Here is a 410,027-nt window from a genome sequence, read left to right on the forward strand (position 1 = left end):
GCTGAAAGTTCCGAAGCATCAGAAAAATTGCCTTTGAAGATAAGAGACAAAAAATACTATGAATAAATTTTTGGCTTACTTCCTCTTGTTGGGTGGTCTGATTTTTTTGAATGCCTGTGCAAAAAAGACTATTCCCTACAGTTCCAATTCCAGAATGGAGGGATTCAATCCTAGCTATCCTCAATACCAATATTTGACAGCAAGGGCGAAGGTGGTCATCGAAGAAGGATCTGGAAAAATCACTAGAGGAACCTTAAATCTACGCTCGAAAAAAGACTCAGTCCTTTGGTTTTCCATCTCCCCCGGTTTGGGGATGGAAGCAGTAAGAGGATTGATTACACAGGAAAAAATTCAAATCAAGGATAGAATCGGAAATGAGGATGTGAATTTGACTTTTGAAGAGTTTAAAAACTATTATGGCTTGGACCTTTCTTTGGACCTATTTCAAAATATCCTGTGGGCCAACCCTCCTTTTGTTTTTGATTACAGCGACCGCTTGGTCAAGGTGAAGTCAAGTTATGAGTTAACCCAAGTTCGGAATCAGGTTCGATACTTTAGTAAGATCGGTACAGAAAACGCCAAAGTAAATGAACTAGCAAGTAATTCATTGGATGATAGAGGTAGTTTATTGGCAAGTTTTGCGGATTATCAGGATGTTGAAGGCCAGCCTTTCCCTTCTGAAACCTTATACCAGTTTGTTTACCAACTTGGAAAAGAGAAACAAAACACCATTGTTCATTTAGATTGGACAGGAATCACATTACAGTCTGAATCATTAAATTTCCCCTTTAGGTTTTGAGAGTAACTAGATCAAAAAAGCTACTTGTATTTATTTTTCTCCTAGGCAGCTTTTGGAGTTACGATGCTTTTGCTCAAATCAGCAAAACCAGAGAAGAACTTGAGCGGCAAAAAGCGGAAATTCAGGCTAAATTGAAGGAATTTGACGCAATCCTTCGCCAAACAACCGCCACCAAAAAAGAATCCATCGGATCCTTAAATGCTGTCACCAGGCAGTTCCAAGCCCAAACCCGACTAGTCAATACCTTGGACCGAGAAGTAAAAGTTCTTGATACAGAAATCCGGGAAACTGAAAACAAAATCAACCAACTTGAAAAAGACCTGAAAGAGCTTAAGGCAGAGTACAGTAGGATGATTTACAACACTTCGAAATTGAATCGAAATCTATCCATTGTAGCCTTTGTTTTCAGTTCGGTCAATTTCAATCAACTCTACATGCGGTTAAAATACTTAAAGCAGTATACAGACAGTAGAAAGCAACAAGCCGAGCAAATCGAAAAAGTCACCGCACAATTGGCAGAGGAGCGAGTACAATTGGATGCAAGAAAAGCGGATAAGGTTCAAATTCTAGCAGAAGCTCAGGAAGAACGTAAAAAACTGGAAGCCCTTCGAAGAGAGCAGCAGGTGATCGTCAATTCATTGACAAAAAAAGAACGAACGATCAAAAGTCAAATCACAGCCACCAAAAAGCAACAGCAGCAGTTGGAGGCAATGATTCGGGCTGCAATTGAAGAAGAAATTCGATTGGCAGAAGCGGCAGCTGCAAAAGCCAACAGTACCGCTACTAAAAGACCGGATAGCAGCATGCCGATGACGCCCGAGGTTGCGGCTCTTTCAAGTTCTTTCGCAGGAAATCGAGGGAGATTACCTTGGCCGGTAGAAACTGGATTTATCACCCAAACTTACGGAGACCATCCCCACCCTACCCTTCGAGGGATTACCGTACCGAGTGATGGGATAAATATTCGGACTCAGCCCAACTCAACCGTACGTACTGTCTTTGATGGGGTAGTTGCAAAAGTAGCCTCTATGCCCGGCTATGGAGAGACTGTGCTGATTAAGCATGGAGAGTATTATACCTTATATAGTAAGCTATCCTCCACTTCTGTAAAAACTGGGCAAACTGTCAAAGCAAAAGACGTAATTGGTAAAGTTGCTACCAATTCAGACGGTGAAGCAGAAATTCATTTTCAAACCTGGAAAGGCCTTCAAAAAATGGATCCTGCCTCATGGATTTCGTCCAGATAGGTCAAAATTTCGTATATTCGTAAAAATATTCACAGAGTCATGAAGCTCCTTTGTCCTTGCCAATGACAATACTATCTTTGTGACCTCATTTACCCTAAATTAATTACACTATGGCTACATTGGGTTTTCTTCAAAATATGGGCGGTGGCTCGATCATTCTGATCATCTTGGTCATCCTCCTGTTGTTTGGTGCTAAAAGAATTCCGGAATTGGCTCGAGGCTTAGGCCGAGGCATCCGTGAGTTTAAAGATGCTACCAAAGACATTCAAAACGATCTCGAAGAGGGACTGAAAGACAAGAAAAAATAATCCCTAAAGCCTCTAAGCTTTGGAAAAATTTAACTCATTCGAGGAAATTCAAAAATCCCTCGAAAACAGAGAAACTGATTGTCAATCAATCGTTCGTTTCTATCTCTCCAATATTCAAACGAAGGCGCACTTAAACGCCTTCGTTGAAGTTTATGGACCATCCGCTCTTTCGCGAGCTGCATGGGTGGATGAAAAATTAGCTTCAGGAAAGGCCGGTAAACTTGCAGGCATGGTCATCGGAATCAAAGATGTACTTTGTTATGCCGGTCACGAATCCAACGCCTCCTCAAAAATTCTTCAGGGCTATGAAGCCCAATTCACCACCACTGCCATCCAACGCCTTATCGACGAAGATGCAATCATCATCGGCCGATTGAATTGTGATGAATTTGGAATGGGAAGTTCCAACGAGAACTCTGCCCATGGAAAAGTATTAAATGCTTTGGATGAATCGCGTGTCCCGGGAGGTTCATCGGGAGGTTCTGCCGTAGCAGTCCAAGCCAATCTTTGCACAGTAGCTTTAGGAACAGATACAGGCGGTTCTGTCAGACAACCGGCAGCATTTACAGGAGTCATAGGTTCAAAACCAACCTATTCGCGAGTTTCCCGATGGGGATTAATAGCTTATGCTTCTTCTTTTGATACCATCGGGGTTTTTTCCAGAACAATTTGGGACAATGCTTTGGTGATGGAAATCATGGCCGGTCATGATGAATTTGACAGCACATCTTCCAGAAAGCCGGTACTTCCCTACAGCCAACTTTTGCATTTTGAAAAAAGAGCGAAAGTCGCTTTTCTCAAAGAATCAATCGAATCTCCTATCCTACAGCCTGAAATCAAGGCGAATACCTTGTCTGTTTTGGGCAAGCTTAAGGAAGAAGGACATATCGTCGAGGAAGTAGAATTTCCTTTACTCGAATACATTCTCCCTACTTATTATATTCTTACCACTGCTGAAGCCAGTAGCAACTTGTCAAGATTTGATGGAGTAAAGTATGGCTACCGAAGTCCAAATGCCCACAACCTGGAATCCATGTACAAGAAAACTAGAAGTGAGGGATTTGGAGATGAAGTAAAAAGACGAATTATGCTGGGAACATTCGTCTTAAGCGCAAGTTATTATGATGCCTACTTCACAAAGGCTCAGAAGGTTAGAAGACTCATCAAAGATTTCACTGAAAATCTTTTGAATGATTTTGATTATATTATCATGCCAACTACGCCATCTACAGCGTTTAAGTTTGGAGAGCATAGTGAAGATCCGGTAGCCATGTATTTAGAGGATTTATTTACCGTACAGGCTTCCGTATCTGGAGTTCCAGCGATTTCCATTCCGAATGGGGAGGATAAAGAAGGAATGCCGATTGGCCTACAGGTAATGGCCAATTCCTTCAAGGAGGCTGAACTCTATGCTTTCAGCAATTATTTAGTAAACCTTATTTCAAAATAAAAGACCAATGAAAACAGCTTTGAGAAGAAAATTCCTATTCGTTTTTGTAGCGAGCAGCCTCTTTTTTTCCAAAGCCTTTTCACAGGAGACCCAATTGGTTGCTCCCGAGCTTTTTTCAGAAGATGAGGTGCAGCCCAATTACCATTATGAATACATCCCCGACTTTACTTATGATCAGGTAAGAGAGCGGGTTGAAAAAATGGACACTGAAATGTCCTTCGAATTGAATGATCGTATTTTTTCATTCATCCAATACTTTACCGTTCGAAATAGAGACTACACCAAAATGATCCTTGCGAGAAAGGATCTGTTTTTCCCATTATTCGAAAGCACTCTCGAAGAGCATGAAATGCCAGATGACATCAAGTATTTGGCGATTATCGAATCCGGATTAGATCCTCAGATTCGGTCAAGAGTCGGTGCTATGGGCTTGTGGCAATTTATGCCAGCAACGGGTAGAATGTACGGAATGAACGTGAATTGGGATGTGGATGACCGCATGGATCCTGAACAATCCACTGAGGCTGCCGCCAAATACCTAAAATCACTTTACCGCATGTTTGGAGATTGGGAACTGGCTTTGGCTGCTTACAATTGCGGACCAGGTAATGTGCGAAAAGCAATTCGAAGATCAGGAGGAAAAAAGAAATTCTGGGAGATCTATAATTACCTTCCAAGAGAAACGAGAGGATATGTCCCTCAATTCCAAGCCATGATGTACATTCTCCATCATTTGGACGAGCATAATCTTCACATGGAAGACCCGACCTATCGATTTGCAACTGAAAAAATCCGATTCGACCGGGCTTTATCTTTTGAAAAACTTTCTGAGCTAACCAACCTCTGCATCAGCGACCTGGAAAAATTAAATCCTTCCGTAAAGCGGAGAAAAATTCCAGAGACCAACAAAACAATGGCCTTGAATATCCCGAAAGGCAAGGTTGATTTCATCAATGAGAATCTTGCTTGGATTACAGATTCTTTAGGGAATGCTCCCCTACCGCTAACTGCAAGCAATAAGTTGATTCTTCGAGATGAATCAGAAATTGAAAAAGAAATCCAGCGGAACACCATCACCTACCGGGTACAAAGCGGAGATAACTTGGGGAAAATCGCCCAAAATCATCGGGTAACCGTTTCTCAATTGAAAGAATGGAATAGCTTGAGTTCAAATTTGATTCGAGTTGGACAGCGCCTCACCATTCATGCTCCAATAGGGAGTACATCAAATAGAACCATAGCCCAAGTACAAACCAATTCCAACGGACAAAAAACCTACATCGTCCAGCCAGGTGATTCACTTTGGATTATTTCCAGAAGATTTGAGGGATTGACCGTTGACCAATTGAAGCGACTGAACAATCTCAACTCTACTCAAATCAAACCGGGACAAAGACTCATCATCGGATAATTGGTATTCGTTTCCCCCTGCTTCGAGCCGAATTCTGTTAATTTTTTTTAACAAAACCCAAAAGTCCTTACAGGAATGAATTTTCCTTCCTGTAAAGTATTTATTTTACTTTCAGCCAAACACACAAACCATACAACTGAATGAAATTCCTTTCCAGAATCAGTCTTTTCATCCTTGCTGTAGCAATTCTCGCTTCTTGCGATTCCAACGGTTCCCTATCTGAAAGTACCAAACCGAGAGCAAGGGGCTCCATTGGAGAAATTATCTTGGTGATTGACTCTGCCAAATACGCAGGACCTGTGGGTGATGCATTGCGGGATATTTTTGAGTCAGACCTACCAGGAATGATTCGCTCTGAAAGCAAGTTTAAAGTCAATACAGTAGACCCAAGAGCCATGACCCGAATGCTCAAGATGTCTACCAATCTCATTTACGTGACCACTTTTGATGATAAGGGTGGTGCCAGCCAAGTGATCAATTCCCAATTTTCTAAAGAGTCCAAAGAAAAGGCCCTGAATGACCCTAGCATTTACTCACTTCGTGTCGAAGATGAATATGCCATTGGTCAGGAAGTTCTGTATTTGTTTGGAAATACCGAAGATCAGTTAGTAGACAATCTGAAAAAAAATGGTCCAAGAATTCAGAATCTTTTCGAAGTAAGAGAAAGGGGAAGATTGGAAAAAATATTGCTTGCTCGAAAAAATACAGCAGCCAATGCGGAGGCGGAAAAGAATATTGGGATACAAATCAATGTACCCGCTTCCTATCAAATCGCTAAATCTGTTCCCGGCTTTCTTTGGCTAAGACAACCTACTCCTACTGGTAACAGACCGGATATTAGTCTATTTTTTCATGTAGAAGATTATGTGTCCGAAGAGCAGACTTTTCCTGAGAACATACTGGCTCTCAGGGACTCTGTAACGAAACAACACATTTTTGGAGACCCTGAAGTTCCAAGTTCCTATGTGGTAACTGAAAAACAAATCCCTCCAGCTTTCCGAAACATGGTTATAAATGATAATTTTACAACCGAAATCAGGGCTTCCTGGAGGACCAACAACGTGACCATGGGCGGAACCTATCTAGGTTACCTTATGGTGGATGAGCAAAAAGGAAAACTTTATTACATCGAAGGATTTGTTTATTACCCTAATGAAGTTCATCGGGACGCCCTTCGAGAGATTGAGACCATCTTGCTTAATACCGACGTTAGCTGGGTTCCTGACCAAGGAAGCTAAACCCAACTTAACGTAGCTTTTATGGCCATCAAAATTCGAAAAGAAGACGCCCTCAATTATCACACACAGGGGTCGCCTGGTAAAATCGAAGTCATTCCTTCCAAGCCTTTATCCAGCCAAATGGATTTGGCATTGGCTTATTCTCCTGGTGTTGCTGAACCTTGCAAGGAGATCGAAGCCGATCAGGAAAATGTGTACAAATACACCGCTAAAGGGAATCTTGTAGCCGTTATTTCCAATGGTACCGCTGTACTTGGATTGGGAGATATCGGTCCCGAAGCTTCCAAGCCAGTGATGGAAGGAAAAGGTGTACTTTTCAAGAAGTTTGCAGGTATCGATGTTTTTGACATCGAAATCAACGAAAAAGACCCAAAGAAACTTATCGATATCATCAAATCCCTCGAACCTACTTTTGGGGGAGTGAATCTGGAGGATATCAAAGCGCCAGAATGCTTTGAAATCGAGCAGACACTTAAGCGGGAAATGAAAATCCCGGTGATGCACGATGATCAGCATGGAACTGCCATCATTTCAGGAGCAGCTTTGCTTAATGCCTTAGAACTAGTTGAGAAGGATATCACCCAAATCAAGCTTGTAGTAAATGGTGCTGGAGCCTCTGCCGTTTCTTGTACTAGGTTCTACATGTCCTTAGGGGTTAAGCGGGAGAATATCGTCATGTGTGATAAGGAAGGTGTGATTCGAAAAGATCGTGACCATCTTGATGCTATTAAGGCCGAATTTGCAACAGACCGAGATATTCATACGCTTACCGAAGCATTATCTGGAGCGGATGTCTTCTTAGGACTTTCTGCCGGAAATGTGGTTTCCCAAGACCAAATCAAAGCAATGGCTCAGAATCCAATTGTTTTTGCTTTGGCCAACCCAGATCCTGAGATTGCATACGACTTGGCAATCGAAGCTCGTGAAGATTTGATTATGGCTACAGGTCGTTCAGATCATCCTAACCAAGTGAACAATGTATTGGGATTCCCATACATCTTCAGAGGAGCTTTGGACGTTCGTGCCACTGCGATCAATGAGGAAATGAAATTAGCGGCAGCTAAAGCGATCGCCATACTAGCAAAAGAGCCTGTTCCGGATATCGTAACCAAAGCTTATGGAGAAGCAAATCTAGGGTTCGGTAGATTCTATTTGATTCCAAAACCACTGGATCCAAGATTGATCACCACCATTGCTCCTGCTGTGGCAAAAGCAGCTATTGACTCTGGAGTAGCTAGAAGAAACATTACCGACTGGGATTCTTATGAATTAGAACTCCAAGAGAGAATTGGTATTGATCAGCGATTGATGTCTGTGGTCATTGCTCGCGCTAAGAAGGATCCTAAGCGAGTAGTTTTTGCGGAAGCCGACAATAGAAAAATCCTCAAAGCTGCTCAAATCCTCAAGGATGAAAAAATTGCTCATCCAATCTTGCTAGGAAATAAAGAGAAAATCCTTTCCCTCATCGAGGAAAGCTCCCTGGATCTTGAGCATGTAACTATCATCGATCCTCAGGAGGAAACAGAAAAGTTGAATCAGTTTGCCAAAATCCTTTTCGAAAAACGAAAGAGAAAAGGCATGACTCCAGTAGATGCTTCCCGTTTGGTTACTCAGCGGAACTATTTCGGAGCCATGATGGTAGAAACTGGCCTTGCAGATGCATTTATCTCTGGTTTGACTCGTGATTATCCGAAGACCATCCTTCCTACTCTACATACCATTGGCGTGAAGCCAGGTGCAAAAAGAGTGGCCGGTATGTATATCATGAATACCGATAAAGGCCCTTTCTTCTTCGCAGATACAACTGTTAATCTGAATCCAAGTGCAGAGGAATTGGTAGATATTATCGGTTTGACTGCTGATGCAGTGAAATTCTTCAATGTAGAACCACGAGTTGCCATGCTTTCCTATTCCAACTTCGGATCCGCAAAAGGAGATATTCCTGCGAAAATGGCGAAAGCCACTGCCTTGGCGAAGGAAAAGTACCCGGGTTTGATTATCGAGGGTGAAATGCAAGCCAATGTTGCTCTAAATGATGAGATTCAGCGAGAAGTTTATCCGTTCTCTGAATTGATCAATAAGAAAGCAAATACATTGATTTTCCCTGATCTTGCATCCGGAAACATCGCTTATAAATTGCTTTCTGAAATTGGAAATTCAGAAGCAATTGGTCCGATTCTTTTGGGAATGAACAAACCGGTACACATTCTTCAACTGGGAAGTTCAATCCGGGAAATCGTGAATATGGTAGCAATCGCTGTTGTTGACGCTCAAATGGCTTCTTCATGATTGCTTACCTACAGGGAAAATTAGTTTTCAAAGACCCAACTTACGTTATCATAGATGTAGGAGGAATTGGGTATGAAGTAAAAATTTCCCTTCAAACCTACAGTAAAATCAAGGATGAGGAGTCGATTCGACTCCTCACCTATCTCCATATTAAAGAGGATGCCCATACCCTTTACGGATTCAAGGAAGAAGACGAAAAACGACTTTTTTTACTCCTGATCAGCATCAATGGTGTCGGCCCAAATACAGGTCTGATGATCCTTTCTTCTCTCAGTGCTTCAGAAATTGAAGAGGCGATTTTGGGAGGAGATGTAAATACCATTAAGCAAGTAAAAGGCATAGGCCTTAAGACGGCTCAGCGGGTTATTTTGGAATTGAAAGATAAAATCGGAAAATCTGGATCCGCAGAAAGCACCACACCACTTGGATTCCTAAAATCAAGCAATAAAATCCGGGAGGAGGCGTTAAAAGCCTTAATTACCTTAGGTTTTCCAAAGTCCGCCGCAGAAAAGAATATTGACTCAGTACTCAAAAAAACCAAGGGAGAAATTTCTTTAGAAGATTTAATTAAAGCATCTTTAAAGACATCATAATTTAAACTTGGATTGAACTTTCGTACGATACTGACTTTTTGCAGGGGAAAAGCTCTGGGTACAGTTTGCTTCATCCTGTTTGGATTGTTTGTTGGTTTAGGAAATGTAATTGCCCAACAAACTCGTACTGATACTACCCAGACTAAAATCGATTCCCTGAACAATCGAAGGCTTGCACCTTCTTTCTTGCTGTGGCAAAATCAGCGAACCAATCCGCTATTCCCTATTGGGAACCCTTTCTTAAATAGCTATTCCCCTTTCTTCCCAAAATCACTCTTTGACCAAGCTGTCCGAGTTCAAGTAGATTCTACCTCTCAGCTTCGTTACAATGTGTTCAATGAAGTTGATAGCACGCAAGGAGGAACAGGCCAAGAATATGACTTTGAAGAATTTTCCCAGATTCAGGAATACAAAGTTCGGCAGGAATACTGGCGAAGCAGAGCCCGGGGAGGGGATGGAGAAAGTGCCGTGGAAGGAAGAGGATTAGTTCCTCCTTTGACAGTCAGTCCAAATTTTGACCGAATTTTCGGTGGATCGGATATCAATATCCAACCTACAGGATATGTCAATCTGGATCTAGGTGCAATTTTTAGACGAGTTGACAACCCTACCCTTCCGATTCGTCAACAGCGAAATGGAGGCTTCAATTTCAATCAGCAAATCCAAATGGCTGTAAATGGCTCCTTAGGAGAAAAAATGAAAATTGCCGCCAATTTTGATTCTAACAACTCCTTTGATTTTCAAAACCAACTCAAACTAGAGTTTGATGGATTTGAAGAAGACATCATTCAATCAATTGAATTGGGAAATGTGTCCATGCCTGTTCAAAACCGATTAATTCAAGGGGCACAAAATCTTTTTGGCGTCAAGACCCAAATGCAGTTTGGGAAATTGAATGTCACGGCTGTCGCCTCCACGCAGCGAGGTCGTAGAGATAATTTGCAAATTGATGCGAATGGCCAAGGTAGAACATTCGAAATCCAAGCTTCAAATTACGATGAAAACCGACATTTCTTCTTATCTCATTTTTTCAGAGATAATTACGAGCGTTGGCTAAGAGGACTTCCTCAGGTACTCTCCGGAGTCAATGTGACACGAATTGAGATTTATGTCATGAACCGGGCCGCAAATACGGAGACTCTTCGGAATTTTGCAGCATTCATGGATTTGGGAGAAGGTCGGGTTCTTTTGAATCCTAGCAATCCAAGCATTGGCCCTGCGGATCCTACCGCCCCAACTGGAAATGCAGCCAATCAATTGTATAGCAATATTTCCAGCAATCCATCTTTCCGCCCTTTTGACACAGGTTCTCGTGCAATGGAAGGGGCTTTGGGACTTCGAAAGGGAGTTGACTTCGAGCAAATCAACGGAGCAAGAAAACTAGATCAGACAGAATATTTCATCAATCCTCAGTTGGGATATGTATCTCTTTTCCGAAGGCTACAAAATGATGAAGTATTAGCTGTAGCCTACGAATACACCTACAACGGGCAAGTTTATAAAGTTGGGGAATTAACGGAAGACTATCAAAACCGAGCTGAGGATGAGTTGATTTTCCTCAAGTTATTGCGCCCTGCCCGCATCAATCCTCAAGTTCCAACCTGGGACTTGATGATGAAAAATGTCTACAGCCTTAATGCAAGCCAAATCCTTCGAGAAGGATTCCAATTACAGGTAATCTACCGGGATGACCGAACTGGTTTGGACAACCCTTCACTTTTGGAAGGGCAGGAAGTCAAAGATGTTCCTTTGATTCGATTGACTGGATTGGATAATCTGAATCCTCAAAATGACCCAGCTCCTGATGGAAATTTCGATTATGTGGAAGGCCTGACGATGATTTCCAATCGGGGATTATTGATTTTCCCTGTCCTCGAGCCATTCGGATCAAATTTAGAAAAACGCTTCCTTGACACAGAAGGCGTTTTGAAGGATAAGTATGTCTACGATACGCTCTACCGAACGACTCAGGCGGATGCAGAATTGGTCACTCGGCTCAATAAGTATTTCATCAAGGGAAGGTTAACAGCTGGTTCTGCTAGTGAAATTCAGCTTCCAGGATTGAATATTGCACCAGGTTCTGTGATCGTAACGGCAGGAAATATCCCACTTACTGAAGGTGTGGATTTCACTATTGATTACAATGTGGGAAGATTGGTTATTATCAATGACGCCATCCTTCAATCCGGAAAGCAGATCAATGTAAGTTTTGAAAAAGCAGATTTGGTTTCCTTCCAAACCCGAAGTCTTTTGGGAACTAGGCTGGATTATTTATTCAGTGATAAATTCAATTTGGGGGGTACATTCCTTTACCTGAATGAACGACCAAATGTCACCCGAATAGCAACAGGAAGCGAAACAGTAAGAAATAGTATCTGGGGATTGGATGCGAATTTCTCAGACGAATCCCGCTTCTTGACCAAATTGGCGGATGCCCTTCCTTTCACCGATACCAAGGAAGTTTCTCAAGTACAAATCAGCGGTGAATTTGCACATTTAATACCGGGAACATCCAATAGAGTTGATGGAGATGGAGCGTCCTACATTGATGATTTCGAAGCTGCGATCACTCCATTCAATTTGGGAGGAGCTGCAAATCAAAACTGGAAGCTGGCCTCGACCCCTCAGACACCCGATAATAAATTTGATTTAAGTTCTCAAACTGAAGACAATCTAGGAGCAACCTACCGAAGAGCTCGGGTAGCTTGGTATAATATTGATAATATTTTCTACCGAGAAAGTGGCCCAGGTGTCCCTTCAAACATTACCAGAGAAGATCGTCAAAACCACTATGTCCGTAGAGTAGTGCCGCAAGAGATTTTTCCTCAACAAGATCGCGATGTGATTATCACTCCGGAGCCTTTGTTTGAATTAGCCTACTTCCCTTCCGAGCGAGGGATGTACAATTACAACCCAAATCTCCGCCAAGATGGTCTTCTCCCCAACCCACGAATGAATTATGGCGGGGTGACGAGAGCTATCACCACCGAAGTGGATTTCGATCGAACCAATATTGAGTATCTGGAATTCTGGTTGCTTGATCCATTTATCGGAGGAGAAAATGGCCGGGTATTAGATGGCGTTTTCAATCAAAACAATACCACGGGAGGTAAGCTTTATTTCAACCTTGGCGACATTTCTGAAGATGTCATGAAAGACGGAAGCCATGCCTTCGAAAATGGACTTCCTGCCGATGGTGACCCTACTGAAACCCGTCAGAACGAATGGGGAAGAATTACGAGAGAGCAGTTCCTTATTCCGGCCTTCGACAATTCCGCTGAATCTCGGGAAAATCAAGACGTCGGTTTGGATGGTTTGAAAAATGAAGACGAAGCAGACTTCTTCAGAAGCCGTTTCCTTGACCGAATCAACGTCAATCAACAAGCCTTAAATAACATCCTACAGGACGTTTCAGCGGATGCTTTCCAATATTATTTGGATGAGTCATTTGACGAGCAGAATGCCAAAATCCTTGAGCGTTATAAAAAATTCAATGGTCAGGAAGGTAACTCACCAGTAGAGCCTAATCAAAACCTTTCCTTTACTCCGTCAGGAACGAACAATCCTGATAACGAGGACCTCAACACAGATAATACCATCAATGAGTTAGAGAATTACTACGAATATGAAATTGATCTCCGTCCGAATAATTTGATCGTGGGTCAAAACTACATCGTAGACAAGGTCACTGCCAATGTGGGAGGAGAAGCTGTGAATTGGTACCTATTCAGAATTCCAGTTAGGCAGCCTGACCGAATTCAGGGAAATATCACTGGATTCAAATCTATCCGATGGATTCGGACATATTTGACAGATTTTGAGCAGCCGGTCGTATTGCGAATGGCAAATTTCCGAATGATTGGAAGTCAGTGGCGGGTATTCCAAGAATCACTTTTTGAGCGAGGCTTTTTCGAAATTCCAGAGCCGGATAATTCAAATGTAACCGTGGACGTGGTAGGGATAGAAGAAAACTCTCAGGGAAGTGATACTCAGAGTCCTTATGTACTGCCTCCTGGCATCAATCGGGATCGGGATAATACCTCCACTGTCGAAAGAAGATTGAACGAGCAGTCCCTTCGAATCTGTGTGGAAGACCTTGCTGCGCGGGATGCAAGAGCTGTTTTCAAAAACCTAACCTTGGATTTGGTACAGTTTGAACGAATCAAAATGTTCTTCCATGCCGATAGTGAAGATGCTTTAGATGGAGAGATTACCGCATTTTTACGATTGGGAACTGACTATACGGACAACTATTATGAAATAGAAGTTCCGCTTATCATCACTCCAAAAGGCACCCGTGATCCAAGACAAATCTGGCCTTTGGAAAATGAAATTGATATTGCCATCCAGGAAATTGTTTCGGTAAAAACAGATCGAGATAATCAGGGACTTCCTCTTAACCTACCATTCTCCAAATCTGTCCGCCAATACAAAGTAACTGTCGTAGGTAGACCAGAACTGAATCAAACCCAAGGAGCAATGATTGGGGTCAGAAATCCTGGAAATGGAGCTGGTGGAAGCAGAAGTATCTGCCTTTGGGCGAATGAACTTCGAGTTACAGGACAAAATGAATCCAACGGTTGGGCTGCTAATGCTTTTGTAAATGCAAAAATTGCAGACTTAGCGGTCGTGTCTGCCTCAGTGAGACATAGTTCCATCGGTTTTGGAGGCTTGGAAACTAGATTATCCCAACGATCAAGAGAAGCAACTACTCAATATGATGTTTCTACGAATATCAAGGTAGACAAATTACTTCCTGAGGAATTGGGAGTGAGTATACCAGTTTACATGAGTGTGGAAAATTCCAGCACTAGACCGGAATTTGATCCGCTCAATCCTGATGTACCTTTTGAAGTAGCTTTACAAAAATTTGAGACTGATCAAGAACGGGATGAATATAGAGCTATAGCACAGGATCAATTGAATCGAAAGAATATTAGTTTGAACAATGTACGAAAACTCAAAACAAATCCTGAAGCTCCAGATAGATTCTATGACATCAGCAATTTCTCCTTCTCCTATGCAGTAGGAACGGTTACCCAAACAAACGCTCAAATACAGCGCTATGAATTCAAAACCAACCGGGGAAATATTACCTACAGCTTTGCTCCAAAACCTTTGACTTTTGAGCCTTTCAAAAATTCAGAGGGGCTATCTTCTCCATACCTCCAATTGATCAAAGACTTCAATCTGAACTTTGCACCAACCCAGTTATTGGCAAGAGTGGATGTGGATCGAAGATTCCTCCGATCTCAGTATAGAAATGACCAACTTTCTACATCTGGTGTTGATCCGCTTTTCCAGAAGTCCTTCTTTATGAATCGATTCTACACGCTGAATTGGGATCTTACGAAAAACCTTCGAGTTGATTACAGTGGCTCAGTGATGGCGGTAGTTGATGAGCCAGAGGGTGATTTGGATACACAGGAAAAAATTGATTCCGTTCGAACGAATTTCTGGAATTTCGGAAGAAGAACGAATTACAATCACAATGTCAATCTGAATTATACCATTCCGTTTGACAAGATTCCTTTAGTCAATTGGATTCGGGCAGATTACCGATACAATACCACTTATACTTGGATGACCGGAGCTATCGGGCAACGAGACACTTTGGGTAACGTCATTCAAAATACCAGAGAGCAGACACTTTCTGGTAAATTTGATCTGATCCGACTTTATAATAAGAATAAAAAACTGGAAGCTTTGAATGCCCCACGTAGGCCGAGCATTCCAGGAAGGAATACCCCATCGGCGGAAGACACAATTGGTACACCTTTTAGTAATAAGCTGTTGAAATTCTTGATGTCGGTAAAAGAAGTGACATTCAATTACGGTTTGACTGAAGGAACATTCTTACCTGGTTATTTACCTAACACAGGGCTCTTGGGTATGGATCGGGCTTTCACCAATCCTGGCTTAGCATTTATTTTCGGTAGTCAAGATCCTCAAATCCGAAATGAATTGGCTGCGCGTGGCTTGATGGCTCCAAGTGCAGAATTGACTCAACCTTTCCAACAAAATCGTGCAATGAACCTCCGTTTAGGAGCCTTGGTGGAACCTATTCGGGATTTCAGAATTACTCTTAATGCTGAAAAGCGAGAAGTAGGAAGGTATCAGGAAATCTTCAGGAATTCGGCAGATAATCCAGGTGAATACCTATCAATAAGTCCTTTACGAAACAATAGCGCCTATTCCGTGACCACCATCCTTTTGGGGACTAGTTTTTCTAGAGATGATTCTCAAAATAATTCGCCATTATTCCAAGACTTTGAAAACAACCGAGCAATTATCAAAGGAAGGCTTGATGCATTGAACACAGCTAATGGAGAATATGCGATCAATGGGCAAGATGTTTTGGTTCCGGCATTCTTGGCTGCTTACCGAGGACAAGATGCCTCCGAAGCCAACTTAAATCCATTCCCTAAAACTCCTCTTCCAAACTGGAGAATTGATTATTCTGGACTTTCCCGAATCAAAGGCCTAAGTGATGTATTTACCAGCATCAATATCTCGCATTCTTATGTATCGACTTATGATGCGAGCAATTTCTCCAACTCTTTACAATATCAACAAGGACTGGAACTGTACAACACCTTACAAAACCGTCAATTCCCTACAGAAATCAATGACGATGGCCAATTCATTCCAATTTATGTACTAAATCAAGTTGTCCTTTCGGAAAGATTTTCTCCATTGATAGGAATAGACTTAATGACCAAGGGAAGATTAAACGTGGCAATCAATTACAACAAAGAGCGTAATCTTGGTCTCAACTTCTCCAATGCACAAATTACCGAACAGCGAAGCAATGACTTTGGATTTAACCTCGCTTATACAAAGGCTGGAGTCAAAGTTCCATTCAAGTTCCAAGGCAGAGAAACTATCCTAAAAAATGATCTGCAATTGCGCTTGGACATGAAGGTAGTGGACACTCGGCAAGTACAGCGAAAAATCGAAGAGGGAAGCACGGTAACCAATGGAAACCTTAATATTCAGATTCGTCCAACGATCGGATATGTTATCAATCAAAATCTGAATTTGACGATTTATTTTGACCGAACGATCAATGACCCTCGAGTATCGACCGCCTTTAAGAGAGCTTCTACCTCCTTTGGTGGACAACTTCGATTTAATTTATCACAATAGATTTTTTCCAATTAGGAATCGTCTTATTTTTGGAGACCTTAATCAATCATACAACATGAATTTCCCAGAAGAATTAAAGTACACCAAAGACCATGAGTGGGTTCGTATCGAAGGAGATATTGCCACAGTGGGAATTACCGAATTTGCACAGGGCGAATTGGGTGATATCGTTTATGTCGAAGTGGAGACCGTCGGCGAGACAATTGATGCAGGAGAAGTCTTTGGAACTGTAGAAGCTGTAAAAACAGTATCTGACCTTTTCATGCCGATTTCAGGTGAAATCGTAGAATTCAACGAAGAATTGGAAAGCTCTCCAGAACTTGTAAATGAATCTCCTTACGAAGATGGCTGGATGATCAAAATCAAAATTGGCGGAGACCTTCCGGCTGATTTGTTGTCTTCGGAAAGCTACGCTGAACTAGTAGGGAAAAATTAATCAGTCAGTTGCGGGTTTTTCTTGGGATCACCTGGTTAATCATTTTAGGTTTTGCGATGCTGACACCCGGCGACCGCTTACCAGAAATTAACGCATTTGATTTTCAAGATAAAGTCATCCATACGATTTGCTTTCTCGTACTTTCATTTATTTGGGCAGGGGTTTCTAAGAACCATTTAAAGAAAGGAAAGAAATCAATAAACTGGCTCATTTTCATTGCTTTAGCAGTAATTCCTTCTGTCTCTTTTGAGATTGGACAGCTTTGGATTCCGAATCGATCCTTTGATTGGTGGGACTTAGGGTTCAACCAACTCGGAATTTGGCTAGGGCTCTTTGGATATTTTAAGATTTGACGATGTTAAATCATTTGCAATAATCTTGGGAAATCCTTAGACTTGTTAGATAAATAGAATATAAATTAACCTATCATAAACCAAACACGCTATGGAAGCAAAAAAGACCCCAAGCGCTGACCTTACCAGAACCTCAGGAATGTTCCTGAATTTGGGTTTGGCAGTTGCTGTAGGTGCTGTCCTAGTGGCCTTTGAATGGAAGTCATTCGATGATGGATCCCTAAAGGATCTAGGAATGGCTGATGATAACTTTGAGGAGCTACTGGATATTCCAATCACCGAACAACCACCACCGCCGCCACCACCACCAGTAGAGCAACCAATCATCCAGGAAATTCCTGATGAAGTTGAAATCGAAGAAAAAATTGAGGTGAACTTTGACGTAAACGTTGAAGAAGAAACTGTAATCGAAGAAGTAGTCATTGCTGAAGCTCCTGTAGAAGAAAAGGCGGACGAAATCTTTGACGTGGTAGAAACTCAGCCTCAGCCACCAGGTGGAATGTCCGGTTGGAATGAATACTTGAGAAAGAACTTGAAGTACCCAACTCAAGCAAGACGTATGGGTATCGAAGGTACAGTAATCGTAGTATTCGTTATCAACGTTGATGGTTCAATCCAAGACGTGGAAGTTCTTCGAGGAATCGGAGGAGGTTGCGACGAAGAAGCTGTGAAAGTAGTTCAAGATGCTCCTAAGTGGGAACCTGGTAAGCAAAGGGGTCGTCCAGTACGTACCCGAATGAGATTGCCAATCCGTTTCAAGTTGAGCTAATCCAATCACAAATAAAACTGAAGCCCGAATAATATTCGGGCTTTTTTTATGCCTTGGTTTTAAAACTTTTAACATAGTTAAAGTCAGTTAATTCACTATTTATCAAGTGTTTATTGGGTAATTTCTTGTATCGTTTCATTTAAACCTAAAAATCATGGAAACCAAGAAAACCCATCAAGCAGACCTTCGAAAATGGTCATCCACACTTTTCAATCTTAGCCTGGCAATTAGTATCGGGCTTTGTCTTGTTGCCTTTGAATGGAAATCTTATTCAGACTCTCCTATCAAAGAGATTACTAAAGAATCAGAACTTTGGGACATTCCTGACATCCCAAACACCTTTCAAACCCCACCTCCTCCACCGGTTGAGATACCACCAATTATTCAGGCTCAGCCTGATGAAATCAAAATCGACCCTACTTTGATTTCTATTGATATCAATACTACGGAAACAACCGAAATTCCAGAAGTTATTATTTCTGATGATCCTCCTGTAATTGATAAAGCTGAGGAGATCATGGACTTCATAGAAGTTCAAGCAAGCTTCAAAGGAGGAATGGAAGCATGGTATGAGTATTTAAGAAAGAACCTCAAATACCCTTCACAAGCCAAAAGAATGGGAATAGAAGGCGTGGTTTTAATCCGCTTTGTAGTCAATAAAGATGGAAGTGTCCAAGACGTGGAAGTTGTCAGACCCCTAGGAGGAGGCTGTGATGAAGTAGCCAAAGAAGTTGTCGAAAACTCTCCAGAATGGATACCTGGGAAAATGGGAGGAAGACCTGTTAGATCCAGAATGGTGATTCCTATTCGGTTTAAGCTGCAATAGTCCTAGAATTCTCTTCCATAATTTTACTCTATTGGAATAAAAGGATGATTTAAAAACTGTAATTTGGGTAAGTATGAAAATCAACAGAATACTTACCCTTATTTTATTCCTGGCAACGTTTGCCTGTCAAAGTCCAAAATTTGACTTGGTTATTAAAAATGGTACTGTTTACTCCGGTGATGGTAGTGAAGGTCAAGTATTGGATGTGGGAATCACAGGTGACAGAATCACCTTTTTAGGGAAATTAGGATCCTTTGAAAGCGATGAAATAATCGATGCTACAGGATTGGCTGTTGCACCGGGATTCATTGATATGCATACACACCTAGAGCCAATTCTCGAAATGCCATTAGCAGAATCCTTGGTTCGTCAAGGGGTGACGCTCTCACTGGGTGGTCCTGATGGAAATAGCCCTTTACCTTTAGACAGCTATTTGGATACGCTCGAACAAATGGAAATCGGCCCAAATTTGGCTTATTTGGTCGGGCATAATTCTATTCGAAGAGCTTATTTGGGAAATATTGACCGTGACCCAACGGAAGAGGAATTGGCGGCTATGAAAGGTGAAGTTGACAAAGCTATGGATGCGGGAGCTTTTGGCATTTCCACCGGTTTAAAATATCTACCCGGCACTTTTGCCAAACTGGATGAAGTCATTGCTTTATCCAAAGTGGCTGCTGCTAAAGGAGGAATTTATACTTCTCATCTTCGAGAAGAAGGTCTTGGCCTCATTGATGCAGTTCAGGAGGCAATTCAAATTTCACGCGATGCCCAAATCCCTGTTGTATTAACTCATCATAAAGCAATAGGAGTAAAAATGTGGGGAGCCAGTAAAAAGACTTTGGCACTCGTTGATTCAGCTCATCAGTTGGGCTTGGATATCATGATGGATCAATATCCTTATACAGCAAGCCATACCGGAATTAGCGTATTAATCCCAAGCTGGGCCTTAGAAGGTGGGAAATTTGAAGAACGAGTAAATAATCCTGCCTTAAAAGACAGCATTAAATCAGGGATCGTATTTGCTATTTTAAATGACCGTGGAGGAAATGATTTGAGAAGAATCCAATTTTCCACTGTACAATGGGATAGAAGTTTAGAAGGCCAAACCTTATATGATTGGATTGTCCGTGAAGGAGACGAACCCACCGTGGAAAAAGGGGCAGAATATGTGATTCAAGCTCAACTGAATGGGGGGATGGGCACTATCTATCATGCTATGGATGAGGAAGATGTAGAACGCATTATGAAACATCCGATGACCATGATTGGGTCAGATGGAAGGCTATCCAAGCCAGGCATAGGCCACCCACACCCAAGAGCCTATGGTACCTTCCCAAGAGTATTGGGATATTATGTCCGTGAAAAGAAAATAATGGACTTATCCACTGCTATCCATAAAATGACAGGCTTATCAGCAAAAAGACTGGGATTGACCGACAGAGGAGTAATTCAAGAAGGAGCTTTTGCTGACATCACTATTTTCAATCCTGAAACTGTTATTGATCAAGCGACTTTCATCAACCCACATCAATATCCGCAAGGAATTGAACACGTGATTATCAACGGAAATTTTGCGGTAAAAGAGGGTGAATTTCAGCAAAAAGGCTATGGAAGGGTCATTCGGAAAAACAAGCCTTAAAGAACATTCATTGATTGTTCTTTAATCTTTTCCAATTCATCCTTCATTAATATCACCAATTTCTGAATATCGGCATCATTGGCTTTGGAGCCGATGGTATTGATCTCCCGACCAATTTCCTGACTGATAAAACCTAGCTTTTTACCTTGTTGAGTTTCTTCTTTAAGAACCTTCAAAAAATACTTGAGATGAGTTTCTAAGCGAACAAGCTCTTCCGTGATATCAAGCTTTTCGAAATAGTAAATCAATTCCTGCTCAAAACGATTTTGATCGAAATCATTCTCTGCAACCCATTCCTTGAAATTATTTCGGATACGGGTTTTAATTCGACCTTTTCGTTGACCTTCTGAAGCTTTTACTTTTTCCAAAGCCTCAGAAATGATTTGGATATTGCCTTCCAATTTTTCTAGGAGCGCCTTTCCTTCATCTTGTCGAAACTGATCGCATTTCCCCAAAGCCTCTTCGATAGCTTTCCGTATTAATTCCCAATCTGCAGAATCATCAGTCTCCTCGGGATTGGAGTTAATTACTACAGATGGGGCCTGAAGGGCTAATTTGAAAAGCTCCGATTGATCAGCTCCAACTTTGGATGCCATGGTTTGGAACTTAGTAAAATAAGCATCAAAGAGATCCTCATTTATAGTTACAGGGATCTCCGAGGATTTCTTGGCTACAAAATCGATGGTTAGGGATACTTTTCCCCTATCCAAGATAGCTTGAACCAAATTGCGGATTTCATGCTCTTTCTCAGAAAATTGCCTAGGATTCCGTAAGGATAAATCAAGAAATTTGGAATTTAGGGTTTTGACTTCTACATGGATAATTCGTGACTCATCTTCACATCCGACACTTCCATAGCCGGTCATCGATTTGATCATAATGCTCTTTTAAAAATTATAACCCAAAGTTACATAGAACTTGAGATCTTCTGTCTGATAATTTCGTATTGGTCGCGCCACATCAAATTTTACATAATAATTAAGAAGCACAGTTCGCAAACCGGCTCCATAACTCTGCAACCATGGATTGTTGAAGTTATTAAGAGTAATCTCGAAAGGAGAACCCTCTGTATTAATTATTTCTGTGTTTTGGTCATTGACTCGCTCCCAAGGTGCAGAAACATCCCATGCAGAACCTATATCATAGAATCCGACCAATTGGAAATTTCGAATAAAATTAGAGGTAATGTTTCCTCGAGTCAGGTAAGAGAATAGCGGAATTCTCAACTCTGTAGAGAATGTAATCACCTTATTTCCACGAATTTCATCATAATCATACCCCCTCAAATCCACAAAATCTGCGAATAGAATATTTGAATTTTCTACGCCTGTTGGATTTCGAACCGGAGAAACTTCAGGACGATTAGATGGTGGTTGATAGAACTCATTAAACAACCAGTTATCCATGCCACCCACTAGATATGTCTGTGGGTTATTTCCAAAGAAAGAACCTACATATAGCTTGGAAGCTAGGACGATATTTTTATGTACCCGCTGATAATTCCTTATATCTAAATAAAAATTACTAAAGCTTCTATCAGAGTGATTTAATCCCTGATAATGAACAAATCCAACTTTACCCTTCAAACCAATCTGTGAATAAAGGCCAATTTGCTGAGTACGATCATAAACAAACTCTGCCTTTCCTCCTACATAGTTCACATCAAACCGATTAGACTCAGGGTTGGTTGCCAAGATCAATGAGTCTGGGTTAAGATTGAAATATTGAGTCTTAGCTAGGAAAGGTGCGATTGTAAATCTGGAATTAACATTGAAAGGATAGGAAACTCCAGCTTCAACTTTTGTCAAAACATACTTTTGGAACGTTATATCATCCTCAGAATATCGGATTGTTCTTCTATCAAACCTAGCCCGGAAATCAAGCCTGCTTTTCAAATATTCATATTCTGCGAAAATATCCCCTCCAGAACGGAAGTCAAGCGCAACTGATATTCCTCCTGTCAAGGAATGATTATCAAGTAAGTCCGTCATCTTTCCACTCATACTTAAGCCAAATCCTCTTAGGGGATCGACAATGAATCGAGTGTTTAGATTATTTGTGAAAAACTGCGGTTCCATTCCGCGAGGACCATACACCCGTTTTTGAAGAGATTGTCTCCTAAAGGCCTCCAAGATATTTCCAGCATTTTCCTCCGTAGTCTGCCCTTGCTCTCTATTCAACTGAGGATTTGGTAAGGAATCAAAGGTATAATTTTCAGTATTGATTCCGGATCGGTTTTGAAACTTTAGTCGATCAACATTAATAGAGGTTGTAGTCTTTTGAGAGGTCGTATCGATTTTAATCGGTTCAGCCTCAACTTGAGGTTTTGGAGTGAGTGTTTCCGATTGTTGCGTTTCTTTTGGAGCAGATTCGATCAATCTTCTTGCGGCAATTCGTTCGTTCAAACTTTTCGCCTGCTCAAGCTGAACCCGTGGCGTACTAGGAGTAAATAAATCAGCTCCAGAATAATTCTGAATTACTAAAAAGCTCTCTTTCCCGTCTCGCACAGAGAAAGCAATTTTATTCATTCGACTATTGACATCGAATGATTCTAAGCTTTTGCTGTAACCCGAAATTTGGCTAGAAATCTGGTTTCCGATATTCAGACGCATCAAATTATTGATACCACTGAGGTCACTTAGATAAACGACTGTATTGCTGTTTACCTTTCGTGGTCGAATATTCTTACTATAAGTATTGGTGAGTCGGGTGAGACGAACAGAATCCCGGACCTCGGCCATAAAAATATTGTAGCTCGTTTTGAATTGATTCAGGTTTTCAAATTTGCCGGATAAAGAATCCAGTTCCTCAGAATAATTCGTGGTGTAAATAATGGTCGAATCATTCAAGAACATAGGAGTGAGATCATCAAACTCATCATTTGTCAACCTCCTTCCTGCACCTCGTGTGTTCAAAGTATAGATATCGGTCTTTCCATTGGAAATTGCCGAAAGAACCATATTGCGACCGGTACTATTGAAGTCAAGACTGAGAACTTGATTGATATTTCTTAGGAAAATTTTATCCTGATTAGAACCGTCAATGGATCGTAATCTTAAAGTAGTTATTCCTCTTTTGTAGGAAGCAATAGCCAAATTCGCAGAATCTCTCCAAGCAATGACCGGTGATCTGAAGTTTGGATTTTGATCTTCATATACAGATCCACCCTGGAAAAGCGTACGCTCCAATCCTGACGACACCTCGCGAACCTGAACTTTGTACTTTCCTTGATTATTGATCACATAAGCCAAATTCAATCCATCAGGACTGAATTTGATATCCATGATCGTACCGATCACTCGAGGGGAAGTCTGAGCAATTGCCTGAGAGGAATTGATTTCACGGAAATTGGAATTAACCTGCTGATTAATGGTGAGGTAGTATTTTCTCCAGTCTTCAATGAATGAGTTAAAATTCAAACCAACTGTATTGGCTACTGAATTTTCTTCATTTCGATTAATCCGTGAAAGGTTTAGAATACTTGAAATATAGCGACGACCATATCGCTCAGCTATGTAATTCCAAATTGATTGACCAACCAAAGAAGCTTCGATTGAATTCAACCGAAGGATTTTTGGAGTCTCATCTTCCTTCAAATAATGGCGGATGTAGTCATCCATTTCCCTGCTCCAGCCTTTTGCTAAATACAGTGAAATCCCATCTACATACCATTCCGGAAAACTATTTAGCAAATTGGATTGGAATGCATCTGCAACAGAAGCTCCATAGAGCATTTCCTGAATGATAATTTTGGAGGTCGCATAAACCAAATCCTCCTTAAAAAGGTCCACTTCCCCTTTGTAAGCAACCTCTGCTATTAGCCTACTGAAATTAGTCTGCCCTTCCTCGTTGAATTCCTCTTTATTGAGATTCAAATTACTCTGAAGCAATTCCTCTGGGGAGTTATAAATGTAAATTTTGGGCTTGGTATAAGCCACATACCCGATCATTTGCGTCAAGCGCTGAAACTCGGACTCCAAATATTCAATAGCTAGTTTGGCATTCGCTCCGCCCCTATCATAATAATAGACTTCAAAATTATTGGAGCTGTAAAAATACCAGTCAAACTGTTTATGCTGTAAGCGGTTCTTTCCAAATCGTTCCTGATCAAATTGAGCAAATGCCGAACCTGCAAAAAACAGGAAACCAAGAAAGAGAAGAATAATATGGTAAGACTTCTTTTGCATGCTTTAAACTAGAAGTTTTAAATATAATCAAAATAGCGGGCGATGTCCACTTCCTTCATAATGGGCTCCGATCTCAATAAATGGGCTTCCATCACTTTGCTGAAAAATGGAACCAAAGAGACCCCCTTAGCACCAAATCCATTGAATATGTAAACGCCTGAATGCCTAGGATGTTTCCCCAAAAATGGTTTCCGGTCTTTTGTAGCAGGTCGTATTCCAAATTTATGCGAAACCACCTCTTTAACAGGTAAATTCACCAAAACCTGAAGCCGTTCTAAAAGCTCATTTTTAGCTCGCTCCGTGGGGCCAATATCCAAATCATGCCAAGTATAGGTCGAACCAACCCGATGAATTCCTTCGCCCAAATGAACACGAAAGACACCACGATTCACAATGTAATCAGGACAGAACTCCTGTTTTACCTCCAGAATTTCTCCTTTGACAGGAGCGAAAGGCAAAAACCCAAAAAAGGAAGATTCCGCTGAATGAACTCCATTACAGAACACTACTGCTGTTGATTCCAAATCTCTGTAATGCCAGGACCCATTATCAAAATGGAGATTTTCCTCTGTAAACTCTTCTAATTGAAAATATTCAGAAAACTTCTCTTTAAAAGCATTCAGGAAAGTTGGTATATCCAGCCAGCCGGATTGTTGAAGCATCACTCCTCCATAAGGATCATTGAGATGTGGAGATTGGGATTCGGTTACCAACTCCCTTATGTATGGGATAAAAGCTTCATCCGAACTATTCCCCATCCACTCATTTTGCTCTTCAATACTGATAAATGGCCGATAGATTGTCTCTGAACGGAGAAAATCAACACCAGTCTTTTCTTCAATCTCTTTGTAAAATGGCTCGATCTCAGGAAACAATTGATCAGCTAACCACGTCTTTACCATCTTTCTTCCTGTTACAGGATTGTAAAGCCCTGCAGCAATCCTACTGGATTGGTTTTTTTCCGGTTGATCCAAGATTCTAATTGATTTCCCAGCCTGAATCAATCGGTATCCTAATGCCGAACCAGCTAAGCCTCCTCCGATGAGTAAAAAATCAATTTTCATAGCTCAAATAACGCGTTTTATTCCTTATTTTGTTTTTGCAGATCGATAAAATCATGCTCAAAATTCAAACATTCACATTCAACCCTTTTCAAGAAAACACCTATGTCATTTCCGACTCGGAAGGACATGCGGCTATTGTTGATCCCGGCAATTATGAGACTCGGGAAAACCAAAAACTTGTGGATTATATACGAGAAGAAAATCTGAAGCCAGAGCTTCTATTGAATACCCACTGTCATATCGATCATGTTTTAGGAAATGCCTTTGTAAAAAGAACTTTTGGTATCTCTCTTTGGATTCACGAGCAAGAAAGTGCGGTATTGAATTCAGCAAAGGTATTTGCACCTAATTATGGATTCGCAGGCTATGAATCTGCTGAACCAGATGGATACTTAACCGAAAACCAAATCATTCAGATCGGAAGTGAAAGGTTGAAAGTGATTTTTGTACCCGGACATGCACCAGGACATGTGGTTTTCTATCATGAAGCCAGCCAACAGTGCATTGGTGGAGATACTTTGTTTCGTGGAAGTATTGGTAGAACCGACCTTCCAGGAGGAAATCATGATTTGTTATTGGAAAAAATTAAATCCGAACTTTTCACTCTTCCGGAAAAAACAGTTGTCTTTCCGGGTCATGGTCCGACCACGACCATCGGATTTGAAAAAGAACACAACCCATTTGTAGGAAAAAACGCCAGATTCTGAATTTGAAAATCAAATCCCACATCCCTAATCTATTGACGCTTGGAAATCTCCTTTCCGGCGTGATCGGTTGCATCTGGGTAATCAAGGGAGATTACTCAGTTGGAGCTTATTTTATTCTGCTTGCTGCCTTTTTGGATTTTTTCGATGGATTTGCAGCCAGACTTCTAAAAGTGAGTGGCGAACTGGGAAAACAACTCGACTCTTTAGCAGACCTAGTTTCTTTCGGAGTTTTGCCCGGTTTCATTGTATTCTCATGGATTCAAAAATCCAGTTCTTCCGAATGGCTTCCTTACCTAGCATTGACAATTCCCTTATTTTCAGCTCTACGATTAGCGAAATTCAACATAGACGATCGACAGTCCGATCGTTTCATTGGTTTACCCACTCCGGCAAACGCTTTGTTTTTCAGCACCATGCCTTTTCTCTCTGAAAAATGGCCCCAATTGGATTTCTTATTTGGTAATCCATGGTTTCTAATCGTTCTAGCTTGGATTTTTTCATTGCTTCTGGTAGCAGAGCTACCGCTCATTGCCTTGAAATTCAAAAACTTTTCTCCTCGAGATAATGTATTTAGATATATGCTCATCGGATCCGGAGCTATTCTGCTTTTGACCATGGGCTTGGCAGGAGTACCACTCGTAATCCTATTTTATTTGGTACTCTCAGTGATTGAAAACTCGGTTTTTTCTCCATGAGAAATGCTCTCAAAGCAAGTTTCTGGTTTCTTTTAATAGTATTGCTAGGCAACCAAGCCTGGTCGCAGGAGCGGTATTTTAAATTCCCAGTAATTGAGAGCGGCATCTATCAGTTGTCTAGTAGCCAATTAGCAGAATTGGGATTCAATGATTTTTCAGAAATAGCCTTTTTCGGTAATCCGGGCAGACTCCAACAAAAATTAGACAGCAGCCAGCTGGAATGGAAAGAAATACCATCCATGGAGACGGAATCTGGCCTAGTAGTATTCCTGACCGACCCAAATCCGATAAATTCTGCGGTTGGCAGCGTTGAGTATTTGCATCATTACTACTCAGACACACTATTTTATTTAATTGGAAAAAAGGAAAATCCTAAACGAATTTTTCCTTTGCCTAGTCCTGAGGATATCCCAAATCAAAATCAGCTTCTTTACCAATGGATAGCTGTAAAAGGCGAAGAAAACAATATCCTGAATTCCGGAAGAGTTTGGTATTCCAAACCTGTAGGCCCAGGCGCAATCCAATCTATACCCATAAGAAAAAGTACTGAGAGCTCTGCTTCTTGGAAGATTCAAGGAAACGTCATGGCCCAATCCCTTCAACCAAGCCAGATTTCTCTAATTGAAAATGGGAATGTAATTATCAGTGCCCAACTTTCACCAATCCCCAATTCTACCTATGGAATCAAAGGGACAGAAGCTTTTTTGCAAGGGACTTTTGAACCTTCCACCAAGGAAGTCAATACGCTGGAAATTGGATTTGAAAGTGGAGACCCAAATGGAAATGGCTATTTCGAACATTTACTGGTAGGCATTCCATTCGAACCAGAAAATTTGGAACCAGGGATTTATTTTACTGAGGATGAAAGTCCATTTTCCACCAATTGCTCTAATTGTCAAGTTTGGGACGTCAGTGACTTTTTCAACCCAAAAGCCTTTGAAACACAAAGCTCGATTTCTGCAAAAAAAATAATCCTATTCGAAGAAAACTCCATTCAACCCATTCAGGAAATTAAGTCCCTCGAAAATACCCTAATAAGCAATGTGAATTGGTCAGAACTTTTGATCATCACGGATGATATTTTTTTAAGTGAAGCTCAGAAGTTAAGCACTCATAAATTGAGTCAGGGGATTCTTGCCGATGTGGTGACAATTGAAGACATCTATAATCAATTTGGCTATGGTAATCGGGATATAGTAGCCATCCGGAATTTTTTGGCTTGGCATTTTCATGAAGGGGAAAGTCTTAAAAACGTCCTATTCCTTGGAAAAGGTACTTTCGACTACAAAGGGAAATTGGGAGGTCGGCCCTCTATAGTTCCAACTTACTCCAGTAGAAACAGCTTAAATCCTTTGGCCACTTTCAGCTCTGATGATTTTTTTGGACTACTTGAGTTTGGGCAAGGTGATTGGGAAGAAAGTCAAGAAGGAGATGAAACCCTATCAATTGGGATCGGAAGATTACCTGTCATCAATCGACGAGAGGCTGAAATTGTCATCAATAAAATCATCGATTATGAATCAAAACCCTCTTTTGGAAGATGGAAACGGAATTTTTCCCTCTTTGCAGATGATGGAGACAATAATATCCACCTTCGGGATGCAGAGTCTCATAGTACTTTTCTAAAGGAAAATGCAAACTCCTATTTTCAGGAGAAATTATACTTGGACCGATTTGAACAAATTTCAGAAAACCAGTCCCAGCGATCTCCCGAAGCAAACGAAAGCCTTCTACAAACCTTAGAAGACGGTACTCTATTTTTGAATTTCATTGGTCATGGAAATGAAACTACCTTGACTGCTGAGGAAGTTTTTCGTGTTGAGGACATTTCCAACTGGCCCAATTTTGAGAATTTACCTTTATGGGTTACAGCTACCTGCGAATTTGGCCGACATGATAGTCCATTCATTCGTTCTTCAGCTGAAGAATTACTGATAGCAGAAGGAAAAGGAGCTATTGGCCTTTTGACAACTGGAAGACCGGTGTTTAGTAGCGTAAATTTCAGATTAAATCAGGCATTCATTCAGGAGGTTTTCAAAAAGGTAGACGGCAAAGCCCAAGATTTAGGAAGCATCTATAAAAATTCAAAAAACGGGAGCCTTAATGGCCCTCTAAACCGAAACTTCAGTCTACTTGGAGACCCAAGTATGAAGTTGGACTATCCGGATTTTGAAGTCAAAATCACAGAATGGAAAGATGAATCTGGAAAAAACCTAACTTCACTTCCCTCTCTTACGGAAATCACTTACGTTGGTGAAATTGTAGATCTACAAAGTGGAAATCGAGTATCTGATTTTAATGGAAGTTTTGAAATTGAACTCCGGGATAAAGAAGTCAAAATAAAAACATTAGGAGACGAAAGCAGCCCGGTTGAATTTCCAGATGAAATCAACATGCTCTTTAGAGGAAGTGGAAAGGTGGTAAATGGAATTTTCGAAGGAAAATTTAGGCTTCCAGAAGGGCTTTCTACTGATTTGAATGAGGGAAGGCTTCGATTTTATGCCGTTGATTCAACTCTCTCTCAAGATGCCTCCGGTGGTCAAAAAGCACTACTTGGCGGTGAAAACACAGCAAAACCTGATGATGATGAAGGCCCGGAAATTAAAGTGATTATTGAAAACCAATCCATCACTCCATTTATATTTCCTAAAAATCAGTTGGAAGCCAGCTTTGAATTTTTTGACCTGACAGGTATCGATGTCAGTGGGCTTATTCCAGAAAACGACCTTAGTATTCGAATAAATGGTGGCGATGAACAAGTCCTCAATCAACGATATATCAGTTTAGACGGATCTTATCAAAGGGGGAAGGTAAATTACACCTTAAAAGGTTTGCAGGAAGGTATCAATACCCTTGAAATCAAAGCAGCTGATTTATTGGGAAATATTTCTACAGTAAGTGTTCAGATAGAAGTAAGGGGAAGTGACCAAATGCAAATTCTAAATCATGTGGTTTTTCCTAACCCCGCTAATCAACAAAGCACTTTCAAAGTGTCACATAACCGTCCTGGAGAAAATTTGGTTATAGCTTTGGAAGTATATGATATGAGAGGAAATATACTATTTTCAGAGTCTGAACGTTGGGTAAAAGTTGACGCTGAATTAGAAGCCTTTTCATGGATTTTTTTACAAAGTCAGTCGAAAATTCCAGCAAAAGGAACTTATATTTACAAATTGACGCTTCAGTCGGAGAAGGATAATTCCTTCGATTCGATCAGCGGAAAACTTATAATTGAATGAATATAAAAGGCATTTGGAAACAAGGTATGTTGCTTTTTGGATTGGTCCTGATCAATTCCACCTGCCTACTTGCTCAAAATTCCGTAGTGATTTCCGGGCAAGACCCCGAACGAAGGGTGATCACTACTGCGGTTCCATTTTTGAATTTTGCCCCCGATTCCCGCCATTCAGCTATGGGTGATGTTGGCGTTGCGACTAGTCCAGATGGAAATTCTGCTCATTGGAATAGTGGTAAACTTGCCTTTGTTAATGACCAAATGGGCTTTTCCCTTTCTTACTCACCTTGGTTGGGAAAATTAGTCAATGACATGTCTTTGAGTTATTTGACAGGTTTCTTTAGAATTGACGAAAACTCAGCCTTTGGTTTTGATCTCCGCTATTTCAATATGGGAGATATACAATTGACAGATGGTTTGGGAAATGAATTAGGTGAATTCAATCCACGTGATATAGCCATTGGAGGAACTTATTCAAGAAAGCTATCTGCCAATCTTGGATTAGGAATTTCAGCTCGATTTATCCATTCTAATCTTTCAGGAAATATCTCTGCAGTTGGTGGAAGCGAAGGAAGACCAGGAATCAGCGTAGGTACCGATGTAGGCTTGTATTACAGCAAACCATTATTGGCTGGCTCTAAAGAAGGAACTTGGTCGTGGGGAATAAATATTTCCAACATTGGCCCTAAAATCACCTACAACAGTGCAGATGACTTGGATTATATCCCAACCAATCTACGAATCGGTACTGCTTATTCCATTGACTTAAATGAATTGAATACCCTGACTTTTGCGCTGGATTTCAATAAGTTGTTGGTCCCAAGTCCTCCTGTATATGCAACAAATCCTGATGGAACATTGGCAACAGATGAGGATGGAAATTTGATTATCGAACAAGGAAAAGACCCGAATAGACCATTAATTTCCGGAATGTTTGGTTCTCTTACCGATGCTCCTGATGGCTTTAAAGAGGAAATTCAAGAAGTGACTTTATCCTTTGGTGCGGAGTACATTTACAATGAAAAATTTGCTGTGAGAACAGGATACTTCTTCGAAAACCCAACCAAAGGAGGAAGAAGGTATTTTACCATGGGAGTTGGATTTAATCTCAACCGCCTTGGATTCAATTTCTCTTACCTAGTTCCTCAAACTCAAAATCACCCATTGGCTGAAACACTACGATTCAGCTTACTCTACACCATCCCGAATAATTAATCGATGCTTGACCGAAGTCAGCCTCCGAAATTTATCATTCCGGAAGATTTCTCATTAACTCAACCTGAGCAGTTTGACCTTTCAAGCGGGGCAAAGGTATTTTTCATTCAAACCCCTGCCGTAGAAGCAGTGAAAATTGAATTTTTGGGAAAGGGAACGAGAGCCAGTTTACCTTTGAATCAATCCCTGATTCCTTCCTTTACATTACAATTATTACCAGAAGGAACTAATAGAAAATCAGGGACAGAAATTGCACATTTCTTTGATTTTCACGCAAGCGAAATCCAGCCTATCATTTCCTTCAGCAATGAAGGCATCAGCCTTATTAGTACCAAAAAGCATGTTTTCGAAATTCTTCCAGTTGCACTGGAGCTGGTCCATGAGGCTGTTTTTCCAGAGGAAATTCTTCAAAAAAGAAAATCTCAACGAAAGCTTGCCATTCAATTGGAAAGAGAAAAGACCTCTTCTCGAGCATCACAGCTATTCAGAAAAGCTTTGTTTGGTGAAATGCATCCCTATGGTGTGGAGATTGGAGAATCTATGCTAGAGGAAATATCATCTGAACGATTGCTCCAGCATAGCCAAAACCAATTGTGGCAGAATTTGGAAATTTTTATTTCCGGAAATTTCTCAGCTCAGGAACTCTCAAAGCTACTACAAGGCCTTGAAAAGTTTCCGTTTAGAACTGCCTTGGAGCAGACTCTTCTTCCAGAAATTTCAAGTGAGAATTTTATCCATGAGAAAAAAGCTGAATCGGTACAAAGCAGCATTCGAATAGGAGATTTTTCCATTCCAAAAAACCATCCGGACTTCATTCCATTGGTTGTTTTCAATTCAATTTTAGGGGGGTACTTCGGTTCGAGACTTATCAAGAATATCCGTGAGGATAAAGGTCATACCTATGGCATTTACTCCAGCCTGGCTCAAATCGGAGACTTGAATTATTGGGTGATTTCTGCTGATGTAGAAAAGAAATACCTTCAAACAGTCAAAGATGAAATCAAAAAAGAGATACAAACACTCTGTGATGAGCCGGTTCCTTCGGACGAATTGGAATTGGTAAGGAATTATTTACTTGGACAGATGCTTTCCCAGTTCAGTAATTCATTTGACTTAATGGACCGATTCCGAGCAGTTCATCATGCAGGTTTGACTCTGGATTTTTATCAGCAAAAACTCAAATTTTTAAAGCAGTTTAACCAAGGGCATATTCTAGAAATCGGTGAAAAATACTTCAAGAACAAAGAGATTTTTGAAGTAAGTGTAGGTTAACCCGTGAGGTGAACATAAAGCCAAGAAATATCCAAGCGAGTCTTTAACCACCATTTATAAAGTGTAAGCTTGAGGTTTTTCGTATGCAGCTTTTCTGCAAGATGAATTAAGTTTTCGGCAGCCAGAAAATTTGCTGACCACGTAGCATGTTTTAGCTCAAATAAAACTCGCTCTTGAAGTGCCTTATTTTCTCCTTCACTTTGATTTAGTTCTAGAGCCTTTTCACATACCTTCACTGTGCTAGGTAGCATCCTGGAAATGTATCGCTGATATTGCTGTGCAGACATGGACCGCGGATGCAAACGCTTTAAAACACCCACATGATCTGAAAAAACAACGGAATATTTTCTCGTTAAGCGTATTTGAATATCAAAATCTTCGTAAAACAGATTTTCATCATAGCCTCCTTCCTTTTTAAGAATCTTGGCATTGAATACCATAGTGGCTGCACATATGGCAGTTCTCCGAAGTAAGGTTTCATACAAATTCCCAACCTCTACTTCTTCAACCAACTCACTGAAAGTATTTCTCTTGTAGAATGTATGAATAGCGCCTGAAGAGGTAAGCAAATAAGCATCTGAAAAGCAGAAAGCAGCTTTTGGGTCCTTACTCAATTGCTTGATGGATAAAGACAAGTGATCAGGATAGAGAACATCATCCCCAGCTAAATCCACCACGTAATCCCCATCAGATTCAAAAAAAGCAGAATTAAAGACCGAACAGTAGGGTTTTGGATCATCATAAAAAATAGTCTTTACTGAAAATAGGCCTGTAAAACTATTTACCCAATCACGTATCAACTGAGGGGTATTGTCCAAACTACCGTTATCAATTATAACTAGCTCTTTGGCATAATAATCTTGCATAGCGACACTTTCCAAGGCCTCGACAATCCAATCCTCGTGATTAAAAGCTATACAAATGACCGTGACCTTTTTTTGCTTTTCCATGGCTAAAGCTTCCTGACCCAGGTAACCTTATTGGAAATATCGTTTGAAAATCTCGACTTAAAAAACATTAAACTATGATTGGGTGAATCCGGACGATCAGAGGAGCCCAAGTCAATTAATTCTACTCCTAAATCTCCTGCCAATTTAAAAAGTTGGAACAATAGAATTTCCCCTGAATTCTTTATAGAAGACTTGGGATTAATGGCAGATTGAAAATAATAAAGTGAATTCTCTGTTAATCGTACAGCTAAGGTATGAGCAAAGATGTAACCCTCCTTTTCCAAAGAAATCAGGAAATACCGCTCTGGAAATCCGGATACCTGGTTGATTAATTTAACCTCATCCAAAGACACTTCATAACCCCTTTCCTCATTCCAAAGTTGAATATTCTTTAAAAATCCAAAGTTTTGGATTGGGCCTTGATAAACCTGAATCTTACTGTCCTTGATTTTTTTATGGAATTTACTCTCCTCCTTCTGGATGAATTTTTTGATCTTCTTTTTCCCAAGAAAAAACTGGTGAGCGAGAATTCGTATTGGCTGAAATCCCATTTTAAAAAGCAAGTAATCAATTAGGTCGTGATTTTCTTCATAGGGCTTTGGAGCTTGGGTAATCTCGATTTGTTGGACGCCACGAAGCCTAAGTTCATCCAAAACCAAGTTCAAAAAGAATTCTAACTGCTCGGAATTGAGACTACTTTCCAACCAAATTCCGCCAAATGGAGCCTCAGGGAGGGAGATAGCCTTCTTAGTTTCTTCAAAAATAAAAACTGTAATCCAAGCTTTTTTCTTTTCCTTTTTGAATAGGATAAAATCTAAAGCTTCGCCCTTTAATGAACTTTCGCATTGAGCCAAGAAATAATCCTTCTCTTCCAAAGAAGCTTGACTCACCTCTAGGTGGTAATTTTCAAATAGTTCTTTCTTATGAGTTTCCAAATTCTTCAGGGTCTCTGATATAATCATCTTCTGAAAAATCCCGATCTGAAAGACCTAATAAAACAGCATCAGGAGAAAACTTTGTTTCCACCCAATGCAAAGGAGGAATAAGCAGACCTTCCGAAGGTTCATTGAGAATAAAGGTTTCGATTTCCCCATCAGGATATTGGATTTTCACTTCCAAAATCCCAGACATGGCAATCAAAATCTGGGTTTCATTCCGATGCGCATGTTTTCCTCTTACAAAACCTTCAGGCACCTTATGCACCCAAAAACATCTTCGTATCCCATCCGGGAACAGTTTCTTATTCTCCCAAAAAAAGAGACTTCCTGATTCCCCGATATCTCCTGGAAATCGAATGATTTTTGGCCTTCCCTCTGGATTTGAATTTTTCATTACTCAAGCAATCGAACGAAAATTAAGATAATTACAAAGGAAAAAAGATTACACTTCGGTTAAATTTAGGTCCTCAATAGAATTTACGTCTTTAAAACACCAATCTTGTCGAGTTCAGTTTCAGAAAATGATTCCTTTTTAACGCTATCTCGGGAGTCCTCAGGTCTTTTCAAGGAAAAGAACAGTAAATTTCACTATTTCGCCTTTCCGGTAAAAAATGAAGACGAAATCAAGGCGCAATTGGAAGGACTTCGGAAGAAATTTTACGATGCCAGACATCATTGCTATGCATACAGCTTGGGAAAAGATGGGGAAATCTTTCGGGCAAATGATGATGGAGAGCCCAATCACTCAGCAGGAGATCCAATTTTAGGGCAAATCCGGTCCTTTGGTTTGACCAATGTACTGATTGTGGTAGTTCGGTATTTTGGAGGAACCAAACTTGGCATGAGTGGCCTAATCCAAGCTTATAAAACTTCAGCCCGCCTTTCCATTGAAGAAAATGAAATCGTTGAGGATTTTTTACGAAGTAGGGTTCAGGTAAAATTCCCTTATTCTCAGATGAACGAAGTGATGAAACTCATCAAAAACGAGAATTTAGAAATCGAATCACAGGAAATGGCTTTGGATGCTGAAATGGTATTGGTTTTTCGATCTGGCTTATTGGAAAAAGTCAGCGAAGAACTTGAGCAAATGGATGGTGTAGATTTTAAGCTACTGGAATAGCTCATCCAAGTAGCCATCCCCTCTTAATTTTTTGAAAACCTCCAGACAGGCCCAAGCATCGGTAGCCGCATAGCGTTGTTGCTTGACAGTCAATTCTTGGGCCTCCCAATTGGAAACTTGTTCGGATTTACTAATTCGGATTCCCAAGACCATCCCTGATAAATTCCGAACTCCTACATTGTGAAAGCCAATTTTTCGAAGTTCATCATTTAAGTCAAAAAAAGCCTGAGGGTAAAAAGAATCCGTCAATTTTCCGAGTCCCTTCAAATCATCATGAACCGCTGCTCCTATTTTCAAAATATGCTCGCGCTCCAGCAATGCCCGCAATTCATCCGGAAAGCCAATAGAGTTTAATCGGAACAAAAATGCTTGTTCGGAAGTGGAAAGTTGTAGTAAAGAAACCTCATTGATTACTCCTTTTCGAAAAGAAGGTTTTGTTTCCGTATCAAAGCCCAATAAGGGTTGAGTATCCAAAAATTCAACTACTTCTTCCACATCTTCCAACTGGTCAATTAAATAGATTTCACCCTCAAATTGACCCAAAGGAAGAGCATTTACTTCATCTTTGCTTATCCGTGTAGGAATCATGCCACTTCTAAATCTTCCTCCTCGTAATAGTTAATTCCAATTTTCAGATACCCATACAAAATCGTCATAAATGGGCTGATGATATTAAAAAAGCAGTACGGAGCATAAACCAAAGTCGCCACTCCCAAAACTCCTGCCTGCGTGGCTCCACAGGTATTCCAAGGAACCAATACAGAGGTAACTGTAGCGGAATCTTCCAAGGTTCGGCTTAAGTTTTCAGGTTTTAATCCACGCTTTTTGTAAATATCAGCATACATACGCCCTGGAACTAATATCGCCAAATATTGATCCGATGTAGTAATGTTGAAAAACACGCAAGTAGCCGCAGTACTAGCAATTAATGAACCTACTTTATGAACTTTTCTGATTACAGCTTCTGCCAATACTTGGAGCATTCCTGTCACTTCCATGATTCCGCCAAAAATCATAGCACAGATAATCAACCAAATGGTATTCAACATCCCTCCCATTCCTCGGGTCACCAATAACTCATTTACTACATCATTGCTAGTGATAATGGCTATTTCCCCATACAAGGACATCATAACTGCCTTGAAACTCAAATAGGAATAAGAACCCGACTCATTGGCAATAGTCGCAATAATATCTGGCTGGAAAATAATTGCAAAAACACCTCCTAGTAAAGCCCCGGCCAATAATGCAGGGATAGCAGGCACTTTTCTTATGATCAAAATAATGACCACCGCGGGCACGATAAACAACCAACCTGTAATATTGAACTTCTCCAGAATAACTTCAGAAATAGCCTTCACATCATCCACCGAGCCATTTGCCTCATAGTTAATTCCGATTATGATAAATAAAATTAGTGTAATCGTGATCGAAGGAATAGTTGTTTTGGCCATGTGCCGGATATGAGTAAATAAGTCCGTCCCTGCCATGGCAGGCGCCAAATTCGTTGTATCCGACAATGGAGACATCTTATCGCCAAAATAAGCTCCAGAAATAATAGCACCTGCAATAATTCCTTCCTCAAACCCTAAAGCCTTGCCAATACCCAATAAAGCAACTCCAACCGTGGCAACAGTAGTCCAGGAGCTTCCCGTGGAAATGGATACAATCGCACTTACAAAACAGGCAGCAACAAGGAAAATTCCTGGACTCAATACCTGAAGTCCATAATAAATCATAGCAGGTACAATTCCACTCAAAAGCCAGGTACCCGCAAGAGCTCCAATCAAAAACAGAATGAGAATGCTGGACATAGCTGAGCTGATGCTTTTGACAATGCCGTCCTGAAGCGTTTCCCAATGAAACCCTAACCTATAAATAGCCACGATTGCGGCAACGGACGCGGAAAGCAACAACACTATCTGATTAGAACCAGAAAGTCCATCAGTTCCAAAGACACGAATATTTAAAACCAATAAAAAGATTAAAAAAACGAGGGGTATTAACGCATCTACGATCCTCGGCGTCCTAGTTTTCTCTTGCATCAAATTTTAAGGATGGGATGAATTCGTGAATCTAACCAAAAATTTTAAAACCCTTTTCGAAGAAGGTCTGAGAGTTCCTTCCCAACTTGCCAACCAATAGCCACACCCATTCCACCTAATCGAACTGCAATGGCTGATTTATCTCCAATTTTTTGAATAATGGGAGATTTTTTTTGTCCAAATGCCATAATTCCAGTCCAGGATTGCTCCCATTCAATTTTCTTACCCGGAAAAATCACTTCCTCCGCAATTCGACACAGATAGCTTTCAATTTTGGGATTGATTTTATTTTCCTCACTTTCTTCTCCTTCAAAATCCTGATTCCTTCCTCCTCCTAAAAGAAGTCTTCCGTCAATTTTTCGGAAATAAACATAGCCTTTATCAAAGTGGAAGCTCCCCTTCCAGGGGATGTGAAAATCCAACTCCTTGCTTACCATCACCAATCCTCTACCCGGCACTAAGTCTAAATGATTTACAAGTTTCCTTGAAAAGGCATTGGTACATACCGCTACTTTTCCACCCACAAATTCCAATGAACCTAACTGTTGATCCTCGGCAATCACAAGACCCAAATCAGAGTCTAAATTTTCAACTGTAATTCCTGTCAATATCCGAATTCCTAATTTGCTTGCTTCATCCCAAAGCGCATTCAAATACCTTCCAGAATCTAATTCTCCTTCAAATTGATTTTTGACAACGGCTTTCACAGAATCCGCAAAGCCCATTTTTCGGTGATTTTTGACTTTAGAAAAGACCGGCTTTTTGAACAGGGGTTTTAACATTTTATTGATGCCTTCCAGTTGATTCAAGGCATCCAATTGATCTTCCTGAATTAATTCAAAACCACCTGAATCTTTAAAATCCAAGTTCCTTTTCCCAAATTCCTTTTTGATTTGATTCAAGCCTCTGGCTCTACGCTCTACTAGCTGGAGAACTTCATCCTGTGCCATGTGCCAGAGATCGTCCAGGATCTCGGTAAGAGAACCAAAGCAAGCAAATCCGGCATTTTTTGTACTAGCTCCGGTAGGAAAAGAACCTCGCTCAAGTATGAGAATCTTGGCTTTTTTATTTTTTCGCTTAAAGTGAATCGCGGTAGACAATCCAACAAACCCCGCTCCCACCACAATTAAATCATAGTTTAAAAAGTGCTTTTTTTCCCAATAACTCAGCATATTTTCAAAGCGCTAATCGCATTTAGTTAGAATTTTGATAATTTACTTTTAAACTTATTCAATAACCCCAAAACCTATGAGAAAAATTGAGGAACTATTGCAGGAATATGGATCTAGCCATCAAAATCCCACCAATAAATTAATCCACTGGTTTTGCGTCCCTGCTATTTTCTTCAGTGTGGTAGGCTTGGTTTATAGTATTCCTCCAGGACCTTTGCCAGAATATCTATCTCAATTAGGAACTTTCGCTAATTGGGCAACTATCATCCTATTTTTGGTTTTGGTTTATTATGTCACCCTTTCTGGTCCGCTGGCTTTAGGCATGTTTTTGTTTTCCTCAATCTGCCTGGCACTGGCAAATTTTTTAGCTATCGAATTTCCAGGAAAGCTATGGCTGATCAGTTTGGGAATTTTCATCATTGCCTGGATCATTCAGTTTTATGGGCATAAAATTGAAGGCAAAAAACCATCATTTTTCAAAGACCTACAATTTCTCCTAATTGGTCCTGCTTGGTTGATGCACTTTATTTACAAAAAATTGGGGCTCGCGTATTAGAGTTTAAATTATTCAAAAAGGGTTCTAATTTTCCGAAGTGACTCCTGATTTTTACGTGTTTTGATGCTCATCAAAATCGACTTTTTCTCCCTCGCTGTCAATCTCCAATTGAGTGAGGCACGTTGCATGGTTTCTTGACTTCCTGTTAGTTCCTCATTTTGAACCAATTCAGGCGCATATTCGAATTCGACTTTATCTACAGGAAAAGGCATGGATTCAGCCATGTAATTGAATAAAACCTCATTTTGAATGGTCTGAACATTATCCCAATTTGAATAAATATTTTTCAAGGGATTGAAGATTTTCTCTGCGATACGGGGAATTGGGCTAGGTGGAATTTCCATTGATTTCTGAGAGTCCCGAATGGTGACCAAAACAACTCCGGAAGTATTTTCGCGAATCCAATCCTGAAACACATAAGTAAAGCGCAATGCATCCTGTATCCCAAAATTGTCAGAAAGTCCTGTGTCCATGGTCTCCATGGCAGGGTCGGATGGTAATTGCACATTGGGAGAAATAAATGGAAAAGTAGCTGACATCCTAAGCGCGGTCAAAAAACGGAGATTCTCGGCATCTTGGTTCTTGAAAAATCGGAGAAAATCAATGCTTTGCTTTTTCTCATCTACTCCTAATTGACCTTTGACAGATGTACCTAAATAGGACATGGAATGAGGTGAAATCACCAACTTTCTCCCGTCATTTGTAATTAATGAAGTCACCGGAAGCAAAGGAATTTTTCCAGAGTATTCAGCTTCTCGGTAGGCTTTCAATGGCTTATCCAAAACTCCCAAGGTATTTTCATTGAGTTGTTGCTCGAAAGCATATCCCCGATCCTTCAAGTATTTTCTACCATTGTATTCGAAATATTGATTTCGAATCAACAAATCATTCACCAAAAGAGAAAAGATAATAGGATTGAGATTATCCGCTGAAATTTGGTCCAAATACACCGAATCCCGTGGATCAATGGAAGGGTCGTCTAAGGATTGAAGATAAATTTCTCTAAAAAATGCTTCACCCAATACTCCTCCGGAGGCACCAGAGAAAAATTCCGTATGAGTTAAAATCTTGCCATCCTGAATGTCATACAAATGCTGAAGAATCACGAAAGTCCAAAGTGCAGAACGCTGCCCCCCTCCACTAGAAGCAACCATCACTAATTTTGGCTTTTCTTCCCCTGTCCTTTTCTTCCAATTGGATAGAATTTCCAGAGTATGCATTCGATCTTTTTGAAGTGTATCCGGATGAACCAAGGCATCTAAATTTTCAAGTGTATAGCTTGCCGGTTCGGTTTGATAATTCATTCCAAATGCTTCATGCGGACGATTAAGAATAGAAAAATTTGAAAAATAATTGATTAAAATTATTGCTACAAAAACCACAACTGTCGCCCATTCACGAAGCCAAAAACTGACCGCTCCTACTAACATGACTAAAATGGCTAGTAAAAGCAATCCGCTCATTGCAGCAGGTAACTGAAGGATTGACTGCTCTTTGAATAAACCCAAAATGACCACAATGAAAATCAAGAAAACTTGAATCAAGAAAAGATTCAGGTGATTTTGATCAAATACTTTCAGAAGCTTGGCTGCATGAAAACGGGAAATATCAGGCCTAACCGGTTCAAATCGCATCCGAATATTCAAGAAGCTATGAACAGATTGAGAATTGTTTTTTAAGTCTTTATAGCGACTGATGACATTTTTACGGGTAAAAGCGACCTTACGAAGCCTTCGGTCCAAAGTCCCTGCGAAGATCACAAAGAAGTCCTTATTTGTAAAAGCAAAGTACCCAAAGATCAACCCATAACTAAGCAAACTTCCTAAGGTGAATCCGCCAAAATAAGACAAAACCTGCCATTCTGAATCCAAATCATTTTGTAATTGGAAAGTGACGAATCGAATACAATAGGCTAAATAGAATAGAAGCGGAACGATGGAATTATTAATGCAAAAATGAATAAATGGCTTTTTCAAAATCGCTAGAAATGAATAGCGCCTTCCATCCATAATGTAAGTTGTCATGTGAAAGGCCATGGTAAAAACGGCAAAGCCAATCCCCATCAACATGAAACTCAACCAAGAAACTTCGTGAAGGTATTCAGGGTCAAGAAATAAAAAGGGAATACCCAAAGTGACTCCAACTCCCTCAAAAACAATGGCGAACAACAAGCCCCAAACCAGAATTAGGGCTAGGTTTTTACGAAGATGAAGAAAAAGTAGCTGGACAGGAAAGCTGTACCAAATAGATTGAATCATTTTAACGGATGTTCCCTAAAATTTAAGGTTTTTACTTCAATGAAAAAACTTTTTTCCAAAGCCTTTGGCTTTCAATTCATTGGAACTTAGAAATAAAAAAGCGGAAGAATTCTTAATTTTTCCGCATGGCCATTCACCCAATAAAATGTACTTTCAAGGCTCAAAATTGAGAAAGAATGAGAACGTGGTTTTTGTGCAAAGTAAAATACGCTAAAGAAAATGAACAGGGATTGCTGAAAAGCATTTCCGAGCAATATCTCGTAGATGCAGTTTCATTCACAGAGGCAGAAGCAATTCTATATGATAGACTTGGGTCTCAAATCCGAGGAGATTTTCAAGTAACCGGAATTAGCAAAAGCAATATTGTAGACGTTTTTTACTATGATGATGCGGATATTTGGCATAAATGCAAAATCACCTACCTAGTAACTGACGGAGAAAGCGGTAAGGAGAAAAAAGTGACACAGTACATGATTGTAACCGCATACGATGTCAAGCAGGCCTATGACCGCATTCAAGAAAGTTTGAGTAATATGTTAGTAAGCTTCCGTGTTCCGGACATCACTGAAAGTCCTATTGTGGAAGTGTTCCCTTACGAATCCAGCGAGGAGAGAACCCAACTACCGGAAGGGAACTTCAGGCCATTGGAAGAAAATGAAGAAGGGGATGATTAATCCCCTTTTTTAATTCAAAGCCGTTGGTTGGTGACTAATGACAAAATTGATTAAGTCATCTAGAGAAATCCCCGCTCGTTCGGAAGCATCTCGAATATCTTCTCTGCTCACCTGAGCAGCAAAAGTTTTATCCTTCATCCGCTTTTTCACTCCCTTAGCCTCCATACCTTCGTAGGCTGTAGGACGCATCAAAGAATAGGCATGGACAAATCCGCTCAATTCATCAAAAGCATAGAGCATTTTGTCCATTTCAGAAACGGGCTCCACTCCAAAATATCGCGGACCATGAGAGGCAATAGCTCGGATGATTTCAGGATCAATATTTCGGGATTCTAATTCTTCGATTATTTTTCGACAATGCTGATCTGGCCATTGATCCCAATCTGCATCATGAAGAAGTCCAGCCAAAAACCATCGATGCTGATCTAATTCATCCATTCCTTTTTCTTTAGCAAAAGACTTCATCAAATGTGCCACCTGACGCATATGAACGATCAATTTTTCATTTTTGACCCAATCTTCGAGTAGTTCAAAAGCTTCTTTTTCCGATAGGACATTTCCTGCGTTTTCAGGATTCCCAAACTCACTTCTACCGAGATTTAATGACGCTTCATTCATTTCAAATAATTTTTAATGTATTTCGTATAAGTTTAATTGTTTCTTGTATATTTGTTTAAGACTTTGCGATACGAAAATGAGTTTGGAAGGAATTGAAAATTTGGCCCAATTGGCGATATCATCTGAATATTTAATGCAGGTGACTTTGGACCCCGAGGGAAAGGTACTTTCCAGTGACTCAGGAATCGGCCCTGTTCCTTCCTTATTTGACCAATCCAACAAACCACTATTTTTTGCTGATTGCTTCCTTTCATCAGACTGGGTAAAATATGAAAATAATCGCACAAAAGCCTGGAACAACCATCAGCAATCATTTTTTGTGGATTTGCAAAAAATCAATTATCCCTCCGGCAACTTGCTCAAAACCAGATGGGAGTTTTTCTTCATTTCAAAAGATTTTGGAACCTGTCTTGGGATAGGTCATCCTGTTGATAGTCAAAAACCTTACGACATTCAACTTGGAGAATTTATTGACGCGGGTGAATCTCCTCAGGAACTTTTCGACACCATTCTTGAAGATCGATTATTGGGGTTTTGGGAATTTAATCACTTTGAAAAATCAAACTCAATCAGTTCTGGTCTTGCTCAAACTTTGGGATACTCAGAAAAGGAAATAAGCAAAAGCGATGGAATTGCTTGGAAAGAGCATATTTACCCAGAAGACTATTCCAAATTACAGGCTGATCTCATCCATCACTTCAGAATCTCCGGTTCTTTACCTTTCAAACGAGAATTCAGATTGGTCACTAAACGAAACCAAATCATCTGGGTAGTCGCTTTCGGTAAAACCACCAAATGGAATGAAGACGGAAAGCCTTACCATGTGCAAGGCTTGATAGTCGATATTAATGAGCGCAAAAAGCAAGAACTTTGGCTTAAAGAGCATCATTTTTTTCTCAAAGACCTTGCCTTCCAACAATCTCATACCCTACGTGCACGAGTTGCCAATATTTTAGGATTGATCGAAATTCTTGAACTCGAGCAACAAACTCTCGAGTCCAAACGAATCGTGGATATCATCAAAAAAGAGACAAAGGATTTGGATCATGCTTTGAAAAAAAGCATCAAGGAATCTGTCAACCAAAACAAGGTTTTTGAATCCGAAACAGGAAGTACCAACAATTAAAGATTTCTAATCTTCCATTTAGCCTTTAAATAGCCCCAAATCACTTTGGGGCTCATTGCTTTTTTCCTCGGCTAGCTTCCAGCATATCCCACATTTCCTGAGGGATTTTGTCCAAATTATTGAATTCTCCTGCTCCTTGAAGCCACTCTCCACCATCAATAGTCATTACTTCTCCATTGACATAACTTGAAAAATCAGAGACCAGATATGCCGCCAAGTTTGCGAGTTCTTGGTGATCTCCTACCCTGCCAACAGGCACTTTCTTGGCCGGGTCAAATTTTTTCACCAAATCCCCCGGTAGCAATCGACTCCACGCTCCTTCAGTTGGAAAGGGTCCTGGAGCGATGGCATTGGACCTGATTCCATATTTCGCCCATTCCACTGCTAAAGATCGAGTCATTGCTAAAACCCCTGCTTTCGCGGCTGCTGAAGGGACAACATAACCAGACCCTGTCCAGGCATAGGTGGTTACAATATTTAGAAAAGTTCCAGCTTGTTTCTTTTTGATCCAGTCTTTTCCAGCTGTTAAAGTCACCTGTGAAGTACCTTTTAAAACAATATCCAAAACAGTATTAAAAGCATTGGTAGATAGACGTTCAGTCGGACTGATAAAATTGCCCGCTGCGTTATTTAAAACCACATGAATTTCCCCAAATTCTTTGTTGGCATCAGCCCACATTTGCTCCACCTGATCAATATCCCGAACATCACATTGAAGTGCTAAAACTTTTCCGCCTTTTTCCCTCATCATCTCCTCTGCGGTTTGTTGAAGTACATCCAGCTTGCGGGAGGTGATTACGAGATTTGCTCCTAATTCTAAAAAATAGGACCCCATCGAACGTCCTAAACCAGTACCTCCACCAGTGACTAAAATATTCTTGCCTTTCAAAGCTCCATCACGGAGCATGCCTTCGTTAAAATTCATTGGTTATTTTTGTTTAAAGTTGAACCAAGATAATCATCCGGCCCGGTAATTGAAAACAATTCCAAGAACAAGAAATTAGCCTTCATGAAGCGAATCGCTATTAGTTTTCTCAGCCTCTTGCTTGCCTTAAACACCTCCTGTCAGGAAGATGCGGATCGATTAATTCGTACTGATCTTACTGTAGAAGCCAATCAACTTTTGGAAACTTCTTCCAACTGGGGAGAAAGTTTACTTTTCGCCATGTTCAAGTTTGAGGATTACCGTCAAATGGAAAGCGAATTTTTCCCGGGATGTCCTGACATCCAAGTCAGTGATGGTGATCGGCGAGTTGTTCTGGACTTTTCAAATAAAAAAGGATGCGATGGGGATGATAAAACATTTCGTTCAGGAAAAATCATCTTGAACTTTTCCCAAAAGATTGGATTTCAATCTTTCTGGAGTATGACTTACGAAAATTATTCCTATAAAGGATTCAAAATCTCTGGGGTTCGAAACTTCACATTTATCAACCTATTACAAATCGGAGAAAGCTTTGAAAACTTAACCATCCAATCTGAAAAAGGACTTAATACTGTGCTTTCCGGGGATTTCTCCCATACTCCCATTATTTCAAATGGTTTCTTATCCAGTTTGAGAACTATAGGGGAAATGGAAGGAAAAAATCCAGCTGGAAGAAGTATTTCTATGACAATTCAATCTCCAAGAGAAGAAAAAATTCAATGCTTTTTGACGGATGAACCAGGACTTCCAAATTCCTCTGTAGAAATATGGGAGATTTCAAGAACCTTCCCCCAGACTGTTTCCCACACACTTTATTTTGAAAGTACAGATCCCTGCTTGGTTCAAGTTGAGGCATTGCTGTCTGATGGGAGAAGACTTCAACTCAAATAAAAAAACCCGGAAGAAATTCCTCCGGGTTTCAAGTTCAAGTATTTACTATTAATATCTGTAGTATTCAGGCTTGAATGGTCCCTGAACTTCCACTCCAATATATTTCGCTTGATCTTCACTTAGGGTTTCTAACTCAACACCCAATTTGGACAAGTGCAATGCAGCAACTTTTTCGTCCAAGTGCTTAGGAAGCACATAAACTCCTGGCTGATACTCTTCAGACTTAGTCCAAAGCTCAAGCTGTGCCAAAGTCTGATTGGTGAATGAATTGGACATTACGAAAGATGGGTGGCCAGTTGCACAACCAAGGTTAACCAAACGACCCTCCGCCAAAACGATGATATCATTTCCATCCACATTGTAAAGATCCACTTGCGGCTTAATTACAGATTTGGTGTTTCCATAATTCTTATTTAACCAAGCCATATCGATCTCATTGTCAAAGTGGCCGATATTACATACGATGGTCTTATCACGCATAGCTTTAAAATGCTCTCCTGTTATAATATCCTTGTTTCCAGTAGCAGTTACCACGATATCAGCTTCTTTAACGGCATCTACCATTTTCTTCACTGCGAAACCATCCATTGCAGCTTGAAGTGCACATATTGGGTCGATCTCAGTCACAATCACACGAGCACCTGCACCTCTCAAAGAAGCAGCAGATCCTTTTCCAACATCACCATATCCTGCTACAACAGCTACTTTACCAGCCATCATCACATCGGTAGCTCTTCGAATAGCATCTACCAATGATTCTTTACAGCCATACTTATTGTCAAACTTAGACTTGGTTACAGAGTCATTCACATTGATCGCAGGAAGAGGAAGCGTACCATTCTTCATTCGCTCATATAATCTGTGAACACCGGTAGTAGTCTCTTCAGACAAACCTTTAATTCCGGAAACCAATTCAGGATATTGATCCAGAACCATGTTAGTCAAATCACCACCGTCGTCCAAAATCATATTCAAAGGCTTGCGCTCTTCACCGAAGAAAAGAGTCTGCTCAATACACCAGTCAAATTCCTCAGCTGTCATGCCTTTCCAAGCATAGACTGAAATTCCAGCAGCGGCAATCGCAGCTGCAGCATGATCTTGAGTAGAAAAAATGTTACAAGATGACCAAGTAACTTCTGCTCCAAGTTCCACCAATGTTTCAATCAAAACAGCAGTCTGAATTGTCATATGCAAACAGCCTGCAATACGAGCTCCTTTTAGCGGCTTGGTTTTTCCATATTCTTCTCTCAAAGCCATCAAACCAGGCATCTCTGCCTCAGCTAGTTTGATTTCTTTTCTACCCCACTCCGCCAAGGAAATATCTTTTACCTTGTATTGAATAAATTTTTCAGATTGAATCTCTGACATAGTATGAAAATTAAACGTTTAAAATCTTAAAACTTGCCGCAAAGGTATCGCTAAAATCCCGCAAATTAAAATTGAACACTGTAATCGGGGAATCGGATCGTCTGAAAATCAAACACCTTAATATCCTGATCACTTGTCTCAAATACCAATTGCCCACTAGGTTTCAGCCCAATGATCTTACCTATCAACTTTTCTTTGCCAACGGTGTATTCAGCTGCTTCCTGAAATAGAAAAAGGTTTTGTTGGTATTCTTGTTCAATAAAAGCCCACTTTTTTTTCTTCAAAAGCAAATAATACTGTTCAATTTGGGTGACAAGCTGCCTCAGAATTTCTTCCTTTGAAAAATCAGATCCTGTCAGACTTTTCAGAGAAACCGCTTTGGAGTTTCCAAATTCAGTCTGATTGATATTCAACCCAATTCCTACCACAGCGACTTCCCAACCACTTTTCCCAACACTATTTTCAATCAAAATCCCTCCCAATTTCCCTCTTTGGGGAACGATCAAATCATTTGGCCATTTGGTTTTAATCAGAGGAAAATATTCCACCAAAACCTTGCGGATGGCACAGCTGACTGCCATATTCAAATAAAATTGCTCCGAAATATCCAGAAAGTCCGGCTTGAGAATCAGGGAGAAAATCAAATTTAAACCTGGCCCTGACTCCCAAGTATTTCCCCGCTGCCCTTTACCGGCTTTTTGATAATCGCAAACAACCAAAGTTCCTTCAATAGCTCGACCATCCCTGACTAATTGGAAGGCTATGTCATTTGTGGAGTGACACTCTGGCAGGAATTGTATGTCTTTGCCTAAAAAAAGTGTATTGGCAAGAATTTTATGCATTTGTTTCTAGTTTGTCTTGGTAGCTACTAGATTTACGAGAGCTAGGCAAAATTAAATATAAAATATGACAGCAGAACAGCTGAGTCAAGTCATCGTTGAGGGAATGGAGGATAAAAAGGCCTTCGATATCGTGGTGATGGACCTTAGAAAAATTAAGAATACCGTATGTGATTTTTTTGTTATTTGCTCCGCCAATTCGGATACGCAAGTAGAAGCAATCGCCGATTCAGTAGAAGAAAAGGTACTGAAGGCCGGAGATTCTCTTCCCTTTAAAGTGGAAGGCAAAAACAACAATCAGTGGGTATTGATGGACTATGTAGATGTTGTAGCCCATATTTTCCAAAAAGATAATAGAGCGTTCTACGGATTAGAAGATCTATGGGGGGATGCAGTGTTGACAAAAGTTGAGCACTAATTTCCACAAACTTTAGATTGCAAATTCCGTTTTACCATAAGTTTATAGAATTACATTTAAATCGATGAGCGAAACAAATAAACCAAAAAAGTTTACCCCAAAACCTCCACAAAGACCCAATTTTCAGCTTTGGCTGATCGTTGTGGCCGTTTTGGTTTTGATCGGGTTGACTTGGATACAGCAACGAGGTGCGACGGTAGATATTACTCAAAAACGTTTTGAAGACATGTACAATGCTGGCGATGTCGCCAAAGTTGTGATCGTCAAAAACATGGATCGAGTGGATATTACTCTGAAACCATCTGCATTGAGTGATACCAAGTACAAAAATGAATTGGAATCTAATGCGACCTTTTTCAATCCAAACGGACCGCACTATTCCCTTCAGGTAGCATCTTCCGATAAGTTTGCTACCGATTTTGACACTTTGGAGGAAAGTATACCTGCAGAAGAAAGAATCGGATATTCCGTTACAACGGAGGAAAACTGGAGCTCTTGGTTTGGAAGCTTTGGTTTCTTGCTATTGCTATTCATTTTCTTCTGGTTCATGATGCGAAGAATGGCAGGCCCATCAGGTCCAGGAGGTCAGATTTTCAATGTTGGAAAATCTCGGGCACAGCTATTCGATGCAGAGAATAAGGTCAAAATCACCTTCGACAATGTTGCAGGTCTGGATGAAGCAAAAGAAGAGATTCAGGAAATTGTTGAATTTCTTAAGAACCCATCCAAATTCACCAAACTAGGAGGAAAGATTCCTAAAGGAGCACTACTGGTTGGCCCTCCAGGAACCGGTAAAACCCTTCTTGCGAAAGCAGTAGCTGGTGAAGCAGGCGTTCCTTTCTTTACACTTTCCGGTTCAGACTTCGTCGAAATGTTTGTCGGTGTAGGTGCAGCACGTGTACGTGACTTGTTTAAGCAAGCGAAAGAAAAAGCTCCTTGTATCATCTTTATTGACGAGATTGACGCTATTGGCCGCTCAAGAGGGAAAGGCCAAATGCCGGGGTCAAATGATGAGCGTGAAAATACCCTTAACTCTCTATTGGTAGAGATGGATGGTTTCGGTACTGATTCTGGAGTTATTGTTTTGGCAGCAACCAACCGCCCGGATGTATTGGATAGTGCTTTGTTGAGACCTGGACGATTCGACCGTCAGATCTCCATTGACAAGCCAGACATCGTTGGTAGAGAGGCAATCTTCAAAGTGCATTTGAAGCCGATCAAAATTTCCGATGATGTTGATGCTAAGAAATTGGCTGCACAAACTCCTGGTTTTGCTGGTGCTGAAATCGCAAATGTCTGCAACGAGGCAGCTCTAATCGCTGCTCGACGCAATAAGACTGCAGTAGACATGCAGGATTTCCAAGATGCCATCGACCGGGTAATCGGTGGACTGGAAAAGAAAAACAAGATCATCTCTCCTGAAGAAAAGAAAATTGTGGCCTACCATGAAGCAGGTCATGCTGTTGCAGGTTGGTTCTTGGAGCATGCAGATCCTTTGGTAAAAGTATCTATCGTACCTCGAGGAGTAGCTGCATTGGGTTATGCCCAATATCTTCCAAAAGAGCAATTCCTATATCAAACAGAACAACTGATCGATGAGATGTGTATGACCTTAGGTGGTCGTGCGGCAGAGGAAATTGTCTTTGGTAAAATTTCCACTGGAGCTTTGAGCGACTTGGAGCGCATCACCAAAATGGCTTACTCTATCGTATCCGTTTACGGTATGAATGAGAAATTGGGTAATGTATCCTTTTATGATAGCAAGAGCGATAGCTACAAGATGACCAAGCCTTATTCTGAAGCTACGGCTGAGTTAATCGATCAGGAAGTTCACAAGTTGATAGATTTTGCTTATCAGCGTACACTTGATCTTCTTAAAGAGCGTAGAAATGAATTGGAAACCCTAGCTCAAGAACTTCTTGAGAAGGAAATTATCTTCCAGTCTGATTTGGAAAAACTCATCGGAAAACGACCTTTTGCAAAGGAAACAACCTATCAGGCCTACACCAGTGGAAAAAATAAGCCTGAGGAATCCAAAAAGGAAAAAGATGAGGAAGTTAAAGATGCTGTCATATCTGAGGAAGTAGAAGCTAAACCAGCTAAAAAACCAAAGAAAAAGGAAGCAGTATCCGAGACGGATGAAGAAGAAACAACAAAAGAATAATTTGTGAAATCCATAGAAAAAAAGTCCTGAGCAATCAGGACTTTTTATTTTTGCCTGACTAATTCTATCTTTCCGCATGTCTCTGGAACCATACAATTATCAATTACAGGGTAAGAAGTTATTTTTTGCATCCGATTTTCATTTGGGTGCCCCTAATGAGGAACAAAGTCTAGGCAGAGAACAAAAAATCATTCGATGGCTGGATCAAATTCAGGAAGAGGCAGCCGCCATTTTTCTGGTTGGCGACATTTTTGACTTTTGGTTTGAATACAAAGAAGTCATCCCGAAAGGTTTTATTCCTTTCATTTCTAAAATCCACCAACTTCGCGAGAAAAAAATCCCCATACTTTTTTTCACAGGAAACCATGATCTGTGGATGAAAGATTATTTCACAGAACAAATGGGAATTCCTGTTTACCACCACCCCATTGAAATCGTGGTTAATGAAAATAAGATTTTGGTGGGACATGGAGATGGTTTAGGACCAGGCGACAAGCAATACAAACTTTTGAAAAAGGTTTTTACCAATCCTATTGCCCAGTGGCTCTTCCGTTGGTTTCATCCGGATTTAGGAATCAAGCTTGCTAAAGCCTGGTCTAGTAGTAGCCGCATTTCCAACATGGAGAAAAATGAAAACCATTTTTTGGGTGAGGGTGAATGGCTTTGGCAGTATTGCAAAGAAATCGAACAGCGAAAACACCACGATTATTACATCTTTGGACATCGGCACTTGCCTTTGGAATTGGAAGTTGGAGAAAAGGCAACTTACTTCAATTTAGGTGAATGGGTCAGTCAATACACCTATTTGGAATTCGATGGAGAAAAGCCTAAACTTTTAACTTTCGAAGAATGAGATGGCTCGTACCTTTTTTATTCTTATGGATTCATTGGGAAGTTTTTGCCCAATTGGAAAATGAATTGGGAAAACCACTTGCTGAAATCAGCGTCAAAGAATTAGATCAGGTTTCACTCGATACCCGGGAGCAGATATATGCAAGCAACCTGCAGGGAGATATTTTTCTCTTTGACGCTTCAGGAAAACAATTGAATTATTTCTCCCCAGCTCGACAAGCTAAACTCAGCCAGTTAGAAGCAGCTTGGAGCGTGACCATTTTCTCATTTTCTGAAGATCTTCAAGAATACCGAATTTTGGACCGCTTCCTCAACCCAATCGCTGAACGCAATTTTTTGGATGCTTCCGTCAATCTCCCGAAAGCTGCTACTTTAGGAAATAACAACATAGTCTGGGTTTGGGATGAATCAGATTTATCCCTTAAGCGCATGGATTACTTGCGAAACCTCATTCTTGACATCCAGCCTCTCAATCTGATAACTTCTGTCAAAAGCCTTCAAATCACAGCTCTAAAAGAATATAAAAACCGGCTGTTCGCCTTGATTCCAAATGAAGGCGTTTTGGTTTTTGACAATCAAGGAAACCTATTACTCGATTTGAAACTTCCAAAAGTTGAAAAATTAAGTCTTTACAAAGATTACCTACTTTGGCTGGAAAACGGCACTTTGATGGGGTATAATCTATCTCAACAGTCTGTTGAAAACATTCAGGCCTTAGATACTCCTGAGGGAAGCTACGTGCTTCTTGGTCAAACAAAACTTTTGCTAGTGAATGCTGAAAAAATTGAGGTTTACTCCATCCCGGATACGCTGAAAAATCTGCAATAAAAAAGCCGAGAAACTTTCATTTCCCGGCTTCTTTTCCAAATTCTGATTGAATTAAGCGATAGTCACCAATTCAATTTCGAAGATCAAATCTTTACCTGCCAACTGATGATTGGCGTCCAAGGTAATTTTTTCCTCATCAACATAAGTTACTGTAACAGGCATAGGTTGTCCATTTCCTCCCTGAAGAGTCAATTGCATCCCTACTGCAGGGCTGATATTAGCTGGAACTTGTGCACGAGGGACATCAATCATCATGTCATCTCTTCGCTCACCGTAAGCTTCAGCAGCTGGGATAGTTACGGTTTTTTTATCACCGATTGCCATTCCATGAACAGCCTCATCAAATCCTTTGATCATATTGCCATCGCCTAATGTAAACCCTAATGGTTGACGGTTTACAGACGAATCAAAAACACTTCCGTCTTCTAATTTTCCTGTGTAGTGTACCTGTACGGCATCACCTTTTTTTGCTTGCATAATACTAATTGGTTTTGTGTTATCACAAAGGTACAAATAATACGCCGGGGGATAAAACCGTACAATTTCAAGACAAACTGTCCGAATTCAATATAATTCTGTACAATTTCGGACACTAATTCAGTTAAAAGGCCAAATAAATGCCTTAAATTGGGTTGGCACTATTTTCCCCTTAAAAAGAGCAAACAATTAGAGTATGGAAAATCAAGACTTGGGAAAAATCCTCATCATCGACGATAACGAAGATTTACTTTTCGCTGCAAAAATGCTTTTGAAAAAGCATGCAAAAGAAGTTAGCATCGAAAAAGACCCACGGCGCATCCCTTTTTTAATCAATAATAATAATTACGATGTGATCCTTCTGGACATGAATTTCCGAGAGGATACCACTTCCGGGAAGGAAGGATTCTATTGGCTGAAGCAAATCAAAGAAATAGACCCTAAAGCGGTAGTAATTCTTATCACTGCTTTTGGAGATGTAGAAATGGCCGTCCAAGCTTTGAAGGAAGGAGCGACGGATTTCATACTTAAGCCTTGGCAAAACGAAAAATTGATCGCTACACTTTCTTCTGCGGTGAAGTTGAAGGAAAGTTATAATGAAGTAGAAAAGCTGCAAAAAAAGCAAAAGGCACTTCAAACTGACCTGAAGAAACCTTACACGGAGATCATCGGAAACTCGGCCTCCATGAAAAATATCTTCTCTATCATAGACAAGGTAGCACAAACCGATGCCAATGTCTTGATCTTAGGAGAAAACGGTACTGGTAAGGAATTGATCGCACGAGCTATACATGAGCGATCTCTGAGAAAAGATGAAATTTTTGTTGGTGTGGATATGGGAGCGATCACTGAAACCCTTTTTGAATCGGAGCTTTTTGGACATAAAAAAGGAGCATTTACCGATGCTAAAGATGACAGAGCTGGGCGATTTGAGGTGGCTGATCAAGGAACACTTTTCTTGGATGAAATCGGAAACCTTTCTATGCCGCTTCAATCCAAATTATTGACAGTACTACAACGTCGGGAAGTTACACGTATCGGTACCAATAAGCCGATTCCGGTTGATATTCGTCTGATTTGTGCTACCAATATGCCAGTGCATGAAATGGTCATGGAGAACACCTTCAGACAGGATTTACTCTATCGAATCAATACGGTGGAAATCTTCCTCCCCCCTCTTCGGGAAAGACAGGATGATATCCCTCAATTAGCCAATCACTTCTTGAAAATTTATAGTCAAAAATACCGCAAGAACCTAGATGGCTTTACTCCTTCGGCAATGGAATTACTGCAACGATACTCATGGCCGGGAAATATTCGTGAATTGCAACATGCTATCGAGCGGGCAATCATTATGTCGGAAGGAAATCAATTGGACAGTCGTGATTTCTTCTTTTTGTCTGCAAAACCTTCATCCGAAAAAATGCCTACAAATGCGACGCTGAATTTAGATGATATGGAACGCACCACTATTCAGCGAGCTATCGACAAGAATGGAGGAAATATATCCAAAGCGGCCAAAGAATTAGGATTAACCCGAGCATCGCTTTACAGAAGATTGGAAAAATATGGACTTTAAGGTAGGCCTTTTAGGGCGTATAGCCCTTTTGGCAGTTTCTTTATTTGCATTAGGCTATTCCATAGCGGATCAATGGGGAGTGTTTATGACCTCCCTTTTGATCATTTTAATGATCATCCAAGTGGTGTTTTTGCTTCGCTATGCAGAAAGCTCCTTTAAAAAAGTCCGAACCTTTCTCGATAACATCAAGCAGGATCAGTACTCCCAGGTTTATCCCGTTAAATTTGATGGTACTGAGACCGATGACCTCCACATTGAATTCAATGCTATCCTTGCCAAACTCAAAGAAGATCAAGCGGAGAAAGAAGCCAATTACCACTATTTCCGCTCAGTTTTCAAGCACTTGAGTATAGGCCTGATTACTTATGGTGAAGACGGAAAAATCCAATTGATTAATACGGCTGCAAAACGCATCCTAAATGTAGATGACCTCGGCAATATCAATCAAATAGAGTCGGTCAATAAGGAACTTCACCTCGCTATTCATCAGCTAAAAACCGGAGGGAGCGAATTGATCAAAATCGCTCATCCAGATGGTATTATGCAGCTTTCAGTTTATGTCATCGAACTGATGATGCGCGGAGAGCAATTCAAATTGGTATCCTTACAAAATATCCAATCCGAATTGGAGGAAAAGGAAATGGAGGCCTGGCAAAACCTAGTTCGGATTCTGACTCATGAAATCATGAACTCCATCGCTCCGATATCTTCCTTGGCAGGCACTATCAAAACTGATATCGAACAAAAGCTGGAGCAGGCTGACCCTGTTACCGATAGTGATTTGGAAGATTATCTGATGGGGATTTCAACTGTAGAAAAGCGTTCTGAAGGACTGATCAACTTCGTATCTGATTTCCGTAGTCTTGCTCATATTCCAGCACCGAAATTCAGCAGTATCCGCCTTGCAAATCTCTTTGATCAGCTCGAAGTGCTTTTCCAGCACCAATTGGAAACCCACAATATCGAACTGCTTAAAGAACTCGACCCACCTGAATTGATTCTGTTTGGAGACCAAACCCAAATCGAGCAGGTATTAATTAACCTTGTTCAAAATGCCATACAGGCCTTGGAAGATTCCGAACGAAAATTAATCCGACTACGTGCCTATATCGACGAAGCAGGAAAAATCATTTTGGAGGTTTGTGATACCGGAAAGGGTATAGAAGAAGAGGCCTTGAGCAAAATCTTTATTCCTTTCTTCACCACCAAGAAAAAAGGGTCGGGTATTGGCCTAAGTCTATCCAAACAAATCATGCGTCGCCACAAAGGCAATATCCAAGTTCGCTCTCAATTGGGAGAAGGCACAACCTTCAAGCTGATTTTCAACGGTTAATATGAATCAGGTTTTTGATTGGTGTGTTGATTTTTTGTATTGGCTTTCCGATGTTCTTGGAATGACCTACAAGGAAATCAACGTCTGGATATTTGTAATTATCTGGCCATTAATCTTCATTATCCAATGGATTTATATTGTCCATTTGAAAAAGAAGATTCAGAAAATCAGAAACCAAAATACCCTAGGATAATATTGATCAGCTTTTGGAATTCGTGAGTTTTAATCCTTGAGAATTCGGAGCAGCAGAATAGATCACAAAACTCCCCTTTTCATCTTGCATGATTTCCAAGTCCTGACTTTTATCTCCATTCACCATTTTTACCTGAGACCAAGCTTTCGGGATATAAGTCTTCAAAGTCAATGGTTCTTGGTAGGTGTCAGAATCCAAAGAGCAAGTTAGATTGACAATAATTTCATCAGATTCAACATCCACTTCCACTTGAGTGGTTTTTCTTTCTCGCAGATATTTCGTCACATTTCTGAAAGGCGCAATCCAAAGCCGATCCTCATTGGTCTTGAGATAAGAAAAATATTCAACCAACTCTTCCCTCTTTTTTGGTTCCCAACCCAGGTTTTCTACGCCATGGTAAACCAAAACTAACCAGGTATTATCATGATTCATCACCGTATCTGTCCAAGCTTTCATTTGAGAAGGAGTAGTCCGGGTAAGAGGCCCTCTTTGCCATTGAACGTATTCTTTTGAAGATTGACCCGGAGTAAGATCACTTCCACGATTGATTTCTTCCAACCAATCCTCAGGCATTCGATTTCTCAAAGATGGATAAACCTGATGGGCATAATGCATAACCCGCTCATTTTCTGTCCCATACGGACATTCCGCTGAAAAAATGGATTCCTCCCCGATGAACTTCAATAAATCAGCTTTGCTTTGCTCTAATTCATATTTCATATTTACTTCATCCAGAACAGCTAATCGAGGGTGCGTCACCGTATGGGAAGCAATTTCATGACCTTGGGCTGAATAGGACTTATACTGCTCCCAAGAGGTTGTATCCTCCACATTGTTATGAAATACGACCTCCCCGGTATTTATCATTTCACCATTCCGGATTTTTGCAAAGCCTTCATCTGTCAATGCATAGGCATCTTCCACTCTTCCTTGCTCAAACAAAGACCCAATTCGAGCATGGTAATCCTCTGCTTCCGAAGTTCCAGTATATGCTATCAATGAGGCTCTTTCGAATAAGTTGCTGGAATCAGTTGGGATTTGAGCCGTCTCAGCAATGATTTCCTGAGGATCTCTCCCGATGAATTTTCCTTTTCCAGATCCTTCTACTTTTCCCGTAATGATGTAAAAAGTAGCCTTTAGATCTAAGCTGTCCAAAATAGGCTTTGCAATGGTGAGTTGATTAACGATCCCATCATCAAAAGTGATAGAGACTGCTCCTGACTTATCCTCTTGCCATTTGGTAATTTCGGTTTGTCCGACAATCGGATCTTTCGGACCACAGGATGCTAAAAGGAGAATTGAAAGGAAAAAGGAAAATATCTGCTTCATGATTTTAAGGGTGGTTTGGTATACCAATTTCTGAATTTGCATTTAAAAGCCATTAACCATTAAACAAAAAACCTTTGAGATCTCCTAGACCTCAAAGGTTTTATAATTAGCGTCTTATGGCACTTTTTAGAATTTTCTGTACTTTCCTTTTAGGAATTTATTTGCTTCTTTTTCCGCAAATCGGGCTTTTTTACTATCCCAATGCAGAGTTTGATTAGGGAATCGACCTGCAATCACACCAAGCAAAATGGTCTCGGTCAAACGAGCAGAATAAGAGAATGGAGCACTACATTCTGTTTTGCCCAAACAAGCATCCACAAACTCATGGTAATGCTTTTTGCTCTCCTCTGCATAATCCTTCACAGGCTCACCTAAATTGAATTGAGCGATATCCATTTCCTGATATTTCCCATCAACAATTAAGCGTGGCAGCTGCATAAAGTGCGGTAAAAGCAATCTTCCTTTTTCACCCATAAACATGGCTCCTTGGTCAGGCAGCTGATCTCTATTCGGCAATTTTAAATCTGGATGATCTGCAGGAGCACCTGGCCCATCATACCAAACCCAAGTCAAAGTCTCCGCTGTGTACGGCGTGGATGGAAATTCATAAGTCACCACATTGTGCTCAGGGAAACCAAAGCCAGTTGGCTGGCGACACTCGTTTCGAATCGTACGAGGCACGTCCAAAGCCAGAGCATTGTATGGAGTATCAAAAATATGAACACCCATATCACCCAATGTTCCACAGCCGAAATCCATAACCTTTCGCCAGTTTCCTGGATGATAGTAACCTTCTTTATAAGGACGCTCTGGAGCAGTTCCCAACCAAAGGTTCCAATCCAATCCTGCCGGAACCGGATCACTTCCTGTAGGTTCGGGTCCATCAAAACCCCAATTTTTAGGAGACCAGGCCCGAACGGTATGGACTTTTCCAATAATTCCGGACTGAATAAGCAAAGTAGCCAATTTGTAATCATAAAAGGAATGAACCTGAATACCCATTTGGGTTACTAGCCCCTTCTTTTCGGCCACTTTTTTCATTTTCCTTGCTTCCGAAACATGATGGGTCAAAGGCTTTTGACAGTAAACAGCCTTATCCTTTTTCATGGCTAGTAAAGAAGCAGGAGCATGTGTATGATCGGGGGTAGAAACAACTACAGCATCGATATCATCTTCCAATTCTTTCATTAAAATTCGATAATCCGCAAAAGTCTTGGCTTGAGGATAAAGCTTGGCAGCATTTTCAATAGCCCGGCTATCAACATCACAAATTGCAACAACTTCTACCAAGGAATGGGAAGCGATAGCTTTTAGGTCTTCCATACCCATGGCTCCGAGACCGATTTGAGCGATTCGTAATTTTCCATTGGCTTGCGCTTTCGCCAATAAAGAAGGTGCTAGAGCCAAACCGGCTGCACCCAAAGCCGACCTTTTGAGAAAATCTCGACGATCGATAAGCTGTAGGTTCTTGTTCATGGTGGGTTTATTATAATTTTTTTGGATTGGTGATTTTTGGATTGAGAGCCGAAGGAGGAAATCCCAAAAAACATTTGGAAACTACCCTTATCTTCCATTTTTAATCTCGAGTTTTAAGATAAGGCTGAAAAATCGATTTGCAAATTCGAATTAGGAAGGATGGTTTATTTGGGTTTGATAAAGAAAAAATATTTCCAGACTTATTTTGAATAGGCTTCCACCAATTTCATAAGCCTGTTTATCTTAGAACCATGAATCGACGTCCTTTCCTTCACAAACTTGGCATTTTAACCACAGGCACCATGACACTTCCTTTTTTCTTATATGGGAAAATGCAACTCCCAAAGGAAACCAAATTCAAGTTTATCACTGCTTCTGATGGACATTTCGGGCAGCCCAACACCGACTTTGAAGCCAGTCACCGAAATCTCATAGAAGCAGTAAATCGGGAAAAGGATATAGATTTTGTAGTTTTCAATGGGGATTTAATCCATGACGATCCCACTTTGATGCCGGAAGTAAAAAAGGTTTACGATCAGGTTCAACACCCTTACTTTGTCACGCGAGGCAATCATGATCGGGTGACTCCTTCGGATTGGGATTCTATTTGGAATCAATCCGCCAATTTCGCTGAAGTTCATCAGGGAGAATTAGGAATGCTTCTGTTGAACTGTTCCAATGAGGCGGGAGAATACTTTTGCGCCGATCTGGATTTTACCAAAGAAAAACTCGATTCTTTTCAGGAATTACCCCATGTGATGGTCTTTGTCCACATTTCCCAAAATGAATGGACACGTCATGGCATAGACTGCAAAGACTTTATGGATCTAGTTACCTCCTACCCAAATGTACGAGGCATTTTCCATGGGCATGACCATGATATAGATGGTGTAATGCTTTATCGCAAAAAGCCCTTTCTATGGTCAGGACACTTTGGGGGAAATTGGGGTAATCCATTCCCAAGCTACCGGGTTTGTGAAATAGGAACCGACGGAAAAGTGGTTTCCTACTTAAAGCGTGTTGCTGATGGAGAAATTCTGAGTGGCTATACGCTTTGACTTACTCGTCCTTTTTCTGAAAAACCAAGAAGTGCTGAATCTTTAAAAATTGCCTATTTTCCACTAATTCAAATCCGTTTGCTTCCAACTCCTTTTTAGCTTGACGAACAGTCATTTTGTGAAGCGGCTTGATAGGAACTGTTGGATCCTCTCCTCTGTATTCGATCAATAGAATTTTACCATCCGATTTTAGGGATTTGCGTAGGTTCTGGAGCATCTCCTCAGGAAATTCCAACTCATGATAAACATCAACAAAAATAGCCAGATCAATTGCATTCTCTGGTAAATTAGGAGAAGTGGATGAACCCTTTACAGCAACCACATTATTAAAACCCAATTCTTCACTTCGCTCTTTCAAAAAATTTACTGCTGCATCTTGAACATCTACTGCATACACTTTTCCTTCAGAAACAAGCGGAGCAATCCGAAAGGAATAATACCCCGAACCCGCACCAATATCTGCGACAACACTACTTGATGTAATCGGTAAATTTTTAATTGCTATGGATACACCTTCCTCTGCTTCTCGAGAATCCCGCTCAAGCCAATCTTTCCCCGCAAAACCCATGATATGGGAAATTTCCCTTCCCAAATAAACTTTACCTATTCCATCCCAAGAAGGGGTTTTGTATTTATAAGGAGATTTTGAATCCTTGGAATTACTCTGAGCTTGGCAGGCCAAATTGAAGCTCATCAGGAAAATAAAAAAGCAGTAAAATCGAAGCTGTCTCATGTCTTTTTAAACTTAAAAAATTGAAACCTGTTTGATTTTGAGAAGAATTTGGAATCCGTAAACACAAAAAAAGCGGCTCCTTTTGAGAGCCACTTTTTAAAATAATTAGAGTGATTTATTTAGCTAGATCAAATCGATCCAAATTCATCACTTTATCCCAAGCTTTCACGAAGTCCTGAACAAACTGCTCAGCTCCATCAGCAGAAGCATAAACCTCAGCCAATGCTCTCAATTCGGTATTGGAACCGAAAATCAAGTCAACGCGAGTTCCAGTCCACTTAGGCTCACCTGACTTACGATCACTACCTACGAAGATGTTATTCTTATCATTAGTAGCTCTCCATGTAGTTCCCATATCAAGAACATTCACGAAGAAGTCATTGGTCAATTGACCAGGCTTGTCAGTGAAGACACCATGCTTAGATCCATCCCAATTTGCACCCATAGCTCTCAAACCACCTACCAAGGCAGTCATTTCTGGAGCTGTAAGCGTTAACAATTGAGCTTTGTCAACCAACAATTCCTCACCCTTCACTTCGCAATCTTTGGCCATGTAGTTTCTGAATCCATCAGCTACTGGTCTTAGATATTCGAAAGATTCGATTTCAGTCTGCTCTTGAGAAGCGTCCATACGACCTGGAGTGAATGGAACAGTCACATCGTATCCAGCGTCTTTAGCAGCTTTTTCAACTGCTGCACAACCTGCCAGGACGATCAAGTCTGCCAAAGAAACTTTCTTGCCTCCTTCAGCGGTGCTGCTAAATTCTTCCTGAATGCTTTCCAAAACACCCAACACTTTTGAAAGTTGAGCAGGGTTGTTAGCCTCCCAGTTTTTCATTGGCTCCAATCGGATGTGAGCACCATTGGCACCACCTCTCATATCAGAACCGCGGAAAGTAGAAGCAGAAGCCCAAGCGGTAGAAACCAACTCAGCTACAGACAATCCGGAAGCCAAGATATTAGCCTTCAAAGAAGCGATATCCTGAGCATCAACCAATGGATGATTTACTGCAGGAATTGGATCTTGCCAGATCAAATCTTCTTCAGGAACCTCTGGACCTACATAACGAGTCTTTGGTCCCATATCTCTGTGAGTCAATTTAAACCAAGCTCTTGCGAAAGCATCAGCAAACTCGTCTGGATTCTCGTAGAATCTTCTAGAGACTTTTTCATATTCAGGATCAAATCTCATTGACAAGTCTGTTGTCAACATGAATGGCTTATGGAATTTACCTGGAATGTGAGCATCAGGAATAATTGCCTCAGCATCCTTCGCAACCCACTGATGCGCACCAGCTGGGCTCTTCGTCAATTCCCACTCATATTCGAACAAAAACTTGAAGTAGTCGTGGCTCCATTTTGCTGGAGTACTGGTCCAAGCCCCTTCCAAACCACTGGTGATTGTATCAGCACCGTGACCAGAACCATAAGAGCTTGTCCATCCCATACTCATTTCCTCGATTGAAGCAGCTGCTGGCTCAGGGCCTACATATTGGTCTGGATTTGCAGCACCGTGAGTTTTTCCGAAAGAGTGACCACCTGCGATCAAAGCAACAGTTTCTTCATCATTCATAGCCATTCGGCCGAAAGTCTCACGGATAGCTTTTGCTGCCAATAGTGGATCAGGATTCTTGTCTGGACCTTCTGGATTCACATAAATCAATCCCATTTCGGTAGCTCCAAGTGGAGATTCCAAAGCTTCTGGATTTCTGTGGGCTACCCATTCTTTCTCAGATCCCCAATAAATGTCTTGCTCAGGCTCCCATACATCAGAACGACCACCACCAAAACCGAAAGTTTTGAAGCCCATGGATTCCAATGCTACGTTACCTGCCAAAATCATTAAGTCAGCCCAAGAAAGTTTTTTTCCATACTTCTGCTTGATAGGCCACAATAAAAGTCTTGCCTTGTCCAGGTTGGCATTATCAGGCCAAGAGTTCAATGGAGCAAATCGCTGAGTACCTGTACCGGCTCCACCGCGGCCATCATGTACTCGGTAAGTACCAGCACTATGCCAAGCCATTCGGATCATGAATGGACCATAGTGACCATAGTCAGCAGGCCACCAATCCTGAGATGTTTTCAATACTTCTTCGATCTCCTTTTTCACCTGAGGAAGGTCCAAAGAGGCGAATTCCTTCGCGTAGTTGAAGTCTTCACTCATTGGGTTGGACAAAGAAGAATGCTGTCTCAAGATATTCAGATTCAATTGATTAGGCCACCAATCAACATTCTGAGTACCTTTTCCGGCACCATGCAACATAGTGCCATTGTGAAATGGGCATTTGCTCAAATCACCTTTGCCATTTTCATGTGGATTACTCATATTTCTTATGGTTTATAGTTAATTATTTAATTTCAGGGATGACGAAATTACCAAAAATTTTACGGATATAAATTTTTTTTCAATAGATAAAAACTATGAGACTTTTTAGTAATTCTGCTATGCTAACTAGGAGGTCATTCACTCAAAAAAACTGAGCAAAATCATTCCAAATCAAAGCCCAATTTGAAGTTCAAATTGGGCTTTGATTATTAATTCCTTACTTATCTTTTGGCTTATCACGCTGCATCTCGATCATATCAACTGGAGGAGGAGTATTATCACCCAATAGGTGTCTCACGAAGTAATCCCCCATTTTCCAGAAGAAATACTCCGTCATATTTCCATAACCGTGGCGCTGTCCAGGCAAAATCACAAATTCAAACCGTTTTCCAGCTTTGATCAATGCCTCAGCCATTCGGATCGTACCCGCAGGATGCACATTATTATCTACATCTCCAGTACTTAGCATCAAATGACCTTTGAGGTTCTTAGCCAGATCTGGATTTTTTTCGATTTGGTAGACAAAAGTAGTATCGCCTTTTGGCGTGATAACTTCTTTTACGCCATGATGCTTCTCAGACCACCAACGATTGTAGATATTATTTTCATGATTTCCTGCAGAAGAAACAGCTACTTTAAATACATCTGGATAAACAAGCATCGCCGCAGTGGACATAAATCCACCTCCGGAATGTCCATGGATCCCTACCCGATTTCTATCAATGAAAGAATGTCTGTCTGCAAGTTGGTCTACCGCTGCTTTTTTATCAGCAAGACCGTAATCCCTCAGATCTCCATAGCCATAGTTGTGATACCATTTGGATCGAGCAGGGTGACCACCTCGGTTACCCAAAGTCACCACAATGAAGCCAAACTGAGCCAATCGATCTGTCCGGTCCATTCTGCTTCCGAAGGATTTATTGACAGCTTCAGTTTGAGGACCAGGATACACGTATTGGATTAAAGGGTATTTTCGCGTTGAGTCAAAATCGAAAGGCTTGTACATCACACCGTATAGGTCGGTGATTCCATCATCAGCCTTGAACTTAAATGGCTCTGGGAATTGATAACCTGCAGCAAAAAGCTGGCTCAAATCAGCAGTCTCTAAGTCCATCACCTTGTTTCCATTGCGATCCATCAAGACCGAAACAGGAGTAGTATTCACCCTGGAGAAATTATTGACAAAAAAGGTCGCTTGGTCATTCATCTCAATGCTATGGTTGAAATCACCAGCATTTAGCAAGCTGATTGCTCCTCCATCCAAACTCACGCTGTACAAATGCTCATAGTATGGATCCTCACCATTTTCTCTTCCATTTGCCACAAAATAGACTTTTCTATTTCGCTCATCTACTCTAGCAACACCACCAACATGGAAAGGACCAGAAGTCAATTGACGCTTCATAGTTCCATCCTTTCCATATAAGTAAAGATGTGCCCAACCATCACGCTCTGACCACCAAATCAAGTCATTACCCACCAATTCTACCTTATTGAATTCAATATAGGTATTGCTACGCTCTTCGATGATCACTTCTTTTTCATTGGAGGCTAGATTCCAACGGCAAACGTCCACTCTCTTCAAGTCACGGCTTGTAATCGCAAAATAAAATTCATCCAAATCACCCAACCATGTAGCCGGACGGAAGTCATCATCTCTTGTATTTGCTGCAGGCGTGGTAGACCACAGACTCACAGTTTGGTCCTTGAAAGTTGAAATCGGAAGTTTCTTCAATTCCATGCTTTCAAAAGAAAAATGTAGGAGCTCCGTTTGAGGCTGCTCTTTTTCACCTGGCATGGCATATTTATAGGTTTCCAAAGTTGGACGAGGGTTTCGAGTATTATGGATTACCCAGAGATCTTTCACCTTACGCTGATCTGTGCGTGTCATGATAAACTGCTTGGAATCTGCACTCCAAAGTACCCCTACGCGCTTTCGGTCATTCTTTTTCTTCTCTTCCTCCACATTATCATCGCCTCGGCCACCCCAGCCGTATTCGTAATCTTTTTCCCCATCTGTGGTTAATTGATTTTCGACGATAGTAGAATCTTTTTCATCCTTTACTGCTTTCAAAAAATTCTCTTTATCCATCCAATACAGGTTGAAATTCTTCGCGTAAACAACCTTAGATGAGTCAGGGGAAATATTTGCCCAAGAAAGACGTTTCGGGTCTTTTTCAGTTTCAATCTCAGTCAAAGTCTGAGAGGAAATATTGTATAGAAAGGTATGAACTTTCTTCTCCAGTGAATCTTTGGCATTTTTGTTTTTTGCCTTGATCTCTTCCCAATCGGACTTCAAGACATCAGCAGTACTCTTCACTTTGAATCGAAGCGTATTTTCATCATCCATCAATTTCAAATCATCCAATTTCAGATGCTGACCATCGAATGGATCTTTGACAACTTTGGTGATTTCGGCAGCTAGCTTATCTCGATCGAAAAGTTCGGTTTTAGTTCTTCGAACAGGATCAACGAGATACCATCGCTTGCCATCCGAAGTCTCGTATTCATACCAAAACCGCTCAGATTTTTTCATCCAATGGGGATTTACGGATGTAGAAAAAATCATTTTTTCCAGCTTATCCGGTGAAAACCGGGCAGCCAGTTCATAATTCCCTTTATAGATCGGCTCTTGCGCCCAAGAAAGTTGGGTTGACAAAAAGAGCCCAAAAACCAAGAGTAATCGTTGCATAATTCATTGAGTTTTATTTCGCAACGAAACTATATAACGGTCTTCAAAAGCTTTTTACCATTTGCGTAAAAATTGCGAACAAATATCCTCGGCTTGAAAAAGCAACGCAACTGACCAAACTTTTTCATAATCAGTTAACAAATACTTTACTTTAACCAAATTTAATTTGGAAAAAATAGCAAAATGTTAACAAACTAAACATAACTGATTTACATCAGGCCGCTACTTTTGAGTAAAACCCAATTTGTGAAGACACATTTCAAAACAATAATTGTATCCGACGTTCATCTTGGGACCAAAGGTTCCAAAGCCAAGGAGATCGTTCGGTTTTTGAAGCAATACCGTTGTGATAATCTCATTCTTAACGGGGATATCATTGATGGCTGGCAACTTAAAAAATCCGGCACTTGGAAGCGAAAACATACCCGCTTTTTCAATCGGATTCTAAAGATGATTGAAAATCACGACACCCAAGTATTTTACCTTCGAGGCAATCATGATGACTTTTTGGATCAAATTCTTCCCATTCAGATTGGAAAACTTTCCATTCAAACGGACATGATTTATGAGTCGAATGGTAAGAAATATTTCATTACTCATGGAGATGTATTTGACAGTATTACGACCAATCTTAGATGGATTGCCTATTTGGGGGATATAGGATATACTTTTTTGCTTTGGTTAAATCGCGTCGTTAATCATTATCGATTTAAGCGTGGATTGCCATACTTTTCTCTTTCACAATATGTCAAGTCAAAAGTTAAGTCTGCGGTTTCCTACATCGATCAATATGAAACCGAGCTTGCCAAAATGGCTAGAGCTAAAGGTTGTGATGGGATAATTTGTGGACATATTCACAAAGCTGAAAACCGGGAAATCGAGGGAATTCATTACCTCAATTCCGGAGATTGGGTGGAAACAATGTCTGCCCTTGCCGAAGACCATGAAGGCAACTGGCAATTAATTCACTACAATGAGATTGATTTCAAATCAATCCAAACAAACCAAGTCGGAAACTTTTTTGAAAACGAGCGAAAAGAGGAAAAAGATGAAAGTATCCTTCCCTTACGCCAAGTTTCCTTTCGATCTTCACAAGATGATGATTTAAATCCACCTGCATTTAGATCATGAAATTCCTATTTATTGTTCAAGGAGAAGGTCGAGGTCATATGACCCAAGCCATCGCTTTTGCAAGTTTGCTACGATCACAGGGACATGAACTCTGTGGGGTGGTTTTGGGAAAAAGTAAAAGAAGAGCTATTCCTGAATTTTTTTCCAGAGAAATCAAATCAGAAATTCACTTGATTGAGAGTCCGAATTTTGAAACAGATCAAGCAGAAAAAAGAATTCTCATCGGAAAAACCATTTGGAAAAACCTTTTTAAAATCCGGACTTTCTTAAAAAGCCTCCATCAAATTGACTCTTTGGTCAACTATCACAAGCCAGATGTCATTTTGAATTTTTACGATCTTCTGGGAGGCTTATACAATAGAATCTACAGCCCAAAAGTAGAATTTTGGGTTATCGGGCACCAATATTTGGCATTACAATCCAATTTCCCTTTTGCCCCATCCAAGAGATTTGCTAAGGAATTATTTATTCTCAACACCAAACTGACAGCTTGGGGTGCAGACCGGATACTAGCCTTAAGTTTTAAACCTACCGAAGCATTAAATCCCAAAATTCAGATTGTCCCTCCTTTGCTACGAAAAGAACTTACCTTATTGAAACCATCATCAAGGGGATTTTACTTGGCTTATTTAGTAAACCCGGGGTATTTCACTGAAATTATCAAATTCGCAAAATCAAATTCAAGCTTCCAAATCAAAGCCTTTTGGGATAAAAATGGCGCGAAAGAAGTAGAAAACCCTCTTCCCAACCTTTCTTTTCACCGAGTCAACGACAAAAAGTTTCTGGAAGACATGGCTGCTTGCAAAGGCTTGGTCTGTACAGCTGGATTTGAATCGGTTTGTGAAGCAGCTTTTTTAGGAAAACCCGTGATGGTCATTCCAGTAGCAGGACAATATGAACAAGCTTGTAATGCTTTAGATGCTGAGAAGCACCAAATTGCGATTGAAGGAAAGAATTTTGACTTTTCTTTCTTCGAAAAACATATTCAAAGAATTCACCCAAACCCTGCATTTTTCCGGCTATGGTGTGAAGAATGGCCAGAAATTTTGAAAAAAATCACAGAAACCAATCCAAAAACTACCCTTTCAATAGAATTTGCAGGTTTAGATCAAAATCCTCTTTCTTTTTCTCCTCTATCCTAATTGAAGGATTACTGAAACAGGATTCCTATTTTTGAGCTTAAGTGACTGAAAAAGTCTATTTTCGGCACTGCTCAAGAAGAACCTACATGTTAGCTGAACATATACGATTACAAGAGGATCGGGAATTTAAAAAACACTGGAAGAAATGGGGCCCCTATCTTACAGAAAGACAATGGGGAACCGTCCGTGAAGATTATAGTCCTGATGGTGCTGCCTGGGAAAATGTAACCCATGATGAAGCCCGAAGCAAGGCCTACCGATGGGGAGAAGAAGGCATTGGAGGGATTTCTGATCACAAACAGAAACTTTGCCTAGCATGGGCATTTTGGAATGGAAAAGACCCTTTCATAAAAGAGCGGCTTTTTGGCCTGACCGGTAATCAAGGAAATCACGGGGAAGACGTTAAGGAAATCTATTATTATCTGGATTCCACGCCTACCCATTCTTACATGAAGATGCTTTACAAGTATCCTCAGGCTGAATTTCCTTATCAAAAATTACTCCTTGAAAATCAAAAAAGACAAAAAACCGATCCGGAGTATGAATTGATGGATACGGGGGTTTTCGATGAAGATCGATACTTTGATATTTTCATTGAATATGCCAAGAATGACGCGGAGGACATCGTAGCCAAAGTTACTATCCATAATCGAGGACCGGAATCTGCTCCTATTTGGGTAATGCCTACGCTCTGGTTTCGGAAAACATGGTTCACAGGTCATGAACCTTTTATGCCCAAACTGAACTTGGTTCGCTCGAATTGCATCAAGGCATTTAATCCAAAATCAGGTAATTATTCCATCACTTTCAATGGAAATCCAGATATCCGCTTTTGTGATAACGAAACAAACCGGGAACGACTTTATGGGATTCACAATGAGAAAAAGTATCCAAAAGACGGGATTAATGATTTTGTAGTTAACGGAGATGCATCCAAGCTGAATCCAAAATTTACTGGAACAAAGGCCGCTGCCATCTTCAAGTTTGATATTCCGGCTGGAGAAAGTGTAGAAGTCAAACTTCGACTTCAGCATCAATTGGATGATCATCCACTTCATATCTGCGATGAATGTCTGAATACCAGAAAAAGAGAAGCAGATGAATTTTATAATCATTTGCAACATCGGGTAACAGATCCCGATCTCAAGATGATTCAGCGCCAGGCATTTGCAGGGATGATGTGGTCCAAACAGTTTTATTACTATGATGTAGAACGCTGGCTGGAAGGTGACCCAGGTCGCTACGTACCACCTGTGGAACGTAAAAAAGGCAGAAATCATCAATGGCGGCATCTTCAGAATTATGATATTATTTCCATGCCTGATAAATGGGAATATCCTTGGTACGCCGCTTGGGATCTTGCTTTTCATTGTATTCCTATTGCTCGAATCGATCCGGAATTTGCAAAGCAACAGCTCCTTCTCCTTCTCAGTGAGTGGTACATGCATCCTAACGGACAGATTCCTGCTTACGAGTGGAATTTCTCTGACGTAAATCCGCCCGTGCATGCTTATGCGGTTCAGCGAGTATACCAGATTGACAAAAAGGCCAATAATGGTGTTGGTGATTCAGAATTCTTGGAGCGAGCTATGCACAAGTTGATGCTCAACTTCACTTGGTGGGTTAACCGTAAGGATAGTGATGGCAAAAATATCTTCGAAGGCGGTTTCTTAGGATTAGACAACATTTCCATTTTTGACCGATCCGCTGCCGAATACTATCAAGGCAAACTGGAACAAGCAGATGGTACCTCTTGGATGGCTATGTTCTCACTGAACATGCTACGTATTTCCCTGGATTTGTGTGAGTTCAACAAGGTATACCAGTTTATGGCTACCAAGTTTTTAGAGCATTTCCTGTATATCGCGGGTGCAATGAATAATATTTCCCGTGAACACATTTCTCTTTGGGATGAAGAGGATCAGTTTTTCTATGATATTTTCCACTTCAAGGGAAAAGATGCCAAAAAGCTAAAAGTCCGTTCTATTGTAGGTTTAATTCCATTGTTTGCTGTTGAACCTATTCGCGAAGAATTATTTGATAGCCTACCGGAATTCAAAAAAAGACTCGACTTTTTCATGAAGGAAAAGCCCAAACTGGCAGCGCTAGTTTCAAGCTGGATTCATCCCGGAAAAGAAAAACGCCGCTTATTTTCCTTACTACGTGGACACCGAATGCGAAGTGTTCTCCACAAGATGCTGGATTCGGATGAATTCTTAAGTGATTTTGGGGTTCGATCCCTTTCCAAATTCCACTTAAACCATCCATATGCATTAAAAATGAATGGAGATACCTATTCGATCCGATATACTCCAGGTGAATCTGATACGAAAATGTTTGGAGGCAACTCCAATTGGCGTGGTCCAATTTGGTTCCCAATCAATTACCTGATCATTGAATCCTTAAAGAAATTCAACTTCTACTACGGAGGGGACTTTTCGATCGAATATCCAACTGGATCGGGAAATTACTTGACTATGGATATGGTCGCTAAGGAATTATCACTTCGTTGCATGAAGATCTTTATGCGAGATAATGACGGAAATCGGCCAGTATTTGGTACCGATGAAAAATTCCAAAAAGACCCACATTTCAAGGATTATATTCTCTTTTATGAGTATTTCCATGGGGATAGCGGAAAAGGACTTGGGGCTTCTCACCAAACAGGTTGGACTGGATTAGTTGCCGAGATGATCCATAAATATTATAAAGAGCAAAGACCAGAAGTTCATGCCACTGCTCCCCTATTTAGAAGCTAATCGACTGGAAGCCGGATGTGATGAGGTAGGGCGTGGATGTTTGGCTGGCCCAGTGGTTGCAGCTGCTGTTATTTTGCCAAACTCCTATGAAAATCAATGGATCAATGACTCCAAAAAACTGAGCAAAACCCAGCGAGAGGAATTGGTTGAGGAAATCAAAAGAGCATCCCTTGCTTGGGCTCTTGGCGAAGCATCTGTAGCGGAAATTGATCAAATCAACATTTTAAATGCCTCTTTTTTGGCCATGAAAAGAGCAATTCTAGCGCTTCAGACCCAACCTGAACATTTGCTCATTGATGGAAATCGTTGGAAATCAGATTTAGAATTACCCTTTACTTGTGTGATCAAAGGAGATGGTAAATTCACCAGTATTGCAGCTGCTTCGATTTTGGCAAAGGTCCATCGTGACCAATTCATGGAAAATTTAGCCAAAGAATTCCCTCATTACGGATGGGAATCGAATGCTGGTTACCCAACCAAAATACACCGAGAGGGAATTGTCAAGCATGGAAAAACACCTTGGCATAGGAATAGTTTCCGATTGCTTCCCGAGCAATTAAAATTAGACTTGTAGGATTTAGAAGGAAAAAATCAGTCCTCTTCAGGTTCTACATAAGGCTCAAAAATCAATCTTCCCAACGTTCCAGATTGTGATATGGGCTGAAGAATCAGCTTGTTCTCCGTTAACTCCACGATTTGAGCCTTCCGAACCAAGTCCGCATGTTTGATAATTAGTGTATTACTTTCATCCACTTCGAAAGTAGCTTTTCTCAACACCAATTTTTGATTAACCATATCGGTGTATTTCAAGGAATCCTCACCAAAAAACTCATAAACTGTGTTTTCCAGCCTATTCTTGATTCGATATTCCATATTGGTCCGGGCAGTTGCAGTAGCTTCTCGAAATTGAGGTGAATTTCTGATTTGATCTATCCCGTCGAAATAAACCAACTGCCATTTCCCAAATAATTCCTGAGCATTTGAGGCGTTAGAAATTCCAAAAAAAGAAATAAATAGGAAAGTTAGAATTGTAATTCTCATGCGGGGGTTGAGGCAATTTTTCTGCCAAATTTGAAAAGAATTAGGACTGAATGACTTTTGCATTCAAAAATGGCAACCACTCTTCGGCATGCCGCTCTGCATAATCCGCTAAAAAATAGGAAAGGGTAGGTTTGAAAGGGGCAATTTTTAAAGGCATCCCAGCCTCTTCCGGCGTCTTATCTCCTTTGTTGACATTGCATCGGTTACAAGCAGTCACCAAATTGGTCCAAGAAGTCTTACCTCCTTTGGAGCGGGGAAGCACGTGGTCTATAGTCAGATGACGATTCGATCCACAGTATTGGCACTCCCCATTATCCCGACGGAAAAGATTAGCCCGGTTGAGGAGAACTCCACGATAAGGAATATTCTTATACTGATTGAGTCGAATAACGGCTGGATATTCGAAGTTCCTGCTGATGGTGCGGATTTGTAAAAGTTCATATACCGAAAGAATCGTTGCCTTCTCCAAAAGAGTAAGCACAATCGCTTTTTGGACCGACACTACAGCTACCGGTGAATGATCAAGATTTAATACCAACACTCGCTTATCCATCACAAACCAAATACTGATCTAGCTTCCAAAACCACCTCAGTTGGGCGATTGTTTGACAAGTGGTTTTGCCATTCATCCAAATCCGAAACACGCATTTTATGATCCATCCATAGGACTTCCTCTAGCCCTAGATATATCGCAAAATGATCGATTCGTTTTTGTTCATCATGAAAAATAAACAAATCTCCCGGCATAGCATGATTGAAAGGTAAAATCCTGCCTGGCAAAGCTGCAGCATGCCAAGTATATCCTCCAATGGTGTAAATCAGTGCAAAGCCCAAGACTTCATCTAATCCAAAAATACTTCTTCCTCCAGGTTGCCAAGGAGCATTGATATAGCGTAATGCAATTTCAATCAATTCTTCCCGATCTGCTCGATGGGCATGACTTCGACTAGCCCCAGTAAAACCAATGGTATCCTGCCAATTGAAAAGTTCCAGTTCCGAAAAATGAAGGCGACTTCCTGGCAGCAAATAAAGATTTGTTCCTTGGTATTCAATCGCAGCAATTGGACTGGTCACTACCTGAAAATCCTGACTCAAAAACTTCAAATAGTCTTGCTGCGGAATTTCCTTCAAAGACTTGGAAGAAATCCAACCTCCTATCCTACTGTCCTCGTGGAAAATTCGATACCATTGACGGTCTTGTGAAACCGCCAATACCTGATAGCACTCTCCAAAAAGCAATTGAGTAATTAAAGCTGAGTCGCGGGAAGGTTTTTTGTAGACCGGCAACATGGTCTGTCTACAGATTCCATACGCATCACTTAAGGGCCATTCGCTGAAGTTCTCTTTTGGCATCTTTTTCCTTCAAATCCTGTCGTTTGTCGTGCATTTTTTTACCACGACCCAGGGCGATTTCCATCTTAGCCAACCCTCGGTCATTGATAAATATACGAACAGGAATGATAGTCAGCCCCTTTTCTTGAGACTTCGTTCGGAGTTTTTCCAGTTCTTTTTTATTCAAAAGTAATTTTCGATCCCTTACGGCCTCATGATTGTAGCTGGCAGCCATAGAATATGGCGCGATATGCATCTGTCGAACATATAATTCATCGTCCAGAAAAATGCAAAAAGACTCAGTCAAGGAAACTTTTCCCTCTCGAAGGGATTTGATTTCGGTTCCTTTTAAAACCAAGCCTGCCACATACGTTTCCAAAAATTCAAATTGAAAACTGGCCTTCTTATTCTTGATATTGATGATTTTCTCAAATTTCTTTTTTGTAGCCATATCAAATTTTCATTTTGGCTAATGGGGTAACGTCCAAGGATGAAAATTCACCCTTCAGGTATTTATAATGTGCTGCAATGGCAATCATCCCTGCATTATCTGTACAATATTCAAATTTTGGAATGTACAAGTTCCATCCTTTTTTCTTTGCTATTTGGGTCAAGGTATTTCTTAACCCTGAATTGGCAGAAACTCCTCCGGCAATCGCAATTTCTTTGATTTGGAGCTTTTTTGAAGCCTCTTCGAGTTTGATACGAAGCATTTCGATCAAGGTGTATTGGATGCTAGCGCAAAGGTCAGAAAGATTTTCCTGAATGAAATTCGGATTCTCTTTCATTTTATCCTGAAGGAAATAAAGAACAGCTGTCTTTATTCCACTGAATGAGAAATTCAATCCTGGCATTCGGGTGATAGGAAACTGGAAGGTTTTGGGATTTCCCTCATTGGCATATCGATCAATCAAAGGTCCTCCCGGATAAGGCAAGCCTAAAAGCTTGGCGGTTTTATCAAAAGCCTCCCCAACCGCATCATCCCGAGTTTCCCCGATTACTTCCATTTCTAAATGATCTTTTACCAAAACCAATTGGGTATGACCACCACTGACGGTCAGGCAAAGAAAGGGAAATGAAGGCTTGGGATTTTCAATGAAATGTGCCAAAACATGCGCTTGCATATGATTGACCTCGATCAAAGGAATATCAAGTGCTTGTGCTAGTGACTTTGCAAAACTAACTCCTACCAACAAAGCTCCCATCAAACCTGGCCCACGCGTAAAGGCGATTGCTGACAATTGGCTTTTTGAAATTCCCGCCGAAACCAAAGCTTCAGACACAACAGGAACGATATTTTCCTGATGTGCTCGAGAAGCCAATTCGGGAACTACACCCCCATATTTTTCGTGGACAGATTGTGTGGCGACAATATTATTAAGTACTTTGCCATTATAGATGACAGAGGCAGAAGTTTCGTCACACGAAGACTCTATAGCCAGAATATAAATATCTCTAGTACCCATTGGAAAAGAAGCCGAAAGTTACGGATTTTTTACACAAGACCTTCCGTGTACTGCTTTGGGTGGTGTTTTACTTTTTAGTCTTAATCCTACTCATCGGTGCCCTAGTTCAGTTTACTCCTGTCCAAAATTGGCTAATTGATAGGGTAACTAGCTACCTTAACGACCGTACCAATTTTACGGCTTCCATCGATAAAATTCAGATTTCTTGGTGGGATGCTTTAACTATTCAAAATCTTGAGATTCGGGATACGCATGATAGTCTGATGATTGGCACCAAAGAGGCTTTTGTGGACTTTGAACTCAGTTCCCTTCTTGAGAAAGGAAATCCCACTATTGACCAAGTGCGAGTTGAGCAGGCGAAAATTCAATTAATTACCCATGAAGGCGATTCCATCATGAATATCAATCAATGGGTAAGTGAATTAAGCGAAGCGTTTGGTTCAAGTGAAAGTTCCGGTGGCGGGAAGTTTTCAATCACCTCCATTGATTTCCGCAATTCCTCATTTGCACTGATAAACGGTAATTCAGAACCCATCACCGAAGGCTTGGATTATAACCGGATGCGGTTTTCAGACATTCAATTGTCTGCTTCAAATTTTGTCACCGAAGGAGGAGGAGTAAAACTGGACATTGGCCATCTTTCGGGAAAAGAAAATGCTTCGGGCCTTGAAATCAAGGAATTCAAGACCAATTACACCTTCGCTCCCACTTTCATGGAATTTGACCATTTGAAATTGGTCAGTAATGAAAGTCATATCAGGGACTACCTCAAATTTGAATATGATTCCCCTACTTCACTCTCTAATTTTGTCACGGATGTAAAAATCACGGCCCGGATGGAAGAAACCATCCTGGGATTAGGTGATTTGAATTTCTTTGCCCCCTCTCTTCCAAATATAGAAGATCAAATTATCCTGAGCGGAGAGGTATCAGGGCCTATAGCAGATATAAAATCCGATGAGTTTTTACTTCGAATCGGTCAAAAAACAGAAATATTCGGTGCATTTTATCTAGACGGGCTTCCCGAAATTGAAGACACCTATATTAATCTTTCCCTTAAAAATTCCACCATTCAGACTCGAGATTTGAGTCCTTATCTTGATCCTGAATTAGCCAAGCAGGTAAACAAATTCGGAACGATTCGGCTAAATGCGGATTTTGCAGGTTTGCTAAATCGTTTTACTACCAATGGTGATTTCAAAACATCCATTGGAAGTCTAAATGGACGAGTAAACTACGACAAAAAGGGTGATATCAACTCCGTGGTTTCTAAGGTACAAATCAATAATCTGAACCTCGGAGTACTCACGGATCAGCCGGACTTAATTCAAAAAGTGTCCCTAGATGGAAATGTGAATTTACAGGGGAGCAATGCAGAAGATCTACTATTGGATCTCAATGCTTCCATCTCCAGTTTAGGTTTGATGGGATATAATTACACCAATATTCAAACTGATGCCCAATATGGTTTAGAACTTTTTGAAGGAAACCTTTCCATCCAAGATCCAAATTTGGCCTTAAATGGATCAGGCTCGATCAATTTGAAGGAGAGTTTTGAATCAATCAATATCCGACTTCAGTTGGATTCTGCAAATCTACAAGCAATAAATTTGGTCGACACCTCCGCTTTTGTTCATGGATATCTTGAAATGGACACACGGGGAATAGAACTCGATAAACTGACCGGAATCATGCGCTTCAGGGACATCATGATCGGTTACGAAGACCGGGTTTTAGATTTGGGTGATTTCAGCTTTCAATCACTTTTTGCTGGGGGAACACGTACCATGTCTCTTAATTCTGACTACATCGTCGCCGGAGCTTCGGGTCAGTTCAATCTAAATCAAATGAGTAAGGATTTGCCTTTCCTTTTGGATCAATACCTGGCAATTCTAACTCAAGAGGAACCGGCTATTGCAGACCTAGAGCAAAATTTCAATTTACCCTACAACCTGGATTTAAACGTCAGATTGATTGATGTAAATCCAATACTGAACCTAGTTCAGCCTGATTTATATGTTTCAAAAAACACACTAATTGAAGGTGCATTTTACCAAACCTCGGAAAATACGATTTTCAACTTTTTCACAAGTATTGACACGATCCGATTCCAAGGTAATGAAGCACGGGATGTCAATGTTGACTTCAACACTTCTAAATTCATCAATGGACCGGAGATTCTTGCTTCTTTCTATGTTTTCTCCAAGCAGCAAAACCTTGGGGGCAAACTTGATTTCAGCAATTTGGGATTTGAGGCCATTTGGAACAATGAAGCATTGGATTTGAATTTTGCTTTGGATCAGGATTCAACCCAAAGTCATGCGAGAATCAATGCCGTAGCCCAGTTTTCAGCTGAAGAAACTAAAATTCAGATGCTTAAGTCTCAATTGGAGGTTTTGAGCAATAACTGGGAGTTTGATCCTGATAATCAAATTAGAATTCTTCCAAACTCGGTAGTATTTGAAAATTTAAGGCTACATTCTGGAAATCAAGAAATTAAAGCCGAAGGGGTTTTAGGTAAGTCAGTTGAAAAAAAATGGACCCTCTCACTCAAGGATGTCAATGCGAATATTCTAAACACTTTTGCCCCTCAGGAATATGAAGGAGCAATTAATGGTTTGGTTACCGCCTATTTTGGAGCTGATGACCAGCTGATTTTAAATTCTCAAATCACAATCAATGGACTTGCTATCAATGAAATCCCTGTAGGTGATTTGATTACCCAAGCTGATCTAGCTGATAATGCCTTGGACTTGGATATTAGGAATGTTCTAAACGGAAAAAAAACTATTGATCTTTCAGGTTCATTAGGATTGAGAGACTTGAACTTCGATTTGAAAGGGGATTTAGAAGATGCAGAGCTGGCAATTTTCGAACCTTTCCTTTCCAATTACCTCTCGGATATGGGAGGTAGTATTTCAGGAAACATCCAATTGCAGGGTGACCCTATCAAACCCATTCTTCAAGGGGAAGGAAAAATCAACAAGGGGAAAGTTCGGGTAAACTTCCTAAACACCCTCTATCAGTTAGACGGCAGTATTTTATTTACACCAGGAGAAATTCGCTTTGATCGATTGGTAGCGAAAGACGTGCGGGGAAATACCGCAAACCTGAATGGCGGGCTAACCTATCAAGGGATAAAAGATATTTTGCTAGATATCCATGCCAACCTGAATAATTTCCAAGTGATGAACACCAGTGTCAAAGACAATGAGGTCTTTTATGGAAATGTGTATGTCACAGGTGGGCTTGACATCACAGGGACAACAAGTAACTTGGTCATTGATGCTAGAGCAACCAGTCAGCCCGATACTCGGATTTTTATTCCGCTCTCATCTAGTGATGAGCAGGTTAGTGAGGATTATATCCACTTTATCAATATTTATGACACTGTTTCTGTCCAAGGCTTAAGTGAGGAAATCAATCGACTAGATATCCAAAATGTACAAATGAACTTCGTGTTGGATGTCACTCCAGATGCCTATGCCGAAATTATTATTGACCCAAGGACTCAAGAAAAAATTTCAGGAAGGGGAAGAGGTGTTTTGACAATGAATATCGACACCCAAGGAGCCTTCTCATTGAATGGCACCTATGAAGTCACCGAAGCCACCTATAATTTCTCTCTTTACAATGTTGTAAAGAAAGATTTTACAGTGGATCCAGGAGGAAGAATTTCGTGGTATGGCGACCCTTATCAAGGAGTCATGGATCTAACAGCCCGCTATGAAGAATCGGTATCCATCCAACCTCTGTTGGCAACAAGTACAACAGGTCAAGAAAACACAGTAGCCAATCGCCGCTATCCGGTGGGTGTCATCATGGAACTGAATGGAGAGTTACTTTCCCCTGACATTGAATTCGGGTTTGACTTCTCCGAATTCCCAAATACAGGTGATTTACAAACTGCTATTTCCTCCTTCCAGTCCAGAGTGGCGAATGATGAACAGGAAATGAACCGACAGGTGTTCTCAGTAATCATGACCCGTTCATTCTCTCCAGAAGGACAATTTGCAGGAGTAAACTCTCTATCAAACAGTCTTGGACAATTGCTTTCTGCTCAGTTAAACTCATTTTTGGGTCAAGTCGATAAGAATCTGGAAATCAATGTTGATTTAGCGACTTTGGATCAAAATGCCCTTGAAACGTTCCAATTGAGTGTTGCATACACTTTCTTAGACGGAAGACTTCGGGTTTCCCGAGATGGTGGATTTACGGACAATACCGGCCAAGCTGGTGCTGCCGCAATCATCGGAGACTGGCAAGCAGAATATCTTTTAACTGAGGATGGGGTTTATCGAATTAGAATCTTTAACCGAAATAATTTCAACACCTTTACTTCCCTTTCTCTTTCCAGAAATGTGGCTACCTATGGAGTAGCTCTTTCTCAAAACGTATCTTTCAATTCCTTCTCAGAACTATTTGAAAAAATCATTCGAAAAAAGAAACGAAATTCTAGTTTGGTTGAAGATTCCGATTACTTCTTGCGATACAATGACGGGGAAGATTGGCAGCAAATCGATTTAACTCCTGTGGAGAATAAACTGGACTCCACTTACAATCGACCGATTCAATACCTTCCTTTTCCCAATCGATAGTCGAAACAATTCGAAGCTAAATAGCTTTCTTCTTAAAAACACAACAAATGGAAAAAGTCACCCTTTTTTGGTTTAGAAGAGACCTCAGACTCGATGATAATACTGGGCTTTTTTATGCCCTACAACAGGAAAAAAACGCACTTCCAATATTCATTTTTGATCAAAACATCCTAGAAAAATTGGAAGATAAAGACGATGCACGAGTTGGATTTATCCATGATCAAATCACAAAGCTAAAATCCCAACTCGAGCAAAAAGGAAGTTCCATGATTGTCCGAATCGGAAAGCCTTTAGAAATCTATAAATCCCTGTTGGAGGAATATTCAATTCAGGCTGTTTACACAAATCGGGATTATGAGCCTTATGCAAAGGAACGAGATCAAGCCGTATCCGAATTGCTCAAAAATCACGGAGCGGAATTTTTCACCTTTAAGGATCAAATGATTTTCGAGCCGGGAGAAGTATTGAATGGATCCGGTGAATTCTACAAAGTTTTCACTCCCTACAGTAGGGTTTGGTTGGAGAACTTCAAAGGGCAAAAAATTGAGCCACTTTCGAATTTCCAATGGAAGAATCTTTATTCTACCAACCCCCTTCCACTTCCTAGCTTAGAGGAGGTTGGTTTCGAAAAATCAACTATCGAAATCCCTCCAATGGAGACGGACGAAGACATTATCAAACATTATGATAAGACTCGAAATTTCCCGGCCATTCATGGAACAAGCCGATTAGGAATTCACCTTCGTTTCGGTACGATTTCTATTCGAAGGTTAGCCAAAATCGCCGCCAAACTGAATGCAACCTATTTAAATGAGTTGATTTGGCGGGAATTTTACATGACCATTTTGGCCTTCAACCCTCAGGTAGTTGACAAGGCTTTCAAGCCTGCCTACGATCATATTCCTTGGAGAAATAACGAGGAAGAATTTGAAGCTTGGTGCCAAGGAAAAACGGGTTATCCTATTGTTGATGCAGGTATGCGGGAACTGAATGCTACAGGCTATATGCACAATCGAGTTCGCATGATTGTCGCATCTTTTCTAACCAAACACCTACTGATTGACTGGCGCTGGGGAGAGGCCTATTTTGCAAGAAAACTATTGGATTTTGAATTGGCTTCCAACAATGGCGGTTGGCAATGGGCTGCAGGAACCGGTACAGATGCCCAACCATATTTCCGGGTTTTTAATCCCGAATCGCAAACTGAAAAGTTTGATAAAGACTTGAAATATATCAAAAAATGGATCCCGGAATTAGGAACGGAAAAGTACCCAAAACCTATTGTTGATCATAAATTTGCAAGGCAACGAGCAATAGACACCTATAAAGAAGCACTAAACTCATGAATATTGGTGATCGCGTAAGGCTCCTTCACGGGAAGGAGGAAGGCATCATTAAGCGGATTTCTTCCAGTGGAAGAATTGAAGTGGAAATCGAGGATGGTTTTGTCATTCCTGCTTTGAAATCCGAAGCGGTGGTTATCCATTCTGCCGAATCTGCATATTTCGGAGAAAAGGAATCTGAAAGCGAAAAAGCTGAAATTCCTACTCCAATTTCATCACCAAAAGATCAGGGAATCTATTTGGCTTTTATCCCCATCAATGATCAAAATCTTAGCCTATACCTCGTCAATGACAGCAGCATGGATTATTTGTGCCATGCTTCTGAAGTGTATGGTTCGAATCAGCGGACCCTATTTGCGGAGAAATTGAAATCCGGAGAGGCAAAAAAGTTTGATGATCGCATCATCAAAGAAATGAACGATTGGCCTTCATTTCTTCTCCGTTTTCTTCCCATCCAATCGAAATTAGAAAAGGCCAAACCGCCTTTTGAAAGGCAAATCAAAATTAAACCAACCCAATTCTTTAAGCACCTTTCAGAGATTCCAATCCTCAAAAAACGAGGTTATAGCTTTCATCTAGAGCAAACCACTCAGGAATTAGACATCCAAAAACTCAATCAGGAATTGGAATCAATTAGTTCAAAGCCAGCTATTGAACCCATCCAAAAGCCCGAAAAACGCGTGGACTTGCATATCGAAGAACTTGTTCCAAATCATGAAAATTTGAGCAATTCTGAAATGCTACGAATTCAATTGGAGCATTTTGAAAAAACTTTGAATCAAGCAATCGCCTCGGGAATGCATGAAATCACCTTCGTACACGGGATAGGAAATGGCGTGCTTCGCAAAGAAATTCACAAGCGATTGAGTCAATTGACAAATATTCAGTACTTTCAAGACACGCAGAAAGATCAATGGGGCTATGGAGCCACTCTCGTTCGAATAACTTGACCCATGCAGACTAAAGTCTCCCGGATTTTTGAATTGTTTGAGAAAAACCTAAAGGAAGCGAAAAGTCTTTTTCTCGAACTCAGCAAACAGATAAAGTCCAAGAAAGCAGCCATGCTTTTCGAAAAGCTGGAATATTTGGAAATATTCGGAGAACTTCTGGGTAAAATCCATTTTGAGCAGCAAGAATTTGCCAATCAACTATTTCGAGATTTCCGGATTTTACAAAAAGACCTTAAAAAAATCATTCGGCTTAAAACCGTCGAAATTGGCCTACGTGACCGGCAAGTTCTCAAAAATCAAACTTTCAAAAGTTACGAAGCATTTTTAGCTGACCACAAAAAAGGATTGCATACAGAAGCATTTGACCGGATTGTGGGAGGAACGATCTCCAGGTGGGAAAAATTAAATGTGGAGGTAAAAAACGGAAGTATTGGCCACAAGCCAATAACTATCAGTACAGCGATTCATCAATTGGTCAATGAGGAGCTAGAATTTTTCCATATTGATTGGAAGAAAGGCTTGGACTCCAAAGCATGCAAGGACATGGATGTCGGGCTCCGAAAAATCCTCCATTTGGAATTCATTCTTCAATATTTGGGTTTCAATCCCATCTTTGTCACTGCTATTCATGAAGAAATAGAAAGCCTCCTTCAGACTCTTTCTAAATGGTACAACAACCACCTCGAACTTCAATCCCTTTCTCAATATTTATCGGACAAAGAGCAGGTTTCCAAAAAGTATTTGGACTGGATTAAAGACCTTCAGACCAAAAAGAAAAGCCTGTCTTCCGCGGTAGAAAAACAGGCTCAGGAATTATTTCATAAGATTTTGGATTGATCAAATCACATCCAAAGCTTTCGCTAAATCATTTTTTAAATCCTCGGCATCCTCAATTCCAACACTCAGTCGAATTAAGGAATCGACCAAGCCAACTTTCTCCCGCTCCTCTTTAGGAATGCTAGCATGAGTCATGGTAGCAGGATGACCACAAAGCGATTCAACCCCTCCTAGAGATTCAGCCAAAGAGAATAGCTTAAAGTTTTCCATGACTTTCTTGGCATCTTCTAAGCGATTACCAACTAAGGTAAAGGAGATCATTCCTCCAAAATCACGCATTTGCTTCTTGGCAATATCATGATTTGGATGATCCTCAAACCCTGGCCAATATACCTTGTCAACTTTCGGATGATTTTTCAAATAGGCGGCAATAGTTTTCCCATTCTGAGAATGGCGCTCCATGCGAATATGAAGGGTCTTGATTCCTCGCAATACCAAGAAACAATCCTGTGGTCCAGGAGTAGCCCCTGAGGCATTTTGCAAAAACACCAATCGCTCTGCCAAGGCATCGTCTTTTACAATTAAAGCACCCATAACCACATCGGAATGTCCTCCCAAATATTTGGTCACCGAGTGCATTACAATGTCAGCTCCTAGATCTAGTGGATTTTGAAGAAAAGGAGAAGCAAACGTATTGTCCACTCCAAGCAATACTCCATGATTCTTAGCGATTTTTGCCACCGCTTCTATATCAATGATATTCATCATGGGATTGGTAGGAGTTTCCACCCAAATCAACTTTGTGTTTGAATTGACTTTTTCCTCGATAGCATCCATATTAGCCATTGGCACGAAGTGGAACTTGATTCCAAATGGCTCGAACACTTTGGTGAATAGCCTGTATGTCCCGCCATATAAATCGCTTGTACTGATAATTTCATCACCAGGTCGGAACAACTTCATCACTGCGTCAATTGCTCCCAATCCAGAAGAAAAACAAATCCCATGTTTTCCATTTTCAAGGGCTGCCAAGTTTTGTTGTAAGGCCGTCCTTGTAGGATTGTGAGTACGCGAATACTCATATCCTTTGTGGTCTCCGGGTGAGCGTTGAACGTAGGTGGAAGTTTGATAAATAGGAGTCATAATCGCTCCTGTACTCGGATCTGGCTCTACACCTGCGTGGATAGCTTTGGTACCGAATTTCATAGATTTTCAGTGTATTTTGAGATTCTTAATATTCGTATCGAAATCAGCGGCATAAACTTGCTATACTTGCAAGCCAGCCTTCCTTGAGGGAGACCAAATATGACAAAAAAGGGCAGTTTTTTCAATCAATTTCTTCAATACCTTAAAAATCATCCTGCAGCGACCATTGCATGGATTTGGTCGGTAAGTTTTCCCCTTCTGGGAAGTCTTTGGTTGGCCGGAAACTATCAGTCAATTCTCGAAAAAGAACCTGCTACTCTATTAGACTTTGCTTTGCTGGGCCTACTTGCTTCCTCTATCATGGGACTGGCATTTTTACCTACCACCTTAACTGCAGTTTTTATTGGCTTTTGGCTGGGATGGGATGGATTTATTTGGTTTATCGCAGCATATTCTCTTGCCAATGTATTGGGCTATGCAGTCGGAAAATACCTGAATTTGGATTTTTTGGATTTCCTCAGTGAAAAGTCTCCCGATTTCTACCAAAAGCTTGAAAGTAAAAAAGGAAATTGGGGAGCTTTAATATTCTTTATCCGAATAAGTCCGGTAATTCCCTTTGCAATTTCCAACCTTCTTTTCGCATCCCTTCAGGTTCCGCTGCGCAAAGTTTTGATATACGGCATTCCGGGTATGTTACCCCGAACCATCATGGCATTTTTAGCCGGAATCGTAGCCAGTGATTTTATGGAGGCAAAAAACAATCTTCAGGAACCCTGGCAAATTATCCTGCTAATATTTTTATTGATTATTAGCATTTGGGGTATCTGGATCAATTGGAAAAAGTCCAAATCCTAACGCAAAAGGTACATTTTACCATAACCTTGACGGAAAGCACGGTCACCTGCCGTCGGTCGATGCTCCATGAATTGGCCGTTTTTGCGAACCAAGACCCGATAAATATAAACCCCATTTGCCAACTGGTCTCCGTATTCATCGCGACCATCCCAAGCATATTCGGTGATGTTGTTTCCTATTCGAATCGGACCTAATTCTTCCTGCAAAATCTCTCTCACTACCCTACCCGTCACCGTCATAATTTGAATTTTGATTTCATCTGGGATTTCTGCACCTGTCACAGTAAACACAAATCTAACGCTGGTACTGAATGGATTAGGATAAGGATAGAAATTCGTGATTTGAGATTCATTTATCACCTCAAATGTCACCTGATAAGGTTCTGGCGAATCTTCATTCTGAACCTTTAAGGTATAAGTTCCATCCTCCAAAGGACCGGGTTGGAAGGAAACTCGGAAGTCCTGATTTTCAGAAGCAGGAATCCATGTCAGCTTTGGATCTGAGAAATTTACTCGCTCAAATTCGCAGGATTCACAGTTTTTCTTGAGGAAAATATCAAGGCCTACTGTGTCTTTTTTATAGATGAGACTTTGATCATTTTTCAGAATAGTATTAATCAAAACAGTTGGGGAAACGATATCACCATCCATGATATAAATCCCATCAAAATTCACATCGAGCAAGGCCTGACTGTCATCTGCCTCCACTTCGAAATAGATACCTAAATCAACTTGGTTGTTTCGGTAAGTCTGTTCTGGCAAAATTCTCGGATTGGCAAAAATCTGTACTTCGTAGCTTCCTGATTTACCAATAGTATTAAATTCTATTACATGGGTAAAGGACTCCCCAGCTTTTAAGGCTGCGAATTTTTTAGAGAAATTCTCCACAGCCCTTGTTCGCGAATTAATAATTTTCCAATCCACTTGAATAGAATCCAAAAAGTCCAAGCTAGAGACATTGGTGAATTCAAATGGAAGCGTCCCCACTTGTCCTTCGCGAAGACGAGCATTTTCTGGATTGGGTTGAACCACCAAAGCTCCTTCCGGTACTCCAGTATAATTTACCTGCCAGAAATTCAAATCAGCCGGATCTGTAGATTCCGGATCATCCATGAGATATCTTAATCGAAGGAATGGATAATTCTCTGAATTTATGAATGAAAGATCGATCTGCTGATCTTTTATTCCACCCAATAAAATCTCTTCCTCACCAGTCTTATTTATCCCGATAATATCGAAGCTGGTTAATTGCTCATCAATCCAAGGCCGCTCATTGATCCGCTGAATCATGCGCTCCCAATTACTGGAAGGTCCGATTTGAGGAGTCACAATTACGCCTTCACTGATATATCCCTGCAATGCCGTTTTAAAACTCAAGGTTTGCTGACTTGCAGGCAATTCAAAATCTGGATTTCCAATAATCTCCAAAGCTTCGCCTGGCTTCATTCCCTTTCTTCCATAAAGGATATAAGGGTCACCCGATTTTAGATTTCGAAGTGTGACCTCACTCGCTCCAAACTCCTTCAATCGGGCATAAGCCTGATCCGTCCAATCATCGAAGTTCACCGAACCAACAGAGAAAATAACCACATAATCTCCTTCAGGAACATTCTCGGTATAATCATCCAACATGGTGCGACCCGGAGCAACAATCCATGCATTCCGAATACTTTGAATCAATTGAGGTGGTCTGCCACAGGATCTACTATCCAAAATATCAAAACCGGGAACAGGAACTGGGAGATAGGGTTGCAAGGTTTTTTGCTGGAAGGTAACTAAGCCCAAAGAGCCATTTGGACAAAGTCGGCTATTGGCATTGTTGACATTATCGATGATTTGAGGGACATCATTCAGGTAAAATTGTGTATTTCTAAATGAAAGGGTATCCACCTGAGAACCGACGGTAAACACCTCAAATCCCAAGTTTTGCTCCAAATATTTCCATTGGGATGCGGATTCATCAAGCTTTAAATTATCAAGGGAATTTTCATTTAACTGAGGGATTTCCCGTTGCGTCCAGCCCTCTGGACCATTAGGAATGAAAGAAAAAGAAGTACTTGTCCAAGCATCAGTCTCACCGGGAAGTGGTTCCTGATATTTCGATCTCCAATAGTAAGTCACTGAATCATTACCTGTCAACAAATCCATGTTCCATCTGAAAAGTCCCTTGGTAGGAATTCGGATTTCTTTGCGATAAGCGGAATTAAAATTAGAAGCCGTATCCAGCTGAACGATTACGGTCCTTTCCAAATCATTTTTCCCTGGAATCTGACCAATTAATTCAAGATTTTGAATATTGGTGATGCCATAATTCAATGGGAAAAGATGAATCGTGCCGCTAAGTGGAATGAACTGAGTAAAGCTGATTTGATTATTGGAGAAAGCCATCTCATCCACTTCCTGCTTACTATTCACTTCCAGTTCAAATACATTCTCTCCGGCAGAGTTTATCTCTTGATTTGGAATGGAAAAAAACAAGGTATCCAGTCGATTTGTCGGAGGGATTTTTACTTCCGGATAATCAATTACCGTCCCATCCGGTAATCTTCGACGAATGCGATAATGAATCGAATCTCGACTTGTAATTCCAATATTTCGAAGAACAAAGCTCAGCTTCAAACTGTCAGAAAGTGAGGAAATCGGATCATTTGAAAAACTTTCAATTTTTACTTCCGACTCATTCAAGTAATAATCCGGCTTATCCGCTGGAAACAAACGTACCCCAGGATCCCCTAACAAAATCATCTGCTCCATGTGGGAATAATTCAGCGGATTTGTTCCGTAGAGTTCAATCAAACGAGTTTCTGAACCTCTTTTCACCTCCCCAACCGTTCGATAAATAGTGGTACTATCGGCAAAAGCCTCCAAGTAAAATTGCTCAGAATACCTTCTCAAATACACATCCACGCCAATGGAGGAATTTGCAAGTATGTTGGACGCTCCCTTCTCAGCAGCCATCACCCAATCCTCCCCTTGAGTATAATTAGTTCCAAAAGCACTTCCGTAATCACAGCCATTGAAAAGCATGACCGGATACTTCCCCTTGTTCTGATAATTGATGGTAGGGTCTGAAGCAAATCCGATATCAATATCCAAAATGGTGGGTGACCCATGACCGAAGAAAGTCACCAAAGACCTTCCCTCATTTAAGTCTCCAGTGATGTCGATGACTTCCACCACACTATTGGATCGCTTTCGGTAGGTCGTCACATTTCCTCCCAAGAATGGGCCTTCGGCAATGGCTTTAAAACCATTCAGGAAACTGAAATAGCGGTCCAATTCCAATTCCGAAACACCTCCGCCTAAGTGTATGAGTTCTTTTTGCCACGGAGCAGAAAGCCCAACCTGATCTTTTTCTATGGCTTTTTTGAGATAGATTTCAAGTTCCTGGGAATTCTTTGCCGGGATTCTGCCTATCGCTATAGCGGGAACATTTGGATTTTCAGGGTCCAAACCAACGACAAATTCATTATCCGAAAAAGGATATCCTGCCACAGGAATCAAACTTTGGAAAGGAAAAATGGAAGGGTTATTTCGGTAGAAAAATGTTCTTCCTCCTTCTCTTGCAGTGGAGTAAATAGCCAGCCCCCTTCCTGCTAATAGAACATGAGAAGGTCTATGAACCGGATAGTAAGCTTTCAAAAAGTTGATTAATGCTAATGGAGTTTCTTCACCGAAAGAAAACTGATTATACAAATCCTCCATCAAAAGGGTAAGAGTATCATAACTCCCGCCTATAGGGGAAGCTCGATGTTCTGCATAAGCTTCTAATGGATTTTCAAATTCTGTTGCAGCTTTTTGCAACTCTCGGTGACCAACCAAAATATAATTGGCTGATTGGGACATATAATCTCTAAATCGAACCTTTTCCAGTTGGCTGATCTCTTGAATATGACCTTGATTTTCTAGCCAGATTCGACTTGCCCTTCCTTCTTTTCCGGCTTGTAATCCCAATTCATTTCCCACTCGATCTAAAATTATCCATTCAGGATTTTCCAAATCAAACACATCGATAGCCCTGTATTCCTGAGACAAACCAGTTAATCTGGTACGAGAAACTCCAGCTGGAACTTCTATTTTTTCAAAATCTAAATCCCCATTTACAGGAGACTTTTGATAAGTTATCCGGGCATAAGTGATGGAAATATTATCCGTTGATTCCGCTCCAATCGGACTAACCGTAATCAGAATATTCCCCAATGGGTCAAAGTCTGCATATTGAAGGGGAATTTCTAAGTAAATCGTATTGAAATTTTCAAATTCAGCCTGCTGAGCTATCCGAAGCGTAGCATTATTTTTCCCGACACTGATTCTTGCCAAATGTGCGTTTAGAGATCTACCAACAAGTCCTATTTCCAATTTTGGAGAGCCAGCATTGACGATTTGACCTAGATTTTCGAAGGCGATTGACCGTACATTTCCCTTTGTCAAGACCGAACTCATCCAACCTTCCCCTATGTCGTATTTTGAAAGTCGGAAGCCCAACGCATAAGAATTCCCCAAGGAAAACTGCTCCCCAAAAACCTGAATTTTTGAGCTTTGATAATTTGATACTTGGGGAAGTTCGGCAGGTGGTGCTAATCTTACCGCCATTCGTTTCCCTTGTCGATTTGGCTGTATGGTCAGGAAAAATGCAGTACTATCTGAATGCGTGTTATAGTAAGGATTGACAGGAATAATATCTTTATAAAGGATCGAATCCAAAGTAGCATCGTTTCGTAATCCAAAAAACTCAATAAAATCCCCAGCATCGAAACTTCCATCTTCTTCTCCCTTCACATGGATTGCGATCTCTTTACCTCGATGATACATACTCAGATTTCGAGGATCTAGCGAATTCAGATTGATCCCCGCAGCCTCCAAAGTCTCCGGTTTGATTCGGTAAATTCCGTCACTTCCCGTTTTGACTTTATAATAATCCTGATCAAAGGAATACCAAGCCCCATCCTGCGCAGCAAGAGGCAAGGCCCAAAAAAGGAGCAGAATAATTCTTATTGATGACTTCAATACTCCCATCCCTTAAATTTTCGATCTTCTTCTTTCAATTTCTCCAAAGACACTTTCACGCTAAAGATGTGGGAATAAGGTGTATCAGACACATTCCCGATATCCGACAGTGCGTAGTCAATTTGAAAAAGCTCATTAATAATAAAACCAAGCCCTGTGCTGGGTAGAAAATTTAAATTCCGTTCTCCTTGAAAATCTTTAATGTATTGAAGATTGCTGATACCAGTCCTTATAAATACAGATTTCTTGAATCCTAACTCCAATCCCAACCGGGGATCAATACTCAAAAGAGAGGTAGAAATCACCGTGTTTCTATTTCCATCGAAAGTCATCTCCAAGTCCAGAGCGGAAGTCAGCGAGAACTTTTCTCCGAAATTCCAGAAATAGGAAATACTACTTATAGCCCGAGGCAGGGTTAATTCCACCGAATTCAAAGGAATTTCATTATTAGTAGAAGAGTAAATATCCCTCACCAATTCAGCATTGTGGGCCCAGGCATTAAAGGTGGTAGTAATATCCCGAATCATCAATCCAGCGGTCAACCGCTTGTGAACATACATCCCTCCTACATCAAGTCCAAATCCCCATGCAGATGCAAATTTGCCGACATTTCGATGAATCACTTTGGCATTAGCACCAACCTTTATCTTATCAGAAATCGCCCTAGCATAGGTTAATAAAAGCGCATAATCCGCAGCATTGAAAAATTGGATATTGTTATAATTTAAAGCTCCATTAGCATCATATAAAAAGCGGGTATCAGGAATATCATCGACCCCAAACCGGATCAATGATACAGCAATTTGACTTTGATCTTTTAAAGGGGTAGTGAAGGCTAAATAATCGAATTGAGCAATCCCTGCGAAATATTCCGCATGCATTAGGGTGGCTTCATACTTATGATTCGTGCCAAAAAGACCAGCAGGATTCCAAAAAGAAGCAGTAACATCCCGAACAGCCGAAACCTGCGCTCCACCCATTCCTAAAGCACGAGCTCCTACCCCTATATTCAAAAATTCATTGGAATATTTGGGTGTCAAGTCTTGTCCAACTGCCTCGGACAGGTGGCAAATTAAAAATAGCGAAAAGCCGAAAAGCCTTAGAAAAGATCCTAGTTTCCCAATCACAATTCCAAAATAACCAAAATCTTTTTAGACCAATTACTGGATTCCATTTTCTCTAAAAACTTGATCGGTTTGTGTACACAATCGGACAGTTTTCTGTACGTAAATTAACATTTATTTGGAGTCTTATTTCTGTGTAGAATTTATCTGAAAAAAAAATTTAAAAATCAGCAAGCCTACAAAAACGGCCTTAATTGCCTCCAAAAGCACTTTTTGTAAAAATCAAATCCCAGAAACCCCATCTTTATACCTAGAATTAGGTAATGCAAGGTAGCTTGGAAAAGATTGGTATCATTTTTCATTCTAAGAGAGTGAGGAAAAAAATATTTCTCAGTAAAAAACCAACCTTATGAATATTGCCAACACACAAATTCAAATGAGAAAAGGGCTTTTGGAGCTTTGTGTCCTTCATATCATTTCTCGGGGTGAAGTTTACACCTCAGATTTGATAGAGGAACTGACCCAAGCCCAGATAATCGTGGTAGAAGGCACCTTATATCCCCTTCTTAATCGTCTCAAGTCCTCCGATCTGGTTCAATACCGATGGGTGGAATCCGAATCCGGTCCACCTAGAAAGTATTATTCGATTACAGATCAAGGCAAAGAGTTTCTAGAAACACTTCAGGATACGTGGAATTCCCTGATGAATTCTACCCAATCAATCACCCAAAAGAAATGAAATCGGAACTAGTATCCGGAAGTAGACGAAAAAATTGACAAAACCATGAAAAAGACAATAAGTATCAACATCAGCGGAATCTTATTCCACATCGAGGAAGATGGCTATGATACCTTGCGCAAATACCTTGACGCGATCAATAAGCATTTCTCTTCCTACCCTGACAATCAGGAAATCATCTCGGATATCGAAAATCGTATTGCTGAGATTTTCCTTAGCAACCTGAAAAACAACAAGCAGGTCATCACTGCCGAAAACGTAGACAACCTCATTAAAAAAATGGGGACTATCGCGGATTTTGTTTCTGTAGAAGACAGCGAAACTGAAAAGGAACAGAATGAAGAAAAAGCAAGCTCTGATGATTTCTACAAGTATGTGACTCCACCGGATGCGGACAAAAAGGGCTATAAGAAATTGATGCGGTCAGAACCCAAAAAGATCTTGGGTGGGGTTTGTGCAGGAATCGCAAACTATTTCCGCATCGACCCACTTTGGGTACGATTAATTGCCCTGCTACTTCTTTTCAGTGGAAACATCAATGGATCATGGGGTGGACCGGGTCTCTTTTTGTTTGATGACTTCCGCTTGAAGTTTTCCTTTGGATTGTTTGCTGTAGTGGCCTATATCGTCCTTTGGATCATCCTTCCGGTAAGCTATGATTATGAGGAGGACAAGAATATCAAAAAACTCTACAGAAACCCGGATGACAAAGCCCTTGGGGGTGTCGCCAGTGGATTGGCAGCTTATTTCGGAGTGGAAGTTCTTTGGATTCGCCTAGCCTTTGTATTCCTTACCATTGCAGGTGGTTCTGGAGTTTTGATTTACCTGATTCTTTGGATCATTACACCTGTAGCCGTGTCTATCACAGAGCGGATCAAAATGAAGGGAGGGGAAATTACTTTGGATAATATTGATTCTACTCTAAAGGAAAATATGAATCCTGTTCCTCCTCAGCCAGAATCTACGCTGAAGAAAATCGTGATGACTCCATTCCGAATTTTGGGACAAGTCATTGAAGCGATCGGGAAAGCCTTAGGGCCATTGGGTAAATTCATTTTGGCAATTTTCCGGATAGTATTTGGAATCATCGTCCTGTTCATCGGGCTTGCGATCACCATCACTCCGATTTTGGCTTTGGCATTCTTCTTTGAATACCTAAATCCAAATGATTACATCTTCGAAACCAACGGAATACCTTTTGAACTCTTCACTGGAATCGTTCCGGATTGGTTGGCGATCAGTTCCTCTTTCCTTTTGATTATACCAGGTATCATCTTCATGCTTTTGGGCTTTAGTGTATTGATCAAAAAGAATTTATTAGGAAACCGATTTGGTCTAGTAGCCTTTGTGATTTGGCTATTGTTTTTGGGAATCACCTTGTTCCAAATTCCAAGAATTGCTTCACAGTTCAAGGAAGAAAACTGGCATAGAATCTCTGAAACTGTCCCGGTGACAGAAGGCACGATGCTTTTGACCTTGGATACCCAAGCGGAGGATCCTGATTTCAATGAGGTAAGTTTGAAAATAGAAGGAACAGCTGACACTTTGGTCACCTTGGAAAAAGAGTTTTTCTCCCGAGGAAAAAGCAAGGCAGAGTCCTTGGAAAATGCCAAAATGTTAGTTTACCAAGTTTCAGTATTGGATTCCATCGTTACTTTCCCTCCGGGATTTGACTACAGCGCTATGGATGTATTTAGAGACCAAAAAGTGAACCTAGTCTTGAAGGTGCCTTATGAAAAACCTTTCTTGATGGATCGTTCATTGTTGGAAATCCTTCGAAACACACTTTATAGAAATGGCTATAAATCAAGTGATGTCCGAGAGAAAAACATCTGGGCTTTCAATGAAGCCGGGCTGGTTTGTCTGACTTGTGGATTAGATACGGATGAAACTGAAAATCAAGACGAAGCGAGCGAAGAAGAAACGGAAGAAGAACAACTCAACCGAGCCAAACTAGACAGTCTGTCACGGGTCAAATACCTGCAACGACTGGACTCAGTAGAATAAAAAAGAGGGCATCCAAGCAAGGATGCCCCTTTTTTTGTATCTTCTCAAAAAAACATCAATGGACATTAGCGTAAAATTTTTGGGAGGAGCTGGCTCAGTTACAGGTTCCAAATATTTGATTGATACCGGTGATTTTGAATTTTTGGTAGACTGCGGGCTCTTTCAGGGAAGGCGTGAACTTCGGGAGCGCAACTGGGATAAATTCCCCATGCCACTAGACCAAATGGAAGCTATCGTGCTTACCCATGCTCACCTTGACCATGTAGGCTATTTACCTCGATTGGTTAAGCAGGGTTTTACCGGACCTATTTACTGTACAGAGGCTACAGCCGAACTCGCAAAAATTTTATTGCTAGACTCAGGAAAGCTTCAGGAAGAAGAGGCTGAATACGCCCGAAAAAAGGGATACTCAAGGCATGATGATCCCCAACCGCTTTATTCCATGGAAGATGCGGAAAAAGTCTTTCCTCAATTTGTCCCCTGTGATTTCGATAAACCAGTCGAAATCAATCCAAACATCCATGCAACATTTTACCATGCGGGGCATATTTTGGGAGCATCCATTGTGAAGATTGTTATTCAAGGCGATCAACAAAAAAAACGTTTGGTATTTTCGGGAGATTTGGGACGCTACCATGATCCGATCTTATTCCCTCCTACCCGTATTCCTAAAGCGGATATTCTCTGGATAGAATCCACTTATGGTAATCGGATTTCCAAAAAAATAAAACCTGAAGATGAACTTCGGGATGCCATATTGGACACCTTCGATCGTGGGGGCTTAGTCATTATTCCTTCCTTCGCGATAGGCCGTACTCAGTTGATTATGTATTACATTTTCCAGTTGATGGAAAAAGGAAAAATCCCAAAAGTTCCAGTCTTTGCAGATTCTCCCATGGGAATCAATGCCACGGAATTATACATGAAATTCAAATCCGATCATCGCTTATCGGCAGTTTTGGAAGAGGATGAAGCCCATCCTTTTGATTTTCCTCAGCTGAAATATTACAAGAAACAGGAAGAATCTAAATCCTTGAATGAATACCGGGGAAATGCCATCATCATTTCGGCATCCGGAATGGCTACGGGTGGCCGTGTCCTTCATCACTTGTATCATCATTTACCAAACGAGAAAAATGGAGTCATTTTCGTAGGGTATCAAGCTGAAGGAACTCGAGGAAGAAGGATTTTAGAAGGAGAAAAGTTTATAACAATTTACGGACAACAGGTTCCTTCCAATGCAAAAGTTTACCAAGTCGAAAGCCTTTCTGCACATGCCGACCAGGAAGAACTTATGGAATGGGCCGAGGGATTTTGTGAAAAGCCGAAAATGACTTTTGTGATTCACGGAGAAGAAGAAAGTTCAGAAGAATTAGCCATGAAACTGAAAAATGAATTAGGCTGGAACACCATCATTCCAAACTACTTAGAATCTGTCATGCTTTTTGAGGGAATTTGAAAAAACTGCCATGCAAAAGATACCTTACCTTCTATATATTTTAGCAATAGTCCTCATGAATTTTTCCTGCAAAAGCCAAACCTCAGAAAGTCAAGGAATCTCAGGAAAGGTCACTTGGCTGGAGGGAAATCAAATGCCGATGATCTCTGAAGATGGTGATGCAAGTCCCGTAAATCCAAAGGGAATTCCAGCAAAACGAACGATTTTGATTTACCCCTTGACTAATTTGGCCGATTCAAGAATGGAGGATGGGTTATTTGTTCAAGTAAAAGGAGAACCCATCGCGAAGACTGAATCTGATGAAAACGGAGAATACAAATTGGAATTGAGTCCGGGCAGGTATTCCATTTTCACTCAAGAAGAGGATGGACTTTTTGCCAATCTTTTTGATGGAGAGGGAAATATCCAACCTGTGACGATCAGAGATAAGGAATGGACTATTTTAGATATTATAATTAATTACAAAGCCGTATTTTAATTAACTGATTTATAGTCATTTGTAATTTTTTTAACTTTTTTTCACTGGAGAAGCAACCTTTTCCATAAGATTCACATCTACCTCCATGAAAGCAAACCAGAATGTTCTCTAGAACCGACTATTCTACTGAAGACAAACTCATAAAAGGATGCCTGAAAGGTGATCGGTCAGCCCAGCGGGCCCTCTATGAGCGGTATTCAGGGAAGTTTCTGGCCATTTGCATTCGTTATCTCAAGGATAGGGAACACGCTGAAGATGTCATGATTGAGAGCTTTATGAAAATTTTCGAAAAATTACCCCAATACGAATCTAGGGGGAGTTTTGAAGGTTGGATGAAGCGAATCGTGGTCACCCAGGCACTCATGACCTTGAGAAGCAATAGACACCTGATGATGGAAGTACATGTAGAAGAGGATCATGAATACGAGCATTTTCACTACGAAAGTACTTCGCTGGAAGCAGATGAACTTAGAGAACTCGTAGAAAGCCTACCGGTAGGCTATCGCACAGTCTTCAACCTGTACGCAATCGAGGGCTATGCCCATCAGGAAATTGCCGAATTGCTAGGGATATCGGAAAGCACTTCCAAATCCCAACTGAATCGGGCAAGAAATACCTTAAAAGAAAAAATTGCCAGTCAACAACTCAAAGAAAGGAGAATAAATGGCTAAGAAGAATGAACATATCGATGTGATTTTCCGGGAGAAGTTGGAAAATCATGAGGTTAGACCTAGCCAATTGGCCTGGGAGCGCCTTGAGAATCAGCTTCCAAAAGAGGAAAAATCTAATCCACGAATCTATTGGTGGGCTGCGGCAGCTGCCGTAGTAGTCATCTTCCTCGTAGGTTCTTTGCTTCGCAATCCATCCCAACCTTTTGCAGAGGAAAATTTGACTGCCGAACAAATTGAGTCTACTGAAAATCAACCAAATCAAGCACCTGAAGTTGTGGAAGATTTGGTAGCAGATACTAGTCCAATTGAAGGAGGAGAAGAAAACTCAACTCCAGTAATCGAAGAACCAAAACAAGAAATCACAAATCAAAAGCCCCAAACTACTCCAGAAATAAAAAATCAATTCGAAGAACCATCTAAAAATCTCATTGCTGAAGCTCAAATCCCTGAAAAAGAAGTAGCTGAAGAAGAGATTAATCAGACTGAGATTATTCCAATTATACTTCCTATCGAGCGGGAAATCCCAGAATTGAAACCGATGGATTTGAATCAGGCCGTGGCGGAATTGAAGACGGAGGAAGCGGAAGAGCCTGCCTATAAGGTGACCATTATTTCCGATGGAATCAAAGAGGATAAAAACCTCATTGCCGGAATCGGTAAAAAGGTGGACCAGGTAGGTGGCTTGTTCGGAAAAGTTGATGAAGGCTTTGCCAATCTTCAGGATGCGAAAAACAACCTTTTCGCAAGCCTGACCACCAGAAAAGAAAAAATGACCGAAGAGTAATAAAAAAGATCACCAACCCATTATTTGAAAACTAAGATGAAAAAATACCTGCTATTATTTTGTTTGATGGCTCTTGTTCAGGTGGCTTTTGCTACCGAAATGCCATCCTTCGATCACCAAATCAACAAGGATTCTGTGATCGTAGAATTCGGAAAATCCGGAAGAGTCGTCATTATCGTGGACAGTAAAGACGATTTTGAGAAATTGAAGTCCATGAATATCAATGAAATCATCCGCTCTTTGGATTTGGAAGAAAATGAAGATACCGGTGAATTGACCATCGTGGAAATCCGTAAAAAAGACGGTACGACCAAAGAAGTGGTTAAAGTACGTGAGGATGGCCTGGAAACCGAAGTTCAAATTGGAGGCATGCGTGTCTATGTAGATGAATCTGGGGAGAATACCAAAGTCAAAATTGAAACCAATAAATCCAAAAAACAGGAACCGCCTTTCCGCACCTATTTCAACATAGATCTCGGTGTCAACAACTACCTCAATCCAGATGGGCAGTTTCCTTCCTCTGACAATCCTTATGCTGTAAAAGGCTGGGGTAGCTGGAATTTAGGTCTAAACTGGATGGCTGCTCAGCGGATTTCCAAAGGTTTTTACTGGGATTTCGGAATAGGTTTCCAATTCTACAACTTCAAGTTTGAAAACCGCGACTTCCAGGCTGTAAGAGGAGACAACCAAATTGAGTTCATCCAGCGAAATGATGTCAATGGCTTCAAAAGCAAAATCTCTGCTTCCTACATCACAGCCATGACTATGCTTGAATTGGACTTTGGTAAAATGAATGATAATGGTCGCAGAGGTCTTCGAATTGCAGCAGGACCTTATGCTGGATATAGACTTGGTGGCCAATCCAAATATGTTTACAAAGAACTAGGCGGATCCGGAAGAAAGAAAGACAAGCAAAATACCGGCTTGTACCTGAACAACTTCCGATATGGTGTCCGAGGTGAAATCGGAGTTGGTCGTGTCACCTTCTTTACCACATACGACCTTAATACGCTATTCCAAGAAGATAAGGGCCCTGAGTTAAATCCAATCACTTTTGGAATCGTATTCTAAATTGATTTTAAATCCTGTCCTTTATTTTAAACTAAACCAACATGCAAAAGCGCTTTTTATTATTGACTTTCATTACCCTTTTCTCAAGCATCGCTATGGCCCAGGAAGCGGATACGAGCGGGGTCAAGAAGGAAAAAGTTTATACAGTTCTGGGAAATAGCTGGAAAGTCACCAAATACGATGACGGAACCAAGGTGATTGAATGGGAAGAAGACGATAAGGATGATTCCCCAAAAATCAATCATAAGCGAAGTAAATTTCATTACAACTTTCTAGAAAGTGAAGTAGGTATCAACATCTACCCAACTGACAAAGGAGCTCCCCAAGTGAAACCTTGGGGTAGCTGGTTTGTCGCTCTTCATTCTACGGGTACTTGGAAGGTTAGTAAAAATTTCCACCTCCGATCCACGATGGGGGTCGATTGGTACAACTTCAAATTTGAAGAGCGAAATATCATCGCAGTGAAAAACCCAGGTGGATTGGCATTTGTAGATTTCGACCAACTTCCTGATGGGCCAGAAGGTACTCCCACCAAGTCCAAAATCTCTGCCTCCTATGCAAGCATTAGCCTAGTACCAACAATTCGAACCAATAATGGCAACTTTCGATTTGGTGCTGGTGCCTATGCAGGCCTGAGATTGGGAGGAAGAGGAAAGTACGTCTATGACGATCTCGATGGCGAAAAGCAAAAAGTCTTCACCAAGTCCAATATGTATGCTGAAAACTTCCGATATGGCCTCCGAGGAGAAATTGGAGTGGGTGATGTGACCTTTTTCTTTAATTATGATTTAAATGATTTGTTCCAACCTGGTTTAGGCCCTGAGCTTCAAGCTATGAGTTTTGGAATCCGACTTGACTAAATAAAAAACAGATGAAAAAAACTTTAAAAACTCTTTCTCTTGGTCTGACATTCGTTTTTTTGGCCACTTTTACCTTTGCACAAAATGTGCTTGTTGATGTCAACAAAAGCTATCCAGGCATCAATCGACTGGAAGTTGAGGGAGGTTGGCTTGATGTGAGTTATGAAGGAGGCTCAGGCTCTGATGTTCAGGTTGAAGCTTATTTACAATCCACTGATGAAGATCAGGACATTGTCTTTGTGACCGTAGGAGATGTTCTTAAAATCAAATACGAGCGAAAGTCAAAGAATTGGACTTGGTCCAACGGTCAAAATAAAGGCTGGATTAAAATCACGGGACCAGATTCCATTGAGATCAATTTCAAAAACAGCTCAGGAAATACCAGTGTTCGAAATGTAGCCTCAGAGGAGACCTACATGAAAGTAACTTCCGGTAGAATATCAGCAGAGGGAATTGATGGGGATTTGACCATTGGCGCAACCTCAGGAAGATTAATGGTATCCGATGTTTCCGGTAATGTCATGGCTTCACTTACTTCCGGTAATGCTGAAATCGATCAAGTATCCGGTGATGTGAATTACAAATCAACCAGCGGTTCTTTGGATGCCAGTCATATCGATGGAGAGCTAAACGTAGAATTCACTTCCGGAAGAGGAGTTTTGGAAAATATAGGGCAGTTGGGCTCACTGAAATTCACCTCAGGTTCCATTCGAGCGGAGGAAGTAGGTTTGGGACCAAACACCAGTTTCTCCGGATCCTCAGGTAACTTCCGAATTCAGACTTATTCAAATTTAAGCGACTTCAACTTTGACCTGAGTTCTTCATCAGGAAGCTTAAAAGTGGGAGACCGAAAAACATCCAAAAAATTAGAAATCGATAATGGTTCAGATGCTTGGATCAAAGGAAGAATTACTTCTGGAAGTATTTCAATAGAAAACTAAACCAACTCTTTAAATAAAAATAAAGAGGCTATTTCTTTTAATCCCTTTTGTCAGGCTTCGACTCCGCTCAGCTTGACAAAAGAGAGCATTGAAATAGCCTCTTTTTGTTTTTGAAAACATCAATCCGGTCTGGAAATCGCTCGCAGAATTTCAGTTTCTTCTTTGTTAAGTTTCAGCAGTCTTTTAGCCCGGTCCGGAGAAACTCTTGCCAAAGAAAAGAATACTAAGGCAAGCGCAAAAAGGATCACAAACCAAGCACTTTTGAAAAATAACAACCCTATTGTGCTTAGTAGAGAAATCGCAAATAGGAAAAAGAATCGCTTTTTTGAGGAATCTAGGTAATTGATGACTTTTCCCTCAAAGCTTTCCATGGATCTGGACTTTTTAAGGTCTTGCCTAAAGATCAGGTACTGCCCAATTAGCAATCCAAAACCCAATCCATTGATTAATCCCTTGAAGAAATCAGGAATTTCAGGCAGGTTCCAATGCAGGTTCCCTGAATTATAATACAGGTAAACCAAGCCAAACATTGGCAAGGCCACCAACATCAAGATCAGCAAAGTAACTTCCTGACTTCGGTAATGCTTTTTCAGCTTCGCTACATCCAATTCCATCTTATTCAATGGTAATTGCGATATCTTCACTTACAGCTCGGGATGAGCAGCAAAGAATGTAACCTTGCTCCAATTCTTTTGGACTCAATCCAGCGTCTTCGTCCATTTTCACCTTTCCAGAAGTGATTCTTCCTCTACAGGCAGTACAAAGACCGCTTTGGCAGCTATAAGGCATATCCAAACCCGCTTCCAATCCTGCTTCTAAAATAGTTTTGTCAGGTGCAACAGTAACTACATGCTCTTCTCCTTCCAAAGTGATTTTCACATCCCGAGTCATCAAGCCTTGGGTAATTCCCGCCTTCGCATCGGCTTTTGCCTGATCGGCTGCTGCAGAGAAAAATGACTCCCGATGGATTCGTGCTTTATCCACCCCAAGTTCCTCAAGTACAGATTCGGCTGTTTCCATGATTCCATTCGGTCCACATAGAAAATAGATCTCCTCATAGCGTTGCTCATATTCAGCAATAGCAACCAATTCATGGAATTTTTCCTTATTCAGTCGACCACGGGTTCCTTTCCAGTTTTCACTAGGCTGGCTAAGGACATGCTCGATTTTCAATCGGTCTGGATTTGCCTTTTGCAATTGATCCAACTGATTTTTAAAAATGATCTGCTCCTCATTACGGCTGCTGTAAATCAAAGTAATGATGGATTTGGGTTCGTTGACCAAAACAGATTTAATAATCCCCATTATAGGTGTAATTCCACTTCCTCCGGCTACCAAGATGAAGTGACGCTGATTTCCTGAATGAAAATCAACCGTAAAACTTCCCAATGGAGGTAGCACGTTAATGGTTTTTCCTGGGAAAATATTATCGTTTAGGTAATTAGAAAATAGGCCCTTCTCCACTCGCTTTACTGCAATTCCCGGAAACGGATCAACAAAAGGAGAGGTACAAAGACTATACGATCTTCTTTGTTCCTTCCCGTCAAAATCCATAATAAGCGTCAGAAATTGACCGGGTTTATATTCCAGATAAGGCTCTGGCTGTTCAAAATAAATACTTACCGTATCGGGAGTTTCTCGAACCACCTCTCTTACTTTCAGTGGTAGGTAATTCGACGTTTTAGATTCAGGCTTTTTCTTCTTGAATAAGTTAAACATGTCTTTCGGGACAATTTTGGGTGCAAAAATACGGAGCCATTTGAGAAATCGGCTTCTGATTTTAGGTTTTCATTATGCAAACCCCAAAAAGTCAATTGAAGTTTGCAATTCGATAGAATTATTATTGGCAGCAGGCATTTTTTCAGGCTATCCACTAAATTGCGACAGAATTAATCTTTCAGCACCCAATACCAATCACCATGGAATTCAATGCCTTGACAGCAGTGAGTTCGGTTGACGGCCGGTATGCCTCCAAAACCGAACCCTTAAGAGCCTATTTTTCCGAATTTGCCCTGATTAAATATCGGGTTCATGTAGAAGTAGAATACTTCATCGCCCTTTGTGAATTGCCCCTTCCTCAATTGGCAGATTTCGATTCAGATCTTTTTTCAGCGCTTCGCAACATTGTGAAAAACTTCTCTTTGGAGGACGCTCAATCCATCAAGGAAACAGAGAAAATCACCAACCATGATGTAAAGGCAGTAGAATACTTCCTGAAAGAAAAATTTGATGAATTGGGACAGGAGCAATACAAAGAGTTCATCCACTTTGGCCTGACCTCCCAGGACATCAACAATACGGCTACACCTCTCATGCTGAAAGAAGGTTTGGAAAAGGTGATTTTTCCTCAATTGAATGAGGTGGTTGAAAAACTGAAAGAGCAGGCTAAGGCTTGGGAAAATATCCCAATGCTAGCAAAAACTCATGGACAGCCTGCCTCTCCTACCCGGCTTGGAAAAGAAATTCAGGTATTCATTACTCGAATTGAGAATCAGCTTGAACAGTTAAAAGGAATACCCTATTCAGCCAAATTCGGTGGAGCTACCGGTAATATGAATGCCCACAAAGTGGCTTATCCGAAACAACCTTGGAATGATTTTGCGGAGCATTTTGTGAGTCATTACTTGGGGCTTTCTCGTTCTTTCCCCACCACTCAAATTGAGCACTATGATAATTTAGCAGCTCTTTTTGATTGCCTCAAGCGAGTCAATACCGTCCTGCTTGACCTCTCCAAGGATATATGGCAGTATGTATCAATAAATTACTTCAAGCAAAAAATCAAAGCCGGAGAAGTTGGCTCTTCTGCCATGCCTCATAAAGTCAATCCAATTGACTTTGAAAATGCTGAAGGGAATTTGGGAATTGCCAATGCACTTTTTGAACACCTATCTGCCAAACTACCTATCTCCAGATTGCAGCGGGATTTGACCGATAGCACAGTTCTCCGCGTAATTGGGGTACCGTTAGGTCACATGCTGATTTCTTTGGAATCTCTGAAAAAAGGCCTGGGTAAACTTGAACTCAACGAGGCGGCTATTCATGCGGATTTGGAGGAAAACTGGGCTGTGGTGGCAGAAGCTATCCAAACCATTCTCCGAAGAGAAGGCTTCCCAAAACCTTACGAAGCGCTGAAAGACCTCACTCGAACAAACGAAAAAATCACTCAATATTCCATCGCTCGCTTTATTGATGGATTGGTGATTTCTGATGAATTAAAATCCGAATTGAAGGCGATTTCTCCTTTCAATTATACGGGGATTTGATTCAGTAGGCAGTTTTTCAGTAGGCAGTAGGCAGTGGACTGCTTGTAGAGAAAGGAATGGATAGGGTTTAGGCTTTGGGCAAAAAAATCTCAGCCATCATACATCTTGCTGAACCTCCACCTAGCTTTTCAATAGTGGGAATCTGTGGACTGATAATGGTTGTATGTTTTTCAATCATTTGGATTTGACCCACATTTAGGGAATCATAGGCTGATTGGGACATAACAGTGAATTTTTCTCCTCCATCATTTCTAACTTCTAGCATATTTCCAGCAAAGTGGAATTTTTGTTTAGCCGTAATAGGGATTACTTTTTTCCCAGATTTGAACAGACTTTCCTGAACCTTTTGTCGATCCAAGGCACGAACAATACTTTCCAAACAAACCACTGCAAATTCTGTCCCCACATGCATCATAACATTGGTATGGTAGATAGGAACAGATTGCCCCTCTACTTCCTGAGAAGCTTCAAAGGACACTACTTGATAGCCCAATATTTTGGATAGGTATTCTAATGGTATTGGATGAGTTCGCTCAGAATAACAGGCATAAATCACCTTTGCATCATGATCCATCACCATACTCCCTGTTCCTTCCAAATACTGCCCATCTTTTTCAAAAAAGCTTAGATCAACAATGTCATTTACCTTAAATCCAAGGCTCATCAATTGCTCAATAATATCCTTTCGACGTTCCAAACGCCTATTGGGCGAAAACATGGGATAAAGAATCAAACGACCATCAGAATGGGTTGAAAACCAATTGTTCGGAAAAATCGCATCAGTTTTTACTGGTTTCTCAGTATCCTCTATTACCAATACCTCTACTCCCTGATCTCGGAGAAGCCCTACAAAACCATCAAATTCCTGCCTCGCTAAAAATCGGATTACCTGAGAAGGCCGCTCGTCCTGTTGTTGGTAGATATTATTGGCAGCGGTATCCTCATTAAACCCGAAGTTAGCTGGACGAACCATCAATATGGTGGAAGTAGTTTGCATCTTACTTTTGAGCTGGATAACAATACAAGACTGGATCAATCGAGAACCGTTTTTCAGAAATCGTATAATAGGTATTTCCGGAAGGTCCAAAGCCAATAGCTTCACCTTGTGGCTCCGGAGCATAGGGTAGAATGATAGGATCTTCTTTCAAAACTTCTAAAATGGATTGACCTTTTTCCCGCTTCCAATAAAAAACTGACTCATAATTTTTGATTAGAATCTGAGTTCCATCAGCAGAAATATCCCCTGCCGTTGACATTGTAAAGGCAAGGTTGAAATGCGAATTCAACTCTGTTTTTTTGGGGTTTTCGAAAGCATCTTGGTCAAAACTGTAAAGTGAGTTTTTGGAATCCCTTTTGGAAAGAATGTAGACTGTTCCATCCCAGGGATCAACTATGAGCGTTTCAGCATCCCGAGCACCTTTGGGATATTCCAATCTAGCCAATTCAACGGCGACAGTTGCAGATTCGATTTTTTCAGGTTCAGGAAACCGATAAACCCCAATTTCCCCATGCACCCCTGCATTATCACCTATTTCACCTACAAATACATAGCTTTTCCCATCTGGACCCGGACCCACAGCAATATCCTCCCAATCCCGATTTTCCAACCCCTCCAATTCCAATTTGCCTAATTCCCTGCCTAAAGAATCCAATAAGTAAACCGCTGCTTCTCCTCCACTATCGGTGTGCATATAGATCAAATTTGGATGCTTTCGGGAAAAAGCCATCCCACTTACCTCTTCCAAGAGAGGGTTTCGGACGGTAGCCACCTTCTCTCCCTCCTTAAAAGGAGGCTTTTGAGTGCCATTCTCTTGCGCAAAAAGGGGATAAATCAGGAATGATAATAAAAGAGTCAGAATTGAATATCGCATGCTTAAAAATAAAGATATGAAGGAGGAATTCCCTGAAATCGAGGTAATTTTAATCTGTGAATCCGTAATTCTATAAATAGATGATACTCAAGATAAGAATATGCGGATCCACGTCTACAGTCCAATGTTGATAGTGATTTAAATGGAAAAGATGGATCCACTTTTGAAAAAAATGAATTATCGGGAAGGACAGAAAATCAAAATCTGGAATTTACCGAATGAACTATCAGCTCTTTTAGAGGTCTGGACTAAAGAAGGGTTCATGGCCGATGCTAATGAAAAAGTTGATTTTTTACTTGGCTTTGTTCAAGATGAAGAATCGATCCGAGCTCAATTTGAAGAAATGAAAGAATTCCTCAACGGAGATGCAATTCTTTGGTTTGCCTACCCAAAAGGCAGTTCAAAACGCTACAAAGCAAGCATCAATCGGGATAAAGGCTGGAAAGTTTTGGGAGAAAATGACATGGAAGCCGTCCGACAAATCGCAATCAATGAAGACTGGTCGGCCCTGCGATTCCGTAAGATTCAATATATCAAAACCATGACCAGAAAATTTAGTGCAAAAGATCAATCTTGATCGATGGAGTGGTCTTGGTGACTTTGGTCTCCGAATAAGGGGATTTAATTTCCTTAGTTGGAGATTGTTTTACTCAAAACCTGCACTTTGGTCAAAGAATTCTTCAAGAAGCAAATCCGGATTTTCGATATTCTGGACGAACATTGGGAAAGCCCCCGTGTGAGCAAGATGATTAGCAACTTGGTTGTTATCTTCTTTGTGGCTGGACTACTGATTGGACTACTGAATTATTTAGGGATTTCGAATCCACTCCAACATGTTTCTTCCTTTTTCGCCATCGAATTGGCATTCAACGTACTCCTGATTTTTGAAATTCTTGGCCTCATTTTTTTAATCCCGCATTCTGTGGCCGATTCTGTAGGAAAGCAATTTGAAATCATATCCTTACTGCTTTTACGGGATGCCTTCAAGGAGTTTGGGCATTATTTGGGAGAATTAAATTGGGGAATGGACTTTCTATGGGAATTAGCACCTATCGTTTCCGATGCTTTTGGAGCTATTTTGCTCTTTTTGATCACGGGGCTCTTTTACCGGGCTCAACGACATATTCAAATCACCGGGAATTATGAGGAACAAAGTGGCTTTTCCAATATCAAAAAGCTTATTTCCATTTATCTAACTTTGACGTTTTTCCTTTTGGGAGTTTATGATCTCTTTACCGCCTATCAGACCAATCATTTTAATTATAGTCTGGAGCTATTTTACACCCTCTTGATTTTTGCGGATGTATTTATCTTGCTGTTCTCACTCCGCTACACCACCAAATACCTCAACTTATTTCGCTATTCCTCCTTTGCCTTGGCTACCATCTTTTTACGCTTGACCCTATCTGCCCCAGCCTATTTCAATGTTCTTTTGGCGGTAATTGCCGGTTTGATGGTGCTTGGCGTTACGGGTATTTATAATGGAATGCTAAAAAAATCGAAGGAAGGAACCGAAGTGTAAAAAAGTAAGTTGTTGATAGCGAAGTCAAAAGGAAGAAAAGGAGAATTTCTTCAAGATTTTTTTTGAAAGTGCATTTGGAAAAAATCAGATAGCCTTCTACATTTGCATCACGTTATCGGAAAGCGGTACGAAACACTCCTCCTTAGCTCAGCTGGTTAGAGCACATGACTGTTAATCATGGGGTCCTTGGTTCGAGCCCAAGAGGGGGAGCAAAACAAGAAAGAGGTCATTTTGACCTCTTTTTTTGTTTTAAATCCAACTCAACTTCATTTAAATGAAGACTTTTAGGGTTGCAACTTTTTATGAACCCTTCTTCAAATAAACTAGCCAAAAGAACATAATAGGATCTTATTGATTTTAAAAACCACATATAATTCAAGGATTGAATGGGATTTTATAGTTTTTCTTCATTTTCGAAAAGAATTATATTGAAAAATCCCAAGACGGAAGATTCCATAGGTCAAAGATTTATCAATCTGGTAGTCTACTTATTTCTTTCTTTAACTGAACTATGGAGGCGGAATCAAATGGAAATCTAGCTATTCTGAAGGAAAGCGAAATTTGTTCTACTTTTTTAAAGTAATTGGGAATAATGATATTAGATAAGTATCCTAAATAATCGAAATCATTAGTTCCTAAAAGATTTTTCCGATTTTCCTGAAATAGATTTTTGTTTTCTAAAGATTCATCAAAATACTGAAAAGAGTCTGAAAGAAATCCTATTTCATGACTGGAAATGATATTTTTCGTTTGCGAACTTTCTCCACCAAAGCAATTATTTTCCTGTAATGACAAATTAAAAACCCCAACTTTTTGATTCGTTTTATAATAAGATTGATCTCCTGACCAACCAATCTTATTGGAAATAAGATTAAGTTGTTTAGTCCCCTCTCCAATGTAAACTCCAGCTTCAAGGTTTCCACTTATAAAATTATTGCAAATCGAATTATTAGATGAATAACCCTGCCTAACCTCTTTATTAATACGAATTCCGAAAGAATTTGGAATAGCATTCTTCCCTGAAATATCTGTACCTATTTTATTCCCAAAGATTAGGTTTTCAAAAGAATCCATTAAAATTAGACCATTTTGAAAATTACCTGAAATCAAATTTGATTCAGCTGGATGAAGACCTCCAATTATTGTTCCTCCAGAATTTCGTAATACAATTCCGTTTTTATTTCCCAAGGAAAACTCTCCAGAAATATCTGTCCCAATTAGATTACCTTTAATTTTAATATCTGAAAATCGATCTCTGACTGCATTTAGGTTAGAAACGGATTTGTTTTTCGAATCCACCATAATCCCCACCTCGTTCCCAGAAATCAAATTTCCGAGATTTTCATCTCCAATAGAGATACGTGATGAGGATGAGTCTATAAGAATTCCTACCAAATTTCCGTTAACCTTGGTCCCAGAATAATCTGTACCAATCTTATTTTGGAGAATTGTATTTCCAACTCCCTGAACTTCTAAGCCAATTGTATTTCCTGAAATTAGATTTCGGAAAACAAAATTATTTTCACTGGGAAACCCAAAATAAACGGCAATGATATTTCCTTTCTTTTCATTCCTATCAGGGAGGACCCCGAAAAAATTCCCGTTTACTTTATTTGAATTCCCAGTTATACATGAAACACCAGTATAATTTCCTAAAAAGTAATTTGCTTCTTTTTCTAAATCTCCACCTATCAAATTTTCATTCCCCCACAAAGAAACCCCTGCTCCATTACCTTTTTTTGGATTGTCTTCCAATGATCCAAAAATGTTATTCTGAATAACAGAATGATCGGATTCGACTTTTATTGCCATGTTTCTAAATGACTGGAAAATCAATCCATTAATAACACTTCCACTACTTTTTTCTCGTAGTAGGAACCCTGTTTGTGCCTCAGGAATATTACGATGTCTTTCCAAATCAAACTCAATATTTGCCCCATCTATCACGATTCCCTTTTCCAAATCAATTTTACTTTCATTAACTGTCCCATAAATTTCGACAGGATATAAAATAGCAGGAAGGTAAGACTGTAGTACAATTCTTTTGGATCTAATGTCTTTAAGGTCAAAAATTACTTTATCACGCAATTTTGAAGCATTGGCATTTTGAAGGGCTGCTCTTAGCGTACAGTTACCCTTAAGATCAGCACAGATCTTATCCGACAAATCCACATCTTCTAAATCCTCTACGCTATTTACAATGTAGGTGCGTTGGGCAAAATCTATATCCTGAAAACTAAAAAATAGCGTAAAGAGTAGAAGAAGCCACCATGAATTTTTTTGAGCAGGAAAGGCTTGACTATTATCCATCCTCTTTAATTAAAAGCCCAAAAACTTGCAATCTTCTGAAGACCATTAGACCAAAAATCCTTGAGGATCAGATTCTTGTCTAATGCAATGGATATTTTAACCTCTGTTCCTTTTGAAGGTGAGGATTCCAAAGTTATTGATCCATTATATTTCTCAACTCTGTACCTTAGAATATTCATTCCATTTCTTTCTGAAGAGGAATCTGGATTAAACCCTATTCCATCATCTCTTACGTGGATGTTGAGAGAACGCTGCTCATAAAAGACTTTGACCTCTACTTTTCTTGCTTCTGAATGCTTTCTGACATTATTGATCAATTCTTTCAAAATCAGATAAATATCCTTTCGCTTGGATAGAGATAGGGTCGCCTGACTAGTAGAATCGGGCATGGCAATTTGATAACTAATAGTAGTCTGATCTAAAGATTCGCTTATATATCTCCTCAACCTTGAAAAATACTCTCCTAAATCATCCTCCTTCATTTTGATATTCCCGACTAATTCATGAAGGGCTTCGGAAGAATCATGAATTTCCTGATCAATATTCGATAACATCATTTCTATTTCTGGTTGACCCTGAAACTTATTCTTATGGATAGCCGAGATTAATTGAATTGTTGTCAACCTTGCTCCAATATCATCGTGAAGATCCGCGGATATCTCTTCTTTTACTCGTTGTAAACTGAGCAAATGCTTAATCTTCATCCTGTAATACCAATAAAAAATCGAAATTATAGTCAAGACTACCAATACCTTAAACCAAGTAGTCTGCCAAAAAGAAGCATGAATAATTACTGGTAAGGTTTTAATTGGCGCACCTTCAAAATTATCATTGGTTAGTTTGATCTTAAATAAATAAGTTCCTGGATCAAGATTCGTGTATGATGCATACCTTCTATTTCGAGCCTGAACCCAATTCTCATCATATCCTTCCAACTGGTAGCTGTAATGAAGGTTATCGGGAACATTCTTTGAAATCGCGGAAAAGAAGAACTCCAAAGAATTCTCTTTACTTGAAAGTTCCAGTTCATCCATGTAGTGAATAAGGCCAATACTACTTTCTACCTGCTGACTATTTACTTTTATATCAGATATTAAGATTTTGGACTGATAATCATCCCAAGAATAATTCTCCCCCTCCAAACAAAGGATACCTTTTTCAGAGGAAAAGCAAATTTTCCCATCCTTTCGTTTATAAGAAAGACCAGGTAAAAATTCATTGATAAGAATCCCATTTTTATGGTTTAGATATAGGATTTCTTCAATACCAATTTCAGAATTGGACTTTATGAAATTTAATTTAAAAAACCCATTATGAGTACTACACCAAACAGTGCGCGTATCTTCAAATTCCATCCCCATGATAAAATCATTGGGAAGCCCATCTTCACTGGTCACGTTTACTACTTTGCCATTTTCAAGATTTACCAGAATTAGACCATTTCCTAAAGAGCCCAACCAAAGCCAATTATTTTGGTAATTCATCGATTGAATATCCAAGTCTATTGGGATCACTTTAGTTAAAAAATCCTTTTGTTCAAGTCTCCCTTCAGAAAAATCATAAAATCCAATGCTTCCATTTGAAAAATAAATTGCCGCTTCATTTTCATTAATTGAGCAGAACTGAGAAACTGAATAATCCACAACCTGAAAAAATTCCTGCCTAATTAGGTCCAGTTTAAAAAGCCCCAATTTATTTCCGAATAGTATACTCCCAGGGAATGCCTTTGACTCATAGATAAGAGTACTTTCGTGACTGAGATCATGATTCCTTATAAACTCATCGGACGACTTCTGTAAAGGATGTGAAACTTGATTTACGGGATCAAATACTAAACTTCCATTTTTCAATGAATTTATAAAAAATCGATCTCCACCTTGAATGGGAACTATAGAATTTATTTCAGGCTCATCTGCCTCTTTGAAAAAATCATACCTCCCAAATATCCCTTTAGGTGTTAATTCCTGATCATAAATTAAAATTTCATCATTTTGAGGGATGTAAATTGAGCTCTGATCCCCACTAGTTTTAAGTTGCAATTTCCCATCAAACCTTATTTCTTCTGGCCAATTTGTCGTTACTAGAGGTATACTAGGATCCAGAGAGTAAAGTCCATTTTTTCTTGTGCCAACCCATATTTTACCATTCTTTGCCCCATAAATGCAGTAGACATCCTTCGGGTTTTTCTCTAACTTGACTTGGAAAGCATGATTATTCATTTCGTCTATTACCATCAATCCTTCACCTAGAGTTGCAAGCCAAATCCCCCATTGGTAGGTAGAGAATTTTCTTTCATAAAATATTTGAAATACGTGCAATTCAGTCAAAAAATTCTTCAAATCAGAGAAAGCTGAATATTCCTGATAAATAGAATCATCAGAATATTTTTGAGTCCAAATTCCAGCTGAAATTGAGGAAAGATCTACCCCGGCACTATTCTCAATGCCATGAGTGAAATTTATATCCAATAAGTATTGAGATACTACTCCCAGTTTTATTTGATTTACTCCTTTGTCTGTAAGTACCCAAAGGCCATCTTCTTTATTTTTAAAAATATGGTTGACCCGGTTAGAACTAAGATTTTGTTTAGTACATTCGTCATAATGACTTATCAATTTGAGATCCAGATCTGTTATAAATAATCCCCGATCATCTGTTCCTAGGTAAATTCTATTTTGATCAATAAAAATTGAGGTAAGTTTCACAATTTCTCTTTCTCCATCTTTGAAATACTTTAAGGGATGGGATTTCTCTGTTAGAAGATCCATGTATTCCAGTTTGCCACCCTTTGTGATCATCCAAAGTTTATCACCTTCAACATAAAGCTTCCCTAGGTTAAAAGCTGAATCATTCACTTGAAAATCAAAAGACTTTCGAAAGACTTTAAAATTATCCCCATCAAAACGGGTCAAAAAGTTGGGGCTTGCTATCCATAAAAAGCCAATTTCATCTTCTACAATATCCAAGACAGTATTTTCGGGTAAACCTTGTTCGATGGAGTAGTTATTCATTAAAAATTCTACTTCATCTTGAGCAAATGCCTTATCACAGAAAAATAAAATGAGGCAATATATAAGTATGAAAGTATATTTCATTCCTACTCACTAATTACACAAAAATATAAACAAACAATCTGAAAGCATCGCACAAATGGCTGAATGGAAATAAAAAAGCTGCTCTTAATAATGAGCAGCCTTTTTTCAACTAAACTTCAATCAAAAGGTCAGTGTCACCTCATTTGAACATTGGTTTGTCCCTGAAATACAGATCTTATAACTTTTAGGCGCCAAATTTCTTCCAGAAATGAATCGAACCCAAAATCCATCGCCTATTAAGTATCCATCATCTGTTGAGGCTATTTTTAATCCATTCTCATAAATATCCACTGTCCCACTTTCATTTTTAATGGGTTGCCAATTAAGAAGAATTTGATATTCATTCCTTTTCATTGGACTGACTTTTCCAGTTATATCCAATACATAATTTACCCGATTAGGGTCAATGCTTCCAGTTCCATCCATGCTCATTCCACTATAGAGCATATGATTATTTACCGAATTAGAAAAGCTCACCACATTCTTGGTGGATGTGTTTTTGAGAAATTGATAGACTTCAGTTGGTGAAGCCATAGGATTATTTTCCAAAAATTTGGCGGCCACACCTGCAGCCACTCCAGCTGCAACAAAATTCGGATTCATATTAAATCCATCTCTCCATATCTCTACGTATCCTCCATTTGTCTCGGACCAATCGGTGGTCGTGGTAAACAAGTCTATGCAATCACCATAATTACTTGATATTTGTTTTCTGTCCTCTATGGTGGCCAATCCCACGGTGAATATGTAGGGTTTATAAGAACTTGCCCAGGTACAAGCATTTTCTCGCCAAGCTCCTGAACTTGATATTAGGGAAAAACCTGCATTATACAAGTTCTCAATTACTGTAAAATATGCTGTATTTTCCAAAGGCCCTACTAGACCTACTAGAACAATACCAGGCCTCTGACCATTTGCCAGAATCCAATCATATGCAGCTAATAAGGAAGACAAGTAACCTATTTCATCACAACAAGTATCATTTGTCCTAACTCCAACCAAATTCACTCCTTTGGCAGGGCCATAGGATGTTCCCCCGACATTCAATGCCATATTGGTTGTAGATCCATTAAGATCCTCCCCTTCACCTATCAGATCAATAGTGACTGCCCTATTCTCAAACTCTTCTGGCATATCCCAAATTCCTCCAACAGGAATATAGGCTGTTACCCCGCTTCCTGTCTCGTTGTAGGTGTAAGTACCGCTGAATGGTAATTGGCGTTGATCTATTCTATCCAGATATTTGGGAGCATCAATTTGAATAGTCCCCCCAGTTCCTGGATCGGAAGGTTCGCCACCACCATCCCCTCCTCCATCATCACCTGGTTGATCTTTTCCAGGAGGGGTTTTTCTTTGGTTATAATAACTGATTTCATGATCTGGTTCAATGGATTTTACTTTCGGATCTTTGCGTATTACTTCAAATTCTTCCTCCGTTAAATCCAGCGTAAACCCAGTTAAAGCATGTCCGTAAACGGACTTAATTTTATCAGAGTCAACATCATATCGTACCAGGATATCATTTGCGATTTTCCGCATTCCAGCCTGTACATCCTCATATTTATCGGATTTTCGGAAATTGATTTCATTGCTGTTTAAAGTCACGATGTACCTTCCCGGCACCACATTGGATGTATTCTCTCCCAATTTGGATAGAGTATCCAATTTAGGCTCCATTTGGCCACTATCTTCGCAGGAGACAGCAAAAAGTAATAAAATAAGACTCCCTAAAAAGGGACTTAGCCTGCTTTTGTTATTCCCTAATCGTATCATTTTTGAATAGTTTGATATGAAATACCTTATATAATGAATCATGAAATGAGGAATGCAAATGCATTTCAACAAAATCGTCATTAAAACTACTCCAATTGGAAGTGTCAGAAAATCACCTTTTTAGGTGATTTTATTAATATCATTAAATAAAAAAAGCATCAGAGAAATCTCTGATGCCTAAAGAACTAATCGCTAAAAAGTCTATCTATTATTTATTGAATTATTTCCTTCTTGAAAAATGTCTTCTACCAGCTACTCTTGAATGCACTTAATGTAAGCTCCTGAATTAAGCATATACCTTTGACTCCCTTTCAACATTGAATATTGTACATTTTTCCCAGTGTATCTTTCAACCATGAAAGCAAATGGATTCTCTAAAACTTGACGATTTTGAGGCCGGATCCATTTAACCGAAAAATCTATTAGAACCTCATCACCATTCATTGTTAAATTCCTTTTATTTAAAAATCCTCCATCGAACTTGCGCTCACCCCCTAATAGTCCTTCAAGACTCATCCATTGAGGAACTATAGGATATTGCCCTGCATCAAATAACCCTCCAAAATAATCAACTACAGCAACCAATTCATTTTCAGAAGGCAAGCGCCAATCTTCGGGACAAATTTCACAACAGTTGACTAAATACCCATTATAGATTTTTCCATACGTTTCATCGTTGGCTGGATCATTTTCAAACCAAGTGTATGCTCCATAGGATATTTTAGACCATTCTTCTGGATCCTCAACTTTAGGTATAGGAGTGCCATCTCTAAACCTACTAACCCGTAAGTCCTGACGCAGCCATTTTTTCCCGAGAAGTGTTAAGACCTCATATTCATTTCCATCAATATCTTTTACGATTTCAATGGGCTCCTCCTCAATTATAGTTTCATCATCGGAAATACAAGAAACAATTAACCCCACTGCGAATAAAAGAAGGAGAAACTTTCTCAGTTTATTAAAGTCCATGGTTGAAAGATTTTGTGATTCACTTTTTAACCATAAACTTAAAATGAAACTCAAGCTCGAAAAATCACCTTTTTAGGTGATTTTTCATCTAAGCATTTAAAAGATTAAAGGATAATCCTTTCCTCAAGGACTTTTGCAATGGCTTCCTTCCCACAATTGACATGAAGTTTTGTGTAAATGTTTTTCAGGTGGGATTTGCAGGTATCGTAAGACACAAAAAGTTCAGATGCGATGTACTTGATGCTATAGCCTTTGATCAAAAGTTTAAGAACTTCAATTTCTCTGGGAGTTAAATTATAGCGCAAAACTTGATTAGGGCTTTTATGAAAAGTTGCGAGAACCTTCTTTGCTATTGTCGGTGAAAGGGGTGCTCCTCCTTCTCTCACTTCCTTTAAGGCTTGAAAAAGTAATATTGGGGATGTTTTTTTTAAGATATATCCATCGGCTCCTGCACATAGACTATCAAAAATTTTATCATCATCCTCAAATTGCGTATATATCACTATGGAGATTTTTGGATCAATTTCTTTTATCTGAGGAATTGCAGTAATTCCGCTTTTTACAGGCATATCTATATCCAAAATAACAACATCTGGCCTCAAATTTTCTATTTGCTCCTTTGCGTTTAAAACATTGGAAAAGCCAGCTAGTACTTGGTATTCTCCGCTATTATTAATAAGTACCTCAAGGGAATCCCTTAAGTTTTCATTATCCTCAAAAATCACGATGGAAATTGGCATTCCTCAATTTAAAAAAATTCAAAATAAAGTTACAATCACCTATTTGGGTGATTTTGAATAAAAATCCAGGTAGTTTGAATTAGTAAATCTTACAATTTGAAATAGATCTCCACAAAATAATTCTTGGACAACTATTGTTCTTGATTGGGACGAATATGGGAAATATCATCCTAAATTCGGTAGATATCAAACAACTCAACGCTTTTCAATTTGGATTAGAACTTCCTTCAATCGAAAAGGAAGCTGACTTCGGTTGTAACTGTCGTTGATTTATTTAGAGAGTTTCAAAATCAAATACTTATCAGGAAAATCCTATCAAAGTGCCAAAATATTATTCTTCAATAAATATTATACCCAAAAAATTAGTGTAGGAAAAAATAGGAAGAATTCTAAGTAAATTAGTCAATAAAAAATTTATGGTTAACCCAAAAATCTCAGGACTAATGAAAAAGCAAATAATATTAACATCACTAGGCTTTCTCCTTTGTGTTGTACTGGTAAATGCACAAGACATTTCTGGTAAATCATTTAATAAAAAAGGATATCAGGCATGGGTAAAATTGAAGGATTCAAGCATTATTCACGGCTTGCTTTGGAACGTCGATTCATCCTTTATTGAAATTAAAACTGATGATGTAAAAGGTTGGAAGAATCCAGAATCAAATGCTCCTCTCAAAAAAATCCAAATACAAGATATTCAATCTATTGAAACCAAAAAAGTCAGAGCAGTTCTCAAGGGCTATGGCTGGGGAGCTATTATTGGGAATAGTTTAGGTTTGGTGGCAGCAGGGGTGGCAGAACTTTCCTGGCCAGAAAATGATGGACATATGTTATTAGTTCCAATGTTTGGATTAACAGGTTCATTTATCGGTTTAATTGGAGGGGCAGCAAACGATAAAAAATTTGAAATTGGTGGTAATTCAGGAAACCTAGAGGCCAACCTTCCTGAATTAAGCAAAAGAGCATTTTGGAAATAATTAGTCAGTATGATAAAGGCCTTCCTTTTTTTTATAATCATTTTTCTTTTTAATTCTTGTTCAAAAACTGAAGAAGAGATGGAAACCATTTGGGTTTATTCATATAGACTAAATGGCCCTATGAACTTTGGTGTTCAAAAAGGTGATCAATATTTAATTTCTAATGCAGAGGAGTTTTATGATGATTTTTATGATGGAAGTGTCTGGACTTTGAAAAAGAAAGGTTTCAATATCAAAGGGTTTGATTTCGAAGAAGGATATTTTTATAAACTTTTGGTAAAAAACGGGTTAAACGAAAATGAAGTTGAGCTCAAATCAATCTTAGAGAAACAAAAAGATCATATTGATGAAATCCAAGGAAGTTGGATAACAATCCCTGAGGACTTGATTCTTTATAAAGAAATCTATTTGTCTATTTCGCCAGCTATAAGATTTTTAAAAGGCTCCTCTACCTGTATTTCTTTTGAGGGAAATCTTGGTAAGGTGGTTAATCAAAAATTCTTATTTAAATCCTATCGTTCAAATTTTCAAGAACTTTGTTGGGATTTATTAACCGATACCGAAAAACAAGAGCCACCTTTTAGGAATTGGGTGATTCTTGATTTCGACAAATTTGAAATTACAAGTGAAGGAAAACTACAATTTCATAACTCAAAAGAAAATTTGACAATTAAGTTTCAGCGTTTAGAATAATTTTGGTTATTCCTCCAAAATGGAGAAAAAGAAAAAACTTAGGTTTAAGCATCCTTTCAAACTAAAATCAAGTATTTAATGGATGCCTTAATAGAGTTCCTTTTCTTAAGAGGAATTCCATTCAAAATGAATTAAATAATTGAATTAAGAAATTCATTATAAATCTCATTCAACGCCATAGAGAGGCTACTTCGGTTGCAACTATTGTTGATAGGGGGAGCCAATTTAAAAAAGAGGTCAGAGATGACCTCTTTTTTTGTTTTTTACCCCTCTCCTTTTCGAGGAAATCAGGTTTTTGAGGTTGCAACATTTTTTTCATTTGAAGAAATTTGAATTTAACATTCTTATTTCCCAATCCAACAATATGGAATTCAATCCAAAAACATCTCTTTAATTAATCTTTAAAGGAGTTTTTCTTATTTTATTGCTTAAAATTTTCAGTTAAATGCAGGAAATTCTTGCCATAGGATTTTTTCAGGGATTGATTTTAAGTTCCCTTCTGTTTCTTAAATCCCGTCAAAACAAGAATTTCACTTGGTTGATGGGATTGTTTGTGTTGCTAATTTCTGCATTTATTGCTGGTCCACTATTGAATCAATGGATAGGTGAACCATGGGGATCTTTTCTAGTAGACCCTTTATTTCTTTTAATTGGCCCCTCCTTCTACGGATATATTTTATTACTCTCAAGACCAGAAAAAGAAAAAAGTCTAAAATTTCACACGATACCATTCTTTCTTTATTTACCACTCTTAGCCTTTTTTGCCTCAAAAGTTTATAAGACACAAGCAGACCCTCAATCACTTAAACTAATCTATAGTTCAGGGTTTGCAGTTGGATTGGGAATTATCAAGTTCGCTCATTTATTGATTTATGTTGGTTTAAGTTTTTGGGAACTGAGAAACCATCAAGACCGAATCCAAAAAATATTTTCTAATCTCAAGGGAAAGGACCTTCTTTGGGTAAAGTATATTCTGATTTCTTTTTTAGCTCTTAGCTTGATTTCTTTGGGTTTTTATCTTTTTGCACTACAAAATCCCAATTGGCAGAATGAGATCACTTTTTTCAATTTGGTCTTACTTTCCGTTTTTTTAATCTCCCTAACTTTTTATTCTTTTCATCAGAAGAGCATTTTCGACTTTAGGTTCAAGTCTAAAGAAATACAATTCTCTTTCGCTTCGGAAAAAGAAAATCCAAAGTATGAGAAAAGCGGATTAAAAGAACATGAAGTAACCAAAATCAATCAAAAGATTGATCAATGGATTCAAAATAAGGGATATCTTGATCCCGAAGTAAACTTAGGCGTTATGGCTGATGCCATTGGAGTTTCACCTTATCGCATTTCAGAAGTACTTGGAAAATACCGAAAAACCTCATTTTACGACCTGATCAATTCTCATCGAATCCGCGAAATTCAGCAAGCCCTTTCAGATCCCAACTATGCACATTTAAGCATTTTGGGGATTGCTTTTGAGTTTGGCTTCAATGCCAAGTCTACTTTTAATACGGCCTTTAAAAAATTTACCGGCATGAGTCCTTCTGAGTTTAAAAGATCAAATAACTGATTTTCAATACCCTAAGAATCCTGAACCTCACCACTTTAAAAAAAAAGGTTCGGACTAATTGGGATGAGCATTGATCCTGTGGATGATCCAGAGTTTTGCGACATCAAATCAAACAAAAAAACTATGTCAGCAAAATCAACATTCAAAAACAAAGCATTTTCAATTTCAGGAGCCCTTGTACTACTAGTGTTTAGTCTAAGTATAATGGCTTTTAAATCTGCCAAAATCCCCGCCCCAACAGGAGACTATTCAGTGGGCTCTGTTGAACTGGAGCTCCAAGATGCAAATCGAGGAGGTAGGAAACTAAAGGTCATTCTTTTCTATCCCGCAGCGGAAATTCATCAAGAGATTATTCCTTATCATCCCTATCCGGATTCTCTGGAAAAGGATCTTAATTCCCTCTATGGAATTCCCAAAATCCTGATCAAAAAACTCAGTCGATCCAGTATCCCATCTAAAAACTTGGCTCAAGCTCAGGAAATCGCTGAGGGATTTCCCCTGCTTTTATTTTCACATGGCTACAACGGAAGTCGCTTTCAAAATAGTTTTCTTCTACCTGATCTGGCTTCTCACGGCTATGTGGTAGTGAGTATCGAACATACGGGTTCGGCGGCAGGAACTGTCTTTGAAGATTTAAGAACAGGAGGATTGACTCCATTTGATTCAGTGACCCATAAAGAACCATACAGTGATAGGGAAATCCTCAAGTGGAGCGATGATCAGATTTTTGTTCTAGACCAATTGTCAGAAATGGTCTCAGCCCAACAAATGCCAGTGGAGCTGAGCATAAATTTAAAGAAAGTTGGTGTCTTTGGTCATTCCTTTGGTGGAGCTACTTCTGCTAATTCTATGATTAGGGATAAACGATTTTTAGCCGGAATCAATCTAGATGGATTTTATTTTGGAAAAGGTCATTTAAAGGGATTCAACCAGCCCTTTATGGAAATAAGAGCAGATAATCCCGCTGCAGAAACCATGAGTGAAAAAGACCTGGAGGAATGGAAAATGACCCGAGAAGAATATCATGACTTTTTATTCATAGAATGGAAATCAAGGTTGAGAGGACTAGCAAGAGGTGGTTATGAAAGCTATATAATCCGCAGATCCAATCACATGAGTTTTTCAGATTTTTCACTTATGTTCCCATTAGGTTTTTTAACTGCACCAAATAGAGAAAAACATCATGAAGTCACTCGGCAATTAGTCAGATACTTTTTTGATTTCCACCTAAAAGGAGAAGAGAAAAAACAAGTTGACTCAAAATTGAAATCTCTAGTCCTTACCCAGTCTGAATAATGAAGACCATTTCATTCTCTCCAAATGTTTTAAATAGATTGAAAATCAATCTGATTTAGATAATCTTCAACTTCCTTCAATCTTAGAGGAAGTAGACTTCGGTTGCAACTTTCGTTGATAGGGGGAGCCAAATCAAAAAAGAGGTCAAATTGACCTCTTTTTTTGTTATTATCCCTTCTAGAACTTTTAAATCAGGTTGATAGAGTTGCAACTTCAAGTTTGGTGATTTCATAAATCATTACTTAAAGTGTTTCTGATAAATTACACTCATTTGATCAAATTGGTCATAATCTTTTTTCAATTCGAAACTGTTCCTCGAACCATCAAGAGAACTATAAAAACCCATTCTTGAACTTCCTAACAGAAATATTTCAATTTTAAAAGGATAGTATTCACTGAGGAAGCAAAAAATAATTTTTAAAAATTCTTGTAAAGAAATTCCACTGTATTGGTAAAAAAGAATCGTTCAACGATTTCCTCTGCTGTTATGGAATAATTTTCTTTGATTGACATGTTCCCCTTTTTCAAATAGTTATCTGCAAGTAGTAGCAATTCCTTGGACAATGGCTCCAGACCTTCTGCAGTCAATAAACCAGGAAAAGGGTAAATACTTCCATCGAAATCAGTACCCAAACAGGTGTTCCCCCAAGCAAACAATCCATTTCTATCACAAACTTCAGCAAAATGCTTCAATTGATTCCAAATAAGTGAAGCGGAAATTTGGAGATTTTTGTTCTTATTTTTTGTCTTGAATAAACGGTTCAGTTTACCTATTTCTACATGGATATTTAAATCCATTTGAAAAGCAAAAAGCCCTCCTGACTGTACCAATTTGATAATTTCCTCATCATAAAAATTCAATTCGGTCTGATTAAAAATATTGACAATTGAAGAAGATGCTTCCTTATACTGAAATGTCCCGCCAACCAAGGCTCCATGGCTTATGATTAAAGGAATGGATTCATTAGGGTATTCTTCTGCCAACAATCGATAATAGTCCATTCGCGTGTTCAAACTCATGTGTTTGAGATCAATCAATATCCTTCGACCATTGCTTTTGCTCAATAATTCACGAACCACTTCTCTACCTAAATTAGTCAACCCAATACCAAGATTTTTCTCTTGATTGACCAAGTTGCCCAATCTTTGGAGGCTTCTAGCGTGTCCGCATAGGTCATTATTGAAGTTATGGGCTAGTCCAATAAAAAAGGGAGGGAACTCCCAATTTTTCACTTTCTTGATATTAGCGATTACTTCATCTTTGTCCACTCTCCGACCATAGTCTTCTAATCCGGTATTGAAAACATGTGCCCCTTCTATCGTAAAGATCACACCAATTTCATTATCCGTTTTCAGGTTAACTTTCAAACCATCAATATCCTTAAGGGGCTTCCAACTAGTTTGGATCCCGTCAATTCTGTTCATCTTCTTTGAATTGATAAAAAATTGATATTCATTTTGAAGATCCTCAAAGTAATTGGTGTGTTTTTGAATATACCTAACCCGCTCATATCCTATTTCTATTCCCCAATTGGCCATTCGGGCGGCCATGACATCCAATACATAGGGATTATGGAAAAAACCCTTTTCAAAGGGATAAAGGGAAACAAGAGCTAATTTCCCATTAGCTCTCGACATTGTACTTAAATCTGATTGCGAAAACTTGGTAATACCTGTTCTCTCATAAATTTTTCGAGTAAAAAAGTCTTGCTCTTTGGTATACCAAATATCTGCTTTTGGATGATTTTGATTTGTAAATGAATGTCCAAATGCTTTTAGATTCGGATGGCAATGAAGGTCGGTATATTTGAAACCTGCCATGGATTTAGAGGATTACATATTCTGTTCCCATATACTCTCATCAGCACTATTACTTTTAATTAGTGCATAATGGTCACGGAAAGCTTTCCAAATAGAAATTGACTTATATGCTAATCCGTTTTCAATACAAAAATTTTTGATTTCCTCTGTTACTTCTTTAGCATAGAGATAACTGATTTTTGGAAATAAGTGATGAGCAACATGAAAATTAAAATTGGCCATTATATACCTGGTAAACCAGTTTTCCTCCACCAGGTCATTGGTAGTATAAAGCTGATGTCTTAGCCAGCTATTCGATAAGGTATGGTTCTCCTCTACTAAAGGAAATTGGTTGTTGATATTGACATGAGGCGGTAAAAGAACAAAAAGGCCAAAAACCCCAGCGACAAAGAACATCAGTATTCCTGCTATTATCACTTCCAAAACAGAGAATTGCGTTAGATAAATGGGTAAAAGGAAAATGTACCCGACAAATAAAAGTTTAAAAATAAACAGCTTCACATATTCAATAGGCGGTATGGGCCCAAATTTCCCCTTACCTAAAATATGCTTAATAAAATCACGAAAATCACGAACCAAAAACCAGTTTAGCAGAAAAAATGGATACAAAACAATTATATAATGCTGGTATTTAGTAAGCCATTTACCTTTTTCATTCGGGTGAACTTTCAAAAATTTACTTTTTTCAATATCACTATCCCAACCCGCAACATTCGGATAATTATGGTGGAAAATCACATGCCTCTTTTGCCATATAAAACTATTTGCACCTAAAACATCAAAAATAAGCATGTATAGATGGTTATAGTGTTTTTTAGAAAAAAGATTTTCATGGCAAACTTCATGAATTAGGTTCAAAAAAATAACAACCACCATTAACCCCATTAAAGAGTAGCACAATAAGAAAGTCAGATAATTGTCCGTAGATAAAGCAAATAAATAAAAACTCAAGTAGAGCATTGGGAAGAAGAAAGCTTTAAAAATTAATTCGTTCTCTCTCTTTTTTAATACTTTCATTCTTGCAAAAACCTTGGACTTTAAGTCTGCAGCCAAATTCTTATCCTTAATATTTGAATCATATACGGGATATCTTGCTATTGATTTGTTAGAATTCTGCATAATTTCATATTTAGGAAGGAAATGAACGTCTATAACCTTTGATACTTCCAAATCTTTTTTACCCAAAGAGTTTTAACCTTTCTTTATGTGAAATAATAGAAAGTACCGAATCTAATTTTCTCGTAAAATTCTTTCTACTTTAAAAGGAGTTTTGAAATCATCTAACTCCTGTTTTTCAACTTGATCAAAAATTTTCCATTTTTCTGACCCGGGAGGACCAAAAAGAAAATGAATTTTCGATTTGAAATTTGAAATCTTTGATAGGTTCCTAACTATATCAATATATTCATGTAAGATGATTTTCGCTGGATTTTTTGTGTGAATATTATGCGTAATACCGTAAATCGGTTTTTCAACTTCTGGTTGATATGTACCAAAAATGTGATCGAAAAGAATCAATATTCCTCCCATATTTTTATCCAAATAATGAGGGTTGCTACCATGATGAACCCTATGGTTAGAAGGCGTATTGAAAATTAAATCTAAAAAGCCAAGTTTCCCGATTCGCTCAGTATGTACAAGAATATTCCAAATCGTAGAGATTGATTCATTAAGTAAAATCATCCATGGTGGAATTCCGAATAAACATAAAGGAGCCCAAAAAAGAAATCGGTAAAAAGTATGGATAAAATTGACACGAAATCCTACGGAAACATTGTAATACAATGAGGAATGATGAGTAACATGGGCAGCCCAAAATATTCTGGATTTGTGTCCTAGTAAATGAAATAAATACATAATAAAATCACAAGACAAAAAGCCTAAAACCCATAACCAGACAGATAATTCAGGCTTAAAGAAGGCAAATTCATATACCCCGCTGTAGAGACCAAAAGCAACTCCTTTCATAAATAATCCCACTGTTAGAATACACATTCCAACAACAAAATTTGCCAACATATCCTTCACCTCATTTTCGAAATGACTCTTCTTCCAGGTGAGGTACAATTCAACCATGAAAATCATTATCATCACGGTCGCTCCAATAGAATCGATATTGACCATAAAAGCTTCTTACATAGATTAAAAGACTGATATATATAAAGTTATAGAAAAAAATCTCACTAAATTCAAAATTTTAGCTTCAGATTATTGAGTTTTTCTAAAAATTCGACTCTGAGTTTTTTACTTAAAAAACTGAACATTCATTTACAAAATGGGATGCCTTTCAAACTTTTTATTTTCATCAAACAAAAACCGGTAGGTCACTAATGTTCTGAAATGCTTCCCTCCCAAATTTTTGGAAATATTCAGCATTTTCGGATTGAAATCTCCTTGCCAATAAAGTTCAAGTTTTTTGTAGGAAGTCTGAGATTTGATGACTTGCTCTGCTTCTACGATCATATAATAATCGAGTCCCATTCCCTGAAACTCGGGAACTACTCCAAAGGCCAAGCCTATAAAATTCTGGTTTTTAGCAAATCTTTTAATTAGATAAAATTTCAGCTTTGAAAAAAACCCAAATTTGCCATGAAGGTACTTGATCATTTGATTGATATCGGGAAGATTGACCCACATAACTATAGGTTCATCTTTATAGTAGACAAACCAAATCAATCTCTCATCCATAACAGGCTTGATTGATTTAAAAAGTTTTAAAGCCTGTTGGGGAGTTATATCCTTATTTCCTTGATGTTGAGCCCAAGCTTTATTGTAAACAATACTCAGATCATTAGCATATTTTTCCAAGTTGTTTTTTTTGATATGCAGTGCCTTAAAATCTGAGTCCACTGAATATTTTTTATAGGCTTCATAAAATTTGGGAGCCAATTGATGACTTTCTCCAGATACTGAGAGACTCCAGCATATTTGATTATAAAAATTTTTAAACCCGTAAGACTCAAACAATTTTTTATAATAAGGTGGATTAAAGTTCATATTGTAAATCGGAGGATGAAACCCTTCTACCAACAAGCCCCACCATTTATCTCTATCACCAAGGTTTATGGGGCCATCCATCGCCTCCATTCCTCTTTCCTTCAACCAAGCTTTGGCTGTATCAAATAACAATCGTGCAGTATCTTGATCATCAACACAATCAAAAAAACCAAAACCTCCAACTTTTATATCATCCCCTTTATTTATATATCTCTTATTTACAAAGGCTGCAATCCTACCTATAAGTTTTCCTTGACTAGTTTTTATAACCCATCGGATGGCCTCAGATCTTTCTAAAAGTTTATTTTTCTTTTTATCAAAAACTGAAAGAACATCCTTATCCAAAGGCTGTATCCAATTTGGATATGACTTGTTGATTAAGTTATGAACCTTCAAAAAATCGCGTTCTAATTTTCTCGAGTTAACTTCAATAACTTCCATAGAGCGAAATTTATAGCAAAAATTATCACTGTTATTTCTTAAAAAAAAGAGTTCGATTCAAAATTTATTGCAAGAAAATTCTTAAAGAAAATCTTTAGATTAGAAAACCTCTGAATTTAATTTTTAATCAAAAAATCCTAGTTCTCAAGATTTTCAAAATGATGATATCATCTAAAACTTTTCCCAAAAAAGTAGAGTAGCAAATTTTAACTAAAAAGACCAGATCAATTTCTAGGTCTTAATCTTATTAAGAATAAGCATCATGAATCCTATCAATTTCTTCAAACCTTATCTTGACTTATCGTCATTTTACTACTTGTAATTATCTAATCAAACTCACGAAAAACATAGTCCCAGCTGCAGCTATTGTCAACAGGGGGAGCTTAAGAAAAAAGCCTCTAGAATTTAATTCTAGGGGCTTTTTGTTTTTCAAGCTAATTCTTCGATTTTGCTCTCTGATTTTCCATTAGTAAAACTCACTCACTTATCCCTTTTCAAAAACAATTTTAATCGTATCCCAACAATGAAAAAATCTATTTTCCTTGCCCTTTCTTTATTTGGCTTATTTGCATTTACAGCTCAAGCTCAGGAATTAAGTCAAAATGCATCTTCCGGAGAATTCAAAGTCATAACAGTCGTTGAATCCATCGTTCCTATGGGAATTGGACGATCTCGAATCATCGACAGTCAAACCGAAGTAGATGCTTCGATTTTTACGACCGAACGGACAGATGGAAAAAAGAGTAATCAAAAGGAAATCAGCCGTTCGGATATCAAGGTAGATGAACTGGAGGAAACCAAGCTTTTAAACTTCTTCAGTGCAACGGGTATTAACTTTCAAAATATCGCTTCCAACGATGCGGTCATCGCTTCTAAAATCAACAGCATGTTGGCTCAAGGCTGGGAACTCAAGTATGTGACCTCTGGAGTGGAAAGTGATGGGGGTGCAGAAGACGGTCAGGGAATCTTTATTACCCGCTTGTTTTTCTACCGTAAATAATTTCTCAAAAGCACATTAAAAAAGAGGTCTTATTGGACCTCTTTTTTTCTTAATCTTCCAGGACCAAACCTGATGACACATCTAGATGAATTTTCCATCTGCCATCGACCTTATCTTTTTTCATAATCACTAAAAAAGTGTAATCAAGCGCAATATTTTCTCCTTCTGAATTGGTGTAAAACAAGGTACTAGTACCATAATCATAAGCTACGGAATCGCTTACGACAACTGTCCTTTTTGGTCGCATTTGGATACTGTCGATGCTAAATTGACCACTAGGATTCCGCATTAATTGAAGATATTCTTGCCAATCCTCAGTTCCTGGATTCACTCCAATCATATCACTAGTAGTAAACTGACTTAATTCGGAATATCTTTTTTCCTTAAAGGCAAGGAGAAATTGAGCTCTGCTTCTTTCAATAGCCTCCAACTCAGCTTCTACATCAAATGAAGGAATTTGAGCGTCATTAATTTGCTCATCATTTGGCTCTTCCCCACAGGAAAATGCAATAACACCCATGAGGATAATTAAAACTCTTTTCATGATTTTGGATTTTAGTAATTTTAGACAAAAAGATTTTTTAGCATCAAAGAATAAGTTGTTGATCTTCATAATGATGTATTCAACAATTGAAAATAATCAAGAATAGGTATAAGGTGTAAAAATTCCTGGTTTTTTCTCCCCTCAAACAAGTTTCGCCCAGCCCCTACTTCAATAAGAAAACATTTTCGACCTCAAAAAGACCCCCAACTACCTTCTCGTTGTAAAAGATGAGGATGGCTTTGGACTTTATCGCATCTTCAATTCTGTACTTTTGATAGCTGAATAGGTTTCGGGTTTTGATCAGTTATTGAAATTGGTATTCTTTGATTAAAGGATTGTCGAGAGTTAAGTTTTCTTTTCTTTGACAGATTCCTTTTCGCCACAAAATCCTCAAAAAGAAAATGCGATGGAGCAAATACAAACAGAAAGCCTGGGAAACCTGAAGGACTTCAAAAAATGTAAAAAAGATCTTCAGATGGAGCGGACTAGGGCGGCATTTGAGCGGCTTCAGCTAGCATGGACGAACCTCACTCACTATCCTGGCAATTGGAATCGGTGCTTATGAGTTTTTCTTCAACCGACTCGAATCAGGTAAAAAAGCTCTTTTTGAGGAATTTACAGGAAGAGAAATGGCCTTGATTCTTTTTTTAGTTGCCATTATCGTGATGATCCTGTCTCTCATACAGCATCGCCAAAGTATGGCTCAGCTTAAAAAGAGCTATTCAGCCAGCCGATACTCCATTGCTTCTTTTCTTTCCGTTCTGATATTGTTTTTAGGATTATTTCTTCTTGGAATGCTCATTTGGAAATCATTTTTACTCTAGCTCACCATTAAGAATCTAAGCCCAAAACATCGGGATTCTAATTAATTTTCCTTAAAGCCACTTTTAGTCCCTCTTCTAAGGACTCGGATTGAAGAAATGAACCTATTGTTTCCTTTAGCTTACCCCTATCTGGAACAAGTTTATTCAATTGCTCCATTTCCTTCAGATTCATATGAGGGCTAGTTCAGTTTGACTTCTTTTCCTTTTTACCTCTTTAGCAACTCTTAAAAAACTGCTTTTGAACCAGTCTTTGCTCGATTTCCTTGGCGGTTTTGGTAATGGATAAACCTCCCAAATTGGTACATCGAAGGGTATTGGGAATGCTTTTTCCCACTTCATACATGGTTTCAATCACCTCATCCAGAGGGATAAGCGCATCATAATCCGCTAAGGCCATATTAGCACAGGAAAGGGAATTGGATGCTGCCATCACATTTCGGTTTAGACATGGAGCCTCTACCCGATTCCCGATTGGATCACAAATCATTCCGAGGGAACTTTGCAAAGCCATAGAAGCTGCGGATAAACTTTGATTCAAATTTCCACCTCCCAAATAAACCAAGGAAGCGGCAGCCATGGTCGCTCCCGATCCACATTCTGCCTGACATCCGCCAACTTCAGCAGCGAAAGTTGAATGTGAAGCAATAAACACCCCGATCAATCCTGCGATCAACAAGGCCTTGACCGTTTCTTCTTCAGAAAGTCCCAAAGAATCTGCCACTCCCAAAACTGCCCCAGGCATCGCTCCGCAGGATCCTGCTGTTGGTGCTGCGACAATCACGCCCATAGAGCTCTTCACCTCCATGATGGCCGAAACATACATGATAATTCGATTGAGCACATCCCCGTCCACCAATCGCTTTTCCTCCATCATAGACTTAAACTTGACAGATTGAGGACCCAAAATCCGATCCTCGAATTGAGTGCCTTTCAAGCCAGTTTCCACGGCATTCTTCAAGATCAGCCGAATCTCCTCCATTTTAGCGAAGACTTCCTCTTCGGAAAAATCCCCTCGCATGCTTTCATACCTAGCTGCCAGTTGCCAAAGGGATAGATTCTTATCCTGATTATAGGCCAGCATTTCCTCCACGGTAATAAATGGAACCTGAGTGTTTTTAGAAGAAAGAACAGGTAAAACCGGGCGAATCTCCTTGATCATTTTTACTCCCTCGATTTGGGCCAATTCTTCTTTCAGAATTGAATCGATAGGAGCCTGAGCTGTCAAAAGAACCATTTTTGAATTCCCTGAAAGCAGCTCCAAACTGTCCCAATCACCAGCTTGCTCCAGATAGTTCATCACCTGAATTGGCAGATCCGTATAGACCAAAGTCATGAATCGGTCGCCTGCCAAGGACACGTTGGCCCCATCGATCTCGACTAGCTCGATCATACCTCCTCCAGTAGAAATTGCTACCAAGCGATGCGACTCCCAAGGATTGGAAAGGGTGATCTGGTAAGCATTGGGATGCTTGTTTTCCAATTCTACAATTCGAATAGTATAAGCTATCCCTGCTCCCTTTAGATGGATTTCCGAATCTACTAAGCGTTCATCATAAGCTTCCCAACCTAAAAACCCACCAAAGAGTCCCATATCTGAGCCTTGGTCTTTATGGGTTGTTGCCAAAGATCCATCGGGATCAAAATCAATTTCAATCTTTGAAATTTTCCCATCCATCAAATCATGACAAATCCTCCCAATTCGTAGGGAAGCTGCACAATGGGAACTTGAAGGACCTCTCATCACCGGCCCGACCACATCATTAAAAATACTTGGGTAACTCATGGATTTTGAATTGGTGGTAATCCATTGAATTTAAGAAAAAAACAATTGGATTTAATTTTTGGATCAACCCAATTTAATGCACTATCAAAGATGGTATTCCTTAGAAATAAAAAAGGCCTTCAGACTAAATTCTGAAGGCCAATTTGATTTAAACAAAACGAGGTTTTTGAATCACCCGAATCACCAAGGAAACCATAAAGATGAGCAATCCAAAAATCGTGGAAATGGTACTATACTTTAATCCTCCTGCGATCATGGCTTGGTTGATATTTCCTCCAAAGGATTCTATTCCTTCAAACATCCCATATAGCCCGATCACTTGACCGAGAATTCCGGTTGCCAAAGCAAAGATCCCCAGTTCCTTGGTCCATTCTGGAAATTTAAAGGCCGATACTACTACTGCGATCAGTTGGAGAGTCAAAATACTCATGATAATGGGCCCTCCTGCAAAGAATAAATCAATCATAATTTTTTGGTTTTGGTACAGACCAAAATTACTTTGAATAGCCTCCAAAAGGTAAGTAATAAACCCGGCTAGGCAAGTCAAAAACAGGATTTGAGTAATTCGGGATTCGGCAAAAACCGCTTCTCCGATCTATTTTACCTATTTTTAGCCATGTCCAAATTGATACGACTCGAAATCGCCTTTTGGCTGCTGACTGCTTTTCTGATGGGACTCCTCGTGCAAGATGCCTTTTCCAGTTCCCAGGGAAGTTGGCTTGCAGGCTGCCTATTATTGATCCCAACCTTGACCTTGCAAAAAGGAATTGCTTGGGCGTTGAACTTTTCAGGATTGAAACGAATTGTCCGACTTTTCTTAGTTGGGGTTTCATCCCTTTATTTGGCTTATCTAGCCATTGCTTTTGTGTATTGGTATTTCTTGGGATTCAACTCCAACTATTTTGAAAAATCCATCATCAACCCCATTCTCTTGTGGGTCATTATGGGATTTTTTACCGGATTGTATTTTTTCTTTTTTCGAAAAAAGGCAGAATCCAACACTACTCCCGAAACCATCAGCTTTTACAGTAATCGAAAGTTGGTTTCTCTGAAAGCCGAAGAAATAGTATTCATCGAAAGCCTAGGCGAATACACTTCCGTCCAATTAAAAAATGGCCAATCCTTGAAAAATGGCGTAAAAATCAGCGAATGGACCAATCGTCTACCAAAGTTCCAGAGAGTACATCGATCCTTTTTAATCAATCCTGATTTTGCGATTTACAAGGGACAGGAAATCGAACTGAATGGGGAGTTCACCATTCCCATTTCCCGATCCTATAAGGAATTGACGCGAGAATATTTCCTGAAGGAATCTTAATAAGCCTATTCAAAGGATAGGCTCTCCAAATTCTTCATAATCCCCACTTTATCCAGCACTATCACTCCCTCTTCTGATTGGTCGAAAATGAATCGGATTTGATACAAATTCTTGGGCTGAAAAGCTGGGTTTAGTGATTTCAGTTTTTGAAGGTCAAATTGATACAATTGGAAAACACTTTCTGTCTCGTCCTTATCATCCAAAAACTGAATTTTCATCACTCTGGACTTGATAAGCCTTTGCAAAGGAGAAAACTCACTTAACATAAAAGTTACACGTTCACCTTGTTGATCGGTCAATTCTATGGTGAAATCAATCGGAGAAAGAGGCTTTTCTGCTTCACCCTCCTTTTCTTCTTCTATATTTTCTGATTCTACGACTTGCTCCTCGTCAACCTCGTTTTCTCCTATTGATTCATTCTCAAGTTCCTCTTCATTGGATTCATTCTTTTTGACCCATTTCCCCCTGCTTTTGGGATTGGAGCTTTCGTTGGATTCTGCCAAGGAGAAAATCAAAACCGAACTCGAATCCGGCCTAGAGTTATTCTCTCCCAGACTTATGATATAGCTCGCCCTAACCGAATCCGGTAATTGGGGTTTGGGGCTTGATTCCCATTCCACAGAATCTCCTCCAAATTCCTTGTAATTCCAACCAAGGAAAACAGCTCTTGTTCCTTTCAAACCATATTTTGGAATGATTTCCCCTTCTCTCCACACGGTTAGATTTTCGCCCTTCGCATTCCCTTCTTCAGTTAAACTGACCACATCAAAATCCTCGTCAAAATCAGCCCAAAACTGACTGTTGGAATCTTCAAACTGACTGAGATAGATTGTTTCAGGAAGCCAGTTTCTCCCTTTTCTAGCATCTGCAAAAAGTGGTAAATAATCTCTTTTCTTGAGTAAGGTAGTTTCTAAAAATGCGCTGATATACACTTTGGCAATTTGCTCCTGATCAGCCGCATCCATCAGTTGGTTTTTATTTAAAATTCCTGAAAATGTGGCCAGCACATCATTATCTCCCCAACTGGTGTTGAACTGACCATGATTAGCTCCGGCGATATAGATTCCTGCCTTAAAATGATACGCGGAATCTGTAAATGAAATTCGTTCAAATTGCTTTGCCGCATCAAAAGATTCCACATCTGAATCCTGAGCCCCATGTATCCCCAAATAGCTAACATTTTCAATTTTGGTTAGGCTATTTCCAGGCTTATACTGTCCATCCACAGGAGCTATAGCAATGACAGACTGAATATCAAAATGGTAACCCAAAGGAATGCTCGCATCATCGGGATAAAAGTCTAGTTGGTTAAGCATAGCTGCATGACCAACTGCCTCACCCCCTCTGGAATGACCAATCAAGGCCAGTTTATCCATGGCGATTTGACCAGAGAGTTCATGCTGCGGGTCTTCATTCCATGCCTTCCATTGCTTAAGATGCTCCAATAGTAACCAAGCTCTTGCATCATTTTCCTTTTCCAATCCATCAGGAATATCTGACCAAGATCCATTAATAAAATTCTCATCAACCGACACCAATATTATTCCTCTAGAAGCTAAAAGTTCTCCCAGATAAGCATACCCGGGATCCGAAAAATCCTGCATGGGATGATTTCCGTGCACGATCAAAACCAACGGAAAAGGTCCTTTACCTTTAGGCTTCCAAACCCGTCCATTTATGGGCAACTCCCGATAATCAAATCCCCAAAAATAGCTTCTATACTTCCCGGAAAGCCCTTCCCAATGATCTAAAAATGCGGTGCCATCGACAGAAGGGGTTACGTACCGAACACCTTCAGCATATTCCTCTCTTCGAATATCTTTTCCTGAGCCATAGGTGAAATAATCCACTTCATAGTTTCCATTATTTCCCGGAGAATCTCCCTTCAAAGGTTCAATTTTATCCTCAACGAGTTTTGCAGCATTGATCAGGGGTCTGATATCCAAACCTCGGATGGATAGAAAATAAAGAAATGCAACTAAGCCAACGATTCCTAAGCCAAAGCCCAAAACAGCGACTACCTTCTTTGGCATTTTCAAATGCTTAAAATGTCCCTTTTTAAACAAGGGAAATCCTGCTCCCAACAATGAAAAAACCACAACCAAATACAGGACAATTCGCTCGTCTTGCATACGGACAATAAAGAGCAGAGGTATGGCTAAGAACAAGGCAATTTTGTAGGATCTTGGTATTTCATAAAACTGCTTAACCAGCCAAACACTTAAATAAGATCCTAAGAGAGAAATTAGAATAATACCTGCTCCCAAGGCCAAAATCCAAGGATCCTTGAAATTGATAGTCGTTCCTAATACCTCGATTACAAAAAAGATAACTGAACCGATAATCAATCCGATAGCTGCCCCTTTTACAGATAAAAGTCCGGGTTTGATTTTTTGAAGTTGCTTTCCGATCCAAGATTTTAATCGTAAAAAATAGCTTTTCAGGGATTGCTTCATAAAAAAAGGAATTAAAAGAAAATGCTTGAAATAAAGGAAATTAGAAAACCTCTATCTCAAGTAGGGTAATTTTTTAAGTAATTCCAATTTGCCTAAGAATTCCTGAAAATAAATCACCTTACAGAGGGTATTCTTGAATTGACATTATAAATAAAAAATCTCTCTTTATACATATTAGAGTATAACACTATCCACCAAAAGTAATCAACTCATTCCATGTTCCTTCAACTCCTCTTTCAGAAGTGTTTTGAGACTTTCGAGGTAGTCTGCCAAAACCTCCTGATCGATTTTTGGATTCTTCTCGGATGGAATTGTGATAGGATTTTCATTCAGCTTTTTGTAAAGCTCTGGGAAGTTGTTTTCAATATTTGTAGTCAATTGCATTATTTCCCTCAAAAGGCTTTGAATAGTTCTCATGGCATTAAAATTTTAGATTTTCCTCATTTTCCACTGCTAATCACAAAATGGTCATTTTGGATTGATCAAAACTAGGCAGATTCTTCAAGGATTCTTCTGATAATTATCACCTAATCAGCTGATTTGGGTATTCCATTGGTTTCGCTTATTCCTTTTGAATTAATAGTTTACGAGATCCTTTGGAATACAAGCCTGTTTCCATTCTGAATCAAACTCACCTGACTACAATGAGATAAATGGGTGAATTCGTATGGTTGTTCCGGATCAAAAACATCATCGGTAATGGATTTGAATTCCCCTGTACATTCCTCCACTCCTTCAGGAGAAAAACGAGTTATTCGAAAGCACTCCTCTCCCTTTTCCAAGCAAAACCAAGAACCGGCAACTTCACCGGCTAACCATTGACTTTGTATTGGGATATTTTTCGGTTTTGGAGGTTCAGGTAGCGTTCCATGTACCGTTTCCCAGGTGTAAGCTGTTATGCTGTGATACTTTCCTACTGGAATTTTTTCTCCTTCAGAACTGACAACCAATTTATTTTTCAACAAATCCACATTTGTAATTGGCATAGGTTTTAAATGCCATAGGTAATTCAATAAGACTTGCTTCAAACCCGAAAGATTTGGACTTCCTGCAAGAATTCCAGAACGAACAAAGCGACAACAATTAGTTCCATCAATTGTAAATGGCCCAAAAGGAATTGATCCCCGGCTTTGCATTTCCTTTACTTTTTCGAATGCTCTATCAAAATTGATTTCACAATAGGATGCCATCAAAGGTCCCATTCCAAAAGTCCAGGGGTTATCTTGAATCTCTTGGAGGATTTCTTGAAAATTTTGAATGTTACCTTTTTCCCAAATAGCTTTTGTGCGAATCGACAACACCGAGTCGGTGGATTCATCCCGAATCCTTCCATATTGATACGGAGCATGGTAGCGACCACAATCAAAATACCTACAAATCCCCTCCTCTTTTTGAAATAAAACCAAAGAAGCATGACCCACTTGGTAATGAAAGTCTTTGTTAAAGCCAAGAAAAGTCATAGGCTTATCATACCAAGTCCCGGTCTGCTTTCCTACAAATTCAGGCCAAGCAATAGCGATAGCAACTCCATTTTGAACACTCATTAGATCAATTTTTGGTTAGCGCTTAACAATCACGGTAAAGTCCTGAATACCCAATCCCAAAAGGGAGTGGTAACCCCGTAGGCTTTATTCTCATTTACATGGTGATGAATATGATGATTTCTCCAAAGTACTTTCAAGCTGTTTTTTGGAGGTTTCCGAGTATGGATCCAATAATGAACAAGTAGATATAATGCATAGCCTGAAATGAATCCAGGAAAAAACCCATAGGCCAAGGAGCCGATTAGGAACTTGAATAGGAAAAACACTACTAAAGAAACTCCTAATGCCAAAGGCATGGGTAGGGTAAGGCGTTCGCGATCGGAAGGAATATCATGATGGATACCATGAAGTTTTGACTGCCAATTTTTCCCCTCTCTATAATTACCAGCATGAAAAACATAGCGATGAATCAAATATTCAAAAAATGAGAAGGCAAATAGCCCAGCAAATACCAAAAGGATTTGAAGGCCTAGTGGCACCAATCGAAAATAAACTCCATAAAGAAATATGATCAGTGCCAATCCGAATAAAGAAGCTATAACCGCAATCGCATTGGATCTGGAAAATCGCTCCAAAAAAGGATTTTCAAATAGTTGTTTACTTGAATTTGCTGCCTTCATAGTGATCGGGGGAAAGACATCATCCTTTAGGAAATTTAAAACTACTTTTTGAAAAGATTCAAATAGAGAAATAAAATTTTTTCAATATCACCAATTGCAAAATTTGATAACAGAAAACCCAAAAACACTCTAATCTCAATACTTCCCGACAAACCTCATCCCATTCACTGACTTTCCTCATGATTTTTTTAAGGGTTATGCCGTATCATCGTTCATTCAAATAATCAAAACCCAGAAGCTATGTCGCAACCTCAGCCCTTATCTTCAGCCCAAACCACCGCTTTGGTGTTGTTAAGGCTATTAGTGGGATGGCATTTTCTCTATGAAGGTGTCATCAAACTTTACACACCCTCATGGACAGCCAAAGGCTACCTGCTCAGCGCTACTTATATGGAATCCTTGTTCCATTGGCTTGGCAGTGAATCCATGATTTCCATTGTGGATACCCTAAATATCGCCACCCTTCTTTTTGTTGGTGCAGCCCTTATTCTGGGCTTTCGAACCAAACTGGCAAGTATTCTTGGAATAGGCCTTCTGTTGCTTTATTTCTTTGCACATCCGCCATTTCCAGGACATCCGCAAGGAGCTACTGAAGGAAGCTATTGGATCGTGAATAAAAACCTCATCGAGGCAGTAGCACTACTTGTCGTTTACCTTTTCCCAACTTCCCTGACTTTTGGTTTGGAGAGGTTATTCCACAAAAAAGAAATCCAAACCCAATCCCACTAAACCCAGCAAGCTCATGTCAACAGATAAAAAACTATTCAGCGGATTTACCCGACGAGACTGGTTAAAAAGTCTGGCAGGCCTTCCCATCTTAGGATCGGTTTGGGCAGCTGGATTGGATACAACCAAAAAGTCTAAACTCGAAAAAGAACTTCTTCTTGAAAGACTAAATATCAAAGCAAGTCCACCGCCACCTTCAGGATCCATGGCAGGTGACCCGGTTCGAGTGGGATTGATAGGTTTCGGTATTCGTGGCGAACAACTTATGCGGGCCTTAGGTTTTGCAACTCAAGAGTGGCAGGAAGCCATGGCAAAATCCAGCCAGGAAAATCCAAACGACAAACGTTTGGAGGATTTCAAAGCACAGGAAAACCTCAATGTAAAATTGACTGGTATCTGCGATATCTTTGATGTCCGGGCAGAAAATGCGCTTCGCTCCTTCAACACCCCTGACAATCCTTGTAAGCGATACGATAGTTATCTGGATCTTATCCATAGCGGAGATGTAGATGCGGTGATAATCGCTACTCCGGATCATTGGCATGCTCCAATGGCACAGGCTGCAGTGGAGGCAGGTGTCCATGTGTATGTAGAAAAACCCATGACACATACCATTTCCGAAACCTACATGCTACGGGATGCTGTCAGGAGAAATCCAGGAACAGTCTTGGCGGTTGGACACCAGCACCGACAAACTTTAAGTTTCTTAACAGCACAAGATGCAATCGCTAAAAATACCCTGGGTCATGTTTCCTTGGTAGTAACCAACACCAACAGAAATGATGACAATGGTGCTTGGCAATACCCTATTCATCCCGATGCTAATACGGAGACTATTGACTGGAATGCCTTCTTAGGTAATGCTCCTTACGAGCCATTTAATAAGGAACATTTCTTCAGATGGAGAAAATGGTGGGCTTACGGTTCAGGATTGTCTGGTGACCTTTTGACCCATGACTATGATCGGATCAACTGTGTCTTGAATATGGGAATTCCGAAATATGTGACTGCATCGGGAGGTATCTATACCCACCGAGACGGCCGAAATGTTCCGGATGTCATGCAAGTCAACATGGACTTCCCTGAATTCAGTACAGGATCCAGCCAGGAAAGTGGTAAGGAACAAGGAATGACTTTGGTTTACAGTGCAACCCTTGGAAATCAATTTGACCGAGGCACTGTACTAATGGGACATGATGCCAGTATGGAACTTGGCAATATCCTGACCATCTATGCTGATCCTCGATCTACCCAGTACAAGGATATGATTCAGGAAGGAAGAATTGATCCTTCTGTACCAATCTACCAATATGACCCAAGTGCCGATGGTGTAGATGCTGTGACTTCTGCAACAGCGAAGTATTTCGCAAACAAAGGTTTGCTATGGACATACCGAGATGGAAAACGGGTAGATTCTACCTTCTTACATATTCGGGAATGGCTAAGCTGTATCCGAAATGGTGGAAACCCAAGTTGTGGAATCAATGAAGGTTTTGAAGAAGCCATCACCGCACATATGGCAGGACTATCTTATAAAATCGGTAGAAGAATCGAATGGGATGCCGAAAACGAGCAAGTGATCGCGCTTCCTGGTGAAGACTTGGATGCCATTTTATTAGATAATACCGTCAACTATCAATCCTAATACTTTCCTGGTTTAAATTGAAAAAGAGGCTGTCCAATGGACAGTCTCTTTTTTTGCTTCAAAAAATTTACCGTTCCACTAAAATATACTCTGCATATCGAAGACCAGAGGCTAAGAAATTTTTCCTGTTTTTGGCTCGATCTTCAAAACCTTCCAAAGTCTCCCTATTTATTTTTCTTCCATTGACAGCCACAATTTTGGGTTTTTGTAGCACTGACAAATCTTCCAGAGGATTGGAATCAGTCAGAATAAAATTAGCCAACTTCCCTTCTTCAATGGTTCCCATTTGATTAAGAAAATCATGGACCTTAGCCGGGTTGGCAGTAGCGGTTTTTAATGCCTCAAAAGGGCTCATTCCAGCTTCCTGATAAAAGGCCAGTTCCTGATGAATCGAATAGCCAGGCAAAGTCACGCCGATTCCAGCATCCGTTCCACAGACAATATTTACCCCATTTTCATGCAGTTTTTGAATGATGGTAATATGGAAATCATGCTGATTTTTTATACGATCTACCACCTCAGGGTCTGAGGCTTTGGTCCCCTGCCACCGATCAAATTGAGCTTGGCTATCTACGTCCCGAATCAGGGGATTAATAGCAGCCAACTCTTCCTGATTTAAAATATCATCCTCTGTAAGTAGTCTATAGATATTATAGAAAACCACAGCGGTTGGACATAAAGCTGATTGGGGATGAGTGGTATATAAGTCGATAACCCCTTGGAGTTTTGCAGTGTCTAATTGGAATTCCAAAGGTTGCTGAACGATATCCTCCACATGCTCTATGGTCTTGATTTGATCTCTGAAATGGTAGCTGTAAGGAACCAAAGCCGAAGGATGGGAGACTAAATCCATTTCACTTTCAGCCGCCTGCTCAAGAATCGCATCAAAAAGTTCTTCAGTCAACCCATTGTATGTTTTGATAAAATCATAGCCTCGCTCCTTGTAGGAAATGATTTTTTGCTTGGCTTGCTCTGGGCTCTGAAGTTGCAAATTATCATCACCAGGATAGTCGGGACCACTCAATTTAGGACCAGAGGTGAAAAATGCCGGAGCCAAAAGATTGCCTTTTGCCAAATTATCCTTCATGCGAAGATGCATGGGAAGCCCCCATAGATTCCGAACGGTTGTAACTCCATTTGCCAGATACAAACCCAATTCATACTCATCCCAGACATGGACATGCATATCCATCAATCCAGGAGAAAGGTAAGCTCCTTGAGCATCCAAAATAGGAAGTCTTTGGGAATCCAAGTTTTGACCTATTTCAGAGATAATTCCTCCTTCGATTCGGACATCACGATTCATCAGGATTGTATCTTCAGTCATCGGAATCACATGGACATTCTGGATTAAATAAGAATCTTGTCCAGCTTCCGCTACTCGATTCACTTTGAGATAGGATGTTTTACTAGAATCAATAATTAGTATAGCCGCTAATACAAGCAGCACCAATCCTACAAATCCTAAAAGTCCAAATGCTATTCCTTTAATAAATTTCATGATGATTCTATTTCGATTTAAAGGCCGCAACAATCAACCAAATTGCCATAGCAATTTCTCCCAAACCCATAGGAAGAGCCAGATAAGTCTCCGCTTGAGTGAGCATGGAATCCCAGCTTGGGTTTAAAGCCTTTCCACCATGAATAATGAAATAGCAAAGACCCGCAAAAGTGACAAGCCCAGCCAAAATCTTGGGAATAAAGGCGCTTTTCCAACTTAAGAATCCGATTCCTATTAGGTGAAGCCCAAACACGATTAAGCCTTGGGACCAATATTTTTCAAAGCCAGCAAGAAAACCTAACACGTCACCTCCAGAGAACAGCTCAGAAACTGCTTGTGCTGCATGTTTAAGTTCGTTTATTCCAAATACCAAAAAAATGCAATAGGCAATCCTCAGGATGGCGGAGGATAAAGACAATTTAATATTCTGAGCTTTGAAAATTTGGAAAAACCCAATTGCTACAATTACATCCAAAAGCAAAATACCTACCCAGCCTGCAATTCCATAATGAAATTGATCGAGAGAGTTTTGGATATTTTGAACTGTTTGCACTTCATCCCCAGGAATCACAAGTTGCTGATAAACAAAGCCATAGGAATAGCCCGCGAGTCCAGCCATTAACAGAAGGGAGAATCCTGTCAAAAGGGAATTTTTCTTTTGGGTAGAGTTCATTGAGCGGGTATTGATGAAAAAAATATTGCTGTTTACGAAAACAACTTACTCCTAAAAATTTCCCCTGCCAAAAATTACTAGCGGTAACTCTCCCTTTTTGGCTTCAAAGGACTATCTTGAAAGCTACTTAAACCTATTCCAATTTATGATTGAATTGATTGAACGTGCCTCCCGATTTTTGCCTCGTACAGCCGTGGTGGATCAGGGAAAACGTTTCAGCTACCAAGACCTATTAGACCGAAGCGAGCAAATTGTAGGCAAGCTTCTTGGAAATAGATCCGATCTACAAAGTCAACGAGTAGCCTTCATTGTGCCGCCCTCTTTTGATTATTTGGCGATACAATGGGGAATATGGAGAGCGGGTGGAATCGCTGTTCCCCTTTGCACTTCATATCCTTTTCCTTCCTTGCAATACGTCATCGAAGATACTCAGGCCAGTTTCTTGATCGTCTCCCCTGAATTTGAAGAACTCCTTTCTCCTTACCGAGACAGTCAAAGCCTCACTTATCTTTCCACCAATGATCTGGAAAATAATTCTTCAAGTTCTTTACCGAATATAAATCCAGATCGGGGGGCGATGATTTTGTATACTAGCGGAACAACCAGTTTACCAAAAGGAGTTTTGACTACGCATGCAACGATTACCGCTCAAATCAAAAGTTTGGTGGAAGCGTGGCGCTGGTCAGAAAATGACCACATCTTATCCATTCTTCCTCTTCACCATGTGCACGGAATCATCAATGTGAATTCCTGTGCTTTGTGGTCTGGAGCAACGGTTCAGTTTTTACCCAATTTTGATGCGGCTCGGGTCTTTGATATTTTCTGTGAAGGGGAAGTAAATGTTTTCATGGCTGTTCCAACGATTTACTTCAAGTTGATCGCTTTTTATGAAACACTTCCAGAATCAAAGCAGGACGAGATTCGAAATGCATTGAAGAAATTTAGATTTATGGTTTCCGGGTCTGCGGCTTTACCCGTTTCCGTAATGGAAAAATGGAAAAGCATTTCAGGACATACCTTGCTGGAGCGATATGGAATGACTGAGATAGGGATGGCTATTAGCAATCCTTATGAAGGAGAACGAAGACCCGGACACATCGGCCAACCACTACCCGGAGTCTCGATTAGGCTTTTTGATGAAAATGGACAGGAAGTTGCAGCTGGTCAAGCTGGCGAAATTCAGGTAAAAGGAGCAAATGTTTTTACTGAATATTGGGGAAAACAAGAAGCCACCGCCAAAGCCTTTACGGAAGACGGTTGGTTCAAAACCGGAGATATCGCTCTCGTTGAGGACGGATACTTTCGAATCCTAGGAAGGGATTCTGTGGACATTATCAAGTCCGGAGGATATAAAATCTCAGCTCTTGAAATTGAAGAAAAAATCAGAATGCACGAATCAGTAAAAGATTGCGGGGTAGTTGGAATTCAAGATGAGGAATGGGGAGAAAAAGTCGTAGCTGCCATTGTACCAAATCAAGAAATTGAAATCCCAGCTTTGAAAGCTTGGCTCAAAACCGAATTACCTTCCTATAAAATCCCTAAGGAATTTCTCTTTTTGGATGAATTACCACGAAATGCCTTAGGCAAAGTGACCAAAAATGAACTCAAAAAACTATTCTAAGTCATGACCATTTACGGCGTAGCTCTTTTGGCAATTTCATTTCTCCTAGGTCAGTGGATGGGTGAATTATTAGGGGATTGGCTAGGAATACAAGCAAATGTGGGAGGAGTCGGATTTGCGATGATATTCCTGATGCTTGGAAAAGAATGGCTGGTTCAGAAAAAGCAAATGACCGCCGAAATGACAGGAGGAATCGCTTTTTGGAGTAAAATGTATATCCCTGTAGTCATCGCTATGGCTGCCAGTCTTAATGTAAAATCCGCCATTTCATCAGGAAGTCTTGCATTGATTGCTGGTATTATACCCGTCTTGGCCAGCTTTCTTGCTTTCCCTTGGATCATGAAAAAATTCAATCCTAGACATCATGGATAATCTGGTTGGGTTGATAGAAAAGAACGGGCTGATTTTCGGCTTTTTGTGTATTGGAATTATTTTCCTTGTTGGGGAAATGCTTTCCAAAACCATTTTCAGAGCCAAAATCCCTGGTTCTGCCATTGCAATCTTCCTGGGTTTGCTCTTAGGATATTTAGGAGGACTTTGGTCTGATGGAGAAAAGGGTATAGCTGGAATCTCACTATTTGCTGGGATTGGATTATTGGGTGGTTCCATGTTTAGGGACTTCACCATCGTGGCAACTGCTCTTGGAGCCAACTTGGAATTGATCCGAAAGGCAGGTTGGCTGGGATTGATTTCACTTCTTTTCGGGATTGTCCTATTTTTTGTTTTGGGAGTTTTGCTTGCATTCGCTTGGGGATTTCGGGATGCAGCAAGCCTATGTACAATTGGAGCGGGAGCATGCACTTACATCGTGGGGCCGATAACGGGAGCTGCCGTTGGAGCTTCCTCCGAGGTGATCGCCTTGAGCATTGCAACAGGAGTGGTCAAAACTATCGCTGTCACCATCTTTACTCCTATTGCTGCAAAAAGAATTGGATTAAAAAGCCCTGAATCAGCTATGGCATTTGGAGGCATGATGGGAACATCTAGTGGAGTTGCTGCCGGACTCGCGGCCACAGACCCCAGCCTTGTTCCATATGGAGCAGTGACCGCAACTTTTTATACTGGTGTAGGCTGTTTGTTGTGCCCATCATTGTTCTATTTGATTCTCAATCTATTTTTCTAATATTCGTTACGATTCCATGTTGGAGGTTTTTACTAGCTTTCCATATAAAATACCTACCCAAATGAAGCCATTAATCTTCCTAGCGATCGTATTCCTTCCATTTTTTGCCAAATCCCAAACTGTATGCTCAGCAGAAAGTCGGGAGCGTCTGGAAATGGCTTTGGACTTTATGAAAGATTTGGATTCTGAAAATCTAAGCATCTATGAATTGGTGGTTGAAATTGGGAAGAGTTTTCAAGGAACAGCTTATGTCGAAAAAACCTTGGAGATTCCTGGACCAGAGCAATTAGTCATTGACTTACAGGGGGTGGATTGTACGACATATTTGGAGACCGTTGTAACACTGGCAAGGATTGCTAAAATGGGAGAGTCTACTTTTGAGGCTTTCGAAAATGAACTTGAAAAAGTCCGTTATCGCAATGGTAAAAACGAAGGCTACCCTAGCAGATTGCACTATTTTTCAGATTGGATTTATGTCAATCAACAAAAGGAGATGCTTCAGGATATTACCCAAGCTATTGGAGGAAGCCCCTACCCTAACAAGCCAACGTTCATGTCTGAAAACCCGCAATTCTATCCTCAATTAAGCAACCGGGAATTTGTCGAGCAATTGCAAAATATCGAGGCAGGAATTGGACTTCGTGATTATTTCTTTATCCCAAAGGATCAAATCAGCACGCTTGAAAGTCAAATTCAATCCGGAGATTTGATTGCTATCACCACTTCCATTTCCAATTTGGATATGGTTCATGTAGGATTTGCCGTGGAACAAAACGAACGCATCCATCTGATGCATGCTAGTTCGGCGAACAAGGAAGTGGAAATCTCCGAAAAGCCTTTGCATGATTATCTGGCAGGTAATCGTAGCCAATCAGGAATCATGGTCGCCCGCCTCATTTCACCTTCCTCGAATTAATCAGCTTTAAGAGGTAAGCCCAAATTGAAATGGTAATCCATCTCAATTCCTCATGTTTTGAAAAATAATGTAAATAAAACTTGACATATGTAAAATCTTATTTACATTTGTAAAGTGAACTTTACATAACGAATTATGGAAACCATGAAATTGGAACGAACAAAACGAATTAGAAAGCTAGCAGTATGGACCTGGACGTGGGTAGTGACTATGGCGATTGCGACATTTGGTCCGGAATTTATTTGGGATAATCACTCATTCTTGACTCCTTTTGCCATCATAGTAAACTTGGCTAATGGGATACTAATGATTCTCGCAAATCGGGATTTATTCAATCACTTTGATGAATTGGAGCGAAAAATTCATTTGGAATCAATGGGTATTACTCTTGGCCTTACGGTCGTAGTGGGCTTGACCTTTTCCCTATTAGACCAAAAAGACTTGATTCCTTTTGATGCAGAAATCGGCTTTTTGGTGATGTTTACTGGCCTTTGTTACCTCGCTGCGGTATTAATTAACACACATCGCTTCAAATGAAAAATAAGATCCGAGACCTCCGAGAACAAAAAGGGATGACTCAAGAGGAATTGGCGGAATTCATTGGCGTATCCCGACAGACGATCAATGCTATTGAAAAGCAAAAATTTGATCCTAGTTTGCCCACGGCCTTCAAAATGGCAAAACTCTTCGGTCTACCGATAGAGTCCATCTTTCAGTTTGAAGAAAAATAATAGATCCTTTTCTAATTCATCCGAAGAATCGATACATAGAAATTAGGATTAAGCTCTAAATTCTGACCTTTTAATCCGGTTTGTTCCTGCCAGTCAGTGGTAGGATAAAGCCGGATTTTTTTATCCCCTACCGTGACATCCAACGGCATATCAAAGGAGGAAATACAATTCATCCAACGGTAATGCAGGGTATTATCTTTTGAAAAATAGTATTCCAAGGTTGGGATGCTAGTCTCCCGAAGATACTGATCAAAGAAGGGCTTTAAATCAATACCCACTTGCTGAGAAATGTAATTTTCAACTTGTCGAGTCGAAACTGTCTGATGATAAAACTCTTTGTTTAGACCTCGTAATATGGATCGCCACTTTTCATCATCCTGAATGATTTCCCGAAGGGTATTGAGCATATTACCACCCTTGTAATACATATCTCCAGAGCCACGTCGATTTACTCCATAGGTTCCAATGATAGGGCGATCGTTTTGGATACGGGCTCTAGTTCCTCGCACATATTCCTGCCCAGCTTCTTTTCCATAATAATATTCCACAAAGAGACTTTCGGAATAATTCGTAAAGCTCTCATGAATCCACATATCGGCTACATCCCGATAAGTGATATTATTGGCAAACCACTCATGACCTGACTCGTGGATGATTATAAAGTCAAATTTCATCCCCCAACCTGTACCACTCAAATCTGTTCCTCTATAGCCGTTTTGATAGCCATTGCCATAGGTTACCGAACTTTGATGCTCCATTCCCAAATAGGGTGCTTCAACCAGCTTGAATCCATCTTCATAAAATGGATAAGGACCAAACCAATGCTCAAAAGCCTCAATCATTCTCCGAGTATCCTGAAACTGCTTTTCAGCCTTTTTCAGATTTTCCCGAATCACATAATAATCCATGGTCAGAGTCCCCTTCTCACCCTCATATTCCTCACCGAAATGCACATAATCCCCGATGTTGATATTCACTCCGTAGTCATTGATTGGATTAGAAACAAACCAGTGAAAAGTTTTAGAATCTGAGTTTTCTTCCACTCCTCGAAGGCGGCCATTGGATACATCCATTAAATCCTTTGGAACCGTGATAGAAATCAGCATGCTATCCACTTCATCAGCAGGATGATCTTTACTTGGCCACCAAATACTGGAGCCTATGCCCTGATTGGAAGAGGCAATAAAATGCTTTCCATTGGAATCCTTGGTCCAGGTAATCCCCCCATCCCATGGTGGACGAATTGCTTCTTTAGGCTGTCCTTCGTATTGGATTTCTATTTCATTAAATTCACCTGGCTTTTGTTCTTTTTTCAGAGAAATAAAATGCGCTGCCCCATCTCGTTCAAAAGAAAGCGATTCTCCATCCTGCATCACTGAGATGATTTGAAGAGGTTCTTGAAGGTCAATTTGAAGAACTTTTCCAGCCTCTTTTACTCGATATCTAACCAGATTTTTTCCCTTGATGGATTTGCTTTCAGGAAAAACCTCCACAGACAAGTGATAATAATTCAAATCCCACCAAGCCCGCTCAGGTGTGATGCTTCCACGAAGGGTGTCAGCTCGAGTAAAATTTTCTTGGGAAAAACCCTCCTTTGTAACCCCAAGAAAGAAGACAAGTAAGCAGCTTAAAATCGCCTTTTTATTTCCAAACAGCATAAATAATTCCTAATTCCTAATTCCTAATTCCTAATTCCTAATTCCTAATTCCTAAATAAAATTATTTCGCTCCCGGAGGACAATGTTTTTTCAAATAATCGGTGTACAATTTTCGCAAATGCATATTGGTTCCTTCCCCTTCAGAAATGGAGTGGGATCGGTTAGGATATGGCATGAATTGAAATAATTTTCCATGCTTAATCAGCTCATTGACAAGCATATCTGCATTGGCATAATGCACATTATCATCTGTCGTACCATGAATATAAAGCAGGTTTCCTTGTAGATTTTTTGCGTGCGTAATCGGTGAACCTGCAATAAAATCTTCCAAATTCTCCTGAGGCAAACCCATATATCGTTCTTGATAGATATTGTCATAGGTCAGCTGATTGGCAACAGCTGCAATAGAAATACCAGTCTTATAAATTTCAGGATATTGGAAAAGTAAATTCAAGGTAGCTGAACCTCCTCCGGACCATCCCCAAACAGCCACTCTATCAGGATCTACAAAGTCCCATTCCAAAATTTGCTTTGCTGCCTCAGCTTGGTCTGAAATATTCAATCGACCGATTTTTCGATAAATACTTTTTCTCCAAGCCCGTCCTTTTGGAGCCGGAGTTCCACGATTATCAATTGAAATATAGATATAGCCATCTTCAGCCATATCTCCCTCATATAATCTATTTCTTCCAACCCCGTAGGTATCCTTTACATTCGCTCCCCAAGGTTCGGTGTAGACATAGAAAACCACTGGGTACTTTTTGCTTGGATCAAAATTATTCGGCTTGACCATCCAGCCATCCATTTCGGCTCCATCAGCGGTTTTAACTTTGAAAAACTCTAATTGGCTTTCTCCTTGATTTGCAGAGAGATTTTTCTCGATACTTCGGGAAGGGGCCAAAGGTTGATGATTTGGTAAGCCAATCCACTCCGAAGATGGCCTGGTAAAATGGTTTTGGAATTGGTGGAAGGCATACTTTCCTGAAGGGGAAACCTCATAATTATGGGTTCCCTTTAATGCTGCAGGAGAAAGCAATTCTGCTTTCCCTATTCCATCCATACTAGTAGAATACAGGTATTTTTGAGTAGCATTTTCATGAGAAGCATGGAAGTAGATTTGGTTTTCTTTCTCATCGAAATGAAGCAAATTGATTACGTCATAATCACCTGTAGTAATCTCAGTTGCCTTTCCATCCAAGCCAATTCGGTAAAGGTGTCGCCATCCGTCTTTTTCGCTAAACCACAGGAACTCCTTTCCATCATTTATCCATTTGAATTCATGCCGATAAGTCAAAGCATAGACATTTTCCCAGTTGGAAAGAACATCAATCCAAGCCTCATCCTGTTCTTCAAAAATGACTTTTGCCTGATTATTGGGCACGTCAACTGCATAAATCTTAGAATGGTTTTGCTTTCGGTTCAGTTGCTGAACCAAAAGTAAATCCGGGTTATTCCACTCCATTCGTGGTAAATAATGCTGTTGCGGATCTCCGGGAATGTTGAGCCACGTAATCCCTTTATCATTTAGATCAATCACTCCGATTTTTGCAGGAGAAGGAGACTGACCCACTTTCGGATATTCCACAGGAATGATCTGTGAGTAGACAGAATCAATATTATTGATCATGTAGAAATCCCGAATCTGATTGGCATCAATCTGCCAAAAAGAAATTTTATCTCCATCCGGGCTCCACTGAAAACCATCTCTACAAGCAAATTCTTCTTCATAGGCCCAGTCAAATGTTCCATTGATCAATTTCCTATTGCCATCATGCGTCAATTGCGTAATTTCCTCCGTAGCCAAGTCCTCCACATAAAGATTAAACTCACTTACATAAGCAATCCGGGATGCATCAGGCGACAGCTTCGCAAAGCGCAAAGAAGACTCAGGAAGCCCCTTACCTACCTGCTGTAACTTCTTGGTACCCAAATCCAAAACCCAATAATCCCCTTGGGTATCCAATCTCCAAACCCGCTTCGTATTGGTGTAAATCAACACTTTCTTTCCATCCTCAGAAAAAGAAAAATCCCGAATAGTCAGAGTCGAATTATCAGGAGTTTGGAGCCATTCCGAAGGAACAAAAGTTGAAGGTGAGTTTTCCGGAAGGCTAAATTTGATAATACTGTTTCTTTCAGCAATGAAATAAGAATTCCCATCTTCGGACCAATGTCTCGTTTGGGCTTGGGAGATTTGAGCGATGAACCAAACCTGTACAAAAAGGAAAATGTATCGGAGGATAAGTGATTTTTTCATAGGGGATTAATGTCGTCTAATAATCAAATCTATAAATCATTCGAGATCTTGAAGAAAATCATCCAAAAAAGATACGAGTTTAGTCCTTTCTTTTTCTTAAAATTCAATTTTTAAATACCTCACTACTTTCCTTTCATCAAAAAAATGAAAGGCTGACAATTCATTTAAAGACCAATCCTTAATTTCAAAGAATCACATACCTTTTTCATAAATGCCTGACTCTACACATCTTTCAAATAAAGGAATCTCGGCTTCCAAAAGTCCAATGCGAATAGACCTTGAGATCTATTACGAGGCCATGGAAAACTTATACCATTCCGAAACCAACCCAGATGGAGCATTACCTATGAATGTGGCAGAAAATCATTTGTGTTGGGATATGCTTCGGAATAGAATTGAAAAAGTAACCCGAGAAAATACCATCCCTGATTGGGTAGCAAGTTATACGGACCCAGCAGGTGCCCCAAGTTTTAGAGAGGCTACTGGCGAATTTTTTTCAAAGTTCTTGATGCATGTACCCGTCAATCCGGATAGCTTAGCCTTTTCTGGAGGAGCCACTTCAACTATCGAGATGACCAGCTTTCTACTGGCCAACCCAGGTGATACTGCGGTCATTCCAGCTCCAAGTTATCCTGTCTACACAGGTGATATCGGCACACTGCCTGAGGTGAAGCGATTTGACCTTCAGGTTCCTTCAATGCCTCTAAGTTCAGAGTATCAATTTGATCTACAGCTTCTACAAGATGCCAAAGAAAAAATCGAGGCAAATGGAAGTGCATTCCGAATGTTGATTTTGACCCAACCTGATAATCCAACTGGAAGAATTTATTCGGAAGATTTTCTAAGGAAAATCGCTGATTGGTGTATCGAACACCAAATCCATTTGATAGTAAATGAGATCTATGGTCTTTCCCAATTGGATATTAAAAACCCAAGTCTTAACAAATACTATCCCGAAGTCTCTCCTTTCATTTCCTTTGGAAAGATCATGGCAGAATACCAAAGTCCATTTCTTCATTTTTGGTATTCTTTTTCCAAGGATTTTGGAATTTCAGGATTTCGAATTGGTGTCCTCCATTCGCATAATGAAGACTTGATTCACGCCTACAGGAATGCAGGTTTGGGACATTCCATCTCCAATTATACCCAATGGGTGATTCAGGAAGTTTTGTTGGACCATGATTTTTTAAAGGCCTTTTTTAAAAGTTTTCAGCAAAAACTGACTGAGTCCTATTTAATCGTATCCCAAACTCTTCAAAATCTCAACATCCCCTTTAATCCCTCCCGAGGAAGCTTGTTCGTTTGGATGGATTTATCTGAGTTTTTGGATGAGGAAAGCTTGAAGGGTGAAGAAAAACTTTGGCTTGAGATCTACGAGAAAACCGGAATCCTGATTACTCCAACCAATGGATTTGGCCATACTGAAAAAGGCTGGTATCGGATTGTAATTACGAGTTTGAACCATGAGGAATTGAAAGTCGCGATGAAGAGATTGAGTGATTTTATTCAAATAAAAAGAAAGGGATAATGAAAAAGCTTTGGTTAATCACATTATTGACTCTTTGCCTTTCTTTCCGAGGGAATAGTCAGGACTTCCAAGAAATCTTAGAAAGTGAAATTCAAGAAAATATGCCGGGGATTTCCTTCAGTATCTTATCAGAAGATGGGAAAATTTCTTGGTCTGGCGCAGCTGGTGTCATTGATTTGGAGACCAAAAAATCATTAAGCAGCGAACATAGTTTCCGAATTGCTTCCGTCACCAAGACTTTTGTGGCAGCAAGTATACTTCGATTGATGGAAATGGATTCCCTTCAATTGGAAGATCTGCTTGCCGACCATATCAGTGAAGAACATACCAAAATTTTATCCGAAGACTACCCCATGGATCAAATTACAATTCGGCAGGTTTTGAGACATGCTGCTGGATTTTTTGACCATACACATGCACCTGAATTTTTTGATACGATTTTACAGAATCCCAAACACGAGTGGACTCGAACTGAGCAAATCAAAATGGGAATAGAGAAAGGTGAACCAATTGGCCCTCCTGGACAGCAGTTCAGCTATTCAGATACAGGCTATATTCTTTTGGGAGAAATCATCGAAAAGTACACCAGAAAAGATTTGGATGAAGGAATAAAGGAATTAGTCGGATTGGAAAAACTACAATTATTCCGAACGGATTTTGAGCGAAAAGACCCCATAACAGACTCTCTTAGAATTCATCAATACCTTCAGGGAATGGACACTTATGGTTTCAGCCCCACCATGGATTATTACGGCGGAGGAGGTTTCCTTTCCACTACCGCGGAGCTAACAGCTTTTTTTAAAGCACTTTTCAATAATCAAATCTTTGAAAATCCAGAAACACTGGAAATTATGCTTGAGCCGGTGGAATACGAAAAACCCGCAGCAATGGATTACCAAATGGGGATGTACCGGGTAAAAATCAATGGAATGATGGCCTATACCCATACCGGTTTTTGGGGATCTCAGGTTCTGTACATTCCTGAAAAAGATTTGTATATGGCGGCTAATTATTCACAAGTTTGGAGAGGAAGTGCTGTCGCACCGGTTTTCTCAAAAATCTTGGATGCACTTTGAATTCCCAATTGATTGCTAATCTAAAAATCGAGCAATCCACTGCTCGAAATCGGACAAGCACTAGTTTAAATACAAATCCAAATCACACAAAATCAACTACTTATCAAGATGGCATTTATCTTGATCTGAAAATAGAATGATCAATTTCCTACTTTGGCTGATTCTGCTGGTTCTTTGCTGGCCAATCGCCATCATAGCATTAATCCTCTACCCTATCGTTTGGTTGATTTTACTTCCTTTTAGGCTACTAGGCTTAGCGGTAGATATCTCATTTGACCTAATAAGAAATATTTTCGCCCTTCCTTTCAGGATGCTGGGAGTGAAATAAATTTGATATATAAGATAAGGACTCAGAGGAAAACTCGCTTAGTTTTCTAAGCGAGCTTCTATTTCTTCTCGTCTAGCTTTAATTTGCTCTACTCGCTCCTTATTGATCCCAAATACTTTTCCTTCTTCTGCATCTTCCAATAATTGGTCAATATATTTCTGACTTAGCTCATTATTGTCTTTGTATTTGACACGGAGCTCTTCCAATCTCTTGTGCAAATCTTCTCGGATTTCAGCATAAGCGGGATCGTTATAGACATTTTTCAACTCCATCGGATCCTTCTTTCGATCGATGAGTTCCCATTCATCCACGACATAATAGTAATGGATCAATTTATATTCATCTGTCACGATCGCATAGTGGCGATTGACCATATGCTCGGCAGGATACTCGTAGTAGTGATAATAAACAGCATCCCGCGTCCACTTCTCCTCATTTCCAGTAAGAATCGGGATCATGCTCTCTCCTTGCATATCATTAGGAGCAGGAATCCTCGCAGCATCCAAAAATGTCTGAGCAAAATCTAGGTTTTGTACCAAAGCATCTGAACGGCTACCTGCTTCCACCTTTCCAGGCCAAGCCACTAAAAGTGGAGTTTTGAAGGATTCATCATAGACAAATCGCTTATCAAACCAACCATGCTCACCCAAGTAAAAGCCTTGATCAGAGGTGTAAACAATGATGGTGTTTTCCATCATATCATTAGCTTCCAGATAATCCAATAGGCGACCGACATTTTCATCTACTGACTTAATCGTTCCGAGATAATCCTGCATGTATCGCTGATATTTCCAACGCATCAAATCTTCCTCGGTCATGCTCGGATATTTGGCTTTTAGTTCTTCTGCAATTTTGCCATATACCCGTTCAAAACTTTCCCTTTGCTCTGGAGTAAAACGGTCAAAGGAATTATTAAATCGAGGCTTATCATATCCTATTTCCTCCAAGCCAATTTCATCCATAGCCTCCGGAGAAATCTTATGATCTCCAGCCCAACTCATATGATGAAGAATGCTCATTTCCGCTTCAGCTGCCGGAGAAGTTCTTCCTGAATAGTCATCAAACAATGTTGCAGGCTCAGGAAATGTTTTGTTGGTGAATTCATCCAAATGCCGCTCTGCCATCAACCAAGATCGATGTGGGGCTTTATGTAGATAAAAAAGCAAGAATGGATCTTCTTTCTTTCGCTCATTTTGGAGCCAATCAATCGTCATATCCGTGATAATATCCGTCACATATCCCTCCACTTTAATATTCCCTTCATTTTTAGTGATAAAATCTGGATTGTAATAGGCTCCCTGCCCAGGTAAGATCTTAAATTGATCAAAGCCTTTTGGATTATTTCCAAAGTGCAACTTTCCAAACATCGCTGTCTGATAACCTGCATCCTGGAAGAGTTGAGGAAAGGTCACATTGGTCGTATCAAAAGGAAAATGGTTATCGATTTTCCCATTAAGGTGACTATGCTTTCCAGTTAAAATGGTGGCTCTACTCGGTGCACAGATGGAATTGGTTACTGATGCTTGAGTAAACAACATTCCCATTTTAGCAATCCGATCAATATTTGGAGTTTCAATCAAATGATCACTGTAAGCGGAGATCGCCTGATAAGCATGATCATCCGACATGATGAATATGATATTGGGTCGTTCTTGAGAAGTTTTTTGCTCCTCTGATTGGCAGGAAGTCAATAGTCCTACTCCCAGTAAAATTCCTAAGACAACATACGAGTTTTTCATAAGCCTAATTTGATCTTCCGAGCTTCTTACTGCTCGGTGCTGAGTTTTCTGTCCTTAAATATTTTATCAAGCAATTCCTTGTTTTTACCCCCTGCGTAGGAATTGTTTTTTTGGAGATAATCCAGATACTCTTGTAGGTATCGTTGAGAAATTTCGGAATTGTCCCCATACTTTTCTCTTAAGCCATCCAATTTTTGATGCAACTCTTCTTTAATCTTTGCATAAGCGGGATCATCGTAGACATTTTTCAACTCCATGGGATCATTAATTCGATCAATCAACTCCCACTCATTGGTATCAAAATAATAATGGGTCAGCTTATACTCCTTGGTAACGATCGCATAGTGGCGCTTGACCATATGGACAGAAGGATACTCGTAATAATGATAATATACGGCGTCCCGTGTCCACTCTCCTTCTCCGGTCAGGAGTGGCAACAAACTCTCTCCTTGCATATCAGACGGTGCCTCAATGCCCGCAGCAGCTAAAAAGGTCTGCGCAAAATCAAGGTTTTGGACCATCTCATCAGTTTTGCTTCCTGCATCTACTTTACCAGGCCAAGCCACCAAAAGTGGGGTTTTGAAACTTTCATCGTACACAAATCGCTTATCAAACCAACCGTGCTCACCTAGATAGAAACCCTGATCAGAAGTGTAAACGATGATGGTGTTTTCCATCAAGTCATTCGCTTCTAGATAATCCAAAACGCGCCCTACATTTTCATCTACTGCCTTGATGGTGCCGAGGTAATCCTGCATATATCGCTGGTAGCGCCACCTCATTTTATCTTCTTCACTCATACTTGGGTAGGCCTTCTTGAAGTCCTCTATAACCTTATTATAAGCCTCATCCCAAACAGCTCGCTGTTCCGCATTCATCCTGCCAACCTCCCCTTCAAAAGCAGCCTTATCCCAACCTGAAGTGGGTTCTAAGCCTAGTTCATCCATCGCTTCGGGAGTAATTTTCGAATCCCCAGCCCAGTGCATGTCTTTGAGCAAATTCATCTCCGCTTCTTTGGCAGCACGGCCTCGGCCAGAATAATCATCAAAAAGAGTAGCTGGCTCAGGAAATGTTCGCTGAGTAAACTCGGCCACATGTCTACCAGCAGGAAGCCATTCCCGATGCGGGGCTTTATGCAGATAAAAAAGCAAGAAGGGATCTTCTGCTTTTCGCTCATTCTGTAGCCAGTCCAAGGTCATATCCGTGATAATATCCGTGACATAACCCTCTACTTGAATTCTCCCTTCATTTTTGGTGATAAACTCAGGATTGTAATATTTCCCCTGGCCTGGAAGAATTTTAAACTGGTCAAAGCCTTTGGGATTATTCCCGAAGTGTAACTTACCAAACATGGCCGTTTGATATCCTGCCTCTTGGAAAAGTTGGGGGAAGGTGACATTGGTTGTATCAAAGGGAAAATGATTATCAACCTTTCCATTGATGTGTGAGTGCTTTCCTGTCAAAATCGTCGCTCTACTTGGCGCACAAATGGAATTGGTGACCGTTGCATTAGTGAAAAGCATACCCATTTTAGCGATCCGATCAATATTGGGAGTCTCAATCAAGTGTTCGCTATAAGCTGAGATCGCTTGATAGGCATGATCATCAGACATAATGAAAATGATATTGGGGCGATCAGAAGTCTTTTTTTGCTGACAAGAAAAAGCCAAAAACAAAAGGAATAGACTTCCAAAAAGGGCTGAGATTGATTTCATAAAGCTGGGGTTTGGATTAAATGTAAAAAACTTAAACTCAGGAATAAACCCTTTCGGAGAATTTCCACGAAATGCCAATCAAAAAAAGCCATCCTGAAAATCAGAATGGCTTTACCTTTTATCCACTTTTTCGAATTAGAACTTCAAACCGAAGGTCAAGTAGAAAGTCCTTCCATCGGCAGGCATAATTCCTGGTCCAGGATATCCTCCCGCTCTTCTTGTGAAATAACGCTCATCGGTCAGATTGTTAATCCCCGCTTTGATGGAGTGCTGCTTCCAAATATTCCAGGATGCAGATAAATCCTGAACTTGATATGCTGGAATCAATCCAACGGTGGAAGCTGCATTAGGAGTTACTGTGTTGGATGCATCAGAAAATGCTTCCCCAATGTCACTCAATTGCCAGGTCATAGAAAACTTACCCAAGCTATAAGTAGCTCCAAATCGATTGATTTTTCGAGGTGCATTTTCTACTTGGTTTCCTTCCAAGTTTCGGACAGCCAACTCCCCATCACTAACAGTGGTAATTTCGAAATCACCATAAGTTGCATCAATGAAGGCCAGGGAAGCAAACAGGTGTAGGTATCCGAATCGGGAACTTTCAAAAATCGCAGTAATCGGATCAAATTCTACATATCCCTCAAATCCCTGACTGATTGAATTCCCCAAGTTGGTTCGGAACTGATAGATGCTTCCATCCTCTCTTGCCTGCGCAATAGTACCGATTCGGTCTTGATAATTAAGTCGGAAGTATCCTACATCAAACTTCAAGGAAGGGAATACTGACCCTCTGAATCCAAAATCAAAATTATATCCTTTTGAGTCCTGCAAATTCGGATCGATCACGTCTGTCGTAGCCGGAGGTGTCAAATCAGAAATCAACACAGGGCGATATGCTTGGGAGAAATTCGTGTAGAATTCAGCGCTTTTACCCACATGGTACTCAGCTCCCAAACCAAACAATACAAAGCTTCTGGAGCGGGAAACTGGCTCTAAAAACTGCGGTGTTCCGTTAACTACGTTGAATTGGCCTTGATTTTCAGAAAGAATGTTTTCTACACGAAGACCTGCTGTGAAAAGCAGTTTTTCATTGAAGCGGAACACATTCTCAGCAAAAGCTGCCCAGTTTCTATTGGTGTAATCCAACTTTCTGCTGAAATCTCCATCTGCTACTGAGAAATCCATATCAGAGCCTGTGGTCCCAACTCCACGCTGATTTCGATCAATATTTCCATTGAAATAGCGAAGTCCTGTCATCAAGGTCTGTTCCTGACCAAACAATTCATAGGAAGAGCTAAGACGGATTTCTGAACCGTATGTCGTATAATAGTCCCGATCTACTTGACGATTTCCTAGATCATCTTCCTGATTGATCGGACGCATGAAACCGACACTATTTCGCTCTGCGAAGGTTCCGAAGACTTTCCAGCTCAACTTGGTGTTTTGAGACACCAAATACTCAGCTGACAAAGCCGGAATAAACCAAGGTGTATTGAACCAGTTTCGGCTACGGGAACTCTGCTGAGAATCTTGCTCAAACTGTGCATCAGTCAAACCTCCTGGCTGCTGAGTCTCAGTAGTCATGTAGGTCATTTCATAACCCAACTTCAGTCTGTTACTTGCCGCATAATTGACTTCTAAATGTGCATGGTCTGTATTGAAGAAGCCATTTTCTCTCCAGCCATCACCTCTTCTTTTTTGGTAATAAGCCGTATAATTCCATTTCCCCTCTGTTCCTCCGATATAATTAAAGGAGCTGAATAGGCCATTGCTTCCTACCGTATTGATTGATTCTGCAGTAAATCGAGTAGACTTGTCCGGCTTTCTCATTACAAAGTTCATCAAACCACCGAACTGTGGTCCATATTGCAAAGAAGATGCTCCCCGGATAATTTCGATTTGCTCTACCACCTCCAATGGCGGTGTAAAATAGGCTTCAGGATAGCCCATTGGATCTGGAGTAATATCATATCCATTCATTCGGACATTGAACTCCCAAGATCTATTTGGGCTCAAACCTCTGGAAGCCACTCCCAATTGAATACCTGAACCATCATTTTCCCAAATGGAAATCCCTGGCGTTCTTCCGAAAACCTGACGGCTATTGTTCATCGCCAAATTGGCATCAATCTCAGCGATTCGAATCACCTCATTCTTTTTCCCTGCATTGATTCTAAAATCAGAAACTTCAGGAAGCCTATCCTGACCCAAAATCCCTCGGCTTGCTGAAATATTAAATTCTGAAAGCAAGTACTCATCTTCTTTCAAAAGAATATCCAATTCTTTGGTCTCTCCCTCCTCAATGGAAAACTCTTGAGACCAATTCTGAAATCCAACTAGACTCACAATCAATTGGTAGGTCCCTTTTGGGAAATCCTTCAATTCATAATTACCATTCAAGTCAGATTGAACTCCTCGAACAGTACCTTCCAACAACACAGATGCACCTTGAACAGGATTGCCTTTTTCGTCAGAAATCTTTCCTTTCAAAATATTCTTTTGTGCAAAGACTTCTGCCGAAAAGAATAGAGTGCAGATTAGGAAACCGTATACAAATTTCATTATTTATATTTATTTGGATTGATTTTAAATAGTGGTGCAAACTTATGTCTAAAATCGATACAAGACAATCTTTATTTGGAAAAAATCTAAATAAAATTATGCTTGATTTTATAACTTTTTAAAAATGAATAAGATAGGTTTTCAAAACCCCAGATCAGGCTCTTAAAGAAGGGAGAATCAAAAAATCCTGTATCTTAAACTTCCCAATTTCCAGCCCATGAAAAACCTGCTTTTATTCTGTTTTCTCCTACTCTCCTATTTTTCTTTTGCTCAAAAAAATCGACCAAACATCTTGCTAATCGTTGCGGATGACTTGAATCAAACCGCCTTGGGAGCTTATGGAAACAGGCTGGTTTCCACCCCAAATATTGATCGTCTTGCCTCGGAAGGAATGCTTTTCCAAAATACCTATCCACAATATCCTGTTTGTGGGCCCTCCAGAGCTTCTTTTCTTTTTGGCTATTATCCTTCTGCCACTGAAACTTATGGCTATACCAGTGGAAGAGAAAATGTTGGTGCAGACCGAAAATCGCTTCCGGAGTTTTTCAAAGAAAATGGCTATTACACGGCACGAATAAGCAAAATCTTCCACATGGGCGTACCTATCGATATCGAAACAGGAAGTGATGGACAAGACGATGCAGCATCCTGGATAGAGCGATTCAATTCTCCCGGACCTGAATGGCAATCAGAAGGATTAGCCGAATTGGTTCAAAATAATCCTGATGGAAAAATCGAGCGAAAAGGTGGCAACGTCATGACGATTGTTCAAGCTGAGGGAGGAGATCTAAGCCAATCCGACGGAAAAACAGCTCAAAAAGCAATCGAACTTATTCAACAACAAAATAGAGACAAGCCCTTTTTCCTTGCGGTTGGATTGGTCAGACCTCATGTCCCATTTGTCGCTCCAAAGGAATATTTCGATTCCTATCCCTGGCAAAGCATAGTTCCTCCACCTGTGATTGAGGGAGATTGGGAGGATATTCCGAATAAAGGAATCAATTACGTAACCACTCAAAATGCCGAAATGAATTATATCCACAAGCAGAAAGCTATAGCCGGATATTATGCTTCGGTATCTTTTATGGATGCTCAAGTTGGAAAAATTCTAGATGCATTGAAGCAAGCTGGGCTTTCTGAAAACACGATAATCATCTTCACTTCTGATCACGGCTTCCATTTGGGTGAGCATGAATTTTGGATGAAAGTATCTTTGAAAGAAGAATCCGTTCGAGTTCCCTTTATTATTAAAGCTCCTGGTTATTCCCCGGGAAAAAGCGAATCATTTGTAGAATTGGTAGACTTGTACCCCACACTTTTGGATTTAACCAATTCCCAAATTCCCAAAAGATTACAGGGAATAAGTCTAAAACCTCTTCTAAAAAATCCTCAACAGGAAGTCAGACCCTTTGCCTTTTCAGTCACCCAAGGTGGTTCAACTTACCTGATACGCACCAAGCGCTGGGCATACATTCAATACGGAAAAAACGCAGAAGAAGGAATGGAGCTCTTTGATATGGAGCAGGACCCGGGGCAATATCAAAACCTTGCCTATGATGATTATTTCCAATCCCAAGTGGAAGAAATGAAAGCCCTTCTAAATCAGAAAATCAAAGAAGTCCAGACTAATGATCTTGGAAAAACTTATACCCCATGAAAAAACTCATTCCAATTCTTGTCCTAATCCTTGGTTGGGCTTGTGCCGAAAAACCAGAACCTCAAAAACCGAATGTGCTATTTCTTTTTGCAGATGATCAACGGGCTGAAACTCTAGGAATAGCTGGAAATCCCTATATCCAAACCCCAACTCTTGATCAACTGGCCCAAGAAGGAACTCGCTTCACCAATGCCTATGTGATGGGTGGAAATCATGGAGCCATTTGTATGGCAAGCCGGGCGATGCTCTTTAGCGGAAAAAACCTCTTCAAAGTTTATGATCGATTAAATGGAGTGCAGACCATGACAATGGATTTTGCCAATGCAGGTTATACCACATTTGGAACAGGAAAATGGCATAATGAGAAGGAAGCTTTTGAGGCTAGTTTTCAACAAGCCAATAATGTATACTTGGGGGGAATGGCAAATCATTACGAGGTAGACCTACGGAATTATGGTCCAGATGGAAAGCTGGGAGAATCCACCAAAAAAGGCTATTCCACTGAAATTTTTGCTCAATCTGCCATTGACTTTATTCAATCACAAAAAGAAAGCAGTGATCCCTTTTTCTGCTATGTTGCCTTCACTGTTCCACACGATCCTTACTCGCCCGAGGCAAATTACATCAACTACTACCCTGATGGCTCGCTTCCATTGCCGGGGAATTATATGCCCTACCATCCATTCGAATTCGATCATTTGACTGTTCGGGATGAAAATCTGACTGGTTGGCCTCGAAAGCCCGAAGTGATTCAAATGATTTTGTCAGATTATTATGCCTTGATCACACATTTGGATACACAGGTTGCCAAAATTCTTGATGCGCTTCGGGAAAGCGGAAAATTGGAAAATACAATTATTGTCTATACTGCCGACAATGGATTAGCAGTAGGAAGTCATGGGCTTTTGGGGAAACAAAGCCTTTATGAGCATAGCATGAAAGTTCCTTTAATCATAAAAGGGCCAGGTATTCCTTCCAATCAGGAATTGGATGCTTTTGCTTACATCCACGACCTATATCCCACCTTGGCCGATTTAGCGGGATTACCTCCAAGAGAGGATGTGGATGGAAAAAGCCTTGTTCCCGTGATTCATGGAGAAAAAGAATCGGTCAGAGATGCACTTTTCACCGCCTATAGAAATACAGTTCGCGCGATTAGAACTGACAAGTGGAAACTGATTCGATACCCTGAACGAGACCACACGCAATTGTTTGATTTGGAACATGATCCTTTGGAGATCAATAATCTGGCTGAAAACCCAAACTTCTCGGAAGAAAAATCCCGATTGATTTCTTTGCTTCAAGAAAATCAAAAGGCCGTGGGAGATACAGTTTCTTTTACCGCTGCTGTAATCAAACCCATGGCTTATGATCCTGACACACTCAAGCGGAAACCAGACCAATGGCAACCTGAATACACTCTGAGGCGATATTTTGAAAAGGAATAAATTTCTTCTCGAATTACTGGATTAATTTATTTACCTACAGCCATTTGCTGATGAATATCATAGGATTTTAGCTATAAAAGATTTTCATTTCATAGTGAACAAAAACCTGAAAAGCTATGAAGGAGATCTTAAATATCAGGTTGACAGATGTGGTAGTGGAAGGGGAATTAGCTGTCCCCGATCAATCCAAAGCCTTGGTATTATTTGCCCATGGAAGCGGAAGTGGAAGGTTTAGTCCTCGCAATAATTTTATAGCTCAATTTCTGAATAAAAACAGGATCGCTACATTTCTGTTTGACCTGACTACTACACAGGAAAAAGAGAAAGGAGAATTCAATATTTCTCTATTTGCAGATCGGTTGATTCAATTAAGTAAGTCACTTCATTCTAATCCAAAGGTGGCCAAACTCCCCATTTTTTACTTTGGAGGAAGCACGGGAGCTACAATAGCAGTGGCTGCGGCTGCCCAGTTGAAACCCCTAATCTCTGGAGTGATTTCACGAGGTGGAAGGTTGGATTATGCGGTGGATTACATTCCGGAAGTGATCTGCCCGATGCTTTGGCTAGTTGGCAGTTTGGACCAGGAAGTACTCAGGATAAACAAGGCTTGTTACAAGCATTTCCCAGAAAGAAATGATTTGAAGATAATTTCTGGAGCAGGACACCTTTTCGAAGAACCGGGAAAACTCGAACAGGTAGCGGAGGAAACCAAGGATTGGATATTCAAGGTGCTTCAGGGTAAACCAAATTCGAGTAAGGATAAAGAAATGTATTTCTAAATCTCAAGGCGATGTTTAAGGACCGAAAAGATGCCGGAATTAAGCTAGGAGAAGCATTACTCTCTTATCAAAAAGACAAGCCGATTGTCATTGGAATTCCACGCGGTGGTATCGAAACGGCATACTATGTAGCTCAAAGACTTCATGCAGAAATGATCCCTATTATCTCAAGAAAATTGGGTCATCCCCAGCAACCTGAATTTGCCATGGGCGCTATTGCAGAGGATGGAAGTTATTATTTATCTCCTTGGGCAAAATCAGAAATAAGTGCACAAGATTTAGAATCTGTAAAAAACAAAGAACGAGAAGAAATCAAGAGAAGGGTCCAATTGCTTCGACACGGAAAACCCATTCCACCCATGAAAGACAGAACAGTGATTGTGGTGGACGATGGAATAGCTACCGGTTCGACGCTTTTTGCCACTCTGGAATTATGCGAGAAACAACAACCCAAAAAGCTAATTGTAGCTGCTCCTATCTCAGGAAGAGAAGCTGCTCAGCAACTTGAAAATATGGCAGATGAAGTCTTGATTTTAGAGATTCCGGATGATTTCCGGGCGGTGTCTCAGGGATACGAAAGGTTTTCAAATCTCAATGACGAGGAAACCTTGGAATTCATGAGAAAATATGAGCAAGAGTATGGATCCCAGTAATCAGGATGAATATTATCCTTGGGACCAACATGAAAAAACACGAAAAAATAGAGAAATGGAAACTCTCAATCCCCAAAAAGCAGCGATGTGGATAGACCAAAGTCATGCATTATTGGTTGGTTATTTACCTAACCATCCATTTGTGGTAGAAGAAATCGAATCTCCTATCGAAAATCAAGTAAGATTTGAAGGAGAGACTAGTGACAAAACTCGATTTATGAATTCCCAAGGCGGGCCTTCCAACAATGAAAACAAGAAAAATAATCAGGACAGGGACCGATTAAATAAATACTTCAAGGAGCTGGAAAAAAAAGTGTCAGGAATCGAAGAATTATTATTGGTAGGACCAGGAATCATAAAAGCGCAGTTCTTCAAACAAATTCGGGATAATAAGAAATTTATCACGATGAAAATATTGATGAAGGATGCAGAAAAAATGAGTTATAACCAGTTTTTGGAAATGGTCAAAGTCCATTTTGCTACAAACAACTGATTTCCTTCAACACGGAAAACTCTTATCCTTAAAAGATTTGATTCCGGGATAAAGCATTTGTTCTCTTCCCGAATCTATTCGAAAAACAGTTAAACCCTTCACTCCCTCTTTCCAAGCTTGAAGATAGATTTCCCCAATTTCTTCCGGCTTGGTGGTGAAGGGCAGGTTTATGGTTTTTGACACAGCATTGTCTGTAAACTTTTGAAAGGCAACCTGATGCTTCAGATGCCAAACTGGATCAATTTCAGTAGCAGTCAATAGAATTGCTTTGTCCTTTTCACTCAATTCATGACAATCAGTGGAAGTCCCATCTTGGACGATTTTTTGTTTTAATTCTTCTGAGAGTATTCCTTTTTCTTTCAAAAAATTCAAGACTTGAGGCTGAATAGTTTGTAAAGTTTCTTCTCCCAAAACATTTCTCCTTTCGAAAGCCAATGCAAATAATGGCTCAATTGAAGAAGAAGTATTGGCAATCAAAGAAATGGTACCCGTCGGCGCAATACTCGTCAAGGTAGCATTCCGAATTGGTATGTCAGGGGCAAAAATACTTCCTTCCCAATTTGGAAAATTTCCTCTTTTCTTAGCCAATTCTTGTGAAGCGCGATGACTTTTTTCATTGATAAATTGCATCAATTCCTCTCCTAAGTCTACCGCTTCCTGACTTGCATATGGAATCTCCAGTTTGATTAAAAAGTCAGCCCAGCCCATCACTCCCAAACCGATTTTTCGGTTTGCAAGTGTAGCTTTTTTGATTTTTGAATTGGGGAAATGATTGACCTCAATCACATTATCCAAAAATCGGACAGCTTGAGGAATGATTTCTTCCAACCTATCCCAATCGGGCAAATGCTTTCCTTTTTTCGACCTGACAAAATGGTTGAGATTAATCGAACCCAGATTGCAGGACTCGTAGGGCAAAAGCGGAACTTCACCACAGGGATTGGTTGCTTGAATTTCACCTTGACTTGGAGTGGGATTTTTTGAATTGATGGTATCCAAAAAGATAACTCCGGGGTTTCCTGATTCCCATGCTCTAAATATTAGCTCCTCCCAAATTGCCTTTGGAGAAACCTGATTGATAACCTTCTTAGTACGGGGATTAATAAGAATCCAGGGTTTATCGGTTTCGAGGTACTCCATAAACTGGTTCGTAATCCCTACCGATAAGTTGAAGTGTCGGACTCGGTTTTCTTTGGATCCCAATCTCAAAAACTCAAAAATATCGGGATGGTCAACATTCAAAATCCCCATGTTTGCGCCTAGACGTTTTCCACCTTGCTTGACATGATCGCTGGAAAAATTAAAGAGCTCTAAAAAAGAAACTGGTCCTGATGATGTTCCTCCATGCCTGCTTACTCGATCTCCTTTGGGTCTCAATTTTGAGAAATTAAAGCCAGTTCCTCCACCCTTTTGCTGAACCAATGCAGCAAGCTTCAGAGTATCAAAAATACCACTCAAACTATCCCGAATCGGCAAAACAAAACAGGCACTCAATTGTCCATATCCTGTTCCCGCATTCATCAGCGTTGTTGAATTGGGGAGAAAATCCAATTCGGACATCAACTTAAAAAACTCCCTCTCCCAATAATCGGCATCTTTCTGATTTCCCCATTTCAATTCTGCACTTGCCACCGTTTTGGCAACTCGACGAAACATCTCTTCCGGTGTCTCAATGACCTTTCCGGAATGATCTTGAACCAAGTACCGCTCCTCCAATACCCGAATCGCATTTTCGCTGAGCTGCTTCATGTGAATTGAGATGCAATACTGGAATTTACCCAATTACGGTGGCTTTTCCTTTTTTGGGAATGAAAAAGAGGCTATCTAAAAACTCCAAGGCTCCGTCATCGCGAGTGAAGCGAAGCGATCTAAATGTCGATTTAAACAAAATCAGTTTGGTTTCCCACCTCTAAGGAGAGTAATCTACATTTCTTTCAACTTGACGAAAGTCTTTCGAAACAGCCCCTACCAGATTATCTCAATTTCTTGACCCCTTTGAGTTCTTCCTTACTCGCTTCGCGAATTCGGATAGCATAACCGCCACCGGGAGCAGAATATTGTTTCAAAACTGATTTTGAATCCACTGAAACCTTTCGAATCTCATAGGCTTGGGGATTAGTTTTGAAGTGGGCATCTTCTCGGTCCGAATAAATTTCCGCTAGGTAGGTTTTCCCTTCATCTAAAAAGTCAAACATAACCTCACCTATTCGACCTTCAAATCCATTTACATTTCCAACAAACCACTCTGTGCTATCCTTAGCTTTACGTGCAATAGTCAAGTAGTATCCTGGTTCTGCTTCAAGGTAAACGCTCTTTTCCCAATCCAAAGCCACATCCTTAATAAACTTAAAAGCATCGGGGAATCGCATGTAATTTTCAGGATAATCCGCAGCCATCTGAAGAGGGGAATACATAGTGATATACAAAGCCAGTTGATTTGCCAGCGTACTATTCACATGTGAGCCGTTAAACACATCCATTTCAAAAATCCCTGGCGTATAGTCCATCGGTCCACCAATTTGTCGGGTGAAAGGAAGGATAGTGACATGATTTGCTTTGCTACCTCCAAAGGCCTGGTATTCAGTACCTCGAGCTGATTCATTAGCGATCAGATTAGGCCAAGTTCGGGCCACTCCTGTAGGCCGGACAGCTTCGTGCGCATTCACCATGATTTGGTACTCGGCAGCTTTCTCGATTGCATATTGATAGTGATTCACCAACCATTGACTGTAGTGATATTCACCACGCGGAATGATATCCCCTACATAGCCACTTTTCACAGCTGGATAGCCATACTTTTTCATTAACTGATAAGCATCATCCAAGTGTCGCTCATAATTCCGAACAGAAGAAGAAGTCTCATGATGGATAATCATTTGGATTCCTTTTTCTTTAGCATAGGTAGAAATCCCCTCCAAATCAAAATCGGGATAAGGAGTCAGAAAATCGAAAACATAATCTTTTGAATTCCCAAACCAGTCCTCCCAACCAATATTCCAACCTTCAACCAAGACTCCGTCAAAACCATGTTCGGACGCGAAATCAATATACTTTTTCACATTTTCCGTGGTAGCACCGTGTTTGCCATTAGGTTTGACTTTGGAAAAATCCGTTACTCCTAATTTGACTGCCTTGAGTTCATCAGTATAAGACCAGGTACTCTGACCAGTGATCATTTCCCACCAAACACCGACATATTTCATCGGTTTGATCCAAGAAGTATCTTCGATTTTTGAAGGCTCATTGAGGTTGTAGGTGATTCGTGAGGCCAAAATTTCTCGAGCATCATCACTTACGATCACCGTTCGCCATGGAGTTTCTGCTGGCGTCACCAAATAACCCTTATCACCTTGGGAGTCCGGTGTCAAATGACTCACAAAAACCATCCGCTCATCATCCAATTCCAAATGCATGGCTGGATAATCAATCAAGGCTGCCTCGTGGATATTAATGTATAAGCCAGATTCGGATTTCATCATCAAGGCGGTTTGTACGCCCGTTTTGGAAAAAGGAGTTTGTGAAGCATTCGGTGTGATGGCAATTTCCATCAAACCTCGGATTTCTGAAAGTTTGGATTCTGTGTAATCGTATTCCTGTGTATCGTAATCTCCAGGAATCCAAAATGCGGTATGATCACCACTCATGGCAAAATGAGTAAGTTCTTCAGTGATTACGAAATGCCCCATATTTTCCTGAACAGGAAACTCATATCTAAAACCTAATCCTGAATCAAATAAGCGAAAGCGAATATCCATTTTCCGCTTACTTCCCAAATGCTCCAAATGAACCAACAATTCTTGATGATGATCACAAATCAAGCTTTCCTCTCCCCATACCGGTTGCCAGGTTTCATCATGAGATGATTCCTCCGAGTCCACAACCCGAAAACCTTGAATTAAATCGAGGGTGTCATTTTTCAAATCAAAACCCAAACGACTAGACTGAATAACAGTTTGATTTTTATAGGATAGCTGATAGGTTGGCGCTCCGCTCGCGTCAAGTCCAAAAGCGAGTTTTAATTCCCCATTCGGAGAACTGATTTCCTGAGCAGAAACAATCCCAAACCAACCTAGAAAAAGGATTAAAAGTCTAATTTTCAATTGCATGGTGTAAATATTTTTCAAATTCCTTGAAGCTTTTGGGCAGCAATCTTGCCGTCCGAAATTAAAATTATTAGTTTTTACAAAATAATTACACCAACCAGCCCTAACCATGAAACAATCCAACCCGAGAATTAACCTTCTACTTGCATTAGTTTGGCTTATCGCGTCCTTCGCTTGCCAAACTCAAACCTCTGACAAAACCAGTGAATCGGCCATTGAATCAAAGTCTGAGAATTTATTGAGGGAATATGTACAATCCCCTTCACCCGATTTTAGCTATGAGATTGTTCATTCCGTTTCAGGAGAAAATTCAGATTTCCATGTCTTGAAAATGTATTCCCAGCGATGGCTTGCAGATAGTATTGTCGATGAGACCTTGTGGTGGCATTGGGTTTCAGTAATTATCCCAAAAAATAGCCCTCACGATACAGGAATGATGTGGATAGGTGGAGGAAGCCGAGGTACTGAAATGCCTCAAAGCCCCTCTTCTCTTCTGGAAGCTGCAGCGGCTCAAACCAACTCCATCGTTGCGGAAATTCACAATGTCCCATTTCAGCCTTTGACATTTGCCAATGATCCTTTTGGGGAACGCTATGAGGATGCCATCATTGCTTATGGCTGGCGAAAATTCCTTGAAGGTGGTGCAAAGGATGAGGATGCCATTTGGTTAGCTAGATTCCCGATGACCAAAGCAGTCAAATTGGCGATGGACGCGGTTCAGGAAGTAGTCAAAGAAAATTATAATAAGGATTTGAAAAACTTTTTTGTGGCGGGAGCTTCCAAGCGAGGTTGGACTACCTGGACGACTGCTGCGGCCGATGATCGGGTTATTGCAATGGCTCCAGTCGTGATTGACTTATTGAATATTGAACCTTCCTTTATGCATCATTGGAGAAATTATGGTTTTTGGGCGCCAGCAGTCACGGATTATGTTCGGGAAGGAGTGATGAATTGGATGGGCACGCCTGAATTTGATCGCATGCTCGAACTCACTGAACCTTACTCTTTTGTAGAAGAACTGGAAATCCCAAAACTCTTAATCAATGCCGCAGGAGATCAATTTTTCCAGCCAGATAGCTGGGAATTTTACTGGAATGATCTTAAGGGAGAAAAGCATATCCAATATGTACCAAATTTTGGACATGACTTGAGTGAATCCGATGCCTTACCCAATCTGATTTCTTTTTACAACTCCATTCTAGAAAATTCAAGCAGACCAGACTATAGTTGGACTGTGGAAGGAAATAAAATCAATGTAAAAGTAGACCCAGAGAAGATGCCTATTTCCGTCAAACTTTGGTCCGCCTACAACCCACTTGCCAGAGATTTCCGGGTGGATGAATTTGGACCCAACTGGGTAGCAGAGGAAATCCCTATGCCTGCAAGTGGAGAACTGGAGGTAGTCATGCAGGAACCTGATGAAGGATTTCGAGGATACTTTGTGGAATTGACATTTGCTGGGGAAACGCCACTCAAGGTAACCTCCGGGATTGAAGTCCTCCCTACCGACTATCCTTATGAGCCTTTTGAACCATCGAGAGCCGAAGCAGCCAGTAACTAAACCTTTTTAAAGATGCAGTCTCTTTGGAAATTTCTAGCACTCGGTATTTTAATTATATCCACTAAAACCATGGCTCAATCTCAAGTTAACTATGACGAAAGTAAGGTTCCTGCCCTTCATCTGCCTTCACTTTTTATTAGCGAAAAAGGAGAGGTTATCGATTCTCGTGAGAAATGGGAGGCTATTCGAAAACCCGAGATTTTTAGGCTATTTCAAACAGAGGTATATGGTCAAATCCCTAAAGATTTTGACGAGGTAAGTTTCGAAGTCACCAAAAGTTCAAATCATCAATTTGACTTGATCGCCAACCTTGAGGAGGTTGATATTAAAATCCGGCGGGGAGAGAACACGCACATCATGAGACTGAATGTTTTTTTACCCAAAGAAATGGATGAGCCTGCCCCTATAATTTTGCTCATAAACCATAGACAAAAAGCAGAAGATGGTTCACTGGCGGAAGAGGGCTATTGGCCTGTGGCCGAATTGATCCAAAAGGGATTTGCCACAGCTTCATTTCATGCAGAGACAGTGGCACCAGATGATATCAAAAGGTTCTCCGATGGCATTTTGACTAACCTTTATCCTGAGCAGCAGGATAAGAAAGATGGACTAAAAGCCCTCGGTGCATGGGGATGGGGAGCTATGAGAGCAATGGATTATTTTGAGCAGCATGAGGCAATCAATGCAAAAAAATCCGTTTTGGTAGGACATTCCAGGTCTGGAAAATCTGCCCTTTGGACATCTGCCAATGATCCACGCTGGGCGATCACCTATGCTAATGAGTCAGGCTGCGGTGGAGCAGCTCTTTCAAAAAGAAAATTTGGAGAAACAGTTGAGATAATTAATAATGCTTTTCCACATTGGTTTGCAGAAAATTTCAAAAAATACAATGATGCCGAAGAATCACTTCCCCTAGATCAGCACATGCTTCCAGCTTTGATTGCTCCGAGGGCCGTCTATTTTGCAAGTTCAAAGGACGATCAATGGGCCGATCCCAAAGGTGAATATCTTAGTCTTCAAATAGGAAGCCAGGTTTTTTCAAGGATTTATGACCGGGAAAGTCCATTCAAAACTTCATTTGAAGAACTCAAAGGCACGGTCCACTCCAAAACTCTAGGATACCATATCAGGGAAGGAGAACATGGTCTTACGTGGGAGGACTGGAGTATTTTCTTGGAATTTGTTGAACAAATATGGTAGCCAATTCTAAATAGACTAGATAATTTTTATCATTTCGAAATGAAATAAAGGGATTCTCATAAACCATTTAAATTATAAAGTTTCAGAAATTAAGAAGGAGGAATTATCTTAAGAATTCAATCAAAATGACTCTTAAACCCTAATAACATCAATGATGAAAAAACCCGAAAATCCCAATTCTGGACAGTCCAGAAGAGAATTCATAAAAAATGCAGCCATTGCTTCATCTTTTTTTATCGTACCACGAAATGTCCTTGGCGGTGTAGGCTTTATTGCTCCATCTGATCAACTGGTACTTGCGGCGATAGGTTCAGGTGGAAAAGGGGCCAGTGATATAGAATTAGCTTCCGTAGGAGGAAGAGAGCGAGTGGCTGCACTTTGTGACGTGGATTTTTCTGGCTCTGCCAAACGATCTGTAGAGCGATTCCCTACAGCAAAGCTTTATGCTGACTACCGGGAAATGTTGGATAAGGAAAAAGATATTGATGCAGTGACTATTTCCACTCCGGACCATGTACATGGACCTGCAGCAAAATACGCCATGGAGCGAGGAAAGCATGTCTATGTACAAAAGCCAATGACGCACAATATTCGAGAGGCACGCATGCTTACCGAAATGGCACGCACACAAAAAGTAGTCACCCAAATGGGAAATCAGGGTGGATCTAATCCCCTTTTAAAATTAATACAACAGTGGATTGATGAGGATAAAATCGGAGCGGTTTCCAAAGTGCAAATTTGGACAAATCGTCCTGTTTGGCCTCAAGGAGGAGCTTTTCCAAAAGCTGATCCAAGTTCCAAACCAGATGCCCTTGATTGGGATCTTTGGTTAGGGCCTGCGCCTGAAATCCCATATACTCCCGACCTCCACCCATTCAATTGGAGAGGATGGTGGGATTATGGAACAGGAGCCTTGGGAGATGTAGGATGTCACTTAATTGATATTCCTTTCAGAACATTAGGACTTCATTATCCAAAAGATGCAGAATGTAGCGTAGGCTCTGTATTCAGTCAGATGTGGACTCCAGATTATCATCCGGAAGGTTGTCCAGCATCTTCTTTCATAACCCTGCATTTTGACGCAACCAGCAAGAGCAAATCACCAATCGAAATGACTTGGATGGATGGAGGAATTCGTCCAGCGCACCCGGATATTATCCCTGCAAATGACGATATCGGAGGAGCAAACTCTGCAAATGGGGTTTTAATCATCGGAGAAAAGGGAATCATTTCCACCAACATCAATGACTCTTCGCCTTTGATGCCAAAGCTGTATTTGAACGACGGTACAAAAGAAGAAGGCCCACAAAGCGAAGAAGGATTCGAGCGGGAATATGGCCATCAGCGACTTTGGGTGGAAGCATGTAAGGCCGGGTTCAATTCACCAGAGCACCAAGGACTCACTTCATCCTTCGATTATGCAGGCCCAATGACCGAGACTGTGTTGATGGGTAACTTGGCGATCAGAAGCTACATGCTCCGAAGAGAAAATGCTCGGGGACGTCAGGAATTCTTTGCACGGAAAAAACTCCTTTGGGATGGTGAAAACATGCGAATCACCAACTTGGAAGAAGCAAATCAGTTTGTTGGAAGACAATACCGACAAGGCTTTGAAGTGTAATTCAGAGGTGGCAGTTTTCAGTTAGCAGTAGGCAAACTATTTATCTTGAAAGCTTCCAATGCATACAACTCAATTAGTTGGACCGTGGGTGGAAACGCTCACGGTTCTTTTGTGTTTTTTTGAGAGATTTAAAATCTAAAACTTCAACCGATGAAAGCCCTTCTTGTCGAATCCTTCCAGAATAACCCAAAAATCACTCAAGTTCCCGACCCTATCGCACCCGAAGACGGAGTAGTTTTAAAAGTTAAGGCCACAGGTTTATGTCGAAGTGATTGGCATGGTTGGATGGGGCATGACTCGGACATCAAATTACCACATGTTCCGGGACATGAATTTGCCGGAGAAATCGTAGAGGTCGGAAAGGAAGTAAAAAACTGGAAAATCGGAGAGCGAGTGACCGTCCCTTTTGTTTGTGCCTGTGGCATTTGCCCAACCTGTCAAAGCGGAAATCAGCAAATATGTGACAATCAATTTCAGCCCGGATTTACACATTGGGGCTCTTTTGCTGAATATGTAGCTGTTTATCGAGCAGACACCAATCTGGTTGCCCTGCCTGATTCAGTTAGTTTTGAGTCAGCTGCAAGTTTGGGATGCCGCTTTGCCACTTCCTTTAGAGCCATCGTTGCTCAAGGTCAGGTAAAAGGAGGAGAATGGGTGGCTATTCACGGTTGTGGCGGAGTCGGCCTTTCTGCCATTATGATTGCCTCAGCATTAGGGGCAAAAGTGATTGCGGTTGATATTTCTGAAGCAAAACTAAACCTAGCCCAAGCTGCTGGAGCATCCATCCTACTCAATGGAAAATTGGGAGATATTCCTTCCAAAATTCAAGAACTAACAAAAGGCGGAGTTCATGTATCTGTAGATGCACTTGGGAGCAGAATCACCTGTGCAAATTCTATTTCAAGTTTGCGAAAAAGAGGCAAACATATTCAAGTTGGCTTGATGGCAGGAACAGAAGAAAACCCTCCTATCCCCATGCATTTAGTAATTGCGAAAGAACTGGAAATTCTAGGAAGTCATGGGATGCAAGCGTATGCTTATGAAGATTTGATGCGAATGATTATTGCAGGTAAATTGGATCCAGAAAAACTTATCGGTAAAACAATCAGCTTGGAGGATGCCGTGGATGAACTTCCCCGAATGGATGAATTTCGGGATTCAGGCATGTCCATGATCAATCGACTTTAAACTAGGGTATCAAAAATTATGAGCTCGAAAAAGCGTTGGTTTATTCAATCTGTTTCCGGTTTGCTATTTACCGGAACGGGTCTATCTATGTGCATAGATGCAGAACTAAACAAACTATCCGGAGATCCTTGGTTTTGGTACGGGACAACTGGACTAATAGTCTTTCAAGCAGGTTTGAGTTTGGTGATTGATGGAGTAAGATTTCGATGAAGTGATTAATCCTTTGCTCAAAAAAATTGTCTAACTAGCAAGACAAATTCTTACCCAGCAAACCTTCTAAAACTATGTTGAAAAAAATCACTATCGGGATTGTCTTGGTTTTAATAGCCATTCAATTAATCCCTGCCGAAAAAAATGAGTCCAATGATCAGACTTTTGATATCAGCAAAAGCTATGACCTCCCGGACCAAGTAGCCACCATTATGAAAGGTGCCTGCAATGATTGCCATACCAATTTGACTCGCTATCCTTGGTATTCGAATATCCAACCGGTGAAATACTTCCTAGCTGATCATGTCAATGATGGAAAAAGACACTTGAATTTTTCAGAATTCACGAAACTCCCTCTTGCTGTCCAAAACCATAAATTGGAGGAAGTCATCGAAACAGTAGAAAGCAAGGAAATGCCTTTGGAGTCTTATACCTATTTCGGATTGCATCCGGAAGCTGATCTTACTGACGAAGAGCGGGAGGTTTTAATCAACTGGGCAAAGGAACAAATGGCCTATTTGGCCGCCACCTATCCTGCGGATAGTTTGGTCATGAAGCGAAGAACTCCACCAAGTCAATAAAAAACGACAAAATGGCCCGAATCTACCGGGTCATTTTTATTTTGTATCTATGAAATCGAGCATGACGCGAGCGACACACAGAGGGATGATTATGATTGCGAGATTCCATGTGACCTTTGAAAAACAATTATAAACACATGAAAAAAATCAAAGAGGAGGAAGTCCGCTGGGGAATCATCGGGGTTGGTGACGTATGCGAAGTCAAATCTGCCCCTGCTATGAATTTGGTTCCTCATAGTCGCCTGGTTGCTGTCATGCGCAGAAATGAAGAAAAGGTGAAGGACTACGCCAAAAGACATGGAGTTCCCAAATGGTATACAGATGCAAAGTCTTTGATCGAAGATCCTGAAGTCAATGCCATCTACATCGCTACGCCTCCATACATGCACCTTCCCTACACAGAAATGGCAGCCAAAGCAGGCAAACCAGTTTATGTGGAAAAACCCATGGCCAGAACATTTGCAGAATGCGAAGCCATGATCAAAGTATGTGAAGAAGCAGGCGTCCCGCTCTATGTGGCCTATTACCGAAGAGCACTTCCTCATTTTGTAAAAATTAAAGAGCTGTTGAACCAAGGTAGAATCGGTGTAATCCGATCGGTTCATATTCAAATGCGGCAAGAACCCGAACCTGAAATCATTGCCAAATTGGAGAACAACTGGCGAGTCATTCCTGAGATAGCAGGAGGAGGATATTTTTATGATTTGGCATCCCATCAATTAGACTTGCTTCAATTCTTTTTTGGAAAAATCACCCATGCTTCTGGTTTTGCCACCAATCAAGCCAAATTATATCCGGCTGAAGATATGGTGGTAGGAAGCTATGCCTTTGAAAACGGAGTCATGGGAAGCGGAAACTGGTGCTTTACCAGCGCCAAAGAAACTCAGATCGATCAAATTACAATTGATGGAAGCAAAGGTCAGATTCGGTTTGAGACCTTTGGAAAAGGAGAGTTTACACTTCTCCGAGATGAAGAAGAACCAAAACATTTTCACCTTGAATTGCCCATGCATATCCAACAGCCTTTGATCCAAAAAATCGTAGATGATTTATTGGGTATTGACAATTCTCCGAGTACAGGTCACAGTGCATCTCGGACTAATTGGGTATTGGAAGAAATCACCAAAGAGAAGGTTTAGAAAAAATTTTAAGAAAAAATTAAGAAAAAGGAAATGACTGTAAAACCGGTCATTTCCGTATACTTTTTAAATAAAAGAATGACCTCTTTCTGAATTTTTTCAAACTCATTAAATTTATTTATTTAATTTTTTTATCAAAGTTCATTTAAAAATAAATTAATTTTTCTTTTAACAAAAATATGAATCGAACCTTTATTAATTTTTTTACGAATAAAAAACTAAAATCAGATCGATTTTCATGAAGATTGGAAATTTGGCTTGATTTTAGTTTTAGTATGCATGCATCCTTTTTTAGAATAATTGCATCTAAGAAATGGAAGCAGCCACTAAACCTGCCCCGATTTATTTGTCCAACTAAACCAACGAAACCATGAAAACCAAACTTATCTCTCGATGGACAGCAGCACTTATGATGGTGATATTTTCCCTGAGTCTGCTTTCCTTTTCTTCCGCAAAAGCAGAAAATTACAATGGGGTATCCTTTCAGGTATTCTATGATGAATTGATGCCTTATGGTGATTGGGTAAAAGATGCCCGATATGGATTTATCTGGCTACCTGCTGTGGGCCCTGACTTCCATCCATACGGCACCAATGGGCATTGGGCTATGACCGAATTCGGAAACACCTGGGTTTCTTATTATGATTGGGGCTGGGCTCCTTTCCACTACGGCCGCTGGTATTACGATGACTTCTATCAAAGCTGGGCTTGGATTCCTGGTTATGATTGGGGTCCTGCTTGGGTGAGTTGGAGAACAGGCGGTGGCTACTATGGATGGGCACCTTTGGGACCTAGGATTTCGATCAGTGTTCGAGTAGGCATCCCTAGCTTCCATTGGGTTTTCCTTCCTCAAAGAAGAATCTACGACCGCTATGCTTGGAGATATTATGCTCCTCACCGTACTAAAATCAAGATCATCAATAGAACTACCGTGATCAACAATACCGTGGTCTATAACAACAACACTTATGTGGCAGGTCCTAGCAGCCGAGAAATCCGTAGAGTTACTGGAAGAAACGTCCCTGTCTATAGACTAGAGAATAGTGCAAGACCTGGCCGTGTGGCAGTTTCCAATAACCGGGTAAGTATGTATCGACCTGATTTGCAATCCAGCCGAAGCAGAACTGCAGAAGCTAGACCTTCTCGAGTACTTGAGTCAAATGAGGCCAGAAGTCGAAGATCTGTGAATGCCACTAGCCCAAGCAGAAGCCGTACGATGGAAAGTTCTCCGAGAGTAAGAACCGAATCAAATACCGGCTCTCGAACTCAAGCTGCCTCACCTAGCCGAAGCTCAAGCAGAAGCGTTCAGCCTGGTAGATCAAGCTCTCCAAGCAAAAGCTTCGAGACTAGACCCTATGAAGCTCCGAGGCAGGATAGTCGCTCTAGCCGAGTTCAATCTAGCCCAAACAGCCGGGAAAATTCGGTAAGACCGGACAATTCCGCTAGAAGCCGAAGCGGATCCTCTAGCAGAGTACAACCTTCTACCCGTAGCTCTTCGGTAACTAAGGCTCCAGCGCCAAGCAGACAGCGAAATGTACAAGCTGCTCCTCAGCGTTCGAGTAGTCGAGTACAGGCCCCTAGCAGTAGAAATACCCGGGTAGAGGCTCCAAAAAGAAGCAGCAGCAGAACCCAAACTCCTACTCGAAGTAGTTCGCGGGTACAATCCTCGAGTAAAAGCAGTTCCAAAGTAGCTACTCCGAGCAGAAGCAGCTCAAGTAAAAAGGCACCTACTCGATCCAGCAGTAGCGCAAGGGGAAATTCAAGAAATAACTAAGTAATAAACACTATAAAAGCCATCTCAATTTTCGAGATGGCTTTTTTATTTGAACTCTTATGTAATTTTTTGATCTACTGAAGTTTCGGCTCAATTTCCTAACTTAAAGCCAAAACCACCAAATCATGAAGAAAAGTATCTTTTTGTTCCTGCTCCTTCTCACTTTTGAAGCAGTAGGCCAAGTCAATTTTGACCAAAATCTCCCCATCAAATACAGAAATATCGGCCCCTATCGAGGTGGTCGTTCTGTAACAGCTACCGGAGTGGTGGGCGATCCTCTCACCTACTACTTTGGCACCACAGGAGGAGGACTCTGGAAAACCAGCGATGCCGGACAGCATTGGGAAAATATTTCGGATGGCTTTTTCACCACAGGATCGGTAGGTGCCGTCGCAGTCTCCGAAAGCAATCCCAATATCGTCTATGTAGGAATGGGCGAGCATGCACCAAGAGGCGTGATGACTTCCTATGGAGACGGAGTCTATAAATCTACTGACGCAGGAAAAACCTGGAAAAAACTCGGCCTGGAAAAAACAGAACACATTTCAAGAATTCAGATTCACCCATCGAATCCAGACATTGTCTATGTTGCAGCGCAAGGAGCTTTAAACGCTCCCAATCCCGATCGAGGAGTCTTTAAATCTACCGATGGAGGCGATACCTGGGAAAAGGTTCTTTATGTAGATGACAAAACCGGGGCCGTGGAGCTTTCTATGGACATGAATACTCCTGAAGTACTTTATGCGGCCATGTGGGAGCATCAGCGTTTGCCGTGGCAGGTGAAGTCAGGCGGTCCGGGTTCGGGTATGTACAAGTCCACAGATTCCGGCGAAACCTGGAAGAAAATAGAAAATGGGCTACCAAAGGAAAAAGGGAAAATGGCCGTTTCCGTTTCCCGCGCCAACCCAAATAAGGTTTATGCTTTGGTGGAAAGCGATACCTATAAAGACCTAGGCGGCTTGTTTGTATCGAATGACGCAGGAGAAAGCTGGACCTTGGTCAACAAGGATAATCGACTGACTCAGCGCGCTTGGTATTACATAGAAGTTTTTGCCGATCCGAATGATGAAAATACCGTTTGGGTGCAAAGCGCGCCAATGCTGAAGTCATTTGACGGAGGAAAAACCTTTGAAGCCATAGACGGAGCGCATGGAGACTACCACGATCTTTGGATCAACCCCAATAACTCCAAAAATATGATTTTGGCAGATGATGGAGGCGGTTCCATCACTTTCAATGGGGGAGAAACCTGGTCCACTCAAAATAATATGCCTACGGCGCAGTTTTATCGAATCAATACAGACAACCAATTCCCTTACCGAATTTATGGAGGGCAACAGGACAATACTTCCGTGGTCATTTCCAGCATGGCTTTGGGCCGAGGAGGAATCGGAGAAGAGCATTGGAATTACTCCGCAGGTGGGGAATCTGCCTTCCTAGCCTTTGATCCGGACGACCCAAGATATGTTTTAGGCGGAAGCTATCAGGGAACGATTGAGGTCTTGGACATGCAGACCCAGGGTTCGACTAATATCATGGCGGCTCCCATCCAATACCTCGGAATGAGCGCTAAGGACATGAAATATCGCTTCAACTGGAACGCTCCGATTATTTGGTCTCAACACGAACCGAACACTTTTTATCATGGAGCCCAAGTGTTGCTGAAAACTCAGGATTGGGGACAAACTTGGACAGAAGTATCACCCGATCTGACTCGAAATGAAAAGGAAAAGCAGGGAACTCCGGGTGTACCCTTTACCAATGAGGCAGTAGGGGCAGAGAATTATGGAACCATCGCCTATGTAATCGAAAGCCCACATGAGGATGGAGTGATTTGGACCGGAAGTGATGATGGTCTGGTTCACCTGACTCAAGACAATGGAGCCACTTGGACCAATGTCACACCGAAAGGCATGCAGGAAACTTTGGTGAATGCGATTGAAGTTTCCCCTCATGATCCGGCTACGGCCTACATCGCCACGACCCGCTACAAATTCAATGATTACACCCCGGCGATCTACAAAACTACCGACTATGGAAAGACCTGGACCAATATTTCCAAAGGAATACCTTATGGAGCCTTTACTCGGGTAGTTCGGGAAGATACCGAAAAAGAGGGACTGCTTTATGCAGGCACCGAACAGGGAATGTATATCTCCCGAGATGGAGGAGCCAATTGGGAATCCTTCCAATTGAACCTACCCATTACCCCGATCACCGACTTGAAAGTGGCCCATGATGATTTGATTGTGGCGACTTCGGGAAGATCTTTTTGGATTTTGGACGAACTGAATGTTGTGCGGGAAGTAAAAGCGGATGTAGATCAGATCACCCTCTACACCCCTGAAGATGCCCTTTTGGCAAATTGGTATTCCAGTATGAATGGAGGGAATTTGGATGATTTTTCCGGAACACATCCTTTCCAGGGATTGAATCCAGCGAATGGCATGGTGATTCACTATTCACTTCCAGAATCGGTAACAGATTCTACCGAATTAACCTTGGAGATTCTGGATGCACAGGGGAATTTGGTGAGAAAAATCTCTTCAAAAAGAGACCCTGAAGCCAAAACTTGGGCGGGTGGTCCTCCAATGGAACCGATCATTTCCACCCGAAAAGGATTGAATCGTTTTGTATGGGATTTGCGCTATCCGACCATGCCGGGAATTCCGGGCGCTTATATCGAGTCGAGTTACCGTGGTCATAAGGCCATCCCGGGAACCTACACAGTTCGCTTAAGCGGCATGGGTGCAAGTTCGGAGGCAAAAGCCGAAATCAAAGATCTCCCTGATTACAACTTAAGTCCTTCAGATTATCAAGCCTATCATGCTTGGATGAGTCAACTTGAGGGGGAGGTGACCTCCATGCACGAGATGGTCAATACGGCCAAGAACTATCAGGACCAACTTTCAGACTTGCTGAAGAAACTGGAAGGAAAAAGCAAGTATTCGGACCTGAAAACTGAAGGCGAAAAACTACTCAGTGAGCTCAAGGCATGGGACGAGAATATGATCCAACGAAGATCTACCGCGTACGACGACGTGGAAAACTTCCCGAATAAGTTTACCGCTAACTTCCTCTTTATGCTGAATCATGGCGAAAGCAGCATCCCGAAAATCAATGAAGGGACCAAAGCTGAATATGCTCGTCTGATGGAAGAGTGGAAACCGCTTAAGGATGAAGGCGAACGCTTGATTCAAACAGCAATTCCTTCCTTTAACCAAATGGCACAGGAAGCAGGAGTTGGGGTGCTATTTGTGAAGTGATTATTCACTATTTTGAAGCTGTAAATTTGAATGGCCCACGGTTGAAACCGTGGGCTATAATTTTTATTTTTCATCTTAACCCTTATTACTTTTCTTTATCAAATCTTCTTAAGATACCTCTAAATCTCCTTTTGTCATTTATGGAGAATAACAAAAGACTATTTCAATGGAATCCCAGTTTTCAAAATTTTCAAGTATCTTATTCGATCTAAAACAATGACAATAAACCTATGCGATTAGCCATTCATAATTGGATGCGGGCGGAAACGCTGGAGAGTACTTTGAAGCGAATTTCAGCGCTCGGATATACCCATTTAGAAATACAGGGCGCCCCCGAAATGTATGATACACAAGAGGTGAAAGAGCTGCTTGAAAAATACGGAATCCAATGTTGGGGTTCGGTCACCCTCATGCTTGAAGAACGAAACCTCTTAGCTAAGGACCCTGATCAGCGCAAACGCTCTGTACAATATGTTTTAGACCTTGCTCAAATGGTCAAGGATTTGGGAGGAAAAGTGATTTCCTTGGTACCTGCTACTGTAGGCAAGATCATCCCGGACGCACGACCTGAAGAAGAGTGGGAATGGGCAGTAGAAGGAGTCAAACAAGTTTATGAATTTACCGAAGCAAATGGTCTTCGAATTGGAATCGAACCAATCAATCGATTTGAAACCTACTTTATCAATCGAGGTGATCAGGCATTGGCTTTGGCCGAAGCGGTAGGCCCGAATTGCGGGGTATGTTTGGATACTTTCCATATGAATATTGAAGAAGTGGACATGTTTGCCACTATGAAGCGAATGGGGTCCCGACTGGTGAATTTTCATGTTGCTGACAACAACCGCATGGCTCCAGGAATGGGCAAACTAGACTGGAAACGAATCATGAGTACCTTGGCTGAAATTGGCTATGATGAAACGCTTTCAGTTGAATTCTGTCCTCCTATAGATCGTACCCCAGCCAACCCTTATCCAAATTCCATTGACGAGGCACCGGAAGGATTGAGTGAGGAGCAATTGAAATTTTTACAGGATCACGGTAGCACAGCCATTACGGAAGAGTTTTATTCCATGCTTACTCAGCGATCAGCAGACCTTCTAAAGCCTTACCTATCATGAAGATCGTCAACATAGAGGCTTATTGGTTGCGCTGTCCTATTCCCAAGGAAAAGCAACATCGCTCCGACTATGGACTATTGACCAATTTCGACATGACTTTGGTGGTGGTTACCACCGATACAGGTTTGCAAGGCTTCGGAGAGGCCAAAGCAGCTGTAGGTTCTTCGGGGTCCTGCGCCAGCATCGTGAGTTGTATCGAGCATGAACTCAAACCTGCTCTTATTGGTCAGGATGCAGGAGAAATTAATCGAATTTGGGAGATTGTTTACAATGGGACAAGAGACCATTATGCCCTTTCCAGAGGTCGCAAATTCCCAATTTTAGGAAGAAGAGGACTAACTATTTCAGCCTTGAGTGGAATCGATACTGCCTTGTGGGATATCAAGGGAAAATCCTTGGGTGCCCCGATTGTGGATCTTTTAGGAGGAAGTTGTAGGGATAAAATGCCAGCCTATGCAAGTGGTGGCTGGGCCAATGCTGAAGCCATAGGAGAACAATTATTGGGTTATACCGAAAAAGGATTTTCCGGAGTCAAAATGCGAGTTGGTGTCATGGATGAAAGTGTGGGAGAAAGTATCAAACGCGTGAAAGCTGCCCGGGAAGCACTCCCTGATCATATCAAATTGATGACGGATGCTCATGGCACCTTCAGCGTTCCAGAGGCCAAACAATTTTGTAGAGGGGTTGCAGATTGTAATTTGTATTGGTTTGAAGAACCTATCTGTCCGGACAATAAAATAGGAACTGCGGAAGTTCGGGCTAGTACCCACATTCCGATTGCAGCTGGAGAAAGTGAATACACCGCTTTTGATGTACGGGACCTGATTGCTGAGAAAGCCTTGGATGTCATTCAACCTGATTGCGCCATCATAGGAGGAATTACCGAAGCGATGCGGGTAGCCCAATTAGCTCATACTTATCAATTGGAGCTGGCTCCTCATTGTTGGGGATCTGCATTTTCCTTTATGGCAGGTGCTTCCATTGCCTTTGCCTCCCCTTCAGCCAATGTCATTGAATTTTCCTTGGGAGGAAATCCAATGATGTATGATTTGGTGAATGAAAAAATCAGTGTCGACCAGCATGGCATGCTGGCTAAACCCGATAAACCTGGATTGGGATTGACCCCCAATTGGGATTTTGTAAACGAATTCAAACAATAAAATCATGGCAAAAGCAATACAAATCAATCACATTGCCTTAGTGGTAAGCAATTTGGAAGAGGCTTGTGAGTTTTATGAAATGGAATTGGGGATGGAACCAATCCCTGCATTTTTATTTGACTATCCGACCGCTTTCTTCAAGATCAATGAAGACCAACAACTACACCTGACCGAATGGGATGATGTATATTCTTTCCGTGGACACATGTGTCTGCAAGTAGATGATATCAATGCCATCTATTGGCGAATGAAGGAACTGGGAGTAATTGACGTCAATCCTTGGGGCTATGTACGACAATTACCCGATGGACCGATTCAGATGTTTGTTCGGGACCCATCCGGAAATCTTCTTGAGCTTTCCTCTGCTCCAGATGCAAAAATTGACCCTAAGATATTTGAAGACGAACTGTTCAAGCCTGGGATTTATGTTTCCGGTAGAAATGATTTCCGAGGCTACAAGTCCAAAGATGCCACCCTTTACCATAAGAATAAATGAAGCAAAAGATTTTGCTTTTGGAGACCTTGGCAGAGGAAGCCATGGAAATACTCCTTGCGGACAATTCCTATGAGGTGATTTTGGCCTTTAACGAGGAAGTCTTGCAAGCAGCCATTGAAGAAGGAAATATCCAAGCAATCATCACCCGAGGAAAAGGTCAGGTCCGAGCAAATTTGATGGACCAAATCCCCAGTCTTCAACTAATTGCGCGAGCTGGAGTTGGCTTGGATAATATCGATGTTGATGAGGCTTCCAAACGGAAAATCAAAGTCGTCAATGCGCCCAATAGCAATGCCAATACTATTGCTGAACATACCATAAGCCTTATTCTCAATCTACAGCGAAACATGTATACCGCATTTTCCATGGTCAAGGAAGGACGCTGGAAAGATCGAGGAAATTATGTAGGAGATGAGGTCCATGGCAAGACACTTGGGATTTTGGGAATGGGAAACATCGGAAAAAAGGTCGCTAAAATCGCCGAGGCATTGGGAATGAAAGTTTGTTATTGGAGTGCTTTTAAGGAAGATGTACCCTACCCTATGCTTTCCCTTCAGGAAGTATTGAATAATTCAGATATTATCAGTCTCCACCTTCCTCTCACTTCAGAAACCGAAAACATGATCAATTCAGAAGCATTGGCACAAATGAAAAAAGGCGCACTTCTGATTAATACTGCAAGAGGAAAAATCATAGATCAAAAAGCTTTAAATGAAGCTTTGGAATCAGGGAAATTAGGAGGTTTTGCAGCTGATGTTTTGGCGGTAGAACCGCCAGAAGCGGATGAGCCTTTGATCAAACATCCAAATACATTAATTACTGCGCATGTTGGCAGCTTAACAAAAACCACCTACACTCAAATGTGTACCATGACGGTTGAGAATACGCTGGCAATTTTGAATGGAAAGGAAGCATCCCCCAATTGCATTTTCAATCGAAAAGCTTTGGGAATTTAATTTTCAAGAATTAATCAACTCCTAGAAAAACACCTTTATTTAAATCTGCCATGCGTTTTATTTTAATGCTTTGTTGCCTTTCAATTCTTTTTGCTTGTACCCAAAAGCAGGAGAAAAAGAAAGAAATAGAAAAGGAAACTTCCTTTACCACTCCATTGGGTAAAACCTACGAAATCCCCCAACCCTCTGAAAAGAGTATAGCCCAATATGATGAAGCAAAGGCAACTTACCTAGCCAATCCGGAAGATGTTGAAGCCTTGATTTGGTTTGGCCGAAGGACAGCGTATTTGGGGCAATACCAAGAAGCAATTTCTATCTATAGCAAAGGAATAGAAAAATTCCCTAAAGACCCCCGACTCTATCGACATAGAGGCCATCGCTATATCTCCATTCGAGAATATGATCAAGCGATCGCAGATTTAGAAAAGGCTGCCGAGTTGATTCAAGGCACAACCAATGAAATAGAGCTGGATGGCATGCCCAATGCCTTGAATATTCCTGTGAGTACCCTTCATGGGAATATTTACTACCATTTAGGCTTAGCCTACTACCTCAAGCACAACTACGAAAAAGCCTATGAGGCTTACCTTAAATGCCGGGAAAGCGGAAATAATTACGATAATATCGTTTCCAGCACGCATTGGCTGTATATGATTCAGCAAAGGATGGGAAATCCTGAAAAAGCTGATTCGCTCTTGGCTCCGATTCATGCTGACTCAACCGTCATTGAAAACCAAAGCTATGCGGACCTTTGCCATCTTTACAAAGGTTGGATTCCTGTAGATTCACTCATTCAAACTGGCCCAGGCAACCCTTCCAATGATGCCATTCGATACGGTGTTGCCAATTGGTATTTATATCACGGAGACACGACTCAGGCTCGATTACTTATGGAAGAATTGTTGGATAGCCAAGCATTCTCTTCCTTTGGCTATTTGGCAGCTGAAAGTGACCGGATTCAGTTATTTGAGCAATGAAGTCTGTAACGGTTATCGGATCGGGAATTATCGGACTCACCACTGCAAATGCACTTCAAGAGCAAGGTTTTCAAGTTCGCATTGTTGCCAAAGAGCGATTTGATAAAACACTTTCCAATAAAGTTGGGGCTGTTTGGTTTCCCTATGCCATCGAACCTATAAAAAAGTCAAGCTTCTGGGCTGCTCAATCTTTTGATCGATATAAAAAAGAAGCTGGAATTGCTCCCGGTATTTCCTTTGTCCCTTTTCTCAATGCCTATGTTGATGAAAGCAAAGAAGAATGGGTTGATCAATTACCGCCGGGAACTGTCAGAAAAGCTAAACCTGAAGAATTACCCAAGGGCATGGAAAAAGGACTCATTGCTGAAGTGCCGCTGGCCAAACCTCCACTTTACCTACCTTATTTGTTTGAAAAGTTTTTAAGTTCGGGTGGAACATTTGAGCAAAAAAACCTAACAAATATGGAAGAAATAGCCAACCTCGATTCATGGGTTATTAATTGTACCGGGCTTGGTGCAAGGGCCTTATGTGAGGATGAAGATCTTCATCCTATGCGTGGACAGATTCTTCGGGCAGAAAAACTTACGGTTCCTTCTTTCGCTGATCCTACCAAAAAAGGAGCACTCTCCTATATCATCAATCGAAGTAAGGACTCCGTCATTGGAGGCACAGACTATGATGATGACTGGAATGAATCCATTGATCCAAATGACACTAATTTGATTTTAAGTCGACTCAAAGCCTTTGGGATTGAATCAGACCCTAAAATTCTGGAAGTTATTGTAGGCCTTCGACCCAAACGAAGTGCTGTCAGATTCGAGTTTGATTCCGATTACCCAAATGTCTTTCATAATTATGGACATGGAGGAGCAGGATTTACTGTAGCTTGGGGATGTGCGCTGGAACTTTCGAATATTCTTTCTCAAAAAGCTAGATAAGCTAAAGTCTCAAAGGAACTTTTGGAGCAGGCCAGGACCTAACCTTATATTGAGAATACTTAGCAAATACTTTTATACTGGTTCTAGATGAATTCAGATCAGGTCCATTTAAAAAACAAACAAATCCTCCCCATCATCTTGGCTACCGCCATTTTTATGTTGATGCTGGATTCTACCATCTTGAATACATCACTTCCTGCCATTGCAGAAGACCTGAATGAATCCCCTTTAAACATGCAAAATGCCATCATCAGCTATGTGCTGACAGTGGCTTTATTGATGCCTATCAGTGGGTTTATGGCGGATCGCTTTGGTACCAAAAAAGTCTTCATTTCCGCTTTGACCCTATTTGCGCTTGGATCACTTCTTTGTTCACTTTCCCAAAATCTTACCCACCTTGTTATTTCCCGGGTGATTCAGGGAGTGGGCGGGAGTATGATGACACCCGTAGGAAGGCTCACCTTAATCAAAACCTTTCCCAAAAATGAGCTGGTTCGGGCCATGAATTATGCGATTGTCCCTGCTTTGATTGGGCCAATATTAGGACCTTTGGTTGGTGGCTATATGGTAGATTATGTCTCCTGGCACTGGATCTTTTTGATCAATTTACCCATAGCCCTGATGGGGATTATCCTGAGCGTAATTTATCTTCCGGATTATCACTCCCACTCATCAGGTTTTGATATTAAAGGCTTTTTTATTTTCGCAGCTGCAACTTTTATACTTTCCGTCTCTCTAGAACTTTTGGGGAACTCCGTTCAAACAACCCCGCTTTTATTGGGCTTATTTTTCGGATTTCTATTGCTCTATTTCTACTATCGCCATGCAAAAAAGCAAGTCGAACCTATTTTCCCTTTGGAACTTTTTCAGGTCAGGACTTTTCGGGTTGGAATAATTGGAAATCTAGCCACACGCTTAGGAATCAGCTCTGTTCCGCTACTTTTACCCTTAATGATTCAGATTGCCTATGGAAAATCAGCTGTCATTTCAGGTTGGATTGTAGCACCCATGGCCTTAACTGCTATGATTGGAAAATCGGTTGTTCTAAAAATCCTAAAATCTCTTGGCTATCGTAAAACCTTGATTTTTAATACACTAGTTATTGGGCTTTTGATCAGCTCCTTTTCTATCCCAGGACTAGAAAGCTCCATTTATTGGCATATTCCAATTATTGCAATTCTCGGTTTTTTCAACTCCATTCAATTCACCTCTATGAACACCATTGCCATTGCTGATTTGCGGCCTTATCATACGAGCAGCGGCAATTCACTTCTATCAGTCAATCAACAACTGGCCATAGGCTTTGGAGTCGCCTTTGGATTGGTTGTTCTCAAATTATTCGAAGGAGATGAAAAATTAATTCAAGGCGAAATTCATCAGGCATTTCGCTATACTTTTTTGGTAATAGGAGTACTCACTATGCTATCTGCTTTGGTTTTTAGAAGGCTCCATTTTAGGGATGGGGATAATCTTAAAACTCAAAATTAAAATCCAATCACCCTACAGTGAGTACCTTTCTTAAGGAATAACCATCGCTGAGGTTTCCCAGAAGAGAATCAGCCATATTCCCTTCTAGGCTATTTCGAAAAATTCCATCCGCTTCATTGGGAGTGTCCTCAGGTCCTTTGTATTCCTGACTTGCATAAACCTCTTCAGTAGCTTCATTCGGAAATGCAATCTGAGTACTCAAAACAATTTTACCACCCTTCAAAACATCCACATGAATATGAGGGGCTCTGCCCGGATACCAACCTGGAAAAATACTGATAAATGAAACCTCACCATTAGCATCAGTTGTCTGACGTCCTCTTAGAAAAGAAACCTTTGTAAAATCCTTTTCTTGCAAGGGGTGATTGCCATATTGGCTATAATATCCTTTTGCATCACAATGCCAGATATCTACTTCGGCTCCTGATAATGGTTCACATGGCTCCCCGCTGTTTTGTATTTTTAAATTAATCAAAAGTGCAATTCCCTGCCTATCTGCAACAATATTTGTGCGCATTAACTCGGCTGGAGATTTATTTGGAAATGGCCCACGGGTTTCAGAGGGCGATTTCAAGCATTTCTCATCTTGATTGATGGAGTTTTTTGATTGGGACACACTTCCTGCTACGGGCAGTGCTACAATCCCTCCAAACCCAGCAAGGGTTTTCCTTAAAAAGTCTCTCTTTTTCATAGGGCAAGGTTTTGAATAAGTATAAGATACTGATTTACATTAACTTACCAATAAAATCCTATGATAATTTTTGAAGTTCAATACTATAATTTGCTGAATTTTTTTTTTCATAAGAAAAAAGGGGAGCTAATAACTCCCCTTAATAATTTCCAAACTCTTGATTTTTATTCAATTAGCGTAAAAACCATTTGCCTGAATTTCCAGCTTGTTTGATCTCCATTTCCAGCACCGGAAGTTTGTTTAAAGATCAGGCCTATGATATTCTCCTCCGGATCTGCAAAATATTGAGTATTGAAATATCCTCCCCAATCAAAGGTCCCTTCACTTCCTATACCTCCTGTGGCAACTCCTTCATCTGTTACTAAACCAAAGGCCAAACCATATTTTTTATCCCCTTGCATCAATTCACCAACTTGATTCTTCATCATGGTTTCAATTGTCTTTGAGCTTAAAATTCGCTTTCCATTTAACTCACCTCTGTTGAGATACATTTGGAGAAATTTGGCATAATCTTCCGTAGTACTGGATAGTCCTGCTCCACCAGAGAAAAAGCGCTTTGCACCTTTTCTTGGATAATCAGGATCATAAAAGGTAACCGGATAGGCTTGCCAATTCCCTTCTCTAAATGTATGAACAGTCACTAATCGAGGTGCTTGGGCGGAGGAAAGATAAAAACGGGTGTCATTCATCTCCAAAGGATCAAAAATCCGCTCTTTCAAAAACTCATCAAAAGGTTGTCCACTGATCACCTCAATGAAATAACCTAGAACATCCAGTCCTTCAGAATAAGTGAATTTGGCGCCCGGATCGTGATGAAGCGGAAGTTTAGCCAACCTCATTACACTCTCTTTAATGGAGATATCTTCAGTGGTAAATAGGTCGACAACTCCGGCTTTATGATAAATCATCTTCATCCGCTCATCTCCATCGATGACACCATAGCCTATACCAGAGGTATGCGTCAATAAATGCCGAATCGTAATTTCTTGACTTGCTGGCCTAGTCGTATAGGTAGTATCTCCATAGCGAAATCCAGTTAAAACCTGTGGGTTTTTGAACTCGGGAATGTATTTGGAAATAGGATCATCCAAACGGAATTTCCCCTCTTCCCAAAGAATCATAACTGCCGTCGATGTTATTGCTTTTGTCTGAGATGCTATCCTGAAAATATGATCTTTTTTCATGGAGCTTTTTGAAGCAACATCCGCATATCCTTTCGCTTCATGATAAACTACTTTTCCGTCTTTTAAAACCATGGCCACGAGGCCGGGAACCTGCTGTTCAGCAATTGCTTCTTCAAGCATGGCGTCCAATTTCTGAACACGATCTTGAATTATTCCATCGACAGATTGAGGGAAGGCAGAAATTGAAAACATCCCTGCTAAAAGGAGTAAATAGATTCTTTTCATAGGATTAGGATTTCTTCAAATTATTGATTTTTAAAGGAAATAACTAAAACAAAAAATAGGAACGCTACTTCAAGCTTTCAATTATCCTTTTTGCAACTGTCTCAGAAGCAGATTGATCTCCTAGTTTTTCAAGAATCTCATCATAGCCCTGAAATATTTCACCCTTATGAATGGGATTTGTAAAAATGGCATTAAGTTCTTTTTCAATTTGTGCAGGCGAAAAATCATCTTGAATCAATTCTTTCACTACTTCTTTACCCGCAATCAAATTCACTAAAGAAATAAAAGGAACGCGAATTACTCGCCTTCCAATCTGATAGGAGATCGGAGATGTACGATATACAACGACTTGAGGAACACGGAAAAGTGCTGTTTCTAAAGTAGCTGTTCCTGAAGTAACCACTGCAACAGTCGCATGAGATAATAGGTCATAAGTTTGATTGAAAACCACTTTAATCCCTGCTTTTTCAGCGGGAGAATAAAGACTCTTATCCAGACTATCCACTCCTGCCACTACCCATTGTCCCAATGGAAATTTGGAAACCAATTCCACCATAGTTTGGAGCATGGCTTTCACTTCCTGTTTCCTGCTTCCCGGCAGTAGGGCAATGATAGGAGCGTAGCTTAGCTCATTTTTTTGAAAGAAAAATTCATGAGGTTTGAACTTTCTGATTTCATCCAAAAGTGGATTCCCTATATATTCAACCTCCATATCAAACTTTTGAAAAAACTCTGGCTCAAAGGGAAGAATACTGTAAATCTTATTGGTGAATGCCTTGAGTTTTAAGGCTCTTTTTTGGTTCCAAGCCCAAACCTTTGGAGGAATGTAATAGTGGACCGGAATTCCATTGTCAGTTGCAAATGCTGCAATTTTCATATTGAAACCACCATAATCCACTAGAATCACCGCATCCGGTTTATATTCCAAAATATCTTCTTTAACCAATCGGAGATATTTCAACACCTTCTGAAATCCCAAAACCACCTCCAAAAAACCCATCAAAGCGACCTCTGAATAATCAACAGCCAAATCAACTCCTGCATCTTGAGAATAGCTCCCCCCCATTCCCCGGAATTCAATTTCAGGCGAAAGCTTTTTCACAGCAGCCACCAAATTTGAAGCATGCAAATCACCTGATCGCTCACCGGATATGATGTAGAGTTTCTTTTTATTTACCACAGAGGACACAGGGGATAAGCTAGTTTTTTAATCTTATTAAACCATTGACAAGCTTTAGGACATTGAAATTCATTAATAAACCAATTTTATAACCACTCAATTTGAGATAAGTAATCATTTGAGCTTTATGAATATCCTTTAACTTTTTTACGCTTTTTAATTCCAATACAACTTGATCCTCAACCACCAAGTCTAAACGGTAACCACATTCAAGATACAAACCATCAAAATAAACAGGTAATGGCTTTTCTTTTTCAACCTTTAACCCTGTGGTTTTAAGCCGATGATACAAACAGTTTTGATAGGTACTTTCGAGTAAACCTGGACCTAAACTTCGATGTACATAAATAGCTTCACCGATTATTATTTCAGTAATATCAAAATCACCCATGAAGGAAATTAACCTATTTCACTAAAAATCTAAAATTAAATAAGAAGCGAAAATTAAATTCTAATAAAAAAATCTCCTTTTCCTCTGTGGTGAAAAAAATCACTCACCAAAATACTCCACAAAATTCCTCGGAGTTTCATACAGAGTCAATTTATGCAAACCACCATTTGGAGTAATTTCCTTAATGGCTGGCTCTAGGATTTTCCAAAATTCCATAATTAGAATCTCGCAAGAAGCCATTTTCCCCTGCATGAAGTCCACATCTAGATTCAAGTTTTTATGATCTACTTTATCAATCACTAGCTTCTTGATAAGAGTACTCAATTCTTTTAAGTCTACCACAAAACCTGTTCCAGGATCAGGAATCCCCTTTACAGTCACGATCAACTCAAAATTATGCCCATGCCAGTTCACATTGGCGCAAGGTCCAAAAACCTCAAAGTTTTTTTCATCGGACCAATTTGGATTCCAAAGCTTATGGGCGGCATTGAAATGCTCTTTTCGGCAAACGTAGATCATCGGCACTAGAAATTCGCTGCAAAGGTAGGTAAAAGATCAGAGATTGAAAATCTGGTCAAAATACAAAAGCCCTGATAATAATCAGGGCTTTACCATTGATTTTAACGGGGATTTAAGCCTCATTCAGTTTTTGAAAGAATAGCACCAAGTGATCTTCGCGAGAAAGATCCAACTTATTGTCTTTGACAATTTGCTTTGCCAAATCAGCATCCTTTTCATTTAAGGACTTGATAATATTATTTGTCTTAGCTCTTACAGATTCTACCTTATTATTAGCATCAATCAGAAAGAATCGTTCTTCGAAAACAAACAACTTGCCTGGGGTTGGCGCATAGCTATTTTTAGGAGGAGTAACCAAGTCAGAATAGAATTTACGAACCAAGGTGTATTTCTCTCCTTCTGCAATCACATTCACCAAATCATCGGGCTTTACTCCATCGATCATATCGAATCCTTTCTTGAACAGCAATCTGGTCAAAAGTCCCTGCTCAGTATTGTTTGCAATAACGATAGAAGGACGCTCAAGCATTGCATATTCCACATAAGCTTTATTGAGGTAGATCTTATTCCCTGCCTCATTGATTACTTCTAGCTCATTCTCATAAATATTGAATTTATAAGCCACGTTTTCCTTTAATCCCGCATTTGAAAGGGAAATATCTCCTCTTGACCAATCTTCAAATAGATACGGTGAACCTTCCACTCCTGAATAACCGGAAAGTCTGGCAGGAGCACCATTCATGTCAATATTTGAAAGCTGTCCGTAGGATACTTGAGCTAAAAAAAGGAAAGCTACAATTACTAATTTTCTCATTGTTTAATTACTTTTTTGTGTAAGGTTAAATGGTTGGTATTAATTTTCAGTATATAAATTCCTCTAGTGAATGGTAAGTTCAATTCTACGTCAACTTCATCCGTATTTTTACTTAGGTCCATGGTTCGATAAACCCGACCTGCCATATCTACGATTGACAAAGAAATTGGTCCTCGATATTCATTTGAGATCATTACTTTGATTTGATCATCAGATGGTATTGGACCCACAAAAATCCCAAACCTTGATAATTCCTGCTCTTGATTTGGAATAGCTGAAATCACTACTGGATCGGAAACTCTATTACAGATTTCATTGAAGATTGCTACTTGATAGGAACCATCCGAATCAGCTTGAATAGAACGAGTAGTTGCACCCGGAATTGCTTCGCCATTTAGATACCATTGATAAGCATCCCCAGGCTGCTGCGAGGTCAATGAATTCCCATTAGCCACAATTACGGGCTTTACAAGCTCATTACTTCCGATTTCAACGGTCTGCTCAAAAAGCGTAGACCCTGATTCATTAGCAATTGTCAACTTCACGGTGTAAGTGCCTGGAGAATCAAAGACAAAGAATGGATTCTCAAGGGTAGAATTACCTATTCCATCGAAATCCCAAGCATAAGAGGATATTGCTCCTTCACTGAGATTTTCGAAAGTAACCGCTGCTCCTTCACAAGGATAAAGCACTCGGAAATTGGCGAAAAGCACATCATCACAATTTTGAGCGAGCCAACCATCTGAATTGGTAATGGAAGCCGCGGTCCCCAAATTGACGATAGCTTGCCCTTCTAAATCCACATTCTCTACTTCAAGATTTTCGAAACAATACTTTCTGTAAATGTTATGAACAATCTTGCCTTTATTGGTGGCTCTAATTTTTGCACTTGCCGATTCAGTAGCTGTGGAAACAATCTCCTCCTGAATCACCAATTCGCCATTTGGACCTAAATCCAATTCTGAGGAAGTGCCCATAGAAAGACGATTGGCAGTAGCAGTTTCCCGATCCAAAAAGACCTTTGCACTCTCGATATTCAAATGTTCAAACCCTTCACTTAACAAGGTCAAATTACCTGATGCTACATGAAGTTCTTGGACAGGTTCTGAAGTAAGCACATTGAACAGACCATTTTCTCCATTGAAAGTCACAGTGACAGCGGATTTCAGACTAGCATTTGGCTCTACTATAAAATCTTCTTCAAAATTCAAGAAGGAAAAACTTCCGTCCAATGAACCCGATCCGACCATTTCTAAGGATTTCAATTGTATGAAAGCCATATCACTTTTTACATGCGCTCCATCAATTCTCAAATTCCCTAAAACATCGGCATCAATTAATCTCCAATTTCCTGAATTGAAATTCAGGTTCACGTTGTCGAAGGTGGTCTGACCAAATTCAACTAAATGCGAGTTTTCATCTGAGTTTTCGAACACCAAAGAACCATTCTTGATCTCAGTTATTTGGTTACTTACTCGGAAGCCGTTGGTAACCTTTACTTCATTTCCTTGGAGGTCAAAGGATAAAGTTTGATCACCAAATAGGTTTATACTGAAGGCATTAGCAGTAGTAGGGAAATTAACAGTTGCTGCACCACCATCTCTTCCTTCAAAAACAACTCTACTGCCTGAACTTGGGATTTTGCCAGCAGGACTTCCTCCAGAGGTAGATGACCAGTTATTTCCGTCATTCCAATCTCCATTTGCACCACCAATCCAATACAAGGTTTCATCTGCTCCATCCACAGTACCTCCTGTGAAGACAAAAGCATATTGCTGTACATCGAATTGTAGATCATTCTTATGGCTGATGCGAACAGTGTATAGTTTCGGCTCAGGACTATCAATTAAAACCTGCTCAACGTTATCTCTGAAATTGTCTGAAGTTCTTACAGCCCGAGCCCCGGCACGTTGGGAAGGGTCCAATGTCCACGGGAAAAACTCTTTACCATCTTCATCAAAAATTCGTAGATCCAAGTCATTAACCAACATCAAATTGGTTGGGTTATTTGCTTGGCCTGGGGGACTCCCAGCAGGATCTGTCCATGCTATCGTTGCCCGGATCGGAGTCACGCCATCCGATACGAATTTAAACTCATGTATTTCTCCATTTCCAAGAATGTCTTCCCTGATAAATTGAGAAGTTCCATCTTCATTGAGGATGATTTTTGCAGCAGCATTAACATCCAATAAGCCCCAACCATACATGTAATCAGGCCCAGGAGCAGGACCGGCTTCTTTGGCCGTATGAATAGCCAAAGCTTTCAAAGAGGATGAAAGCATAAATCGCCCGGAATTTCGCTCAGAAAATAATTGCTGAAGCAAAAACATGGAACCTGTGGCATTTGGCGCTGCCATAGAGGTACCGCTTTGGCTCGCATAGCTATCTCCACCTTGAGGGCCAATGGAAGCACTAAAAACACCTACTCCCATTGCCACTAAATCAGGCTTAATTCTTCCATCATCAACGGGGCCCCAAGAAGAAAATCCGCTCATTTTTACATCCTCAGGACCATTATAATCCAAAACCTGCTCTACAGCTCCAATGGCAAAATTATTCTTCGCAACTCCTTCTGGTCCAATCGTATCATCTGGACCATCTGGGTCGCGCGTACCATCTCCTACATCATCCCGGTCATTCCCGGCTGACCAAACCACGCTATAATATGGCTTGGAATAAAGCAATTCATCAATTGCTTGACTCTTTGTACTATAAAAACCAAAACGCCAGTCTTTATCAGGATCAACAGCAGGATTACCTACCCATTGCCAGGAACCATTATTAATTCTCCAACCTAAAACAATCCCATAGGAATGATTAGAGATGAGCATGCCATTCGTTTTTGTTTCAGGATCGTAGGCATTGGCATTCATCTTGGAAATGTCTGATTCCCAATTAAAGGACCATCCTGTAGCTTCATAGGCCATTCCTTTAGCCATAGGATTTACTCCTCCACCTAAAACTGTACCGGTAACATGTGTTGCATGCGTACTTAAATCTTCTGATGACCCGTCAATCTGAGTAAGTCTACCCTGAAATTCAACATGGTCAGGTTTAGGTCTTGTTTGATCAAAAATACCGACTGTAAGACCTTTTCCAGTCAAGTCCAAACCTAATTCCCCATCAGGCTGGAGAGTAACAGCACCTGTTGTAATTGCCGCATTCTTATTGTGAGGAGCATAAAAAACAGGACTACCTGATTCATCTAAAAATTGAACTTTAGATACAAATCCATCGCCTAGGTCAAATTCTCCATTTGCATTCAAGTAGGAGAATTGACTTAAATATCCTTGGTTAGGAATATATCTTAGTTTTTCTAAGGTTTTTTGAAGATTAGATTGTACTTCCTCTCTAGCTTTTTTTAATAAGACTTGCTTTTCTTGAACCTCCTGAGCTTGTAATTCTACTCCAAGAAGTGTCAGCAAAAGAATAATAATTGGGGTAAATTTTCTCCTCATACTTAATCAAACTACCGCTCTAGTCTTTGGGTTTATTTTTACTCGATTTTTTGTCTAAAAATAAACTACGAAACGAGAATATGTATGTTATTTTTTCTGACTGGTAGCCATAAAACAAAAAAGGAGGGAAATCCCTCCTTTTTTGAGTTAAAATATGTGAATTAGTTTTTCACCAAAGTAGTAGTACCATTGATTCCATTATTTGGATCACTCCAGTACAATACCAAGGTATTAGTAGCTGGATCAAAAGATCCTTCAAATGGTTCAACTGAAGGTGCAGAGATATTGAATTGTCTTTGACCAGGTCTCAAGAAGGTCAAAACATTACAATTGTCACCATAAATAGCTTGCTGAGTGGTACTAAAACCAAAAGCAGCATATAGGCCTGCAGAAATATCAGAAACTACATATTCACCCACAGCACCATCTACTGGTACAACTGTAACTTCAGCGGTGAAGGTACCGAAACGTGACTGACTAGTAGCAGTCCAAGTGTCAGATGCAGTAGAAATATTGGATTCACAAATCACATTGATGTTTACATCTAAATCTCCATAGTTATCTGATACTTCAGCACCAGTAGCAGCTTCCATCACCAATTTCAAAACTGGAGACTCAGAAGGGTCGATATTTCCAGTAAGTACATTAACTGGGAAAGTAGCAACAAACTGTCCAGCAGGAATCGTTACAGAAGCACCGGTAAAGTCTACGTGTACTCCTTGAACTGCAGTTGAAGCAGGGTCTACACCAATAGATACAGTAATTTCTCTAGAAGCATCGGTAGACACTCGGTTTACCTGAATATCAACCACATCAACTTGATCAGCTGTTCTTCTAACCTGAGTAACTGTGAATCCGTTTGGTAAGTTACCATCTTGAAATTCAACTTCATTCCCTTGAAAGAAGGCGTCTCTCCCTGGATCATCGAAGCAGGAAGTTATTGCCAGCATGGCAAATACAACTGCTAAATAGCTATATATCTTTTTCATGATTCTTTCTATTTATTAATTATAACCAGGGTTTTGCTCCAACTGATCGTTCAACAATAATTGGTCAGTAGGAAGCGGAGGTAGGATACGATAATCGGTGTAAGGAATATCCTCAAATCGTCCAGCCTTAGGAATAGCCATTCCATTTCGCTTCAAGTCAAACCATCTGTGACCTTCCAAAGCAAACTCTAGTCTTCGCTCAAGCATAATTGCATCGAATAGCGCAGAACCAGAAGCAGAGATCTCAAATTCCTCAAGACCACGGTTAGCACGCAAAGCATTCACATCAGCTCTTGCACCTGCTTCATCACCTGTTCTATAACGAGCTTCAGCTCTGATCAAGTACAATTCAGCAGCACGGATGATAGGAAGGTTTTCCAAGAAATCACCTTTGTGTCCTAACCACTTTGCAGAACGATAAACAGTTCCATCTGCTCCAGAACGAGTAGTTTCAACCCAAGCATCTCTTCTTACATCATTATCATCATAAGCATCTATCAAATCATCTGTAGCAGTTGCAATGAACTGAGCACTCGCGAATACGTTTGCAGTCAATGAGCAAACTGAGTTGTTTACGCCGTCTACAGTAGACCAGTCATTGGAACGGATCTCAATCTCAAACAAAGACTCTGGGTTTGGAGCTGTAGAGAATCCAGCTATGTAATTATCTGGAGTAGCCAAACCAGTTCCGTCATCTGCAAGACCGAAAGAAGCCATAGCAGCAGTAGCTGTAGCAGCTGCTTCTGCAAACTTGGAATCATAAAGATATACTCGAGCTAGAAGTGCCTGAGCAGACCCTCTGCTTGCTCGGTAAACACCAGTAGTACCCATACTTGCATTAGGCAAAAGGTTGATAGCAGCCTGCAAGTCAGAGATGATTTGATCATAAACCTGACGGTTAGTAGCTCTAGCACGGAAATCCGCATCAGAGAAACCAAGGGTAGGAGTAGTTCTCAAAATCACGGACTTATCCCAGCCGTTTACCTCTTTACCTGGCTCGTATCCGTAGATTCTAGCCATATCGAAGTACATCAAAGCTCTCAAAAACAATGCTTCGCCTTTTACTTGTTGTCTTTGAGTAGCATCACCAGGGATATTTTCCTCATCATCAATCTGGGACAAAACGATGTTCGTTGTATTAATACCAGACCAGAACCCGGTATTCCAAATGTTTATATGAGATCTGTCTGTATTTTGCTCCTGACCAATATATCTACCGGTATTTGCAATAATTCTTAGATTATCAGCCATGATCTCAGGTGCAATAATTAATTGCTGACCATAGCGATTGAAGTTTCTAAGAGTACCATAGGCAGTCAAACCAAGAGCCTCCAAACCATCAACATCGGCAAGCGCTGTTTCAGGTGTCAAACTCTGTCTTGGTTGAGTTTCCAAATCTGTACAAGATGCTGCCAAAATAGCACCACCCAATACCAATGTTTTTACTATATGTTTCATTTCTATTTTCTGATTAGAAGGTTAGCGTTACACCTGCAGAGATTTGTCTTCCGTTAGGGAATCGTCCGATAGAAACGTTTTCAGCGATACCAACTACTTCAGGATCTTGTCCAGTGTACTTAGTGAATGTTGCTAAGTTCATTCCTTGAACGAACGCGCTCAAACCTTGCATACCGATTTTCTGAGCTGCAGAAGATGGAAGTACATAGTTCAATGTTACCTGCTTCAAACGTACATAACCACCATCACTCAAGAATCGAGTAGAGAAGGTATCGATGTTAGAAGTACCTGGTGCCTGACCACCTTCATAAGGACGGCCTACTGTAGTGATATCTCCAGGCTGTCTCCAGTAATCCAATTGGTTAATTCTTAGGTTACCAGTTGATGCACCCCAGTCTTCTAGGTTAAACATATCTTGGTTACCTGCCAAGTTTCCAAATTGTCCTTGGAAGAATACCTCCAAAGAAAGTGGACCATAGGAGAAAGTATTAGCTAGACCTCCGTAGCTTCCAGGGAAGCCACTACCTCTGTAATCAAGAGTAGACTCACCTACGATGTAAGTATAACCTCCATTACCATCGTCGTACATAGCACGTCCGTTAGCAGGGTTAACCCCTAGGAATTGGTGAGTATACCAGAATGAAATAGGTTTTCCAACGATCAAGGAGTTACCGATTCTATCCAAGTCATCATACAATTCCATCAACTCATTCTCCAAGAATGTGATGTTGAAAGCAGTACTCCACTGGAATTTGCCTGCAACCACGTTAACAGTCTGCAAATCGAAGTCGATACCTTGGTTTCTAACTTTACCTGTATTTCTGGTGATAGAACCGAATCCGGAATCAGTAGGAAGTGGGGTGTTGAACAACAGAGCTTCAGAATCTCTTCTCCAGAAGTCAACTGTACCGATGATTCGACCATTGAAGATTGTCCAGTCCAAACCAATGTTCGTGGTTACTGATTCTTCCCAAGTCAACAAGTCATTACCCAACTGGGAAAGACCTAGAGTACCGTTTCCAAGATACTGACCAGTGTTTCCAACCAATGTTCTTGAAGCAAAGTTCGCAATGTTGGAGTTACCAGTGATACCGAAGGAAGCTCTCAATCTCAAATTGTCAAGCCAAGTAAGCCCTTCCATGAAGCTCTCTGAAGAAATTCTCCATCCTACGGAAGCAGCACCAAAAGTACCCCATCTATTTTTCTCACCGAATCGAGAGTGACCGTCACGACGGATAGTAAAATCAGCCGTATATCTGTCGTCGTAGTCATATTTTACTTGACCGAAGAAACCTGCTCTCTTGAATTCGGTAAAGAAACCACCTACTGCAAATGGAGTAGCAGCGTTTTGTAGATATCTTAAAGTTGGATTAGCAAATCCTCGACCTGTAGCAGTAGTTTCCTCATTTTGGAAACCTTTGTACTCATAACCTACCAAACCAGACACTGTGTGGACGTCATTGAATTTTTTGTTGAAGTTCAAGTTGTGGTTGGTATTGAAGTTATTTCTTCTTTCGTCAGCATAGAAAGACTGACCTCCAAAAGAGGAGAATACTGGAATAGTAGAAGGACGGTTGTTTTCGTCTCTGTTGTCAGCGAAGTCAATACCAAAGTAAGAAGTCCAAGACAACCATGGAGTCAATTGATAGTTCAACTGCAAGTTAGATACAGTCTGTACAGTAGTACCTTGTCTCAATTCTTCATAAACACCCTGTACGATGTTGTAACCGAAGTTGTGGTTAGAAGGATAATCAGCCTTGAAAGATCCGTCCTCATTGTAGATAGGTACATTAGGTCTCATGGTGAAACCAGCAGAGAAAGGACCGTTTACGAAGTTACCATTAGCGATAGTACCGAAAGTACGCTGATACGCCAAAGAGAAATTCGCTCCGATGGTTAATTTCTTATTTGGTCTGTGAGTCACATTCAAACGACCAGTTGCTCTTTCATACTTAGACTGAATGATTTGTCCTTCTTGAGCAGTGTATGACCCAGAAAGATAGAAGTTAGTCTTGTCATCACCGCCAGAAACTGACAAATCATAGATAGACATACGTCCATTTCTATACAATTCATCAACCCAGTCATAAGACTGCAAGTTTGGATCTTCGGGATCTCCATAAGTAACAGCAGCGTTAGCAGGATTCAAGCCGGCATTAAGATATGCTTGTCTTTTGATTCCAGCTAGTTGGCTAGCATTCATTACTTCGTACAAGTTCAATGGCTGAACGATACCTTCCTGAACTGAAACTTTTGTTTTGGTTGTTCCTTTGCCACCTTTCTTAGTAGTAATCAAAACTACACCGTTTGCAGCTTGAGCACCATAAATGGAAGCAGCAGCAGCATCTTTCAATACCTCAATAGACTCAATATCATTAGGGTTGATAGATGCCAAAGCATTTTGCGGACCTTGACCAGAAAGAGAACCAGTTCCAAGCTGAACACCGTCTACAATGTATAGAGGCTCGTTTCCAGCGTTAATCGAACCGACACCTCGGATTCGTACGTTCAAGGTACCACCTGGAGCACCACTTGTCGAAGTTACTTGCACACCAGCAATACGACCCTGCATCGCACGGTCAAAAGACTGCACAGGTAGGTTTTCGAATACCTCACCTTTTACGGATGCAATTGCACCAGTAATTTCTCTTTTTGACTGATCACCGTAAGAAGTAATCACAAATTCAGAGAGAGACTGAACATCAGGCTCCATCACTACATCGATGGTGGTCTGATTTCCAATCACTACCTCTTGCTGTCTCAAGCCCACAAAGCTGAAGACCAACACATTACTTCCGGCAGGAACAGAGATGGAATATTTCCCATCCAAATCGGTAGCTGTACCGATTGTCGTTCCCTTCACCAGAACTGTAGCTCCTGGTACTCCCAAGTTATCTTCCGAAGAAGTAACCGTACCAGTAATCACGCGATTCTGAGCAAACACCACTGCGCTGCCCAAGAAAAGCATGAGTCCTAGAAGTAAAACTTTCCTCATATTTGGTTTGATTATGGTTTAAATTAGACTCAATGATATCCCATATCTTTGAATACTCCAAAAGCAATACTTAGAAAAATCACAATTGTTTAAGAGCAACAGTTCCTATTTTTAAAGCTCTTAAGCTTTTAATCAAAATTTTATTTTGTTTCTAAGCATCTCTTCCTCTTTTTCCAAAAATTATTAAGATTAACCAATTGTTAACAAAAGTTAATTCTAGTTGAGAAAAATGAAAAATCTTCCAAAAAAGTAAATCCAACCCCAATTTCAGGCATTTATTTTTCAAAATTGATTTTTACCAAAATATTATATAAACCCTCTTTAAAAAGGGTTAATATTTATAAAGCATCCTTATTTATAAAAAAATAAATATCTAAACGGGTAAAAAATTATTATATAAACGGTGGGTTGTTTTTTATCAATCCGGCAAAAAAAGCTGAGAACGAATCTTTTAAAGAATAGTAATCGTGATTCTTCGATTCAAAGCTTGATTCCGGGCATTTGTATTAGGCACCATAGGTTCTCTGTCTCCCTTTCCTTCTACAGCAGCCCGACCTTCATGCACTCCTTCTTTGATTAAAAAATTACGAACGCTTTCAGCCCGCATCAAACTTAGCCTCTGATTATACCCTGGATTACCCACATTATCCGTATGCCCTGTAATCATGATATTTACATTCGGGTTTTCTCCCAAGAATTTGATCAACCGACGGAGGGAACTCAAAGATTCTGGCTTCAGATCATATTTATCAAAATCAAAAAATACATTTTCGAATACAAACTCTTCACCCGAAGCAACAGGTGTCAGTGCTACCTCCATATTCTTTACATTCTGAATACTATCCCGCTGCACATTATAGATCTTCGGCAAGTAACCCTTCTTTTCAACGTAAAGCCCTGATATTGAATTCTCAGGGTATAGCATCATAAACTCTCCCGTTTTTCCATCAGCCTTAAATTCATAAAGCGTGCTATCATTAGTCAATGACACCAAAGACAAAGTAGCATCAATGGGCTCCCCCGTTTTAGAATTAAAGACCTTTCCACCTGTTACTGTCAGATTGTCTCCCAAATATATATCCTGGGGGAAATTGAAACGATATAGTAAAGCCCGGTCATTTTCCTTCTGCTGTGTAGTGAGTTCCGTGAAATAGGCATAGTCTTTTTGAGCTGTAATAAATAGAGCTACCTGATCCAATTGATCATTAATCGGTAGTCCAAGGTTTTCGGGTTTTGAAAACTCCCCATCTTTTACCCTTGAAAGAAAAATATCCATCCCCCCAAATCCCTGATGACCATTGGAAGCAAAGAAGAGAATCTCATTATTGAAAAACATAAATGGTGAAATCTCATCCTTCTGCGTATTCACCACACTTCCAAGATTTTTAGCCTCAGACCAGCTTCCATCTTCTTTTCTTACTGAATACCAAATATCATTTCCTCCAAAACCTCCTTTTCTATTAGAAGAGAAAAACAAAACTCTACCATCTGCAGAAAGAGAAGGCTGTGAATCCCATTCCCTTGAATTCACATTTTTGCCCATGTTTTGAGGACGTTGCCATTTGTTATTGACTTTGTAAGCCACATACAAATCACAACTTCCCTGAGAATCCGGCGCATCACAAGAAGTATAAATCAAAATATTCCCATCAGCGGTCACCGAGCAGGTTCCTTCATTGTAAGGGGAATTAATCGTCTCAGCGATACTCGCTGGCTTGGTCCATTCCCCACTTTCGTTCATAAAAGCGGTGTAAATATCCTCCTTGTCAAAATTCCCTATTCCATCCCGCTTAGTAAAAAGGATCTGTTTTCCATCTGCAGTTAAAACAGGGAAATATTGAAGCCTAAATTCATTTAATGGACTTTGGAGTCTTTCCTTATCGATGGATAGTGCATTTCCTAATTGGCTTTCGAGAAATGCCATCAATTCCTTCATCTCCTTATAATAGACGCTGGTTTTGAAAGAATTTTCCAGGATGGGATCAATTTCCTCGAATTGATTGTATGCTTCCTGAAACTCCCCTCGCTTTAAAAAAATATTGGTGTAAACCCAACCAATGTCTGCTGCATGCTTGGGTTTGGCATTTTTTCCGGATAAACGAGCTTTACCCAAATCAGCCACTTCCTGCGCCTTATCCAAGTCTCCAGTCGTGATATATAACTGAGACATTTTCACGTAGGCCTCCAAAAAAGAACGCTCACGGGAGATGGCTGCTTGAAATTTTTCAATAGCCTCGTCATACCGTCTTTCTCGGATCAATTGCTCTCCTTCTTCATAGTACCGGATAGCCCTGCCATCAATGATGGAATATTGCTGGGCGATCAGACAATAGGAAGGGATAAGAAATAAAATGCAGAAGAAAAGGCTGCGCATGAATTTATGGGATGTCCATAAATTTATGAGTTTGTAGGGATATTTTCCAAGCCGGGCGCTTTTTGATGTATTCAATAATCTCTGAAGTGAAGCGATCTGCCCTACTCCACTCAGGCTGAAGACGTAGTTCACAAGTCGAATTTACTTGTGCAGCATGGGTCTCTGCAAAATCAAAATCACTTGGATGGAAAACAACTACTTTTAGCTCGTTAGCTACCTGATAGATAGAGGGATGTGGCTTTTTGAATTTCTTTGGAGAAAAGCAAACCCAATCAAATTCTCCTGAAAAAGGATGAGCTCCGGACGTTTCAATATGAGTGGAAAATCCTTTCTCTTTCAAAAGTTGAGTAAGGGGAAATAAATTATACATTAGAGGCTCACCTCCAGTAATCACAACCAGCCTTCCAGGATAAGCCAAGGCTCCTTCGATGATTTCTTCAATGGAAATGATAGGCCACTTTTCAGCTTCCCAGGATTCTTTTACATCACACCAAACACATCCCACATCGCAGCCTCCTAGCCTAATAAAATAAGCTGGGTGCCCTGAAAATCTCCCTTCTCCCTGGATGGTGTAAAAAGCCTCCATGACTGGAAGCTGTAGGCCGGCGGCCACAAGTTCTTGAGTTGTCATTTTAATTTTTGGTAAAGCGGGTGATCGAACCGCTGAATGAGGCGCAAAGGTAGGATGAAAGTTGGAAGGTTGCAAAGTGGAAAAGTTGGAAGGTTAAGTTGTCAAACTTTTCAACTTTTCACCTTTCCACTTTACAACTCCTTCCGCATGACAACTCGATAATCCTCCACCCCTCCTTTTGGAATTACTTCCATGATTTTAAATCCTCTTTGAAGACCAAAATTGATCATGGCGGGGAATCGGTTTCTGGTTTTGAAATAAATGGCTCGAAAACCCTTTTCCTTAGCCCAATTCTCTTGGTAATCTGCTAAAGCATTGGCAATACCCATTTTCCGATAGTCGGGTATCACCCCTCCCATCCATGAATAAAAAATTTCAGGAGTATCACTTTGATAGCCAACTTTGAAACCCAACAACTTGCCGTCCCTTTCCGCCACCAAAGCCAAATAAAGTCGATGCTTTAATTGATCCACATAAAAATCCAAAGAAGCCTTTCCGGGAAACTCAGGAATCCGCTCATGCACCCAGAGGAGCTCTTCGGGAGAAGCATGACGGATTTTAAACTGCATGTTTTTTTGTAATTACGATTTACGAATGACGATTTACGACGTCTTAAAGAAACTCAACCCTAATTTCACTTGGCTAAACTTCAGAATTTTAGGATTGAGGTTCAAAATAGTGTCGTAAATCAAAAATCGTAAATCGTAAATGAAGATCAATCTTTTTTAATCGTCGGATATGTCACTCCCAATTGCTCCAAATAGGTATCATACTTCGTCTCATCATAATAGAACTTCTCCAATTCAGGCCGGAATTTCTTCATGATTTCAGAATTAAGATAGATTGGTGGTGCATCATCTTTGGTAATCATTGGCTTATACTGCTCTTCTTTTGTCTGCACATTATTGAAGTAATCCCAAGCTTGATCAACTAGTTCAGGCTGTAGTAAAAAGTCCAAAATAGTCATTGCTTCCACCTTTGCTCCTGCAGTGACTCCCTTATGAGCTATAGGTGTAGCCATCGCAATTGCATTACTCCAATGATGCCCTGGCAAACCCGGAATATTGGATGGAAAACGCAAAGTCACGGTTGGAACAACCCAAGACACGTCTCCAATATCATCCGATCCTCCACTTCGAAGTTCTTCAACAGGTTTTCCTAATTCGCTCAATTCTGTCGCAAGCCCTCTTTCCTCTGAACCCATTTCTTTTTGTACAGCCTTCGCTAGGGTCTGATCGTTTTCATCCCATTCTGGCAAACCAACCTTTTGGATATTTTCAAACATGGTTTCAGCGATCACCTTATTAAAGTGACGTGGCCATGCTGTACCCAAAATTTTATAAGTCATTTCGGTGTCAGTCATCAAGGCAGCTCCTTTAGCAATATTGGTTGCCTGCTGATACATTTCCATGATTCCATCATACTTTACATCGCGGAAATAATACCAAATGGAAGCTTTAGAAGGAACTACATTTGGCTGATCGCCACCATCGGTAATTACTGAATGTGACCTTTTCAAAGGATGTAAATGCTCCCGCTTGTAATTCCAACCGATATTCATGAGTTCCACTGCATCAGCGGCACTTTTCCCTCTCCATGGTGCTCCTGCCGCATGAGCCGCATCACCTGAAAAAGAATATTCTACCGAAATCAAACCTGTTCCAGAAGCCTGTCCCCAACTTACCGCTAGATTATTGGCAACGTGAGTGAAAATACACAGATCGACTTCCTCGAATAATCCATCGCGGGTGTACCAAGCCTTGGCAGCCACTAATTCCTCAGCAATTCCCGGCCAAAGAATTAATGTTCCTCCAATATTTTCACGTTCCATGATTTGCTTCACTGCCAAAGCTGCTGTGATATTCAAAGGAATCCCGGAATTGTGACCTTCACCATGACCCGGAGCACCTTCTACAATAGGTTTGTGATAAGCTACGCCGGGATATTGGGAAGCTTTTGGAATATCATCCACATCCGAGCCAAGAGCGATCACTGGACCATCCCCATTACTCCAAACTGCCCACCAAGCTGTGGGAATTCCAGATATCCCTTTCTCAATGGTAAATCCATTTTCCTCAAGGATGCCTGTTAAATACTTGGAAGATTCTATTTCCTGAAAACCCAATTCGGCAAAGCTGAATACTTTATCTACCATCACTTGGCTTTGCTTGTGATTTGCTTGGACGATTTCAGCTGCCTCGGCCTTCAGAGCTTCAATTTGTTTAGGGGAATACTTTTTCTGTGAGTAGCCTGCTATACTGATTCCCAAAAGCAAGGCGAGGCTTATTCCTGTAATTTTTTTCATATGATTGGTGGGTTGAATGGATGGAATTTACCAAAAAGCTGAAAACTAGTCTAAAAAAATTGATCAAAGGAAAAATCTGCTTGTTGGAGGTTTTGAAAGTTTGGCTACCAAAGCCGTCTTATTTTTCTATTTTTGCAGGCTGTTAGCTAAAAAATCAAGAATTCATCAACCATGGCGGAATATAATTTCAGGGAAATCGAACAAAAGTGGCAAAGCTACTGGAGAGAAAACGGAACCTTCAAAGCTGAAGTAGATCCTAATCGAGAAAAGTTTTATTCTCTGGACATGTTTCCATATCCATCTGGAGCAGGTCTTCACGTAGGACACCCGCTGGGTTACATCGCTTCTGATATCGTCAGCCGATTCAAGATGCTCAAAGGGTTTAATGTCCTTCATCCCATGGGATATGATTCTTTTGGCTTGCCAGCTGAGCAGTATGCTATCCAAACAGGCCAACATCCGGCATTAACTACTGAGCAAAATATTACTCGCTACACGGAGCAACTGAAAAATATCGGCTTTGCTTTCGACTGGGATCGGGAAGTTCGCACATCAGATCCATCTTATTACAAGTGGACGCAGTGGATTTTTATGCAGCTTTTCAAAAGCTATTATGATTTGGAAGCGGACAAAGCCATGCCTATTGCTGACTTGGTAAAGCGATTTGCAAAAGAGGGGAATTCTGGCGTGAAAGCTGTATGTGATGATGAGACCCCAATTTTTACAGCAACAGAATGGAATGCTTTTTCAGAAAAAGAAAAGCAGGAAATGCTGCTTCGATATAAACTCACCTACTTGGCAGAAACTACCGTTAACTGGTGCCCAGCTTTGGGCACGGTACTTTCCAATGATGAGGTAAAGGATGGTTTTTCGGAAAGAGGTGGTCATCCCGTCGAGCGAAAGAAAATGATGCAATGGTCCATGCGGATCACTGCTTATGCTGATCGCTTGCTTCAGGGATTGGAAAAAGTAGATTGGTCAGAGCCAATCAAAGAAATGCAGCGCAATTGGATAGGAAAGTCAATCGGCGCGGAGGTCCTTTTTGAAATTAAAGGCTCTGACAAAAAAATCAAGGTCTTCACTACTCGGGTCGATACCATTTTTGGAGTAACCTATTTGGCCTTGGCACCAGAGTCAGATTTGGCTGCTGAGTTGATTACTGACGATCAACGAGAAACCGCTGAAGCTTATATCGAAGTAGCTAAAAATCGCTCCGAACGTGAGCGAATGAGCGATGTAAAAACCATTTCCGGTGCCTTCACAGGTTCTTATGCGATCAATCCATTCAATGGAGAAGAAATCCAGATTTGGGTAGCGGATTATGTATTGGCTGGATATGGAACAGGCGCTGTGATGGCGGTGCCAGCCCATGATGAGCGAGATTATAATTTTGCGAAGCACTTCGGATTAGAAATCAGGCAAGTAATTGAAGGATCCATGGAAAATGGATCTTTCCCAGGGAAGGACGGTCTAATTATCAATTCTGGCTTCATTTCAGGCTTGTACATGAAAGAAGCTATGCAAAAATGCATTGAATTCTTGGAGGAAAAAGGAATAGGAAAGGGCAAAATCCAATACCGGATGCGCGATGCGATTTTCACTCGACAGCGTTATTGGGGCGAGCCACTTCCAGTTTACTTCAAAGACGGCCTTCCCTATTTGATCGATGAAAGGGATCTTCCGCTAGTCCTTCCTGAGGTTGATAAATATTTACCAACTGAAGATGGAGAGCCTCCACTAGGGCGAGCAAAAAACTGGACCTACAAAACAGAAGATGGGGAATATCCTTTGGAACTTTCCACTATGCCAGGTTGGGCAGGATCAAGTTGGTATTTCTTCCGATACATGGACCCAAAAAACGATCAGGTTTTCGCAGACAAAGCAAAAACTGATTACTGGGGTGCCGTGGACTTATATATCGGTGGTTCAGAACATGCTACCGGTCACTTGTTGTATTCACGCTTCTGGACGAAATTTTTGTATGATATCGGGGCTGTGAGCATAGACGAGCCTTTCCAAAAAATGATCAACCAAGGGATGATCCAAGGTCGATCAAATTTTGTGTATCGAATTAAAGGAACAAACACCTTTGTCTCCCTTGGATTGAAGGATCAATATGACACTTCTGCCATGCATGTGGACGTGAATATTGTTCATAATGATCAGTTGAATTTGGAGAAATTCAAAGCATGGAGACCTGACTTGGCTGATGCTGAATTCATTTTGGAAGATGGAAAATACATCTGTGGTGCTGAGGTAGAAAAGATGTCCAAGTCCAAGTATAACGTGGTCAATCCGGACGATATCATCGAGCGCTATGGAGCGGATACCTTGAGATTGTATGAAATGTTCTTGGGTCCTTTAGAACAATTCAAACCTTGGAACACCAATGGAATTGACGGAGTATTCAAGTTCCTTCGAAAACTTTGGAACCTTTACCATAATGCCAAAGGAGAATTTGAAGTTTCAGATGCTCCTGCGAGCAAGGAAGAATTAAAAGCCCTTCATAAGGCAATCAAAAAAATGGAAGAGGACATGGCCTCCTATGTGTTCAATACATCCGTTTCCTCATTCATGATTTGCGTGAATGAATTGACTGCTTTGAAATGTAAAAAGCGGGAAGTGCTTGAACCATTAGCTGTTTTGATTTCTCCTTATGCACCTCACGTAGCAGAAGAGCTTTGGGCATTATTGGGGCATCAAGGATCTGTAACCACAGCATCATTCCCTGAATTCAAGGAAGAATATTTGGTGGAAAGCAACTTTGAATATCCAATCATGATCAATGGAAAGATGCGCTCGAAAGTATCCCTGCCATTGGATCTGAACAAAGAGGATATTGAAAAAGCAGCTTTGGCCGATGAAACTGTTCAAAAATGGCTGGAAGGAAAGGCACCGAAGAAAGTGATTGTCGTTCCAGGCAAAATCGTGAACTTGGTTATCTAACCTGGAATAAATCATAGAAGAAGGGGAAGCTTAGTTTCCCCTTTTTCATTTTAGAGCTTACCTTAGCTTTTCCAATTTTACACCCATGATTATTTATACATTTCCGGTTCACACTTCCTTCATTGAAAGAGATCTGGAAATGATCCGTCCGGAATCAAAAATCCGCCCATTAGTATTTACTATTAAGCCCCTTTTTCTTCCCTTTTTCTTAATCATTCAATTTTTTCAATTGCTCTGGTTTTTACCCAGAACCAGCCAATACCTCTGCTTTTTTGGAGGGTATCACAGTGTACTTCCTGTTTGGTTTGGGAAAATCTTCGGGAAAAGATGCACCATCCAAGCCGGCGGAATGGATTGTATGAACATGCCTCAAATTGGCTATGGGAATTTCAGAAAAAAGTGGCTACGAAAAGCCACCGTTTATTCTTTTAAAAATTGCTCTTTGATTCTCCCCGTTGCAAAGGTTTTGGTCAAGCAGAATTATTCCTTTGACCCTACTCTTCCAAAGAGTCAAGGCTTTTTCAATTTAATTCCTGACTTAAAAACACCCATTCAAGTCATTCCAAATGGATTTGACACAGAATTCTGGAAGAATCAAAATATGCCCCGAAATGCCTGGAGCTTTTTATCCGTAGCAACCGGTACATCAGACTCAACTCGTGCTCAAGTCAAAGGATTTGATATGATTGAAGAATTAGCCAAATATCATCCTGATTGGCATTTCACCTTAGTCGGAGATTCAGCTTATCAGCCAAAGAGTTCGAATATTGAAGTTTTGGGAAAATTGGATTCGGAAAAACTTCGAGAACTTTATAATTCCAATCAGTTTTACCTGCAACTTTCTACCACAGAGGGATTCCCAAATGCATTGGGAGAAGCGATGGCATGTGGATGTATTCCGATAGGTTCCGCTGTTGGTGCGATTCCAGAAATTATTGGCGATTGCGGGACAATTTTGGCAAAAAAGGATCTCAAGCTCTTGGAAAATTTGATCCAAGAATTAGTAAAAGAAGACTTGAATGAATTGTCTAAAAATGCCTCTTCCCGAATTACCCAAAACTTCTCTTTCGAAAAACGAAAAAAGGCCCTTTTAGAGGCCTTAGGATTGAATTATTCGAGCAATTCAATCTGATTCCGATTCACACGAACCACCCCTCTCTGCTCTAATTTTTTCAGCAAGCGAGTAATCACTTCCCGACTGGAATTTAATTCCTGAGCTATTTGCTGATGGGTTTTGTGGATGATAGAACTTTGACTTGCAGCAGAATTTTTTTCCAAATACTCTAGCAAACGCTCATCCATTCGATGAAAGGCAATTCCATCTACCTGGATAATGGCTTATTATTTTAATTATCCATAGCCTTGATCCGGATGATTTTTAAATTCAAAATTAAAATTCCCAAGAAAAAATTAAGCTGGATTAAAATAGTTATTAACAATTCTGCGTGAGAAAAATCACAGCTTTTTGAAGGAATCTGGAGCAATTTCAGGAATCTAAACTTAGAAATAATGAAAAAGCTCCTCATACCTTTATTGATTCTGTTGGTAAGCCTTGGGGGCTGCCAAGAATCAGAAACGCCAAGTACAACTCCTGTGCTTAGCAATGCAGAATTAGCCTCTCTCCTATTTACAAGAGAAGAAGAAAAACTAGCTCATGATGTGTATCTATACGCATTTCAAGTTCACGGTTTGCAGGTCTTTCAAAACATTGCAAATAGCGAATCTCAACATGTTGCATCTGTCCTAAACCTAATGGATTCATATTCTGTAGCGGATCCACTCTCTGGCAGTACCGTTATAGGTCAATTCAGCGATCAGAATTTGCTTCAACTCTATGTAGAACTCACAGCTAGAGTTGATCAATCTTTGGAAGAAGCAGTTTTAGTCGGGTTGCTGATAGAAGACATGGACATTCTTGATCTTCAAATGGCAATAGCCGAAACTCAGCAGACAGCCATTATCAATGTCTATACTCAGCTTCAATGTGGCTCTGAAAACCACATGCGCTCTTTCTATAATCAAGCAACCTTATTAGATGTGGAATACAGCCCAGCATACATCAGCCAACTTGAGTTTGATACCATTGTAAACTCTTCCAGAACTAGCTGTCAGCCGAACTAATCTTATGAATCAATTTCTTCTTTCCGTTCTTTTGTTCCTAAGCCTATCTTGGATGGCTGAGGAAAAACTACCGCAAACTCCTAGTCAGCCTATTCATCCAGAGGATCCGGCCTTAGCTGAAGAAGGATTGGTTTTGTTGCAAAGGCATTGCTATACCTGCCACAATCCAAAATCAAAATCCCATGATGAGATTATTGCTCCTCCACTCTGGGGAGTAAAAAACCATTACCTCAAAGCTTATCCTGAAAAAGAATCATTTACTAAGGCTCTAACAAGCTTCGTTCAAAACCCAAATGAAGAAAAAGCCTTGATGAAAGGCCCTATTAAACGTTTTGGGCTGATGCCAAAGCCAGTGATTTCTGATTCTGATCTTGAAAAGATTGTGGAATACATTTATGAAAACGAGATCGAAAATCCTGCATGGCACATAGAAAAAGACAATCACAAAAATGAATCAAAACAGCTTCTGGAGTGACCAAGGTCACGATTGAAGCCTTAGAACTGAATTAGATTTGTTCTATCAAATAACAAAATCGATAACACAATGAATACTGAAAACGAAATGATCACTATGCCAAGAATCGGCGACCAAGCTCCCGATTTTGTGGCGATGACTACCACAGGGAAAATCAAATTCTCTGAATACATTAAGGATAGCTGGACAATCTTATTTTCCCACCCAGCTGACTTTACGCCAGTTTGTACCACAGAAATGAGTGGTTTTGCTTTGGATCAAAAATTCTTTGATGAGCGAGGCACCAAATTGATCGGATTGAGTATTGACTCTATCCACGCGCACATCGCTTGGGTAAACAATGTGAAGAAAAACACAGGCGTATTGTTCGAATTCCCAATTATCGCGGATATCGACATGAGTGTTTCCAAGTTGTATGGAATGCTTCAACCTGGAGAAAGTGAAACTGCTGCAGTTCGTGCAGTTTTCTTCATCGATCCAAGTGGAAAAATCCGATTAATCATGTATTACCCATTGAATGTGGGAAGAAACATGGATGAGATCAAACGTGCTTTGATCGCACTTCAAACTGCTGACAAATACAAAGTAGCTCTTCCGCTTAACTGGACTCCAGGTGAGAAAGCGATCGTTCCTCCACCAAAAACTGTAGAGGAAATGAAAGAGCGAGAAGCTAGTGATTATGAAATGGTAGACTTCTATCTGGCAAAGAAAGATTTGCCTGATGCATAGATATTTTTTGGATTAAAGGGTTAATTGATGAGAAAGCCTCTCCGAATTTTCGGGGAGGTTTTTTTGTAACCCTTTATTTGAACACTCGATTTTTCAAAGATTTTAATTTGAAAATCAAAAACCATTTTTTCGCTTTTTAACAAAATTTTTAAAGAGACAAGGTCTTTTTGAAACCATTTTTTAAAAACTCAACAAAAAATCTAGAATATCCATAAAAAAAGAAAGCCTGTTTTTTCAAACAGGCTTCTTTCATGGGTCCATTGTTGATTAAGTAAAACCAAATAAACTTTGGCAATTCTCAGCATCAATTCAATTTTGAGATACCAAAATTTCTTAAACATACAAAAATAGAAGTGATTATTCCAAATTCAGAAAAATATTTTTCTGCCCTTTTTTAAAAAAAATTATATCTCCTTGATCAAGTTCCAAAATCCAAATGAAAGAACTTTCTTAAATTAAGCAAGAATACCCCCAGCCTATGAAAAAAGTACTGATTTTCTTAGTAGCCCTTTTTGTGATCTACCTGATAGGTATCAATACGGTACCCTCCTACATCGAAGCTGAACGAAATCCAGTGAAAATGGAATCTCCTTACCAAGTATCCAAAGATGCACAGCAGCTCTACGATCGCTTGGACTTTATATCCGACCTTCATTGTGATGCCTTGCTGTGGGGAAGGGATTTGACCGAGCGAGGAGATAGAGGACATGTAGATTTTCCAAGAATGCGCGAGGCTAATGTGAGCTTGGAGATGTTTACTATCGTTTCGAAGTCTCCTGCTGGACAAAATATGCAGGAAAACAGCGAGGACACCTTTGACAATATCACTCCCCTGACCATCATGAAGGGAGAAAGCCCACTGAATTGGTTTAGTTTAATCAATCGTACGCTATCCCAAGCTCAAAAATTGGAAGGCTTTGTGGCCAAAGAAAAAGGTAAGGCGATTTTGGTGAAAACAAAGGCGGATTTGCAGGAACTTATTGAGAAAAGAAAGTCAGACCCCACAGTCATCGGAGCTATGCTGGGAATAGAGGGAGCGCATGCCTTAGAAGGAAGTTTTGAGAATCTGGAAGCAGTTTATGAAGCAGGAATCCGAATGATTGGCCCTACCCATTTTTTTGATAATGAATTAGGCGGATCAGCACACGGAGAAAGTGGAGAAGGGCTATCAGAATTTGGTAAGCAAGTCATAAGACGAATGAATGAGCTCGGAATTTTTATTGACTTAGCACACTCCTCTCCTGCGATAGTCGAGGATGTATTGGAGCTTTCCACCAAGCCAGTCATGGTTTCTCATACAGGAGTCAGGGCTGTTTTAGATTCTCAACGTAATTTGAGTGACGAGCAAATCAAGAAAATTGCTCAAAATGGAGGAATCATAGGTATTGCTTTTTTCGATATGGCGGTTGGAAACCCGGAGCTCCCCAATATCATTGCCTCGATCAAGCATGTACGTGATTTGGTTGGAATCGAATATGTGGCACTGGGCTCAGATTATGATGGATCTGTGGCAGTACCTTTTGACATTACAGGTTTGCCACTGATTGTGGAAGGGCTTATGAAAGAAGGATTCACAGAAGCTGAAATTAGAGCTGTCATGGGCGAAAATGTCAAAAACTTTTTCCTGAAAAACCTTAACTAACCCATGGAAGAAAAGTATCACCAAGACGCTGAAAAATTCGGAAAACTTCAGGAATACCTGCGGGAATTTGTTTATGGAGGGATAGATGGCGCTGTCACCACTTTTGCCGTGGTAGCAGGTGGATTTGGAGCTAATTTAGACACCGGTGTTATTATAATTTTAGGCTTTGCTAATTTGCTCGCAGACGGATTTTCCATGTCGGTAGGAGCATTCCTATCTGCAAAATCGGAACGTGAGAATTTCAAAAAACATGAAAAAATCGAATACTGGGAAGTAGAAAACCTCCCGCATTTAGAGCGGGAAGAGATCCGTGATATTTATAGAGGCAAGGGATTTAAGGGAGAACTTTTGGAAAAAGTAGTGGACCAAATTTGTTCGGACAAAGATCTTTGGGTAGCGGAAATGATGAAGGATGAACTGGAAATGATGCAGGACAATAAAAGCCCTCTCAAAATTGGACTTGCTACTTTGATTTCATTCATTTTGGTTGGTTTTATTCCTTTGATGGTTTATTTGATTGATTTTTTCAGCCAAATAGAAAAACACATCTTTTTGTACACAAGCATACTGACTGGCTTTGCATTTCTCCTAATCGGGTGGATGAAAAGCTGGGTAAATCAAACCTCTGCTACCAAAAGCATCCTTGAAACTTTGGCACTTGGCTTTTTGGCGGCTTTGGTTGCATACTATGTTGGAGATCTTTTAGAGGAATTTTTCATCAAGAAATAATGAATACCATCCAAGAAGTCTTAAATCAGTTGGATAACATCGTGGCTGAATGCCGAAATAATCAAAGTCGAATTGGTTATTTCACCGTGTTATATAGACAGGTAACTCGAAGGGTTCGAGATGGGATTTTGGCAGGTGAATTTGAGGATAATGAGCGGATGGAAGTCTTGGATGTACTTTTTGCCAAGCGATTCATTGATGCTTATGAGGAATGGAAATCAGGAAAAACCCCAACAGAAAGCTGGCGATTAGCTTTTGAAGCAAGCGAAAACTCAAAGCACCTGGTATTGCAGCACTTATTTTTAGGAATTAATGCCCATATAAATCTAGATTTGGGTATAGCAGCGTCTGAAACAATGAAGGGTAAAGAACTATCTGGAATTAAAGGGGATTTTGACCAAATCAATTCCCTGCTTTCAGAATTAGTGGATGATGTCAAAGCTAACATTAGCAAGGTATCTCCGATTTTCGGATTGCTGATTCCTTTGGCAAAGGGAAAAGACGAACTGTTTCTCAATTTCTCCATTCAATTGGCTAGAGATGGGGCCTGGAAATATGCGAATGAATATCATTTATCCACGAATCAAATTCAGGAGATAAAAAATCGAGATAAAACCATTGGGGAACTTGCCCGAAAACTGATCAACCCAGAAAAATTCTTAGGATTCTTAATTCGAATAATAGGTTTTGCAGAATGGAAATCCGTCAGCAAAACTATGGATCAGCTAGATTCAATGATCCCAGAGAAAATCTAAAATAGATTTTCAACCCATCCCTTCGATTTCTCTACTGGTTTCCACCTCGTTTTTTCGATTGGTCTTTTCTTTTTTCAACTGCATGGAATAAAAATGGGTCCCTTGAAAATAATCAACCCGAGCGTCTGATTCTCCTTTTGCAAAAGTCCATTTTTCTCCTTTGAAAAGCTTCACTTTATCCTCATGGAGTTCCAATAGTTCATCATATGGCCCCCGCGGAGAAATTAATTTCACAAAAATCGGCGCAGTCTCAATGGCAATAAACAATAGCATGATAAAGACATTTGCCAAGGCCATTGCCCCACTTTCCTCAGTCAAAGCTGACAAGGCGTCCATTCTTGCCGCTAAGCCATCAAAGCCCTCTATTCCGGGTTGCTGCTTTTCAAATTCCTGCTGACGCAACGCCATGAATTCCCGGATTTGTGCCTCCAATGTGTCTATACGAACTTGATTTCTTTCTCTCAAAGAATTTAACGCAGACTGTGCTGCATCCAATTGCTGCTCTTTCTTTTTAGCATTGGTTCCCAAGCCTACAATCCCACTAGTACTTGTGGTTTTTTCTCCAAATCGTTCTGCATCATATTCTTGCTGGAGTTTATCCCGAAAGGCCTCCGCTTCCTTCACCTCTAGCTTGAGTGTATCAATCTTCGCCTCCAGTTCCTGAATTTCAGGAAAACCCTTAGCCAGATTAGCTTTTGATTGAGCAATGAATTCTGTCTTTTTCTCATCCAATTTTCGATTGATCTCTCGCTCAAACATTTTCAATTCCAGGGGTTTGGAAATCACCAAGGCAAGCAATACAGCCAATACCAATCGGGGAATAGCCAATTTCCATTCAGCCCAAGCATTTTCCTTTTTTCGCATACTGGACACTATGAATCTATCCAGATTAAAAATCATCAAACCCCAAAGCAGCCCAAAACCAATTGCTGGCCAAATCGATTGGAAAACCGTAAATAGTGCGTAGCCTGCAGCCAAAGCAGCCAATACTCCTGTAAAAAATACGGTAGCACCTATCCCAACATATTTATTGGACTCAGTGGGAGTTCGTTTTAAGATGGAAAAGTTTGCGCCACTACAAAACCAGAAAAAACGGGTAAGTGAATTCATAAAGGAAGAGTTTGGTGATTGACCATTAGGATAACGTCTAGAATCATCTAATTAGATACCAAAATCAGGAGATTGAGTCGAATTGAGTGATTCTGGGACGGAAAGGCCATTTTTAGGGATAAAAAATCAAAAAGGACAATTTGGTGTTTTGATCGGATTGTTCGGATCCGTGCAAAAGATGAACGGTTTTGGTTCAGTCGATTTTTGATTTATGTTTGATTTCAAAAAAAAGCCCTGACGGGCGGATGACAATTAGAAGAATAATTACATTAGGCGAATTCCTTGTGGCCGCTTAAAACAAATAACATACTCATGAAAAAAGCAGGCTTTCTCATTTTCTTAACCTTTTTAGGATTCGTGGCATTTTCCTTCAGTCAAGAAGTTCCATTCGACAACGAGGTAAAGGAAATCAATAAGCGAATCAAGCGGGATGGATATCAAGTTGGCAGCACTTTATTTACAGGGAGTTCTTCCATCCGCCTTTGGGAAAGTTTGCAGAATGATTTCCCTGATTACCCAATTATTAACACTGGGTTTGGAGGCTCAAAAGCCTCTGATTTGAAAAGGCATTTGTATCCTTTGGTACTTCAGTTTAAGCCTTCTCGGGTTTTTATTTATGAAGGGGACAATGATATTCAAGCAGGCTTGACTCCGGAGGAAATCATAAATGATTTAGAGCAAATCGTTTTACGGATTCAAGTAGTAGACCCTGGCACTCAGATTTTTTTAATCAGCGCTAAGCCAAGTCCTTCTCGATGGGATAAAAAAGAAAATTACTTAAAGCTAAATGAAGAAATGAAAGCTTTTTGTGAGAAAAAGGAAGGAGTTGAATTTGTAGATGTGTGGGATATCATGATAGATGAAAAAGGAGAGCCTATTTCAAGCATTTTTATTGAGGATCAATTGCACATGAATGAAGATGGCTATGAGCTCTGGAAAAAAGTTTTTGGGAGGCATTTTCCAGAAAAATAAAATAGCTCCCTAATGGCGTGAAGATGCTTAAGGTCCAAAAATCCGAAGTGATACTGCCAAAATGATCTGTTGAGAACGGAAGCTTCGATCCTGACCAAGAATCCGCTCAAGATTAATTTTTTGATCATTGAATTCACGCTCATAGCGAAGATCCAATCCCACAGGCCCGATAGCTACTCCCAATCCAAATTGATAGCCTAATCGAAGCCGCTTGTTGAATTCATCGACCTGGGAAGGAAGGAAATTGTCTTTTAAGGTATAATGAGCAGAAGGTCCTCCAAAAGCAGTAAGTACCTGAAAGAGCCGAATTCCAACTAAAACAGGGACATCTAGTCGTTTGGAAAATGCTTCCCCATTGACAGTCTGAAATCTCGTTTCAGTATATACCAATTCGGGTCTCAAATAGATGTCATAGGAATTCATGGTATAAAAAAGCCCGGCATGATACCCGACATTCCCCAAGGGATCTTCCCATACTTTTCCCAGATCTTTAAAATACTTGCCTGAGGTATTATAATTTGTTCCAAACTTTATCCCCAAGCCTGAACCCTGCTGGGCAAAGCTTTGAAAAGAGAAGACAAAAAGGATGACAAATGCGATAATTCCAATCCGTGATTTTTCCATAACCCTTTTCTTTTTGTTATTGACAAGCCTTTAAAGGCTAAATTTTGGACCGAATTCTAACCCGCTTAAAGAATTTATTCGTATCTGTTGGGGTAGATTCAAACAGAAGCCAATCCAAATGGTTTATGAATTGGTTCAAATTCAAGACCAAAATTCGAACTCAAGAAAAATTTATTTGATAATGTTTATTTCAAAAATCAAAAAGCTACCCATGTATAGTTTGATTTTGAGCCTTTTTCTCGCTTGTAGCAGTCCTACGGAGAATCAGGCCGAACAATCCATTGCTCCTTCCGATGCTGAAAAATTAGCTCAATTCAGCGGAAGAACTGAACTCGCCACCTTCGCCGGAGGCTGTTTTTGGTGTGTAGAAGCACCTTTTGAAGATTTAGATGGTGTGATCACTGTAATCTCAGGTTACGCGGGAGGAAAAGAAAAGAACCCCACTTATGGAGAAGTAAGTAGTGGAAGAACTTCACATCAGGAATCTGTACAAATCACCTTTGACCCAGAAGTGATCAGTTATTCAGAATTAGTGGATATTTTCTGGCAAACCTATGATCCCACGGATGTGGGAGGATCTTTTTATGACAGAGGCTCTCAATATGAGTCTGCTATTTTTTATCACTCCGCTGAGCAAAAGAAAGTAGCCGAAGAGTCTAAAAAGCTACTCGACAAATCAGGACGATTTGAAAAACCAGTAGCAACTCCTATCATTAAATACACCAATTTCTATCCTGCTGAAGAGTATCATCAGGATTACTACAAGAAAAACCCGGTAGACTATTATGCCTATAGAAAAGGTAGTGGTAGAGATGCTTTTATTAAAAAACACTGGCCGGAATTGAGCGAAGAAAAATACACAGCTCCTTCTAAAAAGGAATTGAAAGAGACTCTTACTCCTATGCAATATGAGGTGACCATGGAAGACGCTACCGAATTTGCATTCCAAAATGAATACAATGGAAATAAGGAAGAAGGAATCTACGTTTGCATTGTCTCTGGCGCACCATTGTTCAGCTCAAAGGATAAGTACGAATCAGGTTCGGGATGGCCTAGTTTCACCAAACCAATCGACGCAAGGTTTCTTGAAAAGCCAATTGATAAGAGTTTGGGAATGACACGCGTGGAAGTGAGAAGCAAATTTGGAAATAGCCATGTGGGACATGTCTTCTACGACGGTCCAGCACCAACGGGCTTGAGATATTGCATGAATTCAGCAGCGATGAAATTCATTCCAAAATCTGAAATGGAAGCAGCAGGGTATGGAGAATATTTGTGGCTGGTGGATTAAAAAATTTATTTGTTGATTCAGTTTAGTTGAAAAGGAAGGCTTTTGGTCTTCCTTTTTCATTTTAAACAGCTGAATGCTTTTTCAACTCAAATCAATTTTCTAAAAGTCAGATTAATTCTGCCCCCAGCTACTTTCTTCGATTTAGGAATTTGGTGCTCCCAATGGTGTTGACTTTCTCCTTGCATAATCAGAAGACTTCCATGATTCAAGGGAATTTGAATTTTTTCTGATTTATCAAAGTAATTCCGAATCTGAAAATTCCGCGAAACACCAAAACTCACGGAGGCTATTACAGGATTAGGTCCCAGCGTGGATTCATTATCCCGATGCCAGCCCATGCTATCTTGACCGTCCCGGTAAAAATTCAATAGAACATGAGTAAATGGTTTTTCTACTACTTGTTCAACAGAGGACTTTATTTCTAAAAGTTCTGCAGTCCAAGGGATAGGATTCATCGTGATCCCAGAATACGAATAAGTCTTTTCAGGGTCACCATAGAGCGCCGTTAGCCTTGGTTGCATCACTTTTTTGCCAAATATCCAAATGGGCTCCTGCTTCCAATGAATTGTATTTTGGAGCTTTTCAAAGAAAAAATTAGCCTTACCTGAATCGAAAAAATGATCATAGAGTCGAATCTCCCCATGATGGGGAAGAATATTTTCATTAAATGAATTAAAAATTGATTGCTGCATATTTCAAAAACTAGAAGCCCAACCGAGGGTTTAAAATTTTCTTTTGCCCTCAAATTATTCCCGGGACTATTTATATTTAGAATATTAAATCTACTAATATGAAAAAATTCGCTTGGATCTCCGGGATAATTTTAATCGTTTTTCTTTCCATCTTCATCTGGTGGAAATTCTTTTTCGTTTTCGGAGAAGGCGTGAAAGCCGGTTCTTTGAATTACTTCATGAAAAAGGGAATCATATTTAAAACCTTTGAAGGGAGAGTCGTTCAAGAAGGCTTCCAAAGCCCTACTGCAGGAGCCTTGCAAAGCAATGAATTTCGATTTAGTGTAATTGATGATGATGTAGCTGCACAACTAGAGCGATCCTCAGGCAAGCATGTGGAGCTACGATATGTGGAATACAACGGGAAACTTCCTTGGCGAGGAACAAGTAATTTCATCGTCACTGAAGTAATTTCAGTGAAAGAAACGGGAAAAGTCGATACCTCTGGGATTCCCTTCGACCAGTAGTTAGTGACGGGTCCAATAATCTACTACACAGACATCTTTCAAGTGAGGCCCTAACACTTCGCCAAATGCCTTGTGTGCTGGATGAGGTAAATAAGCGTCTCTATCCTCTGCTGAGTAGAAGGTCAATGTAAAGGCATGGGTAAGTCCTTTATTGATCCCTTCAGGGCTGGAGTTGACACCCCATTCAAAGGACTGGATTCCCGGAATTTCATTTTGAAGATTTCTAAAAGCATCAATTACTCCCTGGATATCCTCCTGGGAGGAACTATCCTTGAAAGAGAAATAAACCACATGCCGAAGGACTGAATCAGGCGATGATTCTACTGTTTTTTCTATTTCCACTTCTTTCACTATTTCAGTTTTTTCATTTTGGCAAGAAAATAAGCTAGCCAATGCTAGAATTAGGAATATCTTTTTCATAGTGAACTGCTTTAGGCTACACTAATTAACTTGAAAATATTTTTTTATTGGTCATCAGACTGAAAAATAAAATAATCCGTATCTTCAACGATATTTCAATAATAAAACTAATTATTTATAAGATGTCTAATTATAAATATCCCTTACTTCTCGGAATTATTGCCTTTGTCGCTTCCTGTTCTCAAAAGGAATCAATACAAGAAAGCGACAATGAAAAGCCTTTCCGCCTTACCAAAATAGATTCCTTTGAAGTCCAAAATTTGACACGTGTTTTTATCAGAGACTACTCGCCTGAAGAAAGGATTTATTTAGGTTACTCCATGGTAGAAGATGAGATTTTAGAAATCTCTGAGGAAGGGGAAGTCCTAAATCGGATCAAAAAGAAAGGGGAAGGACCGGATTTATATGGAAATTGGAATCCAATTGGGATTAGTTTCGGGCCAAATCAAGAGCGGGTCGTTGAATTGCCTTTTCGAATTGTAACCTATGACGCCAATTATGAAGTGCTTCAAGATCAGCGAATCCAATCTCCCCTTCCAATCCGTACTTTCGGGCCAATGGGAAGGACCGAATATTTTCAAGCAGAAGACACTACCTATTACCTAGTAGGACCCTGCAATTATTTATCGGCTCACTACTTGATCATGAATGAAGAAGGAAGAGATACCCTCAAAAACTTTTTCCAAATCAATATTCTAAGTGGGGAAATGAAATCAGTTGTTCCCTATCGAGAAGAAAGTCCTTACAAATCAACAGAAGGAATTTACCAGGAATTGATGACCAAAAGTTTTTTGGTGGACCATAAAACTGATGAACTATGGCTAGTACATGCCTTGTCAAAAGACATAGAGGTCTATGATCTTCCTCAATTCAACCTGTCCAAAACGATTCCCTTGATTCACGAAGAATTTATGTCCTATTCTCCCGTTCCAATCGGTACTCAGGGAAATGACGAACAAATTACTCCGCTTCGCTTTTTGGCAGGAAGAAACAAGCAATTAATCCAACTTGAGCCTAATCTTTTCCTAATCAATTATTACAAAGGGATCAGCGAAGCTGCTTACCAAACTCGAATTGCAGAAGATGCTACTTACACTCCAACAATTGATCCCAAAGAAAATAGTATTATAATTATCTTAGATGGGAAGCAGGTTGGAGCGGAGCTTCCCTCAGTGCCTGGGTCCATTTTATTTGGATTGGGTGATGGGAAATTTTTGGTTCAGGAACCCGAAAACCCCGAAGTTGAAGAGGAAAAGACAAAATTCTCAGTCTATCAATTGATTAAAGATTCTTAATAATTATGCGTATTGCTTTTTTTAGTACCAAAAAATATGATCGGGAAAGTTTTGAAAAATGGCTTCTTAACTATCCTCATCAAATCAGTTTTTTCGAAGCAAAACTAGATCACCGATCAGCGATTTTAGCTCAAGGGCATGAGGCTGTCTGTGCTTTTGTCAATGACCAACTTGATGAGGCCACTTTGGAAATTTTGGCCTCAGAAGGAATTAAGCTCATAGCCCTACGTTGTGCGGGATATAACCAAGTTGACTTAGAAGCTGCCAAAAAGCTTAACATAAAAATCGTTAGAGTCCCTGCATACAGTCCAGAAGCAGTGGCCGAGCATGCTTTTGCCCTGATCTTGACTTTAAGTCGCAAAACCCATAAAGCTTACAATCGAGTCCGGGAGTCCAATTTTTCATTGGAAGGTCTGACTGGCTGCAACATTCACGGAAAAACAATCGGAGTTATTGGAACTGGTGCCATTGGAAGAGCTTTCTGCCGAATTGCAAAAGGCTTTGGTTGTCGGATTTTAGCTTATGATATTTTTGAAAATCCCGAAATGAAATCTTTGGGAGTAGAATACTGCAGCCTCCATGAGCTTTTTTCAGAATCTAGTATCATTTCTTTGCATTGCCCCTTGACACCTGAAACTCATCACATTATCAATAAAAAGTCCTTGCGAAGAATACAGGATGGATGCATGCTCATCAATACTTCCAGAGGTGGATTAATCGAAACCAAATCCGTGATTTCTGCTTTGAAAAAAGGTAAAATCGGTTTTTTGGGAATTGATGTATATGAGCAGGAAGAAGATCTATTCTTTCAAAACTTGTCAGAACAAATCCTTCAGGATGAGCAAATCGCTCGATTAATGACCTTTCCTAATGTCTTGATTACCGGTCACCAAGCATTCCTGACACGAGAGGCTTTGGATCAAATCGCAGAAACGACTTTGGAAAACATTTCTGCTTTCGAAGCAAATCAGGAATTAATAAATGAGGTGAAGCTATAAACGTTAGAGACGAACTTAATTGATCCGATAGTTGACAATCAGATTCACGTGGATCATTTCCACCTTATTATAGCGTTGAGAAGGGGTTAAATCAGAAGAGCCTATCGCCTCTTTATTCATAATCAGCAGATGAAAATCAGTCTTCGACATGGAATCAGGCTTGTATTTTAGGCCCAAATTGATTTGTCTGTAAGAAGGGAAGGCGTATTTATTGTTGGGCGCATCAGATAATTCAGGTAGCCAATGGAAACCCAAGTGTCCATAAACTCCCCAGCCTTTTCCGAAGTGGTATTCACTCAAAAGAGTTAACGCTGATAATTCACCCACACCTTCATTTCTTTCCCTCGGAATGAATGTATACCATGCGTCCTTCCCCCACTCTCTCGGGCTAAGCCATCTACCCTTACCTCCAAGCTGGGTAAAACCTATTGTTTTTTTCCATTTACCAATTTCTGCTCCAGCTGAAACTGACATTACCCAATTTCGGTCTTCTGGATTTTTATATCGAAAAGAAACCTCCTGATTTCCCCCATCGCCTATCCCATGCTGGAATCCAAGTTGAGCACCCAAAAGCCAGTTGACTCCTCCTGTATTTTTTGAAAATTTATAATTCCATTCACCCCAAAAGGTTGAAAAAAGATTGTTAGCTAAGGTATGAGAAAGGGTATAATGGTGCTTTTCTTTTAAATAGTCCACCTGAACAACACTTACGAAATCACTTTCTGTGTTGCCAAAATAGTTTGAAGGAGCTCCTGATTCATCCCGACCAACTCCATAGACGCCGATAGATTCCCCGACATTAAGAAACTTATTCGTGCCTCGGACCCGAAATCTATTGATATACCAACCTGAGAATTTCCAGGATTTGGAAGGAGAAAAACTAACTGATACACCTTCCATCTCGGTTGGTGCCAATCGTCCATCGGCCGGATTAATCCAAGCTGTATTGATGGGCATTCTGCCGATGGAAAGTTTCCAGGACGCTGTTTGATAGCTCAGGTTTAAAGTTTCCAAGCTTCCGAAGGCTCGTTGCCCAGGTTCTAAAAAATTGAATAATCCAGTCTCATATCGATTTTCCCTCCCTGAAAAAGGTTCTATTTCCCAGATATCAGAACTAAACACATTAGCAAAACCTCTGTAAGCTGCATGCAAGGTCCATTTACTGTAAATTTTTGCTTTAAAGCCTAGAGCCAAAGAAGCCCCTAAAGCATAATCATCTCTGAAATCTTCCCGATAAGATGTACTCATCCAAAAAGTCCGAGCATGGACCGTTGGATTAATCTGTACATTCTTTACACTTTCTTGGGAAAAAGAGGTTAATGGGCCGATTAAAAAAATCAGCGCGATCCAATGTTTCATTGCCCTGAAGCTTTGGCTTCTACGATGGGTTTGAATGGTCCGAATTTATGCTGCTCTTCTGAGAAGCCGTCACTGTATGGTCCAAATGGATGGTCCATCGGCTTCTTAGAAATATCTGGCCAATCGCCAGCTAAATTTTTGCTAGGTCTTTCCAAACTATTCACATAAGCAGCAACATCCCATGCGTCTTCATCCGAAATCAATGGGTTTTCATATGTTGCTCCCAATGGCATATTTGCTCGCACATAACCAGCAAATCGAGAAAGTCTGTAAAGACCTGCCCCACTATTGTAGCTATGATCTCCCCAAAGTGGTGGATAGGTATACCCGCTTCCATCAGGCTTGGCAATACCTTGACCGTCAGCTTGGTGACAGCTTTGGCATTGATTTTCGTAAACAGTTTTTCCTCGTACAGGATCTGCAGCCCTATCTAGCAATGGAACTGCATAAATACCTGCTCCTTTTGGTTTTTCTCCTTTTGGTACATCCTTCCCAAGCCACTCCATGTAGGCTACCATAGCCTTCATTTCTTTAGAATTACGCTCGAGCGGTTGTCCATTCAAGCTTCGTTCGAAGCAATCATTAATTCTTTTTGGAATATCTTCAGACTGACCGGATCGAGCTCTAATTTTGGGATAAGTTGCGGCAACAGCACCATAATTATTTCCCAGCGGAGCAGTTCCGGCATTCAAGTGACAGTTTTGACAATTCAGTCCGTTGGAGATTTTTCTAACACTTCCATTTGGACCAAGGTAAGCAGCCGTATTGGCGATCAACTCCTTACCATATTTGATTTCATCTGCATTGGGCTCAGCATCCACAGTCTTCCAATCGGGTGCATGCCACATTCCTGCAGGATCTTCAAGAGCTTTGACCTTTGGTGCGGGTGCAGATACTTCGGCCAAAACCTGCGATTCATCTGGGGAAGCCACATCTAATCGAACTCCTGAATAAGCCAGGAAAAGAACCAATCCAATTACACCAACCAAAGCGGTAATTAGAGCCAAAAGACCAACCATTAAGCCGATCAATTGAATGAATGATTTATTGCCTATCTGCTTCATTTTTTATCTTAATCTAGCACAAATGTGGCAAAAATCTATCCCCCCTTGCTGTGACTTGGGTCACAGGAGAGCATTTTTGGAAGCAAAACTCAAAAAAGCAAAACTCTTGCTGAAAAAACCGTTTTTTCCTCGGACTTTCCTACTAGTTGAATTCCTTGATCAACAGCAGCTTGGAAAATTACCAATTGATCCCCTAAAAAACACTCAGCCAAATAGTTGATAGAGAGAAATTGAATCCCCGGAGAACCCTCTATTATTCCATCTTCAATCCATCGGATATAACTGGTATTGTTCACATGATTTTGCAGGTCCAAATCAGAAGGCTGAACTTTGATTGAAAATGATTTTTCTCCCAAATCCCGGATTCTATGCTTTTCCGGAATCCAATCAGGCTTTTGGTTGATTTGAAATAGTTCAGGAGGCAAAACTGAATCTGGCTTAACAATTCGTTTAGTTTCTGCGTCCAACAAAACCCATGAACTCATTCCGCTAGCTAATTCCTCTCCCTTTGAATCCACCATCAGAAATTCTCTAAAAGCAAAAAGGCCTTCAACCCCTCTTCCTGCAGTATAGACACTTACTTCTTGACCCCAAACCGGCATTTGGATCACTTTGATCTCCAGGCGGGATAGCACCCACATTCGATTCTCCTTTTGCAGATTTCTGCCAAAATCACCTGAATCCGCATGTCTCCAGGCCACTTCCTGAAATAAATCCGCCAAATCTTTGGGTCTCAAATTCCCAGATGGATTCACCTGAAAGGAACCAATCTCAAATTCATGGTGAAATTGAAATGTCTCCGGATTGCTCATGATTCTTTTTGATTTTGTGCAGGGAAAAACACCTGCTTTCGAATGGTAGAAAGTAATGCGATTCCAAGCCCGTTGACAGCAATTAAAGCAAAGGAAATTTTGAGGCTAAATAAGTCTGCAATAAAACCTATCAAAGGAGGACCTATTAAAAAGCCGAAGAAGGAAATTGTCGAAACAAGAGCGAGCGCAATTCCAGGTGAATAAAGAGTAGATCGGCCAGCTACACTGTAGGAAACAGGAACAATGGAAGCTACTCCAAACCCTACCAACAAGAACCCCAAAGTAGCCCAAACGATGGTAGGTGCCAATACAGAAATACTTAATCCTGTAAAAATCAAAATCCCACTCATTCGTAAAATAGGAACCTTTCCAAAACCCTGAATAAACCGATCAGAAATGAATCTCCCAGAGGCCATAGTTCCCATAAAAGCTACATAACCTAAGGTCACCCATTCCGCCGGAGCCTCTACCACCTTTTTGAAATAAACTCCACTCCAATCAAACATACAGCCTTCGGTCATCATCCCTAAAAAGGAGATCAAACCTACGCGCAACAATAATTCATCGGGTTTCTTCAAAACCAACCCTCCAGCATCGGAACGGGATTTTTCTTCAAAAATGAATCCCCTACTGGACAAAATGATACTGAAAGATAATCCGGCTACTACCAAATAATGGTAAAATGGAATCCATCCCAAACCTATCATCACAGCTCCGATTCCAGCACCTACAAAACCCGCCATACTCCACAAACCATGAAAAGACGCCAGAATGCTGCGTCCATATTCATCCTCAAAATCCAACGCTTGGGTATTGAGTGCTATATTCATGATGTTTCCTAGCAAACCGAAGGTCATCAAGACCAAAACTAACATCCAAAGCGAGGGACTTAATCCAATCAAAGGCAGGCTTAGCGCATAGGCAAAGCTTCCCCAAAGAATGACTTTTTTGCTACCATAGTGATGCACGGACCAGCCTGCAATGGGTAGTCCAATAATTGACCCAATAGGTAAAAACAGCAAAATCGATCCTAATTGACCCTCACTCAGATCAAATTTGGCTTGAATATCCGGAATGCGGGCAGCCCAACTTGCGAAGCAGAGCCCCAAAAAAAAGAACATGCTTCCGATTGCAATTCTGCGTTTTAAGAGGAAATTCATGGATAGGTTTGAGCAAAGAGAACACAAATTACCGAATTACTCTGCTACTATCCCAACCTTTTCCAAATTCGGAAACTATTTGAGCGAAGTGCTGTTTTACCAAAAACAATTACCATGGAATTTATCATCGTAGGAGGAATCATCCTAACCATTATCCTCTTGATCCGCTTTATTATATCGAGGGTTTTTCAGAAGCCCTAGGAGCATAAATTTTTAGTCTTTCCCACCACTCCCTTTGAATTGATCTTCCTTGTAAGCAAAAAGTACATTGAAAGTGGTCAAGGAGCCGTAGCATCGGGTGATATATTGCTGCAAATGAACCCTATCCTCATCATCTAACTTGGGATGATTGTTGATATTCTGTTCCAAAACCCGCAATTTTTCCCGAACCATGACGATTTTATGAAAAAAGGTATCCATAGGTATTTCTTTGGATTGAAGATCAGAATCTCCTGGTTCTAGTGTAACAGACCCTCCAATCCATTTTCCACCCAAAGGCACAATTGGGGCCCTTTCTGAAGTTTGAGCCAAAGCTTCCCGTATCGCTTTTTCTACATCCTTGAGTGTCAACATAGGGAAATCAGGCTTTTTTGCCTCTTCTACTTCGAAACCCTCATAATCCCGGGCCAGCGTTTTGATTTCCTCTGTGTTATAAAAATAGATTTTGTAATAACTCTCATCGACAGAGAGAATCATTCCTACTCCAAACTTAGGGTGACGGAGTTTACTTCCTGGGGCTAATTCACTGGTAGACATAATGCTGAAATTCGATTTATATATTCCTAAATTAGAAATAAAATGAGTTTTCAGCTATTCAATTGTAACCTTTACCCATTGCAATCATTATCCGCAAAAAGCCCATGCTATCTCCAAAAACAAAAAGAACCTTCCTCAATTTAATTGCCGTCTTCTTGGGATTTACCTTTTTCGGTGCAGGCATGGCTAAGCTATATGCTGAGCACCAATATTTTGGATGGATTGGACCAACTTGGTTGGTCGAAAAATTGGAAGAATATGGGTTAGGTTTTTATGGTCAATTCATTGCGCTGTCTCAAATTTTAATCGGTTACTTATTAATTACAACCCGATATAAACTTTTGGGTAGCATTATGTTAATCCCAATGATTTTGAATATTCTGATGATCACTATTTCATTGGAATGGAAAGGCACCCCTTTCGTTTTGGGAGGACTCCTTACTCTAAATCTTTTGATTCTTTGGCATTACAGAGACTTTTTTGCTCCCCTTATTAATGAAGGAAAAAGTGGAAATCAACCCAAATCAAGGCAAAAAAGAACCTGGAAAGGTCATATGGTTTGGACCGTAGGTTTAGCCTTGCAATTTGTCTCCATAGCAATTTCTTTTTCTTCGATATGGCTAGCTTTCGGCACCTCCATGATTGGAATAATCATTTCGCTATTAAGTTTTAAAGTGGACAAAATCAACCAATAATTTTTATCTTGAATCACACTAAACTTAATTGAAATGAAAATTTTTCCTTATCTGAATTTTGACGGACATGCCGAAGAAGCAATTTTATTTTATCAGACAGTTTTAGGTGGCGAATTGGAGGGCGGTTTTCAATATTTCAGCGAAATACCAGGCATGGATATTCCTGAATCTGATCTGCATCGGGTGATGCATGTAAGCCTTCACATCAATCAACAGTTCAAGATAATGGCTTCAGACATCCTCCCTTCAATGAGAAAGCCATTTATTCAAGGAAATTCCAATTACTTATCTATAGATGCGGATTCGAAAGAATCTGGATCGGAAATTTTTGAAAAACTTTCTGCAGGAGGAAATGTAGAAATGGATTACCAAAAAACCTTTTGGGGAGCTTATTTCGGAAGCTTTAGGGATAAATTTGGGGTAGGTTGGATGATAAATTACGATTTAAAACACGGGGAGTCTTGATCTAAGTAAAAGACATTCAGCATGCTAAATTTCTATATGCTGAAAAAGCCCCAATCTTTTGAAGAATGTATTGAAAAGAGCAAATTTTGCCTTACCTTTGCTGCCCGGCGGCACGACCAGCTCCTGCTGAATCCCCCAGGTCCGGAAGGAAGCAAGGGTAGGTGGTTGTAGCGGTGCGATGCCGCCTCTTTTTTTACCTTCTTCGATTTCGAAATTTCCATTCCTTATCCTGATTAAAGTTTTAACTTTGCTTCAAGGGAAATTTTTACCCATTGCTTTCAACCAAAACTAGTATTTCATGAAATTCTTTATTGACACAGCAAACCTTGCCGAAATCCAAGAAGCCTATGACTTGGGTGTTTTAGACGGGGTAACCACCAATCCTTCTTTAATGGCTAAAGAAGGGATCACCGGAGAAGATCAAATCCGGGCGCATTACAAAGCTATCTGCGATATCGTAGATGACAAAGTAAGTGCTGAGGTGATCTCTACGGATTTTGAGGGAATGATCCGCGAAGGAAAGGAGCTTGCCAAAATTGATGATAAAATCGTGGTTAAAATCCCGATGATCAAAGAAGGAGTAAAAGCTATCAAACACCTCCACAGCGAAGGAATCCGCACCAATTGTACTTTAATTTTCTCTGCTGGTCAGGCTATTTTGGCTGCGAAAGCAGGTGCTACTTATGTTTCCCCATTCATCGGTAGATTGGATGATATTTCGTTCGATGGTCTCGAATTGATCGAGCAAATCGTGCACATTTATCAAACCTATGGCTTTTCTACAGAGGTTTTGGCAGCGAGTATTCGTCATACCATGCACCTAATCAAGTGTGCTGAAATTGGTGCTGATGTAGCGACCTGCCCTCTTAAAGTAATCACCGGTTTGCTCAATCACCCACTGACCGACAAAGGCTTGGCACAGTTTCTGGCTGATCATGCCAAAGCAGCTGGAAAGTAAACAAATCAGGGCTTTTCTAATTACCTAGAAAAGCCATCTTTTCTTTAAGCCCATGTATATCATCAAAGTAAAAGGTAAAGCCAAGATTCCGGACTACATTCAGATACGGGATGAAAACTTTGTACTCGTTGCTTACTTTCGGGCTGACCGCCCTATGAAAAACCCTGAAAAATTCGGCCTGGAAGGCAAAGAAGAGCAACTTCAGGAGTTGATCGAAAAATTACCATTCGGTAAATTACAAAAACTCGAATTATAAGATGGATTTCAAAACGGAACCAGTTCTCAAAGTAGATCATGTCACTGTCTTCCAAGGCGTAGACCCCATTCTTTCCGATGTCTCATTTGCGATTGAACAGCACGAATTTGTGTTTTTGATTGGAAAAACCGGAAGTGGAAAAAGCTCGCTATTGAAAACACTCTATGCAGATCTTTCTTTGAAAGCAGGTGATGTAGAAATTTCCGGTTTTCATTTGAAATCGATCAAAACAAAAGAAGTCCCTTTTCTTAGAAGAAAACTCGGGATAATTTTTCAGGATTTTCAACTTTTCAACGATAGAACTGTAGCCGAAAATCTTGCTTTCGTCATGAAGGCTACAGGCTGGAAAGACAAAGTGAAAATCAAAGAACGGATGGCGGAAGTCCTCCTACAGGTGGGCCTTCACAATGCCTCCAGCAAAATGCCTCATCAATTAAGTGGGGGCGAACAACAACGCGTTGTAATTGCCAGAGCCTTATTGAATGAACCTTCTATTCTTCTTGCAGACGAACCTACCGGAAATTTGGACCCGGATGTGGCAGATGGGATTTTCAAGCTGTTCCAAGAAATCAACAAGAAAGGAACGGCCATTCTAATGGCTACTCATAATCACGAATTATTAAGAAAATACCCCTATCGAGTTCTCAAGTGCGAAAACGGAAAATTGCTGGATAGTCAAACACATGACGTTTCCTTCGGTTCTTCTTGGTAAAGGCTAAGGGCACAACAGCTTCCTGATTTCTGCGTTTGAAAGGAATGAAACAATCCCATTTATGAAAATATTCAAAGGACTTCCGCTTTTCATGGTCTTTGCACTGCTTGGACTATTTGCATGTAACAATGAAGATCCCGAACCGCCAGTGGATCCAGGATCCAATGCAGCAGTAAATCGATGGATTTATGAGATCATGGAGCAGGTTTATTATTGGCTGGAAGAAATGGGAAATCCAATCGCCGAATCTTCAGATCCTGAGGATTATTTTGAAGCTCTTCTAAACCGTCCCACTGATCGATTCTCGGTCATTTACCCAGATTATCAAGAATTACTAAACTCTCTGAACGGGATTACCTTAGAGGCAGGCTATGAATTCATTCTTTTCAGAGAAAGCCAAAACTCTGATTTTGTTGTTGCCGAAATCACCTATGTAAAGAAAAATAGTCCAGCAGAAGCAGCTGGTCTTTTACGTGGAGATATTATCCAAGCAATCAATGGAGAACCAATGACTCTTGATAATTATCGGGAAGTACTGGAAGGAATCTCCTCAACTCATTTTATCAGTTATTTGAGGTTCAATGAAGAAACAAATGTTTATGAAGATCAAGGGAATTTAGAATTAAATGTTGTTCAGCTAGCTGAAAACCCTAATTTCCTAGACACCATCTACACCATCAATAATCAAAAAATCGGGTATGTCGTGTATCACTTCTTTGCGCCAGGACCAGGCAATGGAAGTACTGTTTATGATAACGAGATGGATGGAATCTTCGCCAAATTCAAGGCTGAAGGAATCAACCATTTGATTGTCGATTTCAGGTATAATGGTGGTGGCTTTGTTTCTTCCGCTGTGAATTTGGCCAGCTTGATTGCACCAAGTGTGACTCAAAATGATGTTTTCTCAAAAACAAAATACAATAGCTTCTTGAGTCAATTTGACGATTTTAAAGATGTTCAAACCCCATTCCGAACCAAGTCAGAAAACCTAGGGAATATTCTGGATGGTAACAGAGTGTACATTTTGACCTCAAGTAGAACTGCTTCTGCATCCGAATTGATCATTAATGGATTGAGACCTTATATGGATGTCTTTTTGATTGGAGATATAACAACTGGAAAAAATGTAGGATCCATCCCATTTGATGATGAAGATAATCCTCAAAACACTTATGGGATTCTTCCAATCGTGACCCAAAGCTTCAATAGCCTTGATGAATCGGACTACACTACAGGCTTCACTCCAAACATATCAGCAAGAGAAGTGACTGAACGTTTAAGACCCTTTGGCGATATAAATGAGCAATTACTGCGAACTGCAATCACCCAAATAACCGGAGAGGCTCCATCCGATCGATTCCAAAAGCTTGATCGACAGGACATTGGTAGTACTCTGGATACCAAGATCCGATCTGGAAGGATGATAGAAAGCATGAAATAACAAAGAAAGAGCTCCGATTTGGGAGCTCTTTTTTTTTGACTTTTTGAAAAAAATAATTCCATTACTTTTTCAAAAGATTTGGAATATTTTGCCAAGCGAATAAATTTAGGATTGAAATTTTTTCCATTACGGGAAAGAATACTAATTATTTTAACCAACCAACCATTTACAAAATGAAAAACTTCTTGAGAAAGCCTGTTTCTATGGCAGGAGTGGTTCTTGGAGCTATGGCATTTGCCTGTATGCCTCAGGATCAAAATCCAGTGATCGATGATTCTGTAGTGGAATATGTAAAATTCCAACATGGGGACATTATTCCTGGCAAGTACATCGTGAGGTTGAATCCTACGAATTTGAATTTTAGAAAAACAAAAGACTATGCCAGTAATCAAGCTGCCATGCGAAAAATAAGTATGGGCATTCTGGCAAGATATGATATTCAAGAAGCCAGTTTAGGCTATGTATATGGTAGCTCTATTGAGGGTTTCTCTGTTGAACTTTCTAGTGAAGAATTTGAAAAGCTATCCAAAGACCCTGCGGTGAAATTTATAGAGCCTGACCGTATTATGGCTCTTGCCCCACCTCCAGGAAAAGGCCCAGGTGATGGTGGAGGTAGTGACCCTGCACAAGAAACTCCTTGGGGAATTACTCGAGTTGGGGGAGGACAAGTTTACACAGGGGATGCAAAAGCGTATGTCATCGACTCTGGAATTGATGCCGCACATCCTGACTTGAATGTAAACTCAGCTATTGGTTTCAACGCTTTTACAGATAAAAGAGATGGAGATATCACAAAAGATGGTAGCGGTCATGGAACTCACGTAGCTGGAACAATTGCCGCCATTGATAATGAAATTGGCGTGGTAGGTGTTGCCGCTGGAGCAACTGTCGTTCCTGTAAAAGTACTAAATAGCCGAGGGTCTGGTTCTTATTCTGGAGTAATCGCCGGCGTTGACTTTGTCACAGCTACTGCTTCGAATGGTGATGTGGCCAATATGAGTTTGGGAGGACCTTTATCCCAAGCTTTGAATGATGCAGTAATTGCTCTTGGTGCCTCAGGTGTGAAAGTAGCATTGGCAGCTGGAAATGAAAGCACAGATGCAAATACCAAATCTCCTGCTAGTGCAAATGGACCAAATATTTATACTATCTCAGCAACGGATATCAATGATCGCTTTGCCTCATTCTCAAACTTTGGAAACCCACCAGTTGATTTTGCTGCTCCAGGAGTAGGAGTTTTATCTACAGTTCCTGGTGGAGGATATGCTTCTTACAATGGAACATCCATGGCTTCTCCACATGTAGCCGGAATTCTTTTAACGGGAAATCCAAGATCAGGTGGAAATGCTACCAATGACCCTGATGGAAATGCGGATCAAATCGCAGTGAAGTAATCAAACCATTTAAAAGAAAAAGCGGCCGAATCGGTCGCTTTTTCTATTATTATCAAATCGTTATTTATCTTTCCTGTTTATACTAGATTGAAAAAATCGAATACCTTCGCAAGATGGAAAAGATAGCCAGCTTCCTACTTATCCTAACCATTTACTTTTTGGGCATTCTAGCAATTGTGCAGGGAATTATACGCCCCAAGTACTACCATTTTAGAAAAAATCTAGGCGAAGAACCAGTAAAAATCCCAGTAAATTATCTTAGAATTTTATTTTTCAGTCTGCTATTAGCCCTTATAACTACCACTCTAGCATACGTTCTTTTTATATAAAAAAAGCCATCCAACTGGACGGCTTTCGATCAACTCTTTATTGATGATTTTTAATTCTGAGTCTTTTGAAGGTTTTCTTTTGCAAGTTGAAAATCCGGTTCAAGCGCAATTGCCTCTTCAAAAGCTGTTCTTGCTTCTGTATTTGAACCTTGATCCAAGTAGATCATTCCTTTAAGATTTAAAGCTGCGGCCTTCATACCAATCTCTTGAGTTTCAGTTTCTGATTGAGGAAAACCAATTTTCTCTTCAGGCTTTGCGTTTTTTACCAGCATATTGACAGAGTTTAATGCCTCCTCATATCGCTTCAAGGAATATTGAAGGAAACCGGATTTGTATAAGCTAAAATTATCCCCCGTTAATAGATACAGTCTTTCATAGTTAGGAAGTGCTCGATCTAGAGCTCCTAGTTGTTCCAATGAATAGGCGGCAATTTCCAAAGCGCCGATACTTCTATCATTGACTTCCAAAATATCCAAAGAAACCAAGGCAGCAGAAGTGGACTGCCCCAATTCAAAATATAGCGTCCCTAAGAGTTCTTGAAATCTCATGTTTTCCGGATTCCGGACAATCAATCGATACAAGGCACTTTTAGCCATTTGAGGATCATTGTATCGCATAGCCAATTGATAGGCTGCCTGATCCTGAATGTTCAAGGATAATTTGGTTTTTGGATCCAAACGAGCAGTAGAATCTGTCGTTTGGGAGAAAGATGCGCTGGCAAAAAGCCCAAGCACGAAAATCAGCACTAATCGCTTCATGGTTTAGTTTAGGTTATTTAATTACGTATTTTGAGGTGAAAGCCCCATTCGCTCAGCTATTTCAATCATCAATTTCCGAGCCTCTTCGGGGTTATTTTTAATTTTGCCCTCCAATATAGCTTCTTTAATTTCTTCTTTTATATCCCCTACCGCTTTCGAAGGTTTCAACCCGAAAGTTTCCATTATTTCTTCACCACTAATAGGAGGTTGGAAATTCCGAACTTGATCTTTTTCCTCCACTTCCTGAAGCTTTCGCTCCACCTTATCGAAGTTTTCCAAAAAGCGTTTTACTTTCTTATTGTTCTTAGAAGTAATATCCGCACGGCAAAGCTTCATCAAATCATCGATCGCATCGCCTGCGTCAAAAAGCAATCTTCGCAAAGCTGAATCAGTCACCTCATCTTTTACCAAAGCAATAGGTCTTAGGTGAAGCCTGACCAATTTCTGAACAAACTTCATCCGTTCATCCATAGGCAATTTCAATCTTTTGAAAATACCGGGAACCATCCGAGCACCTTTATCTTCATGCCCATGAAAGGTCCATCCAGCTTTTTGATTGAATCGTTTGGTGGCGGGCTTAGCAATATCATGGAGTATAGCTGCCCAACGAAGCCATAGATCATCGCTAACCTTGGCTACATTGTCCAAGACTTGTAGCGTATGGTAAAAATTATCCTTGTGCGATTTATCGTCGACAGTATCCACACCTTGTAATTCCACCATTTCCGGGAAAAATTCATGCAGTAATTTCCCTGCGAATAGCAGATTAAAGCCATAGGAAGGCTTTTCAGTTAGGACAATTTTATTCAATTCGGTTATGATACGTTCTGCCGAAACAATTTTAAGCCGATAAGCATTGCTTTGAATCGCAAAGAAAGTATCTGGGTCTATATCAAAATTCAACTGTGCAGCAAAGCGGACCGCCCGCATCATCCGCAATGGATCATCTGAAAAAGTCACATTTGCATCAAGAGGAGTCTTGATGATCTTACGCTTTAGATCTTTTTGTCCATCAAATGGATCCAAAAGCTCCCCGTAATTATCCGCATTAAGGGAAATAGCCATGGCATTAATGGTAAAATCCCTTCGCTCCAAATCTTCCATCAAGGTGCCATCTTCCACAATCGGCTTTCTGCTATGAGATCGATAAGACTCTTTTCTCGCCCCTACAAATTCCAGCTCATAGTCCTCCAACTTCAACATAGCTGTTCCGAAGTTCTTGAAGACCGAAAGGGGAACATGGAATTCGAAGGAATTAGCAACCTCTTCTGCGAGCTCAATCCCACTTCCCACACAAGTAAAATCAATATCCTTGCTTTCTCTCCCCATCAACAAATCCCGTACATAGCCACCTACCACGTAGGTTTCCAAACCTAGCTTTTGGCCTGCCTTAGCAACTTTCTCGAAAATGGGATTTTGATTCAGCTTATCCTTAAAGTTCATCCTTTGATGATTTTGACATCCCCCTCGGGACTGAGATACATTTCTTTGAGATTTGGGCTAAAAAGAGGAAAAAGCAAATCGGTTTGAAATTCAAATGGAACTTTTTCATTGATTTTGCAAAGCACTAAATCAGATGCCTGAAAAAGCAATTTGTTCCATTCTTTATCTCGAATCAAAGAAAACCTGATTTCTCCATCAACTCCCAAACCAACAGGAATTGTAACGCCTTTACCTGTGTGATAAATAGTGGGTTTGGAAGCAAACTCAACAATATCCAGTGATACTTCAGAAAATTGACCGGCTACAGATCGGATTTGAAAAAGGTCAAAAAGTAAGAAAATCCAATCTTTTCCCATATCAGGGTTCCAAGAACTCAACTTGAGAAGGGTGAGAACTTTTCCATTTCCTTCTCGAATTTGAACTTGTCCCTGACGCTGAAGTGCTGTTACAATTGCTCGTTGATCCAATTTCTCCCGATTTTTGCACAAAAATAATCAGATATCCGAGAGCAAAAGCCAGAAGTGCCAATTTATCCCTTGACTGCAGAGGTAACCAATTCAAAAGAATCCCTTTTGAATTTAGACTGGCTGAATTGACATTGACAGAAATTTAAAAGGATATCATGCAAAAAATTCATTTATATAAACAAATATCCGTTTCTATAGAAGAAATAAAAAAAGGCAGTAAAAAAACCGCCTTTATAATTTTGATAATTTAAAATCAACCTCTCAACCAATTGATAAATGTTTGGTAACCTATACCAACTTCTCTAGCAAAGGCTGCTTTTGTTTTCTTTCCTGCTGCTTCAACTTTTTTCCATTCTTCTAAAATTTTGCTTTTCTCATGATCAGAAAAAGTTCTTCTTTTAGATGACTTTCCTGTTGACTGACCAGTTACTAATCCGATCAATTCATTCAAGTCATTTACAAATCGTCCATCTGTTAAAAACAAACCTGCACTCTCTAATTTTTTAATAACATCATCTTTAGGATTGACAGGAGTAACTGCAATTCCTCTAGCGGCTGCTTCATGAAGATCAATTCTTTTCCCTTCAGAAGTTACATAGACAAAACCATCATTTTTCTTCAAATCAGCAATTGCCTCTTTTATTAATTCTCTCATATCAATAATGTTTATAGTTTAAACAAGTTGCAATATATTATTTATGATAGAATAAAATACATAACAATAGAAAAATTAACCGATTGATATAATAATTTTAAAACAGCAATCTGTTTTTTATAGCAAAAAACAACCTTTATTATAATCGAACCTTGAATGAAATTAGGTTTGAAAAAAATAAATTCTTGAATTTCTATTTTATTTAGAGTGGCAACATTTCAATCAGCATCAATTAGAGCACTTAACAAATCGATCTAATCACACGTTTTTTGAACTGTAGTAATGTTAAGTTTTTAATTCTTTTGATATAATTTGAAAGAAGAAAAATGTCATTTTTTCTTAAGCAAAAATTATAATAAGTCTTATCCGAATAAAATTTTCAAATTTCACTTCGTAGAAAATTTCTAGGAGAAAAAAGCAACCATCTCAACTTAATCGGATAATTTCCTTAATTTTGAACCCCATAAGAATCCAAGACCAAATCTACTTCTCAGCTCATTCTTATGGCCTCATCCACCAAATACATCTTCATCACAGGGGGAGTTACTTCCTCTCTCGGAAAAGGAATAATCGCGGCATCCTTAGGCAAATTGCTTCAAGCCAGAGGCTTTTCTGTCACGATCCAAAAATTTGATCCTTATCTAAATATCGATCCCGGTACACTAAATCCTTACGAGCATGGCGAGTGTTATGTAACTGATGACGGTGCCGAGACAGACCTGGATTTAGGTCATTATGAGCGCTTTTTGAACATTACCACCTCCCAAAGTAACAACGTTACCACCGGGCGGATTTACAACAATGTAATCACCAAAGAGCGAAAAGGAGAATATCTTGGCAAAACCGTCCAAGTAATCCCTCATATTACAGATGAGATCAAATCCAATTTCTACAAGCTTGGGCAAGAAGGGAAGTACGATGTAGTCATTACTGAAATTGGAGGTTGCGTTGGTGATATTGAATCCCTTCCATTCATTGAGGCAGTTCGTCAGGCACGTTGGGATTTAGGTCCTAACAACTTCCTGGTAATTCACTTGACTTTGATCCCTTACCTCAAGGCAGCTAAAGAACTCAAAACAAAACCTACTCAGCATTCCGTAAAGCAATTGCTAGAAGCAGGTATTCAACCTGATATTTTGGTTTGCCGTACGGAGTATCATCTTCCACCGGAGGTGAAGAAAAAGCTTGCGCTTTTCTGTAACGTTCAGCTTAACAGCGTAATTGAGGCAATGGATGCGGATACGATTTATGATGTTCCGCTTTTGATGAAAAAGGAAAAGCTGGATGAACGAGTACTTTCAAAGTTGAGGCTTTCTTCTAAGCAAAACACTGATTTGGAAGATTGGAAAGACTTCTTGGGTAAATTGAAAAACCCTACTCAAGAAATCAACATTGGCTTGATCGGAAAATATGTCTCCCTTCCGGATTCCTATAAATCCATCATTGAGGCATTTACCCATGCGGGGGCTTCAGTAGAATGCCAAGTTAACCTCAAGCTGATATCTTCAGAAGAAATCAATTCCGACAATTATGAATCCAAGCTTCGGGATTTGGATGGGATTTTGGTTGCTCCTGGTTTTGGTGAGCGGGGTTTTGAGGGAAAAATTGAAACAGTTCGCTATGCACGCGAAAAGAAAATTCCATTCTTCGGGATCTGTTTAGGCATGCAGGTAGCTGTGATTGAGTTTGCAAGAAATGTATTGGAACTCGAAAATGCCAACAGCACCGAAATGGATCAATATACCTCCCATCCTATCATTGATTTGATGGAAGAGCAAAAGCAAATTGAGCAAATGGGAGGAACAATGCGATTAGGTGCGTATACTTGCGATCTCAAAAAAGGAAGTAAGGCTTATTTGGCTTACGGGACTAAAAAAATTCAGGAAAGACACCGTCATCGCTACGAGTTCAACAACAGATATTTGGAACAAGTAGAAGCGGCTGGAATGATTGCCACCGGTAAAAACCCAGAAACTGGATTAGTGGAAATTGTCGAAATCAAAAACCATCCTTGGTTTGTTGGCGTTCAATTTCATCCTGAATACAAGAGTACAGCGCTCAATCCTCAACCGCTATTTGTGAAGTTTATTCAAGCGGCGATTGAAAACAAAAAAGTAAAGTAAACGAAACCCGGCTTTTCGGGAACCAATTATTATGGATAGAAATCAAGCAACAGGGCTGATTTTATTTGCAGCGGTCATTCTTATTTACTCCATCTTTTTCGCGAGTGGCCCAGAAGTGCAGCCTGAAGAAGAAGCTACAACCAGTGAACTTGTCACTTCGGCTGAAGAGCCAACTGTAGAACAGACTCCGATTGTAGAGTCAACTTCTGATACCCTTTCTCAAGCAAAAATTGAAAAATATGGAGTTTTGGCTCCATTAACCTTAGGCGAGGAAGAGCTTGTTACTTTAGAAAATGAGCTAATTCGCGTGGAAATTTCCACAAAAGGAGCAAGCATCAAGAATGTAATTCTAAAGGAGTACAAAGACTGGGAAGGACAAGATTTGGCATTGTTGGATGAAGTTTCTTCATCCATGGTTCATGCCTTAAATACAACCCGAGGACCGGTTTTATTAGAGGATTTTTATTTCACGCCAGAAGTAACTTCTGAAACAAAAGAAGACGGAAAAGAAATAACGGTATTGACTCTTAAAGCTGGGACAGAAAGCGGAGCCTTGATTCAACAGTTTATGTTAGAATCGGACTCTTATCAGGTTAAAAAGAGCTTTGAAATCGATCGCTATCAGGGAGTATTTACTCAAAATTCCCTTTCTCTAAATTGGAAAGATCAGGCTCGTGCTCACGAACGTGACTTGGCAGAGTCCAGAAGAAAAACCCAGGTAAACTTCTACACAACGGGGGGTTCTTATGACAATTTGGGAGTTGGAGAGTCACCTGAAACAAGCGTTCCGGAAGAACCTGTCAAATGGATTGGTTTTAGTCAGCGATTTTTCACAGCTGGAATCATTGCAGACGAAGCATTCAACAATGTAACTCTAGCTCAAAGCACCCCTACGGATAGCCTTTTTGTGCGGAATATGGAAGCACAATTAGAAATCCCAATGAATTCAGGGAAAGCAGATTACCAATTCTACTTTGGTCCTGACAAGTACAAGGTTCTAAAAAGTGTTACCGATGGATTTGAGAAGAACGTTGACATGGGATACTTCTTTGTCAGCTGGGTAAACAAATACATTATTGTTAACCTTTTCTCCTTCTTAGAAAAGTACTTCAGTAACTACGGGGTAATCATCATCCTCATTGTTTTGATTATCAAGTTGGCGCTATCTCCGCTTACCTACAAGTCCTATATAGGGATGGCAAAAATGCGGGTGATTAAGCCTGAAATTGATGAATTGAAGGAGAAATACGGAGACGATCCTACGAAAATGCAGCAAGAGCAAATGAAGCTTTTCTCCCAGTTGGGAGTAAGCCCAATCTCAGGATGTCTTCCTTTGCTTCTTCAAATGCCATTCTTGTTTGCAATGTTCTTCTTTTTCCCAAATGCCATTGAACTTCGACAAGAATCTTTCCTTTGGGCAAAAGACCTTTCGACTTACGACGAATTCATCAAATTACCATTTACCATTCCGTTCTATGGTTCCCATGTAAGTTTGTTCACGCTTTTGATGACCGTATCTCAAATCATTTATACTCATTTCAATAATCAATTGACCACGGCAACCGGTCCTATGAAAAACCTAGGATACATTATGCCGGTGATGTTCATGTTTATTTTGAATTCGTATCCTGCAGGTTTGAGTTTCTATTATTTCGTTTCCAACGTCGTTACTTTTGGCCAGCAGGCCCTAATCAAGCTTTCTGTGGATGATCAAAAGATCAGGCAAAAAGTAGAGGAGAATAAAGTCAAGAATGCGAATAAGAAAAAATCTAAATTCCAGCAAAGACTGGAAGATGCGATGAAAGCTGCAGACGCAAATCGAAAAAAATAAAAGAAAGGGCTTTAGGCCCTTTTTTTGTGACATAAAAAATCTTCCTTGACACAGCCTGACCATTTATCGGATTTTACTTCAGAAACAACAAACTTTAACAGTTGAGTGATTCTGTAAAAAGCCCTAACTTAAATCCTTGATTTATAAGGGTTTTAGGAATAAAAAAACCGATAAAACCTCAAAAAGCGGGCTTAATTTTGCTTAAAAGAGCTTATAAAAAAAGGGAAGAAATCGCTCGATAGCGTGCGGATTTTGATTAATATTGAGTTTAAATTTCGATCATAACCATGGGAAAAATCATTGCAATCGCCAATCAAAAAGGTGGGGTTGGAAAAACAACCACCGCGATGAACCTTGCTGCTAGTTTGGCAGTATTGGAATACAAAACCTTGGTGATTGATGCAGACCCACAGGCCAACACCACTTCAGGATTGGGCCAGGATCCAAAATCCATCAATACCAGTATTTACGAATGTATGGTGGATGGTATTCCAGTAGAAGATATCATTATCAAAACCGATATCGAATTTTTAGATTTAGTCCCTTCGCATATTGACTTGGTCGGTGCAGAAGTCGAAATGATCAATATGGAAAACCGGGAAGAAAAAATGAAGGAAGTAATCTCGGGAGTTCGCGATCAATACGACTTCATCATTATTGACTGTTCCCCATCCTTGGGATTGATCACCATAAATGCATTGACTGCTGCTGATTCAGTAATTATCCCGGTTCAGTGCGAGTACTTCGCTTTGGAAGGCTTGGGTAAACTTTTGAACACTATCAAAATCATTCAAACCCGTTTGAATACGAATTTGGAAATCGAAGGTATTCTATTGACCATGTATGATGTACGTCTAAGACTTTCCAATCAGGTAGTAGAAGAAGTTAGAATGCACTTCAAAAACATGGTTTTTGAAACCATTATCCCTAGAAATGTCCGATTGGGAGAAGCTCCAAGTTTTGGCTTACCAGCTATTGCTTTTGATGCCGAAGGAAAGGGAGCAATTGCCTATTTGAATTTGGCTAATGAGATTGCCGAGAAAAACGGACTTCAAAAAGTAACAGAAACTCATGGCTAATAATAAACCAAATAGAAAGAAAAGTGCTTTGGGAAGAGGACTTGGAGCTTTGCTTCAGGACAGTCCTGCCAAATCCAATTCAGAGGAAATTCTTCCTGAAGTTCAAAAAACAGGGATTTTTGAAATTCCTATTGATTCTATTCAGGTTAATCCCTTTCAGCCAAGAACTCATTTTGACAAAGAAGCTTTGGAAGAGCTTGCCGAATCTATAAAGGTTCAAGGCATTATTCAACCAATCACGGTCCGAAAACTGGATCAAAATGAGTATCAGCTTATTTCCGGGGAACGAAGATTCCAAGCTTCAAAATTGGCAGGATTAGATAAAATCCCGGCCTACGTTCGAACTGCCAATGACCAGCAAATGCTGGAAATGGCTCTTATTGAAAATATTCAGCGTGAAAATCTCAATGCGCTGGAAATCGCACATTCTTATCAGCGTTTGCTCGCCGAATGTGACCTCAAGCAAGAAGAATTAGGTGATCGGGTTGGGAAAAACCGAACTACGGTAAACAATTACCTACGATTGCTTAAGCTTCCTCCGTCCATTCAGGCTGCTATTCGTGATCAGCAGATTTCCATGGGCCATGCCCGCGCTTTGATTAATGTGGAAGACATTGATAAGCAACTGGCGATATTCAAAAAAGCAGTGGAAGAGGAACTGAGTGTTCGGAAAGTAGAAGCCTTGGTTAAGGCATTGAATGAAGGAAAAGGAGCGAAAAAGGAAAAGCCAGAATTAGACCCGGTAAAAAAATATGAGTTGAATAAACTTCAGCAGCGCCTTGCTTCGCATTTTGGAACAAAGGTTTCGCTCAAGTCGGACAATAAGAACAGAGGTGAAATAAAAATTCCTTTTCATTCAGCCTCAGATCTCAATCGAATCTTGGAAATTCTCGAAATCATTTGATTTTGGACCGGTTATCAAAGCATAACTCACAAGTCTTCAAGACCCTATTGGTACTAGTGGGGTTTTCTTTTTTTTTGTGCCTAAATCCAATTAATTCCTTGGCACAGCAGGACACTACTCAGGTAGAGGTGCGTAAACAAAAGAAAGAAAAACCGGATTATTCTTCCTTACCAAAAAACCCACGAAAAGCCTCTCTGCTATCAGCAATGCTTCCAGGAGCAGGCCAAGTTTATAATGGAAAAGCTTGGAAAGTACCGATTATCTACTCAGGTTTTATGGCGGATATTTATTTCATCAATTTCAACAATCGGCGCTATCAGGTCTTCCGAGAAGCCCTATTTGCTTTTGATGAAGGTGAACCTAATGGATTCCCTACTCTCAACCGGGATGCCTTAGTGAGAAATGTTGATTATTGGAGGAGAAACAGGGATCTCACCATTTTATTGCTGGGAGTGATCTATGCTTTGAATATAATCGACGCAAATGTTGACGCTCATTTGTCGGGATTTGACATTTCAGATGAATTGAGTTTGTCTATTGAGCCATCAATCGACAATTTTACAGCCCAAAACCAACAGATGGGTATAACTTTCAAACTGAATTTTAAATAAATGAATATCATTTTATTGGGATATGGCAAAATGGGGAAAATCATTGGCGAAATCGCTGAATCCCGAGGTCATCAAATCCTTCTAAAAATCGACGAGAATAACAGAGAACTTTTGGAATCTATTGATCCAAAGACCATTGATGTTGCTATTGAATTCAGCCAACCTGAAGCAGCAGTTTCGAATATTTCATGGTGTTTAAATCATGGTATTCCTGTGGTATCAGGAACCACTGGATGGCTGGATCAAAAACCTCAAATGGATCAACTCGCTGAAGAAAAGGGAACAGGCTTCTTTTATGCATCCAATTTCAGTATAGGTGTCAATGTGTTTTTCAAAGTCAATGAATACTTGGCCAAGTTGATGAATGAAGTACCTGGATATAATGTCAGTATAGAGGAAATTCATCATACAGCTAAAAAGGATGCACCTTCAGGCACGGCCATTACTTTAGCAGAGGGAATAATCAAAAACCAGCGGGGATTTACTGCGTGGCACTTGTCCGAACAATCGTCCGAAAATGGACAAAGTATCCCAATTACTTCCAAGCGCATCGACCCTGCTCCCGGCACCCATATTATTCGATACCAATCTGAAATAGACGATATTGAAATCTCTCATACTGCTCACAGTAGGCAAGGATTTGCTCTTGGCGCAGTTTTGGTGGCTGAGTGGCTGCCTGGAAAAAAAGGAGTTTTAACGATGAATGACTTTCTTTCATTCTGAAAAATAAAAAAATGAGTACAAGCCCTAAAAAGAAAAAGTCAGCCGCTAGAGAATGGCTTGACGCCTTAGTTTTTGCAGTAGTAGCAGCGAGTTTGATTCGTTGGCTTTTATTAGAACCTTTCACCATCCCAACAGCATCCATGGAGAAATCGCTTTTGGTGGGGGATTTCCTTTTTGTGAGCAAAATGCATTATGGAACCCGAATCCCTAAGACTCCACTTCAGGTTCCATTGACCCACCAAAAGATTTGGGGAACGGAGATTCCCTCCTATTCTGATGCAATCCAACTTCCATATTATCGATTGCCAGGATTTACCGACGTCAAAAGAAATGATGTGGTAGTTTTCAATTATCCGGTAGAATTTCAATTTCCAAATGACTTAAAAACCAATTATATCAAGCGGGCAGTTGGAGTTCCGGGAGACGTGATTGAAATCAAAAATGGGGATCTTTTTGTGAATGGTGAGGTAGCCATGAAGCCAGAGGAAATGCAATATTCCTATGATGTTTTGACTAACCGAATGCTAAACGCTGATTTTTTTGCTGATTATGGTATTAACCCAGCAAGCTTCATGGCATTCCCGGATGGTTCGGGATACATAGTTTATGCCACTGATTTGGTAATCGATCGGCTAAAAGAATCTCCTGTAGTCACCGAGGTCCGAAAACGAATCATGGGTCCTCGAGGTGAAAATGGAATTTTCCCAGATGGATTGACTTTGGGTTGGAATCGAGATCAATATGGACCACTCACAATTCCTGGCAAAGGTGCAACCATAGAAATGAACGAAGACAATGTCCTTCGCTATGGATCCACGATTAAAAATTATGAAGGACATGATCAAGTTGACATTCGCGACGGTCAGCTATTTATCGATGGTCAAAAAGTAGACCGCTATACCTTCAAGCAGGATTACTACTTTATGATGGGAGACAATAGACACGATTCTTTAGATTCTCGCTATTGGGGTTTTGTCCCAGAAGATCATGTAGTGGGAAAAGCTTGGTTCTTATGGCTTTCGCTGGATGAATTCGAATCCTTCTTTGGCAAGATTCGATGGAATAGAATTTTCAAAGGAATCAGTTAAAAAAAAGCCCAAATGGGCTTTTTTTAACTCTTACCATTTAATTGGATCTATCCCATTCCTTTCGAGATAAGCATTCGCCTTCGAAAAATGCTTGCAACCAAGAAAACCTCTGTGAGCAGACAAGGGACTTGGGTGAGGTGCTTTCAAAATCAAATGCTTTTTCTCATCTATCAGTTCGGCCTTTTTCCCGGCATAAGCTCCCCAAAGTAAAAAAACCACATTAGACCGCTTTTCACTGATTGTATGAATAACAGAATCAGTGAATTCCTCCCAACCGTGTTTTTGATGGGAGCCTGCCTGAGCAGCACGTACAGTTAGGGTTGCATTGAGAAGAAAAACGCCTTGTTTCGCCCATCGGGTCAAATCCCCGTTGGGAGGCATATCGATACCTAAATCTGATTTGATTTCTTTGAAAATATTCAATAAACTCGGTGGAAAAGGGACACCTGGACGAACGGAAAATGAAAGCCCATGTGCCTGACCGGGACCATGATAGGGATCTTGGCCCAAGATAACCACCTTCACTTGATCAAGCGGACATTGATCAAAGGCATTAAAAATCAGTTTTCCGGGAGGATAAACTGTTTGAGATGCATATTCTGATTTGACAAATGTGACTAAATCTTTGAAATATGGCTTTTGAAAAACTTCACTCAAAACAACTCTCCAGGATTCCTCAATTCTTACATCCATAGGTAAATTAATTGATATTCAAATAGTTCGTCGTATATTTGTTGACTTTTAAATTATTCTCTCAATGGTAACAGCTATCACGGAAGGCATTGAAGTCAGTGTGGAAGTCACTTATCAAGCCGAGTTTTCGAGCCCTCTTCAGCATCATTATGTTTTTACCTACAAGGTAACAATTCATAATAGAAGCGATATCACTGTTCAATTGTTACGGCGAAGATGGGAAATTTCCGATGCAGCTGAAACACGAAAAGTCGTAGAAGGAGATGGCGTAGTTGGACAGCAACCTACCCTAGAACCAGGTCAAAGCCATAGTTACGTTTCGGGATGTAACCTTCGATCCGGATTAGGAAAAATGAAAGGCTGGTACACCATGCAAAAAGTTTATAATGAAAAGGAATTTGAGGTGGTAGTTCCCGAATTTCAAATGATCTCCAATATTTTTCATAATTAATCCCCTTGCCTAATTTTCTATTTCCTGCATTAGGATATCTGTATTATTGGCTATTAAAAGAGGATCAGTATTCCCTTCAAGGACCTTTTCTATCAGATCTTTATCAAGATTTAAAAAACTTTCTAAAATATCACGAAGAGGATGATTTGGAAATTGAAAACTTTCGAAAGGAGCTACTTCATAATCATAAATTGATCCCTGTAGAGGACTTTGGAGCAGGCTCAAAAAAAGTCCCCCAAAGAGACCGGAAAATTTCAGATATCACCCGATTTTCAACCTCCGGAAGAAAATTCGCTCAGCTCTATCAATTTTTTGCTTCGAAAACTCCAGCTCAGCTTTTAATAGAATTAGGCACCTGCATGGGAATTACCACCCGCTACCTGAGTCAAGTGGCCCTAGGAAAATTAGCAACCTTTGAAGGCTCTTCCAGTATTCGAGAAGTTGCCAAAACGGGATTTAAAAAGGAGAATACGGAATTTATCCTAGGAAAAATCCAAGATACACTTCCACCATTCCTGGAAAAAAATCCTATTGTCGATTTTGCATTAGTAGACGCTACCCATACTTATAATGCCACGATGGATTATTTTGAAATGCTCCTCCCACATCTGCATTCCAAAAGTATCCTGGTAATTGCTGATATCTATTGGTCCCGAGAAATGTATCAGGCTTGGAAAACTATCATAGCAAAACCGGAGGTTCGATTGAGCCTTGACTTCTACGAATGTGGGGTTCTATTTTTTGATTTCCCGGGAGAAAAAACTCACCGGATCTTGGATTACTGATTTTCAAATTCAATGAAAAGTTCCGACCCACTTCTAGGAGGAATGGAATTGTAACAAGGCTCAAGCTTCTTTATCACAAAATATTGGGAGAATAATTTTTGATACTCCTCCACATTTCCTCCAAAAGGCGGCCCCTGTCTTTCAAAATCTTTGGAAAAAAGCACACCTGCTAGGGTTCCTTTCGGCTTTAAAAGTTGTTTCATTTTTTGACAATAGTCTTCCCGCTGACTGGGGTGAAGCGCACAAAAAAAGGTTTGTTCCAAAATCAAATCATAGGATCCCTGATGCTCAAAAAAGTCCTGATGGTGGATATTTTTTTTAGGAAAATCAGGATAAGCCTTGCTAAAATTTGTTAATGGAATTTCGGAAATATCGAGCAAATGAACGTCTGAAAAGCCTTTTTTGAATGCATAAGCCACTTCATGACCATTTCCTGCTCCGGGAATCAGAATCCTGATTTTCTTGTCTTCAATTTGGTCTAAATATTGTACTAGCGGGGATGAAGGATAGCCAATGTCCCAGCCCGTTGTCCCTTGACAATAGCGCTGAGTCCAATAGCTTTCATCAAAATACGTCATAAAGCCCTACTTAAATTATGAGCACTAATTTTCAAAAAGATTCTGAACCTAAAAAAGACCAGGGAAAGAATATCATCATTATTGTATTGGTTCTTTTGGTCATCATCAGTGGGATCAAACTGTACACAGATTATGTGGACCGCACCAAGAAAACTGAAGAAATCCTACTACTCTCAACTGAAAACAACCAATTGAATCAGCGACTGGATTCAGTCACTTATCAATTGAATCTCCGCATTCAAGAAATCGAAAAATTGGGTGGAGACATTGCAGCTTTGGAGCAAGTTCGCGATCAATTAATCGCAGAACGTAACTCTAATCGTCAGCGTACAGCTAATGAAATCGCGGAATTGAACAAACGAATTCAATCCTACAATTCCATGCTTCAGGAAAAAGATCAGGAGATTTTGGAGTTGCGCGCAATGAATCAGCAGCTGTATGCAGAAAATCAAGATCTCAAAACCACGCAGGCTGAAATCGAGGAAGAGGTTGCGAAGCTGAATCTTCAAAAAGAGGATTTGCAGGCTAAAGTCAATGTAGCTTCCATGCTCAAGGCCGAGAACATTACAGTAGCTGCAATTAATCGGCGAGGAAGAGAACGAGTGGAAACCACCAATGATTTCCGAAATCGGCAGATCGAGCGAATCAAAATCAGTTTCAATTTCGCAGAAAACAAAGTTGCACCTCCAGGACCAAGAAATGTGTACGTTCAAATCTTAGCTCCTAATGAGCAGCCAATCTTCGACGTAGCAAAAGGCTCAGGAACCTTCACCGTAGATGGAGTAGAACAGTTTTATACTGTAAAACAAGATGTGCTTTTCAACAATTCTGGTGAGCCACTCACCTTCTATTATGAAAAAGGCTCTGACTATACTTCTGGAGATCACACGATTCGGATTTTTGTAGATAATTATCAAATCGGATCCTCTACTTTCTCTGTAAAATAAAAAACAGCTCAATCAATACAGAAACCTCTCTAAATCAGAGAGGTTTTTTTATGTCTTGACCCTAAATACATCCCGAATTCTATTTGGAAAAAAGGATAGATTCGCCTACTTTTGCGGTCTGTTTAATTTAAATCCATAAACACATTTGAAAATGTTCCAAAGAAACTACGAGACGGTATTCATTTTAACTCCCGTTTTGTCTGATGTTCAGATGAAGGATACTGTCGACAAGTTCGTGAACTTGTTAAAAGAAGAGGGGGCAGAAATCATCAATGTGGAAAATTGGGGGCTTAAGAAGATGGCTTACACCATCCAAAAGAAGACCACCGGTTTCTATGTATTGGTTGAGTTCAAAGCGGATCCAACTGTTATCAAAAAGTTGGAGGTAGAATTCCGTAGAGATGAAAAAGTGATGAGATTCTTGACCACAGTATTGGACAAGCACGCTATCGCTTACGCGGAAAGAAGAAGAAAAGGAGAGTTCAACAAAAAAACCGAAGCTAAGGAGGAAGCTGCCCAATGACACTATTCAACGAACCAATCAACAGAGGCGAAGTAAAAAAGAAGTATTGCCGATTCAAGAAGCACGGGATCAAATACATCGATTACAAAGATCCTAACTTCCTTTTGAAATTCGTAAACGAGCAGGGAAAAATCCTTCCGAGAAGATTGACTGGAAACTCTGCAAAGTATCAGCGTAAAGTTGCTCAGGCTGTGAAGAAAGCAAGACATTTGGCTTTGCTACCATTCGTAACTGACGGTTTGAAGTAATTCGCTCTATCCTATCATCCAAAAAGCTATTCAGAAATGGAAATTATACTAAAAACAGACATTAAAGGTCTTGGCTATAAAAATGATTTGGTAGATGTGAAGCCAGGTTATGGTCGCAACTACCTTATCCCACAAGGTTACGCTGTTTTGGCTACTGCTTCTAATAAGAAGATTTTGGCTGAAAACATTAAGCAAGCAGCTCACAAAGCTGAAAAATTGAAAGCTGACGCTGAAGCAATTGCTGCTAAACTTGCTGATGTAACATTGGAAATCAAAGCTAAAATCGGTGAAACCGGTAAAATCTTTGGTAAGGTTACTACCCTTCAAATCTCTGATGCACTAGCTGCTCAAGGTTTTGATATCGATCGTAAGAAAATTTCTATCAACACTCCTGTTGAAGGAGCTGGAGAATTTTCTGCAGAAGTTGACCTTCACAGAGAAGTTAAGACTGACGTAAAATTTGTCGTTGTAGCTGAATAAGCACAACCAAAAATCAAAAAATAGAAAAGGGCTGAAAATTCAGCCCTTTTTTTTTAGTTCAATACCAAGATCTTTTCAAGATCTTCAACCAATTTCTTGGAAACAGCTCTGCTGTTTTTTTCGCGTGCAGCTTTAAACAATTCCAAGGCCTTCTCGCTCTTCTCGATCAAACCCACTGGATTCTGATCATTCTTGTAGCTAAACCAGCACCAAGACAATTCAGCAGCTAAAGAGTCTCCGACTTTCAGCTTTTCCAATTTGTTGACCGCATCGATGACGGTCTTTTCCATTTTTTCTACGCTCATAGCTAAATGTTTGTGTTTTCTTAAAATTCGAAACAAAACAAGGTAATAATTTTCAATTTATCAATATAACCTACTGATAGTTAACAGTATTGCAATTTTTCAATCGATTGCGGACAAAATTTAAAGGGATTTTTAGGTCAATTTTTTTTTCAAAAAATTATTTCAAAAACACTTAAAACCATATTCAGCGGAAATTTTTAAAATTCTTTTGGGAGGTACTTGGAAAAAAAAACTCATAATTCTACCTTTGTGACACTTTAAAGAAAACCACAAGGGATTCTTTTCAAACTGGTCTATGGTGTAACTGGCAACACGTCTGATTTTGGTTCAGAAGAGTCTAGGTTCGAGCCCTAGTAGACCAACAAAAACCTCCTAAATCGGGAGGTTTTTTTTATGTCCATAGTCTAAGCCTAAAGGCATTCATTGCATTTTTTCCAAGCTGTTCCGTGAGCTTGTAATTCGCCAAAGCACCTACAGGAGCGCCCACAATAGGGATCAACTGAGCCAATTTTGCCAAGTCCATATAATCCCGATAATCCAGCTGAAAAGTCTTCCAGTCAAATTCATCAAAAGTTTTTGGAAGCTGATCCTTATATAAATCCCAGTTTTCTATCTGTTCAATTAACTCATTCCTCCGCTTCTGAGAGGAAAAACTCAATTGAAACACATAAAGCAAGAACAACCGTTCTTGATAATTCTTGGTATCATACCCATACAAGGCTGCGATATCAAATAGCATTTTCATTTTGATAGCCAAAAATGCCGGGAAGTCAGCAAAGCCCATCAAAATACCTCCTGCACCAGTAATAGCACCTTCTGCCGAAGCTGAATTTCTATACCATTTTATTCGACTCCTAACCTTCATTTCCCGCTCTTTCATGGTGAGCTTAGCTGAAGCTTTTGGAACAATCCAAGACGAACCTGTAATAACAGCTTTTACCATATTCTCTATAGCAGCTGTTACAATCTTATGCACTTTTTCAGGAATAATCTGATTGATTTTCTTTTGAACCCCATGAGCAAGCCTACTCCCAATTGAAGGAGGTTTTTTCATTTGATATAGCCAAGAGGTGAGTTCAGCTTGAATATAGTGTTGGTAGGTATCCATAATTGGCAAAGTCAAATCGCCTACTATTAAGACGGAACATTCAAATAACAGTTTTCGGAAAGAAAAGAATCACCTGAAATAAAAAAATCCGCACCTTCAAAAGGTGCGGATTTGGAAGAAATTAATTCAGAGTAAGTTATTACTTATACAAGCCATTGAATAACATTTTAAAGGTACCATGAGATTGAGATCGGAATGTGATTTCCGGACCAAAAGCGAATAGTTTTCCTTTTCCTACAGGTGCTTCAAAGGCAGTTACTCCATTTTTCAAATAGGCCTGACCCCACGCCCAACCACTTCGAAGTGGCTCTTCTTCACCAAACCAAGCCAAGGCTTGAACTCCTTCATTGGCAGCTTCTGGGCTCAAATGGAATACAGGAGATCGATTAAACATGATGTAAGACTTCTCTCCCATTCCATAATTGATTGGTTTGGAATTGTCCACGTGCATCTCAAGTACTGAACCAGGGATGTAATATTTTTCACTGCTCAAAGGACGTTCCTGACCATCAGGACCTAATTCTACCAAAGCATCTTTTACAGGTAAACCTAAATGGAAGGCAAGTTCAGTCGCAGATCCTACAGTGATCACATTTCCACCATTTTCCAAAAACTCTTCAATGGCAGGAACAGATTTCTCAGCAGTAAAATTACCCAGCATATGATGATACTTTTCATCAATTTCAGAAGGATCCGGCTGAGCTCTACCTCCCCCACGGCTTCCCACGGAAGGAATACCCGGGCCTATGAATAAAAGCACATCATACTTTTCATTTAAATTACCCGCATCGATTTCTTGAGGGAAGACCAGGCTGTATTCGTAGTGGAATTGCTCCATCATCCAGCGAACCCATCCCGAAGGCATGGAACCTCCATAGTAATCGAACAATCCGATCCGAGCAGGTTTTACTTCTGTTACATTTCTTGGTCGAGATGCAGGTTGGCCATAAACCCCATATTCTTGAGCTGCTTTTTGTAAAATTGATTTACCAGCGGAACCTACATAGAAAGATCCAGGAGAAACACCATTTACAGCTTCTGTTGTGCGGTATACTTTCACTTTGGCCTTCAATAGGTCATTGACAGCCATGAAGGAATTATTACCTCGAACATCGATCAGATAGCCAGATCCATTTGCCAATGCTTTAGCAGGAGGAGTTTGAATTTCTCCGTAAGGAACAGCTTCAAATGGTCCATCAAAATCTTCCATAATCCGATCAATTTCAGATCCCATTTGATAAGCCAAAGTCCATCCTGCTGCATCATAAGGTCGAATTGGAGGTCCTCCTGGATACAAGAAGTCATTCGGGTGATCCTGTGGCTCAAACATATCGATCACATGAGGTCGAAAAGCTTGAGCAGTTTTTACAATGTATGATCCAGCGGGATAGGTTTTTCCATTCACTGTAAAATCCTCACTTGCCTTATGCACCAAAATACCCGACTTAATCAAAGCGTTCAAAAACTTGATCGCTGTAGGAAAATCAGGCTGATCAGCAGATAAAATATATCCATAAGGATCTTTTCTGGCTTGGTCTGTATAAACCTTATCATAAAACTCCTTTGGAAGCCCCGCTCTCCATCCGCTTGGACGCTGAGCTTTTCCTTCTTTACGAGCTTGTTCGAAGGCATCTTCTACCGCTTGGGCATACTTAGGATACATAGTCCAAGTATCTTTTTGACCCTTCTCGATGGATCTTCTACCCATGATATAAATATTTCGAAGCAATTCGTCTCCATGACGCACAGCATGATTGAGAATGGCATAATTCAAAGAAACAGAATACTCAATGGATGTTTTGAAATGCCAATCTCGAGGAGTTACAGGATAAGGAGTTCCGTTATTTGGAATCAAACGATCAGGAACCAACGGAACTTCTGAAGGAGTAGGATTCCCGATGATCTCTGTCAAAATCCCAATCTGATTATGATAATAAGGAGTAGTTCTAAGTCCACCGTTCCACCAAGTTGAGAATACAGAACCATCCAATCGGGTATAACCTGGCTTATCTTCCTGATGCAAGCGGTTAATCATTGCAGCACCCACTGCATCCAAGCTTGTGATAATCAATGGATCAAATACGTGATTGAAAGGATCTCGATAAGGAGGTCCCGCCAAAACAGATCCTGCTGGACCTGACTGATGATGATTATAAATGATTTGAGGGATCCATTCCACATATTGTTGCAGAGACATATTGGTAGCCTCTGACATGTTGTTCATGTAAAAATCCCGGTTATTATCATGACCCACATATTTCTGATACAGGATAGGAATATTCTGATCACGTTTTGTTGGATCTTCTTTACGCATGTACCAATCGGACATGATCTCCATACCATCTGGATTGGCATGAACCAATAAAATGATTACTTCATCCAAGATTTTCAGGGTTTCTTCATCATTTCGGGAAGCCAACTCATACAAGGTTTGAATCAATTGATGTGGTCCGACCACTTCATTTGCATGCAAACCTCCGTCAATCCAGATTACTGGCTTACCTTCTGCAATCAAAGCCTCAGCTTCTTCCCGAGACATTTCGGCACGGGCAAGTTTTTGAGAAATTTCCTTATATCGCTCAAGGTTGGCGAAATTTTTTGGAGCAGTCACGATCAGCATTGGCTGTTCGCGGCCATATTCTGTCTTCCCGATGCTCGTCATCATAACACGATCAGAAGCTTCGGCCACTTTTTTGAAATAAGCTTCTGTCTGAGTGAAATTAGCCAGCATGTAATCATCTCCTATGTCAAATCCAAAATGGGATTTGGGTGTAGGAACTTGCTGAGCCTGAATTTGAAATCCTGCAAGCAACAGGAAAATCCAGAGTAGGGATCGTAAATCTTTTCTCATAAGTTTTCGGTAATAGTCGATGTATAAAAATAAGGCAAAAAATAGAGGCACTCATGATATTGTGGCTCTTTCATAGATATTTTACAGGATCGGAAAATTTCAGAAATGAACTTCTCTTTAAGATCAAAAAAGAACATTTTTTCGATTACTATCCCAACATCTTCCCTTGCCATCAAAAATTCTTACTTTTGTCTTGATTTCCAGAAAAAAATTCCGCCATAACCAAAAAATTCTATGTCCGAGGTAAAAATATTTTCAGGATCCAACAGTACTGAGCTCGCAAAAAAAATCTCCAAAAACTTTGGTAAAAATTTAGGGCAGGTCACATTATCCAGATTTAGTGATGGAGAAATGTCCACCAGCTTTGACGAATCAATAAGAGGGTGTAATGTATTCATCATTCAGAGTACCAACCCTCCTACTGACAACATCCTGGAGCTTTGCTTGATGATTGACGCAGCCAAGCGGGCCAGTGCATATAAAGTGTGTGCCGTAATCCCCTATTTCGGATATGCGAGACAGGACCGAAAGGACAGGCCTCGGGTTTCAATCGCTGCTAAGTTGATTGCCAATATGCTAACATCCGCTGGTGCTGACCGAATTATGACCTGTGATTTGCATGCGGGTCAGATTCAGGGATTTTTTGATATCCCATTGGATCATTTAAATGGATCTGCTATCTTTGTGCCCTATTTGCAAATGCTAGACCTGCCGGATTTGATTTTCGCATCTCCGGATGTCGGTGGAGTAGCTCGAGCAAGGGCTTACGCCAAGCATTTTGAAGTAGATATGGTAGTCTGTGATAAGCACAGAAAAAGAGCCAATGAGATTGCCTCTATGCAGGTAATCGGGGACGTAGAAGGTAGAGATGTGGTGCTTGTGGATGACTTGGTAGATACCGCTGGTACGCTATGCAAGGCAGCACAAATTATCATGGACAAAGGAGCAAAATCCGTCAGAGCAATTGCTACTCATGGGGTTTTATCTGGAAAAGCCTACGAAAACATTGAAAATTCAGTTTTGAAGGAGTTGGTTATTACGGACACCATTCCATTGAAGCAAAAATCTTCCAAAATCCGAGTATTAAGTGTAGCGGATTTGTTTTCGAAAGCCATCCATGCTGTCACTGGAAATACCTCCATCAGTTCTTTATTTATTTAGAACCAATTTTAAAAACACATACATATGAAAACACTTGAGATTATAGGGTTTAAAAGAGCAAATCTCGACAGTGCTAGTTTGAAGGAAATCCGTGAATCAGGAAGCGTACCTTGTGTAGTGTACGGCCCTGGTATTCCAGAGCAAATTCACTTCCACAGTCCTGCAATCTTGTTCAGAGACTTGATCTACACTCCTGATGTTCACTTAGTAGAGCTTAACATCGAAGGAACTATTGTAAAGGCAGTTTTGAAAGATGCTCAATTCCATCCAGTAAGTGAGGTTTTGATGCATGCTGACTTTATGGCTTATACTGAAGATCGACCAATCAAATTCGAAATTCCAGTAAAAGTAGTCGGAAACTCTCCAGGTATCGCCAAGGGTGGTAAGTTGGAAATGAAGACTAGATCTTTGAAAGTAAAAGGTCTTGCTAAAAACTTTCCTGACTTCATCGAGGTAGACATTTCTAAATTGGATCTTGGTAAGTCTTTCAAAGTTGGTGAATTGAACGTAGAAGATTTCGAAATTTTGACAAGTCCGAACGTATCAATTGTAACCATCGGTATCCCAAGAGCTTTGAGAGGAAAGAAAGCAACAGAAGAAGCTTAATTTTCTTGAACTCATTTAAAATCCTGCCTCCAAAGGGCAGGATTTTTTTATTTTGAAAAATCAATTTTGAGCATTTCGAGGTAATAAAACATTGAAATGACATTAGAGATTGTAAAAGCCAAAAGGCTTTATAAACAGAAGAAAATCAAATGAAATACTTAATTGTAGGACTTGGAAATATTGGACCGGCTTATGAGCTCACAAGGCATAATATAGGCTTTCTGACCTTAGATAGGCTAGCAGATAAGTTCGATGCAGCATGGAAAAGTGATCGTTTGGCTTTTAAAAGTGAAATCAAATATAAAGGTCGCAGCATCCATCTGATCAAACCAACCACCTACATGAATCTCAGTGGAAAGGCGGTAAACTATTGGATGAAGGAACTGAAAATCCCAAAGGAAAACCTACTGGTGGTAGTTGATGAGGTGGCATTACCCTTTTCTAAGTTGAGAATGCGGGCAAAGGGAAGTTCCGCTGGACATAATGGCCTGAAAAATATCGAAGACCTAACCGGTGGTCAAAATTACCCAAGATTAAGAATGGGAATCGGAAATGATTTTCCCAAGGGAAAACAGGTCGAGTATGTGCTGGGGAGGTTTAGTGATCAAGAGTTTGAAGAACTGCCAATCATGATGGACAAAGCCATCGACATGATTTTAGGCTTTTGTTCGATTGGTATCTCTCAAACCATGACACAATTCAACGATTGATCAAGATTTGGATTTGATTAAGTAACCCTGTACTTTGCAGCACTTCAGGTAAAGATTTATAAAGAAGAGGTGAGAGACTAGGCTCGAAGACCCTCTGGCAACCATTCGATGAAATGAAAAGGTGCCAAATCCTACCCTCTCAGGGAACTATAAATTGTAAAATAGCTAGACTATTACTTTTTGGTTCTTTTGCACTCGGGTTGGATTTTTATAATTAAGACCTGTTTTTCATTCAAAACCAATCAGTATGAGTCAGCATTTTGAAACCAAAGCTATCCGGATTAACTCTTCCAAATCCAATCAAAAAGAGCATTCTAGTCCTATTTACCTAACTTCCAGTTTTACTTTTGATTCGGCAGAGGAGGCTAGAGCCACTTTCGCAGATGAAATCCAAGGGAATATTTATTCCCGCTATGCCAACCCTAACACAAGCGAGCTAATCGAAAAAATCTGTGTTGCAGAAGGGACAGAAGATGGAATAGCTACCGCTTCCGGGATGGCTGCAATGTTTGCCAGTATTGCCTCCCTCCTACAACAAGGGGATCATATTTTGGCATCCCGATCTCTATTTGGTTCCACTCACCAACTTCTAACCCGAATCTTTCCAAAATGGGGGATTTCCTCCACTTATGGGGATATTTCTGATATTGAGAACTGGGACAAACTCGTCCAACCAAACACCAAAATGCTTTTTTTGGAAACTCCTTCCAATCCAGGTTTGGAAATTATTGATTTGGAATGGGCAGGGAAATTTGCTGAGGCTCATAATCTGATTTTGGTGGTTGATAATTGTTTTGCCACCCCATACTTACAGCAGCCAGCCAAATGGGGAGCACACTTAGTTGCTCATTCAGCGACGAAATTTATCGATGGACAAGGAAGAGTTTTGGGAGGATTGATTTTGGGTAAAAAAGAACTGATTAAAGAGGTTCAGTTTTTCACCAGACATACCGGACCGGCTATTTCACCCTTTAACTCCTGGATTCTATCCAAGAGTATGGAAACATTGGCTGTTCGAATGGATCGACATTGTAGCAGTGCTTTGAAAATTGCAGAACACTTCCAATCACATCCAGAGATTGAACAGGTACGATACCCATTCCTTAAATCTCATCCCCAGTATCATCTAGCTATCAAGCAAATGAGTCAAGGGGGAGGAATCCTAACGCTTCAATTAAAAGGTGGACTAGATCGCGTTCAGAAATTCATTGATCAATTAGAAATGATATCCATCACTGCCAATCTGGGAGATAGCCGAACAATTATCACGCACCCGGCTTCAACCACTCACAGCAAACTGAGTGAAGAAGAAAGACTACGAGTGGGAATCACTGATGGACTAGTTCGCGTTTCAGTGGGATTGGAACATCAGGAAGACATTCTATCAGATATCGAAAAAGCATTGGATAGATCAAAAAAATAGGGCTTTTAAAGCCCTATTTCATTTACCACGTGGTGGATTTCAATTTTGGGAAAGCTCGAATGACATCACTCAAACTGATTTGACCGACTAATTTTCCATCCTTTAAAACAGGGAATCGTCTTTTTTTCAGTTCTAAAAATTTTCCTGCTGCATCAAATAAGGACAAGTCAGGAGAAAGTGTAATCACTTCACTTGTCATATGCTCTTTGACCTTAGCTGGAAATTTTGGCGTATTGGTATACTTTCCTTTGATAATTTCCTTCAAGCAATCGACTTCGGAAATTATCCCTACCAAACCACCCGATTCATCAACCACGGGGGCACCTGAAATTTTACGCCTTGTCAACACCTCAAGAACCTGATCAATAGTGTCCTCTGGATGGAAGGTGACAAGATTGGTGCTCATGTGATCTCGTACGAGAATGGGAGTAGGAGTAGTTCGCTTGGATGCTACCATTCGAACTCCTTGGAAACTTTTTACCATAGCCTTTGAATTTAAAATTGGATGAATAATATACTGAAAATCATCGCTTTTTCAAATTATTAATCCAAATAAAATTAATTTTCAGGCTTTTATTCTATCAATATGATTTTCTAAAAAATTTTATTTCTAAGCAAAATTAATGGACGCCAGTTTTCGGTAGGCTTTTTATACAAATCATCAAAATCAAATGCCCCTACCAAAATATCTTGATCCTGATCTTGATCTATATCTCCCTTAGCGATAATTAGGAAATTTGCATCCGAATCCAAGCCAGAAACATAAGGTTGAAATTGATATCCCCCTTTATTCTCAAAGTAAATCAAGTCTTGCTTGGGAGACTGCTTGGTGTCAGGAAAAAAGGAAATGGCCACTAAATCTACATCCCCATCTTGATCAAAATCATCAGCCTGAATCCCACTTGCGCCATACATCGGATAAAACCAAGTTTCTTCAAATTCAAGATCTCCCTTGTTTTTAAAAATCCTGACTCCATGGAAATTTTTGAAAATTTGAGAAAGATCCGCATTTTCCCCATTCACCATTACGATATCCAATAAGCCATCCTCGTCAAAATCAACCAATTGGAAATCACTGCTTCCAAATGCAGGTTGAAATTCCAACAGCATCTTTTCTGAGAAGCGCTCATCTCCTATATTTTCCCAAAAATAAATCCCTTCCCTTGCCTGAGTCATCATGCCTAAAACATCCAAATCTCCATCTTGATCAAAATCAACCAATTCGACTTTTCGAGCACCCGGCAAAGCCTTTAATATTACCTCTTCTTTTCCATTCTCTTTTGAAAAAAATACGCTCAATTTACCCAGATAATTTCCGAACTGAGAAATCACGCGATCCTCTCTCCCATCTCCATTCAAATCCCCAACAGCCAAATCAACAGGACGCATTAGTTTGCTATTAAGACGGGTTGCTTCCCATTTTTGACCTACTTTTTCTAACTGTTCTAATGTCCCTAAAGAATCATTGGAAGGATCCATTAGCCCCATCGAAAGCAACTCAAAACCCGTTTGATTAAAATGTATGGAAACCGGTGCCACATCAGTAATCAAGGAATCAACAAGCTTGAAGCCCTCATCAAATTTCAGTTGAAAAAGCCTTTTGAATCGATGACCCAACCAAATATTGGAATCATCATCCACATGAATCATAGTAATCAGATCAGGGTATAAAAAATCAAATTCGGGTATTTCCACTTCGAAATTTGGAATACCTACTTTAGGAGAAATTTTTTCCTTTTGAGGAATAGGAGTTGTAGGCGCTGATTCCAAATAATAGTTTTTCAGCTTTTGCCAATCATCCCGCTTGATAAGTGGAATTTCAGAATAGATTCCCTTTGGAACGCCATTATCAGCGGGAAGCGTAACACCAAAATCCTCTGCTAGGTATAAACCCATTCGCATTCGCATATCTGGAAGCACTTTGGTCTCCCAAGTGTTTCTGTCCAAAATTTCCGGATCGGGTTTCAGGTGACAATTTCCACAGTATAGCTCTGCGAGTTTTCCCCCTTCCAAATTCAAATCCATTTGGGATAATTGATAAAGACTTGGAGTTGGCTGCTTTCGTTCAGAAATCGGTCCGCATGCGGAAAAAATCACGAAGAAAAAAAACACAAATACTACTCTCATCATTCCTTAAACGCCTCCAAAAACTCTTCTACAATATTTTGATCAATCCCTAAATGAAATTTAAAATCTTCTGGATCGGGAGAAAATTGTACCTCCGGGTTAAAATATTGATTGGTGGTTCGGATTTTAGTTTTACACGATGCGTGAATTTCCTTAAAGCCATCCAGCTTCCTCAGTTGACGAACATGGTCTGGTTTCGAACCTCCACCCGGCATAATGATTATTCTTCCGGCTGCTTTTGAAATTAAACTTTCTATAAAGCCCAGTCCTTCAGAAACTGAATTTTTTGCCCCTGAAGTCAATATTCGCCGAAATCCTAATCGAATAATCTCTTCTATGGATTCTTCAGGATTTCGACAAACATCGAAAGCTCGGTGAAATGTACAGGGTTTTCCTGAAGCAGCCCGAAGCAGGCTTTCGCATGCTTCCGAATTTATATTTCCATCAGAATCCAAAGCACCAAAAACAAATCCATCAGCGCCCATTTCACCCAAAATCTCAATATCCCTTTTCATTACCAACAACTCCTTGGGTGAATAACAAAAGTCTCCTCCCCTTGGCCGAATCATCACGAAAATCGGAATATCCAATTCGCTTTTTAATGTTTTGAGCATTCCAGCACTGGGAGTCTCACCGCCTTCTGGAAAATTTGCACATAATTCTAATCGATTAACTCCAAATCGAGCTGCATCTAAGGCAGATTGAATATTAAAAACCGGAGCCTCTAGCAAATATTCCATAATTAAAAATGACTCCTAGAATCAATTAAATCATTACTTGCCAAGGTTGCCTTTGCGAAATTAAATCCTGGTTGGACTGCAAAAGCACCGACTTCTCCATCCTTATTAATTGCTAAGAAACCAGCCTGAATAGAGTCAATATCCTTTCTGTTTTTTGATATCAATCGCTTTACAGCCTCCTCACAAGCTTCTTGGGGACTGCGTCCTTGCCTCATCAATTCCACAATTAGAAAACTCCCACAAATCCGAATAATGGACTCTCCTAGCCCAGTTGCCGTAGCAGCACCAACTTCATTATCCACATACAATCCCGCTCCGATAATCGGGCTATCACCTACTCTTCCATGCATTTTATAAGCAAGTCCACTTGTAGTGCAACTCCCAGCTAAATTCCCTTGGCCATCCATCCCAATCATGCCTATTGTATCATGGTTTTCAATATTAATGACGGGCTTGTATTTGCTCGTCTTTTTCCATTCATCATAAGCCTTTTGAGCCTTTGGACTCAACTCTTCTTTTTCCAAAGGGAAGCCCTGAGCAATCGCAAATTGCCTTGCCCCTTCTCCTGCCAACATCACATGGGGTGTTTTTTCCATCACAGCTCTTGCAAGAGAAATGGGATGTTTGACTTGTCGAACAAAAGCTACTGAACCGCATGATCCATCTCCTGTCATAATGGATGCATCCAAAGTCGTAATCCCTTCTCTGTCAGGAAGTCCCTGCAAACCCACAGATAGGTTATCCATATCCAATTCAGTATCCTTCACTCCAGTCTCCACCGCATCCAAAATACTTCCTGTCTCCTTAAACTTTTCAATAGCCGCAGCATTAGCCGGAATTCCATGATTCCAAGTCGAAAGAATCAACGGTCCGTCTATCTTTTTTGCTGAAAAATTAATTCGAGGAAGCGCATGACTAATCGTAGGTATAGCGACTAAAGAACCAAGCAGGGATTTCTTAATAAACTTTCTTCTTTGAGACATGAATGATAATTTAGATGGAGTTTTGAAATTATTAATATCAAGGCTTTTTCTTCAAATTCCCACCAAATCTTAAAAAAATGAGACCTTATCTCCTCAAAGAATGTACTTGGAAATATCTGAAAACACATCGATATGAATTAGCGGTATTACCTTGGGGTGCGACTGAAGCACATAATTACCACCTTCCTTATGGAACAGACATTTTTGAAGCAGATGCCATCAGTACTGAGGCAGCTCGAAAGGCTTGGGATAAAGGCGGGAATTTAGTCGTTTTACCAACCGTTCCTTTTGGGGTTAATACCGGTCAGGCAGATATATATTTGGATATCAATATGAACCCAAGCACCCAATTTGCTATCATTCGGGATGTATTGGAGGTGTTGAATAGACAGGGAGTTAAGAAGTTTTTAATCCTAAATAGTCATGGAGGGAATGATTTCAAAACAGCTCTTCGCGAACTGGGACTTCAATTTCCAGACATGCTTCTGTTTACATCCAATTGGTTTCAGGCTCTTGACAAAAGCAAATACTTTGAGGAAGAAGGTGACCATGCAGATGAAATGGAAACTGCATTGATTCAGCACTTGCACCCGGAATTGGTTTTACCTCTTGAAGAGGCTGGTGACGGAAAGGACAAAAAATCCAGCATTCGGGGTGTAAGAGAAAGGTGGGCTTGGGCTGAGCGAAAATGGTCTCAAGTAACCCAAGACACGGGAGTCGGGAATCCAAAAAAAGCAACTCCTGAAAAAGGTAAAAGATATTTTGAGGATGTGACCGACAAAGTCGCCCAGCTATTCTTGAATATTTGTGAAGTAAAACCGGATGAGCTGTATCGTTAATTCAATACAGCTCCATCCATTTCTTGAGCCTCTCCTCGGTAATTGATTACCTTAATTCCTTTTACTCCCTGAGGAAGGCGAATCTCTCTGGAAGATTGGGACAAAAAGCCACTTCCAAATCCAGGTTCGTAGCGTACGGTTTTTCCATTTTCCAATTCAACAACTACCCCAACAATATCCTTACTCGGCTCAATGGTTTGCTCTTCCTTGTTTTCAAGTCTAAACACTTTCAGTTCTCCTCTATTTTGAGATGCAATCAATAGTGGACTCCCCGAAGCTCGATTAAGCTTTACCAAAGCTTTGGCATCACCCGGAACCAAGAATCCACTTTCTCTTGCAGGAATTGATTGGAAGCCCCCTTGTCCATCTCCCAAAAGAACCAATCCATTCAAGGCATCGAGTCTTCCAATGAAAATTTCATTCCCATAATCATTTCCGACCAAAACAACATCCAAAAAGCCATCACCATTTACATCTTCAGAAACCAGTCCAAAAACAGGGGCTAATTGAGCCTCTCTTGGGAGTTGATGAATTGCAAACTTTCCTCCCCCCAGATTTTCTAGGTAGGCGGATTTATCATAATTCCCTTCCAAAATCAAGGCATCTCTTCGCTCCTCTTCTGTGAATAAGGATTGCTCTGTAGCTTCCGCATAGGTTTTATAACGTTCAAATTTTCTTCTGAAGAGAATACTCTGCCCATATAGATCATCCCAGAAATGGCTTGGATAAGACTCAAAGTTTCCTGATCGATCTTTGTACCAAGAGAAAATCACAGGGTCCACACTACCATTATTATCAAAGTCCTTAGCGTAAATTTTAAAGGGTTTCTCAAATGAAGGATGGAAATGATTATTCGCTCCCAAGTTCCCAACTACAAAATCCATATCCCCATCCTGATCAAAATCGCCAGAAGTGATGGAGTTCCACCAGCCTTTATAATTTTCCAAGCCAGTACTCTCCATTAATTCCAGCTTTCCGTTTTGATTTTGGAAAATTTGAATGGGCATCAATTCTCCCACAACCACTAAATCCATGGCCCCATCCAAATCCACATCGGACCAAATAGCATCGGTCACCATCCCAATTTGACTTAATTCAGGCGCAACTTCATCTGTTACATTGCTTAGTGAGCCTCCATTATTTTTCAGCAAAAAGCTCTTTTCTGGGTAAGGAAATTGGGCAAAAGGAGTTCTCCCTCCAACGAATAAATCCAAGAATCCATCTTGGTCAAAATCAGCAGCACGTACGACGCTTCCACTTGCTTTCACTTCTTGAAAATTCTGATCTAGGGTAAAATTCCCTTTACCATCATTTAGGTACAGTCTATCATTATATTCAGTCGAGTTGGGCAAAAATTCATTACTTCCTCCCACCAGATACAAATCCAAATCTCCATCATTATCCAAATCAAAAAGTAGGATTCCCATCTCTTCGAAGTTGGCACTTCCATCTCCAATGAGGACCTTTTCGGCAAATGTCCCATCTGCTTGCTGCATGAATGTAAGAGGCTCCTCTCCTGAGGAAGATCCAACGATCAAATCTTCCATACCATCCCCATTCAAATCCCCTACAGCCAAGGCAGGTCCATATTGGGTCAATTTATGAGGAAGCGTACGTTGTAAATTGTAATCGATCTTATCCTGCTCTTGATGAACAAATGAAATCCCGATCTGATCTGTCACCTCTTCCACAAGCGGACTTTCATTCTCAAAATCCAAAATAGCTAAGGAATATTTTCCGGTTTGTGATTGGCTGTAGTCTATAGAAATAGTCTGATTTGCTTCGACAGCAGAAAGCTGATTGATCTTTCCATCAGGCCAAATCACTTTTAGATCAGCAATTGACCTATCCTTACCTAAGCCAAAATGCATAACCGCATCCAGGGTAGACATATATCCTCGAACCAGCTGCTGCTCTTGAAAGAGTTTGGAACCATCAGATAATGTCAAAATTACTTTTGCCCCAAGTCCTTGAGGATTAGGTGCAGGTCCTTTTAAATCAATTTTAAGATAATCTCCTTTGTCCTCTTTTTCACTTAGCAAATTCTCAAATACAAAAGCTGGGTCATTAATATTGTTAACCACATAATCCAAATCCCCGTCCAGATCTAAATCCACTAATGCCGCTCCATTCGAAAAGGAAGACTTATCCAAACCCCAATTATTTCCATTATTGACAAAAGTCCAGTCTCCTTGATTTTTAAAGGCATAATTGGGGATTTTTACTATCGGGATAGAATCTAAAAGCTGCCTAACTGTAGCGATATTACCCACATCAGCCCGATAGTTTGCAAAATCCTTATCCGTAATATCCCGAGGAAAACCATTCGTTATAAGTAAGTCTCTCCAACCATCCTGATTCACATCTCCAAAAAGTGGAGACCATGACCAATCTGTTTGGTACATCCCAGCATACATTCCAATTTCACTAAATGGAGCCTCAGGCCCATTATTCATGTGGAGCATATTTCGGACATGTTGATATTCATAGCCCCATTGCTCATTGCTGATATAGACTTGGTAGGAATTCTTACCAATAGTGGTCTTTTTTCGATAATTATCCTCACCAAGCATGTCTAAGGTAACGATATCCGGCATCATGTCATTATTGAAGTCTGAAATATCAGATCCCATTGAAAACTGGCTTTGGTGCTTCAGCTTTTGGGAAATTTGATTCGAAAAAGTACCATCCTGATTGTTGATGTAAAGCAAATCATTCGTTACATAATCATTGGAAACATGGATATCAGGCCAACCGTCATTATTCAGGTCTGAGATCAAAAGTCCCAAACCAAAGCCTTCAATAGTAATCCCTGCCTCAACAGTTACATCTGTAAATGAGCCATCTCCATTATTTCTATAGAACGCATCGTTATTAATGGCAGATCCATCCGTTATTTTTTCACGGTAATTCGAAGGTGTGATTTTGCTTTGCTCATTATTCAACACATATAAATCAAGATCTCCATCTAAATCATAATCCACAAAAGCAGCTCCCATCCCATTTCCAGAATCGGCAATTCCATAGGAAGCAGCCATTTCTTTAAAGGTTACATTTCCTTGGGAATCTTTTCCTTGATTTACATATAATAAGTTATCACGTTCCCCAGGCCCGGTTTTCATCGCAGCAACCACATAGATATCCATCCAGCCGTCTTGATTGATATCTATCACAGTAACACCGGTACACCATTTTTCAGAAGCTGATATTCCTGCACCCTCAGAAATGTCTTTAAACTTAAAATCACCTTGATTGAGGTATAATTTATTAGGAACCTGATTACCTGTAAAGAACAAATCAGGAAATCCATTTTGATCAAAATCTGCTACCGCTACTCCACCTCCATTGAAAATATATTCATCTGTAAGAATATTAAATGAGTCCGTTTCTACAATTTCATTATTAAAATCAATCCCTGTCTCTTCGGGTGATTTCAGTTCAAACAGAGTATCCGTTTTTTTACAGGAAAACAGGATTACAGAAACAAAAAGGGAGAATAAAGTGGCATTAATCTTCATGATTGGGCAGGGGTAATTATTAGTCTTGAAATTACTATTTAATCAAATAGGGCAAAAAAAATTTAAGCAGAATTGACTGGTAAAAACAAAAAAAGGGACCATTTCTGGTCCCTTTTTTTAACTATCAATTTATGCTTAGAAGCCAGGGTTCTGAATCAGAATGTCTGAACCTACTAAGTCAATTTGATCTTGAGGAATTGGAAGTAAACGATACTTGTCAGTGAACTTAGCTCCACCCAATGCACCAGTCAGAATAGTTCCGTCAAGTGCAAAATAGAAATCCAATTCTTCCTGAACGGTATTCCAACGTACTAGATCGAAGAATCTATGACCTTCCATACCTAACTCAAGCATTCTTTCCATACGAACAGCTGTTCTTGCAGCATTTGCATCTGTCCAAGGACTATCATATGTAGAAATTACATAGTTAGCAGCCGAAGTTCCGTCTTCACGAAGCAATTCAGAATTCATTGCTCTCTCACGAACTCGGTTAACCTTAGCACGAGCACTTTCCAAGTTACCAGTCTCGATATCTGCTTCAGCTGACATCAAAAGCACATCAGCAAATCGGATGATCATGAAGTTGATACCAGTGTAACCTGGAGTCCAAGAAGAGTTATCTTGGAAAGAGCCTTGCTCAGAACGAGCATATACATACTTCTTAGGAGAGTAAGGACCACCGTTAGGCTGGTTACGAATCCAAGCAGCACCTGGATGATCTTGCCAATCTAGGTAAGGGATTCCTCTACGACCTACAGTATGATCCAAACGTGGATCCAAGTTACCAGCATCTGGTGTAAAGTCCTGATCTGAGTTTAGCCCCATATCACTCTTCACTCTGTTTGCAGGATCATTGTAAGACTTGTCCAACAATGGAAGACCATTAGCATCAGTTCTAAATGCATTCACGAAAGTGAAGCTTGGCTGGAAGAATCCGCAACAGTTACCTGGTCCAGCAGGTCCAGTATTGTAAGGGAAGTTCAAATCAAACTCAGGGTTAGCATTCAATACAGATCCTGTACCTGCAGCAGCTTGATAAGCCCAAACAGATTCCTGATGGTTATCATTTGCTCCGCGGAACATGTCATCATAGTAAGGAACAAGATCATACTTCAATCCATTAGATGTAACACCATTAGCGATTACGTCGTCAAACATGGATTTAGCCTGAGAGAATTTTCCTTGATACAAGTAAACCTTTCCCATGTAAGCCTTGGCAGCCCAAGAGTTTACACGACCTACTTGAGATTGAGTAGCAGGTAGGTTATCAATTGCATATTGGAAATCTGCCTCAATAAATGGCCATAGATCTTGATTATTGCTGATTTCTTCCAAACCAGAACCATAATCTACTGTCTCATCAACATAAGGCGTATTATTGTAAAGACGCTTCAATTCAAAATAGAAGTGAGCTCTCAAAAATCTTGCTTGCGCAGCCAATCTAATTGCATCAGCATCAGTCACATCTGGCCCTGGTTCTTGCAATAGTCTCAAAACGTTGTTTGCTCGAGCGATACCTTCATAGCAAACATTCCATTTAGATCCCATTTCACCAGAAGCAGCATCATTTTCAAAACGCTGAATTGGGTTAATGGTGGTAAAATCACCAGGGTCAGTACCTTTATTAGCCTCCCCACCTCTAATACTCCCAAACACCCAATTGGATGGGGAACCTAGACGGTTACCTCGTCCATTCACCTGAGAATATGCTGCAATCAAAGAAGCTTCAATCCCTGCCAAAGATGACAGCTGAGCTTGTGCAAGCAATCCTGTTGGTGGAACGTCAAGGAACTCATCAGAACAACTCACTGCTACCATCATCATTGCTGATAATGATAGGGCTCCAAATTTCAATTTAAAATTTTTCATTTTTAATCAATTATATTTTCTATAACTCGATTCGTTAAGAAATGTTAGACTTAGAAGCTGACATTCAGACCCAAAGTATAACCTCTAGTAACTGGGTAGTTACCAACATCAATACCGAACGTCAAATCCGCGTCTCCACCTACTGCAGGATCCAAACCTTCATATCCAGTGATAGTGAATAGGTTGTTAGCAGAAGCAAATACTCTTAGTCTCTGCAACTTCCACTTGTCAAGAAGATTCTGAGGAAGTGTATATCCAAGAGTTACGTTCTGAAGTCTTAGGTATGAACCATCCTCTACATAGTAACTGTTTTCAACAGTTGAAGTAGAGAATGTAGAAGAACGGTCTACGATCGGAATAGTAGCGTTAGGATTCTGAGGAGACCAAGAGTCTTTCAAACGCTCAGAAATTGCAGCACCTTCGAAAGTAGAGAAGAAGTCAGTAAACCACTTAGACTGGTTCCATACTTCGTTACCAATAGAAGTGTACAAGTAAGCAGAAAGGTCAAAACCTTTATAACCTACAGTGAAATTCACACCACCAGTAAAGTCAGGAATTGGATTACCCAATACTTGTCTATCATCGGCAGTAATAACACCATCCCCATCCAAATCTTCATATTTAAATCGACCTGGAGCAGCACCTACTTGTGTCGCATGAGAATTTACATCCTCTTGGCTTTGGAACAAGCCCAAAACTTTGTATCCGAAGAATGTAGAAAGCGGCTGTCCTACAGAGTTTCTAATTGGACGAATACCTCGATAAGCAGGGTTAACGGAAGTAATGATTTCCAAACCTGGAGCCAAGGCTACGATTTCGTTCTTCAAGGTAGAACCAGTAACAGTCAATTCATAAGTCAAAGAAGAAGAAAGGTTACCTCTGGTTGACACCAAGAGATCCAAACCTCTATTCAACATTTCACCAATGTTAACAGCTGGTGGAGCTGCATTGCTACCAGCGGTCAAAGGAATAGGAACAGTAAACAATAGATCTTTGGTATCTTTTCTCCACCAATCAAATATCACATCTAATCTTCCGTTGAAGAAAGTACCATCAAAACCAATGTTTTGGGTTACTGCGGTTTCCCACTGCGCATTAGGGTTACCAATTCGAGTTCTTCTAAATCCAATTTGTGCTGAAGAGTTAGAACCAGTGATATCGTATGAAGAAGCTCCTACGGTACCACCAAACAATGAATATTGGTTGTTAGGGTCTACGTTATTGGAGTTACCCATTTGTCCCCAACCACCACGGATTTTCAAATCATCAATCCATGTTGCGCTAGACAAGAATTCTTCAGAAGAAATTCTCCAAGCTGCAGAGAATGCAGGGAATACACCATATCGATTATTGGAACCGAATCGAGAAGAACCATCACGTCTTACAACCGCACTGAATAGATACTTATCATTGAAAGTATAATTCACACGACCGAAGTAAGAGTTGAAGTTCACACCCTTAAACAAATCTGAATTTACTTGGCGAGAAGATACCGGCAAGTTGGAAATATTGATGAAGTCTGGATCTCTCGAGAAAGGATTCTGACCAGAAGCAGACATATTTCTTCCAGCACCAGTATTCAAAGCTTCTTGACCAACAATAACGTCAAATGCATGCTTTCCGAAAGTTCTCTTCCAAGAAAGTGTATTTGTAAAGGTCCAGCCGAAAACGAAACCAGCTCCTTCGTTATAACCGAAAGCAGAGTTGTTTTCAGAGTTTTCATACTGCAATCTGGAATATCCCCAGAAATAGTAATTGTTATACTGACCACCGATAGATGTTCTAAATCTCAAATCATCAAGGATGTCATATTCTGCATAAACGTTACCGAAAACGTTGGCATTAAAGTTTCTGTTATCACGCTGACCATCTCGGTTAGCTACAGGGTTACGTGGGTTGTTGAATCCACGAGCTGCAGTACCTCCATAACCTCCAAATTCATCATATACCGGGATAATTGAAGGCATACGGAAAGCCTGAAGGATGTCGTTCTCATCGTCGGAAACACCTCGACCACCGGTACCACCTTGCTGACCTAATACCTGACGGTAAGTAGCCTGGAAGTTTTCACCGATTCGGAACCGCTTCGTCACGTCAAATTCAGAGTTAGCTCTGAAAGAAAGTCTTCGGAAGTTGTTCACGATCATGATACCAGCTTGATCCTGATAGCCCAAACCGATAAAGAATCGGCTAGTTTCAGAACCTCCACTCAAACCAATAGAGTGTCTGTTCAAAGGAGCGTTTCTTGTCAATGCATCGTACCAGTCAGTTCCTTCTCCAGTAGCAGCTCTTACAAGCTGATGAACAGGACCTTTGGTAGGATCTATATTGTATAGTGCTCTTTGCTGCTCAATTTCAGCTGCAGATAGCGGTCCAGGTACACCTGCCGCACCACCTACGTTGATATAGTAAGGCAATACTGGAGTAGAACCTGTACCAAATTGAGGGTGTCCATAATTAGGAGCACGACCATCAATAGCAGCTTGATTAGTTTCAGCCAACCAAGTATATGTAGCAAAGTCTTGTGGATTCATCATGTCCAAACCTTGACCAGGAGTAGTCAAACCGAACATACCATTGTAATCCACTCTAATTTTTTGATTTCCTCTTCTTCCTCGCTTAGTAGTGTAGATAATTACACCGTTAGCAGCACGAGCACCATAGATAGAAGCTGCAGCAGCATCTTTCAATACAGTGGTTGACTCAATATCATCAGGATTCAAGAAATCAGTTGATCCTACAGGAACACCATCTACAACGTACAATGGTTCGTTACCACCGAAGGCACCGAAACCACGAACACGAATAATTGAAGAAGTACCTGGCTGACCGTTAGTAATTACCGTTACACCGGAAACACGACCTTGAAGGGTCTGCTCTACGTTACCGGTAGGAATTACCGTCAAATCTTTAGGATCTACCGTTGCAATCGCACCAGTAGTCTCTCTTCGGCTATCAATCGTATAACCGGTTACTACCAATTCTGTCAAAGTTTGCTCATCTGGCGCCATCTTCACATCGATGACACTTCGATTTCCAACTACCTGCTCGATAGTGGCATAACCGATAAAAGAGAAAACCAAAACAGCTTGGTCGTTAGGCACATTGAGGGAGAATTTACCGTCAATGTCGGTAGCGGTACCCGTGGTCGTTCCTTTTACTAGGACGGACACACCCGGCAACCCTACATCAAACTCGTCCAGCACTGTACCAGTTACAACCCGCTGCGCCATGGCTGCGGAACTGGCTAATACTAAGAGCATTAAAAGCGCACTTAGGCTTTTGTAAACATTTTTCATAAACATAGATAGATTGGGTAACAAGATTAATCTCAAATACTTGTCTGTTAATTGATTATGCAATCGTTTGCGATTATTCTCAAAATAATTGCAATAGTTGTGGCCCTTCAAAATTTGGGATTTCTATTGCTATTATACCGTGGTACGAATACCTGCAAAAGGCTTTCGCCTAAAGGTTTGAGCGCATCATTTGATGCATTGGGGAGTTAACAGATGCTAAGTTTTATTGGTCATAGGCGGTTATTTTCTAAGGTTTATTGTACTTCTTAATCATCAATGTTAAAGAATCTAAAACAAAATTCAAATTTCTAAGCATAAATATTCTATCGATCGAAATAATTTTAACAAAACCTAATTTGCCTAAATAGAAATTGCTAGCCTTAATTTTCCTGAATTTCAGATGTTTACTTATTCATTATTTGGAATATGGGTCTTTCTCTCCCGCAAAAACATTTGAAATTTTGTTAAAAGTGGTAAAATCAGTCTTTTCTTAAGTTCTCAAAAAAATCTTCAGAATTTCTGATTTCTTCAAAGCTAGGATCAAATAACATCCATTTGTAGAGCTCTTCATTTGCTTCGATTGCTTTTTGAAGCTGAATGGAAGCCACTTCCGGTTGGCCGGAGTTTACTGCGAGCAAAGCCAATCCATAATATCCATATCCAAACTCCCTACTTAAGAAAACCGACTCTTCAAATGCCAGAGATGCTTTTGAATATTCTTTGGATAATAGATGAGCAAGACCTTTGTTAAAATAACTGCTTGGTTCTGTGTATTCGTAATCAAATCGTAAAGTCGCCAGCTTGTAGTCACCCCTCAATATATCCAAAGCACCTCTCAGCGCTTCATTTCTTTTTAAAAAGTCCGGGTTTCTCGTTAAGACAGATGCGTTCGATAAATATTTATATGCCTCCCAATAGTATCCTCTTAGTGCCAATATTTGCCCAAGGTTATGCAGAGAGTATGGATTCTCCTCCAGTCGAAGTGCTTGTTGAAGTAGCCATTCGGCTTCAGCCCAAAGATTTTCTTTTTCGTCCGGATCAAAAGTCCGCTGAGCTTGCTGCATTTTTACTACTGCCAGATTATTGTAAGGCAATGGCGAACGGAACAATTCCGTCATTTTAATATAGATCTGGGATTTTTCCTCCAGCCTTGGTGAGCTCTCAGCTGCCAAAGCCCAGTCCAAAAATTCCAATTCACTATTAGATGAGTTTCCAGTCAACTCCTTTTGTAAAATACTCATCTTGGTTAGACCGATTCCCATTCCAGGTTTGGCGATAATTTCCAGCTTCGCCCCTCGCAATTTTGGAAATAATTGTCTTGCCACCTGATCAAATCCTCTGATCTCTCTCAATTTTTCTTTTTGAGTCAAAAAATCATCCCCATTCATTAACACATCATAATATTGATCTTTGGCAGAAGTAGAAAGTCCGGAATAATCCCAGAGAAGTAAACGGAAGTCAAACCAATCGTTCCACCGAGCTCCCACCTCAATCATGGAATCACGAAGGAAAAGCTTTTTATTTTGGATGACCTTCAGGAGACTCTGCGCCCTATCCATTCCCAACTTACTGTTTTTTCCTTCTGAATTTTCAGGAGATTGGATTCCAGTAATCTTTACCGATTTCACGTCAGGGTTTTCAGTAACAAAGTCCCGAACCAGCTCGAATTGCTTTTCATTTGCAGCTGATGCCTTATATATAGAGGATCCCGGATCAAATAGAAACAAAAAGTTTTTTGTTTGTGCGGCCCCTTGATCAACAGCCCCAGCAGGAATAATCAGACCTACATCCGGAATGGGTTCACTTGGACTTGCTTTGCCTACTTTCGCTAAAAATGGGGTTAAGATAATTCCTTGGGCAAGAGTCCGCTTTTCAAAAGGTTCTGCTGTTTCTTTTTTGCCTTGAAAAAACTGCAATTCTAAAATACTCTCCTGTATCCAAGGTTGAAAGGCCAATCGAAATTCAGCTTCAAAACTATAGTCCGATAAATTCTTTTTCAACTCCAGCTCTCCCAAATCAAGTGTTGTGGTAGATGATCTGAAAATCAAAATTGCTTTCGGATTTCTCGGAGTCACAACCGATTCAATAGGAATACTTCCCTCCACTTTAAACCTAATCGAATCCCGAAAATATTCCAGTTTCTCTGGCGTCAAACGGACGTTTTCTATGAATCGATATTCTTGAGCATTCGATATAAAGCTCCAGAAAAATAAAAAAAGGAAAAGGAAATTTTTAATTTTGGGGAACAAACGGGCAGACATTTTGCTTTATAGTTCGCGAGAGTATTTTTAACTTAGACCACCACAAATCGAATACCATGCAAAAACTGAAACTGTTTTTTGAAGAAAGAGCCTTCGGCGTTTGCTCCAGATTAGGAGAAAAATTCAATTTCCCCATTGATAGCATTCGATTGTTTTTTATTTACTCATCTTTCATCACACTTGGCTCACCGGTGATTATTTACGTATCCATGGCCATGATGATGAAAATCCGAAAGTACTTCAGAAAAATGAATAACCCGGTGCTTTTTGATTAAAGCTCGGAAAATTTCTTTCTTCCCCGGAAGAAAAAATCAATAAACACATAACTGGAAGGTCCCAAAAACGGGATCTTTTTTTTGTTAGTCCCCGGTGCGAAAATGGAGCGCTGACGAAAAAAACCTACATAACCTTGAAAAACTGCTTTACCTAAAGCACTTTTTCCTTGCAAAAAATAGCCTATTCCTGCGATCAGTTCGAGAATTCCTTTTTGAATAAAAATCCACCAAAAAGAAGAGGTTGGTAAATTTTTATAAATCATCGAAAGACTATTCCGAATATTCAGTTCCAATTTTCGCGGACTTGAGCGGTCCAAGGTTGCTCCTCCTAAATGATAAACGGTACTCTTGGAAGTGTATGCCAAATCCAATCCTTGTTGACGAATTCGAAGGCAAAGGTCGATCTCTTCCATGTGAGCAAAAAAATGGTCATCGAAGCCACCTAATTCATGAAACAATTTAGACTGAAGTGCAAAACAGGCCCCAGAAGTCCAATCCACTAAGCAATCCTCATCGTATTGACCTTTGTCATTTTCGATTTGGTTCCAAATTCTGCCCCGACAATAGGGATAATATAAGGAATCCAAAAATCCACCACCTGCTCCTGCATAGTCAAACTGAGATAGATCAACAGCAGAAAGAATCTTTGGTTGAACGGCAGCTAGATTCTGATTTTTTTGGAGATATTCTATCAAAGTGATGTCCCAAGCAGGAGTGACCTCCACATCGGAATTGAGTAGGATATAATATTGGTAGCTTCCTTTTAATTTTTCCAAACCACGGTTATAGCCACCTGCATACCCGAAGTTTTGCCTTAGTTTTTCTACAAATACCTGCGGATATTCTTTCTCAAGAAACTCTAAAGAATGATCTGTGCTAGCATTGTCTATTACCCAAATATCAAACTGGGAATATTTAACAACAGAAGGAAGGAAACGGGCAAGCATTTCCTTCCCATTGTAATTCAATATGACAATAGCGCAGGTTTTCATCCAAACATGCCACCCAAGTCCATTCCAGGAATATTTGGAATCATTCCGTCGGTAGCAGCTTTCATTTCTGCCTTGATCTTTGCATCTATCTGCTCCATGGCAATATTGGTGGCAGCAACGATAAGATCACTGAGCATTTCCTTATCCTGAGGAGTGATGAGGGATTCATCCATTTCAATTTTGACTACTTTTCGCTCTCCATTGACTGTCACTTTTACCATTCCAGCTCCGGATTCTCCTTCAGCAGTCAAATGAACAAGTTTCGCCTGCGCCTCTTTGATTTTGGCTTGGGCTTCTTTAACCTTGTTCATCATATTCATAAAATCAAACATAGTTTTTTATTTTAATTTTATTCAGAATAATATTTTGTAAAATAATTTTTATACAAATCATAAGATAATTTTCTGTAACCTTCACGAAATAATTCCTGTTTATACTTTTTACAGAAAACAAACTCTTTATGGAAACTTCAGTAAGAATCGAAAAAGAACAAATCGGCGCTATCAATTTTACTAAAAGGGAAGTTTTATCAAACCCTGAACAAATCAAGCAGCGTCTCGCCACTCTTCATCGCTCTCAGACTTTAGGCAACCTACTTCATACTAAGGTTCGAATAAGCTTTCTTTCTGTTGATCAAAATCTGTATGAAGTTTATACGACTGTTTGGGCTGTAGGATCTGAATTTGTGGTACTCAAAGGAGGAATCACAATTCCTATCCGTTCTATCATTAAAGTCGAATAATCAAGAGAGTTTTTCAATCATCTCCTCTAGTGTAACTGATGATTGCTCCCCTGTTGCCAAATCTTTCAAAGCGATGGTTTTAGACTCTATCTCCACATCCCCACAAATTCCAACAAAGGCAATTCCTTTTTTGCTTGCATAATCCAGTTGCTTTTTCAATTTGGTCAAGTCCGGATAAAGCTCAGCTCGGATTCCTTTGGCTCGAACTTTACTCAAAAGACTTGCTGCGTAATCAAAGCCTTTTTGATCAAAATGAGCAAACAAAAGCACTGGAGCAGAAAGATTATCATCAGGAAACAACCCAAGTTCTTCCATCACATCGTACAAACGATCTACACCAAATGAAAATCCGACTCCCGAAACACCAGGCATCCCAAAAACACCTGTCAAATCATCATATCTTCCTCCTCCACTGACCGATCCGATCTTTACTCCATGAGCTTTCACTTCGAAAATCGCACCTGTATAATAGGATAGCCCTCGAGCCAAAAGGAAGTCAAATGCAACATGATCCCTACTACCACCAAGACTAGCCAAAATCGCCAAGGTTTCTTCCAGTTCCGCAATTCCTTGCTTTCCTGTCTCACTTTCTGCTAGAAAACCTTTCAAAAATTCCAGTCCAGCATCAAAATCCTCTGGATTGGCATCGAATAATGGCTGAAGTTTAGTAATCGCCTCCTCACCAAAACCTCGTTGCCGCAATTCCTCCTCTACCTTTTCCTTGCCGATCTTATCCAGCTTATCGATAGCGACACAAAGAGGTCCTTCTTTTCCAGCTTCTCCAATTGCCTCCGCAATTCCGGTAAGTATCTTTCTGTTATTGACTTTAATGCTGTAGTCTTGGATACCTAGTTTCGAAAATACCTGGCGAATCATCAGGATGATTTCTGCTTCGCAAAGCAAGCTATCCGTCCCAACTACATCTGCATCGCATTGATAAAATTCACGATACCTTCCTTTTTGTGGCCGATCTGCTCGCCAAACAGGCTGAATCTGAAATCGCTTAAAAGGAAAAGTCAATTCATGCCGGTTCATTACCACATATCGGGCAAAAGGTACAGTCAGATCGTAGCGAAGTCCTTTTTCTGAGACTTTTGGCAAAGTAGCCGCCGCGCCATTCTTCAGATCTTCCTCAGTGACATTTTTCAGGAAATCTCCGCTATTGAGAATTTTAAACAATAGCTGATCTCCCTCGTCTCCATATTTTCCTGTAAGGGTACTGAGATTTTCCATCGCAGGTGTTTCCAACTGCTGGTATCCAAAAATTTGAAAAGTCTCCTTGATTGTATCCAAGATAAAATTTCTTCTAGCCATCTGTACTGGCCCAAAATCTCTTGTACCTTTTGGTAAACTAGGTTTTTGCATGAAACTTTTTGGTGATTTGAAGGCCAAATTTACCCAAAAAATGCAGAATAGCTTGGTTTCTCTTGGATTTACAAAATATTTTCCAAAGCTCACTTAGGCATTACGCAAATGTTTTTCTACCTTTGCCGTCCGATTCGAATCCAATACATTAAAAGATATAGCCATGGCAGTTACTACTCTTAAAAGAAAGCTTAGAAGAAAAAGACAAGGTCAAAATACGCGTGTTGCTCAAATCAAGCAATTAACTGCGAAGCCAGTAATCAAAAACGTTGACATTGAAGAATTGAAAAAATCTTTCGACAAGAAATAATTCATTTCAATCAAATCTTTGAAGCGGCCTGTGCCGCTTTTTTTGTTTTTGGGCAAATTAGGCTCGACCTCTACGATCTAATTCTACCACTTGAAGATTTTTTATTTTCCCCTGATCCAATTCAAAAAGCAACATGGTCCTCATTTGATGGAAACCTTGCTGACCGATAGCTCCTGGATTCATGTACAAGCAATTCAATTCCGGATCAAACTCAACTTTACAGATATGGGAATGTCCACAAATAAATAATTGAGGCCTGGCAGCTTTAATTTTTGTCTTGACCCCTTTGGCATATCGAGGCGGTTTTCCTCCAATATGTGTCATCAAGACCCGGACTCCATCAACCTCGAAGTCATTCCATTCAGGATATAGGTTTTGAATTTCCTTATCATCAATATTTCCAAATACTCCTCGAATGACTTTTTCTTCCGGAAGTTGATCCATGACCTCAAGGCTGCCAATGTCACCAGCATGCCAAATTTCACCCACTTCTTCCAGGTATTTTAGGGTTTTGTGATCAATGTAACCGTGGGAATCTGAAATGAGCGCGATTTTAGTGGACATTTGCGGAGAAAGGAATTAATTTCTCCCCGAATATGTATGGAAAGTACTGCACTCAAAAATTATTGACTATGAAAAATTATCTTAAATCGGCCATCCTAAGCTTTTTCTTAGTGACTTTGGCGTTTTATTCCCAAGCCCAAACAGCAAGAGATTCAGCTAAAGTTGTCAGCGTTGATAAATTCGAAAAGCTTATCAGCAAAAAGAAAAACACCCTCTTGGATATCCGAACTCCTGAAGAAATGAAAGAAGGATACATTTCAGGAGCTGAAAACCTGGATTTTTTGGCTGAGGATTTCTCTGAGAAAATCGAAACCTTGGACAAATCCAAAACATACCTTCTTTATTGTCGTTCTGGAAAAAGGACAGCAAAAGCAGGTGCTGCCATGAAAGCAGCAGGTTTTAAACATGTTATCATGCTGGACGGAGGCATTACAGCCTGGAAAAACGAAGGAAAGCCAACCAAAGACTGATGATTCAATCTATCAATCCCTTCACAGGGGAAATTTTAAAGGAATTCGATCCATTTGATGAACTCCAAATCGAAGCAGCCTTAGCCAAAAGCGAGGCTGCTTTCCGTAAGTGGAAAAATTCAGATTTTTCTGATCGAAAAAAACTTATGAAATCCGCAGCACAAGAACTGCGGAAAAATCGGGATGATTATGCCTTGCTCCTTACCCAAGAAATGGGAAAGGTCATTAAAGAGTCTCAAGCGGAAATCGAAAAATGTGCTTGGGTCTGTGACTACTATGCAGATAATGCGGAAAACTTCCTGAAATCAAAATCCATTGAACTTCCGGATGGAGCTGCTGCAAAAGTTATCTATCAACCATTGGGAGCTATATTAGCTGTAATGCCATGGAACTTCCCTTTTTGGCAGGTATTTAGATTTGCGGCCCCAACCTTAATGGCGGGAAATACTGGGCTGCTCAAACATGCCTCGAATGTTCCTCAGGCAGCTTTGGCTATCCAAAAAGTTTTCGAAAGAGCAGGTTTTCCTGAAGGAGTTTTTCAAACCTTACTGATTGATTCTAAGGCAACCAATAAAATCATTGCCGATCCTAGAATTAAAGCAGTTACCCTAACAGGAAGTGAAAAAGCTGGATCGGCTGTAGCTTCAACAGCAGGTAAGCACATCAAGAAATCTCTTCTGGAATTGGGAGGAAGCGATCCATTTATCGTAATGGCGGATGCAGATGTAAAAAAAGCAGCGCAAACAGCAGCCAAAGCCCGAATGATCAATTTTGGCCAAAGCTGCATTGCAGCCAAGCGGTTTATTGTAGAAGAATCGGTCTTTGAAGAATTTGTGGAAGTCTTCAAGCAAGAAATTCAATCCATGAAGTTCGGAGATCCTGAAAACCCAAACTCCGACTTTGCTTGCATGGCAAGAGAGGATTTGGCTTTTGAGCTCTATGAGCAGGTTGAAAAAAGTGTGAAAGCGGGTGCTAAAATCCTTTTAGGAGGCAAGAAACCAGAAAAGGGAAAAGCATTATTTGAACCTACCATTTTGACAGATATACCTAAAGATGCTCCAGTCTATTCGGAGGAATTGTTTGGACCAGTTGCTTCTATATTCAAGGTAAAAAATGAAACAGAAGCCATAGCCCTAGCCAATGATTCAGAATTTGGACTTGGTGGAAGTCTTTGGTCCCAAGACCTTCAAAAAGCCGAAAAACTTGCAGCTGAAATAGAAACAGGAGCGGTTTTCATCAACTCTTTAGTGGCATCAAATCCACATCTTCCTTTCGGTGGAATCAAAAAGTCAGGCTACGGAAGAGAGCTCAGTCAAGAAGGCATTCTGGAATTCGTCAATATAAAGACGGTTTATTTGGGTTAATTAGCGAGGATAATCCCACCAGCGGTTTTTGCAATTGAGGGATTCCTTCCTATTTTTACGAGCCATAATTTTGACCTTATAAAATGAGAGAAATACAGTTTCGAGAAGCCCTCAGAGAGGCCATGTCTGAAGAAATGAGACGTGATCCCAATGTCTTTTTGATGGGAGAAGAAGTAGCCGAGTACAATGGTGCTTACAAGGTTTCTCAGGGAATGCTGGATGAGTTTGGACCTGACCGTGTTTATGACACTCCAATTTCCGAATTGGGTTTTGCAGGTTTGGGTGTAGGAGCAGCTATGAATGGTCTGCGACCTATCATTGAATTTATGACCTTCAACTTTTCCTTGGTTGCCATTGACCAAATCATCAACTCAGCTGCCAAGATGTATGCTATGTCAGGAGGCGCCTATTCCGTTCCAATCGTGTTTAGAGGTCCTACCGGAAACGCAGGTCAGCTTGGAGCTACTCACTCTTCAAACTTCGAAAACTGGTTTGCCAATACTCCAGGCCTTAAAGTAGTCGTACCTTGCAACCCTTATGATGCAAAAGGACTTCTGAAGGCAGCTATTCGTGACCCAGACCCAGTAATTTTCATGGAGTCTGAATTGATGTATTCTGACAGAGGAGAAGTGCCTGAGTCTGAATATCTACTTCCTATTGGGGTTGCTGACATCAAAAGAAAAGGAAAAGACGTCACCTTGATTTCCTTCGGAAAAATGATGAAGGTGGCTTTGGAAGCTGCTGAAGAAATGGCGAAAGAAGGAATCGATTGTGAAGTAATCGACCTTCGATCTGTAAGACCGATTGACTACGCAACATGCGTAGAGTCCGTGAAAAAGACCAATCGAGCTGTCATTGTTGAGGAAGCAAATCCGCTTGCCGCAATTTCATCTGAATTGACTTATCATTTCCAGCGATACGCTTTTGATTATTTGGATTCTCCTGTTATCCGTGTCAATTCCATGGACGTTCCTTTGAGCTATGCTCCTACTTACATTGAGGCCACTATTCCAAATGTGAAGCGAACAGTAGAAGCAATCAAAAAAGTGACTTATAGAGAATAGTTTTAGAATATTCCAAAAAAAAGCCCTGACCTAACAAGTCAGGGTTTTTTGTTACCCAATCTATCTATCTATAAAAAAGGGAACTAGCCCTTAGAAATAACCAGTTCCCAATTGTCTTGTTCAGATTTCAGATTATCTATTTTCGTTCATCTGACCATTCATTCCTCCATCATCTCCGCTTTTCAAGTCATCGTTATTAACAGACTTTCTGCGGCGATTTCGGTCATTCATGGACATCTTTCCGATTCTATAGCTGAAATTGATTTTGAAGTTCATGTTTCTCAAAGCAGTTGTACTGTTTTGAATAATGGTTGGAGTAATAGTCTCATTTCTGATAATAAACTCTTTTGCTAAGAAGTTTTCAACTCCGAAACCAATACTTCCTCTTTTCTCTTGGAACTGCTTGTTCAAGTTCAAACCATAAGCAGCAAATCCACCACTTGTTCCTTGAAGCTGAACTCGACGACCTCTAGCAAAGGTGAAGAGCTGAATCTGCCAATCTTTTGGAAGGGAATAGTTACCAAACATACGACCACTGATTACCCAACCTTCATTTTGAGCAGCTGTCTGAGGATCAGACAATCCATTGTCCAACATGGTGTAGAACAAGTCAATACCACCATTCAATGAGAACTTATTGTTGATGTTCACATTAGCGAAGATGTTGGTACCAATCGCCTGCTCTTGTCCGATATTCTCAAAAGTCGTGTAAATCACATCATCATCAAGAACCGATCGAACTGCCTGGATAGAACCAGTTGTATTTCGGTAGAAAGTGGTGAAGTTTAACATAGTTCCTTTGATAAAGGTACTGTATCCCAACTCGTAGTTATCGGTAAATTCAGGATCCAACTCAGGATTACCCTGAGTAACTTGAAGCGGGTTAGATGCTTCGATGTTTGGATTCAAGAATCTCAATGAAGGTCGCTGCAATCGACGGTTATAAGCTGCCTTGATCATGTTTCCGTTCTTTAGCTTTCTACTTGCATTCAAGCTAGGAATCAAAGATCCATAAGAAGGAATCTGTACAGTCAACTCATTCGCAAAATCTGCGGAAATGGTAGTGTACTCATAGCGGAATCCAGGCTTCAAGGTATAGTTCTTCAAGAAATTGAAGGTGTAAGACACATAAGCAGCGGATACATTTTGATCATAGCTAAACTCATTGCTCAAAGATGGATCAACCAATTCAATATAGTCTCCATCTGCACCGTCAGCTCTGAAGTAGGCAAAATCTGAATAAGCTTTTCTAAGAATATTTTTAGCACCATATTCTAAAATTTGCTGTCCATCTGCACCCATTGGAGTTACGAAATCCAATTGAGCTGTAAATTCCTCATTTCGGCTAGGGTTATCATTTCTCAATCGAGAATCGATTGTTTGGAAATCCTCATTGAAAAGAGAGTTGACAAAAGAGTTTTCTCTATTATTTCTGCTGTAAAGTGTCAAGAAGCTGATCTCTTTCCCTTTCTTTTCGAAGGTTCTTGTGTAGTTCAAACTCACATCAATAGAGTTTGACTTATCTTTTGTGTCAGTCTGACGTATGGCTGAATTCACTAAGTCACCACCTACAAAAGTCTGAGTCAAGAAATCATTCTGATAGTTTCTAGAGTTTCGAATTCCGAAGTTCGCAGAACCAGTCAAGAAATTGTACTTATTGATTTCGTAATCAATTCCGAAGTTATATCGGCCGAATAGGAAATTTCGCTCTGTATCGGCAGACTGCGCAATTACAGTTTGGCCTCCATCTGCACCAAGTAGTGTTTGTGTATTATCGAAGCTACCCAAAGTATTGTATCCAGAGCGTCCGAAACCTCCCAAAGAGAAGCCGAATTTTCCGATTCTAGCACCACCGTTCAACCCTAAGTTTGAACCTCGAAGACCAGCACCACTGTTAATGCTGACAGTCATTCCTTCTAGGTTGTTCTTCTTGGTAACAATGTTGATTACACCGGAAGTACCTTCTGCATCGAATCTTGCAGATGGGGAGGTAATAACTTCAACTTCTTTGATTTCATCTGCAGGAATCTGACGCAAAGCATCAGTGATGCTGCTAGCTGCGATAGCTGATGGGCGATTGTCGATTAGAACTGTAATGTTGCTACTTCCTCGCATGGATACGTTTCCATCCAAATCCACAGAAAGCATTGGCACACGTCTTAGAACATCAGTAGCGTCACCACCAGCGACGGTTTTGTCATTTTCAGCCTTGTAGATGGTTCGGTCTACGCGCTCTTCGATAAGTTCGCGCTGTCCTTGTACAGTCACTTCCTCCAATGCCAATCCTTCATCTGACATCAACAACTCTCCTAAGTTGACATCTCCAGTTGGGTTAGTTACTTTGATTCCATCGACTACCAATGTTTCAAAACCTATAAAGGTCAATTGAAGTGTGTAATCTCCAGGTTCGAAACCTGTGATAAAAAATTTACCGTCTCCGTCTGCAACAGCTCCGGCAAGACTTACATCGGCACCTTTTTTATATAAGGCTGCGGTCGCATACCCTACTGGCTCACCGGATTTGGCGTCTTTCGCAACTCCAATGATTCGAGCGGGTTCCTTTTCAGTTTGCTGCGCAAATGCAGAAATTGATCCTGCAGCGAAAAAGAAAACGATAATTAAATTGAGTAGTTTTTTCATGATTTAGTCTTCAAATAGTGGGCTTTCTCCCCTTTTCTACCACAAAGCAACGGGCTTTGTTTCACATAAATCCATGCAATAGACCAAGCCCCTAGACTAATCGACAAAAACCCATTTTGGGTAGACAAATAGGGGCAAATCTGGAAAAGTGGGGTTTATCGGCCAAAAAGTACTTTTGAGCGGTGAAATGTTTGGATTGGTAGATTATTCCTTCAAATTGGAGAAACTTTCTCTTAGTTTGTATTGAAAATCAAGGCTATGCAGCTCGTCACCCCCAGAAAAAACATATCCATACTCGTCCATATTTTGGGCTGGTTGATGCTAGGAGTGGTTTTACTCCTACTTTCCCCACTCTCTTGGAGAATGGGAGAAATCGACCTCCCGAATGAATATTGGTGGAAGCAGGCCTTTTTGGTGCTGTTGCTCTTATTCATCTTCTACACCAATCAATCATTCGTCGTTCCAAAGGTTCTGTTAAAAGGTAAAACATACACATACCTGATTATGGCGATTATCGGTGGGATTTTGTTTTACTATATCATTGTGTCTTTCGAGCAACTTATTCAGTACCCGCTTCGAATGCATGAAACTTTTAGCCCTGATCGACCATTTGACCCTAAAAGAAGATGGATTCCTGGAGATGTTTTTCAGGAAATGTTGTATTTGCTTTCGGTTGGGTTAAGTACTTCTTTGGCTTTGGTGCAGAAATGGCAAAAAGACGAGGAGCATAGGCAGGAACTTGAAAAACAGCGAATTAAAACGGAGCTTTCCTACCTCAAGGCACAGATCAACCCGCATTTCTTTTTCAACACACTAAATAACATCTATTCCCTTACCAATCTGGATGTGAAAAAAGCGCAGGAGGCTTTGTTGAAGCTTTCCAGAATGATGCGCTATGTGCTGTATGAAAATCAAAAGGAAACGACACTTTTAAGTAAAGAAGTTGATTTCATCCGCGATTATATTGAGCTAATGAAAATGCGACTGACTGATAAAGTCAAGCTCCACATCCATTTGGATGAAGCAGAAGATCATCATATCATTGCTCCAATGCTATTGCTTCCTTTTTTGGAAAATTCATTCAAACACGGGATCAGTTCCCAAAAAGAGAGCGATATCTACATCAAGCTGGAAATCATGGGAAATACAGTCTTTTTTGAGACTAGAAATCAAATTTTCCCTACTAATCCTGACAGTCCAGAGGCTAAAGAACATGGTATTGGTTTGGTCAATACGCAACGTCGATTGAGTTTACTTTATCCCGGCAAACATCGCCTGAAATTTGGGAAAGATGAGGAGAATCAGGAATATTACGTCAACCTGACTTTGAATCTCGAATGAAACTCAAATGCATAGCGGTTGATGATGAGCCTCTTGCCCTGGATTTAGTTTGCAAATACATAGAGCAAACATCCTTTTTAGAATTAATCGGAAAGTTCACCAGTGCCATTGAAGCTTTGAGCTTTATCAATCAGCATGAGGTCCAGTTGATCTTTATGGATATCCAAATGCCTGACTTGTCGGGTATGGAACTCGCACGAGTCTTGGATGGGAAGAAAAATTCCGATCAAACGCGTATCGTTTTTGCCACTGCCTACCATCAATTTGCAATTGAAGGATATAAGGTAGACGCTTTGGATTACCTTCTTAAGCCTTTTAGTTACGAGGATTTTTTAAATGCTGCCACAAAAGCCTACAATTACTTCGAGCGTAGAAAAAATGCTCCTTCCGGAAAAGCAGAAAGTGCAGAAAAACCTTTGGAGTATATTTTCCTGAAAGTAGAATACCAACTGGTAAAAGTCATGCTTCAGGACATCATGTATGTGGAAGCGTACAAGGATTATGTCAAGGTTCATCTGAAATCCAAAACCGCTCCCCTGCTTTCCCTAACAAGCTTGAAAAATATGGAGGAGTTGCTTCCAACTGATAAATTCATGCGTGTGCATCGCTCTTATATCGTTGGATTAGATCATATTGAATCTGTTTCGAAAAACAGCATCCATGTTGGAAACCATGAGATTTCAATCGGAGATAATTACAAAGAGGCATTTTTGGCATTTATGAGCCGATGGATGAGCTAGTCCTGTAGACATTATTGGAACAGTTCAGTATTTTTAAATATGAATGAATCGCAAAAACACTTTATGCGTGAAGCCATCCGCTTGGCAAAAGAGGGAATGAAAGCTGGTAATGGAGGTCCTTTTGGCTGTGTGATTGTCAAAGACGGAAAGATCGTCGGCCAAGGCTCGAATATGGTCTTGAAAACCAATGACCCAACCGCCCATGCAGAGGTAGTCGCTATCCGGGAAGCCTGCAAAACGCTTAATAACTTTCAATTGGAAGGTTGTGAGGTTTATACCTCTTGCGAACCTTGCCCTATGTGTCTAGGAGCCATTTTTTGGGCTAGACCAGAGCGGGTATTTTATGCCGGCACCAAGGAAGATGCTGCAAATGTAGGCTTTGACGATGATTTCATCTATCAGGAAATTGAATTGAAACCGTCCGATCGAAAAATCCCAATGATCTCTATTCTTCGGGAAGAAGTTTTGGAAGCTTTTGAGATTTGGAAAGAAAAAGGTGATAAGACCCTGTATTAATCAAGAAACCCGATCCATTCAGATCGGGCTCATGATTAATTCCTAATTATTCATTCTTAATTCATCATCTTTTTCCCATTCCCGGCATCATCCGGCTCATCGCAGCCTTGGCTCCTCCCATCTTATTCATTTGCTTCATTAGCTTGCGCATATCAGCAAATTGCTTCATCAGATTATTCACTTCGGTAATATTTCTCCCTGATCCATTCGCAATCCGCTTTCTTCGGCTTCCATCAATTACATCAGGATTCTGACGCTCATACGGGGTCATGCTTCGGATAATCGCTTCGATTGGTTTGAAAGAATCATCATCAATATCCAATCCTTTCATAGCTTTTCCCATACCCGGGATCATTCCCATCAAATCCTTGATATTCCCCATCTTTTTGACTTGCTCCAATTGGGAAAGGAAATCTTCAAAATCAAAACTGTTCTTTCGGATTTTAGCGTTGATTCGCTTGGCTTCCTCTTCGTCAAAAGACTGCTGAGCGCGCTCTACCAAAGAGATTACGTCACCCATACCGAGAATTCGCTGAGCCATTCGATCTGGATGGAAGACATCCAGATTCTCCATTTTCTCCCCAGTAGAGATAAACTTGATCGGCTTCTCCACCACGTGGCGAATGGAAATAGCAGCACCACCTCGGGTATCACCATCCAATTTGGTCAAAACTACCCCGTCAAAATCCAATCGCTCGTCGAAGGTCTTGGCAGTATTCACTGCATCCTGACCAGTCATGGAGTCTACAACAAATAGCGTTTCAGAAGGATTGAGCGCTTTTTTCAATGCCTCAATCTCATTCATCATTTGCTCATCCACTGCCAGGCGACCGGCGGTATCGACAATGACTGTTTTCTTTCCGGTTTTCTTAGCATAGGCAATCGCATTATTGGCGATCTCGATTGCATTCTTGTTTTCCGGCTCGGCATAAACCTCCACACCAATCTGCTCACCAAGCACCTTCAACTGATCAATCGCAGCAGGTCGGTAGATATCACAAGCAACCAACAAAACTTGTCGTCCTTGCTTTTTTAAAAATGCTCCTAATTTTCCAGTGAAGGTGGTCTTACCAGAACCTTGCAAACCGGAAATCAAAATCACAGCAGGGTCACCGGTCAATTTGATATCAACCTTGGAGCCCCCCATGAGCTTGGTTAGCTCTTCCTGGGTGATCTTCACCAATAATTGACCTGGAGAAACTGAGATCAATACATCCCGTCCCAGCGCTTCATTCTTGATTTTATCAGTGACTTCCTTGGCTACTTTATAGTTAACGTCAGCATCGATCAAGGCACGACGAATTTCCTTAACCGTGGTGGCAACGTTGATTTCGGTGATTTTCCCGGTTCCTTTAAGGGTTTTAAAAGCCCGATCCAGCTTCAAACTTAAATTATCAAACATGTGATTTTCGCTATTTGCTGCAAAAGTAATGATTTTAGCGCCTGCACGAAAACTTAAAAGTCCTGAATCCACCGTGAATTCGAGCCAATTTTAGCTTTTAATCACTAATTTGCGGACTTTCATTACAGAACGAAGAAAACTTCCTGCATGAAGCTGAATTTTCAAAAAGATCTACTCCCTCACTTACTGGGAATTCTCATTTTCTACCTCCTCATTGTTTTCTACTTTTCCCCTTTGGTATTTGACGGGAAAGTTATTTTCCAGGGAGATATCCTACAGTGGGAAGGTTCGGCTAAAGAAGTCATGGACTATCGAGCAGAGACCGGAGAACAGGCACTTTGGACCAATTCCATGTTTGGAGGAATGCCCGCCTATTTTATCAGCTTGGAATTCCCGGGTGATATCACCAATGCTTTGGTATCTATCTTGACGCTGGGACTTCCGCATCCGATAAATGGACTGTTTTTCGGAATGCTAGGAATGTATATTTTACTGCTCAGCTATAGAGTCCGGCCGCTATTTTCAATTGCAGGATCCATTGCTTTTTCCTTTAACACATTCAACTTACTTTCTTTAGAAGCTGGTCACAATGCCAAAATCTGGGCTGTATGTTTGATCCCATTAATTCTCGCGGGAATCCATTTAGCCTTTGAGAAAAAACGAATTCTGGGTGCTGCGCTTTTGGCTCTTGGTCTTTTACTTCAGCTCAAATTCAACCATTTACAAATCACCTATTACACGCTAATCGTCTCGGTAATTTATGTCTTGGTTCGATTGATAGTTGACTGGAAAAAAGACGGAGCGCTGGAAATAGGCAAAAGTCTAGGATTCTTGACAATGGGTGCCCTTTTGGCGGTTGGGGGAAATTTGGGAAGGCTAGCAGCTGCTTTGGAATACAGCCCTTATTCCACTCGTGGTGAGGCAACTCTTGAAACAGAATCAAGCGGTTTGGATCGAGAATATGCATTCTCCTGGTCCAACGGAAAGCTGGAAACACTCACGCTTTTAATCCCAGACTTTTATGGAGGAGGAAGCCAAACTCCCCTTCCTGAAAATTCCGCTTCTGAAAAAGCACTACGAGCTAACGGTATTGATGCCGGTCAAATCAATGGATTCGTAAAAGCTGCTCCTACTTACTGGGGTGATCAAACCTTCACCGGAGGCCCTATTTATGGGGGAATAATTCTAGTCTTTTTAGCCATTTTAGGAATTTGGGCGGCTCCCAAAGAGGTCCTTTATGCCTTAGGGGGTATGATTTTATTCTCTATTCTCTTGAGTTGGGGGAAAAATCTCGCTTGGTTCAACTACCTACTTTTCGACATTCTTCCAGGTTACAATAAATTCCGGGCTGTTTCCATGGCTTTGGGAATAACCTTGTTTGCGATTCCGGTTTTAGGAATGATTTCCTTGGAAAAACTCGTTCAAAAAGGAGAACTCAAACCACTTTATGTAGCTTCAGGCATTGTTGGGGGATTGCTCTTGATTTTGGCAGTGGCCTCAGGTGCTTTATTCAGATTTGAGGCTCCTGTGGACAGCAATCTTCCGGAATGGCTGGCAAATGCTTTGCAAACAGATCGTAAATCCATGCTCACTTCCTCAGCTTGGAAAAGCTTAGGTTTTTTGGTGGTTTCTGGTGGTTTAGTCTTTTTAAATCTGAAGCAGAAAATATCTGACTGGGTTCTAGGTCTCGCTTTAATCGCCTTGATTTCTGTTGATCTTGTTTCCATCAATCGACGATACTTGAATAGTGAATCCTTTCAGGGAAACCCATCCAGACAGTTTTTTGCTGAAACGCCAGCTGAAAAGGAAATTGAAAAAGACAAGGACTACTTTCGGGTTTTAAATCTTACCGAAGGCCTTACTCAAGGAGCTAGAACGAGCTATAGATTTGCTAGTTTGGGCGGATACCACGGAGCAAAATTACGTCGATACCAGGATCTGGTTGATTACCAATTACAGAATGAAATCCAGGATTTTATTACAAAAGCCCAGGAAGGAAACTTTGATTGGGATGGGATTGGAGTAATTAATATGCTCAATACCAAATATCTGATTGCAGGACAGGATGCAGGTGCCGTGTTTGAAAACCCACAAGCAAATGGTCCTGCATGGATCCCTTCTGAGATTATCCCTGTCAGCAGCAATGAGGAAGAAATCAAACTAGTCGGGGAAATCAATACCAAAACCCAAGCAACCGTAAATACAGAGGAATTTGGAAATATCTCGACTGGTGCTGGTCAGATAACTTTGGTGGATCACAATCCAAATGAATTGAATTATCAAGCCCAAATGGATCAGGGAGGATTGGTTGTATTTTCTGAAATCCATTATCCAAAAGGATGGATTGCTAAGATTGACGGTAATGAAACTCCTATCCTTCGGGTCGATTATTTGCTACGCGGAATTGAAGTGCCTAGCGGAGCTCACAAAATTGAATTTTCTTTTGAGCCTTCCAGCTACTATGCTACCAAAACGCCTATGGTCATTTTCCAATATTTGATAGTGATCTCTTTGATAGGCGGAATATTCCTGACTTATAAAACCGAAGCTTAATGCAAGAGGAAGACGAAAATAAGGTAGTCAGCTTTTATGATCAGTTTGCTGAAAAGCAGGAAAAGACTGGAATCAATTCCCGTCACCTTTCCATCTTGGATAAGGTAGTTGCTGCTGGGCTTCAAGCACATCATCGTGTATTAGAGATAGGCTGTGGAATTGGAACTGTTTCTTCACTCCTTGCCAAGCAGGTAAGCAAAGGAGAAGTTCTGGCAGTAGATATTTCTCCGGAAAGTATTTCAAAAGCGCAAATCCTATGGAAAGATCAAACCAATCTGAAATTTGAGGTTTCGGATATGTCTGATTTTGACAAAGGAGATCAAACCTTTGATTTTTTTGTGTTTCCTGATGTGCTTGAGCACATTCCAGTCGATCAGCATCAGGCCTTGTTCCAAAAAATCAAAAAACACTCACATTCTGATTCAGTGGTTTTCATCCATATTCCAGCACCTCGGTACCTGAAATGGATGATTGAAAACGAACCAGAAAAACTCCAAGTCATTGATCAACCTCTTGATTCAGGTGACCTAATCAAAAGCCTTACTTTCGCGGGATTTTACTTGGAAAAGATGGAAACCTACTCAGTTTTCTATCAAGAAAAGGATTATCAATATTTTGTATTTCGGTCATCCAAACCCTTACAAAAATCCACTCCGCTCAGCAAATGGGAGGTGCTGAAAGAACGCATTCGAATCCGCCTGAAATACGGCCTAATTTAATAGCTATGAAAATCGAAAATCAAACAGTCGTAGGATTGACTTACGAACTTAAAGTCAGCAAAGTCGAAGACGAAATTGAATCCGTCCCTTTCAGTGTGGAAGTTCGGGATGAAGAAGATCCTTTTTATTTCATTTTTAGACAAAGCGGCCTTCCTGAAAAATTTGAGGAATACCTAACCGGAAAGCAGGAAGGAGATTCATTTGAGTTTGTTCTAAAAGTAGAAGAAGCTTATGGTGAAGCTGATGATGAATTATTGATCAACTTACCTAAATCCCAATTCACGAAAGAAAGGGGTTTTGAAGACAGCATGCTTCAAGAGGGTGAATTTCTTCCATTGATGGATGAAAATGGGTATCCTATGCAAGCAAAAGTACTGAAGGATTTTGGAGACACCCTTTTGTTAGATTTCAACCACCCTTTGGTTGGCTTTGATCTACATTTTGAAGGAAAGGTCCTGGAAGTTAGAGAAGCAACACCTGAAGAAATGGATCATGGACATGTTCACGGAGAACATGGTGAGGATCATTAATTGAAAAATTCTTATGTCAATCTGAGTAAAGTCGAGTATACTTCGACTTCGCTCAGGGTGACACAAATGATTTTGAAAAACTTTTTTAACTACTTAATTCCAGTTCTTTTTCCGCATCCCAATTCAAATAGACCCTATCGCCTACTTGATATTTTCTTAAAGGATCATCCACCTCCCAAATCATCCCACTTTCCTTTAATCGAATCTGCAGACTATTAAAGTGGACCAAAAACCGAGAATCCACTACATGTCCTAACAACGGCCCTCGGGTTCGCAATTTCACATCACTTGGTCTGAGATAGATATTTTCCTTACCAGGAATGGCATTGATGGGAGAAAACAGTCTAGCCACGTACTGATTTTTGGGGTTTTCACATAGGAATTTAGAATTCCCATGCTGAATGATTTTTCCTTTCTGGAGAATCAATAAATTATCAGTCAACCTCAAAGCATCATCGAGCTCATGCGTCACGAAAATCACGGTGGTTTTCCCCTGTTTGAAACTTTCCGCCAATTCTCCAATCAGTTGATGTGTTTGAATAGTATCAAGAGAAGAGAAAGGCTCATCCAAAAGCAAAACCTCAGGTTCAATCGCCATTGCGGAAGCAATAGCTACTTTTTGCTGCTGTCCGCCTGAAAGTTGACGAGGAAGGCGATCGGCCAACTTCTCCAGCCCAAATTGCTTTAAAAGTGATTTAACACGGTTTTTGGTATAATTTTTCTCGAATAACAAGAGCGGACGAGCGATATTTTCGGCAACCGTACTATTGGGAAATAATTGATAATCCTGATGGATGAGTTTAATTTCGTCATAACCTGCAACTAGCTTTTCAGCAGGATTTAGGATTTTTTGACCTTGAAGAAATACCTCTCCTGAATCCTGTTTTTCTAAACCTGCCAAAATTCGAAGCAAGGTGGATTTTCCAGAGCCACTTTCCCCTACAATGGCTAATTGGCCTCCTTCTTCCAACTCCAATGAAAAATCATGTAATGCGATTTGCTTTTGGTAGGATTTTCTGATCCTGCGTACTGAAAAAAAACTCATGGTCTAATCTCGGCTTGTATTTTTTTAGGCAATGAGTCAAAGATCAATTCATAAGAATGATCTACCAAATCCAAAATCAATTTATCTGGAACATTTCCCTGGACGGAAACTGAATTCCACCATTTTTTATTCATGTGATAGCCTGGCGTAATCCCCGGATACCTTTCTCGAAGCTCCTCTGACTTTTCCGGATCACATTTCAAATTGATAAAATCAAAATTTTCGATGTCGGTGATTCCGAAAATTTTCCCACCTACCCTAAAACAAAGTGTATTGGCATCAAAAGGAGTGTCCTCTGAAGTTCCAGTTTTGGAAAGACAATAATCGCGTAGGTAGGTTAGGGTCATCGGTTTTAGGAATAATTCTTTTTAATCAAGTCAGCCAATTGGTTAAACAAATCTCCTAAACCAATCAATTTTTGAGGTGGAACCGTCATGGAACCAGCGTATCCCATTTCATTGATCAATTCTTGAAAACCTTTGACGATACCTTGATTTTGCATTTGTTCAGGAGCCTGTACACGAATGATGAAAAGTTCGTCCACGCTAGAAATTTCACCATTAGTCACCACTTTAAATTCCTTGGTGATCACACAAATCAAATCAGGAGCAATTGCCAAAGGTGCTGTTTCATCCGAAGAAAAGACGATCAGATTTTCGTTCTGATTGAGGATAGTGTACAATTTGTGCGTTTCGGTATCTGCGATGAGTGTTTTTCCATGATCAAATCCCCCATCTACGTTATCCAACGTATTAAGAACTTTTCCTTTACCAATTAACTCAGCCTGAAGAATATTTACTTGTTGTAGTGTTTGAGGGTCGGTTTCAACTCCATTTTGTAAGTTCTGGACCATTTTTCCCACCATCTGACTCAGCGTGATTGTGCCTGGAATCATAGCCTTTTCAAAAGCAGAAATCGGATTGGAAAACATCCCCAAACTGGCTGAATCCCCAAAATTTTCAATTTCCACGATGGGTCGTAGCATAGCATCCAAAACCCCAGCCCCTTCACAATTCACCAGCACTGACTGGGGTTGATCATTGGTAATGACAGCAGGTGCTACATCCAAATTATTTGAGGCAAAGGTAGTCAGCTCAATCTGAGGCACCGCTCTTCTGGCTCCATCCCCATCCAATACTACCAACTCTGGACAGGCAGCAGCTAGGACAAAGGGAACCATGGTGCTTTCAGGTCCTAATTCAATTGGCAAAACTGCCGTGGTCTTTTTACCTGTATATTTTTCCTGATGATCCGCCAAAAAATCATAAGCTGCTTTGATGGCGATACCTTGATTAGATTCAATCGCGGAAATCGCACCTATATCGCAGATTACCATGGCGAGGCTTGAAGGATCCAAACTCTCATCCGAAGCTTCAACCAAAGGCAGAGAGACGGATGGGTATTGCTTTTTCATTTGATCTAAAAACGCATAGCCTGTCTTAGTCATTCCTCCACCTCCACTCCCCAAAAAAGCAGTCCCTAGAATTATTTGCTCTAAATCTTCAAAGCCTAATTTTCTCATTTTGTGTTTTTTAATTAATAATAAGTATATTTTTAAACAGTTTTTGTGTATTTCTAATAATTAACTTTTGATTAATGGACTGGAAAGTAAACTATGAGGAAGTCTCCTCCGATTTCAAAACAGGGGACGTAGTCCTCATGCATGGGGATTTTCCCATGAGTAAAATGATTCAATTTTTAGAAGGAAGTAAATGGACCCATTCGGGAATGCTCGTTTTGGCAAAAGACATTGGAAAAGAAGGCGTCTGGCCAGATGTTCTTTTTTGGGAGTCCAATAGTTTGACAAATCTTCCCTGCCTGATTACGGGGAAATCAAAAACGGGCCCTATGCTCGTTCCCTTCAAGGAGCGCCTTCAGACCAATATGAATAATTACTACGACAGCATTTTTGCAGTACGTCCGAATACCACTCCTATCGATCAGGATGCGCTAAAAAAACTGGTTGATTTTATGCCTACGGTCATGGATGCGACATTTCCTACTGATCTAAAAATGTGGTATGAAAACATTGAAGGCAGAAAGGAAGGAAAATTCTCAGGCCCGGCTCAAATCTTTTGTAGTGAATTGCTCACTATGACTTTTCAGGCAATGGGTGTTATGTCCAAAAATTGGGTGCCAAATGCTGCCAGACCTAAAGACTACTCTGCAGAGGGAACGATTCCATTCCTGAAAAGAGGTTTTCTGGAACCTGAAATCTATTTAAATATTCCAAAGACAACGAAATAATGCATAGGGGCAGGTTTGCAATCACCCTATTTTTCCCGATTCTGCTTCTGTGGCTTGGCAATTTTGTAAAAGCCGCAGAATTTCCTGCCATCGAAAAAGGGGTATTGGATCTCTCAAAATCAAATACCGACCCAAATGCCATTCTAACCTTGTCTGGTGATTGGGAATTTTTTTTTCAAAGATTCACTGACCAAATCCCCGGTAACGAAACAGGTCAATTCATTCAAGTTCCTGGAAACTGGGATGAAATTTCTCAGTTCAATTCTAATTATTCGGAAGGTTTTGGCACCTACCGACTTCAATTGAAAGGGCTGAATCCAGATCGTATTTATGGTTTAAAAATCCCTACAATTCATAGTGCAAGTCAGATTTGGATTGATGGAAAAATGCTAGCAAGCTTCGGGGATTTAGGACGTGAAAAATCAGAGGAAACTCCTCAAATCGCTGGACAACTTCTCTTTTTTAGCCCTGATAAATCAGAAGCCGAAATATTTATTGAAGTCTCCAATTTTCATTTTTTCCAATCCGGAATTTGGTCTCCTATTTATTTTGGAGAGGAGCATGCAGTAATTTCTTTCGATCGCCAAAGTCGAATGTTTTCCTTTCTATTGGTTGGAGGTTTGATGATTATGGGTGTTTATCACCTGTTTTTGGCCTATATCCAACGGAGTTTTTTGGAAAGTCTCTTTTTTGGCTTAGCCTGTATTTTCCTCGCAATTCGAGAATTGGCAGGACCTGATGCGATTTTGATGGATTTATTTCCTTACCTGAGTCATGGAGTCTTGGTGAGGACGGTTTATTTGTGTTTAGGCTTGGCTTTCACCTTCCAAACCCTCTTTCTCTTTAGGCTTTTTCTTCCGTTTAAAAACCAATGGATTTATAAAGTTCAATATATAATCATGGGCATATTTATCCTTGCGATACTTTTTCTTAATACCCGTGATGGAGCCATCTTTTTCAATTATTTCACCCTTTTCCTAGCTCCACCATTTATCCTGTTCACCTTATACATTGTAGTTCGGGCAGCCATTAAAAAGACCGAGGGCGCCTGGGTGTTTTTGGTGGGGCTTTTATTCTTTTATGGAGCCGCTTCCCACGATTATTTGATTAATTACCAAAGTGAGGGAGTAAACATGAGCTATTGGATGCCTTATGGTTTCTTCTTCTTTATCCTAAGTGAATCTGTAGTACTATCCATTCGATTTAATCGTGCTTTTCTTAATGAAGCCAAGCTATCAACTCAATTAGGACAGACTAATGAATCCCTAAAACGCTTTATCCCAAGAGAGTTTTTGAAGCTCTTGGGGAAAAATGAAATCGTAGATGTCCAATTGGGTGATGCGGTATCCAAAGATATGACCGTGCTTTTTGCGGATGTAAGAAATTTCACCTCGCTTTCAGAAGGATTGAGTAGTAAAGAAACCTTTGAATTTGTCAATCGGCTATTAACCCGCACGGACCCTATCATTCGCAAAAATCAAGGCTTTATAGATAAGTATATTGGAGATGCTGTTATGGCACTTTTTGCAAACAAACCTGATGATGCTATCCAAGCGGCACTCGAACTTCAGCGGGAAGTACAAAACAACAACCTGCTCTCCAATCAAAAAATAGGCATTGGTGTAGGTATTCATTACGGAAACCTCATTTTGGGAACCGTAGGTAGCAAATACCGGATGGATGGAACCGTAATTTCTGATGCGGTGAATACAGCAAGCCGAATTGAGGAACTTACCAAGGTCTATAAATTGGATATTTTGATCTCTGAGGATTTGAAAAATCAGGTAGTTCATCCTGAGAAATTCCATTTTCGATTAATTGACACTTTGAATCTCCGAGGAAAGCGAAGCCAGAATTGTATTTATGAGGTATATGATGATCCAGAAAAATACCCTCCAGGCTTTTTGGATCATTATGAAAAAGGAATGCAATTTTTCCGAAATGTGGACATTAAAGAAGCCAAAGTTCACTTGGATAAAGCGCTAAACCTCAAACCTGATGATGGCCCTTGTCAATATTTTTTAGAAAAATTGGCTGAATACTCCCGAGTGCAGCAAAATCTCGAATAACTAAGAATTAAAAGTCCCTCCATTGATACTCTCAAGCCTTTTGATTTCAAGTAATTGAAAAATTAAGTACCAAAAACCTTGAAGTGATTAAGATCATTTTCATTTGAGAAATATTCGTTTATCTTGAGCCAATTCAGTTTAAATCCCAGTCCATGATAATTGGCCTTTTAAAAGAACCCGAGGGTGAAAATCGGGTGGCACTACTTCCAGAGAGTGCCAAAGCACTCATCCAACTCCAAGTAGAAATCCTTGTCGAAACACATGCCGGAGAAGCTGCATTTGCCTCTGATGCCGACTATGAATCAGTAGGTGCAAAAATCGCCTTACGTAAGGATGCCTTGAAAGCAGACTTAATCCTCAGTATTAATCCACCTACGGAAGAAGAGCAGCAGGAACTTCAGGCAGGACAGGTTTTGGTTTGCCTTTTTCAACCCCTTTCCAATAAGGACTTGGTCGACCGATTCCTGAGCCAGCGATTGACAACTTTCTCCATGGATAATGTACCACGAACAACCAGAGCTCAGGCTATGGATGTGCTTTCTTCCATGGCAACCGTAACTGGTTACAAGGCGGTTTTGCTTGCCGCATCCCATTCCCCAAGATTCTTCCCTATGTTTATGACCGCAGCAGGTAGCATCGTTCCCTCCAAACTTTTGGTCTTGGGAGCTGGTGTAGCAGGATTGCAAGCTATTGCAACTGCCCGCAGACTAGGTGCAGTGGTGGAAGCTTTCGACGTTCGGGCAGCAGCTGAAGAAGAAGTAAAAAGCTTAGGCGCCAAATTTGTCAAAGTCGAAGGAGCAAAAGATGAAGCAAGCGCAGGAGGATATGCAGTCGAGCAAAGCGAAGAGTATAAAGCGAAACAACAAGCATTGATTCAGGAGCACGCCAAAAAATCAAACATTATCATTTGTACAGCTCAGATTCCAGGTAGAAAAGCGCCCGTTCTTATCACCAAAGAAACCGTGGAATCAATGGCTCCAGGCTCAGTGATTGTGGATCTGGCAGCTTCGACGGGAGGAAATTGCGAACTAACCGAAAACAATCAAATCACTCACATTCATGGTGTAACCATTATAGGAGACTCCAATCTTTCCTCCAGCATGCCAATGGACGCCAGCAAAATGTATGGCAAAAACATGGTCAATTTCCTAAAACTCCTGATTGACAAGGAAGGAAATCTTCTCTTGAACTGGGAGGATGACATTGTACAAAACACTTGCGTTACTCATGACGGAGCCATCCGAAGTGAACGCGTCAAAAATATCTTATACCCATCCGAAACCAAAGCCTAATTATGGAAGAAATTCTTAGCCTATTTTATGAGAATAGGGAATTCATATTCCTGATCATCGTATCCATATTCCTCGGGATTGAGGTGATTTCCAATGTTCCTGCCGTATTGCATACTCCTTTAATGTCCGGTGCTAATGCCATTCATGGAGTGGTAATCATTGGATCAATTATCATTATGCTACAAGCAGACCCTGGCAATTACTACGCCTTGGTTTTAGGTTTTCTAGCTGTAATTCTTGGAACCTTAAATGTGGTTGGCGGATTTGTGGTCACCAACCGGATGTTGGAAATGTTTAAGAAAAAATCGAAGTAAGCATGGATACTAAATTACTCGGACTTAGCCTTCTAGAGCTTTCCTACATAGCTGCTTCGGTGACTTTTATTTTGGGCTTGAAAATGCTTTCCAGCCCTGATAAAGCTAGAAAGGGAAATCTTATTGCTGGATATGGAATGGGATTGGCCATCGCGGCCACCATATTATTTAAAGAAGAATTCAGCCCTGACAAATGGTTGAATTACACCTTGATTCTCGCGGGATTGATAATTGGAACTGTCATTGGAGTCCGCATGGCACTCAAAGTAAAAATGACAGCCATGCCACAAATGGTTTCCTTTTTCAATGGCATGGGGGGAGCCTGTGCCGGTGTAATCTCGCTTGTAGAATTTGATCACCTTCGTCATGGAGGAGATGTTTCTACCGGAATGCTGATCGTTATCTTATTAGGACTTATCATTGGCTCTGTTTCGTTCTCAGGCTCCATGATTGCCTATGGCAAACTGGAGGGAAAAATTGCTGACAAAGCACTTCCTGCGGGACAAATCATCAATATTTTGCTATTGATCGCCATCTTTGGATTAGCTGGATTTTTGGCTATTTCCGGAAACTTGAGCATGCCTATGCTTTACGGCTTGCTTGCACTTTCATTGCTATATGGAGTATTATTTGTGATGCCTATTGGAGGAGCAGATATGCCAGTGGTGATCTCCCTCCTGAACAGCTTCACGGGTATGGCAGCTGCATTTGGCGGTTTCCTTTATGGAAATCAGGCCATGTTAACAGGTGGTATTTTGGTTGGTTCGGCCGGTACTATCTTGACCGTTTTGATGTGTACCGCCATGAATCGCTCCCTTACCAATGTGATCATTGGCTCTTTCGGAGGAGGAAATGCTGCTTCCGCTAAATCAGGAGAACAAGGAACGATCAAAGAAATTAGCGTGACCGATGCTGCAATTCTGTTAGCTTATGCGAATAAAGTAAGTGTGGTTCCGGGATATGGTTTGGCTGTTGCGCAAGCACAACATACCGTTCATAATTTGGAAAAACTATTGGAAGACAAGGGTGTAGAATTGACCTACGCCATCCATCCAGTTGCTGGTCGAATGCCTGGGCACATGAATGTGCTTTTGGCAGAAGCAGATGTTCCTTATCCAAAATTATTAGAAATGGAGGATGCCAATGAAGCAATGGCAAATACCGATGTGGTATTGGTTATTGGGGCAAATGACGTCGTCAACCCAGCAGCTGAAAATGATCCTTCCAGCCCAATTTATGGAATGCCAGTGGTGAAGGTTTGGAATGCTAAAAACATTATTGTCTTGAAACGCTCCATGGGAAAAGGTTACGCAGGAATCGAAAACGAGCTTTTCTTCCATCCTAAAAATCGAATGCTTTTCGGAGATGCAAAGGATTCATTAGAAAAGCTTATTGCTGAATTGAAAAATCTTTAAAAACAAAAAAGAGCCGATCCATTGAAATAGATCGGCTCTTCTTTTTGACTGTTGAATTTACTTTTTCCAAGCTTTTATCAGGCCTGGCAACATCACCAAAGAAATAATCAAAAGACCAAAGGATTCACGACCTTCCTCCATTTCGGGAGTTTTCATCGTCAAATCTCCTTGCTCTATTTCCTGACTTATCCAACTTGGAACAGAGTCAGGCCAATAATAAATCGCGCCTATCACACAGGCAACAACTACAATGGTCAATGGGTATTTGGGAAAAATCCCTTTGATTCCTCTCAAACAAAAAATGAATGCAACCGCATAAATGCTTACCCAGATTTCAGGGTCAGGATCATTGAATTGCCAGTAAGCAAATAAGACAAAAACCAAAGCCCAAAATCCGTAGAAGTATTTCCAGAAATTCATAAAATCAAATTTAAATCAATGTTTTGGTAGCGGGAACACAACCGGAGAATCCTCCCGCAGCTACTTTGTATCCATGGTAATTAACCATTACTTCCCGAACGGTAGTAAAGCCATAAATTGTTCGGGACTTCATGATATCAAAGAATTTATTCTCATTCTCATTATCTGAATTTGCTAATCCCAAAAGCAATTCTTCCCGTCGAGCCTGATCTGCATCCAGGAAGTCCGTTTTTCCTAATTGATCCAACTGATTTTTGATCAAATCCTGATCTTCTTTTTCATAGCAATGCTCAATGAAGCGGAGAAGAAACTTATCTGTGCCTGTACTCAAAGCTCCTATTGGTTTGGCATCAGGATTAGGCAAAACTGGAGGAAGTCCTTCAGGAATGATGGTATCTGCAATAGCCGAAATAAGTTTTTCCTGCTTCAAAGTAAAAAAACCTTTGTGAGTCAACTGATCTACCAATTGCCACTTCCAGTCGGCTAAGACCAATCCGGCTATCCCTATTCCTCCTGCCCCGAGTATTTTGAGTGATTTTCTTCGATCCATCGTTCTAGATTGTTTCCGTTGAATTTAAGGGATTTGAGGCGAAGGACAAATAGTCATTCGTGTAAATTCGAAATGTCTTAGCGATCCTGGTAGTTGAGGCTAAAGCCGATTGAAAGGTAGGTTCGCAGCTTTTTATCAGTAGAATTCGACCCCAATCCTAAGGTAATCGGACCAAGAATTGACTGATAAGAAATGTCTGCCCCATATCCTAAAAGCGTATTCTGAGTAAAGGTATCCCGTCCAAGAACTTCTTCAATTGGAACTTGATCTGAGTATCCCAGCCAATTTATTCCACCTCTCAGGAATAATTTTTTAATAGGGATGACTTGTAATTCCAACCCCATTTTTCCAAAGTTTTGAGCTGTAATTTCGGCATAATTTAGACCCCAAAATCGATTATCAATAAATCGAACCATTTGGTATCCTCCTATGAAAAAATTCCTGAAAGATTCACTTGATTGATTAGAAAGCGTAAGCCCTCCACCGATAAATGGTTTCAATTGGAACGACTGAGAAATTGGAATCAATTTGGAATATCTTCCAAGTATGGTCAAGTAAGAATCTGGAGTTAAATCACTTACCAATTGATCTAATTGATCTTTTGTAAGAGGGAGTTGAATAGAACCAGCATCCAAATAAATCGTATCCACCCCCTTTTCCAGATTAATCTTTAGCCAGGTTTTGAATCGATATTCAGCTTCCAAGAGACCTTCGGCTCCACGAGTAGGGAAGTTTCTATCATCCTGAGAATTACGATAATATCTAGCTCTGGCACTTACGTAATTATCAATCCCATTTTTCACTCCATCAGGAAGAATTTGATCAAACTGAATTTTGGACTCACTCAAATCGGAAATTAAGCCAATGTAAAATGCCTCTTTTAATGAATTGGTGGTGATCAGTTGTAATTCAGTGCGATGGGTATTAAAAATATTTATTCGGGATAATTCTCCTTCATCGTAGCCCGGAAACTCCTGCTTGAGAAAATTGTATCTAAAGTTTAGAGCTACCTTTTTTTCTGAGCCTAAATACTTGTAATGATCAATTCGAAACTTTGGGTTTTTAGAAATATCAGCCACCAAAACAGTTCTAGAGGATTTACCAATCCAATTTCGAATTGTCCAGTTGGCTAAAAGTCCTACTGAGAAAATATTGTCATAATGAAGAGCTGTTGAAAAAGTCGTTTTAGGTTTTTCAATCGTCCGAATACTCAGGTCAAACGCATTTTCCTCAGTGGGATTTAATGAATAATCAACCTTGTAGAATCCATTTACACCGAAAATATTTCGAACCCCCTCCTGCAAGTCATCCCTATCAACAGTTTGGCCAGGAACAACGCCCAACTTGGATTCGATAAAATCATCTGAAAAAAGTCGGTTTCCTCTTACATCAACTGAATGGATTTTTAATTCTGGAGAAACTGGGCTTTCAATCTTCGTGAGATTTTTAACTCCTAGACTATCTGCCGTTCTTTTGAATTGCTCGAAAAATTCTTTCCCAACACTTTCTCCCAATTTCAGGATCGCATCATATTCTCCAAAACTTCCGGTAGAGTAAGGTCCCAAATCCGGCTTGATATAAATATCTGTATCCTCAATATTGACACTGGTTTTTCGAAGGGATTCAGCCATTGCTATCTGCATCAAAATACCTCCGAAACCTCCTAACTCTTCGATTTCCAAAAAGTCTTCATCAGACACGTTCACTCCGATCACGAAATCTGCCCCCATCAAGCGAACAATATCTACAGGAAAATTATTGACTACTCCACCATCTACTACCAGGGTAGAATCCAGATTAAAAGCGGTGAAAGCTGTAGGAATCGCAATACTTGAGCGTATGGCATCATGCAAATAGCCTTTATCAAACACTACTGGTTCTCCTGTCCTAACATCTGTTGCGATGCATCGAAAAGGGATAGGAAACTCGTCAAAATCCTTGAATTGGGAAGCGGGGAATGTGTAATAATGCAATATTTCCGAAAGAACCTGTCCATGAATCAATCCGGAAGGTAAGGCCAGTTTTCCTTGATTGAAGGGAACTTCTAAAAGGTAGCGATTATAATATTCCTTTTCTTCGAAAGCAATATCCTTAAAATCCACCCGATTGGAAACGACCAAATCCCAATTGGTAGAACGGATTATTTTTTCCAGATCATCAGCGCTGTAGCCGATTGCATACAGGCCTCCTATGACAGAACCCATACTAGTACCAACAATATAATCTGGACGTAGACCGGCCTCTTCCATCGCCTTAATTATTCCCACATGGGCAATGCCTTTTGCCCCACCTCCACTTAGGACCAAACCAATACGGGCAGGCTTCTCGGAAGAAACCTGCCCAATTAGATAATGGCTACTTAAGAAAAGTAAAAGAAAGGAAAGAAAAACTTGGTACCGAAAGAAGGCCATAGTAATATGTTATTTTCTATAATCTAAAGGAGCCTCTCTGTCACCTACCAAGGATTCATATTTGAAATTAGCACCTCTTCTTCGATCCAATTCTGCCTTAGCATCTTCAGCAAGCTTAGGGTTATTGAAAACGTCCAAAGCTGTCAAGGCCAAGGTTTTTGCAGCTACCATCATCCCTTTGATCCCAATACTAGTTCCACCTGCTGCCACTGCCTGCCAGGTGTGGGCACTTGTTCCAGGAACCCAAGTCGCAGTTCCTAATCCTGCGGTTGGAACCAACCAACTCACATCTCCTACGTCTGTAGAACCTCCAGTTCCTTTTTCCTGTACTTTGAATGGTTCAATCTTTGCTGCCTCTTCTGAAGGATTAAGAGATAATTCCGGATAGCTTTTAATCAATTCTTCGGCAAATTTATTTTCCTCTTCATTGTAAATCACTCCACCAACCTGCTCAAGATTTTTTTGCATCACCCGTGCAAGGGTTTCATTTGGAAGCAAATTATACACACCGTTGATAATTTCATATTCCATAGTGGTCTGAGTCCCCATTGCAGCGCCTTCGGCAGCTTTCACCATGCGATCAAAAATAGTCTTTACGACTGCCACATCAGGATGTCTCACATAATGATAAGACTCAGCAAATGCCGGCACCACATTGGGAGCTTCACCACCTCGAGTAATCACATAGTGCATTCGGGTCTCCTGAGGAACATGCTCCCGCATCAGGTTAACCATGAAATTCATAGCCTCTACCCCATCCAATGCTGATTTTCCTCGCTCAGGGGCTGCAGCTGCATGAGAGGCAACTCCGTAAAAACGAAACTTGGTAGAAATATTTGCCAAGGAAGAATTTGCTCCCGCATTGTTCTTTGATCCAGGATGCCAATGCAACATCACATCCACATCATCCATTAAACCAGCTCGGGCCATGTAAACTTTACCTCCCCCGCCTTCTTCAGCTGGCGTCCCGTAAACTCTAATTGTTCCTTGAGCACCGTTGGAAATCATCCAATCTTTCACAGCGATACCCGCAGCCACAGAGGCAGTTCCAAATAAATGGTGTCCACATGCATGTCCAGCCCCGCCTTCTACCACAGCCTCACGAAAAGGTGATGCCTGCTGTGAGACGCCAGGCAAGGCATCAAATTCAGCCATAATGCCAATCACGGGATATCCTGATCCATATTCCGCAACAAAAGCAGTTGGAATATCTGCGACGCCAGCTTTCACCGAGAAACCGGCATCTGAAAGTGTTTTTTGAAGTAATGCAGAACTTTCGCTTTCCAGGTAACCCAATTCAGGGTTGGACCAGATTTGAAGAGCGATTTTAGAATATTCCTCGGTTTTAGAATCCAAGTCATCGATGACTGATTTTTCCTGAGCTTTCAGCCCTAAGGCCAGAAAACAAAAGAAAAGAATGAATAGCTTTTTCATAGTAAGGTGATTGTATTGATTAACTGTCTCCAATTTTTTGAAAATTAGAAGGAAAGTATCAGAGACCCAAAATTTCAATGAAAATTTGGACTGAAACCAATCTCATAAAATAATATTTTTTCTATATGGATTTAATCTAAATTTTATTCCATTAGTATTTCATTTTTTGGTCATTTATTGTATTTTTCAAAGAAATTAACCCTTCGTACTATGAATAAGTTGTTTAAAGTTTTTTCTTGGGTCCTAGGAGCCCTCATTATTTTGCTCCTCATAGGCTTTGTTTACATTCAAATGGCTTTCCCTTCCGTCTCGCCAGCTGAAGAACTAACCATTGACTATACGCAGGAGCGTATTGAGCGAGGTGCATACTTGGCCAACCACGTGACGGTTTGTATGGATTGTCACTCTGCAAGAGATTTCTCATTGTTTTCTGGCCCACCGACACCCGGAACCTTGGGAAGAGGCGGGGACCGATTCGACCATTCAATGGGTTTCCCCGGTGTTTTTTATGCTAAAAACATTACCCCCACAGGAATTTCTGATTACACAGATGGGGAGCTTTATCGTGTAATTACAACCGGTGTGACTAATGACGGTAGAGCAATGTTCCCTTTGATGCCATACTTGTATTATGGAAAAATGGACCCAGAGGATATATACGACATCATTGCCTATATCCGGTCTTTGGATCCAATTTCCAGTGAAATTCCGGATTCAGAAGCAGACTTTCCAGTTAGTCTGATTTTAAAGACCATACCAAAAGACGGTGAACCTCAAAAAAGACCTAGCCCAAGCGATCAAGTTGCTTACGGTGGGTATCTGGTAAATGCTTCCGGGTGTATAGAATGTCATACGCCCGTTGATGAACAAGGAATGATTATTCCGGATAAGGCTTTTTCGGGCGGGCGGCAATTCCAATTTCCTGATGGATCAGTAGTTGCCTCCAGTAATATCACAACCGATACAGAAACAGGAATTGGAAACTGGACTTCCGAACAATTTGTACAGCGATTCAAGCAATATACAGACTCATCCTATTTGACGAAAAAAGTTCAACCCGGAGAATTTAACAGCATCATGCCTTGGACGATGTATGCAGGAATGAAGACTGAAGATTTAGAAGCTATCTACGCGTACCTTCAAACATTATCTCCACAAAGCAATCGTGTGGTTCGCTTTACGGCAGCCAATTAGAAACTAACTCTATTTATGAAGGATCCTCACAACGAAATTGTGGGGATTTTTTTATTGTGTGACCACGGTCACTAAATGTAGACAAATTCGATAGGTATCTTACAGGCAGATTGGAAGAAAACTTCCTTTTGCCCTCTGAGAAATTCACCAAACAACAGTACAATAAATCCAAAATTCTCCATGAAATATTCCAGAAGGAAATTTATGTCCCAGCTGGGAGCCTTGGGAGCAGGGACAAGTCTATTGAGCCTTTCTCCACAAGTTGCAAAAGCTGAGGCAAAAAAATTAAACCCTAAATCATTTAAGCTTACCATCCTGCAGACTACCGACGTCCATTGTCAGATTCATCCCCATGATGAACTGTTTTGGGAAAATGGAAAATCAGTTTTCCGAAAAACGGGCGGTTATTCTCACTTGAAGACCTTCTTGGATAAAGAACGGGCAAAAGCTGAGCATTGCTTAATCATGGACACTGGAGACATGTTCCAGGGTTCCGAGTTATCCGTAATGACTACGGGAGAGGCCATGGTTCCTATTCTAAATGAAATAGGCTATGACCTATACCTCCCTGGAAACTGGGAAGTAGTATATTACAAGCAGGCCATGCAGCACTTGTTAGGATCGCTTCACGCTCCAAAAATTTGTGCAAACATGTACCATGATCTTGGCGATGGAAAACGCGGAGAGTTGATTTTCCCTCCCTACCATATTTGGACAGTGAATGGAGTTAAAATAGGTTTCTTGGGTTATACCGACCATTTGGTACCGCTTAGACAATCACCTAATTATAGTAAAGGAATCATTTACACCAAACCAGAAGAAAATCTGGAGCACTATGTAGATGTACTTCGAAATCAGGAAAAATGCGCATTCGTAGCCATTATTGCCCACTTGGGACTTTCCCAACAGATTAATTTAGCTAACCTTCCTGAATGTGAAGGAGTCGATTACATCTTGGGTGGAGATACGCACGAGCGAGTTCGTAAACCTATTCAGGCCAAGTATGCAAAGGTGGTTGAACCTGGCGCATTTGGCTCTTTCGTAGGAAAATTAGAGCTGACCATTGAAGATGGAAAAGTTGTAAAAGATGATTATGAATTACTGGAAGTATCTTCAGAGGACAACAAACCTGACCCAGTAGTCGATCAAATCATCGCTCAAAACGAACTACCATTCCAAGAGGATATTTATCAAATCGCTGGATATAGTACAGTTCCTTTGTACCGCTATTTTGTGATCGAAAATCCAATTGACACGATGATTTTGGATGCCATTAGCTGGCAAGTTCCGGAAATTGACATCGTGCTTTCCAATGGATTCCGATTCTGTCCACCGAGAACTAGTCCTGATCAAACCGGAAATATTCCTATTACCAATGGATATATCTTCGATATGTTGCCTGTAGATTCTGTAATCAGAACAGGAAAAGTAACAGGTGCACAAATCTCAACTTGGCTTGAAAAAGAATTGAATAACGTATTCGCCAAAGAAGCTTCCAAGCGTTTTGGAGGATGGGTGATCAAGTTCCGAGGAATGGAAGTAAAATTCCTTGCCTTTGGAGAAGAAGGAAAGCGTGTTCAATCTGTAACCGTACATGGTAAGCCTCTTGAAGCTGATCGAGTTTACAGCATTTGTGCATGCGAGCGAGATGGAGATCCAGACGATATGCTTTGTCGTATGCGAGGCGTACAGGACACTAAAAACACGCAATTTACTCTGCACCATGCAGTTAAAAATTATCTGGCAGAAAATTCTCCAGTAACCCCAATACCTCCTAAATCAGCTGTTGCTCTAGATGCACCAGCTACCTTGCTGACTCAGGTGTACGGAGTGGATTATGAGTTCAGATAAACCCCTTTCCAATAAGGATTGAGAAAAGTGTTTATTCACCGAAAAGCCGGCTAATTGCCGGCTTTTATTTTTTCAAGAAGACCAGAAAAGAAAGAACTCCCAAAGCCATCCCTCCACCTACACCCACTGAGAGCCAAATCCCCATTTCACCTCGAATCATACTGATTGCTGTTCCTACCACTACTCCGATCAAAAGACCACCGGAAATAAACAAAGGCAGATATTGCTCCTTTTTATTTTTCATCATCAAAACTGAATAAGTCTTCCACGGATATTTCAAGGGTTTTGGCCAAATCAAAGGCTAGACGGAGGGAAGGGTTGTATTTATTCTTCTCTAGAAACACAATAGTCTCTCTCCTCACATTGACTTTTTTTGCCAATTCCTCCTGTGTCATGCCAAGTTTTACCCGAAACTCTTTGATTCGATTAGTCATTAGACACTCCTCGAAAATGATTAAACACCCAGCTCAAGGCAAAAATTATAGCCATCCCCACAATACCAATTCCAATTAGTCGATCCTTATCGAAAGTAACTCTATCCTGCATGTAGAGAAGGAACACCCATAAATACAAAGAAATGTAATAGGATAAAGCGGCCGTTCTAACCATCACTTTTTTGGTTAACTCATCCTCCTGCGGCTCGCCAGCTTTCCAACTTTTAATCCGCCTGACCAAAAGAAAAACAGCGAACACCAAAACCAATACAATTATCCCCAAATAAAGCCCTTCTCCATTTGCAAACCCTGAGTTGCTAAACCATAGGTAAAGGGTAGCTGCCACCATCAAAATCACAGCCGCCATTAAGATTATTCGTTTCATAGCAATGTTAATTATTTCTAACACAATGTTAGAAATAATTAACATTATTAAAAAAATATCTTCCTGATTTTTTAAAACTTTTGAATTGATATCAACAAATCACTACCAAAGTGCTTTTTTGAAATATGAACAAGTCGCATTTTCTACTATTTCTCCTCCTAGGAATTCTTTCTTGCCAAAGCGTCCTTCAGCCTTCTGATTGGGATACCAAGCAGATTCAAATTGCACGAGATGAATTTGGTGTTCCTCACATATTTGGAAACACAGATGCAGATGTAGCATATGGTTTGGCATGGGCACATTCGGAGGATGACTTTAATACCATTCAACAAACACTATTAGCCGGGAAAGCCTTAGTCGGAAGAGTGTATGGAGCAGATGGAGCAGCGGTAGATTTTTTTGTTCACTTACTTGAAACCAGAAGAATTGCGAAAGAAAAATATGAAAACGCCTTCTCCGAAGAATTTCAGGCTGTTTTAGAAGGATATGCCGTAGGAATTAATGATTATGCTGAAAGTCATCCTGATGAAATTTTATACAAGGGAGCCTTCCCTGTAAGTACTATCGACATTACTTCAGCCTATATTTTATCCTTGGCACAAATGTCAGGTGCCGATAGGGCGGTTCAACAAATTGTAAATGGAAAAGCCGGAAAAGTTCTTCCCGACCCCAACCCAAAAGGGTCAAACGCCATTGCAATTCACCCTTCTCGTACAGAGTCCGGAGAGAGTTTTTTAGCGATCAATTCCCACCAACCGCTAGAAGGACCTGTTTCTTGGTATGAGGCTCACCTCCATTCTAAAGAAGGCTGGAATATGCTGGGGGGGTTATTCCCCGGAGGTGCCATGATATTTCATGGAGTAAATGAAAATTTGGGGTGGGCACATACAGTGAATTTCCCAGACCTGCTCGACACTTACCAATTAGAAATCCATCCCGAAAATCCGAACTTATATCGAGTGAATGGTGATTGGCTGGAACTGGAAGAACGGACTGTATGGCTAAAAGTAAAATTATGGGACTTTTTGACCTTGCCTGTTCCCAAAAAAGTCTGGAAAAGCATTTATGGTCCTACCCTAGTGACAGAACAAGGGACATTTTCCATTCGACTTGGGGCCTTAGATCGAATAGGTGCCCCAGAACAATGGTGGAGAATGAACAAGGCGAAAAATTTCTCCGAATGGAAAACTGCTATGGAAAGCTTACAATTAACCAGTTTCAACACCGTGTATGCGGATAAATTTGACACCATTTTTTATGTCAGCAATGCAGTGCTTCCTAAGCGAAATCCAGTCTTTGACTATGAAGAAACTGTTCCGGGAAATACTTTGGATAGTTTTTGGGAGGATTATCATACTTTCGAGGAATTACCTCAGTACCTCAACCCTAGCTCAGGTTACCTTTTCAACACCAACCATAGTCCATTCACAGGATCAGGATTGAAGGATAATTTATCTGCGGAAGACTTTCCTAAGGAAATGAGTTTCTCACTTAGAGAAAACAACCGGTCTGTCCGTTTCCGTGAAATAATGCCTGACTCTGGGATTATTTCTTGGGATGATTTTGAACGAATCAAATTTGACGATCAACTCCCAGAACAACTAGCCTTCCGAACCAATATGGATAGTTTATTCTTGTTGGATCCGGAAAAATACCCAGAGATTAAACCTCAAATCGAAGTTCTTCAACAATGGGACAAACGTGCCCCAATTGACTCTGAGGGTGCTGCTCTTTTTGCCTTTAGCTATTATTACTGGAGAGATAAATTCAATGAAACCGGAAGACCTTGGGAATCTACCTTGACCGAAGCTGAAGTTGTAGAAAGTTTGGAGGCGGCCAAGGCTCATTTTGAAATTAATTTTGGAAAAGAACTGATCCAACTTGGTGAATATCAAAAACTCGTACGGGGAGAAAAGGCGTTGCCTCTTTGGGGTCTAGATGACGTCATTACGGCCATGCGCTCCGAACCATGGGAAAATGGTATGCGAAAAGGAGCCCAGGGAGAATCTTATATTATGATGGTTCGATTTGGAGAGGGCCTTCCACAAATCGAAACCATCAATGTTTACGGAGCCAGTAATCGTCCAGAAAGCCCCCATTATGATGATCAAATGGAGCGCTATCTAAAAAGGGAATTAAAGCCCATGACTTTGGATAAGGAAGCAGTATTGAAGCAAGCGGTCAGAGTCTATCATCCTGGAGAGGATTAAGTTATTGATTTAAAAACTCAACAGAACTTTGTCTTTTTCTATCTACTTGGAGTTTGAGAACATCCGGTCTGGAATAGTGCCCTACTGCATCGAAGTTTTGTCTTTCCTCCAAAACACGATTAAAATCCAAGGTTTCAATCAATAATCCTTCTTGGTTTATAACAGGTTCTAAAATCCATTTTCCATCTGGTCCGGCAATGCAGCTTCCTCCGTCAGCCAAAACATCAGGGCAATTTTCCAAAATAAAATCCAAATGTGGAGTGTCCGTAAGAAAATCACTTTTCCGCATTGGGCTGCCTACGGATACCACGAAAGACCGACTCTCTTGAGCTATCATTCGGGTAATTAGTTCTGTATTTCGAACCGACCCTGGCCAAACAGCAATGTGAAGATTTTCGCCTTGCCCATAAAGTGAGGTACGTGCCAAAGGCATCCAGTTTTCCCAGCAATTAAGCCCTCCAACACGGAAACTTTTCAAATCATGAACCTGCAAGCCATGCCCATCTCCTGGTGACCAAGTCAAGCGCTCATCGTATGTTGGTCTAAGTTTTCGATGAACTGAGCGGATTTCTCCCAATTCATTGATATAAACCAACGTACAATAAAGGCTATGTCCTCCGCGATCAAGTGGTCGCTCAATAATCCCCAGGTAAACCGCAATTTTATTTTCTCTGGCTAAGATTTGGATTTCCTTCAAATCCCCTTTCTCCAGCTGAACTGCATTTCTAGCATAGTGTGCATGGATCTCTTTTTGAATTTTATCATCCCAAGCAGAAGCATTGGTAATGGAAGTCCACCATGGATACCCGGGCACCAAGCCCTCACCGAAGACAATCAATTCACAATTTTGATCTGCTGCCTCTTGAATAGACTTCTTAACTTTTTCAAGAGTAGCGATTTTATCCAGCCATACCGGAGCGATTTGGGCCAAGGCAATTTTGAGTCGATTTTCCATGTTCGAAGAAAGCAATTTTCAAGTCAATATTCCAAAAAAAACGGTCTCAATCGAGACCGCCTTTATTCTAATCACTAAACCAACTTTAATTTTTATGTATTGATAATTTCAGGTTCCACATCCACTAAAGCTACAGCACCATGAATGGCTGTTTCATCTAATTCGGAAAGCAGAATCTGCACATGCTCCAAAACAGTAGGATACGCAAAAGTTGAAAGAGATTTTTTTAAAGAAGCTTCGAATAGCGGATAAGTTTTTCGAATTGATCCGCCTAGTACTATTGCCTCTGGAGCTAAGCCGAAAAGTATATGCTTGATCAATTCGCCTAAATGCGCCCCATATTCTTCAAAAGCTTTCAATGCTTCCGGATCTCCAGCTTTTGCTCTTTTGGCTAATTGTTTGGGCTTGGAGTCATAGTAGTAATGGAAAAACTTCCCGCTGCAATAATGCTCAAAATTATGTTCGAGATAAGGTGCGCTGCACCATTCGCCTGCAGCAGAATAGACTCCAGAATATAGATGGCTGTTGATTACAATTCCAGCTCCTACGCCGGTTCCTAGAGTAATCCCAACTATATTTTTGAAGGGCTTCCCAACCCCAAATTTGTGAACACCTATTGCAAAGCAATTTGCGTCATTATTGATGAAAATCGGTTTTGCGAAGCGCTCTTGAAGAAATTTAGCCAACTCCACATGTTGAAAGGCAGGAATATTGGCTAAACCCAAGACTTCGCCTTTTTCTACATCAACCAATCCGGGAATCCCGATACCAATCCCTGCAATGTCATAGCCCAAATAAGACTCAATAAATAAGGCTATTGTCTCCAAAATAAATTCTTTGGATTCCTTAGCCGGAGTAGGAATAGACCGAATGTCCTCCAGATGTCCTTTAACAAGGACTCCACCTTTGATTCCTGTACCTCCTATATCAAGTCCCAGAATGGCTTTTTCCATGTGCTGAGGTTATTTGGTCAATTTAGGTTTATAGGTTTTTAAGCTCTTATTCTTCTATGGATTAAATCATTCCTTCGATGGATTTTTCCAGCTCTCTTGCCGTAGCTAGAAACTCCTCCACATTCATATCACGGAAGAATATCAATCCGTGACTAGCACGTACCTTGGCGCGCTCATGCAAGTAGAAATAATTTTTGCCCAAAAGAAGCTGAATATCATTTAGCTGACTCACCCAGATTCGCTTGGCAACCGTACTGAATTTACCATTGTGCGAATAACTTGGGAAAGAAGCATTTACTTGACTGAGGTAGCAGTTTGCGAAAGAATCCTCCATCACAGACATATCCCCAAGTGAAACCGGAACAACCACGTTGGCTTCATGCGGCTCGAATTTAAACCAAACATTCCGATAGCCAATAATTCGTAGGTCGCTGATATCCTTTTCTTCACCCCATTTCTTCACAGCAGCTGCAGTTGCCTGAAGGACTTTGTAATGAGTATCAGGACCGGAACCTTCCGGATCGAGCGTTAAGCTAATTTTTGTTGGGTTAACTTTTCTGAACAATTCCACGATCGGTTCTACATCACGGGTTTTGTCCGGCTGTTCGGTAAAAATATCTCCAGTGTAAAAACCAAGGCGCAAATGGTGAACGTTTTTCACTTGAACACCAAAGTGAGCCCATACCAATTCCTCCTCAAACTCCCGGATCATTCCCTTCAACTTTTGGATTTTGGAAGGATTTTTCTCTCCATCATAAGACTTTCGAAGGATGCTAATCACATCATTGATAGTCTCTCTCAGCTGAGTTTTATTCTTAATGCCATAAATAGTCACAAGTGCTCGGACCACCCGATGGCAAAGACCCCGCTTTCGGGCAGCTTCATTCTCAGAAGCTACATTAGTTAAGTAATGGTAAACATCCTTATCCGTCTTCAGACTATACCCCATCTCAAAGAAGTCCTCATAGTTTACCATTTGGATCTTGTTCTCATCCAGCAATTTCTTGGTATGATGCAGAGTTTCGATCACAAAGGAATTGGTAACAGCGGTAAAACCCGAAGTCAATACTGAAAAATGAGCTTCGTTTGTTGGCTCATGCAACTGATTGGTGATATGTGGTAGGATACCAAGTGAAATATCATCATGATGCGGTCCAGTATGAAGAAGTCGCTGATTCTTTTCCTGCTCCAATCCTCTTGCTAATTTGTCCTCCACACTTTTCATCACCTGACCGACTGTCTCCTCTGACAAATCAGGTATCAATTTGCAGTACTTATCCGCTTTCAAATCGCTTAATTTCAAGCGATGACCATATTTATTGAGTCTCTTACAAAGTTCGATTACTGCCCTTTCTGTCTTTTCAAAAGTCCATTCGCCTTTTTGATAATAGGCATCTACTGAATCGGTCAATTTAACTGCAGCGCCTTTGGTCAAATAGAAGCGCCCATTTTTAAGCTTTTGAAGGACTGTGGCCGGATAGACATTATTCAACTTAGTCTCCAAAGAATCCTTCACTATTCCAGCCTTTGCCTCTCCAGCAGCAATGATAATCGCCACCGCCTCCGGATTATAAACAATGGTATCCAAACCAATGGTAATCACTAATCGGTTTGCCGAAACCTCAATTCCACCTAGATCTCCGGCTGCAACAGCTTGAGTTTCAAAGTTGGTCTCCGTCAATCGCGTAACAGAATAGATATGAGACCCACGGGTATTGAAGGCAATGTGACCATCCGGTCCGATACCTCCTAAGAAAAAGCCAATTCCACCCAAATCCCGGATTTTTTTCTCATAATCCGCACACCATTGATCGATCATATAGATGGATTCCTGCTGTAGCTTTTCCAAATCCGTCTCAGGATCACGGAATCGCAAAGACAAATCCACTTTCAAATCCGGGAAAATCTCACTGTAATGCTTTCCTTGAGCAAGTGGGATTTCATCTGAATTAATTAGGATGGCTTTCTCTTTGGAAAGACCAAAACCTTGGATGTAAAACTTATTGACGTAATCGTAGAAGCTGTTGTGCTGAGTAGAAGAGATGGGATAAAACTCATCAATTTGCACAAAAGTCAAATCCTTGAGAACCGGCTTTTTGGTATTTCCCAAACCATATTGCTCCCGGATTTCCTTTCCCTTTTTACTATCCCAATTATCCAATAAATATTGAGTCCATTTAATAAAAAACTCCGGCGTTTTTCCCGTAGGCAAACTGATTACGCCTTGAGGATTTTCAGCCGCCCATTCCAAAAAGCGACAAGCAGTCAATAATCCCAGTTTGGGAAAATTATCAACCGTGAGGTAAGGAATCAGAGTAGAAATTTTTTCGACCCCGGATTCTTCGAGAAAGCGTTTCTCAACTTCTGATAGAGGATAGTTGCTGAGCATAGTGTTTAAGCAGGTTTGCGTTAAGAAGGTTTATTGTACTACTCTCAAATTTTTATTTCCAAATAAAAACTAAAGCGCAATCGATTGACTTCCAAAATATATTTTTTCTATCCAGCTTCTATAGAATTTTATTAGGAAATCGAATGGAATCACTTCAGTTTGTTTAATCAAACAAAATTAAAAAACTTTATTGAATAAAAAATAACTTTTATAAAATTTTTATAAAAGTATTCTTAATCAGAAAAATTTATAGGCTCTTGGTAAATGAAATCCGCATTCTTGCTTGGAAATCCCTGATAACTTTAAAAATCTCAATCAAGGTCACATTCTGAACTTTGGTAAGCTTTTCCATTCGGATCCAATTCAGGGGCTTGGAAGAACCTGCCAAGAGAAGTTCTGCCTGATTTTCTAAGCGCAAAGCCATCAGATAAGAAAATGCATGGATCAATTCCTGACATTCTGCATCTGAAAAGACGCCACGATCCTTCAATTTCAAAAGCCTCTCTAGGGTATTGGTTTCTTGAATTTGAAACTTCAAAGCATAGACCCGGGCAAGATCCACCATAGTTCTCATGGCATGTTTGAGATTGAATTGTTTCTCCCCATCGATTTTCTCTGTTCGGATTTGTCTGAAAAATGTTAAAGGCGGTTCATATTGGAGGGCATTATAGCCAAGGTTAATAAAGAATCTTTCAGGAGCCTTGTCTAACAATTGATTCATGTGCCGTTTTAAGTCATTCAGCAATTTTTCATCTCCAAAGATTGCCCGGCAATCAAAAAATGTAGCATAATTCATAGCAGTCTCTTGGGAAGCGTCAGAGATCCATGTTTCATAATTTCGCTTCCAATGAGAAAGTGAATGCGTCCATTTGGGATTCATTGCCATCAGCTCTCCCTCACAAAATACTATCCCGATTTGATCCAAAGCTGTGGATACGCGAGTGGCAAAATCAAGAAAATAAGCCCGAACTTTTTCACGCTGTTCATTAGCCTTATCCTCATATATAATAGCATTGTCCTGATCTGTTTTAAGCGTCAATTCTCCTCTACCCTCACTTCCCAAAACAAAAAAGACAAACTTTGCTGGAGCAGGTCCTATTTCCTTTATGACCCGTTCAATAACCCGTTGGGCAATGGTATCTGCGACCGTAGTAATGATTTGATTTACGATACTTGCTTTCATCCCCCTACTTAGAAGCAAGTGAATGATTTCAGGCATACGCTGCCATTTTGCTCTGAGTTCGGGAATCTGCCGAGCTTCTTTTACGGATTGGATAAACATGAAGGGGCCTTGGCTTTGCTCAGTCAAGATTTTTGTCCGACTAATCCAGCCTTCAAAATGATCACCCTGTTTAACTAGTAGATATCGGGATTTAGTCTGAAACATAAGCATCAAAGCCTCCACCAAACTGGCTTCGGGATGAATCGAGACCATAGATGACTCCATGATTTCAACTACCGGTTTTTCAACAGAAAGACCTTTTGCTAAAACCTTATCTCTTAAGGTGATGTCTGTAATATAGCCTTGAATGTCTTCTTTAGACTCTCCAATAAATAGACAACTGACTTGCTCTTTGGCCATTTGGGCGGCACATTCTTGAACAGAGCTAGTAGGCTTGGCCATTCGGAGATGCCGAAAATGAAGATCTCGAACTTGCTTGGAATAAAATTGATCTGAAATAAAGCCGGTGGTATTTTCCATCTTTCCCAAATTAACCAATCTTTGGGTTTTCTTCTATCATGAAAAAATATAAGCTTATCATCATTACTGGAGTTTCGGGAACCGGAAAAACCACCTTAGGAACAGCTTTGTCCGAGAAATTAGGAATCCCTTTTTATGATGCAGACCATTTTCATCCTATAGAAAACATTGCCAAAATGAGCGCCGGTATACCGCTCAATGATGAGGATCGAAAACCCTGGTTACAGTCTTTGGCTAACAAATTGGAAGAATCCAAGACATCAGGCGGTTGTGTTTTAGCCTGCTCAGCCCTAAAGGAAAGTTACCGAAAAATCCTTTCCATCGATCCTTCTATCCATTGGATTCATCTAAAAGGAGATCGGGATTTAATCTGGGAGCGAATGAAAGCCCGTAAAAACCATTATATGAAGGCTGAAATGCTTGATTCCCAATTTGCCACTTGGGAGGAGCCGGATTATGGACACAAACTTTCCATTGCTCAGAGTCCTGAAGCCATGCTTGAGGAAGCATTGGATTTTTTAAAGAAATAGAAATTACAGGATCGGATTGGAATAGCGAATTCAAAGGGCGAAATTGAATTTCAAACCCTAATTAGCCTTCCATGAAACGGATACGTTATTCACTCACCATTCTACTTTCATTTATTTTCATAAATCTTTTCGCTCAGGACGTTTTGGTCACGAATGTGAACATTGTGACTATGGATGGAGAGGAAGTATTGGAAAATCACGCTGTCTTTGTGAAAGATGGAAAAATTGACAAAATCATTCCTCTGACTACTCAAACACCCCGAATGTCCCATGAAAACATGGTTGATGGTCAAGGAGCCTATATTTTTCCGGGATTAGCGGAATTTCACGCCCACCTTCCAGTAGCCAATGATGGCAGCACCCAACTTCAGGAGGAATCGCTTTGGCTATATCTCGCCAATGGTGTTCTTCGAATCCGAAGTATGCTGGGGCATCCTAGCCATGTAGAATTGAGAAAAAGGGTGAATGCGGGAGAAACCCCAGGGCCTCGGGTTTTTATTTCAGGGCCATCTTTCAATGGGAATTCGGTCAGCAATCCTGAGCAAGCCGCTCAAATGGTTAGAGATCAAAAAGAGGCAGGATACGACCATTTGAAAATCCACCCTGGAGTAGAATTGGATGAAATGTGGGCCATTTCAAAAACTGCCAAAGAAGTAGGAATTCCATTTGGAGGCCATGTACCATTAGCCGTTGGAATCCGAAATGCTTTGGCAAGCGGGTTTAAATCTGTCGAGCATATGGATGGCTATATGGAGGGCTTGTTGCCCGATGATTTGGTTATCGACCCTACCACCTCTGGCCCCTTCAATTTGAATTTGGTGGGACAAGTTCAAATGGAAAAACTTGTTGATTTAATTGAACAAACCAAAGAGCAAGGAACCTACATTGCTCCGACACTTACGCTTTTTGATCGCTATTTCGGCTATATTCCAGCAGATGAATTCCGTCAGGCTCCTGAAATGAAATACCTTCCTGGACCACTTATTCAGCAATGGGTAAATACCAAAAAACAAATGGAGCGGGCCGGAATGCTGGAGAAAGAAATTGTAGCTCCCTACCTTCAATTCAGAAATCAACTTTTCATGGCCCTTCATGAAGCCGGGATCCCCATGATTATGGCCTCTGACTCCCCTCAGGTATTTAACGTACCTGGTTTTTCCATTCACCATGAGATAGCCTTAATGTCCAAAGCGGGAATGTCCAATTATGAGATTTTGAAAACTGGTTCAGTCGAACCAGCCCGCTACATGGGGAAGGAGCAAGAATGGGGAATGATTCAGGAAGGAATGGCCGCCGATTTTGTCATGGTCAAAGAAAATCCATTGAAAAACTTAGAAACCATGCAAAAACCTTTGGGGGTAGTGATCCGAGGAGAGTGGATCAGTGGAGAAAAGCTTCAAGCTGAATTAGATAGAATTGAAAAAAATCACGAACGGAAATAAGCAAAAAAACTATGAAATCGAACATCGTACTTTACTTTCTATTTGCGGGATGCTTGGTTTCAGCTTGTTCCCAAAAATCAACCCAAGAACCCATGCGCGAAGAAATTGATCTGACAATAGAAGCAAAGCAGGTGGCTGAGCACCAAGGAAATCCAGTTTTTGAGTATTTGCTCGGAAATGGGACCATGCAAGTCGAGTTATCCAATTATGGAGGGCTTGTTTCCAAAATCATAGTGCCGGATAAAAATGGAAAACTGGAAAATATTGCCCTGACGCTAGACCATGTGGAAGACTTTTTAACCAAGCCTAATCCTTTTTTCGGAGCAACGGCAGGGCGAGTAGCCAACCGGATTGCCAATGCGGAATTCAGGCTTGACGGAACCACTTATACGTTGGCAAAGACAAATGGAAATAATCACCTCCATGGTGGAGTAGAAGGCTTTAACAAGAAAGTTTGGACTCCAGAGATATACTCAAATGATTCGGTTGTTGGAGTAAAGATGACCTATCTCAGCATAGATGGAGAGGAAGGCTACCCAGGGAATTTGGAAACTACGCTTTGGATGGAGTTGACAACTGATAATACCCTAAGAATTCGATTTGAAGCAATTACCGATAAAAAGACCATCGTTAATCTCACAAACCATACTTATTTCAATTTGGGTGGGATGAAGCGAGATGTTTTGGATCATGAATTCCAGTTTTGGGCGGATTATTACACTCCGGTGGATGATGAATTAATTCCTACTGGTGAAGTAAAAGATGTTACCGGAACTCCCTTTGATTTCCGGAGCCCAAAAATTCTTGGGGACCAAATAGCAGCAAATGGAGAAGGGTTTGACCATAACATGGTCATGAAATTGGAGAAATCACCTGAAATGAAGCACTTCGTTCAGGTTCGCCATCCCGAAACTGGCAGAATCATGGATATGTACTCTGATAATACGGGTGTCCAATTTTATACCGCCAATTTCATTTCCAACTTCCCTGGTGCAGACGGAAAAACCTACGACAAGCATTGGGGTTTTTGCCTTGAATCTCAAAATTGGCCGGATGCAATCAATCATGAAAATTTCCCTAGTCCAATCTTAAATCCCGGGGAAAAATATGAGCATCAAATTGAGTATAAATTCTCAGTTGAAAAATAAAAAAAAACCCTCCAGGTATAATTTGGAGGGTTTTTCATTGCAAATTTGATTTTATTAAAATCTAATAAACCGTCAATTTGGGTCGCTCAATCAGCATGGATGAAACAAACTTATTGATTGTCCTAGAAGAGCCTCCCAAATTATTATAAACCCCAACAACGCGGGGGGTTATTACGGTTTGGTCATCATATAACTTTGCTTTGATCGTGCCCATCGCAAGTATGGCATTTTGGATGGTAGTAGGGTTGATTTCGCTCGGCATGGGAATAATTGATGATATATTGTCACCGCTTATTCCCAAAGTTTGCACAGTAAGCGTTCCCGCAATTTTATTAGAAGAAGCCTGAGCCCCTATAGAAAATAAATTCCCTAGATCAACCCCATTTTTATTAACTGTAATACTAGCGGTTAAGCGCAATCCAACTCCTACGTAAACAGGAACAACCGCATCCCCTTCATTCACTGAACGAATTATGGGATCGTAGGAATTCTCTATCTCTGATTTTTCATAACGCGGAAGAACAGAAAAATCAGTCCCATCTTGATTCGTGTACTCAACCCTAAAAAAATCCGTACTGTATTTGATATAATCTAGGATCACCACATAGTTGTGATGGGCTACTCCAATAGAACTTGTTCCAAAATTTAAAACTCCCTCATTGGTCACTTCTGCGATAGCAAGACGGATTGTTTCATCAGGCATAGCCCCGAGAAGGGTGGAATAATCAATTGTTTTTTGTCCTAGATTCTCTACCCAAACCGGCAATGGATCGACGGGATGATAGCCGAAAGAACTGGCATTGGAAGAGTCTCCCAAGGTGGTAGGAACCTTGACCGAATTACAGCTGCCAAAAGCAATAAGTGAGACAAAAAGAAAAAGTGTTTTTTTCATATAGCTGGGATTAATGGATCAAAGTATCTATTTAACCCGCCATTTCCTAATTGGAAGCTTTCAATAAAACATAGGTGCTAAAATGGGTCATTTTTAAAATCAAGGAGTTTCCATCTTCAAAGAGATTCGCAAGGTGATAAACTCAGCTGGCCTGACTAATGCCATCCCGATTTCAACGATTAACCTGCCCTCTAAAATATCTTGTGGTGTCATAGTTTTTCCCAGACCAACCTTAACAAAATAAGCATCTTTCGGAGTGGTGCCTGAAAATGCTCCCTGTCGCCATAGCCCCTGTAAAAACCCATCACAAGCACCTTTGATCTGCATCCAAGTATTGGCATCGTTCGGTTCAAAAACAAAAGCTTTCAACCCTCTTTTTATCGATTCCTCCACCATCAAATAGGTCCTTTTTACAGACACATATCGCCACTCATTATCATTCCCGGCTAAAGTTCTTCCACCCCAAACCACAACTCCCCTTCCTTGGAATTTGCGAATGGCATTAATGGATTTTCCAACTGGCCCTCCCTGATTTAAATCCTCTTGTTGGGCATTATTTAAAGCTACTGTAGGTTTTTCAAAACCATTAATTGAATCTCCTGCAGGAGCTTTCCAAACTCCACGAGAAATATCAGTAGAAGAATAAACTCCTGCGACTGCTCCAGCGACAGGCGCAGCTTTTAGTTTCTTTGCCATAGCCTCTAAAATCTGCCGATAAGTAGGACTTGCTAGGACTAGCTGCTTATGCAAATCTTCATTTGTCATCCCACTCATGCTTAGAAAATCCTGAGCTCTTTGTTCGAGTAGAATGGACGAAAGTTCGATGGTAGGATCCAAATTTTCGAAACCGAGTGGAATTTGACTTTCAAAACGATCTACCCAAGGATAATAAGCGGCTCCATAGCTCAAATCACGACTTCCGATTTCATTTCGAAATTGGTCTATGCAATCATTACTAGTATTTCGCTCCTCAAACCCATTGTAGATATCAAAAATGGAAAAGCGATTCCCTTCTTTTTTACAATGGCTTAGCATTTCTCTGTAGATATCGTGGCATTCTCTTCCCAAAGCAACCGCATCCGGAATTACCAGAATACTAGGTTCGCGAAAATCTTCCAATGCTCGTAATCCTGAGGAGTTACTAATCCCCAACAACTCCTCTTTCTTAATAACAATTTCCTTTTCACCAGCATAGGTCCCTACAGAAACGACATAGCAGGCTACACCTCCATTATTGAAAAAGTCATCGATGGCCTGAAAAAGGTAAGTTCTCTGATTCGGTTTTAATTGTACACAAAGCGATCGATTAGCAATGGAAATTGAATTTGGATCTCCGCTACTAGCAGGAATCAGTTCAAACTTAGGAGTGTACTCTCCTCCATAATAATCCTGAAATTCCAAAAAGGAATTTACCTTGGTTGGCTGATGTAAAAGGGATTGATTATTGGCCTCCGCCTTTTCGGTGTAGCCAATAAACGCAGGAATAGCAGTCTCCACCTGAGCAATAGAAAGTGACCGGAAACTCACTTCCTCCACATATACTCCAGGGGTCTTATAAATTTTTTTGGACATATTTTCTAGCTAAAAAATGAAGATTGAGAATAGAAGTTAACAATCTTTTTTAACTAGCTCATATTCAGTAAAAGCGAAACCTTATTAAGGTTTTTATTAAAAAGTAGAATTGATCAAAAAAACCAAACCTAGGTTCCAGCTTTGTCTACTTCTATTATCAAAGCTTCCTTCAAACTGTTTGTATTTCCAAAAGAATCAGGGTTGAACTTATTATTATTGCTTAGAATAATAATGGTTTTGTTCGTGTCAAGCATTCGGATCAAAACAGAATTAGCCCCTAATATGCCTCCTCTTCTTTCCATAAGTCTTGGTTGAGAGTCCGAAAAGGGATAATTGTAAGTCCAAACACTATACCCTGAGTAATTATATTCCGGATAAGATTTGTACATTAATTCTTTACTCTCATTGGAAAGAATTTCCGAACTATACAATCCTTGATCAAGTTTCAAAAGATCTTCGGCGGTTGAATACATGCACCCGGCAGCATAAAAATTCTCGATAAAAAATAAGGGATCTGCCTGTCTAACCCCCTCTTTATTAAAGGAGAAAGAATAAGCAAAATCATCAGGGTAATTCCCTTTATCAAGGAAGCCTGTTTCATTCATTTCAAGATTTTCTAGAATTCGCTTTTGAACAGAATTTTCCCAAGTTTTTTGATCAATTTTTTCAATAATCAATCCCAGTAACACATAGTCGATATTTGCGTAATTGAACTCGCCAAATGTATGAGACTCGTTTTCAAGCGTCTTTTGGACAAACTCTTTTGGAGCAGTTGGAGCCAAATAAATCGCGTCATTCTCATTAGGTAAACCTGAAATATGAAGCAACAAATGATGGACAGTTATCCTATCTCCTTCAGGAATTTTGAAAGCAGGAAGTAATTCGTTCAGGCTGTCTGAAAGTTGAATTTTACCTTCTTCTACAAGTTGCAAGATGATAATGGCAGTAAAAAGTTTGGTAATTGATGCTATGCCAAATCTCGCGTTTATTGATGTGGGGACCTTCTTGTTTTCATCCTTGAATCCAAAAGCCTGATGATAAACTATTTCTCCATTTTCAGCGATTAAAACTGTCCCTTCAAAGGAATCATTTTCCACGGCTTGTTTTACAATAGCATCGATAGATTCAGGATTTACTTGAGAAATGGCTTGAATTCCAAATAGGAATAAGAAGAAAAAAGGGAGTGTTTTTGCCATGATCTATCTTGTTTATAGTTATCTAATAAAAATTTAATTATCACAAATGTTACTAACCCATTATCATGGCAATAGATTTGTCACCGCCTCCTGTGCCTCCTCAAAATTCTGAAAAGCACAAATTACAGCCTCAAAATCATTCAATTCTCCCAAATACTTTAATGCCAAGGGATTTCCAAAATGAATTAAAATACAAGACTTGCTTTGAGATAGATTTTTAATTTCTTCCAATTCAGCTTCTCCCATCCCGAATTTGTTCAAAGGTTTGTGACTTGGGACAAAAACCGAAATCAATACATTTTCAGTCTGATCAATTCCTACAAATTCATAATCTAGCATTTCGGAAAATCGGCTTTTTTGAGAAGTAAAATACTCCCTAAATCCTAGTTTACCAGCCTTTGCTAAATCACTGAGCTTATCGATATCAATCTTTCCGGAAATTACGGACACATAATTTCGAGCAAGTTCTTTTTGCAATTGATGATGAGCTTTCCAATCAAATTTTGGTACTGAGATGGGCATATAATCCAAAACACCCAATTGCTTCTTGAGATCCATAATTTTTTGGAAAACCATATCCACTTCTTCCTCTGACGCTTTTAAGGAAATCTTTTGAATCCCTTCCTTCACATGATCTGAAAAACACAAGAGATCATTTCCTGCATGAAAAGCCCGCCACTCCAATTCTCCAGGTTCCGGAAAATGATTCGCTACCGCTTTCATATTCAAGGCATCGGAAACAACCAAACCCTTAAATCCCATTTTGCCTTTCAAAAAATCGGTGATAATCTCTCGGCTGATACTTGCGGGAGTTTCTTTTCCTCCACACAAGGCTGGCACAGCCAGATGCCCCACCATGATAAGTTCCACGCCTCGATCGATTCCATATTGAAATGGGAGTAATTCTTCGGATTCCAGTTCTTCCAATGATTTATGGAGTACTGGCAGACCCAAATGAGAATCAACTGCTGTATCACCATGACCCGGGAAATGCTTCAGACAAGCTCCAATTCTTGCTTTTTTCATTCCTGAATAAGATGCAAAAGCGAGTTGGGCTACTTTTTCGGCATCATTCCCAAAGGAACGATAGCCAATCACAGGGTTATTCGGATTGGTATTTACATCAGCACAGGGAGCAAAATTCAGATGAATTCCCGCACCTTTCAGATCCAAACCCATTCGGAACCCAACCTCTTCAACCCATTTATCAGCATCTTGCTGCAAAGCACCCAAGGTAATAGCAAAAGGATATTGAGGTGTATTCTCAATCCGCATAGCCAAACCATATTCCGCATCTATACAGATCAGTAAGGGCACTTTGGATACAGCCTGAAAACGATTGATCAATTGGACCATTTTCTCTAATGTCCCACTGACATCCAGGACTTCTGCCCTACTCTCAAAATTGGCGGCTGCAGAATGCCGGCTATGAAAAAATGTTAAGCTCCCAATTTCCTCTTCTTGAATTAAACGCTCAAGTTCCTGATGATTTTCCTCAGTATCATGTACAAAGGCAGCAGGTGAAAAGCATTGAGCGATTTTTTGTTTTTTGGAGAGCATGGGAAGCGCTGATTGATAAAAAGAAAAGCGAAATTATTCATTCCGCTTTTCCAATCTACAATTTATCATCCATTTCCTCTTAAAATCTCCATCGGAGGTTGATTGATGATCTTATGCCCATTCAGCCAACCTAGAATTATGGTCAAGCCTGTAATTCCTACATACAAAATTAAGGCCTCGGTCCAAGCCGGTCTGAAACTCATTTCAAAGACAAACAAACTCAAAAGCCAAGTTGCTATAAAGGATAAAAGAATTCCTGAAAGAGAGGCCAAACTTCCTAAGAAGAAGTATTCCAGGGTGTTGATTTTTTTCACAGTACCAGAAGATGCCCCCAAAGTACGAAGCAGAATACTCTCCCGCATTCGCTGATATTTACTGATGATCAGAGAACTGATCAATACCAGAATCCCGGTAGCAATACTAAAGAAGGCCATAAACTGAATCACAAATGAGATTTTGCTTAGGATATCTTCCAAGGTCTCCACGATCACACCCAAGTTGATAACTGAGATGTTGGGAAATTCCCGAACAACCTCGGATTGAATCTCAGCGGATTCCCTGTCATTTTTAGTACGGGTAATGATCACATGGAATTTGGGTGCCTGCTCCAAAACTCCATTCGGAAATAGCACAATAAAATTGGTGGAAACCTGATTAAATTTCACATTTCGAAAGCTTCCGATGTAAGTTTTGATCGGTCTACCTTGGACATTGAATTCAATCTCATCCCCTATTTTCAGGTTATTTCCCTCTGCGAAACTGGTAGATAAGCTCACAAAAATAGAATCACCTCTTGCTCCCACAGGGATAAGCTCTCCCTCCACTAGCGTTTCCGTTTCAATCAAGGTATCTCGATAGGTAACCCGATATTCTCGGTTATACATCCAGCGAGAATAGTCTTCCTCATCAGGCAATTCTTCATTTTCCCTTTTATCGATCCCATTGATCTCATTGAGTTGCATGGTCACAATAGGAACTTCCTGAATTATCCGAAGCCCTCTGCTAGTAACTTTTTCTTTCACAGCTTCCAGTTGGGGCGTTTGAATATCAAACATCAACAAATTCGGTTGATCCTCCTTATCTGCAAATCGAGCTTCTTCCAGCAATTGATTTTGGAGGAAAAATAAGGTACTGATCATTGCTGTTCCCAAACCAATTGTAGCAATCAAAGAGATGGTTTGGTTATTTGGACGATAAAGATTTGCCAGTGCTTGCCGAATGGTGTAGCGTAAGGAAATGGGCAAAAACTTACGAACAGCCCACATAATCAATTGGCCCACTCCCCACAGAATACCAAAAGCAAAAATCACAAAGCCAGTAAAACCTATGGCCAATGGGAGAGAATTCAATAAGTAAAAGCTGAATCCCCAAATGAAAAGTATAACACCTACTACTACAGCCCATCGATATGGATCTCGGAGTATAGTCGAATCCGCAGTCTCAGGACGAAGGGTAGCCATAGGCGAAACATTTCGAACTTTCAGTAATGGTAACAAGGCGAACAAAACTGAAACGAATAAGCCTGTAATAATCCCGAAAGCAATGGATATCCAAGAAACCCCAACTGTCACTTCCACAGGAAGAAACTCATCAAAGACAGCAGGAAGGATGAATTGAAGCAGAGTTCCCAAAACAGAACCCATAATAGCTCCAAATAAGCCCATCACTAGAATCTCAAACAAATAAATCAGGAGTACATCCCTGGACGAAACTCCGAGACATCTTAGGACAGCTACAGATGCTAATTTTTCTTTTACAAAAACATTAACTGCTGAAGCTACTCCCACACAACCTAATAAAAGTGCAATGAATGCTACAAGACTTAAGAAATTGGAAAGATTCTCAAAGGATCTACCGGTTGATCTTTTCCGATCTTCCACGGTATCTGCGTCAATTCGTTCGATTTCCCATTCATCCTCAAATGGCTCAATCAATGCCTCCACATCCGAGCCTTCTGCAAATTGAAAATAGTGATTGTATTCTACCCTACTTCCATATTGGACTAGACCTGTTTCCTCCAAATAATCCATGGGAATATAAACCGCAGGGGCAACTGTTGCAGTGATTCCTGTTTGTCCAGGAACTCCTTGCAGTTCTCCGACGATTTCAAACTCCACATTTCCCACCTTGATATAATCCCCTACTTCTGCATTAAATTGGGCCATTAGGATTTTTTCAACCAAGGCTTTTTTTCCTCCTGACCGGAAATTCTGGTCCCCGGAAGCCGGAATGGTTTCCAAAAATCCATAAAAAGGAAAGTCTCCTTCTAATGCTCGCACTTGCGTCAAACGGCTCGCACCAGTTTCGGGAAATGCAACCATGGAAGCGAAATTCACTTCAGATGCCATTTGGGTTGCCATTGAGTCAATCGGCTGTTCACCAATTGGCTTATTATTCTCCAATACCAAATCAGCCCCCAAAAGCTCCTTGGCCTGATTATCAATATCGGCAGTCAAATTATCCCCGAAACTGCTAATCGCTACCAAAGCGGCAATCCCCACCACAATGGAACTCACAAAAAGCATCAGTCGAGAAATATTTTTCCGGAAATCCCGGAAAGCCATTTTCAAAATCCAAGCAAAATCAGGCATGGGCATCCTCCTGTATTTTTCCTCCTTTGATATGAATGATTCGTTGAGTTTTGGTCGCGAGCTCCGGATCATGAGTCACCAAAACGAGTGTAGTTCCTTTCTCTTTATTCAAGTCAAAAATCAACTTTTCGATCATATCGCCTGTTTCGGTATCCAAATTCCCCGTTGGTTCATCGGCAAAAAGAATTTTAGGTTCATTAGCAAAAGCTCTTGCGATGGAAACCCGCTGTTGTTCTCCTCCTGACAATTGAGTAGGATAATGAGTAGCCCGGTCGCCTAGACCGACTTTTTTCAATAGTTCTAATGCTTTTTCCCGGGCATCTTTACGTTTTTTCAGTTCCAAAGGAACCATCACATTTTCCAATGCGGTCAATGTCGGCAGCAATTGAAAATTCTGAAAAATGAAACCTACATCTTGATTTCTAACAGCAGCCCGTTCATCTTCAGAAAGCCTTTCTAATGCTTTTCCATTCAATTGGACTGATCCTTTTGAAGCAGAATCTAAACCGGCACAAAGCCCCAATAAGGTGGTCTTTCCACTACCAGAAGGTCCAACAATGGCTAAGGTTTCCCCTGCTTCTATATCGAAATTCACCTGATCCAAAACAGTCAGGCTTCTATTTCCACTTTTATAAGTTTTACCCAGATCTTTTACTGAAAGAATATGCATGAAATAAATTGTGTTAATTGGAGAACTTGAAGCTTAAAACGCATCCACCTTTCAATGGTTAGAAAATACCGAAGAAAATTCGGTGATCGGTATGAAAGTAAACCATTTATTGTAGAAAATTGTACAATAAACTGTTCAGCGGTTAAAATCAGTTCCTGAATTGACTTAGACAGGAAACATTTCTGCCGAAAAAGACATTAATAGCAACAAAAAGAAAAATGAAAACCTTCAAATCGATCTCTATACTTTCTTTAATTCTTATTTCCTTTTTGACATTTAGCTGCGGTGATAACCAAGCTAAGAAAGAAGAAGTCAAGGATACAGAACAAACCTCATCTTCGGTTGAAGCACCCAAGCAGACCATTCTATTTTTCGGGAACAGTTTGACAGCCGGATATGGAATTGATAAAGAAGATGCCTTTGCCGGACTAGTTCAGCAAAGAATCGACAGCTTGGGATTGGATTACCGGGTGATCAACGGAGGATTGAGTGGAGAAACTACAGCAGGAGGATTGAGTAGATTGGATTGGTTTTTAGAAGATGAACCGGCCATTTTTGTCCTCGAACTTGGAGGGAATGACGGACTTCGCGGCATCCTACTCAGCGAGACAAAAAGTAACTTGGAAAAGATCATCGATAAGGTTCGTGCAAAATATCCGAATACCCATATCATCTTAGCAGGAATGCAAATTCCACCCAATATGGGACAGGAATACACTGACGAATTTAAGGAAATCTACCCTCAAGTGGCTAAGGAGAAAAATGTAACACTGATTCCCTTCTTATTGGAGGGAGTAGCAGGGGACCCAGCACTCAACCTACCAGACGGAATCCACCCAACAGAAGAAGGACATCAAATCGTTTTTGAGACCGTTTGGCCTTTTATTGAGGAGTTAGTGAAGTTATAACTTTTAAACATTCTTGATTACCTATTCAAATAATAAAGTTCATTCTTATCTTATTTAAGAAGAAAAGATGAATTCAAATAATTCAATTTTTTGAATTAAATCCCAAAATCTTAACTTCTTTTAAAAAGTATTGAAAACAAAATAACAAACTCTCTCCTAAGAGTATAAAGCATCGATCTAACTAGCAATGTAAGATCCTTATGTATATATCGAAACAAATACCAATTGCTTTTATACAATAGTCTATTGTTTTTTAACCTATGCTGACTTTGATACACTCCATTTGAATGAATTCGGTAGTATGAGGTATAATCAGGAATAGCTATTATATCACCTTTATTTTTCTGAAATGCAAAAAGAGATCTATCTAAAACTACTGGTTTAGAAATAATAGGGTTTTGAAGAAAATCTCTCATAAAATTACGCATCATCCATCCTGAAATATGCCCCAAATAGTTATTTCTCTTAAGCTCGTTTTTTGAAAAAAGGTGAAAACTTTCTGGTAGTTGAAGTTGTCCCTTTTTACCATTTATCAACGTGTTAGAAATACAAAGAGAAACATTCTGGTATTTTTCTAATATCTCTACTTGCTTTTGAAGTTTATACTTATCAATCCAAAAATCATCTCCATCACAGATACATATAAATTTTCCTCTTGCACTTCCATAAAGACCTAGATGATTAAGTCTTCCTGATTTTCTTCCAAACATTGATATTTTCTCTTTCCCATTCCTTAAAAATAATCGAATTTTATCTTGATTATCTTTTGCATAACTTATGCAAAGTTCTCGAGTACCATCATTACTGTCATCCTCACCGATAAGAATTTCATATGGAAATATCGTTTCTTGATTTAGGACACTATTTAAACATTCCTCTATATATTTAACATGTTGATAAGCAGGAATTAATACTGAAACGATTGGTTGAATTAAGTTTACAGGCTTGCCTACACCTAAGAACTCCATTTACAATAATTTTATAAGGTTAGCCTCATTTAAAGGGGATTGTGTTTTCTTCGAGATAATCCTTTTGAAGTGGTAAAAACACATGATTAAATACTATATCAAATAAACAATCATTTTTATTATAAAAAAAAGTCAAACCAAATAAATTGTTAATCCTGATCAAAGGCACCTTATTATTTAAAATTAAGCAATCCCCATTAATATACATTAACCCTAAGTATTTGAAAACCCCGCTCTCAATTTACAGGACAGAATTCATCCTACAGAAGGAGGACATCAAATCGTTTTTGAGACCGTTTGGCCTTTTATTGAAGAGTTAATCAAGTAAAAATGAAAGAACCCTCTTCTAGTTTTTAATTATTCCTTTTGAAAAAGGAGGTCTTTCGTTATCTATTTTTTTACCCTATCTTTTCAACTTAATTAAAATTTTAAAAATGAGTTTTCAAATCAAAGAAAACGCAGACTCTTATGATGTTATCATTGTTGGGTCTGGAGCGGGAGGCGGAATGGCTTCCAAAGTCCTTTCGGAAGCTGGGCTTTCCGTTGCCGTAGTAGAAGCTGGAGGTGATTTTGATCCAGCCAAAGACGAAGACCGAACCCAACTGAGACCACCATGGGAATCACCTCGAAGAGGTGCAGGAACACGAATCCGTCCTTTTGGTGACTTTGACGCCGCAATTGGAGGATGGGATATAGACGGGGAACCTTATACCCGAAAAAACGGAACTCAATTCGACTGGTTCCGCTCCAGAATGGTCGGTGGCCGAACCAATCACTGGGGAAGAATTTCCCTTCGTTTTGGACCAAATGATTTTAAAAGAGGTAGCATAGACGGCCTAGGTGATGACTGGCCAATCGGATATGATGACCTTAAACCTTACTATGACAGAGTCGATAAACTAATTGGAGTTTTTGGAACCAAGGAGGGAATCTATAACGAACCTGATGGATTTTTCCTTCCTCCACCAAAGCCGAGACTTCACGAACTTTTCATCAAAAAAGGAGCTGATAGTGCGGGAATTCCTATGATTCCTTCCCGTCTTTCTATGCTTACCCGTCCTATCAATAATGAGCGAGGAGTTTGCTTTTTCTGTAATCAATGTAACCGTGCTTGTCAGATTTATGCTGATTTTTCAGCTGGTACCTGTCTAGTACATCCAGCCATGAAAAAAGGAAAAGTTGACCTCTACACCTACTCCATGGTTCGTAAAGTAACTACCGATGATCATGGAAATGCCACGGGGGTTTCTTTCGTCTCCAAAGTGGATATGAAAGAATACAAGCTTCGCTCAAGAGTAGTTGTGCTTGGAGCCTCCGCCTGTGAATCAGCCCGTATCATGATGAACTCAAAATCAAAAACTTTCCCGAACGGGATAGGCGCTGATTCTGGAGTGCTGGGAAGATACTTACACGATTCTACTGGAGCTGACAGAATGGGCATCATGCCTGACCTGATCGATAGAGAGCGATACAATGAGGATGGCGTTGGTGGTATGCACATGTACACACCTTGGTGGCTGGACAATAAGAAACTTGACTTTGCCCGTGGCTATCACATCGAATACTGGGGCGGAATGGGACAGCCCGCTTATGGCACAGGCATGAGTATGGATAGCATGCGTCAGTACATCAAAGATGAATTCGGAAATCCAAGTCCAAACGGAGGCTATGGTGAAGGTTTGAAAAAAGATATTCGCCGAATCTATGGATCTACTTTGGGAATGTCAGGTCGAGGAGAAAGTATTCCACAATACGATAATTACTGCGAAATTGATCCGAATGTAGTCGATAAGTATGGTATTCCTGTCCTTCGATTCAACTATAATTGGACTGACCAGGAAATCAAACAGGCCAAGCATATGCAGGATACCTTTGAAGAAATTCTGACGAATGCAGGAGCTATCTTACTAGGAAAGAAACCAGGACCAGAAACCAAGTACGGGTTAGCCGCTCCTGGACGAATTATTCACGAAGTAGGTACTACCCGAATGGGAAATGACCGCAGTTCCTCAGTAGTTAATTCCAATTGCCAAGTCCACGACTGCAAAAATCTTTTTGTGGTAGATGCCGGACCATTCGTCTCTCAAGCAGATAAAAACCCAACTTGGACCATTTTGGCTCTTTCTTGGAGAACTTCAGATTACATTGTTGAGCAATTGAAACAAAAAAACATCTAAGCCATGAACAGAAGAGAAAACCTCAAATTATTGTTTACAGGCTCTCTGGGGGCGGGCTTGTTGATGACAGGGTGCGAACCGGAAGAACAGGTTGTTTCGGGACAACTATTCGAAGGAGGAACACCTGGAGGGCGAACCGAGGAAGAAAAAATTCGGGATGCAAAATTACTTGCCGATTCATTTTTTACGGAGGAGGAACGGAAAAAACTGGACACCTTAGTAGATATCATCATGCCAGCAGATTCCGAATCTCCGGCAGCGACCGAACTGAAAGTGACTGACTTCATTGATTTCATGATGCTGGATCAACCTAGTTACCAAACCCCCATGCGAGGTGGTTTGATGTGGTTGGACTTTGAAGCAGATGAAAAATTCGGAAAAACTTTCAATGAGCTTTCCAAAGATCAGGTGATTGAAATCGTGGAATTAGTAGCTTGGCCTGACAAATCCGACCCCGCCTATGAGGGAGGCGTTCGATGGTTTAATTTACTGAGAAACCTAACCTGCACTGGCTATTTTACCACAGAAGCTGGATGGAAATACATGGGTTATAAAGGAAACACCCCTAATGTTTGGGATGGAATTCCTCAGGATGTTCTTGATAAACATGGCCTTTCCAACCCACCTCAATATGCAAACCTTTACCTGAAACCCGAAGATCGGGGGAAAGTCGTTGAATGGGACGATGAAGGAAATATCATCGGATAAATCAAAAAAATCCACAAATCGAAACTGTGGATTTTTTATTTCGTTGTATTTTTCAAAACCCAATTATTTTAAAATAATATTTTGGCTATAGCCTCTTAACCTACATTTTGAAATTTTCGGCTATCCAATTTTACCTCAACCCTTTCTTTAAATCAATAATAAATGTCAGAATTGAAAACCTCCATTTTTAAGCGAATCTCCTTTTTCCTCCTGTTAGCAGCTTTATTTGCATGTGGAGAAAATTCAAAGATCGAAGAAGTATCCCAAACCGAAAATTCATTTGAACTGGTCCTGACAGATTCACTAGATTATCAATTACTCGGCGATCCGATTTTTGCAGATGTCAGTTCAGACGGGAGCCAAGTTTTAATTTACGATTATGCATCCAGTGAAATCATTTCACTAGATCAGGATGGAAATCTCCTCGGTAAATTCTCCAAAACGGAAGACACCCCCGATGCTTATGGATTTATGATGGAACTTCCGGGTTTTTTGGGGAATGATCGAGTAGTAGTTAGTGGTCTGCGTGGGATTTTTATTTATGATTTAGAAGGAAACCTAATTAGCAAAATCGATCATCCAGAGGACTTGGGAGGCGCGATTTTTATGCCTATTACTGGAAAATCTATCGAGACCGTTTCTAATCAAGGAGAGGAGTTTTTGATTGCAAAATCAGTCAGATCCAGAAATACCTTTCCTGGAGAGCAGGCTTTTTATGATAGATATCGAGCCATAGAGTGGATTGATGTAAAAACAGGGGAATCCAAAGACATTATTCCCTTCGAGGAGGGTAGTATCTTCAAAAACGGAAAAGGATACATTGAAAGCGACTACACGCCAGCCTATGAATGGATTTCCGATAAGCTTTATACAAGTCTGGGTGGTGAACCCAAACTTCGGGTCTATTCGCTTACTGATGATGAACCATTGCTGGACACTACTATCAATCTGAACATCCCTGATTTTAGAGAATTGCCGATTCGAGAAAGAAATGAATTTGCCGAAGGTAGCTTGACGGTGGACGGAAGTACACCTGCTATTCGAAATATTCATCAAGTAGGCAATTTCATTTTAGTTCATTATTATGCAGGAATGGATCCAGATAAAACCAAAGAAGCAGAAGAGCTTTGGATGTCTGGGAATGAGGAAGAGGCCGGTCAACTTTTTGAGCAGCTCGAAAAAGAGGTAAGAAAAGGCTTCGTGATTTTTGATCTAAAAACCCTAAAACAATTAGGAGATATCACTTTGCCTTCAGGTGTGGAAACCAGCGGTTTTCTTGCAGCAGACGAATTTCTTTGGTTCCAAAAAGCCCCTTCTGAGGAAATAGAAGAAGATTTTGTTAGGATCTATAAATATAAATTAAACCAACCATGAGAAACTCTTTATTCTTTTTTATGGCAGGAATAGTATTTTTTCTTGCCTGTAGTGAAAAAGCATCTGAAGTCCCGAACAAACCCCTATCGGATCAAAACCTGAAATTCGAAATATACGATTCTCTGATGGTGGATTACCTTGGCAATCTTACGCTGATGGATATCAGCCCAAATGGTGAAAATTACCTCCTTATTGACCAAAACACAGATACCATTTTCGTCACAGATTTCAAGGGAAAAATCATACACAAATACTATCGCAGTGGCGATGATCCAGAATCAATCCAAGGAAACCGTACAGGATTGGGTAAATTCCTAGACAATGAATCCATTCTTATTCCAGGCAGTCAAGGAATCGTCACCTATGAATTATCGGGCAATCTCAAGAAGGTATATAAACCTGAGTTCACTGGAATGTCCAGTTTTGTAGTCCCTTTCAATCAAGTTCACTGGGTATCGAACCAAAAAGTCTATGTATACCTTCCGGGAAGACACAGTGATTTAGCTCAACAAGGTTTAGCATTTCAAAAGGAATCTACTCAGCTGGAGGTTTTAGATTTGAATACTGAAAAATTCGAACCAGCGATTCCTTTTCCAAAAGAGTCCAAGTACAGTAGTGAAACGCAGGAATTTGGGAGTCTAGACTTTTATCCAACTTTTAATGTTTCTGGAGATTCCTTATATATCTTATTCCGAAACGAACCCAAACTACTCACGTATCACTTATCAAATTTAGAGACGCCAGTAAGTGCTAAAAACATCCCATACGTTGAATTTATAGAACGAAAAACTAGTGAAGAACCAGCTAGTGGAGGATTTAATATTCGTGATTTTTTCTTGGGGGTAAACCTCTCGCTTTTCCCCACCGAAGACGGAAAATTTTTAATCCAATACCTAAGAGGGTTGACGGAAGAGGAGGCTGATGAAGTAATAAATGCTGAAGGCACTGACTTTAATAAAATGTTTGAAGAAGCTGAAAAATTAAATGATGGTGGATTTATTCTCTTTGATGGTACACAAGTGAGTCCTATTATCGAAAAACCTGAAATCTTAGGAACGCTCAGTAAGTATGTGTCCAATGATGAAATCTGGTTTTCCCTGAATTTTGAAGAAGCTGAAAATGACTATTCGGTTATTTACAAAACCCGTCTCGTCACTCAGTAAATACCATTTAAATATCGGGATTCCCTTTTGCGGGCAAAGCCAATCGGTTTTGCCCGCTATTGTTTATATTTCATCCTGATCAATCAAAATTCTATGAAAAAATCATCGACCTTCCTTATATGGGCTGCAGCAGGACTAATTAGCTTGGGTACTGTTCAAGCCCAAGACGTCAAGCCCACCACCGAAAAAGAATTGGTGGCTGCTGTTGAAAAACACCGGGAAATGCTGGCCAATACTCCCCTAAAAAGCTTCAAAGCCAGAAACATTGGACCAACCAATATGTCAGGGCGAATTGTGGATATTGAAGTAGCTCAAAACCCAAATACCTTCTACATCGCCGCCGCTTCTGGTGGGGTCTGGAAAACAGAAGATAACGGGCAATCCTTTACTCCTATTTTTGATCATCAAGGTGCACTAGGGATTGGTGACATGGCTCTCTCCCCTTCAGACAATAATATCCTTTGGGTGGGAACAGGAGAAAACAATTCCAGCCGATCCACCTATGCAGGCTCAGGTGTTTATAAATCCACCGATGCCGGAAAAACCTGGCAGTTTATGGGGTTACCTCACTCTCAGCACATCGGCCAAATCCAAATTCACCCTACCAACCCAGATATTGTTTGGGTAGGGTCCATGGGAAGCCTTTACTCTCAAAACAAAGAACGAGGCTTATACATGACCACTGATGGTGGGAAGTCTTGGAAAAAAGTCCTTTACATTGACGACAACACTGGAATAATCGACATAAAAGTTCATCCAGAAAACCCAGACATTCTTCTTGCCGCTTCTTGGGAGCGCTACAGACAAGCTCATGATTTCATAGGAAATGGTGAGGGTTCGGCTATTTGGCGATCTGAGGATGGAGGAAAAACCTGGAAAAAAGCAGTAGTAGGTTTCCCTCAAAATGAATTTGTGGGACGAATAGGATTTGACTTTGCTCAAAGCAATCCAAACATTGTCTATGCTCTTCACGATAATCAAGGCCTTTCTGACAGAGAACCACAGCAACCTCGAAGAAGAGGACAGCAGGAGGAAAACCCGCTGAAATTCGAAGATTTCAAGGAAATGTCTGTAGAGGAAGCATTAGGTTTGGAGGAGGATCGTCTGAATTCTTTTCTGCGAAGAAATCAATTTGCCTCCAAATACACTGCAGCCGAAATCAAGCGGCAGCTTAAAACAGGAAAAATCACTACCGCTCAAATCGCCGATTACAACAAAGAAGCAAACGATGCAAACGCGGCTCTAACCAATATGTCCATCATCGGAGCAGAAGTATTCCGATCTGAAGACGCTGGAATATCTTGGAAAAAAGTATCTGAGTCTGATTTAAGCCGATTGTACAATACCTATGGGTATTATTTCGGTGAAGTGCGCGTCAATACTGAAAATGAAGATGAAATCTTTGTTTTGGGTGTTCCATTGCTCGTATCAAGAGATGGAGGAAAGAATTTCTCCCGAACCGACTCGGTTGGAAGACCTCACTCGGATCATCAATCCATGTGGATCAATCCAAAAGATGGCAAACACATTTTGCTGGGAAATGATGGAGGTCTTTACCGAAGCTATGGTGGTGGTGCTATTTGGGATCATTTGAATACCCAAATGCCGATTTCCCAATTTTATTCCATCATGACCGATAATGCATCTCCGTACAATGTATATGGAGGAATGCAAGATAATGGGGTTTGGTTTGGAAGCTCTAAAAATGATCCAGCTGACCGATGGGAATCGCTTATGGGAGGCGACGGTATGGTCGTGGCAGTAGATACTCGGGACAATAATATTGTCTATACCGGATTCCAGTTTGGAAACTATTTCCGAATCGACAAAGCTTCAGGAGACAGACGAAGAATCACCCCTGGACATGATATCGGTAATGACCCTAACCGCTGGAATTGGAGAACACCAGCACGTCTTAGCCATCATAATCAGGACATCATTTACATGGGTTCTCAATACGTTTATCAAAGCTTGGATCAAGGAAGCACTTGGATGACGATTTCTCCCGACTTGACAAAAAATGAAAAAAGCGGAAATGTCCCTTTTGCTACTTTGACTGTGATCGAAGAATCTCCCTTTGAGTTCGGAACTTTGTATGCCGGAACAGACGATGGAAATGTCTGGATTACCCGTAATAATGGAGGTAATTGGGAGTCTTTGAATGCAGGTCTTCCAGAAGATCGATGGGTTAGTTCCATTGCTCCATCCAAGCATCAGGAAGGCGTAGTTTATATCACGCTTAACGGCTATAGATACGATGAATTCAAAACCTATGTCTTCAAAAGTACCAACTATGGAAAGACTTGGACTTCTATCAAAGGAAATCTTCCAGAAGAGTCCACCAATATCATCGTAGAAGACCACACTAACCCAAGCATTCTGTATTTAGGAACAGACCATGGATTGTATGTTAGTATGGATGGTGGAAACAATTGGAACCTATTCCAGGGAGAAATTCCGAATGTAGCCATCTATGATATGGTGATTCAGGAACGTGAAAATGATCTCGTGATCGGAACACACGGACGAAGCGTTTACATTGTGGAATTGGAACAGATCCATGAACTCGCTACTCCGACCCAAAAAGTAATGGATTAAGAATCAGAAAGGCTGACCAAATGGTCAGCCTTTTTTATTTAAAATACTTTAAACCCAACAGACAAAATCCATTGATTAAGCCTGTTATCTGTAGTAAAGGTCGAGATATTATCCGTTAAATTACTCAAGCCTCCTTCGTACTTGGCATCGATATAAAGATTGCCGATATCGAATCCGATTCCTGCCTGATATCCCAAAGTTGCCTTTTTGAAATCTGCATCAATCACGGTTCCAACCGAATTTTCCAGATTTGAATCAATATTAATTGAGGCTATTGGCCCAGCTTGAATTCGAAGGAATTTTAGAAATTTCACTCCTACCATTACAGGTAAATCAATTCGATTGAAATCTGCCTGATATTCTTCTGTACCATTATTCCCCTGCAAACCCACGCTAAATTGACCTGAAGTTTGAGTAAAAAGCAATTCAGGTTGAACAAAGAAGCCGGCACCACCGACCCTTGCGAATACCCCAAGGTGATAGCCTGTTTGCGCATCTTGAGGAACAAATTCAGTAGACTTGAAATCTAATTTGGAACTACTTAATCCAGCTTTAATTCCAACTCCAAAATTCTGAGAATAGCCTGCTATTGCTATCCCGAATACAACTAAAAACAAGGTTAATTTTTTCATAGGCATTTTGTTTTTTGAGTATTCTAAACGTCAAAACATCGAAATATGTACAAGAAGAAGTGGAAAAAACTACCGATCAGTTGACTTGAAACTTGGCTTTTTCCTGCGCCAATAATCTCAAATCCGAAAAATCAGATGGTTTTGGAACTAGGGAATCAAATGGGATTTTGGTTATTTCTCGGTAATAATTCACATCTCCTGAAGTAAATCCAATTACTGGGATACTTTTGGTTTTTCCATTAGATTTTAACTTGGCTAAAAGCTCCACTCCATCCATTACAGGCATACTGATATCGGTCAATATCACATGAAAGTCTGTACTGGATTTTAAAACCTGCAAAGCTTCTTGCCCATTTTTTGCAGTCACGACCGTATCTTCGGAGGTTTCAAAAATTCGCTTGAGAATCAAAAGATGAAGTACATCATCATCAACCAAAAGTACCCGCATAGTTTCAAAATTAGGTTCTTGTTTTTCAACTGAAATAATCGTTCCAAAAAATTAAAAAGCAACAAAAACCCATAAAAAAAGGCTGTCTTTTTAGAAAGACAGCCCTTAAATCGAGTATGTGGTCGAATTTTATGCAGCTTGAGGAGCTCCAAACAATCCTACCATATTCAATATCAACAAGATGATGACGATTGGACAAACCCACTTGATAAAGAAGATCCAGCCTTTTCTATAAACGCCCTGAAACTTAGGAGCACCCATTGCTAATTCATCAGCAAAGTCACCAATTTTCTGAGCCCATCCTGTGTAAAGAGAAAGCATCAAACAGATCACAATCACCGCGAATGTTCCGAAGATAAAGTCCATTGCCCCGAAGAAACCTTCGATTGGATTGCTCAAGAAATTAAATCGAATCTCTGCAAAGAAGTTACCTGGAATAGAAGACAAAGCAGATGGAATAGACATCAACATGGCAGCGATACCCACTACCCAAGTGGCTTTGGTTCTGTTCCTCTTCCTATCGTCAATTAGATACGAAACCGGTACTTCCAACATGGAAATAGTAGAAGTCAAAGCCGCTACCATCAATAGTAGGAAGAACAATGCTCCAATTACACTTCCACCAGGCATTGCATCAAATACGCGAGGCAACACATCAAAAACCAATGCAGGACCTGCTGCAGGGTCTTTTCCTGGCAACAAGGCAAACAAGGCTGGGAATACCATCAAACCACCTAAAAGAGCAACCATGGTATCCATACCCGCAATCCATCCTGAGGACTGAATAATGTTAGATTCTTTAGGCAAATACGAACCGAAAGTAATCATCAAACCCCATCCTACAGACATGGAGAAGAAAGCCTGACCCAGTGCCTGAAGAATTACCGTTCCATTAATTTTTGAGAAATCAGGATTCAAATAATACTGAATACCAGCTTCTGCACCCTCCAAAGTCACGGATCTTCCAGCAATGAAAATGATGATGATAAACAGAATTGGCATCAAGAATTTTGCTGCCTTCTCAATTCCTCCGGAAACACCTCCCAATACAATCAGGATGGTGATTAAAATGAAGAAAAAGGTAAGAGGAATTACATACAATGGGGTTTGTACAAAATCCTCGAAATTCACTGGAATATTGATGATTTCTGTAACAATGTAACCCACTGTCCATCCGGCAATTACCGAGTAGTAGCTAAAAACAAAAAAACAGACCATCACACAAAGGACGCCTGCTAATTGCCAGAATTTATTACCCCCTGTATCTCGGATCGCTCCAATTGGGTTTTTACCGGATTTTCTACCCAATGCGATTTCATTGAAAAGCAAAGGCAAACCAATGAAAAGAACACAAATCAGGTAAACAAAAACGAAGGCTCCTCCTCCATTTTCACCTGTGAGGTAAGGGAATCTCCAAATATTTCCTAAGCCTACTGCTGAACCAGCGGCTGCCATGATGAACCCTAGACTAGAGCCAAATTGTCCCCTAGAATCAGGACTTGCACTTACTGCCATAGATAATGCGAATGTTAAATTTTTGGGAAATAACTGCTTTTTAAGAGCTGGCTAAGATAATTTGTTTTGCCAAAATACCAATTGCCGCTCGGAAAGTTTTCGGCTCAAAACCCAACTCCTTTCGGGCTTTTTCAATGATAAACCCTGTTCGAAGAGGTCTTTTGGCCGGCTGAACAAATCGGGTAGAGTCTGATTCTTGAATAAGACTTTTATCCAATCCAAAGAAATCGGCTGTCTGCATTGCCATTTGAAAAGGAGTCAAAAAATCGGGCCCAGAAATATTGAAAACACCTTCCGCTCCCTTCTCAGCGATCAAAATACACCCCTCGGCTAAGTCCTCAGCTAAGGTTGGGGTTCGATATTGGTCATTAACCACTTGGATAGTTTTTCCATTCTCCAAACTCTCCTTTACCCAAAGAACAATGTTTGTCCGGCTCAAGCCAGGAGAAATCCCAAATACCAAAACGGTGCGGGCAATTGCCCATTTTAAGCCTGATTGCTTTACTAATTCTTCGGCTTCCAATTTGGTTTGCCCATAATAATTAACAGGCGCTGGGGACTCCTCTTCAGTTAAAGGGCCTTTTTCTCCTGAAAAAATGAAATCGGTAGAAACGAATATAAAATGAGGTTTGAAGCTTTGGGAAGCTTCCAAAAGGTACTTTGTAGCCAGAACATTTGCACGATAGCATTCCTCTTGATTTTGCTCACAGACATCCACATGGGTCATCGCTGCTCCATGGATAATGATATCCGGCTTGTATTTCTCAAGGGTCTGCTTTACCGCTTCTTCATCCTCAATATCCAATGAAACATACTCAAAGCCACCCTCTTTTAATCGACAAGGTCCACGTCCACTTCCGATGATTTCAAAATTATCTTTCTCAAGAAGCCGATGAATGAGTTTTTGGCCAAGCAGTCCATTGACTCCAGTTATGAAGATGCGTTGTCTATTTTTCATCATCCAATCGGTATCCAAATTCACGTTCGATTTGAGCTGGACTCATTTTTTCTACTCGAACTGTCATATAAATTGGTTCAATAGGCTTGTCTCTTGCTGCACGAGGCTCTTGGGCAATTTTTTCTGCGACTTCCAACCCTTGAATCACCTCGCCAAAAACTGTATACTCTCCATCCAAATGCGGAGTGCCTCCAACGGTGGTGTAGGCTTCCAATTGTTCTGCGGTCATATCCTTGGTCAGTTTAAGATTGAGTGATTGCTCGATTTCATCACGTTTGGATAGAATCAATCTAGTCAAGGAATCAAATTCCTGTCGTTCATACAGGCTGCTGTAAGCCTGCCGAAGGGAATCTTGACTTTGCAATTGAACATATTGCATGAACTCGGCCTGAAGCTTTTCCATATCTGTTGTCAGTGCCAACTCATCATAAACTTCACCCAAAACAATATAAAACTGGGAGCCACTTGACCTTCTCTCTGGATTGATAGAGTTACCCTGTCTTGCTGCTGCGATCATTCCTTTTTTATGGAAATGATTTGGGCGAATTTCGGCAGGAAGGGTAGGCCATTCCTCAGCAGGTATATTTTCTTTGGTGAATACATCGCCACCCTGTACCATGAAGTTGGGGATAACGCGATGAAATTCCGTAGAATCAAACCGACCTGCTTCAGCTAATTCTATAAAATTGGACTTGTGTACAGGTGTGTCATCAAAAAGTACCGCTACGATTTCCCCATAGCGAGTGTCAATCCGAACGACTTGTTCTTTTTGCCCTGCGCAACCCAAAAAGCCCACCAAAATCAAGGCCCAAAGCAAATTCAGTTTTCCTCTCATGCGTTTAATTTTGACTTAATATCCACTAATATTTCTTTTCCTCCAGCGTCTAGAACCTGCTGTGCTAACTGTTCTCCTAGCTTTTCAGGATCCTCTTTCTTGCCTTCCACTTCAATACAAATTCTTTGTTGTCCATCTAGGCTTACGATTCCCCCTTTCAGTTGGATTTTACCTTCTTTTTCAGAAGCCAATGCAAAAACAGGAATGCTACATCCTCCTTCTAGCATCCGAAGATAAGCCCGCTCCGCTCGAAGCATGTAGGAAGTGTTTAAATCATTGCAAGCCTCCACTATCTGCTCCCGGATAGCAGAATCAAGTTTATTTGAAGATTCAATAGCAACAGATCCCTGCCCAACGGCTGGAATAAATTCCTCCAAGGAAAGATTTTCTACAATCCTATCATCATAACCCATTCGGTGAACTCCAGCATAGGCCAGCAAAAGCGCATCGCATAAACCTTCCTCCATTTTGCGGATTCGGGTTTGGAGATTACCACGAACCTCCACCGTCTTGATATGGGGGTAAAAATGCTTGAGTGTGGCTACCCGACGAGTGGAGGAGGTGCCTAAAACCAAGGGTTTTTCAGGGTTTTTCAAAGAAATTCCCTTCTGACTTGAAAGCAGTACATCGTGAGCCTTTTCCCGCTTGGTGAATGCGATTATTTCGAATTCCTCCGGCAAATCGGATTGCATATCCTTTGCTGAATGCACGGCAATGTCAATTCTACCGTCTAACAGTTGATCTTCCAACTCTTGAGTAAAAACACCCTTGCTTCCAATCTTTGAAATTGAAACATCCAAAATCTGATCACCCTTGGTATCGATTATAACGATTTCAGATTCCAAGCCGGCATTTTTCAACAAATCCTGGACATGATAAGCTTGCCATAGGGCGAGCTTACTTCCTCTCGTTCCAATTTTAATTTTTCTCATTGCTCTGCTCCCCTTTTAGGAGACTTCTTCTGCACTCCCTCTTCAATAAATTTTATAATTGCTCCAGCGATATCAATTCCTGTCGCTTTTTCAATTCCTTCCAAACCCGGAGAACTATTCACCTCCAAAATCAAAGGTCCTCGGGAAGATTGCAACATATCCACTCCAGCAACATCCAAACCCAAAGCTTTAGCAGCTCCTAAGGCAGCGGCACGCTCAGCTCGACTCAATTTGATAACCGTCGCCTTTCCTCCTCGATGTAAATTGGAACGAAACTCTCCTTCAGCTCCCTGTCGCTTCATCGCACCAACTACTTTTCCATTCACTACAAAGGCACGGATATCAGCACCTTTTGCTTCTTTGATGAATTCCTGAACGATGATTCTAGCTTTTAACCCATGAAAAGCCTCAATCACAGATTGACCAGCCTTTTTGGTTTCTGCCAAAACCACACCCAAACCCTGAGTGCCCTCCAATAATTTGATAATAAGCGGAGCACCACCTACATGCTCGATAATTTGCTTTTCTCCTCCTTTGGAGAAATTGGTGAATGCAGTTTTAGGCATCCCTAGACCCGCACGGGAAAGAATCTGCAAGCTTCTAAGCTTATCCCTGCTTCGTACAATAGCTTGGGAATTATTGGCTGAAAAAGCCCCCATCAATTCAAATTGCCGAACTACTGCAGTTCCATAGAAAGTCACTGAAGCACCAATTCTTGGAATAATCGCATCGATATCGGTCAGTTTCTGACCTTTAAAAATGATAGAAGGCCCCTCCTGCTCGATAATAAGATCACAGATACTGTGGTCAACCACCAAAGCCTCATGACCGGCAGCTTTAATCGCCTCGACTAGCCTTCGGGTTGAGTATAAATTTGAGTTTCGTGAAAGTACCGCGATCTTCATAGTGAAGCGTTATTATAGTTTTTTGAAAGATTAATTTGATCTACATCCACTAGGAATCGACCTTTTAAGATTTTCCTTCCTAAGAGGATGGCATTCTTCATTTTTGAGCGGTCTGTGAGGGTAAATTCCGCAATATAAACCTCACCTGCCAGATGAATTTCTGTTTCGATCAGGTAGCGAATTTCTGCCTGTCCAAAGGAATTTTTGACTTTTTTCTCTCGAAAATTCTCAAACACCAATTCCTCTCCGGTGAATTTTCGATGCCCCGGCATTAGTATTTCGAATACAAGCTGATTCTTACCTTCCCGATTTTCTACCCGGATATTTTCAGCATGAATAGCACTGGTATAGGCTCCCGTATCCACTTTAGCCCAAACCTTGGAAAGGTGCAGTCCGGGAAGACTGATTCTTTCCTTTCGACCGATGATTTTTTTAGGCTGCTTTTGCATTTCTACCTAGTAACTTCAAAATATCCATCGAAAGGTCTGTAAAAATCAGCTTCGGATTCCCATTTCGGTCTATATGATAAATCGCTTGATTGAATTTTTCATAAAGTTCACCCGCAGCTTCCTCGTCTAAGACATGGGTAGCGATCTTATGTACAAAATCCCTGTCTTCCCCTTGGGTTCGAAGCAACTGCTCCAAATTGGCGTTTTGGAGTAAAATCTCCCGGGCCACATTTAAGCCTGTTTGGAAAATTGATCGCTGAAAGTCGAGATCTGTTTTTTGGAATTTTTCTGCCAAATCAAAGATTTCTCCGTATCTCCTCATTCCACAAAGCCTAAACCAATCACGGATCCAGATCACTTGCCTATCCTCCACCTGATCAACCATTCGCAAAGCAACTCGAATATTTCCATCCGCAATCATGGAAATCTGCTTAGCCACTTGCTCATCACATTTCCCGCTTTCCACCAGATACTCCTGAATCTCTTCATCGGAAAATGCACGAACATTAATTTTTTGAGTTCGGGAAAGGATGGTGGTCAAAAGCTGATCCGGTTGACTGGTCACCAACATAAAGATGGTTCCCGGCTGAGGCTCTTCCAGTATTTTCAAAAGAGCATTGGAAGCCTCAATATTGAGATACTCCACACCCCAGATCATCATGATTTTATAGCTTCCTTCAAAAGAAGATAGCGAAAGGGAACGGATTACTTCCCGAGCCGCACCAACTGAAATATTGAGTTTCTTTTTCTCGAAATGATTCAAATGGATGAAATCCTGAACATTTCCATAAGTCTGATGCAAACAGAATTCCCGAAAATTGGCTACCAATTTGGCATTGATTTCATCTGCCCTTTTTTCTTCTTCTTTAGTAAGACTGACGCGGGGAAATACAAAATTGAAATCGGGCACGACTAGTTTGGCCATCCGCTGACAAGAACTACAAGTGCCACAGGAATCATCCTCCGTACGATTTTCACAGTAGAGATAAGTCGCCAAAGCCAATGGCATGGCCAAAGAGGCGGAACCTTCCGGCCCATGAAATAACAGAGCGTGCGCTAGGTGATTCTGCTGAACCGCCTGAGTGAGCCGCTCTTTAGTTTCTTTTAATCCTGGGATTTGTGCAAACTGCATGCTTTTCGCGTCAAGGGATTATTTTTCCCAAATTCTATAGTTCTTGGTTAAATCAAAAACTTTACGGAGCATTTCTTCCTCCACATTATCCCAAGCAACTTTTCGTCTTGCCATTACAGCTTGGGCTGTTTGTTCAAATTTCGGGAATTGAAAGGTTGAAAAACCTGCTGCTCCGCCCCAAGCAAAAGATGGAATGAAATTTCTTGGAAAACCATCCCCAAAAATATTCGCGCCAACACCCACCACTGTCCCTGTATTGAACATGGTGTTGATTCCGCATTTGGAGTGATCTCCCATCATTAAACCACAAAACTGAAGACCTGTATTTGAAAAGCCTCCTCGGACATAATCCCAGAGTTTAACTGGTGCATAATTATTTTTCAGGTTAGAGGTATTGGTATCTGCTCCAAGATTGCACCACTCCCCAATTACCGAGTTGCCTAGGAATCCTTCATGTCCTTTATTTGAATAGCCAAAAATCACCGAATTGGAAATTTCCCCCCCAACTTTAGAATGCGGTCCAACAGTCGTGTCACCTCTTAATTTGGCTCCCATATTTACCGTAGAACCCTCACACAATGCAAAAGGACCTCGAATCAACGAGCCTTCCTGAATTTCGGTGTTTTTCCCAATGTAAATCGGACCATTTTCAGCATTCAGAACCGCTGCTCGAATTACAGCTCCCTCTTCGATGAAAATATTTTCAGGAGCATATACTTTGGTATGAGGATCCGAAATAGGCTGACTTTTTCTTCCCTGAGTCAACAAGTCAAAATCTCGCTTAATCTCTTTTCCATTATGCTGAAAAATCTCCCAGGTTTTGGAAATTAATTGAGGTTCCAAATCAACTTGTACAGCCTCCTTTTGAGTAGCAGCGCTTAAATTCTTTTCAGTCTCTCCTATATAAAAGGCCAAAAGCGTCTTTCCTGCATAAAGTGCCTGGTCTTTTTGAAGGCTTTGAATTTCCTTGATGATCTCAGACGAAGGAATCAAAGCTCCATTTATGGCAAGAGTTGCTCCCTCTTTTCTGGGGTATTTTGCCTGCAAATAATCTTGAGTCAAATAGGAAGCTTCCTTTCCGGAAATTTTTTCCCATTTCTCGGCGATAGTCAATATTCCGATCCGAATAGCTGCAATCGGTCGGGTAAAAGTAAAAGGAAGTAATGACCCACGAATAGAAGGGTCATCAAATAAAAGCAGGTTTTCCATGAAGCAAAAATAAAAAAGTCTCCCGGAATCCATGCTCCGGGAGACTTTTTGAACAGTCGTAAATGCGACTTATTTCTTTGCGTATCTTCTGTTGAATTTCTCTACTCGACCAGCAGTATCCAAAAGCATCTTCTTTCCAGTGTAGAAAGGATGAGATTCAGAACTTACCTCGATTTTGTATAGAGGATATTCATTACCATCTTCCCATACGATAGTTTCGTTGGTTTCGATAGTGGATTGGGTCAAGAATTTAAACTCAGATGAAGTGTCATAAAACACTACTGGTCTGTAGTTTGGATGAATATCTTTTTTCATATTTTCAGTGTTTTTGTCAGCGCTTGCTCAAATGAGGCACAAAGTTATTCTTTTTGAAATAAGCCACCAAATCTTTGCAAAAAATAATCAGAGAGACTGAGCTTTTTTGAGATAAAACTTGGATAAAGCCACAAGAATCAGATTCAAAACTACTATTTTTCAATTCAATTGTAGAGAAAACCCTCAATTAGACCGACCATAGCTGATTTTCATTTTATGAATAGAGCCACTTTTCAAAAACCCGGAAAATTCCTCTTCCTCCTTTTCATCATTGGATTTTCAATTCAGTACGCTTCTTTTTCTCAGGGAAGTTACGTGCCATTCGAGCGGGATTATTATCACCTGATTGAGCGCTATGAAATCTTGCAAGGGAAAAATAACCCCTTCTTTCAAACCGGTTACAAGCCTTTTCGAAGAGATTTGCTAGGAAAATATTTAGATAGTCTTGTGCAGGATCAGGTGATTAAAAGTGCTTCTGATCAATTCAATCTTTCCTTTTTGGCCCAGGACAATTGGGAATTTGTCACTCAAGAAACACCAGAATCCAAGAAACCTTTCCTTAAAAAACTCTACCGAAGACCCGGTGATTTTGCTCATTCCTATAGTGAGGATTTCGATATCCACGTAAGCCCGGTCATCTATTTGGCAGGTGGAATGGAAACGGATAATGAACAAAATCCCGCCCAACTGTCCCGAGGATTTGTTGTGCGGGGAGCGGTTGATAAAAAGGTCAGCTTCTTTACTTATCTCACCACTTCAGAAGTATTTTTTCCAAGTTGGGTGAAAAATTACGCAGATTATAGAGGTGCCGTTCCAGGAGAAGGGTTTTGGAAACAGTACAATACGGATGGTTACAGCTATTTTTCAGCACGCGGTCATGTGAATTTTAATTTGACTAAGAGCATACAAGCTCAAGTTGGGCATGATAGAAATTTCATCGGCGAGGGCTATCGCTCCTTTTTGTTGTCGGATTTTTCCAATCCCTACATGTTTGTGAAGTTGAATACCAAAATCGGAAAATTTCAACTGACCAATCTTTGGACTCAAATGACCGCAGATGTCATTTATGATCGGGGAAGACCCACGGATGGTCGCTATCCTCAGAAGTACTTTTCCATGCATAGACTTGGTTTCAATATTGGCAAAAAACTCAACCTCGGCTTTTTTGAATCTGTGATGACCGATAAGGTCAATTTCAATTACTTCAACCCGGTTGTGTTTTTCCGTTGGGTAGAGCAGCAACTTGGCACCCCGGACAAGGTGATGTTAGGAATGGATGCGAAATGGATCTTTCGTCCTGGCATGCAACTCTACGGTCAGTTTGCCTTGGATGAATTTGTGTTCAATGAGTTTTTCGGCATTGACGGCAAAGGTTCTAAGCGAAATAAATATGGAGTCCAAGCCGGCTACAAATACATCAACGCTTTTGAGGTTTCGAACTTGGATCTTCAATTAGAATTCAACACCGCCAGACCTTATACTTTTCAGGAAAAATTTGACCACCAATCCTATACAAATTGGCGAGTTCCACTTACCCATCCTTTAGGGGCGAATTTCAAAGAGTTTGTGGGAATCATTCGTTACCAACCCATTCCAAAATTACGAATCACGCTATTGGGAAATTATCAACTGTACGGAACCGATCCTGACGCGGAAACCAACTGGGGAGGCGATATCTTAAAAAACAGACTGGAAGGCAGTCCAACAGGATTGTTCGGGAATGTAACGGGACAAGGAATCGAAAATCAGGTAATTCAAACGAATCTTGTGGCCAGCTACATGCTCAAGCACAACCTATTCATCGACGGAAGCCATATTTTCAGAAGAAGAACGGCTCAAGATCTAACATCTCCTGAAAGCTCTCAATTTGTACAATTGGCGATTCGATGGAATTTCATCCGACCTGAGTTTAATTACTAAGATCATTGCGTTCTTAGGTGAATACTTCCACTCGTCCCCAAAATCAAATGGCTTCACCAATTTTGCGTAAATTGCGGGCCAAATTCGGAACTTTTCCTACATGAAGACTTATTTGCGGATCTTGTCTTATGCCCGTCCATTCGGCAAGTTCGTACCCACATATATCGGCTATACGCTACTTTCAATCATTTTTGGCTTGATTAATTTCACTTTACTCAAGCCATTGTTTGATGTGATTTTTGAGCAAGTGGCTCCCGAGTCCTTGGAAAGATTCCGGGATTTGCCTCGTTTCCAATTATCTTTGGAGTACTTCACGGGACTCTTTAATCATTACTTTCTGAAGATTCAAGACGGCTATGGCAAAGTAGGAACTCTAGCCTTTGTCTGTATAGTCATTGTGTTTTCGGTTTTTCTTTCCAATCTCTTCACATACCTATCTGGAGTGGTTTTGGCAAAAGTTCGAGCTAAAGTCATCAAAGGAATGCGAACGGATATTTTCAACCGGGTAAGCGGCTTGCATTTGGGCTATTTCTCCAATGAGCGAAAAGGGGATTTGATGTCCAAAATGACCAATGACGTGCAGGAAGTAGAAAACACCATCGTGCAATCACTTCGGGTGGTTTTTCGGGAGCCTGCAACGATCATTCTCTATTTCGCAGTTTTGTTTTTTATGTCAGTCAAACTGACCCTTTTCACCATTTTACTGATCCCCATTTCGGGGGCAATTATCGGAGGGATCACCAGAAGATTAAAGAAGAAAGCAGTAGAGAGCCAGCAAAGTTTGGGGCGAATTGTGAATATCCTGGACGAAACCCTTGGAGGTATGCGGGTGATCAAGGCTTTCAATGCGGAGTCCTTCATGTTTGGCAAGTTTGATCAGGAAACTGACAACTATGCCTCCGTCAATATCAACATGGCTCGAAAAAACGAGTTAGCCTCTCCAATTTCTCAGTTTCTTGGAGTCACTGTTGTAGCAGGGATTCTTATTTATGGAGGAAGCTTGGTGTTGAGCGGGAATTCAAGTTTGAGCGCCTCAGACTTCATTACCTATATCATCATTTTCACACAAGTCTTGAATCCAGCTAAGGAAATTTCCCGAGCAGTTTCCAGCGTCCAACGTGGAATTGCTTCAGCAGAGCGGATATTTCAGGTAGTGGATACTAAGCCAGCCATTACATCTCCTACTCAACCACAGGTATTAGAAAGCTTCGAACGTGAGATTGAATTCCAAAATGTGCATTTCTCCTATGGAGAGAAAGAGGTATTGAAGGGAATCAACTTCAAACTTGAAAAAGGCAAAACCATCGCTCTAGTCGGACCATCGGGAGGAGGAAAATCCACGTTGGCGGATTTGGTTCCGAGATTTTACGATCCATCGAGCGGGGCAATTCTGATTGATGGCATCAATCTCAAGTCACTTGATTTGACTTCTCTTAGAAAATTCATGGGAATTGTAACCCAGGAATCCATTCTGTTTAATGATACGGTATTTAATAATATCGCTTTCGGGTTAGAAGGTGTTTCCGAGCAGCAAGTTATGGAAGCTGCCAAAATTGCCAATGCGCACGAGTTCATCGAAAAGATGGAAAAGGGCTATCAGACCAATATTGGTGAACGTGGAAGCAAGCTTTCAGGAGGGCAGCGTCAGCGATTAAGTATTGCGCGAGCGGTATTGAAAAATCCACCGATTCTGATCTTAGATGAAGCCACTTCTGCCCTGGATTCAGAATCCGAAAAATTGGTTCAAGAAGCATTAACGCAACTAATGAAAAACCGAACCACCTTGGTCATCGCTCACCGCCTAAGCACGATCCAACATGCGGATGAAATATTAGTGATCGATCAAGGACAAATCATTCAGCGAGGAACCCATACCGAGCTCTTAAAGGAAGAAGGACTTTATCAGAAGCTTTCAAGTATTCAGTCGGTTTAGTTATATTCGAGAAAATCATTTTATCACCACTATGCAGAAATTTCACCGAATTCTCCAGATAATCTTACTGGTCTATTTTGCCGGTTTGCTCATATTCTTCATTGCTTTTGACACCATGGGTGGTCTTGTAGGAATTGCCGAAGTCACTTCTGATTCAGTAGTAAAAATCTTATTGACAGGATTAATACTGTTTTTGATTTCTTGGCTTGTAGGTAAAGGCGTAAAATCTTCCCTTCAAAGCAAAGTCAAGAAGATGGAAAGCGAAATGAATGCTCTGAAAGCAAAAATCTATGATTTCGAGCATCCAAAAACTGCCGAAAAGCCTAAAACGGAAACAACGCAAAAGCCTTCAGATAGCGATAGCAGCAATCTTCCACCGAGACAAAATTTCACCGAATAATTAAGGTTTAAATTCAAAAACTGTATATTAAGGAAACCAAAACGGTTTCCTTTTTTCGTATGGTAGCAAAAACTTTTGGAAGCGCTGTCTCTGGAGTAGACGCCAACCTGATTACAATCGAAGTAAATGTAGGACAAGGCACCAGTTTTTTCATGGTGGGCTTGCCCGATTCTGCTGTGAAAGAATCCCAACAGCGGGTGGAATCAGCCTTAAAATATTTCGGGTTTCGGATGCCCCGCCAGAAAGTAGTCATCAATTTGGCTCCTGCTGATATCCGTAAGGAAGGTTCCGCTTATGACCTTCCCATTGCCATGGGAATCCTTCAAGCCTCGGAGCAGGTAGAATTCCCCGAACTTGATCGCTACGTGATTATGGGTGAGCTTTCATTGGATGGAAATCTTCGTCCAATCAAAGGCGTTTTGCCTATCGCAATTGAAGCTCGAAAGCGAGGCTTCAAGGGTTTTATCCTCCCTCTAGAAAATGCCAAAGAAGCTTCTATTGTCAATAATCTGGATATCATCGGAGTAGAAACCCTCCAACAAGCAGCTGATTTTTTGATGGGGGATTTAGAGATCGAACCCATGGTCACTGATACCCGTGAGATTTTTTATCATTCTCTAGATGAAAATGAATTTGACTTTGCTGATGTGCAAGGTCAAGAAAATATCAAGCGTGCTATGGAGATAGCTGCAGCAGGGGGGCACAATGTGATCATGATTGGCCCTCCCGGCGCCGGAAAGACCATGCTCGCTAAACGGCTTCCTTCCATTTTGCCACCACTCTCTTTGCAGGAGGCTTTGGAAACTACCAAAATTCACTCCGTTGCTGGAAAACTTGGCAAAAACGGATCCCTCCTAGCTCAAAGACCTTTCCGCAGTCCTCACCATACTATCTCAGATGTAGCCTTAGTGGGAGGTGGTGGTAACCCCCAACCCGGAGAAATCTCCCTAGCTCATAATGGAGTACTTTTCCTCGACGAACTTCCGGAATTCAAACGTACAGTTTTGGAAGTAATGCGCCAGCCTTTAGAAGAACGGAAAGTGACGATCTCTCGGGCAAAAATTTCAGTCGATTATCCTGCGAATTTTATGCTGATCGCCAGTATGAATCCTTGTCCTTGTGGCTATTACAATCACCCTGAAAAAGAGTGCGTCTGTGGTCCAGGCATCGTGCAGCGCTACCTCAATAAAGTAAGCGGTCCCCTACTCGATCGAATTGATTTGCATGTGGAAGTAACTCCGGTGAAGTTTGATGAAATGACCTCCACCCGAAAAGCAGAATCCAGCAAGTCTATCCGGGAGCGAGTGATTCAGGGAAGAGAAAAACAAAAACAACGCTTTCAAAATAACCCTGAAGTCTACTGCAATGCCATGATGCCTTCTCACATGGTCAAAGAAATCTGCCAAATCAACGAAGCTGGAAAGGCTTTGCTCAAAACCGCGATGGAGCGCCTAGGATTGAGTGCCCGGGCATATGATCGCATCCTGAAAGTTGCCAGAACTATAGCCGACATAGCTGATAGCGATACGATCAAAGTGGAACACCTTGCGGAGGCGATCCAGTATCGAAGTTTGGATAGAGAAGGCTGGGCAGGGTGAGAAGAGTTTTGAATGATTAATGAAGAGTTAAAATTGAGAAAGCAGATAATTCATTTTAAACTCTTCCCTATGGAAATGGTTATTTTGATGATTCCAAATAGATTCCTTAAAACAATTGTCCTTAACCCTTATGAAAAAACTTCTTCTAATTCTAACCTTCTTCTTTCCGCTTATTCTTTCTGCTCAGGATTTAATCCAAACAGATGATCGGGAAGTAAAAATCACACCAATCTTACACGGCTCCCTGGTTTTGGATTACAAAGACCTGACAATATACGTGGATCCTTATGGAGGAGCACAACGTTTCCAATCCCAAAATCCGGCTGATCTTGTTCTAATCACGGATATTCATGGAGATCACCACAACCAAGAAACTTTGGATGGACTCGATCTTTCGAATGCTGTGATCGTAGCACCACAGGCTGTAGCCGAAAAACTTCCTGCAGAGAAATATAAAAGCATCATCGTGTTGGGAAATGGGGATGTTGAGAATATCCTGGGAAGCAGAATTGAAGCAATTCCCATGTATAATCTTCCTGAAACAGAAGATAGCAGACATCCAAAAGGAAGAGGAAATGGCTATATCGTGGAGTTGGGAGGAAAGAGTTTTTACTTCTCCGGTGACACCGAAGATATTCCGGAAATGAGAGCTTTGGAAAATATCGATGTAGCTTTTGTCTGCATGAATCTTCCATTTACCATGGATGTAGACCAAGCAGCTAGTGCTGTTTCAGAATTCCAACCGACCGTCGTTTATCCTTATCACTATAGAGGAACAAATGGATTGAGCGACGTAGAAAAATTCAAGAATCTTGTCGTGGAAAAGACTCCTGATGTGGAAGTAAGATTACGCAATTGGTATCCTGAAAATTAATCCTGATATCGCTTTAGCATAAAATCAAACCCCTCTTCTCGAGGGGTTTATTTTTTTCCATAATTCGCTGATAAAAATCAATTCTATCTGGGCCTTAAATCAGGGATTTTCTCCTATTCTACTACTAGCTTCAGTAACTAGAATAAGTCTAGCCCTTAAAATCGTAAACCATGAAAAAGTTGTTCATCGCTCTATTCGTTATGGCGACCTTCATCGGAGCAGCTTATCCAAGCTTTGCCCAGCAGATGACTAAACAGGATTACTTGGAAAAAAGTAAAAAGCAGAAAACCACAGCATTTATACTTCTTGGAGGAGGAGCTGCCGTTGCGGGTGCGGGTGTAATTCTCTTCTCGGAGAACTTTTGCATTTTCGGATGTACTCAAAGTGAAGTAAATGCTTCAAATGCCGGAGGGGTAATGTTTTTGGCTGGAGGAGCAGCGATGATTGCAAGTATTCCTGTTTTTGTCAGTTCAGGAAAAAATGCAAGAAAAGCAGCGGAATTAAACTTCAATTATCAACCGATGAATATGCCTAGATATACAGGAGCGATCCCGAAATCCTATCCTGCATTGACCTTGACTATCCCAATTGATTGAAAAAACCACCAATTTTAAACGGAGGAGGTGATTTTTAGAAGGTATTTAGATAAATGGATTCATTTCCCTAAATTTTAATCTTTGGAATGAATCACTTACCTCATGGAACTCCTCCTTCGTTACCTTCACTTTATTTCAGTCTTTACCCTCGCTGGATCCTTATTCGCTGAATTTTTTCTATTGGATAATAGCCTGAGCAAAAAACAAATCAAGCAATTGAGTCGAATTGATGCTGTTTATGGTATTTCTGCACTTTCGCTACTGATCGTAGGACTTTCGCTTTGGTTGGGAGGTTATGGAAAACCAACTGAGTTTTATAGCCAAAATCCAACTTTTCACCTCAAATTAGGACTATTCATTTTAGTAGGATTGATTTCAATCTATCCAACCGTATTTTTCATCAAACAAGCCAAAGGAAACCAAAATCAAAAGGTAACTATTCCAAAAGGGGTCATTTGGTCAGTCAGAATGGAATTAATCCTTTTATCCATCATTCCTATTTTAGCTGGTTTGATGGCAAAAGGGATCTCTATTTTCTAATCTCCAAAAGAAATTCCCAAACCTTTGGCAGCTTTCACCAAGGTTCCTGAAGGATCTACCACATGATAAGTTTTGATAGCTTCGGTGATGGGCACAGAGCTATAGTCATTATTTCTCAGCACTACTAATTGTCCAAACTTTCCATCTAATACCAACTCCATCGCTTTGACTCCAAAAACTGAAGCAATCACACGATCAAAGGCGATAGGCGTTCCCCCACGTTGGGTATGTCCCAAAACGGTTTCTCGGATTTCTGCTTCCAAACCTGCATCTTTCAGTTGCTGACTCAAGGTAAAAGCCACACCACCCAATCTAACAGAATTTCTTCCTGACTCCCCTTGAACGCCAGTAACAGTCCCATCTTTTGCAAAGGCTCCCTCTGCGATTACGATATTGACAAAGCCTCTTCCATCATCATATCGGGCTCGGATTTTTTCAATGACTTTCCCCAAATCATAGGGGATTTCAGGAATCAAACAAACCTCAGCTCCACCCGAAATTGCAGTGTATAAGGCAATCCAGCCTGCATTTCGCCCCATTACTTCCATGATCATCACCCGATGGTGACTAGCTGCAGTAGTAACCAGACGATCCAATGAATCAGACGCAATCTGAACAGCTGTCTGAAATCCAAAAGTGAAATCCGTGGAAGAGAGGTCATTATCAATGGTCTTTGGAACTCCAACTACAGGTATCCCAGCCTCAAAAAGTGCTTGGGAAATTTCCTGAGAACCATCCCCTCCAATATTGATCACTGCATCGAAGCCTAGCTCTTTGATTCGGTCAACCAAAAAATGTAATCGATTTTCTAAGACCACGGAACCATCCGCTTGTTTGACTGGAAACCGAATTGGATTCCCTTTATTGGTAGTGCCAATTATAGTTCCTCCCATCACATGAATACCTGCAGTATCGGAATCATCCAATTTTATCATTCGAGGAGGGCTTTCCATAATACCATTAAAGGCTTCATAACTTCCCCACACTTCCCAATTTTTTTCCTGAAAAGCCCGCTTAGCAATTCCTCTTATGACAGCATTTAATCCTGGACAATCTCCTCCACCGGTAGCAACCAATACTTTCTTCATGTTTATAAATTAATTTTCTATACCCAAAAAGGGAAAATACCTCTTAAATAACAAGTTATGGAAATGGATTATAAAAATTTTGACTCAGGATTTATAAAAAATATTCAGCTCCTTCACGACATAGCTCAACTTGGAAATTGAGATTTCTTCCTTTTAAGCGATCCGCCAAAATAGCATCCAATTGCTCGTCAGTATTATTGGGTTCATGATGAAAAATAGCCATGCGTTTAACTTGGCAAAGTGTTCCAAAATCAATAGAATCCTGAACAGCACTATGACCCCAACCTATTTTTTGCTGATATTCTGAAGAAGTATACCCTCCATCATGAAAGAGCAAGTCAACCTTATTTGCTAATTCAAAACCACTTGTCCACTCGGGATTGTTGGGAAAATTTGTAGATCCTAAGCGAACCTCATGATCGGGAATATAAGCAAGAGTAGCATTATCCAAACGAATCCGGAAACCCAAAGTGGGGCCTGGATGACAAACATATTCAGAATGGATTTGGAAATTTCCTATGGAAAAATCATCATAAGTCAATTCATGAATTTCCGGGTGATTAGGCAAGTCAGCAAGTCTAACAGGGAACATCGGAGGTGAAAAGAATTTTCGAAGTCGCTGAAGCAATGGAGTGACAGATGAACTAGGCCCCCAAAAATGCACCTTTACTGAAGGATCATATAGAGGTAGGAAAAATCCCATCCCCATGGTGTGATCAATGTGCAAATGAGTAAGTAAAATATGGATTTCCTTAATTCCCCGATCCACAAATCGGCCTAAACGTTGGATTCCTGAACCAGCATCCAAAATCAAAAAGGTTTCTCCATCTGTGACTTCGACACAGGAGGTGTTTCCCCCATAAAAATTGTTTTCTGGACCTGGCGAAGGGAGTGAACCGCGGCAGCCCCAGACTTTTATTTTCATCATGGGTCTATCTTCCAAAATATGGCCATGGCTCCAAGGAATCGATCCTGCCGGGCAATAATTGGAAAAGAAGTCACTTCAATATGAATTTCTTTCCCTGTTAAACTATGTATATAAAAAGAGCCAGAATTCGGCTTGAGATCCTGAAGTGTTTTGACTAATGGAAGTTTTTCTGGAGGTAAGGGATTGCCTTGATCATCGTAAGGGGTAAACATCGTAGACCATTCCTCCACACGCATCCCGCCTGTCTCTCCAAAATTCAATCCGAAGATCACTTCGGCAGGTTCATTGTAAAACAACAAATTGCCTTCCGGATCAACCAGAAAGGCCGGTAGAGACAAAGTATCTACAAACTGCCTTCCTAAAATCAACTCTAGAGGTTGTGCGGGCATAACAATGCATTCAATTAAAAATGAAATAAAATTTAAGAAAAATCTTTAGAAAATGATGTTTTTAATCAAAAATTCCAGCCAAAAGAAAGTTTTTTCAGGCAAATTCCTTGGAAAATCTCATTCTGATCAAATTTTGGAAAAGGCCTGGTCCAAATCTGTCAATAGATCTTCTGTATGCTCCAAACCAACGGAAACCCGGATCAAATTTGGAGGTGTGAGAGTATCTGGGCCTTCTACAGCTGCTCTTCGCTCGATCAAACTTTCAATTCCACCTAAACTTGTGGCATTGGCAAATAAGTGAAGTTCACTGATCAACTTATCTGCAGCAGCCGCACCGCCTTTTACCTGAATGGACACTACCCCTCCAAAACCACTCATCTGTGAAGCTGCGATCTCATGACCAGGATGATTTTTTAATCCAGGATAATAGACTCTTTCAACTTTTGGATGTGATAAAAAATAATCAGCTAAAACCATAGCATGTTCAGCATGACCTTTCATACGATAGGCTAAAGACTTTATACTTCGACCTAGCCAATAACAATCTGTCGGAGATGGCACTGCTCCTCCCACTCGTTGAATAGTTCTGATTTTAGTCCAAAAGTCGTTTTTCTCCTTAGTAACCAAAGCCCCTCCCAGTAAATCACTATGCCCTCCAAAATATTTGGTACTGCTATGCATGACAATATCAGCTCCAAGCAAAAGTGGATTTTGGAAAACAGGCGTTGCGAAGGTATTATCACAGGCTAAGATGGCCCCGTGACCATGAGCGATTTCGGCAACCTTTCGAATATCTGTGATTTTTAAAAGCGGATTGGAAGGAGTTTCCACCCAGAAAAGTCTAGTATTAGGACGAATGGCAGCCTTGACTGCTTCCAAATTACTCATGTCCACAAAGCTCACTTCATGAATCCCTTTAAAGAGAATCGTCATGGAATTATGTAGTCCATGGTACATATCATCCGGAGCGATAATATGAGATCCAGGCTCCAAAGCCTGATAGACCGCAGTTCCTGCAGCATTTCCAGATGAAAAAGCTGCCGCATCTACTCCTTGCTCCAGTGAAGCAATCAGTTCTTCCAAAGCCAATCGATTGGGATTTCCAGCACGGGTATAGAGCAAGCCAGCTTCATTTCCATGTTCGAAAGTGGTACTTAGTGTTATTGGCTGAACAACTGATCCGGTATTGTCGGTGATATGATTTCCTTTGTGAATAGCGCGTGTTTCGAATTTCATTTCCTAGGTATTTCTGGAAATTTAACAATCTATTTGGAAACCAAATGAGAGAAAAGGCACACTTTACCCAGAAAATATTTCATCGGACCTTTCCAACCTTTTTAACCTAGGTTGACTCTTTAGGGTAGAATCAACAAAAATGACTCAAATTCAACTAGACAGTGAATTGATAGAGCAGGTCATCGCTCAAGATCGAAAAGCCCAATTTCAGCTTTTCGAATTGACCAAAAGGATGATTTACAGTTTAGCTTATCGAATGCTCAATGATGAGGATCTAGCTCACGATGTACTTCAGGAGACATATGTAGAAGTTTTTCAGAAAATAAGAAGCTTGAAGCACCCAGAGGCTTTGCCTTCTTGGATGAAAACAATTGCAGCACGGAAAGCAATAAAAGTCGCTAAAAATCAATTTGAATTTGAGAAAATTGATCAACATCCTGACCCTTTAGAGAATCAATTTGATTCTTGGTTTGACGGTGAGCTTTTGGACCAAGCAATTAGAGAGCTACCTCCTGGTGCAAGAGCAGTCTTTATGCTAGTAACAGTAGAAGGCTACCCTCATAGTGAAGCAGCTAACCTTTTGGGGATTTCTGAAAGCACTTCAAAATCTCAACTTCATTATGCGAAAAGGCTTCTCAAAACTCGGATTCAAAACTTACTCAGAGTATGAAAGATTTACCAGAATATGAACCAAGAAGCAATAGCTGGGAAAAAATCATAAAAAGGAAGGATTTTGACTCTCAACTAAGCAAAAATCTTAATGAGCTACCCATATATAGCCCATCAGAGTTGGCATGGAATAGAATCGAGGAAGAGCTTGAGAAAAAGAAGCAAACATTTATATGGTGGCCCTTATTGATTGCTGCTTCGGTTTCAGGTCTACTTTTTTTGGCTTTCTACCAGTATGATCAAAGTGAAATACAAATCCAATCGCTTCAACAGGCTGATGGCATTAACATCCAAAATCTAACCCCAGAGAATAATGGAAAAGGCGAAACTGAATTGGATTACCTCACAGGGGTCAAGAAAGACTCTTCTAGTTATGAAGTCATTGATGGAGAGAAAAGAAAAATAGATCGAACCAAAGAATTTATCCCAGAAATCGCTGTAGAAAAACAACAGGAGCTAGTAAACTCCTTCATTGTCAAAGGTATGGATTTAGAAACAAGAGGGAAACCTATTGACTCCTCAGAAATGCAAAAAAAGACCTTTCATACAGTGGCTATTTCATGGGATATTAGAAATACTAAAGTCAGGCTAACAACAAAGATTGGAGCTCCTGACCCACTTCTACTGGAAGCAAAAAACAAGGAAGAAATATACCCCCAAGGTCAAATCAGACTAGGACAAAGAAATATTATTGATTTTAAATAAGATTTAGATGAAACGATTAGTAATAATAGCCGCAATTACAGCTTTCATTAGCACAATCGGGTATGCTCAAGAGCTTAAAAACAAGCTTTCAAAAAATCATCAGGCTTGGGCAGATCGAAGTTGGCCAATCACCGATACCTTGGCATTTGATTTTCCTAATGAGGGAAGGCTCCTCCTACTATTCAACAGGGATGAGTTTGATCCCGAAAACCTTAAAGAAGAATTAAAACCAATATTAGAGCAAGCGACTCAATTCCCAGCGTATGAAACCCATGCTTACAGAGTATGCCAAAACTTTTTCCCAACGAGACTAGGACAGGTGAAGAATGATATCCAAAAAAAATATTGGAAAACTCTTACGTCAATAGAATTGGCATTTCCAGTGGGATTAGATTTTACGGCAGGAAAATTCACACCTGAAATAGGATTTCAACTAGCACTAAGTTTACCAGGCTTTCAAATCGGAGGATCCCTCACCAACACGGTATATTTCCCTGAAACAGATTCTGGGTTTTCGGTGAATAATAACTGGTTCGTAAATGCGGAATACCATTGGAAACCAGGAAGTCTTTATGCTAACCAACATCAAACTATTCAGGTTGGATACCTACTAAACAACTCCAACAGTCAGCTTTTTCAAGGCACCACAATGAGAGCCACCTATAAACAAACATTAAGCCGATACCTTAGTGTGCAAGCGGGAATAGTAGGAACAAAAAATTTCACCTCATTTTATCCTGTAGTTGGATTTAGAATTAGATTCTAAAAACTTGAATAAAATAAAAAAGCCGGCTAAAAACCGGCTTTGAAATTTACTATCTATCTAATCCGATCTACAGACCGGACTAAGGCCTCATCTTTTCGAATAAATCGGTTAGCCAACATATTAAATACCATAGCTGCTAAAATTACCCAAAAGCCTACCTGATAGGAACCTGATTCCAACGCATTGATTTCGGAATTCACTTTATTGGTTGTAAGAAAAACAACGACAACCAAGCCTACCATGATCAGGCTATTGATCATATTGAACATCATTTGCCGGGTTCGGTTTTTATATTGAAAAATTGAAATCAATGCCAAAAGCCCTGAAAATGAAGCTAATGTAGCCATGTACCAAGTGGAAGAAGAATCCAAAGTTTCTCCTGCTGCATCCATATGAGTCATCATAAAAGCAGTCAGCTCCCAAGTTTCGCCTGATGCTTCCTGAGCTTGCAACCAATAGGGAGAACTGATGCTAGCTCCCATGCAGACTACTACCAAAAACAAGAATATGGTTTGAATTCGTTGAATCATGATTTTCTAATTTTTAGCAAAGAAAAGCCCTAATCCCCGCTTTCACAAGGAAAGTTAAAATCTGCCATTGGAATGCTGTGGGAATTGTATCTTTGTGACCTATGAGCCAAACCAAACGCTTTTTCCTTGAATTAAGCTATCATGGCAAGCCTTTTCACGGCTGGCAAATCCAACAAAATGCCTTTTCGGTCCAAGAATCCATAGAATCTGCACTTTCTACCTATTTTCAGAAACCCATTAATATAATGGGCAGTGGACGGACTGATACCGGTGTGCATGCTACCCATCAAGTTTGTCATTTTGACTGTGACGTTCCCTTTGAGTCGGAAAGACTTGTCAAGGCTTTGAATGGAATTCTTCCAAATTCTGTTGGAATAAAGGCCGTTCGCCTTGTAAAATCTGATGCACATGCTCGGTTTGAGGCCTTGGAGCGATCTTATTTTTACCGAATTATTTTCCAAAAAAGCCCCTTTTACGATGAATTAGCCTGGACATTTTTTGGAAATCTGAATGTAGAAAAAATGAATCAAGCTGCTCAGTTTCTGATTGGAGAACAAGATTTTGAAGCTTTTAGTAAGGTCCAAACGGAGGTCAATCATTTCCGTTGTACAATTATGTCAGCCCGTTGGGAACAAAAAGAGGAGGAATTGTTATTCCATATAACCGCCAATCGATTTTTGCGTGGGATGGTACGGGCAATTGTCGGAACTTTGGTGGAGATTGGGGTTGGTAAAAAATCACCAGAAAGTATGGTGGAAATTATTCAATCCAAAGACCGAAGTAAAGCGGGTAAAGCCGCACCTGCTAAAGGTCTTTTTTTAAGTCGGGTAGTTTACCCCCGAGAAATTTACCTAGATTGAAAAACCTTGAGCTTAGAAAAAGAAAAAACTTCTTCCGGTGAAATAGTAGACACCAAAGTCCTGAAGCAATTGTATCGCTATGTGCAGCCTTACAAACTTCAGTTTTATTTTTTGGTGTTTTTGACTATTGCCTTGGCAATTTTGGCTCCTACGCGACCCTATTTCATTCAGGTTGCCATCGATGACCACATTGCCATAGGTGACAGTGCCGGTCTGGTTCAGATGATCTACATTTTAGTAGGTCTGATGATTCTACAAGCGATCGTCCAATGGGCCCACACTTATTTTTCTGGTTGGATTGGACAGGTGATTATTCGGGATATTCGTATCAAGCTATTTGACCATTTACTTCGTCTGAAACTCAAGTTCTTTGATAATACCCCAATTGGAAGATTGGTCACACGAAATATCTCGGATATCGAAACTTTAGCCGACGTATTCAGTGAAGGTTTAGCTGCTATCATCGGGGATTTACTGCAACTGGTGACCATTTTGGGAGTCATGTTTTACATCGACTGGAAGCTCACCCTTGTCAGTTTGTGTACACTTCCACTGATGATTATTTCGACTTACATTTTCAAGGAAAAGATCAAAGTAACCTTTAATGATGTGAGAAACGCGGTGTCCAACCTGAACTCATTTCTTCAAGAACACATCACAGGGATGAATATTGTTCAGATTTTCAATCGAGAAGATCGGGAATTTGAAAAATTCAAAGAAATCAACCGAGAGCATCGAACAGCACATATTCGGTCTGTTTTATATTATTCCATTTACTTCCCCGTAGCAGAAATTATTCAGGCAATTGGGATTGGGTTGGTTGTTTGGTATGGCGCTGTAGGGGTTTTGGGACTGGAACTACAAGTCGGGGTTCTGATCTCCTTTATCATGTACCTGCAATTGTTTTTCAGACCGATCCGTATGATTGCAGACCGATTTAATACCCTTCAAATGGGTGTGGTTAGTTCATCGCGAATCTTCAAACTGCTCGATAGTGATGAGCACATTGCGAATGAAGGAGATTTTAAGCCTGAAAAAGTAAAAGGAAACATCGAATTCAAAGACCTTTGGTTTGCTTATATAGATGAGGATTATGTCCTGAAAAACATCAATTTCTCTGTAAAAAGTGGGCAAACAGTTGCTCTTGTCGGAGCTACCGGAGCGGGTAAATCATCTGTAATAAACCTACTTTCCAGATTTTACGAAATCAACAAAGGCTCTATCACCATCGATGGGACAGATATTCGGGAATTTGAATTGGGCATTTTGCGAAAGCATATTGGCGTAGTACTCCAAGATGTATTTTTATTCTCCAACACCATCTATTACAACATTACATTAGGCAACCCGAAAATCAGCAGAGAGCAAGTTTTGGAGGCAGCTGAAATGGTGGGAGCACGGAAGTTTATCGAACGTTTGCCAGGCGGTTTGGACTACAATGTGATGGAACGAGGTGCTACGCTTTCTGTGGGTCAAAGACAATTAATCTCCTTCGTTCGCGCAATGGTTTACAATCCCGAAATTATCATTTTGGATGAAGCCACAAGCTCAGTAGACACTGAAACGGAAGAACTCATTCAGGAATCCATCGAAAAAATGATGAAGGGCAGGACATCCATTGTCATCGCTCACCGACTTTCTACCATTCAAAAAGCTGACAACATCATTGTATTGAACAAGGGAGAAATCGTGGAGCAGGGAAAACATGATGAGTTGCTAGAAAAAGGAGGCTACTACACCCAACTCCATCAAATGCAACTCAAGACCATGGCAATCTAGCCTGGAATTTGCTTGAATCAATTAAACCAACTAGAATAACGTGAAACACAGATTAGCATTTTTGCTATTCCTTTTACCATTTTTGGGGATAGCGCAGGAAAGAGGAGCTGGAATTCGATTAGGTGAACCATTCAGCTTGACTTACAAGGATTTCTTTGATGATTATTTTTCTTGGGAGGTGATGATTGGAAGTGGAGGAATCAACAGCCCAGGCTACTATCAACGGGATTTTGAAAATAATCCGCCAAGTTCCAATGCTTTCTACATAGGCCACAGCGCCAGCAAAGGAGTTTCTCTTCATGGCCGAGTTGCCTATCATGAGGATTTTACCGATGTTTTTGATATTTCACAAGGATATCTTTTAGGGTATGGAGGAGTAGGCGCGCAGCTACGTACCACTCAGGTTAACTATACCTACAACTTGGGAGCCGGTGAAAGTGGTGGAACGTTTAGCGAGCAGCGAAGCAATGTTGATTTTGGGCCTGAAGCTTTCGTAGGGGGAGAATACTATTTTGATGAATTGCCTATCTCCGTATTTGCCGAAGTAGGAATCTTTTTGGAATTACTGGATCGAGTGGGGCATATCAAAGGTCAAGGAGGAATTGGCGTTCGCTATTTGTTCTAAACCATGAGCAGAAAACTTACAGTTCTCCTGGTACTCTTAGCCTTTTTGTTCTTAGGAGGATTAATCATTTTCAATTACTTGGGAGGAAACAATCCGATTCAAATCACCCTTGTAAATCAAAAACCTGCACCATTATCGGGGATTTATTACGTAGGAACTCCTCAGGATCCTTCATTGAAAGAAACCTTTGAAAAAATCGAGACTGAGAAGTCCTTACATCCTGGAAGCTTTTTGCAGACCATCTATGAAGTCGAACCTGCTGGAAAGTTAGATACCATGCGGGTTTTTGTTGGAATTGACCAATTACTGGTTGGCGATGAATACGAGCAGCGGGTCTTTGAGGAGAATCGCTACTTGCTAGCCAGGATTCAAGGAAGTCGATGGGTAATGCCAGGCCCTGAAAAGGTAAAAAGTAGACTTCAGGACTTTGCCGACTCGGCAAAACTTGAATTATCAGAAATTTTTATCGATAAGATAATCTCTGAAAATGAGGTACATGTGATCGCTCCGATAAGGAATTGAGCGCTTTTTACATTTTTTAACCAAACCTATTTCTGAAATTTTCGTGACAATAATTATTACTAAGCCAAATAAAATTTTATGAAAAAACTTATTGCAATATTTGGTTTCGCAACAATGTTTGCATTCCAAGCCTGTGAAGGACCCGTAGGACCTCCAGGCCCTCCCGGACAAGATGGATTAGACGGTATCACTATCGTAGGGGAAGCTTTTGAAGTAGAAGTGGACTTTACAGAAGCAAATGATTACCGAGAGTTGTTTGAATTTGATCCAGCCATTTTAGATAGTGATGTAGTTCTTGTCTATATCCGTTGGGAGCAAGATGGAAACACTCCTATCTGGAGACCACTTCCTCAGACAATTTTCTTTGAAGAAGGCGTGCTAATGTACAATTATGACTTTACCCGATTTGACTTTTCCGTCTTTTTGGATGGGCCATTGGATTACAGTTTGCTTTCCTCAGATTGGACAGATAATCAGCTATTTAGAATCGTGATTGTCCCAGCAGATTTTGCCGGATCCAGAATTGATTTCTCCGATTACGAAGCAGTTACCAAATTATTGGGATTAGAAGAGGATGACTTTGTACCTCTCAAGCCTAAATCCAAAAATTAAGATATACTAAACCAACTTCTACTACAAACAGGATTGAGGCTATGCTACGATCCTGTTTTTTTTGATCCCAAATATTATTTGCTTCCTATCTTTGCATCATGAAACTCCAAAATGATCTCCTGCTTCGGGCAGCAAAAGGTGAAAAAGTAGAACGCACTCCGGTGTGGCTGATGCGTCAAGCAGGACGAATTCTTCCCGAATACCGTGCCGTACGTGAGTCCGTTTCAGGCTTTATCGAACTTGCCCAAACTCCTGAATTAGCCGCAGAGGTGACTATCCAGCCAGTAGATTTATTAGGAGTGGATGCTGCCATCATTTTTTCAGATATTCTAGTAATTCCAGAAGCCATGGGATTACCTTATGAAATGGTGGAAAAGCGAGGACCTTGGTTTCCAAATACAGTTTCTTCAGAAGGAGATCTGAAAAAATTACGAATCGCTGACGGTGCAAATGACCTGAGCTATGTCATCAAAGCGATTGAAATCACCAAAAAAAACCTGAACGGCCGAGTACCGCTAATTGGTTTTGCGGGGGCACCATGGACCATTTTTGCATACATGATCGAGGGAAGTGGAAGCAAGACCTTCTCCAAAGCTAGAGCAATGCTTTATAAAGAGCCGGCCTTTTCCCATCGCCTGCTCCAAATGATCACTGACAGTACGATCAACTATCTAAAAGCCCAAATTGAGGCCGGGGCAGATTTGATTCAAATCTTTGATTCCTGGGCCGGCATTCTTGGTCCAGATCAATATGAGGAGTTTTCCCTGCGATACATTTCCCAGATTTGCGATGCCATTCAAGAAGTCCCAAAAACTGTTTTTGCAAAGGGAGCATTCTTTGCTAGGGAAGCTATGGGGAAATTGAATTGTGAAACGATCGGTTTGGATTGGAATATGGGAATCGCTGAATCCAGAAAATTAATCGGACCAAACAAAACTCTTCAAGGAAATTTAGACCCAGCCGCACTTTACGGTTCACCCGAACAAGTACAGATAGCGACTCAGAAAATGATGGGAGAATTCCGGGGAAGCAGACATATCGCCAATTTGGGTCATGGAGTTTATCCGGATATTGACCCGGAAATGGTAAAAGTCTTTATTCAGACGGTAAAAGACTTTCGGTAACCAATTATTCAGAAATATTAATCGGATCACCAATTTTCACCACTCCTTCACCCAAAGCAACCATATTCTGACCAAAAAGGACTTTATTTCCTTTGGTCCGATAGGATGACAAAGTCCGAAGCGGTTCTTGGCTTTTTATTCCTGTCTCTTGGTCTACGGTGATCAATACACAGCGTGCGCAAGGCTTTACTACCTGAAAATCAGTAGAACCGATTTTGATCTTTCGAAATGTATCTTCTTGAAAAGGCTCTCCACCTGAAAAAACCAAATTAGGGCGAAATCGATCCATATGAACAGGCTTTTCCAGCTTTTGATTGAGGTCATTCAAAGATTCCTGACCAATAAGCAAATAAGGCATACCATCTGCAAAACTGACAGCTTCTCCATTTACGGCATATTTTGAACTCACTAGCCTACGGGTAGACTCGGGCATTTTAACGAGTCGAACTTGCTTTCCCAAAAAATCAGAAAACCAGCGATCAAACTTGTATCCAACCAATTTGGAGGACATCGCATCATCCCAAACAACCACCTCTACTGAATCATCTAACTCTTGATCAAAGGGAATCAATATGAAATTATCAGGATCATTTTTTGGAAATATTGTTAAGCCTTCTGGAGAAAGTTCTACTTGAAGCAAAGCTAGTTTTGGATAAGTACGCTGAGAAACAAAAAGCCCATCTTCATCTATGAGCATCCATCGTCTATCATAGCGAAACCCTTTTTCTTCTACGATAGCTTCATCTAAGCGAATTCCTCCCAAAGACTTGATGGGATAGATAAATATATCCTGAATGTAGAGTGAATCCATGATCAAATATTGGTAAGACTACCAAGTTAACCTCTCCGATCCGAATTTTGATTTTCTAATGACAATTGTTTAGAAAAACCACTGTTTTAGAAGTAGAACCCCAAAACCGATTCGAGTCATCATCCCAAAAACCATCAATAAAAGGAATATCATAGTCCATTTTAATCGGTCTTGACTGCGCTTTTTGCCAAAAAATTCTTTCATATCAAAAAGATGTCGGTTCAAGGCAAAAGGTTGCACCCATGTCAAAAAAATCCTGTCACAATCTCAGAAAACATAAAACTAATCGTGCCATTATGAGAGATAAATTCTTGTATTCTGCCAGCCAATCTGACATTGTGACACAAAAATTCTAAAAATATCAGATGGCATAAGCATTGAAGCAAAGGAATTAAACCAAATCAGAAACTAAATAAAATTTATAATCATGGGAAAAATTATAGGCATTGACTTGGGTACCACCAACTCCTGCGTAGCCGTAATGGAGGGAAATGAACCTGTAGTCATCCAGAACAGTGAAGGAAGAAGAACTACCCCATCAATTGTAGCATTTCTTGACAATGGAAATGGTGAGCGAAAAGTAGGTGATCCTGCCAAGCGTCAGGCCATCACCAACCCTGCAAATACTATTTCATCTGTAAAGCGATTTATGGGTAAAAAATTCTCTGAGGTTTCCGAAGAGAAAAAACATGCTTCCTACAAAGTAGAGCAAGGACCAAACGACACCGTTGCAATCAAAATCGGTGACCGTTCCTATACTCCTCAGGAAATTTCTGCAATGATTCTTCAGAAAATGAAGAGCACTGCTGAAGACTTCTTGGGACAAGAAGTGACTGAAGCAGTTATTACCGTACCAGCTTATTTCAACGATGCTGAGCGTCAGGCTACCAAAGAAGCCGGACAAATCGCTGGCTTGGAAGTGAAGCGTATCATCAACGAGCCTACCGCAGCTGCTTTGGCTTATGGTATGGACAAGAAAAATCAGGATATGAAAATCGCTGTGTATGACCTTGGTGGTGGTACCTTCGATATTTCAATCCTTGAACTTGGTGATGGTGTATTTGAAGTAAAATCAACCAACGGTGACGTACACTTGGGTGGTGATGACTTCGATCAAGTAATCATCAACTGGCTTGCTGATGAATTTATTACAGAAGAGCAAATCGATCTTAGAAAGGACCCAATGGCTCTTCAAAGATTGAAAGAAGCTGCTGAAAAGGCGAAAATCGAACTTTCCAGCTCCTCTTCTACAGAAATCAACTTGCCTTACATCACTGCTACTCAGACTGGACCAAAGCACTTGGTAAGAACCTTGAGCAGATCTAAGTTTGAGCAACTTTCTGAGGACTTGGTGAAGCGATCCATGGAGCCTTGTAAAAAAGCGCTTCAAGATGCTGGACTAACTGCTTCTGAAATTGACGAAGTAATCTTAGTCGGTGGTTCTACTCGAATTCCTAAAATCCAGGAAGAAGTTGAGAAGTTCTTCGGCAAGAAGCCTTCTAAGGGTGTAAACCCTGACGAAGTAGTAGCTATCGGAGCTGCTATCCAAGGTGGTGTATTGACCGGTGAAGTGAAAGATGTACTTCTTTTGGACGTAACTCCTTTGTCACTTGGTATCGAAACCATGGGAGGAGTATTCACCAAATTGATTGAGGCGAACACTACGATTCCTACTAAGAAGTCCGAAGTGTTCTCTACTGCTGCTGACAACCAGCCTGCTGTGGACATCCACGTACTTCAAGGTGAAAGACCTTTGGCTAAGGACAACAGAACCATCGGTAGATTCCAATTGACTGACATCCCACCAGCACCAAGAGGAGTACCTCAAATCGAAGTAACCTTCGATATTGATGCAAACGGTATCCTCAATGTATCTGCTAAGGATAAAGGAACTGGTAAAGAGCAGAAAATCAAAATCGAAGCTTCTTCTGGCCTATCTCAGGAGGACATTGACCGAATGAAAAAAGAAGCTGAAGCAAATGCTGCAGCTGACAAGGCTGAAAAAGAAAAAATCGAAAAGCTCAACCAAGCTGACAGCCTAGTTTTCCAGACTGAAAAGCAGTTGAAAGAATACGGCGATAAGCTTTCTGAAGGCAACAAAACTGCCATCAATGGAGCTTTGGACAAATTGAAAGCTGCTCACCAGTCTCAGGATTTGGCTGGAGTTGATGCTGGAATGGAAGAGCTAAACAAAGCTTGGGAAGCTGCTTCTCAGGAAATCTACAACGCTACTCAAGGAGCGGGAGCTCAGCCAGGAGCTGACGCAGGAGCTACTGGAGCAAGCGATAGCGGAGACGGAGTCTCTGATGTAGATTACGAAGAGGTTAGCGAAGACAAGAAGTAATTAAGCTAAACCAATAAATCAAAGCACTCGGTTATTATCCGGGTGCTTTTGGCATTCAAAAAGCCAAGAATCCCCGCTCGGAATCTTGGCTTTTCTTTCTTTCACACTTGATTTTGAGATCATGCAATTGACCCCAGATAATAAGCTAAAGAAATTAATCGTAGTGGGAGACAGGGTACTCATCCGTCTAAAGAAACCCAATGAAAAAACATCAACGGGACTTTATCTTCCTCCAGGTGTACAGGAAAAAGAAAAAGTCCAGCAAGGTTATATCATAAAAACTGGCCCTGGATATCCAATTCCTATGCCTGTTGAAGATCATGAACCTTGGATGGATAATGATGAAAAAGTAAAATATGTCCCTCTCCAAGCAAAAGAAGGCGATTTGGCTATTTTTCTATTATCTGGAGCTCATGAAGTGATGTATGAGGGAGAAAAATATTACATCGTGTCCCAAGGAGCAATCCTAATGCTCGAACGGGAGCAAGAACTTTAAATAAAAATGCCCGATGAATATCATCGGGCATTTTTTGTTTCTCAATGAAACCAGATTTTTTTCTTTCGCATTCCTTTCGGAATGATGTAGGCAGCTTTTGAATTGGTATTCTTTGCTGAATATTCCTTCCAAGGCTTCCAGTTTTTCGCTTCTAATCCCTTCGGATTATGTATTTCCTTCCGGGTTCTAATTTTTAATTTGGAAGAGTTTTGATTCCAGGTTTTGGAATTTTTAGCTTCTATTCCTTGAGCATTTTCAGGATTGGCATCAAAGTATACAACGGTATTTTTCTTATTCTTTTCCCAAGCTGCTTGATTTTTAGCAGCTGGTCCGGTTGATAAGTTTTGACCGTACGCAAATCCGAAAAGAAGAAATAACGAAAGAAGGAAAATGCCTTTTTTCATACGATTTAATTTGGGTTTACAGCTAAATATACTGCCTCCACCAAAAAATGTTTTATAGACACCAACTTTTTTTACCCTTGAACAAAAAGCTGGTTTTTGGAAAAATCTCTATGATTAGGTAAAAAATCTAGCAGGAATTCTTAGCCATATTCAAATGTGAGGCAAGCCTGTTGATTTTTACGGGGATGAATAATATACAGGTACTAAAAAGAAAAAAACCGGATTGAAAATCAACCCGGCTTTTTCTTCAACAATAGACCCTGTTTTCTGAATCAAAAGGCAAAAACAGCTGCCAAAAGAAAAGATGAAAGGTTTTTGGATGCAGCCAAATCCTTATTCAAAAAGTAATCATTGCCCATGGAGTCAAGTCTGATTTCGGGTATGATTGTTAAATTATTTCCAATTTTCGCATTTGCAGAAAGCGTTACCGCGAAGACATTTCCATCTCCTGCATCGTCAAGACCAACTACCCCGTCAAGCCCTCCATTGAAAACATTGAAATACTCTCCTCGGAGACCCAAGCCAAAGTTTTCAGAAGGCCTAGCTTGAAGATATCCTGCAAAACCATAGAAACCGGAACCTTCTCCATCAAGAGGTAAAACATCTCCTCCGTCAAATTCCTGCCCCGAACTGGTAGTATTATAGGTCGTATTCACACCTAAATACCAAAAGTCAGATAGATCAAAGCCTGTAGTCAAATCGATTTGTAGGGTATTTCCGAAAGATGTCTGACCAGGTATAAGTGCTCCATCATTGACCAGCTTCCCGTCATTATCCCCATAGACTAAATTGAGGAATGTACTTCCCGACCCTGAAGAATATCCCAATTGTGCTCCATAAATAAAGGAGCCAAAAGGATTGAACTCGGTTAGATCTGTAGGGTTCATAACGGCTGCCATGAATGAAAATTTATCCGACAAAGCAATGTCTGCTTTCAATCCTGTATGGGAAAATGGCCCATAAGAGAACATGTACGAAGTAGAGTAATTGAAATTTCCAGTCGGAGAGATTACTTCATAGCCCAAAAAGGTATTGAAGTTTCCAAAAGTCAACGTGACTTTGTCTGTCGCCTTCCAGTACACATAAAGCTGATTGATGATCTGAGAGCTTCCAGCCATTCCCCCTGAATATAGCGGGGATCCAAAAACAGCATCTTCTCCTCGCGGACCAAAAACCAAGTCCACTACTGCCCCAACTTTTTCGCCATCATAAGTTGCAATCAGGTTGGCCATACCTAGAGAAAACCCGGGCAAATTGGCAAATGAACTAGCCGGAGCCATCATATTTTCACCCTTATTGGGGGCATTGAAATTAGTACGAAAATAGGCGTCAACAGACCCTGAAATTGTCAGTACGGAAGGTGTTTCTTCTTTTTCTTCCTGAGCAAAAATTTTATAAGAGGTACTTAGACAAATACATATAGTTAGTAGAAATATCTTTTTCATTTTAATTTTGGATGTTGGTTAATGATAGAGTTGACCAATAGAGCCCCTTGCCGATCGAAAGAGAGTCGCGTTTTTTTCTTCGGCAGGGGTTCTTCTTTTTTAGAGATTATTCATCGAATACGATGGTATATCCTCGGATTCCATGTTCGTGAGAATCCAAACCTGTTCGCTCGTGCTCTGCAGAAACACGGATTCCTACAGTTTTCTTAAGAATAAAGAATATGGTATAGGCAGAAAGGAAAGCTGTAACACCACATACTGCTACCCCGATTAATTGTGTCATGAAGCTATGCTCAGGATTGGTTGAGAAAATTCCTACACCAAGCGTACCCCAAACACCACAAGTAAGATGAACAGAAACTGCACCTACCACATCATCAAGGTGAAGCTTATCAAGAAGAATAGCTGATAGCACTACTAAAATCCCACCAATAAAGCCTACCAAAACAGCAGCTCCGGGATTGATAACATCAGCACCGGCGGTGATAGACACCAAACCAGCCAAAATCCCATTGAGTACCATCCCCAAGTCTAAGCGTTTGAAGGCAAAATAAGCAGCTAAGAATCCTCCAAGACCTCCAGCACAGGCTGCCAAAGAAGTGGTTACAAGGACAAAGGAAACCAATCCAGGGTCAGCGGATAGCACTGAGCCTCCATTGAATCCAAACCAGCCTAACCACAATAAAAAGACACCAATTACAGCTAAAGGTACACTTGCTCCTGGCTTCTCAACGGTTCTTCCATTCACATATTTTCCAATTCGAGGGCCTACCAAGATTACTCCAGCCAGTGCACCCCATCCACCAACTGAATGGACTAATGTGCTTCCAGCAAAATCATAGAATCCCATAGCATCTAAAGCACCACCTCCCCACTTCCAGCTACCGATAATTGGGTAAACAATTCCTACAAAGAATAGAGTGAAGATCAAATAAGCTCCAAGTTTCACACGCTCAGCAATTGCTCCAGAAACAATCGTGGCAGCAGTAGCAGCAAACATCGCCTGAAACAAAAAGTCTGTCCAGTATGTATAGCCCGCATTGGCATAATCGGCACTTACATCAGCCGCCGCAGGTGAAAACCAAAACATATTCCAACCGCTAAAGTCAAAACTCAACCAGCCTGGGACTTCAAATCCAGGATACATTAAATAGAAACCAATAGCAGCATAAGAAACAATACCGATGATTGGGGTTACGGTATTTTTAAAGAGAATATTCACTGTGTTTTTGGCTTGACCAAAACCAGCTTCTACTCCAGCAAAGCCAAGGTGCATAATAAATACCAGGGCCGTCGAAAGCATCATCCAAACGTTGTTGGTAGTAAGGATGTTCTTGGACATCTCCAAAGTGAGGTCCATCGTGGCCATATCATTGGCCAGAACGTGTACAAAATACTTCATAGGTTTAGGATTAAATTTGAACGTATTTCAAAATTTTTGATAGGTTTGAGAGCCTTGGCTCGAAACGAATGTAGGTTATTTTATGGCTAAAAAACAAATCACATTTTTAATCAAAGCCTATTTTTACTGATTTTTTAATTAATTTTTAAACCATTTTTTAATGAATTTGCAAAAAATGAATCGTTTTTGAGTAAATATTAACCCAACAATCTTAAAAAATATAATTTCGATTAGGTTTAGAATATTTTCTGAAAACGATTTCGAAAAACCTGAAACAGCCGATCATAAGGATATTTAAAGATTAAAAAGAATATTATTCTGTTTTTTATAGCTTTTATTAATAAAAATTCATTTTTACCAAATTATGAAAAATATAAATTTTCAAATTATTTGATTTTTTTTTAACCCAAATAAGAAAATCTTTTGATCAAAGCTTAAAAACTGGCTTGAAAAACAACCCATAAATAAAAAAGACCCGATTTACGGGCCTTTGATTCTCACTTTTTTCACTAAACAGATTATCTACTTTGAGATTTTGCAAAATCTTTTGCGAAATAGGTTAAAATGATCTTCGCTCCTGCACGTTTGATAGAAGTAAGTATCTCCATCATTGCTCGATCCTCGTCAATCCAACCCCGAGCTGCAGAAGCTTTTACCATACTGTATTCACCGGAAACATTATAAGCAGCAATTGGAAGAGGATAGTTATCATTTAATAGTTTGATCACATCCAAATAGGATAATGCTGGTTTCACCATTAAAAAATCAGCTCCTTCCTCCACATCCAAATCAGCTTCGATTAAAGCTTCTTTGGAATTGGCAGGATTCATCTGATAGGTTTTTTTATCACCAAACTTTGGAGCAGAATCTAAGGCATCCCGGAATGGCCCATAAAAGGCACTTGCATACTTTGCCGTGTAAGACATGATAGAGATATCCGTAAACCCATGCTGATCCAATTCCTCCCGAATAAAACCTACACGACCATCCATCATATCCGACGGCCCCAAAATATCCACTCCGGCATCAGCTTGAGCAAGAGACATTTTTGCCAAAATCTCCAGAGTCTCATCATTGAGGATTTTCCCATTTTGTACGATTCCATCATGTCCGTCACTGCTATAGGGATCCATCGCCACGTCAGACATTAGGCAAAGCTCTGGAAATCGATTTTTGATTTCCCTCAAACCTTTTAGATAAAATGTCTCAGGATTGTAGCTCTCCTTTGCGAATGGGTCTTTGAGTTCCTCAGGATAAGCTGGGAACACATCAAAGCTTTTAATTCCAAGGTTGAGGCATTCTTCGATTTCAAATAACATTTGATCGATCGAAAATCTGAAAATCCCCGGCATGGAGTCCACCGGAATCTTCTTTTTCTCACCAGAAACAAGGAAAAGAGGAAAAATCAAATCCTCAACACCTACAGAAGTTTCTTGAACTAGGTTTCTGATTGCTTCCGACTTCCGATTTCTTCTTGGTCTTCTATACATGGATTAAAATTTTACCCCAAAGGTACAATAGAGAACTCCGAACCTAAAATGATTTAATAATTATCCTCCATGGGCAATTAGCATTGGCTTTCAAATGATTATCTTAGAACTAGTTGCGTTATCATGAATCAAAAAAAGTTTCAAAATTCAATTTTTAGCAATTGGGATAAATTTTCCTGTTTGGATATCCGACCGAGGGAGTCTCAACAGCAAATTAAAATACCCAATTGCAATAACCTGGTTTTTTATTCAGCTCATGAACTGAAAAAACTAAGAAGAAAGGGGTTTTCTAGTGAGATCGGAAAAGAAATAATGGTTCGCATTCAATCTATCCAAAATAAATTCTTGTCCAACAAGCCCATATTATTGTTTGATGAAGGGAAAGGGTTTATCGCTCAAGCTATTTGGCAACATTATCAACCCACTCAGCAAGTATTTATTTATCGAAATGGAATTACGGGACTACTTCAAGAAGCTGAAGAGGTTTTCAAAAGAAAGTTAAAATATGTCACCCTATATGGGAAAACAGGTGTAGGCAAATCCGCTTTATTGGAATTTTTAAGAAGTAAAAACCAGCAAGTTCTCCATTTGGAAGAACTTGCAAATCACAAAGGTTCTACTTTCGGAAATCTGGAACACAAAACTCAGCTTAGCCAAGAATCCTTCATTCTCCAACTTGCAGAACAAGTGGCCCACTTCGATCCAAATAGACCCGTTTTTGTGGAATCAGAGAAATATAGTCTTGGAAAAAACCTAATCCCTCTTAGCCTCTTAGAAAATTTTTCAAATGGGAAACGAGTACAACTTAGCCTTTATAGGAAAAATCGGATTGAGAGGCTAATCAAGGATTATGCTGGCATAAATGACAAAGAAATAGAGGCGGGGATTGAAAAGTTAAAATTCAGAATTGGTTCTAAAAAAGCAGAAGATTTAAAAAGGCAACTATCCAGAAAAAACTACGAATTTGTCATGGAAGGGCTTTTAGATTACTTTGATAAATCTGATTCTTATCAAAAAAACGAAACTCTTTCATTCGATCTGATTCAAAATGCAGAAGACTTAGAAAAAGCAGGTTTAGATCTAATTGAAAGATTTAGCTAAAAAAAAACGTCTCCCGTAGAAGACGTACTGTGCCAACAGAAAGTTGAAGCATAACTCGTTGTCATACTGTTATCAAGGTCCAATTTCTTGTTCTTCTTCCTTGCTTGCTCAGGTTCCTAACACCGTAGTGCTTTTATCTTTAATATCCTTTCGGATTTATTTCCAATCAAGTTGATACAATTTAATCTTTTAATCTTTATTTTCCAATACTAAGTCAAATCTTAAACCGCTACTTCCTTCTCCTCTTCCGGTTCTCTTTCTTCGACCATACCAAATCACAATTTTCCCATTATACCAACGTGTCCGTTGATAGGTACTTGTAAGCTTGACTCCTGCCCTTGGAATTTCTTCCTCATTAATATACAATGGATAAACCTGTCCGTCATCCTCATCAATCCCATCTCGAAGTAGAGGCGTTCTTGGGCGAATAGCATGTGGAGCAAAAAGCTCATTAATTCTTGGCATTGATGCTCTTTGGAAGTGAATTTCTCGATTTGACCCTTGCTGATGAACAGGTATAAACGGAATCCAATTCTCACTTACACTATTTCCTAATTGATATCTCAATTGGGCTTTATAGGTAGAGGCTTTTCCTTCACTATTGTTATCCAAAGCTACTGGAAGCGAAATTTCAGATGGGATTTCTTTCGGTTGAATCAAACGTGAAAATTCATCTTGAAGGCTTTTTGCCGCTTCATATCCATCAAGCCCTTCTCCTATCCCATTCGGAACCCTAGCTTCAATACCCCAAACCAAATTGGCCATTTCATCACGGATAAATTTCACTTCTTCTATTGGATCACTCTCAAGTGTTTTTACCGCTGCTGCTGGAAGTAGAACCCGTTTATCAAAGTCAGGACTTTCAAACTCGCCTTTTTCAACCGTCAGGGCATACATATTCCACTCATTCCAGCTTTCCCCATCTTTGTGAGCTGCCTCTACATAGAAATTTTGTCCGAAAGTATCACGAACCAAAATCCCTTCCACTTCTACCATAGAGCCAGTAGGAATATCATAGGGAATAGCCAACCAATCATTACTGTATTGCAAAGCGTATTGGGTCACCAAAATCTTTGCAATATCAGTATCAGAGGCTTTCAGATTCCCCAAATCAATGGAGCCATCCTCCATTTCCCACCATCTTGAGTTAGGCATGCCTGCGAAGCTTGCCTCGGAAGGAATCACTGTTAAAACCTCTCTTTTTCGAATAGAATTATCAAAGGGTTGATTTGATTCCTCTTTTTCTTTAGCTACGTCAAATGAAAACCAATCCAAATGCCCATGGAAATACTCTTCAGCATTTAATTCAGTTTCTGTTCCATTTCCCTCATCAATACCAGTTCTAAAGCTGTATTCTAGTCGTTCTTTTAGCCACGAATCCTTCTCAACACTTTCAGGTATATTCAATTCATTTTTTACAAAATCAACCCAATTTTTAGCAACTAAAAGCGCCAAACTTTTATGCTTCGATAGAATGAATTTATCAGAAGTTGGCGATTGGCTAGGGGCAAGAATAAGATTGTTTATTTTTGTCGGGTCACTCCATAAAAGATCCCAAAGGGACTTTCCATTTAAGGCTCTTCCGCTCACAGCACGTAAAAAGGAAGCTGCTTGCTGCAAACTTAGAATTCGAGCTTTTACAGCTGCATCTTCAGCAGTTTCACCACCTTCAAATTGTGGGACTTCAAAAGGGAATTTTTCTTTAAAATTATCCTGATACATCCCAGAAACGTAACCTTTACTTGCTGGAAGTTTTCCCCCTTCCTCATCAAATAGCTGCAAAAATTTTTTCCCAATTCGAACAGCCATTTTCAAATCGATCTCGGGAGTCAATCGCTCTACTCTTGCTTCTAAAGGAATATCCTCCGAATAAGGCGATTTTGTCCCATCGCCTCCAGTGAATGAGGTCATTCTGACCATATTTATGGCGGCCTTAGCAAAAATTGCCGACCCGGCATCTTCTCCCTTCAACTCACCAAACTGGTACTGTCTAGCCAGCATCCATAAAGGATCATTAATTTTTGCAGCTAGGGAATCGTCTAGTTCTTCTTCACGGGGACGACCTTCGATTCGGTTATAAGCCCTAAAGGGTTCACAGGGGTAATATGGTTTTATGGTTGACATTATTCTTCAGGTTCGTATCCAACATTCACGCTAGTATAATCTATAAAAAGCCCGAGTGCATCGCTTCCAGACGATCCATCATTTGTCTCGTCTTCATCAGATGCAGCCAGTTTTCGAGCAAACTCATCATCTCCAAATGCCAAGGCTGCAGTAGCAGGTAAAACTTGAGAAAACATGGATTTATCCACTTGGTCTGGTTCAACAGCTCTCAATTTTGCCAATTGAAAAGCTTCTTCCACACAAAGCGCTAATTCCTCAAAATCCCAAGTCCCTCTTTTTTCAGGAGGAACAGCCAAAAGCAAACTTTGTGGAGCTCTGGAGTCAGGTTGATTAAAATGAAAAGCTATTCCTGTAGTCTCTTTTGGATCCGGAATGATTTCCATCCATTCATCCAAGAACAATCCACAACAAGTTGCCTGAAGGTTTTCTTTCCCAAAAATCAACAAAGACAATCGGTCTCCATCAGAAGTATAAGATTCCGGGAATTCAGCCCCTAACCAATAATCTCTTTCCGATACTGGTGGAAGATTATTCAAATCAAATGGCAATTGTACTGGCTGAAAACTTACCTGCTCATCATGAAGCACTTCCCCCAAAATCGAAACTGTTTCCAAATAACCTAGTCTATTTCTAACCAATGAAATTCCAGACCACCAATCTTGGAGCTGTGCTTCAGTCTTATGACGCAGAGGTCCTTCAGGTCTAGGCATATTTAATTGACCGTTCAAGTCAGCTTCATTACTGATACCTATCTTAGGCACAAGTTTAAAACCACTTCCAAAAAACTTAGTAGAAAATTCAGCTGCAAAACTGATCCATTTTCCCTGATCAATTTCAAATTCCAATTCAGAAAGCTGAGCTTGGGCAAAGGAGATATTTTCAATCATTTTGGCTTTTGCCGAAATAATTCGCTGAGCGAGAGAAAGGATATCCTCATCTGGATTTACAGGATAGAATCCTGAAAACCCGAAACTTGATAAAGCTTTTAAAGAATCAATTGCCAATTCCTTTTCGGAAGGAGAATAGGATGTTTTGGAAGATTCAAAAGGTGCCAACGTATCTAAAAGATCCTGGTAATCATTTAATGAAGTATTTATTCGAGCACTTAAATCCGTCAAATCTATTCCTGCGGCCTCTGGCCCAAAATTCATTTCATCTTCTGCAATTCGATAATCCCTTGCATCAGCTCCACGGGCCCCTCCAATCACTTTTCCCAAATGCTGAAGCAAGGATATGATTTCTCCAAAGCTTAATGCAGATGAGCTAGAGGCTTCATTAAAGTTTATCGAAATATCGTCTTCCTCAGAAGCATCATTTTGTCTCAAGTAATCAATGCACCTGGCCTGTAATTCACCTAAACTTTCATCACCTCCACTAGTCACCAATAAAACCAAATCAATGGGCTGCATTCCCAAATCAGAAAGACTGATCGCTGTCTGAGTATCTCCATAAACTGCCTTCCATGACACAAGATCCGGATCACCGATCTTGGATGCCAACCAATGATTGAGAGATGGCTCCGCTTTAGACCTGGGACTAACTTCCACCCCAACCCAAGGAGTATTTGAATTAGAAATGACCGGAATCTGAAGCAAAGCTCTTTGGGTCACCATGACTCCTTGTCTGAAGGTTTTAATAATTTCTGGATCGAGGGGCACTTTCCCCTCAGAAATGGAATTCAATACGGCACTTGCCCGAACATGATTTCCTCTCACTAGTTGATAAACTCCTTCTGCTGTCACCAAATCACCCAAGGCATCTATGGCATCCGCGATATTGTCTAACTCATGAACAATTGCCCTGATTTTCTTTCGCTCTAACTGAGGTGTAGACCCCGTACTTGGTGCAGCAGGATTTGGGAGCTGACTTGCCAAGACCCAAGGAAACCCTTTAAACTGAACTGGTGAGACATTGTCATTGATAATATTATCCACAAAAGTTAAATCCGGATTCCATAATCCAGCATCAGTTAAATGCTTTTCAACATGATCTATTAAGGCTAAACCATCTACCACATTCAATGCTTTGATGGATTCTGACTGGGTAGTGTCAGTGGGATCTACAGAAGAATCCGAATAGGTGGGGAATTTCCTGCGAAGACGATAAATATAAACGTCCATTTCCAATGGATTTCCTCCATCATCCTGATACTTTTCATGTAGTGCTCGCTCAAACTGATATCCTAATAAGGCACCTGTTTCCTGACCATTTCCCACACCCTCCAAGAGATGTAAAGCCTTCCTTACCCTTGCAGAGGTGAGATTTACCGAAAGGGCATTATTGCTATCTCCTTTCGCCTTTATGGAATTATATCCTGCACGTAACACTGCAGCGGCGACAGCATGATTCATACTAGGGCCATGGATAAATCCCTGACTATCCGGAAGCTTTTTCACATCTTGTCCATTTGAGGACTCCAATCCTTCAGGAAGTTTGGGAACCGACTCCATTTCTTCAGATCTCCGTAAATCGTGGACAAATCCATAAGCTCCCAAATAGGTTCCTGATGAATTTCCTCTCCTCAATTCTCTCAATCGGTAGTCAGATAAGCCTGTCAACCAAGCGTCTAGTCTGTATGTAACTAAATCAATGTGAGAAGATAGCAAGCGCTCCAAGGTAGGAACGTCCAAGTTTTTAATTTTTTCAAGAGCTTTCTTCGCATAGACGCCATGGTCATAAACCCAAGCGCCACGAATCATTGCCATTAAGACAGAATACTGGGTTTTTTCTTCTCCATCGATTTCTACCTTTGGAAGGTCTTCAAAATGAAGGCCTGTAACTTTTTCTAAAGTATTCTGGTCAAGAATCCATTCCAGATAATTTTTCCCTTTGTCCGTTACAGCCAAGGGGCCTTCACCTAATTGCTCGTCCTGTACTAAAGGACCTAATATAAAATTCCCTTCAGTAAATCGGTTTTTGTAAATATTTGACTTAGAAATCGCATTGGTTTGGGTGTTTTGGGAGGTATGTCCCAGACCACTTAGTAGCTGTTTATAATTATAAGCGATTTCACCAGGAGTAAATGCCCCTTCCAAATAGTCCCAATTTACCTGGAAACCTTCTCCCTCCTCATCCGGATCTTGCCATCGATTGGCAGCATTGACACCAAATCGATAGAAAAATTCTTTAGAGAAAGGCTCTAGTCCCAAAACCTTCAAAAATTCCGCTTGCGGATTTGACTTATACTGATCACTGTTGATATGAAGGGGTTTTTCTCTAAAGTTCTCAAAACCTTTTTTCGTTTGCTTCAAAAACAACGTGAGGTTTTTGATATAATTAGATTCAGTCCCCTTTTGGGTGGAACCTTGAGATTTGAATAAATCCACAGGAGAAACAGGCAGAATTCCATAGGGCTGATTATCTACTCTGAATACTGGTAATGTTCCTAGGGCAGACACATGATGTAGCATAAACAACATGGTCTGATTGATATCAAAATCCTCCATGAGATTAGGAATCATTACCTTGAAATAATATTTCAAGGTGGCATTGAACAGTGCTCTGTTCATAGCTCTTCCCAGACAAATATCCTTTTTATCATGATGCCTGATGTCATTTGCTAATGATTCCGGTATTCCCAGAGCTTCCTTAAAAAACTGGCCATCAGAAACGTCCAATTCAAATTTATCATCAAAGCTATTCACATAAGAAGGCGGATTTTGAGCAAAAAACAAATCAAATGCTCCGTCCAAATCGTCATCTAAAGCTCGATAAGGAGATTTGACCTGATCGGTATTATTAGTGGCAGTTCCAGCTGCTAAATATTCCAGCCCTCCATCACTGTATAAGTGATTAGTAAATAATTTATTTATTAATGCCTGGCTTTGGATGGCATCCTTATTTTTGACCCCATAGGCCATAACCAAGTCAAAGCCCTGCTCCCAATCATCTTTATCCAAAGGAATCTTAATCCCCATGCCAGCATCTACTGCCGCATTGAAATCAAACATCCAACTAATCTCCCCTGGCACTTCCAAATCCCCATTAGGGAGATGCTTGAAATAATCAGCCTGATCCCCACTAGGATCCAAACTTACAGGAAGCGGTTTTTGGACTGTTTTACCAGTGGCAATATGCTGATATTGATCTCCTCTTTTTGTAATCACTACAAAACGATCTGGTAGAACTTCTGTAAACCCTGCCCTATCCCAACTTTTAGTTTTCTTAGGAACATTTGGAAAGGTCAACGCTGATTTAAAGGGTTGATTAAGTTCTTTTAGATGGTCTTTATAGTATTCATAGATTATTTTCCCGGACTCATTGATAAGAAGTGCGAGCTGCTCTATTTGAGACTTTTGCAAGGCCGATGTTCGAGCTGTAATCCAGCTTTCTAAACTTGTCAAAAGATGACGAAAGTGGGAAATAGCAATATCTAAAGTTCCTTTAGTCTCTAAACAAGGAGTAAAATGTGAAGCTGAAATCAGTTGCTTAAGCCGTTGCGGTGCAGATGCAAAGGCAAGCTCTAGCTTCTTGATTGTTGCATCTGATTTAGTTAGTGCTCGGCTCTTTCTTTTTTGATAACCAAGTTCCTCAACCAAGAAGTCGAATAACTCATCCTTAATTTTTTCTATGTTGCCTGTGGCGATTTCCTTTGGCTCTAAAGCCCGGATGGCATAAGCAGCCCTTCGTACTCCTAAGCTTACAGCTGCTGCACGCCAAGCACCTAGCTTTGCCGATTCTCTTTCAGACTCAGGTTTACTATAAACCTCATAATAATAGTCTTTTGCAGCCTGCTCTTCATTGTCAGTCAGTCGTTCATCATGGTTGTCAATAGCAATATCATCCGGAAAAATCCGAACCCATAGCTCGGTCACCTCTTCTGTACGAGGTGTAAAAATCACACGATTTCTGTAATCCTCATAAAACCGATCTCTGGGATTATTAACATCTACCAATTGATCCAGAATCTGATTTTCAATTGTGACCAGCATTCGGTCAGCTTCCACTTGAGTATCTGCTGCTTCAGGTAAAGGGTTTGCCTTTAAGACATTATTTACCTGGTCTCTGAGACTGAAATAGGCACTTTTTAATTGATTATACTCTCCTCTGGGAAGCAAAATCGTACTAGAGGCAGTGGTTTTTATTTTTTCCTGCAGCTGGGATAGCTGACTCTTTAAATTCTCCAGTACTTGCTTGGGTGGTTTTTCCCGAGTATTCACAATGACATCCCGAGTATTCAGAATACTTCTGCGAGTCGCAATCGATGAAAGTGAACTGGCTTTAAGCTTATTTTCCGCAAGAATTTGATTTTCCAGCTTTTTAAAGCCCGGCTCCAATTCCCGCATGTCATTTAGATATCCTCTAAGCTGGGTGTTTAACTTTGAAATCCCCCTTTTTTCAATTGGTGTTCTTGGTTTGATTTTTTTCGAAGCAGCTTGAAAACTAAGCAACTGCTTTTTCAGAACTCCATAATTCTTTTTCAACTTATTGATCTCATCCAAAGTCCCATCAAGTGGTAATTGGGCATGCTTATGAATATCCTTCAAAAGGGTTATCAATTCTTTTTGAACTGAAATCAAACTGCGGTAATCTTTTATCCCAATTTTTACTTTTGCAGCAATGAAAAAACTTGCCTTTACTATTTTGGGATTAAGTTGTTTGACAGGAAAAGTTTTTAAAGTTTCTCTAAATCGGGTGATTGGGACTGTTTCCTCATCAATTTTTTTCTTCAGTGTATTAATCTTCTTTCGAAGCTCGTACTCTTCCCTCTTGAGATCTTTTTTTCCTGTGTAGCCGATTTTAAAATTGGTAAGTCTGACATTTCCACTTTTATGCTTCCGCTTGATTAAGGAAATATTGCTTTGAATTTTCTTGAGCATGTCATCTGTGGCTCGAAAATCCGGTGAATCCGCTAAAGCATCCAACTCGTCCAATCGATCCTCAATGTTTTTAAGTTCCTTATCTAATGTGGCCGCATTGATTTTATTAGAAACAAAAATTGCATCGATGCTTTTATGTAATTTTTCAAGGGCACCCAGATATAACTTTCCTTTTTCATATACAAAAAGAGAAGGCGTTTTAAGTCGTTCTACAGCCTTTACTAATTCATCGATCCGATCCGTCAATCCTGATTTTGTAGTGGCAAGCTCATCCCAAATCCAAAATGATTGAACCACGGATTTCAAATCACCTGCTGCATCTCTAAGTACTACTTTATCAACTCTTTCCGCTTCTTTAATTTTGTTTACAAGCCCAGTGATTCGCTGAACTTCTTTTTGAAAATCACCAAATTGTTTTTTTACCTGATTTTGAGCTTGCTTCTGCTTTCTTCCAAAAATTGCCTGTGCCCTTACTCCTTCTTTTTCCTCACTCGTCTGAAATTCCTGGATAGAATCTTCAAGAATCCGGACATCAAAAATCAACTTATAGAGCTGTTGGATAATAGTATTTACATCGCCTTTGCCCGGCACAGATGGTTTTAAAACCCGTGAATACTTCATGAACTTTGTCTCCAGCCGAACTGGCAGCATCAGGACAGGGAAATCATCACTTCGCTGATTGAAAGCATTTTTGATTTGATGAAAAATCGGATCGTTATATTTTCCTACAAGTTCTGGGATAGGCATAGCGCTTAATCGTTTAGCATGGTAGATGCATGTCGTGCAAAAAGAATAGGAGCTTGGTAAAGAATATAGGCCATGTCACTGCTGCTTGCTCCCCATTGTGCAGCTCTTGGGCCCGTTCCGCTAGGACTCAGTTGGATATTCACTCCATTCACTTTCAAAAAAGAAGGTTGCTTGGAAGCGTTTCCTGTCAGATGTTCCCAGGTGACTTGATTCCAATTGTCAGGAGTCATATCCAATGCTCCATCCAAATCATCCAAACCAAAACTTACCTGACCTGGTCTCTCTCGCAATACAAAAAACCAACCTGGATTATTTGTCCTGTTACCATTCGCTTCCTCCTGCGAAAGCTCAAATCCAAAGAAATAAACATCTGGTTCTATGGACCCACTAAGAATCGGCCATTTGACATTTCCGGATTGATTGTAATCACTTAACTGCCTCGGAAGTGCCGGATTCCCATTTTTGTAAACAGCCTTTTGGGCATAAACCAAGGTGTTTGGATATTTTCTCAGCAAATCCCCTTTAATCAAAAGCACAAGACCGGCTCCTGGTTTTTCCTCATTATTTCCAAGAGCCTTGTTCCATTTATGAATTTCTTTGATATCAGCTCGTGCATTTTGATTGGCGAGCATTGCCTCCACATAAGCCTCATAATCGTCTCCTACTTCGACATCTTTCATTGGGTCATTGTCATACTCCCAAAAATGCCGGAAATAACTTCCTCGCATATCAGTAGGAAATTCTCTCCATAGTAATTCCCTAGAAAATTCATGATTCATCCCCATCAAGAAAGACTCGATAAACTGACGGTTCGTCTCCATCAGTGTAATGGTATTCGGCTCAATTTCACTGATATTTGGAATGATATAATCGGGAGAAATTTCCTTGAGATACTCGTAAACAGGTATCGGAAATCGTGGATAAGCCATGATAGGCTTATTGTTAAGCGTAATATTTGAAGCAAAAAATGAAGCCAGCTTCCGAGTAAAATTCAATTTGGGATTTAGTTTTAATCGGATTTTTTCATGAATATCCAATGGCAAAGTAGCTCGAAGTGGCTTTTGAACAAGTTTTGCTATTGTATCTGTCCCTTGAGAGATTACAAACTTATCTGAGAAACTAGTAAGGAAATCCTCTCGAGTCTTAACAGTAGCACTTTGTTTATATTGAATAATAGTGCTAGATGAAGCCCCACCTTTTACAAACTTTACCTCGTCATTTGGGCCATAAATCCCCTCCGTAAAATTGGGATTGATTCTATCTTCGAATACCTCTGGATTGACAATGAATTTTCGGTTGACTCCAATCTTTTGTCTACTAGTAATGCCATTTAATATGTCCTCAGCCCTTTTCTTTGGTTCTGGCTCCAAATCAGTGAGTTTGGCCATTACAGCCGAAGTTGAAAAACTCACATCTGAAAACTCCAAAATCGCATTGGTCAACTTTTCCATGAAAGAGATTGGAGGGTTTTCTAAAACCACATCAACAATATTCTCATAGGCTTTTAAAGTAGGTAAAACCATGGCTGGTTCAGACCTGGAAGGAGCTGCCGAAATTCTACCGTTTTCTTCACTTTGGATGTTCAGTTTGGATATCAAATCCTGATTAAGTATTTCCAAGGCTCCATCCTTACCCCCATTCATCAAAGCAGTGGGCGTAAAATTATTTGCTACTTTCAAGAAAGTACCCGACCGAATTGCTGTTGGGACGATAGAAGTCTTAATAGCTTTTTTCACGGTCGATTCAGCGTCTAATTTCAAGACTTCAAATGCTTTTCCTGTTGCATTTATAAAGTCAAACTGATTCAACTTAAAGACTTTTTTGACTGCTAAGGCTTGGGTAGCCCTTTTCATCAACTCACTTTCCCTAATTTTTTGATTGGCTTCATTTATCTCTCCGATTTGCTCCCAGGCCATCTCCATAAAGTGCTCTTGATGTTTTTGAACTACCTGCACTCCCAACCCAGCAGCTGCTCGATGACTAGGATGAAGATTCATTTGGTGGATCCAATCTGATCCATTTGCTGACAACTTATTCACTCCTTTATGCCATTTACCATAAATCGGTGGGGTAATAATGGGATCTTGTTCAGCATTTGGAGAATAGAAAAAGGATGGATTAGGAATAGGGGTTGTATCCTGGAGATCAAAAGAAAGGTTCAAGACTCTCAATAATTGGTTCTTAAGATCTTGTTGGCTCATAGGCCAAGGGGCTGTTTGATAGTCTGGATGTCTGAGAGCCCCTTCCACATAGCCAAGAGCATCTACTCCAACTGGTTTGATCCCAAAACCAATATCCTCCATCTCCATTTCCCTCTTCCCAATATTTTCAGGCAATTCACGGGCTTCCAAAAGTTGAGCTAAACTTTCAAAATCTCCTCCTTCATCTACTTTAAAAGACCAAGTATAGTAATAGGGATAACTGGATGGATTGGTACCCCCAGTGATTGCTGTCCGAGACCAAGAAGGTTTTTGAGCGGGAACATTTTCCGTATCCAATCCCAAACCAGCCAACCTGCCAGTTTCAAATGCTGGAATCAAAAAAGCATGATAGACATTTGGATCATAATCCAAAGAAGGAGAAGGCTCTGTATATTCCAGCTTTCTTGCGCATAGCAATCTAGAAAGAGCTAAATCCGGATTTTTAGAGAGTTTTTGAGACAATTGCACTTCCGGGTCAGATGGAGAGTCGCCCAAATCCTCCAAAACATGAACATGAGCCAAAGCATAGGTATCCTTTTCATTGCAAAAAACTTCAGCTAAGGCATCATTGCTGATAGTAATAAAAGGAGTAGGAGTCCCTCCAGTACTTTTTTCGAATTCATTTTCCCTAAGGACAATCAAACCCAACCAAGGTCTGAGTTTATTTCCAACTGGCTTGGCAGGTGTAAACCTCCATGGAAGGTCCTCTTCATAAAACTCAACATAGCAAAGATTATTGGTCTCAAAATTTGTGACCCCTTTTTTAGGATGTACCCTGATGATCGATTTGGAATTTACTCCCAAAACATCTCCAGGGCCTTGCACTTTGACAACTTTGGTGATTGTATGAGTCTGTGAAACTTCTGCTTTGGTAGCCTTCACTTTCGTTGTCACAGTGATTTCAGGGCGCTCAAGAGTAGCGTTATTTGGCAAAGTATTTCCCAAAAAATCTGCTTCTAGGATTTCATTCCCTAAGCCTTGTCTAACCCAAGGTAAAAATGAATAATTAGCTAAAACTGAATCTGGCATATCTTATAAGGCTAAAACATCACTGGCAACAACTTGAACACTCTGTTTTCCCGATTTTTGGGAAGTTTTGGCTATCTCCACAGCTTCCATGTAAGACAGATGCTGCTTAGCTCCTACTACCTGCAAATCATCCGTACCTACTACTGCAAAACCCGGCTTTTGTAAAGCAACTTTCTTAGGATTGAGTACCTGACTTTTGTAAGCAGATAGCGCGGACCGTCCTACTGCACCTCTTCTTGAGAAGAAAGTAGTCTCTTGCTTGCTGAATGTGGCCAAAGTGCTCAATTTTTGAAGAGCAAAAGACTGGTTGGCTTCATCCATCACATGCTGCTCATATTCCACCGATCTATCTACTACATCACCACATTTCAAGGCATCAGTTGCACTTAACTTGACACCGGAGCTTTGATCTTCAAATGAAGGAAGACTCAACTTTTCATTATCTCCGATATCTAGGAAATTGGCTGGAGCAAATGCTTCCTGTATGTAGGAGTAGCTAGCTGATGAATTTCCGATCTTGACCTCGGTTACTTCAAACAGAGTGAAATCTGAAGGTTTGAATTGTCCAAACTTGGAAATCTCTACTTCAAACGGCACAATTTTCTGGCTGATTTCAATAGACCCATTCGGTGTCAAAATCAACTCTTCTTCCGATGCCAAACCTCTCATTCGCAATCCAGGAGAATTCGGGTTGGAAAGTATACTTCTCCAGTTTTGAATGTCCTCCATTGCTTCGGTAAGTAGCGGGAAGACCGCAATATCCGGTAGTGTTGTATCTTTTTTGTCTCCCCAAGTGACGTCGAATTTGACTTTGACTGAGAAGAAAAGAATCTTGAATTTGGCAGTTCCTTTGGCTCTCCAAGGAGTAGGTCCCTCGAGTGAAAATTCCAGAGAAAGGCTGAGCAAAGTGGTGCTACCAGCCTTGACTGCCAATCTTGCCCGTGCATCGGCAATGAAACGGAATGGTGAAAACTGGAACAGAACATCAAAGCCAAATTCTCCGACTACTTTGAAACCTGCTACTCCAAAATAAAAATCGATACCAGCTCCGAATTGGACTGTATTGGAAGTGACTGCAAAGTAACAAGACAATGTCAGGCGGGGATTACCTGAAAGAATTTTCAAGGTAAGCCGCTTCATCGTTGGAATTTGAAGATGAGTAGGTGGGTTAAATCTCGGATGGAAACCTCCTACCGAGAGTACAAAATCTGGCTTTGCTCCCCATGAAATCCGCAAAACCATATCACCCTCTAATCCAAAAGTAAGCACCCTAGAATCAAACAAGCTTGCATCGAAGCTCAGCATGCCTTTTTCAAAGTCGATCATGCCGAGGAAAGCAACTTGAATTTTGATCAAGGCGGCATTTTCATCAGGCAAAATCACTCGAAGAACACCTAGAATCCCAAATCTTACAGGATTTGCAAATTCTATAGCGACTCCCAAATCCACCCGGAGAAGTGTAGGCACTCCCCAAGTAATAGCAGCCATTGGTCCTAACACAAATTGGTCTCGCTTCACAGGGAAAACCTCTTTGATGTCAGTTAAAATCTTATTGATATTGGCGATTATATCCTTTGGAAAAAGAATATTCTGAATGGTTCCGGTCCGAACCCCATCCCGGAGGCGCTCAACTTGGATTGTACGATGAATTCCTAAAATTCCTCCCAGTCCAGATAAAAAGAAGCCAAACCCTAAGGCTATTCCGGTTCCAAATTCAACAGAAACAATAAATAAAACAGAAGTCCCCGGCTTGCCATCAGGCATCTTGCTATTGATAATACCTATCGCAGATACTGCGAAAAGATTCATAAAGGACAATTCCACAGCTCCTGCGTATTCCCCTTTTTCATTATCAAAAAACAAATAACCTCCTCCAGTAAACACAGGAGTATCTAGGGAGACTCCGAGTCCAGTTGGCGGTTTAAATCGAATATCAATGTTTACAATACCAAAATTGGAATTCCCTTGTGGCACCCCATTGCTAAAAGATGCCTTAACCAAAGTTGCTTCAATTCCCAACCCTTCTACGGAAGCAGCAACAGGTCCAAGAGTAATACTTGCTCCTGAAAAAGCTACCCCAATATCCGCTCCTGCGGAACCATTGTCTTTATAGGTGATTTTTAAAGCATCTAAACTGACAGCGTTCCCAAATTTCCCATTTACGGGAATCAGGGCCTCACTTTGGGCTCCTCCAAATGAAATATTAAGACCCGAAGGCCAGCGGATATCCAAGTCAATATCAAACGATTCCCCAAACTGTAAATCCTTTAAATTGATCTGACTTGGTAGGAGATCATCCATTCCTGGAATGACAATCTGGTTTTCTATTAATCCACCTAAACTGAAACCCCAATCATTAGAAGCCGTTCTGCTTAGACCTATTTTGCTCAAATATATTCGGACAACGCTAGGGACATCCAAGACCTTTAAAGCTGGATCCGCAGTTCCCAAAATGCTAAATGCTCCTTGGTTATCGATCTCTATATCAACTCCGATAGCCGTGGCACCATCCGCCCCTCCAATTCCTTCTAACTCAAGTTGCCCTTGAAGTTTGATCGTGATTTCATCTTGGTTTTTTGTGACGGAGATATCCGAAATGGTGATTTTGATACTTCCAACATGAAAAACTGCTGTACTTCCAATCGAGGCAGAAAAATTCCCCGCAGAAGGAATTTCAAAACTGACAGCAACTTTAGCCTGCTGATCTGAATCATCCTTCAATCCAGGTATTTCTAATTCTCCCTCAAAGGAGAATGGATACTGAAGGCTTGAAGAAGTAAATGCCAATTCAAGCTCTTTCAACGTGAAGGCAAAACCTCCTACTTTGATTTTTTGATCACTGGAAAGTGATATTTGATATTTTTTGGTGGCTTTTTCGTAACCGAACCCAATTCCTATTTCGGCAGGCCCAGAACCGCTTTCATTTTCAAAACCTGAGAAACCCAATGCGGCAGCAGCTTGGATACTTTCCAATTCACCTTGTAAAATCCTCAGATCAAAATCATCTATGAATAAACTAACATCGCCTAATTTGAGCTCTGTTCGACTACCTCCTGTATTTGCTTGGATGGTATAATCATTTCCATCAGACAATTGAAAACTGAAGTCTAAAGAATTATGTCCTGTATCGCAGGCATCGATTGTCAATTCCCCTGCAAAAACTGCATCCGTCAGGTTTCCATTTTGGATAGCAAAACCAAATTGGGAAAATGCGAAATCAAGATCTCCAATTTTAAAAGTCGGCAAAGGACTTGCCAAGAAGCTCAGCTTATTCTGTCCTGAATTATAGGAAACAGCTACCTGAATAAAATCATCACCACCGGGAAGCTTAAATTTAGATGTACCTGAAATGGACTGCATTGAACCATTTGCTACAACTAATTCTAAATTAAGGTCTTTAATCTCTAAACCATTACCTTCTAGAGTTCCAGCCGAAAGGATTTCAATAGAATAACTGTTACCTCCATTTGATACTTCAAAAGAAAAATTGAGTCCTCCTCCATTGGTGAAAAATGGCATGCTTATCGTGCCAGCCAAATCACCTGATTCAAAGTTCCCGTTGCGAATCAAAAATGCTAAAGAACTAATATTTAGTGTGAAAATAGCTAAATCAACTGCAGGTAGACTGGATGCTGCTAATGCAAAATCTTCATTTCCATTTTTGGAATAATTGACATCAACTGAAAAAGGTTGATTCGGGGCAGTAAGCTCGGGAATATGAAATCCAGCGGATCCACTTGCATTTTGCACATTCCCATTTATAACCTGAATGGCAAATCCAACATCACTGAGGACGAACATGCCAAAATTAGAACTCTGACCTGTTCCATCGATTTGAATCGAATAACTGTTGGTTTTAGCAACAGATACCTCAAAACCGATAGGATTGCCATCAAAAACCGGAAGTGTAATTTCACCGTTGATATCGGCCTCAAAATCCTTTGACTTTTCACTCGCAATCCGAATTTGATCAAAATGTAAATTGAAACTTTCAAGATCCGCTGTGACGTCTTGCAATTCAATTTCATAAATAGGATTAGGCCCAGAAGTATCGACAGAAATATTAAATGTGAAAGGTTGACTCAATCCTGGGAATTGCAAAGCACCTGCTCCAGAGACTGACTGTAGATTTCCATTTTGGACCTGAAGATTAAAACTCTGGAATTGCAATTGGACTGGACCAAATTCCAGCGTGTTCTGATCTGGCGTTCCTGTAATGCTTAGGGAATAATCATTCCCAGTGTTTCCAATTTCTAACTCAAATTGAATTCCAGTACCCCCAGTTGAATCAGGCAATTTAAAAGAACCAACAGCTGTTCCACTTTGAAAATCCCCATTTCGAATCTCAAAATCCAATGATGCTAAGTGCATTTCTCCTCCAAATAATTCGAGGTCAAGTGGATTTTGAAGATTGATCAAATATTGATCTTGAATTTGGGAATAGGCAAGGGATACAGCACTAGGAGAATTAAATCCAGGAATAAGAAGAGAAGCATTTCCAGTAAAATCCTGTACCACACCACCCGAAACTTGCAGGCTGAGCTGAACCTGATTAAACTCAAAATCCCCAAAACGAACGAATTGAGAGCCACTATTGACTGCAATTTGATAACTGTTGGTTCGCTCTATAGTAAAGTTGAAATCCAGACTACCGGCATCATCAAAAACAGGTAAAGTCAAACTACCAATCGCGGTAGCTTCAAACTGTTGAGATCGCTGACTCCTTATTATAATTTGAGTGAATTGAAGGCTAAAGCCTACAACTTCAGCATCTACATTATTGATTTGAATTTCATACTGAGTATTAGGGCCATTAATATTTACCCCAAAGTTGAATGAAAATGCTTGACTCAAGCCAGGAAATTGCAATTGTCCATTACCGGAAATGTCCTGAAGGACCGAATTCTGCACGTTCAGTTCGAATGCTTGGATTTGCAAGGCAACCGGACCAAAGTTTAATTCATTGTCAGAAGGACTGCCAGTCAATTGTATCGTATAGTCATTTCCTTGATTAGAAAAGACCAATTCAAAGCCAATACCTGCTCCATCGGTAGTATCCGGCAACTTAAGTTTGCCCAAAATCTGACTTCCGGTAAAGGTTCCATTAAGGAATTCAAACTTAAGTTGAGAAAACTCTATTTGACAGCCAGCTAATTCTGGTGTTCCGAAATTCGAAGCCTGAATAAGCAAATGCTCATCTGCCCCAGACCGGTTAAACTCCACCTGCATTTCTATAGGTGTTCCAGATGTAATCTCGGCAATTGTAAGCTCACCATGCCCGATGATATCCTGAACTTCCTCATTTCGATAGCAAAGTTTGAACTCTTGCAAATTGAGTTCGAAGCCACCATGCGAAACGGGCTGATTTCCGGTAATTCTTATTTCTAATTCATCTTGAGCAGCATCTAAAAAGGTCACCTCAAAATCCAACTTACCAGTTGAAAAAAGCGGCAATTCTAACTCACCTTGCCAATCACTTTGGATTAAGGTTCCGTTTTTATGGATTCGAAGGAAAACTTGATCAAAAGTGATGGTAGAAAATCCTAATGGAATGGGGGCAAAATTATTTCCAGTGAATTCATAATGAGGATCAGAATAATTGAATTGGAATTGAGTCTTTGCAGGCTGTTGAGTTGTTTGGTCAATGACTCCAGGCAATTGCGCCCATCCATTAATAGTTACCTCTGCGGGAGAAGAAGTATGAGTTGTAAGTTCAATTTGTTGAAAAAAGATCGATACACTTCCCTTCTTTAATTCTTGCCCTTCGGGATTTTGAGCTTGGTAATTGACATCACCATTATTTAATAAGGAAACTTCAAAATCGATTTTACCGGGACCACCAGGACCAGAATCTAAAAATTCAAAGACAAATTCTCCCGATACTTGAGACCCTGATTGGAATTCTCCGTTCTGAATAATAAGCGTCAATTGGCTAATTTCAGCCTGTATTCCTTGGAATCTAGCAAGTGGAATAGTTGAAGCCGTGGCATTGAACACTCCTGCTCCATAATTCAATTCCAAACCCACCTTGTGAGGGCCAGTTCCGTCCTCATTTTGTAGCTCAGGCAAAAAGGCATCAACGGAAAGCTGTAACTGCGTTAATTGAGAAAGTGTGAATGAACAGGAAGAAGAATTAATCGTCAAATCAACTCCTTGAATCTTACACTCTATTATTTGAGTTTGATTTATAAAGAATTCCTTGACACCGCTATTATCTCTTATTTCTATTGTGTAAGGGAATTTTGACAATTCATCACTTACCCGATCTCTGAGCGAAAGAAGCTCCGTTTCCCCTTTTACTATAAGTTCATCTACCTGAGTACCTGAATCATTTAATTTGATCTGAAATTGATCCAAAACTGAAGCCAACTCATGAAGAAAAAATTCAAAATTGTCTGCTATTAAATCTTCGGCAGACTCAATAATATATTGATTGCCGACTTTCGAAATATCAACCGGAAGCTTGATAGGGTTATTTAATGAATCCTTAAGATGCTCAAAAACTACCTCAGCTGAATCCGAGGGGTTTGCCAAAAGTTGATCCATTTGCGACTTCCATTGACTCAAACCTGAATCAGAAAGTAGGGACTCAAAAGGTAAGTTAACGACTGCCATAAAAAAACTGAATTATAAAAACTCAAAAAACCTAACTCTTTGAATTTAAGTAATTTACAGGAAGAATAAAAATTTGATCCCCAAGAAAAATTCAAAAAAAAATTGTAAAATCAATAAAATTCAATTAAACCAATTTATTATTCAATTTTATGTATTTAAAAATCAATATTTGGATAAAATAATCTAAAAAGTATTTTTTATTCTTCTTTAAACCTTAATTATAAAATAATATTTGGATTCAATTTCAATTATATTCCAAATGCCAAATTTTGTTAATAGAAAGCACACAAGCCCCTTGGAAAAGACAGAATTGAAAAAATTTGATTTAAGATTGATTCCTTGTTAGGGCAGCCTTAACTAAGATTCTTGGAACAAAGAAACTTTCCGTACCCTCAGTTGCTTAAAATTTCAAATTAAAAATTCCCAAGCCGGAAGCTCATCTACACTGTGAGAGGACAAAACGCCGACAATTTTCACACCTGAATTTTTTGCTCATAAAAAATGCCCCCAAAAAGTTAGACACTTATTGGGGGCACATTATTTCAGGCCGCCTCTTGATGGTTTTTAAAAATTTACTTGGGCTTGAAGCCTTAGCAAACTTCCTTTTTGCCTATTGGATGGGTTAAGTGAATTTTCAGCCGTTCTATCTGAGAAAGTGTACATGCATACAAGTTCAAAGTTTCTATGAGGTTGCCATTCAAAACCAACCTCCAATTCTTTGACTCGATGTCGAGTAGCATCAATCTCAAACTTTTTCCCTCCTTTATAATAGTGATATCGAGTAAATGGTATGATTACATCTTTCCCTTTTAAAATTCTATAATTAGCCAAAATGTATCCACCTTGAAGAGGAGACTCTAAAACATCATCTAACTCAGGATCATATTCAGGTCCTTTTCCCCAATTGAATTCAGCCTGTAACCCAAAAGGCTGTGGGTACAAAACCACAGTAGGCCCGTAGCGAAAATCCTTGAATTCTACCTGATCCGTACTGGCTGGATTGTTTCTTGTAACTATGTAGTTGCCGACATATCCTTGAAAAGAAGCTTCCAAAATCTGACCAGAGGAAAACTCAAAAGGATAGGTAAACCTTGATACAACATGGACATTTCTATTTTTATCCTGCTGATTGGGTCCCTGTCCATTATAAATCCCCAAACCAAACATTCCATAGTCACCGGAGCCCTTCAATCCTGAGGATGTCAAAAACCGAAAACGTTCCCGGATTTTTTGTGGGGCGTAATAAAAGAAAAGCCCCGTTTCACGTTCGTTTGGAACAGCAGAGTTCAATCCGTCATTTCGGTCAAGTGGAAGTCTATTTGAACTGGACTGCAGGTTTTCGAATCCAAACGGGACTTTTGATTGACCAATTCTGACGCGGAATTCCTGTTTTTTATCAAATGCCAAATCAAAATAAGCATCTCTTATTTGAGCAAAATTCCCCCCTCCTGAGGCGAAATCAGGCTGGATATAGAAATAAACCTGAGGATGAATTTGACCATAAAAAATCAATCGGATTCGGCGGAAAAAGAATCCACCATTGTCTCCTCCCCATGATTTATCACATTGATCACACTTAAGATCTGGATTTGTCTCAAATAATCCATTATAACGAAGTTGAGCATAACCTCTCAATTGGATTTTTTCAAACCAAGTATTGACAACTCTAGGTGGATTTTGTTCTTGAGACAATACAGTGTCCTGAACAGCGCCTCTTGCAATGACACTGATGCTAACCATGACTAAAATAGCCATGGCTAACGCGAAATTTATTCGCATAATAGAATTATTTGAAGATGATAATTGTACAGCGCGGCAAAATTGCCTTGAAAAATTGTGATTTAAAATGAATCCTAGATTATCAAATAATTAACAAAACTAATCCTATCTATAATAAAATCTGATATTAAACCTGAGCTATTTGGCCAGAATCCATTATTTCACAGGTTTTAATGTTAAGAAATTGTTAACAGCGCAAAAATCTGATTAAGCCAAAACTATAACTAAACCCTCCTTTACTACAGAAGCGCTTAGATTTTTTTAATAATCAATGAAGATGAAGTAAAGCTCTTGTAAATGACTAAGCCTAGAATGTTCAGATTATTCAAAAAACGAAAGTACTCTTGCCACATCCACCTCCCCAAAATGATTAATATAAAAGTCACAAACCGGAAGTTCATCTGTACTGTGAGAGGATAAAACTCCGACTACTTTCATCCCTGCATTTTTGGCAGCAGATACTCCTGAAAAAGAATCCTCGAAAACAACACACCGATCAGGATTTACTCCAAGCTTATAAGCTGACTTCAAATAAACTTCAGGATCAGGTTTATGCTTAGTCACATGTTCACTCGCCAATATAGATTCCATGTGAGGAAAAAGATCAAGCTTCCCTCCGATTAATTCGAGATTAGCAAAGGGAGCAGATGTCGCCACACCCGTTAAAAAACCTGCTTTTTTCAAATTCTTAAAAAAATCTTGAAATCCAGAAATGGGAGAAACATGATGCTGGTAAATCTCCCGAAACAAACTCTCCTTTTCATCCTCAAGAATCAGAAGTTCATCTCCCTCAATTTTCCTCCCTAAAAAATGGCTCAATATATATGAGTTGCTTTTGCCATACATGTGTTGGGCAAACTCTTCCTCTGTGGGATACAAACTTCTTTTTTCAAAGAAAATTCGAAAGGCCTTGGAGTGGAATGGATTAGTATGGCAGATAACGCCATCCATATCGAAGATTACCGCTTTTTCCATATATATAAAAGGAGAGGTCGCTTGGCTATTTCTAGCAAAGCGACCTCCCGAAAGGATTTTAAACTCAATTAAATTCTGAAATCACCTTTTCAATAATATCGCAGCAGTCATGCAACTGATCCTCAGTCATGACCAAAGGAGGAGCAAAACGAATGATATTTCCATGAGTAGGTTTGGCTAACAGTCCATTTTCAGCCAGCTTTATACAAATATCCCAAGCAGTAGAACTTTCTTCAGAATCATTGATCACTACAGCATTTAGCAACCCCTTTCCTCTTACAGACTTTGCAATCGGGTACTTCTCCACGACTTTTTGCATGCGCTCACGGAAGATCTTTCCTAGTCTGCGAGCATTTTGGGCCAATTTTTCATCACGAACTACCTCAAGAGCAGTCATTGCTACTTGAGTCCCCAGTGGATTTCCTCCGAAAGTAGATCCATGCTGACCAGGCTTGATTACATCCATGATTTCTTTATTGGCTAGAACTGCCGAAACCGGATAGAACCCACCTGAAATGGCTTTTCCTAAAATCAATATATCTGGCTTTGTGTAAGTTTCCTGTCTTTCACAATGGCCCTCGCAGCTACAATTTCCACATACAGCTAATAAAGAACCTGTCCGAGCTATTCCTGTCTGAATCTCATCTGCTATGAAAAGGACATTTTTTGCCGAGCAGGCTTCTTGAACTTCTCTTATATAATTGTCGGCCGGAGTATAAACTCCTGCTTCACCTTGGATAGGCTCCACCAAAAAGGCAACAACCTGCGGATCTTCCAGTGCAGATTTCAAAGCAGTTACATCATTGTAGGGAATTTTGACAAAGCCTCCAGTATAAGGTCCAAAGTTCTTCCGTGCATTGGCATCATTAGAAAAAGAGATGATTGTGGTAGTTCTACCGTGGAAATTATTTTCGGCTACAATGATTTTAGCTTCGTTTTCTGCTACACCTTTTTTTTCATACCCCCACTTTCTGGCAATTTTGATTGCTGTTTCAACCCCTTCAGCTCCGGTATTCATAGGTAGCACCTTATCAAAACCGAAATACTCGGTGATGTATTTTTCGAAAGGTCCAAGCACATCATTATAAAATGCTCGAGAGGTAAGTGTCAATTTACCAGCTTGCTCAATTAAAGCATTCTGGATGCGGGGATGACAATGGCCTTGATTCACGGCCGAATAGGCAGAAAGGAAGTCATAGTAACGCTTTCCTTCTACATCCCAGAGAAAAACCCCCTCTCCTCTCGATAAAACTACTGGCAGAGGATGATAATTGTGGGCTCCATATTGATTTTCAAGGGCAATTGCCTGACGACTAGAAGTGATGGTCTCCATGAACTTTTGTAATTTTGGGCTGTTAAAACTAGTGAACACAAATATAGTAAATGCCCCAGAGCCCTTTTCATGAAAAGCCAAAAGAATAGCGGGAACCCTCCAGCTCTAGAGCCTGGAGACTATTATTTCAACAAACAAGGGCTTATGGTATTTACCGAAAAATATCATCGGAAGCGGGGATATTGCTGTGGAAGTGGATGTAAGCATTGCCCTTATCCAAAAGGCTGAAAAGTCAGGTAATATTTTCTAGGGCTTTGTTGTTAATTCCCAAAAAGTTCCGATATTTGCAGACTCATTAGTGAAACGCATACATTTACGATACTGAATCATGGCAAAAGTTTGTGACATTACCGGAAAAAGACCTCAAGTAGGTAACAATGTGTCCCATGCTAATAACAAGACCAAGCGTAGATTTTACCCAAATCTTCAAAAGAAAACCTTCTACGTACCTGAGGAGGATGCTTGGATTACTTTAAAAGTTAGCACCAAAGCATTGAAGACGATCAATAAAAAAGGAATCTCTGCGGTATTGAAAGAGGCGCAGGACAAAGGAATGATCGTAATCAAATAATTATAGTCTCGGCGATAAATATTCAGAAAGATGGCTAAGAAAGGAAATAGAGTACAAGTGATTTTGGAATGCACAGAGCATAAAGACTCTGGCATGCCAGGTACCTCTCGGTACATCACCACTAAAAACAGAAAGAACACGACCGAGCGATTGGAATTGAAAAAATTCAATCCTATCCTTAAGAAAGTGACTGTTCACAAAGAAATCAAGTAATTTATTCCGGAGTAATCCGTAAACGAAACAAGATATGGCTAAGAAAGTAGTAGCAACCCTGAAAAAAGAAGGCGGTGTGACTTACGCCAAGGTAATCCGTGCGGTAAAATCTGACAAAACCGGAGCTTATACCTTCAAAGAAGAAATGGTACCTACCTCAATGGTTCAGGATACTTTGAAAAAATAATTTGCCAACGGCATCGTAATGCATTTAGGTCCCTCTGTACTTCGGTCAGCAGGGACTTTTTTATTATTTTCCATCAAAAATTCACGTTATGGGAATCTTTGGATTATTCTCTAAGGAAAAAAAGGAAAGTCTAGACCAAGGTCTCCAAAAATCTAATCAGTCGATTTTCTCCAAGCTAAGCAAAGCCGTAGTGGGAAAGTCCAAGGTGGATGATGAGATTTTAGATGAACTCGAGGAGATTCTGATCACTTCAGATGTAGGTGTGGACACGACTATAAAAATCATCGAACGAATTGAGGAGCGTGTTGCCCGTGATAAATATTTGAATACCGAAGAACTCGACAAGATCCTTCGGGAAGAAATTATCGCACTCCTGGAAGAAAATAATTCTCAGGATTTTTTGGACTTCGATCTTCCGGAAGATAAAAAACCCTATGTCATTATGGTTGTGGGGGTCAATGGAGTTGGAAAAACGACTACCATTGGAAAACTAGCTAATCTTTTCAAAAGTAATGGCAAATCAGTCATCCTTGGTGCAGCTGACACGTTCCGAGCAGCTGCCGTGGACCAGTTAATTCTTTGGGGAGAGCGGGTTGGAGTACCGGTAGTTTCTCATGGAATGAATACCGACCCGGCCTCTGTGGCTTTTGACACGGTAAAACAAGGTAAGGAACAAGGCGTTGATGTAATTATTATCGATACTGCTGGCCGGCTTCACACCAAAGTCAATTTGATGAATGAGCTCTCCAAGATCAAGCGGGTAATGCAGAAGTTTATTCCAGATGCACCCCATGAAATCATGCTGGTCTTGGATGGATCCACTGGACAAAACGCATTCATCCAGGCAAAAGAATTCACCAAGGCGACTGAGGTTACTTCTTTAGCTATTACCAAACTAGACGGAACAGCCAAAGGAGGAGTAGTGATTGGAATTTCTGATCAATTTAAAATTCCTGTGAAATACATCGGTGTAGGGGAAAAAATGAGCGATTTACAGATCTTCAACCGCAAAGAATTTGTGGATTCGCTCTTCTCAAAAAAATAATCTAATCCGGTTCGAAATTTAAATCCCTGTTTTTCAGGGATTTTTTTTTGCAAAAACTTGAACCTTCTAAATTTATTTTCGTAATTCAATATGATATCAAATTAATATCATATCAATATGGAAAAAATAATCAAACCTTGGTCAGGGTACCTCATCCTCTTCTTGGATCCCATTATGATCCCATTGACAGTGTACTCCTTTTTGAATGGCATCCCAGTACTTGGGGTAGTCAGCGTTCTAGTTTTCATCCTTTTGATTCCAGGATTCTTTATTGTCGAACCTAACAAAGCGATGGTTTTACTTCTATTTGGGGATTATAAAGGAACTGTAAAAGCGAATGGATTTTTCTGGGTCAATCCTTTTATGACCAAAAAGAAAATCTCTTTGAGGGTGCGGAACTTTGAAAACAAACCACTCAAAGTCAATGACAAAATTGGTAACCCAGTCATGATAGGTACCATTGTCGTTTGGCAAGTAGAGGACACTTTCAAGGCCACCTTTGATGTAGAAGATTATGAAAACTTCGTTCATCTCCAATCAGATGCGGCCGTTCGAAAAATGGCAGGTCTTTATCCGTATGATAATTTCGAAGATGAAGATGCAGAGGTTACGCTTCGTTCAGGTGTAGAAGAAGTCAATCATTCCCTTGAAAAAGAAATATCCGAGCGATTGCATCACGCGGGAATCAAGGTGATTGAAGCCAGAATTTCTCACCTGGCTTATGCCTCTGAAATTGCTTCTGCCATGCTTCAGCGTCAACAGGCAACAGCCATTGTAGCAGCCCGTCAAAAAATCGTGGAGGGTGCTGTTGGAATGGTTGAAATGGCTTTGGACGACTTGAAGGTGAAGGATATTATCGAGTTTGATGAGGAGAAAAAGGCAACTATGGTATCCAATCTGATGGTTGTACTCTGCTCTGATAAGAGTGCAAACCCTGTATTGAATGTAGGAACGCTCAACCAATAAAGTTATGGCTCGTCAGATCTATAATGAAAGTCAAACATACCGGGGCACCTGGCTCATGTATCTGTTGCTTATGACTGAGATACCCATGCTCATTCTAGTCTTCGTGATCATGAAGACAAGTAAAACAGATCCAAATGAAATTGCACTTGCCACGGCAATTATCATCGGTGTCGTTGGACTAACATTCTTTCTTCTGATGAATATCAGGCTCGATAGCAGAATAGATGAAATAGGTATTCATTATCGCTATGTCCCCTTTATCAACAAGTGGAGAACGATTCCCCGATCCCAAATTCGGAATATAGAAGTCATTAGCTATTCTCCTATTACGGATTTTGGTGGCTGGGGGATAAAGGGAAACCGTTCAACCAAAGCTTATAGTATAATCGGGGACAAGGGAATGTCGATCATTACAGATGAGAAAAAGAAAATCATGATCGGAACCCAAAAAGCCGGAGAATTGAAAGCGTTTTTGGAATATTGGCAAGAGGACACTTCCTATGAGTAAGAAGAAAGCATTTGCACTTCGAATCAGCGAAGAAACCATGAAGGCCATTGAAAAATGGGCTGCGGACGAGTTCCGTAGTACCAATGGACAGCTGGAATGGATTATTCGTGAAGCACTGAAAAAAGCGAATAGACTTCCAAAAAGAGGAGAACAGGAAGGAAGTCAGAATGATTAATTAATCCTTTATTTTCTTATCAAGCTGATTTTCATTACATTAAATAAAACTTTTAGTATGAAAAACATAATTAAAATCGGACTAGCAACCACTTTTCTCTTGGCAAGTCTTTCATTCCTTGCTAATGAAGTAAAGGGTCAAACCACTGAGCCAACCAAAGCGGAAATCAAAGAAGCAAAAGCCAAAGAGAAGTATGAAAAGGCTAAAGAAAAATTGGCAAAAACTGAAGATAAGCTAGCTAAAGCGAAAAAAAAGCTTCAGAACAGTCGAGACAAGTTTAATAAATCAAATACAAGTGGAAAACTATCACCTAAACAGGTCTCGAAGGAAACCAAGTCCATTCAAAAGCAGGAAAAACAAGTCGCAAAACTTGAAAAGGAAATCGAAAAATTAAAAGAGCAAATCAGGAAATATGAAGAAGGCGGTTAAACACCGCCTTTTTTTATTCTGATTTATATAGTAGCTCTTGATTTTCAAAATCAAATAGTGTCAAAGCCCGGAGCTCATAATAAGCTAGCCAATAATCCTTCAAAGCACTGAAATAAGCTCTGCGATTGGTATCCTTTTCATTCTGTGCAATGGAAAGGTCCGTAATAGACACATTTCCAGACTGATAACGCTTGATAGCAATCTCATATCTCCTTTGTGCAACTTCATCTGAAACCTTTGTTACCTGAAGACGCTCCCGAATCATCAAGAAATTCTTCACCTTCGTAAAAATCTCTTGTTCAAAATTGATTTCATCCTGCTGAACGGTGTACTCAACCAATTGCTGATTTGCTTCAGCTTGAGCTAAACGAGCCTTATTTCTTCCCCAATCTAATATCGGAACGGAGAAACCTAAGCTTACCAAAGCCTGAGTATTTGGATTTTGGTAGATATCAGGCCAAGTAAAGGCTGCATTATTATAACCATAACTAGCATTCAATTGAACAGCAAAACGCTGTCCTTTTGCCTGCGCCATTGCAGCTTCTGCTTCTATTTTTCGACGTTGAAAACCTAAAGCTTCTGCCCTATTTTGGAAAGCTAATTCAATAGCCTCATCCACATTTACATCAAAAAAAGGCACTTCTTCCGGAGATTCCAGCTCAATTTCTGTATTTGGATCTAAGCCGATAAATGACTTTACAGCTAGAGCTGAACTTTCCAGATCCAACTTTGCTTGTGCCAAATCCTGCCGGGCTTGCAAAACCTGCAACTCCACCTGAAGGAGCTTATCCTCGAAAGTAGTCCCCAGGTCATACCGGGCTTGTTCGATGGAAAAAATTTCCTCTGTGTTTGTCAAGTTCTGCTCAGCAATCGCCACATTAACTTGAGCTAATAAGTAATCAAAGAACAACTGACTTACAAAAAAGGATACCTCTTCCATCTCCTGCACATATTCACGCTTGCTTTCTTCAAAAAGAAGCGGTTCGATTTTTTTGTCCCATTTGTATGGGTTATAGGCAAAAATCGGTTGCTGAAAACGAACATTTACGGGCACTCCAGACCAGCGAGTCTGTACATCATTGGGCCCAGCCAAAAAATTATCAAATCGGTTCGTGGAGGTATTCACAGAGATAACGCCACCCGTAGGTGAAATCACCTGCTGAAGCCCTAATTCCAAATCCATAAAATTCTGTTGAACCTCCAAAAACTCAATCGATCCATCAGGCTGGGTAATGCTATTAAATGCCTGGGAATAGCTAGGAATTGTACCATTCAACCGAAGTTGGGGATTGTAATTTGATCGAAACAATCGATACTGCCAATACCGATTTTCTCGTCGTGTCTTAGCTCGAAGTGAGGCAGGAGAACGATCTTTTGCACGCTGGACCATTTCCTGAAGGGTATATGTCACCGCTTCCTGAGCCTTGGTCTCAAAAGCATTCAATTGAAAAACAAAAAGACAAAACAGAACAATGGAGAGTCTCTTCATGAGGAATCTAGATTTTGAAAATATTTTAACTAAAATAATGATTGAACTTCCATTAACAAACGGAGTCCGAAGAGTATAGTGTGAAAAATTGCTAAATCTCTTCAGAAAACTTCTGGTTCAGGAAATGAAGGATACCTAAATTGCGTCCCATGATCAAAAAGACTATTTCTTTTGTTATCCGATATGTCCCAAGACCGCTTTTACAACGAGTGAGTCCCTTGGCAATGAGATTTTTTGCCTGGAAAAATAAAGGAGAAGGTGTAGAATGCCCGATTTGTTATTCAAAGTTTAAAAAATTTCTTCCATATGGACGAAAAGCAAGAGAAAATGCACTTTGTCCAAACTGCCTTTCTTTAGAGCGACACCGTCTGATGTGGTTGTTTTTGCAAGAGGAGACTAATTTTTTCACTGAAAAACTACGCGTTTTACATGTTGCCCCTGAGCACTGTTTTCTCAAGCTATTTGATGCACTTCCTAATTTGGACTACATCACAGCGGATTTAGAGTCTCCCTTGGCCAAAGTGAAAATGGATGTTCATGATATCCCCTTTCCGGAAAATAGCTTCGATGTGATTTTCTGTAATCATGTTTTGGAGCATGTTGAAAATGACCTGAAAGTTTGTGCCGAATTCAACCGCGTCCTAAAGCCAACAGGTTGGGGAATAATTCAATCTCCCATTTATGAACTTGAAAAAACCTTGGAGGATCCAACGATTACAGACCCTGCAGAAAGGGAGCGACTATTTGGCCAAAGAGATCATGTCCGAAAATACGGAAAGGACTATGCAGAGCGTCTGCGCAAATCAGGAATAGCCATTGAAGAAAATCACTTTGTGGAGAAGTTGCCCAAAGAGACGGTTGAAAAATATGCACTTCCTCCAAAAGAGGTTATTTTCCTTTGCAGAAAAGGAAACTAAGCTTTGAAAGTCTTTACCAATAATTCCCAAATAAATCCCATCCCATAAGTGGATAACTGGAGAATTGAAGTCACTATTGATACAAATCCAGCAAGGAGCGATTTGGTTTTAAAAGTTGCAGAAAGGAATACTGCCAAAACCCAAAAACTAAACACTAATAGTTGGGCTTCAAAAAGCTTCCAGCCTAATATCCCCGACAAAATCAGGCTGATTAAAAAGACTGAAAAAAGAGAAGGTAAAAGATGCACCAATTGTATAGCATCAGGATGAAATCTTGAAACATTGATTCGATTCCTCCCAAAAGAAAAGGCTTGTTTGGCAAAGCTCCAAAGGGTGTTTTTACGCTTATGAAAAACAAACGCATCTTGGACTAATTCCAATTTGAAACCCGCCTTTTTAATTCGAATACTCCATTCAATATCTTCCCCTTGATTGGGATCTAAAAAGCCTTTGGTCTTTTCAAATACTTCTTTGGAGATTCCCATATTAAAACCGCGAGCCTGATATTTAGCAGGATCTTTCATCTTCCCTCGGATTCCTCCTGTCGTCCAAAATGAGGTCATTGCGAAATCCATGGCTTTTTGAAGTATTGAAAAATCTTCAGCTGCTGCATCAGGACCACCAAATGCATCTAGATTTCTTTCTTTGATCGCCTTTTCCACATGATAGCAATACTCATCAGGGACGACTACATCGGAATCAAACAAAATAAAAAAATCCCCTTTCGCTAATTCCATTCCCTTATTTCGGGCAAAACCCTGACCTGAATTTTTCTGAAAAACATACTGAATCCTTAAGTCCTTTTGAAAAGACACACAAACATCCTCAGCCTTTAGCTCAGAGCCGTCTTCAACTACAATAACTTCGAAATTGGATTGCGTTTGTCGCGATAAGGAACTCAAAAGCTCCCGCAATTCTTCTGGGCGGTTGTAGACAGGAATGATAACCGAAAAGAACATCAATATTCAAAGTTGATTTCTTCGTCTATCTTGTATTCAGCCTCTTTGGATTGATTAGAAGTCATCAGCTCAGCAATGAAACCAGTCACAAAAAGTTGGACACCAATAATCAAAGCTACTAAGGCCAAAAAGAATAAGGGCTGATCTACAATCTCTCGAACCGGAAGGCCTTTTTTGAGACCATAAATCTTCTGAAAGATCAGCCAGCAAGTAATTAAAAAACCTGAAACAAAGGATAATGTGCCCAACAGTCCAAAGAAATGCATGGGTTTCTTTTTATATCGATGGACAAAAGAAACGGAGATTAAATCCAAAAAGCCATTCAAAAAGCGTTCGATTCCAAATTTGGAATAGCCATATTTTCTAGCTTGATGCTGAACTACTTTTTCCCCGATTTTCCCAAATCCATTCCATTTTGCCAATAAAGGAATGTAGCGATGCATCTCCCCATAAACCTGAATATTTTTTACCACTTTCAGCTTATAGGCTTTCAAACCACAATTGAAATCATGGAGTTTGATTCCTGAAATCCATCGGGTAACTGCATTAAAAAATCGGGAGGGGATGGTTTTTGAAATCGGGTCATGACGTTCTTTTTTCCAACCGGAAACTACGTCATAACCCTCTTTTTCAATCATTTCGTAAAGCGATGGGATTTCGTCCGGACTATCCTGTAAATCCGCATCCAAGGTTACTACAACTTTTCCTTGAGCTTTTTTAAATCCCGCATCAAGTGCAGCAGATTTACCATAATTCCGGGTGAAATTTATCCCTTTGATATTTCCATTTGCCTCGGCAAGCTCCCCGATTTTTTCCCAAGAAGAATCCGTACTCCCATCATTTACTAGGATGATTTCATAAGAAAAGCCGTGATTGTGCATAACACGGCTAATCCATTGGGTAAGTTCTGAAAGAGATTCTTCCTCGTTGAAAACAGGAACAACCGCCGAAATTTGAAGCATATTAGTAATCTAGAGATTTGTCTCTTTTCTTAAGAATAGCACCTAAAATTAAAGCAATGATTGCATAGATAATCAAACCTATTCCAAAACTAGTGAACTGACCGGTTAAAGAAAACTGGTCCAATGTTCTGTTTCGAATATCATCCATTTGCTCAGGAGTCATAGAATCAGCGGATGCGCCAAATCTTTCCATGATCTCCAGTGTATTTTGTAATGATTGATCTGCCAAGACTCCAGGTAACGCTGGATCAATCACATGGAAAAGCAAAATTTGTCCAACCAAAGAAAGTAGACCGGAAATGATCATCGTAATGAACGAGAAATTGAAGGCTGTACCAAAAGTCATAAAGCCCCCCAATTCGGTACGGTATTGCCTTCCGAAATAAATGATCAATACAAAAAACACTACTAGAGCAACTAGACCAAACCAGCCTGAAGCTAGCATCGTCGAGTCGACAAAATAGGCCACATAAGTCAAGGCCACAGAGATAAGCCCAATTGTAAGCCCAGGTCTTACAGCGGCTTGAAAAGGAGTTTGCTTCTCTTCCATAATAAATTAATTAGGGTTTTTTCTCAAAATAATAGAAATAATAATGGTAAAAAACAGTCCAGGCACTATTTTCCAAATCCCATCATTGAGCGCTATATCCAAAGGACTCATTTCTAAGAGACTTTTCTGAGTATTTGAATAGGAAGCTTCACCTACTTGAGAGATTATGGTTTCTCGGCTATTCTCCATTACCCGGAGTTTGGAAGCTTTGACTGTTTCAAAAAATTCAGGGAAAATCTGAAATATCGCCCAAATTCCTACAACAGAAAGTAACGCGATTATCATATACGTTACAAATCCTACCGACATGCCCTCTGCAAATGATAGGAAGCCATTATTAGTGTAATCCTTAAAAAACTTAATCGCAAGAAATATGGAAATCGGTGTAATCACATAACCAAAAATCAAATTGAGATTAGTCGGATCTGGAACCATCCAAGCCAAAAACCCAAAAGCTATCAAACTTAGAATTCCGCCAAGAGTCCCGAATTGATATGCAGATCCAAAATACTTAATCATCGATTTCGCTTAAAACACCATCGTAAATTCTATATTTCACTTTTCCAGTTAACTCACTTCCAAACCAAGGATGGTTAAAAGAGAGCGATCTATTACTTTGGTGGTTATAGGTCCAAGATTCTTTTGGATTAAAAATCGTGATAGAATTTGATGCAGACCGGCCCAAAACATTCAGGGGGCCGTTAGTTATTTTATCAATCATTAACGCCCAACCTAATTCACTTTCCAATTTTACCATTGCTGGTAAAAAGGTCTGCAATCCAGCCATTCCAAAAGATGCCAAATCATATTCCATAAATTTGGAATCATAATCTTCAGGCTGGTGGTTTGAAACAATCGCGTCAAAAGTACCGTCTTTTAATCCCTCAATGAGTGCCTTCCTATCATTTTCACTTCGAAACGGAGGTAAAACTTTCAAATTAGGATCAAAATCCACCAAATCACTGTCTGAAAAAATCAGCTGATAAATAGAAACATCTGCTGAAACATTTAAACCTTCTTCTTTTGCTTTCCGGATCAGATCCACAGATTTTGCTGTACTGATTGTCTGAAAATGAACTCGGCCACCCGCATAGCGAATCAATTCCAGATTCTTTTGGATAGCTACTTCCTCAGCCAAACTAGGTATTCCCTTTAGACCAAGTCTTGTTGAGACTTCCCCTTCATGCATTTGACCAAAAATTGCCAAAAGTGGGTCATAAGAATGGTCAAAAAGGACTCCATTGAATTTTTGAAGATATTGAATGATTTTAAGGAACCGATCGCTATTGGACAAAGGATCTTTTCCTTCCCCAAATATGGTAACACCAGATTGATAATGCATATCCAGCATTTCTGTTAGATCTTCCCCTCTTAAATCCAAGGTTACAGCAGCCTGAGGAACTAATTCAACTGGACTATAAGCAGATTTATTTTTAATAAAATCAACCAAGCCTTTGTTTTGAACGACTGGTTGAGTATTTGGCATCATCACAGCTGTAGAGAAACCTGAACAATAAAGACTATCGCAAAGGCTCTCAATAGTTTCTTTATGCTCCAAACCAGGCTCACCGCAGGCTACCCTAAGATCAATCCAGCCTTTAGACCCTATCCATCCTTCAGAATTGATGATTTGAGCATGTTTATAATCTTGTGTCGAATCGAGGGGTTGGAATTGACCATCATCAAAAACAAAATCACCTTTTTGTGATTCTCCCTTATCGATCCATGTCAATCCTTGGAAGAGTACAGCCATTCGAAATCTATTTGATGCAAAACTGCAACAATAATCTAAAAATGAAAAATAAACTTTTTAGAAGGACAATGTCCGGTTGTAATGTAAGAGGAATAGAAATAAAAAAAGCCCCTTTGAAGGGGCTTAGAATGAATGAGGCGGCGACCTACTCTCCCGGGTGTAACCCCAGTACCATCGGCGCTGCAGGGCTTAACTTCTCTGTTCGGGATGGGAAGAGGTGGGACCCCTGCGCCAGGC

General features: G+C 40.4%; 347 protein-coding genes, 2 tRNA genes, 1 rRNA gene, 1 other RNA gene, 1 pseudogene and 1 riboswitch (1 of these 353 only partly in view). Of the genes and pseudogenes, 191 read left to right on the plus strand and 161 right to left on the minus strand.

What is annotated here, in order from left to right; genetic code table 11:
* The 15 genes from NY014_RS06620 to NY014_RS06685 form a co-directional block, all read left to right on the plus strand.
* Positions 1–66, plus strand: partial view of a tetratricopeptide repeat protein gene (locus NY014_RS06620; protein ID WP_259413771.1) — the final stretch only. It extends 1,716 nt beyond the left edge of the window; only the last 66 of its 1,782 coding nucleotides appear in the window; its start codon lies off the left edge, out of view; it ends in the stop codon at positions 64–66.
* A complete protein-coding gene (gene lolB1 / locus NY014_RS06625) occupies positions 59–799 on the plus strand; it encodes a lipoprotein insertase outer membrane protein LolB1 (RefSeq protein WP_259413772.1) in 741 nt (246 codons plus the stop codon). The genes NY014_RS06620 and lolB1 overlap by 8 nt, the downstream gene beginning before the upstream one ends.
* Entirely contained in the window at positions 796–2,046 is a 1,251-nt protein-coding gene (locus NY014_RS06630; protein ID WP_259413773.1) for a murein hydrolase activator EnvC family protein, read from the plus strand. Before lolB1 ends, NY014_RS06630 begins: the two co-directional genes overlap by 4 nt.
* A 110-nt stretch (positions 2,047–2,156) precedes the next feature.
* The gene (gene tatA, locus NY014_RS06635; protein WP_135073659.1) at positions 2,157–2,354 is read left to right on the plus strand and encodes a twin-arginine translocase TatA/TatE family subunit; all 198 of its coding nucleotides are present in this window, start codon (positions 2,157–2,159) and stop codon (positions 2,352–2,354) included.
* Positions 2,355–2,373: 19 nt separating this feature from the next.
* A complete protein-coding gene (gene gatA / locus NY014_RS06640) occupies positions 2,374–3,804 on the plus strand; it encodes an Asp-tRNA(Asn)/Glu-tRNA(Gln) amidotransferase subunit GatA (protein WP_259413775.1) in 1,431 nt (476 codons plus the stop codon).
* A gap of 7 nt (positions 3,805–3,811) precedes the next feature.
* On the plus strand, positions 3,812–5,215 hold the full coding sequence (locus NY014_RS06645; protein WP_259413776.1) for a lytic transglycosylase domain-containing protein: 1,404 nt from the start codon (positions 3,812–3,814) through the stop codon (positions 5,213–5,215).
* A 140-nt stretch (positions 5,216–5,355) separates the two neighbouring features.
* A complete protein-coding gene (locus NY014_RS06650; RefSeq protein ID WP_259413777.1) occupies positions 5,356–6,453 on the plus strand; it encodes a DUF4837 family protein in 1,098 nt (365 codons plus the stop codon).
* Between the two features lie 21 nt (positions 6,454–6,474).
* Positions 6,475–8,742 (plus strand): NADP-dependent malic enzyme, encoded by a 2,268-nt coding sequence (locus NY014_RS06655; RefSeq protein ID WP_259413778.1) that lies wholly within the window; start codon positions 6,475–6,477, stop codon positions 8,740–8,742.
* Positions 8,739–9,335, plus strand: a complete 597-nt coding sequence (gene ruvA, locus NY014_RS06660) for a Holliday junction branch migration protein RuvA (protein WP_259413779.1) — start codon at positions 8,739–8,741, stop codon at positions 9,333–9,335. The genes NY014_RS06655 and ruvA overlap by 4 nt, the downstream gene beginning before the upstream one ends.
* A 12-nt stretch (positions 9,336–9,347) precedes the next feature.
* Positions 9,348–16,484, plus strand: a complete 7,137-nt coding sequence (sov, locus tag NY014_RS06665; protein WP_435520610.1) for a T9SS outer membrane translocon Sov/SprA — start codon at positions 9,348–9,350, stop codon at positions 16,482–16,484.
* Between the two features lie 55 nt (positions 16,485–16,539).
* The gene (gene gcvH / locus NY014_RS06670; RefSeq protein WP_259413780.1) at positions 16,540–16,920 is read left to right on the plus strand and encodes a glycine cleavage system protein GcvH; all 381 of its coding nucleotides are present in this window, start codon (positions 16,540–16,542) and stop codon (positions 16,918–16,920) included.
* Between the two features lie 56 nt (positions 16,921–16,976).
* The gene (locus tag NY014_RS16385; protein ID WP_354003170.1) at positions 16,977–17,273 is read left to right on the plus strand and encodes a VanZ family protein; all 297 of its coding nucleotides are present in this window, start codon (positions 16,977–16,979) and stop codon (positions 17,271–17,273) included.
* 91 nt (positions 17,274–17,364) lie between these two features.
* Positions 17,365–18,042, plus strand: a complete 678-nt coding sequence (locus NY014_RS06675; RefSeq protein ID WP_135073675.1) for an energy transducer TonB — start codon at positions 17,365–17,367, stop codon at positions 18,040–18,042.
* A 154-nt stretch (positions 18,043–18,196) separates the two neighbouring features.
* Positions 18,197–18,868 carry an energy transducer TonB gene (locus NY014_RS06680; RefSeq protein ID WP_259413781.1) on the plus strand — a complete coding sequence of 224 codons (672 nt, stop codon included), beginning with the start codon at positions 18,197–18,199 and terminating at the stop codon, positions 18,866–18,868.
* Positions 18,869–18,941: 73 nt separating this feature from the next.
* A complete protein-coding gene (locus tag NY014_RS06685; RefSeq protein ID WP_259413782.1) occupies positions 18,942–20,510 on the plus strand; it encodes an N-acyl-D-amino-acid deacylase family protein in 1,569 nt (522 codons plus the stop codon).
* On the opposite strand, the gene NY014_RS06690 is transcribed toward NY014_RS06685, so the two are convergent.
* From NY014_RS06690 to NY014_RS06700, 3 genes are read right to left on the minus strand one after another with little or no spacing between them, the layout of a single operon-like run.
* Positions 20,507–21,388: a YicC/YloC family endoribonuclease gene (locus tag NY014_RS06690; protein WP_259413783.1), complete on the minus strand. Its 882-nt coding sequence runs from the start codon at positions 21,386–21,388 to the stop codon at positions 20,507–20,509. The genes NY014_RS06685 and NY014_RS06690 overlap by 4 nt on opposite strands.
* Before the next feature lie 9 nt (positions 21,389–21,397).
* A complete protein-coding gene (locus NY014_RS06695; RefSeq protein ID WP_259413784.1) occupies positions 21,398–24,697 on the minus strand; it encodes a biopolymer transporter Tol in 3,300 nt (1,099 codons plus the stop codon).
* A gap of 17 nt (positions 24,698–24,714) precedes the next feature.
* Positions 24,715–25,761, minus strand: coding sequence for an NAD(P)/FAD-dependent oxidoreductase (locus NY014_RS06700; protein WP_259413785.1), 1,047 nt, complete (start codon positions 25,759–25,761; stop codon positions 24,715–24,717).
* A 53-nt stretch (positions 25,762–25,814) separates the two neighbouring features.
* Here NY014_RS06700 and NY014_RS06705 point away from each other — a divergent pair, with 53 nt between their 5' ends.
* The 5 genes from NY014_RS06705 to NY014_RS06725 are packed head-to-tail and all read left to right on the plus strand — an operon-like array spanning position 25,815 to position 32,885.
* On the plus strand, positions 25,815–26,468 hold the full coding sequence (locus NY014_RS06705) for an MBL fold metallo-hydrolase (protein WP_259413786.1): 654 nt from the start codon (positions 25,815–25,817) through the stop codon (positions 26,466–26,468).
* 2 nt (positions 26,469–26,470) lie between these two features.
* The gene (pssA, locus tag NY014_RS06710; RefSeq protein ID WP_259413787.1) at positions 26,471–27,163 is read left to right on the plus strand and encodes a CDP-diacylglycerol--serine O-phosphatidyltransferase; all 693 of its coding nucleotides are present in this window, start codon (positions 26,471–26,473) and stop codon (positions 27,161–27,163) included.
* Positions 27,160–30,402, plus strand: a complete 3,243-nt coding sequence (porU, locus tag NY014_RS06715) for a type IX secretion system sortase PorU (protein ID WP_259413788.1) — start codon at positions 27,160–27,162, stop codon at positions 30,400–30,402. Before pssA ends, porU begins: the two co-directional genes overlap by 4 nt.
* A 26-nt stretch (positions 30,403–30,428) precedes the next feature.
* On the plus strand, positions 30,429–31,613 hold the full coding sequence (gene porV / locus NY014_RS06720) for a type IX secretion system outer membrane channel protein PorV (protein ID WP_259414142.1): 1,185 nt from the start codon (positions 30,429–30,431) through the stop codon (positions 31,611–31,613).
* A 3-nt stretch (positions 31,614–31,616) separates the two neighbouring features.
* Positions 31,617–32,885: a M16 family metallopeptidase gene (locus NY014_RS06725; RefSeq protein WP_259413789.1), complete on the plus strand. Its 1,269-nt coding sequence runs from the start codon at positions 31,617–31,619 to the stop codon at positions 32,883–32,885.
* Here NY014_RS06725 and NY014_RS06730 read toward each other — a convergent pair.
* The 3 genes from NY014_RS06730 to NY014_RS06740 are packed head-to-tail and all read right to left on the minus strand — an operon-like array spanning position 32,882 to position 35,167.
* Entirely contained in the window at positions 32,882–33,835 is a 954-nt protein-coding gene (locus NY014_RS06730) for a glycosyltransferase family A protein (RefSeq protein ID WP_259413790.1), read from the minus strand. The genes NY014_RS06725 and NY014_RS06730 overlap by 4 nt on opposite strands.
* 2 nt (positions 33,836–33,837) lie before the next feature.
* Positions 33,838–34,770 (minus strand): hypothetical protein, encoded by a 933-nt coding sequence (locus NY014_RS06735; RefSeq protein ID WP_259413791.1) that lies wholly within the window; start codon positions 34,768–34,770, stop codon positions 33,838–33,840.
* Positions 34,757–35,167, minus strand: coding sequence for a sugar 3,4-ketoisomerase (locus NY014_RS06740; RefSeq protein ID WP_259413792.1), 411 nt, complete (start codon positions 35,165–35,167; stop codon positions 34,757–34,759). The genes NY014_RS06735 and NY014_RS06740 overlap by 14 nt, the downstream gene beginning before the upstream one ends.
* A 105-nt stretch (positions 35,168–35,272) precedes the next feature.
* Here NY014_RS06740 and NY014_RS06745 point away from each other — a divergent pair, with 105 nt between their 5' ends.
* The gene (locus tag NY014_RS06745; RefSeq protein ID WP_259413793.1) at positions 35,273–35,893 is read left to right on the plus strand and encodes an IMPACT family protein; all 621 of its coding nucleotides are present in this window, start codon (positions 35,273–35,275) and stop codon (positions 35,891–35,893) included.
* Here NY014_RS06745 and NY014_RS06750 read toward each other — a convergent pair.
* From NY014_RS06750 to NY014_RS06760, 3 genes are read right to left on the minus strand one after another with little or no spacing between them, the layout of a single operon-like run.
* A complete protein-coding gene (locus NY014_RS06750; protein ID WP_259413794.1) occupies positions 35,882–36,481 on the minus strand; it encodes a 3'-5' exonuclease in 600 nt (199 codons plus the stop codon). The genes NY014_RS06745 and NY014_RS06750 overlap by 12 nt on opposite strands.
* On the minus strand, positions 36,478–37,938 hold the full coding sequence (gene nhaC, locus NY014_RS06755) for a Na+/H+ antiporter NhaC (RefSeq protein WP_259413795.1): 1,461 nt from the start codon (positions 37,936–37,938) through the stop codon (positions 36,478–36,480). Before nhaC ends, NY014_RS06750 begins: the two co-directional genes overlap by 4 nt.
* A 44-nt stretch (positions 37,939–37,982) precedes the next feature.
* Positions 37,983–39,110, minus strand: a complete 1,128-nt coding sequence (locus NY014_RS06760) for an NAD(P)/FAD-dependent oxidoreductase (protein WP_259413796.1) — start codon at positions 39,108–39,110, stop codon at positions 37,983–37,985.
* Positions 39,111–39,186: 76 nt separating this feature from the next.
* Here NY014_RS06760 and NY014_RS06765 point away from each other — a divergent pair, with 76 nt between their 5' ends.
* Complete coding sequence (locus NY014_RS06765) at positions 39,187–39,666, plus strand: Mpo1 family 2-hydroxy fatty acid dioxygenase (RefSeq protein ID WP_259413797.1); 480 nt, start codon at positions 39,187–39,189, stop codon at positions 39,664–39,666.
* An 8-nt stretch (positions 39,667–39,674) separates the two neighbouring features.
* On the opposite strand, the gene NY014_RS06770 is transcribed toward NY014_RS06765, so the two are convergent.
* A complete protein-coding gene (locus tag NY014_RS06770; RefSeq protein WP_259413798.1) occupies positions 39,675–41,924 on the minus strand; it encodes a patatin-like phospholipase family protein in 2,250 nt (749 codons plus the stop codon).
* A 176-nt stretch (positions 41,925–42,100) separates the two neighbouring features.
* On the opposite strand from NY014_RS06770, the gene NY014_RS06775 reads away from it, so the two are divergent.
* Positions 42,101–42,598, plus strand: a complete 498-nt coding sequence (locus tag NY014_RS06775; protein ID WP_259413800.1) for a DUF4494 domain-containing protein — start codon at positions 42,101–42,103, stop codon at positions 42,596–42,598.
* A gap of 9 nt (positions 42,599–42,607) precedes the next feature.
* On the opposite strand, the gene NY014_RS06780 is transcribed toward NY014_RS06775, so the two are convergent.
* Positions 42,608–43,216: an HD domain-containing protein gene (locus NY014_RS06780; protein WP_259413801.1), complete on the minus strand. Its 609-nt coding sequence runs from the start codon at positions 43,214–43,216 to the stop codon at positions 42,608–42,610.
* A 76-nt stretch (positions 43,217–43,292) separates the two neighbouring features.
* On the opposite strand from NY014_RS06780, the gene NY014_RS06785 reads away from it, so the two are divergent.
* A complete protein-coding gene (locus NY014_RS06785; protein WP_259413802.1) occupies positions 43,293–44,342 on the plus strand; it encodes a PAS domain-containing protein in 1,050 nt (349 codons plus the stop codon).
* 52 nt (positions 44,343–44,394) lie between these two features.
* Here the strand turns inward: NY014_RS06785 and NY014_RS06790 are convergent, their stop codons facing one another.
* Positions 44,395–45,267, minus strand: a complete 873-nt coding sequence (locus tag NY014_RS06790; protein ID WP_259413803.1) for an SDR family oxidoreductase — start codon at positions 45,265–45,267, stop codon at positions 44,395–44,397.
* Positions 45,268–45,351: 84 nt separating this feature from the next.
* Here NY014_RS06790 and NY014_RS06795 point away from each other — a divergent pair, with 84 nt between their 5' ends.
* Positions 45,352–46,158 (plus strand): hypothetical protein, encoded by an 807-nt coding sequence (locus tag NY014_RS06795; RefSeq protein WP_259413804.1) that lies wholly within the window; start codon positions 45,352–45,354, stop codon positions 46,156–46,158.
* Between the two features lie 48 nt (positions 46,159–46,206).
* Here NY014_RS06795 and ahcY read toward each other — a convergent pair whose 3' ends face one another.
* Together ahcY and NY014_RS06805 are read right to left on the minus strand one after the other, a co-directional pair.
* Entirely contained in the window at positions 46,207–47,526 is a 1,320-nt protein-coding gene (gene ahcY, locus NY014_RS06800; protein WP_259413805.1) for an adenosylhomocysteinase, read from the minus strand.
* Positions 47,527–47,591: 65 nt separating this feature from the next.
* A complete protein-coding gene (locus NY014_RS06805; RefSeq protein WP_259413806.1) occupies positions 47,592–48,368 on the minus strand; it encodes a biotin--[acetyl-CoA-carboxylase] ligase in 777 nt (258 codons plus the stop codon).
* A 64-nt stretch (positions 48,369–48,432) separates the two neighbouring features.
* Here NY014_RS06805 and rsfS point away from each other — a divergent pair, with 64 nt between their 5' ends.
* The 4 genes from rsfS to NY014_RS06825 all read left to right on the plus strand — a co-directional run bounded on the left by rsfS (position 48,433) and on the right by NY014_RS06825 (position 52,627).
* Complete coding sequence (gene rsfS / locus NY014_RS06810; protein ID WP_259413807.1) at positions 48,433–48,783, plus strand: ribosome silencing factor; 351 nt, start codon at positions 48,433–48,435, stop codon at positions 48,781–48,783.
* 64 nt (positions 48,784–48,847) lie between these two features.
* Positions 48,848–50,947 carry an ATP-dependent zinc metalloprotease FtsH gene (gene ftsH, locus NY014_RS06815; RefSeq protein WP_259413808.1) on the plus strand — a complete coding sequence of 700 codons (2,100 nt, stop codon included), beginning with the start codon at positions 48,848–48,850 and terminating at the stop codon, positions 50,945–50,947.
* Between the two features lie 76 nt (positions 50,948–51,023).
* Positions 51,024–51,800 (plus strand): UDP-2,3-diacylglucosamine diphosphatase, encoded by a 777-nt coding sequence (locus tag NY014_RS06820; protein ID WP_259413809.1) that lies wholly within the window; start codon positions 51,024–51,026, stop codon positions 51,798–51,800.
* Positions 51,797–52,627 (plus strand): hypothetical protein, encoded by an 831-nt coding sequence (locus tag NY014_RS06825; protein WP_259413811.1) that lies wholly within the window; start codon positions 51,797–51,799, stop codon positions 52,625–52,627. Before NY014_RS06820 ends, NY014_RS06825 begins: the two co-directional genes overlap by 4 nt.
* Before the next feature lie 51 nt (positions 52,628–52,678).
* On the opposite strand, the gene NY014_RS06830 is transcribed toward NY014_RS06825, so the two are convergent.
* Positions 52,679–53,107: an FKBP-type peptidyl-prolyl cis-trans isomerase gene (locus NY014_RS06830; protein ID WP_259414143.1), complete on the minus strand. Its 429-nt coding sequence runs from the start codon at positions 53,105–53,107 to the stop codon at positions 52,679–52,681.
* A 193-nt stretch (positions 53,108–53,300) separates the two neighbouring features.
* Here NY014_RS06830 and NY014_RS06835 point away from each other — a divergent pair, with 193 nt between their 5' ends.
* Positions 53,301–54,683: a sigma-54-dependent transcriptional regulator gene (locus tag NY014_RS06835; protein ID WP_259413812.1), complete on the plus strand. Its 1,383-nt coding sequence runs from the start codon at positions 53,301–53,303 to the stop codon at positions 54,681–54,683.
* On the plus strand, positions 54,673–56,016 hold the full coding sequence (locus NY014_RS06840; protein ID WP_259413813.1) for a sensor histidine kinase: 1,344 nt from the start codon (positions 54,673–54,675) through the stop codon (positions 56,014–56,016). The genes NY014_RS06835 and NY014_RS06840 overlap by 11 nt, the downstream gene beginning before the upstream one ends.
* 199 nt (positions 56,017–56,215) lie before the next feature.
* On the opposite strand, the gene NY014_RS06845 is transcribed toward NY014_RS06840, so the two are convergent.
* Entirely contained in the window at positions 56,216–57,538 is a 1,323-nt protein-coding gene (locus NY014_RS06845; protein ID WP_259413814.1) for a polysaccharide deacetylase family protein, read from the minus strand.
* 126 nt (positions 57,539–57,664) lie between these two features.
* Entirely contained in the window at positions 57,665–59,014 is a 1,350-nt protein-coding gene (locus NY014_RS06850) for a Gfo/Idh/MocA family protein (protein WP_259413815.1), read from the minus strand.
* A 251-nt stretch (positions 59,015–59,265) separates the two neighbouring features.
* Between NY014_RS06850 and NY014_RS06855 the strand changes: the two genes are divergently transcribed.
* The gene (locus NY014_RS06855; RefSeq protein WP_259413816.1) at positions 59,266–60,072 is read left to right on the plus strand and encodes a metallophosphoesterase family protein; all 807 of its coding nucleotides are present in this window, start codon (positions 59,266–59,268) and stop codon (positions 60,070–60,072) included.
* Position 60,073: 1 nt separating this feature from the next.
* On the opposite strand, the gene NY014_RS06860 is transcribed toward NY014_RS06855, so the two are convergent.
* The 3 genes from NY014_RS06860 to NY014_RS06870 form a co-directional block, all read right to left on the minus strand.
* On the minus strand, positions 60,074–60,805 hold the full coding sequence (locus NY014_RS06860) for a class I SAM-dependent methyltransferase (RefSeq protein ID WP_259413817.1): 732 nt from the start codon (positions 60,803–60,805) through the stop codon (positions 60,074–60,076).
* A gap of 115 nt (positions 60,806–60,920) precedes the next feature.
* On the minus strand, positions 60,921–63,131 hold the full coding sequence (gene katG / locus NY014_RS06865) for a catalase/peroxidase HPI (protein ID WP_259413818.1): 2,211 nt from the start codon (positions 63,129–63,131) through the stop codon (positions 60,921–60,923).
* 217 nt (positions 63,132–63,348) lie between these two features.
* Entirely contained in the window at positions 63,349–65,823 is a 2,475-nt protein-coding gene (locus NY014_RS06870; RefSeq protein WP_259413819.1) for a S9 family peptidase, read from the minus strand.
* A 246-nt stretch (positions 65,824–66,069) separates the two neighbouring features.
* Between NY014_RS06870 and NY014_RS06875 the strand changes: the two genes are divergently transcribed.
* The 4 genes from NY014_RS06875 (at position 66,070) to rnhB (ending at position 71,429) form a co-directional block, all read left to right on the plus strand.
* Positions 66,070–66,954 carry a UDP-2,3-diacylglucosamine diphosphatase gene (locus NY014_RS06875; protein ID WP_259413820.1) on the plus strand — a complete coding sequence of 295 codons (885 nt, stop codon included), beginning with the start codon at positions 66,070–66,072 and terminating at the stop codon, positions 66,952–66,954.
* A complete protein-coding gene (locus NY014_RS06880) occupies positions 66,951–68,096 on the plus strand; it encodes a glycosyltransferase family protein (protein WP_259413821.1) in 1,146 nt (381 codons plus the stop codon). Before NY014_RS06875 ends, NY014_RS06880 begins: the two co-directional genes overlap by 4 nt.
* 86 nt (positions 68,097–68,182) lie before the next feature.
* The gene (locus tag NY014_RS06885) at positions 68,183–70,855 is read left to right on the plus strand and encodes an MGH1-like glycoside hydrolase domain-containing protein (RefSeq protein ID WP_259413822.1); all 2,673 of its coding nucleotides are present in this window, start codon (positions 68,183–68,185) and stop codon (positions 70,853–70,855) included.
* Positions 70,827–71,429: a ribonuclease HII gene (gene rnhB, locus NY014_RS06890; RefSeq protein WP_259413823.1), complete on the plus strand. Its 603-nt coding sequence runs from the start codon at positions 70,827–70,829 to the stop codon at positions 71,427–71,429. The genes NY014_RS06885 and rnhB overlap by 29 nt, the downstream gene beginning before the upstream one ends.
* Positions 71,430–71,446: 17 nt before the next feature.
* Here the strand turns inward: rnhB and NY014_RS06895 are convergent, their stop codons facing one another.
* The 5 genes from NY014_RS06895 to tsaD are packed head-to-tail and all read right to left on the minus strand — an operon-like array spanning position 71,447 to position 74,694.
* On the minus strand, positions 71,447–71,896 hold the full coding sequence (locus tag NY014_RS06895; RefSeq protein WP_259413824.1) for a lipocalin family protein: 450 nt from the start codon (positions 71,894–71,896) through the stop codon (positions 71,447–71,449).
* 40 nt (positions 71,897–71,936) lie between these two features.
* Positions 71,937–72,449 (minus strand): HNH endonuclease, encoded by a 513-nt coding sequence (locus NY014_RS06900; RefSeq protein WP_259413825.1) that lies wholly within the window; start codon positions 72,447–72,449, stop codon positions 71,937–71,939.
* Positions 72,449–73,249 (minus strand): SH3 domain-containing protein, encoded by an 801-nt coding sequence (locus NY014_RS06905; RefSeq protein WP_259413826.1) that lies wholly within the window; start codon positions 73,247–73,249, stop codon positions 72,449–72,451. Before NY014_RS06905 ends, NY014_RS06900 begins: the two co-directional genes overlap by 1 nt.
* Complete coding sequence (gene smpB, locus NY014_RS06910) at positions 73,212–73,679, minus strand: SsrA-binding protein SmpB (RefSeq protein ID WP_135073765.1); 468 nt, start codon at positions 73,677–73,679, stop codon at positions 73,212–73,214. The genes NY014_RS06905 and smpB overlap by 38 nt, the downstream gene beginning before the upstream one ends.
* Position 73,680: 1 nt before the next feature.
* The gene (gene tsaD / locus NY014_RS06915) at positions 73,681–74,694 is read right to left on the minus strand and encodes a tRNA (adenosine(37)-N6)-threonylcarbamoyltransferase complex transferase subunit TsaD (protein ID WP_259413827.1); all 1,014 of its coding nucleotides are present in this window, start codon (positions 74,692–74,694) and stop codon (positions 73,681–73,683) included.
* Between tsaD and NY014_RS06920 the strand changes: the two genes are divergently transcribed.
* Genes NY014_RS06920 through NY014_RS06935 form a run of 4 tightly spaced genes read left to right on the plus strand, consistent with a single transcriptional unit; the run spans position 74,694 to position 82,422 of the window.
* Positions 74,694–79,292, plus strand: a complete 4,599-nt coding sequence (locus tag NY014_RS06920; RefSeq protein ID WP_259413828.1) for a translocation/assembly module TamB domain-containing protein — start codon at positions 74,694–74,696, stop codon at positions 79,290–79,292. The two genes, tsaD and NY014_RS06920, sit on opposite strands and share 1 nt — an antisense overlap.
* 47 nt (positions 79,293–79,339) lie before the next feature.
* Positions 79,340–80,638, plus strand: coding sequence for a cryptochrome/photolyase family protein (locus NY014_RS06925; protein ID WP_259413829.1), 1,299 nt, complete (start codon positions 79,340–79,342; stop codon positions 80,636–80,638).
* Positions 80,635–81,585: a Smr/MutS family protein gene (locus tag NY014_RS06930; protein WP_259413830.1), complete on the plus strand. Its 951-nt coding sequence runs from the start codon at positions 80,635–80,637 to the stop codon at positions 81,583–81,585. Before NY014_RS06925 ends, NY014_RS06930 begins: the two co-directional genes overlap by 4 nt.
* A 3-nt stretch (positions 81,586–81,588) precedes the next feature.
* A complete protein-coding gene (locus NY014_RS06935; RefSeq protein ID WP_259413831.1) occupies positions 81,589–82,422 on the plus strand; it encodes a hypothetical protein in 834 nt (277 codons plus the stop codon).
* Here NY014_RS06935 and NY014_RS06940 read toward each other — a convergent pair whose 3' ends face one another.
* Positions 82,423–83,568, minus strand: coding sequence for a cystathionine gamma-synthase (locus NY014_RS06940; protein ID WP_259413832.1), 1,146 nt, complete (start codon positions 83,566–83,568; stop codon positions 82,423–82,425).
* Positions 83,569–83,667: 99 nt separating this feature from the next.
* On the opposite strand from NY014_RS06940, the gene NY014_RS06945 reads away from it, so the two are divergent.
* A complete protein-coding gene (locus tag NY014_RS06945; RefSeq protein WP_259413833.1) occupies positions 83,668–84,363 on the plus strand; it encodes a TVP38/TMEM64 family protein in 696 nt (231 codons plus the stop codon).
* Here the strand turns inward: NY014_RS06945 and porU2 are convergent.
* Positions 84,360–89,378 carry a putative type IX secretion system sortase PorU2 gene (porU2, locus tag NY014_RS06950; protein ID WP_259413834.1) on the minus strand — a complete coding sequence of 1,673 codons (5,019 nt, stop codon included), beginning with the start codon at positions 89,376–89,378 and terminating at the stop codon, positions 84,360–84,362. The two genes, NY014_RS06945 and porU2, sit on opposite strands and share 4 nt — an antisense overlap.
* Positions 89,366–90,442: a putative type IX sorting system protein PorV2 gene (locus NY014_RS06955; RefSeq protein ID WP_494337112.1), complete on the minus strand. Its 1,077-nt coding sequence runs from the start codon at positions 90,440–90,442 to the stop codon at positions 89,366–89,368. Before NY014_RS06955 ends, porU2 begins: the two co-directional genes overlap by 13 nt.
* Positions 90,443–90,842: 400 nt before the next feature.
* Here NY014_RS06955 and NY014_RS06960 point away from each other — a divergent pair, with 400 nt between their 5' ends.
* The 9 genes from NY014_RS06960 to NY014_RS07000 all read left to right on the plus strand — a co-directional run bounded on the left by NY014_RS06960 (position 90,843) and on the right by NY014_RS07000 (position 99,443).
* Entirely contained in the window at positions 90,843–91,172 is a 330-nt protein-coding gene (locus tag NY014_RS06960) for a PadR family transcriptional regulator (protein WP_259413837.1), read from the plus strand.
* 45 nt (positions 91,173–91,217) lie between these two features.
* Positions 91,218–93,179 (plus strand): PspC domain-containing protein, encoded by a 1,962-nt coding sequence (locus NY014_RS06965; protein WP_259413839.1) that lies wholly within the window; start codon positions 91,218–91,220, stop codon positions 93,177–93,179.
* 58 nt (positions 93,180–93,237) lie between these two features.
* A complete protein-coding gene (locus tag NY014_RS06970; protein ID WP_259413840.1) occupies positions 93,238–94,638 on the plus strand; it encodes an MBL fold metallo-hydrolase RNA specificity domain-containing protein in 1,401 nt (466 codons plus the stop codon).
* 10 nt (positions 94,639–94,648) lie between these two features.
* Positions 94,649–95,116, plus strand: a complete 468-nt coding sequence (locus NY014_RS06975) for a carboxypeptidase regulatory-like domain-containing protein (protein ID WP_259413841.1) — start codon at positions 94,649–94,651, stop codon at positions 95,114–95,116.
* A gap of 101 nt (positions 95,117–95,217) precedes the next feature.
* Positions 95,218–95,787, plus strand: a complete 570-nt coding sequence (locus NY014_RS06980; protein WP_259413842.1) for an RNA polymerase sigma factor — start codon at positions 95,218–95,220, stop codon at positions 95,785–95,787.
* Positions 95,780–96,571 carry a hypothetical protein gene (locus NY014_RS06985; RefSeq protein ID WP_259413843.1) on the plus strand — a complete coding sequence of 264 codons (792 nt, stop codon included), beginning with the start codon at positions 95,780–95,782 and terminating at the stop codon, positions 96,569–96,571. Before NY014_RS06980 ends, NY014_RS06985 begins: the two co-directional genes overlap by 8 nt.
* 36 nt (positions 96,572–96,607) lie before the next feature.
* Positions 96,608–97,642 carry an outer membrane beta-barrel protein gene (locus NY014_RS06990; protein ID WP_259413844.1) on the plus strand — a complete coding sequence of 345 codons (1,035 nt, stop codon included), beginning with the start codon at positions 96,608–96,610 and terminating at the stop codon, positions 97,640–97,642.
* Positions 97,643–97,683: 41 nt separating this feature from the next.
* Entirely contained in the window at positions 97,684–98,502 is an 819-nt protein-coding gene (locus NY014_RS06995; protein WP_259413845.1) for a PorT family protein, read from the plus strand.
* 11 nt (positions 98,503–98,513) lie between these two features.
* The gene (locus NY014_RS07000) at positions 98,514–99,443 is read left to right on the plus strand and encodes a DUF4097 domain-containing protein (protein WP_259413846.1); all 930 of its coding nucleotides are present in this window, start codon (positions 98,514–98,516) and stop codon (positions 99,441–99,443) included.
* Positions 99,444–99,562: 119 nt separating this feature from the next.
* Here the strand turns inward: NY014_RS07000 and NY014_RS07005 are convergent, their stop codons facing one another.
* Entirely contained in the window at positions 99,563–100,057 is a 495-nt protein-coding gene (locus tag NY014_RS07005; protein ID WP_259413847.1) for a hypothetical protein, read from the minus strand.
* A gap of 1 nt (position 100,058) precedes the next feature.
* Positions 100,059–101,162: a ferredoxin--NADP reductase gene (locus NY014_RS07010; protein ID WP_259413848.1), complete on the minus strand. Its 1,104-nt coding sequence runs from the start codon at positions 101,160–101,162 to the stop codon at positions 100,059–100,061.
* A 200-nt stretch (positions 101,163–101,362) separates the two neighbouring features.
* Between NY014_RS07010 and purB the strand changes: the two genes are divergently transcribed.
* Positions 101,363–102,706: an adenylosuccinate lyase gene (gene purB / locus NY014_RS07015; RefSeq protein WP_259413849.1), complete on the plus strand. Its 1,344-nt coding sequence runs from the start codon at positions 101,363–101,365 to the stop codon at positions 102,704–102,706.
* 67 nt (positions 102,707–102,773) lie between these two features.
* On the opposite strand, the gene ctlX is transcribed toward purB, so the two are convergent.
* Together ctlX and NY014_RS07025 are read right to left on the minus strand one after the other, a co-directional pair.
* Positions 102,774–103,703: a citrulline utilization hydrolase CtlX gene (ctlX, locus tag NY014_RS07020; protein WP_259413850.1), complete on the minus strand. Its 930-nt coding sequence runs from the start codon at positions 103,701–103,703 to the stop codon at positions 102,774–102,776.
* A 1-nt stretch (position 103,704) separates the two neighbouring features.
* The gene (locus tag NY014_RS07025) at positions 103,705–104,577 is read right to left on the minus strand and encodes a hypothetical protein (RefSeq protein WP_259413851.1); all 873 of its coding nucleotides are present in this window, start codon (positions 104,575–104,577) and stop codon (positions 103,705–103,707) included.
* Between the two features lie 172 nt (positions 104,578–104,749).
* Here NY014_RS07025 and NY014_RS07030 point away from each other — a divergent pair, with 172 nt between their 5' ends.
* From NY014_RS07030 to NY014_RS07040, 3 genes are all read left to right on the plus strand, one after another.
* Positions 104,750–105,154 (plus strand): hypothetical protein, encoded by a 405-nt coding sequence (locus NY014_RS07030; RefSeq protein ID WP_259413852.1) that lies wholly within the window; start codon positions 104,750–104,752, stop codon positions 105,152–105,154.
* Between the two features lie 87 nt (positions 105,155–105,241).
* Positions 105,242–106,099, plus strand: coding sequence for a hypothetical protein (locus NY014_RS07035; RefSeq protein ID WP_259413853.1), 858 nt, complete (start codon positions 105,242–105,244; stop codon positions 106,097–106,099).
* A 136-nt stretch (positions 106,100–106,235) separates the two neighbouring features.
* A tRNA-Asn gene (locus tag NY014_RS07040) sits at positions 106,236–106,309 on the plus strand.
* Between the two features lie 261 nt (positions 106,310–106,570).
* Here the strand turns inward: NY014_RS07040 and NY014_RS07045 are convergent.
* The 5 genes from NY014_RS07045 to NY014_RS07065 all read right to left on the minus strand — a co-directional run bounded on the left by NY014_RS07045 (position 106,571) and on the right by NY014_RS07065 (position 114,971).
* The gene (locus NY014_RS07045) at positions 106,571–108,409 is read right to left on the minus strand and encodes a right-handed parallel beta-helix repeat-containing protein (protein ID WP_259413854.1); all 1,839 of its coding nucleotides are present in this window, start codon (positions 108,407–108,409) and stop codon (positions 106,571–106,573) included.
* Between the two features lie 5 nt (positions 108,410–108,414).
* Positions 108,415–111,420, minus strand: a complete 3,006-nt coding sequence (locus NY014_RS07050; RefSeq protein WP_259413855.1) for a sensor histidine kinase — start codon at positions 111,418–111,420, stop codon at positions 108,415–108,417.
* A 204-nt stretch (positions 111,421–111,624) separates the two neighbouring features.
* A complete protein-coding gene (locus tag NY014_RS07055) occupies positions 111,625–113,277 on the minus strand; it encodes a S8 family serine peptidase (protein ID WP_259413856.1) in 1,653 nt (550 codons plus the stop codon).
* A 252-nt stretch (positions 113,278–113,529) separates the two neighbouring features.
* Positions 113,530–114,246 carry a fibrobacter succinogenes major paralogous domain-containing protein gene (locus NY014_RS07060; protein WP_259413857.1) on the minus strand — a complete coding sequence of 239 codons (717 nt, stop codon included), beginning with the start codon at positions 114,244–114,246 and terminating at the stop codon, positions 113,530–113,532.
* Between the two features lie 104 nt (positions 114,247–114,350).
* A complete protein-coding gene (locus tag NY014_RS07065) occupies positions 114,351–114,971 on the minus strand; it encodes a response regulator (protein WP_259413858.1) in 621 nt (206 codons plus the stop codon).
* A gap of 458 nt (positions 114,972–115,429) precedes the next feature.
* Here NY014_RS07065 and NY014_RS07070 point away from each other — a divergent pair, with 458 nt between their 5' ends.
* The 4 genes from NY014_RS07070 (at position 115,430) to NY014_RS07085 (ending at position 119,516) form a co-directional block, all read left to right on the plus strand.
* Positions 115,430–115,963, plus strand: coding sequence for a hypothetical protein (locus tag NY014_RS07070; RefSeq protein ID WP_259413859.1), 534 nt, complete (start codon positions 115,430–115,432; stop codon positions 115,961–115,963).
* Positions 115,964–116,041: 78 nt separating this feature from the next.
* Positions 116,042–116,656, plus strand: a complete 615-nt coding sequence (locus NY014_RS07075; RefSeq protein ID WP_259413860.1) for a DUF4377 domain-containing protein — start codon at positions 116,042–116,044, stop codon at positions 116,654–116,656.
* Between the two features lie 445 nt (positions 116,657–117,101).
* The gene (locus tag NY014_RS07080; RefSeq protein ID WP_259413861.1) at positions 117,102–118,220 is read left to right on the plus strand and encodes a helix-turn-helix domain-containing protein; all 1,119 of its coding nucleotides are present in this window, start codon (positions 117,102–117,104) and stop codon (positions 118,218–118,220) included.
* Positions 118,221–118,343: 123 nt separating this feature from the next.
* Positions 118,344–119,516, plus strand: a complete 1,173-nt coding sequence (locus NY014_RS07085; protein ID WP_259413862.1) for an alpha/beta hydrolase family protein — start codon at positions 118,344–118,346, stop codon at positions 119,514–119,516.
* Positions 119,517–119,933: 417 nt separating this feature from the next.
* Here the strand turns inward: NY014_RS07085 and NY014_RS07090 are convergent, their stop codons facing one another.
* From NY014_RS07090 to NY014_RS07105, 4 genes are all read right to left on the minus strand, one after another.
* Positions 119,934–121,337 (minus strand): dipeptidase, encoded by a 1,404-nt coding sequence (locus NY014_RS07090; RefSeq protein ID WP_259413863.1) that lies wholly within the window; start codon positions 121,335–121,337, stop codon positions 119,934–119,936.
* Between the two features lie 12 nt (positions 121,338–121,349).
* Positions 121,350–122,522, minus strand: coding sequence for a fatty acid desaturase family protein (locus NY014_RS07095; RefSeq protein ID WP_259413864.1), 1,173 nt, complete (start codon positions 122,520–122,522; stop codon positions 121,350–121,352).
* Positions 122,523–122,567: 45 nt separating this feature from the next.
* Positions 122,568–123,356 carry a sterol desaturase family protein gene (locus tag NY014_RS07100; protein ID WP_259413865.1) on the minus strand — a complete coding sequence of 263 codons (789 nt, stop codon included), beginning with the start codon at positions 123,354–123,356 and terminating at the stop codon, positions 122,568–122,570.
* A 249-nt stretch (positions 123,357–123,605) separates the two neighbouring features.
* Positions 123,606–124,730: a hypothetical protein gene (locus tag NY014_RS07105; RefSeq protein ID WP_259413866.1), complete on the minus strand. Its 1,125-nt coding sequence runs from the start codon at positions 124,728–124,730 to the stop codon at positions 123,606–123,608.
* Positions 124,731–125,298: 568 nt separating this feature from the next.
* Here NY014_RS07105 and NY014_RS07110 point away from each other — a divergent pair.
* Positions 125,299–125,775, plus strand: a complete 477-nt coding sequence (locus tag NY014_RS07110; protein WP_259413867.1) for a hypothetical protein — start codon at positions 125,299–125,301, stop codon at positions 125,773–125,775.
* A gap of 49 nt (positions 125,776–125,824) precedes the next feature.
* Here NY014_RS07110 and NY014_RS07115 read toward each other — a convergent pair whose 3' ends face one another.
* Positions 125,825–126,319: a YybH family protein gene (locus NY014_RS07115; protein WP_259413868.1), complete on the minus strand. Its 495-nt coding sequence runs from the start codon at positions 126,317–126,319 to the stop codon at positions 125,825–125,827.
* A 533-nt stretch (positions 126,320–126,852) separates the two neighbouring features.
* Here NY014_RS07115 and NY014_RS16390 point away from each other — a divergent pair.
* Positions 126,853–127,143 (plus strand): annotated as a pseudogene (locus NY014_RS16390) (hypothetical protein); the annotation flags it as partial.
* A gap of 214 nt (positions 127,144–127,357) precedes the next feature.
* Here the strand turns inward: NY014_RS16390 and NY014_RS07120 are convergent.
* Positions 127,358–128,926, minus strand: a complete 1,569-nt coding sequence (locus tag NY014_RS07120; RefSeq protein ID WP_259413870.1) for an L-serine ammonia-lyase, iron-sulfur-dependent, subunit alpha — start codon at positions 128,924–128,926, stop codon at positions 127,358–127,360.
* A 148-nt stretch (positions 128,927–129,074) separates the two neighbouring features.
* Positions 129,075–129,392 carry a MotA/TolQ/ExbB proton channel family protein gene (locus NY014_RS07125; RefSeq protein ID WP_259413871.1) on the minus strand — a complete coding sequence of 106 codons (318 nt, stop codon included), beginning with the start codon at positions 129,390–129,392 and terminating at the stop codon, positions 129,075–129,077.
* A 150-nt stretch (positions 129,393–129,542) separates the two neighbouring features.
* On the opposite strand from NY014_RS07125, the gene NY014_RS07130 reads away from it, so the two are divergent.
* Entirely contained in the window at positions 129,543–130,244 is a 702-nt protein-coding gene (locus NY014_RS07130; protein ID WP_259413872.1) for a LytR/AlgR family response regulator transcription factor, read from the plus strand.
* Positions 130,245–130,249: 5 nt separating this feature from the next.
* On the opposite strand, the gene NY014_RS07135 is transcribed toward NY014_RS07130, so the two are convergent.
* The 4 genes from NY014_RS07135 to NY014_RS07150 form a co-directional block, all read right to left on the minus strand.
* Positions 130,250–132,700: a poly(ethylene terephthalate) hydrolase family protein gene (locus tag NY014_RS07135; protein WP_259413873.1), complete on the minus strand. Its 2,451-nt coding sequence runs from the start codon at positions 132,698–132,700 to the stop codon at positions 130,250–130,252.
* Positions 132,701–132,904: 204 nt separating this feature from the next.
* Entirely contained in the window at positions 132,905–133,117 is a 213-nt protein-coding gene (locus tag NY014_RS07140) for a hypothetical protein (protein ID WP_135073941.1), read from the minus strand.
* A gap of 167 nt (positions 133,118–133,284) precedes the next feature.
* Entirely contained in the window at positions 133,285–134,244 is a 960-nt protein-coding gene (locus tag NY014_RS07145) for a DUF6695 family protein (RefSeq protein WP_259413874.1), read from the minus strand.
* Between the two features lie 29 nt (positions 134,245–134,273).
* The gene (locus NY014_RS07150; protein WP_259413875.1) at positions 134,274–134,864 is read right to left on the minus strand and encodes a sterol desaturase family protein; all 591 of its coding nucleotides are present in this window, start codon (positions 134,862–134,864) and stop codon (positions 134,274–134,276) included.
* 240 nt (positions 134,865–135,104) lie between these two features.
* Between NY014_RS07150 and NY014_RS07155 the strand changes: the two genes are divergently transcribed.
* Together NY014_RS07155 and NY014_RS07160 are read left to right on the plus strand one after the other, a co-directional pair.
* On the plus strand, positions 135,105–135,593 hold the full coding sequence (locus NY014_RS07155) for a DoxX family membrane protein (RefSeq protein WP_259413876.1): 489 nt from the start codon (positions 135,105–135,107) through the stop codon (positions 135,591–135,593).
* Positions 135,594–135,606: 13 nt separating this feature from the next.
* Positions 135,607–137,235: a Gfo/Idh/MocA family protein gene (locus tag NY014_RS07160; RefSeq protein WP_259413877.1), complete on the plus strand. Its 1,629-nt coding sequence runs from the start codon at positions 135,607–135,609 to the stop codon at positions 137,233–137,235.
* A 67-nt stretch (positions 137,236–137,302) separates the two neighbouring features.
* On the opposite strand, the gene NY014_RS07165 is transcribed toward NY014_RS07160, so the two are convergent.
* Positions 137,303–138,736, minus strand: coding sequence for an amidohydrolase family protein (locus NY014_RS07165; protein ID WP_259413878.1), 1,434 nt, complete (start codon positions 138,734–138,736; stop codon positions 137,303–137,305).
* A gap of 7 nt (positions 138,737–138,743) precedes the next feature.
* Entirely contained in the window at positions 138,744–139,409 is a 666-nt protein-coding gene (locus NY014_RS07170) for a DUF4386 domain-containing protein (protein WP_259413879.1), read from the minus strand.
* A 145-nt stretch (positions 139,410–139,554) separates the two neighbouring features.
* Here NY014_RS07170 and NY014_RS07175 point away from each other — a divergent pair, with 145 nt between their 5' ends.
* From NY014_RS07175 to NY014_RS07200, 6 genes are all read left to right on the plus strand, one after another.
* Positions 139,555–141,030, plus strand: a complete 1,476-nt coding sequence (locus NY014_RS07175) for an acyl-CoA synthetase (protein WP_259413880.1) — start codon at positions 139,555–139,557, stop codon at positions 141,028–141,030.
* A 3-nt stretch (positions 141,031–141,033) separates the two neighbouring features.
* The gene (gene madL, locus NY014_RS07180; RefSeq protein ID WP_259413881.1) at positions 141,034–141,402 is read left to right on the plus strand and encodes a malonate transporter subunit MadL; all 369 of its coding nucleotides are present in this window, start codon (positions 141,034–141,036) and stop codon (positions 141,400–141,402) included.
* Positions 141,395–142,153: a malonate transporter subunit MadM gene (madM, locus tag NY014_RS07185; RefSeq protein ID WP_259413882.1), complete on the plus strand. Its 759-nt coding sequence runs from the start codon at positions 141,395–141,397 to the stop codon at positions 142,151–142,153. Before madL ends, madM begins: the two co-directional genes overlap by 8 nt.
* 61 nt (positions 142,154–142,214) lie before the next feature.
* Positions 142,215–143,069: a DUF1460 domain-containing protein gene (locus NY014_RS07190; RefSeq protein WP_259413883.1), complete on the plus strand. Its 855-nt coding sequence runs from the start codon at positions 142,215–142,217 to the stop codon at positions 143,067–143,069.
* Positions 143,070–143,213: 144 nt separating this feature from the next.
* Positions 143,214–143,606, plus strand: coding sequence for a hypothetical protein (locus NY014_RS07195; RefSeq protein WP_259413884.1), 393 nt, complete (start codon positions 143,214–143,216; stop codon positions 143,604–143,606).
* The gene (locus NY014_RS07200; protein WP_135073969.1) at positions 143,603–143,800 is read left to right on the plus strand and encodes a helix-turn-helix transcriptional regulator; all 198 of its coding nucleotides are present in this window, start codon (positions 143,603–143,605) and stop codon (positions 143,798–143,800) included. Before NY014_RS07195 ends, NY014_RS07200 begins: the two co-directional genes overlap by 4 nt.
* An 11-nt stretch (positions 143,801–143,811) precedes the next feature.
* Here NY014_RS07200 and NY014_RS07205 read toward each other — a convergent pair whose 3' ends face one another.
* Together NY014_RS07205 and NY014_RS07210 are read right to left on the minus strand one after the other, a co-directional pair.
* Complete coding sequence (locus NY014_RS07205; RefSeq protein WP_259413885.1) at positions 143,812–145,458, minus strand: M1 family metallopeptidase; 1,647 nt, start codon at positions 145,456–145,458, stop codon at positions 143,812–143,814.
* A 61-nt stretch (positions 145,459–145,519) separates the two neighbouring features.
* A complete protein-coding gene (locus NY014_RS07210) occupies positions 145,520–147,712 on the minus strand; it encodes a S9 family peptidase (RefSeq protein WP_259413886.1) in 2,193 nt (730 codons plus the stop codon).
* Positions 147,713–147,923: 211 nt separating this feature from the next.
* Between NY014_RS07210 and NY014_RS07215 the strand changes: the two genes are divergently transcribed.
* From NY014_RS07215 to NY014_RS07225, 3 genes are all read left to right on the plus strand, one after another.
* Positions 147,924–149,240, plus strand: coding sequence for an aminotransferase class I/II-fold pyridoxal phosphate-dependent enzyme (locus NY014_RS07215; RefSeq protein ID WP_259413887.1), 1,317 nt, complete (start codon positions 147,924–147,926; stop codon positions 149,238–149,240).
* Complete coding sequence (locus NY014_RS07220) at positions 149,240–150,316, plus strand: serine hydrolase domain-containing protein (protein ID WP_259413888.1); 1,077 nt, start codon at positions 149,240–149,242, stop codon at positions 150,314–150,316. The genes NY014_RS07215 and NY014_RS07220 overlap by 1 nt, the downstream gene beginning before the upstream one ends.
* A gap of 136 nt (positions 150,317–150,452) precedes the next feature.
* Positions 150,453–150,644, plus strand: a complete 192-nt coding sequence (locus NY014_RS07225; RefSeq protein ID WP_135073979.1) for a hypothetical protein — start codon at positions 150,453–150,455, stop codon at positions 150,642–150,644.
* A 38-nt stretch (positions 150,645–150,682) separates the two neighbouring features.
* Here the strand turns inward: NY014_RS07225 and NY014_RS07230 are convergent, their stop codons facing one another.
* From NY014_RS07230 to NY014_RS07240, 3 genes are all read right to left on the minus strand, one after another.
* A complete protein-coding gene (locus NY014_RS07230) occupies positions 150,683–152,383 on the minus strand; it encodes a sulfatase/phosphatase domain-containing protein (protein ID WP_259413889.1) in 1,701 nt (566 codons plus the stop codon).
* Positions 152,384–152,409: 26 nt separating this feature from the next.
* Positions 152,410–154,098, minus strand: coding sequence for a sulfatase family protein (locus tag NY014_RS07235; protein WP_259413890.1), 1,689 nt, complete (start codon positions 154,096–154,098; stop codon positions 152,410–152,412).
* A 135-nt stretch (positions 154,099–154,233) separates the two neighbouring features.
* The gene (locus NY014_RS07240) at positions 154,234–156,660 is read right to left on the minus strand and encodes a TonB-dependent receptor (RefSeq protein ID WP_259413891.1); all 2,427 of its coding nucleotides are present in this window, start codon (positions 156,658–156,660) and stop codon (positions 154,234–154,236) included.
* A 217-nt stretch (positions 156,661–156,877) separates the two neighbouring features.
* Here NY014_RS07240 and NY014_RS07245 point away from each other — a divergent pair, with 217 nt between their 5' ends.
* The 5 genes from NY014_RS07245 to NY014_RS07265 all read left to right on the plus strand — a co-directional run bounded on the left by NY014_RS07245 (position 156,878) and on the right by NY014_RS07265 (position 161,690).
* Complete coding sequence (locus NY014_RS07245; protein ID WP_259413892.1) at positions 156,878–158,317, plus strand: sulfatase; 1,440 nt, start codon at positions 156,878–156,880, stop codon at positions 158,315–158,317.
* The gene (locus NY014_RS07250) at positions 158,314–159,765 is read left to right on the plus strand and encodes a sulfatase family protein (RefSeq protein WP_259413893.1); all 1,452 of its coding nucleotides are present in this window, start codon (positions 158,314–158,316) and stop codon (positions 159,763–159,765) included. The genes NY014_RS07245 and NY014_RS07250 overlap by 4 nt, the downstream gene beginning before the upstream one ends.
* A gap of 116 nt (positions 159,766–159,881) precedes the next feature.
* On the plus strand, positions 159,882–160,544 hold the full coding sequence (locus NY014_RS07255; RefSeq protein WP_259413894.1) for a dienelactone hydrolase family protein: 663 nt from the start codon (positions 159,882–159,884) through the stop codon (positions 160,542–160,544).
* An 11-nt stretch (positions 160,545–160,555) separates the two neighbouring features.
* A complete protein-coding gene (locus NY014_RS07260) occupies positions 160,556–161,197 on the plus strand; it encodes a phosphoribosyltransferase (protein ID WP_259413895.1) in 642 nt (213 codons plus the stop codon).
* The gene (locus tag NY014_RS07265; RefSeq protein WP_259413896.1) at positions 161,172–161,690 is read left to right on the plus strand and encodes a hypothetical protein; all 519 of its coding nucleotides are present in this window, start codon (positions 161,172–161,174) and stop codon (positions 161,688–161,690) included. Before NY014_RS07260 ends, NY014_RS07265 begins: the two co-directional genes overlap by 26 nt.
* A gap of 6 nt (positions 161,691–161,696) precedes the next feature.
* Here NY014_RS07265 and NY014_RS07270 read toward each other — a convergent pair whose 3' ends face one another.
* Together NY014_RS07270 and NY014_RS07275 are read right to left on the minus strand one after the other, a co-directional pair.
* Complete coding sequence (locus tag NY014_RS07270) at positions 161,697–163,439, minus strand: adenosylcobalamin-dependent ribonucleoside-diphosphate reductase (protein ID WP_259413897.1); 1,743 nt, start codon at positions 163,437–163,439, stop codon at positions 161,697–161,699.
* A gap of 224 nt (positions 163,440–163,663) precedes the next feature.
* Positions 163,664–165,796: a glycoside hydrolase family 97 protein gene (locus tag NY014_RS07275; RefSeq protein WP_259413898.1), complete on the minus strand. Its 2,133-nt coding sequence runs from the start codon at positions 165,794–165,796 to the stop codon at positions 163,664–163,666.
* A gap of 106 nt (positions 165,797–165,902) precedes the next feature.
* Here NY014_RS07275 and NY014_RS07280 point away from each other — a divergent pair, with 106 nt between their 5' ends.
* The 16 genes from NY014_RS07280 to NY014_RS07355 all read left to right on the plus strand — a co-directional run bounded on the left by NY014_RS07280 (position 165,903) and on the right by NY014_RS07355 (position 185,466).
* Entirely contained in the window at positions 165,903–167,354 is a 1,452-nt protein-coding gene (locus tag NY014_RS07280; RefSeq protein ID WP_259413899.1) for a PhoPQ-activated pathogenicity-related family protein, read from the plus strand.
* A 69-nt stretch (positions 167,355–167,423) separates the two neighbouring features.
* Positions 167,424–168,554, plus strand: coding sequence for a glucuronyl esterase domain-containing protein (locus NY014_RS07285; protein ID WP_259413900.1), 1,131 nt, complete (start codon positions 167,424–167,426; stop codon positions 168,552–168,554).
* Positions 168,555–168,708: 154 nt separating this feature from the next.
* Positions 168,709–170,175, plus strand: a complete 1,467-nt coding sequence (locus NY014_RS07290) for a Gfo/Idh/MocA family protein (RefSeq protein WP_259414144.1) — start codon at positions 168,709–168,711, stop codon at positions 170,173–170,175.
* Positions 170,176–170,325: 150 nt separating this feature from the next.
* Positions 170,326–171,363: a zinc-dependent alcohol dehydrogenase family protein gene (locus NY014_RS07295; RefSeq protein ID WP_259413901.1), complete on the plus strand. Its 1,038-nt coding sequence runs from the start codon at positions 170,326–170,328 to the stop codon at positions 171,361–171,363.
* 18 nt (positions 171,364–171,381) lie between these two features.
* On the plus strand, positions 171,382–171,573 hold the full coding sequence (locus NY014_RS07300) for a hypothetical protein (RefSeq protein ID WP_259413902.1): 192 nt from the start codon (positions 171,382–171,384) through the stop codon (positions 171,571–171,573).
* Between the two features lie 74 nt (positions 171,574–171,647).
* Positions 171,648–172,154 (plus strand): heme-binding domain-containing protein, encoded by a 507-nt coding sequence (locus NY014_RS07305; RefSeq protein ID WP_259413903.1) that lies wholly within the window; start codon positions 171,648–171,650, stop codon positions 172,152–172,154.
* A 137-nt stretch (positions 172,155–172,291) separates the two neighbouring features.
* Positions 172,292–173,293 carry a Gfo/Idh/MocA family protein gene (locus NY014_RS07310; protein WP_259413904.1) on the plus strand — a complete coding sequence of 334 codons (1,002 nt, stop codon included), beginning with the start codon at positions 172,292–172,294 and terminating at the stop codon, positions 173,291–173,293.
* A gap of 370 nt (positions 173,294–173,663) precedes the next feature.
* Entirely contained in the window at positions 173,664–175,067 is a 1,404-nt protein-coding gene (locus NY014_RS07315) for a DUF6600 domain-containing protein (RefSeq protein ID WP_259413905.1), read from the plus strand.
* 125 nt (positions 175,068–175,192) lie between these two features.
* The gene (locus NY014_RS07320; protein ID WP_259413906.1) at positions 175,193–178,333 is read left to right on the plus strand and encodes a VPS10 domain-containing protein; all 3,141 of its coding nucleotides are present in this window, start codon (positions 175,193–175,195) and stop codon (positions 178,331–178,333) included.
* Between the two features lie 230 nt (positions 178,334–178,563).
* Positions 178,564–179,451: a sugar phosphate isomerase/epimerase family protein gene (locus NY014_RS07325; protein ID WP_259413907.1), complete on the plus strand. Its 888-nt coding sequence runs from the start codon at positions 178,564–178,566 to the stop codon at positions 179,449–179,451.
* The gene (locus tag NY014_RS07330; protein ID WP_259413908.1) at positions 179,448–180,611 is read left to right on the plus strand and encodes a mandelate racemase/muconate lactonizing enzyme family protein; all 1,164 of its coding nucleotides are present in this window, start codon (positions 179,448–179,450) and stop codon (positions 180,609–180,611) included. Before NY014_RS07325 ends, NY014_RS07330 begins: the two co-directional genes overlap by 4 nt.
* Positions 180,612–180,615: 4 nt before the next feature.
* Complete coding sequence (locus NY014_RS07335; protein ID WP_259413909.1) at positions 180,616–181,107, plus strand: VOC family protein; 492 nt, start codon at positions 180,616–180,618, stop codon at positions 181,105–181,107.
* Positions 181,104–182,063: a 2-hydroxyacid dehydrogenase gene (locus NY014_RS07340; RefSeq protein ID WP_259413910.1), complete on the plus strand. Its 960-nt coding sequence runs from the start codon at positions 181,104–181,106 to the stop codon at positions 182,061–182,063. Before NY014_RS07335 ends, NY014_RS07340 begins: the two co-directional genes overlap by 4 nt.
* Positions 182,064–182,113: 50 nt before the next feature.
* Positions 182,114–183,040, plus strand: a complete 927-nt coding sequence (locus NY014_RS07345; RefSeq protein ID WP_259413911.1) for a tetratricopeptide repeat protein — start codon at positions 182,114–182,116, stop codon at positions 183,038–183,040.
* Entirely contained in the window at positions 183,037–183,978 is a 942-nt protein-coding gene (locus NY014_RS07350) for an FAD-dependent oxidoreductase (RefSeq protein WP_259413912.1), read from the plus strand. Before NY014_RS07345 ends, NY014_RS07350 begins: the two co-directional genes overlap by 4 nt.
* A gap of 87 nt (positions 183,979–184,065) precedes the next feature.
* On the plus strand, positions 184,066–185,466 hold the full coding sequence (locus tag NY014_RS07355) for an MFS transporter (protein ID WP_259413913.1): 1,401 nt from the start codon (positions 184,066–184,068) through the stop codon (positions 185,464–185,466).
* A gap of 7 nt (positions 185,467–185,473) precedes the next feature.
* On the opposite strand, the gene NY014_RS07360 is transcribed toward NY014_RS07355, so the two are convergent.
* The 14 genes from NY014_RS07360 to NY014_RS07425 form a co-directional block, all read right to left on the minus strand.
* A complete protein-coding gene (locus NY014_RS07360) occupies positions 185,474–186,157 on the minus strand; it encodes a dioxygenase family protein (protein ID WP_259413914.1) in 684 nt (227 codons plus the stop codon).
* 164 nt (positions 186,158–186,321) lie between these two features.
* Entirely contained in the window at positions 186,322–187,566 is a 1,245-nt protein-coding gene (locus NY014_RS07365; protein ID WP_259413915.1) for a serine hydrolase domain-containing protein, read from the minus strand.
* A 64-nt stretch (positions 187,567–187,630) separates the two neighbouring features.
* Entirely contained in the window at positions 187,631–188,746 is a 1,116-nt protein-coding gene (lpxB, locus tag NY014_RS07370) for a lipid-A-disaccharide synthase (protein WP_259414145.1), read from the minus strand.
* A gap of 19 nt (positions 188,747–188,765) precedes the next feature.
* Positions 188,766–189,137 carry a GxxExxY protein gene (locus tag NY014_RS07375; protein WP_259413916.1) on the minus strand — a complete coding sequence of 124 codons (372 nt, stop codon included), beginning with the start codon at positions 189,135–189,137 and terminating at the stop codon, positions 188,766–188,768.
* A 99-nt stretch (positions 189,138–189,236) separates the two neighbouring features.
* Positions 189,237–189,656, minus strand: coding sequence for a 6-pyruvoyl trahydropterin synthase family protein (locus NY014_RS07380; protein ID WP_259413917.1), 420 nt, complete (start codon positions 189,654–189,656; stop codon positions 189,237–189,239).
* A 112-nt stretch (positions 189,657–189,768) separates the two neighbouring features.
* The gene (locus NY014_RS07385) at positions 189,769–190,470 is read right to left on the minus strand and encodes a hypothetical protein (protein ID WP_259413918.1); all 702 of its coding nucleotides are present in this window, start codon (positions 190,468–190,470) and stop codon (positions 189,769–189,771) included.
* A complete protein-coding gene (locus tag NY014_RS07390; RefSeq protein WP_259413919.1) occupies positions 190,467–193,928 on the minus strand; it encodes a S8 family serine peptidase in 3,462 nt (1,153 codons plus the stop codon). The genes NY014_RS07385 and NY014_RS07390 overlap by 4 nt, the downstream gene beginning before the upstream one ends.
* Before the next feature lie 161 nt (positions 193,929–194,089).
* Positions 194,090–194,917, minus strand: a complete 828-nt coding sequence (locus NY014_RS07395) for a DUF4843 domain-containing protein (protein WP_259413920.1) — start codon at positions 194,915–194,917, stop codon at positions 194,090–194,092.
* 15 nt (positions 194,918–194,932) lie between these two features.
* Positions 194,933–196,375 carry a RagB/SusD family nutrient uptake outer membrane protein gene (locus tag NY014_RS07400; RefSeq protein ID WP_259413921.1) on the minus strand — a complete coding sequence of 481 codons (1,443 nt, stop codon included), beginning with the start codon at positions 196,373–196,375 and terminating at the stop codon, positions 194,933–194,935.
* A gap of 13 nt (positions 196,376–196,388) precedes the next feature.
* Entirely contained in the window at positions 196,389–199,370 is a 2,982-nt protein-coding gene (locus NY014_RS07405; RefSeq protein WP_259413922.1) for a SusC/RagA family TonB-linked outer membrane protein, read from the minus strand.
* Between the two features lie 451 nt (positions 199,371–199,821).
* Entirely contained in the window at positions 199,822–201,744 is a 1,923-nt protein-coding gene (locus tag NY014_RS07410) for an OmpA family protein (protein ID WP_259413923.1), read from the minus strand.
* Between the two features lie 4 nt (positions 201,745–201,748).
* The gene (locus NY014_RS07415) at positions 201,749–202,375 is read right to left on the minus strand and encodes a 7-carboxy-7-deazaguanine synthase QueE (RefSeq protein WP_259413924.1); all 627 of its coding nucleotides are present in this window, start codon (positions 202,373–202,375) and stop codon (positions 201,749–201,751) included.
* 131 nt (positions 202,376–202,506) lie between these two features.
* Entirely contained in the window at positions 202,507–202,944 is a 438-nt protein-coding gene (locus tag NY014_RS07420) for a GNAT family N-acetyltransferase (RefSeq protein ID WP_259413925.1), read from the minus strand.
* 146 nt (positions 202,945–203,090) lie between these two features.
* A complete protein-coding gene (locus tag NY014_RS07425) occupies positions 203,091–204,680 on the minus strand; it encodes a peptidase dimerization domain-containing protein (RefSeq protein WP_259413926.1) in 1,590 nt (529 codons plus the stop codon).
* A 171-nt stretch (positions 204,681–204,851) separates the two neighbouring features.
* On the opposite strand from NY014_RS07425, the gene leuS reads away from it, so the two are divergent.
* Together leuS and NY014_RS07435 are read left to right on the plus strand one after the other, a co-directional pair.
* On the plus strand, positions 204,852–207,626 hold the full coding sequence (leuS, locus tag NY014_RS07430; RefSeq protein ID WP_259413927.1) for a leucine--tRNA ligase: 2,775 nt from the start codon (positions 204,852–204,854) through the stop codon (positions 207,624–207,626).
* Positions 207,627–207,711: 85 nt separating this feature from the next.
* Positions 207,712–208,758 carry a glycosyltransferase family 4 protein gene (locus tag NY014_RS07435; RefSeq protein WP_259413928.1) on the plus strand — a complete coding sequence of 349 codons (1,047 nt, stop codon included), beginning with the start codon at positions 207,712–207,714 and terminating at the stop codon, positions 208,756–208,758.
* Here the strand turns inward: NY014_RS07435 and NY014_RS07440 are convergent.
* On the minus strand, positions 208,737–208,928 hold the full coding sequence (locus tag NY014_RS07440; protein ID WP_259413929.1) for a helix-turn-helix domain-containing protein: 192 nt from the start codon (positions 208,926–208,928) through the stop codon (positions 208,737–208,739). The two genes, NY014_RS07435 and NY014_RS07440, sit on opposite strands and share 22 nt — an antisense overlap.
* A gap of 207 nt (positions 208,929–209,135) precedes the next feature.
* On the opposite strand from NY014_RS07440, the gene NY014_RS07445 reads away from it, so the two are divergent.
* The 6 genes from NY014_RS07445 (at position 209,136) to NY014_RS07470 (ending at position 214,077) form a co-directional block, all read left to right on the plus strand.
* On the plus strand, positions 209,136–209,747 hold the full coding sequence (locus NY014_RS07445) for a DUF2202 domain-containing protein (RefSeq protein ID WP_259413930.1): 612 nt from the start codon (positions 209,136–209,138) through the stop codon (positions 209,745–209,747).
* A 4-nt stretch (positions 209,748–209,751) separates the two neighbouring features.
* On the plus strand, positions 209,752–210,222 hold the full coding sequence (locus NY014_RS07450) for a c-type cytochrome (protein ID WP_259413931.1): 471 nt from the start codon (positions 209,752–209,754) through the stop codon (positions 210,220–210,222).
* 69 nt (positions 210,223–210,291) lie between these two features.
* Positions 210,292–210,951, plus strand: coding sequence for a peroxiredoxin (locus NY014_RS07455; protein WP_259413932.1), 660 nt, complete (start codon positions 210,292–210,294; stop codon positions 210,949–210,951).
* A gap of 478 nt (positions 210,952–211,429) precedes the next feature.
* The gene (locus NY014_RS07460; protein WP_259413933.1) at positions 211,430–212,593 is read left to right on the plus strand and encodes a dipeptidase; all 1,164 of its coding nucleotides are present in this window, start codon (positions 211,430–211,432) and stop codon (positions 212,591–212,593) included.
* Between the two features lie 3 nt (positions 212,594–212,596).
* Entirely contained in the window at positions 212,597–213,322 is a 726-nt protein-coding gene (locus NY014_RS07465; RefSeq protein WP_259413934.1) for a VIT1/CCC1 transporter family protein, read from the plus strand.
* On the plus strand, positions 213,322–214,077 hold the full coding sequence (locus tag NY014_RS07470; protein WP_259413935.1) for a DUF5995 family protein: 756 nt from the start codon (positions 213,322–213,324) through the stop codon (positions 214,075–214,077). Before NY014_RS07465 ends, NY014_RS07470 begins: the two co-directional genes overlap by 1 nt.
* A gap of 9 nt (positions 214,078–214,086) precedes the next feature.
* Here the strand turns inward: NY014_RS07470 and NY014_RS07475 are convergent, their stop codons facing one another.
* Positions 214,087–215,187 (minus strand): DUF4407 domain-containing protein, encoded by a 1,101-nt coding sequence (locus NY014_RS07475; protein ID WP_259413936.1) that lies wholly within the window; start codon positions 215,185–215,187, stop codon positions 214,087–214,089.
* Positions 215,188–215,499: 312 nt separating this feature from the next.
* Between NY014_RS07475 and NY014_RS07480 the strand changes: the two genes are divergently transcribed.
* Entirely contained in the window at positions 215,500–216,159 is a 660-nt protein-coding gene (locus NY014_RS07480; protein WP_259413937.1) for a GDSL-type esterase/lipase family protein, read from the plus strand.
* Positions 216,160–216,186: 27 nt separating this feature from the next.
* Here the strand turns inward: NY014_RS07480 and NY014_RS07485 are convergent, their stop codons facing one another.
* On the minus strand, positions 216,187–216,783 hold the full coding sequence (locus NY014_RS07485) for a hypothetical protein (protein ID WP_259413938.1): 597 nt from the start codon (positions 216,781–216,783) through the stop codon (positions 216,187–216,189).
* A gap of 181 nt (positions 216,784–216,964) precedes the next feature.
* Between NY014_RS07485 and msrA the strand changes: the two genes are divergently transcribed.
* A complete protein-coding gene (msrA, locus tag NY014_RS07490; protein WP_259413939.1) occupies positions 216,965–218,074 on the plus strand; it encodes a peptide-methionine (S)-S-oxide reductase MsrA in 1,110 nt (369 codons plus the stop codon).
* An 86-nt stretch (positions 218,075–218,160) separates the two neighbouring features.
* Here msrA and NY014_RS07495 read toward each other — a convergent pair whose 3' ends face one another.
* Positions 218,161–218,766 carry an alpha-ketoglutarate-dependent dioxygenase AlkB family protein gene (locus NY014_RS07495; RefSeq protein ID WP_259413940.1) on the minus strand — a complete coding sequence of 202 codons (606 nt, stop codon included), beginning with the start codon at positions 218,764–218,766 and terminating at the stop codon, positions 218,161–218,163.
* A gap of 98 nt (positions 218,767–218,864) precedes the next feature.
* On the opposite strand from NY014_RS07495, the gene NY014_RS07500 reads away from it, so the two are divergent.
* A complete protein-coding gene (locus tag NY014_RS07500) occupies positions 218,865–219,272 on the plus strand; it encodes a hypothetical protein (RefSeq protein WP_259413941.1) in 408 nt (135 codons plus the stop codon).
* Here NY014_RS07500 and NY014_RS07505 read toward each other — a convergent pair whose 3' ends face one another.
* Positions 219,273–219,692, minus strand: a complete 420-nt coding sequence (locus NY014_RS07505; RefSeq protein WP_259413942.1) for a Dabb family protein — start codon at positions 219,690–219,692, stop codon at positions 219,273–219,275. It lies immediately after the preceding gene.
* A 122-nt stretch (positions 219,693–219,814) separates the two neighbouring features.
* Between NY014_RS07505 and NY014_RS07510 the strand changes: the two genes are divergently transcribed.
* Both NY014_RS07510 and NY014_RS07515 read left to right on the plus strand, forming a co-directional pair.
* Positions 219,815–220,987, plus strand: a complete 1,173-nt coding sequence (locus NY014_RS07510; RefSeq protein ID WP_259413943.1) for a hypothetical protein — start codon at positions 219,815–219,817, stop codon at positions 220,985–220,987.
* A gap of 5 nt (positions 220,988–220,992) precedes the next feature.
* A complete protein-coding gene (locus tag NY014_RS07515; RefSeq protein WP_259413944.1) occupies positions 220,993–221,985 on the plus strand; it encodes a 2-hydroxyacid dehydrogenase in 993 nt (330 codons plus the stop codon).
* A 15-nt stretch (positions 221,986–222,000) separates the two neighbouring features.
* On the opposite strand, the gene NY014_RS07520 is transcribed toward NY014_RS07515, so the two are convergent.
* The 5 genes from NY014_RS07520 to NY014_RS07540 all read right to left on the minus strand — a co-directional run bounded on the left by NY014_RS07520 (position 222,001) and on the right by NY014_RS07540 (position 227,136).
* Positions 222,001–223,344, minus strand: a complete 1,344-nt coding sequence (locus NY014_RS07520; protein ID WP_259413945.1) for a hypothetical protein — start codon at positions 223,342–223,344, stop codon at positions 222,001–222,003.
* Positions 223,341–224,408, minus strand: coding sequence for a c-type cytochrome (locus NY014_RS07525; protein WP_259413946.1), 1,068 nt, complete (start codon positions 224,406–224,408; stop codon positions 223,341–223,343). Before NY014_RS07525 ends, NY014_RS07520 begins: the two co-directional genes overlap by 4 nt.
* Positions 224,409–224,497: 89 nt before the next feature.
* Complete coding sequence (locus tag NY014_RS07530) at positions 224,498–225,220, minus strand: acyl-[acyl-carrier-protein] thioesterase (RefSeq protein ID WP_259413947.1); 723 nt, start codon at positions 225,218–225,220, stop codon at positions 224,498–224,500.
* On the minus strand, positions 225,217–226,380 hold the full coding sequence (locus NY014_RS07535) for an MFS transporter (RefSeq protein ID WP_259413948.1): 1,164 nt from the start codon (positions 226,378–226,380) through the stop codon (positions 225,217–225,219). The genes NY014_RS07530 and NY014_RS07535 overlap by 4 nt, the downstream gene beginning before the upstream one ends.
* A gap of 213 nt (positions 226,381–226,593) precedes the next feature.
* Positions 226,594–227,136: a DUF8685 domain-containing protein gene (locus NY014_RS07540; RefSeq protein ID WP_259413949.1), complete on the minus strand. Its 543-nt coding sequence runs from the start codon at positions 227,134–227,136 to the stop codon at positions 226,594–226,596.
* 104 nt (positions 227,137–227,240) lie between these two features.
* Here NY014_RS07540 and NY014_RS07545 point away from each other — a divergent pair, with 104 nt between their 5' ends.
* The 8 genes from NY014_RS07545 to NY014_RS07580 all read left to right on the plus strand — a co-directional run bounded on the left by NY014_RS07545 (position 227,241) and on the right by NY014_RS07580 (position 233,057).
* Positions 227,241–227,831, plus strand: a complete 591-nt coding sequence (locus NY014_RS07545; protein WP_259413950.1) for a hypothetical protein — start codon at positions 227,241–227,243, stop codon at positions 227,829–227,831.
* 33 nt (positions 227,832–227,864) lie between these two features.
* Positions 227,865–228,296, plus strand: a complete 432-nt coding sequence (locus NY014_RS07550; RefSeq protein WP_259413951.1) for a VOC family protein — start codon at positions 227,865–227,867, stop codon at positions 228,294–228,296.
* Positions 228,297–228,399: 103 nt separating this feature from the next.
* Positions 228,400–228,488, plus strand: an RNA gene (ffs, locus tag NY014_RS07555) — signal recognition particle sRNA small type.
* A gap of 106 nt (positions 228,489–228,594) precedes the next feature.
* A complete protein-coding gene (gene fsa / locus NY014_RS07560; protein WP_259413952.1) occupies positions 228,595–229,254 on the plus strand; it encodes a fructose-6-phosphate aldolase in 660 nt (219 codons plus the stop codon).
* 52 nt (positions 229,255–229,306) lie between these two features.
* Entirely contained in the window at positions 229,307–229,510 is a 204-nt protein-coding gene (locus NY014_RS07565) for a fructose-6-phosphate aldolase (RefSeq protein WP_259413953.1), read from the plus strand.
* 1 nt (position 229,511) lies between these two features.
* Complete coding sequence (locus tag NY014_RS07570; protein ID WP_259413954.1) at positions 229,512–230,222, plus strand: cell division ATP-binding protein FtsE; 711 nt, start codon at positions 229,512–229,514, stop codon at positions 230,220–230,222.
* Between the two features lie 61 nt (positions 230,223–230,283).
* A complete protein-coding gene (locus NY014_RS07575) occupies positions 230,284–231,663 on the plus strand; it encodes a S41 family peptidase (protein WP_259413955.1) in 1,380 nt (459 codons plus the stop codon).
* A gap of 173 nt (positions 231,664–231,836) precedes the next feature.
* Positions 231,837–233,057, plus strand: coding sequence for a S8 family serine peptidase (locus NY014_RS07580; protein WP_259413956.1), 1,221 nt, complete (start codon positions 231,837–231,839; stop codon positions 233,055–233,057).
* 379 nt (positions 233,058–233,436) lie between these two features.
* On the opposite strand, the gene NY014_RS07585 is transcribed toward NY014_RS07580, so the two are convergent.
* From NY014_RS07585 to NY014_RS07600, 4 genes are all read right to left on the minus strand, one after another.
* Complete coding sequence (locus NY014_RS07585) at positions 233,437–234,144, minus strand: tetratricopeptide repeat protein (RefSeq protein ID WP_259413957.1); 708 nt, start codon at positions 234,142–234,144, stop codon at positions 233,437–233,439.
* A gap of 21 nt (positions 234,145–234,165) precedes the next feature.
* Positions 234,166–235,587 carry a CCA tRNA nucleotidyltransferase gene (locus NY014_RS07590; protein ID WP_259413958.1) on the minus strand — a complete coding sequence of 474 codons (1,422 nt, stop codon included), beginning with the start codon at positions 235,585–235,587 and terminating at the stop codon, positions 234,166–234,168.
* Complete coding sequence (locus NY014_RS07595; RefSeq protein ID WP_259413959.1) at positions 235,584–236,054, minus strand: hypothetical protein; 471 nt, start codon at positions 236,052–236,054, stop codon at positions 235,584–235,586. Before NY014_RS07595 ends, NY014_RS07590 begins: the two co-directional genes overlap by 4 nt.
* 253 nt (positions 236,055–236,307) lie before the next feature.
* Positions 236,308–236,709 (minus strand): hypothetical protein, encoded by a 402-nt coding sequence (locus tag NY014_RS07600; protein ID WP_259413960.1) that lies wholly within the window; start codon positions 236,707–236,709, stop codon positions 236,308–236,310.
* Between the two features lie 503 nt (positions 236,710–237,212).
* On the opposite strand from NY014_RS07600, the gene pyrG reads away from it, so the two are divergent.
* The 7 genes from pyrG to lepB all read left to right on the plus strand — a co-directional run bounded on the left by pyrG (position 237,213) and on the right by lepB (position 245,068).
* Positions 237,213–238,832: a CTP synthase gene (gene pyrG, locus NY014_RS07605; protein ID WP_259413961.1), complete on the plus strand. Its 1,620-nt coding sequence runs from the start codon at positions 237,213–237,215 to the stop codon at positions 238,830–238,832.
* Positions 238,833–238,863: 31 nt separating this feature from the next.
* Complete coding sequence (gene yidC / locus NY014_RS07610) at positions 238,864–240,663, plus strand: membrane protein insertase YidC (RefSeq protein WP_259413962.1); 1,800 nt, start codon at positions 238,864–238,866, stop codon at positions 240,661–240,663.
* Positions 240,664–240,950: 287 nt separating this feature from the next.
* Entirely contained in the window at positions 240,951–241,742 is a 792-nt protein-coding gene (locus tag NY014_RS07615; protein ID WP_259413963.1) for a ParA family protein, read from the plus strand.
* Entirely contained in the window at positions 241,735–242,646 is a 912-nt protein-coding gene (locus NY014_RS07620) for a ParB/RepB/Spo0J family partition protein (protein WP_259413964.1), read from the plus strand. Before NY014_RS07615 ends, NY014_RS07620 begins: the two co-directional genes overlap by 8 nt.
* 98 nt (positions 242,647–242,744) lie before the next feature.
* Positions 242,745–243,257, plus strand: coding sequence for a DUF5683 domain-containing protein (locus tag NY014_RS07625; protein ID WP_259413965.1), 513 nt, complete (start codon positions 242,745–242,747; stop codon positions 243,255–243,257).
* Positions 243,258–243,980, plus strand: a complete 723-nt coding sequence (dapB, locus tag NY014_RS07630; protein ID WP_259413966.1) for a 4-hydroxy-tetrahydrodipicolinate reductase — start codon at positions 243,258–243,260, stop codon at positions 243,978–243,980.
* An 11-nt stretch (positions 243,981–243,991) separates the two neighbouring features.
* Positions 243,992–245,068 carry a signal peptidase I gene (lepB, locus tag NY014_RS07635; protein WP_259413967.1) on the plus strand — a complete coding sequence of 359 codons (1,077 nt, stop codon included), beginning with the start codon at positions 243,992–243,994 and terminating at the stop codon, positions 245,066–245,068.
* Positions 245,069–245,098: 30 nt separating this feature from the next.
* On the opposite strand, the gene ung is transcribed toward lepB, so the two are convergent.
* A complete protein-coding gene (gene ung, locus NY014_RS07640) occupies positions 245,099–245,761 on the minus strand; it encodes a uracil-DNA glycosylase (RefSeq protein WP_259413968.1) in 663 nt (220 codons plus the stop codon).
* A 64-nt stretch (positions 245,762–245,825) separates the two neighbouring features.
* Between ung and apaG the strand changes: the two genes are divergently transcribed.
* Together apaG and NY014_RS07650 are read left to right on the plus strand one after the other, a co-directional pair.
* A complete protein-coding gene (gene apaG / locus NY014_RS07645; RefSeq protein WP_259413969.1) occupies positions 245,826–246,212 on the plus strand; it encodes a Co2+/Mg2+ efflux facilitator ApaG/CorD in 387 nt (128 codons plus the stop codon).
* A 5-nt stretch (positions 246,213–246,217) separates the two neighbouring features.
* The gene (locus NY014_RS07650) at positions 246,218–246,997 is read left to right on the plus strand and encodes a class I SAM-dependent methyltransferase (protein ID WP_259413970.1); all 780 of its coding nucleotides are present in this window, start codon (positions 246,218–246,220) and stop codon (positions 246,995–246,997) included.
* On the opposite strand, the gene NY014_RS07655 is transcribed toward NY014_RS07650, so the two are convergent.
* On the minus strand, positions 246,991–247,575 hold the full coding sequence (locus tag NY014_RS07655) for a TPMT family class I SAM-dependent methyltransferase (protein ID WP_259413971.1): 585 nt from the start codon (positions 247,573–247,575) through the stop codon (positions 246,991–246,993). The genes NY014_RS07650 and NY014_RS07655 overlap by 7 nt on opposite strands.
* A 17-nt stretch (positions 247,576–247,592) precedes the next feature.
* Between NY014_RS07655 and NY014_RS07660 the strand changes: the two genes are divergently transcribed.
* The 4 genes from NY014_RS07660 (at position 247,593) to rplI (ending at position 249,773) form a co-directional block, all read left to right on the plus strand.
* Entirely contained in the window at positions 247,593–248,522 is a 930-nt protein-coding gene (locus tag NY014_RS07660; protein ID WP_259413972.1) for a DUF8428 domain-containing protein, read from the plus strand.
* 151 nt (positions 248,523–248,673) lie between these two features.
* Positions 248,674–249,045: a 30S ribosomal protein S6 gene (gene rpsF / locus NY014_RS07665; RefSeq protein ID WP_135074150.1), complete on the plus strand. Its 372-nt coding sequence runs from the start codon at positions 248,674–248,676 to the stop codon at positions 249,043–249,045.
* The gene (gene rpsR, locus NY014_RS07670; RefSeq protein ID WP_024281712.1) at positions 249,042–249,293 is read left to right on the plus strand and encodes a 30S ribosomal protein S18; all 252 of its coding nucleotides are present in this window, start codon (positions 249,042–249,044) and stop codon (positions 249,291–249,293) included. Before rpsF ends, rpsR begins: the two co-directional genes overlap by 4 nt.
* 36 nt (positions 249,294–249,329) lie before the next feature.
* Positions 249,330–249,773: a 50S ribosomal protein L9 gene (gene rplI / locus NY014_RS07675; protein WP_259413973.1), complete on the plus strand. Its 444-nt coding sequence runs from the start codon at positions 249,330–249,332 to the stop codon at positions 249,771–249,773.
* Positions 249,774–249,826: 53 nt separating this feature from the next.
* On the opposite strand, the gene NY014_RS07680 is transcribed toward rplI, so the two are convergent.
* Positions 249,827–250,078 carry a hypothetical protein gene (locus NY014_RS07680; RefSeq protein WP_259413974.1) on the minus strand — a complete coding sequence of 84 codons (252 nt, stop codon included), beginning with the start codon at positions 250,076–250,078 and terminating at the stop codon, positions 249,827–249,829.
* Between the two features lie 289 nt (positions 250,079–250,367).
* On the opposite strand from NY014_RS07680, the gene NY014_RS07685 reads away from it, so the two are divergent.
* Positions 250,368–250,440: transfer RNA gene (locus NY014_RS07685), tRNA-Gln, on the plus strand.
* A 29-nt stretch (positions 250,441–250,469) separates the two neighbouring features.
* Here the strand turns inward: NY014_RS07685 and NY014_RS07690 are convergent.
* Positions 250,470–251,186 (minus strand): EcsC family protein, encoded by a 717-nt coding sequence (locus NY014_RS07690; protein ID WP_259413975.1) that lies wholly within the window; start codon positions 251,184–251,186, stop codon positions 250,470–250,472.
* Between the two features lie 139 nt (positions 251,187–251,325).
* Positions 251,326–254,037: a M14 family metallopeptidase gene (locus tag NY014_RS07695; RefSeq protein WP_259413976.1), complete on the minus strand. Its 2,712-nt coding sequence runs from the start codon at positions 254,035–254,037 to the stop codon at positions 251,326–251,328.
* Positions 254,038–254,271: 234 nt separating this feature from the next.
* On the opposite strand from NY014_RS07695, the gene NY014_RS07700 reads away from it, so the two are divergent.
* The 4 genes from NY014_RS07700 (at position 254,272) to NY014_RS07715 (ending at position 257,937) form a co-directional block, all read left to right on the plus strand.
* Positions 254,272–255,198, plus strand: coding sequence for a ribose-phosphate pyrophosphokinase (locus tag NY014_RS07700; RefSeq protein ID WP_259413977.1), 927 nt, complete (start codon positions 254,272–254,274; stop codon positions 255,196–255,198).
* A 24-nt stretch (positions 255,199–255,222) separates the two neighbouring features.
* Entirely contained in the window at positions 255,223–255,804 is a 582-nt protein-coding gene (locus NY014_RS07705; protein ID WP_259413978.1) for a 50S ribosomal protein L25/general stress protein Ctc, read from the plus strand.
* Between the two features lie 149 nt (positions 255,805–255,953).
* On the plus strand, positions 255,954–256,514 hold the full coding sequence (pth, locus tag NY014_RS07710; protein WP_259413979.1) for an aminoacyl-tRNA hydrolase: 561 nt from the start codon (positions 255,954–255,956) through the stop codon (positions 256,512–256,514).
* Between the two features lie 53 nt (positions 256,515–256,567).
* Positions 256,568–256,670: riboswitch (SAM riboswitch) on the plus strand.
* Positions 256,671–256,761: 91 nt separating this feature from the next.
* On the plus strand, positions 256,762–257,937 hold the full coding sequence (locus tag NY014_RS07715; RefSeq protein ID WP_259413980.1) for a trans-sulfuration enzyme family protein: 1,176 nt from the start codon (positions 256,762–256,764) through the stop codon (positions 257,935–257,937).
* A gap of 22 nt (positions 257,938–257,959) precedes the next feature.
* On the opposite strand, the gene NY014_RS07720 is transcribed toward NY014_RS07715, so the two are convergent.
* The 4 genes from NY014_RS07720 to NY014_RS07735 all read right to left on the minus strand — a co-directional run bounded on the left by NY014_RS07720 (position 257,960) and on the right by NY014_RS07735 (position 261,787).
* Positions 257,960–258,421 (minus strand): CBS domain-containing protein, encoded by a 462-nt coding sequence (locus tag NY014_RS07720; RefSeq protein WP_135074167.1) that lies wholly within the window; start codon positions 258,419–258,421, stop codon positions 257,960–257,962.
* Positions 258,422–258,531: 110 nt separating this feature from the next.
* Positions 258,532–260,067, minus strand: a complete 1,536-nt coding sequence (locus tag NY014_RS07725; RefSeq protein ID WP_259413981.1) for an FG-GAP repeat domain-containing protein — start codon at positions 260,065–260,067, stop codon at positions 258,532–258,534.
* Complete coding sequence (locus NY014_RS07730) at positions 260,064–260,804, minus strand: copper homeostasis protein CutC (RefSeq protein ID WP_259413982.1); 741 nt, start codon at positions 260,802–260,804, stop codon at positions 260,064–260,066. Before NY014_RS07730 ends, NY014_RS07725 begins: the two co-directional genes overlap by 4 nt.
* Before the next feature lie 2 nt (positions 260,805–260,806).
* Positions 260,807–261,787: an isoaspartyl peptidase/L-asparaginase family protein gene (locus NY014_RS07735; protein WP_259413983.1), complete on the minus strand. Its 981-nt coding sequence runs from the start codon at positions 261,785–261,787 to the stop codon at positions 260,807–260,809.
* 77 nt (positions 261,788–261,864) lie between these two features.
* On the opposite strand from NY014_RS07735, the gene NY014_RS07740 reads away from it, so the two are divergent.
* Positions 261,865–262,626, plus strand: coding sequence for a creatininase family protein (locus NY014_RS07740; RefSeq protein WP_259413984.1), 762 nt, complete (start codon positions 261,865–261,867; stop codon positions 262,624–262,626).
* On the opposite strand, the gene NY014_RS07745 is transcribed toward NY014_RS07740, so the two are convergent.
* From NY014_RS07745 to NY014_RS07760, 4 genes are all read right to left on the minus strand, one after another.
* Positions 262,623–266,144 (minus strand): CRTAC1 family protein, encoded by a 3,522-nt coding sequence (locus NY014_RS07745; RefSeq protein WP_259413985.1) that lies wholly within the window; start codon positions 266,142–266,144, stop codon positions 262,623–262,625. The genes NY014_RS07740 and NY014_RS07745 overlap by 4 nt on opposite strands.
* Before the next feature lie 135 nt (positions 266,145–266,279).
* Complete coding sequence (locus NY014_RS07750) at positions 266,280–268,013, minus strand: RagB/SusD family nutrient uptake outer membrane protein (RefSeq protein WP_259413986.1); 1,734 nt, start codon at positions 268,011–268,013, stop codon at positions 266,280–266,282.
* A 50-nt stretch (positions 268,014–268,063) separates the two neighbouring features.
* Complete coding sequence (locus NY014_RS07755) at positions 268,064–271,318, minus strand: SusC/RagA family TonB-linked outer membrane protein (RefSeq protein ID WP_259413987.1); 3,255 nt, start codon at positions 271,316–271,318, stop codon at positions 268,064–268,066.
* Between the two features lie 473 nt (positions 271,319–271,791).
* Entirely contained in the window at positions 271,792–273,465 is a 1,674-nt protein-coding gene (locus tag NY014_RS07760) for a tetratricopeptide repeat protein (RefSeq protein ID WP_259413988.1), read from the minus strand.
* A gap of 164 nt (positions 273,466–273,629) precedes the next feature.
* On the opposite strand from NY014_RS07760, the gene NY014_RS07765 reads away from it, so the two are divergent.
* On the plus strand, positions 273,630–273,848 hold the full coding sequence (locus tag NY014_RS07765; protein WP_135074185.1) for a PspC domain-containing protein: 219 nt from the start codon (positions 273,630–273,632) through the stop codon (positions 273,846–273,848).
* Here NY014_RS07765 and NY014_RS07770 read toward each other — a convergent pair.
* Together NY014_RS07770 and NY014_RS07775 are read right to left on the minus strand one after the other, a co-directional pair.
* Entirely contained in the window at positions 273,845–274,840 is a 996-nt protein-coding gene (locus NY014_RS07770; RefSeq protein WP_259413990.1) for a glycosyltransferase family 2 protein, read from the minus strand. The genes NY014_RS07765 and NY014_RS07770 overlap by 4 nt on opposite strands.
* Entirely contained in the window at positions 274,837–275,172 is a 336-nt protein-coding gene (locus tag NY014_RS07775) for a YbaB/EbfC family nucleoid-associated protein (RefSeq protein ID WP_259413991.1), read from the minus strand. Before NY014_RS07775 ends, NY014_RS07770 begins: the two co-directional genes overlap by 4 nt.
* A 128-nt stretch (positions 275,173–275,300) precedes the next feature.
* Here NY014_RS07775 and NY014_RS07780 point away from each other — a divergent pair, with 128 nt between their 5' ends.
* Entirely contained in the window at positions 275,301–275,582 is a 282-nt protein-coding gene (locus tag NY014_RS07780) for a hypothetical protein (RefSeq protein WP_259413992.1), read from the plus strand.
* Here the strand turns inward: NY014_RS07780 and hisS are convergent, their stop codons facing one another.
* Positions 275,583–276,947, minus strand: coding sequence for a histidine--tRNA ligase (gene hisS, locus NY014_RS07785; protein ID WP_259413993.1), 1,365 nt, complete (start codon positions 276,945–276,947; stop codon positions 275,583–275,585). It lies immediately after the preceding gene.
* 163 nt (positions 276,948–277,110) lie between these two features.
* Between hisS and NY014_RS07790 the strand changes: the two genes are divergently transcribed.
* On the plus strand, positions 277,111–277,257 hold the full coding sequence (locus tag NY014_RS07790; protein ID WP_259413994.1) for a hypothetical protein: 147 nt from the start codon (positions 277,111–277,113) through the stop codon (positions 277,255–277,257).
* A 57-nt stretch (positions 277,258–277,314) separates the two neighbouring features.
* Here NY014_RS07790 and NY014_RS07795 read toward each other — a convergent pair whose 3' ends face one another.
* Positions 277,315–277,821, minus strand: a complete 507-nt coding sequence (locus NY014_RS07795; RefSeq protein WP_259413995.1) for a metallophosphoesterase family protein — start codon at positions 277,819–277,821, stop codon at positions 277,315–277,317.
* A 68-nt stretch (positions 277,822–277,889) separates the two neighbouring features.
* Here NY014_RS07795 and NY014_RS07800 point away from each other — a divergent pair, with 68 nt between their 5' ends.
* From NY014_RS07800 to NY014_RS07810, 3 genes are all read left to right on the plus strand, one after another.
* The gene (locus NY014_RS07800) at positions 277,890–278,291 is read left to right on the plus strand and encodes a rhodanese-like domain-containing protein (protein ID WP_259413996.1); all 402 of its coding nucleotides are present in this window, start codon (positions 277,890–277,892) and stop codon (positions 278,289–278,291) included.
* Positions 278,291–279,655, plus strand: a complete 1,365-nt coding sequence (locus tag NY014_RS07805; RefSeq protein WP_259413997.1) for an NAD-dependent succinate-semialdehyde dehydrogenase — start codon at positions 278,291–278,293, stop codon at positions 279,653–279,655. Before NY014_RS07800 ends, NY014_RS07805 begins: the two co-directional genes overlap by 1 nt.
* Before the next feature lie 83 nt (positions 279,656–279,738).
* Complete coding sequence (locus tag NY014_RS07810) at positions 279,739–280,719, plus strand: pyruvate dehydrogenase complex E1 component subunit beta (protein WP_259413998.1); 981 nt, start codon at positions 279,739–279,741, stop codon at positions 280,717–280,719.
* A 132-nt stretch (positions 280,720–280,851) separates the two neighbouring features.
* Here NY014_RS07810 and NY014_RS07815 read toward each other — a convergent pair whose 3' ends face one another.
* A complete protein-coding gene (locus NY014_RS07815) occupies positions 280,852–283,359 on the minus strand; it encodes a TonB-dependent receptor domain-containing protein (protein WP_259413999.1) in 2,508 nt (835 codons plus the stop codon).
* A gap of 258 nt (positions 283,360–283,617) precedes the next feature.
* On the opposite strand from NY014_RS07815, the gene NY014_RS07820 reads away from it, so the two are divergent.
* The 3 genes from NY014_RS07820 to NY014_RS07830 are packed head-to-tail and all read left to right on the plus strand — an operon-like array spanning position 283,618 to position 285,956.
* Positions 283,618–284,700 (plus strand): sensor histidine kinase, encoded by a 1,083-nt coding sequence (locus NY014_RS07820; protein WP_259414000.1) that lies wholly within the window; start codon positions 283,618–283,620, stop codon positions 284,698–284,700.
* Positions 284,697–285,440, plus strand: coding sequence for a LytR/AlgR family response regulator transcription factor (locus tag NY014_RS07825; RefSeq protein ID WP_259414001.1), 744 nt, complete (start codon positions 284,697–284,699; stop codon positions 285,438–285,440). The genes NY014_RS07820 and NY014_RS07825 overlap by 4 nt, the downstream gene beginning before the upstream one ends.
* A 39-nt stretch (positions 285,441–285,479) precedes the next feature.
* Complete coding sequence (locus NY014_RS07830; RefSeq protein ID WP_259414002.1) at positions 285,480–285,956, plus strand: nucleoside deaminase; 477 nt, start codon at positions 285,480–285,482, stop codon at positions 285,954–285,956.
* 64 nt (positions 285,957–286,020) lie between these two features.
* On the opposite strand, the gene ffh is transcribed toward NY014_RS07830, so the two are convergent.
* On the minus strand, positions 286,021–287,358 hold the full coding sequence (gene ffh / locus NY014_RS07835; protein WP_259414146.1) for a signal recognition particle protein: 1,338 nt from the start codon (positions 287,356–287,358) through the stop codon (positions 286,021–286,023).
* 147 nt (positions 287,359–287,505) lie between these two features.
* Here ffh and NY014_RS07840 point away from each other — a divergent pair, with 147 nt between their 5' ends.
* The 3 genes from NY014_RS07840 to NY014_RS07850 are packed head-to-tail and all read left to right on the plus strand — an operon-like array spanning position 287,506 to position 291,160.
* Positions 287,506–289,911: a YfhO family protein gene (locus tag NY014_RS07840; protein ID WP_259414003.1), complete on the plus strand. Its 2,406-nt coding sequence runs from the start codon at positions 287,506–287,508 to the stop codon at positions 289,909–289,911.
* Positions 289,911–290,630 carry a class I SAM-dependent methyltransferase gene (locus tag NY014_RS07845; RefSeq protein WP_259414004.1) on the plus strand — a complete coding sequence of 240 codons (720 nt, stop codon included), beginning with the start codon at positions 289,911–289,913 and terminating at the stop codon, positions 290,628–290,630. The genes NY014_RS07840 and NY014_RS07845 overlap by 1 nt, the downstream gene beginning before the upstream one ends.
* Before the next feature lie 5 nt (positions 290,631–290,635).
* On the plus strand, positions 290,636–291,160 hold the full coding sequence (locus tag NY014_RS07850; protein WP_259414005.1) for an FKBP-type peptidyl-prolyl cis-trans isomerase: 525 nt from the start codon (positions 290,636–290,638) through the stop codon (positions 291,158–291,160).
* 85 nt (positions 291,161–291,245) lie between these two features.
* Here NY014_RS07850 and NY014_RS07855 read toward each other — a convergent pair whose 3' ends face one another.
* Genes NY014_RS07855 through NY014_RS07865 form a run of 3 tightly spaced genes read right to left on the minus strand, consistent with a single transcriptional unit; the run spans position 291,246 to position 293,727 of the window.
* Entirely contained in the window at positions 291,246–292,205 is a 960-nt protein-coding gene (locus NY014_RS07855) for an ABC transporter ATP-binding protein (RefSeq protein ID WP_259414006.1), read from the minus strand.
* Positions 292,202–292,552, minus strand: a complete 351-nt coding sequence (locus NY014_RS07860) for an MmcQ/YjbR family DNA-binding protein (RefSeq protein WP_259414008.1) — start codon at positions 292,550–292,552, stop codon at positions 292,202–292,204. Before NY014_RS07860 ends, NY014_RS07855 begins: the two co-directional genes overlap by 4 nt.
* A 5-nt stretch (positions 292,553–292,557) precedes the next feature.
* Positions 292,558–293,727, minus strand: a complete 1,170-nt coding sequence (locus tag NY014_RS07865) for a DUF917 domain-containing protein (protein WP_259414009.1) — start codon at positions 293,725–293,727, stop codon at positions 292,558–292,560.
* A 74-nt stretch (positions 293,728–293,801) separates the two neighbouring features.
* On the opposite strand from NY014_RS07865, the gene NY014_RS07870 reads away from it, so the two are divergent.
* The 5 genes from NY014_RS07870 (at position 293,802) to NY014_RS07890 (ending at position 299,542) form a co-directional block, all read left to right on the plus strand.
* The gene (locus tag NY014_RS07870) at positions 293,802–294,452 is read left to right on the plus strand and encodes a hypothetical protein (RefSeq protein WP_259414010.1); all 651 of its coding nucleotides are present in this window, start codon (positions 293,802–293,804) and stop codon (positions 294,450–294,452) included.
* Complete coding sequence (locus tag NY014_RS07875) at positions 294,452–296,521, plus strand: adenylate/guanylate cyclase domain-containing protein (protein WP_259414011.1); 2,070 nt, start codon at positions 294,452–294,454, stop codon at positions 296,519–296,521. Before NY014_RS07870 ends, NY014_RS07875 begins: the two co-directional genes overlap by 1 nt.
* Before the next feature lie 152 nt (positions 296,522–296,673).
* Positions 296,674–297,813: a Re/Si-specific NAD(P)(+) transhydrogenase subunit alpha gene (locus NY014_RS07880; RefSeq protein ID WP_259414012.1), complete on the plus strand. Its 1,140-nt coding sequence runs from the start codon at positions 296,674–296,676 to the stop codon at positions 297,811–297,813.
* Between the two features lie 2 nt (positions 297,814–297,815).
* Positions 297,816–298,127 (plus strand): NAD(P) transhydrogenase subunit alpha part 2, encoded by a 312-nt coding sequence (locus NY014_RS07885; RefSeq protein WP_135074223.1) that lies wholly within the window; start codon positions 297,816–297,818, stop codon positions 298,125–298,127.
* Between the two features lie 2 nt (positions 298,128–298,129).
* Positions 298,130–299,542 carry an NAD(P)(+) transhydrogenase (Re/Si-specific) subunit beta gene (locus tag NY014_RS07890; protein ID WP_259414013.1) on the plus strand — a complete coding sequence of 471 codons (1,413 nt, stop codon included), beginning with the start codon at positions 298,130–298,132 and terminating at the stop codon, positions 299,540–299,542.
* Between the two features lie 57 nt (positions 299,543–299,599).
* On the opposite strand, the gene NY014_RS07895 is transcribed toward NY014_RS07890, so the two are convergent.
* The 4 genes from NY014_RS07895 to NY014_RS07910 all read right to left on the minus strand — a co-directional run bounded on the left by NY014_RS07895 (position 299,600) and on the right by NY014_RS07910 (position 304,357).
* On the minus strand, positions 299,600–299,962 hold the full coding sequence (locus tag NY014_RS07895; protein ID WP_259414015.1) for a transmembrane 220 family protein: 363 nt from the start codon (positions 299,960–299,962) through the stop codon (positions 299,600–299,602).
* Between the two features lie 10 nt (positions 299,963–299,972).
* The gene (locus NY014_RS07900) at positions 299,973–300,512 is read right to left on the minus strand and encodes a gluconate 2-dehydrogenase subunit 3 family protein (RefSeq protein ID WP_259414016.1); all 540 of its coding nucleotides are present in this window, start codon (positions 300,510–300,512) and stop codon (positions 299,973–299,975) included.
* A gap of 77 nt (positions 300,513–300,589) precedes the next feature.
* Complete coding sequence (locus NY014_RS07905; protein ID WP_259414018.1) at positions 300,590–302,923, minus strand: patatin-like phospholipase family protein; 2,334 nt, start codon at positions 302,921–302,923, stop codon at positions 300,590–300,592.
* A 9-nt stretch (positions 302,924–302,932) separates the two neighbouring features.
* Positions 302,933–304,357: an amidohydrolase gene (locus NY014_RS07910; RefSeq protein WP_259414020.1), complete on the minus strand. Its 1,425-nt coding sequence runs from the start codon at positions 304,355–304,357 to the stop codon at positions 302,933–302,935.
* A 210-nt stretch (positions 304,358–304,567) separates the two neighbouring features.
* Here NY014_RS07910 and NY014_RS07915 point away from each other — a divergent pair, with 210 nt between their 5' ends.
* Together NY014_RS07915 and NY014_RS07920 are read left to right on the plus strand one after the other, a co-directional pair.
* Positions 304,568–305,551: a c-type cytochrome gene (locus NY014_RS07915; protein ID WP_259414022.1), complete on the plus strand. Its 984-nt coding sequence runs from the start codon at positions 304,568–304,570 to the stop codon at positions 305,549–305,551.
* A gap of 180 nt (positions 305,552–305,731) precedes the next feature.
* Complete coding sequence (locus NY014_RS07920) at positions 305,732–307,402, plus strand: bifunctional metallophosphatase/5'-nucleotidase (protein WP_259414023.1); 1,671 nt, start codon at positions 305,732–305,734, stop codon at positions 307,400–307,402.
* Between the two features lie 64 nt (positions 307,403–307,466).
* Here NY014_RS07920 and NY014_RS07925 read toward each other — a convergent pair whose 3' ends face one another.
* From NY014_RS07925 to NY014_RS07935, 3 genes are read right to left on the minus strand one after another with little or no spacing between them, the layout of a single operon-like run.
* On the minus strand, positions 307,467–307,649 hold the full coding sequence (locus NY014_RS07925) for a hypothetical protein (RefSeq protein WP_259414024.1): 183 nt from the start codon (positions 307,647–307,649) through the stop codon (positions 307,467–307,469).
* A complete protein-coding gene (locus NY014_RS07930; protein WP_259414025.1) occupies positions 307,636–307,836 on the minus strand; it encodes a helix-turn-helix transcriptional regulator in 201 nt (66 codons plus the stop codon). The genes NY014_RS07925 and NY014_RS07930 overlap by 14 nt, the downstream gene beginning before the upstream one ends.
* Positions 307,829–308,221, minus strand: a complete 393-nt coding sequence (locus tag NY014_RS07935; RefSeq protein WP_135074243.1) for a hypothetical protein — start codon at positions 308,219–308,221, stop codon at positions 307,829–307,831. The genes NY014_RS07930 and NY014_RS07935 overlap by 8 nt, the downstream gene beginning before the upstream one ends.
* Positions 308,222–308,346: 125 nt before the next feature.
* Here NY014_RS07935 and NY014_RS07940 point away from each other — a divergent pair, with 125 nt between their 5' ends.
* Positions 308,347–310,431, plus strand: coding sequence for an acylase (locus tag NY014_RS07940; RefSeq protein WP_259414026.1), 2,085 nt, complete (start codon positions 308,347–308,349; stop codon positions 310,429–310,431).
* Between the two features lies 1 nt (position 310,432).
* On the opposite strand, the gene NY014_RS07945 is transcribed toward NY014_RS07940, so the two are convergent.
* The 4 genes from NY014_RS07945 to NY014_RS07960 form a co-directional block, all read right to left on the minus strand.
* Entirely contained in the window at positions 310,433–311,386 is a 954-nt protein-coding gene (locus NY014_RS07945) for a carbon-nitrogen hydrolase family protein (RefSeq protein WP_259414027.1), read from the minus strand.
* Positions 311,387–311,478: 92 nt separating this feature from the next.
* Complete coding sequence (locus tag NY014_RS07950; protein WP_259414028.1) at positions 311,479–312,339, minus strand: ROK family protein; 861 nt, start codon at positions 312,337–312,339, stop codon at positions 311,479–311,481.
* A gap of 61 nt (positions 312,340–312,400) precedes the next feature.
* Positions 312,401–314,728 (minus strand): glucosamine-6-phosphate isomerase, encoded by a 2,328-nt coding sequence (locus NY014_RS07955; protein ID WP_259414029.1) that lies wholly within the window; start codon positions 314,726–314,728, stop codon positions 312,401–312,403.
* A 247-nt stretch (positions 314,729–314,975) separates the two neighbouring features.
* Positions 314,976–316,430: a DUF294 nucleotidyltransferase-like domain-containing protein gene (locus NY014_RS07960; RefSeq protein WP_259414030.1), complete on the minus strand. Its 1,455-nt coding sequence runs from the start codon at positions 316,428–316,430 to the stop codon at positions 314,976–314,978.
* A gap of 38 nt (positions 316,431–316,468) precedes the next feature.
* On the opposite strand from NY014_RS07960, the gene NY014_RS07965 reads away from it, so the two are divergent.
* From NY014_RS07965 to NY014_RS07975, 3 genes are all read left to right on the plus strand, one after another.
* Entirely contained in the window at positions 316,469–316,960 is a 492-nt protein-coding gene (locus tag NY014_RS07965) for a gluconokinase (protein WP_259414031.1), read from the plus strand.
* Between the two features lie 71 nt (positions 316,961–317,031).
* Positions 317,032–318,402 carry an amidohydrolase family protein gene (locus NY014_RS07970; protein ID WP_259414032.1) on the plus strand — a complete coding sequence of 457 codons (1,371 nt, stop codon included), beginning with the start codon at positions 317,032–317,034 and terminating at the stop codon, positions 318,400–318,402.
* A gap of 11 nt (positions 318,403–318,413) precedes the next feature.
* Positions 318,414–319,550 carry an aldose epimerase family protein gene (locus NY014_RS07975; protein ID WP_259414033.1) on the plus strand — a complete coding sequence of 379 codons (1,137 nt, stop codon included), beginning with the start codon at positions 318,414–318,416 and terminating at the stop codon, positions 319,548–319,550.
* A gap of 61 nt (positions 319,551–319,611) precedes the next feature.
* Here NY014_RS07975 and NY014_RS07980 read toward each other — a convergent pair whose 3' ends face one another.
* The 6 genes from NY014_RS07980 to NY014_RS08005 all read right to left on the minus strand — a co-directional run bounded on the left by NY014_RS07980 (position 319,612) and on the right by NY014_RS08005 (position 328,031).
* Positions 319,612–320,442, minus strand: coding sequence for a hypothetical protein (locus NY014_RS07980; RefSeq protein ID WP_259414034.1), 831 nt, complete (start codon positions 320,440–320,442; stop codon positions 319,612–319,614).
* 99 nt (positions 320,443–320,541) lie between these two features.
* Complete coding sequence (locus tag NY014_RS07985; RefSeq protein WP_259414035.1) at positions 320,542–322,014, minus strand: phage tail sheath family protein; 1,473 nt, start codon at positions 322,012–322,014, stop codon at positions 320,542–320,544.
* A 128-nt stretch (positions 322,015–322,142) separates the two neighbouring features.
* Positions 322,143–323,210, minus strand: a complete 1,068-nt coding sequence (locus NY014_RS07990; protein ID WP_259414036.1) for a serine hydrolase domain-containing protein — start codon at positions 323,208–323,210, stop codon at positions 322,143–322,145.
* A 63-nt stretch (positions 323,211–323,273) separates the two neighbouring features.
* Entirely contained in the window at positions 323,274–324,770 is a 1,497-nt protein-coding gene (locus NY014_RS07995; protein ID WP_259414037.1) for a glycoside hydrolase family 3 protein, read from the minus strand.
* A gap of 65 nt (positions 324,771–324,835) precedes the next feature.
* Complete coding sequence (locus tag NY014_RS08000; RefSeq protein WP_259414038.1) at positions 324,836–327,361, minus strand: ABC transporter permease; 2,526 nt, start codon at positions 327,359–327,361, stop codon at positions 324,836–324,838.
* Positions 327,354–328,031, minus strand: a complete 678-nt coding sequence (locus NY014_RS08005; RefSeq protein ID WP_259414039.1) for an ABC transporter ATP-binding protein — start codon at positions 328,029–328,031, stop codon at positions 327,354–327,356. The genes NY014_RS08000 and NY014_RS08005 overlap by 8 nt, the downstream gene beginning before the upstream one ends.
* Positions 328,032–328,249: 218 nt before the next feature.
* On the opposite strand from NY014_RS08005, the gene NY014_RS08010 reads away from it, so the two are divergent.
* Positions 328,250–328,939, plus strand: coding sequence for an arylesterase (locus NY014_RS08010; RefSeq protein WP_259414040.1), 690 nt, complete (start codon positions 328,250–328,252; stop codon positions 328,937–328,939).
* A gap of 110 nt (positions 328,940–329,049) precedes the next feature.
* Here the strand turns inward: NY014_RS08010 and NY014_RS08015 are convergent, their stop codons facing one another.
* Positions 329,050–329,907, minus strand: a complete 858-nt coding sequence (locus tag NY014_RS08015; RefSeq protein ID WP_259414041.1) for a glycosyltransferase family 2 protein — start codon at positions 329,905–329,907, stop codon at positions 329,050–329,052.
* A gap of 434 nt (positions 329,908–330,341) precedes the next feature.
* Between NY014_RS08015 and NY014_RS08020 the strand changes: the two genes are divergently transcribed.
* The 5 genes from NY014_RS08020 to NY014_RS08040 all read left to right on the plus strand — a co-directional run bounded on the left by NY014_RS08020 (position 330,342) and on the right by NY014_RS08040 (position 337,927).
* The gene (locus NY014_RS08020) at positions 330,342–332,084 is read left to right on the plus strand and encodes a GMC family oxidoreductase (protein WP_259414042.1); all 1,743 of its coding nucleotides are present in this window, start codon (positions 330,342–330,344) and stop codon (positions 332,082–332,084) included.
* 3 nt (positions 332,085–332,087) lie between these two features.
* Positions 332,088–332,792, plus strand: coding sequence for a gluconate 2-dehydrogenase subunit 3 family protein (locus NY014_RS08025; RefSeq protein ID WP_259414043.1), 705 nt, complete (start codon positions 332,088–332,090; stop codon positions 332,790–332,792).
* A gap of 162 nt (positions 332,793–332,954) precedes the next feature.
* A complete protein-coding gene (locus tag NY014_RS08030; RefSeq protein ID WP_259414044.1) occupies positions 332,955–334,166 on the plus strand; it encodes a hypothetical protein in 1,212 nt (403 codons plus the stop codon).
* The gene (locus NY014_RS08035) at positions 334,163–335,329 is read left to right on the plus strand and encodes a hypothetical protein (protein ID WP_259414045.1); all 1,167 of its coding nucleotides are present in this window, start codon (positions 334,163–334,165) and stop codon (positions 335,327–335,329) included. Before NY014_RS08030 ends, NY014_RS08035 begins: the two co-directional genes overlap by 4 nt.
* Before the next feature lie 93 nt (positions 335,330–335,422).
* Entirely contained in the window at positions 335,423–337,927 is a 2,505-nt protein-coding gene (locus tag NY014_RS08040) for a WD40/YVTN/BNR-like repeat-containing protein (RefSeq protein ID WP_259414046.1), read from the plus strand.
* A 38-nt stretch (positions 337,928–337,965) separates the two neighbouring features.
* On the opposite strand, the gene NY014_RS08045 is transcribed toward NY014_RS08040, so the two are convergent.
* From NY014_RS08045 to NY014_RS08095, 11 genes are all read right to left on the minus strand, one after another.
* A complete protein-coding gene (locus NY014_RS08045) occupies positions 337,966–338,559 on the minus strand; it encodes a porin family protein (protein ID WP_259414047.1) in 594 nt (197 codons plus the stop codon).
* 76 nt (positions 338,560–338,635) lie between these two features.
* Positions 338,636–339,007 carry a response regulator gene (locus NY014_RS08050; RefSeq protein ID WP_135074299.1) on the minus strand — a complete coding sequence of 124 codons (372 nt, stop codon included), beginning with the start codon at positions 339,005–339,007 and terminating at the stop codon, positions 338,636–338,638.
* 129 nt (positions 339,008–339,136) lie between these two features.
* On the minus strand, positions 339,137–340,522 hold the full coding sequence (locus NY014_RS08055) for a sodium-dependent transporter (protein WP_259414048.1): 1,386 nt from the start codon (positions 340,520–340,522) through the stop codon (positions 339,137–339,139).
* A gap of 40 nt (positions 340,523–340,562) precedes the next feature.
* Entirely contained in the window at positions 340,563–341,504 is a 942-nt protein-coding gene (locus NY014_RS08060) for an SDR family oxidoreductase (RefSeq protein WP_354003169.1), read from the minus strand.
* On the minus strand, positions 341,470–342,315 hold the full coding sequence (locus tag NY014_RS08065; protein WP_259414049.1) for a peptidylprolyl isomerase: 846 nt from the start codon (positions 342,313–342,315) through the stop codon (positions 341,470–341,472). Before NY014_RS08065 ends, NY014_RS08060 begins: the two co-directional genes overlap by 35 nt.
* Entirely contained in the window at positions 342,312–343,247 is a 936-nt protein-coding gene (hemC, locus tag NY014_RS08070; protein WP_259414051.1) for a hydroxymethylbilane synthase, read from the minus strand. The genes NY014_RS08065 and hemC overlap by 4 nt, the downstream gene beginning before the upstream one ends.
* A complete protein-coding gene (gene rimK / locus NY014_RS08075) occupies positions 343,244–344,152 on the minus strand; it encodes a 30S ribosomal protein S6--L-glutamate ligase (protein WP_259414053.1) in 909 nt (302 codons plus the stop codon). The genes hemC and rimK overlap by 4 nt, the downstream gene beginning before the upstream one ends.
* Positions 344,149–344,601: an ATP-dependent zinc protease family protein gene (locus NY014_RS08080; protein WP_259414054.1), complete on the minus strand. Its 453-nt coding sequence runs from the start codon at positions 344,599–344,601 to the stop codon at positions 344,149–344,151. The genes rimK and NY014_RS08080 overlap by 4 nt, the downstream gene beginning before the upstream one ends.
* Entirely contained in the window at positions 344,585–345,733 is a 1,149-nt protein-coding gene (locus tag NY014_RS08085) for a DNA polymerase III subunit (protein WP_259414055.1), read from the minus strand. The genes NY014_RS08080 and NY014_RS08085 overlap by 17 nt, the downstream gene beginning before the upstream one ends.
* 18 nt (positions 345,734–345,751) lie before the next feature.
* Entirely contained in the window at positions 345,752–346,942 is a 1,191-nt protein-coding gene (locus tag NY014_RS08090; RefSeq protein ID WP_259414056.1) for a GlmU family protein, read from the minus strand.
* A gap of 69 nt (positions 346,943–347,011) precedes the next feature.
* On the minus strand, positions 347,012–347,257 hold the full coding sequence (locus NY014_RS08095; RefSeq protein ID WP_135074316.1) for a type B 50S ribosomal protein L31: 246 nt from the start codon (positions 347,255–347,257) through the stop codon (positions 347,012–347,014).
* 216 nt (positions 347,258–347,473) lie between these two features.
* Between NY014_RS08095 and NY014_RS08100 the strand changes: the two genes are divergently transcribed.
* From NY014_RS08100 to NY014_RS08130, 7 genes are all read left to right on the plus strand, one after another.
* A complete protein-coding gene (locus NY014_RS08100; protein ID WP_259414057.1) occupies positions 347,474–349,177 on the plus strand; it encodes a hypothetical protein in 1,704 nt (567 codons plus the stop codon).
* 100 nt (positions 349,178–349,277) lie between these two features.
* Positions 349,278–351,110 (plus strand): ABC transporter ATP-binding protein, encoded by a 1,833-nt coding sequence (locus tag NY014_RS08105; RefSeq protein WP_259414058.1) that lies wholly within the window; start codon positions 349,278–349,280, stop codon positions 351,108–351,110.
* A gap of 31 nt (positions 351,111–351,141) precedes the next feature.
* Complete coding sequence (locus NY014_RS08110; protein WP_259414060.1) at positions 351,142–351,510, plus strand: hypothetical protein; 369 nt, start codon at positions 351,142–351,144, stop codon at positions 351,508–351,510.
* A 59-nt stretch (positions 351,511–351,569) separates the two neighbouring features.
* Entirely contained in the window at positions 351,570–353,108 is a 1,539-nt protein-coding gene (locus NY014_RS08115; RefSeq protein WP_259414061.1) for a YifB family Mg chelatase-like AAA ATPase, read from the plus strand.
* Between the two features lie 130 nt (positions 353,109–353,238).
* Positions 353,239–353,982 (plus strand): MBL fold metallo-hydrolase, encoded by a 744-nt coding sequence (locus tag NY014_RS08120; RefSeq protein ID WP_259414062.1) that lies wholly within the window; start codon positions 353,239–353,241, stop codon positions 353,980–353,982.
* A gap of 170 nt (positions 353,983–354,152) precedes the next feature.
* A complete protein-coding gene (locus NY014_RS08125) occupies positions 354,153–354,578 on the plus strand; it encodes a hypothetical protein (RefSeq protein ID WP_259414063.1) in 426 nt (141 codons plus the stop codon).
* A gap of 102 nt (positions 354,579–354,680) precedes the next feature.
* Positions 354,681–355,118, plus strand: coding sequence for a DUF2214 family protein (locus NY014_RS08130; RefSeq protein ID WP_259414064.1), 438 nt, complete (start codon positions 354,681–354,683; stop codon positions 355,116–355,118).
* Here the strand turns inward: NY014_RS08130 and NY014_RS08135 are convergent.
* From NY014_RS08135 to NY014_RS08150, 4 genes are all read right to left on the minus strand, one after another.
* Positions 355,115–356,206, minus strand: a complete 1,092-nt coding sequence (locus tag NY014_RS08135; RefSeq protein WP_259414065.1) for a 6-phosphofructokinase — start codon at positions 356,204–356,206, stop codon at positions 355,115–355,117. The genes NY014_RS08130 and NY014_RS08135 overlap by 4 nt on opposite strands.
* A gap of 91 nt (positions 356,207–356,297) precedes the next feature.
* A complete protein-coding gene (locus NY014_RS08140; protein WP_259414066.1) occupies positions 356,298–357,134 on the minus strand; it encodes an MBL fold metallo-hydrolase in 837 nt (278 codons plus the stop codon).
* Positions 357,131–357,523 carry a PAS domain-containing protein gene (locus tag NY014_RS08145; protein ID WP_259414067.1) on the minus strand — a complete coding sequence of 131 codons (393 nt, stop codon included), beginning with the start codon at positions 357,521–357,523 and terminating at the stop codon, positions 357,131–357,133. The genes NY014_RS08140 and NY014_RS08145 overlap by 4 nt, the downstream gene beginning before the upstream one ends.
* Positions 357,524–357,649: 126 nt before the next feature.
* The gene (locus tag NY014_RS08150) at positions 357,650–358,759 is read right to left on the minus strand and encodes a trans-sulfuration enzyme family protein (protein WP_259414068.1); all 1,110 of its coding nucleotides are present in this window, start codon (positions 358,757–358,759) and stop codon (positions 357,650–357,652) included.
* A 139-nt stretch (positions 358,760–358,898) separates the two neighbouring features.
* Here NY014_RS08150 and NY014_RS08155 point away from each other — a divergent pair, with 139 nt between their 5' ends.
* From NY014_RS08155 to NY014_RS08165, 3 genes are read left to right on the plus strand one after another with little or no spacing between them, the layout of a single operon-like run.
* Positions 358,899–359,429, plus strand: coding sequence for an RNA polymerase sigma factor (locus NY014_RS08155; protein WP_259414069.1), 531 nt, complete (start codon positions 358,899–358,901; stop codon positions 359,427–359,429).
* On the plus strand, positions 359,426–360,133 hold the full coding sequence (locus tag NY014_RS08160; protein ID WP_259414070.1) for a hypothetical protein: 708 nt from the start codon (positions 359,426–359,428) through the stop codon (positions 360,131–360,133). The genes NY014_RS08155 and NY014_RS08160 overlap by 4 nt, the downstream gene beginning before the upstream one ends.
* A 7-nt stretch (positions 360,134–360,140) precedes the next feature.
* Positions 360,141–360,899: a hypothetical protein gene (locus NY014_RS08165; RefSeq protein WP_259414071.1), complete on the plus strand. Its 759-nt coding sequence runs from the start codon at positions 360,141–360,143 to the stop codon at positions 360,897–360,899.
* A gap of 53 nt (positions 360,900–360,952) precedes the next feature.
* Here the strand turns inward: NY014_RS08165 and NY014_RS08170 are convergent, their stop codons facing one another.
* Positions 360,953–361,429 carry a DUF4293 domain-containing protein gene (locus tag NY014_RS08170; protein WP_259414072.1) on the minus strand — a complete coding sequence of 159 codons (477 nt, stop codon included), beginning with the start codon at positions 361,427–361,429 and terminating at the stop codon, positions 360,953–360,955.
* 101 nt (positions 361,430–361,530) lie between these two features.
* Here NY014_RS08170 and truA point away from each other — a divergent pair, with 101 nt between their 5' ends.
* The 6 genes from truA to hemE all read left to right on the plus strand — a co-directional run bounded on the left by truA (position 361,531) and on the right by hemE (position 366,951).
* Positions 361,531–362,289 carry a tRNA pseudouridine(38-40) synthase TruA gene (gene truA, locus NY014_RS08175; protein WP_259414073.1) on the plus strand — a complete coding sequence of 253 codons (759 nt, stop codon included), beginning with the start codon at positions 361,531–361,533 and terminating at the stop codon, positions 362,287–362,289.
* 6 nt (positions 362,290–362,295) lie between these two features.
* Positions 362,296–364,068 (plus strand): ABC transporter ATP-binding protein, encoded by a 1,773-nt coding sequence (locus NY014_RS08180; protein ID WP_259414074.1) that lies wholly within the window; start codon positions 362,296–362,298, stop codon positions 364,066–364,068.
* A 40-nt stretch (positions 364,069–364,108) separates the two neighbouring features.
* On the plus strand, positions 364,109–364,693 hold the full coding sequence (locus tag NY014_RS08185; RefSeq protein ID WP_259414075.1) for a hypothetical protein: 585 nt from the start codon (positions 364,109–364,111) through the stop codon (positions 364,691–364,693).
* A gap of 3 nt (positions 364,694–364,696) precedes the next feature.
* Positions 364,697–365,215 (plus strand): hypothetical protein, encoded by a 519-nt coding sequence (locus NY014_RS08190; protein WP_259414076.1) that lies wholly within the window; start codon positions 364,697–364,699, stop codon positions 365,213–365,215.
* A 78-nt stretch (positions 365,216–365,293) separates the two neighbouring features.
* A complete protein-coding gene (locus tag NY014_RS08195) occupies positions 365,294–365,827 on the plus strand; it encodes a hypothetical protein (RefSeq protein ID WP_259414077.1) in 534 nt (177 codons plus the stop codon).
* 98 nt (positions 365,828–365,925) lie between these two features.
* Positions 365,926–366,951, plus strand: coding sequence for a uroporphyrinogen decarboxylase (gene hemE / locus NY014_RS08200; RefSeq protein WP_259414078.1), 1,026 nt, complete (start codon positions 365,926–365,928; stop codon positions 366,949–366,951).
* A gap of 4 nt (positions 366,952–366,955) precedes the next feature.
* Here the strand turns inward: hemE and NY014_RS08205 are convergent, their stop codons facing one another.
* A complete protein-coding gene (locus tag NY014_RS08205) occupies positions 366,956–367,762 on the minus strand; it encodes an MOSC domain-containing protein (RefSeq protein ID WP_259414079.1) in 807 nt (268 codons plus the stop codon).
* Positions 367,763–367,831: 69 nt separating this feature from the next.
* Entirely contained in the window at positions 367,832–367,966 is a 135-nt protein-coding gene (locus tag NY014_RS08210; protein WP_259414080.1) for a hypothetical protein, read from the minus strand.
* 223 nt (positions 367,967–368,189) lie between these two features.
* Between NY014_RS08210 and dnaK the strand changes: the two genes are divergently transcribed.
* Both dnaK and NY014_RS08220 read left to right on the plus strand, forming a co-directional pair.
* Complete coding sequence (gene dnaK / locus NY014_RS08215; protein WP_259414081.1) at positions 368,190–370,106, plus strand: molecular chaperone DnaK; 1,917 nt, start codon at positions 368,190–368,192, stop codon at positions 370,104–370,106.
* A 121-nt stretch (positions 370,107–370,227) separates the two neighbouring features.
* On the plus strand, positions 370,228–370,602 hold the full coding sequence (locus tag NY014_RS08220; protein WP_259414082.1) for a co-chaperone GroES: 375 nt from the start codon (positions 370,228–370,230) through the stop codon (positions 370,600–370,602).
* A gap of 41 nt (positions 370,603–370,643) precedes the next feature.
* Here the strand turns inward: NY014_RS08220 and NY014_RS08225 are convergent, their stop codons facing one another.
* The 4 genes from NY014_RS08225 to hemB all read right to left on the minus strand — a co-directional run bounded on the left by NY014_RS08225 (position 370,644) and on the right by hemB (position 375,343).
* Complete coding sequence (locus NY014_RS08225; RefSeq protein WP_259414083.1) at positions 370,644–371,006, minus strand: hypothetical protein; 363 nt, start codon at positions 371,004–371,006, stop codon at positions 370,644–370,646.
* 272 nt (positions 371,007–371,278) lie between these two features.
* Entirely contained in the window at positions 371,279–372,451 is a 1,173-nt protein-coding gene (locus NY014_RS08230) for a porin (protein WP_259414084.1), read from the minus strand.
* Between the two features lie 106 nt (positions 372,452–372,557).
* The gene (locus NY014_RS08235) at positions 372,558–373,820 is read right to left on the minus strand and encodes an ammonium transporter (RefSeq protein WP_435520617.1); all 1,263 of its coding nucleotides are present in this window, start codon (positions 373,818–373,820) and stop codon (positions 372,558–372,560) included.
* A gap of 551 nt (positions 373,821–374,371) precedes the next feature.
* Positions 374,372–375,343 carry a porphobilinogen synthase gene (hemB, locus tag NY014_RS08240; protein WP_259414086.1) on the minus strand — a complete coding sequence of 324 codons (972 nt, stop codon included), beginning with the start codon at positions 375,341–375,343 and terminating at the stop codon, positions 374,372–374,374.
* 312 nt (positions 375,344–375,655) lie between these two features.
* Between hemB and NY014_RS08245 the strand changes: the two genes are divergently transcribed.
* Positions 375,656–376,444: a tRNA 2-selenouridine(34) synthase MnmH gene (locus NY014_RS08245; protein ID WP_259414088.1), complete on the plus strand. Its 789-nt coding sequence runs from the start codon at positions 375,656–375,658 to the stop codon at positions 376,442–376,444.
* 189 nt (positions 376,445–376,633) lie between these two features.
* On the opposite strand, the gene NY014_RS08250 is transcribed toward NY014_RS08245, so the two are convergent.
* From NY014_RS08250 to rocD, 7 genes are all read right to left on the minus strand, one after another.
* A complete protein-coding gene (locus NY014_RS08250) occupies positions 376,634–378,568 on the minus strand; it encodes a hypothetical protein (protein ID WP_259414089.1) in 1,935 nt (644 codons plus the stop codon).
* On the minus strand, positions 378,568–385,134 hold the full coding sequence (locus NY014_RS08255; RefSeq protein WP_259414090.1) for a coiled-coil domain-containing protein: 6,567 nt from the start codon (positions 385,132–385,134) through the stop codon (positions 378,568–378,570). The genes NY014_RS08250 and NY014_RS08255 overlap by 1 nt, the downstream gene beginning before the upstream one ends.
* A 5-nt stretch (positions 385,135–385,139) precedes the next feature.
* On the minus strand, positions 385,140–388,364 hold the full coding sequence (locus tag NY014_RS08260; RefSeq protein WP_259414091.1) for a hypothetical protein: 3,225 nt from the start codon (positions 388,362–388,364) through the stop codon (positions 385,140–385,142).
* 3 nt (positions 388,365–388,367) lie between these two features.
* Positions 388,368–394,979, minus strand: coding sequence for a DUF6603 domain-containing protein (locus NY014_RS08265; RefSeq protein ID WP_259414092.1), 6,612 nt, complete (start codon positions 394,977–394,979; stop codon positions 388,368–388,370).
* Between the two features lie 564 nt (positions 394,980–395,543).
* Entirely contained in the window at positions 395,544–396,758 is a 1,215-nt protein-coding gene (locus tag NY014_RS08270; RefSeq protein WP_259414093.1) for a porin, read from the minus strand.
* A 321-nt stretch (positions 396,759–397,079) separates the two neighbouring features.
* A complete protein-coding gene (locus tag NY014_RS08275; protein ID WP_259414094.1) occupies positions 397,080–397,733 on the minus strand; it encodes an HAD family hydrolase in 654 nt (217 codons plus the stop codon).
* Positions 397,734–397,797: 64 nt separating this feature from the next.
* Positions 397,798–399,066 carry an ornithine--oxo-acid transaminase gene (gene rocD / locus NY014_RS08280; RefSeq protein ID WP_259414095.1) on the minus strand — a complete coding sequence of 423 codons (1,269 nt, stop codon included), beginning with the start codon at positions 399,064–399,066 and terminating at the stop codon, positions 397,798–397,800.
* 69 nt (positions 399,067–399,135) lie between these two features.
* Between rocD and NY014_RS08285 the strand changes: the two genes are divergently transcribed.
* The 9 genes from NY014_RS08285 (at position 399,136) to NY014_RS08325 (ending at position 403,160) form a co-directional block, all read left to right on the plus strand.
* Positions 399,136–399,294, plus strand: a complete 159-nt coding sequence (locus NY014_RS08285) for a C1orf53 family protein (protein ID WP_259414096.1) — start codon at positions 399,136–399,138, stop codon at positions 399,292–399,294.
* Positions 399,295–399,394: 100 nt separating this feature from the next.
* Positions 399,395–399,637 (plus strand): 50S ribosomal protein L28, encoded by a 243-nt coding sequence (gene rpmB, locus NY014_RS08290; RefSeq protein ID WP_135074391.1) that lies wholly within the window; start codon positions 399,395–399,397, stop codon positions 399,635–399,637.
* A 30-nt stretch (positions 399,638–399,667) separates the two neighbouring features.
* Positions 399,668–399,850 carry a 50S ribosomal protein L33 gene (gene rpmG / locus NY014_RS08295; RefSeq protein ID WP_259414097.1) on the plus strand — a complete coding sequence of 61 codons (183 nt, stop codon included), beginning with the start codon at positions 399,668–399,670 and terminating at the stop codon, positions 399,848–399,850.
* A 34-nt stretch (positions 399,851–399,884) separates the two neighbouring features.
* Positions 399,885–400,037, plus strand: coding sequence for a DUF4295 domain-containing protein (locus NY014_RS08300; RefSeq protein ID WP_135074393.1), 153 nt, complete (start codon positions 399,885–399,887; stop codon positions 400,035–400,037).
* Positions 400,038–400,125: 88 nt separating this feature from the next.
* Positions 400,126–401,082 (plus strand): signal recognition particle-docking protein FtsY, encoded by a 957-nt coding sequence (gene ftsY / locus NY014_RS08305; RefSeq protein ID WP_259414098.1) that lies wholly within the window; start codon positions 400,126–400,128, stop codon positions 401,080–401,082.
* Positions 401,083–401,199: 117 nt separating this feature from the next.
* Positions 401,200–402,048 (plus strand): SPFH domain-containing protein, encoded by an 849-nt coding sequence (locus NY014_RS08310; protein WP_259414099.1) that lies wholly within the window; start codon positions 401,200–401,202, stop codon positions 402,046–402,048.
* A gap of 4 nt (positions 402,049–402,052) precedes the next feature.
* Positions 402,053–402,556, plus strand: a complete 504-nt coding sequence (locus NY014_RS08315) for a YdbT family protein (protein ID WP_259414100.1) — start codon at positions 402,053–402,055, stop codon at positions 402,554–402,556.
* Positions 402,549–402,731: a type II toxin-antitoxin system antitoxin gene (locus tag NY014_RS08320; RefSeq protein WP_259414102.1), complete on the plus strand. Its 183-nt coding sequence runs from the start codon at positions 402,549–402,551 to the stop codon at positions 402,729–402,731. The genes NY014_RS08315 and NY014_RS08320 overlap by 8 nt, the downstream gene beginning before the upstream one ends.
* Positions 402,732–402,788: 57 nt before the next feature.
* Complete coding sequence (locus NY014_RS08325; RefSeq protein WP_259414103.1) at positions 402,789–403,160, plus strand: hypothetical protein; 372 nt, start codon at positions 402,789–402,791, stop codon at positions 403,158–403,160.
* 13 nt (positions 403,161–403,173) lie between these two features.
* Here NY014_RS08325 and NY014_RS08330 read toward each other — a convergent pair whose 3' ends face one another.
* Entirely contained in the window at positions 403,174–404,649 is a 1,476-nt protein-coding gene (locus tag NY014_RS08330) for a TolC family protein (protein ID WP_259414104.1), read from the minus strand.
* Between the two features lie 152 nt (positions 404,650–404,801).
* Between NY014_RS08330 and NY014_RS08335 the strand changes: the two genes are divergently transcribed.
* Complete coding sequence (locus NY014_RS08335; protein WP_259414148.1) at positions 404,802–405,566, plus strand: class I SAM-dependent methyltransferase; 765 nt, start codon at positions 404,802–404,804, stop codon at positions 405,564–405,566.
* Here the strand turns inward: NY014_RS08335 and NY014_RS08340 are convergent.
* From NY014_RS08340 to rrf, 6 genes are all read right to left on the minus strand, one after another.
* On the minus strand, positions 405,563–406,525 hold the full coding sequence (locus NY014_RS08340) for a glycosyltransferase family 2 protein (RefSeq protein WP_259414105.1): 963 nt from the start codon (positions 406,523–406,525) through the stop codon (positions 405,563–405,565). The genes NY014_RS08335 and NY014_RS08340 overlap by 4 nt on opposite strands.
* A complete protein-coding gene (locus NY014_RS08345; RefSeq protein WP_259414106.1) occupies positions 406,525–407,487 on the minus strand; it encodes a glycosyltransferase family 2 protein in 963 nt (320 codons plus the stop codon). The genes NY014_RS08340 and NY014_RS08345 overlap by 1 nt, the downstream gene beginning before the upstream one ends.
* 1 nt (position 407,488) lies before the next feature.
* Positions 407,489–408,037 (minus strand): DUF4199 domain-containing protein, encoded by a 549-nt coding sequence (locus NY014_RS08350; protein ID WP_259414107.1) that lies wholly within the window; start codon positions 408,035–408,037, stop codon positions 407,489–407,491.
* A gap of 6 nt (positions 408,038–408,043) precedes the next feature.
* Complete coding sequence (locus NY014_RS08355; protein WP_259414108.1) at positions 408,044–408,556, minus strand: DUF4199 domain-containing protein; 513 nt, start codon at positions 408,554–408,556, stop codon at positions 408,044–408,046.
* On the minus strand, positions 408,549–409,790 hold the full coding sequence (locus tag NY014_RS08360) for a dihydroorotase (protein WP_259414109.1): 1,242 nt from the start codon (positions 409,788–409,790) through the stop codon (positions 408,549–408,551). Before NY014_RS08360 ends, NY014_RS08355 begins: the two co-directional genes overlap by 8 nt.
* Positions 409,791–409,922: 132 nt before the next feature.
* Positions 409,923–410,027, minus strand: a 5S ribosomal RNA gene (gene rrf / locus NY014_RS08365); the annotation flags it as partial.

Source organism: Algoriphagus limi (assembly GCF_024919275.1).
GTDB classification, from domain to species: domain Bacteria; phylum Bacteroidota; class Bacteroidia; order Cytophagales; family Cyclobacteriaceae; genus Algoriphagus; species Algoriphagus limi.

What these genes read in the sequence shown, in the direction of transcription:
- NY014_RS07570 (WP_259413954.1), top strand. Translation starts at nt 229,512, where the DNA reads ATGGATTTCAAAACGGAACCAGTTCTCAAAGTAGATCATGTCACTGTC.
- NY014_RS07815 (WP_259413999.1), bottom strand. Translation starts at nt 283,359, where the DNA reads ATGAAAAAACTACTCAATTTAATTATCGTTTTCTTTTTCGCTGCAGGA.
- NY014_RS07375 (WP_259413916.1), bottom strand. Translation starts at nt 189,137, where the DNA reads ATGGGTGATTTTGATATTACTGAAATAATAATCGGTGAAGCTATTTAT.
- NY014_RS07100 (WP_259413865.1), bottom strand. Translation starts at nt 123,356, where the DNA reads ATGTTGGCAAATTTTGTTGTTGGAATGTGTATTCTAACAGTGGGATTA.
- lolB1 (WP_259413772.1), top strand. Translation starts at nt 59, where the DNA reads ATGAATAAATTTTTGGCTTACTTCCTCTTGTTGGGTGGTCTGATTTTT.
- NY014_RS07615 (WP_259413963.1), top strand. Translation starts at nt 240,951, where the DNA reads ATGGGAAAAATCATTGCAATCGCCAATCAAAAAGGTGGGGTTGGAAAA.
- NY014_RS07300 (WP_259413902.1), top strand. Translation starts at nt 171,382, where the DNA reads ATGAGCTCGAAAAAGCGTTGGTTTATTCAATCTGTTTCCGGTTTGCTA.
- NY014_RS08190 (WP_259414076.1), top strand. Translation starts at nt 364,697, where the DNA reads ATGAGCAGAAAACTTACAGTTCTCCTGGTACTCTTAGCCTTTTTGTTC.
- NY014_RS07200 (WP_135073969.1), top strand. Translation starts at nt 143,603, where the DNA reads ATGAAAAATAAGATCCGAGACCTCCGAGAACAAAAAGGGATGACTCAA.
- NY014_RS07880 (WP_259414012.1), top strand. Translation starts at nt 296,674, where the DNA reads ATGATAATTGGCCTTTTAAAAGAACCCGAGGGTGAAAATCGGGTGGCA.
- NY014_RS07030 (WP_259413852.1), top strand. Translation starts at nt 104,750, where the DNA reads ATGAATTATCGGGAAGGACAGAAAATCAAAATCTGGAATTTACCGAAT.
- NY014_RS08080 (WP_259414054.1), bottom strand. Translation starts at nt 344,601, where the DNA reads ATGCAAAAGCAGCCTAAAAAAATCATCGGTCGAAAGGAAAGAATCAGT.
- NY014_RS07980 (WP_259414034.1), bottom strand. Translation starts at nt 320,442, where the DNA reads ATGAAAAAAACACTTTTTCTTTTTGTCTCACTTATTGCTTTTGGCAGC.
- NY014_RS08085 (WP_259414055.1), bottom strand. Translation starts at nt 345,733, where the DNA reads ATGCAGTTTGCACAAATCCCAGGATTAAAAGAAACTAAAGAGCGGCTC.
- NY014_RS07505 (WP_259413942.1), bottom strand. Translation starts at nt 219,692, where the DNA reads ATGAAAAAGATATTCCTAATTCTAGCATTGGCTAGCTTATTTTCTTGC.
- NY014_RS07335 (WP_259413909.1), top strand. Translation starts at nt 180,616, where the DNA reads ATGGCAAAAGCAATACAAATCAATCACATTGCCTTAGTGGTAAGCAAT.
- NY014_RS06960 (WP_259413837.1), top strand. Translation starts at nt 90,843, where the DNA reads ATGAATATTGCCAACACACAAATTCAAATGAGAAAAGGGCTTTTGGAG.
- hemB (WP_259414086.1), bottom strand. Translation starts at nt 375,343, where the DNA reads ATGTATAGAAGACCAAGAAGAAATCGGAAGTCGGAAGCAATCAGAAAC.
- NY014_RS07535 (WP_259413948.1), bottom strand. Translation starts at nt 226,380, where the DNA reads ATGAATTTCCTCTTAAAACGCAGAATTGCAATCGGAAGCATGTTCTTT.
- NY014_RS07230 (WP_259413889.1), bottom strand. Translation starts at nt 152,383, where the DNA reads ATGAAAAACTCGTATGTTGTCTTAGGAATTTTACTGGGAGTAGGACTA.
- NY014_RS07780 (WP_259413992.1), top strand. Translation starts at nt 275,301, where the DNA reads ATGGAAACTTCAGTAAGAATCGAAAAAGAACAAATCGGCGCTATCAAT.
- NY014_RS07600 (WP_259413960.1), bottom strand. Translation starts at nt 236,709, where the DNA reads ATGAGAGAATTAATAAAAGAGGCAATTGCTGATTTGAAGAAAAATGAT.
- NY014_RS07550 (WP_259413951.1), top strand. Translation starts at nt 227,865, where the DNA reads ATGAAAATTTTTCCTTATCTGAATTTTGACGGACATGCCGAAGAAGCA.
- NY014_RS07405 (WP_259413922.1), bottom strand. Translation starts at nt 199,370, where the DNA reads ATGAGGAAAGTTTTACTTCTAGGACTCATGCTTTTCTTGGGCAGCGCA.
- NY014_RS07545 (WP_259413950.1), top strand. Translation starts at nt 227,241, where the DNA reads ATGCTATCTCCAAAAACAAAAAGAACCTTCCTCAATTTAATTGCCGTC.
- NY014_RS07730 (WP_259413982.1), bottom strand. Translation starts at nt 260,804, where the DNA reads ATGGAATATTTGCTAGAGGCTCCGGTTTTTAATATTCAATCTGCCTTA.
- NY014_RS07215 (WP_259413887.1), top strand. Translation starts at nt 147,924, where the DNA reads ATGCCTGACTCTACACATCTTTCAAATAAAGGAATCTCGGCTTCCAAA.
- NY014_RS07000 (WP_259413846.1), top strand. Translation starts at nt 98,514, where the DNA reads ATGAAAAAAACTTTAAAAACTCTTTCTCTTGGTCTGACATTCGTTTTT.
- NY014_RS07365 (WP_259413915.1), bottom strand. Translation starts at nt 187,566, where the DNA reads ATGAAAAGAATCTATTTACTCCTTTTAGCAGGGATGTTTTCAATTTCT.
- NY014_RS08225 (WP_259414083.1), bottom strand. Translation starts at nt 371,006, where the DNA reads ATGAAAAAAGGCATTTTCCTTCTTTCGTTATTTCTTCTTTTCGGATTT.
- NY014_RS07720 (WP_135074167.1), bottom strand. Translation starts at nt 258,421, where the DNA reads ATGGTAAAAAGTTTCCAAGGAGTTCGAATGGTAGCATCCAAGCGAACT.
- NY014_RS08090 (WP_259414056.1), bottom strand. Translation starts at nt 346,942, where the DNA reads ATGGAAAACCTGCTTTTATTTGATGACCCTTCTATTCGTGGGTCATTA.
- NY014_RS07700 (WP_259413977.1), top strand. Translation starts at nt 254,272, where the DNA reads ATGTCCGAGGTAAAAATATTTTCAGGATCCAACAGTACTGAGCTCGCA.
- NY014_RS07890 (WP_259414013.1), top strand. Translation starts at nt 298,130, where the DNA reads ATGGATACTAAATTACTCGGACTTAGCCTTCTAGAGCTTTCCTACATA.
- NY014_RS08145 (WP_259414067.1), bottom strand. Translation starts at nt 357,523, where the DNA reads ATGCCCGCACAACCTCTAGAGTTGATTTTAGGAAGGCAGTTTGTAGAT.
- NY014_RS07145 (WP_259413874.1), bottom strand. Translation starts at nt 134,244, where the DNA reads ATGAGTGTTCAAAATGGAGTTGCTATCGCTATTGCTTGGCCTGAATTT.
- NY014_RS06840 (WP_259413813.1), top strand. Translation starts at nt 54,673, where the DNA reads ATGGACTTTAAGGTAGGCCTTTTAGGGCGTATAGCCCTTTTGGCAGTT.
- NY014_RS07475 (WP_259413936.1), bottom strand. Translation starts at nt 215,187, where the DNA reads ATGAATTCACTTACCCGTTTTTTCTGGTTTTGTAGTGGCGCAAACTTT.
- NY014_RS08260 (WP_259414091.1), bottom strand. Translation starts at nt 388,364, where the DNA reads ATGCCAGATTCAGTTTTAGCTAATTATTCATTTTTACCTTGGGTTAGA.
- ctlX (WP_259413850.1), bottom strand. Translation starts at nt 103,703, where the DNA reads ATGCAAACTACTTCCACCATATTGATGGTTCGTCCAGCTAACTTCGGG.
- NY014_RS06925 (WP_259413829.1), top strand. Translation starts at nt 79,340, where the DNA reads ATGGAAAAAGTCACCCTTTTTTGGTTTAGAAGAGACCTCAGACTCGAT.
- NY014_RS06985 (WP_259413843.1), top strand. Translation starts at nt 95,780, where the DNA reads ATGGCTAAGAAGAATGAACATATCGATGTGATTTTCCGGGAGAAGTTG.
- dnaK (WP_259414081.1), top strand. Translation starts at nt 368,190, where the DNA reads ATGGGAAAAATTATAGGCATTGACTTGGGTACCACCAACTCCTGCGTA.
- NY014_RS07205 (WP_259413885.1), bottom strand. Translation starts at nt 145,458, where the DNA reads ATGCTGTTTGGAAATAAAAAGGCGATTTTAAGCTGCTTACTTGTCTTC.
- NY014_RS07885 (WP_135074223.1), top strand. Translation starts at nt 297,816, where the DNA reads ATGGAAGAAATTCTTAGCCTATTTTATGAGAATAGGGAATTCATATTC.
- NY014_RS06905 (WP_259413826.1), bottom strand. Translation starts at nt 73,249, where the DNA reads ATGCCAAAAGAGAACTTCAGCGAATGGCCCTTAAGTGATGCGTATGGA.
- NY014_RS06995 (WP_259413845.1), top strand. Translation starts at nt 97,684, where the DNA reads ATGCAAAAGCGCTTTTTATTATTGACTTTCATTACCCTTTTCTCAAGC.
- NY014_RS07130 (WP_259413872.1), top strand. Translation starts at nt 129,543, where the DNA reads ATGTCCAAATTGATACGACTCGAAATCGCCTTTTGGCTGCTGACTGCT.
- lepB (WP_259413967.1), top strand. Translation starts at nt 243,992, where the DNA reads ATGAGTACAAGCCCTAAAAAGAAAAAGTCAGCCGCTAGAGAATGGCTT.
- NY014_RS06805 (WP_259413806.1), bottom strand. Translation starts at nt 48,368, where the DNA reads ATGCATAAAATTCTTGCCAATACACTTTTTTTAGGCAAAGACATACAA.
- NY014_RS07010 (WP_259413848.1), bottom strand. Translation starts at nt 101,162, where the DNA reads ATGTTTAACTTATTCAAGAAGAAAAAGCCTGAATCTAAAACGTCGAAT.
- NY014_RS07435 (WP_259413928.1), top strand. Translation starts at nt 207,712, where the DNA reads ATGATTATTTATACATTTCCGGTTCACACTTCCTTCATTGAAAGAGAT.
- NY014_RS07155 (WP_259413876.1), top strand. Translation starts at nt 135,105, where the DNA reads ATGTCGCAACCTCAGCCCTTATCTTCAGCCCAAACCACCGCTTTGGTG.
- NY014_RS08005 (WP_259414039.1), bottom strand. Translation starts at nt 328,031, where the DNA reads ATGCATATTCTTTCAGTAAAAGATCTGGGTAAAACTTATAAAAGTGGA.
- NY014_RS07805 (WP_259413997.1), top strand. Translation starts at nt 278,291, where the DNA reads ATGATTCAATCTATCAATCCCTTCACAGGGGAAATTTTAAAGGAATTC.
- NY014_RS07515 (WP_259413944.1), top strand. Translation starts at nt 220,993, where the DNA reads ATGCGTATTGCTTTTTTTAGTACCAAAAAATATGATCGGGAAAGTTTT.
- NY014_RS07455 (WP_259413932.1), top strand. Translation starts at nt 210,292, where the DNA reads ATGAATACTGAAAACGAAATGATCACTATGCCAAGAATCGGCGACCAA.
- NY014_RS07075 (WP_259413860.1), top strand. Translation starts at nt 116,042, where the DNA reads ATGGAAACCATTTGGGTTTATTCATATAGACTAAATGGCCCTATGAAC.
- NY014_RS08160 (WP_259414070.1), top strand. Translation starts at nt 359,426, where the DNA reads ATGAAAGATTTACCAGAATATGAACCAAGAAGCAATAGCTGGGAAAAA.
- NY014_RS07410 (WP_259413923.1), bottom strand. Translation starts at nt 201,744, where the DNA reads ATGCGCAGCCTTTTCTTCTGCATTTTATTTCTTATCCCTTCCTATTGT.
- NY014_RS06650 (WP_259413777.1), top strand. Translation starts at nt 5,356, where the DNA reads ATGAAATTCCTTTCCAGAATCAGTCTTTTCATCCTTGCTGTAGCAATT.
- NY014_RS07465 (WP_259413934.1), top strand. Translation starts at nt 212,597, where the DNA reads ATGGAAGAAAAGTATCACCAAGACGCTGAAAAATTCGGAAAACTTCAG.
- NY014_RS08045 (WP_259414047.1), bottom strand. Translation starts at nt 338,559, where the DNA reads ATGAAAAAATTAACCTTGTTTTTAGTTGTATTCGGGATAGCAATAGCA.
- NY014_RS06695 (WP_259413784.1), bottom strand. Translation starts at nt 24,697, where the DNA reads ATGCAAAAGAAGTCTTACCATATTATTCTTCTCTTTCTTGGTTTCCTG.
- ung (WP_259413968.1), bottom strand. Translation starts at nt 245,761, where the DNA reads ATGGATGTAAGAATTGAGGAATCCTGGAGAGTTGTTTTGAGTGAAGTT.
- NY014_RS06990 (WP_259413844.1), top strand. Translation starts at nt 96,608, where the DNA reads ATGAAAAAATACCTGCTATTATTTTGTTTGATGGCTCTTGTTCAGGTG.
- NY014_RS07190 (WP_259413883.1), top strand. Translation starts at nt 142,215, where the DNA reads ATGAAGCCATTAATCTTCCTAGCGATCGTATTCCTTCCATTTTTTGCC.
- nhaC (WP_259413795.1), bottom strand. Translation starts at nt 37,938, where the DNA reads ATGCAAGAGAAAACTAGGACGCCGAGGATCGTAGATGCGTTAATACCC.
- pyrG (WP_259413961.1), top strand. Translation starts at nt 237,213, where the DNA reads ATGGCCTCATCCACCAAATACATCTTCATCACAGGGGGAGTTACTTCC.
- NY014_RS07820 (WP_259414000.1), top strand. Translation starts at nt 283,618, where the DNA reads ATGCAGCTCGTCACCCCCAGAAAAAACATATCCATACTCGTCCATATT.
- NY014_RS08095 (WP_135074316.1), bottom strand. Translation starts at nt 347,257, where the DNA reads ATGAAAAAAGATATTCATCCAAACTACAGACCAGTAGTGTTTTATGAC.
- madL (WP_259413881.1), top strand. Translation starts at nt 141,034, where the DNA reads ATGACCATTTACGGCGTAGCTCTTTTGGCAATTTCATTTCTCCTAGGT.
- smpB (WP_135073765.1), bottom strand. Translation starts at nt 73,679, where the DNA reads ATGGCTACAAAAAAGAAATTTGAGAAAATCATCAATATCAAGAATAAG.
- NY014_RS08170 (WP_259414072.1), bottom strand. Translation starts at nt 361,429, where the DNA reads ATGATTCAACGAATTCAAACCATATTCTTGTTTTTGGTAGTAGTCTGC.
- rnhB (WP_259413823.1), top strand. Translation starts at nt 70,827, where the DNA reads ATGCCACTGCTCCCCTATTTAGAAGCTAATCGACTGGAAGCCGGATGT.
- NY014_RS08000 (WP_259414038.1), bottom strand. Translation starts at nt 327,361, where the DNA reads ATGCCTGATTTTGCTTGGATTTTGAAAATGGCTTTCCGGGATTTCCGG.
- NY014_RS07995 (WP_259414037.1), bottom strand. Translation starts at nt 324,770, where the DNA reads ATGCTCTCCAAAAAACAAAAAATCGCTCAATGCTTTTCACCTGCTGCC.
- NY014_RS07315 (WP_259413905.1), top strand. Translation starts at nt 173,664, where the DNA reads ATGAAAACCAAACTTATCTCTCGATGGACAGCAGCACTTATGATGGTG.
- NY014_RS07395 (WP_259413920.1), bottom strand. Translation starts at nt 194,917, where the DNA reads ATGAAAAAGATATATAGCTATTTAGCAGTTGTATTTGCCATGCTGGCA.
- ffh (WP_259414146.1), bottom strand. Translation starts at nt 287,358, where the DNA reads ATGTTTGATAATTTAAGTTTGAAGCTGGATCGGGCTTTTAAAACCCTT.
- NY014_RS06780 (WP_259413801.1), bottom strand. Translation starts at nt 43,216, where the DNA reads ATGAATGAAGCGTCATTAAATCTCGGTAGAAGTGAGTTTGGGAATCCT.
- NY014_RS07225 (WP_135073979.1), top strand. Translation starts at nt 150,453, where the DNA reads ATGATCAATTTCCTACTTTGGCTGATTCTGCTGGTTCTTTGCTGGCCA.
- NY014_RS06705 (WP_259413786.1), top strand. Translation starts at nt 25,815, where the DNA reads ATGCTCAAAATTCAAACATTCACATTCAACCCTTTTCAAGAAAACACC.
- NY014_RS07140 (WP_135073941.1), bottom strand. Translation starts at nt 133,117, where the DNA reads ATGAGAACTATTCAAAGCCTTTTGAGGGAAATAATGCAATTGACTACA.
- NY014_RS08230 (WP_259414084.1), bottom strand. Translation starts at nt 372,451, where the DNA reads ATGAAAAAGATATTTCTACTAACTATATGTATTTGTCTAAGTACCTCT.
- NY014_RS07240 (WP_259413891.1), bottom strand. Translation starts at nt 156,660, where the DNA reads ATGAAATTTGTATACGGTTTCCTAATCTGCACTCTATTCTTTTCGGCA.
- NY014_RS06930 (WP_259413830.1), top strand. Translation starts at nt 80,635, where the DNA reads ATGAATATTGGTGATCGCGTAAGGCTCCTTCACGGGAAGGAGGAAGGC.
- NY014_RS06850 (WP_259413815.1), bottom strand. Translation starts at nt 59,014, where the DNA reads ATGAACAAGAACCTACAGCTTATCGATCGTCGAGATTTTCTCAAAAGG.
- NY014_RS07135 (WP_259413873.1), bottom strand. Translation starts at nt 132,700, where the DNA reads ATGAAGCAATCCCTGAAAAGCTATTTTTTACGATTAAAATCTTGGATC.
- ftsY (WP_259414098.1), top strand. Translation starts at nt 400,126, where the DNA reads ATGGGAATCTTTGGATTATTCTCTAAGGAAAAAAAGGAAAGTCTAGAC.
- porU2 (WP_259413834.1), bottom strand. Translation starts at nt 89,378, where the DNA reads ATGGGAGTATTGAAGTCATCAATAAGAATTATTCTGCTCCTTTTTTGG.
- NY014_RS07440 (WP_259413929.1), bottom strand. Translation starts at nt 208,928, where the DNA reads ATGGATGAGCGTTTGCTAGAGTATTTGGAAAAAAATTCTGCTGCAAGT.
- NY014_RS07500 (WP_259413941.1), top strand. Translation starts at nt 218,865, where the DNA reads ATGAAAAAATTCGCTTGGATCTCCGGGATAATTTTAATCGTTTTTCTT.
- NY014_RS07990 (WP_259414036.1), bottom strand. Translation starts at nt 323,210, where the DNA reads ATGGCAAAAACACTCCCTTTTTTCTTCTTATTCCTATTTGGAATTCAA.
- hemE (WP_259414078.1), top strand. Translation starts at nt 365,926, where the DNA reads ATGAAACTCCAAAATGATCTCCTGCTTCGGGCAGCAAAAGGTGAAAAA.
- NY014_RS07005 (WP_259413847.1), bottom strand. Translation starts at nt 100,057, where the DNA reads ATGGAATTGGATGTAGCGAAGCTGAAAAAGCATTACCGAAGTCAGGAA.
- katG (WP_259413818.1), bottom strand. Translation starts at nt 63,131, where the DNA reads ATGAGTAATCCACATGAAAATGGCAAAGGTGATTTGAGCAAATGCCCA.
- NY014_RS07750 (WP_259413986.1), bottom strand. Translation starts at nt 268,013, where the DNA reads ATGAAAAATTTTAAATTGAAATTTGGAGCCCTATCATTATCAGCAATG.
- tsaD (WP_259413827.1), bottom strand. Translation starts at nt 74,694, where the DNA reads ATGGGTACTAGAGATATTTATATTCTGGCTATAGAGTCTTCGTGTGAC.
- NY014_RS06690 (WP_259413783.1), bottom strand. Translation starts at nt 21,388, where the DNA reads ATGATCAAATCGATGACCGGCTATGGAAGTGTCGGATGTGAAGATGAG.
- NY014_RS07470 (WP_259413935.1), top strand. Translation starts at nt 213,322, where the DNA reads ATGAATACCATCCAAGAAGTCTTAAATCAGTTGGATAACATCGTGGCT.
- NY014_RS07680 (WP_259413974.1), bottom strand. Translation starts at nt 250,078, where the DNA reads ATGAGCGTAGAAAAAATGGAAAAGACCGTCATCGATGCGGTCAACAAA.
- NY014_RS07940 (WP_259414026.1), top strand. Translation starts at nt 308,347, where the DNA reads ATGAACAAGTCGCATTTTCTACTATTTCTCCTCCTAGGAATTCTTTCT.
- NY014_RS08105 (WP_259414058.1), top strand. Translation starts at nt 349,278, where the DNA reads ATGAAGACTTATTTGCGGATCTTGTCTTATGCCCGTCCATTCGGCAAG.
- NY014_RS07845 (WP_259414004.1), top strand. Translation starts at nt 289,911, where the DNA reads ATGCAAGAGGAAGACGAAAATAAGGTAGTCAGCTTTTATGATCAGTTT.
- NY014_RS06900 (WP_259413825.1), bottom strand. Translation starts at nt 72,449, where the DNA reads ATGGATAAGCGAGTGTTGGTATTAAATCTTGATCATTCACCGGTAGCT.
- NY014_RS07800 (WP_259413996.1), top strand. Translation starts at nt 277,890, where the DNA reads ATGAAAAATTATCTTAAATCGGCCATCCTAAGCTTTTTCTTAGTGACT.
- rsfS (WP_259413807.1), top strand. Translation starts at nt 48,433, where the DNA reads ATGACAGCAGAACAGCTGAGTCAAGTCATCGTTGAGGGAATGGAGGAT.
- NY014_RS08100 (WP_259414057.1), top strand. Translation starts at nt 347,474, where the DNA reads ATGAATAGAGCCACTTTTCAAAAACCCGGAAAATTCCTCTTCCTCCTT.
- NY014_RS06965 (WP_259413839.1), top strand. Translation starts at nt 91,218, where the DNA reads ATGAAAAAGACAATAAGTATCAACATCAGCGGAATCTTATTCCACATC.
- NY014_RS08350 (WP_259414107.1), bottom strand. Translation starts at nt 408,037, where the DNA reads ATGGAAGAGAAGCAAACTCCTTTTCAAGCCGCTGTAAGACCTGGGCTT.
- NY014_RS07445 (WP_259413930.1), top strand. Translation starts at nt 209,136, where the DNA reads ATGAAAAAGCTCCTCATACCTTTATTGATTCTGTTGGTAAGCCTTGGG.
- NY014_RS07270 (WP_259413897.1), bottom strand. Translation starts at nt 163,439, where the DNA reads ATGAAGCAGCTCAGCGAAAATGCGATTCGGGTATTGGAGGAGCGGTAC.
- rpmG (WP_259414097.1), top strand. Translation starts at nt 399,668, where the DNA reads ATGGCTAAGAAAGGAAATAGAGTACAAGTGATTTTGGAATGCACAGAG.
- NY014_RS07935 (WP_135074243.1), bottom strand. Translation starts at nt 308,221, where the DNA reads ATGAAACGAATAATCTTAATGGCGGCTGTGATTTTGATGGTGGCAGCT.
- NY014_RS07330 (WP_259413908.1), top strand. Translation starts at nt 179,448, where the DNA reads ATGAAGATCGTCAACATAGAGGCTTATTGGTTGCGCTGTCCTATTCCC.
- NY014_RS07280 (WP_259413899.1), top strand. Translation starts at nt 165,903, where the DNA reads ATGAAACAATCCAACCCGAGAATTAACCTTCTACTTGCATTAGTTTGG.
- NY014_RS06750 (WP_259413794.1), bottom strand. Translation starts at nt 36,481, where the DNA reads ATGATTCCTACACGGATAAGCAAAGATGAAGTAAATGCTCTTCCTTTG.
- NY014_RS07245 (WP_259413892.1), top strand. Translation starts at nt 156,878, where the DNA reads ATGAAAAACCTGCTTTTATTCTGTTTTCTCCTACTCTCCTATTTTTCT.
- NY014_RS07915 (WP_259414022.1), top strand. Translation starts at nt 304,568, where the DNA reads ATGAATAAGTTGTTTAAAGTTTTTTCTTGGGTCCTAGGAGCCCTCATT.
- NY014_RS07910 (WP_259414020.1), bottom strand. Translation starts at nt 304,357, where the DNA reads ATGAAAAAGCTATTCATTCTTTTCTTTTGTTTTCTGGCCTTAGGGCTG.
- NY014_RS07705 (WP_259413978.1), top strand. Translation starts at nt 255,223, where the DNA reads ATGAAAACACTTGAGATTATAGGGTTTAAAAGAGCAAATCTCGACAGT.
- NY014_RS07220 (WP_259413888.1), top strand. Translation starts at nt 149,240, where the DNA reads ATGAAAAAGCTTTGGTTAATCACATTATTGACTCTTTGCCTTTCTTTC.
- NY014_RS08220 (WP_259414082.1), top strand. Translation starts at nt 370,228, where the DNA reads ATGCAATTGACCCCAGATAATAAGCTAAAGAAATTAATCGTAGTGGGA.
- NY014_RS06980 (WP_259413842.1), top strand. Translation starts at nt 95,218, where the DNA reads ATGTTCTCTAGAACCGACTATTCTACTGAAGACAAACTCATAAAAGGA.
- NY014_RS08150 (WP_259414068.1), bottom strand. Translation starts at nt 358,759, where the DNA reads ATGAAATTCGAAACACGCGCTATTCACAAAGGAAATCATATCACCGAC.
- NY014_RS07770 (WP_259413990.1), bottom strand. Translation starts at nt 274,840, where the DNA reads ATGAAAACCTGCGCTATTGTCATATTGAATTACAATGGGAAGGAAATG.
- leuS (WP_259413927.1), top strand. Translation starts at nt 204,852, where the DNA reads ATGGCGGAATATAATTTCAGGGAAATCGAACAAAAGTGGCAAAGCTAC.
- NY014_RS06870 (WP_259413819.1), bottom strand. Translation starts at nt 65,823, where the DNA reads ATGCAACGATTACTCTTGGTTTTTGGGCTCTTTTTGTCAACCCAACTT.
- NY014_RS07175 (WP_259413880.1), top strand. Translation starts at nt 139,555, where the DNA reads ATGATTGAATTGATTGAACGTGCCTCCCGATTTTTGCCTCGTACAGCC.
- NY014_RS06785 (WP_259413802.1), top strand. Translation starts at nt 43,293, where the DNA reads ATGAGTTTGGAAGGAATTGAAAATTTGGCCCAATTGGCGATATCATCT.
- NY014_RS07385 (WP_259413918.1), bottom strand. Translation starts at nt 190,470, where the DNA reads ATGAGAAAATTAGTAATTGTAGCTTTCCTTTTTTTAGCTCAAGTATCC.
- NY014_RS07755 (WP_259413987.1), bottom strand. Translation starts at nt 271,318, where the DNA reads ATGTTTATGAAAAATGTTTACAAAAGCCTAAGTGCGCTTTTAATGCTC.
- truA (WP_259414073.1), top strand. Translation starts at nt 361,531, where the DNA reads ATGAGCCAAACCAAACGCTTTTTCCTTGAATTAAGCTATCATGGCAAG.
- NY014_RS07115 (WP_259413868.1), bottom strand. Translation starts at nt 126,319, where the DNA reads ATGAAAAGAGTTTTAATTATCCTCATGGGTGTTATTGCATTTTCCTGT.
- NY014_RS08165 (WP_259414071.1), top strand. Translation starts at nt 360,141, where the DNA reads ATGAAACGATTAGTAATAATAGCCGCAATTACAGCTTTCATTAGCACA.
- NY014_RS08135 (WP_259414065.1), bottom strand. Translation starts at nt 356,206, where the DNA reads ATGAAGAAAGTATTGGTTGCTACCGGTGGAGGAGATTGTCCAGGATTA.
- NY014_RS07860 (WP_259414008.1), bottom strand. Translation starts at nt 292,552, where the DNA reads ATGACCCTAACCTACCTACGCGATTATTGTCTTTCCAAAACTGGAACT.
- porU (WP_259413788.1), top strand. Translation starts at nt 27,160, where the DNA reads ATGAGAAATGCTCTCAAAGCAAGTTTCTGGTTTCTTTTAATAGTATTG.
- NY014_RS07790 (WP_259413994.1), top strand. Translation starts at nt 277,111, where the DNA reads ATGGCAGTTACTACTCTTAAAAGAAAGCTTAGAAGAAAAAGACAAGGT.
- NY014_RS06860 (WP_259413817.1), bottom strand. Translation starts at nt 60,805, where the DNA reads ATGAGACAGCTTCGATTTTACTGCTTTTTTATTTTCCTGATGAGCTTC.
- rimK (WP_259414053.1), bottom strand. Translation starts at nt 344,152, where the DNA reads ATGAAGATCGCGGTACTTTCACGAAACTCAAATTTATACTCAACCCGA.
- NY014_RS06645 (WP_259413776.1), top strand. Translation starts at nt 3,812, where the DNA reads ATGAAAACAGCTTTGAGAAGAAAATTCCTATTCGTTTTTGTAGCGAGC.
- NY014_RS07320 (WP_259413906.1), top strand. Translation starts at nt 175,193, where the DNA reads ATGAAGAAAAGTATCTTTTTGTTCCTGCTCCTTCTCACTTTTGAAGCA.
- yidC (WP_259413962.1), top strand. Translation starts at nt 238,864, where the DNA reads ATGGATAGAAATCAAGCAACAGGGCTGATTTTATTTGCAGCGGTCATT.
- NY014_RS07420 (WP_259413925.1), bottom strand. Translation starts at nt 202,944, where the DNA reads ATGCAGTTTAAAATCCGTCATGCTTCTCCCGAAGAGCTCCTCTGGGTG.
- rpsF (WP_135074150.1), top strand. Translation starts at nt 248,674, where the DNA reads ATGTTCCAAAGAAACTACGAGACGGTATTCATTTTAACTCCCGTTTTG.
- NY014_RS06680 (WP_259413781.1), top strand. Translation starts at nt 18,197, where the DNA reads ATGGAAACCAAGAAAACCCATCAAGCAGACCTTCGAAAATGGTCATCC.
- NY014_RS08255 (WP_259414090.1), bottom strand. Translation starts at nt 385,134, where the DNA reads ATGCCTATCCCAGAACTTGTAGGAAAATATAACGATCCGATTTTTCAT.
- NY014_RS07970 (WP_259414032.1), top strand. Translation starts at nt 317,032, where the DNA reads ATGAAACGGATACGTTATTCACTCACCATTCTACTTTCATTTATTTTC.
- rplI (WP_259413973.1), top strand. Translation starts at nt 249,330, where the DNA reads ATGGAAATTATACTAAAAACAGACATTAAAGGTCTTGGCTATAAAAAT.
- NY014_RS07510 (WP_259413943.1), top strand. Translation starts at nt 219,815, where the DNA reads ATGTCTAATTATAAATATCCCTTACTTCTCGGAATTATTGCCTTTGTC.
- NY014_RS07725 (WP_259413981.1), bottom strand. Translation starts at nt 260,067, where the DNA reads ATGATGAGAGTAGTATTTGTGTTTTTTTTCTTCGTGATTTTTTCCGCA.
- NY014_RS08025 (WP_259414043.1), top strand. Translation starts at nt 332,088, where the DNA reads ATGAACAGAAGAGAAAACCTCAAATTATTGTTTACAGGCTCTCTGGGG.
- NY014_RS07345 (WP_259413911.1), top strand. Translation starts at nt 182,114, where the DNA reads ATGCGTTTTATTTTAATGCTTTGTTGCCTTTCAATTCTTTTTGCTTGT.
- NY014_RS07025 (WP_259413851.1), bottom strand. Translation starts at nt 104,577, where the DNA reads ATGCGATATTCAATTCTGACTCTTTTATTATCATTCCTGATTTATCCC.
- NY014_RS07080 (WP_259413861.1), top strand. Translation starts at nt 117,102, where the DNA reads ATGCAGGAAATTCTTGCCATAGGATTTTTTCAGGGATTGATTTTAAGT.
- NY014_RS07715 (WP_259413980.1), top strand. Translation starts at nt 256,762, where the DNA reads ATGAGTCAGCATTTTGAAACCAAAGCTATCCGGATTAACTCTTCCAAA.
- NY014_RS07250 (WP_259413893.1), top strand. Translation starts at nt 158,314, where the DNA reads ATGAAAAAACTCATTCCAATTCTTGTCCTAATCCTTGGTTGGGCTTGT.
- NY014_RS07795 (WP_259413995.1), bottom strand. Translation starts at nt 277,821, where the DNA reads ATGTCCACTAAAATCGCGCTCATTTCAGATTCCCACGGTTACATTGAT.
- NY014_RS07655 (WP_259413971.1), bottom strand. Translation starts at nt 247,575, where the DNA reads ATGACGTATTTTGATGAAAGCTATTGGACTCAGCGCTATTGTCAAGGG.
- NY014_RS07275 (WP_259413898.1), bottom strand. Translation starts at nt 165,796, where the DNA reads ATGCAATTGAAAATTAGACTTTTAATCCTTTTTCTAGGTTGGTTTGGG.
- NY014_RS07810 (WP_259413998.1), top strand. Translation starts at nt 279,739, where the DNA reads ATGAGAGAAATACAGTTTCGAGAAGCCCTCAGAGAGGCCATGTCTGAA.
- NY014_RS07740 (WP_259413984.1), top strand. Translation starts at nt 261,865, where the DNA reads ATGAGACCTTATCTCCTCAAAGAATGTACTTGGAAATATCTGAAAACA.
- NY014_RS07380 (WP_259413917.1), bottom strand. Translation starts at nt 189,656, where the DNA reads ATGATCTACGTTTGCCGAAAAGAGCATTTCAATGCCGCCCATAAGCTT.
- NY014_RS08345 (WP_259414106.1), bottom strand. Translation starts at nt 407,487, where the DNA reads ATGCTTCAAATTTCGGCGGTTGTTCCTGTTTTCAACGAGGAAGAATCT.
- NY014_RS07660 (WP_259413972.1), top strand. Translation starts at nt 247,593, where the DNA reads ATGAGCACTAATTTTCAAAAAGATTCTGAACCTAAAAAAGACCAGGGA.
- NY014_RS06835 (WP_259413812.1), top strand. Translation starts at nt 53,301, where the DNA reads ATGGAAAATCAAGACTTGGGAAAAATCCTCATCATCGACGATAACGAA.
- NY014_RS07350 (WP_259413912.1), top strand. Translation starts at nt 183,037, where the DNA reads ATGAAGTCTGTAACGGTTATCGGATCGGGAATTATCGGACTCACCACT.
- NY014_RS08310 (WP_259414099.1), top strand. Translation starts at nt 401,200, where the DNA reads ATGGAAAAAATAATCAAACCTTGGTCAGGGTACCTCATCCTCTTCTTG.
- NY014_RS06700 (WP_259413785.1), bottom strand. Translation starts at nt 25,761, where the DNA reads ATGAAAATTGATTTTTTACTCATCGGAGGAGGCTTAGCTGGTTCGGCA.
- NY014_RS07540 (WP_259413949.1), bottom strand. Translation starts at nt 227,136, where the DNA reads ATGTCTACCAGTGAATTAGCCCCAGGAAGTAAACTCCGTCACCCTAAG.
- NY014_RS07290 (WP_259414144.1), top strand. Translation starts at nt 168,709, where the DNA reads ATGAAAAAACCCGAAAATCCCAATTCTGGACAGTCCAGAAGAGAATTC.
- NY014_RS08245 (WP_259414088.1), top strand. Translation starts at nt 375,656, where the DNA reads ATGGTTCGCATTCAATCTATCCAAAATAAATTCTTGTCCAACAAGCCC.
- fsa (WP_259413952.1), top strand. Translation starts at nt 228,595, where the DNA reads ATGAAATTCTTTATTGACACAGCAAACCTTGCCGAAATCCAAGAAGCC.
- NY014_RS07960 (WP_259414030.1), bottom strand. Translation starts at nt 316,430, where the DNA reads ATGGAAAATACCACCGGCTTTATTTCAGATCAATTTTATTCCAAGCAA.
- NY014_RS07400 (WP_259413921.1), bottom strand. Translation starts at nt 196,375, where the DNA reads ATGAAACATATAGTAAAAACATTGGTATTGGGTGGTGCTATTTTGGCA.
- NY014_RS07255 (WP_259413894.1), top strand. Translation starts at nt 159,882, where the DNA reads ATGAAGGAGATCTTAAATATCAGGTTGACAGATGTGGTAGTGGAAGGG.
- NY014_RS07945 (WP_259414027.1), bottom strand. Translation starts at nt 311,386, where the DNA reads ATGGAAAATCGACTCAAAATTGCCTTGGCCCAAATCGCTCCGGTATGG.
- NY014_RS06855 (WP_259413816.1), top strand. Translation starts at nt 59,266, where the DNA reads ATGAATCGACGTCCTTTCCTTCACAAACTTGGCATTTTAACCACAGGC.
- hemC (WP_259414051.1), bottom strand. Translation starts at nt 343,247, where the DNA reads ATGAGAAAAATTAAAATTGGAACGAGAGGAAGTAAGCTCGCCCTATGG.
- NY014_RS08015 (WP_259414041.1), bottom strand. Translation starts at nt 329,907, where the DNA reads ATGGAGTTCTTAGGTGTAGGCAAGCCTGTAAACTTAATTCAACCAATC.
- madM (WP_259413882.1), top strand. Translation starts at nt 141,395, where the DNA reads ATGGATAATCTGGTTGGGTTGATAGAAAAGAACGGGCTGATTTTCGGC.
- NY014_RS08030 (WP_259414044.1), top strand. Translation starts at nt 332,955, where the DNA reads ATGTCAGAATTGAAAACCTCCATTTTTAAGCGAATCTCCTTTTTCCTC.
- NY014_RS16385 (WP_354003170.1), top strand. Translation starts at nt 16,977, where the DNA reads ATGCTGACACCCGGCGACCGCTTACCAGAAATTAACGCATTTGATTTT.
- NY014_RS06940 (WP_259413832.1), bottom strand. Translation starts at nt 83,568, where the DNA reads ATGAAATTCGGTACCAAAGCTATCCACGCAGGTGTAGAGCCAGATCCG.
- NY014_RS06880 (WP_259413821.1), top strand. Translation starts at nt 66,951, where the DNA reads ATGAAATTCCTATTTATTGTTCAAGGAGAAGGTCGAGGTCATATGACC.
- NY014_RS07360 (WP_259413914.1), bottom strand. Translation starts at nt 186,157, where the DNA reads ATGAAAAAGAGAGACTTTTTAAGGAAAACCCTTGCTGGGTTTGGAGGG.
- NY014_RS06655 (WP_259413778.1), top strand. Translation starts at nt 6,475, where the DNA reads ATGGCCATCAAAATTCGAAAAGAAGACGCCCTCAATTATCACACACAG.
- ftsH (WP_259413808.1), top strand. Translation starts at nt 48,848, where the DNA reads ATGAGCGAAACAAATAAACCAAAAAAGTTTACCCCAAAACCTCCACAA.
- NY014_RS06790 (WP_259413803.1), bottom strand. Translation starts at nt 45,267, where the DNA reads ATGAATTTTAACGAAGGCATGCTCCGTGATGGAGCTTTGAAAGGCAAG.
- NY014_RS07060 (WP_259413857.1), bottom strand. Translation starts at nt 114,246, where the DNA reads ATGGACTTTAATAAACTGAGAAAGTTTCTCCTTCTTTTATTCGCAGTG.
- porV (WP_259414142.1), top strand. Translation starts at nt 30,429, where the DNA reads ATGTTGCTTTTTGGATTGGTCCTGATCAATTCCACCTGCCTACTTGCT.
- NY014_RS07870 (WP_259414010.1), top strand. Translation starts at nt 293,802, where the DNA reads ATGGACTGGAAAGTAAACTATGAGGAAGTCTCCTCCGATTTCAAAACA.
- NY014_RS07530 (WP_259413947.1), bottom strand. Translation starts at nt 225,220, where the DNA reads ATGAGCAATCCGGAGACATTTCAATTTCACCATGAATTTGAGATTGGT.
- NY014_RS08270 (WP_259414093.1), bottom strand. Translation starts at nt 396,758, where the DNA reads ATGCGAATAAATTTCGCGTTAGCCATGGCTATTTTAGTCATGGTTAGC.
- NY014_RS07975 (WP_259414033.1), top strand. Translation starts at nt 318,414, where the DNA reads ATGAAATCGAACATCGTACTTTACTTTCTATTTGCGGGATGCTTGGTT.
- rpmB (WP_135074391.1), top strand. Translation starts at nt 399,395, where the DNA reads ATGGCAAAAGTTTGTGACATTACCGGAAAAAGACCTCAAGTAGGTAAC.
- NY014_RS06730 (WP_259413790.1), bottom strand. Translation starts at nt 33,835, where the DNA reads ATGGAAAAGCAAAAAAAGGTCACGGTCATTTGTATAGCTTTTAATCAC.
- NY014_RS08115 (WP_259414061.1), top strand. Translation starts at nt 351,570, where the DNA reads ATGGTAGCAAAAACTTTTGGAAGCGCTGTCTCTGGAGTAGACGCCAAC.
- NY014_RS08355 (WP_259414108.1), bottom strand. Translation starts at nt 408,556, where the DNA reads ATGATTAAGTATTTTGGATCTGCATATCAATTCGGGACTCTTGGCGGA.
- NY014_RS06760 (WP_259413796.1), bottom strand. Translation starts at nt 39,110, where the DNA reads ATGCTGAGTTATTGGGAAAAAAAGCACTTTTTAAACTATGATTTAATT.
- NY014_RS07120 (WP_259413870.1), bottom strand. Translation starts at nt 128,926, where the DNA reads ATGAGTTACCCAAGTATTTTTAATGATGTGGTCGGGCCGGTGATGAGA.
- NY014_RS06725 (WP_259413789.1), top strand. Translation starts at nt 31,617, where the DNA reads ATGCTTGACCGAAGTCAGCCTCCGAAATTTATCATTCCGGAAGATTTC.
- NY014_RS06775 (WP_259413800.1), top strand. Translation starts at nt 42,101, where the DNA reads ATGAGAACGTGGTTTTTGTGCAAAGTAAAATACGCTAAAGAAAATGAA.
- rocD (WP_259414095.1), bottom strand. Translation starts at nt 399,066, where the DNA reads ATGGAGACCATCACTTCTAGTCGTCAGGCAATTGCCCTTGAAAATCAA.
- pth (WP_259413979.1), top strand. Translation starts at nt 255,954, where the DNA reads ATGAAATACTTAATTGTAGGACTTGGAAATATTGGACCGGCTTATGAG.
- apaG (WP_259413969.1), top strand. Translation starts at nt 245,826, where the DNA reads ATGGTAACAGCTATCACGGAAGGCATTGAAGTCAGTGTGGAAGTCACT.
- NY014_RS08055 (WP_259414048.1), bottom strand. Translation starts at nt 340,522, where the DNA reads ATGGCAGTAAGTGCAAGTCCTGATTCTAGGGGACAATTTGGCTCTAGT.
- NY014_RS07825 (WP_259414001.1), top strand. Translation starts at nt 284,697, where the DNA reads ATGAAACTCAAATGCATAGCGGTTGATGATGAGCCTCTTGCCCTGGAT.
- NY014_RS07160 (WP_259413877.1), top strand. Translation starts at nt 135,607, where the DNA reads ATGTCAACAGATAAAAAACTATTCAGCGGATTTACCCGACGAGACTGG.
- hisS (WP_259413993.1), bottom strand. Translation starts at nt 276,947, where the DNA reads ATGCAAAAACCTAGTTTACCAAAAGGTACAAGAGATTTTGGGCCAGTA.
- NY014_RS07415 (WP_259413924.1), bottom strand. Translation starts at nt 202,375, where the DNA reads ATGACAACTCAAGAACTTGTGGCCGCCGGCCTACAGCTTCCAGTCATG.
- NY014_RS06685 (WP_259413782.1), top strand. Translation starts at nt 18,942, where the DNA reads ATGAAAATCAACAGAATACTTACCCTTATTTTATTCCTGGCAACGTTT.
- NY014_RS07355 (WP_259413913.1), top strand. Translation starts at nt 184,066, where the DNA reads ATGAATTCAGATCAGGTCCATTTAAAAAACAAACAAATCCTCCCCATC.
- NY014_RS08325 (WP_259414103.1), top strand. Translation starts at nt 402,789, where the DNA reads ATGAAAAACATAATTAAAATCGGACTAGCAACCACTTTTCTCTTGGCA.
- NY014_RS07850 (WP_259414005.1), top strand. Translation starts at nt 290,636, where the DNA reads ATGAAAATCGAAAATCAAACAGTCGTAGGATTGACTTACGAACTTAAA.
- NY014_RS07735 (WP_259413983.1), bottom strand. Translation starts at nt 261,787, where the DNA reads ATGTCTCAAAGAAGAAAGTTTATTAAGAAATCCCTGCTTGGTTCTTTA.
- NY014_RS07070 (WP_259413859.1), top strand. Translation starts at nt 115,430, where the DNA reads ATGAAAAAGCAAATAATATTAACATCACTAGGCTTTCTCCTTTGTGTT.
- NY014_RS07525 (WP_259413946.1), bottom strand. Translation starts at nt 224,408, where the DNA reads ATGAAGCAGATAGGCAATAAATCATTCATTCAATTGATCGGCTTAATG.
- NY014_RS07775 (WP_259413991.1), bottom strand. Translation starts at nt 275,172, where the DNA reads ATGTTTGATTTTATGAATATGATGAACAAGGTTAAAGAAGCCCAAGCC.
- NY014_RS07090 (WP_259413863.1), bottom strand. Translation starts at nt 121,337, where the DNA reads ATGGCAGGTTTCAAATATACCGACCTTCATTGCCATCCGAATCTAAAA.
- NY014_RS07905 (WP_259414018.1), bottom strand. Translation starts at nt 302,923, where the DNA reads ATGGCCTTCTTTCGGTACCAAGTTTTTCTTTCCTTTCTTTTACTTTTC.
- NY014_RS07085 (WP_259413862.1), top strand. Translation starts at nt 118,344, where the DNA reads ATGTCAGCAAAATCAACATTCAAAAACAAAGCATTTTCAATTTCAGGA.
- NY014_RS06970 (WP_259413840.1), top strand. Translation starts at nt 93,238, where the DNA reads ATGGACATTAGCGTAAAATTTTTGGGAGGAGCTGGCTCAGTTACAGGT.
- rpsR (WP_024281712.1), top strand. Translation starts at nt 249,042, where the DNA reads ATGACACTATTCAACGAACCAATCAACAGAGGCGAAGTAAAAAAGAAG.
- NY014_RS06740 (WP_259413792.1), bottom strand. Translation starts at nt 35,167, where the DNA reads ATGAAAAATTCAAATCCAGAGGGAAGGCCAAAAATCATTCGATTTCCA.
- NY014_RS07565 (WP_259413953.1), top strand. Translation starts at nt 229,307, where the DNA reads ATGTATATCATCAAAGTAAAAGGTAAAGCCAAGATTCCGGACTACATT.
- NY014_RS07495 (WP_259413940.1), bottom strand. Translation starts at nt 218,766, where the DNA reads ATGCAGCAATCAATTTTTAATTCATTTAATGAAAATATTCTTCCCCAT.
- NY014_RS08265 (WP_259414092.1), bottom strand. Translation starts at nt 394,979, where the DNA reads ATGGCAGTCGTTAACTTACCTTTTGAGTCCCTACTTTCTGATTCAGGT.
- NY014_RS07285 (WP_259413900.1), top strand. Translation starts at nt 167,424, where the DNA reads ATGGCTCAATCTCAAGTTAACTATGACGAAAGTAAGGTTCCTGCCCTT.
- NY014_RS07620 (WP_259413964.1), top strand. Translation starts at nt 241,735, where the DNA reads ATGGCTAATAATAAACCAAATAGAAAGAAAAGTGCTTTGGGAAGAGGA.
- NY014_RS07195 (WP_259413884.1), top strand. Translation starts at nt 143,214, where the DNA reads ATGAAATTGGAACGAACAAAACGAATTAGAAAGCTAGCAGTATGGACC.
- NY014_RS07485 (WP_259413938.1), bottom strand. Translation starts at nt 216,783, where the DNA reads ATGGAAAAATCACGGATTGGAATTATCGCATTTGTCATCCTTTTTGTC.
- NY014_RS07425 (WP_259413926.1), bottom strand. Translation starts at nt 204,680, where the DNA reads ATGAAAAAAATTACAGGAATAAGCCTCGCCTTGCTTTTGGGAATCAGT.
- gcvH (WP_259413780.1), top strand. Translation starts at nt 16,540, where the DNA reads ATGAATTTCCCAGAAGAATTAAAGTACACCAAAGACCATGAGTGGGTT.
- NY014_RS08285 (WP_259414096.1), top strand. Translation starts at nt 399,136, where the DNA reads ATGAAAAGCCAAAAGAATAGCGGGAACCCTCCAGCTCTAGAGCCTGGA.
- NY014_RS08330 (WP_259414104.1), bottom strand. Translation starts at nt 404,649, where the DNA reads ATGAAGAGACTCTCCATTGTTCTGTTTTGTCTTTTTGTTTTTCAATTG.
- NY014_RS06825 (WP_259413811.1), top strand. Translation starts at nt 51,797, where the DNA reads ATGAGATGGCTCGTACCTTTTTTATTCTTATGGATTCATTGGGAAGTT.
- NY014_RS07830 (WP_259414002.1), top strand. Translation starts at nt 285,480, where the DNA reads ATGAATGAATCGCAAAAACACTTTATGCGTGAAGCCATCCGCTTGGCA.
- NY014_RS07875 (WP_259414011.1), top strand. Translation starts at nt 294,452, where the DNA reads ATGCATAGGGGCAGGTTTGCAATCACCCTATTTTTCCCGATTCTGCTT.
- NY014_RS07325 (WP_259413907.1), top strand. Translation starts at nt 178,564, where the DNA reads ATGCGATTAGCCATTCATAATTGGATGCGGGCGGAAACGCTGGAGAGT.
- NY014_RS07580 (WP_259413956.1), top strand. Translation starts at nt 231,837, where the DNA reads ATGAAAAACTTCTTGAGAAAGCCTGTTTCTATGGCAGGAGTGGTTCTT.
- NY014_RS07295 (WP_259413901.1), top strand. Translation starts at nt 170,326, where the DNA reads ATGAAAGCCCTTCTTGTCGAATCCTTCCAGAATAACCCAAAAATCACT.
- NY014_RS07480 (WP_259413937.1), top strand. Translation starts at nt 215,500, where the DNA reads ATGAAAAAAGCAGGCTTTCTCATTTTCTTAACCTTTTTAGGATTCGTG.
- tatA (WP_135073659.1), top strand. Translation starts at nt 2,157, where the DNA reads ATGGCTACATTGGGTTTTCTTCAAAATATGGGCGGTGGCTCGATCATT.
- NY014_RS06675 (WP_135073675.1), top strand. Translation starts at nt 17,365, where the DNA reads ATGGAAGCAAAAAAGACCCCAAGCGCTGACCTTACCAGAACCTCAGGA.
- NY014_RS08035 (WP_259414045.1), top strand. Translation starts at nt 334,163, where the DNA reads ATGAGAAACTCTTTATTCTTTTTTATGGCAGGAATAGTATTTTTTCTT.
- NY014_RS07150 (WP_259413875.1), bottom strand. Translation starts at nt 134,864, where the DNA reads ATGAAGGCAGCAAATTCAAGTAAACAACTATTTGAAAATCCTTTTTTG.
- NY014_RS08010 (WP_259414040.1), top strand. Translation starts at nt 328,250, where the DNA reads ATGAAAACCTTCAAATCGATCTCTATACTTTCTTTAATTCTTATTTCC.
- NY014_RS06975 (WP_259413841.1), top strand. Translation starts at nt 94,649, where the DNA reads ATGCAAAAGATACCTTACCTTCTATATATTTTAGCAATAGTCCTCATG.
- NY014_RS07955 (WP_259414029.1), bottom strand. Translation starts at nt 314,728, where the DNA reads ATGCTCAGCAACTATCCTCTATCAGAAGTTGAGAAACGCTTTCTCGAA.
- NY014_RS08360 (WP_259414109.1), bottom strand. Translation starts at nt 409,790, where the DNA reads ATGGCTGTACTCTTCCAAGGATTGACATGGATCGATAAGGGAGAATCA.
- NY014_RS08040 (WP_259414046.1), top strand. Translation starts at nt 335,423, where the DNA reads ATGAAAAAATCATCGACCTTCCTTATATGGGCTGCAGCAGGACTAATT.
- NY014_RS07690 (WP_259413975.1), bottom strand. Translation starts at nt 251,186, where the DNA reads ATGGATACCTACCAACACTATATTCAAGCTGAACTCACCTCTTGGCTA.
- NY014_RS08140 (WP_259414066.1), bottom strand. Translation starts at nt 357,134, where the DNA reads ATGATGAAAATAAAAGTCTGGGGCTGCCGCGGTTCACTCCCTTCGCCA.
- NY014_RS07575 (WP_259413955.1), top strand. Translation starts at nt 230,284, where the DNA reads ATGAAAATATTCAAAGGACTTCCGCTTTTCATGGTCTTTGCACTGCTT.
- NY014_RS08065 (WP_259414049.1), bottom strand. Translation starts at nt 342,315, where the DNA reads ATGAGAGGAAAACTGAATTTGCTTTGGGCCTTGATTTTGGTGGGCTTT.
- NY014_RS07695 (WP_259413976.1), bottom strand. Translation starts at nt 254,037, where the DNA reads ATGAGAAAAGATTTACGATCCCTACTCTGGATTTTCCTGTTGCTTGCA.
- NY014_RS07855 (WP_259414006.1), bottom strand. Translation starts at nt 292,205, where the DNA reads ATGAGTTTTTTTTCAGTACGCAGGATCAGAAAATCCTACCAAAAGCAA.
- NY014_RS06795 (WP_259413804.1), top strand. Translation starts at nt 45,352, where the DNA reads ATGAAGCGAATCGCTATTAGTTTTCTCAGCCTCTTGCTTGCCTTAAAC.
- NY014_RS06885 (WP_259413822.1), top strand. Translation starts at nt 68,183, where the DNA reads ATGTTAGCTGAACATATACGATTACAAGAGGATCGGGAATTTAAAAAA.
- NY014_RS07520 (WP_259413945.1), bottom strand. Translation starts at nt 223,344, where the DNA reads ATGAAACATTGGATCGCGCTGATTTTTTTAATCGGCCCATTAACCTCT.
- NY014_RS08155 (WP_259414069.1), top strand. Translation starts at nt 358,899, where the DNA reads ATGACTCAAATTCAACTAGACAGTGAATTGATAGAGCAGGTCATCGCT.
- NY014_RS08210 (WP_259414080.1), bottom strand. Translation starts at nt 367,966, where the DNA reads ATGAAAGAATTTTTTGGCAAAAAGCGCAGTCAAGACCGATTAAAATGG.
- NY014_RS08050 (WP_135074299.1), bottom strand. Translation starts at nt 339,007, where the DNA reads ATGCGGGTACTTTTGGTTGATGATGATGTACTTCATCTTTTGATTCTC.
- NY014_RS07900 (WP_259414016.1), bottom strand. Translation starts at nt 300,512, where the DNA reads ATGGATCGAAGAAAATCACTCAAAATACTCGGGGCAGGAGGAATAGGG.
- NY014_RS07745 (WP_259413985.1), bottom strand. Translation starts at nt 266,144, where the DNA reads ATGAAGATTAATGCCACTTTATTCTCCCTTTTTGTTTCTGTAATCCTG.
- NY014_RS08300 (WP_135074393.1), top strand. Translation starts at nt 399,885, where the DNA reads ATGGCTAAGAAAGTAGTAGCAACCCTGAAAAAAGAAGGCGGTGTGACT.
- NY014_RS08125 (WP_259414063.1), top strand. Translation starts at nt 354,153, where the DNA reads ATGAAAAAGTTGTTCATCGCTCTATTCGTTATGGCGACCTTCATCGGA.
- NY014_RS08235 (WP_435520617.1), bottom strand. Translation starts at nt 373,820, where the DNA reads ATGGCCACGATGGACCTCACTTTGGAGATGTCCAAGAACATCCTTACT.
- NY014_RS07265 (WP_259413896.1), top strand. Translation starts at nt 161,172, where the DNA reads ATGAGCAAGAGTATGGATCCCAGTAATCAGGATGAATATTATCCTTGG.
- NY014_RS07920 (WP_259414023.1), top strand. Translation starts at nt 305,732, where the DNA reads ATGAAATATTCCAGAAGGAAATTTATGTCCCAGCTGGGAGCCTTGGGA.
- NY014_RS08120 (WP_259414062.1), top strand. Translation starts at nt 353,239, where the DNA reads ATGAAAAAACTTCTTCTAATTCTAACCTTCTTCTTTCCGCTTATTCTT.
- NY014_RS07045 (WP_259413854.1), bottom strand. Translation starts at nt 108,409, where the DNA reads ATGGATAATAGTCAAGCCTTTCCTGCTCAAAAAAATTCATGGTGGCTT.
- NY014_RS06895 (WP_259413824.1), bottom strand. Translation starts at nt 71,896, where the DNA reads ATGAGAATTACAATTCTAACTTTCCTATTTATTTCTTTTTTTGGAATT.
- NY014_RS07125 (WP_259413871.1), bottom strand. Translation starts at nt 129,392, where the DNA reads ATGATTGATTTATTCTTTGCAGGAGGGCCCATTATCATGAGTATTTTG.
- NY014_RS06820 (WP_259413809.1), top strand. Translation starts at nt 51,024, where the DNA reads ATGTCTCTGGAACCATACAATTATCAATTACAGGGTAAGAAGTTATTT.
- NY014_RS07925 (WP_259414024.1), bottom strand. Translation starts at nt 307,649, where the DNA reads ATGATGAAAAATAAAAAGGAGCAATATCTGCCTTTGTTTATTTCCGGT.
- NY014_RS07765 (WP_135074185.1), top strand. Translation starts at nt 273,630, where the DNA reads ATGCAAAAACTGAAACTGTTTTTTGAAGAAAGAGCCTTCGGCGTTTGC.
- NY014_RS07165 (WP_259413878.1), bottom strand. Translation starts at nt 138,736, where the DNA reads ATGAAATTTATTAAAGGAATAGCATTTGGACTTTTAGGATTTGTAGGA.
- msrA (WP_259413939.1), top strand. Translation starts at nt 216,965, where the DNA reads ATGTTTATTTCAAAAATCAAAAAGCTACCCATGTATAGTTTGATTTTG.
- NY014_RS07170 (WP_259413879.1), bottom strand. Translation starts at nt 139,409, where the DNA reads ATGAACTCTACCCAAAAGAAAAATTCCCTTTTGACAGGATTCTCCCTT.
- ruvA (WP_259413779.1), top strand. Translation starts at nt 8,739, where the DNA reads ATGATTGCTTACCTACAGGGAAAATTAGTTTTCAAAGACCCAACTTAC.
- NY014_RS07235 (WP_259413890.1), bottom strand. Translation starts at nt 154,098, where the DNA reads ATGAAATCAATCTCAGCCCTTTTTGGAAGTCTATTCCTTTTGTTTTTG.
- NY014_RS06770 (WP_259413798.1), bottom strand. Translation starts at nt 41,924, where the DNA reads ATGATTCAATCTATTTGGTACAGCTTTCCTGTCCAGCTACTTTTTCTT.
- NY014_RS07985 (WP_259414035.1), bottom strand. Translation starts at nt 322,014, where the DNA reads ATGTCCAAAAAAATTTATAAGACCCCTGGAGTATATGTGGAGGAAGTG.
- NY014_RS07260 (WP_259413895.1), top strand. Translation starts at nt 160,556, where the DNA reads ATGTTTAAGGACCGAAAAGATGCCGGAATTAAGCTAGGAGAAGCATTA.
- NY014_RS07340 (WP_259413910.1), top strand. Translation starts at nt 181,104, where the DNA reads ATGAAGCAAAAGATTTTGCTTTTGGAGACCTTGGCAGAGGAAGCCATG.
- dapB (WP_259413966.1), top strand. Translation starts at nt 243,258, where the DNA reads ATGAATATCATTTTATTGGGATATGGCAAAATGGGGAAAATCATTGGC.
- NY014_RS07895 (WP_259414015.1), bottom strand. Translation starts at nt 299,962, where the DNA reads ATGAATTTCTGGAAATACTTCTACGGATTTTGGGCTTTGGTTTTTGTC.
- NY014_RS08020 (WP_259414042.1), top strand. Translation starts at nt 330,342, where the DNA reads ATGAGTTTTCAAATCAAAGAAAACGCAGACTCTTATGATGTTATCATT.
- NY014_RS07390 (WP_259413919.1), bottom strand. Translation starts at nt 193,928, where the DNA reads ATGAGGAGAAAATTTACCCCAATTATTATTCTTTTGCTGACACTTCTT.
- NY014_RS08250 (WP_259414089.1), bottom strand. Translation starts at nt 378,568, where the DNA reads ATGTCAACCATAAAACCATATTACCCCTGTGAACCCTTTAGGGCTTAT.
- NY014_RS07450 (WP_259413931.1), top strand. Translation starts at nt 209,752, where the DNA reads ATGAATCAATTTCTTCTTTCCGTTCTTTTGTTCCTAAGCCTATCTTGG.
- NY014_RS07950 (WP_259414028.1), bottom strand. Translation starts at nt 312,339, where the DNA reads ATGGAAAAAGCCATTCTGGGACTTGATATAGGAGGTACAGGAATCAAA.
- NY014_RS07965 (WP_259414031.1), top strand. Translation starts at nt 316,469, where the DNA reads ATGAAAAAATATAAGCTTATCATCATTACTGGAGTTTCGGGAACCGGA.
- NY014_RS07110 (WP_259413867.1), top strand. Translation starts at nt 125,299, where the DNA reads ATGAAAAAATCTATTTTCCTTGCCCTTTCTTTATTTGGCTTATTTGCA.
- NY014_RS06845 (WP_259413814.1), bottom strand. Translation starts at nt 57,538, where the DNA reads ATGAAGCAGATATTTTCCTTTTTCCTTTCAATTCTCCTTTTAGCATCC.
- ahcY (WP_259413805.1), bottom strand. Translation starts at nt 47,526, where the DNA reads ATGTCAGAGATTCAATCTGAAAAATTTATTCAATACAAGGTAAAAGAT.
- NY014_RS06765 (WP_259413797.1), top strand. Translation starts at nt 39,187, where the DNA reads ATGAGAAAAATTGAGGAACTATTGCAGGAATATGGATCTAGCCATCAA.
- NY014_RS06935 (WP_259413831.1), top strand. Translation starts at nt 81,589, where the DNA reads ATGCAGACTAAAGTCTCCCGGATTTTTGAATTGTTTGAGAAAAACCTA.
- NY014_RS07865 (WP_259414009.1), bottom strand. Translation starts at nt 293,727, where the DNA reads ATGAGAAAATTAGGCTTTGAAGATTTAGAGCAAATAATTCTAGGGACT.
- NY014_RS08315 (WP_259414100.1), top strand. Translation starts at nt 402,053, where the DNA reads ATGGCTCGTCAGATCTATAATGAAAGTCAAACATACCGGGGCACCTGG.
- NY014_RS07590 (WP_259413958.1), bottom strand. Translation starts at nt 235,587, where the DNA reads ATGAACTTTAAGGATAAGCTGAATCAAAATCCCATTTTCGAGAAAGTT.
- NY014_RS07460 (WP_259413933.1), top strand. Translation starts at nt 211,430, where the DNA reads ATGAAAAAAGTACTGATTTTCTTAGTAGCCCTTTTTGTGATCTACCTG.
- NY014_RS06945 (WP_259413833.1), top strand. Translation starts at nt 83,668, where the DNA reads ATGACAAAAAAGGGCAGTTTTTTCAATCAATTTCTTCAATACCTTAAA.
- NY014_RS07585 (WP_259413957.1), bottom strand. Translation starts at nt 234,144, where the DNA reads ATGAAGCGATTAGTGCTGATTTTCGTGCTTGGGCTTTTTGCCAGCGCA.
- NY014_RS07210 (WP_259413886.1), bottom strand. Translation starts at nt 147,712, where the DNA reads ATGAAAAAATCACTTATCCTCCGATACATTTTCCTTTTTGTACAGGTT.
- NY014_RS07050 (WP_259413855.1), bottom strand. Translation starts at nt 111,420, where the DNA reads ATGAATAACTACTCCATCGAACAAGGTTTACCCGAAAATACTGTCTTG.
- NY014_RS08195 (WP_259414077.1), top strand. Translation starts at nt 365,294, where the DNA reads ATGAAAAAACTTATTGCAATATTTGGTTTCGCAACAATGTTTGCATTC.
- NY014_RS07840 (WP_259414003.1), top strand. Translation starts at nt 287,506, where the DNA reads ATGAAGCTGAATTTTCAAAAAGATCTACTCCCTCACTTACTGGGAATT.
- NY014_RS08130 (WP_259414064.1), top strand. Translation starts at nt 354,681, where the DNA reads ATGGAACTCCTCCTTCGTTACCTTCACTTTATTTCAGTCTTTACCCTC.
- NY014_RS07305 (WP_259413903.1), top strand. Translation starts at nt 171,648, where the DNA reads ATGTTGAAAAAAATCACTATCGGGATTGTCTTGGTTTTAATAGCCATT.
- NY014_RS08275 (WP_259414094.1), bottom strand. Translation starts at nt 397,733, where the DNA reads ATGGAAAAAGCGGTAATCTTCGATATGGATGGCGTTATCTGCCATACT.
- NY014_RS08340 (WP_259414105.1), bottom strand. Translation starts at nt 406,525, where the DNA reads ATGTTCTTTTCGGTTATCATTCCTGTCTACAACCGCCCAGAAGAATTG.
- NY014_RS08205 (WP_259414079.1), bottom strand. Translation starts at nt 367,762, where the DNA reads ATGGATTCACTCTACATTCAGGATATATTTATCTATCCCATCAAGTCT.
- NY014_RS08320 (WP_259414102.1), top strand. Translation starts at nt 402,549, where the DNA reads ATGAGTAAGAAGAAAGCATTTGCACTTCGAATCAGCGAAGAAACCATG.
- NY014_RS07930 (WP_259414025.1), bottom strand. Translation starts at nt 307,836, where the DNA reads ATGACTAATCGAATCAAAGAGTTTCGGGTAAAACTTGGCATGACACAG.
- purB (WP_259413849.1), top strand. Translation starts at nt 101,363, where the DNA reads ATGGAATTCAATGCCTTGACAGCAGTGAGTTCGGTTGACGGCCGGTAT.
- NY014_RS07055 (WP_259413856.1), bottom strand. Translation starts at nt 113,277, where the DNA reads ATGATACGATTAGGGAATAACAAAAGCAGGCTAAGTCCCTTTTTAGGG.
- NY014_RS08110 (WP_259414060.1), top strand. Translation starts at nt 351,142, where the DNA reads ATGCAGAAATTTCACCGAATTCTCCAGATAATCTTACTGGTCTATTTT.
- NY014_RS07310 (WP_259413904.1), top strand. Translation starts at nt 172,292, where the DNA reads ATGAAAAAAATCAAAGAGGAGGAAGTCCGCTGGGGAATCATCGGGGTT.